Annotated in this window: 393 protein-coding genes, 8 tRNA genes, 1 rRNA gene, 5 pseudogenes and 1 CRISPR repeat array; of the genes and pseudogenes, 173 read left to right on the forward strand and 234 right to left on the reverse strand. The window is 40.9% G+C overall.

The window, feature by feature from the left end; all coding sequences use genetic code 11:
• Positions 1-310 precede the first annotated feature (310 nt).
• Both E3E24_RS02575 and E3E24_RS02580 read right to left on the reverse strand, forming a co-directional pair.
• Positions 311-988, reverse strand: a complete 678-nt coding sequence (locus E3E24_RS02575; RefSeq protein ID WP_167915613.1) for a DUF257 family protein — start codon at positions 986-988, stop codon at positions 311-313.
• Between the two features lie 514 nt (positions 989-1,502).
• Positions 1,503-1,580: transfer RNA gene (locus E3E24_RS02580), tRNA-Glu, on the reverse strand.
• Positions 1,581-2,009: 429 nt separating this feature from the next.
• On the opposite strand from E3E24_RS02580, the gene E3E24_RS02585 reads away from it, so the two are divergent.
• The gene (locus E3E24_RS02585; protein ID WP_167915614.1) at positions 2,010-2,540 is read left to right on the forward strand and encodes a hypothetical protein; all 531 of its coding nucleotides are present in this window, start codon (positions 2,010-2,012) and stop codon (positions 2,538-2,540) included.
• Complete coding sequence (locus E3E24_RS02590) at positions 2,518-3,510, forward strand: class I SAM-dependent methyltransferase family protein (RefSeq protein ID WP_167915615.1); 993 nt, start codon at positions 2,518-2,520, stop codon at positions 3,508-3,510. The genes E3E24_RS02585 and E3E24_RS02590 overlap by 23 nt, the downstream gene beginning before the upstream one ends.
• A 10-nt stretch (positions 3,511-3,520) precedes the next feature.
• On the opposite strand, the gene E3E24_RS02595 is transcribed toward E3E24_RS02590, so the two are convergent.
• The 10 genes from E3E24_RS02595 to E3E24_RS02640 all read right to left on the reverse strand — a co-directional run bounded on the left by E3E24_RS02595 (position 3,521) and on the right by E3E24_RS02640 (position 11,339).
• A complete protein-coding gene (locus tag E3E24_RS02595) occupies positions 3,521-4,216 on the reverse strand; it encodes a nucleotidyltransferase domain-containing protein (protein ID WP_167915697.1) in 696 nt (231 codons plus the stop codon).
• Positions 4,217-4,221: 5 nt separating this feature from the next.
• Entirely contained in the window at positions 4,222-4,689 is a 468-nt protein-coding gene (locus E3E24_RS02600) for a DUF192 domain-containing protein (RefSeq protein WP_167886815.1), read from the reverse strand.
• A gap of 76 nt (positions 4,690-4,765) precedes the next feature.
• Entirely contained in the window at positions 4,766-5,332 is a 567-nt protein-coding gene (locus E3E24_RS02605) for a 2-oxoacid:ferredoxin oxidoreductase subunit gamma (protein WP_167915616.1), read from the reverse strand.
• Positions 5,329-6,174, reverse strand: coding sequence for a 2-oxoacid:ferredoxin oxidoreductase subunit beta (locus E3E24_RS02610; protein ID WP_167886817.1), 846 nt, complete (start codon positions 6,172-6,174; stop codon positions 5,329-5,331). Before E3E24_RS02610 ends, E3E24_RS02605 begins: the two co-directional genes overlap by 4 nt.
• Positions 6,175-6,177: 3 nt before the next feature.
• Complete coding sequence (locus E3E24_RS02615) at positions 6,178-7,341, reverse strand: 2-oxoacid:acceptor oxidoreductase subunit alpha (protein WP_167886818.1); 1,164 nt, start codon at positions 7,339-7,341, stop codon at positions 6,178-6,180.
• The gene (locus tag E3E24_RS02620; RefSeq protein WP_167915617.1) at positions 7,338-7,850 is read right to left on the reverse strand and encodes a 2-oxoacid:ferredoxin oxidoreductase subunit gamma; all 513 of its coding nucleotides are present in this window, start codon (positions 7,848-7,850) and stop codon (positions 7,338-7,340) included. The genes E3E24_RS02615 and E3E24_RS02620 overlap by 4 nt, the downstream gene beginning before the upstream one ends.
• Entirely contained in the window at positions 7,840-8,703 is an 864-nt protein-coding gene (locus E3E24_RS02625) for a 2-oxoacid:ferredoxin oxidoreductase subunit beta (RefSeq protein WP_167886820.1), read from the reverse strand. Before E3E24_RS02625 ends, E3E24_RS02620 begins: the two co-directional genes overlap by 11 nt.
• Before the next feature lies 1 nt (position 8,704).
• Positions 8,705-9,892: a 2-oxoacid:acceptor oxidoreductase subunit alpha gene (locus E3E24_RS02630; protein ID WP_167915618.1), complete on the reverse strand. Its 1,188-nt coding sequence runs from the start codon at positions 9,890-9,892 to the stop codon at positions 8,705-8,707.
• A gap of 2 nt (positions 9,893-9,894) precedes the next feature.
• Positions 9,895-10,152, reverse strand: coding sequence for a 2-oxoglutarate ferredoxin oxidoreductase subunit delta (locus tag E3E24_RS02635; protein ID WP_167915619.1), 258 nt, complete (start codon positions 10,150-10,152; stop codon positions 9,895-9,897).
• A gap of 218 nt (positions 10,153-10,370) precedes the next feature.
• Positions 10,371-11,339, reverse strand: a complete 969-nt coding sequence (locus tag E3E24_RS02640) for an archaeosine biosynthesis radical SAM protein RaSEA (protein ID WP_167915620.1) — start codon at positions 11,337-11,339, stop codon at positions 10,371-10,373.
• Between the two features lie 106 nt (positions 11,340-11,445).
• Between E3E24_RS02640 and E3E24_RS02645 the strand changes: the two genes are divergently transcribed.
• The 8 genes from E3E24_RS02645 (at position 11,446) to E3E24_RS02680 (ending at position 18,822) form a co-directional block, all read left to right on the forward strand.
• A complete protein-coding gene (locus tag E3E24_RS02645) occupies positions 11,446-12,039 on the forward strand; it encodes a DUF996 domain-containing protein (RefSeq protein WP_370520443.1) in 594 nt (197 codons plus the stop codon).
• Between the two features lie 59 nt (positions 12,040-12,098).
• On the forward strand, positions 12,099-12,884 hold the full coding sequence (gene surE / locus E3E24_RS02650; protein WP_167886824.1) for a 5'/3'-nucleotidase SurE: 786 nt from the start codon (positions 12,099-12,101) through the stop codon (positions 12,882-12,884).
• Between the two features lie 55 nt (positions 12,885-12,939).
• Complete coding sequence (gene snatA / locus E3E24_RS02655) at positions 12,940-13,566, forward strand: neutral amino acid NAAT transporter SnatA (protein ID WP_167915621.1); 627 nt, start codon at positions 12,940-12,942, stop codon at positions 13,564-13,566.
• Positions 13,567-13,716: 150 nt separating this feature from the next.
• The gene (locus tag E3E24_RS02660) at positions 13,717-15,915 is read left to right on the forward strand and encodes an elongation factor EF-2 (RefSeq protein ID WP_167915622.1); all 2,199 of its coding nucleotides are present in this window, start codon (positions 13,717-13,719) and stop codon (positions 15,913-15,915) included.
• Positions 15,916-16,178: 263 nt separating this feature from the next.
• Positions 16,179-17,465 carry a translation elongation factor EF-1 subunit alpha gene (gene tuf / locus E3E24_RS02665; protein ID WP_167915623.1) on the forward strand — a complete coding sequence of 429 codons (1,287 nt, stop codon included), beginning with the start codon at positions 16,179-16,181 and terminating at the stop codon, positions 17,463-17,465.
• 54 nt (positions 17,466-17,519) lie between these two features.
• Positions 17,520-17,828, forward strand: a complete 309-nt coding sequence (gene rpsJ, locus E3E24_RS02670; RefSeq protein WP_167886828.1) for a 30S ribosomal protein S10 — start codon at positions 17,520-17,522, stop codon at positions 17,826-17,828.
• Between the two features lie 20 nt (positions 17,829-17,848).
• Positions 17,849-17,936: transfer RNA gene (locus tag E3E24_RS02675), tRNA-Ser, on the forward strand.
• Between the two features lie 46 nt (positions 17,937-17,982).
• Entirely contained in the window at positions 17,983-18,822 is an 840-nt protein-coding gene (locus tag E3E24_RS02680; protein ID WP_167886855.1) for a DMT family transporter, read from the forward strand.
• Here the strand turns inward: E3E24_RS02680 and panB are convergent.
• Positions 18,819-19,694: a 3-methyl-2-oxobutanoate hydroxymethyltransferase gene (gene panB, locus E3E24_RS02685; RefSeq protein WP_167886829.1), complete on the reverse strand. Its 876-nt coding sequence runs from the start codon at positions 19,692-19,694 to the stop codon at positions 18,819-18,821. The genes E3E24_RS02680 and panB overlap by 4 nt on opposite strands.
• Positions 19,695-19,757: 63 nt before the next feature.
• On the opposite strand from panB, the gene E3E24_RS02690 reads away from it, so the two are divergent.
• Both E3E24_RS02690 and E3E24_RS02695 read left to right on the forward strand, forming a co-directional pair.
• Positions 19,758-20,186: an archease gene (locus tag E3E24_RS02690; protein WP_167886856.1), complete on the forward strand. Its 429-nt coding sequence runs from the start codon at positions 19,758-19,760 to the stop codon at positions 20,184-20,186.
• A 51-nt stretch (positions 20,187-20,237) separates the two neighbouring features.
• Complete coding sequence (locus tag E3E24_RS02695; protein WP_167886830.1) at positions 20,238-21,677, forward strand: RtcB family protein; 1,440 nt, start codon at positions 20,238-20,240, stop codon at positions 21,675-21,677.
• Positions 21,678-21,717: 40 nt separating this feature from the next.
• Here E3E24_RS02695 and E3E24_RS02700 read toward each other — a convergent pair whose 3' ends face one another.
• From E3E24_RS02700 to E3E24_RS02720, 5 genes are all read right to left on the reverse strand, one after another.
• Positions 21,718-22,701 (reverse strand): ABC transporter permease, encoded by a 984-nt coding sequence (locus tag E3E24_RS02700; protein WP_167886831.1) that lies wholly within the window; start codon positions 22,699-22,701, stop codon positions 21,718-21,720.
• A 12-nt stretch (positions 22,702-22,713) separates the two neighbouring features.
• Positions 22,714-24,882 (reverse strand): NEW3 domain-containing protein, encoded by a 2,169-nt coding sequence (locus tag E3E24_RS02705; RefSeq protein ID WP_167886832.1) that lies wholly within the window; start codon positions 24,880-24,882, stop codon positions 22,714-22,716.
• Between the two features lie 5 nt (positions 24,883-24,887).
• On the reverse strand, positions 24,888-25,802 hold the full coding sequence (locus E3E24_RS02710) for an ABC transporter ATP-binding protein (RefSeq protein WP_167886833.1): 915 nt from the start codon (positions 25,800-25,802) through the stop codon (positions 24,888-24,890).
• A 4-nt stretch (positions 25,803-25,806) separates the two neighbouring features.
• Positions 25,807-26,763, reverse strand: a complete 957-nt coding sequence (locus tag E3E24_RS02715; protein ID WP_167886834.1) for an ABC transporter permease subunit — start codon at positions 26,761-26,763, stop codon at positions 25,807-25,809.
• Between the two features lie 78 nt (positions 26,764-26,841).
• Positions 26,842-27,171: a YbjQ family protein gene (locus tag E3E24_RS02720; RefSeq protein WP_167886835.1), complete on the reverse strand. Its 330-nt coding sequence runs from the start codon at positions 27,169-27,171 to the stop codon at positions 26,842-26,844.
• Positions 27,172-27,259: 88 nt separating this feature from the next.
• Between E3E24_RS02720 and moaC the strand changes: the two genes are divergently transcribed.
• Both moaC and E3E24_RS02730 read left to right on the forward strand, forming a co-directional pair.
• A complete protein-coding gene (gene moaC / locus E3E24_RS02725; protein ID WP_042680749.1) occupies positions 27,260-27,724 on the forward strand; it encodes a cyclic pyranopterin monophosphate synthase MoaC in 465 nt (154 codons plus the stop codon).
• Positions 27,721-28,068, forward strand: a complete 348-nt coding sequence (locus E3E24_RS02730; protein WP_167886836.1) for a hypothetical protein — start codon at positions 27,721-27,723, stop codon at positions 28,066-28,068. Before moaC ends, E3E24_RS02730 begins: the two co-directional genes overlap by 4 nt.
• Before the next feature lie 10 nt (positions 28,069-28,078).
• Here the strand turns inward: E3E24_RS02730 and E3E24_RS02735 are convergent, their stop codons facing one another.
• Complete coding sequence (locus E3E24_RS02735; RefSeq protein WP_167886837.1) at positions 28,079-28,594, reverse strand: hypothetical protein; 516 nt, start codon at positions 28,592-28,594, stop codon at positions 28,079-28,081.
• A gap of 87 nt (positions 28,595-28,681) precedes the next feature.
• Here E3E24_RS02735 and E3E24_RS02740 point away from each other — a divergent pair, with 87 nt between their 5' ends.
• Positions 28,682-30,379 carry an endonuclease MutS2 gene (locus E3E24_RS02740; protein ID WP_167886838.1) on the forward strand — a complete coding sequence of 566 codons (1,698 nt, stop codon included), beginning with the start codon at positions 28,682-28,684 and terminating at the stop codon, positions 30,377-30,379.
• On the opposite strand, the gene E3E24_RS02745 is transcribed toward E3E24_RS02740, so the two are convergent.
• A complete protein-coding gene (locus tag E3E24_RS02745; RefSeq protein WP_206205014.1) occupies positions 30,372-31,037 on the reverse strand; it encodes a Kae1-associated kinase Bud32 in 666 nt (221 codons plus the stop codon). The genes E3E24_RS02740 and E3E24_RS02745 overlap by 8 nt on opposite strands.
• Positions 31,038-31,050: 13 nt before the next feature.
• Positions 31,051-31,371: a hypothetical protein gene (locus tag E3E24_RS02750; RefSeq protein WP_167886839.1), complete on the reverse strand. Its 321-nt coding sequence runs from the start codon at positions 31,369-31,371 to the stop codon at positions 31,051-31,053.
• Positions 31,372-31,591: 220 nt separating this feature from the next.
• On the opposite strand from E3E24_RS02750, the gene thsB reads away from it, so the two are divergent.
• Complete coding sequence (gene thsB / locus E3E24_RS02755; RefSeq protein WP_167915624.1) at positions 31,592-33,250, forward strand: thermosome subunit beta; 1,659 nt, start codon at positions 31,592-31,594, stop codon at positions 33,248-33,250.
• Positions 33,251-33,626: 376 nt separating this feature from the next.
• On the opposite strand, the gene E3E24_RS02760 is transcribed toward thsB, so the two are convergent.
• Positions 33,627-34,547, reverse strand: coding sequence for a DUF835 domain-containing protein (locus tag E3E24_RS02760; protein WP_167887141.1), 921 nt, complete (start codon positions 34,545-34,547; stop codon positions 33,627-33,629).
• A gap of 175 nt (positions 34,548-34,722) precedes the next feature.
• Positions 34,723-35,775, reverse strand: coding sequence for a hypothetical protein (locus tag E3E24_RS02765; RefSeq protein ID WP_167887142.1), 1,053 nt, complete (start codon positions 35,773-35,775; stop codon positions 34,723-34,725).
• A gap of 123 nt (positions 35,776-35,898) precedes the next feature.
• On the opposite strand from E3E24_RS02765, the gene E3E24_RS02770 reads away from it, so the two are divergent.
• Entirely contained in the window at positions 35,899-37,188 is a 1,290-nt protein-coding gene (locus E3E24_RS02770) for an AMP-binding protein (protein WP_167887182.1), read from the forward strand.
• Positions 37,189-37,313: 125 nt separating this feature from the next.
• Positions 37,314-38,564, forward strand: coding sequence for an HD domain-containing protein (locus E3E24_RS02775; RefSeq protein WP_167887183.1), 1,251 nt, complete (start codon positions 37,314-37,316; stop codon positions 38,562-38,564).
• Here E3E24_RS02775 and E3E24_RS02780 read toward each other — a convergent pair.
• A complete protein-coding gene (locus tag E3E24_RS02780; RefSeq protein WP_167887184.1) occupies positions 38,557-39,513 on the reverse strand; it encodes a transcriptional regulator in 957 nt (318 codons plus the stop codon). The two genes, E3E24_RS02775 and E3E24_RS02780, sit on opposite strands and share 8 nt — an antisense overlap.
• Before the next feature lie 49 nt (positions 39,514-39,562).
• On the opposite strand from E3E24_RS02780, the gene E3E24_RS02785 reads away from it, so the two are divergent.
• Complete coding sequence (locus E3E24_RS02785; protein WP_167915625.1) at positions 39,563-40,111, forward strand: GNAT family N-acetyltransferase; 549 nt, start codon at positions 39,563-39,565, stop codon at positions 40,109-40,111.
• Positions 40,112-40,136: 25 nt separating this feature from the next.
• Entirely contained in the window at positions 40,137-41,417 is a 1,281-nt protein-coding gene (gene tiaS, locus E3E24_RS02790; protein WP_167915626.1) for a tRNA(Ile2) 2-agmatinylcytidine synthetase TiaS, read from the forward strand.
• Positions 41,418-41,436: 19 nt separating this feature from the next.
• Here the strand turns inward: tiaS and E3E24_RS02795 are convergent, their stop codons facing one another.
• The 5 genes from E3E24_RS02795 to E3E24_RS02815 form a co-directional block, all read right to left on the reverse strand.
• Positions 41,437-42,486 carry an FAD-dependent oxidoreductase gene (locus E3E24_RS02795; protein WP_167887145.1) on the reverse strand — a complete coding sequence of 350 codons (1,050 nt, stop codon included), beginning with the start codon at positions 42,484-42,486 and terminating at the stop codon, positions 41,437-41,439.
• 246 nt (positions 42,487-42,732) lie between these two features.
• Positions 42,733-43,593: a rhomboid family intramembrane serine protease gene (locus E3E24_RS02800; RefSeq protein WP_167887146.1), complete on the reverse strand. Its 861-nt coding sequence runs from the start codon at positions 43,591-43,593 to the stop codon at positions 42,733-42,735.
• Positions 43,594-43,709: 116 nt separating this feature from the next.
• A complete protein-coding gene (locus E3E24_RS02805) occupies positions 43,710-44,852 on the reverse strand; it encodes an amidohydrolase (RefSeq protein ID WP_167915627.1) in 1,143 nt (380 codons plus the stop codon).
• A gap of 249 nt (positions 44,853-45,101) precedes the next feature.
• Positions 45,102-45,980, reverse strand: a complete 879-nt coding sequence (gene htpX / locus E3E24_RS02810) for a zinc metalloprotease HtpX (protein ID WP_167887148.1) — start codon at positions 45,978-45,980, stop codon at positions 45,102-45,104.
• A gap of 1 nt (position 45,981) precedes the next feature.
• Complete coding sequence (locus E3E24_RS02815; RefSeq protein ID WP_167915628.1) at positions 45,982-46,524, reverse strand: adenylate kinase family protein; 543 nt, start codon at positions 46,522-46,524, stop codon at positions 45,982-45,984.
• A gap of 135 nt (positions 46,525-46,659) precedes the next feature.
• On the opposite strand from E3E24_RS02815, the gene E3E24_RS02820 reads away from it, so the two are divergent.
• A complete protein-coding gene (locus E3E24_RS02820) occupies positions 46,660-46,881 on the forward strand; it encodes a hypothetical protein (protein ID WP_167887185.1) in 222 nt (73 codons plus the stop codon).
• A gap of 42 nt (positions 46,882-46,923) precedes the next feature.
• On the opposite strand, the gene E3E24_RS02825 is transcribed toward E3E24_RS02820, so the two are convergent.
• The gene (locus tag E3E24_RS02825; RefSeq protein WP_167887150.1) at positions 46,924-48,141 is read right to left on the reverse strand and encodes a methionine adenosyltransferase; all 1,218 of its coding nucleotides are present in this window, start codon (positions 48,139-48,141) and stop codon (positions 46,924-46,926) included.
• A 335-nt stretch (positions 48,142-48,476) separates the two neighbouring features.
• Between E3E24_RS02825 and E3E24_RS02830 the strand changes: the two genes are divergently transcribed.
• From E3E24_RS02830 to E3E24_RS02850, 5 genes are read left to right on the forward strand one after another with little or no spacing between them, the layout of a single operon-like run.
• Positions 48,477-49,094 (forward strand): haloacid dehalogenase, encoded by a 618-nt coding sequence (locus E3E24_RS02830; RefSeq protein WP_167887186.1) that lies wholly within the window; start codon positions 48,477-48,479, stop codon positions 49,092-49,094.
• Complete coding sequence (locus E3E24_RS02835; RefSeq protein ID WP_167887151.1) at positions 49,091-49,672, forward strand: endonuclease V; 582 nt, start codon at positions 49,091-49,093, stop codon at positions 49,670-49,672. The genes E3E24_RS02830 and E3E24_RS02835 overlap by 4 nt, the downstream gene beginning before the upstream one ends.
• The gene (locus tag E3E24_RS02840) at positions 49,659-50,294 is read left to right on the forward strand and encodes a DUF120 domain-containing protein (RefSeq protein ID WP_167887152.1); all 636 of its coding nucleotides are present in this window, start codon (positions 49,659-49,661) and stop codon (positions 50,292-50,294) included. The genes E3E24_RS02835 and E3E24_RS02840 overlap by 14 nt, the downstream gene beginning before the upstream one ends.
• A complete protein-coding gene (locus E3E24_RS02845) occupies positions 50,291-50,815 on the forward strand; it encodes a hypothetical protein (protein ID WP_167887153.1) in 525 nt (174 codons plus the stop codon). The genes E3E24_RS02840 and E3E24_RS02845 overlap by 4 nt, the downstream gene beginning before the upstream one ends.
• A 33-nt stretch (positions 50,816-50,848) precedes the next feature.
• Positions 50,849-51,058, forward strand: a complete 210-nt coding sequence (locus E3E24_RS02850) for a PRC-barrel domain-containing protein (protein WP_042680796.1) — start codon at positions 50,849-50,851, stop codon at positions 51,056-51,058.
• A 2-nt stretch (positions 51,059-51,060) separates the two neighbouring features.
• Here E3E24_RS02850 and E3E24_RS02855 read toward each other — a convergent pair whose 3' ends face one another.
• Positions 51,061-52,524 (reverse strand): DHH family phosphoesterase, encoded by a 1,464-nt coding sequence (locus E3E24_RS02855; RefSeq protein ID WP_167887154.1) that lies wholly within the window; start codon positions 52,522-52,524, stop codon positions 51,061-51,063.
• 116 nt (positions 52,525-52,640) lie between these two features.
• Here E3E24_RS02855 and E3E24_RS02860 point away from each other — a divergent pair, with 116 nt between their 5' ends.
• The 3 genes from E3E24_RS02860 to E3E24_RS02870 all read left to right on the forward strand — a co-directional run bounded on the left by E3E24_RS02860 (position 52,641) and on the right by E3E24_RS02870 (position 56,611).
• A complete protein-coding gene (locus tag E3E24_RS02860; protein WP_167887155.1) occupies positions 52,641-54,767 on the forward strand; it encodes a hypothetical protein in 2,127 nt (708 codons plus the stop codon).
• A 169-nt stretch (positions 54,768-54,936) separates the two neighbouring features.
• The gene (locus tag E3E24_RS02865; protein ID WP_167887156.1) at positions 54,937-55,806 is read left to right on the forward strand and encodes a DMT family transporter; all 870 of its coding nucleotides are present in this window, start codon (positions 54,937-54,939) and stop codon (positions 55,804-55,806) included.
• Positions 55,807-56,050: 244 nt separating this feature from the next.
• Complete coding sequence (locus E3E24_RS02870) at positions 56,051-56,611, forward strand: CBS domain-containing protein (RefSeq protein WP_167887187.1); 561 nt, start codon at positions 56,051-56,053, stop codon at positions 56,609-56,611.
• Positions 56,612-56,694: 83 nt separating this feature from the next.
• Here E3E24_RS02870 and E3E24_RS02875 read toward each other — a convergent pair whose 3' ends face one another.
• Positions 56,695-57,282, reverse strand: a complete 588-nt coding sequence (locus E3E24_RS02875) for an adenosylcobinamide amidohydrolase (protein ID WP_167887157.1) — start codon at positions 57,280-57,282, stop codon at positions 56,695-56,697.
• Between the two features lie 114 nt (positions 57,283-57,396).
• On the opposite strand from E3E24_RS02875, the gene E3E24_RS02880 reads away from it, so the two are divergent.
• Positions 57,397-57,690 carry a hypothetical protein gene (locus tag E3E24_RS02880; RefSeq protein WP_167887158.1) on the forward strand — a complete coding sequence of 98 codons (294 nt, stop codon included), beginning with the start codon at positions 57,397-57,399 and terminating at the stop codon, positions 57,688-57,690.
• An 87-nt stretch (positions 57,691-57,777) separates the two neighbouring features.
• Here the strand turns inward: E3E24_RS02880 and cobT are convergent, their stop codons facing one another.
• The gene (gene cobT, locus E3E24_RS02885) at positions 57,778-58,779 is read right to left on the reverse strand and encodes a nicotinate mononucleotide-dependent phosphoribosyltransferase CobT (protein ID WP_167887159.1); all 1,002 of its coding nucleotides are present in this window, start codon (positions 58,777-58,779) and stop codon (positions 57,778-57,780) included.
• A 94-nt stretch (positions 58,780-58,873) separates the two neighbouring features.
• Between cobT and E3E24_RS02890 the strand changes: the two genes are divergently transcribed.
• On the forward strand, positions 58,874-59,923 hold the full coding sequence (locus E3E24_RS02890; protein WP_167887160.1) for an ABC transporter substrate-binding protein: 1,050 nt from the start codon (positions 58,874-58,876) through the stop codon (positions 59,921-59,923).
• 90 nt (positions 59,924-60,013) lie between these two features.
• The gene (locus E3E24_RS02895) at positions 60,014-61,465 is read left to right on the forward strand and encodes a cobyric acid synthase (RefSeq protein WP_167887161.1); all 1,452 of its coding nucleotides are present in this window, start codon (positions 60,014-60,016) and stop codon (positions 61,463-61,465) included.
• Here E3E24_RS02895 and E3E24_RS02900 read toward each other — a convergent pair.
• The 6 genes from E3E24_RS02900 to E3E24_RS02925 form a co-directional block, all read right to left on the reverse strand.
• The gene (locus tag E3E24_RS02900) at positions 61,438-61,995 is read right to left on the reverse strand and encodes an NTP transferase domain-containing protein (protein ID WP_167887162.1); all 558 of its coding nucleotides are present in this window, start codon (positions 61,993-61,995) and stop codon (positions 61,438-61,440) included. The genes E3E24_RS02895 and E3E24_RS02900 overlap by 28 nt on opposite strands.
• On the reverse strand, positions 61,992-62,687 hold the full coding sequence (cobS, locus tag E3E24_RS02905; protein ID WP_167887163.1) for an adenosylcobinamide-GDP ribazoletransferase: 696 nt from the start codon (positions 62,685-62,687) through the stop codon (positions 61,992-61,994). Before cobS ends, E3E24_RS02900 begins: the two co-directional genes overlap by 4 nt.
• A gap of 182 nt (positions 62,688-62,869) precedes the next feature.
• Positions 62,870-63,331 carry an alpha-ribazole phosphatase CobZ gene (gene cobZ / locus E3E24_RS02910; RefSeq protein WP_167887164.1) on the reverse strand — a complete coding sequence of 154 codons (462 nt, stop codon included), beginning with the start codon at positions 63,329-63,331 and terminating at the stop codon, positions 62,870-62,872.
• A complete protein-coding gene (locus E3E24_RS02915) occupies positions 63,328-63,969 on the reverse strand; it encodes a diphthine--ammonia ligase (protein WP_167887165.1) in 642 nt (213 codons plus the stop codon). The genes cobZ and E3E24_RS02915 overlap by 4 nt, the downstream gene beginning before the upstream one ends.
• Positions 63,966-64,214, reverse strand: a complete 249-nt coding sequence (locus tag E3E24_RS02920; RefSeq protein ID WP_167887166.1) for a hypothetical protein — start codon at positions 64,212-64,214, stop codon at positions 63,966-63,968. The genes E3E24_RS02915 and E3E24_RS02920 overlap by 4 nt, the downstream gene beginning before the upstream one ends.
• 76 nt (positions 64,215-64,290) lie before the next feature.
• A complete protein-coding gene (locus tag E3E24_RS02925; RefSeq protein ID WP_240912214.1) occupies positions 64,291-65,463 on the reverse strand; it encodes a radical SAM protein in 1,173 nt (390 codons plus the stop codon).
• Between the two features lie 33 nt (positions 65,464-65,496).
• Between E3E24_RS02925 and E3E24_RS02930 the strand changes: the two genes are divergently transcribed.
• The 3 genes from E3E24_RS02930 to E3E24_RS02940 all read left to right on the forward strand — a co-directional run bounded on the left by E3E24_RS02930 (position 65,497) and on the right by E3E24_RS02940 (position 68,141).
• Positions 65,497-66,228, forward strand: coding sequence for a uracil-DNA glycosylase family protein (locus E3E24_RS02930; RefSeq protein WP_167887167.1), 732 nt, complete (start codon positions 65,497-65,499; stop codon positions 66,226-66,228).
• A gap of 70 nt (positions 66,229-66,298) precedes the next feature.
• Positions 66,299-67,174: an adenosylcobinamide-phosphate synthase CbiB gene (gene cbiB / locus E3E24_RS02935; RefSeq protein ID WP_167887189.1), complete on the forward strand. Its 876-nt coding sequence runs from the start codon at positions 66,299-66,301 to the stop codon at positions 67,172-67,174.
• Positions 67,167-68,141, forward strand: coding sequence for an aminotransferase class I/II-fold pyridoxal phosphate-dependent enzyme (locus E3E24_RS02940; protein ID WP_167887168.1), 975 nt, complete (start codon positions 67,167-67,169; stop codon positions 68,139-68,141). Before cbiB ends, E3E24_RS02940 begins: the two co-directional genes overlap by 8 nt.
• On the opposite strand, the gene E3E24_RS02945 is transcribed toward E3E24_RS02940, so the two are convergent.
• Genes E3E24_RS02945 through E3E24_RS02955 form a run of 3 tightly spaced genes read right to left on the reverse strand, consistent with a single transcriptional unit; the run spans position 68,113 to position 70,149 of the window.
• Positions 68,113-68,619, reverse strand: coding sequence for a 4Fe-4S dicluster domain-containing protein (locus tag E3E24_RS02945; protein ID WP_167887169.1), 507 nt, complete (start codon positions 68,617-68,619; stop codon positions 68,113-68,115). The genes E3E24_RS02940 and E3E24_RS02945 overlap by 29 nt on opposite strands.
• Before the next feature lie 5 nt (positions 68,620-68,624).
• Entirely contained in the window at positions 68,625-69,680 is a 1,056-nt protein-coding gene (locus E3E24_RS02950) for an FAD-dependent oxidoreductase (protein WP_167887170.1), read from the reverse strand.
• Positions 69,681-69,693: 13 nt separating this feature from the next.
• Positions 69,694-70,149 carry a 4Fe-4S dicluster domain-containing protein gene (locus E3E24_RS02955; RefSeq protein WP_240912215.1) on the reverse strand — a complete coding sequence of 152 codons (456 nt, stop codon included), beginning with the start codon at positions 70,147-70,149 and terminating at the stop codon, positions 69,694-69,696.
• A gap of 388 nt (positions 70,150-70,537) precedes the next feature.
• Between E3E24_RS02955 and E3E24_RS02960 the strand changes: the two genes are divergently transcribed.
• Complete coding sequence (locus tag E3E24_RS02960; RefSeq protein ID WP_206205029.1) at positions 70,538-71,758, forward strand: iron-containing alcohol dehydrogenase; 1,221 nt, start codon at positions 70,538-70,540, stop codon at positions 71,756-71,758.
• 107 nt (positions 71,759-71,865) lie between these two features.
• Here the strand turns inward: E3E24_RS02960 and E3E24_RS02965 are convergent, their stop codons facing one another.
• Complete coding sequence (locus E3E24_RS02965; protein WP_167887171.1) at positions 71,866-72,147, reverse strand: hypothetical protein; 282 nt, start codon at positions 72,145-72,147, stop codon at positions 71,866-71,868.
• 92 nt (positions 72,148-72,239) lie between these two features.
• Between E3E24_RS02965 and E3E24_RS02970 the strand changes: the two genes are divergently transcribed.
• Positions 72,240-74,837, forward strand: a complete 2,598-nt coding sequence (locus E3E24_RS02970; RefSeq protein ID WP_167887172.1) for an ATP-dependent helicase — start codon at positions 72,240-72,242, stop codon at positions 74,835-74,837.
• Positions 74,838-74,860: 23 nt separating this feature from the next.
• Entirely contained in the window at positions 74,861-75,556 is a 696-nt protein-coding gene (locus tag E3E24_RS02975; RefSeq protein WP_167887173.1) for a hypothetical protein, read from the forward strand.
• 54 nt (positions 75,557-75,610) lie between these two features.
• Here the strand turns inward: E3E24_RS02975 and E3E24_RS02980 are convergent, their stop codons facing one another.
• The gene (locus tag E3E24_RS02980; RefSeq protein WP_167887174.1) at positions 75,611-77,473 is read right to left on the reverse strand and encodes a prolyl oligopeptidase family serine peptidase; all 1,863 of its coding nucleotides are present in this window, start codon (positions 77,471-77,473) and stop codon (positions 75,611-75,613) included.
• Between the two features lie 104 nt (positions 77,474-77,577).
• Between E3E24_RS02980 and E3E24_RS02985 the strand changes: the two genes are divergently transcribed.
• Both E3E24_RS02985 and E3E24_RS02990 read left to right on the forward strand, forming a co-directional pair.
• Positions 77,578-79,482 (forward strand): GNAT family N-acetyltransferase, encoded by a 1,905-nt coding sequence (locus E3E24_RS02985; RefSeq protein ID WP_167887192.1) that lies wholly within the window; start codon positions 77,578-77,580, stop codon positions 79,480-79,482.
• A gap of 49 nt (positions 79,483-79,531) precedes the next feature.
• On the forward strand, positions 79,532-80,209 hold the full coding sequence (locus E3E24_RS02990; RefSeq protein ID WP_167887175.1) for a DUF4097 family beta strand repeat-containing protein: 678 nt from the start codon (positions 79,532-79,534) through the stop codon (positions 80,207-80,209).
• Here the strand turns inward: E3E24_RS02990 and mrtA are convergent.
• From mrtA to E3E24_RS03005, 3 genes are all read right to left on the reverse strand, one after another.
• Complete coding sequence (gene mrtA, locus E3E24_RS02995; RefSeq protein WP_167887176.1) at positions 80,202-80,801, reverse strand: CPBP family archaeomyxosortase MrtA; 600 nt, start codon at positions 80,799-80,801, stop codon at positions 80,202-80,204. The two genes, E3E24_RS02990 and mrtA, sit on opposite strands and share 8 nt — an antisense overlap.
• 3 nt (positions 80,802-80,804) lie before the next feature.
• Entirely contained in the window at positions 80,805-81,719 is a 915-nt protein-coding gene (locus E3E24_RS03000) for a hypothetical protein (protein ID WP_167887177.1), read from the reverse strand.
• Between the two features lie 79 nt (positions 81,720-81,798).
• Positions 81,799-82,695, reverse strand: coding sequence for a peptidylprolyl isomerase (locus E3E24_RS03005; protein ID WP_167887178.1), 897 nt, complete (start codon positions 82,693-82,695; stop codon positions 81,799-81,801).
• A gap of 103 nt (positions 82,696-82,798) precedes the next feature.
• Here E3E24_RS03005 and E3E24_RS03010 point away from each other — a divergent pair, with 103 nt between their 5' ends.
• Positions 82,799-83,647 carry a hypothetical protein gene (locus E3E24_RS03010; protein WP_167887179.1) on the forward strand — a complete coding sequence of 283 codons (849 nt, stop codon included), beginning with the start codon at positions 82,799-82,801 and terminating at the stop codon, positions 83,645-83,647.
• A 260-nt stretch (positions 83,648-83,907) separates the two neighbouring features.
• Complete coding sequence (gene cysS, locus E3E24_RS03015) at positions 83,908-85,338, forward strand: cysteine--tRNA ligase (protein WP_346766035.1); 1,431 nt, start codon at positions 83,908-83,910, stop codon at positions 85,336-85,338.
• Here cysS and E3E24_RS03020 read toward each other — a convergent pair.
• The 3 genes from E3E24_RS03020 to E3E24_RS03030 are packed head-to-tail and all read right to left on the reverse strand — an operon-like array spanning position 85,335 to position 87,526.
• On the reverse strand, positions 85,335-85,583 hold the full coding sequence (locus E3E24_RS03020; protein ID WP_167887181.1) for a hypothetical protein: 249 nt from the start codon (positions 85,581-85,583) through the stop codon (positions 85,335-85,337). The genes cysS and E3E24_RS03020 overlap by 4 nt on opposite strands.
• 18 nt (positions 85,584-85,601) lie before the next feature.
• Complete coding sequence (locus E3E24_RS03025) at positions 85,602-86,903, reverse strand: RNA-guided endonuclease InsQ/TnpB family protein (RefSeq protein ID WP_370520445.1); 1,302 nt, start codon at positions 86,901-86,903, stop codon at positions 85,602-85,604.
• The gene (locus E3E24_RS03030; RefSeq protein ID WP_167915630.1) at positions 86,900-87,526 is read right to left on the reverse strand and encodes an IS607 family transposase; all 627 of its coding nucleotides are present in this window, start codon (positions 87,524-87,526) and stop codon (positions 86,900-86,902) included. Before E3E24_RS03030 ends, E3E24_RS03025 begins: the two co-directional genes overlap by 4 nt.
• Before the next feature lie 82 nt (positions 87,527-87,608).
• Here E3E24_RS03030 and E3E24_RS03035 point away from each other — a divergent pair, with 82 nt between their 5' ends.
• The 3 genes from E3E24_RS03035 (at position 87,609) to E3E24_RS03045 (ending at position 89,984) form a co-directional block, all read left to right on the forward strand.
• Positions 87,609-88,934, forward strand: a complete 1,326-nt coding sequence (locus E3E24_RS03035) for a M20/M25/M40 family metallo-hydrolase (RefSeq protein WP_370520446.1) — start codon at positions 87,609-87,611, stop codon at positions 88,932-88,934.
• Positions 88,935-89,003: 69 nt separating this feature from the next.
• Positions 89,004-89,651 (forward strand): phosphoribosyltransferase, encoded by a 648-nt coding sequence (locus E3E24_RS03040; RefSeq protein ID WP_167885575.1) that lies wholly within the window; start codon positions 89,004-89,006, stop codon positions 89,649-89,651.
• Positions 89,652-89,663: 12 nt separating this feature from the next.
• Positions 89,664-89,984: a hypothetical protein gene (locus E3E24_RS03045; protein ID WP_167885576.1), complete on the forward strand. Its 321-nt coding sequence runs from the start codon at positions 89,664-89,666 to the stop codon at positions 89,982-89,984.
• Here the strand turns inward: E3E24_RS03045 and E3E24_RS03050 are convergent.
• On the reverse strand, positions 89,963-91,750 hold the full coding sequence (locus E3E24_RS03050; protein ID WP_167885577.1) for a DUF4932 domain-containing protein: 1,788 nt from the start codon (positions 91,748-91,750) through the stop codon (positions 89,963-89,965). The two genes, E3E24_RS03045 and E3E24_RS03050, sit on opposite strands and share 22 nt — an antisense overlap.
• A 91-nt stretch (positions 91,751-91,841) precedes the next feature.
• On the opposite strand from E3E24_RS03050, the gene E3E24_RS03055 reads away from it, so the two are divergent.
• Positions 91,842-92,822: a metal ABC transporter solute-binding protein, Zn/Mn family gene (locus tag E3E24_RS03055; protein ID WP_167885578.1), complete on the forward strand. Its 981-nt coding sequence runs from the start codon at positions 91,842-91,844 to the stop codon at positions 92,820-92,822.
• A gap of 14 nt (positions 92,823-92,836) precedes the next feature.
• Here E3E24_RS03055 and E3E24_RS03060 read toward each other — a convergent pair whose 3' ends face one another.
• The 4 genes and pseudogenes from E3E24_RS03060 to E3E24_RS03075 form a co-directional block, all read right to left on the reverse strand.
• Positions 92,837-93,742, reverse strand: coding sequence for an ABC transporter permease (locus E3E24_RS03060; protein WP_167915631.1), 906 nt, complete (start codon positions 93,740-93,742; stop codon positions 92,837-92,839).
• Positions 93,739-94,761 (reverse strand): ABC transporter permease, encoded by a 1,023-nt coding sequence (locus E3E24_RS03065; protein WP_167915701.1) that lies wholly within the window; start codon positions 94,759-94,761, stop codon positions 93,739-93,741. The genes E3E24_RS03060 and E3E24_RS03065 overlap by 4 nt, the downstream gene beginning before the upstream one ends.
• Positions 94,762-94,768: 7 nt before the next feature.
• Positions 94,769-96,297, reverse strand: a pseudogene (locus E3E24_RS12950) (ABC transporter ATP-binding protein).
• 37 nt (positions 96,298-96,334) lie between these two features.
• On the reverse strand, positions 96,335-97,603 hold the full coding sequence (locus E3E24_RS03075; protein WP_167915632.1) for a BMP family protein: 1,269 nt from the start codon (positions 97,601-97,603) through the stop codon (positions 96,335-96,337).
• 131 nt (positions 97,604-97,734) lie between these two features.
• On the opposite strand from E3E24_RS03075, the gene E3E24_RS03080 reads away from it, so the two are divergent.
• Positions 97,735-98,190, forward strand: coding sequence for a hypothetical protein (locus E3E24_RS03080; protein ID WP_167885582.1), 456 nt, complete (start codon positions 97,735-97,737; stop codon positions 98,188-98,190).
• On the opposite strand, the gene E3E24_RS03085 is transcribed toward E3E24_RS03080, so the two are convergent.
• The 6 genes from E3E24_RS03085 to E3E24_RS03110 all read right to left on the reverse strand — a co-directional run bounded on the left by E3E24_RS03085 (position 98,185) and on the right by E3E24_RS03110 (position 105,970).
• The gene (locus E3E24_RS03085; RefSeq protein ID WP_346766008.1) at positions 98,185-99,540 is read right to left on the reverse strand and encodes a bifunctional hydroxymethylpyrimidine kinase/phosphomethylpyrimidine kinase; all 1,356 of its coding nucleotides are present in this window, start codon (positions 99,538-99,540) and stop codon (positions 98,185-98,187) included. The genes E3E24_RS03080 and E3E24_RS03085 overlap by 6 nt on opposite strands.
• Position 99,541: 1 nt before the next feature.
• Positions 99,542-100,171 carry a thiamine phosphate synthase gene (thiE, locus tag E3E24_RS03090; RefSeq protein WP_167885584.1) on the reverse strand — a complete coding sequence of 210 codons (630 nt, stop codon included), beginning with the start codon at positions 100,169-100,171 and terminating at the stop codon, positions 99,542-99,544.
• Entirely contained in the window at positions 100,161-100,961 is an 801-nt protein-coding gene (thiM, locus tag E3E24_RS03095) for a hydroxyethylthiazole kinase (protein ID WP_167885585.1), read from the reverse strand. Before thiM ends, thiE begins: the two co-directional genes overlap by 11 nt.
• 4 nt (positions 100,962-100,965) lie before the next feature.
• Positions 100,966-102,240, reverse strand: coding sequence for a putative hydroxymethylpyrimidine transporter CytX (gene cytX, locus E3E24_RS03100; protein WP_167886012.1), 1,275 nt, complete (start codon positions 102,238-102,240; stop codon positions 100,966-100,968).
• Between the two features lie 163 nt (positions 102,241-102,403).
• Positions 102,404-104,002, reverse strand: coding sequence for a hypothetical protein (locus tag E3E24_RS03105; RefSeq protein WP_167885586.1), 1,599 nt, complete (start codon positions 104,000-104,002; stop codon positions 102,404-102,406).
• A gap of 192 nt (positions 104,003-104,194) precedes the next feature.
• Complete coding sequence (locus E3E24_RS03110; protein ID WP_167885587.1) at positions 104,195-105,970, reverse strand: hypothetical protein; 1,776 nt, start codon at positions 105,968-105,970, stop codon at positions 104,195-104,197.
• Between the two features lie 398 nt (positions 105,971-106,368).
• Between E3E24_RS03110 and E3E24_RS13035 the strand changes: the two are divergent.
• From E3E24_RS13035 to E3E24_RS03175, 13 genes and pseudogenes are all read left to right on the forward strand, one after another.
• A pseudogene (locus E3E24_RS13035) lies at positions 106,369-106,467 on the forward strand (ATP-binding protein); the annotation flags it as partial.
• 271 nt (positions 106,468-106,738) lie between these two features.
• The gene (ftsY, locus tag E3E24_RS03120) at positions 106,739-107,641 is read left to right on the forward strand and encodes a signal recognition particle-docking protein FtsY (RefSeq protein ID WP_167885588.1); all 903 of its coding nucleotides are present in this window, start codon (positions 106,739-106,741) and stop codon (positions 107,639-107,641) included.
• A 135-nt stretch (positions 107,642-107,776) separates the two neighbouring features.
• Positions 107,777-108,121, forward strand: a complete 345-nt coding sequence (eif1A, locus tag E3E24_RS03125; RefSeq protein ID WP_167885589.1) for a translation initiation factor eIF-1A — start codon at positions 107,777-107,779, stop codon at positions 108,119-108,121.
• Between the two features lie 6 nt (positions 108,122-108,127).
• A complete protein-coding gene (locus E3E24_RS03130) occupies positions 108,128-108,898 on the forward strand; it encodes a serine protein kinase RIO (protein ID WP_167915633.1) in 771 nt (256 codons plus the stop codon).
• A gap of 1 nt (position 108,899) precedes the next feature.
• Positions 108,900-109,568, forward strand: coding sequence for a KH domain-containing protein (locus E3E24_RS03135; RefSeq protein WP_167915634.1), 669 nt, complete (start codon positions 108,900-108,902; stop codon positions 109,566-109,568).
• Positions 109,555-111,267 (forward strand): DNA topoisomerase VI subunit B, encoded by a 1,713-nt coding sequence (top6B, locus tag E3E24_RS03140; protein ID WP_167915635.1) that lies wholly within the window; start codon positions 109,555-109,557, stop codon positions 111,265-111,267. The genes E3E24_RS03135 and top6B overlap by 14 nt, the downstream gene beginning before the upstream one ends.
• Entirely contained in the window at positions 111,254-112,399 is a 1,146-nt protein-coding gene (locus E3E24_RS03145; RefSeq protein WP_167885593.1) for a DNA topoisomerase IV subunit A, read from the forward strand. Before top6B ends, E3E24_RS03145 begins: the two co-directional genes overlap by 14 nt.
• Positions 112,396-113,646, forward strand: a complete 1,251-nt coding sequence (locus tag E3E24_RS03150; RefSeq protein ID WP_167915636.1) for a DUF530 family protein — start codon at positions 112,396-112,398, stop codon at positions 113,644-113,646. Before E3E24_RS03145 ends, E3E24_RS03150 begins: the two co-directional genes overlap by 4 nt.
• A gap of 5 nt (positions 113,647-113,651) precedes the next feature.
• A complete protein-coding gene (locus E3E24_RS03155; RefSeq protein WP_167885595.1) occupies positions 113,652-114,041 on the forward strand; it encodes a DUF1699 family protein in 390 nt (129 codons plus the stop codon).
• An 87-nt stretch (positions 114,042-114,128) separates the two neighbouring features.
• Positions 114,129-114,959, forward strand: a complete 831-nt coding sequence (locus E3E24_RS03160; protein ID WP_240912524.1) for a DUF4129 domain-containing protein — start codon at positions 114,129-114,131, stop codon at positions 114,957-114,959.
• Positions 114,960-115,002: 43 nt separating this feature from the next.
• Complete coding sequence (locus tag E3E24_RS03165) at positions 115,003-115,815, forward strand: GTP cyclohydrolase IV (protein ID WP_167885596.1); 813 nt, start codon at positions 115,003-115,005, stop codon at positions 115,813-115,815.
• Positions 115,816-115,912: 97 nt separating this feature from the next.
• Complete coding sequence (locus E3E24_RS03170; protein WP_167915702.1) at positions 115,913-116,587, forward strand: TBP-interacting protein; 675 nt, start codon at positions 115,913-115,915, stop codon at positions 116,585-116,587.
• Positions 116,588-116,709: 122 nt separating this feature from the next.
• Positions 116,710-117,471 carry a hypothetical protein gene (locus E3E24_RS03175; RefSeq protein WP_167915637.1) on the forward strand — a complete coding sequence of 254 codons (762 nt, stop codon included), beginning with the start codon at positions 116,710-116,712 and terminating at the stop codon, positions 117,469-117,471.
• Here the strand turns inward: E3E24_RS03175 and E3E24_RS03180 are convergent.
• On the reverse strand, positions 117,436-119,316 hold the full coding sequence (locus tag E3E24_RS03180; RefSeq protein WP_167915638.1) for a threonine--tRNA ligase: 1,881 nt from the start codon (positions 119,314-119,316) through the stop codon (positions 117,436-117,438). The two genes, E3E24_RS03175 and E3E24_RS03180, sit on opposite strands and share 36 nt — an antisense overlap.
• Before the next feature lie 124 nt (positions 119,317-119,440).
• On the opposite strand from E3E24_RS03180, the gene E3E24_RS03185 reads away from it, so the two are divergent.
• From E3E24_RS03185 to E3E24_RS03200, 4 genes are all read left to right on the forward strand, one after another.
• Positions 119,441-120,040 (forward strand): exosome complex RNA-binding protein Csl4, encoded by a 600-nt coding sequence (locus tag E3E24_RS03185; protein ID WP_167885598.1) that lies wholly within the window; start codon positions 119,441-119,443, stop codon positions 120,038-120,040.
• Between the two features lie 15 nt (positions 120,041-120,055).
• A complete protein-coding gene (locus E3E24_RS03190) occupies positions 120,056-120,685 on the forward strand; it encodes a DUF2067 family protein (RefSeq protein ID WP_167885599.1) in 630 nt (209 codons plus the stop codon).
• Positions 120,675-120,962 (forward strand): DNA-directed RNA polymerase subunit L, encoded by a 288-nt coding sequence (locus tag E3E24_RS03195; protein WP_167885600.1) that lies wholly within the window; start codon positions 120,675-120,677, stop codon positions 120,960-120,962. The genes E3E24_RS03190 and E3E24_RS03195 overlap by 11 nt, the downstream gene beginning before the upstream one ends.
• Before the next feature lie 93 nt (positions 120,963-121,055).
• Entirely contained in the window at positions 121,056-121,442 is a 387-nt protein-coding gene (locus tag E3E24_RS03200; RefSeq protein ID WP_167915639.1) for a ribonuclease III family protein, read from the forward strand.
• Between the two features lie 3 nt (positions 121,443-121,445).
• On the opposite strand, the gene E3E24_RS03205 is transcribed toward E3E24_RS03200, so the two are convergent.
• Positions 121,446-122,252, reverse strand: a complete 807-nt coding sequence (locus E3E24_RS03205) for a sugar phosphate isomerase/epimerase (RefSeq protein ID WP_167915640.1) — start codon at positions 122,250-122,252, stop codon at positions 121,446-121,448.
• A gap of 118 nt (positions 122,253-122,370) precedes the next feature.
• On the opposite strand from E3E24_RS03205, the gene sppA reads away from it, so the two are divergent.
• Genes sppA through E3E24_RS03220 form a run of 3 tightly spaced genes read left to right on the forward strand, consistent with a single transcriptional unit; the run spans position 122,371 to position 124,910 of the window.
• A complete protein-coding gene (gene sppA / locus E3E24_RS03210) occupies positions 122,371-123,387 on the forward strand; it encodes a signal peptide peptidase SppA (RefSeq protein ID WP_167885603.1) in 1,017 nt (338 codons plus the stop codon).
• Positions 123,388-123,391: 4 nt separating this feature from the next.
• Positions 123,392-123,865, forward strand: a complete 474-nt coding sequence (locus E3E24_RS03215; RefSeq protein ID WP_167885604.1) for a PH1570 family protein — start codon at positions 123,392-123,394, stop codon at positions 123,863-123,865.
• Position 123,866: 1 nt separating this feature from the next.
• A complete protein-coding gene (locus tag E3E24_RS03220; protein ID WP_167885605.1) occupies positions 123,867-124,910 on the forward strand; it encodes an AI-2E family transporter in 1,044 nt (347 codons plus the stop codon).
• Here the strand turns inward: E3E24_RS03220 and E3E24_RS03225 are convergent.
• Positions 124,870-125,862: an AIR synthase family protein gene (locus E3E24_RS03225; protein ID WP_167915641.1), complete on the reverse strand. Its 993-nt coding sequence runs from the start codon at positions 125,860-125,862 to the stop codon at positions 124,870-124,872. The genes E3E24_RS03220 and E3E24_RS03225 overlap by 41 nt on opposite strands.
• Positions 125,863-126,029: 167 nt before the next feature.
• Positions 126,030-127,062: a CRISPR direct-repeat array (repeat unit 30 nt; unit sequence CTTTCAATTCTCTTAGAGTCTTATTGGAAC).
• Between the two features lie 479 nt (positions 127,063-127,541).
• Positions 127,542-129,314, reverse strand: a complete 1,773-nt coding sequence (locus E3E24_RS03230) for a ribosome biogenesis/translation initiation ATPase RLI (RefSeq protein WP_167915703.1) — start codon at positions 129,312-129,314, stop codon at positions 127,542-127,544.
• Between the two features lie 103 nt (positions 129,315-129,417).
• Here E3E24_RS03230 and E3E24_RS03235 point away from each other — a divergent pair, with 103 nt between their 5' ends.
• Positions 129,418-132,114, forward strand: coding sequence for a DEAD/DEAH box helicase (locus E3E24_RS03235; RefSeq protein ID WP_167915642.1), 2,697 nt, complete (start codon positions 129,418-129,420; stop codon positions 132,112-132,114).
• Positions 132,115-132,246: 132 nt separating this feature from the next.
• Here E3E24_RS03235 and E3E24_RS03240 read toward each other — a convergent pair whose 3' ends face one another.
• Complete coding sequence (locus tag E3E24_RS03240; protein WP_167915643.1) at positions 132,247-133,737, reverse strand: hypothetical protein; 1,491 nt, start codon at positions 133,735-133,737, stop codon at positions 132,247-132,249.
• A gap of 16 nt (positions 133,738-133,753) precedes the next feature.
• Positions 133,754-133,951, reverse strand: a complete 198-nt coding sequence (locus tag E3E24_RS12660) for a hypothetical protein (protein WP_206205305.1) — start codon at positions 133,949-133,951, stop codon at positions 133,754-133,756.
• A gap of 515 nt (positions 133,952-134,466) precedes the next feature.
• On the opposite strand from E3E24_RS12660, the pseudogene hpkA reads away from it, so the two are divergent.
• Positions 134,467-134,664: pseudogene (gene hpkA / locus E3E24_RS03245) on the forward strand (archaeal histone HpkA); the annotation flags it as partial.
• A 64-nt stretch (positions 134,665-134,728) separates the two neighbouring features.
• A complete protein-coding gene (locus tag E3E24_RS03250) occupies positions 134,729-135,328 on the forward strand; it encodes a hypothetical protein (protein ID WP_167915645.1) in 600 nt (199 codons plus the stop codon).
• 27 nt (positions 135,329-135,355) lie between these two features.
• Here E3E24_RS03250 and E3E24_RS03255 read toward each other — a convergent pair whose 3' ends face one another.
• Complete coding sequence (locus E3E24_RS03255; protein WP_206205306.1) at positions 135,356-135,808, reverse strand: HAD family hydrolase; 453 nt, start codon at positions 135,806-135,808, stop codon at positions 135,356-135,358.
• 90 nt (positions 135,809-135,898) lie between these two features.
• Between E3E24_RS03255 and E3E24_RS03260 the strand changes: the two genes are divergently transcribed.
• The 3 genes from E3E24_RS03260 to E3E24_RS03270 are packed head-to-tail and all read left to right on the forward strand — an operon-like array spanning position 135,899 to position 137,209.
• The gene (locus E3E24_RS03260) at positions 135,899-136,324 is read left to right on the forward strand and encodes a nucleotidyltransferase domain-containing protein (RefSeq protein WP_167915646.1); all 426 of its coding nucleotides are present in this window, start codon (positions 135,899-135,901) and stop codon (positions 136,322-136,324) included.
• Positions 136,297-136,680 (forward strand): HEPN domain-containing protein, encoded by a 384-nt coding sequence (locus E3E24_RS03265; protein WP_167915647.1) that lies wholly within the window; start codon positions 136,297-136,299, stop codon positions 136,678-136,680. Before E3E24_RS03260 ends, E3E24_RS03265 begins: the two co-directional genes overlap by 28 nt.
• 4 nt (positions 136,681-136,684) lie before the next feature.
• Positions 136,685-137,209 carry a flavoprotein gene (locus E3E24_RS03270; RefSeq protein ID WP_167915648.1) on the forward strand — a complete coding sequence of 175 codons (525 nt, stop codon included), beginning with the start codon at positions 136,685-136,687 and terminating at the stop codon, positions 137,207-137,209.
• On the opposite strand, the gene E3E24_RS03275 is transcribed toward E3E24_RS03270, so the two are convergent.
• The gene (locus E3E24_RS03275; RefSeq protein ID WP_167915649.1) at positions 137,173-139,239 is read right to left on the reverse strand and encodes a hypothetical protein; all 2,067 of its coding nucleotides are present in this window, start codon (positions 139,237-139,239) and stop codon (positions 137,173-137,175) included. The genes E3E24_RS03270 and E3E24_RS03275 overlap by 37 nt on opposite strands.
• 221 nt (positions 139,240-139,460) lie before the next feature.
• Here E3E24_RS03275 and nikR point away from each other — a divergent pair, with 221 nt between their 5' ends.
• Both nikR and E3E24_RS03285 read left to right on the forward strand, forming a co-directional pair.
• A complete protein-coding gene (gene nikR / locus E3E24_RS03280) occupies positions 139,461-139,877 on the forward strand; it encodes a nickel-responsive transcriptional regulator NikR (RefSeq protein ID WP_167885611.1) in 417 nt (138 codons plus the stop codon).
• A gap of 42 nt (positions 139,878-139,919) precedes the next feature.
• A tRNA-Thr gene (locus E3E24_RS03285) sits at positions 139,920-139,996 on the forward strand.
• A gap of 226 nt (positions 139,997-140,222) precedes the next feature.
• Here E3E24_RS03285 and uppS read toward each other — a convergent pair.
• Both uppS and E3E24_RS03295 read right to left on the reverse strand, forming a co-directional pair.
• Positions 140,223-141,023, reverse strand: coding sequence for a polyprenyl diphosphate synthase (gene uppS, locus E3E24_RS03290; RefSeq protein ID WP_167885612.1), 801 nt, complete (start codon positions 141,021-141,023; stop codon positions 140,223-140,225).
• A 6-nt stretch (positions 141,024-141,029) separates the two neighbouring features.
• Complete coding sequence (locus tag E3E24_RS03295; protein ID WP_167886018.1) at positions 141,030-141,554, reverse strand: gamma carbonic anhydrase family protein; 525 nt, start codon at positions 141,552-141,554, stop codon at positions 141,030-141,032.
• 88 nt (positions 141,555-141,642) lie between these two features.
• Here E3E24_RS03295 and hjc point away from each other — a divergent pair, with 88 nt between their 5' ends.
• The 7 genes from hjc (at position 141,643) to E3E24_RS03330 (ending at position 147,102) form a co-directional block, all read left to right on the forward strand.
• Positions 141,643-142,047 carry a Holliday junction resolvase Hjc gene (gene hjc / locus E3E24_RS03300; RefSeq protein ID WP_167885613.1) on the forward strand — a complete coding sequence of 135 codons (405 nt, stop codon included), beginning with the start codon at positions 141,643-141,645 and terminating at the stop codon, positions 142,045-142,047.
• On the forward strand, positions 142,040-143,587 hold the full coding sequence (locus E3E24_RS03305) for a hypothetical protein (protein WP_167885614.1): 1,548 nt from the start codon (positions 142,040-142,042) through the stop codon (positions 143,585-143,587). The genes hjc and E3E24_RS03305 overlap by 8 nt, the downstream gene beginning before the upstream one ends.
• Positions 143,588-143,675: 88 nt before the next feature.
• On the forward strand, positions 143,676-144,713 hold the full coding sequence (locus E3E24_RS03310) for a lysyl aminopeptidase (protein ID WP_167885615.1): 1,038 nt from the start codon (positions 143,676-143,678) through the stop codon (positions 144,711-144,713).
• Between the two features lie 56 nt (positions 144,714-144,769).
• The gene (locus tag E3E24_RS03315) at positions 144,770-145,210 is read left to right on the forward strand and encodes a DUF86 domain-containing protein (RefSeq protein ID WP_370520449.1); all 441 of its coding nucleotides are present in this window, start codon (positions 144,770-144,772) and stop codon (positions 145,208-145,210) included.
• Positions 145,207-145,749 (forward strand): archaemetzincin family Zn-dependent metalloprotease, encoded by a 543-nt coding sequence (locus E3E24_RS03320; protein WP_346766009.1) that lies wholly within the window; start codon positions 145,207-145,209, stop codon positions 145,747-145,749. The genes E3E24_RS03315 and E3E24_RS03320 overlap by 4 nt, the downstream gene beginning before the upstream one ends.
• The gene (cyaB, locus tag E3E24_RS03325; RefSeq protein ID WP_167885618.1) at positions 145,746-146,300 is read left to right on the forward strand and encodes a class IV adenylate cyclase; all 555 of its coding nucleotides are present in this window, start codon (positions 145,746-145,748) and stop codon (positions 146,298-146,300) included. Before E3E24_RS03320 ends, cyaB begins: the two co-directional genes overlap by 4 nt.
• Positions 146,301-146,304: 4 nt before the next feature.
• Positions 146,305-147,102 carry a hypothetical protein gene (locus E3E24_RS03330; RefSeq protein ID WP_167885619.1) on the forward strand — a complete coding sequence of 266 codons (798 nt, stop codon included), beginning with the start codon at positions 146,305-146,307 and terminating at the stop codon, positions 147,100-147,102.
• Here E3E24_RS03330 and E3E24_RS03335 read toward each other — a convergent pair.
• Both E3E24_RS03335 and E3E24_RS03340 read right to left on the reverse strand, forming a co-directional pair.
• Positions 147,077-147,931, reverse strand: a complete 855-nt coding sequence (locus tag E3E24_RS03335; protein WP_167885620.1) for an ATP-binding cassette domain-containing protein — start codon at positions 147,929-147,931, stop codon at positions 147,077-147,079. The two genes, E3E24_RS03330 and E3E24_RS03335, sit on opposite strands and share 26 nt — an antisense overlap.
• Complete coding sequence (locus E3E24_RS03340) at positions 147,932-149,416, reverse strand: TrkH family potassium uptake protein (protein ID WP_167885621.1); 1,485 nt, start codon at positions 149,414-149,416, stop codon at positions 147,932-147,934. It lies immediately after the preceding gene.
• Positions 149,417-149,474: 58 nt separating this feature from the next.
• Here E3E24_RS03340 and E3E24_RS03345 point away from each other — a divergent pair, with 58 nt between their 5' ends.
• Both E3E24_RS03345 and map read left to right on the forward strand, forming a co-directional pair.
• Positions 149,475-150,758 (forward strand): amidohydrolase, encoded by a 1,284-nt coding sequence (locus tag E3E24_RS03345; protein ID WP_167885622.1) that lies wholly within the window; start codon positions 149,475-149,477, stop codon positions 150,756-150,758.
• The gene (gene map, locus E3E24_RS03350) at positions 150,755-151,645 is read left to right on the forward strand and encodes a type II methionyl aminopeptidase (RefSeq protein WP_167885623.1); all 891 of its coding nucleotides are present in this window, start codon (positions 150,755-150,757) and stop codon (positions 151,643-151,645) included. Before E3E24_RS03345 ends, map begins: the two co-directional genes overlap by 4 nt.
• Before the next feature lie 54 nt (positions 151,646-151,699).
• Here map and E3E24_RS03355 read toward each other — a convergent pair.
• Positions 151,700-151,786 (reverse strand) — tRNA-Ser (locus E3E24_RS03355).
• Between the two features lie 148 nt (positions 151,787-151,934).
• Between E3E24_RS03355 and E3E24_RS03360 the strand changes: the two genes are divergently transcribed.
• The gene (locus E3E24_RS03360; RefSeq protein ID WP_167885624.1) at positions 151,935-153,113 is read left to right on the forward strand and encodes a CBS domain-containing protein; all 1,179 of its coding nucleotides are present in this window, start codon (positions 151,935-151,937) and stop codon (positions 153,111-153,113) included.
• Between the two features lie 41 nt (positions 153,114-153,154).
• Here E3E24_RS03360 and E3E24_RS13040 read toward each other — a convergent pair whose 3' ends face one another.
• From E3E24_RS13040 to E3E24_RS03375, 3 genes are all read right to left on the reverse strand, one after another.
• A complete protein-coding gene (locus tag E3E24_RS13040) occupies positions 153,155-154,081 on the reverse strand; it encodes a DUF835 domain-containing protein (protein ID WP_167915650.1) in 927 nt (308 codons plus the stop codon).
• Positions 154,082-154,267: 186 nt separating this feature from the next.
• Positions 154,268-155,521, reverse strand: coding sequence for a bifunctional sugar-1-phosphate nucleotidylyltransferase/acetyltransferase (gene glmU / locus E3E24_RS03370; RefSeq protein ID WP_167885626.1), 1,254 nt, complete (start codon positions 155,519-155,521; stop codon positions 154,268-154,270).
• Complete coding sequence (locus E3E24_RS03375) at positions 155,518-156,330, reverse strand: undecaprenyl-diphosphate phosphatase (protein ID WP_167885627.1); 813 nt, start codon at positions 156,328-156,330, stop codon at positions 155,518-155,520. The genes glmU and E3E24_RS03375 overlap by 4 nt, the downstream gene beginning before the upstream one ends.
• Before the next feature lie 95 nt (positions 156,331-156,425).
• On the opposite strand from E3E24_RS03375, the gene E3E24_RS03380 reads away from it, so the two are divergent.
• The 3 genes from E3E24_RS03380 to E3E24_RS03390 all read left to right on the forward strand — a co-directional run bounded on the left by E3E24_RS03380 (position 156,426) and on the right by E3E24_RS03390 (position 159,477).
• The gene (locus tag E3E24_RS03380) at positions 156,426-157,247 is read left to right on the forward strand and encodes an MBL fold metallo-hydrolase (protein WP_167886019.1); all 822 of its coding nucleotides are present in this window, start codon (positions 156,426-156,428) and stop codon (positions 157,245-157,247) included.
• A 46-nt stretch (positions 157,248-157,293) separates the two neighbouring features.
• Complete coding sequence (locus E3E24_RS03385; RefSeq protein WP_167885628.1) at positions 157,294-158,358, forward strand: DUF512 domain-containing protein; 1,065 nt, start codon at positions 157,294-157,296, stop codon at positions 158,356-158,358.
• A 66-nt stretch (positions 158,359-158,424) separates the two neighbouring features.
• A complete protein-coding gene (locus E3E24_RS03390) occupies positions 158,425-159,477 on the forward strand; it encodes an NOG1 family protein (protein WP_167885629.1) in 1,053 nt (350 codons plus the stop codon).
• Here the strand turns inward: E3E24_RS03390 and E3E24_RS03395 are convergent.
• Together E3E24_RS03395 and E3E24_RS03400 are read right to left on the reverse strand one after the other, a co-directional pair.
• Positions 159,450-160,364 (reverse strand): zinc ribbon domain-containing protein, encoded by a 915-nt coding sequence (locus tag E3E24_RS03395; RefSeq protein ID WP_370520450.1) that lies wholly within the window; start codon positions 160,362-160,364, stop codon positions 159,450-159,452. The two genes, E3E24_RS03390 and E3E24_RS03395, sit on opposite strands and share 28 nt — an antisense overlap.
• Before the next feature lie 106 nt (positions 160,365-160,470).
• Entirely contained in the window at positions 160,471-160,866 is a 396-nt protein-coding gene (locus E3E24_RS03400; protein ID WP_167885631.1) for a 30S ribosomal protein S8e, read from the reverse strand.
• A gap of 116 nt (positions 160,867-160,982) precedes the next feature.
• Here E3E24_RS03400 and E3E24_RS03405 point away from each other — a divergent pair, with 116 nt between their 5' ends.
• Entirely contained in the window at positions 160,983-161,948 is a 966-nt protein-coding gene (locus E3E24_RS03405; RefSeq protein WP_167885632.1) for a hypothetical protein, read from the forward strand.
• Here E3E24_RS03405 and pyrG read toward each other — a convergent pair.
• Entirely contained in the window at positions 161,945-163,546 is a 1,602-nt protein-coding gene (gene pyrG, locus E3E24_RS03410) for a glutamine hydrolyzing CTP synthase (RefSeq protein ID WP_167885633.1), read from the reverse strand. The two genes, E3E24_RS03405 and pyrG, sit on opposite strands and share 4 nt — an antisense overlap.
• 133 nt (positions 163,547-163,679) lie before the next feature.
• On the opposite strand from pyrG, the gene E3E24_RS03415 reads away from it, so the two are divergent.
• Together E3E24_RS03415 and E3E24_RS03420 are read left to right on the forward strand one after the other, a co-directional pair.
• On the forward strand, positions 163,680-164,675 hold the full coding sequence (locus tag E3E24_RS03415) for a hypothetical protein (RefSeq protein ID WP_167885634.1): 996 nt from the start codon (positions 163,680-163,682) through the stop codon (positions 164,673-164,675).
• Complete coding sequence (locus E3E24_RS03420) at positions 164,662-165,531, forward strand: hypothetical protein (protein ID WP_167885635.1); 870 nt, start codon at positions 164,662-164,664, stop codon at positions 165,529-165,531. The genes E3E24_RS03415 and E3E24_RS03420 overlap by 14 nt, the downstream gene beginning before the upstream one ends.
• A gap of 14 nt (positions 165,532-165,545) precedes the next feature.
• Here the strand turns inward: E3E24_RS03420 and E3E24_RS03425 are convergent, their stop codons facing one another.
• Together E3E24_RS03425 and E3E24_RS03430 are read right to left on the reverse strand one after the other, a co-directional pair.
• A complete protein-coding gene (locus tag E3E24_RS03425; protein ID WP_042680490.1) occupies positions 165,546-165,935 on the reverse strand; it encodes a DUF555 domain-containing protein in 390 nt (129 codons plus the stop codon).
• Between the two features lie 17 nt (positions 165,936-165,952).
• A complete protein-coding gene (locus E3E24_RS03430) occupies positions 165,953-166,240 on the reverse strand; it encodes a DUF357 domain-containing protein (RefSeq protein ID WP_167885636.1) in 288 nt (95 codons plus the stop codon).
• A gap of 78 nt (positions 166,241-166,318) precedes the next feature.
• Here E3E24_RS03430 and E3E24_RS03435 point away from each other — a divergent pair, with 78 nt between their 5' ends.
• Together E3E24_RS03435 and E3E24_RS03440 are read left to right on the forward strand one after the other, a co-directional pair.
• Entirely contained in the window at positions 166,319-167,284 is a 966-nt protein-coding gene (locus E3E24_RS03435) for a DNA cytosine methyltransferase (RefSeq protein ID WP_167885637.1), read from the forward strand.
• Positions 167,285-167,334: 50 nt separating this feature from the next.
• A tRNA-Val gene (locus E3E24_RS03440) sits at positions 167,335-167,411 on the forward strand.
• Positions 167,412-167,588: 177 nt separating this feature from the next.
• On the opposite strand, the gene E3E24_RS03445 is transcribed toward E3E24_RS03440, so the two are convergent.
• Positions 167,589-169,346, reverse strand: coding sequence for a DUF4352 domain-containing protein (locus tag E3E24_RS03445; protein WP_167885638.1), 1,758 nt, complete (start codon positions 169,344-169,346; stop codon positions 167,589-167,591).
• A 93-nt stretch (positions 169,347-169,439) separates the two neighbouring features.
• On the reverse strand, positions 169,440-170,591 hold the full coding sequence (locus tag E3E24_RS03450) for a DUF763 domain-containing protein (protein ID WP_167885639.1): 1,152 nt from the start codon (positions 170,589-170,591) through the stop codon (positions 169,440-169,442).
• 81 nt (positions 170,592-170,672) lie between these two features.
• On the opposite strand from E3E24_RS03450, the gene trm10 reads away from it, so the two are divergent.
• The gene (trm10, locus tag E3E24_RS03455) at positions 170,673-171,788 is read left to right on the forward strand and encodes a tRNA (guanine(9)-/adenine(9)-N1)-methyltransferase (RefSeq protein ID WP_167886020.1); all 1,116 of its coding nucleotides are present in this window, start codon (positions 170,673-170,675) and stop codon (positions 171,786-171,788) included.
• Between the two features lie 13 nt (positions 171,789-171,801).
• Here the strand turns inward: trm10 and E3E24_RS03460 are convergent, their stop codons facing one another.
• Both E3E24_RS03460 and E3E24_RS03465 read right to left on the reverse strand, forming a co-directional pair.
• The gene (locus E3E24_RS03460; protein ID WP_167915651.1) at positions 171,802-174,465 is read right to left on the reverse strand and encodes a valine--tRNA ligase; all 2,664 of its coding nucleotides are present in this window, start codon (positions 174,463-174,465) and stop codon (positions 171,802-171,804) included.
• A 231-nt stretch (positions 174,466-174,696) separates the two neighbouring features.
• Complete coding sequence (locus E3E24_RS03465) at positions 174,697-175,452, reverse strand: class I SAM-dependent methyltransferase (RefSeq protein WP_167885641.1); 756 nt, start codon at positions 175,450-175,452, stop codon at positions 174,697-174,699.
• Positions 175,453-175,549: 97 nt separating this feature from the next.
• Here E3E24_RS03465 and E3E24_RS03470 point away from each other — a divergent pair, with 97 nt between their 5' ends.
• Positions 175,550-176,059 carry a molybdenum cofactor biosynthesis protein B gene (locus tag E3E24_RS03470; RefSeq protein ID WP_167885642.1) on the forward strand — a complete coding sequence of 170 codons (510 nt, stop codon included), beginning with the start codon at positions 175,550-175,552 and terminating at the stop codon, positions 176,057-176,059.
• A 24-nt stretch (positions 176,060-176,083) separates the two neighbouring features.
• A complete protein-coding gene (gene glp, locus E3E24_RS03475) occupies positions 176,084-177,274 on the forward strand; it encodes a gephyrin-like molybdotransferase Glp (RefSeq protein WP_167885643.1) in 1,191 nt (396 codons plus the stop codon).
• Here the strand turns inward: glp and E3E24_RS03480 are convergent.
• Entirely contained in the window at positions 177,271-177,480 is a 210-nt protein-coding gene (locus E3E24_RS03480) for a hypothetical protein (protein ID WP_167885644.1), read from the reverse strand. The genes glp and E3E24_RS03480 overlap by 4 nt on opposite strands.
• Before the next feature lie 179 nt (positions 177,481-177,659).
• The gene (locus E3E24_RS03485) at positions 177,660-177,992 is read right to left on the reverse strand and encodes a hypothetical protein (RefSeq protein WP_167885645.1); all 333 of its coding nucleotides are present in this window, start codon (positions 177,990-177,992) and stop codon (positions 177,660-177,662) included.
• An 86-nt stretch (positions 177,993-178,078) separates the two neighbouring features.
• On the opposite strand from E3E24_RS03485, the gene E3E24_RS03490 reads away from it, so the two are divergent.
• Positions 178,079-178,729: a YfcE family phosphodiesterase gene (locus E3E24_RS03490; RefSeq protein ID WP_167885646.1), complete on the forward strand. Its 651-nt coding sequence runs from the start codon at positions 178,079-178,081 to the stop codon at positions 178,727-178,729.
• 102 nt (positions 178,730-178,831) lie between these two features.
• On the opposite strand, the gene E3E24_RS03495 is transcribed toward E3E24_RS03490, so the two are convergent.
• The 3 genes from E3E24_RS03495 to proS all read right to left on the reverse strand — a co-directional run bounded on the left by E3E24_RS03495 (position 178,832) and on the right by proS (position 183,165).
• Positions 178,832-180,001, reverse strand: a complete 1,170-nt coding sequence (locus E3E24_RS03495) for a pyridoxal phosphate-dependent aminotransferase (RefSeq protein ID WP_167886021.1) — start codon at positions 179,999-180,001, stop codon at positions 178,832-178,834.
• An 85-nt stretch (positions 180,002-180,086) separates the two neighbouring features.
• Complete coding sequence (locus E3E24_RS03500) at positions 180,087-181,685, reverse strand: carbamoyltransferase (RefSeq protein ID WP_206204941.1); 1,599 nt, start codon at positions 181,683-181,685, stop codon at positions 180,087-180,089.
• A 37-nt stretch (positions 181,686-181,722) separates the two neighbouring features.
• Positions 181,723-183,165, reverse strand: a complete 1,443-nt coding sequence (gene proS / locus E3E24_RS03505) for a proline--tRNA ligase (RefSeq protein ID WP_167885647.1) — start codon at positions 183,163-183,165, stop codon at positions 181,723-181,725.
• 102 nt (positions 183,166-183,267) lie between these two features.
• On the opposite strand from proS, the gene E3E24_RS03510 reads away from it, so the two are divergent.
• From E3E24_RS03510 to E3E24_RS03525, 4 genes are read left to right on the forward strand one after another with little or no spacing between them, the layout of a single operon-like run.
• Complete coding sequence (locus E3E24_RS03510) at positions 183,268-184,269, forward strand: 2-hydroxyacid dehydrogenase (protein ID WP_167885648.1); 1,002 nt, start codon at positions 183,268-183,270, stop codon at positions 184,267-184,269.
• A 9-nt stretch (positions 184,270-184,278) separates the two neighbouring features.
• Positions 184,279-185,277: a M42 family metallopeptidase gene (locus E3E24_RS03515; protein WP_167885649.1), complete on the forward strand. Its 999-nt coding sequence runs from the start codon at positions 184,279-184,281 to the stop codon at positions 185,275-185,277.
• 14 nt (positions 185,278-185,291) lie between these two features.
• Complete coding sequence (locus E3E24_RS03520) at positions 185,292-186,056, forward strand: sulfite exporter TauE/SafE family protein (protein WP_167885650.1); 765 nt, start codon at positions 185,292-185,294, stop codon at positions 186,054-186,056.
• Positions 186,057-186,087: 31 nt separating this feature from the next.
• Positions 186,088-186,849 (forward strand): sulfite exporter TauE/SafE family protein, encoded by a 762-nt coding sequence (locus E3E24_RS03525; RefSeq protein ID WP_167885651.1) that lies wholly within the window; start codon positions 186,088-186,090, stop codon positions 186,847-186,849.
• Positions 186,850-186,923: 74 nt separating this feature from the next.
• Here the strand turns inward: E3E24_RS03525 and E3E24_RS03530 are convergent, their stop codons facing one another.
• The gene (locus E3E24_RS03530; RefSeq protein ID WP_167885652.1) at positions 186,924-187,421 is read right to left on the reverse strand and encodes a hypothetical protein; all 498 of its coding nucleotides are present in this window, start codon (positions 187,419-187,421) and stop codon (positions 186,924-186,926) included.
• 191 nt (positions 187,422-187,612) lie between these two features.
• Between E3E24_RS03530 and E3E24_RS03535 the strand changes: the two genes are divergently transcribed.
• Together E3E24_RS03535 and E3E24_RS03540 are read left to right on the forward strand one after the other, a co-directional pair.
• Positions 187,613-188,806: a hypothetical protein gene (locus tag E3E24_RS03535; RefSeq protein ID WP_167885653.1), complete on the forward strand. Its 1,194-nt coding sequence runs from the start codon at positions 187,613-187,615 to the stop codon at positions 188,804-188,806.
• A 24-nt stretch (positions 188,807-188,830) separates the two neighbouring features.
• Entirely contained in the window at positions 188,831-189,664 is an 834-nt protein-coding gene (locus tag E3E24_RS03540) for a winged helix-turn-helix transcriptional regulator (protein WP_167885654.1), read from the forward strand.
• Here the strand turns inward: E3E24_RS03540 and metG are convergent.
• Positions 189,661-191,859: a methionine--tRNA ligase gene (gene metG / locus E3E24_RS03545; RefSeq protein WP_167885655.1), complete on the reverse strand. Its 2,199-nt coding sequence runs from the start codon at positions 191,857-191,859 to the stop codon at positions 189,661-189,663. The two genes, E3E24_RS03540 and metG, sit on opposite strands and share 4 nt — an antisense overlap.
• Before the next feature lie 168 nt (positions 191,860-192,027).
• Here metG and E3E24_RS03550 point away from each other — a divergent pair, with 168 nt between their 5' ends.
• Positions 192,028-192,375: a 6-carboxytetrahydropterin synthase gene (locus tag E3E24_RS03550; RefSeq protein ID WP_167885656.1), complete on the forward strand. Its 348-nt coding sequence runs from the start codon at positions 192,028-192,030 to the stop codon at positions 192,373-192,375.
• 3 nt (positions 192,376-192,378) lie between these two features.
• On the opposite strand, the gene E3E24_RS03555 is transcribed toward E3E24_RS03550, so the two are convergent.
• The 3 genes from E3E24_RS03555 to E3E24_RS03565 all read right to left on the reverse strand — a co-directional run bounded on the left by E3E24_RS03555 (position 192,379) and on the right by E3E24_RS03565 (position 196,425).
• A complete protein-coding gene (locus E3E24_RS03555; RefSeq protein WP_167885657.1) occupies positions 192,379-193,596 on the reverse strand; it encodes an MFS transporter in 1,218 nt (405 codons plus the stop codon).
• 127 nt (positions 193,597-193,723) lie between these two features.
• The gene (locus tag E3E24_RS03560; protein WP_167915652.1) at positions 193,724-195,049 is read right to left on the reverse strand and encodes a TldD/PmbA family protein; all 1,326 of its coding nucleotides are present in this window, start codon (positions 195,047-195,049) and stop codon (positions 193,724-193,726) included.
• A 5-nt stretch (positions 195,050-195,054) separates the two neighbouring features.
• The gene (locus E3E24_RS03565; protein WP_167915653.1) at positions 195,055-196,425 is read right to left on the reverse strand and encodes a TldD/PmbA family protein; all 1,371 of its coding nucleotides are present in this window, start codon (positions 196,423-196,425) and stop codon (positions 195,055-195,057) included.
• Between the two features lie 142 nt (positions 196,426-196,567).
• Between E3E24_RS03565 and E3E24_RS03570 the strand changes: the two genes are divergently transcribed.
• Both E3E24_RS03570 and E3E24_RS03575 read left to right on the forward strand, forming a co-directional pair.
• On the forward strand, positions 196,568-196,909 hold the full coding sequence (locus tag E3E24_RS03570) for a cupin domain-containing protein (RefSeq protein ID WP_167915654.1): 342 nt from the start codon (positions 196,568-196,570) through the stop codon (positions 196,907-196,909).
• 166 nt (positions 196,910-197,075) lie between these two features.
• Entirely contained in the window at positions 197,076-197,948 is an 873-nt protein-coding gene (locus tag E3E24_RS03575; protein ID WP_167915655.1) for an AEC family transporter, read from the forward strand.
• Between the two features lie 24 nt (positions 197,949-197,972).
• Here the strand turns inward: E3E24_RS03575 and E3E24_RS03580 are convergent, their stop codons facing one another.
• From E3E24_RS03580 to hxlAB, 18 genes are all read right to left on the reverse strand, one after another.
• Positions 197,973-198,647: an HAD family hydrolase gene (locus E3E24_RS03580; protein ID WP_167915656.1), complete on the reverse strand. Its 675-nt coding sequence runs from the start codon at positions 198,645-198,647 to the stop codon at positions 197,973-197,975.
• A 99-nt stretch (positions 198,648-198,746) separates the two neighbouring features.
• Positions 198,747-199,478 (reverse strand): L-serine kinase SerK, encoded by a 732-nt coding sequence (gene serK / locus E3E24_RS03585; protein ID WP_167885663.1) that lies wholly within the window; start codon positions 199,476-199,478, stop codon positions 198,747-198,749.
• Positions 199,479-199,623: 145 nt separating this feature from the next.
• Complete coding sequence (locus E3E24_RS03590; protein WP_167915657.1) at positions 199,624-200,370, reverse strand: ATPase domain-containing protein; 747 nt, start codon at positions 200,368-200,370, stop codon at positions 199,624-199,626.
• Between the two features lie 301 nt (positions 200,371-200,671).
• On the reverse strand, positions 200,672-201,304 hold the full coding sequence (locus E3E24_RS03595) for a DUF257 family protein (protein WP_167915658.1): 633 nt from the start codon (positions 201,302-201,304) through the stop codon (positions 200,672-200,674).
• Between the two features lie 284 nt (positions 201,305-201,588).
• Positions 201,589-201,666, reverse strand: a tRNA-Val gene (locus E3E24_RS03600).
• Positions 201,667-201,675: 9 nt separating this feature from the next.
• Positions 201,676-201,753, reverse strand: a tRNA-Ala gene (locus E3E24_RS03605).
• Positions 201,754-201,799: 46 nt separating this feature from the next.
• Positions 201,800-202,501 carry a phosphoglycolate phosphatase gene (locus E3E24_RS03610; RefSeq protein ID WP_167915659.1) on the reverse strand — a complete coding sequence of 234 codons (702 nt, stop codon included), beginning with the start codon at positions 202,499-202,501 and terminating at the stop codon, positions 201,800-201,802.
• 10 nt (positions 202,502-202,511) lie between these two features.
• The gene (truD, locus tag E3E24_RS03615) at positions 202,512-203,780 is read right to left on the reverse strand and encodes a tRNA pseudouridine(13) synthase TruD (protein ID WP_167885669.1); all 1,269 of its coding nucleotides are present in this window, start codon (positions 203,778-203,780) and stop codon (positions 202,512-202,514) included.
• Positions 203,781-203,789: 9 nt separating this feature from the next.
• Positions 203,790-204,146: a peptidyl-tRNA hydrolase Pth2 gene (gene pth2 / locus E3E24_RS03620; protein ID WP_167885670.1), complete on the reverse strand. Its 357-nt coding sequence runs from the start codon at positions 204,144-204,146 to the stop codon at positions 203,790-203,792.
• A gap of 52 nt (positions 204,147-204,198) precedes the next feature.
• A complete protein-coding gene (locus tag E3E24_RS03625; RefSeq protein WP_167915660.1) occupies positions 204,199-206,250 on the reverse strand; it encodes a DNA cytosine methyltransferase in 2,052 nt (683 codons plus the stop codon).
• Positions 206,251-206,318: 68 nt separating this feature from the next.
• On the reverse strand, positions 206,319-207,635 hold the full coding sequence (gene aspS / locus E3E24_RS03630) for an aspartate--tRNA(Asn) ligase (RefSeq protein WP_167915661.1): 1,317 nt from the start codon (positions 207,633-207,635) through the stop codon (positions 206,319-206,321).
• Positions 207,636-207,661: 26 nt separating this feature from the next.
• Positions 207,662-208,174, reverse strand: coding sequence for a KH domain-containing protein (locus tag E3E24_RS03635; protein WP_167885673.1), 513 nt, complete (start codon positions 208,172-208,174; stop codon positions 207,662-207,664).
• A 255-nt stretch (positions 208,175-208,429) separates the two neighbouring features.
• The gene (locus E3E24_RS03640; protein WP_167915662.1) at positions 208,430-209,044 is read right to left on the reverse strand and encodes an HD domain-containing protein; all 615 of its coding nucleotides are present in this window, start codon (positions 209,042-209,044) and stop codon (positions 208,430-208,432) included.
• A 21-nt stretch (positions 209,045-209,065) separates the two neighbouring features.
• Entirely contained in the window at positions 209,066-209,872 is an 807-nt protein-coding gene (locus tag E3E24_RS03645; RefSeq protein WP_167915663.1) for a DUF4392 domain-containing protein, read from the reverse strand.
• A gap of 3 nt (positions 209,873-209,875) precedes the next feature.
• Complete coding sequence (locus E3E24_RS03650) at positions 209,876-210,055, reverse strand: hypothetical protein (protein WP_167885676.1); 180 nt, start codon at positions 210,053-210,055, stop codon at positions 209,876-209,878.
• A complete protein-coding gene (locus E3E24_RS03655; RefSeq protein WP_167885677.1) occupies positions 210,052-210,696 on the reverse strand; it encodes an HAD family hydrolase in 645 nt (214 codons plus the stop codon). The genes E3E24_RS03650 and E3E24_RS03655 overlap by 4 nt, the downstream gene beginning before the upstream one ends.
• On the reverse strand, positions 210,677-211,459 hold the full coding sequence (locus E3E24_RS03660; RefSeq protein WP_167915664.1) for a hypothetical protein: 783 nt from the start codon (positions 211,457-211,459) through the stop codon (positions 210,677-210,679). Before E3E24_RS03660 ends, E3E24_RS03655 begins: the two co-directional genes overlap by 20 nt.
• Positions 211,460-211,467: 8 nt before the next feature.
• Positions 211,468-212,688, reverse strand: a complete 1,221-nt coding sequence (gene hxlAB, locus E3E24_RS03665; protein ID WP_167886024.1) for a bifunctional 3-hexulose-6-phosphate synthase/6-phospho-3-hexuloisomerase — start codon at positions 212,686-212,688, stop codon at positions 211,468-211,470.
• A 187-nt stretch (positions 212,689-212,875) separates the two neighbouring features.
• Here hxlAB and E3E24_RS03670 point away from each other — a divergent pair, with 187 nt between their 5' ends.
• Genes E3E24_RS03670 through E3E24_RS03680 form a run of 3 tightly spaced genes read left to right on the forward strand, consistent with a single transcriptional unit; the run spans position 212,876 to position 214,135 of the window.
• Positions 212,876-213,604 carry an arginase family protein gene (locus tag E3E24_RS03670; protein WP_167915705.1) on the forward strand — a complete coding sequence of 243 codons (729 nt, stop codon included), beginning with the start codon at positions 212,876-212,878 and terminating at the stop codon, positions 213,602-213,604.
• A gap of 1 nt (position 213,605) precedes the next feature.
• Complete coding sequence (locus tag E3E24_RS03675) at positions 213,606-213,926, forward strand: Sjogren's syndrome/scleroderma autoantigen 1 family protein (protein WP_167915665.1); 321 nt, start codon at positions 213,606-213,608, stop codon at positions 213,924-213,926.
• Positions 213,923-214,135 (forward strand): winged helix-turn-helix domain-containing protein, encoded by a 213-nt coding sequence (locus tag E3E24_RS03680; RefSeq protein ID WP_167915666.1) that lies wholly within the window; start codon positions 213,923-213,925, stop codon positions 214,133-214,135. Before E3E24_RS03675 ends, E3E24_RS03680 begins: the two co-directional genes overlap by 4 nt.
• A gap of 10 nt (positions 214,136-214,145) precedes the next feature.
• Here E3E24_RS03680 and trmBL2 read toward each other — a convergent pair whose 3' ends face one another.
• Together trmBL2 and rgy are read right to left on the reverse strand one after the other, a co-directional pair.
• On the reverse strand, positions 214,146-214,940 hold the full coding sequence (trmBL2, locus tag E3E24_RS03685; RefSeq protein WP_167885682.1) for an HTH-type transcriptional regulator TrmBL2: 795 nt from the start codon (positions 214,938-214,940) through the stop codon (positions 214,146-214,148).
• Positions 214,941-215,199: 259 nt separating this feature from the next.
• Positions 215,200-218,850: a reverse gyrase gene (rgy, locus tag E3E24_RS03690; protein ID WP_167915667.1), complete on the reverse strand. Its 3,651-nt coding sequence runs from the start codon at positions 218,848-218,850 to the stop codon at positions 215,200-215,202.
• 77 nt (positions 218,851-218,927) lie between these two features.
• On the opposite strand from rgy, the gene E3E24_RS03695 reads away from it, so the two are divergent.
• Positions 218,928-219,302, forward strand: coding sequence for a hypothetical protein (locus E3E24_RS03695; RefSeq protein ID WP_167885684.1), 375 nt, complete (start codon positions 218,928-218,930; stop codon positions 219,300-219,302).
• On the opposite strand, the gene E3E24_RS03700 is transcribed toward E3E24_RS03695, so the two are convergent.
• Entirely contained in the window at positions 219,285-219,821 is a 537-nt protein-coding gene (locus E3E24_RS03700) for an SWIM zinc finger domain-containing protein (RefSeq protein WP_167886025.1), read from the reverse strand. The genes E3E24_RS03695 and E3E24_RS03700 overlap by 18 nt on opposite strands.
• 106 nt (positions 219,822-219,927) lie before the next feature.
• Between E3E24_RS03700 and E3E24_RS03705 the strand changes: the two genes are divergently transcribed.
• Entirely contained in the window at positions 219,928-220,161 is a 234-nt protein-coding gene (locus E3E24_RS03705) for a hypothetical protein (protein WP_167885685.1), read from the forward strand.
• Here E3E24_RS03705 and E3E24_RS03710 read toward each other — a convergent pair.
• Positions 220,158-221,465 carry a DUF4139 domain-containing protein gene (locus E3E24_RS03710; protein ID WP_167885686.1) on the reverse strand — a complete coding sequence of 436 codons (1,308 nt, stop codon included), beginning with the start codon at positions 221,463-221,465 and terminating at the stop codon, positions 220,158-220,160. The genes E3E24_RS03705 and E3E24_RS03710 overlap by 4 nt on opposite strands.
• A gap of 141 nt (positions 221,466-221,606) precedes the next feature.
• Between E3E24_RS03710 and E3E24_RS03715 the strand changes: the two genes are divergently transcribed.
• Complete coding sequence (locus tag E3E24_RS03715; protein ID WP_167915668.1) at positions 221,607-222,305, forward strand: acetate--CoA ligase family protein; 699 nt, start codon at positions 221,607-221,609, stop codon at positions 222,303-222,305.
• 42 nt (positions 222,306-222,347) lie between these two features.
• Here E3E24_RS03715 and pyk read toward each other — a convergent pair whose 3' ends face one another.
• The 7 genes from pyk to E3E24_RS03750 form a co-directional block, all read right to left on the reverse strand.
• Entirely contained in the window at positions 222,348-223,775 is a 1,428-nt protein-coding gene (gene pyk / locus E3E24_RS03720; protein ID WP_167915669.1) for a pyruvate kinase, read from the reverse strand.
• A gap of 109 nt (positions 223,776-223,884) precedes the next feature.
• Positions 223,885-224,655, reverse strand: coding sequence for a sulfite exporter TauE/SafE family protein (locus E3E24_RS03725; RefSeq protein WP_167915670.1), 771 nt, complete (start codon positions 224,653-224,655; stop codon positions 223,885-223,887).
• An 85-nt stretch (positions 224,656-224,740) separates the two neighbouring features.
• Positions 224,741-225,609 (reverse strand): IS982 family transposase gene (locus E3E24_RS03730; protein ID WP_167915706.1). Its coding sequence is split into 2 segments (ribosomal slippage): positions 224,741-225,183 and positions 225,183-225,609, totalling 870 coding nucleotides; the frame shifts between segments, so codons are not numbered across the junction.
• A 58-nt stretch (positions 225,610-225,667) separates the two neighbouring features.
• Positions 225,668-226,135 (reverse strand): COG2426 family protein, encoded by a 468-nt coding sequence (locus E3E24_RS03735; RefSeq protein ID WP_167885713.1) that lies wholly within the window; start codon positions 226,133-226,135, stop codon positions 225,668-225,670.
• Complete coding sequence (locus tag E3E24_RS03740; RefSeq protein WP_240912144.1) at positions 226,128-226,769, reverse strand: phosphatase PAP2 family protein; 642 nt, start codon at positions 226,767-226,769, stop codon at positions 226,128-226,130. The genes E3E24_RS03735 and E3E24_RS03740 overlap by 8 nt, the downstream gene beginning before the upstream one ends.
• A complete protein-coding gene (locus E3E24_RS03745; RefSeq protein WP_167885714.1) occupies positions 226,762-227,046 on the reverse strand; it encodes a hypothetical protein in 285 nt (94 codons plus the stop codon). The genes E3E24_RS03740 and E3E24_RS03745 overlap by 8 nt, the downstream gene beginning before the upstream one ends.
• A 1-nt stretch (position 227,047) precedes the next feature.
• The gene (locus E3E24_RS03750; protein WP_167885715.1) at positions 227,048-227,578 is read right to left on the reverse strand and encodes a winged helix-turn-helix transcriptional regulator; all 531 of its coding nucleotides are present in this window, start codon (positions 227,576-227,578) and stop codon (positions 227,048-227,050) included.
• A gap of 206 nt (positions 227,579-227,784) precedes the next feature.
• Between E3E24_RS03750 and E3E24_RS03755 the strand changes: the two genes are divergently transcribed.
• The 4 genes from E3E24_RS03755 (at position 227,785) to E3E24_RS03770 (ending at position 231,186) form a co-directional block, all read left to right on the forward strand.
• Positions 227,785-228,309 carry a PepSY domain-containing protein gene (locus tag E3E24_RS03755; RefSeq protein ID WP_206204944.1) on the forward strand — a complete coding sequence of 175 codons (525 nt, stop codon included), beginning with the start codon at positions 227,785-227,787 and terminating at the stop codon, positions 228,307-228,309.
• A 106-nt stretch (positions 228,310-228,415) separates the two neighbouring features.
• Positions 228,416-229,294, forward strand: coding sequence for a lysylphosphatidylglycerol synthase transmembrane domain-containing protein (locus E3E24_RS03760; protein WP_240912145.1), 879 nt, complete (start codon positions 228,416-228,418; stop codon positions 229,292-229,294).
• Positions 229,270-230,496, forward strand: a complete 1,227-nt coding sequence (locus E3E24_RS03765; RefSeq protein WP_167885717.1) for a glycosyltransferase family 4 protein — start codon at positions 229,270-229,272, stop codon at positions 230,494-230,496. Before E3E24_RS03760 ends, E3E24_RS03765 begins: the two co-directional genes overlap by 25 nt.
• Before the next feature lie 54 nt (positions 230,497-230,550).
• A complete protein-coding gene (locus E3E24_RS03770) occupies positions 230,551-231,186 on the forward strand; it encodes a polysaccharide deacetylase family protein (protein WP_370520453.1) in 636 nt (211 codons plus the stop codon).
• A gap of 24 nt (positions 231,187-231,210) precedes the next feature.
• Here E3E24_RS03770 and E3E24_RS03775 read toward each other — a convergent pair whose 3' ends face one another.
• The gene (locus tag E3E24_RS03775) at positions 231,211-231,927 is read right to left on the reverse strand and encodes a DUF2202 domain-containing protein (protein WP_167885719.1); all 717 of its coding nucleotides are present in this window, start codon (positions 231,925-231,927) and stop codon (positions 231,211-231,213) included.
• Between the two features lie 286 nt (positions 231,928-232,213).
• Here E3E24_RS03775 and E3E24_RS03780 point away from each other — a divergent pair, with 286 nt between their 5' ends.
• Positions 232,214-232,408, forward strand: a complete 195-nt coding sequence (locus E3E24_RS03780) for a TIGR04140 family protein (protein WP_167885720.1) — start codon at positions 232,214-232,216, stop codon at positions 232,406-232,408.
• Here E3E24_RS03780 and E3E24_RS03785 read toward each other — a convergent pair.
• From E3E24_RS03785 to E3E24_RS03815, 7 genes are all read right to left on the reverse strand, one after another.
• Complete coding sequence (locus E3E24_RS03785) at positions 232,405-232,545, reverse strand: hypothetical protein (protein ID WP_167885721.1); 141 nt, start codon at positions 232,543-232,545, stop codon at positions 232,405-232,407. The two genes, E3E24_RS03780 and E3E24_RS03785, sit on opposite strands and share 4 nt — an antisense overlap.
• Before the next feature lie 19 nt (positions 232,546-232,564).
• Positions 232,565-233,617, reverse strand: a complete 1,053-nt coding sequence (locus E3E24_RS03790; RefSeq protein WP_206204945.1) for a radical SAM protein — start codon at positions 233,615-233,617, stop codon at positions 232,565-232,567.
• A 35-nt stretch (positions 233,618-233,652) separates the two neighbouring features.
• Complete coding sequence (locus E3E24_RS03795) at positions 233,653-233,853, reverse strand: hypothetical protein (protein WP_167885722.1); 201 nt, start codon at positions 233,851-233,853, stop codon at positions 233,653-233,655.
• 3 nt (positions 233,854-233,856) lie between these two features.
• Positions 233,857-234,153 carry a winged helix-turn-helix domain-containing protein gene (locus E3E24_RS03800; protein ID WP_167885723.1) on the reverse strand — a complete coding sequence of 99 codons (297 nt, stop codon included), beginning with the start codon at positions 234,151-234,153 and terminating at the stop codon, positions 233,857-233,859.
• 82 nt (positions 234,154-234,235) lie between these two features.
• Positions 234,236-234,424, reverse strand: a complete 189-nt coding sequence (locus E3E24_RS03805; protein WP_240912146.1) for a hypothetical protein — start codon at positions 234,422-234,424, stop codon at positions 234,236-234,238.
• A 4-nt stretch (positions 234,425-234,428) separates the two neighbouring features.
• Positions 234,429-234,734, reverse strand: coding sequence for a hypothetical protein (locus E3E24_RS03810; protein WP_167885724.1), 306 nt, complete (start codon positions 234,732-234,734; stop codon positions 234,429-234,431).
• 57 nt (positions 234,735-234,791) lie between these two features.
• Positions 234,792-235,535, reverse strand: a complete 744-nt coding sequence (locus E3E24_RS03815; protein WP_167915672.1) for a DUF2202 domain-containing protein — start codon at positions 235,533-235,535, stop codon at positions 234,792-234,794.
• A 92-nt stretch (positions 235,536-235,627) separates the two neighbouring features.
• Between E3E24_RS03815 and E3E24_RS03820 the strand changes: the two genes are divergently transcribed.
• From E3E24_RS03820 to E3E24_RS03825, 3 genes are read left to right on the forward strand one after another with little or no spacing between them, the layout of a single operon-like run.
• The gene (locus E3E24_RS03820; RefSeq protein WP_167885726.1) at positions 235,628-236,680 is read left to right on the forward strand and encodes an SLC13 family permease; all 1,053 of its coding nucleotides are present in this window, start codon (positions 235,628-235,630) and stop codon (positions 236,678-236,680) included.
• Between the two features lie 49 nt (positions 236,681-236,729).
• A complete protein-coding gene (locus E3E24_RS12780) occupies positions 236,730-237,065 on the forward strand; it encodes an MFS transporter (RefSeq protein WP_240912148.1) in 336 nt (111 codons plus the stop codon).
• A gap of 54 nt (positions 237,066-237,119) precedes the next feature.
• Positions 237,120-237,932, forward strand: coding sequence for a hypothetical protein (locus E3E24_RS03825; protein ID WP_240912149.1), 813 nt, complete (start codon positions 237,120-237,122; stop codon positions 237,930-237,932).
• 40 nt (positions 237,933-237,972) lie between these two features.
• Here the strand turns inward: E3E24_RS03825 and E3E24_RS03830 are convergent, their stop codons facing one another.
• The 7 genes from E3E24_RS03830 to E3E24_RS03850 all read right to left on the reverse strand — a co-directional run bounded on the left by E3E24_RS03830 (position 237,973) and on the right by E3E24_RS03850 (position 241,839).
• A complete protein-coding gene (locus tag E3E24_RS03830; RefSeq protein ID WP_167885727.1) occupies positions 237,973-238,743 on the reverse strand; it encodes a DUF2202 domain-containing protein in 771 nt (256 codons plus the stop codon).
• A gap of 205 nt (positions 238,744-238,948) precedes the next feature.
• Positions 238,949-240,121, reverse strand: a complete 1,173-nt coding sequence (locus E3E24_RS03835; RefSeq protein ID WP_167885728.1) for a cell wall-binding repeat-containing protein — start codon at positions 240,119-240,121, stop codon at positions 238,949-238,951.
• 226 nt (positions 240,122-240,347) lie between these two features.
• Complete coding sequence (locus tag E3E24_RS03840; protein ID WP_167885729.1) at positions 240,348-240,569, reverse strand: hypothetical protein; 222 nt, start codon at positions 240,567-240,569, stop codon at positions 240,348-240,350.
• A 1-nt stretch (position 240,570) separates the two neighbouring features.
• On the reverse strand, positions 240,571-240,846 hold the full coding sequence (locus tag E3E24_RS12785) for a hypothetical protein (RefSeq protein ID WP_240912150.1): 276 nt from the start codon (positions 240,844-240,846) through the stop codon (positions 240,571-240,573).
• 105 nt (positions 240,847-240,951) lie between these two features.
• The gene (locus tag E3E24_RS12790) at positions 240,952-241,188 is read right to left on the reverse strand and encodes a DUF4405 domain-containing protein (RefSeq protein WP_240912527.1); all 237 of its coding nucleotides are present in this window, start codon (positions 241,186-241,188) and stop codon (positions 240,952-240,954) included.
• Entirely contained in the window at positions 241,188-241,310 is a 123-nt protein-coding gene (locus E3E24_RS12955; RefSeq protein ID WP_255454043.1) for a hypothetical protein, read from the reverse strand. The genes E3E24_RS12790 and E3E24_RS12955 overlap by 1 nt, the downstream gene beginning before the upstream one ends.
• A gap of 31 nt (positions 241,311-241,341) precedes the next feature.
• Complete coding sequence (locus E3E24_RS03850; RefSeq protein WP_240912528.1) at positions 241,342-241,839, reverse strand: hypothetical protein; 498 nt, start codon at positions 241,837-241,839, stop codon at positions 241,342-241,344.
• Positions 241,840-242,132: 293 nt separating this feature from the next.
• Between E3E24_RS03850 and for the strand changes: the two genes are divergently transcribed.
• From for to E3E24_RS03865, 3 genes are all read left to right on the forward strand, one after another.
• The gene (gene for, locus E3E24_RS03855) at positions 242,133-243,995 is read left to right on the forward strand and encodes a tungsten-containing formaldehyde ferredoxin oxidoreductase (RefSeq protein ID WP_167886033.1); all 1,863 of its coding nucleotides are present in this window, start codon (positions 242,133-242,135) and stop codon (positions 243,993-243,995) included.
• 101 nt (positions 243,996-244,096) lie between these two features.
• The gene (locus tag E3E24_RS03860) at positions 244,097-244,327 is read left to right on the forward strand and encodes a MoaD/ThiS family protein (RefSeq protein ID WP_167886034.1); all 231 of its coding nucleotides are present in this window, start codon (positions 244,097-244,099) and stop codon (positions 244,325-244,327) included.
• 152 nt (positions 244,328-244,479) lie between these two features.
• A complete protein-coding gene (locus tag E3E24_RS03865; RefSeq protein WP_167885731.1) occupies positions 244,480-245,292 on the forward strand; it encodes a hypothetical protein in 813 nt (270 codons plus the stop codon).
• A 44-nt stretch (positions 245,293-245,336) separates the two neighbouring features.
• Here E3E24_RS03865 and E3E24_RS03870 read toward each other — a convergent pair whose 3' ends face one another.
• The gene (locus E3E24_RS03870; protein WP_167885732.1) at positions 245,337-246,182 is read right to left on the reverse strand and encodes a class I SAM-dependent methyltransferase family protein; all 846 of its coding nucleotides are present in this window, start codon (positions 246,180-246,182) and stop codon (positions 245,337-245,339) included.
• A gap of 152 nt (positions 246,183-246,334) precedes the next feature.
• Here E3E24_RS03870 and E3E24_RS03875 point away from each other — a divergent pair, with 152 nt between their 5' ends.
• Both E3E24_RS03875 and cas4 read left to right on the forward strand, forming a co-directional pair.
• A complete protein-coding gene (locus tag E3E24_RS03875; RefSeq protein WP_167885733.1) occupies positions 246,335-246,685 on the forward strand; it encodes a hypothetical protein in 351 nt (116 codons plus the stop codon).
• A 164-nt stretch (positions 246,686-246,849) separates the two neighbouring features.
• On the forward strand, positions 246,850-247,473 hold the full coding sequence (gene cas4, locus E3E24_RS03880) for a CRISPR-associated protein Cas4 (RefSeq protein WP_167885734.1): 624 nt from the start codon (positions 246,850-246,852) through the stop codon (positions 247,471-247,473).
• Here the strand turns inward: cas4 and E3E24_RS13045 are convergent.
• The 5 genes from E3E24_RS13045 to E3E24_RS03900 are packed head-to-tail and all read right to left on the reverse strand — an operon-like array spanning position 247,449 to position 249,882.
• A complete protein-coding gene (locus E3E24_RS13045; RefSeq protein WP_346766017.1) occupies positions 247,449-247,847 on the reverse strand; it encodes a TrmO family methyltransferase in 399 nt (132 codons plus the stop codon). The genes cas4 and E3E24_RS13045 overlap by 25 nt on opposite strands.
• Entirely contained in the window at positions 247,819-248,106 is a 288-nt protein-coding gene (locus E3E24_RS13050) for a TrmO family methyltransferase (RefSeq protein ID WP_346766011.1), read from the reverse strand. The genes E3E24_RS13045 and E3E24_RS13050 overlap by 29 nt, the downstream gene beginning before the upstream one ends.
• A 4-nt stretch (positions 248,107-248,110) precedes the next feature.
• On the reverse strand, positions 248,111-248,983 hold the full coding sequence (locus E3E24_RS03890) for an MBL fold metallo-hydrolase (protein ID WP_167915673.1): 873 nt from the start codon (positions 248,981-248,983) through the stop codon (positions 248,111-248,113).
• Positions 248,984-249,016: 33 nt separating this feature from the next.
• Positions 249,017-249,565, reverse strand: a complete 549-nt coding sequence (locus E3E24_RS03895; RefSeq protein ID WP_167915674.1) for an HD family hydrolase — start codon at positions 249,563-249,565, stop codon at positions 249,017-249,019.
• Positions 249,566-249,567: 2 nt separating this feature from the next.
• Complete coding sequence (locus tag E3E24_RS03900; protein ID WP_167885737.1) at positions 249,568-249,882, reverse strand: GTP-binding protein; 315 nt, start codon at positions 249,880-249,882, stop codon at positions 249,568-249,570.
• A 57-nt stretch (positions 249,883-249,939) separates the two neighbouring features.
• Between E3E24_RS03900 and E3E24_RS03905 the strand changes: the two genes are divergently transcribed.
• Complete coding sequence (locus E3E24_RS03905) at positions 249,940-250,506, forward strand: Era-like GTP-binding protein (protein WP_167915675.1); 567 nt, start codon at positions 249,940-249,942, stop codon at positions 250,504-250,506.
• Here E3E24_RS03905 and E3E24_RS03910 read toward each other — a convergent pair.
• The 7 genes from E3E24_RS03910 to E3E24_RS03940 form a co-directional block, all read right to left on the reverse strand.
• On the reverse strand, positions 250,503-250,739 hold the full coding sequence (locus E3E24_RS03910) for a hypothetical protein (RefSeq protein WP_167885739.1): 237 nt from the start codon (positions 250,737-250,739) through the stop codon (positions 250,503-250,505). The genes E3E24_RS03905 and E3E24_RS03910 overlap by 4 nt on opposite strands.
• Entirely contained in the window at positions 250,739-251,323 is a 585-nt protein-coding gene (locus E3E24_RS03915; RefSeq protein WP_167915676.1) for a hypothetical protein, read from the reverse strand. Before E3E24_RS03915 ends, E3E24_RS03910 begins: the two co-directional genes overlap by 1 nt.
• A 20-nt stretch (positions 251,324-251,343) precedes the next feature.
• Positions 251,344-251,787: an ArsR family transcriptional regulator gene (locus E3E24_RS03920; protein ID WP_167915677.1), complete on the reverse strand. Its 444-nt coding sequence runs from the start codon at positions 251,785-251,787 to the stop codon at positions 251,344-251,346.
• Positions 251,788-251,854: 67 nt separating this feature from the next.
• A complete protein-coding gene (locus E3E24_RS03925) occupies positions 251,855-252,604 on the reverse strand; it encodes a hypothetical protein (RefSeq protein WP_167915678.1) in 750 nt (249 codons plus the stop codon).
• A gap of 47 nt (positions 252,605-252,651) precedes the next feature.
• Positions 252,652-253,053 (reverse strand): secondary thiamine-phosphate synthase enzyme YjbQ, encoded by a 402-nt coding sequence (locus E3E24_RS03930; RefSeq protein ID WP_167915679.1) that lies wholly within the window; start codon positions 253,051-253,053, stop codon positions 252,652-252,654.
• Between the two features lie 5 nt (positions 253,054-253,058).
• A complete protein-coding gene (locus tag E3E24_RS03935; RefSeq protein WP_167915680.1) occupies positions 253,059-253,361 on the reverse strand; it encodes a hypothetical protein in 303 nt (100 codons plus the stop codon).
• Entirely contained in the window at positions 253,348-254,631 is a 1,284-nt protein-coding gene (locus E3E24_RS03940; RefSeq protein WP_206205308.1) for a hypothetical protein, read from the reverse strand. The genes E3E24_RS03935 and E3E24_RS03940 overlap by 14 nt, the downstream gene beginning before the upstream one ends.
• 91 nt (positions 254,632-254,722) lie before the next feature.
• Here E3E24_RS03940 and E3E24_RS03945 point away from each other — a divergent pair, with 91 nt between their 5' ends.
• The gene (locus E3E24_RS03945) at positions 254,723-255,817 is read left to right on the forward strand and encodes a TRM11 family methyltransferase (protein WP_167885745.1); all 1,095 of its coding nucleotides are present in this window, start codon (positions 254,723-254,725) and stop codon (positions 255,815-255,817) included.
• Positions 255,818-255,823: 6 nt separating this feature from the next.
• On the opposite strand, the gene E3E24_RS03950 is transcribed toward E3E24_RS03945, so the two are convergent.
• The gene (locus E3E24_RS03950) at positions 255,824-256,258 is read right to left on the reverse strand and encodes a CoA-binding protein (RefSeq protein ID WP_167885746.1); all 435 of its coding nucleotides are present in this window, start codon (positions 256,256-256,258) and stop codon (positions 255,824-255,826) included.
• 94 nt (positions 256,259-256,352) lie between these two features.
• Here E3E24_RS03950 and E3E24_RS03955 point away from each other — a divergent pair, with 94 nt between their 5' ends.
• Complete coding sequence (locus E3E24_RS03955; RefSeq protein WP_167885747.1) at positions 256,353-256,796, forward strand: hypothetical protein; 444 nt, start codon at positions 256,353-256,355, stop codon at positions 256,794-256,796.
• Here E3E24_RS03955 and E3E24_RS03960 read toward each other — a convergent pair.
• Both E3E24_RS03960 and E3E24_RS03965 read right to left on the reverse strand, forming a co-directional pair.
• The gene (locus E3E24_RS03960) at positions 256,759-257,154 is read right to left on the reverse strand and encodes an NfeD family protein (RefSeq protein WP_167885748.1); all 396 of its coding nucleotides are present in this window, start codon (positions 257,152-257,154) and stop codon (positions 256,759-256,761) included. The genes E3E24_RS03955 and E3E24_RS03960 overlap by 38 nt on opposite strands.
• Positions 257,155-257,163: 9 nt before the next feature.
• The gene (locus tag E3E24_RS03965; protein WP_167886036.1) at positions 257,164-257,919 is read right to left on the reverse strand and encodes a heparan-alpha-glucosaminide N-acetyltransferase; all 756 of its coding nucleotides are present in this window, start codon (positions 257,917-257,919) and stop codon (positions 257,164-257,166) included.
• Between the two features lie 51 nt (positions 257,920-257,970).
• On the opposite strand from E3E24_RS03965, the gene E3E24_RS03970 reads away from it, so the two are divergent.
• The gene (locus tag E3E24_RS03970; protein WP_167886037.1) at positions 257,971-258,768 is read left to right on the forward strand and encodes a radical SAM protein; all 798 of its coding nucleotides are present in this window, start codon (positions 257,971-257,973) and stop codon (positions 258,766-258,768) included.
• Here the strand turns inward: E3E24_RS03970 and E3E24_RS03975 are convergent.
• The 4 genes from E3E24_RS03975 to E3E24_RS03990 all read right to left on the reverse strand — a co-directional run bounded on the left by E3E24_RS03975 (position 258,752) and on the right by E3E24_RS03990 (position 262,975).
• Positions 258,752-260,101, reverse strand: a complete 1,350-nt coding sequence (locus E3E24_RS03975; protein ID WP_167885749.1) for a glycerate kinase — start codon at positions 260,099-260,101, stop codon at positions 258,752-258,754. The genes E3E24_RS03970 and E3E24_RS03975 overlap by 17 nt on opposite strands.
• Before the next feature lie 48 nt (positions 260,102-260,149).
• Positions 260,150-261,499 (reverse strand): GntP family permease, encoded by a 1,350-nt coding sequence (locus tag E3E24_RS03980; protein WP_167885750.1) that lies wholly within the window; start codon positions 261,497-261,499, stop codon positions 260,150-260,152.
• 293 nt (positions 261,500-261,792) lie between these two features.
• Positions 261,793-262,461, reverse strand: a complete 669-nt coding sequence (locus tag E3E24_RS03985) for a TIGR00703 family protein (protein WP_167885751.1) — start codon at positions 262,459-262,461, stop codon at positions 261,793-261,795.
• 79 nt (positions 262,462-262,540) lie between these two features.
• Positions 262,541-262,975: a DUF371 domain-containing protein gene (locus E3E24_RS03990; protein WP_167885752.1), complete on the reverse strand. Its 435-nt coding sequence runs from the start codon at positions 262,973-262,975 to the stop codon at positions 262,541-262,543.
• Between the two features lie 95 nt (positions 262,976-263,070).
• Between E3E24_RS03990 and E3E24_RS03995 the strand changes: the two genes are divergently transcribed.
• A complete protein-coding gene (locus tag E3E24_RS03995) occupies positions 263,071-263,295 on the forward strand; it encodes a hypothetical protein (protein ID WP_167885753.1) in 225 nt (74 codons plus the stop codon).
• Positions 263,296-263,382: 87 nt separating this feature from the next.
• Positions 263,383-263,586: a 30S ribosomal protein S17e gene (locus tag E3E24_RS04000; protein WP_167885754.1), complete on the forward strand. Its 204-nt coding sequence runs from the start codon at positions 263,383-263,385 to the stop codon at positions 263,584-263,586.
• Here E3E24_RS04000 and E3E24_RS04005 read toward each other — a convergent pair.
• The 3 genes from E3E24_RS04005 to rbcL all read right to left on the reverse strand — a co-directional run bounded on the left by E3E24_RS04005 (position 263,583) and on the right by rbcL (position 266,409).
• Complete coding sequence (locus E3E24_RS04005; RefSeq protein WP_167885755.1) at positions 263,583-264,200, reverse strand: ArsR family transcriptional regulator; 618 nt, start codon at positions 264,198-264,200, stop codon at positions 263,583-263,585. The two genes, E3E24_RS04000 and E3E24_RS04005, sit on opposite strands and share 4 nt — an antisense overlap.
• A 173-nt stretch (positions 264,201-264,373) precedes the next feature.
• The gene (locus tag E3E24_RS04010) at positions 264,374-264,952 is read right to left on the reverse strand and encodes a thymidine kinase (protein ID WP_167886038.1); all 579 of its coding nucleotides are present in this window, start codon (positions 264,950-264,952) and stop codon (positions 264,374-264,376) included.
• A gap of 125 nt (positions 264,953-265,077) precedes the next feature.
• Positions 265,078-266,409, reverse strand: a complete 1,332-nt coding sequence (gene rbcL / locus E3E24_RS04015) for a type III ribulose-bisphosphate carboxylase (protein ID WP_167885756.1) — start codon at positions 266,407-266,409, stop codon at positions 265,078-265,080.
• Positions 266,410-266,871: 462 nt separating this feature from the next.
• Here rbcL and hpkB point away from each other — a divergent pair, with 462 nt between their 5' ends.
• Positions 266,872-267,075: an archaeal histone HpkB gene (gene hpkB, locus E3E24_RS04020; RefSeq protein WP_042680281.1), complete on the forward strand. Its 204-nt coding sequence runs from the start codon at positions 266,872-266,874 to the stop codon at positions 267,073-267,075.
• A gap of 83 nt (positions 267,076-267,158) precedes the next feature.
• Here hpkB and E3E24_RS04025 read toward each other — a convergent pair whose 3' ends face one another.
• The 3 genes from E3E24_RS04025 to E3E24_RS04035 are packed head-to-tail and all read right to left on the reverse strand — an operon-like array spanning position 267,159 to position 268,953.
• Positions 267,159-267,662: a metallophosphoesterase gene (locus E3E24_RS04025; protein ID WP_167885757.1), complete on the reverse strand. Its 504-nt coding sequence runs from the start codon at positions 267,660-267,662 to the stop codon at positions 267,159-267,161.
• A 53-nt stretch (positions 267,663-267,715) separates the two neighbouring features.
• Positions 267,716-268,636: a transcription initiation factor IIB gene (locus E3E24_RS04030; RefSeq protein WP_167915682.1), complete on the reverse strand. Its 921-nt coding sequence runs from the start codon at positions 268,634-268,636 to the stop codon at positions 267,716-267,718.
• Positions 268,637-268,641: 5 nt separating this feature from the next.
• Positions 268,642-268,953 carry a Gar1/Naf1 family protein gene (locus tag E3E24_RS04035; protein ID WP_167885759.1) on the reverse strand — a complete coding sequence of 104 codons (312 nt, stop codon included), beginning with the start codon at positions 268,951-268,953 and terminating at the stop codon, positions 268,642-268,644.
• 242 nt (positions 268,954-269,195) lie between these two features.
• Between E3E24_RS04035 and E3E24_RS04040 the strand changes: the two genes are divergently transcribed.
• Positions 269,196-270,521 carry a RuvB-like helicase gene (locus E3E24_RS04040; RefSeq protein ID WP_167915683.1) on the forward strand — a complete coding sequence of 442 codons (1,326 nt, stop codon included), beginning with the start codon at positions 269,196-269,198 and terminating at the stop codon, positions 270,519-270,521.
• On the opposite strand, the gene E3E24_RS04045 is transcribed toward E3E24_RS04040, so the two are convergent.
• Genes E3E24_RS04045 through E3E24_RS04060 form a run of 4 tightly spaced genes read right to left on the reverse strand, consistent with a single transcriptional unit; the run spans position 270,522 to position 273,227 of the window.
• Entirely contained in the window at positions 270,522-271,520 is a 999-nt protein-coding gene (locus E3E24_RS04045) for a PIN domain-containing protein (protein ID WP_167915684.1), read from the reverse strand. It lies immediately after the preceding gene.
• 2 nt (positions 271,521-271,522) lie between these two features.
• The gene (locus tag E3E24_RS04050; protein ID WP_167885762.1) at positions 271,523-271,993 is read right to left on the reverse strand and encodes a hypothetical protein; all 471 of its coding nucleotides are present in this window, start codon (positions 271,991-271,993) and stop codon (positions 271,523-271,525) included.
• A gap of 7 nt (positions 271,994-272,000) precedes the next feature.
• Positions 272,001-272,462: a DUF2284 domain-containing protein gene (locus E3E24_RS04055; protein ID WP_167885763.1), complete on the reverse strand. Its 462-nt coding sequence runs from the start codon at positions 272,460-272,462 to the stop codon at positions 272,001-272,003.
• A gap of 42 nt (positions 272,463-272,504) precedes the next feature.
• Positions 272,505-273,227, reverse strand: a complete 723-nt coding sequence (locus E3E24_RS04060; RefSeq protein ID WP_167885764.1) for an SDR family NAD(P)-dependent oxidoreductase — start codon at positions 273,225-273,227, stop codon at positions 272,505-272,507.
• Between the two features lie 91 nt (positions 273,228-273,318).
• Between E3E24_RS04060 and E3E24_RS04065 the strand changes: the two genes are divergently transcribed.
• The 3 genes from E3E24_RS04065 to E3E24_RS04075 all read left to right on the forward strand — a co-directional run bounded on the left by E3E24_RS04065 (position 273,319) and on the right by E3E24_RS04075 (position 275,301).
• Positions 273,319-273,864: a YbhB/YbcL family Raf kinase inhibitor-like protein gene (locus E3E24_RS04065; protein WP_167885765.1), complete on the forward strand. Its 546-nt coding sequence runs from the start codon at positions 273,319-273,321 to the stop codon at positions 273,862-273,864.
• 92 nt (positions 273,865-273,956) lie between these two features.
• Positions 273,957-274,652 carry a DUF257 family protein gene (locus E3E24_RS04070; RefSeq protein ID WP_167915685.1) on the forward strand — a complete coding sequence of 232 codons (696 nt, stop codon included), beginning with the start codon at positions 273,957-273,959 and terminating at the stop codon, positions 274,650-274,652.
• Position 274,653: 1 nt separating this feature from the next.
• Entirely contained in the window at positions 274,654-275,301 is a 648-nt protein-coding gene (locus tag E3E24_RS04075) for a DUF257 family protein (RefSeq protein ID WP_167915686.1), read from the forward strand.
• Here E3E24_RS04075 and E3E24_RS04080 read toward each other — a convergent pair whose 3' ends face one another.
• The 4 genes from E3E24_RS04080 to E3E24_RS04095 all read right to left on the reverse strand — a co-directional run bounded on the left by E3E24_RS04080 (position 275,302) and on the right by E3E24_RS04095 (position 277,501).
• A complete protein-coding gene (locus E3E24_RS04080) occupies positions 275,302-275,553 on the reverse strand; it encodes a hypothetical protein (RefSeq protein WP_167885768.1) in 252 nt (83 codons plus the stop codon).
• A gap of 117 nt (positions 275,554-275,670) precedes the next feature.
• The gene (locus tag E3E24_RS04085; RefSeq protein WP_167885769.1) at positions 275,671-276,156 is read right to left on the reverse strand and encodes a hypothetical protein; all 486 of its coding nucleotides are present in this window, start codon (positions 276,154-276,156) and stop codon (positions 275,671-275,673) included.
• Positions 276,157-276,219: 63 nt separating this feature from the next.
• On the reverse strand, positions 276,220-276,945 hold the full coding sequence (locus E3E24_RS04090; RefSeq protein WP_167885770.1) for a cytochrome c biogenesis protein CcdA: 726 nt from the start codon (positions 276,943-276,945) through the stop codon (positions 276,220-276,222).
• On the reverse strand, positions 276,935-277,501 hold the full coding sequence (locus E3E24_RS04095) for a thioredoxin family protein (protein WP_167885771.1): 567 nt from the start codon (positions 277,499-277,501) through the stop codon (positions 276,935-276,937). Before E3E24_RS04095 ends, E3E24_RS04090 begins: the two co-directional genes overlap by 11 nt.
• 132 nt (positions 277,502-277,633) lie before the next feature.
• On the opposite strand from E3E24_RS04095, the gene E3E24_RS04100 reads away from it, so the two are divergent.
• Complete coding sequence (locus tag E3E24_RS04100; protein WP_167885772.1) at positions 277,634-278,158, forward strand: CBS domain-containing protein; 525 nt, start codon at positions 277,634-277,636, stop codon at positions 278,156-278,158.
• Positions 278,122-279,378, forward strand: a complete 1,257-nt coding sequence (locus E3E24_RS04105) for a cation:proton antiporter (RefSeq protein ID WP_167885773.1) — start codon at positions 278,122-278,124, stop codon at positions 279,376-279,378. The genes E3E24_RS04100 and E3E24_RS04105 overlap by 37 nt, the downstream gene beginning before the upstream one ends.
• Here the strand turns inward: E3E24_RS04105 and E3E24_RS04110 are convergent.
• The 5 genes from E3E24_RS04110 to E3E24_RS04130 all read right to left on the reverse strand — a co-directional run bounded on the left by E3E24_RS04110 (position 279,365) and on the right by E3E24_RS04130 (position 282,245).
• Positions 279,365-279,715, reverse strand: coding sequence for a thioredoxin family protein (locus tag E3E24_RS04110; protein WP_167885774.1), 351 nt, complete (start codon positions 279,713-279,715; stop codon positions 279,365-279,367). The genes E3E24_RS04105 and E3E24_RS04110 overlap by 14 nt on opposite strands.
• A 57-nt stretch (positions 279,716-279,772) precedes the next feature.
• Positions 279,773-280,423 carry an iron-sulfur cluster assembly scaffold protein gene (locus E3E24_RS04115; protein ID WP_167885775.1) on the reverse strand — a complete coding sequence of 217 codons (651 nt, stop codon included), beginning with the start codon at positions 280,421-280,423 and terminating at the stop codon, positions 279,773-279,775.
• Between the two features lies 1 nt (position 280,424).
• Positions 280,425-280,646, reverse strand: a complete 222-nt coding sequence (locus E3E24_RS04120; RefSeq protein ID WP_167885776.1) for a sulfurtransferase TusA family protein — start codon at positions 280,644-280,646, stop codon at positions 280,425-280,427.
• The gene (locus E3E24_RS04125; RefSeq protein WP_167885777.1) at positions 280,643-281,791 is read right to left on the reverse strand and encodes a cysteine desulfurase family protein; all 1,149 of its coding nucleotides are present in this window, start codon (positions 281,789-281,791) and stop codon (positions 280,643-280,645) included. Before E3E24_RS04125 ends, E3E24_RS04120 begins: the two co-directional genes overlap by 4 nt.
• A gap of 64 nt (positions 281,792-281,855) precedes the next feature.
• A complete protein-coding gene (locus E3E24_RS04130) occupies positions 281,856-282,245 on the reverse strand; it encodes a transcriptional regulator (RefSeq protein WP_167885778.1) in 390 nt (129 codons plus the stop codon).
• 347 nt (positions 282,246-282,592) lie between these two features.
• On the opposite strand from E3E24_RS04130, the gene hcp reads away from it, so the two are divergent.
• The 5 genes and pseudogenes from hcp to E3E24_RS04155 all read left to right on the forward strand — a co-directional run bounded on the left by hcp (position 282,593) and on the right by E3E24_RS04155 (position 287,782).
• The gene (gene hcp / locus E3E24_RS04135) at positions 282,593-283,921 is read left to right on the forward strand and encodes a hydroxylamine reductase (protein ID WP_167915687.1); all 1,329 of its coding nucleotides are present in this window, start codon (positions 282,593-282,595) and stop codon (positions 283,919-283,921) included.
• A gap of 132 nt (positions 283,922-284,053) precedes the next feature.
• Positions 284,054-285,391: a DUF438 domain-containing protein gene (locus E3E24_RS04140; protein ID WP_167915688.1), complete on the forward strand. Its 1,338-nt coding sequence runs from the start codon at positions 284,054-284,056 to the stop codon at positions 285,389-285,391.
• 1 nt (position 285,392) lies between these two features.
• Entirely contained in the window at positions 285,393-285,704 is a 312-nt protein-coding gene (locus E3E24_RS04145; protein ID WP_167885781.1) for a cupin domain-containing protein, read from the forward strand.
• Positions 285,705-285,707: 3 nt separating this feature from the next.
• Positions 285,708-286,803, forward strand: a pseudogene (locus tag E3E24_RS04150) (M24 family metallopeptidase).
• Positions 286,804-286,918: 115 nt separating this feature from the next.
• The gene (locus E3E24_RS04155; RefSeq protein WP_167885783.1) at positions 286,919-287,782 is read left to right on the forward strand and encodes an FTR1 family protein; all 864 of its coding nucleotides are present in this window, start codon (positions 286,919-286,921) and stop codon (positions 287,780-287,782) included.
• Between the two features lie 203 nt (positions 287,783-287,985).
• On the opposite strand, the gene E3E24_RS04160 is transcribed toward E3E24_RS04155, so the two are convergent.
• The 17 genes from E3E24_RS04160 to E3E24_RS04240 all read right to left on the reverse strand — a co-directional run bounded on the left by E3E24_RS04160 (position 287,986) and on the right by E3E24_RS04240 (position 300,238).
• Positions 287,986-288,801 carry a hypothetical protein gene (locus E3E24_RS04160; RefSeq protein WP_167885784.1) on the reverse strand — a complete coding sequence of 272 codons (816 nt, stop codon included), beginning with the start codon at positions 288,799-288,801 and terminating at the stop codon, positions 287,986-287,988.
• A 65-nt stretch (positions 288,802-288,866) separates the two neighbouring features.
• Positions 288,867-289,199, reverse strand: a complete 333-nt coding sequence (locus E3E24_RS04165) for a hypothetical protein (RefSeq protein WP_167885785.1) — start codon at positions 289,197-289,199, stop codon at positions 288,867-288,869.
• Between the two features lie 2 nt (positions 289,200-289,201).
• Positions 289,202-289,408: a hypothetical protein gene (locus E3E24_RS04170; protein ID WP_167915689.1), complete on the reverse strand. Its 207-nt coding sequence runs from the start codon at positions 289,406-289,408 to the stop codon at positions 289,202-289,204.
• Positions 289,409-289,736: 328 nt separating this feature from the next.
• Positions 289,737-290,396, reverse strand: coding sequence for an NADH-quinone oxidoreductase subunit NuoI (nuoI, locus tag E3E24_RS04175; RefSeq protein WP_167915690.1), 660 nt, complete (start codon positions 290,394-290,396; stop codon positions 289,737-289,739).
• Between the two features lie 5 nt (positions 290,397-290,401).
• The gene (locus E3E24_RS04180) at positions 290,402-291,577 is read right to left on the reverse strand and encodes an NADH-quinone oxidoreductase subunit D (RefSeq protein WP_167915691.1); all 1,176 of its coding nucleotides are present in this window, start codon (positions 291,575-291,577) and stop codon (positions 290,402-290,404) included.
• A 10-nt stretch (positions 291,578-291,587) separates the two neighbouring features.
• A complete protein-coding gene (locus E3E24_RS04185) occupies positions 291,588-292,121 on the reverse strand; it encodes an NADH-quinone oxidoreductase subunit C (protein ID WP_167915707.1) in 534 nt (177 codons plus the stop codon).
• A 5-nt stretch (positions 292,122-292,126) separates the two neighbouring features.
• The gene (locus E3E24_RS04190; protein ID WP_167885788.1) at positions 292,127-292,702 is read right to left on the reverse strand and encodes an NADH-quinone oxidoreductase subunit B family protein; all 576 of its coding nucleotides are present in this window, start codon (positions 292,700-292,702) and stop codon (positions 292,127-292,129) included.
• A gap of 10 nt (positions 292,703-292,712) precedes the next feature.
• On the reverse strand, positions 292,713-293,642 hold the full coding sequence (locus E3E24_RS04195) for a respiratory chain complex I subunit 1 family protein (protein ID WP_167885789.1): 930 nt from the start codon (positions 293,640-293,642) through the stop codon (positions 292,713-292,715).
• A gap of 3 nt (positions 293,643-293,645) precedes the next feature.
• On the reverse strand, positions 293,646-295,508 hold the full coding sequence (locus E3E24_RS04200; protein ID WP_206205309.1) for a proton-conducting transporter membrane subunit: 1,863 nt from the start codon (positions 295,506-295,508) through the stop codon (positions 293,646-293,648).
• Entirely contained in the window at positions 295,505-296,992 is a 1,488-nt protein-coding gene (locus E3E24_RS04205) for a proton-conducting transporter membrane subunit (protein WP_167915692.1), read from the reverse strand. Before E3E24_RS04205 ends, E3E24_RS04200 begins: the two co-directional genes overlap by 4 nt.
• On the reverse strand, positions 296,989-297,333 hold the full coding sequence (locus tag E3E24_RS04210) for an NADH-quinone oxidoreductase subunit K (RefSeq protein ID WP_167885791.1): 345 nt from the start codon (positions 297,331-297,333) through the stop codon (positions 296,989-296,991). The genes E3E24_RS04205 and E3E24_RS04210 overlap by 4 nt, the downstream gene beginning before the upstream one ends.
• Positions 297,330-298,043, reverse strand: a complete 714-nt coding sequence (locus E3E24_RS04215) for a Na(+)/H(+) antiporter subunit B (RefSeq protein ID WP_167915693.1) — start codon at positions 298,041-298,043, stop codon at positions 297,330-297,332. Before E3E24_RS04215 ends, E3E24_RS04210 begins: the two co-directional genes overlap by 4 nt.
• Entirely contained in the window at positions 298,037-298,318 is a 282-nt protein-coding gene (locus E3E24_RS04220) for a DUF4040 domain-containing protein (protein WP_048159923.1), read from the reverse strand. Before E3E24_RS04220 ends, E3E24_RS04215 begins: the two co-directional genes overlap by 7 nt.
• Positions 298,318-298,710 (reverse strand): monovalent cation/H(+) antiporter subunit G, encoded by a 393-nt coding sequence (mnhG, locus tag E3E24_RS04225; protein WP_167885793.1) that lies wholly within the window; start codon positions 298,708-298,710, stop codon positions 298,318-298,320. Before mnhG ends, E3E24_RS04220 begins: the two co-directional genes overlap by 1 nt.
• On the reverse strand, positions 298,707-298,961 hold the full coding sequence (locus E3E24_RS04230) for a monovalent cation/H+ antiporter complex subunit F (RefSeq protein WP_167885794.1): 255 nt from the start codon (positions 298,959-298,961) through the stop codon (positions 298,707-298,709). The genes mnhG and E3E24_RS04230 overlap by 4 nt, the downstream gene beginning before the upstream one ends.
• Entirely contained in the window at positions 298,958-299,464 is a 507-nt protein-coding gene (locus E3E24_RS04235) for a Na+/H+ antiporter subunit E (protein WP_167885795.1), read from the reverse strand. Before E3E24_RS04235 ends, E3E24_RS04230 begins: the two co-directional genes overlap by 4 nt.
• Before the next feature lie 273 nt (positions 299,465-299,737).
• Positions 299,738-300,238, reverse strand: coding sequence for an ACT domain-containing protein (locus E3E24_RS04240; protein ID WP_167885796.1), 501 nt, complete (start codon positions 300,236-300,238; stop codon positions 299,738-299,740).
• Between the two features lie 154 nt (positions 300,239-300,392).
• On the opposite strand from E3E24_RS04240, the gene E3E24_RS04245 reads away from it, so the two are divergent.
• Complete coding sequence (locus E3E24_RS04245; RefSeq protein ID WP_167885797.1) at positions 300,393-301,655, forward strand: radical SAM protein; 1,263 nt, start codon at positions 300,393-300,395, stop codon at positions 301,653-301,655.
• Here the strand turns inward: E3E24_RS04245 and wecB are convergent.
• Together wecB and E3E24_RS04255 are read right to left on the reverse strand one after the other, a co-directional pair.
• Positions 301,648-302,781 carry a non-hydrolyzing UDP-N-acetylglucosamine 2-epimerase gene (gene wecB / locus E3E24_RS04250; RefSeq protein ID WP_167885798.1) on the reverse strand — a complete coding sequence of 378 codons (1,134 nt, stop codon included), beginning with the start codon at positions 302,779-302,781 and terminating at the stop codon, positions 301,648-301,650. The two genes, E3E24_RS04245 and wecB, sit on opposite strands and share 8 nt — an antisense overlap.
• Complete coding sequence (locus tag E3E24_RS04255; RefSeq protein WP_167885799.1) at positions 302,778-304,064, reverse strand: UDP-N-acetyl-D-mannosamine dehydrogenase; 1,287 nt, start codon at positions 304,062-304,064, stop codon at positions 302,778-302,780. Before E3E24_RS04255 ends, wecB begins: the two co-directional genes overlap by 4 nt.
• Before the next feature lie 297 nt (positions 304,065-304,361).
• Between E3E24_RS04255 and E3E24_RS04260 the strand changes: the two genes are divergently transcribed.
• On the forward strand, positions 304,362-305,441 hold the full coding sequence (locus tag E3E24_RS04260) for a DUF354 domain-containing protein (RefSeq protein WP_167885800.1): 1,080 nt from the start codon (positions 304,362-304,364) through the stop codon (positions 305,439-305,441).
• On the opposite strand, the gene E3E24_RS04265 is transcribed toward E3E24_RS04260, so the two are convergent.
• On the reverse strand, positions 305,421-305,984 hold the full coding sequence (locus E3E24_RS04265) for a stage II sporulation protein M (RefSeq protein ID WP_167885801.1): 564 nt from the start codon (positions 305,982-305,984) through the stop codon (positions 305,421-305,423). The two genes, E3E24_RS04260 and E3E24_RS04265, sit on opposite strands and share 21 nt — an antisense overlap.
• The gene (locus E3E24_RS04270) at positions 305,977-306,261 is read right to left on the reverse strand and encodes a lipoate protein ligase C-terminal domain-containing protein (protein ID WP_167886042.1); all 285 of its coding nucleotides are present in this window, start codon (positions 306,259-306,261) and stop codon (positions 305,977-305,979) included. The genes E3E24_RS04265 and E3E24_RS04270 overlap by 8 nt, the downstream gene beginning before the upstream one ends.
• 71 nt (positions 306,262-306,332) lie before the next feature.
• Here E3E24_RS04270 and E3E24_RS04275 point away from each other — a divergent pair, with 71 nt between their 5' ends.
• Positions 306,333-308,276 carry an arginine--tRNA ligase gene (locus tag E3E24_RS04275; RefSeq protein WP_167885802.1) on the forward strand — a complete coding sequence of 648 codons (1,944 nt, stop codon included), beginning with the start codon at positions 306,333-306,335 and terminating at the stop codon, positions 308,274-308,276.
• Between the two features lie 21 nt (positions 308,277-308,297).
• Here E3E24_RS04275 and E3E24_RS04280 read toward each other — a convergent pair whose 3' ends face one another.
• Entirely contained in the window at positions 308,298-308,702 is a 405-nt protein-coding gene (locus tag E3E24_RS04280; protein WP_167885803.1) for a hypothetical protein, read from the reverse strand.
• Between the two features lie 117 nt (positions 308,703-308,819).
• Here E3E24_RS04280 and E3E24_RS04285 point away from each other — a divergent pair, with 117 nt between their 5' ends.
• Complete coding sequence (locus E3E24_RS04285) at positions 308,820-309,704, forward strand: dihydrodipicolinate synthase family protein (RefSeq protein ID WP_167885804.1); 885 nt, start codon at positions 308,820-308,822, stop codon at positions 309,702-309,704.
• Here E3E24_RS04285 and prf1 read toward each other — a convergent pair.
• The 3 genes from prf1 to E3E24_RS04300 form a co-directional block, all read right to left on the reverse strand.
• Positions 309,684-310,931: a peptide chain release factor aRF-1 gene (gene prf1 / locus E3E24_RS04290; RefSeq protein ID WP_167886043.1), complete on the reverse strand. Its 1,248-nt coding sequence runs from the start codon at positions 310,929-310,931 to the stop codon at positions 309,684-309,686. The genes E3E24_RS04285 and prf1 overlap by 21 nt on opposite strands.
• Before the next feature lie 81 nt (positions 310,932-311,012).
• Positions 311,013-311,249 carry a pro-sigmaK processing inhibitor BofA family protein gene (locus E3E24_RS04295; protein WP_167885805.1) on the reverse strand — a complete coding sequence of 79 codons (237 nt, stop codon included), beginning with the start codon at positions 311,247-311,249 and terminating at the stop codon, positions 311,013-311,015.
• 4 nt (positions 311,250-311,253) lie between these two features.
• Complete coding sequence (locus E3E24_RS04300) at positions 311,254-311,820, reverse strand: hypothetical protein (protein WP_167885806.1); 567 nt, start codon at positions 311,818-311,820, stop codon at positions 311,254-311,256.
• Positions 311,821-311,986: 166 nt separating this feature from the next.
• Here E3E24_RS04300 and E3E24_RS04305 point away from each other — a divergent pair, with 166 nt between their 5' ends.
• Both E3E24_RS04305 and E3E24_RS04310 read left to right on the forward strand, forming a co-directional pair.
• On the forward strand, positions 311,987-312,277 hold the full coding sequence (locus E3E24_RS04305) for a MazG nucleotide pyrophosphohydrolase domain-containing protein (protein WP_167885807.1): 291 nt from the start codon (positions 311,987-311,989) through the stop codon (positions 312,275-312,277).
• A 99-nt stretch (positions 312,278-312,376) separates the two neighbouring features.
• Entirely contained in the window at positions 312,377-312,895 is a 519-nt protein-coding gene (locus E3E24_RS04310; RefSeq protein WP_167885808.1) for a hypothetical protein, read from the forward strand.
• An 86-nt stretch (positions 312,896-312,981) separates the two neighbouring features.
• Here E3E24_RS04310 and E3E24_RS04315 read toward each other — a convergent pair whose 3' ends face one another.
• Positions 312,982-313,164 (reverse strand): class III signal peptide-containing protein, encoded by a 183-nt coding sequence (locus tag E3E24_RS04315; RefSeq protein ID WP_167717417.1) that lies wholly within the window; start codon positions 313,162-313,164, stop codon positions 312,982-312,984.
• Between the two features lie 113 nt (positions 313,165-313,277).
• Here E3E24_RS04315 and E3E24_RS04320 point away from each other — a divergent pair, with 113 nt between their 5' ends.
• On the forward strand, positions 313,278-313,844 hold the full coding sequence (locus E3E24_RS04320) for a hypothetical protein (RefSeq protein WP_167915694.1): 567 nt from the start codon (positions 313,278-313,280) through the stop codon (positions 313,842-313,844).
• Here the strand turns inward: E3E24_RS04320 and E3E24_RS04325 are convergent.
• Genes E3E24_RS04325 through E3E24_RS04335 form a run of 3 tightly spaced genes read right to left on the reverse strand, consistent with a single transcriptional unit; the run spans position 313,830 to position 316,668 of the window.
• Complete coding sequence (locus E3E24_RS04325; protein WP_167885810.1) at positions 313,830-315,059, reverse strand: site-2 protease family protein; 1,230 nt, start codon at positions 315,057-315,059, stop codon at positions 313,830-313,832. The two genes, E3E24_RS04320 and E3E24_RS04325, sit on opposite strands and share 15 nt — an antisense overlap.
• A 33-nt stretch (positions 315,060-315,092) precedes the next feature.
• The gene (locus tag E3E24_RS04330; RefSeq protein ID WP_167885811.1) at positions 315,093-315,497 is read right to left on the reverse strand and encodes a DUF126 domain-containing protein; all 405 of its coding nucleotides are present in this window, start codon (positions 315,495-315,497) and stop codon (positions 315,093-315,095) included.
• Positions 315,498-315,507: 10 nt separating this feature from the next.
• Positions 315,508-316,668 carry an aconitase X catalytic domain-containing protein gene (locus tag E3E24_RS04335; RefSeq protein ID WP_167885812.1) on the reverse strand — a complete coding sequence of 387 codons (1,161 nt, stop codon included), beginning with the start codon at positions 316,666-316,668 and terminating at the stop codon, positions 315,508-315,510.
• A gap of 188 nt (positions 316,669-316,856) precedes the next feature.
• Here E3E24_RS04335 and E3E24_RS04340 point away from each other — a divergent pair.
• A tRNA-Met gene (locus E3E24_RS04340) sits at positions 316,857-316,934 on the forward strand.
• Between the two features lie 31 nt (positions 316,935-316,965).
• Here the strand turns inward: E3E24_RS04340 and E3E24_RS12795 are convergent.
• Together E3E24_RS12795 and E3E24_RS12800 are read right to left on the reverse strand one after the other, a co-directional pair.
• Entirely contained in the window at positions 316,966-317,442 is a 477-nt protein-coding gene (locus E3E24_RS12795; protein WP_346766013.1) for an LAGLIDADG family homing endonuclease, read from the reverse strand.
• A gap of 67 nt (positions 317,443-317,509) precedes the next feature.
• Complete coding sequence (locus E3E24_RS12800; protein ID WP_240912153.1) at positions 317,510-317,809, reverse strand: hypothetical protein; 300 nt, start codon at positions 317,807-317,809, stop codon at positions 317,510-317,512.
• Positions 317,810-317,978: 169 nt separating this feature from the next.
• Here E3E24_RS12800 and E3E24_RS04350 point away from each other — a divergent pair, with 169 nt between their 5' ends.
• From E3E24_RS04350 to E3E24_RS04370, 5 genes are all read left to right on the forward strand, one after another.
• Positions 317,979-318,434, forward strand: coding sequence for a 30S ribosomal protein S15 (locus tag E3E24_RS04350; protein WP_167885813.1), 456 nt, complete (start codon positions 317,979-317,981; stop codon positions 318,432-318,434).
• A 31-nt stretch (positions 318,435-318,465) separates the two neighbouring features.
• Positions 318,466-319,884, forward strand: coding sequence for a DHHA1 domain-containing protein (locus E3E24_RS04355; protein WP_167885814.1), 1,419 nt, complete (start codon positions 318,466-318,468; stop codon positions 319,882-319,884).
• Positions 319,874-320,119: a KEOPS complex subunit Pcc1 gene (locus E3E24_RS04360; protein ID WP_167885815.1), complete on the forward strand. Its 246-nt coding sequence runs from the start codon at positions 319,874-319,876 to the stop codon at positions 320,117-320,119. Before E3E24_RS04355 ends, E3E24_RS04360 begins: the two co-directional genes overlap by 11 nt.
• Positions 320,120-320,137: 18 nt before the next feature.
• Positions 320,138-320,740, forward strand: a complete 603-nt coding sequence (locus E3E24_RS04365; protein ID WP_167885816.1) for a 30S ribosomal protein S3ae — start codon at positions 320,138-320,140, stop codon at positions 320,738-320,740.
• A gap of 83 nt (positions 320,741-320,823) precedes the next feature.
• Positions 320,824-321,879: an SPOUT family RNA methylase gene (locus E3E24_RS04370; RefSeq protein ID WP_167886044.1), complete on the forward strand. Its 1,056-nt coding sequence runs from the start codon at positions 320,824-320,826 to the stop codon at positions 321,877-321,879.
• 61 nt (positions 321,880-321,940) lie between these two features.
• Here E3E24_RS04370 and E3E24_RS04375 read toward each other — a convergent pair whose 3' ends face one another.
• The 4 genes from E3E24_RS04375 to E3E24_RS04390 all read right to left on the reverse strand — a co-directional run bounded on the left by E3E24_RS04375 (position 321,941) and on the right by E3E24_RS04390 (position 324,140).
• Positions 321,941-322,654: a TIGR00297 family protein gene (locus tag E3E24_RS04375; protein ID WP_167885817.1), complete on the reverse strand. Its 714-nt coding sequence runs from the start codon at positions 322,652-322,654 to the stop codon at positions 321,941-321,943.
• Positions 322,655-322,762: 108 nt separating this feature from the next.
• Positions 322,763-323,212, reverse strand: coding sequence for an Lrp/AsnC family transcriptional regulator (locus E3E24_RS04380; RefSeq protein ID WP_167885818.1), 450 nt, complete (start codon positions 323,210-323,212; stop codon positions 322,763-322,765).
• A 231-nt stretch (positions 323,213-323,443) separates the two neighbouring features.
• Entirely contained in the window at positions 323,444-323,734 is a 291-nt protein-coding gene (locus E3E24_RS04385) for a MazG nucleotide pyrophosphohydrolase domain-containing protein (protein WP_167885819.1), read from the reverse strand.
• Positions 323,735-323,762: 28 nt separating this feature from the next.
• A complete protein-coding gene (locus E3E24_RS04390) occupies positions 323,763-324,140 on the reverse strand; it encodes a metalloregulator ArsR/SmtB family transcription factor (protein WP_167885820.1) in 378 nt (125 codons plus the stop codon).
• 171 nt (positions 324,141-324,311) lie between these two features.
• Between E3E24_RS04390 and E3E24_RS04395 the strand changes: the two genes are divergently transcribed.
• Entirely contained in the window at positions 324,312-325,151 is an 840-nt protein-coding gene (locus tag E3E24_RS04395; protein ID WP_167885821.1) for an ATP-dependent Clp protease proteolytic subunit, read from the forward strand.
• Here E3E24_RS04395 and E3E24_RS04400 read toward each other — a convergent pair whose 3' ends face one another.
• The 4 genes and pseudogenes from E3E24_RS04400 to E3E24_RS04415 all read right to left on the reverse strand — a co-directional run bounded on the left by E3E24_RS04400 (position 325,152) and on the right by E3E24_RS04415 (position 327,469).
• Entirely contained in the window at positions 325,152-325,520 is a 369-nt protein-coding gene (locus tag E3E24_RS04400; RefSeq protein WP_167885822.1) for a Mov34/MPN/PAD-1 family protein, read from the reverse strand.
• Positions 325,504-326,112 carry a hypothetical protein gene (locus E3E24_RS04405; RefSeq protein WP_167886045.1) on the reverse strand — a complete coding sequence of 203 codons (609 nt, stop codon included), beginning with the start codon at positions 326,110-326,112 and terminating at the stop codon, positions 325,504-325,506. The genes E3E24_RS04400 and E3E24_RS04405 overlap by 17 nt, the downstream gene beginning before the upstream one ends.
• 48 nt (positions 326,113-326,160) lie before the next feature.
• A pseudogene (locus E3E24_RS04410) lies at positions 326,161-326,554 on the reverse strand (RidA family protein).
• Positions 326,555-326,674: 120 nt separating this feature from the next.
• Positions 326,675-327,469, reverse strand: coding sequence for a DUF2666 family protein (locus tag E3E24_RS04415; RefSeq protein WP_206204949.1), 795 nt, complete (start codon positions 327,467-327,469; stop codon positions 326,675-326,677).
• A 120-nt stretch (positions 327,470-327,589) separates the two neighbouring features.
• Here E3E24_RS04415 and lonB point away from each other — a divergent pair, with 120 nt between their 5' ends.
• Complete coding sequence (lonB, locus tag E3E24_RS04420) at positions 327,590-329,509, forward strand: ATP-dependent protease LonB (RefSeq protein WP_167886046.1); 1,920 nt, start codon at positions 327,590-327,592, stop codon at positions 329,507-329,509.
• Here lonB and E3E24_RS04425 read toward each other — a convergent pair.
• Positions 329,488-329,766, reverse strand: a complete 279-nt coding sequence (locus E3E24_RS04425) for a hypothetical protein (RefSeq protein WP_167886047.1) — start codon at positions 329,764-329,766, stop codon at positions 329,488-329,490. The genes lonB and E3E24_RS04425 overlap by 22 nt on opposite strands.
• A 60-nt stretch (positions 329,767-329,826) precedes the next feature.
• Between E3E24_RS04425 and E3E24_RS04430 the strand changes: the two genes are divergently transcribed.
• The 4 genes from E3E24_RS04430 (at position 329,827) to tgtA (ending at position 333,848) form a co-directional block, all read left to right on the forward strand.
• Entirely contained in the window at positions 329,827-330,876 is a 1,050-nt protein-coding gene (locus E3E24_RS04430; RefSeq protein WP_167885825.1) for a glycosyltransferase family 2 protein, read from the forward strand.
• Between the two features lie 93 nt (positions 330,877-330,969).
• A complete protein-coding gene (locus tag E3E24_RS04435) occupies positions 330,970-331,920 on the forward strand; it encodes an inorganic phosphate transporter (protein ID WP_167885826.1) in 951 nt (316 codons plus the stop codon).
• Between the two features lie 35 nt (positions 331,921-331,955).
• Positions 331,956-332,078 carry a hypothetical protein gene (locus E3E24_RS12960; protein ID WP_255454051.1) on the forward strand — a complete coding sequence of 41 codons (123 nt, stop codon included), beginning with the start codon at positions 331,956-331,958 and terminating at the stop codon, positions 332,076-332,078.
• Between the two features lie 33 nt (positions 332,079-332,111).
• Positions 332,112-333,848, forward strand: a complete 1,737-nt coding sequence (tgtA, locus tag E3E24_RS04440; protein WP_167885827.1) for a tRNA guanosine(15) transglycosylase TgtA — start codon at positions 332,112-332,114, stop codon at positions 333,846-333,848.
• Positions 333,849-333,851: 3 nt separating this feature from the next.
• Here tgtA and E3E24_RS12805 read toward each other — a convergent pair whose 3' ends face one another.
• Genes E3E24_RS12805 through herA form a run of 6 tightly spaced genes read right to left on the reverse strand, consistent with a single transcriptional unit; the run spans position 333,852 to position 341,609 of the window.
• Positions 333,852-334,256, reverse strand: a complete 405-nt coding sequence (locus E3E24_RS12805; RefSeq protein ID WP_240912154.1) for a hypothetical protein — start codon at positions 334,254-334,256, stop codon at positions 333,852-333,854.
• Positions 334,257-334,263: 7 nt separating this feature from the next.
• The gene (locus E3E24_RS12810) at positions 334,264-334,548 is read right to left on the reverse strand and encodes a hypothetical protein (RefSeq protein WP_240912155.1); all 285 of its coding nucleotides are present in this window, start codon (positions 334,546-334,548) and stop codon (positions 334,264-334,266) included.
• 6 nt (positions 334,549-334,554) lie between these two features.
• Positions 334,555-335,898 carry a DNA double-strand break repair nuclease NurA gene (gene nurA / locus E3E24_RS04450; protein ID WP_167915695.1) on the reverse strand — a complete coding sequence of 448 codons (1,344 nt, stop codon included), beginning with the start codon at positions 335,896-335,898 and terminating at the stop codon, positions 334,555-334,557.
• Positions 335,899-338,550 carry a DNA double-strand break repair ATPase Rad50 gene (rad50, locus tag E3E24_RS04455; RefSeq protein ID WP_167885829.1) on the reverse strand — a complete coding sequence of 884 codons (2,652 nt, stop codon included), beginning with the start codon at positions 338,548-338,550 and terminating at the stop codon, positions 335,899-335,901.
• Between the two features lie 4 nt (positions 338,551-338,554).
• A complete protein-coding gene (gene mre11, locus E3E24_RS04460) occupies positions 338,555-339,886 on the reverse strand; it encodes a DNA double-strand break repair protein Mre11 (RefSeq protein WP_167885830.1) in 1,332 nt (443 codons plus the stop codon).
• A complete protein-coding gene (herA, locus tag E3E24_RS04465) occupies positions 339,876-341,609 on the reverse strand; it encodes a DNA double-strand break repair helicase HerA (RefSeq protein WP_167885831.1) in 1,734 nt (577 codons plus the stop codon). Before herA ends, mre11 begins: the two co-directional genes overlap by 11 nt.
• A 194-nt stretch (positions 341,610-341,803) precedes the next feature.
• On the opposite strand from herA, the gene rimI reads away from it, so the two are divergent.
• Together rimI and endA are read left to right on the forward strand one after the other, a co-directional pair.
• Positions 341,804-342,313 carry a ribosomal protein S18-alanine N-acetyltransferase gene (rimI, locus tag E3E24_RS04470; RefSeq protein WP_167885832.1) on the forward strand — a complete coding sequence of 170 codons (510 nt, stop codon included), beginning with the start codon at positions 341,804-341,806 and terminating at the stop codon, positions 342,311-342,313.
• Entirely contained in the window at positions 342,310-342,825 is a 516-nt protein-coding gene (endA, locus tag E3E24_RS04475) for a tRNA-intron lyase (RefSeq protein ID WP_167885833.1), read from the forward strand. Before rimI ends, endA begins: the two co-directional genes overlap by 4 nt.
• A 1-nt stretch (position 342,826) precedes the next feature.
• On the opposite strand, the gene E3E24_RS04480 is transcribed toward endA, so the two are convergent.
• The 4 genes from E3E24_RS04480 to E3E24_RS04495 form a co-directional block, all read right to left on the reverse strand.
• Entirely contained in the window at positions 342,827-343,318 is a 492-nt protein-coding gene (locus tag E3E24_RS04480) for a DUF835 domain-containing protein (RefSeq protein ID WP_167885834.1), read from the reverse strand.
• Entirely contained in the window at positions 343,296-343,643 is a 348-nt protein-coding gene (locus E3E24_RS04485; protein ID WP_167885835.1) for a hypothetical protein, read from the reverse strand. The genes E3E24_RS04480 and E3E24_RS04485 overlap by 23 nt, the downstream gene beginning before the upstream one ends.
• Before the next feature lie 112 nt (positions 343,644-343,755).
• Positions 343,756-344,943: a glycine C-acetyltransferase gene (locus E3E24_RS04490; protein WP_167886048.1), complete on the reverse strand. Its 1,188-nt coding sequence runs from the start codon at positions 344,941-344,943 to the stop codon at positions 343,756-343,758.
• A 62-nt stretch (positions 344,944-345,005) separates the two neighbouring features.
• Entirely contained in the window at positions 345,006-345,494 is a 489-nt protein-coding gene (locus tag E3E24_RS04495) for a metal-dependent hydrolase (protein WP_167885836.1), read from the reverse strand.
• 69 nt (positions 345,495-345,563) lie between these two features.
• On the opposite strand from E3E24_RS04495, the gene E3E24_RS04500 reads away from it, so the two are divergent.
• From E3E24_RS04500 to E3E24_RS04510, 3 genes are read left to right on the forward strand one after another with little or no spacing between them, the layout of a single operon-like run.
• Positions 345,564-346,544, forward strand: a complete 981-nt coding sequence (locus tag E3E24_RS04500) for a replication factor C small subunit (protein ID WP_167885837.1) — start codon at positions 345,564-345,566, stop codon at positions 346,542-346,544.
• Positions 346,545-346,557: 13 nt separating this feature from the next.
• The gene (locus tag E3E24_RS04505) at positions 346,558-348,069 is read left to right on the forward strand and encodes a replication factor C large subunit (RefSeq protein WP_167885838.1); all 1,512 of its coding nucleotides are present in this window, start codon (positions 346,558-346,560) and stop codon (positions 348,067-348,069) included.
• A 33-nt stretch (positions 348,070-348,102) separates the two neighbouring features.
• Positions 348,103-348,468, forward strand: a complete 366-nt coding sequence (locus tag E3E24_RS04510; RefSeq protein WP_167885839.1) for a hypothetical protein — start codon at positions 348,103-348,105, stop codon at positions 348,466-348,468.
• On the opposite strand, the gene E3E24_RS04515 is transcribed toward E3E24_RS04510, so the two are convergent.
• From E3E24_RS04515 to moaA, 3 genes are read right to left on the reverse strand one after another with little or no spacing between them, the layout of a single operon-like run.
• Entirely contained in the window at positions 348,455-349,465 is a 1,011-nt protein-coding gene (locus tag E3E24_RS04515) for a class I SAM-dependent methyltransferase family protein (protein ID WP_167885840.1), read from the reverse strand. The genes E3E24_RS04510 and E3E24_RS04515 overlap by 14 nt on opposite strands.
• Positions 349,437-350,351: a DUF835 domain-containing protein gene (locus E3E24_RS04520; RefSeq protein WP_167915696.1), complete on the reverse strand. Its 915-nt coding sequence runs from the start codon at positions 350,349-350,351 to the stop codon at positions 349,437-349,439. Before E3E24_RS04520 ends, E3E24_RS04515 begins: the two co-directional genes overlap by 29 nt.
• A 55-nt stretch (positions 350,352-350,406) precedes the next feature.
• Positions 350,407-351,330, reverse strand: a complete 924-nt coding sequence (gene moaA / locus E3E24_RS04525) for a GTP 3',8-cyclase MoaA (protein WP_167885842.1) — start codon at positions 351,328-351,330, stop codon at positions 350,407-350,409.
• Between the two features lie 122 nt (positions 351,331-351,452).
• Here moaA and E3E24_RS04530 point away from each other — a divergent pair, with 122 nt between their 5' ends.
• Both E3E24_RS04530 and E3E24_RS04535 read left to right on the forward strand, forming a co-directional pair.
• Positions 351,453-352,211 carry a hypothetical protein gene (locus E3E24_RS04530; protein WP_167885843.1) on the forward strand — a complete coding sequence of 253 codons (759 nt, stop codon included), beginning with the start codon at positions 351,453-351,455 and terminating at the stop codon, positions 352,209-352,211.
• Positions 352,177-353,592, forward strand: a complete 1,416-nt coding sequence (locus E3E24_RS04535) for a DUF402 domain-containing protein (RefSeq protein ID WP_167886049.1) — start codon at positions 352,177-352,179, stop codon at positions 353,590-353,592. Before E3E24_RS04530 ends, E3E24_RS04535 begins: the two co-directional genes overlap by 35 nt.
• A 30-nt stretch (positions 353,593-353,622) precedes the next feature.
• Here the strand turns inward: E3E24_RS04535 and radB are convergent, their stop codons facing one another.
• Together radB and E3E24_RS04545 are read right to left on the reverse strand one after the other, a co-directional pair.
• Entirely contained in the window at positions 353,623-354,288 is a 666-nt protein-coding gene (gene radB, locus E3E24_RS04540; RefSeq protein WP_167885844.1) for a DNA repair and recombination protein RadB, read from the reverse strand.
• Positions 354,289-354,327: 39 nt separating this feature from the next.
• A complete protein-coding gene (locus E3E24_RS04545) occupies positions 354,328-354,972 on the reverse strand; it encodes an MBL fold metallo-hydrolase (protein ID WP_167886050.1) in 645 nt (214 codons plus the stop codon).
• Positions 354,973-355,116: 144 nt separating this feature from the next.
• Between E3E24_RS04545 and E3E24_RS04550 the strand changes: the two genes are divergently transcribed.
• The 4 genes from E3E24_RS04550 to E3E24_RS04565 form a co-directional block, all read left to right on the forward strand.
• The gene (locus E3E24_RS04550; protein ID WP_167886051.1) at positions 355,117-355,470 is read left to right on the forward strand and encodes an ASCH domain-containing protein; all 354 of its coding nucleotides are present in this window, start codon (positions 355,117-355,119) and stop codon (positions 355,468-355,470) included.
• Positions 355,467-356,165: a DUF1614 domain-containing protein gene (locus E3E24_RS04555; protein WP_167885845.1), complete on the forward strand. Its 699-nt coding sequence runs from the start codon at positions 355,467-355,469 to the stop codon at positions 356,163-356,165. Before E3E24_RS04550 ends, E3E24_RS04555 begins: the two co-directional genes overlap by 4 nt.
• Positions 356,166-356,177: 12 nt before the next feature.
• On the forward strand, positions 356,178-357,032 hold the full coding sequence (locus E3E24_RS04560; protein ID WP_167885846.1) for a ribose-phosphate diphosphokinase: 855 nt from the start codon (positions 356,178-356,180) through the stop codon (positions 357,030-357,032).
• Between the two features lie 366 nt (positions 357,033-357,398).
• Positions 357,399-358,036: ribosomal RNA gene (locus E3E24_RS04565) — 16S ribosomal RNA — on the forward strand; the annotation flags it as partial.

Genomic DNA, 358,036 nt, shown 5'->3' on the forward strand with positions numbered 1-358,036 from the left:
TTTTTTTTTTTTTTTTTTTTTTTTTTTTTTTTTGAAAATGAATCATTGAGTCACATTATTTTCTAAATTTTGTAACATAAATATTTTTTAGAAACATTTACCCGCAATTAGAAAATTTCTAATAATAACCAATAATGGTTGCAAAATATCCAACAAGAATAGACCTGTCTTGGTTTTACATTTTTCTTTTGAGAGCCTTGCCCTTTAGGGCGGGGAGGAGGTCAGACTTGAATTCTACTCTTTGCAAAGTATACACTTGTTCATGAAAAATTTTCAATCCAAAAAGAAGTTCAAGAGAGAAAAGAAGCACTCACTTCCCGAGATAATCTTGAAGTTCTTGGGCTTTAACTGTAATTGTTTTTTCATACTCGTCGAAGTTTATGGACTTGATGATCTTGAGTGTTATTGCTCCTTCGCTCAATTCAACGTCAAAAACTCTGCTTGCAATTTCTCTTGCCTCTTGGATGACTTTTTCACCAATTAGGCTCTTGTTGAGGAATACAATGCCAGTAGTTTTCTTGCTACCCAAGAAGGGTCTAATTATCATTCCGAAAAGGCTTTCCAGTGTTAGTGGATCATTCTCATACAACCCCAATATCTTCTCAGCACCCACGACTACCCTCACAACGTAGCTGTCAATTTTTTCAAGCGTTTCCATAAAATGCTTTCTCCAAATTGGAATGTCTGCTTCTAAATCAAGCTTGCTGAGAACCTTTCCAGTAGCCACTATCCCACCAAACTTTATTACCTGAGCCTCCTCAATGACACTAGTATCTATTCCCCCAAGTTCCAGATGTGTCTTGAAAACATGAAGCTGATCCACTGCATCCACTATAACAAACGGAATGTTGTTTTGTCTCAAGTATTTCAGAATAATGTAGAATATTAGATGAATCGGCTCATTTGAAGTATATTCAACAAGAAGTATCTCGCCCTTCTGAATTGTCTTTGCATAGTCAAATATTGATGCCTCAAACCTCTCACTCATAAAGTCACCTCCCCTAGCAGGGGGTTAATTCCCCCTACAAGGAAAATAAATAGATAGTTTGGGGTTAAAAAAAGTTTCTATGGAGGTTTTTCAGAGTTCTGAAATTTATGCAATTTTTTAGAAGATATATCAGTTTTCTTGATATAGTCATGACATTAGGTGTCTATTGTTCCGCCTGAGATTATCGGATTTACCTTAACGATAATCATACTGGTATTTTTGTGAAAAGCAAGAGTTCTTTTATCTTCTTTTCCTTTTAAACTACCGAGGTTTTTATGGTTGCTTTGTTCAAGAATTGTACAAAAAGTGTTCAAAATGCGGCGAAGAAAATGGAGTAGAGAGCTTGTCGATGTCCATGTGCAGCTCCCGAAGTGGCTTGTTCGCAAAATGAAGGACAGTGAATTTTGTTTGGGTGAGTTTCTAGAAATGCGGCTATTTACTGCCCAAAAATCTTTAATAATATGCCAGTTTCTAGAATAGTGGAGTTGCTTGTAAAACAGCAGGTGGGGGTTTTTGGTGCCCCGGCCGGGATTTGAACCCGGGGCGCGGGCTCGAAAGGCCCGCATGTTTGACCGGGCTACACCACCGGGGCGTCCAATATCTTAACCCTTAAGTCCATTTAAAAAGTTTTCGTTATCCCTGAATAGTGCTAAGCAAATTGCCCTTTATGTTTGATTATCAAGATTATGATAAAATTTACCTCACATAAGCTCTTCATTCATTTAGACTGAGCAAGTTACGAGTATAGAGTGAACCTCCGGAAGAAATGTCTTCTAAGGCGTCCGGTTATTCTTAATTCTCGTCAGTTCTACCACAATACTTATTAACTTTTGAAACATATAATATAAATTAAGGGATAAATGTGTTGTATGGTGGAGGGATATGGATAACGTTGAGTTTGAAATTGAAGTGTCTAAAAGGATAAAGGATATCTCAAAAGCTAAAAGAGTCCCTAACTTCATTATGTTCAGCTTTAAAAATAACGTTTTCAAGTGAAGAGTTTGAAATACTTAGAGGGAATGTGAATCTCAGCAAAATTGGACAATTTCTCTTAACAGTAGCTGATATTCTCGAAATCCCTGCTGAAATTCCTTTGATTATTAAGGGAGACAAAATGGTAATCAGCAATGCGTTTGTTAAGACAATAAGGATAGATGATAAAAATGTTCCATTGGCGCTTGTTGAGTGGTATAGGGGGAGAGAATTGGCCGGAATTGAAATTTACCTGAGAGATGCTCACAAATACAGCAATTATTTCGACTTCTTAGTTGGGGAGGCTCTTAATTTGCTAGCCGAATTTAGGAGCGTGAAACTCTTGGAACTTCAACGCAATAACAAGAGTGTGAATGTAAAAGCTTTTGCTAAAGAAGGACGGTTCTTTCAAAACTCAAAGCTCATCATGGAGACGGACTTAACCTTGGAAGGTGTTATTGAATTAGGCAGTCAAGAGCTATTTGGGACTTTTAAGCATCTAAAGGCGATAACTAAAGACGGAAAATCTTATATTTTTGATTTCGACAATAGAACACATGCTCGGAGTGAAAGTTCCTAAAAAAGAGGGCGAGAAAGCAAGGAGAAAACTTTTGGAGCTCGGCATTTTGGATAAAAGCTACAAAGTTAAGCAAGAAGGCGAGTTTTTAGTATTTCCTGTCAAAGCTCCAATTGAAGGATTTGAAATCGTTGAGGCTGATTTTGAGAAAGCTGAAAAGAAACCACACAGCTACCGTGAGGTAGTTAAAGTCCCTGAAGAAGTGAGGAGCCTCTTACCTTCATCCTTTGACATAATTGGAGACATAGCAATAATTGAACTTCCAGAGGAGCTTGTGCAGTATGGAAAGCAAATTGGAGAGGCGATTTTAAAAGTTCACAAGCATATAAAAGCTGTTTTTGCAAAGGGAAGTAAAATTTCCGGAGAGTTTAGAGTTAGAGAACTTATTCATTTAGCGGGGGAAAAGAGAACAGAGACCCTGCATAAAGAAAATGGAATAAAGCTTAAGCTGGATGTTGCGAGGGTTTATTTCTCTCCTCGCTTAGCTACAGAAAGAATGAGAGTCTTTAAAAAAGCTGAAGAAGGAGAAATAGTCTTTGATATGTTTGCTGGTGTTGGTCCTTATTCAATTTTGCTTGCAAAAAAAGTTAGGCTCGTTTTTGCATGCGATATCAACCCCTGGGCAGTAAAATATTTAGAAGAGAACAAGAGACTAAATAAAACGCTCAATGTAATTCCAATTTTAGGAGATGTCAGAAAAGTTGCTGGTCAGATTAAAGCCGATAGAGTCATTATGAACTTACCAAAGTTTGCATATGAGTTTTTAAGAGAGGCTATGTTAAGCGTAAAGAGCGGGGGAATAGTACACTATTATGGATTTTCCCATGAAGATAACTTGTTTGGAGAACATGAGGAGAAAATCAAAACTGTTGCGAGAGAGCTTGGGAGGAGGGTTGAATTCTTGGAGAGAAGGAAAGTGAGGCCCTATGCTCCTTACCAGTACAACATCGCTATTGATTTTAGGGTGCTCTAATGTAAAAACGTCAAATTGCTCCAAGTGGAGGGGAGTCTGAAGAAGCTTTTTTAATTTTCTCAATCCTTGCTTCTATGAATTTTACTAAGAATTCTTCATCGAACTTAAGCTTTCTCCCGTCTAGATAAGCCTTGTATATCTCAAGAGCCTCTTCATCTCGAATTTTCTCAAGGATATTCATGATGTCATTCTTTTTGAGACTTTTTGCTCCGTTAATTAGAGCCAAAAGTCTCACGGTCTCTCCAGCCAATATATGCATCAGCTTTGAATTTCCCTTAGATCTTTTGATCAGCTTTAAAATCCGCTCTATTCTCCAGCCCAAAAGATCTTCAAATTTGTATTCTGGCAGAATATCAGCTATGTCCTTGCCATAAACGACAATGTGGTTTTCAAGAAAATCCTCTTGATAGATTGTCAAAAACTTGAAAGGAACACCTTTTGACAGTGGATCGCCTATATTCTCCAGATATTCCCATGCTAAGTCAACTTCAACAGCATTGATTTCCTTGGTGCAATACTCCAAGATTTGCTTGAGCTTTGGAATAACTGACTCATCTTTTAATATCACGGCAAAAAAGTCCAAGTCACTTACATTTTCGATGAAATCCCCTCTTACAAATGAACCATAAAGAATCAGGGAATAAAGTTCATTTTTTAGTCTAGTATCTTGGATGATCTGCTTTTTAATGCACTCTAAAAACTCCATAACTATCACGGCTCTTTAAGCTTTGGCTTCGGTTCAGCCAAGCTTATAGTTCCGTTAATTTTCTTAAATGAGACTCCATTAATAACGTTGCTTGGTAAGGGCACAGCTTTCCCCTTTTCATCCTCCACTATCCAATTTATTTTGTCTCCTATTTCTACATCAAGAGCTTTGATAATCCCGACGGGCCCTTCAATGATGTATTTTGCAGCATCTCTAGGCATATAAACGCGCCATGGTTTTGCTTTTTTGAAATCAACGACTTCTCTCGCTGAGTTCAGAAATATGACGTCAATGCTTTGAAACATGAAGAACATATGTATTGAGGCGTTTGTCCTTGTTTCAGCTGGCAGAATGAACACGAGGGCATAATTGATATTGGGAGTGAGCATTAATCCTTTAAACCGTTTGAAAAAGGTGTCTGCTAATTTGACTTTTCCGTGCCAGACTTTGTTCTTGGTTTCGTTGATTAGCATGTTTTATAATTATAAAGTCATGGTTGATAAAGTTTCCGAGAGGTAAAATTAAAGGCAAACTTAGAAAAAGCAGAAATTAAAGCTCTCCTTTCAGAGCTTTCTCTCCAAGTTCAAATCCTTTGTGAAGTGCTTTCAAGTTTATCTGCTCCGTTCCTTTTGGAACAGCATCCAAGACGGCCTTTTCTATTGCCTCTTTACTCACAATTCCGGTTATTGTTACGAAGAGACCCAACGTTAATATATTCATCGTTAAGCTGAGTCCTGTAGTTTCTTCAGCAATTTCAGTGAGTGGAAGTGCATAGACTTTGAGCTTGAGCTTTTTCTCTACTTCTTCATTTCTATGGGGGATCAAATCCTTTTCAAGAATCAATACGGCACCTTCCTTCAGCTGGCTGAGATATTTTGAGTAAGCCTCTTGCGAGAGGAAGATTGCATAATCTGGGTGCAGAGTCTTGGGATAATCAATTGGTTCGTCGCTTATAACTACTTCAGCTCTGCTCGCTCCCCCTCTAGATTCTGGACCATAAGATTGGGTTTGCACAGCGTAAAGGCCTTCATAAACTGCCGCAGCTCTCCCAAGGATTACACTTGCCAAAATGACACCTTGACCACCAAAACCGCTGATGAGGACTTCTTTCCTCATTCTTCCCACCCCATCATTTTCTTTGCCCTTTTCTTGTATGCTTCATACTCCTCATCTAAGCTCGGTCTGTCTCTATCGACAAACTCGCCAATGACGATCTTGCCTTCAAGCTCTTCTGGACTCATGTTCTTTGCCTTGCTTATTGGCACTGTAATCTTGTTGTACCACTTTATCAGCTCTGGAGCAGTCTTCATTCTGTTTCTCCTTCCAAAGCTGATTGGACATGGTGAGAGGAACTCAACTAAGCTGAAACCTTTTTTCTGTAAAGCCTTCTTTATGCTGTTTATACCTTGAATATAGTTAAAAACAGTCCATCTCGCGACATAGTTTGCTCCAGCGGCAACAGCTAATTCAGCAATGTCAAACGGATTCTCGAAGCTCCCATATGGTGCAGTTGTCCCCCTTAAGCCCTTCAGGGTTGTTGGAGCTACTTGTCCTCCGGTCATTCCATAGGTGAAGTTGTTGATGAGTATCACAGTCACATCCAGATTTCTCCTGATTGCATGAATGAAGTGGTTTCCACCTATTGCTGCTGTATCCCCGTCTCCCATAAATGCTATAACTTTCAAATCTGGTCTTGCCATCTTTATTCCAGTAGCAAATGCCAAAGCCCTTCCGTGAGTTGTGTGAAGACCATCAAAGTCTACAAATCCCGGGACTCTCGAGGAACAGCCTATTCCGCTCACCCAGACTACCTCGTCTTTACTCCAGCCGAGTTCATCAATTGCTCTAAGCGTGTACTGCAAGACGGTACCAATACCACAGCCAGGACAGAAAATCGTCGGGAGCATATCCTTTCTTAGATATTTATCCCTAATTTCATAACTGAGCTTGAAGCGCATACTTCACACCCCGCATTCGCACTTTTTAACCTCTCTAACAATCTCATGTGGAGTATGAACTTCCCCACCAATCTTTGGAATGAGCTCGACTCTCGCCTTTCCATTTGCTCCCTCTTTAACAAGGTGATATAATTGTCCGAGGTTCATCTCCGGAACGTAGATTGCGTGAACTTGCTCTGCTATCTTTTCAATCATCTCGAAGTCAAAGGGCCAGACAACGTTGAGCTTGAGCAATCCAGCTTTAATACCCTCGTTGCGGAGCATTTTCACAGCTCTGACTGCAGAACGAGCAACAATTCCATAGCTTATTATAGCAACTTCGGCATCATCGAGCTCAAAAGTCTCGTAATCAATGATATCTTTCTTGTTCTTCTCAATCTTGTTTACGATTCTCTCAATAAGCTTGCGATGAATCTCAGCATCAACTGTCTTTGGTCTTCCTTTCTCATCGTGGGTAAGTCCGGTAACATAAGTGCGATATCCTTTTCCAAAGATTGGCATTGGAGGTATCAAATCGCCGTGAATATCGCCAAATGGATACTTTGCTTCCTCTTCATTTGCTGGTAATTTGCGGTAAACGAGCTCTATATCCTCGGGATTTGGGATGTCAACTTTTTCACGCATGTGTCCAACTTCTGCATCTGTGAGCAGAATAACGGGCGTTCTATATTTTTCAGCTAAGTTGAATGCTCTAATGGTCATATCAAAAGCTTCCTGAACAGTCGCTGGGGTTAATACTATTAGACTGTGGTCTCCATGGGTTCCCCAAATTGCCTGCATGACGTCTCCCTGCGCTGCTAAAGTAGGCTGACCTGTTGAGGGTCCGCTTCTTTGGACGTCAACGACGACTATTGGAGTTTCAGTCATGATTGCATAACCAAGGTTTTCCATCATCAAGCTGAATCCCGGACCACTCGTAGCAGTCATGGCCTTAGCTCCAACCCATGAGGCACCAATAATAGCAGCAATGCTTGCTAATTCATCCTCCATTTGAATACATACGCCATCAACAAGAGGCATGTAGAGAGCCATTGCTTCAAAAATCTCGCTTGCTGGTGTGATTGGATAGCCTGCATAAAATCTACACCCAGCTAAAATAGCTGCCCTTGCTATGGCTTCATCACCTTGTATGAAATCACTTTTGCCAACGGGGAAGGGGTATTTCATTTCAATCCCTCCTCATAACCAACCCTAAATGCTTTCAAATTAATCTCTTCAGTCCCTTTCGGGACTCTCCTCCTTATGGCCTCTTCAACACTCTCTTTCTTAACAACTCCAGTCTTAGCAACTAAATAGCCGAGAGCAACCATGTTCACAGTTAAAGCCAATCCGATTGTTTCTTCAGCAATCCTCGTAAAAGGAGCACCTATAAACTCCCTATCTGGCTTAACTAAATCCGTGTCAACTATCAAAAGCCCATCTTCTTTGAGTGAGTCTTTTGTAGTGTTATAGCCGAGCTGAGCCAAAGCCACAAGAACATCAGCCTTGGTGACAATTAAGTCGTAGATTGGTTCTTTTGATATGATCACATCTGCTATCGAGTGCCCTCCTCTTGAGGCTGAGCTGTAATCTTGAGTCTGAACAACATTTAGTCCTTCAATTGCAGCAGCTTCACCCAAAATTACACCGGCCAAAACAACACCTTGTCCACCTATACCAGCTAGTCTAATCTGCATTTTTACCACCCAGACCAAAGTGCTCAGCAACTTCTTCAATCAGCTTGTTAAGCTCCTCCGTAAACTCTGGTCTTTGTCTGTTAACGAATTCCCCGATTACAAATTTGCCCTCTAATTCTTCTTTGCTCATGTTCTTTGCCTTGCTTATTGGTATGGAGTTCTTGAGGAACCATCTGAGCATTTCAGCTGGCTCTTTCATCTTATTTCTCCTTCCAAACTGGACTGGACACTGTGAGATGACCTCAACGAGTGAGAAGCCCTTCACTTGGAGAGCTTTCTTTATGCTCTCTATAAGCTGGTAAACGTGAGCAGTTGTCCATCTTGCAACATAACTTGCCCCAGCTTCGGCAACTACTTCAGCTATGTTCAAAGGATGCTCTATGTTTCTGTAGGGTGTTGTTGTCGTTTTGGCACCAAAAGGTGTTGTTGGTGCAACCTGACCGCCAGTCATTCCGTAGATGAAGTTGTTCACTAAGATGACTGTTATGTCAATATTTCTCCTCGCCGCGTGAATGAGATGATTCCCACCGATTCCAGCTAAATCGCCGTCTCCACTAATCACGACGACCTTCTTATCTGGCAAGCCAACTTTAACACCTGTTGCAAAGGCTATTGCCCTTCCGTGAGTTGTGTGAAGAGTATCAGCCAGGAAGTACGGTGAGGCAATCCAAGCTGAACAGCCAATTCCGCTCACAACAACCAAATCTCTTGGGTCAATCTTGAGCTGGTCAATTGCATTTGCAAAAGCATTAAGAACAGTTCCACCACCACAGCCGGGGCATAAAGCTGTCGGCAGGGCTTCTTTTCTCAGATATTTTGCCATTTTATATTTGGTGTAAATCTCCTTAGCCATCTCACACACCCCTTATCTCGCGGAGAATTTCTTCGACCGTTAAAGGAACTCCACCAATCTTGTTAATGCCTTTTAGAATTACGTCATCGTTCACATAGCGCTGCACTTCAAGGATCAGCTGCCCAAGGTTCATCTCTGGGACGAGAATAGCTCTGACCCTCTTTGCAAGCTCCTTAACCTTTTTACCTGGGAACGGATGAACAGTCTTTGGAATGAAGAGTCCGACTTTCATGCCCTCTTCTCTTGCCTTGAGAACAGCACCAAGGGATGGCCTTGCTGAAACTCCCCAACTTATTACGAGGATTTCCATATCATCGGTGAAATACTCCTCCCACTTCTCTATCTCCTTCTCATGCTTCTCAATCTTCTTGTGCAAACGGTTTACAAGTTTTATATGCACCTCGGGGGTGTAAACATCTCTCAAACCCGTCTCCTTGTGGGTTGAACCTGTTACATGGGTGAAATAACCGTGACCAAAGAGAGGCATCGGCGGAACTAGGGAACCATCAACATCGCCGAATGGATATTTTGCTTCCTTCTCATTTTTGGGGAGCTTTCTGTAAACTATCTCAACTTCTTCTGGGTCGGGAATTCTTATCTGTTCCCTTGTATGTCCAATTACACCATCAGCGAGAAGAACAACGGGAATTCTAAGCTTTTCGGAGATGTTAAATGCTCTTATGGTTTCCCAGAATGAGTCTTCAACACTTATTGGTGAGAGTGCAACAATTGGGTGATCTCCATGAGTTCCCCATCTTGCTTGGAAAAAATCTCCCTGAGCACCTTTTGTTGCTTGTCCAGTTGAAGGTCCACTCCTCTGGACGTCAACTACAACTATTGGAGTTTCAGTCATAATAGCATAGCCAAGATTTTCCTGCATCAGGCTGAATCCAGGGCCACTTGTTGCAGTCATGCTCTTAAGTCCCGTCCAAGATGCCCCTATAATAGCGGCAATACTTCCAATCTCATCCTCCATCTGGATATAATAACCCCTAACTTTTGGTAGCTCCCTTGCCATTGTTTCGGCGATTTCACTCGCTGGTGTTATCGGATAGCCGGCATAAAACCTACAGCCCGCAAAGATTGCTCCGTAGGCTATTGCCTCATCACCTTGCATGAAATAGTTCCCCTTGGGGTAAAGCTTTTTCAGAAGGGCAATTTGCTCTGGTTCATCGCCTCGAATAATCATAATTACCACCTAACTGCTATGGCAAAATCCGGACAGAGCAGTTCGCAGAGTTTACATCTTACGCACTTATCAGCATGAACTGGAACTGGATAGTGCACACCCTTTTCGCTCAGTTCTTTGCTCCATTCAAAGACTTTTCTTGGACAAAGCTCAACGCAAATTCCGCAACCTTTGCAGAGAAAAGTATCAACATCAATTTCCACATTTTTGGTCTTCCCCATCACGAGGTAGTTTTCCTTTTTAATTTCGACATCTGCCATAATCATCACCTGCAAATCGCTCAGTGTTTTTACGTATGTAAAGCATTTAAAGCTTTCGAAAACCAAAAGTGAGGTATCGTCTAAACTAAATACTATGCATCTTTGTGCATTGAAAAAAGAATTTTGAGAGTTTATTTGGCAGTTTTGACAATGCGAATGAACACTTTTTGAAAACATTTTGTAATAAATCCATTTTGCAAATGTAAAGATTGGAAAAATCAGTAAGTGATTAACTGCCAGTCTAAAATTCCTTCTTGAATTATATAACTCCACTCAGCTTTGCATTCGTGGTCAAGATTCTCAAGATATTTGAGTTCTTGAGTTGCCGAAAACTTTCTTATTGCATCGGCAATCATCTTATCACATTCTCCACAGTTGTGAGGACCCCTCTTTGAGCCCGCACCTACTGGGTCGCTGAGGATTCTTTTTTCTGGATAGGTTTTTTTGGCCCATTTTAAAATATCAATAACGCTCCATAACCATGGGGGTCTGTACTCATTTTTCTCCCAAAGCCTTTCATAGGTGGTTCCTTTCTGAATATTTGTGACGTTTATGGAAAATGTATCTGTATAAGGGGCGGCTTTTTTTATGCTTTCTTTTATATCTTCAATTCCATCTCTCTCGCTTAAGAAAATCGGTTTTAAAAGGAGATACGTTTTAACTTTCGCTCCGGCACTTCTTATCTCTTCACTAGCCTTAACAAACTGCTCGAAGGTATTTCCTTTATTTATGCTTACATCAGCTATGTCATCGTTTGCAGTCTCAAGTCCAATGGCGACTTCAAAATGCCTGTCTTTGACAATATCAGCGAGTTCCTTAACAGCATCGTATCTCACAAGCTCTGACCTTGACTCAATCACAATTTCCTTAATATTATTATATTCAGCCAGAAGTTTGAAAATTTCCTTTCTTGTCTCTGGTTTAAGCTCACCGTCATCAAGAAAGCTTCCGGAAGTAAAAATCCTTACAGCAACTCTCTCTTTCCCTTCAATTTTCTTAAGGGCTTTTTTCACATATTCAATTATTTCCTCTTGACTCCATGGGTTTTTAGGAGCAGATGCTGGATAAGAGCACATATAGCAAGCTTGTCCTATTCTATAACGGTAGCATCCAATAGTTGGCAAAATTATGAATAGTGCAACCCCTTTTTCTCCGGCAACATTGTCTTCGCTTGTCCAATATGTCATTTTCCCACCTACTAGGGCATTGGAGTTCGGGTTTTTAAAGTTGCTGTGCTCTTTTTCAACTTGCAAAGAGAAAGGGTTATATCTGTGGACTAGTAATTTAAATTTGGTGATAACTGTGGCACTAAGCCAAGCAAAAACGTATGGTGGAATTGGGGCTATACTAGCTTTACTTGGAGGAGCAATCCCAAAAATTGGGAGCGCTTTGAGCATAGTTGGTATTGTGCTCATCCTTCTAGCAGTGAAGGAAATTGCAGATGAAGTTGGCGACGAAACAGTTTTCAGGAACTACCTAATTTCGTTCATACTCCAAATTGGGGCATTTATTGCCCTGATAATTGCCATCGTAGCAGTTCTAGGAACATCAATCATAGCAATGGGAGGCCCAAGGGCCTTTGAGCATGAAATTCGAAATCTTGAGGCAGCCATGGCTATCATAGGTAGCATCCTTGTTGGCTTTGTAATATTCTGGATTCTGTTCTCACTTGGAGCTTACTATCTAAAGAAAAGCTATGAGTTAATAGCTTACTATACAGACGTTGATCTCTTTAAGACAACAGGACTGCTCTATTTCATAGGGGCTTTAACTGCGATAATCATGATTGGACTGCTTATAATCTTTGTGGCGAGAATTCTTGAGATTGTAGCTTACTTTTCTCTTCCAGAAGAGCTACCGTCCAAGCAAAGTTCAGTAATAATCTGAATTGTTCTTCTTTTTAATTTTTACCACAAATTTATAAGCAATTCTGGAGAGTTTAATTCATGCCAAAAATACTCATAACAAACGATGATGGAATTTACTCAAAGGGGATAAGAGCTGCAGTTGAGGCTTTGCAAGAACTTGGGGAGATTTACGTTGTTGCTCCTATGTTTCAGAGGAGTGCAAGCGGAAGGGCAATGACTTTGCACAGACCTCTTAGAGCTAAGCGTGTAAATATGGAAGGAGCTAGAGCAGCTTATGCTTTGGATGGGATGCCCGTGGACTGTATAATTTTTGCTTTGGCACGCTTTGGAAGCTTTGATTTAGCAATTAGCGGAATTAATCTGGGCGAAAATATGAGCACCGAGATTACAATCTCTGGAACTGCAAGTGCTGCGATCGAAGCTGCAACTCATGGAATTCCAAGCATAGCGATAAGCTTAGAGGTGGACAGAGAGAAGCACAAATTTGGAAGTGGAGAAGAGATAGACTTCACGATGGCAAAGCTCTTTCTAAAAAAGATTGCAGAGGCTGTTCTTAAAAGAGGACTTCCAGAGGGTGTGGACATGCTCAATGTTAACGTTCCCTATGATGCAAATGAAAACACTCCAATAGAGATTACGAGACTGGCTAGAAGAATGTACAATCCTTCAATTGAGGAAAGAATAGACCCAAAGGGGACACCCTATTATTGGATTGTCGGGACACAGTGTCCGAGAGAAGTGCTCGAACCGGGGACAGATATGTATGCTGTAAAAGTTGAGAGAAAAGTCAGCGTGACTCCAATAAATATAGACATGACAGCTAGGGTGGATTTAGGGCAATTAAGGAAGCACTTGGGAATTTAGATTTAATGCTTAACTTTTTAAACCCTACCTTCTTTGTCTGGTTGGTGATGAATGAGTGGATGTCTTACTAAAGAACTTACTTTATGCTTATGCAGCATTGTTTGCTATAACTAATCCCGTTGGAGCAGTGCCAGTGTTTTTGAGCGTAACACACGGGATTTCATTGCGAGATAGGGTTAGGATTGCCAAAAAAGTTATGATAACGGTATTCCTCACATTAGTGATCTTTGCTGTGATTGGAGAGTGGATATTCTCATTTTTTGGCTCAAGTGTTGATGCTTTCTCAATTGCGGGTGGGATATTGCTTTTCAGAATGGCCCTTGACATGCTCAGCGGACAGATTTCAAAGGTTAAGATAAGCGAAGAAGAAGCAGAGGAGATAACGCTTGAGGATATTGCAATAATTCCTTTAGCAATTCCCCTAATTTCTGGCCCAGGTGCAATAACGACCGTAATGCTCTATATGGCAAAAAGCCCAACTGTAATTGAAAAATCAATGGTTTTGCTAGCAGTTCTATTAGTTAGCATAACTACATACTTAATTCTACTTTCAGCAGATAAAGTTGAAAAGAAGCTCGGAAAGGTTGGAATTAAGGTCTTAACAAGGATGATGGGCTTAATACTAGCATCAATTGCAGTTCAAATGGTCATAAACGGAATCAAGGGTGCTTTTAATTTGTGAGTTCATTTCTCTCTCTTTTATGGACTCCTCAAGAAGTGAAGTGAATGTGGAATGAGATACGCTTAGCTCTCTTTATCGTCCTTATGGAAAGATTTATAACCCAACTTTTTAAGTGAATGATGAACAAGATTATCGCTAAAGGTGATGTAAATGGGAAGAAGGGAAGAATTGATTGCGAAAATTAAGGAGTTAATGACTCAGCCTGAGAGAATTAGGAATATGGGTATTGCCGCTCACATTGACCACGGTAAGACAACCTTGAGTGATAACCTATTGGCAGGAGCGGGAATGATTAGCGAGGAATTAGCTGGAAAGCAGCTTGTTCTTGACTTTGACGAGCAAGAGCAGGCAAGAGGTATTACAATCAATGCAGCTAACGTTTCAATGGTTCACACCTACGAAGGCAAAGAATATCTCATCAACCTAATTGACACTCCGGGTCACGTTGACTTCGGTGGTGACGTTACAAGAGCTATGAGAGCAATTGATGGTGCAATTATCGTCGTTGACGCTGTCGAGGGTGTTATGCCACAGACTGAGACAGTTCTGAGACAAGCTCTGAGAGAGTACGTTAAGCCCGTTCTCTTCATCAACAAGGTTGACCGTTTAATTAGAGAGCTCAAGCTCACCCCACAGCAGATGCAGGAGAGATTCGTCAAGATAATCACAGATGTCAACAGGCTCATCAAGAGATACGCCCCAGAAGAGTTCAAGAAGGAATGGCTGGTTAACGTTAACGACGGAAGCGTTGCATTCGGTTCAGCTTACTACAACTGGGCTTTGAGCGTCCCATTCATGAAGAAGACTGGGGTTTCCTTCAAGGAAATAATCGACCTCACACTGAAGGGAGACAACAAGACACTCAGAAAGAAGGCTCCTCTCCACGTCGTCGTCCTTGACATGGTCGTTAGACACTTGCCAAACCCATTAGAGGCTCAGAAGTACAGAATTCCACACCTCTGGAGAGGCGACATTAACAGCGAAGTTGGTCAGGCAATGCTCAACTGTGATCCAAAGGGCAAGATGGTCATGGTAGTTACAAAGATTATCATTGACAAGCACGCTGGAGAGGTTTCAACAGGTAGAGTCTGGAGTGGTACTGTTAGGACAGGTCAAGAGGTTTACCTCATCTCTGCAAAGAGAAAGGCAAGAATCCAGCAGGTCGGTATCTACATGGGTCCAGAGAGAGTTAACATGGAGGCAGTTCCCGCTGGAAACATCGTTGCTGTGACAGGTTTGAGAGATGCAATCGCTGGTGAAACTGTCGCTCAAGAGCCAATTGAGCCATTTGAAGCTCTGCACTACACAAGCGAGCCAGTCGTTACAGTTGCAATTGAAGCAAAGAACATTAAGGACTTGCCAAGACTTATTGAAGCACTCAGACAACTCGCTAAGGAAGACCCAACACTCCAAGTTAAGATTGACCAAGAAACTGGGCAGCACTTGCTCAGCGGTATGGGAGAATTGCACTTAGAGGTCAAGCTCTACAAGCTCAAGGAAGACTGGGGAATTGACGTCGAAGTTTCAGAGCCAATCGTCGTTTACAGAGAGAGCATTACAAAGGTCAGCCCAATCGTTGAAGGAAAATCACCAAACAAGCACAACAGGTTCTACGTCGTTGTTGAGCCAATGCCAGATGAGATTTACCAAGCAATTAAAGATGGAGAAATTCCAGAGGGAAGACCAAAGGACAGGAAAGCTGTTGCTAAGAAGCTCGCTGAGTTAGGAATGGACTATGAAATGGCTAAGGGTATTGTTGATGTCTACAGAGGAAACATATTCTTGGACAACACCAAGGGTATCCAGTACCTCAACGAAGTTATGGATCTCTTAGTTGATGGTTTCCACCAAGCAATGGATGAGGGACCACTTGCAAAAGAGCCAGTCATGAAGGTCATAGTGAGGTTAGTTGATGCCCAGATCCACGAGGACAACGTCCACAGAGGTCCAGCCCAGATTTATCCAGCAATCAGAACAGCCATTCACTGTGCAATGATGAAAGCCAACCCAGTTCTCTACGAGCCATACCAGAAGGTTATCATCAACGTTCCATACGAGTACATGGGTCCAGTCAGCAGAGAAATCAGCCAGAGAAGAGGCCAGCTCATTGATATGAGGCAAGAAGGTGAAGTTATGACGATCATTGCAAAGGCTCCAGTTGCTGAGATGTTCGGATTCGCTGGAGCAATTAGAAGTGCAACAAGCGGTAGAGCATTATGGAGCACAGAGCACGCTGGATTCGAAAGGGTTCCACAAGAATTGGCAGTTAATGTCATCAGACAGATTAGACAGAGAAAGGGACTCGATCCAAACCCACCAACAGAGAAGGACATCTGTCCACAGATTTGATTTCCTTTTCTATTCTCTCTTAGATTCCTATTTATACATGTCTCATTGTATTGTTCTATTTGGACATTCTTTGCTCTAAAAATGCCCTCCTTGTGAAAACTGCAATTAGTTAACTTTTTAAACCCTCCTTTGTATCTTCCTTTGGACTCATGAGGCTCTCTTGCAAAAAGCGGGTTTCCCGCTCAAGAGAGCCGAGGTTACAGAAAGCTTTAAAAACCTATCCTAGTCAATAAGGTTAGGCACGAATTTGGAGGTGGATAAAAATGGCAAAGGAGAAGCCACACGTTAATATTGTGTTTATCGGACACGTCGACCACGGTAAGAGTACAACAATCGGTAGATTGCTCTTTGACACCAAGAACATCCCAGAGCAGATTATCCAGAAGTTCGAGCAAATGGGTGAAAAGGGTAAGTCATTCAAGTTCGCTTGGGTCATGGACAGACTCAAGGAAGAGAGAGAAAGAGGTATTACAATTGACGTTGCTCACACCAAGTTCGAGACTCCACACAGATACATTACAATCATTGACGCTCCAGGTCACAGAGACTTCGTTAAGAACATGATTACCGGTGCTTCACAGGCTGATGCTGCTGTTCTCGTCGTTGCAGCTACAGATGGTGTCATGCCACAGACCAAGGAGCACGCATTCCTTGCAAGAACACTCGGTATCAACCACATAATCGTTGCAATCAACAAGATGGACATGGTCAACTACGACGAGAAGAGATTCAAGGAGGTTGCTGCTCAGGTCGAGAAGCTCCTCAAGATGCTCGGTTACAAGAACTTCCCAATCATCCCAATCTCAGCATGGAATGGTGACAACGTCGTAAACAGAAGCGACAAGATGCCATGGTACAAGGGCCCAACACTCATCGAGGCTCTTGACCAGATTCCAGAGCCACCAAAGCCAGTTGACAAGCCACTCAGAATCCCAATCCAGGACGTTTACTCAATTAAGGGTGTCGGTACAGTCCCAGTTGGTAGAGTTGAGACTGGTAAGCTTAAGGTTGGTGACGTAGTCATCTTCGAGCCAGCCAGCACAATCTTCCACAAGCCAATCCAGGGTGAAGTCAAGAGCATTGAGATGCACCACGAGCCACTCCAAGAGGCTCTCCCAGGTGACAACATCGGATTCAACGTCAGAGGTGTCAGCAAGAACGACATCAAGAGAGGTGACGTCGCTGGACACACAACCAACCCACCAACAGTTGTCAGACCAAAGGACACATTCAAGGCCCAGATTATCGTCCTCAACCACCCAACAGCAATTACCGTTGGTTACACACCAGTCCTCCACGCACACACCACACAGGTTGCTGTCAGATTCGAGCAGATCCTTGCAAAGCTTGACCCAAGAACAGGTAACATCGTCGAGGAGAACCCACAATTCATCAAGACCGGTGACTCAGCTATCGTCATCCTCAGACCAACCAAGCCAATGGTCATCGAGCCAGTTAAGGAGATTCCACAGCTCGGTAGATTCGCTATCAGAGACATGGGTCAAACAGTCGCTGCTGGTATGGTTATATCCATCCAAAAGGGCGAGTGAAGCCCTTTCTCTCTTAGTTCTTTCTTTTAGTTGATTTCTTGGGAGGTAGCAAAGATGCAAAAGGCAAGGATCAAGCTTGCAAGCACTAATATAAAGTCTCTTAATGAGGTAGCAGACCAGATCAGGCAAATTGCAGAGAGGACAGGAGTCAGAATGAGCGGTCCAATTCCGCTTCCAACAAAGAGAATCAGGATCACAACAAGGAAGAGCCCAGATGGAGAAGGAACAGCAACATTTGACCGATTTGAGCTTAGAGTTCACAAGAGGCTCATTGACATTGAAGCTGATGAGAGAGCTATGAGACAGATAATGAGAATTCGCGTTCCTGAAGACGTAACAATCGAAATCGAGCTCATCTCATGATTGCTCTTCTTATTTTTAATGCCGGGGTAGCCTAGCCTGGGAAGGCGCGGGCCTGGAGAGTCCGTGGGCGTTAAGCCCTCCGGGGTTCAAATCCCCGCCCCGGCGCCATAAATTCTTTAAACATTTTTTCCAACTTGTACTGCTGGTGGCATTAATGAATCAAGAGGCCAAGGGAACGCTGTTTGCTTTCATAGCTCTAATACTTGTGGGAATTGAACCAGTCATTATTAAGTCAAACCCTGTTGACCCTCTCAGCTTTGCAGCATTTTCTGCACTATTTGCGTCTTTGATACTGTGGATAATGATTTTTCCCTTAAACACATGGAGAGAACTAAAAGAAAGCCCCGAGCATCTTCACAAAGCTTTTCTTGTAGGTCTTTTTGGAACAACCCTAGCATACATTGCATATTCATATGGTACTCGAATGAGCACGGCAATAAATGCATCTCTAATAACGAGAAGTGAAGTGTTGTATTCGTTTGTACTCTCATATCTGTTTTTGAGGGAGAAGATAACTAGAAGGCAGTTCAGCTTTTCTTTGGTTATTCTTTTGGGACTCGTTCTTGTAATAACCCAGGGAAAGCTCATAGAGCCCAAGAAAGGTGATGTGTTGCTTTTACTCACACCCCTATTCTGGCAGATGGGGCATACAATAGCAAAGCAGTTGCCATATTCCCCTTATCTAATAGCTACTCTCAGAAATACATTTGGAGGATTGGTTCTTTTGGCCCTAACTTTGCCATTTGGGTTAGAATTCACCGCTCTGGCTGTAGTTGAGGGGGTTATAATCGCCTTAACACAAGCCTTGTGGTATTCATCTTTAAAGCTCATCAACCTTTCGAAAGCTACTGCTATAATTACGCCAGCACCAGCTATTGCCATTGGGTTATCAACACTCCTTGGGGAGAGATTTACACTTTATCATATTCTAGGATTCATCTTAATAGCACTAGGAACTTTGGAAGTATCAAAAGTGAAAAGTGAGCAACGTTAGTCATCAAAACTATCGAAAGGTTCTTCCATAAGTCTTTCAATTGCCTTCCTCTTCTTCTTTTCAAAGTCTTCTTTGTCTAGAAATTCCCAGTAGTGCTTGTCCTCTGGAAACTTGCCTTCCTTTACCTCGTTTTTGTATTCCTCAAGGGCAAGCTGAATCATGCTCCTTAAATCGGCATATTTTTTGACGAATGGAGGAACATTCTCATAAATTCCCAAAAGGTCATGCCAAACCAAAACCTGACCGTCAACGTATGGTCCAGAACCAATTCCAATTGTCGGTATCTTAACTTCCTCAGTTACCAGCTTTGCAACATCAGCTAGCACGAACTCTAGAACAACGGCAAATGCTCCCGCTTTTTCCAGAGCTTTTGCGTCCCTAAGAATTTCCTCAATTTCTTCCTCAGTCTCACCCATTAATCGGTAACCACCTAAACGGAGATAGCGCTGAGGTGTTAAACCAGTATGTCCCATCACGGGTATTCCCACTCTCACGAGCTTTCTAACAAGTTTTCTGTGGTCATAGCCGCCTTCAATCTTCACAGCATCGGCACCTGCTTGGATGAGCTTTGCCGCATTTCTAAGCCCTTCTTCAACGCTAACTTCATAGCTCATGAAGGGCATGTCTGCCAAAACCAATCCTCTTTTAACGGCTTTAGCAACGGCTCTTGTGTGATAAGTCATTTGCTCCATAGAAACGCTTAGTGTATTCGGCTCACCGTAAACGACCATGCCAAGTGAATCTCCAACAAAAATGATGTCAATTCCCGCTTTATCTGCTATCAGCGCTGAGGGGTAATCATAAGCCGTTACCATAACAATTTTTTCTTTTCCCTTCATTTCCATAATTTTCCTTGGAGTCATCTCTCTCATATTCTCACCCAAGCCTAATAAACCCCCAAGGAATATTAACCTATCGGAGGTGAGAAGATGAAGATGAGAAAGTGGGAGCACTATGAGCATACAGCAGACATAGGGATTAGAGGATATGGAAGGACTCTCGAAGAAGCTTTTGAGAATGTTGCCATGGCACTGTTTGACGTGATGGTAGATGTGAGAAAAGTCGAACCAAAAGAAGTGAGGGAGATTGAAGTTAGCGGCGAGGATTTATATGCTCTGCTCTACAACTTCCTTGAAGAGCTCTTGATTCTCCACGATACTGAGGGACTTGTATTTTCAGACTTTGAAGTTAAGATCGAGAAAACCGAAGAAGGCTATAAGCTTAAAGCCAAGGCCTATGGAGAACCTTTAGATTATGGAAAGCACGAGCCTAAAGAGGAAGTTAAGGCAATAACATATCATGACATGAAGATTGAGCAGTTGGAAGATGGAACATGGATTGCTCAATTAGTGCCAGATTTGTGAAGCAAAGCTCTTAAATTACATAAAGAAAATTTAATTTGGAGGTGTGGGAATATGGTTCCGCTGAAGAGAATTGACGAAATTAGATGGGAGATACCAAAGTTTGATAGAAGAATGAGAGTTCCTGGTAGGGTCTATGCAGATGATGTTTTAATCCAAAAGATGCGCCAAGATAGAACACTTGAGCAAGCTGCAAATGTTGCCATGCTTCCTGGAATTTACAAGTACTCAATAGTCATGCCCGATGGTCACCAGGGTTATGGTTTCCCAATTGGTGGCGTTGCAGCTTTTGATGCTAAAGAGGGTGTTATCAGTCCAGGTGGAGTAGGTTATGACATAAATTGTGGTGTAAGGCTGGTTAGGACAAACTTAACAGAAAAGGAAGTCAGACCAAAGATTAAACAGCTCGTTGATACTCTTTTCAAAAATGTTCCAAGTGGGTTAGGAAGCAAGGGAAAGGTTAGGCTCCAACGCATTCAGCTTGATGATGTATTAGCTGATGGTGCAAAGTGGGCAGTTGACAACGGCTACGGCTGGAAAGATGATTTAGAGCACTTAGAAGAAGGAGGAAGAATGGAAGGGGCTGACCCTGATGCCGTGAGCGATACAGCTAAGAAGAGAGGAGCACCTCAATTAGGCTCTCTCGGCAGTGGAAACCACTTCTTAGAAGTTCAGGTGGTTGATAAAATTTTCGACGAAGAGATAGCCAAGGCTTACGGTTTGTTTGAGGGCCAAGTTGTTGTCATGATTCACACGGGTTCGAGAGGTTTAGGGCATCAAGTTTGTAGTGATTACCTTAGAACCATGGAGAAAGCTGTGAGAAAGTACAACCTCCCATGGCCCGATAGAGAGTTAGTTAGCGTTCCATTCCAAAGTGAAGAAGGACAGCGCTACTTCAGTGCAATGAAAGCTGCGGCGAACTTTGCATGGGCAAACAGGCAGATGATTACTCACTGGGTCAGGGAGAGCTTTGAGGAAGTTTTCAAGCAAAAGGCAGAGGATTTGGAGATGCACATCGTTTACGACGTTGCTCACAACATAGCGAAGCTTGAGGAGCATGAAATTAATGGCAAAAAGGTTAAGGTTGTTGTTCACAGAAAAGGTGCAACAAGGGCATTTCCACCAGGACATGAGGCAGTACCAAAAGCTTACCGCGATGTTGGGCAGCCTGTCTTAATCCCTGGTTCAATGGGTACTGCAAGCTACGTTCTAGCTGGAACTGAAGGTTCAATGAAAGAAGCTTTTGGTTCAACATGCCACGGTGCTGGAAGAGTCCTTAGCAGAAAAGCTGCAACAAGACAGTACAGAGGAGACAAGCTTAAGAACGAGCTCATGCAGAGAGGAATTTACATCAGAGCAGCAAGCTTAAGAGTTGTTGCAGAAGAGGCACCAGGAGCTTATAAGAACGTTGACAACGTCGTCAATGTCGTTGCAAAGGCTGGAATTGCAAAGCTAGTTGCAAGAATGAGGCCTATTGGAGTTGCTAAGGGTTGATCTGTATTTTCTTAGTTTTTGTATTCTTAGTTGCATTTCATCATCTCAGATCGCTCGTCATAAATTTTACGTAGGCTATGCTAAATGGTAAGAGTAATTGAACAATTAAAATTGCTAAATTGTTGAAGGCTAAACTCAAGGATTCTCCAATTGGAAAATAATCATTGGCAAACTCATCTCCTGCAAAAGACGCTATAACAAGCTGACTGTAGTGGCTTGCTGGACTTAGGGATTTAAGGCGTTTTTTCCACATGTTGAGCTTGTTCTGCCATTCTTCAAAAGCTGGGCATGTGTAATCCGTGTAGATCGGCACTGGCTCTCCAGAAGAGGAAGTCTCAATTCTTGGTGGTGGACAATAAGGCTGCTCACCAGCGATTTTGCCAGCAACAGCTTCTGCCATCATGGGATATACGAGGGTTAAGAAGATTGCAAGTACGATGGCAATGAGCATTGAAGTTTCTGGCTTTTTGAGGAGCGAGGAGAGCATTATTCCAAGGCTCAAAAAGGTAAGCATGTAAATTAGCGTAAACACTGCCGCTAAAAGTGCTCTAACCATCGAAGGCCCATCTATCGGGACACCAATTGTCAGAAAGTAGGCAATTGAAAAAACATAACCAATGAAGATTATAAGCATTAAAGCCAAAGCGTTTCCTAAAAATTTGCCATTGATGAATTGGTCTCTATAGATGGGGTGGCTTAAGAGGACTTTAATTGTGCCTTCCTCAATTTCTTTGTTTATTGAATCTGCTCCAAGGGCTACACCAATGAGTGCTCCAAAGACTGTTAAAGTCTCTAAGTTCATGAAAATTGAGAGAGATACCGGAGTTTGAGCTATCTGCCCTTGGCCTCCAAAAATTGTATCAACGGAAAACACTCTAATTTGACCCGCAGATGCTATTATTTCATCTTTAAGCGCATAGTTCATGAGGAAGATAAAAAAGAGGTAGAATACCAATATTCCTATGAATCTTTTGCTTCTCACTGCCACGTAAAATTCCTTGAACGCCATGTTCAATTCTTTCATGATTTAACCTCCTTACCTTCTTCCAATGCGACGCATCATAAATATTACTGCTCCAAATGTAAGCACGAGTATCAGTATTCCAAGATAAGCTGAGCTGGAGCTCTGCCTTACTCTAACTCTTATGCTGTCCTCCCATTCTGTCTGATCTGATTTTACTGTGATTGTAACCCTGTATTCTCCAGCTGGCGTTGTCTCTGGAACTTTAATTGTTAAAGTTACCTCTTGGTATCCCGTTCTGTCAAGCTTTGCAATTCTCTCTGGCGAAACAGTGACCTCCCAGCCATCTGGAGCTTTTACATTGAAATTTATGTTGGTTATCGGGGCTGTTCCGGGATTTGTAAGAACTATCTTAGTTGAAACTTCTTTCCCAGCTTGAACAGAGAGCTGATAGTTCATCAAATTAACATCAAGTTCATATTTCCCGATGAGTTCAATTTCAAGCTCTTTCTCAAACTTCATTCCAGAGGAGCTTTCGACAATAAGCTTTGCATGATACGTTCCTGGTTGTGCATTAAATGAAGGAATGATCTTAAGCCAGACCGATTTTGACTGTCCACTATCAATGCTTATTGAATTAACTCCGATATTACTCTGTGGATCTCTGAGGAAGCGATAAGCCCAATCGCTGGGGAGACCAACTAAAGAAAGCTTGTATTCATCAGCCTCTTTTCCTAAGTTAAGAATCCGGATTTCATAGGGAAGCTGATAATCAAAGCTTACAGACAGCGTTTCGGTGTCCATCTCAACTTTGAAATAATATGCTGCCCTCTGAAGGGTTACAGTTAAGCTTTTCTCCTCTCCATCTAGCAGCTCCACTTCCTCCGTGATATTTGAGTATCCCTCTTTCTCTACTGTGAGTTTGTATCTTCCTGGATCGAGCTCAGTTCTAAGTTGCCCCGCTGTATCTGTGAAGTGGGTTGTTCCATTGATAAAGACTTTTGCTTTTGGAACAGGGCTGCCTTCATCGTCAATAACAGCTAAGAAGAGCGTTGCTTTCTCTCCTTTATAGGTCCTATATACGAATACACTGAACGAGTAGCTCTCATTGTTTATGGCAACTTTGATGGTGTGGCTTCCTAAGTCTGCATTTCTTGGAATTTCAACAATGAGAGAGATCTCTTGAGGAGTGGCACTGGGCAGAAGGAAAGACCTAACCCTAACCCCGTTAAGCACAAAGTATGCATCCCAATCCCTTGGTTTTTCAAGCACTTGAAGATTCACAACCTTGTCAGAACCATAATTGGTAAGCGTAATTGGGAATGCTACTTTTTCGCCAGCTTCGCTTTCTATGGACAGAATTGAGAGTTTCACCTCAATTTCTTCCCTTTGCTGGACAGATATCTTAATTTCACCAAGTTCTTCACCTATCGAGAATTTAATTATGCTGACACCACTTGCATCTTCTGGAATGTTAACAGCTAGAGTTAAGTATCTCTTTTCCAAGGATTTGAGAGTTATTTCACTCACTTCATACCCTTTTTGAGCATCTACAAGCTTTACATCCCATCCCATAGGTTTTGATACAATCTTAAGCGGCAGTGTTATGTCATCGTTACCATTGTTGACAACTTCAATAGGAATCTCAACATAATCCCCAGCTTTAGCAGTTATTGCATCAAAAGTGTAGTGGATTTCATAATTTAATTGCGGAACCCTTTCAACTGTAATGTCTGCTAGATAAACCAAGAGCTTTCCGTTAAGGTACTCAAGTGCTAGTCTGTCGTAGACTTCGTAAGAAGAATTCGTGATTATATACTCCGTTGAACCAATTTTGATGGTAATATTCTCATTAGTCATGTTCAAAACTTCAAAAGTGTAACCGTCAACTGTGTAGCTCTTTCCTACTTCGGGTGTTATCTCTTGAGAAACTTGAGGCTGATATTGGATTATGAGGAACAACTGCTCGCCATCAAAGCTCCCTGGAATTATCTTGAGATTTTCAACTTCGATGACGCCACCGAATTTGACCATTTGAAGGGCTTTTATATCATTTCCCTCATAGATTATGAGATATGGAAGGTAATCTTTGCTTAAGGTCAGCTTGATTTGATATCCACCAACTTGAAGACTTTCTCCAACCTTAATTCTTCCCTGAAACACTTCAATCCAAGGCTGAGCATTTGAGATAGGGAGGAGTGAGAGTATCAATAAGCCAGCAATAAGCAAGCTGAGTTTTTTCATAAATTTCACCTCTTGTAGATTGTCTTTAGGAACACATCCTCCAAACTTGGCTCTTTAATTTCCAAGCTGACTATGGTTATGCCCCTTTTGGATAGGTATTCGGATATGTCTCCTCTGATGTCTTCCTTTGCGAATATAATAGCTTTGTTATTGTTGACGTATTCCACTCTTATAACTCCCGGTAGATCAATCTCTGGCAGTGGTTGCTTTGTCTCAACAGTGATTTCATACCCCTCAAGCTCCATGAACTGCTTTTTAATTTCCTCTAATGTTCCTAATGCCCTAAGTTTTCCTTTTACGATTATCCCAACCTTATCGCTTAACTCTTCGACTTCGCTGAGTATGTGGGAAGAAAAGAATACTGTTTTTCCTTTTTTGCGTTCTTCCCTGACAATGCTTTTGACAAGAAACGCTCCTTCGGGATCAAGTCCACTCGTTGGTTCATCCAGGATTAATACTTCTGGATCGTTGATTAAAGCTTGGGCTAATAATAAACGTTGTTTCATGCCTTTAGAGAATGTTTTAACCTTTCTGTACTTTACATCCCACAGTCCAACAAGCTTTAACAGCTCTTCAATGCGCTTCTCCTTTTCTTGCTTCGAGAAGTTGTAAAAGTTTGCGAAGAAATCTAAGTTCCTCCAAGCGGTCAGCTCTTCATAGATGGTAGCATTTTCGGGTAGAAATCCAATTCTCTCCTTGACTTTAATAGGCTCCCTCAATACATCATGTCCTAGAATCCTAATAGTTCCCTCATCGGGTATTATCAACCCAAGCATGCTCAAAATCGTTGTAGTTTTGCCTGCACCATTTGGGCCTAAAAATCCGAAAACAATACCTTTTTCAACATTTAGCGTAAGTCCATCAACTGCTTTTAAATTTCCGTAAACCTTAGTGAGATTTTCAATTTCAATTGCATACATGCTATCACCTCAAATCCTTGTTCATAAATTTGGCGTATGCAACTGCAAAGGGCAATAGTAAGATTACTATCAACGCCACAATGTTTTGCCAAACCAAGCTTAGGCTTTCCAATATTGTTCTGTCCTCAAACATGCTACCCCCGAAGAATTGGAAGTTCATTATTTCAATTTTTTGTCCAAAGATTGAACCTACAATTGAGCCGTAATGAGAAGAGGGTACTATGTACATTAAAGTGCGTAAAGTGTGAACGTATTTTTCCCATGCAGGACTATACATTGTAGTTTGATTCGATATTAATGCAGCTTGGAAAAGCTCATCCCTGTACATGAACATTGTAACTATGCTGACTATCATTGGATAAAGGAATTGAAGGAAGAATATGAAAATTATTGCTACAAGGAGAGCTGTTGATGGTTTCTTGATAATGACTGAGAACAGCATGCCAAACACGAGGAAAATTAGGGCATAAATTATCGAGAATGGAAGTGTAGCAAAGAGCATTGCTAGATCTTTTCCAGTTATTGTTACCCCAAAGAGGAGGGAAAATGCTAAGGTTAGGGAATAGAAAATCAGAACTCCAACTGTAATTGTGAGAGCTGATCCAAAAAACTTGCCAAGAAGGAACTGATCCCTATAAACCGGCTTGCTGAGTGTAATCTTGATTGTTCCCTGCTCAATCTCTCTGTTTATCAAGTCATATCCAAGCAAACCCCCTAAAAAAGGTAGCAGATTGCTTAAAGCTCCTGAAAATGAAGAGACAAACATCATTTGGAAAGGGGACGTTCCAGCATACAGTTGCCTATACATCTCTCCAACTTCGGGATTTCCAAGCACGATATTTTTAATCATATATGCAAAGCTCAGTGATAGCAGGACAAACAGAGCAACCATTATCGCGAATCTTTTTGTTTTAATCTGCACGTAAACTTCTTTCATGGCGATGTTGAGAATCGGATTCATTCCGCTCACCTGTAAAGTTTGCTTTACATACTTTTCTAGCATAGCTACTTATAAATTTTACGATAAAGAAAAGAAAATTTACTCTTTCTCAAGAATAACTGCAGTGCCGTATGCAAAAATCTCAGCGGCTCCAGCGGCAATGCTTGAGGTCATGAAGCGAACACCAATGACGGCATTTGCTCCCATACTCTTTGCATGCTCAATCATTCTTTGAATAGCAACTTCTCTAGCTTCTGCAAGCATCTCGGTGTACTCTTTAACCTCCCCACCTACTATGTTTCTCAACCCAGCGAGAATGTCCTTCCCAATGTGCTTGGCCCTAACAGTTGCTCCTCTGGCTATTCCAAGAACTTTAACAACCCTATATCCGGGAACATGCTCGGTAGTTGCAATAATAAATTCTTCCATAATACCACCTCCAAATACCTCGGACTTCGATGTATTCTAGGATTTCAAAGCTTAAATACTTTTCCATTGTAGAAAGAATGGTGATTGCATGAAGCTCACTCACGTAGACGAAAAAGGTGTTAAGATGGTGGAAGTTGGCCATAAAGATGTTGTGTTCAGAAAGGCAATTGCTAAGGGAAAGATAAAGCTCAAACCAGAGACAATAAAGCTTATTCAAGAAGGCAAGACTAAAAAAGGGAATGTACTTGCAGCTGCACAGATAGCTGGAATCCTAGCAGTGAAGAGAACTTGGGAAATAATACCTCTATGCCATCCTATTCCGCTAACTGGAGTTGATATCAGCTTTGAGTTTGGAGAAGATTACATTGAAGCAACTTGTGAAGTTAGAGCTTACTACAAAACAGGGGTCGAGATGGAAGCTTTAACAGGAGTTAGTGTCGCTTTACTTACAATCTGGGACATGGTAAAAGCTGTAGAAAAAGACGAGAAAGGACAGTATCCAGTTACGAGGATTTATGACATTAGAGTTGTTGAGAAGGTGAAGGAGAAGTGATTCTGCAGTTCATCTTAGGCATGCTGTTTGTTTTCGCTTATATTGTGGCAATTTACACAGTCCTGACCGAGAAGAGCATTAAAAGGGCTGTTGCTTTAGTTCCAGCTGTATTTCTGCTGATATTTCTAGGAAGTGAAGCGGGAGAAAGGTTTGTTAATTCAAGCAATTCACTCATAGCATGGCTTCTCGGCATATTTGTGGGATATCTTCTCATTGTAAAGTTCTTCCGCAAAAAGCTTGATTCTATGCCAGCTGAGATGACTGGTGAAGGAGTTGCCGCTTACATAATCTTCGGACCGATAGTTATGCTGATCTTTATGGTAGTAGCTTTGTTGATTCTCTAATTTTTATTTATCACTCTCTACAGTATCCTAACAGATAGTACTCCAGAATCTTGAGAAGCTCCTTTATAATAAAATATCCTCCGATTGCAAAGAAGAACGTTAAAAGAGGAACCTTCTTTGTTAAATAGGTTATGGCAAATGCTATAGGCGACCAAACAAGAAGCGGTTGGAATTCCATAAGGATCCGTGATTTTTTGGAATTTTGGCTTAAAATGAGCTTTTTTAGTGTCGCTTCATCATGAACTAAGTAAGCGTCTTGCTTTGAAATTCCTTCTTTAGTTAAGGGCTTTTCGCTGATTACGAGTAGATTCCCATTGTTCTCGAATTTCATCAAATAAACATACTTCTCGCTGATTGCTGATGCGAGAAGAGAATCAACTTTAAGCTCTGCATCGTAGGAGTCCTCGTAAAATTCAATGAACTTAATGCTTCTCAGCTTCAACCCTTCTTTAATTTTCTCTTTCTCAAATTTTAGCTTCCAAATTCTCAGGTGATATCTTGGGCTGATGAGCTTCCCAAACAGCATAACAACTGATACACATTAAAAATTTTAAACTTTGTGTTGTATTATTGCAGGAAAATATTCATAAACTTCTGTGATAAGCATCAAGAGATGAAGCTCAACAGCGAAGCGAGAGCAATCTACAAAAGTATTCGTGAAGAGATAAAGAGAAGAATCCAGCTTAAGGAGAGCCTAGCGTATCTTGACGAGTTTGAACCAACGAATGATAAAAATGAGGTTCTAAGGAGACAGGCTTATTTTAAAGAGAACCTTCCAAAAATCGTGCCAGAACTGAAGGAAATATTGGCCAAAATCAAACCAATTCGTTTTAAAAAGGATTTTCTGCACGATAGGCTTTTAGTTGTTGATGAAAGTGAGATTGAAAAAGCCCAAGCTTTGGGAGTGTGTGAGGTCTCAACAGAGCCTTTGGAGGGGTATGATTTAATTTTAAGCACCATAGGGATTGGAATTGACGTCGAGCTGAGCATAAGTGAAATCGCTCCCGAGCTCTATATCATGCCTCTTTGGGAAAATCGGGAGACCTTGAAAGCTTTGGTTCAAATTGGTAATATCCTTGAAGAGAAGAGCGTTGCTGAGCCAATTTTAGAAAAATTAAAAGAATTAGAAGAAGTTATGAAGCGGAGGGAATTACTCGACAATCTTGATGAGCTAATAGCAGAGGAAGAGAGAAAACTGAATGAGAAGATAGCAGAGAAACTTGAGAAGTTCAGCCTAACTTTGACTGGTAAAGAATTATTGGAGTTCTTAAAAGATCTTAGGGAAGGAAACTATGAGGCAATATTTAAGCATTTCAGTGAAATTGAGAGCGAAATCCTTGAGGAAATAAATGAAGCGGAGAAAAGGCTCAGTGAAAAGCTAAACTTTACTGTCGAGCTGTTTTCACGAGAAAACCTCTATCCTGTGGAAGTATCTCCAGAGAGCATTGAGGCTTTACGTCGGGAACTGGAAAGGGAACTCAAGGTAGAGATGTATTTGAAGAGCCGGGAAATTCTTGATGAAATAAAGCACCTCATACCAAAGCTTAGAGAGGAGATAAACAGAGCATATGAGCTGGAATTTTTAAGGGCAGTGAAAGAATTTACAGAAGGATTTGCATTCCCAGAGCTGATTGAATGGGGAATCGGATTCATAAATGGGAGACATCTGTTCATTAAAAATCCTCAGCCTGTTAGCTATGTTGTTGGGAAAGTCCCAATAGAGTTTGATGGTGTAAATGGTGAGAGGGTTGTTATTTTGACAGGTGCAAACAGCGGTGGGAAGACTTCGCTGCTTGAGCTTATCTCTCAAATAGTAATTTTGACTCATATGGGCTTTCCAGTTAATGCCGAGAAAGCTTGGGTCGAGGTTTTAGACGAGCTTTTCTTCTTCAAACGGAAGCGGTCTATTTACGGTGCGGGAGCTTTTGAAACAGCCTTAAAGAGCTTTGTGAGAGCACTGACAAGTGATGGGAGAAAGCTGATTTTGATTGACGAGTTTGAAGCAATAACTGAGCCAGGCGCTGCTGTCAAGATAATAGCAGAGCTCTTGAAGATTGCTTATGAAAAAGGATTTTACGTCATCATTGTCTCTCATTTAGGAGAAGACTTGAAGAAAGAACTGCCGTTTGCGAGAGTTGATGGGATCGAAGCTCAAGGCTTAGATGAAAACCTTAACTTAATTGTTGACAGACAGCCAAAGTTTGGGGTTTTAGGTAAAAGCACCCCAGAGCTGATTGTTGAAAAGCTTTACCGCACCAAGAGGGGAAAAGAGAAGGAGATTTTTGAGAGGGTGTGGAAAGCGTTCACTTAATCCACTTTCTCTCTCTTACATACCTACCTCTGCTCTCAATCTCCTCTATCTTCTCTTTCAGCTCTTGGGCTTTCTCTTTCCCCCTAACTTCTCCATAACCCTCAAGAACAGCCTCAAAACCTTTTTCAAACCACTTATAGTGGGTGCTTTCCATAGCTCTCTTTAGGAGATGTAAATCAACCCCTTGAGCTTCAACTGTGTTATCAAACTCTGCCAGTCCAAAATCTATGAAGTAAATTTTTCCCTCTCTTAAAATCATGTTGGATGTCGTCAAATCTCCGTGAATAATACCCGCTTCATGCAGTTTCCCAATTTGCCTTCCAATTTCGCGGCAAAGTTTTAAACGTTCTTCTATTGGGATTTTTTCCAGATACTCTTTCAAACGCTCTCCTTCGATGAATTCCATAACAATTTTCATATCCTTCAAATCAACTTCATAGACATAGGGAACATTAACCCCAAACTCTTTAGCTCTGTGCAGAATTCTTGCTTCTCTAACAGTTCTTTCTTTCCTCAGTTTCTGGTCAATCTCCTTTATCCTGTACCGCTTTGAAATACGGTGCTTTATGATTACTTTTTCCTCATTAAATGGGAAATAAAGCTCCTCAAATTTAGCTAAATAAATTTTTGCCTCTGCTCCCTGCTTTATCAATTCCATCAACACCACCTGCTTAATCTGTAACCAGTTTGAAATCCTCAATGAATTTTTTGTACTCTTTTATTGTCGCTCTTATTGTTATTATATCCTCGATTTTTACTATGAGCACTCCCACATCACCTTTTATGACAAACCTTGCAGTGTTAACATCGTTTTCTTCCAGCTTTTGAATAGCATATCTAAGCTTATCTTCACTGCTTTTCAGCATATCATCTACAAGTGATGCGCGATTTTCAACATCAATATCAACTAAGCCATACTGAATAATTTTCTCAAACATCTTTATGATGCCTTCTTTTCCACATGTTATTCCATATATTTCTACTTTGTCCATATCCTAATCGCCTCTTTTAGTTTGAGTCGTTGTGCTTAAATAACTTATCTACTTTCGTTGGTTTCTAATTTCTTAATAAATTGTCTATTGGGTTTAATTTTTCTATCTTTCTTAGCAATTTAACAAAAATTTCAATTAAAATTTGAATTTTTGAACAAAAACCTTTTATAGAACACTAACGTATGGAGAGCGTATTGGAATCTTTAGGAGGAATGTGAAAATGGCACAATTAGTTGGACAAGGCGGGCAACCAATAGTTATTCTCCCTGAGGGAACCCAGAGGTACATTGGTAGGGATGCTCAGAGATTGAATATTTTGGCTGCTAGGATTGTTGCTGAGACTGTTAGGACCACTTTGGGGCCAAAGGGAATGGATAAAATGCTTGTTGACAGCTTGGGGGACATCGTTATCACAAACGACGGTGCAACTATTTTGGACAAAATTGATCTTCAGCACCCAGCTGCAAAGATGATGGTTGAAGTTGCTAAGACCCAAGATGAAGAAGCTGGTGATGGAACTACCACCGCTGTTGTTATCGCTGGTGAGCTTTTAAGGAAGGCTGAGGAGTTAATTGACCAGAACATTCACCCATCGATAATTGTTAAAGGTTACACTTTAGCTGTTGAAAAAGCCCAAGAGATACTTGAGGATATTGCTATAAAAGTTGATCCAGAGGATGAGGAAACTCTCATAAAGATAGCAAAAACAGCAATCACTGGTAAGAGCGCTGAATCTCACAGAGAACACTTGGCTAAGTTGGCTGTTGAGGCAGTTAAGCAAGTTGCAGAGAAAAAGGATGGCAAGTTTGAGGTTGACATTGACAACATTAAAATTGAGAAGAAAGAAGGAGAGAGCGTTGAAGAGAGTCAGCTTATCAGAGGTGTTGTAATAGACAAAGAGAGAGTTCACCCAAGGATGCCAAAGAGAGTTGAAAATGCAAAAATAGCTCTTATCAGTGATGCTCTCGAAATTAAGAAGACTGAAACTGATGCAAAGATCAACATCACTGCCCCAGACCAGCTTTATGCGTTTCTTGAGCAAGAGGAAAAGATGATTAAGGACATGGTTGATCAGATTGTTGCTACTGGTGCAAATGTTGTGTTTGTTCAGAAAGGTATTGACGACTTGGCACAGCACTACTTAGCCAAGGCTGGAATCTTGGCAGTAAGAAGAGTCAAGAAGAGCGACATGGAGAAGTTAGCAAAAGCAACAGGAGCAAAGATAGTAACAAATGTAAAAGACTTAACTTCAGAAGATCTGGGTTATGCAGAGCTCGTTGAAGAGCGCAAGATTGCTGGAGAGAGCATGATATTTGTTGAAGGCTGCAGGAATCCAAAGGCAGTAACAATCCTCATCAGAGGTGGAACAGAGCACGTCATTGATGAAGTCGAGAGAGCCCTTGAGGATGCCATTAAAGTCGTCAAGGATGTTATGGAAGACGGTGCAATTCTCCCAGGAGGAGGCGCAACTGAGATTGAACTTTCTATCAGGCTTGATGAGTACGGAAAGCAAGTTGGAGGCAAAGAAGCTTTAGCAATTGAAGCATTCTCAGAAGCACTTAAGATAATCCCCAAGACATTAGCAGAGAACGCTGGACTTGACACAATTGATATGCTTGTTAAGGTCATCAGCGAGCACAAGACTAAGGGCAAGGCAATAGGAATTGATGTCTTCGCAGGAGAGCCAGCTGACATGTTCGAGAGGGGTGTTATTGAGCCAATAAGAGTCAAGAAGCAAGCAATCAAGAGCGCAAGCGAAGCAGCAATCATGATCCTCAGAATCGATGACGTCATAGCTGCAAAGAGAGTTAAGAGCGAAGGTTCTGGACAGGGAATGGAAGGCATGGGCGAAATGGGCGGCATGAACATGATGGGTTGACCTCTCTTTGCTACTTTTCTACTTTATCTGTACTATACTTTATTAGCTCTGATAATGAGTCAAATTTCTTTAATGTGCACCATTTTAGAAACAGTTAAAAGTATGTTGCCCGCCCGTAACCCCCGCCTTCATTGAAGCCAGAAAACGGCATTCTCAAGCGGGTTAACCCAGGCGGGCAGAATTGTGCTCGGTCAGGGTTACCCACGGTCATTGTGCTCCGTAACGCGGAAGGCTCTCCCGTGGGGACCTCGCTATGACCGAGCTGTTGCCCCTGCATCGCCCCCGGCTTCACTTTTCAACCGGGTCCTCGCGCAGGGGCATCATAATATTGGATACATCAGCTTATAAGTTCTTGGTTTAGTTAGCAGTAGTATCATTAGCTCAGTAACTTGGTTAGCAACGCCCAGTTCTTATCGCCAAGAGCTGCTTTCTCGGCAACCAAGATTAAGGTGCCTTTGTTGACTAAAACAAAGTCTCTTATCTTGGTAAGGAATTTCATAACTGTTGATAAGTCGTTGTAGACAAGCAGATACTCAAGACAGTCAATAATTATGATTCCAGTGGTATTGGTATCGGCAGCAGTTTTTAGATATCTATAGGCAAGTTCTGTTATTTTTGCTAAGTCTGTTGGGGATACTGCATTTTGTACCCCATCTTTGAGGGCAGTAGTAACGAAGAAGTACTCCCACTCTTCTGGGACATCTGAGATGTCTCTTAGAAATGCCAATGCAGGCATCTCTTTCAGTTTCTCTTTCAGTTCTGTATACTCTTTCTGGTCTATGATCAAGACTCCAGGTTTGAGGTCTATTTTCTTTTCTTTTGCGTCTTTTGCTATTGCATATAGTTTGGTAAAGCGGGGAGATGAAACTAATCGTATCATGGTGGTTGTCAGCAAAATGATTAGGACAGTCGAAGCTGTAAGTCCAATTGGTGCGTACCATTCTTTAAGTGCAAAGAATGGGAAAGGCAATAGGTGAAGTCCAAAGAGAACAAATCCATAATAGAGGTATTTGGCACTCTTTTCGTAGATACTGGCTAGGTTCCTCATGAAAATTCCCGCAAAGATCAAAAATATAGCTGCAATAAACCACGAGCCTCCAACAATGAATGTCCAATCATTAACTCCCCCATACCCCCTTAAAAGTACAATATAAACAACAAACAAAGGCGGAAGTATCGTGGCTTTCCTCATTTGTTTGAGGGTTATAGATTCTTTCTCTTCCTCAAGGAAAACTAGTATTCCATAAGTAACTAATGCTCCAAAAAGAGCAATAAAGAACGAATTCAGCTCGTACATCTTAAAACCCATAGATAGTATTGTTAGGAAATCTGAGAGCCATGCAAATGAGAAAATAAAGGCAGATTTTCTTTTAGTTCTTAGATATGCTCGGAAAACAAGGATAGCTGCCAATAAATCCAATGAGAGAACTAAAAAAATTTCAAAAGCAATGAATATTGAATATCCCAACATGTTACTCCCTCCTCCTTGGGTTGGCAAACCCATCCCATTTAAACGGCTTTATAGGGCGGACTCGTTTTATAGTTTCATTCTCTAGTTTTACTATTAATATTTCTGGTCTAGCAATGATAATACCAGTTAATCCTCTTTCACCATACTCTGCCATTCTATATTTGCCATTTTCGGGTACTAATGGCAGAATGAGTGTAAATGGATAGTTGGGATAATAACGGATATCTTTACCGTTGTACACCCCTATCGCATCTCCGAATGCAGAATGTCCATAAAGCGGAATAAATGTTGAGTTCTCAAATTGTTTTTGATACTGTTCGAGTACTTCGGGGGTAGTGCTAGTGCCGCTCAGCATTATCGTTTCCAAGTTTTCTTTAAATGGTTTAAAGAGGTCCAACAGTTGGAGAGCAGTTCTGGCAGTGTTAATTTTATCTTTTTTAAGAACCCTTTGGGTGTATTTTACTAGAGGTTCTAAAAGCTTTAACGCCCCTTGAATTCCTTCCCTTTCAAGAGCTTTTTTTATGCCTTCTGTTTCAGTTCCAATGAAATATAAAATTCCACCATATGACCATATCAGCTCACTCATTTCCTCTTGATACCAGCCGTATGGACCGTGAAGCAATGCTATCATCTGGTGGGCTTCGTTGTAAATCTCATCTAAGTGATAAAGTTTATCGAGAGCTTCTCGTAGATAAAAAACCAGCAGTTTAACGTATTCATAATCCCAGTGGCATAAAGACCTTGGTCCAGTAGTGCCAGAAGACTGATAAAATCTAAGCCTACCTTTATAATTTTTTGGTAAAAAACTAAGCCAGTTCTCTCTGAGCTCATTATCATCAATAAAGAGGTGGAAGTTGAATATTTTTTCAATGACTTCCTCGAGACTTCCATCAAAAATCAATTCCAGATTTATTTTTTTGTCTTTTCTTACTGCATGCCAGTAAGGTGTATTTTCGAAATGAAATTCAAAAATATCCCTTAAGTAGTCTATTATGGTGTCTTCAGTGATATGAAAGGGATCATTGTAAAATTCTTTTACTTCTCCGTATTTCATGAAATCTCTTTTGTTTCACAAGTTTTTAAAAGTTTTGTATTATTTTATTAAAAATTGAAGTATTATCAATTTAGTTCCCAAAGACTTAAATATTTTTTAGAAAGATCTTAGACGGTGGTTTCTATGTCAGAGTTAGTAGTTGGCAAAACTTCCCTAAAGGACTTTGAAGACCTCCGATATACTGCAAAGAAAGCCGTGGAAACAACAAATTTCTGGAAAGAGAAATTTTCTAGGATTGATATTGAAAATTTAACACCAGAGACCTTGGTTTCAAAGCTAGACAGCTTGTATATAACTCCAAAAGATTTGTACAATACAGAAAAAGTATGGCCAAGCTACATAAAGAACTGCGACATATTCTACACAATTGTTAGAACAAGCGGAACGACAGGCCAGCCAAAAAGAATCCCTTATACTCTTGATGACAAAAAGAGGGTCGCGAGGCAATTTATCCCATGGGTTAATAAGTATTTGGAAAAAGGAGATAAAATAGCTTCATTCTTCCCTCCATTGCCTTCAGCTTCGGGAATTATGGGATATGGTGGGCTTGAAGAGCTGGGAGTTAAAGCGGTTTACTATCAGGTACCAATCCAGTTTATAAGGATGCCCGATATTTTAATTAGCGAGTTGAGACATATTCGACCTACTGTACTCTTTTCTCTAACGACAACTGCGTTCTTACTTGGGCTAAAACTTCCCGATGACATCAAGGAAGATTTAAGAGTAATACTAGTGGGCGGTGAGACACTAACTGAAGAGCTGGCAAAGGCGACACTCGAAAACTTCCCCAATGCAATAATAATAGATACCTTTGGAACTTCTGAAGATGGTGCTGTGGGTTATAGAGTAATAACAAAAACCAAAACCACAAAATTCTCCTTCCCTGAGTCAATAATAACGCTAAAGAGCATAGAGGATGAGGAGTATAAAGAATATCACAAAGTGTACATAACAAAAGTAATGAAAGAGGGTGAGCTTACTGGACTGCCACTGTTTAATTATGATATAGGGGACTTAGCAAGGGTGGAAGATGGAGAAATAAGGAGCATTATCAGAGTTAAGGATGCAATAAGCCTAGCTGGAGCTACATTATATCTGGATCAAATCATAAGCATTGTCCACAGATATCCATTCTTGGTTGACTTTGTAATCCTCTACTACCCGCTCTCACCCAGTAATCCAAAGCCAAAGGCAATCATAAGGGTTGGATATATAGGAGAGAAGCCCGCAGGGATTGAAGACGAGATTAGGAGCTTAATCTATGAGGGCAACAATCCAGTAAGATATGAAGTTGAGGAGTCCAAGCAAGCAGAACTTATAATTGAAGCAGTGCCAGCAGAAAAAGTTAGAGAAGGGCTTCCACAAAAGCCTGGAAAAACTAAGAGAATTTTCATAGTTGGAAAGGACATTTGATATTTTGACTTTTTTCTTTTCTTGGATAATTAATTTCTTATTGGGACAATAGTCAGGCAAGACAAATTGTCAAATTGCCAAAATCTATTTAAAAGCCCTTTCTGAAATTCTTTCAGGTGAGGGAAGTGGATGGAAAAATTATACATGATCCCATTCATGGGAGCATGAAGATTAGAGGAGTCATTCTGGATTTAGTGAAGACTCCGGAGTTTCAAAGACTTAGGAGCATAAGGCAGCTTGGATTGGCATATCTTGTGTATCCGGGAGCAAATCACTCACGTTTTGAACATTCTCTTGGAGCTTACAATATAGCGAGCAGACTAGCTCAAGAGGTTGAGCTTAGCGAGGATGAGAAAACTTTACTCGAAATGGGAGCTTTGCTTCATGATATAGGACACGGACCGTTTTCCCACACATTTGAGCAGATTTACAAGCACTACGTCAAAGAATATGATCATATGCGCCTCGGTCAGAACATAATCCTCGGAAAAATAGATATCATTGATGGAGAAATAGACAGCAGGGAGTTTATTCCAGAAATAATTGAGAGTTATGGTTATTCACCAAAAGAAGTTGCTGACTTGATTTTAGGCAAATACGAGAAGCGCTATTTAGGTCAAATGCTCCATGGAGATGTTGATGTTGACCAGATTGACTATCTCATGAGAGATGCTCACTATACTGGTGTTGCTCATGGGATAATTGACATTGAGAGGCTTTTAAAAGTTCTAAAAATCTATGATGGGCAGCTCGTGGTGGATGAAAAAGGAATTGAGGCAGTAGAGGGAATGATGGTTGCCAGGGCTTTGATGTATTCGAGAGTTTACTTCCACCATACAGTTAAAATTGCCGAAGGAATGCTGACGAGAGCTTTAGAGTTTGCTCTCGAAGAAGGCCATCTTTGGGACTTCTGGAAAATGACTGACTGCAGAGTTTTTGTGGAGCTTGAAGACCTTGAAGGCTATCCAAGCGAGATCGTGAAGCGCATTAAGTACAGGGACATATACAAAGCAGCTGTATTAGCAAGTGCAGATGAGCTCTCTGCGGAGGAGAAGAAAGAATTGCTGAGTGCATACAGAAACGTCAAGAGGAGACAAGAAATCGAAAGAAACCTAGCTGATGCTGTTGGAGCTAAGGAAGGGGAAGTAATTCTTGAATTCTCAATTGCAGACCTAATGCTCAGCGAACCTAGATTGAAAGCCACGGAAATCAATGTATTGCTCCACACTGGAGAACTGCAACCCCTTACAAAAGTAACTCCCCTGGCAAACGCATTGAAGAGAAGACAAACTCCAAGATGGGCTGTGCTTATTGCTTCACCGGTAAAATATGTGGATAAAGTTAAGGAAGTTTGGAAAAAAGTAATTTTCAGCTGAAGACTCTCTTCTTTATCTCTTTCTTCAGTTCTTCAATCATCTCAATTAGCTCATCGGCATCTTTAATTTCTCTTAAGGTCTCTTTTGGGATTAGAGGGACTTCTCCAACAACTTCCATCTTTGTTTTCTCTAAGATGAACACTCCATCGCTCTGTATTATTTTGCTAACTTCATTTACCATCTGCGCTCTCTTTACAGTGGTCTTGGTTTTCTTTTGATCTATCCCTGTTAAAATCTTAAACTCATCCTCTTTTGAAATTGCATTGAATGGAGCCTTTTTAATTTTAACAACCCCCATTCCAAGAGCCTTCAAGCGCTCGAAAATTTCCCGTTCAAGCTCGTTCTCTGGCTTTACATCGAGATTAGCCTCAACTTTTGCGTGCAGAATATCAATAGGCTTAGCCAGAGGCTCGTTGAATATCTCTTCTAATCTGAGAGCAACATCTAAGCTGACGGCTTGTTCTCCTCTTTCATAATTTTGCAGGCTTTTTCTTGAAACCCCTAGCAGCTCAGCAAGCTCACCAATGCTGTAGCCATACTTTTCTCTTAAATATCGAAGATATTCGCCGTTTATTTTGACATAAAAGCCCCCTCTCTCGGCGAAAATTGCTGGTAGTTCATTTTCAACTATCACATCGTAGAGGGTTTGTGGGTTTAATGCATAGATTCCAAAGCGCTCGTAAACTACTCCTTCCTCGAGCTCATCGTTTTTAGTCTTAAGCCCAACTATCAGCGGTGAAGCTTGGAAAAACTTAGCTAAACGCTTTAAATCTTCAGCTTGTTCCTTTGTGAGCGTGTCAATGTTCTGTAAAACTTTGATGAAGAGCAATAGGAATAACCTACTCGCCACTAAGTCGAAGCATGCACCTTTAAATTCCATTCTCGCTGTCCTAAATCCCGTGCCTCGCAAGATGCTTTCAACAACTCTAATCAGTCTCTCTTTCCCCATCATCATTTATAAATAGGAGAACGAAACTTAAAAATTTAAGGTGTATGCCATGCAGAGACCTATAATCTTAACCGGGAAAAGGGTTTCTCTTGGTGTTCTTTTGAGGGAAGACATCCCAAAGGTTTGGCTGTGGTACAACGACAGAGAGGTTCGGAGGTATTTATCTTCACCAGACGCTGTGTTCTATTTTGAGGATGAAATGGAGTGGTACGAGAGTGTTCGGAGAGAGAAGGAGAGGCACAGGATTTTTGCTGTCATTGAAAATAAGAGCGACTCTCTCGTTGGGCTGATTGGGGTCCATAAGATTGATCACAAGAATGGGCATGCGGAGATAGGATACTTTTTGAGCAAGGAATATTGGGGAAAGGGATATGCAACGGAGGCTGTGAAATTAATCTTGGAATACTGCTTCAAATGGCTTAATTTAAGGAAAGTTTATGCAAGAGTTTATGAATACAATGTCGCTTCACAAAAAGTTCTCGAAAAGAACGGCTTTAAGCTTGTGGGAAGGCTAAGAAAGCACGTTCACATTCCAGAGGAAGGCTTTGCGGATGTTTTATTTTACGAGCTGTTTAAGAATGAATGGGAAAGCTTTTAACATCCCTTTTCTTTTCTACGCTTTGATGATGCTTCACATAGGAATTGACGATACTGACTCACCAAATGGCATGTGCACAACTTATCTTGGAGCTTTGCTCTATAGAGAAATCTCAAGGTTAGCGGAGCCTTTAGATTTGCCGAAGCTGATTAGGCTGAATCCTAACGTTCCCTATAAGACGAGGGGGAATGGTGCAGTTGCAATGAGCTTTGAAGCTAATGAAGAAGATGTTCCAAAAATTAAGAGACTTGTCCTCGAGATGGTTGAAAAATTGGCTGATTTAACTCATGAGAACACGAATCCAGGTGTGGTGTTCTTAGAAGGTGAAGTTCCTGAAGAACTCACTAACTTCACGTACAAAGCTATTTGGGAACACGTAAGTATTGAAGAGGCAGAGAACGTCGCTAAAGATGTTAATGCTGAAATTCACAAGTTCAAGTGTGGGAGGGGAATTGTTGGCGCTTTAGCTGCCATTGGGCATCCTTTAAATGTCTTCACCTATGAGCTTTTAGCTTACCGTAAAAGAGAGCTTTGGGGAACTCCGAGAAAAGTTAATGGAGAGAGCGTTTTCGAGATGGATAAAAAGTTCTACCCGTTCACCTACGACAACGTTGATTGGGAAAAGCGCTCTGTTTTGATAACACCTCACGGTAAAGATCCAGTTTTAGTTGGAATTAGGGGGATTGATGAGAATAAAGTTTTGTTGGCATTTGAGAGTCTAGTTTTTGAAGAGCCCATTGAATTCTATCAAATCTTCAAAACAAATCAGAACACTGACGACCATTTGAGGTTTAAGCGCATTAAGGACTTGAAAAATTATGACAGCGTGATGATTAGAGCCAAGGTTGTAAGGAGCTATTGGGAAAAGGGGAGGCATGTTTTCATCAAGGTGAGCGATGGGACTGGAGAATTGAGGGTTGCAGCATACGAGCCGACTAAGGGATTTAGGAGATACGTGAGAATGCTGATTGAAGGGGACGAGATTATAGCGGCTGGAGGAGTCAAGGAGTTTGAAGGTGAGCTAACGCTCAACTTGGAGAAGTTTTATCCAGTAAAGTTAGCAAAGAAAATAGAGTATAGAAAGCCCAAGTGTCCAAAATGTGGCGGAACGATGAAGAGCAAGGGAGATTACTTGAAGTGCAAAAAGTGCGGTTATAAAATGCCAAAGCAATTGATTCCGGTTGAAGTGCCAAGAAAGCTAGAGAAGAAAATCTATGAGGTACCGCCAGATGCAAGGAGGCATTTATCGAGGCCTTTAGTGTTACCGCTTGGGGAGGAAAAGATTTTGGAAGGTATTAATCTGTAAAAATAAGTGAAGTAGAGATTCAACAATTTTGCCAAATCTCCGATCTTTGGGATAAGAGGAAGCTCCTTATGGATAGTACTCTTGGTCTTTCCTCCTTTGACATCAGCCACCCTTCAATCTCTTTAGCGGCTCTAATCCCTTCTCTTATTGCTGCTCCAATGTTTCTTGGTGCAAGAACATCCCCAGCCAAAAATATTCCTGCATCTCTCAAAATTTTCTCATTTGCACATATCAGCGCTTTTATTGGAGGTGTTGGGAGCTGTCCTAGAGCATATACAAAGATGTCCGCACTTAGCTTGAAGGTGTCGTCTGTTGGAATTACTTTCCCATTCACTATCTTAGTTTTAACAAATTCCACCTCTTTAACTCCAGTTTCTCCGAGAATTCTTGCTGGAGTAGCAAACTCTATGAAACTAACTCCCTCGTTGATTAACCTCTTTATTTCAGCTTTTGCATAGCTGTTCTCAAGTCCTCTGCGGTAGATCATTGTCACCTTTTTAGCCCCCAGACTTTTCGCCTCTAAGGCAACATCAACTGCTGTATAACCTGCTCCAACTATCACAACATCTTTACCTCTTATCTCTGGAACTTCATCCCAAGGGATGTAACCTATTCTTGCGAGTTTTATCTTGTAGAGTAGCGTTAGAGCATCCCACACCCCCTCAAGCTCAATGCCCTCAATTTTGAGTTTCCTTGGTCTCCAGGCTCCTGTTGCTATTAAGACAGCATCAAAATCTTCCAGCAGTTCTTCCAAATAAATAACTCTCTCAACGAACTCATCACCAATATCTCTCAAATTATCATAAACAACCTTAGTTTTGAAGTTGAACTTTATCCCAAGTCTCTCCAAATCTTTAACACCCTCTCTCACAGTCTCTATTGGAATTCTTGATTCTGGAATCCCGAATGCAATCATGCCTCCTCCTTCTGGCATCTTGTCAAAGACTTCCACCTGATAGCCCCTGCAAGCTAAGTAGCCAGCAGCGGAAAGGCCAGCTGGTCCCGCCCCAATAATTGCAACCCTACCTTCTTTTGGTTCTTCCATTTCCTTGCAGATGTAAAATCTCATGGTATCACCTCCAGAAAGCAGTACCTTAATACCCTAAAATGTCCCATAATGCCCAGCTATGTGGGAAAATTTAGCATTTTTCGAAAGGAATTTGGATTTTATCCAAAAATTACCCAAAATTGAACCATTATTTTTGACAAAATGTAATATATTCTCGATTTTAACGTAAAAATGACGAAATACATCGGGTTAGATTGATACATTAGTGAACAGAAAATAGAAGGCGTCAAAATATGCTCCCATGTTTTAAGATGTCCTTTTATAATCAAAATTGTCCATCATATCTTTCTTTTGAGGTTTCCTTAGCATTGTATCCTCGATCAGCGGGAAAAAGTAGAGGGTGCTTACTAGCCCTAAATAGTGAATAAATATGTCCACTATTCCTGAGCTACCTACCAATTCTTTTGGGAATGCCATCCAGATTCCCGCAACCACAACAACGAACACAGTTATGATCACGGCTAAGGCCTTTAGCTTTTGGGATTTTTCCTTTTTCGATTCTCTGAATGCTATTAAGATGAAATAGGTAATCGCTAGGATACCCATAAAAAGTAGAGGAGCACCAATTATGGAAAATCCATAAGTTAACGCTATCAAACCCCCAGCAATGAGTGTAAAGAATTTTGAGAAGTTTGTAGGGGATATGTTGAACTCAAGTTTCCTCTTTAAGATGTTTGCCGAAAAGTAGGGGACTGCACCTATTAAAGCTGAGTCTATTCCAGAAAAGCCCATGTTATAGCTTAAGTTAAGTCGTCTCATCATAAATAGATCTAAAAGAGCTATGACTGGAGGAAGAAGTATAAAGACAAAGACGAGTAATCTCCTATAAGAATCAAGACTGTTGCCGAATTCCGCCAAGAAGTAGAGTAGCGGAAAGATTACAGCAAATGTTATGAGATTGCTGAGGAGATGAGGAAAGTTCTCGTGGACAAAGTGCATCGTGTATAAGCGAAGCCAATCAGCAGGATTTGAGAAGGAGAAGCCCTGATAGTTGAGAGCGAGCTTTTCTTGGAGTGATGGTGGAGCTAGGTAGAGAACCACCATTATGATAGTTATTAATGTAAAAAGCATTACAAAGTAGAGCCTTTCTTTAGTCAGCTTAGGCATAGATTAACTTTTGGCATAAATGATTTATAAGAGTTTGGAGAAGACTGCCAAAATATTTCCCAAGTTTACAACCTTTAAACAAACTGTTCACAAAATGTAAAACAAAAGAGAAAATCTCAAACCTCCCATTCGTGAATCAGCTCTCCCTCTGCAAATACATGCGTTGGATAGTTCTCCATGTGGAACGGATCACCGCTCCAAACGACGAGCGAAGCCCATTTGCCCTTCTCAATGCTTCCTAAAATGTCATTTACTCCAAGAATCTTGGCGTTGTTGTATGTTATGATCTTTATTGCCTCTTCCTTGCTCATTCCTAAGCGTATGAAGTGCCTAAGCTGGAGATAGAGGTTTGCTTGGAGCGTTATCGGGTGGTCGCTCATAAGTCCAAAGAGGGGCTTCACTTCAATGAGGTATTTAGCGTTCTTCCAGTCTTCATGCTTCAGCTCAACCTTGTATGGCAAAGCATCAAATGGACCATAAACTACTGGAACTCCCTCTTTCTTAATCTTCTCAAATGTCTCTTTGCTGTGAACGTCTGCAGCATGCTCGATGGTTATTTTAAGCCCGAACTTGCGCTTTATCATGAGCAACGCTGCGATATCATCCTCTTTATGCACGTGGACTCTCAGCGCCTCTTCCCCTTTTAAAACTGGAATTAATGCTTCGACAGTTGGCTCAATTTCCTCTGGCTCTTTCTTACCTTTTTCAAGCAAGGCAATTGTCTTCTGTGTCTTTATAAGCCAATTCAAGAGAATTCCAATTGCTCCCATCCTTGTGCTTGGCCTTGTTCCTTTCCACTCTTTAGTTGACCTTGGATTGTATCCAAAAGCTGCTTTAACGCCGACATACTTCATGAAGGCATCTTCAATGTCCCTTCCATAGTTTTTAATTAGAACAGCCCTTCCTCCGATAATATTTCCGCTTCCTGGTAGAACTGAAGAATACAGAACCCCAAACTCAATTGAGTGTTTGAAAGCTTTGTCATCCATGTAGATTGAATACAAAGCGTCAACTAAAGGCAGAACTGAATCCATTTGTTCATTTGCTTCTCCCTCTTGATATGGTTCACCATAGCGCTCCATTCCAATGTGTGAGTGCCCGTCAATGAATGCCGGCGTCACAACTCCTTCCGCTATTATTTCAGCATCTTTGGGCTTCTCTTTTGTGATTTTCTTAATTTCTTTGTCAAAAACAATGTAGACGTTCTTTTTGACATTGCCTAATCCATCGTACAAAAGAGTTGCCTTCACTGCTTTCATAGCGACCACCAAATAAATTCCATAAGAGCGCTTAAATGCTTGTCGATGACTTAATTACAGAATTAAACAATTGTCGAATTCTGCAATTAATGTAAAGCAAGGAAAAATTAGTTTTGCTGTTAAAGATGGGGTGAAGCTCTATCACTAAGACTCTGGAAGAAAGCACTGCAGAAGTCCAAAAAAAGATGCACAAAAAATGAAGTTAAAAGCAGCAAATATTTTTGATCAAACTTTGCACAGCAAAGTTTGTTAGAAGTACATGCCCATCTCCTCTGCAATTTTCCTAAGTCTCTCAATCCTCTTCTGTGTCGGTGGGTGTGTTGAGAATAACTCTGCAAAGTCCACTCCTCTGAACGGGTTTACGATGAACATGTGGGCTGTTGCTGGATTGCCCTCTTTTAAAGGTCTTCTCGAGACGTAATACTCAATCTTCTCTAGTGCTCTCGCTAATGCCCATGGTTTACCGCTTATCTTTGCTCCAGTTTCATCTGCTAGATATTCCCTTGCTCTGCTTATTGCCATCTGAATCATCATTGCGGCTATTGGGGCAAGAATTATGAGGAGTACAGCACCTAAAACGCTTCCAGCATCTCTGTCTCTGTCCCTTCCTCCAAATCCTCCAAGCCAGAACATCCAGCTAGCCCATCTAGCAACCATGATGATTGCCCCAGCCAAAACTGCCGCCAGAGTTTGAATAAGAATGTCTCTGTTCTTTATGTGGCTTATTTCGTGGGCTAATACCCCTTCAAGCTCATCTCTGTCCAAGATTCTAAGCAAGCCTTGGGTTACTGCAACAACTGCGTGCTTTGGATCTCTTCCCGTTGCAAACGCATTTGGCACATCGGTCGGGACTATGGCTATCTTTGGAGTTGGAATCCCAGCTTCCCTTGCAAGTCCCTCAACTATGCGGTAAAGCTCTGGGGCTTCCATTTCATCCACTATTCTAGCTCTGTACCAAGTAAGGACAATTTTATCACTGTACCAGTAGCTGAAGAAGTTCATGACCATTGCGAAAATGAATGCAAAGATGAGCCCTGTTTCATTGCCAAGCACATAACCGAGGGCCATAAGCAGTCCAGTGAGGAACGCCATCAACATGCCGGTTCTCAACCATAAGCCAAGCCCCATTTTACTCACCTCCTAAATTTAAGTAAGGCACTATTTCATCATAAACTTGAGTCCAATCTACAATTCCAATCCTCTTTTTAATGCCCTTATTCAAAAGCTCTAGAATTTCTCCAACAACCTGCTCTGGCGTTTTTCCTGTGGTGTCAACTTCAATGATATTTTCATGCTCGTCAATAGCTTCAACTAGGCAGACATCAACTAATTCAGCCTCAACGTTCTCGCTTATCTTTTCTCTGCTGTAGCCCCTTTTCTTCAATCTTTCACCAATGATTTTTGGGTGTAGGCGGATGATAATGACTTGGTCAGCTGGCATGAGATGACTTAGGTGTCCATCAAGAACAACGTTCTTTCCTTTGAGTTCTTTTTCAATGAAATATGCCAGCTCGTCAATTTCAACTTCAAGTTCGTCTCCTTTAATCTCGCCAATTCCATGCTCAATTGCGAACTTCTTGATATCAACGTACTTGTATCCTAGCTTTTCAGCCAAAAGCTTCGCAACTGTCGTTTTTCCAACTCCTGGAGTTCCGCTCACTGCAATTATCATTTTCTCACCTGAAATTAGTTTAACTCCTGGCTTTTTAAAGATATGGTTTGTTTAAGTTGATTGCCGAAATAAACTTAGGTATTAAACGAAAATTTTTTAAGGAGGAGTGGGCTAATAGGTCTCCAGGTGGCTGACATGGAGAACCTGAAGTTAATTCAGAAAAAATTGGAAGTTGTCAGGAAGCAGAAGGAGTTGCTCATGCTCGAAGAGGCTAAGCTCGTTAGGATGCTGTACCAGAGAAAAGCTGGTGTTTCAAAAAAGCTGGCTGTTGTTAAGAGGGAAAAATTTATGGCTTTAGCCCAAGAGGCAAAGCTCTTGAGAATTCTCAAGCAGAATGGCAAAACTCTAGCTATCTAAAGACTTTTTGTTCTTTCAAAATTTAAAGAAAAGTTAAAAGGCTCAGAAGACATTCAGCTTGTCCTCAAGGATCATCTTTTGTATCTTTGTTATGTTAGCTAGCCATTCATCTGCAATCTCATAAGCATCCTTCTCAAAGCTCTCAACCTTGTAGCCCTGCTTTGGAATTATCTGTATGCTCGCAACTAAAGGCTCGTCAATTGGCTTTCCAATCTGGCTGAGAATTCTGACATAAACCTCTTGAACTCCTTCAATCTGCTCGGCGATGTCATTTGCAATCAGCATTGCAAGGAGGTTGTAAATCTTACCAACGTGGCTAACTGGGTTCTTACCGGCAGCGGCTTCCATACTCATGTGTCTGTTCGGTGTAATTAATCCGTTAACTCTGTTACCTCTACCGACTGAACCATCGTCACCAGCTTCAGCTGAGGTTCCAGTAACTGTTATGTAGTAGATGTCCTTTTCTGGGTCGTCAGCGGTGTTTACGTAAATGTTAACTTTTCTGTTTGTGTACTGCTCAACCAGCTCTTTAACAGCATCATAAATTCCCTGCTTAACTTCCATATACTCCTTTGGATTGGCAACTTCGCTATCAACGATAGCAGCAGCAATGGTGAGGTCTATCTCATCTCCCTTCCTGAGACCCATAACCTTGATGTCTTCACCGACAGCTGGCCACTTCTTTTTGAATTCTGGGCTGTTTAAGAGCTTCTCAGTCTCGAGGACGATCCTCTCAGTCTCGCTAAGGGGAGCATATCCAACTCCGAATGAGGTATCGTTAGATAAGGGGATTGGAGTTTCCTTAGCTTTGTTAAAAACGCTCACTAAGTCAACACTTCCCTGTCCAATCCTTGAGTCAATAACAACATGCTCCTCAACATTCAAGTGTCTAACCGCCTTTCTTAGATACTCTTTTGCAGCCTTTATGGCGATCTCGTGAACTGGGAACATCTCTCTATCAATGAACTCGACAGCTCTACCTGAAAGCAGAATATAAATGGGTTTTATGACTTCACCGCCACCAAACCTTGGATAAGCCCTACCGCCTACAACTTCAACTTGGTCAGTGTTATGGTGAAGTATAATACCATACCTTTTGATGTACTCTCTTGAAAGGGCCCTGCTGACTGCCTCTGCTATTCCATCAGCTATGCTGTCTGGGTGTCCAATTCCCTTTCTTTCAACTAATTCAACCTTCTGCATCTCTATTGGGGTCCTAATAAGCTCTTCCACAACTATATTTCTCTTTTTCTCCGCCATGAGCATCACCCGTGAAGTTTTTCATGCATAGCTCTGAAGGTCTGCTTATATATTTTTCGGCATATCTTCGTGCTAAGAATATAACCAGAAGTTATTAAACAGAGAAATCCTTAAAATTCTCGGCAGAGATAAAACTAATGGGCATCCGACCTGCCCGGTGGCCCGACCGCGGGAGCGTCCGGGCAGCGATGAGCGCGAGGGACGATGCCGGGCGGACAGGGCTTGGCCTCCGGGGCCGCTCGAGGAAAGCCGACAACGGCTGACGATGAAGGCGGTGGGATATGCCAAGCCCATACTTTTTAAGCTTTTCCTTCTAACAAGTTTTGGTGGAGACGATGAAAATTGCGGAGATAATAACCAAAATCAGAGAGGTTCTTGATGAGAAAGATGCACTGAGGGAAGAAGCTCTGAAAATAACGAGAGACATTGTCCGTTTGAGTGGGGATGCAATAAAAGCATTGCATAGAGGAGATTTTGCTCTAGCTGAGGAGAGGCTCAATAAAGCCCAAGAATTGGTTAAACATCTTAGAGAGATGCTCAAAAATCACCAAGATTTATATTTTACAGGCTATGTTCAAAATGCTCATCAGGAGTTTGTGGAAGCGACACTTTTTTACCGCTATCTTAAAGGGCAGGAATTTCCTTCCCCGGCAGAGCTTGGAATTCCAGAGGCGGATTATGCCTTGGGCATTGGAGATTTCATTGGTGAGCTGAGGAGATATTTCCTAATTTTGCTCATGAATGGAAACATTGCAAAAGCAGAGGAAGTTTATCACTTCATGGAGACCATCTATGAAGAGCTTATGACCCTCGAGTATCCAAAGGGATTGGTGAACATAAGACAGAAGCAGGATCAGGCTCGCTACATCCTCGAGCGCACACTTGAGGATTTAACAAGAGCAAAGATAAGTAAAGCTTTGGAGAAAAAACTCGAAGAGGCTCTAAAGAGATGAGTAAGCTAGATGTAAACTTCAAAAAGATTGCTGAAGTTCAGAGAAAGCTCAGTCTGAGGATAATTGAAAAACCGTTGGATATTTCAAAAATTAAAACAATCGGTGCCGTTGACGTTTCATATAAAAAAGGCAAAGCAAGGGCAGCTTTTATTTTATGCTCTTTCCCTTCATGTGGGGTTTTAAGAACCAAAGTCGTTGATACTAGCGTTGATTTTCCATACGTTCCAACATTTTTCTTTTTGAGGGAAACAAAGCCAATTCTGCTAGCAGCTAAGGGAGAAAGCTTTGATGTCCTTCTGGTTGAGGGACATGGCAAGGCTCATCCAAGAGGCTATGGTTTAGCATCTCACATTGGTTTGTTACTTAAAAAACCAACGATTGGAGTTGCTAAGAAACCTTTGAGGGGCTATGTAGAGGGCTCTCTTGTAAAAGTGGGAAAAGCTTATGTAAGCGTTGGAAATTTAATTGATTTGAGCTCTGCAGCAAAAATTGTGGAAATGGTAAATGAGAACGGCTACCCGAAGCCGCTTAAAATTGCAGATAAACTTTCAAAAGGTGCTGAAAATGAAAAAGCTTAAATTAATCCTCCAGATTGCAAAAAACGGTGCAATTGGTGAGAAGGCTAGAATTACTCTTAGAGAGCTAGCAAAAGAGCTCGAAGTGTCTCCTCAAACTGTTTTAAGGTGGCTTGATGAGCTTGAAAAAGAAGGGTATATAACGCGCACAGTTGAAGGAAAGAAAACCTGCATCGAGCTGACTGACAAAGCTCTGATGTATCTGGAAGAGCTTTATGAAGAACTCTCAAATGTTCTATATCAAGGAGTGATAATTGGTGAAGTTATTTCGGGGCTTGGAGAGGGGGCATATTATGTAAAACAATATACCCCTTTAATTAAGGAGTATCTTGGATTTGAACCATATCCTGGCACGCTCAATATAAAGATAATCTTCCCGAAGACTATTTTTGATGCATTATGCAATGTTAAGCCAATACTGATTCCAGGCTTTGTTAAGAATGGAAGGACTTTTGGAGATGTTAGGGCTTATAAAGTTAAAATAAACGGAATCGAGGGTGCCATAGTGATACCTTCCAGAACAATACATCCCCCAAAGATTGCTGAAATTATAGCCCCCGTTTACTTAAGGAAGGAGCTTAACTTGAAAGATGGCTCAAGGATAAAGCTGAAGGTGATAAGATGAAGGAAAAGATCATGAGCATATTGGGCTTCGGAGGATTGGGGATGACTTTAAGCTTTTTCTTAATTGTTTTGCTTTACCCATCATACACTGCAATGGAAAAATTGATGCCTATTTACCTTGCTGGAATGCTTCTCGGTTGCATGTTAGGGATTTTCAAAGCTAAACTTAATGCTAGCGGTTATGCATTTATCTTAGGATTTTCAATAACGGCAATGCTTTATTTAATATGGCTTCACTTCCCATTCACAATGGCTTATTCATTTGCATTTTTGGCTTTAGTAGTCTTCGTTATGTGGATTGTTGAGTCAACTAGTACACTGGATATAGCCATTGTCCCATTTGCATACTTTGGAGGGTTTATTCTTGCAAGTCTAGTCTTCAGAAATGTCGAAATGCATAAGATTGAAGGTTCAATAATGAGTATTGTTTTAGTTGGGGTTGCGGGAGCTGGTGTTAGCTTGATCATGAGCCTCTTTAAAGCCTTTATGGAGACTGCCCAAGCATTTAGGAAGAAGATTTAAAAACAAAGAGGGAAACTTAATTTGGTGGTTGAGATGGTAATGAGATTGTCAAAACTTTATGGAAAGCAAATATACAACACCAAAGGATATTACGTTGGCTACGTTGATGAAGTTCTAATTGATATAGACAGAGGCTACGGAAAGGTTTTGGCCCTTGGGCTGCCAGGAGAAAAGGTTGGAATCCCCTATGATAGGGTTACAGCGATTGGCGACATAATACTGGTAAAGGCAAAAGAGGAGTGATTTCAGCTTTCTTTTACTCCTAATGCCTCTAAGAACTTTTCTGTTATTGCTTCTTCTGCCAGTTTAAGCAAGGAGCTTTTGTCCTTTGCCAGCTTAAATATTCCTAAACTAATTCTAGCTCCTCCTGATTGGGCATGACCTCCCCCGCTCCCAATCTCGCCAAAAGCTTCTTTGAGGACCTTTCCAATGTTAATTCTAACGTCTCTAGTCCTTGCGGAAATTTCTATTCTGTCATCAACTATTCCAAACACAAGGACGGTAGTTATACCCTCAAGCCTGAGAAGGAAATCAGCAGATTCTGCTATGGCATCTCTATTTGTTATAAACCCAACGTTTGAAATAACGACGTTTTTGTATATTTTTCTGTTAAGAATAGCCCTAGCGAGGATTTCAGCAGTTTCTGTTGAGATATCTGGATGCTCGATTTTGTCAAGCAACTCGTAGTTCACTTTTTGTGCCAGGAATTCAATAGCTTTTAGGTCAACATGGCTGAGCTTTGAGAACTTCTTGGTGTCAGTATATATGCCATAAAACAGACCAGTGAAGAGTGTTTCATCAAGTGGCAAATTGAGGGCTTTAAAGTATTCCGCTAATATTGATGATGTCGCATTGACCTCTGGCCTTATATCAACGAATGCATCCGGGGGCAGTTTTTCTTTAAGGCTTTGAAGGAGTTGATGATGATCGATAATTATTTGAATCTTTTTGAGATCATCCTCCTCAAGAATCGTGAGGTTTCCATTTGGCTGACAATCAATGAGTGCTATTGCGGAGTGCCTCTTAATCTCATATGAGCCCTTTGAAACCCTTTTCATATCAAAGCCAAGAATGTTCACCAGCGCTCGATTTTCGTGATGAGATATGACTCCTCCATAAACTATCTCAGCTTTAAGTCCAAAGGTTTGGGCTATTGCTTTTAAGGCACTTGCACTTGCCATAGAGTCTGGGTCTGGGTTATCATGCATAACAATCAGTAGAGACTCTTCTTTTTCCTTAAGCTCTTGAAGCTTTTTGGCAAGAAGATTTGCATTCTTCTTTTCTCCGAACATCTCGACCATACTAACAATAACTTCAGAGATTGCTTTCCTTGGAGAGATTGCATAGTCGATTTTAACATCAGTTTCAAACTCTTCTTTAATCTGATTTTCAATATCTTCCTGGGTAATATCATCTGGAAGAAGAGTTAGGATTGGGATCGATTTATTGTTTGAACGAATTACACGGATTGTTTTCTTTATTGTAGGAACGTCCATTGTTGTTATGATCACCAAGTCGGCTTTTTCTATGTGCGCCTTGAGAAGAGTTGCAGTATATGAAAAATCACCGTGAACAACTTGAAAACCGCTTTCGGTCAATGCTCTAGCTCGCAGCTCATCTTTTTCAATGATTGTAACATCAAATTCGCCCTTTAATGCTTCTGCAATAGTTCTTCCAATTGCACCCCCACCAAGGATGATGACTTTCATTTTCCCCACCTTAATACAATAATGTTTAAATATCAACGTAGATGTATTTTAGTAAGAATACCCTTTCACCGATTTTTGTGGAGAGTAGGGATATATATACCTAATGGTGATGGCATATGCAATTACCAAAGATGCAGCCATTTAAAGAAAATGTGGTATCCACAAGCAAGGAGGACTTTATATCCCTCGTTCGTGAAGCACTCTCTAATGGCAGTGGGACGTTCATAAAGATATTCACCAAGGATTCCAGCGAAAAATACTACTTCACAATGCTGACTGACAACTCAAAAATACTCGCTACTTATGGGAAACTTTTAACTGCAAATAGGGATGTAGTTGGAAAGGAAGCTCTCGATGTTCTTCAAAAGCTTCTCTCAAATCCGATGGTTATTGATGTGTATATCCTTGATGAAATAACACTTAAGTTATCTATTGCTGATAACATTGAGATTTATAGCAACACTCCTAAAATTGACATTGATGAGTTCCTTGGAATTCCAAGGAGAGAAGAGCTTTCTGAAGTCCTCGAAAAGGAGAAGCTTCTAGAGCAAGTTCTGGAGAAAGTTAAGAGGGAAGAAATAAAACCTGTGCCTCAAATTGAAAAAATAAAAGATGTAAAAACTCCAACGGAGAAGGAAGAAAAACTAGAGGAGAAAAGACTCATTGAAGCTCCTAAACAAATACCCAAGCCAGCACCTAAAAAAGAAGGGCCCAAAGTAAAGATTGAGATAATTGGAAGCAATGTATTTAAGTCAGCTCTTGAAGAGGCATTCAAAGAATACTCAGAGACCCTTTTCAACGACATCAGAAAAATGGGCGATGTGACACTTGGTAATATAGAAATTCACGGCGAAATTGGAACTGGGGTTGTCTATTTAACAATTCAGCTTAATGCAAATATTGATAATGAGAAAAAAGCTGAGATTGCAAAAAGAAAGATATTATTCTTTGCCAACAGGCATGTGCCAATTATAGGCAGAGTTTCTGGACTAAAGCCGATTATTAGAAGTGTAAAAGTGAACGTAATAGCAGGTGAAAAAGTAGAATCTATGGAAGAAAGAGAGCGTGAAGAGGTAGAGCTATGGAGACTCAAAAAGCCCCCAACTGTTCAAATAAGTCCAAAGCTCTTCTTAACAGTTGACCCAGAATTCAGATCATACTTCAGCGCATATGCAAGAACGCTCCTCAAAGACATTGAAGAGGCTGGCATCAGAGTTGATAAGATGGAAGTTGAAGTCGAAGGAAGAAAGGAGCATGAGATTAACATAACACTACAAACTCAATCTTCAAATCTAAGCAAGGCTCAAATTGAAGCTGTTGTAACTTCACTAGCCAAGGAGCATGCGAGAGAAATGGGCAGAGCATTGAGGAAATATGTGTGGGTTCACAAGGTGGAAGTTGAGCTTAGTGAAGCTCCAGCAGTTAAACCCAAACAAAGAAAGTTAGAAACAGTTATCAACGCTCCTAAAAACGTTGATCCATACTTGAGGAAGTTCGTTAGAGACTTTGTAAGCGAAATAAAGAAGATGGGGATTGAGCCTTCAAGAGTTCAAATTGACGCAAAAGAAGTGTTATTTGCTCTAGGTGGGGGGAGGGCATACCACATAACGGTTACAGTTGAGGGAGCATCTACCTCAGGTCTCCCGCTGTCAAAGCTCAAGGACATGATTGAAATTGAAGCAAACAAGCGTGCTCGTGAGTTAGTGGAAGCTTTAGGAGAGCAGGTTATTGTCAGGGAGGTTAAACTTAATCTCGAGGAAAGTGCAAGTGAAGCTCCAGCTACGCCAGCTCAAGTTAGTGATAAAGCAGCAGAAATTCTCAAAAAGAAAGCATTGCTAGAAAAAGAAGTTGAAAAGTTGCTTAGGGAAGCAGGAATTGAGGAGCTGTCATTCCTAACTGAGGACAAGAAGAAAGAAGCAGAGAAAACTCTGCTTAAGAGCCGCGTTGAGCCAGCAATGGAGGCGCTTAAGTCAAAGGTTCAAAGTGAGCTTAAACTGTTACCAAGGGTCACATTCAAGTGGCTCAAGATGAATTGGAACTTCACTGGTTCAAATGTGGAAGTTTCATTCGAGGCCAGCCTTTCGAAAGAGGAGGTCGGAGGACTCTTTGGAGCATTCTCGGGTATTTCTGACGATAAAATAAAAGAAGACGCTATCGAAATAATACAAAAAGCAATGAGGGATGTCTCTAGAGAATACGGCATAAGCATTGTTCCAAAGAAAATTAATATTCTTGTCCGCTGATCTTTTTGATTTTAGTTTCTTCTTGTCAGCACTCAAGATCGTCATCATTGCAAAGCTCAGTTCTGCCGAGGTCATCATTCAAAAGGCTGTCAGAGGGGAGGTTTATAAATTCATTTATGATATCTGTCGAAACGTTAAGTTTTTAAGCTAATTGAAGAAGCTAGACCACATGAACACATTGATGCTTGGAGTGGTATTATCACTGCTGTCGGCATTTGGCTGGGCATTTTCCTCAATACTGCTAAAGCTCAGCATGAAGAACAAAAGCGCCGTAACCGTGAATATAGTGAGGCTTTATATTATTGCAGTAGTTTACGCAATTTTCTTCACAATTAATGGAAACTGGAAAGAAGTCTTAAACATGACACCTCTTCAGCTTTTGGTTGCCTTTATCTCTGCGCAATTTGGATTTGTTATTGGTGATTACTTTTTCTTTAATGCTATGAAGATTATGGGAGTCTCAAGAACAGTTCCCATAACTTCTTCTTATCCACTTTGGGCAATTTTATGGGCTTATTTGTTTCTTGGGAAGAGCATTAATATTCAAATTGTACTCGGTGCATTTCTGATAGTTCTTGCCATTATAATTGTAAGACAGGGTGAAATTGAGGAGCATGTAAACATGAAGGGATTTGTGTTTGCTCTCTTAGCACCTTTATCATGGAGCTTTGCCATAATAACAATGGAGTGGCTCTCCTCTCAAATTTCCGCTTTTACTCTGGCTGGACTCAGAATGATGCTTGCTGCTTTGGGAATAAGTGTGTTCTTAGGGAAGTATGAAAGTGAAATAAAGGCAATTACAAAAAGAGAATTTGCAGCATTAACTGGGGCGGCGTTTTTAGGCTTGTTTGTTGGCCAATACTCTTTTGTGAAGGCAGTCAGCTTAGTTGGTTCTCCGATTGCAGCGCCGATTACAGCTGTAAATCCAATTATATCTGCTACATTAGCTATTCTTATTCTAAAGGAGCCCCCAAACAGCAAGATTTTGACGGGTTTAGTGATGGCAGTAATTGGTGTAATATTGATAAGCACAGCATAAAGGTTAAATTTTCATCATCCTAATTACTACTGCCGACAGCGAGGGTACAATTCGTACCCTCGTGGGCTCGGTCGAACCCGCCTCCGCAAGGTATCGGGCTCGATGAGCGGAGTGTGCTCACGCCGAGCCCATAGGGCCGGTGCATCCGCCCCCGTGAGCCATGAGCGGGGTGTCTCTGTTGCCGGCCCACAACTTCAAAAACTTTTATAATTCTCAAAGTCGATTTTAATAACTGGTGGTTATTGTGGTAATTCTTCCCCGCCCAATTGATCCGCGAGAGATAAAGAGGATTAGAAAAGAGTTGGGGATTACCCAAGAAGAACTTGCAAGAAAAGCGGGTGTAACTCAGGCTTACATAGCCAAGCTTGAGGCTGGAAAAGTTGATCCTCGACTTTCAACTTTCAACCGAATTCTTGAGGCTCTTCTTCAGTGTAAGAAAGCCCAGCTGAGAGCTAAAGATGTTATGTCATCTCCAATCATTGCTGTTAAACCTTATGATAATGTCGAGAAAGTAATCAAGCTGATGAACGAGCACAACATATCCCAAGTTCCCGTAATAGCTGGAAATAAAGTTGTAGGTTCAATAACTGATAAGATCCTCGTGAGAAAAAGCTTGGAATACGAGGATATCTATGAGAGGAAAGCTATGGAAGTCATGGAAGAGCCATTTCCCATAGTCAATGAGGAAGAGGATATTGAAGTCGTTAAGTATCTCCTCGAAGAGCATCCAGCTGTTATTGTGCAGAACAAAGAAGGTAAACCCATAGGGATAATAACTCGATCGGACTTGTTCAGGCTCAAGTAGTCAGCCAACCGTCCACTCATCACCGTTCAGCGTCGGAAGGCCTCATCCCTCATTAGAATATCTCTGCTTACAATTTTTAAATTCTAATCTTTGATTTTCTCCCATTTAACCAAACTCTCCTCCAATGCTTTTCTCACAGCTCTTCCAATTGAGATGCCAAGCTTTGTTGCAGTTCCAGCCCACTCTTCACTTCCCTCGTAAGCAAACACCCCAATCCCATCGCTCGTCGTTCCCGTTGCATTGTAGCCAAGCTTTAGCAGAGTATAAGTTTTTGCCTCCGTTGCAGTCATTATAGCATTTGCCAATGCTCCAACGGTTAAGCCCTCATGTATTATGAGGGCAATGTTTATCGTTCCAGGCTTCCATGGCGGAGGCTCATCACCCGCTATGGCGGGATTAGTTATTCCAGCAGTTACAAATGCCTCAGCTCTTCCGCTTTTTGCATGAGCGAGAACTTTTGGAATATCTACTGCTGTCATGAAGCCCACAAAATTCCTTAATCCATTCTGCTTTTCGAAATTAAGGCAGTCTTCTTTATAATTCCCATTATAATTCTTATGAACATGCATAAAGAAGAAGCCATTGGCCTTGAATAACCCGCCATTATGGGGAGCATTGCTCAGGCTGAGCATCGGCTCTTTGAAATGATGGATGTAGTGTTTGCTGAGCATGGATTTGAATACTCTTTTTCGTTTAAGAGCTTGACGATGCAAAAAGTTTCCATTTTCGGAATACTTTTAAGTGTCAGTGAGGAAAGTAGATGATTACATATGGAGGTGCCAGGAATGGACCCAATGGAAAAGATGCTTGATGAAGCTGCGAAGAATCCCAAGATGAGGAAAAAGCTTAAAGTCAAGGCACTGCTTTCACTTGTGCTTTTCTTTGTGTTTCTCTTAGCATTGTTCACTGCAATAGGCATGCTATGGGCCACAAAAAACGGAGCATTCCTTGGAATGACCAAGGCTCAAATCTTTGCACTTAGAACAAAAGTCGCTCTCGTTATGAACATTCTTATCATTGCCCACCTCATAGTTAATAGGAAAGTTTTCATTAAGGAGCTTAAGATTCTTTTTGGATGATTTTTGTCCCATTTTTATTTTGTAGTTCTGAAAATGCGCTGTTAATTATGCTGAATAAAACATAAAACTGAGAGAAAGAGCAACGGATTAAGCCTTCCCACCAATCTTTATAAGTCTCTCATAAAGCTCATCAACCTTCTTTGCAACATCATCAACGGTAAAGCCCTTCTTAACGGCCAGCCAAACTGCTCCTCCAGCTCCAACACCTTCCTTCACGTAGCCTCTCTCATAATCTTGCAGACCCTTAAACTTGCTCTTTGAGAAGTCAAGCTCAGCGTAGTAGTAGATTATGCCAATCTCTTTTGCAGTCTCTTTGAACGTTGAACTCTCATCATTCACAACCCACTTCGTTGTAGCAATCATGAATCTGTTCAAATCTTCTCCTATTGCTTTGAGGAGAGCAGCTATTGCCAGCATCTGAGTTCCGCCAGCTAAGACAACATCACCTTTGAATCCCTGGGAAAGTCCAATGACGGTTGCCATCATTGGGTCGCCAAACTCCTCCAATGCTTTTAAAGGCTCATCTACAAATCCACCTTTTTCAATGCCAGCTCTTTTGAAGCCTTCCATGATTACTTGCTCCTTTAAGCTTTGTGGGTTGTTTGGAGCTGCTGAGCTTGTTCTTGCCTCATACCCCAAAGCCCAGAGAACAGCTTGGGCTGTTGTCGTCCCTCCCGGCGTTGATTCACCAATTACGATTTCTCTCAGATTAAGTTTGCTCAGCTGCTCTCCAAAGAGCTTTGCCTTCTCTATTATTTCCTTGGCCTCTGGAAGAGCTTTCTCTCTGCGGAAGTCCCTTCCGACTACGTCGCTTATGTGAACATGAGGAACTAAAGGAGCTAGATAAGTCCCTCCCCTAACAATTACAATTGGAAAATCGGCCAGTTCTTTAGCGGCTTTAGTGATTATAGCCGGTGTTGGGTGCCCTTCTGGGGTTACAGGGATGACATCAATGATTTTAGGCTTTTCATAAAATAGATATTCGGCATCAGCAGGCGGCGTCAATTTGGTTAATTCTGGAGTTGCTCCCGCAACACTTATTCCTGGAATTGTGCTTATCTCAGTGTTTCCTAAGACTACCAGCATCATGGTGATCACCTTTGGCAATTTTATCCAACAAGCTTATATACCCTTCGCTCATATTTTTGCTAGAGATTGGACAAATAATCCAAGGGTGAAAATCATGAGGAGAAAAGTCACTCTGCTTTTGGTAGTTTTAATGTTTGGAGTAATAATAGCGGGCTGCATTGGACAGCAACAGACAGCAACTATCTCAACGGTAACAAAAGAGGTTACAAAAACCGAAACCCATACGAAAACTGAAACTACCACAAAAACCGTAACTGAAACTGTAACTCCAAAGAAGTATCCCCTCACTATAACTGATGACAACGGACGGAAAGTCACAATCGAAAAAGAACCACAAAGGATTGTATCATTGGCACCAAGCATTACTGAAACGCTGTTTTTCATAGGTGCTGGAGACAAATTAGTTGGAGTAACTCAGTGGGCAGACTATCCGCCACAGGTTGAGAAAATTACAAAAGTTGGTGGCTATGGAGAGTATGCTAACATAGAGGTAATAGCATCTCTCAAGCCCGATTTAATCTTGGCAGACAGCATGAGTTTGTCAATCCTCGATAAACTTGAAGAGATTGCTCCAGTCGTCATAATAAACCCAACGAGCATTGATGACATATATAGGAAAATTGAGCTTATTGGAAAAATCGTGAACAGAGAAGGCGAGGCAAAAGCAGTGGTTGAATTCATGAAAGCAAAGATAGCAGAGGTTCAAAACAGAGTAAAAGACAAGCCCAAAGTTAAGGTGTTCATATACTTAAGCCCCGGTCAATCCGGTATCTGGACTGCTGGAAGCGGAACTTTCATGGATGAAGCAATAAGCCTAGCTGGGGGAGAGAATATATTCCATGATGTGCAAGGTTGGAAAGAAGTCAGCATAGAGGACATACTCGCAAGAAATCCAGATGTCATAATAATGTCCTCAATGGGTGGTTATGCTGATCCAAATGCAATCTGTGGAACACCGCTAGAGAAAACAAATGCCGTGAAAAACGGAAGGGTTTATGTTTTAACCCTAGAAGAGGACAACATGCTCTCACGTCCTGGCCCAAGGATTGTCTATGGTATTGAAGCGTTGGCTAAGTATCTCCACCCAGAATCCTTCGATATTCAATTCATGCCATTTGCTTGTAAAGCTGAAGCTACTGGGTGATTCTTCCATTTTTAATTAATTTTTAGTCATTGCTCTAAGCTTCGAGAAGGCTGTTATGAAGCTGCAAGTCTCCATTTTGAGGTGAGTAATATGGGAAAAGCTCTCATGATCCAGGGAACATCTTCAGGAGCTGGAAAATCGCTCCTAGCATTAGCTCTGTGCAGAATCTTCTCAAACCTTGGCTATGACGTAGTCCCATTTAAAAGCCAAAACATGAGCCTAAATTCGGCTCCAAGTATAGAAGGAGGAGAGATCAGCAGGGCGCAGTATTTACAAGCTTTAGCGTGCAGAAAGAAGCCCTCAATAATGTTCAACCCAATTCTGCTCAAGCCAGAAGGGAACATGAGGAGTCAAATAGTTTTCATAGGAAAGCCAATTGGAAGTGTCTCCGCTCGTGAATATATGCTCTCAAAGAAAGAGGAGCTTTTTAAAAAAGCCATGCAGGTTTTGGATGAGCTTTTGGAAAACCATGACATCGTTGTAATTGAAGGTGCTGGGAGTCCAGTCGAGATAAACCTCAAGGATTATGATATTGCAAATATGCGTGTTGCAAAACATGCAAATGCCAAAGTCATTCTCGTTACGGACATAGATCGAGGCGGTAGTTTTGCCTCAATAGTCGGCACAATGGAATTATTAAGCAAAGAAGAGCGGGAACTCGTAATCGGCTTTGTCTTCAACAAGTTTAGGGGAGATGCGTCGCTTTTAAAACCGGGTTTTGACTATCTCGAGAAAAGATACGGGAAGAAAGTTTTGGGTGTGATACCTTATACAGAGCACAAAATTCCAGAGGAAGACTCTCTCGTTGAATTTCCGAAGATTAAAGGTGACTTGCATATTCAGATTGTTAAGCTTCCGCACATAAGCAACTTCACGGATTTTGAACCTCTCCACTGGGCAAACGGAGTTAACTACGTTACAAAAGCTGAGGAAATCAAAGGGGATTTAATCATAATTCCCGGAAGCAAGAATACCGTTGAAGACTTGCTCTGGATGAGGGAGAACGGCATTGAAGATGCAATAATCCAGGCGCATAGAGATGGGGCATTCGTTGTAGGAATCTGCGGCGGTTTTCAGATGCTGGGGGAAAAGATCATTGACAACATAGAATCAAAGCGTGGTGAGGTTAAGGGCATTGGTCTGCTGAAAGCTAAAACGGTGTTTGCTGAGACCAAGAGAACAAACCATTTGAAGGCTGAAATCCTATGGGAGCCGGTGAGGGGCTTAAACGTTGAAGGTTATGAGATTAGGATGGGGCGATCTGTATCAAAAAAGCCATTCTCAATAATACGTGAAATAAACGGAGTCAAGGCTTTTGAGCCCGAAGGAGCTGTTGGTAGAAGAGTTTTTGGCACTTACCTTCACGGAATCTTTCATAACTTTGAATTTACGGACCAGTTTTTGAACATGCTTCGCTTAGAGAAGGATCTTGAACCGATAACAGTGCAGAAGTGGAGTATTGAAGAGGAAATCGAGAGGTTTGCAAAGATTGTTGAGAGAAATCTCGACATTAGTTACATTTTGGACAGCTTGGGGCTGTAAATCAGCTTTGCAATTTTTTCTGCAAGCTCCAGCTCTTCTGGAGTGTTCACATTCAAAGCCAGTAGCGGGTTTGTAAGCTTGAAGAACTCTTCCCCTTCTTCAGCCACGGCATTTAACCCAACGATTGCATAGCCCCTGTAAATGATAGGACTAAGGTCTCTCGGAACAAGACTTGAGGGAAGAACACCTGTTAAGCTCGTCTTTCCATCAAAGGCTTTCTTGATGAGCCAGAAATCTAGAGCCTTCACAAAAGGAACGTCTGCAGAGACACTTATAAACGGTCCAAATTCTCGTAAAAGCTCTTGAATGTCATGCACATAACCTTTTCCAGAAGTTTCAATAAAAGGGATTCCCTCTCGAAGGCAGAGCTCTCTCGTTTTTGGAGTGTTTCTGCTCACTGCGATTAAAACGTCATCTACCTTTGAGGCCTGCTCGTAAACCCAGAGGAGCATCGGTTTATTGGCTATCCTGAGGACGGGCTTTTCCTTTCCCATTCTGGTAGATTTTCCGCCTGCTAAGATGATTATCATAAATACCACCAAATGAAAGCCAAGATCAAAAGCGTTCCGGCCCTCGTTATCTCAGCCACTGCTCCAATACAGTCACCGTTTAAGCCGTCGAAATTGTCCAAGCTGAGTTTTATGATGTAAGCTCCAATTAGAAATCCAAGAACACTAATAACCGCTCTCCACTCGTAGAGAAAGAAAGGCATCAGTAGGAGAGTGTAAATTATGGTCGCCAAAAGCAGTTGCTTTCTGTTCATAGCCTCCATAAAGTAAGCTCCCAATCCCTGTCCTAAAGGCTTCTTCGTGCTTAAAGCTAGAACCATCGCATACTTCGAGTTCAGCTCTGCCAGAAAAAGGGCATAGAACGGGGCGTAGCTCAAAGAGTAGACTTGGATGAGCAGAACCATTACAACAGCAAAAATTCCTGCTATTCCCGTGTTCAAGTCCTTCATAGCTTTAATCTTCCTTTCCCTGTCTCCTTTGGTCATAATCCCATCGGCAAAATCCGCTAATCCGTCAAGGTGGAGCAGACCTATGGTGAAATATAAGAACAAAACTGCTAAGATATTTTTCAGAGGAACGTTAAAATAAAGGACAACTGTGGATAAAGCAGAAGTAATGACTGCCAGCATAGGGAATGCCCAAATCTCCTGCCTTGCTTTTTCAAAGTCTCCATGTATTGGGATTCTTGTCATGAAGGGTATGAGGTTTCTCATTGAACCACCCGGCTAATTAATCCAATGTTGAAAAGCCTTAAAAATTCTTCCTCCAACTATTTGTGCAATGAAGAAGGAGCACTATCGAATCTTGCTTGTCATTGTGTTGGTTCTTGCCTTCGTATACACACTCGGCTTAGCTGGAATTTTGCCTTTTACGGTCAGTTATTATATCACAATATTCATGATTTTCCTGTTTCTCTTTCTTCGCTGGGAATCTCGGTTAAATCGAAATTCGTAGGCTCGAAGAGTTTTGTCATACAACCAGCTATAAACCCGCCAATTGCGTCATCCAAAAATGGTGGTAGCTCTTTTAAAATTCCTGGCTTTTTAGTGTCATAGTAGAAGAAGTTGAAAAGAGCTATCTTTCCGCCGATGTACTCTGCAATGTTGATGCCAATCAACTCATCTGCAATCAAATTAACCGGGTCCCCCTCGACTTTAAAGTTCTCCTCAAGCAGAATGGCGGCCATTAATAGTGATTGCACATTGATGTCACTGAGATAATAGAGCATCAGAGACTTAAGCTTCTCTCTAATTTTCTCAGTATCTTCTCCAATGTAAAGCTCCATCGCGGTATCAAGCATCTTTTCGAGGGTTATACATTTTGGTTCAAGTCTTCGGAGAATTTCTTCAGCTTTCATACTTTCACCAGCCTGAACCTCAGCCACCAATATCTTTCACTCTCCTCAACTTCCGCTGGCTTTAGCTCAAAGCTTTTCTCAAATAGCGGACATTTCAAAACCACCGTGTGGAACTCTGCAAACTCTCCAACCGAATCAACATTGGGATTTGCCTTCAAAAACTGCTCCAAATCTCTAATTGAGCGAAAGGTGTAGCCGAGCCACTCTTTGGAAAGCTTTTCCTTGTTCACGGCAATTATTGAATACTCGAAGCCAGCGTTTATTATCTCCTTCGCAAGCTCAAGCGTATCTCTGCCCCATAGCGGCTCTAAAGCTTTTGTTCCGCTCTTTTCAGCGAGCCACTCAACCCACTTTAGGTGGTCTTCAAGTAGGACATCTCCAGCGATTATGTAATCAACATCAAGGGATGCTATGAACTCAGCTAGGGCTTCACTTCCTTTAGTCATATCAAAGATCAAGAGCTCCTTATTCATTGCATCTGCAAGCTTTTTCAGCTCGCTTAGATTTTCATAGTGAGGTGAAGCTCCAATGGTGGTTTTTAAGACCAAGAGATATGGGACTTTGATCCCTTGTTTTTCAGCTAAGTATGTTGCATAAAGCCCATCTTTGCCTCCTGAAAAGAATGCCACACCCCTCAAATTTGTCCCTCCATTTTAGCTTGCTCATATTCCTCCCTTATCTTTTGAAGCTCTGCCTCATCAACGTATGGTATTATTGCTCCACAATCAATGCAAAGCCATGGATAGGCTCTGATGGCTCCACTAAAAGCTGCTTTCAAGCCTTTTTTCCAGGGAGCTCTCCAGAAATAGACTGCATGACCTTCCAGATTGCTTTTTGCTCTTATCATAGTTCCTCCACAGAAGGGACATTTTCTCGTTTCCACTAAAACCACCCAAAAATTACAGCAGCTTTGGATGTTTTATCCTTTGCTGTCCTTGATTATGTAATTACTGAATTATTTAATTAAGTAATTCGTTAATTACATAATACCCCTCTCTATATTTCAAGGCTGGAACAAGCTTTTCAATCAATTCAGGCTTCTTTAAAATACTCTTAAGTCTCTTTTCATGAGCTTTAAAGCTCCTTGAAAGCCAGGAAGGATATAACTTCAATCGCTCACCACACAAAAGTCCTTCTCTCTCGCATCTTTCCCATAACTCCTCAGCTCTTGCCTTTCCTTTCTCATAAGCTTCCAGATATAAATCCCATAGCGTCGGCCTCCTTGTCCACTCAACTTCTAAAAAGCCCATCCCACAGCAGTCAATGGTTTTAGGCTCGTGAATATTGAAGAGACCTTCTTTGCACGTTGCAAATGCTAAACCCCTCCTTTTGGATTCCTTTGCAAATAATTCTGCAGTTTTAAGTTTGTACTCAAGAGGAACTTGAATAAGGGGTGCTTCCTCGCTTGACGTCCTTGGCAGATACGACTCCCATTCTTTGCTGTAAACTTCGCTATAGCTGGAAAAGAGTCTTTTATAGAACTCAAAATTTTCTCTTTCAACTCTGAGAAACTCGATTATGACCATTCTAGCACCAGCCCAAGCAATTTCATCCAGGAAGTTTTCTACATCCCTATCGCTCAATCCGGGAATTAATGGCTGAATCCTCACTACTGTTGGAATTCCAACTTCACTCGCTTTTTCCACCAGCTTTAATCTTTCTTCAATTGGACTCGCCAAAGGTTCAAGGATTTTGACTTCCTTAGAATCTTTCTCTGCATTTATGCTGACTTGAAGAACCAACAAACCTTCAGATGCCAGGTCTTCAAGGACTTTGAAGTGCTTTTCTGATGGGTAGAGCTTTGTATTCACAATCACTGGTACTTTGAGCTTGTACGCCAGCTTAAGTGCTTTGAGTGTTATTTTAGCTGGAGGCTGGAATGGATCGCTTAAAGCCGAGAATCTAACCGGAGTTACTGGAATGTTCTTTTCCACGAGCTTTCCTAAGGCTTTGATTAATCTAAAAACATCAAAAATAGGCTTAAGACTTCCATGGGGACCTCGATACCATCTTGCATAGCAGTAAGCACATCCAAGTGAGCAAGTTGTGAAGACTTCTCCTCTAATTATGCTGTGACATAGACCACTCATGTGACTGCTTGTGCCGATTGTAAAGTATTCCAGCTTGACCATCACTGATATAAATGCAAGTTTTGATTTATATTCATGCTGCTGAGATTTGAAAGGCTGAAAAAGATCGGTGACATTTACATCAACCCGAGGAACTATAAAATCATGCCGCTATTTTTGAGAGACTGGAGGGATTTGCTCTCATTAGATGAGAAAACTTGTGGAATTTATGCTAAGACTATTTACAATCCAAAAGAGCGCTTTTTGATTAAAAGCGAGAAAGATGAGCAAAAGGCATTCAAACTTGTGGAGCTGTACAATGAGCTGCTTAAAAACCCCACCAAGTTCTGTCACAGGGAATACTACGAATATCAGCTTAAGGTTAAGCGATTTGAGGGCTTGCCTTTTGCCAATGGCTGGGTTGGTTCAAAGGTTGTTTTAGTTGGAGAAGCTCCGGGAAGGAAAGGCTGTGGATACACGGGAATATGCTTTTATAGAGATGCTTCCGGAATGTTGCTCAGAAAAGCTCTCTTTTCTCTCGACATTAACCCGGATTTTGTGTATATCACGAATGTTGTAAAATGCAATCCCCCAGAGAATAAGCTCAAAGGATTCGATGAGCGGGAGCTTTCCCTTATTAGGAGGGAGCTCGAAATATTAAGACCAAAAACAATTTTCGCCCTAGGAAGGACAGCAGAAAAAGCGTTGAAAAGAATTGGCTTTGATGCTGTCTATTTGAGACATCCGGCCTGGTATGTGCGCAGAGGCTTGAGAGAGCCAAATGACGAGATGCTTGAGGAGTATGGGGTTATAATGGAAGCTTTATGAGAACTATTTATCAGCTCTTGCTGAAACTCAAAAGTTAAAAGGACAAAATATCCAGCTATTCAGGATGAACATGGAATACCTCTGGATATTCATACTCGCGATCATCTGGGACTTAACTCTGGGTGAGCCTCCCGTTTTGCTTCACCCTACAGTGTGGTTTGGTAAGCTAATCGGTTTTTTTGATAGGCGTTGCAAAAGAAGGAGTCCAGCTTTAGATTTTGCTGCAGGAGCTTTTGCTTCCCTATTTGTGATTGCGTTTGCTTTTGCTCTTTCAAGGCTTCCAGAGTTTTTACCTAAATGGCTTTGCTTCGCTTTGAGCGTTTACCTCCTAAAGAGCTCATTCGCCATCAAAAGCCTTGCTCAGCACGTGAAAAACACAATAAAGGAGGATATTGAGGAGCAGCGAAAGTATGTCAGCTGGATTGTGAGCAGGGATGTATCAAAGCTGGATAGGGCTCATTTAAATTCAGCAGCAATTGAAAGCTTAGCTGAGAACATAACTGACAGCGTAGTTGCCCCTCTATTCTATTATCTCATCTTTGGGCTAAGTGGTGCTCTAACTTATAGAGCCGTAAACACCCTTGATGCCATGATTGGATACAAAAATGAACGCTATCTTTATTTTGGCAGGTTTGCAGCTCGTTTGGACGATTTGCTTAACTTCATTCCAGCCCGCATTACTGTTTTGCTATTCTTACCCTTTAATCCAGGAAAAGTCACAGAATACTGGAGAAAAGCTAAGTTCAAGCTTAACTCTGATAAGCCAATAGCCGCAATGAGTGCCGTTTTAGGGGTTTGGCTTGAGAAAAAAGGCGTTTACAGATTTGAGGGGAAAGAACCAGTGTTGGGGGATATTAAGAGAGCTTTGAGAATTTATTGGGTTGTCGTTGGAGAATGGATTTTAATATGCTCAGCGATACTCCTTTGGAGGTGTCTAAATGCTTAAACCAGTTAAATTTAAAGCTCACCACGGCGGTGCAAGAGAAGAGGGGCTGCTAGATTTTTCTGCTTCTCTAAATCCCTACCTTCCAGAATGGATAGATGATATGTTTGAACGTGCTAAGGCCTTAAGCGATCGCTACATTTATTGGGAAAAGCTTGAGGAAGAACTCTCGAATTTGATTGGCGAAAACGTAACAGTCACAGCGGGAATAACTGAGGCTTTGTATTTACTTGGCATCCTTGCGATGAAAGAGAGAAGAAGGGTAATTATCCCAAAGCACACTTATGAAGAATATGAAAGAATTGCAAGGATTTTTAATGCTGAGGTTATCAAAGCTCCAAATAACCCAGAAGCGTTGGCTGAATTTGTTGCAAAGAGGAGCATTGTCTTCTTCTGCAATCCAAACAACCCAGATGGCAAATTTTATCCGCCAAAAAAACTCAAGCCTTTAATACAAGCGGTGGAAGATACAAATTCACTGCTCGTCTTGGATGAAGCATTTATAGATTTCGTTAAAGATGCCGAAAGCCCGGAAGGAGAAAACATTGTAAAGCTGAGAACATTTACAAAAAGTTACGGTCTTCCTGGAATACGGGTCGGCTATGTCATTGGCTTTGATAGTGCATTCAAAAGCGTCAGAATGCCCTGGAGCATTGGATCTTTGGGCTATGCCTTTTTGGAGTTCGTTATCAAAGACGAATTTCAGCACTTAAAGAAGACAATGCCACTAATATGGAAAGAAAAAGGAAGAATAGAAAAAGCCCTCAATGTCAAAAGCGATGCAAACTTCTTCATAAAAAATGTTGGAGATGCAAAAAGAGCAGTTGAATTCTTCAAAAAGAAAGGAATAGCAGTTAGAGACTGCACCTCTTTTGGTCTGCCAGAATATGTTCGCTTCAGTGTGAGAAAAAGAGAAGAAAACGAAAAGCTGATAAATGCCTTCAGAGAATTCTTCCAATGCTCTCCATGACAGTGGAGGAAATCCTCTCTCTTGCAATCTTTTCTGCTGTTCTCCTTCTTATCTCGTCTTCGACTTCTTCTGGTCTTCCGAAGAATATTGCTTCTGCTGGGCACATTTCACTGCATGCTGGCTCTAGGCCGACCCTTCTTCTATCAGCACACATGTCACACTTTGTAACTACCTTAAGCCTCGCTTCATAGCTTGGAGCACCAAAGGGACAAACGGCAAGACACATCAAACAGCCAATACACTTTTTGGGGTCTATGATTACTGCACCATCAGTGTCCTTGTAGATAGCATTTGATGGACATACGTTCATACATGGAGCTTTCTCACAGTGTCTACAGTTTATTGGGATTGGCAAACCTGATTCCGTGTAGTAAATCTTTATATTGGGCTTCCCGTGGTGAATAAACTCACAAACGCTTTGACATGTTTCACAGCCAATACATAAGCTGTAATCAACGTGAAGAATTCTCCTCGCCATTTTAATCACCTCCCAAGAAGCCACATGTGCATGCTTTCAGCAGCTAGCAGTCCATCCAACACAGCTCTACCGACTTTTGAAGGTCCAATAACAACGTCACCAGCAGCAAATACTCCCTCTCTGCTTGTCATGTGCCTTGAATCAACAACAATTCTGCCCTTCTTGTCAACAGCGATTCCAACATCTTCAGCAAAAGGTGGTGTAGGTCTTTGTCCAACTGCAAAGACCACATAATCTATATCGATTTGGAAGTTTGAGCCTTCGATTGGAATTGGTCTCCTTCTTCCGCTTTCGTCTGGCTCTCCAAGCTTACATTTTTGCAACTCGACAGCGACAACTTTTCCGTGTTCACCAATTATTCTCACGGGAACTGTAAGCTCGAGCCACCTAACACCTCTCTGCTTAAGGAGGTTTATTTCATAAGCACCGGCGGGAGCTTCTCTTATGGTTCTTCTGTAGCTCATGTAAACCTTCTCTGCTCCAAGAAGTAAGCTTTCCATAGCAGCATCTACAGCTGTGTGTCCAGCTCCAACTACCATGACCCTCTTTCCTTCAATCGGCGGAACCTCGTCCCAGCTCATGTGACCGAGCTTTGCCGATTTGATTTTGAAGAGGTAGTCCAAAGCCGGATAAACTCCCTCTAATTCAACGCCCTCAATGTTTGGCATCCATGACTCCCAAGTTCCTGTGGCAATTAGAACTGCATCGTATTTTTCAACCAGCTCATTGAAGTTTACAACATTCTCGACGAATTCGTCTCCTTCCTCTTCACCGTTTCCAAAGGCAACTTTAGTCCTTGGGAAAAACTTGACTTCAAAAACATTTTCAAGCTCTTCATAACCTTTTCTGACTCTGTATATCGGTATTCTGAACTCTGGAATCCCAAAGAGCATTAATCCACCAGGCTCCGGTAGCTTATCATACACATGAACTTCATGACCATGGCAGACTAAGTATCCAGCGGCACTTAGCCCAGCGGGCCCTGCACCGATTATTGCGATTTTTTTCCCTGTTGGTTCGGGTTTTTCCCTACATAGGAAAGCAAATCTCATACCTTTCATTAAAATTCACCTCCTAAATTAAATACCCCTCATATTTGTCAGAGACAAAGGAAATCTTCTTCATTTTGCATTCATCACAGATAAACGCAAACTCAATCTTTTCACCCATTTTGAGCAACTGTTGAGCATAATATTCGGCTTCTTTTTTAGTGCGCATCATCTTTCTGCCGCATTCGAGGCAGTGAGCATATTCAAATTCTAGGGTTATTTTGTCTGGCTTTCTCTCTATTGCCCTAGTTGGGCATACCTCATTGCACTCAAAGCTGCAGTTGCCGCAGTTTTCGGGAGAAAAGTGTATTGTTCTTTTGCTGTTATCAAATACCCTAATAGCGTCAAAAGGACATACATTTGCACATGCCGTACATCCGATGCATAGCTCAACTTTTAACATTTTCGCATCACTTTGGGCAGTTGAGTATTGATTTGAGCTGTAGAGCTCTTTTACATCCAAATGAATACTTCTTGTCATTTACATTTTTCAAAAGAGGTTATAAAAGCGTTTTTTAAACAAAGCTTTCTCAACCAAAGGTTAATTGTTTTGTTTATTCCAAAAATAAAAATAGAGAAAGTAATTGCTGTAGTTTATGTTTACATAGTTCTACATTAGATTTTATGTTAACTAGGGTATCGGACTAGCATAAAGAATAACAGATAACTAGACAATTTTTGTTTTCATTTTTATGAGCATGATAACAAAAATGATTAAGAAAGGATTTTTAATCTATTAAACTTTTTTGTTTACTGTTTTGCTTTAAATCTCCAAAATTCTGAACTTTTAGTTGGAAATCTCTTGTTTTAGAAAAGTTTTTATAGGGCTAAAAATAATGTACTATTGAATACATTTGGAGGGATGTACAATGTTGTGGGAATCCCAAATCCCCATAAACCAGATTTTTGAGCTCCGTTGCAGGACTATTGACTATTTTGGTGTCGGCGCAATTAACAAGTTCTATGACATAGCCAAAGACCTTAAGGAAAACCGTGGCATAAGTAGAGTTATCCTCGTTACTGGAAAAAGCTCATACAAGAAGTGTGGCGCTTGGGATGTTGTTAAGCCAGCCCTCGAGGAAAACGGCATTGAGTACGTTCACTACGACAAAGTTGGTCCAAACCCAACAGTTGACATGGTCGATGAAGCCGCACAAATGGGAAGAGAGTTTGGAGCACAGGCTGTTATAGGAATCGGTGGAGGAAGCCCAATAGACACTGCCAAGAGCGTTGCTATTTTGCTTGAGTATACTGACAAAACCGCAAGAGAGCTCTACAAGCTCCAGTTCTCTCCAAGAAAAGCAAAGCCAATTATTGCCATAAACACTACCCATGGTACTGGAACTGAGGTTAACAGATTTGCGGTTGCTTCAATCCTTGAGGAAGAGTACAAACCAGCCATAGCTTACGACTGTATCTACCCGCTCTACTCCATCGATGATCCCACACTCATGACAAAGCTTCCAGCAGATCAGACCCGCTACGTAACAATTGATGCCCTCAACCATGTCAACGAGGCCGCTACAACAAAGGTTGCCACACCATATTCAATACTTCTTGCAAAGGAAACTGCCAGGCTCATCTTTGACTACCTCCCAGAGGCCCTGATTCACCCAGACAACCTTCAAGCAAGGTACTATCTCCTCTACGCTTCAGCAATAGCTGGAATTAGCTTCGATAATGGTCTACTCCACTTCACCCACGCTCTCGAGCACCCGCTCAGCGCTGTAAAGTCAGACCTTCCACATGGTCTTGGTCTTGCAATTCTCTTACCAGCAGTTATCAAGCACATTTACCCAGCCACTGCAAGGATACTTGCTGAGATATACAGACCACTCGTTCCAGAAGTTAAAGGAGTTCCTGGAGAGGCAGAGCTCGTAGCCAAGAAGGTTGAAGAATGGTTGTTTGCTATTGGCATTACCCAGAAACTCACTGATGTTGGATTCTCGGAGGATGACGTGAAGAGGCTTACAGAACTTGCAATGACAACACCAAGCCTTGACCTGCTCCTGTCCCTTGCACCAGTTGAGGCTACAAAAGAGACCATTGAAGCAATTTATCGCGACTCACTTTATCCACTTAGCAAGTGACGTAAGGGGTATTTTTCTCTTTTTTTCTTTTGACTTCTTGCTTACCTCGCTCTCGACAATGAGCTCACGAGAAAAAGTTGAAAATACTGCTCCTAAGGTTGTTGAGCTTATTGAGAAGATTGTTCACCCTTGAGCTTATACTTCACCAAATATCTCCCCCTCTCAAACTCTTCCTCGCTTTCTAGGACTTCGACAGGCTCAATATTTAATCCAAAGTTCATTGCCTCCCACTTTATATCGTCAAAGTAATCGTAAAGTCCACAGGTTTTACAGAATGAGCCGTCAAACTCAATTATAACTTCATCACCTTCGACTTTGATAATTTTAGCTTGAGCTTCACTCCCATGATATTTATTAAACTCCTCGATAACTTTCTTTAGAGCTTCCATACCCCCACCTTAGTTTAGGTTAGTTTTTTGATTTAAAAAGTTTATTGAGCCAACCGAAGAGTTTAAAAATCAAACCCAAAAAGGTTAGTGCGATGATAAGGTTTGCCCAAAGGGAATACACTGACGAGGAGATTTACGAGATATTAGTTGATCCGGTTAGAGAGTGGTTTAGACGAAAGTTTGGAACATTTACACCCCCTCAGAGATATGCAGTCATTGAGATTCACAAGGGAGAAAATGTTCTGATTTCTTCACCAACGGGCAGCGGAAAAACTTTATCCGCTTTTCTTGCTGCCATAAATGAACTGATTTTGTTGGGGAAAGAGGGGAAGCTTGAGGATAAAATTTACGTCCTCTATGTTTCACCACTTAGAGCTTTGAACAACGATATTAGAAGGAACTTAGATGAGCCCCTTAGAGAAATTAGGGAAGTTGCTCAAGAAATGGGCTATGACCTGCCGGAGATAAGGGTTGCTGTAAGGACGAGCGACACTTCAAGTTATGAAAAGCAGAAGATGGTGAAGAAGCCCCCTCACATCTTAATTACAACCCCAGAAAGCTTAGCTATAGCTTTAAACGCTCCAAAGTTCCGCGAGAGGCTGAAGACTGTCAAATACGTCATAGTCGATGAAGTTCATGCTTTAGCTGAGAATAAGAGGGGAACCCATTTGATGCTCAGCCTTGAGAGATTACAAAATTTGGCCGGTGAGTTTGTGAGGATTGGTCTCAGTGCTACAATTCATCCGCTTGAAGAGATTGCAAAATTCGTTTTTGGCTTCAATGATGATGGAACTTCCCGTTCTGGTTTAATTGTTGATGTCAGCTTTGCAAAGAAAACTGAGATCAAAGTGGAGAGCGTAGTCGAGGATTTAGTTTATGCTCCAGCGAGCGAGCTGAGCGAAGCTTTGTATAAACGCCTAGATGAGCTCATCGAGCAGCATAGGACAGTTCTAATATTTACAAATACAAGGAGTGGTGCCGAGAGAGTGGCGTATCACCTCAAGAAAAAGTTCCCAAAATATGCAGAATTAATCGAAGCCCACCACTCAAGCCTCTCAAGGGATGTTAGGCTTGAAGTAGAGGAGAAATTGAAGAGAGGAGAGCTCAGAGCGGTAATTAGTAGTACATCGCTTGAGTTAGGGATAGACGTTGGAAGCATTGATTTAGTTGTTCTAATAGGCTCACCTAAGAGTGTTAACAGGGCTTTGCAGAGGATTGGGAGAGCTGGCCACAGACTGCACGAGGTCAGCAAGGGGGTAATTCTCGTTTTGGATAGAGATGACTTGGTCGAATGCACAGTCTTGGCCCATAATGCGAGGAATAGAAGATTGGACAGAGTTAAAATTCCGCAGAATCCCCTTGATGTTCTTGTCCAGCATGTTCTTGGCATGGCTTTGGAAAGGGTTTGGGATATTGGCGAGGCATATAAACTTGTGAGAAGAGCTTATCCCTACCGCAATTTGAGCTTTGAAGACTTCATGAGCGTTTTGAGATACTTAGCAGGGGAGTACGCTGGCTTGGAGGAGAAGAAGGTTTATGCAAAGATTTGGCTCGATGAAAAGGAGGGCAAATTTGGAAGAAGAGGAAAAATGACGAGAGCAATCTACTACATGAACACAGGAACAATTCCAGATGAGGCCAAGATTGAGGTTTATACGCTCGATAAGAGGTTCATTGGGACAGTTGAGGAAGAATTCGCTGAACGCTTGATGCCTGGAGACATTTTTGTTTTAGCTGGAAGAACGTATGAATTTAAGAAATCAAGAGGAAACAGGATCTACGTTGAGCCTAAAGAGGGTGCAAAGCCGACAATTCCAGCATGGTTTTCTGAGATGCTTCCCTTGAGCTTTGACTTAGCTTTAGATGTTCAGAGGTTTAGAAGAGAGGTTAAAAGTTTGCTGAACAACAGAAGAGCCGAAAGCTTTCTCATGAAGAAGTACCAGATTGATGAAAAAGCGGCAAAAGCAATTTTGGGTTACTTCAGGGAGCAAGACAGATACTCAACAATTCCAGATGATGAAACACTATTAGTTGAGGAGGTTTTGGAGGAGAGAAGGACAAAGTATTTCTTCCATACTCTCATCGGCAGGAGAGCAAATGAAGCACTGAGCAGGGCTTTTGCATATCTCGTGAGCAAAAAGAAGAGGTGCAACGTGGGAATAGCGATAAGTGACAACGGCTTTATGCTAATATTGCCGAGAGAAAAAAGGCTGAGTGAGGAGGAAGTTAAAGCCCTGTTCCAGCTTGATGATTTAAGAGGAACTCTTAAGAAAGCCTTGGACAACACGGAACTTTTGAAGAGGAGATTTAGGCACGTAGCTAATAGGGGACTACTCATCTTGAGGAGGTACATGGGAAGGAAGAAGAGCTTAAGCAGGCAGCAGCTGAACGCTCAAACCTTGCTGAGGCTTCTCAAGAAGAACTATCCAGACTTTCCACTTCTCAAGGAAGTTTATCGTGAGATCATGGAGGACAAGATGGATATTGAGAATGCCGAGCTATTTTTGAGCTGGGTTAGAGAAGGGAAGATAAAAATTGTTTTTGAACAAAATGAGCTGCCGAGTCCGTTTGCGTTCAACCTTGAAGTTATAGGTTCAAGCGATGTAGTGCTTATGGAGGATAGAAGAGAACTGATTAAACAATTGCATAAGAAGATAATGGTGATGATAGAAAAAGGTACTTCAACCTAAAAGTGTCAATAGGTGTTTCAACAATGATAGAGAGAAAGAAAATCCTCTTTGCTCTATGGATAGTGTTCAACTTCCTCCTGATATTCAGCATAATCCTTTACGAGACGGGCTACACCTTAGAAGGTTATCTGCCCGCTCACGGTGAGAAAGCTCTGAAATATGCTCCTATCTTATACTCCCAACCCAATGACAAGCCACAGTTGATTCTGTACTCTTTTGACCGTTCCGGCGGTGTTTGGTACTACGTGATCTGGGAAAGGGAAAAGGCTGGAATTCCAATTATAGACCAGTTCTATGACTACATCAGGCGCCTGTTCTATGGCTCAGCGATCGATGTTGAGGGGATAGTTGTTTATCCAAAAAACAGGACGATAACTTTTGAAACATATGGACATGAAAGGATACGGGCAAAGTTTGATTCATCGAATTGCTACTATGACAGAGTAACGATTATCAACTGCGTGGAAAATGAAACCCATGTTAAGGTTTACGTTGCAACTTGGAACCATCTCTTCACTCTAATTCCGCAGAACGGCACCGTGAAGGCAAACGTCAAGATGAAGCCTATGAGCCCAACTGACTACATTCGTTACAGCATTTTCCGGAGGATGAATGAAGGAATAAAAGAAGCAGTGATTAAAGATCTTGCGATAGCGAGCATTGTTACTGTTTTGCTGAATACCTTGATTTACCGCTTCGTGGTTCGTAGGAAGTACTAAAATCTTTTCTATTTTCGAGAACATCAAAAACACTAAAGAAAAACAAACAAAAAACTAGCTCTCGACGTCCAACACCTTAACCACAAAGGCCAGCAAATCTGTCAGCTCCTTCACTCTTGTTTCTGGTGAAGCTCCCATGTGGCCGCTCTTCGTCTCGACTCTCAAATAGACTGGAGCATTCACCTCTTTTAGACGCATGAGGAACTTTAATGCGTGAGCTGGATGAACTCTATCATCATGCAGACCTGTATAGATGAGCGTTGGCGGGTATTTTTGAGGCTTCACATTGTGATAAGGTGAATACTTCAGCAGAAATTCCCTATCCTTTGGATCATCAGGGTTTCCATATTCCGGAATCCAGACGCTGCCGATGTAGAGCTTGTGGAAGCGGAGCATATCAATGACTGGATATCCAATTAAAGCGGCGTCCATAACATCTGGTCTCTGTGTTAGCACGGCAGAAACTAAAAGTCCGCCGTTGCTCCTTCCCCAAGCAACAACTTTATAGCCCTCGCTCTTCAACTTCTCCAAAACAGCTATGAAGTCATCAAAGACGTTCTGCTTGTTCTCTCTCATTCCAGCTCTGTGCCACTCCTCACCGTACTCGCTACCACCCCTTAGATTTGCCATAACAAAGGTTCCACCGCGCTCGATGAAGGGAATCACCTGAGGAATGAACCTTGGGAGCAAGGCAATGTTGAAGCCGCCGTATCCAAAGACCCAAGCTTTTTTGTCTTCTGCTCCTTTTTTCTTAACCACAAAGTAGTGAATCCTGGTGCCGTCTTTTGATACTGCAAAGTCTTCACTTACTTCAAATTCTCCTTCAACTTTAACTTCATCAACCAGCTCAAGCTTTTCCCTAAAGCGGTAGAGCCTGTAGGGGACTGTAAAGCTTTCGTATCTGAGTAAAATCTGTTTTCCATCGCTGTCAAGCGGGTAAACCTGTCCTGGTATCTCAAAGCTTATCTCTTCCCTAAGCCTTCCATCAAGAGTGAACACCTTGAGCTTTGAAGAAGCGTGAACTAAGTATCCAGCGAGTATTTTATTATTGACGATAACAGCCCACTCAAGCGGAAACTCATCTTCTGGAATTATTTCCTCAGCTTTGTTATTTTCGATTGCAATGATCTTTCCAAGGCCTTTTCCTTCGCGCGTGTAGATGTAGAGCTTTCCGTTGATGACATCTATCGGATAAGCTGGAGCATCGCTTGAATATACTTTCTCCCACTTTTCTGGCTCGTCAATTGGGCCGAGGTAGATATCCGCTTTGTTCCAGCCGAATGTAACCGTCAGCATTGCCCACTTTCCATCTGTGCTTTTGCGCAGATTCATAAAGTAGCCTGAGCCAAGTCCCTTACCGAATACCATTATCTCCTCTTTTTCTTTCTTCAGAAAAATTCTCTCTGCTGGTGATTCCATACCATCAGGAGTTTTCTCCTTCCTGTAAAAGCGGGCGAAATAATAACCGTCATCAAGGAAAACAATGTTCCACAAGGAAGGCTTGATCTCCTCAATGATTTCTCCAGTTTTAAGGTCAATTATTCTCGTTATCCCTTCATCAGCCCCTCCAATTGAAAAGTTGTAGGCTAATCTTCTCCCTTCCTTGTCAACGGTGAAACTCTGAAGAAGAACCTCATCGCAAAGTTCCTCTTCAAGCTTTTTAGAATCAACTATAATCTCTCCAGTTTCAAAGAGCTTTATGAGCTGTCTCCCTGCTTCATTTATCTTTACAAAGGTTCCTCTCTTTGTAATCTGAGCTTCCCAGATGTTGGGCAGGTAATAATACTTCCTAACTTCATCAATCAGCTTTTCTGGTAAATCTCCAATGAATTCCCTAAAGCGCTTGTTCTCTTCCTCAACTAGCTTGAGAACGCGCTCATCATTTAGATTCTCCGTCCAGATGTATGGATCTTCCATTTAAACCACCATTAAGATGTTGGGCTTAGCGTTATTAAATGCATTATGGTGAGGCATAGACTAACCTTAAATACACAAAAAGCGAATTTTCGATGGTGATAACAATGATTCTTAGGGGTAAAGTCGTTGGTAGTGAAATTCCGCGCTTCAAGCACCGATGGTTTGGAATTCTTGAAGTTGAAGCTGAGGGGGAGAAGTACAAGCTCTATATGAGCGGTGTTGCCCAGTGGTTTGTAACTGGGGATGAAGTTGAAATTCATATAAAGAAAAAGCCGAAAGTCAAAAACGGCGAAAAAATTCTTAATTTTGACGATTATGAGCTTTATAAGTTCTACCAAGGGGATAAAATTAAAGTGTGGCCACTGTGGGAGAGGGAGTATGAAGCAAAGCGCTATTCTCCGCTAACCGGTGAGCTACTCTATACCTATAAAATTAAGGCGAGGGAAGCAACTTATGAGAGTGACTTTGAGGCGATAGCGGAGCTTGAGCAGTATCACTATGCATCTCAGAAGGAGAAAGTAGCACTGTGGAGGTGTGAAAACGGACATATATTTGAAGCGAATACCAAGCAGAAGTGTCCGGTCTGCGGGAGCGAAGATGTCCACATCTTAGAGATTAAAGGTTCAACTCCAGCCTCACGCTTCCTAATCCTTGAGCTTGAGAACAGAGAGGAGTATGAGCCAAGGATTTTAGCTTATGTAAGGGTTGACCCCCCAATTCCCCTGATGCACAGACGATTGCCTAACGGTGAAATAGAGAAGAACATCCGTGAAAGGGTCTTTCCAGAGGACTGGTTCCATCCAGCATTCTGGCCAGAGAAAATTTTGAAGGATCTTTATGAAGAGCTTAAAAAGAAATACTCCAAGAAAGTTGCTCGTTCAATGCTCTGGGAGAAAGCAAAATGGCAAGCCTTAAGAGAGAGCAACACTGCTGGAGCGAGAATTGCAAGAGTTGTTGTTCATCCAGACTACCGCTCCGATGGACTTGGTCAATTGAGCGTTAAAGCTGCTCTGGAGTGGATAGCTGAGAGAAGAATCCCGGAAATGAGAAAGAGGAAGCACATCGTTGAAACCATTGCCCAGATGGCTAGATATAATCCCTTCTTTGAAAAAGTTGGCTTTAAGTTCCTATGGGAAACAGCAAGCGGGAGACCTGTTCTATTTTACCCGCTGACTGATGAAGCTAAAGAATACATCGAGAGATTTTTGAAAGAAGACCCATATGCCCCCAAAGATGGAAGACTGTGGAGGCCGAGCTACGGAAAGGTTGAGCCGTTAAAGAGTTCGATAGTATTCAAAAATGTAAGCAAGGTTTTCGAGAGCGAGCTTGACATAAAAGGTCTTCCTGAGGAAATTCAAGAGCTTTTGAGGGCATTTGGGGTTAGACACAGGGTTATACAGAGACCCGTTTTGAGAAATCTCAATTTTGAAATCAAACCAAAAGAATTAATTGTTATCGTTGGGGCAAGCGGAGCTGGAAAGACGACACTTTTACGCTTAATCCTTGGAGCAGCTAAAGGCTACTGGGAGGAGAAGTACAGACCAACAAGCGGAAAAATTGAAGTTCCGGATAATGTTAAGGTTTCAGTTATGATTCCTGGAGAGTTTGAACCTTCTTTTGGTTCAGAGAGCATATTAGAACACGTTTACAGAAAAATCAAGGATTTAAATGCGGCAGTTGAAGTTTTAAACCGCTCTGGCTTGAGTGATGCTGTGCTTTACAGGGCAAAGTTTGGTGAGCTCTCCACAGGGCAGAAGGAGAGGGCTAAGATCGCATCTCTGCTTGCAGAGAAGCCGAATCTATTACTTATGGACGAGTTTGCTGCTCATCTTGATACTCTAACTGCTATGAGGGTTGCAAAGAAGGTCAGCGAGATAATTCGTGAAGCTGGAATTACGGCAGTGATAATCACCCACAGACCGGAGGTCGTTAAAGCCCTCGACCCTGATAAGGTGCTCTTTGTTGGCTACGGCACAGTTAGAGTTAGTGATGGAAGTGCTCACTCTTGACCATATTTTACTTTTCCTTTGAGCATGCAATATGATAATGGTGATGTAAATGATTGAGATAGTGGAGAGAGAGTACGAGATAACTGATGGATTGAAGCTTATTATCAGCAATGTCAACGGATTAATCAAAATAAATGGTTATGAGGGAGATACAATAAAAATGAAAGCAGAGAAGAAGTGGGGTCTTCTTGCGCCAGAGCCAAAAATCAAGGTAAAGAAGGAAGGAAATATTCTGAAAATCGAGGCTAAGTACAAGAAAACTTTTGGGATTAGCTTAGGTGGAAGCTCAGTAAACTTTGATATTCTTGTTCCGAAAACCGTCGAAGTAGAGAAAGTCGGCAGTGTAAACGGCAAAATCTCAATTTCAGATGTCAGTGGAGTTATTAAAATTGGAAACGTAAATGGGTCAATTGAGCTTGAAAATGTAGAAGTTAGCAAAGTTGGGAATGTGAATGGCTCAATAAAAGCTTTGTTAAGAGCAGTAAGAAACGACGTAAAGATTTCAACTGTAAACGGTTCAATAAAAGTTTTGCTCCCAAGAACTACTGATGCAACAATTTTGGCAAGCACGACAAATGGGAGAATTTTAGCGGAGGGTTTTGAGAACGTTACAACTTCTTCGGCAGGGACATTTGGACCCAAGAGTTTCAGTGCACAGCTTGGCTCCGGAAACTATTCAGTTAAGCTCTCCACAGTAAACGGAAGCATAGAGATTAGGCTCATATGACACAGAGCACGTCAAAGACGGCTGAACCAATCCAATGCAAAAGAAAGCTCGGCAGAAAGCTTTCGCTCTTTAAGTCCATTTTTGCGAAGATTATTCCGGCTATGAATGAGTATGGGATTTCCAATGGCGGCTTTCCTATGTGGATTAGAGTGTAGGGAATGTTCTGGGCTAAAATCCCAAGCCACTCGTTCTTTTTTACCAGCGGAAACAGCAGAATTCCTCTGTAGAATGCTTCGTGCGCAAACATTATGACTCCAACTAATAGCTCCTTAAAGATAAAATCACACCAAGAAGAGTAAATGAAAATCGGGTAAAAGCTCCGGAAGCTCTCCATTTTGGATGCATAAATGCTTAGCGGTAATGTTGCTAGGAAAAGAGCAAAAGCCCAGAGATAGCCTTCCTTTTTACCAACCTTAAACCCCAGCTCCTTTAGTTTGAATCCCAAGAGGTAAGCTACAATTAGGGGCAAAATAACGTAAAAGAGAGCGTCATAAAAAGCCCATTCGTAAATGTTGTTACCCCGATGCCAGTTGAGGACTATAAAGAGAAGAGAGATTAGATACAACCACTTCGAGTTCAGTGTTTTCTCCATTGATCACACCAACAAACTGACAGTCAAAGTGTGGATGTATCTTCTAACTTCTATCCCATGGTCTGTGAATACAATCCCAATTTCAAGGGGTCTTTTCGGATTTGCTCTTCTGTTGATTCTTATTCCTACCTCGTCACTAATTCTGTCCTTATTTATTCTTGAAAGCTCACTATACAGTAATGTGATGAAATTTCTGTAATCGTGCATCTCTTCCAAGAATTCTCTCTGTTCAGGATTAAGTCTTGGGAATATGTACCTCATGAAAAATGTTTCAAAACTTCCTCTTGTTTCTAGAGAATACACAAATAGAAGCCTATAGAATTCTCTATTTTTATTTCCAAACGAAGAATCTATGTGAAGTATTGATCTTCCTAGTAATTTACTGGCAATACTTAGATTCATGTTGATGGTCTGTATCCTCATGTCTCCTCCTCTAATTTGCATGTAGATGTACCTGTTATTTCCAAAATCCATGTATATGTCATCATAAAGGAGTATAAGCCGTCTGGGTTTTTGGAAAGTATATTCCAATATACGAAGGAGAATATTTTTTAATCGGCTCAATCTTCTTGGATTTCCGATTAATATTGTTTCTATGTTCATGATCTTTGAATACTCAACAGTATCATCATCAACATGGAAAACAATAGCCCTCCTCCATGCGGGCAAGTTGTATTTTGTCAGAATGTTAAGATCTAAAAGTGATACTGGTGCTTCTTTTTCGTAACGACCAAATCTCTTTCTGAAAATTACAATGGGATGATAACCAGAGGAGGGATTTAGAGGAGATACAGGAATTTCAGTAGCCTTTTTTAACGCTTCAATAGCTTTTCTAATTTTTGGAATATCATCCTTACTAAATCTATATGATAAATCTTCAAGCAGAATTTGCAGTTTTCTGTCATTTATACTCTGCATCTTAAACCACCAATATTATAGGATGCCCAAAGAAGAAATAAAAATTTCTAAAACTCTAAAAAGAAGGAGACATTATTTATCATTGGTTTTTATTGGTTTCTTTTTCAGTTTCTGCTTTCCCCTCTTCAGGATTTCTGCCTTCTTCAGTTTTCTTTTCTTCAGACTCTTCAACTTCACCTTCTTTAGATTCCTCGGTAATCTCTTCTTTGGTCTCGGCTTTAGCCTCTTCCTCAGCTTTCTTTACCTCTTCTTCAACTTTAAGTTCCGGAGGCTTCAAAAGCTCATCAATCGTAGGCTTAAACTCAACCTGCTCATAGCCAATGAATCTGAGGTCGCTCTCCAAGATGATTTCTCCGAGAATGAGTGTATTTCTGTCAATGTCAACGTCGCTAAAGTCGACTTTAACATCCTTCTCTCCGACCTCAATTTTAACTTTGCTCAAGTCCACCATTGGGAGTCTGAGCTCAATTAGGGCCTTGACCTTTTCAATTGGATCTTCAATCTTCTCTACAATTTCCACCTCATACACTATGGTCTTTCCAGCCAGCGGGTGGTTGAAATCAACCCTAACCCTTCCGCTTGAAACACTCAGAACTCTACCCTTAAGCTTCTTTCCACTTTCAGTCTCTATCTCGACTTCTAACCCTGGGAATGGCATGATTCCTTGTCTTCTAAACTGACCAAGGGTAAATGTCTTGATGAGCTTAGGATCTCTCCTTCCAAATGCCTTCTCTGGAGGAACTTCAATTATGTATTTCTTCCCAACCTCAAGCCCTTCAAGCTGTTCATCAAGCCCTCTGAGAACATGACCAGCACCGATTGCAATTGGCACCGGGCCGTAAATTCCTTTCTCACTGTAAATTCCAGCTTCCTTTGCAACTTCCTCATAGGTTGTGTCAAAGATTTCTCCAGTTTCTTTGACCTTTCCAATGTAATGAAGTCTTACAACATCTCCCTTTGCCACTTTCATGAGCATAACCTCCTGTTTTTTAAGCTGGTTTAAATTGGGGAATTGGGTTTTTAAGCTTTTGCTGGTCTTGTGAACAATGCTTTAAAAGGGTGGGACTAATTTCTATTAGGTGATAGTAATGCGGAAGATTTTTCTGCCACTGCTACTTTTGATTCTTCTTCCGTTAGTGGCTTCTGCTCCAACAATTTCGGTAGCCTTCTGTTCCTCCGGTTTCCGGATAATAGTTGCTCCTACGACTTCTGGGGTAATATATGTGGGCGCTGGACTCTATGATCTGAAACCTCAGAATTTTGGCGAGTGCATAGCGATGTTTGACCCTCCAACTCAATATGCCCGCTTTTATTTGGTGAACTCAAGCGATGCCTACTATCTCGGCGGCTACTACGAGTATGGCACTGAGAACAGAACCCTCAATAAGGTACTATCTACGGTGGGGAGAAACGTTGTTCCAGTAATTGGAAATCACAGTGGTGATTATGTCATCTTTTCCTTCAAAAACGGAACATATAAAATTCCCGTCAAGGAACTGATGTTTTACTTGTGGAGTGACAGCCTATTAGATCATTTAGTGGCCTTTCCTTCTGGAATGGGAATTGTAATTGTTCCAGCAGTTGAAATTGATGCCATTGAAGGCAACTTCACAATCATGAGAAAGCCCGGAAAGCAAGTTGATAAAACTCTAATTGTGTTCAATGTTACGTACCATGTGTTTATTGGGTATCCCATTATGATCAACGGCACAGCAATTCGATGGGAAACTCAAAGGGTAGATAGGATGAATCTAACTTGGGATGAGCTTTCAGAGATGTTCAATAAGCCCATCTATGCTTTTTACTTTGATGGGAAAACGCTAAAGTCCTATCCTTTGATAAAGGTCAAGCTTTCATGGATTGGTAATGCATTTCATCTCTCCCCAAAGTACGAATTTATTAATCTCCCCCTTCATACGAACATATGACTACACAGAAAGAGATAAAAACAAAAACATTGAGCCCAAATCTCATTTCTGAAACATTTTCAACCTCCATACCCAGTACAAATCTTAGCAGTTCCTCTCTCATAAATCACACCGTTCAGAACAGCAAATCGGAGATTCCAAGACTTACCTCACTTCTCCTGATATTGCTGGTGGTTACCTCTGTCTCTCTATTCCTAAAACGCAGATGATTGCCATCAACGATAGTCTAATAAAACCTAAACAAAAATTTTCTTCAGGTGATAAAAGTGAAAGTGTACAACACGCTTACAAAACAGAAGGAAGAATTTAAACCTTTAAGAGAAGGAGAAGTTAGGATGTATGTTTGTGGCCCAACTGTTTATGATTACACTCATTTAGGACATGCGAGGACGTACATCGCTTTTGATGTAATCAGAAGGTATCTTGAGCACAAGGGCTATACTGTTTTGATGGTCATGAACTTTACAGACATAGATGACAAAATCATCAGAAGAGCTCAAGAGACAGGTGAGGATCCAAAGGAATTGGCTGAAAAGTTCTTGAGGTATTTCCTTGAGGATATGAAAGCCTTGAAAGTTAAGCCAGCTGACATCTATCCAAGAGTTACAGAGCACATTCAAGACATCATTGAATTTGTGAAGAAGCTTGAAGAGAAAGGGTATGCATACGAAGGGAGCGATGGAGTTTACTTTGAGGTTCAAAAGTTCAAAGACTATGGGAAGCTCAGCGGAATAAAGCTTGAAGAGCTCAGAAAAGGAGCAAGAGTTGAGCCTGGTGAAGGGAAGAAGAATCCAGAGGACTTTGCCCTCTGGAAGAAAGCTAAGCCCGGAGAGCCAAAATGGGATTCACCGTGGGGTGAAGGAAGGCCAGGCTGGCACATTGAGTGTTCAACAATGAGCACCAAGTATTTGGGAGAGCAGTTCGACATTCACGGCGGCGGAAATGACTTAATATTTCCGCACCATGAAAACGAGATAGCTCAAACAGAGGCATGCACGGGTAAGGAGTGGGTTAGGTACTGGCTCCATACGGGTTTCGTCATGGTAAAAGGAGAAAAGATGAGCAAAAGCCTAGGAAACTTTGTAACGATAAGGGAGCTTTTGCAGAGATATTCCCCAGAAGTTATAAGGTTCTTTGTCCTACAGAAGCACTACCGCTCCCCTCTAGACTACACGGAAGAGGGAATACAGCACGCAAAGAACAACCTCGAAAAGCTTTACAACACAATTGAAAACATTAGAATTGCTCTTGAAAAAGCGGAGATACCATTCAAATGGGGCAAAGAAGAGTTTGAGCTTTATGAAGTGATTAGAGAAGCAAAGAGAAAATTCTATGAAGCGATGGATGATGACTTCAACACTGCTGAGGCCATGAGGCCAATATTTGAGGTCGCAAACGCTGTGAACAAATACCTAGCAAAGGTAGAAAAGCCAAAGGAAAGCGTTCTGAGAAAAGCCCTTGAGTTCTTCAAGATGGTTGGCGAAATTTTTGGAATCTTTGAGGAATACTTCAAAGAAACAAAGGAGACAAAAGAAGAAGAACTTATTGAGCTGTTAATCCAAGTCAGAGCTGAACTGAGAAAACAGAAGAACTATGCTTTAGCGGATAAAATTAGAGCAGAGCTTAGAGAGCTTGGCATCCAGCTTGAAGATACTCCACAAGGAACAATTTGGAAGAGGATAAATGTTTAGTCTTTTTTCTTCCTAAACTCATTTATCAGCTCTTTTGCTGCTTTTACCATCTCTTCAAGAGTTGCGTTGTCGTGGCTGATTCCGATGGTTATCTTCGCATGGGTTGTTGCGTATGAGAAATACAGTGTATTTCCTTGGCTCTTTGCAAAGAACTGCTCGACTGTCTCTGTTTCTTCTCCCACATCGTCTTCTCCGCCGGGCATGATTTCTGGATTGTCATCAAGTATCATGGGTCTTGGCTCCATATTTCCACCTCCCCAGCGTTAATTTGCAGATGCCCCTTTTAAAATTTGGGGGTCTGTCCGTCGTGAGTTTTTAGGAGGTTTGTGAGTGAAAACCTTCCCGTTTAAATTTACTCTCACGACGGACTTGGGTTTCACCAGCCTCAACTCCCCTCTGGGTTCATTGGGGAGTAAATCATTGGCCTTAACCCCGCTCAGGGCGACCCCAAGTCCCCGCATCCAAATGTTGAACGCCCCAACAAACTGTCTATCACCAACAAAACTACAATTAGGACACTCCACCAGCCCGTTTCGGGACTCTAACCTACTCCCACATTTCGGGCAGGTGGATGAAGTGTGAGCAGGATTAACAAACTCAACTGGAACACGGTAAGAAATTTTTTGAACGATTTTACTCCAAGTCGAGCGGGAGAGTTTCCGGTTAAATTTTCTCGAACCGTTCTTCAGCATGTTGGACTTGTCCAATTCCTCGAAGACGAAAACAGCATCAAGGAACTCCCTTGAGAGCTGAACCGCCAACTTGTTCAAGTAATCCTCAATCCTGTTCCTTCTTCTCGCCCAATACTTTTCGAGGAGCCTCCCAATCCTTTTTGGGGCTTTCTTCTGGATACTTTTCAGCCTGTCAATAATCCTGTCGTAGGTTTCTGCAATCCTGTGGAGTTCGCTCAAGTCCACTTTAATCCAGCCCTTCTCGGGGTGATAAATGTCAAGGCTCATTAGGTTGCTGTCAATCCCGATTTTGACCCTTCCAGAGAATTCAACTTCCCTCGAAAAGGTTAGGAGAATGTCGTTTTCCCTTATTATTAGCTCTCCAGTTTTCCAGCCTTTAATCCGCTCGTAAAACCATTCGTTGGAGTAATCGAGTTCAAGGTATTCCTCACGTGGTTTAACCGTGATTCTTATTTTCGAGCCATCAACTTTCATTAGTGTAGTCTTCACCCTCACGAATTTTCTATTCACAATGGGTTTCTTTCTCCTCCGTCTTCCTTTGAGGTAGTTTTGCCTCCAGCTCTCCAAAATCGAGTATGCTGTTTTTATTGCAGAATCAACGTAGTGTTTGGCAAAAGGCCAGTTTTTGAGGAGTTCGTTCCTTAATTCTCGTTTGAACTCGTTGGACTTTGGGAAGTATGGGATTAGTCGGGTCGTTTCATAGTAGTTCCAGTTCCCATTTCCGGGAGGATAACGGTGTTTAACCTTTTTCTCCTTCCAGATTGTGTTTTCCCAAATTTCGTCAGTAGCATGTTGGAGTAGTTTTTGATACTCATTGAGGAGTTCCCTAACGTTCCACTCGTGATTCATTCTGTATGTGAGGATGATTTTCACTCCTCAACCTCCTCGATTAGTTTTTTCACGCCCTCCTTGAGTTTCTTGTATTTGTGGGAACGAGCTCCGTAGAGTTTGCCCGCAAAGTGGCTGATTATGGTTATTAAATCCTCAATGAGTTCTTCTTTTGGAGTCTTGTCCTTCTCGTTGAGGACTATTATTTCTGTTCCATTCTGTTGGAAGAAGAATTCGAGTGTTTTAAACCCGAAACGGGTGAGTCTGTCGGGGTAAGTGATGATGACTTTTGAGACTTCTCCCTTTGCCACGAGTTCGAGGAGTTTCCGATAGTTTTTCCTGTTCTCGTTCAATCCTGAACCAATGTCCTTGAGTATTTGGACTTCCCATCCTCGTTCTTTCGCATATTGTTTGATGGTTTCAATTTGTCTTTCTAAATCGTCTTTTTGCGTGTGACTGGAGACTCTGGCGTAGCCAATGATTAAACCATTGTTCGATGTTTCTCCGAGTAGGCGTTTTATTTCGCTTTCTGGAATTCTCCTCCGCCCTCCCGGGGTTCTGACTGTTTTGATTTTCCCTTCCCTGTCCCACTTCAGGATTGTCTTCGGGTGGACTCCGAGTATCTCACTCGCCTGTTTGACCGTGTAAAGCTTTTCCTTCACTACCATACACTCACATTTAATCTTTGACAAAAAAGAACAGTTCCGCTAGGCTAAAAGGTTAAATACCATTTCGATAAAAATCTTAACGGTGTTAGAGGTGCTGGAGCTATTATCCCAGCTAATTGAGTTTGAAACTGTGAACGACCCGACCAACGGAAAAAAGCCAAGCAAGGAGTGTCCGAAATTCATCAGGGATATCTTAGATTCCTGGGGAATAGAAAGCGAGATAATTGAAAAAGATGGGTACTATGCTGTCTATGGTGAATTAGGGGAAGGTACTCCAAAGCTCATGTTCTTGGCCCACTTTGATATCGTTCCAGTGAATATAGAAGAGTGGAGGACTGACCCATTTAAATTAACGATAATTGGAGACAAAGCCTATGGAAGAGGAAGTGCTGACGACAAAGGGAACGTTGCTGGAGTAATGCTTGCTTTAAAGGAGCTTTCAACGAAAAAGCTCAATAGAAAGGTAATTTTCGCTTTTACTGGGGATGAGGAGATTGGAGGCAAATTAGCAATGCACATAGCGGAGAAGTTGAGAGAAGAGAATAAACTCCCACAATATTTGATCAATGCTGATGGGATTGGCATGAATCCAATAATTAGAAGGAGAAAAGGATTCGGTGTGATAATTGAGGTACCGCAGCAGAAAATCCTAATCAAAGGCAAAGTAATGAAAAAGTCATTCACCATAAGCACACCTGTACTTCAAACTAGACATGCTGCTTATTTCATGCCCGGTGTTGATATGCACCCTATGATTGCTCTTTCTCACTTCCTAAGGAACAGCGATAATCTTGCTGTAAAAGTTGAAGGTAAATTTTTGAAGTCAAACGTTCTGCCGAGCAAAGTTGAACTGGCATATGTAGAACCCGATGAAAGTGGGGAAGAAGTTGAGGCGGATTTAAGCTTAACAGAGCTTTTGAAAGCTATAGTACCTTTAGTTAGAGCATCAATAAGTGCTGAAAAATACAGCGATTTTGGGATCTCGATAACTCCTAACTTATATTCACTTGAAAACGGAGTTCACAAGCTTAGACTGGATATAAGAGCAATGAGCTATTCTCCTGAGCAAATAGAAAAGGTGCTTAAGGAAGTTTTAGAGTTCAACATTCCAAATGCAAAGCTGAGTGTTAAGCATAATGAAAAGGCGGGATATCTCTTCACTTCTCTAGATTCAGAGCTTGTCAGAATAATGATGAAAACTCTAGAACGCTTAGGAGAGAAAGCTAAGCCAGTTGAAGGTGCTGGAGCATCAGATTCAAGATATTTCACTCCTTATGGTGTTGAAGCAATAGATTTTGGACCAAGAGGGGGAAACATTCATGGGCCCAATGAATATGCAGATGTTACCTCCCTTAAACTGCTTCCAAAAATTTATACACACGTTGCAATAAATTTGCTTAAAAAGTGATTCCTCTGTCCATTTTTTGTATGGAAACATTTAAATATTCCTAATCTATTAACGCCGTTAAGGGAAATCATGAAAAAGTTTCCGGCATATCTCGCTTCTTGGAATGATATTGAGAGATGGGCAAAAGAAGGAGCTCTAAAAATTCTTAACGAAGGCTGGAAGCCAGATGTTGTAGTCGGACTTGCAAGAGGCGGATGGGTTCCAGCAAGGCTGTACTGCGATTACCTCGGCATTAAAGACTTAGTGAGCATCAAAGTTGAGCACTGGGGCATTACAGCTACCCCCGATGGAAAAGCCAAGCTGAAATACGGAACGCAGTATCCTTTTGAAGGGAAAAAGGTTCTGATTGTTGACGATATAGCCGACACAGGAGAGAGCTTAACTCTGGCTAAGAACTACGTTGAGAGTAAAAATCCAGCTGAAGTTAAAGCAGCGACGTTGCTAACAATAAAGACCTCAAAGTTCAGACCGGATTATTATGGGGAGGAGATTGACTGGGCGTGGATTGTATTCCCATGGAATTTCGTTGAAGATATGATAAATCTGACAAGCAACCTCTTTGAGGAGAAAGAAAAGCTCACAACAGATGAAATCATTGCTCTTTTCAGAGAACTTCACGGCATTGAGGTTCCAAAGGAAAGGCTCGAGGAAGCTTTGACTATAGCAGAGAAGAGAAAAATATTTAAAAAGGAAGGTGAATTTTGGCTCAAACCTTAAGGTTGTGGTACTTTGGATAAAGAAAAGACCATAGAGGCAATTAAAAAGCACAGTAACTATTCGAGGGAAATTTACGAAATGCACGAGGAGAGCATAAATAATGCAATTGATAACTATGAACAGCTGAAAGAGAACTATCTAAATGACCACTCAAGAGCTAGGATAGTTAGAATCGTCATAAATGAGGATAACGATCTGCCACTAGCTATAGAATTCCACAAAAAAGACGACTCCTTCAAAGGATTCAGCATCGCAATAGGGAAGCCATACATAAAGAGTGAAAATAATGGGAAAAGCGAGGAGCAAGAAAATTACGAAGAGAGCAACGGCTGAATATAAAATCCATCTTCTATCTTTTCTCCATCATAAATTTCATAGCTGACAAGATAATAGGTCGGATTTCTGTATCTTCTCGTAGAGTATCTGTCTGCACCAGCAATCCAGACAATGTAGTTATCTTCTCTGAGAGGGTTCCTTATGGCAAGGAGCATAGATGTTTGAGGTGAGTTGTAAGAGAACTTCATAAAGGAAACTTCTTTTATGTCATCTGGAGTTATGATAAATGTTCTAACATTTCCGAAGTTTGAATTTTTCTCTAAAACCCAGGTGCCGTTCTTAAACACAAACCTCAACGGGAAGTACTCCTCAAACTGTTGCACAACTTTGTTGCTGACAGAGCCGCCTATGAGGATTAAGTCTTTCTTTAAGTCTTCATCCGTCAAGTTTACGTCTGCTTTAACCTCAATTTTAATGTCTCCAGGCCACTGTGAGTAAAATGTTTCGAGATAGCTTTTCACGATCTCCGCAGTTTCTCTGTCATATTCAGATCCTCTTTTGTCTGGATTCTGAGTGCCGTAGACAATTATTACTTCTCCTTCCTTTACAACATCATCTAAAGCTCTTAAAGGAGTGATAGGGACGTTTTTCTCGTAAAGATCTTTGGCTTTTTCTGGAGGGGCTTTCTCAGCTAGCTCATCGAGCATCTTGTAGATATACTCATCAAGGGTCTTGTTCTCTTTTAAGCTTAAAGCGGTGTATTTTTGATAGAGTTCTATCATGTAATCCTGCCAAAATTCGCCCCAAGCTTTCTGCATTTGAAGGTTCCACTCGGCATAGTCCCTATCTATATGGCTCAGGGCAAAGTATGCCCAGCCGTCCGCAAAGCTCTCATAGATCATCATTGTATCAAACCAGAAGTGGATATCATAGGTTGCTAAATAGGGCATATCCTCCTCTATCGTGTTTTCAAAGTAGCGGAGAGGTTTAACTTTGTAGCCATAGTATTCATCCAGCTTTTCATTCGTTATATCATGACCAAGCTCATGATAAATGAAGTCTAGAACCCAAAGCTCATCAAATTTTCTGTTATTTACATAGACAGCGTTGAGAGGAAGCCCAAATATAGTATCTTTGGCTCTCTCCAAGCTCCATAAAGTCCTCGGCGGTGTTCTCCTCACCAGCGGAGGTATTCCACCTGAGCCGTAAATCTTAGTTCCATTCTCTTCTCTGTAAAAGCTGTGCCCGTGAATGCACACCAAATACGGCAGATGGAACTCAAATCTGACGTTTGTTAGGTTCATGTAGGGCCCCATGAATTCATCTGGAGGCAAAAGCTGAATAGCAGATTTATAAACTTCCAAATCTTGCCCATAATAGCTTTCATGGGATTTAAAGAACTCCATGAAGTGTGTATCCTGAGCAAATTTTCTCAGGGCATCAACAATTTTGTCCAAATCCGAGTCTTGCCACTCCGTGTAAATTCTCTTCATTTCAGGAGGATTTGAAAACTGAAGAATGTACGCATCGAGGAGGAAGAGCTTGTAATCTCTCTGTGGAATATTCTCTACATCGCTGAAGTAGTGCTTAAGTGTTTGGACTGCTTCATGGTTTTTGTATTTCCCAAAATAAGCATCCACATCTCGGATATAACCGAGGCGATGTATTACAAACTCGTCAAGTTCAAATGTAAGATAGTAAACGATGCTTAAAAGTTCTTCATTCGGATTTACCTCAACAAGAACTTTATCCGTTTGATACTGACATGCATAAGCGGGAGAAGCTAGGATTATAAAAACAAAGAATGCTAATGCTCTTTTCATATCACCACCTATGGTAATTTTACTCATTTGCTTAAAAATCTTGCACAAAGTTTTAAAGTCAAACTACTTAACGATTTTAGGGTGACCTAAAATGAGAGCAAAAGCTGTTATACTCATCCTTCTCCTCACTTCATTTGCAATTCCAAGTGTGAGCGCTGAAAAGCCCTTAGTGGTTGCGAGTATAGCACCTCTGGCAGAGATAGTAAAGGAGGCATTTGGAGACTCCGTAAACGTTGTCTATCTCGTCCCTCCTGGAGCTGATCCTCACCAGTACCAGCTGACTCCAGATCAGATTGAGCTCATCAAGAGAGCTGATGTGGTTGTTACAGCGAATGGTCATTTGCCAGTGGAACAGAAGATGAAAGAACTCTGGGAGGAAGGAGCGCTTAATGCAAAAGTACTCTTTGCTGATGATTATCAGAAATACGGCTTCCGCTTTCTCCCAGAACGGTGGTATAATAACAAAAACAACCCTCATGGAGTTTGGGTTGACCCCTACAATGCCTTGGCGATTGCGAAAGCTACAGAGGTGGCGTTAGCAGAAAAATATCCGCAGAACAGAGAGTTTTATGAAAAACAATACAAAAAATTTGAGATAAGAGTTCTGGCAATAGTTGAGGCTTACAAAGCTTTGGCTGAGAATGCAACTGCTGTAATCGAGATGCCCTCCCAGCAGTATGCTCTTGAGTGGATCGGAGTAAAAGCAGTTGCCTCAATTAAGCCTGAAGAAGAAGTTCCAGCTAAGAGCGTTGATGATATGATCAATATAGCTCAAACTGCTGATATTATTGCTTATTCTTCTCAGAGCCCTGAATCACTAAAAAATGCTGCCCTTGAGCTCTCTCAAAGAACTGGTAAACCTTTAGCCGATATAACCACAATTTGGGTCAATAAACCTTACACTGAAATCTTAATTGAAAACTCCAAAGCTGTGATAAATGCATTGAACCAAAAGACACCAGTCATTCAACAAACTACAAAAGCAGAAAGCATCAATGTTATTTATGTTCTCTTGGCATTGGTTGTTGGAATTTCACTTGGAATGGCTGTCGGGGTTTTGATTAAGAAGTAGAAAAAAAGAAAATCTCACTCTCTCTTGTATGGCTTTCCATCCCACTTTGGTGGTCTTACCTTTCCTATTATTCCAGCAACGATGACTATTGTCACTATGTACGGCAGTGTAGCAACGAACTGCCATGGAACAACTTGTGAAACTGCTGGGTTTGTTCTCACCCACACTGAGAGGTTATCGAAGAATCCAAAGAGAAATCCACCGATTAATGCCCTTACTGGGTTCCAGCCACTGAATACCATGTTTGCCAATGCAATGAAACCTCTACCTGAAGATATTTCCTTTGTGACGACTCCGAGCCAGTCAACGCTCAAATAGGCCCCTCCAAGCCCAGCTAAGGTTGCTCCATATACTGTTGCTAAAAAGCGGTATTTCTCAACGTTGACACCTAAAGCATCTGCTGCCTCTGGGTTCTCACCGACAGCTCTTATTCTAAGTCCTAATGGAGTTCTAAAGAGCACCCAGTGTGTTAGGAACACAATTATGAAAGTTACGAGCACCATAGGACTTAAGCCACCATAGGGGGTGTTAATGAGTGGCTGAATTCTAAAGGTTGTTGGGACTTGGTGCTGTCCTGCTGTTCCCCACACTGCTGTAATTCCGAAGGCGACTACACCTAAAGCCAGCAAATTCACACCGATACCCGGAATAATATGGTCTCCTTTGAGATAAACCGTTATGGCTCCATGGAGCATTCCCAAGAGCATCCCAACAAAAGCCCCACCTAATAGACCTATCCATGGGCTGCCACTCATCTCTGCAAATATTGCACCGAAGAGTGCTGACATGAGTAGGATTCCCTCATATCCGATGTTTACAACTCCTGCTCTTTCACTTACCACTGCTCCAGTGCTCGTCAAAACTATTGGGACCATTGCTGTCAATGAGCCGAGAAGGATTGAGAGTATCATGTCTATCATTTTCTCACCACCTTCTTAACTAAGTCCCACAAGCCTGGAACTGCAACTGCAACAACAATTATTCCTTGAACAACTTTGACCATTTCTAAGGGAACTCCAGCCTCTATCTGCATGTAAGTTGCTCCTGCCTTTAATGCACCAAAGAACAGTCCGCTGAAAATTATTCCAATTGGGTGATTCCTTCCAACTAGTGAAACACCAATTCCATCAAAACCGTAGCCGTATATGTTCGCCATACCTTGGCTTATTGCGTAGCTTGGTGGTCTTCCCATAACTTCAGTCGCTCCTGCTAAACCGCTCATTATACCACCAAGAAGGAATGACCAGATGATGGCTCTCTTTGGATTGATTCCACCATATCTTGCAGCTCTCTCGTTATAACCGCTTGCTCTCAGTTCATAACCAAGAACTGTATGCCAAAGGATGTAGTATGCAATTATTGCAGCAGCTATTGCAATTATTAATGCAAGAGAAAGCTCGCTTCCCTTCATGAGCAGAGGTAATCTTGCACTTACTGGGACTTCTATTGTTTTGTTTGGGTCATCAGGATTTGCCAGTGGACCCAGAACAAGGTACAAGGCAGTATAAAATGCAATCCAGTTAAGCATGATTGTTGAAATAACCTCATGAACACCCCTGTAGACCTTTAAAAGTGCAGCTGGCAGTGCCCAAAGCATTCCAAAAATCATTCCAGCAATTAGGCCTATTATGGGGTTAGCAAAGATGTTGGTGAAAATTATAGCGGCTATTGCACCAAAGTAAACTGTTCCCTCAGCACCAATGTTGAAGATTCCAGTCCTCGCGCTGATTGCGAAAGTTAAAGCTGTTAAAATTATTGGAGTCGCTGAACTCAAAGTCATTGACCATCCATAGGCTGAACCTACAGCACCCTTAACGAGAGCAGCATATGCTTCTATTGGATTATACCCAGAAAATGCTAACACTATAGCTCCAATGAGAACTCCAATTACAATTGCGAGGAAACTTTCAAGGAGAGGCTTAATGAGTTGTTTAATCATTCTATTATCAGCTTTCACTTTTGATACCTCCCATCATTAGTCCGATTTGCTCTTCGGTAACCTCTTCGGGCTTCACAATGCCGACAAACTGTCCCTCGTACATTATTGCCATCCTGTCGCTAAGCTGCAGTACTTCATCCAGATCTGCTGAAACCAAAAGAACAGCCTTGTTTTCATTTCTAAGCTTGACGAGATAGTTTCTTATGTATTCTGTTGAAGCAACATCAACACCTCTTGTAGGTTGTGAAGCAACTATTAATAGGGGCTCTTTGCTAACTTCCCTAGCAACTATGAGCTTTTGCTGGTTACCACCGCTCAAGCTCTTAACTGGAGCATCCACACCTGGTGCAACTACTTCAAATTTTTCTATAAGCTCTTGAGCGTGTTTTTTAACGTTACTCCACTTAATGGAGTTTAACACTCCTGTAAACTCTTTCCTCCAGTGAAGACCAAGTATTGAGTTTTCAGCAACACTCATGTCCAATATAAGTCCCATGTTTGTTCTGTCCTCAGGAATGTGGGCAACTCCGAGATTGTATAGCTCTTTGGGAGGCCTCCCTGTGATGTCTTTTCCGTTGAGGATAACTCTACCTTTCTCAATCTTTCTCAACCCAGTTATTGCTTCAATAAGTTCAGTTTGGCCATTTCCTTCAACACCCGCGATTCCAAAAATCTCTCCAGCTCTAACCTCAAAGCTCAATCCCTTAACAGCGTCTTCTCCTCTGTCACCTTTTACCCACAAGTTTTCAACTTTGAGAATTGGTTCTCCAGGCTCTTTTGGAGGCTTTTGAATTCTTAGAACTACATCCCTGCCGACCATCATTCTCGCTAAGAGCTTAGGTGTTGCTTCGCTCGTATTTACAGTCCCAATGACCTCTCCTTTTCTCAACACGGTAACCCTATCAGTTATTTCCATAACTTCTCTCAGCTTGTGGCTGATGAAAATAATTGTTTTTCCTTGTGCCTTAAGTGTTCTCAAAACGTCGAACAGCTCTTTAACCTCAATAGGGGTTAGCACAGCAGTTGGCTCATCTAAGATAAGAACGTCAACATCTCTATACAGAACTTTTAAAATCTCAATCCTCTGCTGGACGCCAACAGGGAGGTTCTCAACAGGCATATCAAGAGGAACTTGAAAGTTCAGCTCATCCATAAGCTTTTGGAGCTTTGCTTTAGCTTTATCAACATCTATCTTGGAGAAGTGTCCGTGATCCTCCATCCCAAGGATTATGTTGTGCAGAGCATCAAAAACCTCAACAAGAGTGAAATGCTGGTGAACCATACCAATACCATTTGCTAAAGCATCAGCTGGACTTTTAAACTTCACTTCTTTCCCTTAACATAGATTTTACCCTCAGTTGGAGGAAGCATTCCAGACAAAATCTTCATTAATGTGGTCTTACCCGCTCCATTCTCACCTAAAAGACCATGAATCTCGCCCTTTTTAACCGAAAAATCAACGCCTTTCAAAGCTTTAGTGCCATCAGGATAAATTTTAACAATGCCCTTCATTTCGATTAGTGGAACTTCTTCCATGGGTTCACCCCCAAAAGGTTAAGAAAAAGAAGAAAAATCAAGAGCTCTCCTTCTCCCACTGCTCAGCAAGTTGCATCATTTCTTTCCAATCCTTGGCGTTTCTTATTGCCTCTATTTGATCTTTGTTTTGAGCTTTTGGAACAGTTATCTCTCCACTAAGTATTTTCTGTTCAAGCTCTTTCACTGCTTCCCAAACCCAGTCTGGAACCTGCTTTCTGGTCTCCTCAAGCTTTGCAAAGAGTTCATCTTCGCTCTTAAAGCCAAGCTCTTGAAGCTTCTTCTGCTTAACGTCTTCTGGAAGTGAACTAAACATCTCCTTAACGTCATCAATTGTGCTGATTCCAACACCGCCATCTGCTAAGCCAAGCTCAACGACGCCACCCTTGAATGTTCCTTTTATTGCTGCCTCAACTGCCTTGTAAACACCGACGTCAACCCTCTTCATCATACTTGCAATGATTACACCTGGCTTAATCCAGTCTTGAGCTGAGTCAACACCGATTGCGAATGGTGGGCCCATGGCTTTGCCTTGGCTCTGTAAGTACTCACCGATGGCATCGAAGACACCCAATCCGACTGCACCAGCAACTTGGTAGATAACCCATGCGCCCTGTCCGAGCTGAGCTTGTGCAGCAGTCTTACCCTTAGCTGGGTCAGTGAATGAGCCCGTGTAGGTGTAGAGGATTTGTATGTTTGCATCTTTTCCAGTCTTCTGCTTGTAATAATCTTCGGCCCAAGAAACACCGAATCTGTAACCGCCTTCGAACTTGTAGAGAACTGGAATTTCAATACCGAGAACGATACCAACTTTGTCCTTTCCATCGTTTGCAGCGATGAGTCCAGCCAGTGCTCCAACTAATGCTGAGCCCTCGTTTTCCTTGAAGAGAATGCTCATGACGTTTGGCTTGTCTGGAACATAACCATCAATGATAGCGAACTTCTGGTTGGGGAACTCATCAGCTACTTGCTTAATGGCATCTGTCATCATGAAACCAACTGCAATGATTATATCATATTCGCCGCTCTGGGCAAGTGTTCTGAGGTTTGGTAAGTAATCACTTTCCTGTTTGCTCTGAACTTCCTTGAGTTCAAGGTTGAAGTCCTTAGCTGCTTTTGAAGCACCCAAATAAGCCATGTCGTTGAAGCTCAAGTCACCTCTTCCACCTACGTCATAGACAATGGCGATTTTACCTGCGTACTCTTTCTTTGTCTCGGTGGGTGTTTCTCCTCCGCCGATACATCCGCTGGCAACTACGCTAAATGCTAACACCCCGATTAAAAACAAGGCCAATACTGACTTCTTCATATCGTAACACCTCTGAAAGTTTTCTCACTCATGAAAAGCTACACCTTTAAATATATACTTTGTGGTGTATTTCTTTAGGTTTTTCGAAAATTTTTCAAAAAATTTATTAAGCCTCTCTCATATTTCATTACATGCTGAGAGAAATAGTACACCTAAGTAAAGGGGTAATATTGATTACTGGAGATGCAAAAAAGATTGCTAGGATTTTCCTTAATGCATGGCTTTCAAATGGGATGATATTTTTGGCAGAGCATTTGCCTTTCGATGTAAAATATCCAGAGAATGTTTTTATCGGAAGTTTAAATGAAGGAATAGAGTTTGATGGGTATTTAATTTATAACCTCCTTTCTCGACCAAAAAATGAAAGAGCAAAAATTTATGAGTGGATAAAAGAGTACCGTGATAAGCTAATTCTAATCTATGAGACCAAATACATGAAAGATTCTGTGCTCCATTATGGAATTAAAGAATTAATTAATTACCTAATTGCATATAAAAGAGAAACGCTTGGGTTTGAGAGGATTGATGTCTACAAGTTCGAAGAAGGAAGAGTAATTGAGAAGAAAAGCTATGTGAGAAGGTCATAGAATGATTTTGAGTTTTCTCAGCACATCCTCTGGAGATTCCCCAAATATCAGCACCATTGCTTCCTTTCCCCAATCACCAAGATGATATATTATGTCTGGTCTTTCACTTAGTCTTTTTATTGCTGTTTCAATGCCCCAAGGAATTGTTGCGCCTTCTTTAGCTTTTATTTCTTCTGGTTCTTCTCTTCTGTCATAGAATGAAACTTTGAACCCATTTTTTTGAGCTCTCTTAATTAGGTTCTCGCTGTATCTCAAATTAAGGGCACTTCTAGTCTCTGGATAGAGCTCCATGAACTTTAGAACGGCTCTTGCTAGATGGCTTGATGCTCCGAATTCTACACTGCCCACTGCTTTTACTGTATTTCCAAATCTTACAATACGCCCCTTAACTCCAGCCACATCTTTAGGAGTTCTTGCATAAAGCCTTGGTAATGCATAAACAAAGTTCATGCCAACTTCTGGTACATGGGGTAAAATTCTGTCTCCAATTCTCTCGAGCTCCCTTACAGCTTTTGTTAGGCTTTCATAAACCCGCCATTTCTCCGCTGGAATTTCAACCCAAACATTTTGATTAACTGGGCAGTGTCCTTTCCCAATTCTTGCACCATAAAAGATGCCCATTGTTATGAACTCTTTTGCAACCTTAATTGCTTCCTCTAAGCCTTTCCCTTTTGCTAAGTTTGCAGTTATCGCTGCTGAGAATGAGCAACCGGTTCCATGGGTACAGCCTTCAACAAAAGGAGCACTGTATTCCCTAAATTTTCCAGCATGATAAAGCACATCAACAGCTTCACTGAGGTTTAGATGTCCCCCTTTCACTATTGCCGCTTTCGCTCCAAGCTCTTCAACAATAATCTTTGCCGCCTTTTTTGCATCCTCGAGAGTTTCAATTTTAATACCGCTCAGCTTTTCAGCTTCTGGCTTATTTGGCGTTACAAGTGTAGCTAGAGGGATTATATATTTGATAAGAGCATCCATTGCATCTTCTCTCAAAAGAGGAGCTCCACTCTTAGCGATCATCACTGGATCAACTACAAGTGGGAATTCATACTTCTTCACAGTCTTTGCGACAGCCTTTATTATTTCAGCGTTGCTCAGCATTCCTGTCTTAGCTGCATCAACCCCAATATCATCTGCAACTGCCTCAATCTGCTTTGCCACAACCTCTGGAGATACATCATAAATCGCTCTAACCTCTTGAGTGTTTTGAGCTGTGACTGAGGTTATTGCCACTAAGCCATGAACTCCAAAGGCTGAAAAAGTTTTTAAATCTGCCTCAATGCCAGCGCCTCCCCCACTATCGCTCCCTGCTATCGTTAGAGCGGTTTTTACATACTTTCTAGCATCCACACTACTCACCTCCCAGATATTCATCAATTATCTTTCTCATTTCTTCAGTTGCCTTTTTCACATCTGGAGCTCCTACTATAGCAGAAATAACTGCTATCCCATCAACACCAATCTCCAGCACTTTTCTAACATTTTCGTGGTTTATTCCACCTATCGCGACAACTGGAATTTTTACTGATTTAACTACTTTTTTTAATCCCTCTAAACCCAGAACTCTGGCATCTTTCTTTGTTTTTGTTGGAAAGACTGAGCCAGCGCCGAGATAGTCTGCCCCCTCTCTTTCTGCCTTCAGAGCTTCTTTCAAACTGTATACCGAAGCTCCTATAATTAAGTTTGGAGCAAGCTCTCTAGCTATAGAGACTGGCATGTCCTCTGGACCGAGCTGAACTCCATCTGCATTAACCGCCAGAGCCACATCAAGCCTGTCATCAACAAAAAACAGTGCGTCGTATTCTTTTGTTATCTTTCTGAGTTCTCTTCCAACTTTTATCATCTCCCCAGTTGGTGCATTTTTAATCCTCATCTGTATTGCAGTTGCTCCCCCCTCCAGTGCCGCATTCACAGTTTCTATCTCATCTCTAAGCCTTCTATCAGTGATGACATAAAGCCTAAGCCTTTTCCTAAGGTTCAACTTTCCTCACCTTTGCCCGTTCATTTATTAACTCTCCATCGATTCTGTAGAGCCAGTCATAGAGCTTTACATGGAAACTCCCCGGATATTTGGCTTCCTCATAGGCCTTCTCAGCCGCGATTCCAAAGACTACCAGTGCGGATACAGCAGCTCTCAGAGGTTCTTCAACAGCTGCAAAGGCACCAGTTATTGCAGTGACCATACATCCCGTCCCCGTGACTCTTCTTAACATTTCATGGCCATTATATATAGCATAAACTTCTCTACCATCACTCACATAATCAACGGGACCAGTAACGGCTACAACAGTATTGAACTCCTTTGCTGCAATGAAAGCTAGCTCTTTAGCTTTGTCCTTTTCATATGCTGCTGAATCAACACCCCTTGTTTTACCATGTTCACCAAGCAAAGATGCTATTTCACCAAAATTGCCGCGAAGAATTGTTATACTGCCTATTTCAAGGAGTTTTAGAGCTGTTTCGGTTCTTAGCTTAGTAGCTCCAGCCCCAACTGGGTCGAGAATTATGGGCTTTTTCATCTCGCTGGCAACTTTAACAGCTTTTTCCATTGAGGAAATCCAGTGTTCATCGAGGGTTCCAATATTAACCACAAGGGAGTCCGCTATTCTCAGCATATCCTCAAGCTCATCTTTGGCATGAGCCATTACAGGCGAAGCTCCAAGAGCTAAGAGGGCGTTAGCGGTTGTGTTCATTACTACAAAGTTTGTAATGTTCTGAACGAGCGGTTTTCTTTTTCTAACTTTTTCCAAAGCTTTAGCTATCCACTCCATATTATCACCTCTCCACTAGGTAGTAGAGAATGCTCACCAAAATGAAGGTTGGAATGCTTGAGCCGAGCTTAAAGCCAACCTCACTCAAAACTGGAATGTAGATGTTAAACAGCCCTTCAACCGCAAGCAGCATGTAGAACACAAATCCAACTGCCCAAATTGCTAGGGCTTTCACATTGTACCCAGCGAATTTCCCTTTTTCATCCAAGAGCTCCTCAGCGTTGTATTTTTTCTTGACGAGGAAATAGTCAGTTATCATTATTGCAGTTAGAGACACAAATGCTCCTCCAATTAGCAGGAGAAAGCTCTCATACTGATCAACTGGGAATACCAAAGCCAGCAAAGTTCCCAATGTTCCCACGAGTAGAATTTGCTTTTTTGCATCTGCTCTTGGTGAGATGTTTTTGTAAGTTATTGCTGCTGAATAAACATCGAGGAAAGTTGTGGTCACCGTAGAGAATACTATTATCAGCATTGCGGGGATTACGACTCCATATGCTACTATTATTCCAATTGGGTCGCTCTCTCCTATTGCCATATTTGTCAGCGCTCCAACAAAGTAAAACAACGATGACGAAATAAAATAACCTATGTATGTTCCCCAGAATGCCGAACTTCTATCCTTAGCGAATCTTGAATAATCCGCTATAAGGGGCGCCCATGAAAGAGGCATTGCAATAACTAAGTCAAGAGCTAGCATTGTTCCCATTTCTCCCGTTCCGGGCTTTGATAAGAGCTCGCTGAGTGGGAACTGCTTCAGCGTTACATAAGTTAACCAGATGCTCAACACAAGGAGTAAAGCTGCTGCCGCTTTTTCCAGCTTATCCCAGTTCTTTGGTCCAATGTAAGTCCATGTAGTTACCAATAGACCGAGAAGAACTACCCAAAGAGCATAGTTTTCAAGACCAAAGTGTTTTGAGACAGCGTTCATTGCATTTGCACCGACGATCAGCATTATTGCCGTCCAGCCTATGAGCTGGAGGTAGTTTAGAATTGAGGGCAGAATTGAGCCTTTTATTCCCAGAGCAGCTCTTGAGAGCACCATGGTTGGAACTCCCGTCTCTTCACCTTCAATCGCTATTAATCCCATAACTGTGTTGCCAATTAAGTGTCCGATGATAATTATGACTATTGCCGCTCCTAACGAGAGGGCTGGGGTTAATAATGCTCCAGCCCAGAATTCTGCAATGCTTATTCCGGCGCCGAACCAGATTGCAAAGAGTGTTAGAAACGTGAAGGTTCTCTCTGAGACGGGCTTTATGTCATAGCCAGACTCCATGTTCTTCACCATTAGGTTATTACTTTGGATGTTTATAGCTCTTTTGTGAAAATTTATAACCTTGTTATACAAAGGCTTAAAAACGCTTGTAGCGAACACTCAACTGCTGGATGACGAGCGGTTTCGGAGCTGAGGAATGATGATACCAGCTATCGCCGACAGCTTATTTCTTTTTAAGATACAACCCCACCAACAGCACAAGAACAACAAACACAAAAATCTCTTCCACCAATTTTATCCTTGGTTTTCCATATTCCTTGAAGCTCCCACTCCGGACGTCCATTAAAAGAAGCAGCAGAGCGTAGTCCTCAGTGCAACCCCTATTTTGATAGTCTCCAGCAAGCTCACTCTCACATTTAAGGGAGCTGTAATTTCTCAAGAGCTCATCTATAGCTCTTGTTTCGCCAGCAAGATAATACCATAGCAAAGCAGTCACAGAAGGTCTTATGGAGTCGCTCCACCAGTCGTAATGTGGGTAAAGCTTAAAATTGTAGCACCCTTTGCTGCATTTTTGAATTTCAGCACAGTCAACCCGCATATAGCTTCTGTTTGTGAGCCTCTTGAAAAGAAATACATTCACCTCTGGTTCCCAAGTAACTTCTTCTGGAACCGTGAAGTTCAGGCTTCCGCTTATTGTAAAATTCTTTTCAAGCGCTTTAAACTTCAAGCTTCTGATCAAGAGATAGTAAAAGGTTCCGTTTTCAGTCATTTGGCTCAAGTTGGCTCCTTTGAATAAGACGCTCAGAGAATAGTTTTCTTTTGAGTTCCAGAATAAATCTGTCGAAATGTAGAGTGTGTAATCGCCAGCAAAGGAAATCCTCGTTTTGTTCAGAATAGATACTATAAACCTAACGGCACTCTGATTAATCTCTGACCCTTCTTCTTTAATCAGCACCAGAGGAACCACTAAGCTTTCAAAGGGCTCTCTATGATAAAAGTGAACGCTTGGAAAACCAAGCTGATAGAATGGAAAGCTGTACTCCCATTTGGGTGTTTCGTTTTCGAGGAGATATGTCAAGTAATCTTTGTTAATCAAATTCTCAGGCTTGAGGTTTGAGTTCAGCCACTGCAAGGACTTCGATACGTTATATCCCAATCTATGGAGAAGCGCGACAGCATAAGCTGTGGCAACTAAGCTGGGCTTTTCTTTGAATCCCCACACTTTTTCAGCCTCTTTACAGCTCGAAACTCCTACTTTGGAAGAAGACACCGTGTAAACATACGTCCAGTATGTGCCGTTCTTCATAGTTTTCAGGAGATATTGCACTCCTTTCTTTATCACAGGAGAATTTCTAGGCTCGCCAGCATCTAAGAGCGCATACAAAATCAGAGCCGTTGAAGCGGCTCTGGAGCATGTCGTTATATAGCTATACTCAGGACACTTCTTGAATGAGAATCCGTAAAGACACGAGGGAAAGCCTTCAAACCCCTTTGGTCTCTCTGCATAGTAATAAGCATCGCAGGAAGGAACACCGGACACGTCAAAAGTTATGATAGGTGGAAATGAACCGTCATCTTCTTGAAGCGACTTCAGCCACTCAGCATACTCCTTAACAATCTCCCCCTCTGGAATACCAGACCTTGCAACTGCTATTATCTCAAGAGAGCGGACATAGATTGCATAGCTAAGCTCAGCATTTTCGAAGAATTCATCTTGAGAAAGCTTTTTGATGATGTCTCTTTTAGCTTCATCAAGAGGAACAGCCCCGACTTGAGATGTCAATATAAGGGCCATTACTAAGATAAGCGAAAGCTTTTTCATAAACGTCACTTGTTCTGATTGTTTTTAAGGATTCTTCCTTAATGCTTCTTATTGTCAAAATGCTCCTTGGGAGCTTGATGGTTATTATTGCCCAAAAACCTTGTACCTTACCTGACCAGATTAGATATAAACAGGAGGGTCTCGTCTGATCCCTCTGTATGTTAATATTCCAAGATGTCCGGTCTGAGTTTTTTACTCCATAACCAGCGAGTGATCTTTTTCGGCCATGCTATCTAGAATTCTTACTGAGATCCTGTGTATCTCAGGGGACTCTGAATTTTTGAGCTCTTTCAGAATGGGGACGAACTTTTTTAAGAGATAAGCTTTTTCCTTAGGAATGGTCTGCACTATCCCTTCGAGAGTTAAAAGCGCGTCAAAACGGGTTTCCCTGTCTTTTAAAAATACTTCTAGGCTGTCTAAAACTTTTACTCCTACGTTTTCGTCCCACTTTTGGAAGAAATAGTAGCTGAAGAATACCAAGGCTCCAATATTGCAATTTTTCTCTGGTGAGCGTAGCCATTCGAGCATTTCCTCCAAAATTTCTTCTCCAAATTCAGATCTAAGCGCAATATTTGCCAGAGTTTTTGCTGCCCTATCCTTTGCCCACCTGTTCGGGGAGTTCATGATGTCTAGGAGGGGTTTTATAGCCGGCTTTAAGAGGTGAAGATCGTTGGGCTTTAGATCCCTCGAGAGTATGTACAGTGCCCAGAGGGCATCCATCCTTTCCTCTATTTTTTCACTCTTGAGCATGGTTATCAGCTCTATCACAGCTTCACGCCTTACTTTCACGAACCTGCAGAGCTTTTCACTCTCCCCCAAGGAGATGATATGTATTAACTCATCCCTCACACTCTCAAGGACTTCTGGAAGCTCGACTTTCTCGTAAGTTCTTGTCTCCTCTGGTGAACGATTCTCCTCTGATTCTATAGAAAACTTCTCTGCCGTACTCGCTGAGGGCTTTCTAGGTGATTTAAAGTCTTTCAGCAGAAGTGGACGTATTGTTCGAGAAGACAGCTTTTCCGGAGACAGTGATTTGTATACGGGCCTTGGAATAATCCTCCCATTAATTTGGAGTCTCTTTTTCTCCATTTTTTCCAGTTCTTCCGCCAGCCATTTCAGGATGTACTTATCGCCAATGGCCAGAGCGAGGTCTATCGCCTCCTCAAATCTCTCGTTTTTGAGGAGCTCGTTTATTCTCTGGATGGCCTCTTCAGGTCTTGACTCGTAGTACCTGCGGAGGAGATCTTCAATAGCTTCAGCCACTGTTTTGGCTTTGTAGCGGATTATCGACTCCTTATGGTGGAGTGCCAAGTTTTTGACAATTGTAAGAGTTCTGGAGAACTCTTCAACGGTCTCTTTTGTTACTGGTAATCTAGTCAGTTCCATTATAATTGTTAATAGGGAGTCTATGAGGAGAACGTCCTCGCTGTTCAAAAGCTCTCTTGACTCCCTGATCAGTATAAGAAGCGCTTTATAATCTCCTGTAGAAACTGCCATATTGCGGAGAAGCATCAATCCCATAGCCTTTATCTTAGGGTCCTTTGAAAAGATGAGGGGCATTATCTTGGATATAACTTTCGAGGAAGGATGAAGAAGGCGCATATTCATGAGCACCTCGGGGAGTTCAAGCAGCGCAATATCTTTTCTCGCGGACTTCAGGAGACGCAATAGAGTATCGATAATCTTCATAAACTCTTTTTCTCTCAGAGGAAAGTCCTTAACGAGGGCACTTAGAGTTTTGATGGCATTTATTGACACAACGTCATCCTTGTCCTGTATGGCATCGATTATTGCTTCAAAACCTTCTTTCATGATGAAAAGCTTCTCAAGTTCTCCTGCAGTGGAGAGCACTTCTTTCAGGACCGTAAGGGCGCCAATACGGACCTTTCTGTTCTTATCCTTTATGAGCTTTATGAGTATTCGGAGTACGTCCTTGCTGGATCTGGCGAGATTAACCACTTCGTTCATGCGCCAGGATGAGACCATTTCCTTAATGTCTTTCTCTGAAAGTTTGGAATGTGAACTAATCGGGGACATCTTATTTGAAATTTCAACGTCCTTACGAATATTATTTTTTCGGTCTAGGTGCTGGTATGAAGTAGGATCTGTGAAGATATTGTGAAGCTTTGCAGAGCTAGGAGATGTTTGCTCATTGCTACCGACTTTTGAGACAAAGCTTTTTAAGAGTTGGGGAAACCTAATCGTGGAAGAGGTTGAAGATGACTATCAAGGATCTCCTACGCTCAGCATGGCTGTTCTCAGCGCCGATCCGTTCACCCAAAGGATAATGAGAAGCAGAGAAAATGGGAGCACAAAGTTGAGAGAGCATACGTTGTCGTCAACCTTGCGGCGGCATTGGCGAAGATAAAGCCAGGGAAGCGAGCGACGCTGGAATTCCAATAGTGCTCTATGGAGACACTGAGGGGGCGAAAGTCTTCATAGAGCTCGCAAAGAAGAAGCTTTGAGGAAATTAATGAAGTCTTCCTGTTTTCTAACTACGAGGAGTTTTGGTTCCGTAGACTGTTTTTACAAACTTCTGCACTATTTCCTAGACTGTCACATAGCTGATCTCTAGTATTTCTGTGACTCGGCGGTAGCTGAGGCCTTCCAAGTCTCACCTTTCTGAAGTAGTATCAGAAACCTAAAGTCTAACCCTCCCTGCTTATCCTAACAGTATCCACTGAATGCTGAGAAGCCTTATAAACCTCCCACCCAATTCAATTCTGGTGGTGGGATATGTTTAGAAAGCTCAAAGAAAAGTTAAGCTCATTCGTCAACAAAGTTGCTCAGACCGAGATAAAGGAAAAAGATGTTGAAGAAGCTTTATGGGATTTGGAGCTGGAACTTCTTGAAGCAGATGTTGCTTTAGAAGTCGTTGAGGAGCTGAAGGAGAAAATCAAGCAGCAGCTGGTTGGGCAGAAAGTCAAGATTGGAACTGATAAAAGAAAGCTCGTTGAGGACGCTGTAAGAAAAGCCGTTCTTGAAGTCCTCACACCCGAGAGGAAAATCAACCTTCTTGAGATGATAAAATCAAAGAAAGAGAAGCCCTTTGTCATAGTTTTTGTCGGCTTTAACGGCTCTGGAAAGACGACAACGATAGCTAAGCTTGCTCATTGGCTCAAGAAACATGGCTTAAGTGTAGTGATAGCGGCAAGTGATACATTTAGAGCTGGGGCAATTGAGCAGGTAGAGGAGCACGCAAGGAGAGTTGGCGTTAAGATAATCAAGCACCGCTATGGAGCTGATCCAGCGGCTGTGGCATATGATGCAATCCAGCACGCAAAAGCAAGGGGCATTGACGTTGTTTTGGTCGACACAGCTGGGAGAAATGAGCTGAATCGAAACCTCATGGATGAGATGAAAAAGATTGTTAGAGTTACAAAGCCCGATTTAGTTATTTTCGTTGGAGACGCTCTAGCTGGAAATGCTATAATTGAGCAAGCGAGGCAATTCAATGAGGCAGTAAGAATAGACGGAGTCATTTTAACAAAGCTCGATGCTGATGCAAGAGGTGGTGCAGCTTTAAGCATAAGTCACGCAATTGGAGCACCAATACTCTTTGTGGGCATTGGACAAGGCTATGGCGACCTAAAAGAGTTCGATGAAAAGTGGATGATTGAGAAAATCTTTGGGGAGTGAGTTTTCACTTTTAGTTTTATGCCCAATTTTATTCATGCAAAAATTTTTAAACTCTTTCATCTATGTTTTTGTGGAAAATTTTTGCAAGGCTTATGCTTATAAATGCATAAGTTTAATCACTGTGAGGTGATGCTCATGGCTAAGCCAAAAAGAGATAATAGGAAAGTTGAAGGTGACGAAGTTATTAGAGTCCCACTCCCAGAAGGGAACCAACTCTTTGGAGTTGTTGAGCAGGCTTTAGGAGCTGGGTGGATGGACGTTAGATGTGAAGACGGAAAGATCAGAAGATGCAGAATTCCAGGAAGGCTTAAGAGGAGAATGTGGATTAAGGTCGGCGACTTAGTGATAGTCCAGCCTTGGCCCGTCCAAACAGACAAGAGAGGCGACATTGTGTATAGATACACAAAAACTCAAGTTGACTGGCTTATAAGAAAAGGAAAGATAAGCCAAGAGTTCTTAACTGGCGGATTAGTGCTGTGATGTTCTATGGAGAGGTTAGATAGAGAGATTGCAGAGATTTTGGGCTTGGATGAGCGTAGGGAAAAAGACAGTGAACTGTTCAAAGTCTTTAGCGAAGTCTTTGACAAAACGACTGTTGAGACTTTAAGCTACTTCCACAGAAGGGGTAAAATAGAGCAGCTTTTAGGGGTAATCTCAACAGGTAAAGAAGCAAATGTCTTTATGGGAGTGGACAGCAAAGGCAATAAAATAGCCATCAAAATTTACCGCACCTATACAACGGAATTCAGAAGGATTTGGGAGTATTTAGCGGCTGACCCAAGAGTCGGGTACCTTCCAAAGGATATAAGAAAGCTCGTCTTTGTGTGGACAAGGAGGGAATTCAAAAATCTGCAGAGAGCTATGAAGTATGCAGTTAGAGCCCCAGAACCGATTGCCTTCCGCAATAACATCTTGATAATGGAGTTTATTGGGGATGAAAATCCAGCACCTCGTTTAAAGGATGTGGAAAAGGTATTAGAAAAAAAGGACTTTGAAGAGCTTTATGAGTTTTCGATGAGTGCAATAGAGAGGCTCTGGAAGAGGGGAGATATGGTTCACGGTGATTTAAGCGAGTATAACATCCTAATTTGGGAAAAGCCCGTGATAATTGACTGGTCTCAGGCAACTGTGAAGAGGAATAGAATGTCCCTAACGCTGCTTTACCGTGATTTGAGGAATATCATCAATTACTTCGGTAAGAAAGGGGTTGCTGTTGATGACCTTGAGGAGAAGTTCAAAGAGCTGACGGGTGATTGATATGGGAGAGGAGTTTGATAAGCTGCTCAAAAAGTATGAGTATGTAGACAAAGAAGGCGAGAAGAAGAGTGAATTTGAGGAGAGCGTATATTATGGGACCTTTGGTGAGCAGGAAGAATTTGTGAGAATTCCAAAGGAGAGAATTGGAGTTCTCATCGGAAAGAAAGGCTCAACCAAAAGAAAGATCGAGGAAATTACAAAGACCAGAATAGAGGTGGACAGCGAAACTGGTGAGGTGTTTATAAGTTCAACTGAAAAAACAGACGACCCATTAGCAGTTTGGAAAGCGAGAGATGTTGTAATGGCTATTGGTAGAGGATTTTCTCCAGAGAGAGCTTTCCGTTTGTTCAACGACGGTGAAGTTCTTGAAATAATTAACTTGAGCGATATAATCATTGGAAACGAAAAGAATGCTTTGCCGAGAATTAGGGGTAGGATAATCGGTAGAAAAGGAAGAACAAGAGAGATTATTGAGGAAATGAGCGGTGCTGATATTAGTGTTTACGGTAAAACAGTTGCTATCATCGGGAACCCTATTCAAGTTGAAATCGCCAAGACTGCTATAGAAAAGCTGGCGAAGGGTTCCCCACATGGAACGGTGTATAAGTATCTCGAAAGGAGAAAGAAGGATTTAGAGCTTGAAGGAGGCGTTTATTATGGCAAAGGCTAAAGAACTCTTTAAAGAATTTAAAATTCAGAGTGTCAGCGAATTCTTTAGAAGAAACGCCGCAATGTTAGGTTACACTGGAAAGATTCGTTCTTTAACCACAGTTGTTCATGAGGCAGTCACGAATTCCTTGGATGCATGTGAAGAAGCAGGAATTTTGCCTTATGTGAGGGTTGAAATAGAGGAGCTTGGAAGGGAGCATTACAAAATAATCGTCGAGGACAACGGACCAGGAATTCCAGAGAAGTTCATAACCCACGTTTTTGGAAAGATGCTCGCTGGAACCAAAGCTCATAGAAACATTCAAAGCAGAGGTCAGCAGGGTATTGGTATCAGCGGTGCAGTCATGTTTGCCCAGATTACGAGCGGAAAGGCAACACGCGTAATAACTTCAACGGGTGGCGATGAGATAATCGAGGCTTGGGTTAAGATTGATGTTGAAAAGAATGAGGGTAAAATTGTCAAGAAGATTAAGCATAAGAATACAACTGGCTGGAGAGGTACGAGGATAGAGCTGGAGGTTAAGAACGTTAAGTATGTCCGCTCAAAGCAAGGCGTCTTCTGGTATCTCAAGCTCACAGCTATAGCTAATCCTCACGCTCACATTGAATTGATTGAACCAGATGGAAAGCTCATTGTTTTCCCACGCTCAAGTGAAGAAATTCCAAAGCCTCCAGTTGAGATGAAGCCGCATCCGAAGGGAGTTATGACAGATGACGTCTACAGAATGGCAAAGAAGACGAGGAAGAACACAGTGAAGAGATTTTTGATTTCTGAGTTCTCAAGAATCAGCGACAAGAAGATAGATGAACTCATCAAATACATAGCTGCAATTAGGCTTATCAACAGCGAAGAGGACAAGAAAATAAAAGACGAGCTTTTTGAAAGGTTGGCTAAAGGAGAAGTGGATTTAATTCTGAGACGCTATGGAAGAAGGGCGAAGAAGGTAATCAAAGAGGTTCAAAACCTCATGGAAAAACCGCCAGAGAAGCTCAGCTGGCATGAAGCTGAGGAGATAGTTGAAGCATTCAAATACATGAAGTTCTTGGCACCTCCAACTCACGGCTTGAGGCCAATTGGGGAGGAGAACATCGTTAAAGGTCTCACTGGAATCCTCAAGCCAGAATTTGTAACTGCAGTTACAAGGCCGCCTAAAGTTTACAGAGGTGGAATCCCCTTCCAAGTTGAGGTTGGTTTAGCATATGGTGGTGAGCTTGAGAGCTCATTTAATCTGCTCAGATATGCTAACAGAGTTCCCTTATTATTCGATGCAGGTGCATGTGTAACAACAATGGCTGCCCGCAGTGTGGACTGGAAGCGCTACAAGGTTGAGGACTTAGACAGAGCACCTCTGACACTTTTGATTAATGTCATCAGCGTCCACGTTCCTTACACCTCAACAGGAAAGCAGAGCATAGCCAATGAAGACGAGATTTATGATGAGATAAGATTAGCCATAATGGAAGCCGCAAGGAGACTGCAAACTTATCTGAGCGGTAAGCATAGGAGATTGTATCAAGTCAAAAGGAAGAAAACACTCCAAAAATATGTTCCGGAAATAGCGAGAGCTTTGAGCATCTTAACAGGCGAGCCTGAGGAGAAGATCAAGGAATACTTCATCAGCTTGATTGAGAAGAAGTTTGAAAGTGTTGAGGAAGCATTAGAACAATCAGTGGAGGTTGAAGCAGATGCTGAAGCGTGAAAAGCCAAAGGAGCGTTTTGGCTACGATCCACAGAAGGTTCTCCGCAAATTGGAAGAGCTTGGAAAAGAAATCCTCGAGGAAGTTAAACAGGGGAAGAACCCCTACTTCGACATACCGACCAGAGGATTGAACAACGTTTACTTTGATGAGGTCAAGAGAGTCATCAGAATGGGAGATAAGCTCTCAAGGAGATACTTCCTCAACGTTGCTCACGCTAGAAAGTTCATGCAGACCTTGCTCATAGCAGCTTACGTGAAAAGATTAGTGAGCGAAGGAAAGCACGCAAGCTTGAGAGAAGCCTACTATGCCAACAAGCACACAATCCCAGGGACTAAGGAAAACACATTTGAAGACCAGAGCGAGAGCGATCCAGTTATTGAAGACTTGGAGAGAATGCTTGGCGTCTTAAGAGAAGAGATGCACTTAACTGCTGACAGAAGAGGTTACGTTTACGGAGACATAACAATCAGAGATGGTGAAGACGAGTTCAACACTTCAAAGCTCGGTATGGGTGGCTGGGCTGTTCCAGGAACAGTTGAGCACATCCAGTTCGTTGATATCAACGTTGATTACGCATTGGTTGTAGAGACAGCAGCTATGGCTGACCGTCTGATTGAAGAAAAGTTCCCTAAGAGGGAAAGGGCTCTAATCATTGCAACTCAAGGACAGGCTTCAAGAGGTGTGAGAAGATTAATCCACCGTCTGCACTATGAAGAGGGCTTGCCGATAATAGTCTTTACAGATGGAGATCCATACGGTTGGTACATCTACTCAACAATAAAGCAGGGTTCAATTAACCTCGCTTACCTCAGCGAGAAGCTTGCAACGCCTGAAGCAAAGTTCGTCGGAATGACTATGGATGACATTAAGAAATATGGCTTAGAAAACGTTACAGAAAAGCTCAAGGGAATTCCGCCAAATAAGAAGGGCGGTCCAACTGGAGATTATAAGAGAATCATCGAGGAAATGAACTATCCGTGGTTCAAGAACAAGGAGTGGCAGAGGCAATTAAAGCTGGCTTTAGAGTGGGGCGTCAGAATTGAGCAGCAGGCTTTAGCAAATAAGAGTTTGGAGTTCGTTGCTAAGAAGTATCTGCCTGAAAAAATTGCAAACGAGGAGTTGTTGCCATGACGACCACCGAAGAGCTGGTCGGTCAGGTTAACAAGATTTTGGACGACATTGGAATTGATATGGCTGGGTTATTTGAGAGTTTTGACATCCCCTCTCTCGTTTTCTACCTAAACAGGAATATGGAGATCTTGAGAGACTTTGAAGAAGAGCTGTCGAGAAGGGTTGGGGAAACTGTCCCTTCAGTCAGGGGTATAGACAAGAAAGAAAAGGATCCTCATATAAGGTGGCTGTATAAGAAGAAGCACAACAGGATTCTAGCCCTTGAGAGGCTTAGGAGCGCAATAGTAGCACATAAAATGGCTTTGGCGTTGATTTCAGCGAACTACTCCTTCTACATCGGAAATAGAGAAATAGATGTAAAAACAATCAAAAAGCACGAAGAGCTTAAGAAGATAAAAGTTGTTAAAAAACCCTTTACTCTTGGAAGACTCGAAATTCTACCTCATCTAGCATACTCTGGCGATGTGTTGAAGCTTCTCGGTCAGGAAAGCATTGAGGTTAGAGAGGCATTTAAGCTCATAAAGTCAAAGCTTAGGGAAAAAGGTGTTGTTAGAAAGAAGAGCTTTAGGATTGAAGTTGAATATTGGGAAAAAGGAAGGCTGAAGAAGACGAAGATTGATCTTCCAACGGATGCAGACATAGAGAGCGAGCTCAAGCAGAGGTTTGGAAAGCGCTTCCGCTGGAGAGTTTTGAGCTATGTGAAAACAAAAGGAGTTCTCATAAACAATCATTACACCGTTGATAACCTGGCTTTGGCCTATTCAGCATTTGACCCAGAAAAGGGTCCAGAACTTCTTGGTCTTGACTTGTTTAGGTATTATTTCCTAACCTCCGAAAAAGAAAGGGAAAGTCTTGGACTTTATCCAGACATTAAGCTCTGCATTGACTGTCACTATTCAATTTTTGATCTGCCATTTATGAAGGAGAAAGGGTTTAGGACAGGTTTTGGAAGCATGATGATAATTCAAAAGTGTGAGATCGAGAAGATGCTCAGTGGAAAGAGAAGCGAAATTTCAAATATTCCCAACTACCTCCTTGGTGGAGCAATACTGTATGGAATCAGTCCATTTGATGAGGAAAAAGTTGCAGAGCTGCTTGGGCTGGATTTAGATAAGCTCGTTGAAGCAATTAGGAAGCTCGTCTTGTCTGGACTTCACACGTCTCTGTTCACGAATGTTGAGAAGTTTGAGAAATTCATGCCGAAGAGCGATAAAGCAAAGAGATTTTTGGAGCTTCTCCAGGGGTGAGAGGTGTGAGAGTTGAGATAAAGGCGAGAAACAATGAGGAGCTTTTGAGGAAAATAGATGAGATGCTCAACGAAAATGTGAGAGAAGTCTACATCAATCTGCGACCAACTAAAGAAATCCTTGTGAGAATTCTGGAGAATGCTCCAAATGTAAGGGTCATCGGCTGTCCCCCAAGTCTATATCCAAAAGTCTCAAAGAGAGTTATAAAAGCCCTCAGACAGATGGGCATTGATATTATCCCCATAAAGAAATCGAGAGGAAGACCAAGGAAATATGATGAAGCCGTTCTCCTCCAGATCAGAGAGCTTATGAAGAAGGGAAAAACCCCAAAAGAAATCAGCAGAGAGCTCGGGATTCCCTTGAGAACTTTGTACTACATGATTAACGGGAGATAACAGAAAATTTTTAGGTTTTAAAACCTAAGCATACATCGGTGTGTTTATCATATGGTGCCCAATAGAGAAAAATCAGAGCTGCATCCTTTGAGAAACACTAGATTTTACAGGAAAAATCCCAAACATCCAAAGACAGTTGATATTGTAAGACACACCCTTGTCTTTTTGCTTATAATCCTCCTGTTCTCATTGCTCTACAGATATACAATTAGGTCGGAGGCTTCATCGTTTAATATCGAGTGGATATACCTAGCATGGGGGTTCTTTTTCTTTATAGCAATGAGCATTGCATTGAGATTCCTCTTTGAAACCGGCATTTCAGGTGAAAGACTTCCAAGGAAGAAGAGTAAATGGAGGAATGTGGCCGAATTTATTACTCTGTTTGCACTTGTTGTTGCCGTTTACCTCATCCTCACAGCTAAACCTCGCTATTTACCTCGCGGAGAGGCTCCTCTTATAAGGTATCCAAAATGGATTATGAGCTTTGGGCTTAATCAGACTGTTATGGTTTACTACAAACCTCTACCCTTGTATATGTATGTAATCCCTCTCCTTATTGCCGCTCTTATTGTTTTAACCGCAGTTAAAAGACGGAGAAAGCACGCCGTAGTTATGGGCGAGCTTCACAGATTTAACCCCCAGATGACCTTTGATACAATTGAAGGAACGCCGGAGGAGAGGATAATAAAGATGTACAAGAACGTTGTTGCTGGCCTCGTTTTGAAGGGCTACCCCTATCAAAAGAGCTGGACCCATTGGGAGCATGAAGAAAAGCTAAGAAATATTTTTGAGGATTTAGAGGATTTGCACGCGCTTACGAGGATATTTGAGAAAGCAAAATATGCCAAAAAGCTCAGCGGTGAAGATATAGACATTGCAAAGAAAAGTTATGACAATTTGATGAAATTCTTGAGATAGAGTTAAAAAGCCAATTGTTTAGCCTAACCTAGCGGTGATAAAAATGAGCGAGATTTTTGAAACTCAAGAGGAAGTTCCGGAGATTAGGGAGAAGCTTCATAGGGTTGGGATAACGAATCTCAGAACTGTGGCAAAGATCAACTGGAAAGGAAAGCTCTACACATTTATTCCAACATTTGAAATTACAATTGATGTTCCAGAGGAGAAAAAGGGAATACACATGAGCCGTCTCGTGGAGAGCATAACAGAAACGATGAGCGAAGCAGTGGAAGAAGAAGTGAGTAGAGTTCACTCCTCCCTTGAGGAGCTTGAGCTTGCCATAATCAAGCGCTTAGAGAAAAAGCATCCGCATAAAAGAGCTGAAATATGGATAAAAACGCATCTAATTATTGGAAAAGAAACCCCTGTAAGCAAAAGAACGAGCTTGGAAACCTATGATGTTGAGGTTGGAGTGATAAAGGACGAGATAAAAGGGAAGCTCGAAAAAGTGCTTAGAGTTACAGTTATAGGGAACACTGCCTGCCCGCATGCAATGGCAAACAATCAAGGAAAAACCCATATCCAGAGAGCGATAGCAACTCTCGAGATAAAGACCAACTTTGATGAGGAAATACCCCTTGAGGACATGATTGAAGTCGTTGAAAGCTCCTTCAGCTCTCCGACATATACACTTCTCAAGACAGTTGACGAGAACGCTGTTGTCCAGAGGATGTATCAGAATCCTAAGTTCGTGGAAGATGTTGCTAGAGAGATAATATTCAAAGCAAAACAGCGCTTTAAAGGCAGAATTCATGTAAAAGTCATCAGTTTGGAGAGCATTCACAAGCATGATGTGATAGCTGAGACTTGGTATTAAGGGAGCATTCTTGCCCTCTCTGTCTTTATTATCCCTTTTTAAAGTTTTCCGGGAAGACTTATTAATCCCAATCCCTATTCTCTCTTGGGTGGTGGTTGTGAAGTACAGTGAGCTGGATTCAAGGATTAGGAAAGTTTACTCCAGAATTAGAATGCTGGACGATTATCACTGGGACTTGAGTGAGGACAAGATACTCGGGAGACACAAAAAGAGCAACCTAAAAATCAGGATTCGAGTTGCGAACAGCAAAGAAGAAGCAGAGAAGTTAAGTGAAGTGAAAGAAGGAGAAGGCCTCGACATAGTGGTTGTCCCGGACAAAAACACATTTTACATTTACAACGGAACATTCATCATGACGTCAAAATTCCTCAAAGGAACGCTCGTGGATATAAACGATCACATAGTGTGGAGAGGATTTAAGGTTGTTGGGCAAGATGGGGAGCTCATTCAAGAGGACTTCTATGAATACTTAGGTGGCAGATTCATCGAGCACTTGAAGAACAGCATGACAATTGGCCAAGACTTTGTGTTCTGGCAGTTTTACAAGTGTGAAGTATGTGGCAAATACGTTGACATCGACAGCGTGAGAAGCCACTTGAAGAGCCATGGAATTAAGATTGAGGATAAAGACGAGATGGTGTACGATGTGTTTGAGATAAACTTGATTGAAGGCAAGGTTTATGACAAGTATGGTCGAGAAGTTAAAGAAGAGATGCTCAGTGAAGAGGCTAGGGATTTCATCAAGGAAACCCTCGAGAGCTTTAAATCTTAAAGTAGTTTTTGAATTTTTGTCAAGTTTATTTAATCTTAATTTTTACTATCCGCATGTTCTTTAAAGGACAATGCATAAGAGATTTAAAAATAAATGGTATATTTTATTTTATGGTGGTGAGTATGAATGAAGGGGCTCTCATCGACGTCATATTCAGGGACGTTCCAGAGGACTCTGTGATAACGATAGTCTATGATGTCCATTCGACAGGATGGATGATCGGGCTTTCTTTATTGAAGAAAGCTCTCGAAAAGGGAAAGCTCGGGATAATATCAAACTACAATCAAACTCTATCTCATCTTGCTAAGTCCCTCAACCTAGTCGGGACCGATATGTGGAGCGAGCTTAACAGCAACAACTTAGTAATTTTTGACATCTTTGGCTCACGATACGGGGTAAGGGAAAGATACAAGAATGTATTCTATCTTGATAACGTTGATCCTGAAACCATAAATCCAAAAATCGATTCTATGTATAGGGATCATATTCTTCCAATGATTAATAACCGCAAAGTTGTTCGCCTCATATACACACTAGATGGAGCTACATTGATTCTTGGAGAAAACGTAACACTGAAGTTGCTCAACCAGACAATAGCAGCAAAATCTAAACTCCTCAAAGGCTCAATTCTGATTCTGCCCATAAACAGTGATGTAGTCTCAAAGCGCTTCACTGCCTGGGTTGTTGGTATAAGTGATTACGCCCTTGTGGTGCGTTCTGAATTTAGAGATGACAAGATAATGGAGTTTCTGCATTTGATAAGAGCTCCAGAGGAGGACTTTGAACCAACGACTTATCTGTTGACAACAGTGGGAGAAAGAAAAGCTGAAAGACTAAGGGTAAAGAAACTAACCCCTGAACTTGGGTCTCTGAGAAAGCAGTAACGGTAGAGGCCTTGGCTTGTATGGGAAGCCTTCTGTCTTCTGTCTTATCTCTTTTATTAAGTCCTCAAGCTGCATCTCGTACTGCTTGCCGTCTTCTCTCTTTCTGACAGTAATAATGCCTTGTCTCTTCTCGTTTTCACCAACTACAATAATGTATGGAATCCACTCTTTCTCCGCTTTTCTAATCTTCTTTGTCAATCTATCACTTGTGTCGTCAACATCTACCCTAATCTTTGCACCCTCAAGCTTTCCTGCAATGTAGAGGGCGTAGTCGAGATAATCTTCGCTAACTGGAATAACCCTAACTTGTATTGGACTGAGCCAGAGAGGATACATTGGCTTCTTTCCTTGATTTCTAAGCTTTGCCTGCTTTTCAAGTATCGCGTACATCACTCTTTCAATTGCACCGCTCGGCGAGCAGTGGAGTATGAGCGGGTACTTTTCTTTTCCATCCTCATCATAGTATGTGATTCCAAATCTCTGGGCGTTTTCAACATCAATCTGCACTGTGCTTAAAGCTGCAGCTTTGTCTAAGTTGTCAACGAAGTTGAACTCGAACTTGAGGATGAAGTAGAAGAACCTTTGCTTCCACATCTCAATTAGGACTGGTTTTCCAATAATTCTTACTAATTCAACTATGAAGTCCTTGTTCTCGTTCCAGAAGTCCTCTGTGAATCTTATTGCAACTTCATAATCTTCTGGTGTTAATCCAACGCCCTTAAGAACTTCCATGCTTAACTTATACTGCTTCTTAAACTCCTCCATTGCCTGCTTTAAGTCCTTAGCGACTGTGTGCATATCCGGCATTGTGAATGCTCTAAGTCTTCTGAGACCGCTTAGCTCGCCTCTCTTCTCTCTTCTGAAGGAATATCTTGTGAGCTCATACATTCTCAATGGCAAGTGCTTGTAGCTTATTGTTGCATCTTTCTTTATGAGGAACTGACCAAAGCAAGCGGCAAACCTAAGGAAGTACTTCTTATCACCGCTCTTGACAATGTACTGCCTTGCTGGGAATCTGTTCAGATACTTTTCAAGAGCTGGGTGTTCAAAGTCATACATTATTGGTGTCTCAACTTCCATGGCACCGTATTCTATAACTTTCTCTGTAACATACTGCTCAAGCAGTGACTTGATGAGTCTTCCCTTTGGATAGTATCTTAAGTTTCCTGGGTCACTTCCTGGCTCATAATCAACTAACTCCTGCTCAAGCATTATCTTAACGTGAGGCGGTTCCTTCTCTGCTATTCTGCTTTTACTTATCTCGTAGTTTGCAAACTTCTTGAGGTTCTCATGCCCTGTGAAGTCAAATTTATCGACCTCAATCAGCTCTCCTTCTGGTGTGAGAATATACCAGTAGCTGACAAGCTCTTCTTCCTCTTTCTTCAGAGCCTCTGGGATCTCCTCCTCTTTCTTAGCCTCCCCTGGGACTACTGTCCTTGAAAGCTCTGCCAATGGGTGGCCTTTACAACTCAGCTTAAACGCTTTGTAGTATCCAAAGGGTGCCCTCTTAACGTTGAAGCCCTCTTCCTTGAGCTTCTCCTCAATTGCCTTGAGAATCTTGAGGGCAACATCTGGTGAAGCCAATTCACTGCTTAAGTGAGCGAATGGATAAACAAATATGTTTTGAGCCTTGACTTGAGAAGCAACATCTTTAATTTCAGCAATAGCCTTATCAACAACTTCTTCTGGATTTTGCTCGTCAACCTTCTCAACGCTTACAAAAACAGCAAGAACTTCCTCAAGCCTCCCTCTTTTTTGCTCTTCACTTATCTCTTCGGGCTTTTTCAAAGCCTTGTCTTTAACTTCATACTCAAGATAATCGCTGTGGATTAGAAGCATTCTCATCCTTACCACCATCCAAGCCTTTTGACAAACTTACTAAAAATAATTTCCGAGCTTCCTTATAAAGTATATGCTGTGCCCATAAGCTTAAAAGATTAGACTATCAAAATTCACTGGGGTGTGAGAAATGGATGTAGATAAGAGGAAAGAATCAGCGAAAAATGGGGATTTTGTTATTCCAGGTGATTATCTTGGGGTTATCGAGGAGTTCCTTCCCGGAGATGGTGTCATTGAAGAAAATGGGGAGCTTTATGCAACAAGAGCTGGAAAAGTTAAGATAAACCAAGAAAAGATGGAAATAAGCGTAGTTCCAGTTACAGATACTCCTCCAATTCCAAAAGTCGGGCAAGTTGTAATTGCAAAAGTGATTGAAGTGAAGCCTCAAGCTGTGATTGTCCAGCTTCTCAAGATTGAAGGAAGGGAGGATTACAGGGAGATAGCAACTTCAAAGCTTGCTGGCATTCACATATCCCAAGTTAAGGACGGCTTTGTTGAAGATATGAGCAAGGAGTTTAAGATTGGAGACATAGTAAGGGCAAGGGTTTTAACTAACGAAAAAAGCCCAATTCAGCTCACAACTAGAGCTCCGGATTTGGGAGTTGTCTTTGCATTATGCTCAAAATGCAAGACTCCGCTTGTAAGAAGGGGTAATCAGCTTGTATGTCCTAGATGTGGAAACGTTGAGACTAGGAAACTCTCAACGCTTTACAGAAAGATTAAAACTTAGTGTATGGTGTGAGACATGAAAGCCAAAAAAGTAATCGTTATCCATGTAAAAGATGATATAGAAAAAGAAGAGTTTATGAAGGAGTTGCAGAAGCTTAATCTGCCCGCTTTTATTTATGTTCATGGGAGGCTCAACTCTCTAAAGATCAACATTCAAGGTACTAAAGATGAAATTAGAGATGCCATTTATAAGATCAAGGACATCCACAGAAGAGTTCGTTCTCGCTTGTATGCAAACAAGCGCGGGCTGTATAGATACACGCTCGATGACATATTTAGAGAAGCGGGTGTCAGCATTTCAGCCCCAATTCTGCTGAAAACACTTGAGCTGCTTGGAGAAACCGTTGAATTTAAAGACAATGAACTTGAGACATCAATGCCCTGGAACGAAATAATTGCCCTAACAAGGAAGCTTGGAGAATATCTCGCAGACATTTCACTCCAGACCACAAGGCAAATAAGGGAAGTTGCGTTACCTTTAGCTGTTGTCTTTAACATTGATCCAGAAGAGATTCTGGACTTGATGATCGAGCTTGGAGTAGCTGAGTACAAAGAGGATAAGTTTAAATACGAACTTGTGAAGAACAAAGAGCAGGCTATGGAGATAATGTTAAAGCATTTGATAGGTGAGGGAAATGAAGATTGAGGTTATCAAGCGCGAAGGGAATGTAATGGAGTTTTACCTTGTTGGAGAAGACCACACATTTGCTAATCTTCTCAATGAAGTTCTTCATGAGAACAAGCACGTTACATTTGCTGGCTACACAATTGAGCATCCAATCTTAGCTGCCAGAAAGCCAAAGTTTAAAGTTGTTACAGATGGCAAAATAACCCCAGAGGAAGCTTTAGAGGAAGCTGCCCAAAAGATATTTGACAGAGCTAAAGAAGCCCTTGAGGTTTGGGAAAAGGCTGTTAAAAAGTGATTTTTGGTCTCATTTTTTCGACCAAATCTTTTAAATTTTGGTCTGGAATTTCGACCAAAAAGCTTAAGTTTTAGTCATATTTTCAAACCAAACATGAAATACTCAAAAGACTTCACAGACAAAAACCTCTCAAAGTTCGGCGATTCTTTGGTTAATTTTATATTCTCCCTAGCCCTAAGCGAGTATTTAGGATATCCAGCCGCTGGTAGAGTTCCGAATTCTTCTTTAGCCTTAGCTCTTGATATAGCCAAGCTTTCCCATTTGATTCCCCCAAGAACGGACAAGCATGGGAAAGGAGATATAGCTGAGGCTATAATAGCTTATGCATGGCTCGAGAAAAAGATATCGATTGAAGAGGCAGCTGAAATCATAAAGAAAAACTTAACCCCAGATGTTGTTCATTTTGCAAAAAGGAAGGAAATAATAGGTCTTGCCTTTGGAGAGCTTTTAAAAGTGATAAAAGAAAGGCTTGGACTTTGATTTTTAAATGTTTGTCAGAATTTCAATCAATGTCTGCTTGTCAGGCAGCTTTGCAAATTTGTCCGGGTCTTTGACTTTAAGTAACAGCGGGACCTCTCCAAATAGCTTGAGGACTTTTCCAAATGGTATCTTGCCTTCACCTGGTAGGAGATGTAGATCACCAACTCCATAGGCAAGAGCATCTTCTGGCTCAACTTGGGGTGTGAGCTTTCCGAAATTGTCGTGAATCATTAGGATTATTGTTTTCTCTGTTCCCAGTTTAACGTCTTCAAGGAGCTTGTCCTCATCTCCTTGAGCGCTTAAAAAGGCGTGAGCAACGTCTAAAGCAAAGCCGACGTTCTCTCTATCTACATTATCCACAACATAGAGGGTATCTTTGACGCTGAATGTGTTCTCAAGGGCTATCTTGATTCCAAACTTGCTCGCTATGTCTGCCAGCTGCTGAATTGCTTCAATCTCCAGATCTAATCTCCCTGTTTTTCCGCTCTGCATGACTATGATTTTTGCCCCCAGCTTTATTGCAACATCAACTACAGCTTTCGCGACTTTGAAGTGTCTCGAATAGTAAATGTGATCTCTGAGGTTAACTGAGAGAGGCATTCTGACTATGTAGTTTATCCCTACACCTTTTAATGCTGCCTCAACGGGGCGGAGCTTCTTCTCAACTACTTCACCATTTTTTATCAGCCCAAGAGCATGCGGAAAGATCTGAACGAAGTCGTACTTCTTAATTTTCACATCAGCTAGAACCGATGGCAAGCTTTTATCTTTGTTCACAAAGTGAGGATAGATACTAACTCCAATCTCCATCTCCTACACCTGCCCTTGTTTTCTTTGATTGTTATAAAAATCTAATGTTCTAGGTTGTTATAAATCTATAGCACCACATTTAAAAGTTTCCAGCATAATCTCTAGTTAGGTGATATACGTGGATAGAGAAGAAGTCTGGAAGTACCTCACGTTCATCTTAACTCTTCTCCTAGCTTTGGCAATTGTGAGCAACGTACTGCTTTACACACAGAACAGCGAACTCCAGAAGGCTTTAATGACAAACAGAACAACTGAAATTAAAGTTGAAATGCCGAACATAACAGTTCAGGCTCCTACAGGGAACATAACAGCATTGCAAGCTAAAATCGAAGAGCTTCAAATGCAGATTGAGTACCTTAAGGAACAGCTGAGGGAAAAGCAGCCAACGGAAGCAAACGCAACGATAGCGATACTTCCCATAATGGGTCCAATCGACGAAGCAATGGCGCTTGATATAGTTTCCAAGATTAGAGAGATCAAAGAAAATGAAAGCATAGGTGGAGTTCTGCTCTGGATTGAGAGTCCCGGAGGTTACGTAGGCCCAGTCAGAGTAATTTACAAAGAGCTGAAAAAGCTCAGCTATGAAAAGCCGATAGTTGCCTATACGGGCGGCTACGCTGATTCAGGAGGATACTTCATAGCATGTGCAGCTGATAAAATCATCGCTGATCCATTGGCAGAGATCGGCAGCATAGGGGTTCTCTATGTCCATTATGACCTTGAGCAGTACTATGCCCAAAATGGCATAAAAGTCAACGTCTTCAAGACTGGCAAGTACAAAGATATGGGTGCTGAATGGAGGGATTTAACCCCCGAAGAAAGAGAGATGATAAAGAACACCATCGATACGTACTTCCAGGATTTCCTCCAAGCAGTCAGCGAAGGAAGACACCTTGATATGAATACAACAAAAGAATACGCAACTGGCCAAACTTGGTTTGCTACAGAGGTCAAAGGAACTCTAGTTGACGATACTGGAGATTTAGATTACGCAATTAAGGTTCTTGAGGAGCTTATGGGCGTTAAAAGCGCTAGAGTAATCATATACGATGCTCAAAAAACAGATTTTGGAATCTATGAGAGCTCATCCCTCTACATGCCCGCCAATTATGTTTACTCTTACATAAGGGGGTGAGCTCATGCAATGTGAGGAAAAGCTTGAGGTATTTGAAAATGGCTTTGAGGATGGAAAGTTCAACTTGAGAATAGAGTTTTATGGTGCTGATGCCAGAAAAGTGCTACTTGCAATTCTTTATGAACTTTATCTTCCAGACTATGGGCCGGAATACGTCTATCCTTTCGAATGTGCAAAGGAGTTTTGGGGCATTTACATGGATGCCAGCGAAGTTCAGCCAGAAGAGCTTAAGCTCGGCAAGCCCAAATTTGTGAGCAGAGCAGTTATTGATAAGCTCGAGGCAATTTTAGAGAACATTGAAGCTCCAAGAGATGTAAAAGAGAGCATAGACTTAGAAAAGGCAGAGATTTATAAGCTTAAAGATGGGCTTTTAGCTTTAGGAAAGAACTTTCTGCTTGACGGCATTAAAAACCGCTTGTTTATCTTTAACAAGCCCTCTGCAAGGGAGTTGATTTTGAAATATATTGGGAGATGGTAGTATGAAGACAGAAACCCTTGTGTGGATTGGAGTATCTCTCATTATTCTTTTTTTAGTCTGGCTTACTGTTAAACCATTAATTTCACCGATAATCTTCAGCCTAGCTATGGCATACATCTTTCATCCATTTCACATGAAGCTCTCTGAAAAATTTGGCAACAAAAAATCTGCTGTGCTGTTAACAGCCATGATGGCACTGTTTGCTGGTGTTTTGCTGATAGGTGCAGCCCTTTGGCTGAGAGATGTCTTAACATACATCTACATTTATATTGGCGATGTTTTTAATTGGCTTCTGGGAGTTCATCTGCCATTTGGAATATGGGAAAGTATTCAAACTCTTTCAAAGACAATCCCGGAAAAACTTGGCGGCATTTTATTGGGCTATACATTTTCACTCCCAAAATTCATGCTCCAGGCAATAGTTTTCCTTGCTTTGTTCTATGCTATCTTGACAAACTCCGAGTTCCTTTCCATGGAGATCTACCGCCTCTTACCAAAAGAGAACAGAGAGCTAGCTATACATTTAATGGAAAGAGCCAAAATAACGCTCAATGCCATTCTAAGAACTTGGCTCATGCTCAGCGTTCTTAAGGGTATCTTCCTTACCGTTGGCTTTGTGCTGTTTGACATAACAACTGTCAGCGGTGCAATTGCAGCTGGAATTTTATGCATAGTTCTCGAGCTTTTGCCCGTGATTGGAGGTTGGATCCTCTGGGCAATTGGGGCAGCGTATTTAATCAAAACGGGCAATATAGCCTTTGGAATACTCTTTGCAATATATGGTGCAGTTTTTATTTCGCCTATCCCTGATATTACAGTACGTCCAAAGCTTGTCGCTAAAGGTGCAAAGGTGAGCTCAGTAGTTGCATTGATAGGAATTTTTGGTGGAATAATGTCCTTCGGGATAAAGGGAGTTATAATTGGACCAGTCGCTTTGGGTTTACTCGTAACACTGCTGGAGGAGTGGAAAGAGCGAGAAAAGGAAACTTTATCATCCCAGGAAACTAGACAACTTTCCAAAGCTCATCGCTCAAAGGCTGCTTGAGTTCTTCCTCTTTGCCTTCTTTTACGATTACTCTTTTTTCTTTGTCTTCAAGGAATTCCCCAATTATCGAGGCAACTATGCCTTCTTTTTCAAGAGCAGCAAGTATTTTTTCTGCGTTTTCCCTTGATGTAGAAATGAGTAGTGCCCCAGAACTTATCAATGCCAGAGGATCCAGGTTGAAGTACTCACAGATTTTCTTCGTTTCATCTGCTATTGGTATCTTCTCATAGTAAACTTTAAAGCCTAATCCGGAGGCATCTGCCATCTCGTGAAGCCCATTAGCAATTCCTCCCTCCGTAGGGTCGTGCATTGCATTTACTCCAATCTCGTTCGCTATTAATGCCTCTTTTACAACGCTTAGCTTCCGGAGAAATGTCTTTGCCCTCTCAACGAACTCTCTTCCGAAGGCCTTGATTAGTTCTTCTTCACGCTCGCTTGCTATGATCGCCGTTCCTTCAACCCCTGCTCCTTTTGTTAGAATTATAACATCTCCCGGCTTTGCATTTCCAGCGTGTACAAGCTTTTCTTTTTTAACCTCGCCAAGCATTGTGCCAACAACTATCGGCCTCTTTAGGCCAGGAGTAACTTCGGTGTGCCCCCCAATTACTGCAATGCCGAGTTCTTTTGCACTTTTATCAATATCCGCCATTATATCTTCTAAGAGAGTTTCATCAGCATTTTCTGGCAAAAGAACTGAGACTAAGAACCACTTCGGCTTTGCCCCAAAAGTTGCAACGTCATTAGCGTTCACATTGACCGCATAAAATCCTATGTGCTTCTCTGCACCGGTTATTGGGTCTGTGGATGCTACGAGGACTTCATCGCCAAATTCTACAGCAGCTGCATCAACCCCAACACCGGACTTAATTAATACCCTCTCCCCCTGAACGCCTAGGTGTTTGAAAACTATCTCTTTAAGCTTCTCTGGTGGAACTTTTCCAGTAGGCAGCATTTTTCATCCCAAATGGAGTGCCATTTTAAAAATATAAACATTGTCTTATGCAGATGTTTAATTCTGTAATTGTTGAATTATTTAATTGATTAATCACATCATAAGAGAGTACTGAGCAGTTAACTCTCTAGAGGCTCATTATTAAGTTAAGATTGTAGAAAAAGAGAATCTCAATTCTCTTAGAGTCTTATTGAAACTTATTAAGTCCATAACGTAGATTTCGATTTTGTAGCCCTTTCAATTCTCTTAGAGTCTTATTGAAACCTAAAAACTCTATACCGTCCATCTTGCCCACCACCGTCTTTCAATTCTCTTAGAGTCTTATTGAAACTTGAGCATGAGGTGAAAAAGCCATGACTGTCTTTGACTTTCAATTCTCTTAGAGTCTTATTGAAACCGAATGGTGCAGCACTTTACAAACATGAGTTTGAAGAGCTTTCAATTCTCTTAGAGTCTTATTGGAACCTAAGGGTTTCATGCCTGCTTATAAGGCAAAGTTCCTCTTTCAATTCTCTTAGAGTCTTATTGGAACGTAGTGAAGTTGAACCAGCTAAAGAGAGCGCTTGAAACTTTCAATTCTCTTAGAGTCTTATTGGAACCAAAAAGTCACGTGAGCAAAGGCTTCTGCAAGTGCAAGCTTTCAATTCTCTTAGAGTCTTATTGGAACGAAAGAGCCCTCTTGACTACCTTCATATTCTCTTCTTTCAATTCTCTTAGAGTCTTATTGGAACTGCCTTTTGCTTAACCCCATCGGGCATAAAGCCCTCCTTTCAATTCTCTTAGAGTCTTATTGGAACACGTCTTTCTCTTGGCTTCTCGCGATAATCCACACTTTCAATTCTCTTAGAGTCTTATTGGAACGTTCTCGACCATTGCGTTAATGTCCTCAAGGCTTAGCTGGTCTTTCAATTCTCTTAGAGTCTTATTGGAACATCCTAAGCAACATGCAGTATGGTTTGACGAAGATACCTTTCAATTCTCTTAGAGTCTTATTGGAACCAAAATGGTAATATAATGGTTGCAGCGGTTAGGGATACTTTCAATTCTCTTAGAGTCTTATTGGAACTTTGTGCTGAACATCTTTTACATTATCGCGTGGGTCTTCTTTCAATTCTCTTAGAGTCTTATTGGAACAAAGGAGGAAGAAAATCAGACGCGATCCCGACTACGCTTTCAATTCTCTTAGAGTCTTATTGGAACAGGGCGCAATTTTGCTCTATTTCCCCAATGAGACTATAAAAACGCTTGAATTATAAAAGTTTTTTGCTGAGGGGTTAATAACAAAGCCAAAGCAAGCCCGGAATTTAGAAATTTTCATGATTTCTCTTGGTGAATAGGTTCCACCGTTGGATCCAATTCTTTGCTGCACAATAATGTGCAAGACACTTCCAACGTTCAAAAAATCCTTTAATTCCAAAAATCTAACTTCTTTGGCTTTTAATTTTAAAATGATCAAGTTTCCATGAGGAGCGCATACCAAGAAGCTCTCAAAAATCTCAAATCCAAATGTGCACATTCAAAACGTTACAATTTTAACAAAAATTTGCAACATAATGTAATTTAATAACAAATTATTACTAAAAACTTCCAAGGAACTCTCAGGACAGTATTCCAGAAAAGAAGACTGCAAAGAGCCGAAAACTACAAAAACAATAAAGATAACGAGAAGCGAAAATTATTCAGTCAACGTAATAGTACTCCCCTCTTTCCTTCTGCTCTCTGTCCTTAACGCTACCCTCTTTATTTGCTCTCGGTCTTCCCGTGTCAGGGTCTCTTCTGAATGTAATTCCAACGGAAGCAAGGAAGCGATTCATGCCCTCTCTCATACCCATCGGCTTTGTGGCTTTACCGAATTTGCCTGGCTCACCTTCAAACACAATCAAGCGGTCGCTTATGTAGTCAATCATCAAAACATCGTGCTCAACAACTAATGCTGTCTTCTCGTTCTTCTCCATCAAATGCCTTATTGCCCTTGAAACTGCTAATCTCTGCTCAACGTCGAGATAAGCTGAAGGCTCGTCTAACAGATAAAGGTCAGCATCTCTAAGCAGACATGCAGTTATTGCAACCCTCTGCAGCTCACCACCGCTGAGCTCATTCACTGGTCTGTCATATAGCTCTGGAATGCCAAGAGGATTCAGCAGTTCGGTCTTGTAAAAGTTGCTCATAAGCTTTGATGCATCAATTTTGCTTAAAAGCTCAAACACAGTTCCTTCATAGTCTGCTTTTATGTACTGGGGCTTATAGCTTACTTTGAGCTCCCACTCAACTTTTCCTTCTGTCGGCTCTTCCACTCCAGCGAGCATCTTCACGAAAGTAGTCTTACCAATTCCATTTGGTCCAACTATGCCAACCACTTCTCCTCTATACAGCTCTCCGCCTTCAGCTTCCAACCTAAAGCTTCCATAGTCCTTAACTAAAGATGGATACTCAACCAGAACGTCTCCTGCTTGACTCTTCCTTTCGCTCAGCTTTGTGAATCTGATCTCGTACGGCCTAAAGCGAACGTTCTCATCTGGAAGATAACCGTCGAGGAATATGTTTATTCCAACTCTTGTCCCTTTTGGCATTGAGAATATACCATAAGCTCCTGGCTTACCATAAACTACGTGAATAATATCGCTTAGGTAGTCAAGAACTGCCAAATCGTGCTCTACAGCTAAAACTGATTTGCCCTCTTCAGCAAGCTTCCTTATCAGCCTTGCTGCCTTCAACCTCTGTCTTATGTCGAGATATGAGGAAGGCTCGTCGAAGAAGTAGAAATGGGCATCTCTCAACACTGCCGCAGCTATTGCAACCCTCTGCAATTCACCACCGCTCAACTGCTGGATTTCTCTATCTAAAATGTTTTCCAGTTCAAGCTCTTTAACAACTTTGTCAAAAAGTCCTCTTTCATCTGCCCTCTTAAGCAAATCCCTCACTTTTCCTTTAACTACTTTGGGGATTAAGTCCACATATTGGGGCTTTACAACGGGTTTTATCTCCTTATTCTTCAGCTTTTCAAAGTAGTTCTGGAGTTCATTTCCTCTAAAGGCTTTAATCACGTTGTCCCAGTTGTCGTTGTCGCCGCAGAGGTTTGGGATAAGCTGTCCAGCTAGAATTTTAACTGCAGTTGTCTTACCAATACCATTTGGCCCCAAAATTCCAACTACCATGCCCTCCTTAATTACTGGCAGTCTGTAGAGGACAAATCCATTTACGCCGTATCTGTGAACACAATCCTCGCTGAGCTGCTCTGGAAGATTTACGATGGTTATTGCATTGAAAGGACACTTATGCACACAGATTCCACAGCCTGTACACGATGCCTCTTGAATTACCGGCTTATAGTTTTCCTCGTCTATTATTATTGCCTCTCCACCCATTCTGTTGACGGGACAAACTCTTTCACAGAGGAAGTGACCGCACTTATCTGGATTACACTTATCATAATCAATGACCGCAACTCTCATCTTTCTCACCGGTCTATGGTTTTCAGAAAGGGTTTAAAATGTTGCGATATCTTACATCTAGCTTTCCCAAAAATTTATTTCCCCTCTGGACATAATTAGACACATGATAACAGAACTTTTCAGCGATCTCAAGAGCGAAATAGTTTCAGTTAGAGAGTTCTCACCAAAAGAAGGAGAATACGGAGAATTTACATTTAAAAATCCCGAAATAAATCAGCTTGTGGAGAGCTTAGGGTTTAAGCTGTATAAGCATCAAGTTGAAGCGCTTGAAAAACTCTATTCTGGAAAAAACATTGTTGTAACGACACCCACAGCTTCTGGTAAAAGCGAAATCTTCAGATTGGCTATTTTTGACAGCTACCTCTCAAATCCTCAGCACACTTATCTCCTAATCTATCCTACTCGTGCTTTAATAAACAACCAGTATGAGAAGTTCTCCCTCGAGAACTTCTACTTCTTTCAGATAACCAAGAAAATGGTAAATGCAAAGATTTTAACGGGGGACGTTGAGTGGAGCGAGAGAAGGGTAATTTTAAGAGAAAAACCCAGAGTCATTTTCACAACCCCTGACATGCTCCATCACAACATCTTGAGGAATCTAAAAGACTATGAATGGCTTTTAAGGAATTTGCGGTATTTGGTTGTTGATGAGCTTCACATCTACAGAGGTGTCTTTGGAACCAATGCAGCTTATGTCTTTAGGCGGTTGCTGAGGGCATTAAGGCGGTTTGGAGTTAAACCTCAGATCATAGCTCTCTCTGCAACTCTCAGAAATCCCAAAGAATTTGCCGAGAACTTTTTTGGTCTGGAGTTTGAGGTGATAACAAAGGCAACAAATCCATTTCCAAAGCGCTATCTAATTCTCTTCGAGCCTCGAAGATTAAATGAAATGCAGCTTTTGAGAGCTGTAGTTGAGAAATTAGCAGAAGAGAGAATTAAAACTCTCGTTTTCTTTGATTCAAGAAAAGGAACCGAAAAGCTCATGAGGTTTTTGCTTTCATCACCAGCTGTTTACAAAACATCCACTTATAAAGGAACCCTTCCAAAGAACATCCGCTGGGAAATTGAGAGAGACTTTAAAGAAGGAAGGCTTTTAGTTCTGCTAACGACAAATGCTCTAGAGCTTGGTATAGACATCGGGGATTTAGATGCTGTAATTAACTATGGAATTCCACCAGATGGTCTGTTTTCTTTGATTCAGCGTTTTGGAAGAGCTGGGCGTTTAAAAGAGAGGGAGGCAATAAACGGTATTGTTCTTAGAAAGAACGGTCTGGACTATTACTACAAAGAGCACTTAGATGAGCTTGTTGAGCGGTTAGAGAAAGGAATAATTGAATATATGCCCGTTAATCTGAAAAATCGCTTAGTTGTCAAAAAGCATCTCCACTATCTTTTGAGCGAGCTTAAAGTCCTTGACTGGGATGAGCTGAACGATTTTGAAAAAGCCGTAGCTGAAGAGCTGATAAAGGAGAAAAAGGCTAAACTTTATGAAAATCCACTAACCGGGAAGAAAGAGATCAGAATTTTAAGACCAGCTCTTAGCTATTCATCAATCAGAACGGCAAGTGATGAAAGTTACTTCTTGGTTTTAGACGAACCTTGGATAAGGTATAAGCTGCTGGAAAAAGAAAGCTTAAGCGACCTTCTGCGCTTCATAAACTGGCTCAAGCTTAAAGGTTATGTCATTGAAGAAGTTGACAAGCCAGAGTACTATCGCTCGTTATTGCCGGGGATGGCTTACTTCTCAAGAGGGGAGCTTTACATGGCTAGAGATAAGCTGAAAATTGGAAAATTCCACTTTATCTTTGCTAAGCAACTCAATAGATTTTGGGAAGTTGAAACTTTTGCCTCAAAGCGTGAGGAAGTCGAAATTCTTGAGATTTACAAGAAAAAGCAGTTCAAAGATGTTGAGATTTATATTGGCCGGCTCAAAGTCAAGCATAGGTATTGGGGCTTTGCCGTCAAAGGAAAGGATACACATCTCTACCTCCAAGAGCTGATCAAGCTTAAAGAAGAGGGCATCTTGAAAGGTGAAATTTATGCACCTCTCGTTGGAGGATTTGAAGCTGTTAACTTGGATGAGCTGAGTGATGAAGAATGGAAGATTCTTGATTGGGAAAAGTTCGCTAAGGTTGAATTTGATGAACCTCTGGAGAGAGAATTTGAAACTGATGGTATCTGGCTTGTGTTTCCCGATAAGATTAGGGAAGTTGCAAGAGAGGAATTTCACGAGTTCTTTAAGGTTGCAATTGAGAAAGATCAAGGGGATTTAGCGTTTTCCATCTATGAGCGTTTGGATAGGAGAAAGCTTTTCCCAGAGCTTTTAGGAGCTACAACCTACTACATAAGGAAAACAATTGGAGATGTCCTTGAGAAGGCAAATGCTAAAGATGATGAGCTTGCATTAGCTATAAAGAAAATGATTGACAGCAAAGACGGCATAGGGAACGGATTGCATGCGATAGAGCACAACATGATAAAGATCGCTCCAATCTTTACCTATGTTGACAGCAGAGAACTTGGTGGTTACAGCTATGAGAGCTTTCCGAATCCGCCACATATAGGAAAGCCGATAGTCTTCATCTACGATGGAAATGAGGGAGGCTTTGGATTAGCAGAGATACTCTATGAGAACGCTGAAAAACTAATAGAGAGGAGCTTTGAGCATCTAAAGAGCTGCAAATGCAGAGACGGCTGTCCGCTATGCATTTACTCGCCTAAATGCGGAACATTCAACGAGTTTTTAGACAAGTGGCAGGCGATGAAAATTTGGGAGAGGGTTTTAAAATATCAGTTATGATAGTGGGCTTTTATAAATAGCTACGTTTGTGAAAGTAGTCTGTCATAAATTGCAAAAGGCAAACTTTTCGAAGTCTTTCTACTTGCTGGCAAAACAATCAATGAAAGGGGCTTTAGCTCTTAACTGCTTTTGTCACTCTTTCCTCCTCTGACAGCAAGTTTTATAAGCTTGTAATACCTCCTGGAATACTTCATTCACAACTCTTACATGATGCAGGAATCCCAAGTATTCAAGCGTTGATGAATATGACGGGAAGTCAACCAAGACTGGAGTGTGAACAGCATCGCTGAGCTTATGATATTCAGCATATGCCTTGTATTTTTGTGATTCTCTTAGCTTATCTTTTTTGCTTTTAGGTACTTGGATATTGGCATTAACAGCATCAAATACCAACACTTTGTGAAGTCTCAAGATATCGATTGCCTCAACATACACAGTGTCCTTGAACTCAATAGCATGAAGATTAACTTCCATTATCTTTTTCTTCTTTTTTATCATTGCTCTACCCTCTGTTATTACACTTTGAATGTTTCCAGCGTTATAGTGGCTTTTTAATTCTTCAAAATTCCTAATTTCCAAGCTCTCACTAATGTTATCTTCGATTCTTTCAGGGGTTGTTGGAGCCAAGAGAGGCATGCCACTTGAATCATAATATACTCTCATCCACTTTGTTTTGAAGTCATCAGCATACTGTTTAAGCCCTTCGTAAAGGATGCCTATTTTCTCCTCCCCCGAGATTTTTGCCAGTCTCGTAATTTTTGGATATTCTTCAGCAAATGATTTAAAGAACAAGATGATACCCAAATCAATGAGCAGTTTTCTGAGTAGTAGATAGCCAGAAAAGAAATGTCCAGTGTTCAATATGGTGTATAGCTGGTGCACTATCCCAAGCATGTCAGAAAATGTTGCATCAACAACCCCTTTCAGCTCAATTTGGTAAACATCGGCAGTTGGGATAACAGTCACTTGTCTGAGCTTTTCAATCATTCTGCTCAACTTTTTGAGCTCATACCCTATGTCTAAATTTGCATCTTTAAGAACTTCGAAAATTTTAGGCGTAGTAACATTTAGTTGAAGTTTTTGATACTGTGGCGAAAGCTCACTCGCCATATCATAAATCTGGCTTGGGTAATCGTAACTGCCATTAAGTTTCTGAACAAAATCTTTAATCTTTTCACTCCAGAACCTTTTGTAGTACTCATTGACATCTATTATTATGACAGGCTTTTTGTAGTGCTCTCTAAAGTTAATCCACCACTTGATTCCAATCTCTTCAAGATTCTTTGAAATGTAACCAATCTCTGTCTCTTGATCTTCCTTCTCACGCTTTATCTCCTCTATTATCCTTTGGATTTTCCTAATCCACTTGTCAAATTCCTCTTGTGTTTTTGGCTTAGCTTTCATAACATCCTTAAACTTTTCATCACAGTAGTCCCTAATGAACACAAATAGGCTCTCTGTGGCTATCCTCGGGAAATCTGCAAATACCTTTCTTGTTCCAATCCTTATGCTTGCATCTCTGGGATTTCGAACTGAGAGATACGGAATCTCAAAAAGCTTTGCTGGATTTTTAGAAGATTGAACATAAGAAACAAGAGCGGAAATTTCTTGTTCAGTTATCATTTGCCTTCCTCCTAGTCTAGTCGGATATTTCAACTATCTTAATTTTAACTGTCGCAGTTTCGTGGTTCTTTATGTTTGACACTATAAAGCAAATATTTCCTTCAGGGGCATACCATTCGACATTTTGCTCTCTTATTTGTAGTGCCGATGGTTTTGTATAGTATTGGAATGGTTTTATCTCTTTAAAATTCATATAATACTCCCTTTCGTCCATTACTAGGAAATCTACTGCGGGGGCCGTCTAACACTTGTACTTGGATTTTTAAGTGTGGTGAATACTTGAACTCCCAACAATTAACGTAATATTGTCCCCCTTTAATGTCAATAGTTTTATCTACAAGAGTTTCAATCTTTGATGTTTGTGTTGTTATTACAGTTGTCGTTGTTGTCACGACTATTTCAGGGACTGTTGATTTAGCATTCCCCTGTCCACCAAGACATCCACTACTAAGTATTAACATAGTAACCAAAGCCAGACTAAAAAGAATGTGTTTGCTCATGAGTGAGTCACCTCCTAAGCGGGATTTATTCCTTATGATAATTTAAATTTTTCTAACAATGTAATTGTTTGATATTTTTCTATTTTCTATCTTAATTATCCTCCTCAAGTATTCAAAAAACTTTATAAGTAATGACATCATTGTTTTGGTTACGGGGTTGATGTATTTTTGAATGAATAAAAGGTAGTATAAACATGAAAAACACTAATACAATTGTTAGGTGGTTCTAATGGCTGAGTTGCCAATTGCCCCAATTGACAGGTTGATTAGGAAGGCTGGTGCAGAGAGAGTTAGCGAAGAAGCAGCTAAGATTCTCGCTGAGTACCTCGAGGAGTACGCAGTTGAGCTCGCTAAGAAGGCCGTTGAACATGCTAAACATTGTGGTAGGCGAACTGTTAAAGCTGAGGACATTAAACTTGTTATTAGAGAAAGTCCTCCAGGACCACTCAGACCAGTTCCTCAACACCCGAGATCACCGGGAGAGAATAATAATGACCGTTCGGGACAGAGATATTGAACCCTATTTGCCCTTTATAGGAGTAGCTTTAGGCTTTTCAATCGCATTAGTTACAATTCTATTGTCCTTCTTCAAAACAGAGCTAGCAAGTGATAATCCAAATATTGGATATCTAAAATCCTCACTGCTGTTCTTAACAGTTGCTTCATTCTTTTGGTTTCAAGCATATGAGTGGTTTGTATATGCTTTTCGATTTGATGACAATAGTGATAACCCAAGAAAACATAACTCCTTCATTGTTGGCTCATACTTTTACTATTGGGCATATGTTTGTTTATTGCTAGGGCTTATTCTTATGCTCAGATATTTTGACCTAAAAGAAATTAGATGGTTTTCTGTATTTTATGGGGGATATACTCTATGTCAATTAAGTATAGACTTTATTGAACATGTCATGGAAAAATCAAATATGGACAGATGGGATATAATGCCAATCTTGATGTTTTCAGCTTTTGTGATAGTGATTTATTATATTTCCTTGCTGGACCTTTGGATATTAATAGGTAGCTTTAGTAGCTTTATAATCATCTATATTATCAAACAAGCCTCAGATCAAAAATCAAAAAAGAACTGATCATTTTGTATGACGGCAAGCAAAAAATTACCCTCTCAGCGTCGCTATCAGCTTCTTCTCATTCAGCAGCATAGCAATTGCATCCTTAACGTCTTTAACCACTATATCGCTCGCTAAAAGCGCATCAACCGTTGCTCCTTCTTCACCGATCACACAGAAGGCAAGCTCGGCATTTTCAAGCATTCTAACGTCGTTATTGCCGTTGCCTACTCCAATGTATGGCTCATACTTCATTGCTTTCTCAAGCTTTTCATTACCGTCCTTAACGCGCTCGATTTTGACGTTTAAGCCTCTGAACTCCTCTTCTAATGTCCCAAAGGTGTCTGCACTCAAAACAACTACGATGTATTTCTCGCTAAGCCTTTCAAGAAGCTTCTTAACTTCTTCGCTTACTCTCCCTTTAACTCCCAGAGTTCCGTTTAAGTCAAAAACAACCGCTCTGGCTTCAATTTTTCCATAGTTTGGGACTTCGATTGTCATATTATCACCACTGAGAGAAGGGTTTAAAGAGTCTTAAGCATTTTGGGAAAAAAGTTAAATTCCAAAATATGTTAGTTCACTTGAGAAAAAATGGATGAGAAAATCATAGAAGAACTAAAAAATTTTGCAGAGGATTTAGAGAGATTGCTAGGGAAGAAGTTAGTAGCAGTTATAGTCTTTGGGTCTGTTCTAACTTCTAAAAGCTTTGAAGACATTGATATTCTCGTAGTAGTTGATAACACTTCCAAAGATGAACTCAAAGAAATTAGAAGGCTAAAGCTCAAATACAGGTACAGACTTGGCAAATACATTGATTTGAATATCTGTAAATTTAGTGATCTCGACAAAGGTGTTGTATATACTGCAGTGGCATTTGGAAAAGAGATTTACTCAACAGGGAAATGGACACAGAAGAAGAGGGAAATAAAGAAGAGAGCAAAAGAACGGAACCTTCAGTTCATAGAAAAGCATGGAAAAAAGGTGGTTAGATGGGAGTTAGCAGAGCTTATAAGTTGAGACTTATTCAAGCAGACATTGACTTGGCAAAGAGTGCATATGAAAAAGGATATTATGAAATGGCAATATTTCACTGCCAGCAAGCAATAGAAAAAAGCCTAAAATTACTTCTTGAAGAAAAAGCTGGCAAATATGTCAGAACTCATGATTTAATGTTTCTGAGAGATTTGGTTGGAGAATTTGAGGAAATTAGAGAGCTTTTGTTAGACGATGAATTTTTAGATAGGCTTGAAGAGGGTTATTTTTATGGCAGATATTGGGATAAACCAATAGAGCCATTTGAGGATTTTGAAGTCCAAAAAGCGATTTACTTAGCTGAAGAGATTTTTAAGAAGATTAAAGGACTGTTAGGGTGATTATATGAGAATAGCTTGGGGGATCAGTGGAGCAGGACATCTCCTCAAAGAAAGTATTGAAATTCTCGAGAAATTGAAGGATAAGCACGAAATTAAAATCTTCTTATCAAGAGCGGGCGAGGAAGTTGTCAAAATGTACAAACTTTTTGATAGACTTGAGGGGTTTCCTCTTGTTAAGGAGTCTAGGCAAGGCTCCTCGTTTCCCTCATGCGGCGCCTTTAACTTAGGAAAATTTGATGTATTCATTATCTCCCCCGCAACTTCAAACACCGTTGCCAAGATTAGACTCGGAATTGCTGATTCCCTCTTATCTTGCTGTGCCTCCCAAGCTTTGAAGAGTAGGGTTCCACTAATATTGGTTCCAACTGACTCAAAGCCAGTTGTTGAAACTAAAGCTCCCAACGGTCAAATCTTTAAAATATATGTGAGAAAAATTGATTTGGAGCATTTGGAAGCGCTGAAGGAAGAGGGAGTTATAATTCTAGAGCATCCTTATGAGGTTGAAAAAACCTTAAAGCGATTCTTGTGAACATAGTAGAAGTTTCCCTCGCTGTCAATGTAAACATAGTCTGGGGAGTATTTTGGTCCATAATATAGATTGTGTCCATCTAGGCGATACCATAACGCTCTAGCCGCTTCAAGTTTATTCAGCTCATCAAGAAGTGTCAAGTCGCCGCTTTTAATCATGCTGAGAAGCTTTTGCATGTATGCATCGCTTATCTGAAAGCTTATGTAGGAGGCAAAGAACTCATAACCCGTTATGAATTCCTTTGATAAGTCTTTAGGGGGATATGCTGGAGTAACTCTTATCCCAAAGCGCTTGTAGAATTCCCTCAGAGCAAATTTGTCTGGCCTGTATGGAATAAGCCCCAATGTCATGAGCTCTATGGTCTCTCTGGAGTATTTTCTAGACCAGTCTGATTCAAAAGGATATATATGCTCTGGAACTTTAGGATATGGGTCAAGGCCGAGGACGTAAAATGCCCTGTAGCTGCTTCCAACCAACAACGGGGCTCTCCAGATTACCACTACTTCCGAATGGTCAAGCTTTCCTCCGCTTAAGCTTGCTGGAATTTGTACCGCCCATGCGTCGAGATTGAAATCCATGAACAGATTGTTCATTAAAATCACTTCTGTTTCACCGTCATAGCCACATATCCTTGATTGGAGAGTTCTTATTATTGGGGTATCAAAGGAATGAACGTAAATATTTACAAAATATGCAATGTGAAGAGGGGTCATGGAGTAAAAAGGCACAGGCCTTTTGTAGTAGTTCAAAAGCTTGTGCTTTGTATCATTATAGAAGAACCCCATTGCGCCGTCAAACTTTATCTTATGGTAGCGGACAAAGCCTAAGTCTGGATAAATTGCTTTATAAACTTGGAGAGGCTTGTGCTGAGCAACTTTTCTCCACATGTACTCGATTTCGCTTTTGGTATAAAGTTTCGCATTCTGGAAATCGTAGTGACCTTTTTCATTAAAATAAATCGGGAACGCTAGAGGATAATGAGCAAGTGTAACATTTACTGAGTTTTTATTTCCCCTTGCATCATATGCCTCTATTGTTATTGTGTAGCTTCCCCAATCTTCAGAGAACTGGAGCATATGTGTGTATTTTAGGGATTCTGTATTAATTGAATCTTCGAATTTTTCCCTTTCGTTTACAAGTATCCTGATTTTCTTGGGAGGGTTTGCATTGTCTTCAATGTTCAGCGAAATTTCAATTAATCCAGAAGGGAGGCTTTCTACTCTTCCCCACATTTTTGGCGGTGTTTCGTCGTTTCTGTGCTCTTCCTTGAATTCTGTCCATGTTTTGTAAACCTCTTTTGCTTCAAATCGATGAGCATTTTCAACGAACCAGTTCCTATAAGTTAGATTCATAATAATCTCTGTCTTAATCTGCTTCAATCCGAAAATAAACTTAGATATTTCATTTGGCTTAAATCCTCCTAAAATACCTCGCATGTTATCAATTGCTTCAACGACATCTGGAGGTAGTCCAGAGAGAGACACTCTAAGCTTTTCCACAAGCTGGATGTACTCAGTTAAGGCTTTCACTTGATAAATCTGGCGAGAGTTTTCGATGCCTATCTGAATATGTAGTGGAAGGGCTGAATAGACACGTACAAACTCATTTACCTGAACCTTGAACAGCTCCACCTTCTGGGAAAATTCTTCTAGGGTGTAAGGGGCATCTGAAAATAGAAACCTAACCATGTCATCCCTTAGGGCTAATGGAACATTATTAAGAGTCTGAACACTCTCTTGACTGAGGTTGGCAAATCTACCGGGGTCAGTAACTTCAACTTCCTCAAACAGTGTTGTTCTGTATGTGTAGAGAGGATAAATCTGCTCTATAATTTTCAGTTCTTTTTCATCAACCTTCCCATCATCTAGAAATCCAAGCTGTTTGGCTATGTACTCATAGTCCCTCTCCAAGGAGTACGATTCGACTGGAAGAACGCTTTTTTTAACTTGAGGAGGACGCAACACAATCATCAAACATATGATGTATGACAGTATGAGTATCAAAGCAATTTTACGTAAGTCAAGTTGCATGATATTTCCCTATTTGTAAAATTAGAGTTGTTACTTTATCAATCTTTCTCAATGATTTTTTGATATTTTAATGAAGTACATTTTGCCATAAAATGTTTAGCAGTGCCTTTATACCAAGCAGAATTTCAGATATACTAAGGAGCTAGACTATCTGGCCATTATCACTTTTTGCTGAAAAATATCTTTAAATATCCCAAAGACGAGCTACTTTGGGTGGTGCTATGAAGATAGTGCGCTTTGGAGTTTCTATTCCCCAAGACTTGCTCACGAAATTTGACAAAATCATAGAGGAGAAAGGTTATACTAACAGAAGTGAAGCTATTAGAGATTTGATTAGAGACTTCATCGTGAGGTATGAATGGGAAGTTGGCGATGAAGAAGTTGCTGGGACAATTACAATAGTTTACAACCATGATGAGGCTGAAGTGGTTAAGGAGCTCTTGGATTTGCAGCATGACTATATTGATGAAATTGTCTCAAGTTTGCATGTCCACATGGACGAGCATAACTGTCTTGAGGTTGTGGTTGTCAAAGGAAAAGCAAGCAGGATAAAGAGGATTGCCGAGAGATTAATAAGTCTCAAGGGAGTTAAGCATGGGAAACTCGTTATGACGACTACTGGGAAGGAACTCGTTTGAGGAAAAGCTTATAAATTCACTTCTTATCATCTTTTCTTGGGTGCCGGGGTAGCCTAGCTCGGTAGGGCGGGGGACTCGTAATCCCCAGGTCCCGGGTTCAAATCCCGGTCCCGGCTCCATACAAACTTTTTTAATGAAAAGTTTGACCAAAGTTTGTTTATTCTTCTTCAAATATCACTCTTCATGTGGATTCTTAACTAATTTAGCAGTTTTCAAGATTTTACTGAAAAAGCGCCTCCAAACGAAATTATCTAAAAAGTTATATTCCGAGTGAATCCGTACAGTTAATGAGCTTCTTCTGAAGAACTCTCAATGAATAAAAAACTGGGGGCTTTATCTCTCAAATTACTTTCCAAACCTTCTCTCCCTCTTCTGATACTCCCTAATTATCCTCAGAAAGTCTATCTTTCTGAACTCGGGGAAGTACACATCAACAAAGAAGAGCTCGCTGTAGGCAATTTGATAGAGCAGAAAGTTGCTTATCCTAATCTCGCCACCGGTTCTTATCACTATATCAGGGTCAGGCATATTAGGGATGTAAAGATACTTCTTCAAAAGCTCTTCATCAATATCCTCTTTGGTTATCTTTCCATCTTCAATGTCATCAACAATCCTCTTTATTGCATCCACTATCTCGCTCCTCCCACCATATGCCAGAGCTATATTTAGGACGTAGTTGCTGTACTTCCTTGTAGCTCTCTCAGCTTCTTCAGCGGCTTTTCTCACATTTTCTGGGAGGAGTTCTTTTCTCCCAATCACATTGACTCTTATGCCATACTTATGAACCCTCTCATCGTGCACTAATTCCTTGAACTTTTGCTCGAAAAGATTCATCAAAGCATTGACTTCCTCTGGACTTCTCTTAAAGTTCTCAGTAGAGAATGCATAAACGGTTAGTGTCTTAATACTAAGCTCCCTGCACCACTCCAAAATTTCCTCAAGCTTCTTGGAGCCAAATAGATGCCCATACCAGGGAGGCTTCTCAAGCTTTCTCGCCCATCTTCTGTTGCCATCCATGATGATTGCTACATGCTTGGGAATTCTACCATTAGCTTTGACTTTCTCTAAGAGATAGCGCTCATACAAATCATAAGCAGGCTTGAATAAAATATGGGGAATGTGGGAAATCACTCTGTAAATTAGCATTCAGCATCACTCTATTTTCTTTCTCCTCTTGAGGTGCTTTTCAGCGAGCTCTATGTAAATTTCAGCGTTCTTCTTAGTCCACTCAATTTCCTCCTCGCTGAGCTGCCTGACAACATTTCCTGGAACTCCAATAACCAAACTGTAGTCCGGGATCTCTTTTCCTGGGGGAACTAATGCCCCAGCTCCGATGATGACATGGTTTCCTATCTTCGCACCATCAAGAATAATAGCTCCCATTCCTATGATGACGTAGTTTCCAATCTTTGCTCCGTGGACAACTGCATTATGTCCAATAGTTACATATTCGCCAATTATTGTCGGCTGTCCGTGTGATGTGTGTATGCTGACGTTGTCTTGGATGTTTGAGCCTTTTCCAACATAAATCTGCTCAATATCTCCTCTGAGAACAGCTGATGACCAAACACTGGTTTTCTCCTCAAGAACAACATCTCCGATTATGACAGCATTTTCATCAACAAAAGCGCTCTCATGGATTTTAGGTTTCTTTCCTTCAAACTCATAAATCGCCATCTTTACCACCAAACTGAACTTTCCAACATAGCTTATAAATCTTCACCAACATATTTAACTAATAATTGCGGAAAATTGAGGGATTGATATGAGGTACAGAAAAGGTGCAAGTGCTGAAAGGGAACTCATTAAGATGCTCGAAAAAGAAGGATTTGCTGTTATCCGCTCTGCTGGAAGTAAAAAAGTTGACATAGTTGCTGGAAATGGGAAGCTTTACCTCTGCATTGAAGTTAAAAGCACTAAAGGAGAGAAGCTCTATGTCAATGGAGAAGATGTGGATAAGCTAATAAGCTTTGCAGAGAAGTTTGGAGGTAAAGCAGTTATTGCTGTGAAGTTCATAAATAACGGCTGGTATTTTCTTTATCCAAATCAGCTGATAAAAAGCGGCAAAAATTATAAAATAAGTTTGAGAGATGCAAAGTATAAGGGATTAACGTTCGATGAGATAATTGGAAAACAAAAGCCCTTAGATGAGGTGATTAGGCGTGAATAGACGGCTTGTTATTGCCCTAATTTTTGTATTAATTTTTCCTGCCGTTCATTTGGTTCAAGCTCAGCCTCTCATTGTGATAAATGTCCCACAAGAATATTTTGAAGGAAAGCCTGAGGATGTCATAAAAATACCTGTTACAGTTAGAAATGTTGGAAATGAGACAGCTTACAACATAACAGTCTACATATCTGGACCGGTTAAGGGTTTTCAATATACAATGGCAGCAATATCTAAGCTTGAGCCAAACCAGAACACTACAGTTGAGCTGGCAATATATCTCAAAGACGATGCAAATGCTGGAACATATGATTTGAAGATTGTTGGCCGCGTCGGTGCTTTGCTCTTTGAGAAGCCGATAAAGGTTAGGGTTCTCACGGTAATTGATTACAAGCTTGACATTCAAGTTGAAGACAAATACCTTTACGGTAGCGATGTTGAGGCAAACCTTGTAGTTAAGTCCCTCTCAAATGGAGTCATAGTTGGAACAATAAGCTATGAGCTGTATTCTGAGGAGGGCTTGCTGAAGGAGGATTCCTGGGTAACCTACATAAATCCTCAAGAAAAGTGGGAATACACCATTTTTCTGCCGAAACCAAAAGTTGGAAAGTACACAATAATATTAAGGGCAGATTTTGCGGGAATCACAAAGACGCTTACAAAGAGCTTCCTTGTGTATAGGAGGAACCTCACCTACGAGGCATACTTCGAGAACGGCATAATTTACGTGAAGGTTATGGACAAGGAAGGAAATGGGGTTAAAGACATTCCCGTTGAAATTGGCGGAACACTTTTTAAAACTGATCCCTACGGCTTTGTTAAATACGAAGCTAAAGAACCGGGAGTTTATAAGATAAAACTCAACCTTGACGGCAAGATTGTTGAAACCTTTGTTGAAGTTAAAAAGCTGTTCATTGACTGGAAGCAGAAAAATGAGACTCTGATTGTTTACGTGAGAGATGCCTCTGGAAAGGGAATCTCTAATGTTAGTATTGAGGCGGTTGGGCCAAGTGGTAAAGCCTATGCGGTAACAGATGAAAATGGACAAGTAGAGATAAGCTTGAATGAGACTGGTTTCGGCTTGATTACAATAAAAGCAGATAGCTCGAGATATATTGGAACCGAAGTCAGCATAAGTGTTGAAAAGCCCAAACCTAAGGAAACGCCAACTGTAACGGTAACCACGACAACAACTTCAACCCATATCCAAATTAATGAAACCTCTACCCAAGTTGAGCAGCCGAGAAGAAGCTATGGTTATCTTCCAATAATCCTAATTCTTTCAGCGATGATCTTTGGGATTACTTCATATGCCGCATTTTTCATGCCTATAACACTTGAAGAGCAGCTCGATAAGTACTACTTCGTTAAAGTCAAAGCTCCAAAGCTTAGGAGCCTTAGAAACTTCAGATACGAGAAAGTGATAAATGCTGTGGATGCGAGAGCAACAAAAGGTGAAGTGACAATTGAGAACAACAAAGTTGTATGGGAAATTGAAGAGCTTGAGCCTGAAGAAGAGGCATTTCTGCAGGTTCTGCTTTGATTCCGTATTTTTATCTTTCGTCGACCACATAAAACCTTTTAAGTAAAACTAATCACATTAAGAGAAGAATTTAAACGAGGTGTTAAAGATGGTGAACTTTGAGCTTTTGAGAAAAGTTGTTGAAGCTCCAGGTGTCAGCGGGTACGAGTTTTTAGGAATTAGAGACGTTGTTGTCGAAGCTTTGAAAGATTACGTTGATGAAATCAAAATTGACAAGCTTGGCAATGTAATCGCTCACAAAAAGGGAAGCGGACCAAAAGTCATGATTGCCGCACATATGGATAAAATTGGCTTGATGGTAAACCATATTGACAAGGATGGCTATCTCCATGTAGTCCCAATTGGCGGAGTTGATCCAAGGACTTTAGTCGCTCAAAGGGTCAGAATATTCACAGAGAACGGAGAGCTTTACGGAGTCGTTGGTCATATCCCACCGCACTTAACAAAACCTGAAGAGAGGAAGAAAGCCGCAGAGTGGGACACAATTGTGGTTGATGTTGGTGCAGATTCAAAAGAAGAAGCTGAGAAGATGGGAATTAAAGTCGGAACAGTTATGGAATTTGCCCCAGCATTTACAAAGCTCACGGAGAACAGATTCGCCTCCCCATATCTTGACGACAGGATATGCCTTTATGCAATGATAGAAGCCGCGAAAGCCTTAGAAAACCATGAAGCAGATATCTACTTCGTGGCAAGCGTTCAAGAAGAGGTTGGATTGAGAGGTGCAAGGGTTGCGAGCTATGCAATTGACCCCGAGATTGGAATTGCTATGGACGTAACTTTTGCCAAACAGCCCGGAGATAAGGGCAAAATTGTCGTTGAACTTGGCAAAGGCCCTGTCATGGATGTTGGTCCAAACATAAATCCAAAAGTTAGGGCATTCGCTGAAGAGGTCGCTAAGAAATATGACATTCCTCTCCAAGTTGAGCCAAGCCCGAGACCAACAGGAACAGATGCAAACATTATGCAGATTAACAGAGAAGGTGTTGCAACTGCTGTCTTGAGCATTCCAATCAAATATATGCACTCACAAGTTGAATTGGCTGATGCGAGAGACGTTGATAACGCAATCAAGCTAGCTAAGCACTTCCTCGAGGAGCTCAGACCCATGGACTTGATTCCTTGATTTATCCTTACCTTTTTCCAAAAGCCTTATTTTTTCTTAGTGTAGATTTATTATTGGTGTTTGATTTGGACAGTGAGATTCGGCACAAAATAGAGCTGATTGATAGGAGTTTGAAAATTATTCGAGAAAACCTCCCGACCTCTCTGGAGGATTTCTTAAAGATGGGGCTTGAAAAAGATGGGATTTACAAGCAGCTTGAGTTTGCAATTCAAAATGTTTTGGATATATGCAATGAGATAAACTCAAGCCTTGAGCTTAGTATAGCTGTTGGCTACGATGACGTTGTAGGCAGCCTCTACAATGCAAAAATAATTGATGATGAGCTTAGAGAAAAGCTGGACTTCCTAATTCAGCTCAGAGAAGTTTTAATCTATAATTACCACCTCATACAAGATGAGATAGCTTTTAAAAACATGCCCGAGTATCTGGCTATGATTGGAGATTTCCTGGCATTCACTGAAAGGTTCCTTGAGGGACAGAAATGGCGGGAATCTTGATAATCCCAATAATTGCGAGGAAAGTAGAGAAGGAAGTAGTCAGTGCCATTGCTGATTATGTTGGACAGTTTTATTCTAAATTTGGACTAGGGGTTACAGTTCTACCGAAAATTAACATAAGAAGGTTTTCTGTGGGATACAATGATGTTAGGAGGCAGTTTCTGGGAAGGGTGTTTCTCCCTGTTTTGGGAATGATTCGCAATGAGTTCAGAGTTAAAGCTATTCTTGGCATAACGGATGTTGATTTGTATGAAGGAGAGTTGAACTTTATATTTGGACTTGCAGATTCATATTCAAAAGCAGCTATAATTTCACTATACAGACTTAGACCAGAAACCTATGGGGAGATGAACGAAGGGTTATTAAAGGATAGAGCAATAAAAGAGGCCATGCATGAGCTGGGGCATGTTTTTGGTCTTGAGCACTGTCCTAATCCTAAATGTGTTATGCATTTCTCCAACTCAATTATTGATACTGATTTCAAAAATAAAGATTATTGCAGCATTTGTTTGAAAAGCTTGAGGAGGTATTTTAGATGATAGAAGTTGAGCTTAAGGGCTATGCAGATGATAAAATCTTTGAAAAAGTTAGGGAAAGATTTGAGTTTATGCGGAAGGAAGTGCATGAAGATATTTATTATCAACACCCTTGCAGAGACTTCTCCAAGACAGACGAAGCTCTGCGGATTAGGATAAAACGTTTTAATGGACATTTTGAGGCATTTCTGACATACAAAGGTCCTAAGCTTGACAGCGTGTCAAAAAGTCGGAAGGAAATAGAAGTCCCAATAAGTGACGTTGATGCATATTCCGAGTTACTCACTTCTCTGGGATTTAAGGAAGTTTTGACTATTGTTAAGGTTAGAGAAAAATACTATGTCGAAAAAGGCGTGACAATAACGCTCGATGAAGTTGAAGGGCTAGGAAAATTTATTGAAATAGAAAAACTCGTTAAAGAAGGTGAGAATATCGAAAAAGAAGTTAAGAAGCTCCGCGGAATTCTTGAAGATCTTGGCGTCAAAAAATTCGAGAGAAAGTCATATTTGGAGCTTTTACTTGAAAAGTTGAGGAAAGATGATCTCAAGGTTTAAAAAATTGAAGCTGTATTTGAATGACATTCTGAGAGGAGAGTCGCAAGAAACTAGAGACAATGTAATACTTGAGATAGTTGAAGCCGCATTAAAAAGAGGAAACATTGCCAGTGCTATTGAAGAGTTAAAGCGCATGAAAGACGATTATTACATTTTTTTAGGAGTTAGAATAACCGTTCGGAAAATCATTGAGACAATAAAAGGGTTGATCTCCAAATTTGGAGAGGTACCAAAAACCAATAAAGAAATCTTCATAAACTATCTGAGGGATCTAATAGTGCTTGCAAATTCTGTAATGAAGGAGAGGCTTAGAGCGCTTCTCTTTGCTGATATTGCCATTGCTTTTTACCTCCTTGATGAATCTCTTGAGGGAGATTTAGCTCTGAAAACCAGTTTAGATCTTGCCGAAGAACTGAAGGACGATGATGTAACTTTGGACATTGTCTACTCATTGATGGAGATCAATCTCCTCGAAAAAGCCGCTTATGCAATGAACCTAGTAAGAAACAGAAAAAAGCTGGATGTTATCTTGTCTCACCTAGCGCTTCAGCTTTATAAAGAAGGACGAGAAGAAAATGCAGCGAGAGTGATTGAAAACATACAAAGTGAATTTCACAAAGTGATGGCTATTTATAAAATAGCAGAGTTTGAGGCCAAGAGGGACAAAAACAAAGCCCTGGAACTCTTAAAGAAAGCTGAAGAAGTAGTAGACAAAATTGACAATCCTCCCCTGAGATTCGAAGCTTTTGTAAAGCTTACAGAACTTCAAGACGAGCTTATGGGGAAGTCCAAACCCCTGTAAGTTCCCTTAATCTGTTTACAAGCTCCTTCTCATCAAGGGCTGCCTCTTTTAGAATTCCCCTTTTCTTCAATTCATAAGCAATCCTAACGCTCGCTGGTATTCTAATTCCAAGCCTCTCAAGAAGGTCAACTTCTTCAAAGACTTGTTTGGGCTTCCCCTCCAGAATTATTTCTCCTCTGTCAAGAACTATAATCCTATCAGCAAAGCTCAAAAGGTATTCAGTATTATGCTCCACCAGAATTATAGTGATTCCCTGCTCTTTGTTCAGCAGTGTTACCAAACTCAAAACTTGCTCTCTTCCAAGAGGATCAAGCTGAGAGGTTGGCTCATCTAGGACTAGGACTTCAGGCCTCATTGCCAAGACGCTTGCAATAGCTAATCTTTGCTTCTGACCTCCGCTTAAATTAGGTGGGAACTCATTTTCAAAACCTTCCAGTCCAGTAATTCTTAATGCCCACTTGATTCTTCTCCTTATTTCCTCTACATCCAAACCAAGATTTTCAAGACCAAAGGCAACCTCTTCCTCAACTGTCATATTGAAGAGCTGGGAGTCTGGATTTTGCAATACAAGACCAACAATTGTAGAGAGCTTTGCAACGCTTGTCTCTCTTGTATTATAACCCTTTACGTAAACATCCCCTTTGAATTCACCTTTTATTGAATGGGGTATAATTCCATTAAAAGTCAAACAGAGAGTTGACTTTCCACTCCCGCTGGCTCCTAAAATCCCTAAAAACTCCCCTTTCCTAACCTTGAGATTTATATCCTTGAGGGAATATTCTTTAGCTCTTGAATATCGGAAGCTCAAGCTCTCAACTCTTATTAACATTCATCTCCTCTCCACAAGTCTTGGGATTAGCAGTATAGCACTGACTATGAAGACCAGCGTAGAGAATATCTCAAGCCTTCCAATCCACATGTGAAGAATCAGCAGTATCTTTATGTCTATTGGAAGAGTTGGGGAAGTTATGCCGACGCTTAAACCAACATTACCCTGAGCAGAGGCAACTTCAAAGAAGGCATCTGCAACGGGAACCCCAAGCCTTGCCATGACCCATACAGTACCTATAAGAAGGAAGGCAAAATACGTCATTGTAAAGCTGAACACTTCCTGAATTTCATCCTCCGAGAATATGTAATCCCCAACTTTCCTCTTAATGATAGCCCCTTTTGGCAAGATTGCTTGCTGGAGTGTCCATTTCAAGCTCTCATACGTCAGTGTAATTCTAATCAATTTTATACCACCTGCCGTGCTTCCTGCACCACCGCCAACGACCATTAAAAATCCAATTAAGAGCTTGGCAAGCTCCGGATACTTTGAAAGGTCATCAATTGAAAATCCAGTACAAGTTATGGCCGAAACGGCATGAAAAATGCTCTCTCTAAATGCTTTAGCAATTTGCATATGGTTCCAAGTTATTAGGGAATAACCCATCAGCACTATGGTGGGGATGAGAAATACAAACATGTATCTCACTTGAATGTCCTCAAAAAAGTGTCGTATGTTGCGGTTCTTAAACATCTTATAGTGAACTGTAAAGTTCACAGCACCCATAATCATCAGAAAAATTGTGACAGCTTCTATGCTCAGGCTGTTGAAATATCCTATGCTCAAGTCGTGGGAGCTCATACCACCAGTTCCCAAACCAGTCATCGCGTGAATGACTGCATCGAAGAGAGGCATTCCATTTATATAGTAAAGGTAAATACCAAAGAGCGTCAGAACGGCATATATTTGGAAGATTATTTTAGAAGTATTAACCAAATTTGGCAGAATCCTCTCAGTTCTTGCTTCCGCCTTATACAGACGAGCAGCTGCCACTCCTGGGCGGATTAAAATAGTGAGAGCAACTAAAACAATGCCAATTCCACCTAACCACTGCATCCATGCTCTCCAAAAGAGGAGTATGTGGGGATAACTTTCAAGATTGCTCATCATTGTAAGCCCAGTTCCAGTCCAAGCGGACATGCTTTCAAAATATGAATCAATAAAACTCATATGGGCGATTTTCATAAATGGAACAACACTTATGAAAGATGCAAAAAGCCAAACGAATGCAGCAGAGATCATAGCTTGTCTCAAATTTACATCCTCGATCATTTTAACATGCCTGCTTAACCATGCGCCAAGGAGGATGCTTGTTATACCTGGGATCACAAAATAGTGAATATCTAGGATTTCATCGGGATAAAACCACACTATGAGAGGGGGAATTAAATACGCCAGCCCAATGCCTTGGAGAAGCGTACCTATTAGATTTTTGACAACAAAGAGATCCTCGGATAAATTTATGTATTTCCTGACTTCAAGCATCTACTCACCACAAAACTAAAAATCACAATCAAATAAAAGATTTTCGTGAGGGAAGACTATGGGAATTTTAATAAAAGATGTATTTATGCCGAACAAGAAAAAAGCTACAATATACATCGAGGAGAACAATATCCAGAGCATAAATGGTGAAATACGAAAAGACGATTTTGTAATAGATGGAAATAGAAAGCTCATACTTCCAGCGTTTTATAACACCCACACCCACCTTTCAATGAGTCTTTTTAGAGGAATTGCAGAAGATATGTGGCTTAAAGATTGGCTTGAAAAAGTTGTGTGGCCAATGGAAAAGCACATCAATGAAGAACATGTCTATTGGGGAGCCATACTCGGGGGACTTGAGCTAATACGCTCTGGAGTTGCCGCGATTGCAGATATGTATTTCTTTATGGATAAAGTTGCTGAAGCCCTAGAACTTTTAGGATTGAGGGGAGTTTTAGGCACTACTATTTTTGAATTCCCCTCTCCTGAGGCCGAAACGCCCGAAGAGGCTTTTAAAATCGTTGAAAATTTTGCAAAGAAATATAAAAATCATGAATTAATAAAACCAAGCATTGCCCCCCATTCGATTTATTCCTGCAACCTTGAAATACTTCAGCAGGCAAAAGAAATTGCAGATAGATATGGACTTTTAGTCCAAATTCACTTATCAGAAACGAGATGGGAAGTTTATGAAGTTCAAAAACGCTATGGAAAGAGACCTGTTGAGCTTTTGGAAAGCATTGGATTTCTAGACAAAAATGTCTTAGCTGCCCATGCAGTTTGGCTTACTAAGGCTGAGATAAGAACGCTTGCAAAATATGATGTTAAGGTATCTCACAATCCTATCTCTAATTTAAAGCTTGCTTCTGGAGGTGTTATGCCTTATCCAGAAATGAAAGAGTACGGTGTTCTTGTAACATTGGGGACAGATGGTGTTGCAAGCAACAACAACTTTGACATGTTTGAAGAGATGAAAGTTTTCGCTATATCTCAGAAAAATCACCGCTGGGATCCAACGATAGCAAAAGCAGAAGAGGTATTCAAGGTTGCAACTGAAAATGGTGCTAAAGCTCTTGGATTTAAAGCTGGAAAAATTGAGGAAGGCTATTTAGCAGATTTGATGCTCATTGATCTCAACAGTCCCCATCTCAAGCCACTTCACGACCCAATTACACTTGCCGTCTATTCTATGAGGGCTGGAGATGTTGATGGACTCATAGTGAATGGAAAGCCTTTAATGTTGGACAAAGAAATCCTTGTCGTGAATGAAGAAAAACTCATGGAGAAAGCAGAAAGAAAAGCGTTTGAGCTTTATGAGAAGGCTATGGGGGTAGTCAAATGAGTGAAGAAATGGAAAAGCTTATTAAGGCAGGTGAAATTGCGAAACAAGTTAAAGAGGAGGTTATAAAGCTGATAAAACCCGGTACTCCATTATATGAAATAGCAGAGTTTGTTGAAAAGCGAATTGTGGAGCTCGGAGGAAAGCCAGCCTTTCCATGCAATTTATCACTAAACGAGCTTGCTGCTCATTACACTCCATACAAAGGAGATAAGACTGTTCTTAAAGAAGGGGATTATTTGAAAGTTGACTTAGGAGTTCACATTGACGGCTATATAGCAGATACTGCAATTACCGTTAAAGTTGGGATGGAAGAAGATGATTTAATGAGAGCCGCAAGAGAAGCACTCGAAAATGCAATAAGCGTCGTGAGAGCAGGAGTTAAAATAAATGAAATTGGAAAAGTAATTGAGGAAACGATTAGAGGCTACGGGTTTAATCCAATAGTGAACCTTAGCGGACATATAATCCAGAGGTACAAGCTCCATTCGGGAATTTCAATTCCCAACATATACAGACCTCACGATACATACACATTAAAAGAAGGAGACGTGCTGGCAATAGAGCCTTTCGCAACTACAGGTGCTGGACAGGTCATTGAAGTTCCTCCAGCATTGATATTCATGTTTGTACGAAACAGACCTGTAAGGCTGCCTCAAGCAAGGAGCTTGTTAAACTACATAAGGAAGAACTTCTCTACATTGCCTTTTGCATACAGGTGGATTCAGGACTTAATGCCCGAGCCACAGCTGAGATTAGCCCTGATGCAGCTTGAAAAAGCTGGAGCTATCTACAGCTATCCAATACTAAAGGAAATTAGAGGGGGATTAGTGTCTCAGTTTGAGCATACAGTTATTGTTGAAAAAGATGGGGTGACTGTAATTACATAACTGCTTAATTATTTCACTATTTTTCAATTTCTTGCAATGTAAAAAGCTCGGCGTTGGCGCCGGGGCGGGGATTTGAACCCCGGCGGGCGAACGCCCAGTGGATCTCGAGTCCACCGCCTTCCCTGGCTAGGCTACCCCGGCTCCATGAGAGTGTTACGCTGAGCTTTTATAAACCTTATTGGCAAAAACTTTATTAACATTTTATTACTAAAATATTCTCGAGCTCCAATCAAAGAGAAGGTTTAAATGCAATGAGAGATATAGATAAAATTGAAAGGAGGTGGCAGAAGTGGTCGGAATTCTTGTAGAAGAAGTTATGACAGACAAGTTTGCAAAAATTGACATAAATGCTTCACTTTCTGAAGCAATTGGACTTTTTGAAAAAGAAGATCCAGATTTGATTCTGGTGTTTGATGGAAATGTATACAAGGGTGTTGTTACGCAGGACTTGCTAATTAAGTCCCACCTCAAATGGAATCCAACCAAAGCTAAAGTTAGGGACGTTTACAAGCCTGCTCCCGTCGTTAAGCCGAAAGACGATTTGAGCTTAGCTGCAAAGCTCATGATTGAGACTGATTTAAGGTCTTTACCTGTTGGCGAAGATAAAGCAAATATTTTTGGTGTAATAAGCGACTTAGCTGTACTTGATAGAGTTGTGAAGGAGGAGTTCGGAAAGAGAAAAGTCAAGGAGTTCATGACCACTGATGTTATAACTTTAAAGCCCGACGACACCGTAGCAAAAGCTTTAGCGACCATGAGAGACTATGCAATTTCAAGAATTCCCATTGTAGATGAAGAAGGAAAGCTTGAGGGCTTAGTTACTCTCCATGACTTGATAATCCGTTTCATAAAGCCGAGGTTCAAGGCCCAAATCGGTGAAGTTGTTGGTGAGAAGATACCGCCGTTCTCAACCCAGCTGAGAGAGGTCATGATAAGAGGAGTAATAACAATACTTCCAGAAGCTACTATAAGGGAAGCAGCTGCAACAATGGTTGACAACCACATCGATGGCTTAGTAGTTGTCAATGAAAACAACAAGGTGGTTGGTGTTCTAACAGTCAAGGATCTATTGCTCCCAATCTCAAGGATGGTCGAAAAAGAAGCTAAATTCTACTTACAGCTTGGAGGAGATGCTCACTTATTGAGCGATTTCACAAGAGAGAGGATTATCAGCGATATCAAGAAGTTCGTTGACGGTTACGCGGATATCCTAGGCAACGAGGGAATAATTTACCTCCACATAAGGAGGTTCAATGAGAAGTTTAGAGGAGTTCACCTCTACCAAGCAAGGATGAGGATAGTCAGTGATAGAGGAGTCCTTATAGCAACAGGCGAAACATGGGGAGCAATTCAGGCAGTTCACGATGCATTGAGAGCTATTGAAAGACAATTGCTCCAAAAAGTAGAATTGCAAAGAGATTTAAGATATACCAAGAGATTCCTTGATAAGCTTGAACTTTGGCGCTGAGGAGATTTTGGATTTCCTATTTTCTCAGTTTCTTCTTCCTTTTACGGATAACCTTTAAACTCTCTTTCTATCAATTTTCTCTGCCTCTCGCTCAGTGCATCTAAGCTTACAACAAAGATCAATGTTTTATTCTCTGCTAAGACTCTATCTTTGAGACTTACCAGGAATTTAAATGCAGATTCAAATCCATTTTCTAGCATTAAGTATTCGAATGCATCAATGTACACGACATTGTAGCCTTGTTTTAATCCCTTTGTGATGAGGTCTATAAGTATGTCCATTTTTGTTGGTGATATTGCAAAAATTCGTGGATTGTCATCAATAATACCCTCTCTAATTTTTGTTATCCAATAAATAAATATGCCATTCTCCAGAGAAAAATTGCGTGGATCTTTTCGTGTGATTACAATAACATTGTTATCCGAAAATAAGCCCGGAAGTGCCTGTTCGGCTTCCTCTTTACTCCTAAATAGATAGACATTCCCAGGAGCAATTGTTTTCTTCTCTTTTTTAGGTGGAGCGATAGGATAAAATACAAATTTAATTGCCCCAATTGCCATTGCTGTTCTAAAGACGGCTCCCATCAAGAATCCATACGGAGCAAACCACTCTATATTTCTAGTGAACGGATATGTAAGGTTCAGGGCTCCAAGAAGGAACATCCCTACTGGGAAAAGCATTGCTATATAGTCTTTTTTCGAGACATATGTATAAAGAACTCTTGCTACATACATATTTGCAAAGCCGTATACTGCTAGGGGAAACAGCATCTTCAATGTGAAGCTGTAAGACAGATTGGAAATTTTGGTGGTAGACATTATGAAAATCCAGATATAAGCGGCTGAAGAAAAGATGGCAAAGTACATTACGTCCTTTACTTCTGAAGTTGGCTTTTTTATGTGAATAGCACCCCACAGAAGAATGAATCCTATTAGAAATGCATTTATCATTACCAGAACTTCCTCCACTTGAGGAGTTGTCTGGAGTCCAAGAGACTTAATGACATAACTCTCAGGTTCTAGAGCATTTAGAAAGAAAGCCAGGGACAGTAAGAGCCAGCCTTTTTCTTTGGTTTTAGCAAACTTGTAGGCTACCACAATGAAGATAACCCATCTGGATATGAAATTTAAAAGAGGAATGACATCCAAATTTCCTCACCTTTCAATTATCTCTTTCTGCTGTCTAACAATGACCAAACTGTTTGAAGGAATATTTTTATCAACTATCACTCCTGGCCCGACAAATGAGTTGCTCCCTATCTTTCTACCAGGGTATATTGAAACATTTATTCCAACTTTGACATTGTGTCCAATAATCGCCCCCAACTTCCTCCTTCCGCTGTCTTCGAGTTTTCCTTTAATTTCAACCCTTATTGTCTTATTATCATGCCTTAGATTCGCTGTTATGGTTCCAGCCCCTAAGTTTGTGTGCTCTCCAATAATCGAGTCGCCAACGTAGTTTAAGTGCGGAGCATTGCTGTGATCCATTATTATTGAGTTTTTGATCTCAACTGCATTTCCGATGTGGCAGTGGTTGCCGATGCTAGTATAGGGCCTTATGAAGCAGTTGGGACCAATTTTACAGTTCTTTCCAATTTTCACTGGACCAACGATATATGCGCTGCTTTTAACAACTGTCCCCTCTCCAATCTCAACTGGAGGTATTATTGTTGCTCCTTCCTCTACGACTCCTCTAATCTCATGCTTCAAATGATTCTTGAGAATGTACTCGTTCAAATTGAGCAAATCCCAAGGCCTCCCAATGTCGTTCCAATAGCCATCATAGACTGCATAGGCAACTTTTCTGCCTGCTTTTATCATGAGATTAATCGTGTCTGTTATTTCATACTCACCGCGCTTGCTCAGTGGAGTTTTTTCAATGAATTCAAAGACATCTGGCTTGAATAAATAGATTCCGAGATTTGCATAGCCTCTGATGTTTCCCGGCTTTTCTTTGATTTCTTTGACGTAGTCCCCTTCGACTTCAATTTTTCCAAAATGGCTTAAGTCTTCAAACTCCTTAACTAAAAGAGCAGCATCTGCTTTCCTAAATGCGTGAAGGAGAGCTTTCACAGCATCTCTCTCAAAATAAATGTCTCCATTAACTGCCAAAAATGACTCTTCTTCAATATACTCTTTTGCAGAATATATTGCCCTCGCAGTGCCTTCTCCTTCAACTTGCTCAACATAGGTGATAGGTTTGCCGTTGTACTCATCGCCCAAAAACTCAACCAACTTTTCTTTCTGATATCTGACAACGATTATGAATTCATCAACAAATGGATACAGATTATCGAGAACGTACTCTATAATTGCCCTATTTGCAACTTTCAACAGAACTTTTGGTCTGTCATCGGTTAAAGGCCTTAATCTTTCACCTTTCCCAGCTGCAAGTATTACACCCTTCAAATTAACACCCCCACTAATGAAGCAATCACGGCTATGCTCCCAAACACTATACAGAATTTGGAGAAATTTAACTTTTCTGCTAATTTAAGCATTCCCTCGAGTGTCAGTAAGCTCACGATAAATGCGCTCAGCACAGCTGCTAAAGATACTGTAATGGGTTCGTTTACAGCTTGAAGTTCTAAAAATAGAGCACCGAAGATTGCTGGGACTGCCATTAAGAAACTAAGCATCACAGCTTTTTTCTGCTCAACTCCAAGCAAAAGTAAGGCTCCAATAGTCATTCCTGAACGCGAGATTCCTGGTAAAATAGCCACACCTTGGGCAATACCTGCAATCATTGCCTCCACAATAGTCACTTCTTCTTTCCTCTTCTTTGGAACTATTTGCCCAAATTCATCTTTGGGTTTTTCCCTGCTCTTAGCTAGGACTATCCCAGTTAATATCAAGGCAAAGCCCACTATTCCATTCACAGCCTCAGCGTTTAGTGATGCAACAACTGTCTTAAATGCTTTGTAAAGTGGAAGCCCAATCACTGCAGTAAAAAGCGTTGAGTAGAAGAGAAATATCTCCTCCTCACCCCATCTGAGCGTTATTAGGTTCATTAGAATCCTTCCCAGCTCATATCTAAATTTAAACAGCACTGCAAAGAGAGTTCCAAAATGGAGTAGCAAGGCATAGGAGTAAGCCCTTTCAGGAGAAACTCCAAAAAAGTTTATCAGCGCTAATATTACCTGACCAGAACTGCTTATCGGTAGCCATTCAGTAAATCCCTGCAATATGCCCATTATAATTGCCTCGGTGTAATCCATAACAGATCACTGGTTGAGTATTTAAGTGCTTGGAAAAATAAACTTTTCGAGAAAAAGCTTTATACTGTTCGGCTAATCTAATTTTGGTGGTGAAGATGAGGATTACAATTCTCTTTGAAAACCACAGTGGATTTAAGAAAGGCCTTTTTGGAGGGCATGGCTTTTCGGCTTTAGTGGAGCACAAAGGATACAAAATATTAGTTGATACAGGAGTTGATGGCGAAATTTTGTTGAGAAACATGAATGCATTGGGAATTAAGCCTACAGATATCGATTATCTCTTCTTAACTCATGGGCATTACGATCACACAGAGGGCTTAAAAGCTCTTCTTGAAGGGAGAGGAGGAAAGAAGCTGACAATCATCGCTCACCCAGAAATATTTGTCAAGAGAGTTGCATTAAAGCCGCATTTGAGAGATATTAGTTTGCCGTTCAAGAGAGAGGAGCTTGAAGAATTGGGAGCAGAGTTCATATTGACTAGAGATCCCATCCAAATTGTTGAAGGCATTTATTCAAGCGGAGAAATTGAGAGAGTTACATGGGACAGAGCTGTTGGATACAAGATTGAGAATGGAAAGCTCGTGAAAGATGAGGTAAAAGATGACATGGCTCTAATTCTTGACTTAGGTGATAGCATAGCAGTAATAACCGGTTGTGGACACAGCGGAGTAATTAACATAGCCATGCATGCTCAAAAGCTCATGAACAAGCCAATCAAAGCTCTCATCGGTGGATTTCACTTAATCGGTGCAAAGCCTGAGCTCTTAAAAGAAACTGTTGAGAAACTAAAGGAGTTAAAAGTTAAGAAGTTTTATGCTGGCCACTGCACGGGATTTGAGGCAATGAGCTCTTTCATGATTGAATTTGGAAAAGCCTTTGAGCCTCTTTACGTAGGCAAAGTTATTGAGCTGGGATAAATTATCCATAAAATCCTTTTTAAGGCAACTTTTTCTCCTTTTAACCATGTATGAACTGACAGAGGACTACAAACTTAGAAAAATCACAAAATTTGAGCTGGATATGGTTGATGAGCGAGATGATTTACTGATTATTCCTCCTTCATCTAAAGCTGGCCCTTGTGGAAATGACTGTGTATTCTGTTATCTCACTCAAAATCCTCCCCAGATGATTTATCGAGTTGCTAAGCATGACACTTTAAACGACCCCGAGCTGGAAAAGAGGATTGCCTACGCAAGAGAGCATTACGATTTGTGGATTCGCGTTACTGACACCTCCGCAAATGTTCGGTTTGATGAAAAGCGTATAGAATCACTCTACAAGGCTGGCTTAGATGAGATTCAGATTTCTCTTCACACCACTAAGAAAGAAGTTAGGATAAGACTCATGCACAACAGAAATGCTGGAAAAGTCATTGATTTAATTCCAAAAATTGTGGAGCACTTTAGAATGATTGCTGATATAATTCTAACTCCTGGATATAACGTCAATGATATTGGGGAAATTTTAGATGACTTAGACAGTTTTGGAGTTCATGAAGTTAGACTCTTCCCTGTTGGGGTCACGAAGTTTTCGAGAACGAGGGCATTGACGAGAGAGGAGCTTCTATTTGTGAAAAACGTTGCGTTGGAGAAGCAAAAAGAACTAGATATTGAAATAGTGATTCCTCCGATATTCCAAGCTCTTTTAGGGGAGTTCACAACTGGCTTGGAGCCCTTTGACATTGAGATGAATATTCCAACGTATATCCTAACGGGCGAGCTTGCATATCCGGAAATGAAGCGCTTATTCCCAAAGCTTAACGTTGTCATGGTTAAGAATGAAGTATTTGGTGGAAATATTGGCACAGCTGGACTTTTGACGGGATATGATGTATTGAGGACTGTTAAACAACTGCCGGAGGTTGATTTAGGCATTCTCCTTCTCCCAGAGGTTATGTTTCATGGTGACATTACTTTAGACGGCTGGAAGAGAGAAGACCTCTTTAACAAAATCCTGATTGAAAAAGGTTACATCGTTGAGACTGTGCTTGAGCCTCAAGAGATCCCAAAGATTTTGGAGAGATTCTAACTCCAAAGCTTTAAAAACCCATCTGCAAAACCTAAGAAAGGCGAGACGAAGAAAGAGGTGAGAGAAATGAAAAATCCTTTTGAAAAAATGCCAACTATCCTTTTAGCTGACGAGCTTATCGATAAAGCCTTTAGGAGAGCTGAAAAAGCAGCATCATCATTCACCCCGCGAGGGAATAAAATAAGCAAAGCGAGACAGAGGGAGGAGCTTAGAATAAGAACTGTTTCAAACGTCATTAGGGATAATTTGAGGAAAATCCTTGACAGAACTCCTGGTGTCTCAACTCTACCTCCATTCTATCAAGAGTTAGTCGATACACTCGTTGATAGAAAGATGTTCCATAAGGCTTTAGCGTCTGTGAATTGGGCAATAAAGACAATAAGAACGCTTGAAGAGAGATATGTGGAAAAGATTAGATATTCAAGAGACCCAAATGAGATTGCTCAGCTTAGAAGGCAGTTTTACGGAAGAGTTGCAAGCGTCATTAAGGACATTGCAGACAACTTAGAGTATCTCAACAAGGCTAGAGATGTTTTGAAGGACTTACCTGTTATAGACCTCAGCTTGCCAACCATTGTCATAGCTGGACATCCAAATGTTGGAAAGTCAACTCTTCTCAGGCAGCTCACAAATGCGAAGCCAGAAGTGGCGAGCTATCCATTCACAACCAAGGGAATTAACGTTGGGCAGTTTGAGGAGCACTGGCTCAAGTATCAGGTAATAGACACCCCTGGTTTGCTTGACAGACCTTTGAGTGAGCGTAATGAGATAGAAAGGCAGGCAATTTTAGCATTAAAGCACCTTGGGAGAGTGATAATTTACATCTTTGACCCATCAGAGTACTGTGGATTCCCACTTGATGAGCAGATGCATCTCTTCGAAGAGATTTACGAGGAGTTCAAAGATTTCCCATTCATAGTTGTTTTGAACAAAGTTGATGTAGCTGATGAAGAAAAGATAAGGAAAGTTGAAGAGTTCTTGAGAGCTAGGGGGATAGAGCCTATAAGGATTGTGGCTAAAGATGGACTTGGAGTTGACGAAGTTAAAAAGAAAATATTGGAAATTTTAAGGCCAGGACTAGAGATGGCAATTTACTCCCCCAAAGATGTTCCGCAGTAAGGACAAAATTCTAGGTATATTGGCTTCATAGCATTGCATTTTTCACATTTCTCCTTCAGTTTTGCCCCACAATTCGGACAAAAGATGTAATCATCTTTTATTGGAAATCCACAACTATAACACTTGTTTTGCCCAATTCTACGTTTGTAAAGTTTTTCGAGCTTGAAGTATTCTTTTCTGATGTAGTATAAAGCTAAAACTGTTGCTACAGCACCAAAAAGGCTCAAGCCAATTACTTGAAAAGTGTTCCAAACTGCTTGAACTATCAAGTAAGCGAACAGAAGGGACGAATAAGCGATTAGGGATACAGCATAGATGTTCTTATAACGCCTAAATATGAGAAACGAAGCCAAAAATATGGGAATTACAAAAATAAGCTTTAGGGCCAAAACTTTTGCCCGATAAGCAGAGTAAGCATTTCTGTACTCTTGATAAGCCTTTTCTCTCAGCTGATCAATCTGTTGGTTAACGCTGTTTAGCTGTTTTTCTATATCTACATACGCCCTCTCAATGACTTGAAAAGCTAAATATGCTTTTTCATATTCCTCTTTTGCCCTTAAATACTCATTTTTAATCTCTTCTGTGGCATTGCCACTCTCTAAAGCAACCCTATATTCCTCACGCTTGAAAATATAGAGCTCATTTGCCTTTGTTAAATTGGTCTTTGCTTCTTCATAGAGGCTTCTAAAATGCTTAAACATGACTAACAATCTGCTCCGGTTTTCCAAAAGCTCTTTAGACACATACTTAGATTCATAATCTCCAAAATCTGGTCTTTCAATGGCATTGTTGAGCTCGCTCAGAAAATTTATGCTCGCTAAAAGGAGGAACAAGACAAAAGCGCTCGCTAAAATCTTTTCAATTCTGCTATACTCCACAAATCTCACCAATCAAACATAAGCTCACATTATATATTAAGCTATCCACATCACAATTATTATGCAAAAAGGGTCAGCAAAATTAAAATTGTAAAATTATAGAAAAGGTTCAAAATCAGGCGCTCTTCTCCTCTTTTATCAAAACAGCGTTAACAACACCATCTTGCCCTGGTCTTGAGGTTACAATTGCCTTCCCAATCTCAGTCTGAATGATTGCGCCCTTTGTGATGATGTTTCTTCTAACGTACTGCCTGTTTGCTGGGTTCTCGACGACACTAAGTATCTTTACCTTTTTGCCCTTTCCTCCGTCGAATACGTTTGCATAGAGTGCCTGAACAAGTCTTACCTTTCTGTTTCCACCAAATGTTCTGATGATCTTTCTCTCTTCTTTGTATTCGCCAACCCTAGTGAAGGCTGGCTCTCTTCCAAGCTCCCTCTTTCTCTTCTTTCTTGCGAGGACAATTCTTCCACCTGAAGGCTTTTTGAGTGATCTTCCTTGCCAAATTGCCATATCTCTCACCTCATGATGATCCTAATCCTAAGGGCATTTTAAGGAGTTTGTTTATAAGCTTTTTCCCAGAAAAGATTTAAAACACTTTGGATAAATTACTGATTAAGGTGGTAGTTATGGGAGCTATAAATGCCTTTGCCAAAACTATCGAGACTATAACAAAACATCCAAAACTTCTGCTCATACCTCTCGTTATTGCACTCCTAATTGCACCAATCTCAGCTTACCTTTTGAAGGACTACACAACGTTATTTACGGAGGAGATGCAAAAGAACATTGAGCAAAAACAAGAGGGAAACGTTATAGTAGAGGAGTATGGTAGCATAATTTCAAAAGAGGATATGGAAAAATTCATGGATTACATTAAAATCCTCTCCTTTCTGGGAGTTCTCTCAGCATTGCTAAATGCAATCGGCCAGTATGCAATTATAAAGGGGGTTCTCACAACAGAGAAAGGGGAAGAATATTCCCTATCCCAGCTCTTCATAGAAGGTTTCAGGAACATGATCCAAGTATTCCTTGTAAACCTCATCATAGGGTTAATTGTGCTTGCAATAATAATGGTTCCGCTCATTCTGGTCATTATTCCCCTGGCAGCTGGAGCAATGACGGGATCTGAAGGTCTTCTCCTGGCAGCTGTCTTCCTTGTGATAATAATTGAGCTCCCATTGGTTTTCTTCCTTGTTGGCTTGAGCTCAATGGCAGTTCCAATCTATGTCATCAAAGGCTCAATAGGAGCAGCATTTGAGTGTTTTACAGTGGCTTTCAAAAATAAACTCTCAACTTTAGCGTTTGGAATTCTGTTGTTGATTTCTGTGGTTCTGATCATGATAGTACCAAGTTCTTTCATAGGACTTGTAGCATTGGGAGCGTCAGGATTTGCAGCGCAGCTGCTCTTGAATTTAATTGAAGCACCGTTTCAAGCTTTAATGCAAGCAGTTATGTCTGTTGGCGGGCTAATGCTTTATCTCGAACTTACAAGGGAAAAGAAAGACCTTGAAGAGGAAATCTTGGAAGAAGTGCAGAGAGAATTTCAGGAAACAAATGAGAAAGAAAAGCTAGAAGAGGATTTTGATATCTAATCTCCGAATTTCTTTTCTTTTGCCGCTTTTACCAGTCCTCTGAACACTGGGGCTGGCTTCATAGGTCTTGACTTGAACTCTGGATGGAACTGTGTTGCAATGAAGTACCTATGCTCTGGCAATTCAAGTATCTCCATCCTCCTTTTGTCATCTCCAGATATTCCGCTGAAAATTAAACCGGCTCTCTCAAACTCCTCAATGTAATCCGGATTAACCTCCCATCTGTGCCTGTGTCTCTCATACACAAGTTCTGTTCCATATACTCTATGAGCTAACGTATTTGGCTTAATTTTCACAGGATAAGCTCCCAAGCGCATTGTTCCTCCAAGCTTGTCAATGCCTCTCTGCTCAGGCAGCAAATCAACGACGGGATAGGGTGTATTTGGGTCAATTTCCGTCGAATGTGCTCCTTTGAATCCCAAAATATTCCTTGCAAACTCTACAACAGTCAGCTGGAATCCAAAGCATATTCCCAAGAACGGAATGTCATTTTCTCTTGCATATCTGATTGCCATCATCTTACCTTCAGCCCCTCTTGCACCAAATCCTCCGGGCACTATTATGCCGTCAACACCCTCAAGCAAGTCAGTGCCGTATTTCTCGACATCCTCTGCTTCAATCCATCTGATTTTTACCTTTACATCATTTGCGACGCTTGAGTGCTTCAATGCCTCGATTATGCTCAGATATGAATCCTTGAGCTTCACGTACTTTCCGACTATTGCGATTTCAACAGAATCTTTGAGGCTCTTGTATTTAGCAACCATTTTCTCCCAAGCTTTCAATTCAGGCTCTCTATCCTCAAGACCGAGCCTCTTAACGAGGTATTTTCCGAGTCCTTCTCTCTCAAGCAAAAGCGGAACCTCATAAGTGTCTTCAACGTCATATGCGCTTATCACAGCTTCCTCTGGAACGTTTGTGAAGAGGCTGATCTTTTTACGCGCGCTTTCCTCAAGAGGATCTTCACTTCTTGCAACGATTGCATCTGGTTGGATACCCAAAGAGCGGAGCTCTTTAACACTGTGCTGAGTTGGCTTTGTCTTCTGCTCCCCAACGACTTTAAGCTTTGGAACATAAGTTACATGGACGAATGCAACATTCTCTCTTCCTTCTTCAAGCTGCATCTGACGAGCCGCTTCTAAGAAGGGCATGCTCTCGATATCACCAACAGTTCCGCCAATCTCTACGATAACAACATCATAATCCCTGGCTATTCTCCTTATTCTTTCCTTAATTTCGTTTGTGATGTGCGGAATGACTTGAACTGTTGCACCCAAATAATCCCCTCTCCTTTCCTTCTCAATAACGGCAGAATAAACTTTTCCCGTCGTTATGTTGTGGTCAAATGTAAGATTAGTATCTAAAAAGCGCTCATAATTGCCCAAATCCAGATCGACTTCTCCACCATCATCGAGAACAAAGACTTCACCGTGCTGATAGGGATTCATAGTTCCGGCGTCATAATTGAGATACGGGTCAATTTTAATGTTTGTAGTCTTAAAGCCCCTCGCTTTCATGAGGAGGCCTATTGATGCGCTTGTTATTCCCTTTCCCAGACCGCTCACGACACCACCAGTGACGAATATGAACTTTGTCATAGCAAAACCTCCACACGTTATGTTGGGAATTGATTGATAAGTGCTTAAAAGCTTTATTTGACACTCATTTGGAAACCTTGACTATAGAAAACCTTTTATACTCTTATTAGTCTTAACTCTTTGAGGTTGTATAATGATCGGCACTGCGATGGGAAATCTATTAACTGTCATTATAAAAAGCAGGGAAGTTAGAAAATTAATCAGTCTGGCATTTCTGCTCCTTGTAGTTCTGCCTTTCCCGTTAACGTCGAGGTTTGCAAAAGACTATCAAGAGGGTAATGGGGATAGGTATTGGAACGCTCAAGAGGAAATTAACAAATACTTTGAGCAGAACTGCATCGCATTAGCTCCATACAATAGGGATGAAGCAGAATGGAAAGTGATAGTTCTACACGAGAACTGTGACATTGAAAAGCTCGAGGGGAATCCATTGATAACAGTCAAAGATGGATATCTAATTTACAAAGAGCCTGTTTTTGTAGTCAAGGAGAAGAGAGAAGAGTTCATCTCCAATGTTCTTAAGTTCTATCTTGCTCCAGCTTTGATTTTTATGTTAATCTCTTTTGTTGTTGAGTACTCCCTAGTCAAAGCTTCTTGGCTCTGGCTGAAGGGAAAGCGGAATTTTTCAGCAAAATCCTTGCTTAAGGAAGGGGCAGGGAATTTACCCTCAGTGGTTCTGGTCTATCTGCTGAGCTTAGCTACGGCTCTTGCTCTAGGTGTGCTTATATTCTTTGGGGGTTTTGCTGCATATTTCTTTGTGAGTCTGATTAAATATGAAGCTGGCAGCTTTGTTCTTTCCATTTTAAGGGCAGTTCTCATTGTATATACTGTTTTGCTGTCCTCGGCATTTTCAATGGTTCTCCCAATATATCTCCTCCAGGAAAAGCTCTCCGCAATTTTAGAGGCTTTTGAGCTGGTGTGGAATAATTTCTGGACTTGCTTGGGATTTGGAGTAATCATCACAGCTCTCACATGGATTGCTAACAAGCTCATGCTCATTCCGAAAACTTCAACAATTGTCTTGGCATCTCTGCTGTTATTTGTGGCTTTTCTACTTTCAGCGGTTGGTGGATTGAATTTGTATGTCACGCTTAGAGGTATCAAGGTGAGGACAAATGAAATCTACTAGGCTTTTAGTTGCACTCCCAATTTTAGCGTTAGTATTTAGCCACGTGATATTTCTCCCTCTCACTCTCCCAGTCTTCCAGCTTTACGGAGAACTTAACAAAATCCAAGAGCAGATGATAAAGGAAGATGACTCAATAATGTGCCATAGAGTTATGGAAAACACAAAAGAGGCAAGAGAGCTGCTTGAAAAGGAAGCGAACATTTCATGGAGCTGTGATGACACTTACTATCGAGAAAATGCTCCAACAGTCACCGTTAATGGACTGACTGTTTACAAGGATACATATCAGCGTTATATGAGGGTCAAAAGTGAGCTCAGAAGGAAATTCAAGCAGCTCATACTTATTTTTACTCTCAGTATTCTCGTGAGCATTGCTTTTAATTATGCCATGTCTATTGCTTTCATAGAAGCCCAAACGAGAAAGGAACTCAGCTTACTTGGAATAATTGGAGAGGGTTTTAAAAATACACCTTTCCTAATCTTAGCTTACCTTCTCAACGGCTCTCTGCTTTTTGTTGTCTCCCTACTCATTGCAATACCCATCGCCTTTGCAATGCCCATAGCTAAAGTAGTCATTGGAATTATGTTAACGGGTGGAATTTCACTAGTTGCTCCAATCTATGCTGGTGAAAAGAAAATTTTCTCCCTCGACGTTATGTGGAACATAGCAAAAACAAACTCACACTTCTTCATTCTACTTGGAGGAGCTGTCTTTGCAGTAACGGAGCTTCAATCATACTCTCTGAAGGATGCATTAATCTGGCTGTATTTTGCTGCTATTCTGCTGAATACCACAATTTCAAACTATGGAGGTGCATTTGTTTACATGAGCTCTGCTGAAAATTTGGGGGTATAAAGAAAAATCAAAAATCAAGCATTTTCTTCGTCAAAATGGACTCCTTCCCCCTCTCTTCCGTTATGAATTTCCTTAATTTCAAAAACCTTGAGCGGAACTCTCTTCAAGGCCTTTCCAACAACAGCTTTTGCGATTCTCTCTGCATGCTCTAAGCTCTGGGCATTGAAGACTTTAAGAGTCAAATAAATTCCAACTAAACCAACACTCCCAATAACGAAAGCACTCTCAAACGGGCTTCCACACACAGGGCATTGGGAGTAGCCAATTTCAACCTTCACGAAGTCAAGCTTTTCCTTATTCAAAGCTTTCGCAACCTTTGATACGGCAACATTTATCGCATCCTCTGGTGTCTCAACGTCTCTCACAATTATTGGAGCCTCCAAAACAACGATATAATCGCCCATTTTTCCCACCTCGTCACTCACCCGAAGGCAAAGAGTCTGTTGTCTTCGCCTTTAAACACTCCAAGCCTAACTCCAGCATCAATAAAGCCATGTGCATAGTTTAAAGCGGCGAAAGCAGTCACATAATCACCTTTCTCGTAGTAGTATTTGGCATCACTGTAGTAGCTTTTTGCCATGGTTAAAAAGTCTTTCGCAACAGAATAGAGGAGGCTTTTCTCATGCACTGCTATTTCAAGTTTCTCGAGGGCTTGTTTTGTTATTTCAAAGTATTTTTTGAGTTTTTCTTCGCTGATCTCTCGCTCCACCGGTCTCGCCTCAGCTATAGCTAACTTGAAATCCTTATAAACCTTGCTTATTCACTAATGATGAGTGAGGTGATATCTATGTACACGCTCATTGATTTATTTGCTGGTGCGGGAGGATTTAGCAGAGGATTTAAGGAGGCAGGATTTAAAATTTTGGCAGCTATCGAAAATTTTGCCCCAAAGGCTGAAACCTACAAGTTCAACTTCCCAGAGGTCAAGATGTATATCGAGGACATCAAGAAAGTTCACACCCTAGATGTAATGAGAGACGTTGGAGTGCCAGATGTAATAATCGGTGGACCTCCTTGTGAACCCTACACGGCAGCAAATTTAAAAAGAAAGGAGAATCCTCTTGACAGACTCTACAACGATCCTATTGGACAGCTCGTTCTGCACTTCATTCGCTTTGTGAAGGATTTTCAGCCGAAGATATTTGTTATGGAGGAAGTGCCTCAAATTATGGAAGGTGAGCTTAAGGATGCCTTGAGATACGAGTTTGAGAAAGCGGGTTATGAAGAGATTTACTTCAACATCTTGGATGCTCAAGATTACGGAACCGCTCAGAGAAGGAAGAGAGTATTTATTTCGAACATTCGCATCAAGCCTAAGAGGGTTAAGGAAAAGCTGACAGTGTGGGATGTGATCGGGGATTTACCTGACCCAAGGCTTCCCGAAGCATTGGAAATTCCCAACCACAGATATGTTCCACTTTCACCAAGGAAGCAGAGGAAAATTATGAGGCTTAAGTGGGGAATGGCAATGCATAAGTTTGGAGACTCACAGAGGAAGTTCACGAACTGGGTTAGACTTCATCCTTACAAGATTGCACCCACAGTCAAAGGCGGTAGCAGGTTCATTCACCCCTTCGATGACAGGCTTTTAACTGTCAGAGAGCAGGCAAGGTTGATGGGATATCCGGATTACCACATATTCCTCGGTGGAAGGGATGTGCAGTATGACAGCGTTGGTGAAGCAGTCCCTCCAACAGTTGCAAAGGCAATAGCCGAATACGTGAAGGAGAAACTTGATGAAGGCGATTATTAAGATTAGCGAAAGATTTATAATCTCCCCTTCGCTTTAACTTTGTCGGGAATGGGCCCGTGGTCTAGTTGGTCATGACGCCGCCCTTACGAGGCGGAGGTCCGGGGTTCGAATCCCCGCGGGCCCACCAGAAATCGAGCAATCTTCTAATCACATCCTCATACGTTTCTCCCATCCGACCAATCTTCCCAAACCCCTCCGTCATTTTGTGTCTCTCTTGACAGTTCTCAATTTCTTCTCGCTTATTTCCTTATCTCTTTGGTATTAGCATGAGCATGGCTTCCAAACGAATAGACTAGACAGTCAATTAAGAAGTTTCTATTCCCCTAAGTCTTATTGGCAGCTTAACGTTAAATGTTATTGTTTTTAGAGCACTTGGAATTGTGATTTCTAAGTTATATTGAGTGTCATCGGGAATATCGTTGAATGCTACATAGCCTGATGCATAGCTTCCTGGACTAAGCTCCATGTTGCCACTGATGTTGCTCATAACAATGTCCCCGTGCCTAATAATGCCCTCTGAGGTTATTAGTTTCCATTGCTCAACATTGAGCAAGAGGCTGCTCTCCCCAATATTTTTTAGTTTAAAGTAAACTTTTACGAGAGGTTTTAGCTTACTGATTTCTAAGTATGAGATTTTCTCAACTTTTTCCAATGTGATTACAAGGGGGTAGGCCTCTATTGTCTTGTTAATCCCTATTTCGTTCGGTTTTGGAGTTACCTCTATTTCGAGTGGGATTTCAAGAAATTCCTCCTTGTATTCGATCAAATCGTATAGATGTACCGTTAATTCCGTCTTTCCTTGAACATAGGGGAACAGTAACCATACTTCCTTTTCTGAATTGGGGCTTACAGTTAGGAGCCAATTGATTGGAGCTATTTTTACATTGCCCCCAAGGCTAATCTCGTTTAAATCAACTGTTATTTCTTTGTTTCCAGTGTTTTTAATTCTCAGGATAACTTTTATCCCTCTTTCTTTGCCTTCAAATGTCTCATATTCAAAGACGGCATATTTCACCAGTGTTATCTCGATAGGGAATTTTTGAGCTACTTTGGATATGTTCGCATTCTTATACTCCAAGAGGGGTTTAAGTCCAGAGAGCTTTGTTGTAACTTTCCTTTCGGGGATTATTTCTGTTTCTTGAACTTTAAACACGAATTCCTCGCTGTTTAAGATTATTTCCTCCATCGGAAACAGAAATATTTCTTTTATGTATTCACCGGGCTCAAGCTTTTTGGGATAACCGTACCAAAATTCACTGTGATACTCTTCTACTGGAAATCCATCAACTGTAAGCTTTGCGGGTTTCCTTCCTATTACTTCAATTGAGTAGTTTCCGATGTTCCTGAGCTTGGCGTCTATTCTTAAGTACTTTCTGAGGTTTCCATAGTGGATATAAATCCCGTAGCGGTAGAATTCAAGCGCAACATCTCCATCTATCTGAGTTATGTTTAATGGTTTTGCATTTTTGAGATAAAGATTTTCAAAATAGTCCCCTCTCTCTTTTTCGTTCATCTTGGGGAGGTTCATGGCTATGAACGTCCTTTTTAACGTCGTATTTCCAGCGATTAGTGTTGCGTTGACAATACCACTGCTGGAAACTCCTTTTTGGAAGTCTGTTATTATGTAGCGAGCCTTATATACCGTAACTTTGGTGAGATTTTCAGATACTCCCGTGAATTTCCCCGTGTAGGGCTGGAAGTCAGATTTATGGATGGTTAACGTGCCGTTATATATGAGGAACCCAAATTCGTCCCTTATTGTCACCTTCAGCTTTCCATCAATTTTTGTGTAGGTCGTTTGATTCTGAACTTCCAAATACAGAACAAGAACATTCGCACTTTCTTTCCAGTTAACTGTTAATTTGAAGTCCTTAATTTGTTCTTTTGATATGATATGAATTGGGGTTGTTGTAGTTGTTGGGGAAGTGACACTCATGTTTGAGAGGGATATGGTTTTTTGCTGAGTGGTTGTTGATGTATGTGATGTAAAAGGTTGACTCTGGAGGCATCCGCTAATAATTATTGTCAACAAAAACATCAACATTATATGGGCCTTTCTCATGAAGACCCCTAATTATGTAAAGGTGAAAAGATAGTTAAGCTTTTTGTATTATCTGACCGTTGGAACGCCGAGAATATGGAAACTTGGGCAAGTCTATGTTGGCCTTTTCTCCTCGTCAGGGAATCTCCAGCCCCTGGTTATCTTTGTAACAGCCTTAACAATCGTCCTTTCTTGCGGATTCTTCTCAACAAGCTTCTCAAGGAAAGAAATCAGCTCATCGTAGGTGGGCTTGTCAATCGGAAAAGGCACCCTATCCTTTCCACCAACGGCATAGGCAAACTTAAAAGGATCAGGAGGATGAGTAACTGGGTCTCTCCATGAAGGATGGACGTCATACACAAGCTCTAATACAAGGGACAAAGCCCTCAGCGTGCTTGGACCAAGACCTTTGAGGAGTAAGAGCTCATCATAATTCTTAATATCGAGCTCTCTCGCAAGCTCCAAAGCCCTCTGGTTCAGCTCAATCTGTCCCAGACTTTTATATCTCTTAACTGTATCGAACAGATTTAGTTTTTCATAAGGTTTGTAAACAATCAGCGGCTTGTAACCTTTTGCAACTGCTGTAAGAGTTTTGAGCTCTTTTTCAAGCTTTTTTGGGTCTTCTTTCACGAGATCGAGCAGGGTTTTTTGGTATTCCTTTGTGTTTTTATCAACAGTATTCAGCGCATACTCAAGCTTGATTCCGCTTATCCCTTTGTGAGGCTCTAGCGTAAAGCTCTCAGTATCGAACCAGTGATATCTTCTCGCGAGCTTGACCTTCGGATTCATGCCCTGCTGAACAACTGCCCAGTTTCCTTCTTCATCAAGGAAGAAGACATGGTGGTAAAGCTGATAGCCCGTTTGCAGAGCAACTGTGTCAACTTTGGCAACTAACCGGGAAATTCTGACGTATTCACTGCTGTCGAGTTCATATTTCTCACATATATCTTTCAATTGGGCTGGAGTTTCCCTGCTCTTTGCACCTTTGCCTCCAGCGGCTTTTATGCCGAGCTCTTCCTTTGAGAGAACTTCCTTTAAAATTCCAGTTGTTACGGTTGTGCTTCCTGACGAATCCCAGTCCATGCCGATGAGATTGTTTAAGGCTTGGAACCAAACCGGATCTGCTAACCTCTCAAGAACTCCTTTTGTGCCGTATTCATCAACCAAAAGAATGAGCACTAACCTTGCCAGCCTTTTCATACGTGCAGCTAGCCAAGGAGGAACATGACCGCCGTGAAGAGGAAGCTCAGCAATGCCTCTTCTCATCACTAATGTATCTGCTTTTGAAGTTATTAAGCTTTGAGAGAAAACCTTAAAAATTCACTGCCGATGCTCAAACCGATGCCAATGAAAAAGCTTAGCGAAATTTTTGTAGAGCTGCTCAAAGAAAAAGGAATAGACAAGATAGGCATGCTTTCAAAGAGATATAGAAAATCAAAGAACAAGCTGCAGGATATAGCGTTGGATGTTCTTGAAGGTAAGGGAGCTATAGTTGAAGTTGATGAGCCTACAGCAATAGCTTGGGACTTAAGCGGAAAAAGAACAGAGGGAGCAAAATACGCCTACGCTCCATCATGCATAGCAAAGAAGTTTAAGGTGGTTATTTCTCCCGAAGATTTAAGAGCAAGGCTTCCAAATGATTACCCCTACTTTATAATCGACCTTATGCACTGGGAAAAGCACACAGAAAAGGAAAAAAATAAGGTTGCTCTCCAAGCTGCCCAAAGTTATGGTGTTTTGAGGGATTACCTCTGGAGCGAGCTTTTAGCGTTAACATGGGTCAACGAAGAGTTTAAAGAAAAAGCACATTTTCCTCTTGACAGAGTCACAGCCTATGAGGGCTCAACTGCAGAGTTTTTAAAGGAGAAGGGTATTGATGAAGTTGTCCTCCTCGATCCGAGAGCTGAGGAAGTTTTAAGCGAGAGAGACTTTGATGTTAAGGCTTTTATCATCGGAGGGATTGTCGATACCGGTGGAACTAAAAAGGGAACCACTGCGAAGATTGGGGAAGCTCTTGAAAGTGAAGGAATCAAGGTTAGAAGGAGGAAAATTGTTCTTAGAGGAGACATTATTGGAGTCCCAGACAGAATCAATCACATACTCAAAATCCTCCTTGAGATGCTCGTAGAAGGCAAAAGCATGGAGGAAGCCATTCTTACAGTGCAGTCACCATTACATGCAAGGTGGCGCTTAAGAAAGGAACTGCCGAAGCATAAGAGGAGATATCTGATAGACGGCAAGAAATATTTGGTTGTGGAGAAAGAGCTCTTTGATGAGTATTCAAAATGGCTCAACATACGGTGGGAGGACTTCGTGCAGGTGCTGAGGGAGCTGAACCTTATAGCACTTGAGAGAAAGAAAATACATCATCTCAACAAGATAGCGGTAGCGAGAATTATCAACGGAAAGCTCTACAGGGTTATTCTGCTGAAGAGAGCGGCTCTGCTGTGTTATAATTGTTGAAGAAAAGGAAAAATCAAGCAAAGAATAAAATCACCGCATCCTTAACTATAGCAGTCTCTACCTCTTCCCCTTCACTGAACACTGCCTTCCTGAGCACTATATCGTCTTTGCCGAGTTCAACATTCTGCCCTTCAACTTCAAACTCCACCTTTCCGCTCTCTTTGAGTGCCTTTGACACATCCTCAGCGTTCTGCTTGAGGTATGCAACAATCTTTGGAACGAGCTTTCCATATCTTGGTCCTACAGTTCTGAAGTTTGGCTTGATCTCGACGATTCTTTCCTCAAGCTCAGGCTCGCCTTTTACAATCTCTAACTTCTCAATGTTCATTGTCCCTGCAATGTCTTTCTCTATGAGCTTAAGCATCTCATAGCTGTCGGTTGCATAAATTGCCACATGCTTGAGCTTTGCGTTTAGGGCTAAGCCGTGTGAGTTCTTATATCTCCTCATTGCGCCGATGATCTCTCTTGCAAGCTCTCCGAGCTTTTCAGCTTCCTCGTCAATCCTTGCTTCCTTGTAAGTGGGCCACTCCAAGAGGTGGATGCTCTTTGCTCCAACCTTGTCCTTAAAGACCTCTTGATAGAGCTCCTCAGTTATGTGAGGAACAAAAGGTGCAAGCAATAGCAAAATGTTATATAGTAGCTCATACAATGCCACTCTTGCCTTAAGCTTGCTCTCTTCGTCGTCTCCATAAAGTCTGTGCTTGATCATTTCGAGGTAGTCATCTGCAACCTCGTGCCAAATGAAAGTCATAAGCTCCCTTGTGAGCAAGTTGAAGCGGTAAATTTCCATCTCATTTGTTGCGAACTTGATTAGGCGGTGAAGCCTTGAGAGTATCCACTTGTCAAGGGGCTCGAGCTTGATGTCCTTGTTTGCATTGTAGTCCAAATCCTTGATGTGCCTCTCTGCAAAGCGGAAGATGTTCCAGAGCTTCTGCAGGAATCTGAAGTTGTAATCCACAATTTCCCACTTGAATGGGTGGTCTTCTCCCGGTGGGGCCAGTGCTGTCCAGAGTCTTAAAGCGTCAGCGCCGTATTTTGGAATTACTTCCTCCGGTGAAACGACGTTTCCATAGCTCTTGCTCATCTTTCTGCCATCTGGACCAGCCACCATTCCGTTGATTAGGATGTCATGCCACGGCTTTTGTCCAGTGAGAATATACGTTCTGAATATCGTGTAGAACGCCCATGTTCTGATAATGTCCGTTCCCTGAGGTCTCAGGGCTGTTGGGAAGTTGTGCTTGAACCACTTCTCATCCTTAGTCCACTTTGTTATAACGAGTGGAGTTATAGATGAATCAATCCAGCAGTCGAGGACGTCTCTAACTCCTTCTAAGTTAGTTGAACCGCACTTTGGACACTTATCCACCGGTGGCTTGTCAAATCTTGGGTCAACTGGCAAGTCCTCTTCTCTTGCCGGGATTATCTCGCCACAGTCCTTACACACCCAGAATGGAATTGGAGTTCCAAATACTCTCTGTCTGCTGATAACCCAGTCCCAGTCCATGCTCTCTGCCCAGTCCTTAAGCCTTAAGAACATATCCTCTGGGAACCACCTTATTTGTCTCGCAACTTCTATAATTTCTTCTGTGAACTCCTTCACCTTAATGAACCACTGCTTCTTGGGTAATAACTCGATTGGAGCCATACAGCTGCTTCTCTCTGTGTGTCTCAGCACTCTGTGCCTTATCTTCTCCTTCTTATATAACAGGCCCATCTCTTCCAAGTCCTTTGCGATAGCTTCTCTTGCTTCCTCTGTCTTCATGCCCTTGTATTTACCGGCAACTTCTGTCATCCTTCCATATTCGTCAATCGCAATAATCACCGGCAAGTTGTAGCGCTTCTGCCACACTATGTCCTGCTCATCACCGTAAGTACAGTTATAGACTGCTCCAGTTCCAAAGCTTGGATCAACATCCTCATCGGCTAAGATTGGAACCTCTCTCTCAAAGATTGGGAGTTTTACCTTCTTACCGACTAAATCCTTGTAGCGCTCGTCATCCGGGTGCACGAATACAGCTACACAAGCTGGCATAAGCTCTGGTCTTGTTGTTGCTATTGGAATGTAGCCGCTTCCATCAGCCAGTGGGAGCTTTATGTAATAGAGGAAGCCGTCCTCTTCCACGTAACCCACTTCAGCCTTAGCTAAGGAAGTCCTACAGTTTGGACACCAGAACACAGGGTGTTCTGCTTGATAAAGCAGACCTTTCTTATAGAACTCAAGCAGAGATTTCTGCACTAAAGCCTTGTATTCGTCATCCATCGTGTGATACTCTAAGTCCCAATCAGCAGAATAACCAATTCTGATAAACTGGTTTCTCATTGCCTCAATAGCCTGCCAAGTCCACTCGATACACTTCTGCAGAAACTTCTCTGGCTCGTCCTTGCTTATGCCGAACTCCTTCTCCACCTTGAGCTCCGTTGGGAGACCATGGTTGTCAAATCCCTGTGGGAAAAGAACGTTGTAGCCCCTCATTCTCTTATATCTCGCCACGATATCAATCCATGTGTGGCTTAACACGTGACCTAAGTGAAGGGTTCCGCTTGTGAATGGTGGTGGTGTATCAATTGCATACGGTGGTTTTTTCTCATCGAGCTCATACTTGTAGATCTTTTCATCCAACCAGAACTTCTGCCACTTGGTTTCAACTTCTTCGGGATTATAATTCTTCGGCAGCATGTTATCAACCTCCAGCGTGATGTTTCCCTATATGGTGGGTTTGTTTAAAAAGCTTAATCTCTTCTCTTAAGCTGAGGAGTTCCTCTGAAGAAAAGGCTTTTCTTGCATTAAAATCGACTGGATGGTGCCAGCTAATGCTGTTTCTCTTAAAGATACTAAAAGCTTCAAAGAGCCTTCCGATGGACGATAGGCACCACCAAAGAATAAAGATGAACTCGGAGTTTAAAAAGTTTAAGGTGCTATTCCAACGAGCCAGAATCTGTATGCGTTCATCCCTAGGCTCCTTCTAAGATCCCCATAAATTTTGAGTTCACTGAAGTATCTTTCTGCAAGAAGACGGAGCTCTCTGGGAGTGTAGGCATTAAGAACCTCGTGAACGTGGAAAGCTCTAATAGTACCATTAGGCTTTAAAATTTGAACTAAATATTTCAAATGGAACCTTTGGGTTGCATTTTCAATTTCCTTCCAGCTTGTTGTTATTACTGTTTCATCTCCGTTCTTCTCTTCCCATATAGTCGGAGTTCTATCAAACTGTAAAAAGCATAGATTAGACCAGTCCGCAACAAATACTCCTCCTGGCTTTAATGCTCTAATTACAGAATTAAATAATTCTTTAATTGCATTTTCGTCGAAGTACATAATGCTTGAAAAGAACATTGTTATGGCATCAAACTCATTTTCAAATTCCAGCTTTGTTGCATCTCCTTGAATGAACTCAATATTTAGCCCAAGCTCTTGGGCTTTTCTTCTTGCAACTCTTAGCATTTCTTCATGCAAATCTAAGCCAACAACCTCGTAGCCTCTCTGTGCTAGCTCAATCGTTGGAGTTCCAGTTCCACAAGCTAAGTCAAGAACTCTCCTAATTTTCCTTTTTGCATCATTTCTGAAAATTTCCTCGACGAAATTTATCTCTCCCGCAATTCTCTCGGCCCTAGTCTTGTAAATCACATCGTAGTACTCAGCCAAAACAGTGTAAAGCTCGTGCATTGTATCACCAAGGAAATATAAAAAGAAGTTTTTATAAATTTGCGTACAGGCTAAAAGTTATTAACCTCTCTGCATAGTGTTAAACGGTGGTGTAAAAATGTCCCACGAGGAGCACAGAGCAAAAGCCCCCAAGAAGTTTAAATTTGCGGTTATAACGGTTAGCGATACTGCAAGTGCTGGTAAAAAGGAGGACTTAAGCGGTTATTACATAATTGAAGAACTGAAGAAAGCGGGGAACGAGAACGTTTACTACAAGATTGTTCCAGATGAAAAGCTTGCAATCCTCAGGGCAGTACTTGAAGCCCTTGAAAAGGCAGATGTTGTAATTACAACAGGTGGAACTGGAATAACGAGGAGAGACGTCACAATTGAAGCTATAAGGCCTCTCTTCGATAAAGAGCTTGTTGGCTTTGGGGAAATATTCAGACTCAAGAGTTTTGAGGAAATCGGGACTGCCGCTGTGCTCACAAGGGCAACGGCTGGAATAATAAGGGACAAAGAAAGCAAAGTGGTCTTTTGCTTGCCAGGCAGCTTGAATGCCGTGAAAACTGGAGTTGAGATAATCAAAAGTGAGGCCTATCATATCTTAAAGCATGCGAGGGAATGAAATAAAAGGCATTTGGTGATGCATATGCGTGAATTCAAAAAGCTGACTCCCTATGAGGAAGCATTTAATCTGATGATTAGCGACATTAAGGAAATCCCAGACACAGAAGAGGTAAGCTTGAACGATGCCCTTGGAAGGGTTCTCGCTGAAGACGTGAAGAGTCCGATTGATTCTCCGCCCTTCGACCGTTCAGCAGTTGACGGCTATGCTATAAGAGCTGAAGACACTTTCCAAGCGAGAGAGTACAATCCGATTGAGCTTGAGGTCATAGACGAAATAACTGCTGGAATGGAGAGCAAGGCAGAGGTTACATCAGGAAAAGCTGTGAAGCTCATGACAGGAAATAAACTGCCAAAAGGCGCCAATGCCGTCATCATGCAGGAGCATGTGAAGAGGGAAGGAAACAGAATCTACGTATTGAGACCTGTTGCTCCGGGACAGAACGTTGCCTTCAAAGGTGAGGACATAAAGAAAGGACAAGTTATACTCAAGAAAGGACAAATCCTCAGACCTCAGGATTTGTCTCTCCTAAAAAGCGTTGGAATAAAGAGGGTGAAGGTTAAGAGAAAGCCAAGAGTTGGAATAATTGTCACGGGAGATGAGCTCATTGAAGAACTCGATGGAAAAGCTCTTGAGAGTGGTAAGATTCTAGAAAGCAACTCAATAATGCTGAAGGGCTTAGTTAAGCGGTACTTCGGAGAGCCGGTATTTTACGGAGTTGTTTCCGACGATGAGAATGTTATCAGAGAAAAGCTTGAGAAAGCTAAGAACGAGTGTGATTTGGTTTTGATTACAGGGGGCAGTGCATTTGGAGACAAGGATTACGCTCACCGCTTTGTTAAGTTGCTCTTCCACGGAACCACAATAAAGCCAGGGAGGCCTGTAGGATACGGCGAGAGGGTTTTTGTAATGAGCGGCTATCCAGTTGCAGTATTTGCTCAGTTCCATCTCTTCGTCAAATACGCCCTCGCAAAGCTTGTCGGAGCAAACTTCAAGCCAGCTAAAGTTAAAGCAAAGCTGACAGCAAAAGTCCCGTCAACCCTCGGTAGATATGAGTTCGTTAAAGTCTGGTATGAGGACGGAAAGGCAAAGCCAATAAGGAAAAGTGGAAGTGGGCTGATAAGCTCTTTAGTGGAGAGCAATGGATACATAACGATTCCAGAGGACAGTGAAGGTTACCTAGAAGGAGAAGAAGTTGAGGTGACGCTCTATTAATCTCTACTCTTCTTTCCGATATTTCCAATTATCTCTCTAGCCCCTTCTGGGAGAAAAGATGCGTCTTGAAAATTCTCAACCATTTCTAAAATTTCTCTCCTTTCTTTCTCCCTTTCATTAAATGCCTGCACAATGGCATCATGCCTTGCCCAGGGTATTAATTCTTTGATAAGGTCAGACTCCTTACGGGAAGGAGCAACGCTCATTTCTTTAACACCCAGAAATAAGATTGTGTTTGGGCTAAATAAGCTTTTCTCTGCATTTTTTGCAGAATTTGGGGCTAAATCTACAAAATTTGAAGAGAATTCAAATGTTCATTCTAAATTCTGCAAATAGTTTAAAATTCAAACATTGGCTTCTGATTAAGATTCCGGGGGTCCTATTTTTACCTCTTTAAAGTTTTCAGAGCTTCTGCAAATCTTTTAATTACATCATCAGATGCAAATTTCTTTGGGCTTCTTTTGAGCCTCGGCTCTTTTCCGTTTATGTAATCCTCAAGAACTTTTATTGCCTGTTCCCACGCCTCCGTGAAGTTATTGACTGGCTCAAAAGGCTCATCTATATAGTACCAGCTCTCAGTTTTGTTATCATAAACGGTTATTGTGGGATAAACTTCATCGTCTTTGCAGGGACACTCCATATCAATACTCAGCTCGATGAAAAAGTCCCCAATCTCTATGTATCCTTCCTCCCTAAGCTGTTCTTTCCACTCTTCCATAATCTCACCAATTCATGAAAAAATTTTCATAGATTTAAGGCTAACGCTTAAAGGATTGATTGCTAAATTAGTGTGGGGGTGGTTAGATGAGAATAATTGTAGTAACTGACATTCACGGAAATTCCAACAAAGCTGAGCAGTTGGCTGAGAGACTTAAAGGAGAGGAGTTTGATATCATTTTGATAGCCGGTGACATAACGCATTTCAAAGGCAGAGAAAGTGCAGAAAAGAGTCTAAGCTACTTCTTGGAGCTTGGAAAGCCAATATACGCTGTAATGGGCAACTGTGACGGTAGAGATGTTTTAAATCTTCTGGAGGAGCTTAGAATAAGCCTTCACAATAAACGAATCGAGATTAATGGAATTGGAATTGTAGGGTTCGGCGGCTCAAACATAACTCCTTTCTCAACAATCTGGGAGTTCCATGATGAGGAAATCTGGGAGAGCTTAAACAGAAACTACCGCGATGGAGACATTCTGCTAATGCATGTTCCTCCCTATGGAACAAAGGTTGATAAGACCTTTACCGGGCTCCACGTGGGGAGCAAAGCTTTGAGAAAATTCATAGAAGAAAAGCAGCCTCCTTTAGTTATATGCGGTCACATTCACGAAGCGAGGGGAGTCGATGAAATTGGAAAGACATTAATAGTCAATCCAGGCCCCTTGTTTAAAGGATATTACGCTGTAATTGATATAGACAAAGAGAGGAGAGCAAACATAACGCTGGAGAAGCTTTAGCAAGTGTTGGGTATCCAGCAGTAAAAAGCTGCATCAGGAGCTATAAAACATCATCCTCCATTGCAAAAATTTGATGCAAAATTGAAAATAGAAATGCAAAAGTCACACAAGCTTTCTTTCTCTCAACACTTTCTCCATTCTGTCCATGGCCTCTTCAAGCTTCTCATAGGCTGTTGCATAGCTGATCCTTATGTAGCCTTCTCCCGCCCTTCCGAAAGCACTTCCCGGAACTACTACAACTTTTGCTTCCTTAATCATAAGCTCGCTGAACTCTTTGCTCGTTAGCCCAGTGTCTTTTATGCGTGGGAATATGTAGAACGCCCCTTTAGGCTTGACTGTCGGCAGTCCCATCTCATTTAAGCGCTTCCAGACCATCTGCCTCCTTCTGTCGTATTCCTTGCGCATCTTCTCAACTGCCTTCCAGCTCCTCTCGTCCCTCAAAGCCTTAGCAGCTGCATACTGAACAAACGTCACGGGACAAGTTGCATTGTACATCTGGAACCTAATTATCTTCTCGATTACCCACTCTGGAGCAGCGACGAAGCCCAAACGCCAGCCGGTCATTGCAAAAGTCTTTGAGAAGCCATTTATTGTGATAGTCCTCTCAAACATTCCATCAAGGGAGGCAATACTGTAGTTCTTAACTCCATCATAGACAAAGTACTCGTAAACTTCATCGCTCAAAATAATCAAATCATGCTCGACTGCAAAATCTGCAATCTCTTCAAGGTCTTTTTTAGTTAGAACTGATCCAGTTGGATTGTTTGGGCTGTTGAGTATCAGAGCTCTCGTTTTTGGAGTTACGTACTTCTTAAGCTCATCAACATTCAAGCGGAATTCATCTTCTTCATAAGTTGGGACTTCAACGGGCTTTCCTCCAGCTAAAATAACAGCAGGAGCATAGCTGACAAACATCGGTGAAGGCACTAAAACTTCATCTCCATCCTTAAGAAATGTTGCAAAGCCCATCAATAGGGCTTGATTAGCGCCGACAGTTATCATAATTTGCGTTTTAGGGTCTGCATCAATGCCATTATCCTTCCTCAGCTTTTCAGCAACCGCTTCTCTAAGCTCTAAGATTCCAGCATTAGGGCTATAATGCGTTAGTCCCTTGTCCAAAGCTTCTTTTGCATATTCTTTGATATGCTCTGGAGTATCAAAATCCGGCTCTCCAATTCCTAATGAGATTATTCCCTCAATACCTTGAGCCAAATCAAAAAGCTTTCTAATTTCAGAAGGATTTACACGTTCTAATACATCACTTAGCGCCATGAGAATCACCAAAATGAACTCAGCTTTGAGACTTATAATTTTGCCGCTGTAAAATATTCGATTTAAGGAAAATAGAGTCGAAAAATTACAAATAAACAGCAAACTTCTCCAAAACCAGCACATCGAGCTTTGCCTTTCTGAAGCTGTTAAGGGCATCTCTAGGTGAGCAAACTATCGGCTCACCGTGCATATTAAATGAGGTATTTAGCACAGCACCAACTCCACTCTGCTTTTCAAAGAGCTTAATTATGTCATAGTACTTCGGGTTATCTTCTCTTTCAAGAGTCTGAGGTCTCGTCGTGCCGTCAACATGAACAACAGCTGGTGCTGTTTTTGCAAATTCCTCTGTGGCATAGTAGCTCATCGTCATAAACTTGTTTGGATAGGGGTCAACTAAATAATCCCCAATCCTCTCCTCTAAAATCGTGGGTGCAAATGGCTGGAAGACATCTCTCCTCAAAGCCAAGTTGAGCTTTTCTTTAACGCTCTCATCTCTTGGGTCAGCTAAAATAGAACGGTTACCCAAAGCCCTTGGTCCAAATTCCATTTTTCCTTGGAAAAAGGCTACGATTTTTCCATCAATTAGGGAATCAGCAACAAAACCAGAAACATCACTGATTTCCTCATACCTAACTCCCTCTTTCCTCAAGAGCTCCTCAATTTCACTCTCAGAGTAAGAAGGTCCCAAATAAACATGCTTCAGCTTAAATGGCTTCCACCTACCATCTAGTCTTTCAAGCTGTGATTTGACAAAGATAGCAGCTCCAAAGGCTAAACCACCGTCATGCATTGCTGGAAACACCCACAAGTCAGGAAAATGTTTTCTTAAAACCATGTTTGCTTTAACATTCTGCGCAACACCGCCGGCATAGGTTAAAGGCAACCCATATCTTGTAAGCTTAAGCCCGAGTTCATCAACAATTTTTTCCAGATGCTTCTGAGCTGATGCTGCTATCTCAATAGCTTCCCTCTCCAGCTCTCCATCAAGCTTCCCCTTCTTGAGATTTGCAGAAACTTCTTTAGCTCTCTCAAAAGGAAAGTTGAAGAACTCAGCGAGCTTTTTAGTTGCTTCAATTCCAACAACTTTAAGATGATTTTCAAAGGTCAGATCATTGAGCTCAATTATCGCAGACAAATCATAGCTCGGCTTTCCATAAGCTGCCAAGCTCATAATTTTCCCTTCATGTCTCATGGGTTTAAATCCCAAAAGTTCCGTAACTGATGCATAGAAATCCCCCAAAGAATCAAGATATGTGCTTTGGGCAATCCTAATCATCTCACCATCTCTGCAGATGTAGATTGATGAGCTTAAGCCGTCGCCAGCAGCGTCAATGCTTAAAGCAACTGCATCTCTCCAGCCAGAAGTGAAATAAGCTGAGGCTGCGTGAGCTAGATGGTGCTCAACGTAGAGAATCTTCCTTTTAAAGTCCTCCCCAAAAATCTTCTTTAGGTTTTCTTCAAGCTCTAGAAGGCGAGAGCGCTTTCTAAAAATACCGGCAACTGCAATAATTTCAACTTCTTCTGGATTTACATCTCCTATTTCTAGCACTTTAGCTATGCTCAGCTCTGGAAAGCCGCGATAATGCTTAATTCGGTTAAGCCTCTCTTCATTGACTGCATAAATTTCTTTATCTTTAATTAGAACTGCTCCAGCGTCATGGCCATCGTGAATTCCAAGTATCATAATGAATCACCGAGAGAATAGAAAAGAAAAGGCGAATTCAATAAGTTCTTGCAAATCTTGCGATGAACTTTGCTTCTTTTCCACAGTGAGCACACTTTTTGCCCTCAACCTTTGCTGTCTCTTCTGGATATGGAATTCCAAGCATCTTCGCATCGAGGATTTCTTCCATCTCAAGTCCACAGCTTTCCTCACCGCACCATGGGAGTTCAACGACTCCTCTTCTGTCTTCAAAGACTTTCTTTGCCTCTTCGAGTGTGTCAACTCTCTTAATGTGGCTGTCGAGGAATTCTTTAGCTCTTGCGTAGAGGTTCTCCATTATTGCATCAAGTGTTTCTCTGACCTTTTCAATAAGCTCAGCTCTCTCAACTGTGAACTTTTCAAGGGTGTCTCTTCTTGCGAGCACAGCCTTTTGTCCCTCAACATCCCTTGGCCCTACTTCAATCCTCAGTGGAACTCCTTTAAGCTCCCAGTCGTAGAACTTCCTTCCTGGTCTTATGTCTCTCTCATCAACATGAACTCTTATGCCGGCGGTCTTAAGCTCCTCAGCAATCTCTCTTGCATAGGCGAAGACATCATACGGTGAGTCCTTCTTTGGAATTGGGACTATAACCACTTGAATTGGTGCAATTGTTGGTGGAAGAACCATTCCTCTATCGTCGCCATGAATGGCAATGACAGCAGCCAAGAGTCTCTCGCTCATTCCGTAGGTTGTCTGGTAAACGTATTCATGTGTCCCATCTTCTTTCTCATACATTATGTTGTATGCTTTTGCAAAGTTCTGCTTGTAGTTGTGCATCGTTCCTATCTGCAGGGTTCTTCCATCAGGCATTATTACCTCTGCACCGAGCGAGTAGTAAGCACCAGGGAATTTATCCCAGTCTGGCCTCTTTGAAATTATATACGGTAAGGCAAGCTTCTTAGCTAAGTTGTCAAATATCTCTAAATCCTCCTTTATCTGTCTCTCGGCGTCTTCAAAGCTGTCATGAGCTGTGTGAGCTTCGAAGAATCTGCTGATCTCTCTAACTCTAATCAGTGGTCTCGTGTGCTTTGTCTCATATCTATAAACGTTAACGATCTGGTATATTTTGAAGGGCAGATCTGCATGAGAGCGAATCCAAAGCGCAAACATTGAATACATAGCGGTCTCGCTCGTAGGTCTGAGAATTAGTCTCACATCTAAAGGCTCGTGACCGGCATGAGTAACCCAAAAAACCTCGCCTTCAAATCCAGCTATATGCTCGGCCTCTTTCTGGAACTCAGTCTCTGGAATCAATGCTGGGAAGAGAACCTCTTGATGTCCTGTCCTTTCCATCTCCTCATGAATGAACCTTTCAATGTTCCTCATTATCTTAAGACCGTAGGGAAGCCAGATGTTCATTCCCTTTACGGGATACCTTTTATCTTGTATTCCAGCCGTTTCGATTAGCTCATTGTACCACTCGCTGAAATTGTTCTGCCATTTGTTTCGCTCTACCTTCATAACACCACCTACCCCTTAAGACTTCAGAAGAAGTTTTTAATTTTTCGCTTGGAATCAAAAAGATTTATTAGCTCGTTTCGATAAACATCTAAAGGTGATAGCATGAAACCGAAAGTTGCAGTTTTATTTAAGATGAAAAGCAAGCCGCTGGAAGAGCTAAAGAAATATGCAGACGTTGATGTTCTACTGTATCCCAAAAAGGAAGAGCTTATTAAAGTAATTCACCAATATGATGGCCTTATAGTTTCACCTCTTAACAAAATTGATGGGGAGATAATTGAGAAAGCTGAAAACCTTAAAGTAATAAGCTGCCACTCCGCAGGTTATGATCATGTTGATGTTGATGCAGCAACGAGAAAAGGCATTTATGTCACAAAGGTGAGCGGAGTTTTAAGTGAGGCCGTTGCTGAGTTTGCTATCGGCTTAATGATTGCTCTGCTCAGAAAGATAACCTACTCAGATAGATTTATTAGAGAGGGAAAATGGGAATCCCACAGAATTGTATGGAGTGGGTTTAAGGATATTGAGACCGTTTATGGTAAAAAGGTGGGAATTCTCGGTATGGGAGCAATTGGAAAAGCGATAGCAAGAAGAGCCAAAGCCTTAGGAACTGAAATTCTATACTGGTCAAGGAGCAGGAAAGAAGACATAGAAAAGGAAGTTGATGCAAAATATCTGCCCCTTGAAGAGGTTCTCAAACAGAGCGACATCATCGTTCTGGCACTTCCGGCGACAAAAGAGACATACCACATAATTAACGAGGAGAGACTCAAGCTCATGGAAGGCAAATACCTTGTAAACATTGGGCGTGGAGTATTGGTTGACGAAAAAGCTGTGATTAAAGCTCTCAAAGAAGGAAAGCTGAAAGGCTATGCAACAGATGTCTTTGAAAAGGAGCCTATCCAAGAGAGTGAGCTGTTTGAGATGGAGTGGGAGACAGTTTTAACACCCCATTACGCTGGCCTCTCTAAAGAATCAATGGAAGATATGGGATTTCAAGCGGTTAAAAACTTGCTTAAAGTCCTCAGAGGAGAGGTTCCAGAGGATTTGGTAAACAAGGAGGTATTGAAGATTAGACCAGTTGAAAGCATAAAGATGCTGTGAGGTGATAGTATGGAGCATCTTATTAAAGAGCTTAGGGAGATAACTCAAATCCCCGGAATTTCTGGATATGAGGAGAAAGTTAGGGAAAAGCTGATTGAGTGGATTGAACCCTTCGCCGATTATAAGGTTGACAGAATAGGAAATCTGATAGTTGAGCTCGGAGAGGGAGAGGAAAAAGCAATTTTCATGGCACATATGGACGAGATCGGCCTTTTAATTACAGGAATAACAAATGATGGAAAGCTGAAGTTCAGGAAAATCGGCGGCATTGATGACAGGCTATTGATTGGTAGACATGTGGATGTGATAACAGAGAATGGAAAGCTCGATGGAGTCATCGGCGTTACACCAGTTCACCTCAACCTCGAGAGGAAGTTTGACACGATTCCTTGGCATGCATTGGAAATCGATATTGGTGCAGAATCAAAAGAGGAAGCCCTTAAGCTTGTTAAACCCTTAGATTATGCTGTATTCAAAAAGCACTTTGCTGTTTTAAACAATCGCTATGTTGCAACTCGCTCTCTTGATGACCGCTTTGGCGTTGTTGCACTGTTTGAGGCTATCAAAGATTTAGTTGATCACGACTTGAATGGAAAGTTCATCTTCGCCTTCACTGTGCAGGAGGAGATAGGGCTTAAGGGCGCTAAGTTTTTGGCGGAGCATTACAGCCCAGAGTTTGCTTTTGCCATCGACTCCTTTGCGTGCTGCTCCTTCTTAACGGGAGACGTTAAATTAGGCAGAGGTGCTGTGATTAGGGCTGTGGACAACTCAGCAGTTTACACAAGAAAACTCGCAAAGAGAGTTGTTGAGATAGCTGAGAGGAACGGGATACCTCTTCAGATAGGTGTTACCGGCGGAGGGACTGATGCGTCTGTATTCCAGCATAAAAGCGAAGTTCTTGCCTTAAGTGTGCCGATTAAATATCTGCACAGCGAGGTGGAGATGCTTCACTTGAATGATTTAGATGCCTTGATAAAGCTGATTGAGGCAATAGTGTTTGAGCTTTAAATGGAGGTGATTAATTGCTCAAATATATCAGCTATTTCGCAGTTGGTGTTTTCATAGGAATCTTAGCTGCTCTTTTCGGATTGGGTGGGGGATTTTTGATAGTTCCTACACTCAACCTCTTGGGAGTTGAAATTCACCACGCTGTAGGAACGTCCTCAGCAGCTGTTGTATTTACTTCGCTCAGTTCTGCTTTAGCGTATTCAAGGCAGAAAAGAGTTCATTACAAAGCTGGACTCCTATTGGCAAGCACTGCAATAATCGGAGCATACATTGGGGCTTGGATGACCTCTCTGCTGAATCCAGCACAGCTTAAGGTGATCTTTGGTGCTACGTTAATACTTGTTGCAATTAGGATTTACCGCAAGAAGACAGCAGAGCCAAGTGAAGTTAGGCTAGAGGATGTTAAAATAAATTACAAGTTCGTTCCAGTTGGTGGATTTTTCGCGGGAATTGCCTCAGGGCTACTCGGCGTTGGAGGGGGAATAATAAACGTCCCATTCCTTGTTTGGCTTGGAATGCCAATTCACTATGCCGTTGCAACTTCAAGCTTTGCAATAGTTTTCACCGCTACAAGTGGGGCAATCAAGCATTACATGATGGGAAACGTTGAAATTCAGTGGCTTGTCCTTTTGGTTCCTGGCTTGATAATTGGCGCACAGCTCGGAGCTAGGATAGCAAAGAGAACTAAGGCTTCAAACTTGAAAAAAGCATTTGCAGTAGTTTTAGCGTTATTAGCCTTGAGAATGATTTTAAAAGGGTTGGGAATTGCGGTTCCGTAATCTTTAAAATTGTTCTTTTTTACTCTTTTTCATGCTTCAGTATATCCTCAACATTTTCATTGGCTTTTTCATAGGTTTGCTCGCTGGTCTATTCGGGGTTGGCGGAGGTTTTCTAATAGTTCCTGTTCTAACTCTCATGGGTTTGCCCATCCATGATGCAATTGGGACAAGTTTGGCATGTATATCTATGAGTTCTTTTGCATCTGCTTATGGGCATTTGAGACGAAAAAATGTTCTTTTCAAAGTTGTGATATTAAAGGAAGCATTTTCAATCCCATCTGCATTGTTTGGTGCCTACATAACTGCATTCCTAAATACAAGACAGCTGAGTGCGATATTTGGTTTTGCTTTGATATACGTTGCATACAAGCTGATTAAAAAGCCTGAAACTGAAATAGTCTCAACAAAAAAGAAGGTTAAAGTTGACTACAAGAAGGTTCCAATGATAGGAATTATCTCCGGTTTTTCTTCTGGACTTTTAGGAATAAGTGGTGGAATTTTAAACGTTCCGCTGTTTTATTCGTTGGGACTTCCAATTCACTATGCCATTGGTACTTCAAGCGTTGCTTTATTCTTCACGGCCCTAGCTGGTGTAATTGGACATTATACACTTGGACAAGTTCATTTTGACAAAGCCATATTACTAGCCCCGGGACTAATATTGGGAGGCTTTTCGGGAGCTAAAATTGCACACAATACACATCCGGAGCATCTTAAGAGGAGTTTTTCGCTGATACTTACCATAATCGCAATTAGGATGATTTTGAAGGGCCTAGGCTTTGCTGTCCCTTGAGTGTTTCATAACCCAAAAGTTAATTTAACCATTTGCTATGGCATTCTTGAGTCTAGGCTTTGCTCTGATGATAGCTACAGATAGCTCTTTACCTCCTCTCTTAACTTTGTGTACACTAGAAACGTGGCAAGAGCTACCAAAATTTCCACTATTACCAGAGGCCAATCATACGAATAATAGAGCCTGTAAATGTACATAAGGCTTGGAATCAGGAACATAAGGGCTAACAACGTGCTTATTGGACAGAGTATTAAGAAATCCGTGAATGAAAAGTTTGAGTTCACCCCAGCGAATGCAAGCTTAGATATGTGATATGCAAAGGATATCAGCAGTGCAGCGAATACCAAATAGCCCGTGATTAGTTTCTTTCCAAGCTTTTCACGGTTCCAAAAAGCGTATATGAGAACAAGTGGCATGGCTCCTACATAGGCTTCTAGCCATGCTGACAAATCTTTCAGGAAGCCATAGGGAGCGTCAAAGTTGGCAAAAGCTATTGATCCTGGCTGGAGAAAAGCGAGGAGCGCAAGATTGAGCAGGATAAACTTAAGCTGTTCCCTCTTCAAGAATGTCACCGTACCAAATTTGAGTTCGTGATATTTATTCTTTTTCTTGTCGTTTCAAATTCAAAATCTTAGAATTTTCTTGCTCAAAAAAGTTAAATACTCGAAAGACAAATCCAAATCAATAAGTGGAACGTTCCGAAACGTTCTTTTCACCGGGTTCCTAAAATAAGTTGAACTCACATTCATAACTGGTGATGTCCATGAGATGGAGTGCCTTGGCGCTAGTAGTGTTGCTTCTTGGAAGTCTGATACCATTTAGCATGGCCCAGGATGAGGCCAGTAATACAACAGCGGTTCAGCAGCTGACTCTTAATAACGCAACAAGGGAGCAGATAATTGCAGAACAGCTCATTAACCAACTTACAAAGTTAAGCGAATTTACTGAAAAAAGAGTTGAACCAATAAAGGACAAGCTCCCAGAGAACTCAACAATATTGGTGCATTATGAGAAAGCAGAGGAGTTCAAGGAAAAGGCACTTGAAGAGTTCAACAACGGCGATTATTATAACTCAATACTTGACGCGTTAACTGCAATGCAACACTACAAGATTGTTTTGAGAGAGTTAAAAGAAGGAAAAGAAAAAGTTGAGAGGGCAAGAGAATGGATAAGGGCTGAGATAGAGAGAACAATTCAATACTTCAGATTCGTTGAGAAGACAATCCATATGGCTGAAAAAGAGGGAATTGACGTTAGCAACTTGACAATGCTTTACAACGAAACAAAGCAAGCATACAAAGTTGTGTTGGACGATATCAGAGCAAAAGATTTTGAAAAAGCAAGAGAAGATCTCCAAGTAGCAAAGGAAAAGAAAGCACAGCTTGATGAGGAGTTACGGAAAGTTAGGAAGAAATTAGCTTATGCAAACGCTGACAAGATTGTAAAAGAGTTTTTAGTTAGAACAGACAAGGGCATAACCTTTGCTGAGAGAGCAATACAAGAAGCAAAAGCGAGAGGAATAGATACCTCCGAAGCAGAGGCTAAGCTTGAGGAGATAAAATCCATTTATGAAGAAGTCAAAAGCTTGGCAGAGCAGAAAAAGTGGAAAGATGCTCTAACAGTGATAATTGAAAACAAGCCAAAGATTGACGCATTTTTCAGGAGCCTCAATAAGATTCACGAAAGATTTGTTGATGAGAAGATAAAACGAGATGTTGGTGCATTCCTCAGGGAGATGCAGGACAGGATTAGAAAAGACGCTAGAGCATTACAAGAGCTCAAAAACAGAGGAGTTAACACAAGAAGATCTGAAATTGAGCTTAGAACTGCTGCACAAGAGTTACAAATAGGGTTGAGGCTGCTCAAAGAGAGGAAACCTGCCCTCGCAAAGGAGCACTTTGGCATTGCACTGAGACTGCTCTACAATGTTGAGCAGTTCATCCTTTCCCATTCCTGATTTTTTATTTTTGGAGGTGGTTAAATGAGAAAAATCATGGCTCTAATTGGGATCGCTTTGCTTGCAATTCCGTTGGTTAGTGCTGAATTCACTGTTTCTGATTTAGAGCTCACCATTTATAGAGATGGATACGTTAAGGTTTATTATCAAATTATCCCCAGCGAATATGCTGTTCAAATAAGCATTCCTCTTTTGGGTAAAGATTATGAAAACCTAATTGTGGAGGATGAAAATGGAAATCCTCTCAATTTTGAAGTTTCTGGGAATAGTGTGATAATTTATGTTAACGATGCTCAGCTTATAAAAGTCTCATATTACACTCCTGATTTAACTTCCAAGCATGGGCTTGTTTGGACTCTAAACGTTTCATCCCCTTACCCTTTTAAGGTTGTGCTTCCAGAAAATGCGATAGTTGTTGATTTAAGCGATATTCCTCTCTCGATAAGCTCAAATGTTATTTCCATGCCGCCAGGAAATCAAAGTATATCGTACACTTTAGAATACGACGTGGAGAGGAATTCTCAAAATGTGGTATACTATCTCCTTGCGGGAGTTTTAGCTATCAGTGCAGTATTTATTGGGATAAAGCTGATCTCCCGCAAAAAGGTCTCAAAAGACGTTAAAGTTGACAAGGAGGCATTTTTAAAGAAGATAGAAAAATTCGACCTAAATGACGAAGAAAGAAATGCATTGTTATACATCCTTGAAAAAGGTGGAAGAGCAAGTCAAGCAGAAGTTAGAAATGCTCTAGGGCTTCCAAAAACTACAGCGTGGAGGATGTTTAAACGCCTCGAAAAGCAAGGATTAGTGAAAATAATCAGGGGAAGAAAAGAGAACTGGGTAGAACTTAGACCTTAATGAACTCTTGCCCCCAATTTTATTTCTTTATCTGGCATCAGCAGTGCAACGTTCTCACCGTCATCTGCAGCCAAAAGCATTCCTTGGCTCTCTACACCACGGAGTTTCTTCGGCTCAAGGTTTGCTATAATCACAACATATTTGTTGAGTAGCTCCTCTTTGCTGTAGTACTTCTTAAGTCCCGCAACTAACTGTCTAACTTCGCCTCCGAGGTCAACTTTGACGATGTAGAGCTTGTCTGCGTTTGGGTGGTCTTTAACTTCGATGATTTTTCCAACCCTCAGGTCAAGCTTTGCAAAATCATCAAACTTTATATATTCCATCTTTTTACCCTCCCTTTTCTTCTCATTCTTCTCAAATTTTTCCCCGTAGATGCTCTTAAGTATTGCCATTGCCTCCTCCTTTCTCTTTTCGCCAAACTTCTCAAGGGTAACCTTTACGACTTCGTCCATCTTATAGTATTTTTCAAGAAGAAGTTTTGCGCTCTCTGGATTTCCTCTGGCGATGTGCTTAACTATGAAAAATATGATGTCTTCATCAGTGACCTTCCTAAAGAGTATCTCAGCTTTTCTAACTCTATGTCCAGCCGGAATTTCGGTGAACTCCCACTTCTTAAGCTCCTCAAGGTTTAAGAGGTGCCATATTTTTTCGCTTGCATCTGGGAGGAACGGCTCAATGAGTATTCCAAGGGCTTTGACTATCTGGAGGGAAACATTGACTGTTGTTGCTGTTCTCTGTTTGTCAGTCTTTGCGGTCTTCCAAGGCTGCTGGTAATCGAAGTAGCGATTTCCAAAAGCGGCTAATGCCATAACTCTCTTCAATGCATCTTTGAAGCGGTATTTCGCTATCAGCTCTCCAACTTCCTCAAATGCCTTTTCAATTTCCTCAAACGCTTGTCTATCTAATTCATCAAGCTCTCCTCTCTCAGGAACTTTTCCATCAAAATATCTGTTAACAAAGGTTAGAGCTCTATGGACAAAGTTTCCAAGGATGTTAACTAGTTCCTCATTTATCTTTGCCTTGAAGTCCTTGAAATTAAAGTCCGAATCCCTCGTTTCGGGCATTATTGCCGTTAGGTAGTACCGGAGGTAGTCAGCGGGGAATTCATCCAGGAATTCATGAACCCAAATGGCCCAGTTTCTGCTAGTTGAGAACTTCTTGCCTTCCAAGTTGAGGTATTCGTTGGCTGGGATATCATAAGGCAGTAACCACTCAAATTCTCCGTTTTCATCTTTAAACTTTCCATAGCTCATTAGGAAAGCCGGCCAGAAAATTGCATGGAATGGTATGTTGTCCTTCCCGATGAAGTGAATTATTTTTGTTTCTTCTCCGTCATAATTTGCCAACCAGTACTTTTTCCATTCTTCTTCCTTACCTATGCGCTTGAAGTACTCAATTGTTATCGATATGTATCCTATTGGAGCCTCAAACCAAACGTAGAGAACTTTGCCCTTCATATCTTCATCTTCAAGTGGCACTGGAATTCCCCAGTCCAAGTCTCTGGTTATAGCCCTCTCCTCAAGTCCCTCCTTTATCCATCCAAGAACTGTATTCCTAACGTTGGGCTTCCAGTGTTCGTTACTCTCAATCCATTTCCTAAGCTTTTCCTGGAAGTCTTGCATTTTGATGTAATAATGGGCTGAATCTTTGAAGGTTATGGGATTTCCGCAGAGGTTGCACCTTGGATTTATTAGAATTTCGGGAGTTAGCGGCCTTCCGCAGACCTCACACTGGTCTCCCCTCTGCTCCTCAGCCCCACAATAAGGGCAGGTACCAATTACAAACCTATCTGGGAGGAATCTCTTATCGTGTTCACAGTAAGCTTGCTTTGTTACCTTCTTTACAAGGTGTCCGTTCTCAAGGGCTTTTAAGAAGAAATCCTGGCTGACCTTGTAGTGAACTGGCAACTCCGTTCTTCCGAAGTAATCAAAGCTTATCTTAGCCCTTGCAAAAGTGGTCTTTATGTGTTCGTAATAGTAGTCAACAATCTCCCTCGAACTCTTGCCCTCCTTCAACGCCCTGAATGTTATCGGCGTCCCGTGCTCATCGGTTCCACAGATGTAAACCACATCTTCCCCTTTTAGTCTAAGATATCGGACAAAGATATCCGCTGGCAGATATGCTCCAGCCAAATGTCCTGCATGTATGGGGCCATTAGCGTAAGGTAAAGCTGATGTTACCATATATCTTGTCATCGTTATCACCTCGAAAAACTAACGTTATTGGCTTTATAAGTGCTGTGAAATTTAAACATTACGGTGAGTTATTTTTAATAGATAAAAATATGCTCAGTTATGCATAAACTAATGCTATCTCCACCGAACATTATTTAACATGAGAGCAGAAAGTCTTTTGGTGATTACATGAAAGCACGAGTAAGGGAGAAATTCAAATTTGATGCAGCTCATGCGGTTGTTATCAATGGGGAACCAGAAGAAATCCACGGTCATACTTTCAGGCTTGAAGTAGTTGTAGAGGGAGAGCTTAGGGAGGGGTATGTAATTGATTTCTTAGAGCTCAGAAAGATTGTTGAAAGCGTTATAGCTAACTTGAGGCATAAAAATCTCAATAAGTTTTTTGACAACCCCACTACCGAAAATATAGCAATGTGGATTGCCCAAAAGGTTAAAGAAGAACTGCCTCCAAATGTCAAGCTTCAGAGAATTGTCCTCTGGGAAGGAGATGAAAACGGAGTCGAGTTTGAATTCTAAAGTTCAGCCGCTCAGCACATCCCTAAACTTGATGTAGTAAATGATCACCACCAAAAACATCAAGCTCCAGATACCAAGGGCAACCTTCCATGCTGGATAGAGGTCAAGCAAGGGGCCTATGATCATTAGCCCCAGTGGAGTTGAAATATTTACGAGCATCCCCAGAGCTGAAAACACCCTGCTCCGGAGTTCGCTTGGCACTGCCCTCTGAATTCTTGCCTGTAGAGGAATGCTGATTATTGCACTGCTAAAGCCCCAGAGAAGGTTTATTGCAAGCAGACATGCAAATACCGTTGCTGTAGAAATCATTACAAAGGGAGAAATCAAAAAAACAAAGGCAACCATCACAGCACCGTTGAAGAAAAGGGATTTAAAAAACAGTTTTCCAGCTGTTCTTCCAAGTTTTACCGCAACCAACATATTGCCCAAAAGCATTCCGACCATAAGTGAAGACTGAAGAACCCCAAATTGTTGACTTGAGAGCTTTAAAACTATCCTGTAAACGTATGGTTCCAATACAGAACCGAATGGCTGTCCCAAGGCGTTCATAAACAGGGCAAAGCTCATCAAAACTATGAGATAACGACTTGATAGTAAGAATGACAGTCCTTCATTTATATCATTTATAACTTCACCAAAGCTCTCCAGCTCTCTTGTTTTCCATTCATACTCTATCAGCAGTTCAAAGATGCCTGAACCAAAGAAGCTCAGTGCGTTTATCATGAACGCAAGCTTTACACCTCCAATTGCATATACCAGACCACCAAGTGCTGGCCCAATGAGGCGGGCAACTATTGAGAGGGAGCTCACTATTGAATTCGCCCTCTCAAGCTTGTCAGACTCAACCAGATCAGGGAACATGGCACTTGTAGATGTCCCGAAAAATGTGCTCATTATCGCAAGAACAATCTGAAGAATAAGAAGCTGATATATCTGAAAGAGGTTGAGAAAAATAACTCCAAAAAGAAGAACTCCCCTAAGCAGATCAAAACCTACCATCAGGGCTTTTCTGTTGTATCTATCACCAACAACACCAGCAAAGGGCATGAAGATTAAGGAGGGAATTATATCCGCCAAAACAAAAACGCTCATCATACCCCCGCTCTGGGTTTTATCAAGGATGTACAGAGGAAGGGCAACTTCGTGAACTGCCCACCCTATTTGAGACACAAATCTTCCAACTGCAAAGAGCCAAAAATTTCTACCGAGACCCTCTTTCATTATTACCACGTCTATGGTTTTTATAAACACTTTGTAAAGTAGAATTTATAAAGTTTTTGCTTTCTGCTTCAGAGCCTCAGTTTTCTGCATCTGCAACAGCTGAAAAAGAGTAAAAAAGAATGGGAATTCATTTCCCAGCAATCTTAACATTCTCAAAGGCAATCCACGGAGTTATTGTCGTTCCGTGGAACGGAATTACCTTCTGCTCTTTACTGATTGCATAAATCTGGTTAATGAGCTCATAGACGTTTCCAGACATCATGAAGACTGTTGAGCCTTTGATTTCCCCGTTCTCAATTAGGAAAGCGGGATTTGCTACAACTGCAAAGTTTCCATTATCTGGGTTGCTTGAGTGTGCTCCTTGGAATCCATCGACGAGGTAGCCATGGTCAATATCAGCTATCAAGTCGCTTAGGCTTTCTTTTCCTTTCTCAATGACAATGTTGTGGAATCCTATGCCAATTCCACCTGTTGAGAGGTTCCTCGTCCCGTTTCCAGTGCTTTCTGTTCCATAAACTTTGGCCCAGTAGTTGTTCCACACGAAGCCTTTGAAGATGCCATTTTCAATGAGAATGTTCTTTCTCGTTGGAACTCCTTCATCGTCAGCTATAACTGGCTTTAAGCTGAGCTCATGGAATGGATCATCGTAAATTGTCAAAAGCTCGCTTGCAATTTTTTGCTCAACTTTGTTCAGTAATGGCGTCGTTTCTTTAATTACCCTTTCACCGCTGAAGGCTGGGAAGAGCGCATAACTTAAAAGGGAAGCCATTGCCCATGGCCCGATTATCACCTTTGCCTCCTCGGTCTTGCTTTTCTCAACGTTGTAGGCCCATTTGACTTTTTGAGCAACATCTTCAACAACTTTCTCAACCTCAAGGTTCAAGCCGAGCTTGGCATCAAATTCAAATATACCCGGTGTTACATTGCCGTTTTTCCTCCCAATGAGCTCGAGGTAGAAGTAAGCTCCACCCCCTTCTTGGAAGACATCTATGCCATGAGAATTTACAATTAAGCTCTCGCTCCACTCTGCTCCTCCTCCGCCACCAGCAACAACAAAGCCTTTGTCTTTCTCTAAGGCAAGCTTGATGGCTTTGGTTGCTAAGTCCACAAAGTAATCTGGAGAAACCTCCTTAACTTCCTTGCTTATCTTCTTTGGCTCTCTATATTTGCCAGGCTCCGGAAGTGAAACCCACTTCTCATCTGGAGCATTGAGCTTTGCCATCTTATATGCTTCTTCAATCGCTTTCTTGATTTCCTCTTTATCCTCGCTGTCAATTATGCTTATTCCTATGCGTTTGTCCTTTATGCCCCTAATTACAGTAATTGTTCTCTGTCTCACAGAGGAAGTTGAGACCTCGTTAAGCTCAATGTTAACTCCAACGTCTCTGTTTCTATACACAGCAATCTCAAGCTCGTCAAAAAACTTTTCTCCATAGCGGATGAGCTCTTCCATTTCAATCACCCGATGATTATTCCTCCATCAAATCTCATGTGAGGTCCTCCGGAACTAACAAATGCTGTCTGTCCCTTTCCACAGAAACCTGTCTCAATTCCAAAGTCCTTTCCCACAGCAGTTATCTTCTTTAAAGCTTCAATTGCAATTCCGCTGATAGAAGTGTCTCTTATTGGCTTTGTAATTTCACCGTTCTCAATCATATAGCCCTCTTGCACACCAACTTGGAATGCTGAATTGAGCTGAGCTTGACCTCCTCTAAAGTCAACGACATAATAGCCGAACTTAATGTCCTCAATCATCTCTTCAAAGCTCCAGTCGCCGGGCTCAAAAATTGTATTGCGCATTCTGATAATTGGTGGAAAAGTGTAGTCTTGGGCTCTCGCATGTCCGTTTGGCTCAATTCCCCACTTGTGGGCATATTCTCTATTGACCATAAGTTCCTTCAGAATTCCGTTCTCGATGATGTGAATATCTTTAACAGGAACGCCCTCATCGTCATATTTGTCGTTTCCAAAGCCGCCATCAACGATTCTCTCGCTCATTGTAACGAACTCAGGTGCAATTTGCTTACCCATGAGGTCTTTAAACGGTGAGTTAATTGTAAGATCAGCCTCAGCCAAGTGCCCTAAAGCCTCGTGGGCAATGATTCCAACTATAATTGGCCCCGCAACAATCGGGAATTCTCCTCTTTTCGGTGCAACACCGTTAAGCTGAGCGTGGAGCTTCTTTAAAACTCTCTGAGCAACAACTTCATTAGTTTCCTTTGTCTCGAATATCTCCCAGCCATAATCTACCTGCCCTATTGAGTCTCTGCTTGCAGCTAACTTATCTCCTTCCTTTCCAGTTGTCCAGATGTACTGGACAAGATAGTTGACGTCCCACCTTATCTTTGTTCCTTCGTTTGTAAGGAGAATCTTCTCACCGCTTGCATCTTCATAGCGAATCATTGTGGACTTGACAACTTTATCTTCCTTAAGGAGTTTTTCAAGTTCTTTAAGATGATCAATTTTTTCATCAATGTCAACTTCGACTGGCTTAATCTTCATCTTGCTTTTTACAACGTCTTCAACCGGCTTTATCTCAGCAAGCTGAATCTTTTCCCTCTTTGCTTTTGCTCCAGCCTTTGCTAGCTTGTATGCCTCGTCAATTGCCTTTTCTAAGTTCTCCAAGCGGTTGGTTGAGGAAAAACCCCAAGCTCCATCTGCAAGAACTCTTATTGCAACTCCTCTTTGAACTCTGTTGGTGAATGTTACAAAAGTTCCATCCTTAAGTTCAAGATTGGTTTTTTTGAGATTCTCATAGCGCAACTCTATGTATTCTGCTTTCAGATTGTTCATCGCCCATTCAAGGGCTTTTTCAAGAACATCTTGCATGTTGATCACCCCAAATTGTTCATCCAAGTAATTTACATTACCACCATATAAAAGGATTTTGCGCAGATTTGAACACTTAAATACTCATCTGAAGGAAGTCTTTTTAGAGAAGTAAAATTAAATTACACTAGAGGTGAAGGAAATGAAAGCCGAAATTAATGAGTTCATTGATAGGAGAACTTATAAGAAAGCTCCATTATTTGAAGGTCAGCTTCCCGAGGGAAGCTATGCTCAAATAGTTGAAATTAAACCAAAGCAGACTGTTCCAAAGCACTATCATGAGAAGCAGTACGAGCTGTTTTACATAATTAGCGGACAAGCAAAGCTCGGCATTGGAAAAAAAGAATATGATGCAAAGCCTGGAGATATCTTTTTAGTTAAGCCCAAGACTGTTCATTGGGTTATCAATGAAAATGAAGAGCCATTCAGACTTTTTGTGGTTAAGTTGAACTATTTTGGAGATGATAGCGTTTGGCTTGAGTGATTTTTCTTTTAGCTCCTTTCTGAATTCCCTTCCACTTCTGGAACTAAGAAGTTGCAGTTGAACTCATTGCTCTCGCCAAGAAGCCTTTTGAATACTCAATTTAGATTATAGTCGGGAGCAGAATTAATCACCAAAAAGATTTTAACGCTCAAATTGAGTTCAAATCATGAATATCCCAGAGATGCTATCATTAATTGTAGTGGGATTTTTGCTGAAAAGGATGATTAAATCACGAAAACCTTTTTCTGTAATTAGATTTCTCGCCAGTGATGTCCTTTTGGCATTTTATGTGTTCTCAAACGTTGCCTCGAAGGATTTGGAATACCTAATGGAGATTAAGGTTGTTTTCATGTACGTATTTTTGATAATTGGAGTCTCCCTCGTTGGATCTTATCTTTACGGCTTACGATTAGAGGACAAGAAGTGGAGAGCTGCTTTGATGATTCTCTCAATATATCCAAATACTGTCGCCTTAGGATTTCCAATAGCAAGCTTGTTCTTGGAAGATTTGACTCCAGCAATCATTTATGCAAGTACGAATACGCTGATAGTTCTTCCGATTTCAAGCTTCATAGCTGCTCACTACTCAAGTGGCGGTGCTTCATTGAAGGAAACAGTAAAAAGAGCACTGAGGTTTCCACCCGTAACTGCAAATTTGCTAGCTTTAGTCCTTGTTATTAGCAGAATAAACCTACCTTCTCACTTCCTTGATATTCTGCACAAAATCGGATGGTGGAGTATTCCACTGATCTTGGTTTACTTTGGCTCAACGATAAATTTGAGGAAGTTTGAGATAAGAAAACTCTTGGAGGTTGCAGCTTTTAGAATAGTTCTGCCTTTTATCTTTGTGTTCCTAACACTTAATGCTCCAAAGGAAATATTTTGGGCAGTACTTGTTGAAGCCTCAATGCCCCCAGCCATTGTTGCCAACGTCATCTTAGCCCAGTACAAACTTAAGGAAGAGGAGAGTATTGGAGTTACAATAGTCCTTACACTCTTGGTAATTTTGCTGTTTGTAATATTACGTATTCTGCTGTAGCCTCTTTTGAAAAGATTACTTCCCTTAATGTCTTTGTTCATTCACTAACTTTTTGACTAAATCTACAAGCGCATTAAGGTCTTTGATATGATAATCAGCATCATCAACAAAATTGTTAAATCTCAAAACTTGAACCGCTTTAATTCCAGCTCTATGTGCTGCTTTTACATCCAGCTCACTGTCTCCAACAACAAGGGCCTCATTGGGAGAGACATTCAGAGCTTTGAGGGATTTCTGAATCAAGTAGGGATTTGGCTTTACGCCGTCAAGATAAGAATAATCCTTACCAAAAACAGCGTCAAAGTATTTCCTCAAATCAAAAAGCCTCAGCACAAATTCTGTGCAGTCTTGGGAGGCATTACTTACAGCGGCAAGCTTCAATCCCATTGTTTTTAGCTCGGGAAGAGTTTGAGGAACATCTGGAAAGACCTTAATCTTGCCCTCTTTTGCTAATGCTTTCCGATATTCAAGATTCACTGTATCAACAAGCTTCCAGAATTCTACATGGTTTATGCCAAGAGTTTCAACATAACTTCTGGGGAGAATCCCCTTAACCATCTTTCTATAAGTGAGAAAATCTAGGTTTATACCACGCTCTTGAAGTGCTGGCTTGAGGTATCTACTAAACCAGGCTTCAGTGTTGTAACTTTCGTAATACACCAATGTTTCATCAACATCGAAAATTAATGCCCTAATCAATTTGCACACCTCAGACAAGACCGATATCATCACTATTCAGCCGGTTGATCCGTCATCATTGGTCAAGAAGAATTAAAAGAAGGAAGTTAAAAACTTTATTCAGAAAAGGTCTTCAAGCTTGACGTCAATCTTATCTGGTATAAATGGCAATACGTGTCTTGTTGTCTTTGGTGAGAAAACTTCCCCTTTCTTTACAAGCTCCATAACTTCTTCTTTGCTTGGTGCTTTTCTTATGAAGACATAGTCAATTTCCCCTTTGCTCATGTCTTCTTTTGCATCCTCTTTGAGACCATAGTAGATAAGCTCAATCTCTCCTTCAACGCTCATCTCATCAAGAACTTTGCTTACAAGCTTCTGCTCTTTTAATCCACCGGGAATCTTGAAGGCTTTATCTCTGCCAACTAAAGCGAAGGCAATCTCTCCTTTTTCTGCCAGCTCTTCAGCATCTTCGCACTCTTCAACTGTAAGCCCCTCTTTCTTTAATCTTTCGAGAACTTTCTCCAAGTCGCCTTTGAAAGCTGGATACCAAGTATAAACCTTTACATCATTGCTGAAATAGTCCAAAATCACTGATGGCGCTCTTTTAGCTCCAAGCTTCATAAGACCAGCCCATCTGTGATGACCATCTACAATCAGATACATATCCTCACCGGGAACTTTAGCTAAAAGCATCGGCTTCCAGAAAATACCTGAACCAGTAACACTCTCAATAAATGCCTCAAGCTCCTTTTGAACAAGTTGTTCATGAGGTTTCATTTTTTCCAGCTCAATAAAAACATATTCAACCTTTTTAACTGGAATATCGTACTTTGGAACCTTTTCAACTCCCATGAACATACCTCCCAAAAGCTTTACATTATTGTGAAACATTTTATGGAATAAAAAGCTTTTCCTACAAACTTTGCAAAGGCAAAGTTTCTTTATCCTTTTCCAAGTGCTTTTTATTGAGAGATTTATCTCAATTGTAGGAGAAAATTCAGAAGATATCAATGCTCTCTCTTTCTGCAATTTTCATTGTGTAGCATTTTACTTTAAAGCCTGGAATTGAAGACTTGAGTATTAAGATAGTTTCTTCGAATCCCTCAGGAGTTATATGTGATGTAAATTCTATAACCTGATCATTAATGCTGTAAAGCCAAGCATTGATAATATCAGGAACCGCTTCCCTGTTCAAAAGTGAAATTGTAATTATGTTTAATTCTTTAAGTTCTCCCTTCTCAAAACTTGCTAATGAGGCTTTGATGGCCTTATTCATGAAATCTTCTCCAAACTCATGATATAGTCCTTCCAAAGTGGCTACAATGACAACAATCGGCTTATTCTTGGGTGCCTTAGAAGCAACCTCCCTGTACAATCTTATCAACTTCGGAAGCGCTGTTTCATCGTGCCAATCATTTATCTGATAAACATATAGCTCAGCTTGTGGAATCTCATATCTTGATCCAAAAAGGTCAATTATGTAGAGATTTCCCTTTTTCCCCTCTTGTTCAATATCTATGCCAAGATACTTTGCCCTCAACTTAAGTTTTGAAAGTGGTAAGGTAGTGCTGAGTATTATGCCAACTGCACCGTAGTTTATTAGATTCTTAAATATCTTCAATCCAAGTATCCACCCTAAAGATCTCTTATCATAGGATATTAGCAAAGTCCCCCTGTTAACTAGCCCTCCTCTCAAAGCTTCATCTATCTCACGTATTCCCGTCTTAATTATTCCACGAATCATTTTAAAATCCCCTATTATTTGTTATTACTTTAATCAAAAAAAACTTATCGATTTAAAAATTTAAAAACTTGCAACAATTTTAAAAAAGTCAAAAAATAATAAATTTTAGTCAAGTATTAAACACACTGGAAAAGATTTTTGGCTAATAATTTTTAATATTCAAAAAACAATACTGTTTGAGGTTAGAAATGCTATATACTGCCCAAAGAGCAATGTCTCATAAGAGGGATAATTAAACAACTAGCTAAGTTTCATACAAATTTGGATAAAGAAAGAAAATTCCTGCTAACTCGCTTATACCTCACATACTCACTTCCACTCCATCAATTTCATCGTTCACTGACTTCACAACTTTTAGGGAAAAACTCCTCCCGTGCTTAGTTACCCTAACTACTGTACTCGCGAGCTCCTCAAGCAATGATAAAACATGCGGCATCTTCTTCAACAAGTCTGTGTTGATGAAATAAAACGCAATCCTCCTATCATCCTCAATAAAAGAGGAAATCGAATTAACGAGTTCAAACACTTCCCTTTCAGATTCAACTAATAGGAAAAGCTTCTCAAAGCCCAAAACAGGGTTTATTACCCGCTCCCTTGGCAATGAGTCTAAGAGTGCTCTGTACTTGCTCTCTCGAATTACCGGTTCTTTAATGTGAAGATGACCAACGACCTGTCCAACATTTAACCTACCACCAAGCTTTATGACTTTAACATCATTTAAAATACTCGTATCAAGTCCAGCTAACTTTAGGTGGGCCCTATACACGTAGAGAGTGTCCAAAATATCATCTACGAGCACATCATAGCCTTTCCCTTTAGCCCACTTTATCAAGTAATAAACCCATAACGCTGGACTAGTGTGTGAATCATGCTCTATTAAAACAGTCTCCCCAAACTTAAGACTATTCCAAATTTCACCAACATCCCCCTTCATGTAGAACCCTCCTATGATATCTCCGCAAAGTCCCTAAAATACTTTACGTATGTAATTCTTACTCCAAAACTATGAGAACATTTCACCCCTATATTTTGTAAAAACTTCCAAACTTCTCCAATTTTCCAAAAGAATTTTGTAGGGAATCTACGATAAGCATATATCTCCTAGCACTTACTTGCATAATCCCGAGTATGCTGTTGTGAGAATTCCAAAGGAGATTGTTGAGATTTAAAAGAGTGCTTGGAGAGGATAAAAATGATGAGAAACGTTTTTGGGCTGGATGGTGGGCCCGCGGGGATTCGAACCCCGGACCTCCACCTTGTCAGGGTGGCGTCATAACCAGTCTAGACCACGGGCCCGCCCAAGTTTGGTGGACCGGCCGGGATTTGAACCCGGGGCCTCCGCCTTGCCAAGGCGGCGCTCATCCCAGGCTGAGCTACCGGCCCACCCGCCAAATTATAGACGTTAAAGTGAGTTTATAAAGTTTTCGCCTTAGATATAGCCGAACCTTTTTAAAACATGCAGTATTCCCTCGGCCCCACCTTCTCCATAGGGTTTCTTAGTTATGTAATCTGCCTTTCTCTTCAGACTTTCTGGAGCTTGAGCGACCGCTACTCGGTAACCAACGACTTCAAAAGCGTCCAAATCGTTCTCGCCATCTCCAATGTGGGCAACTTCACTTGGCTTAATACCCAAGATTTCACAGGCTTTCTTTATCCCATTGCCTTTATTGACCCAAGGTTGTTTCACGTGGATTGCATATCCAGAATCAACTGCAACTAGATTCAATCCAAGTTTTTTTATGAGCTCTCTAACAACTCCAACAGAAACAGTTCTCTTCAGAACAAGTCCAGCTCGTCTTTCACCATATTTCATTGTGTAGCTCATTTCTGCCTCAGGATAGCGTTTCTTCAGCTCGCTCCAAAGTATCATGCACTCTCCCATGTCCCCAAGATAAATGCGGTTATCTCCTTTATGATCCGCGACAACTCCACCGTCTTCAGCTATTATTGGCCCTGTTGTCCCAATTAAAATGCTAGCTCCCATTGCAAAGCCTGCAGTATTTCCTGTTACAAGCATCACTTTGATCCCCAAGCTTTCAGCCAACCTAATGGCCTTGAGAGCCTCTTCGTGAAGCCTTCTATCTTTATAGGTTATTGTTCCGTCAATATCCACCGAAATAACTTTAATCATGCAAATCACCTCAATGATCCTTCATAATCTCCCTCAAGACGCTTGTAGCATAAACCCCTTTAGGAAGGAAGAACTTAAAAGCTAGAGCATTCTCTTCGGGGAGGGCTTTATATTTAAACTCTAAAGGCTTTATTAAAAGCTCCCTCCTTCCACCGGGCTCAGCCAGAATTTTTAGGCTTTTCATTTTGAACTCTTTTAGACTTATTTCCTCCTCTTCAAGTATCTCCCTCTCTATTTTCCCCATTTCTCCGTCTGCTAAACGAGAAGCAAAACCAAATATTGGGCCTGTAACCATTGCCTCTCCCTTTTTGATTTTTTCATTTACCAGCCTTAGTGTTCCTCGTGTGACCTTGAAGGTTTTACTCCTCAAAGGAATCCCGCGCTTAACTTGACAGACAATATCGCCCACTAAAGCCTCATTGAGAGGTAGGCATTCCTCAATTCTTCTAGAGAGGGCTTTATTGAAGAGATACGACTGGTATGAGTGTATAAAAATTCTGAGAATTGGTCTTGGTAGGACTGCAAACGCCTTTTTCCAGCTTCCGGTCTCTTTATAACGATAGAGCATCGCTCTCTCGTATCTCAAGAATTTCGGAAATTCTTCTAATGCTCTCTCAATATCCCTAGTTTCTAGGAAATTTTTCCTAGCTTCATCGCCTTCCATTTCGCCGGTATATTCACCTAAAAATTTAATTGCAGCCTCTTCAAACTGTCCTTTCAATAGGAGCTTCCCGATTTCGTGATTCACAACTCTTCTCTCACCAAAGCGCTGATATCCAAAATAATTTGGGAATCCTCCTTTAGATTTAAGCTCAGCTATTATTTCCCTTGTTCTTTCAAAAGCTTCCTCAATTGGTAAATTTGGCTCTCTAATTACGATTCTAAACTTGTTCCCAACCAACATGCCGAGCTTTAAGGGTTTGCCATAACCAACAAACTCGAGCTTTATATCTTGAATTTTCAAAGAATCAAGTTTTTCTTTTAATGTGATATCACAAATGCTGATGTATTGAACCGTAAATGCATGTCTGTCTTTTGTTCCAGCAAACCCAATATCCTTATAATGGATTCCAATTCTTTTTGCGATTTCTTTTATAGCTGCCATTGTTTCCCAATTCTTCTTCTTGAGCTTGTAGATTAAGCAAGGTCCCCTGCTAATCAACCTTTTTGGGACTACCTCAACAACTATGAAATCCTCGGGTTTCTGTTTAATTTTTCCCCCAATGCCTGGAGTTTCACTTAAATGCTTAAATTGTCTGAAAAACTCCCTGTAGTCCATTTATATCACTCACACCAGTTTTAAGTGTCCTGTAACTTTATCAACAAGCTCTTCAGGTGCAGGTCCAATTGCTAGGCAAGTTATAGTTCCAGGGGGAATTTCAGTTAATCCGGCATCTCTGATAAGGGCAGTTGGTATTCCAAGCTTCTCTGCCTCCGCTTTTAACTCAAAGAGCTCCTTTTCATTCTGAGCTTTTACAACTACTTTTTTCTGTCCCTCATGGAACCATGCCTTGAACCATTCTGGTTTCTCCTTATATGCCTTAAACGCTGCTGTAACTGCACCATGGGCAACTTGAACTGCCAATTTCCCCTTGCTGAGCTTTAAATCCTGCCTAACTACCATAACCTGCTTGTACTTGAACATGTTTCATCCCTAAAATAGGGGAGAAAAAGAGTATATAAAGGTTAAGAAAAGTTCAGAGAACTTCCTCTTTTTCAACTTCTGGAGTCTTAACTTCTTGTTCCTCTTCTTCTTTCTTTGGAAGCCCTCCGGGTCTCTTCTTTCTCCTCTCCAGCTTACTCTTGACAATTTCGTACTTGTTCTTGTAGTTTACTGTTGCAGCTCCAAGAGCAACGACTAATATTAGCAGAATCACTATTAAAGGAGTTTTGTAGTCTAGCTTCTTTGGAAGGTAGTTTACTGTAACGTTTTCAATTGCTTGTGCAAGCGGTGTTGGATTATTTAGACTATCTAGGGTCTTCTTTATATAATCGGGTAATTCTTCTGGCTTTGGATATACTTTCTGAACTTTCTCCTCAACAATGACTTTTGGTGGAATTGAATTGACAATTAACAGGTTTCCAAAGTACTTCTCGTGCCAATTGCCGAGTGGGTCTTGGTATTTGAGCTTTGCGCCGATGATTGAAACTGCTTGCTTGAGGATGACGTATTGCCCTTCAACTATCTTCTCCTCTCCAGCTTTTATATCGCCGAGTTTAATCGTTGTTTCACCATCAATGCTGTCTGGTAGGATAAGTTCAAGAGTTGCATTCTTTATAAACTCAAATTCAGGGTTTCCTTTTCCAGCCGATATCTTAAATCTAAGCTTAACGCTCTTTTCTTGTGTTGTAACATAAGTGCTCCAAGTTCCGTTGAAAGCTTCTGCTGAAAGTGAAATCTCAGGAATTGAGTACACCACAATTCCTCTGACCTCGTTTGAAGTTACAACCTTCTTCTGTCCAGCTTCATTGTAGTATTCTACTTTCACCTTTCCAAGGTCATACTTACCAACTTGGGTTGGCTTTAGGGTATACACCAAAACAGGCATCTTTGTAAATGCATCGAGAGTTTTCAGCGACCATGTTCCAATTCCGCTCTTAAGCTCAAAGTTGTTTGGCAGGGGAGCAATTACATTGACGTCAAAGGCTTTTCCTCTTCCTTGGTTCTCGACATTTACGAATACTATAAGCTCTTCACCATTGAGAAGCATTTCCTTAACATTTGTGCTCAAATCAACTTTGATTTTAGCCTCTCTAACTATCGGCAGCACTTCTGCACCACTTGGAGCATAAATTTTGATGTAGGTTCGGTTATATACTAAATCAACACTGTTTGGGGGTATCTCAATTCTAATTGGAGCTTTCTTGCTTGTATAGCTACCTCCCTCTTTCACCCTAAATGTTTCTAGTGGGGTGTTGTTCTCATTAAATAAGCTCAAACTTGAGTAGTATCCTATTGAGTTAAGCCTGAGCTTGTACACGGTTGAATTGTAGTTTATTGTAAGGATCTCTCCAACATACAAAATGTCGTTGTATACAAGCTCTGTTGGCTCAAGTGTAGTCTCGGTTGTAGTTGTCTCTTCTGTGGTTGCTCTTTTTATTTTCAAAGTTGTTGCAGCATATTTGGGGACATAAATATCAACTGTAGCATATTCATTGTTTACGGAACTCTTTAACACCACAAAAACATAAGGGTAGTATGATACATCATCAGTTAGCTGATAGGTAATTCCAAATCCATCATTTTCATTAACTGTTTTGGTTATTGTCGTGTAGGGCAAGTAAACGGTGAACTTAGCACTTGTGTCATAAGCATCGACGAGCTTTATCTTTATGCTGGGGAACCCTGATGGTAGAGCATAGGCCTCTCCCTCATTGAGCTTTTCATCTAAAGCAATTTTAACTAAGGGGGACTCAATTGCAACTAGAATCGTCTTTTTGTCTGACCGAGCCCACTTCAATGTAAGTTTGAGGAGGGTATTTGTGGAGCTGGGGTAGTAATAGCTATCTCCTAATCCCAGAACTGCTGTTGCTTTTTTGACACCGTTCTCGTAAATGTCCAATGCCGCTTTTGTCCAATATGGATCAACGTCCGCAAACTTAATTTCATAATTGCCGAAAACAACGGAATCTTTTAAGCCCAGTTCAATCAAACTCAATCCTGCGTATTCTGGAACAGAAATGGATTTTACCACTGGAGCCGTCGATAAAAGCAAGAGTCCAATCAACATTAGGGCTATCCGCTTCATGCTTCTTCTCCTCCGGGGATTATTAAATTAAACCTAAATTGAAAAAGGGTAAAAGTAGTATAAAGCTGTTATGGTGTCAATCTTTTCCTATCTCTTGGGAATAATATAACCTCTCTAATATTACCCAAGTTGAGCATCTGCTTAATTAGTCTTTCAGCACCTAAGCCAAAGCCCCCGTGGGGAGGCATCCCATATCTGAAGGCTTTTAGATAGAACTCAAAGCTCTCAACGTTCAGCCCTTTCTCTGCTATCTGCTGCTTGAGAACTTCATAGCGGTGCTCTCTCTGACCACCAGAGGTTATTTCAACGCCTCTGTACTCTAAATCAAAAGCTCTTGAGATCTTGGGGTTGTCATCATATTTCATGATGTAGAACGGCTTAGCTTCACTTGGATACTGATAAATAAAGTACAAGTCCTCATCGTAGTTCTCCTTGACATATTGACCAAGGAGCTTCTCTCCCTCAGTGTCTATGTCCTCTCCCCAAGGAATTTCTTTGCCCAAGTCTCTAAGAATCTCAAGTGCCTCAGTGTATGTTATTCTTCTAAACGGCAGCTTTGGCTCTTCGAGTTCAAAGTTGAGAATTTTAAGTTCCTTCTCATTGTGCTCTCTTACATAGTTGATTGCATATGCCACTAAGCGTTCTAGTATTTGCATGACCTCCTCTTCATTTTCAATGAAGGCAATCTCCGCGTCAATGCTCCATGCTTCATTTAGGTGTCTTGTCGTGTTGTGCTCCTCAGCCCTAAATATTGGGGCAATCTCAAAAACTCTATCCAAGCCTGAGGCCATCATTATCTGTTTGTAAAGCTGTGGAGATTGAGCCAAGAAAGCATCTCTCTCGAAATATTTCATTGGGAACAGCTCGGTTCCGCCTTCTGTGGCAGTGGCTATAATTTTTGGAGTGTGTATCTCTATGAAGCCCTCATTGTGGAAGAACTCTCTTACAGCTTTAAAGACATTTGAGCGGATTTTGAAGATTGCCATAACTTCTGGCTTTCTTAAGTCAATAAAGCGGTTGTCTAAGCGGGTGTCAAGCTCTGCTTTAACTTTTCCTGTTGGATCTAATGGAAGGGGCGTCTCAGCCTTTGAAAGAATTTCAAGCTTCTCTGGAATAATTTCAAATCCTAATTTAGCTTTTGGTGTGAAGTTCACTATTCCTTCTACAGCAATAACGTCTTCGCTATTTAGCTTTGGAATTAATTTGAAAATCTCTTCACTAACTTTCTTTTTAGGTGCTGTTACCTGTACGATGCCTTCTCTGTCTCTAATCCAAAGGAACTTGATTCCTCCAAGGTCTTTGACCTCGTAAACCCAACCCGCAACTTTAACTTTTTGTCCGTTAAGTTCTTCAGTTATTTGACTTGAATAGTGTGTTCTATACATTCTCAAACCTCCAAAAAGAATAAAATTCAGATGAAAGCAATTTTAGCTTCTTTTCCTGTGATTTGGGCCAAGATGTTTTCTAAAACTTCAGGCTTTTCAGGGAGCTTGTTCCTGTCCCTCTGGAGAACCAAGACCTTGTAATACTGCCCACCATTTGGCTTGTAGACTACGTTAACTCCGAATATGCTTGCTGGATAGAAGAGGTCAGTTGCAAGCTTCTTAACGTCGTCTGTTCCTTTGATCTCCCTACCCTCGATTACCCTAATCCTCTTCCCGAGTTCCCTCATGAGAAGCTTGATATTCTTTCCGCCCTTACCTATCGTAAGCGGAACATCGCCCTCGCCGACCATAATAACGATTAGATCTCCAGCCTCAACAGCTTTCTTGAACTCTATGTCAGCATCGCCCAAGAGCTTATAGAGCAATCTTGCAATTTTAACGTCAAGCTCAGAAATAATCCCCTCTTGCAGCTTTTTTTCATCTGCCGGACAGAGAATGTCGTCAGTTTTCAAACAAACCTCACAGATTGGTGCTTTCATTTGCTCACCTCCTATTTATATTGAAGAATGAACATAACAAGCTAACACTTTTTTGTGAGAGCTCTTTAAAAACCTTATCATAGCTGAACTGATGCCGTAGGGTAAGAAGTTCGTGATTTTCATGGAGTATCTGTAAATTCATACTAGCTCAAAGGCATTAGGTTTAGCATAACTAATTCAACACTATCGCTAAACTTCGAAATATAGAAAGAGAGAAAGGGCCGTCAAAACTGATACATATGTCAAATGCAAAAATTAAAGCTCTCCTTCAATCTCCTTCCTAATCCTTTTTATGAACTCCTCGACATATCTGTGTCTCTCAAGAGCCATTTCTTTGGCTGTTTTTGTGTACATCAAATCTTTAAGCTTTAGGATTTTTTCCTCGAAGTGCTTAAGAGAATCCTCTATACTTCTTCCATGTTCACCAGAATACATAAAGACCCTTGCAATCCCTATTGCTCCTATTGCATCAAGCTTGTCTGCATCGCTGAGGATTTTTGCCTCCAATGTCTGTGGTTCTGGCGGTCTTGAAAATCGATGGGCCTCAATCGCATGAGCCACTTGCTCCGCTTTTTCATAGCCCAATCCTTCAAGAAAGCGCTTGGCAATTTTTGCTCCTTCTTTGGCATGGTCTTCAATTTTCCCTATGCTTTCAAGCGGTCTTGCAATATCATGAAGGAGAGCAGCTAAAGCTAGAACCTCCAAATCCGCACCCTCTTTCTCTCCAATGTGCATGCAGAGTGCAAGAACTCTTTCAGTGTGTGAGAATCCGTGTGTGCCTTCTCTTTCAAAAAAGCTTCTGGCAAATTCTTCAGTCTTTTTGATTAGAGCTAAGCTTTTCTCATCTTTTATGAAGTCTTCGATTTTCATCTTGATCACCTAGCTTTTTGACTAAAGCTGATAATTCACTGTTTCCTTTAAAAGCTCAACGATTTTTTCATGGATCTCAACACTTAGCCCGTCAACGCTCATAACAGGTTTCTTAATTATCCCGTCAATTAATCCAGCAGAAACTATTACTTCCAAGTTCTTTCGTTCATTCCAATCCTTCAGAAGGTTCTCTCCAATTTCAAGCGACGCTTGAGCAACCAATCCGTAAGCTCCCCAATTGGAGACTGCAGAAACTATGAGCTCATCGGTCTTAACCACAGTTGCAATCTTCTCTCCAAGAGGAATGTATTTTTCAATGAGATGTTTAATCTTTCCCATACCTATTTCGTTGCCGCCATCACCAATCCCAATGGTCGGAATTCCCAATTCCTTAGCTTCCAAAAATACCTTATCAAAGGGTGGAACTTCTACTTCCATACCACTCATGGAATAGTATTTTCCATCGCTTGCTCTTCCAACAGTCTCAACACTTATTAAGAGAGAATAATCTGAGGTAGCTGGTTTATCAACGAACGTAACATCAAAAGGCCTCAAGGCTTTTTTTACCTGCTCATGCGCCCAAATTTCCGCTTTTCCTCCAATTCTCTCAACAGATTTGTAAAGTGCTAAAGCTCCCAAAGGCCCGTCAGTTTCACAGATATTCATGGGGGGGATTGGAAAGCTCGAGACTATCAAAACCTTCTCCGAATTGTCTAGGAGCAGTTTTGCAGCATTTTTCAAAAAATTGAAATTCTGAAGGCGGTATTTCAAATAGACTTTTAAAATCCCTCTGCCATAAATATCAGTATTTATTATGTGAGCTATCATTTTTCATTCCTCGATTTCGTATACTACAACCTTAACTCTCTTGCCCTTAAGAGCTTCTTTCAGCTCCCACCAAAGCTTTGTTAGAGCTTCTTGTGTATGAACCAACTTATCTCCATTTTCAAGTTCAACTACCTTTTCTTTGTACTCAACAAAAACTCCCTCTTTGTTGAATATCTCTTTCATTCTAAACCCCCCAATATTTTTCTCAATTCATAAAGTGTTCTAATTTCATAATCAGCAAAGTTGTAACCTTTGTCATTTCCTCTATTTATCCAAACAGCTGTCATTCCAACATTCTTTGCACCATAAACATCTTGCTGCAGGCTGTCACCAATCATTATTGCCTCACTAGGCTCAACTTTAAGCTTTTCTAAAGCATAGAGAAATATTTTTGGATCAGGCTTTATTGTTTTTACGTCTTCTCTTGTAACAATTACATCAAAATAATTATCAAGCTTCGCTATTCTAAGCTTAAGCCTCTGGTATTCAGGGCCGCTTGTGATAACTCCAAGTTTGTATCCCTCTTCTTTCAGCCATTCTAAAGTCGGCTTCACATCTGGGAATACATGAATCTTATGTGGGTAAGCAGTTAAAAGTTCCTCATATCTCAGATCTAGGTTGAAAAGTCTGAAGAAAAAGTTCCAGTCATGCCACTCGTAGGTATCTCTTCGGCTCATGATCTCCTTAAGAAACCTAATCCTGGCATCTTCTTTTCTAATCCCAAGTTTTTTTGCAATTTCTTCATAGACCTGAGGAAGGAAAAGCATCATCAAGGGCCTTTCTGTCAGGAGTGTCTCATCTATGTCAAACAGAATTGCCTCCATTTGACCACCTCTTGATTAAAAGTGCTAATATTTCAATCTCATCCTCAAGCTCTTTGTTCATTCTGACTCCCCATATTATATCTTTTTCTCTGAGGAGATACTGGAACTTTCTTAAAATCTCATAGGCGCTTTTTAAAGGAACATTTTTACCCACCATTATGCTGATTAATCCTCTATCCCATATTCCCCAGTTCCATTCAAAGTCAACTTCTCTTAAAATGCGCAGTATTCCAATGTTCCCACCCTTAACCATATTAAACAAGTCAGCATAATCAATGTTAACAAGCATTTGGTTTTCGAGGTAATAGTAAAGCTTTGAAAACATGATGCCAATTTGCTTACTTGCTGCATTGAAGGCATCTTCCAAAGGTATTGAGGTGTAAGCATCCAAAAACTCTGAGAGGGAGTCGTAGAAGACAGTTTCAAAATTACCAGCCCACTCTGGTTTTCTCTCATAGACAAGCTCTCTATATGGGGATAGCACATAAGCTAAGCGAATCGCTTTCTTTGGGAGGTTATCATTGATAAGGTCTACAATTTCAATGTTAATCGGCTTATCCTCGAAGATAATCCAGACTATTGTGTCATCATTAAGATTACCAAAAAAATTCTTAATTTGCTTCACAAAGGAAGGTCTCTTTTTGTCAAAAAGATAATAAGAAGAGTCAAGGAGCACTTTAACAGCATTAGGCACCTCAATGTTTTTCACAATCCTGATTCCACTGTTTCCAATCCCAACAAAAATATGAGTAAAGGAAATCATGGCGACCCCTATTCTAAGGTCGCATGCTTCTTCTTCATATCCTTTTCGGTCTTCTGGAATGTTGCCATCAGAAGTGCGATTATTCCATCTAAGAATACCATTGTTGAGTCTTCGAATAAAGTTCCCATTGGTGCTATCCACTTATACTGAGTTAGCATCTGCCTCGCTATGTAATCTGTTGGAACATCTGTCTTAGCCCTTCCCGGAATTTCAACTACAACATCGGCTAGCTTGCCAAGTGTTGAGTTCTTATATGAGGTTATTGCAACAACCTTTCCACCTTGGTTTTTTGCAATCTCAGCAGCATCCACTATCGTCCTCGTCTCACCGCTTCCACTTATCGCTATCAGCAAATCACCCTCTTCAAATGCTGGAGTTATAGTCTCACCAACAACATAGACATTGAAGTCAAGGTGCATTAATCTCATAGCAAACGCTTTGCCAACCAATCCGCTCCTTCCAGCGCCGTAGATGAAAATCTTATTGGCTCCAATCATTGCATCAACCATTCCCCTGACTTCCTCAAGCCTAAGTGCATCGGCAACGTGATCAATATGTTCGGTTATGTCATGCATTGCCTTTCTTATTGTCTGCATGTATTCACCCCAGAAGAGATCAATTATCCTTCTTGTTACCTCTTCTGGATCCTCTGCCTTAGTTATTGCCCCCCCAACGATGATTATAGTCGCACCGAGCTCAATAACTTTGGGGATTGTTTCTAAGTTCAATCCTCCTGCAACTGCGACTGGAATTTTAACCGCTTTGACAACCTTTTCTAAATCCTCAAGTGGGCTTTTTCCTTGAGCCTGCTCATCTATCCCTGTGTGAACGAGGATATAATGAACTCCCATCTTCTCAAGCTCTTTTGCTCTCTTAACTTTGTCCTTAACACCTATCAAGTCCACCATAACTTTGATTCCATACTTTCTTGCTACCATGAGGGCATCTTTTATTGTCTTGTCATCAGCAACGCCAAGAATAGAGACAACGTCTGCTCCATGTCTCGCAGCCATCTCGACCTCTAAAGCTCCAGTGTCCATGGTCTTTAGGTCAGCGACTATCTTCCTATCTGGAAAGCGTCTCTTCATGAGCTCAACTGCTCTCATTCCCTCTTTTTTGATAAGAGGCGTTCCAACTTCAAGCCAATGAGCACCGCCACGAGCAGCTTTTTCCGCTATAGAAATGGCCTGTTCAATATCAGTTAAATCCAGAGCGACTTGTAAAATCATCTTGAACTCCTCCGAATATTTTTCTAAAGCTTTCACCTTAACATCAATATGCACACTTTTTAACTTTAACTCTCAAAATTTTTGACAAAAATTTGTAAACATAATGACATAATTATTTAATTGTCTCATTAAATATTGGTGGACTAAGTTTAAAAAGTGTTCACTGAATTAAATTTTGGGAGTTGCAATGGTTACATTTATTCCATTTGGAGAAAAGCCAAACAGAGAGGGAGTCATGTATGTTCTCAACCTTCTACGGAAGAATAAACTTATTGACGAATACATGATTGTTGAGTCAAATACCATTGAATTACTTTCTGAAAGATTGCCCATAGATAGGGCATATATAATTGGGGAACACCTTGCGACTTATGGTATAGTCCAAAAGCTCAAACCGAGAGCAGTTATAAGCATAGATGCCCATACTGATTTAATGCATGATTATCTAGATCATGGCTCTTGGCTTGCATATGCCCTCGAAAAAAGAGTAATTGAAAAGGCCTCCGTTGTTGGTCCTGTTTTGATGATACCCACTACAGAAGGCACTGAGCTGTGGACGAGAAGAGTTAAGATATTTCCCGCTTTACCCAGAAGCAAGAAAACAAGAGGTAAATGGAAAGCGTATAAAAGTCTGAAAAATCATCCAGTAGAAGAGATAATTAAGGATGCAAAGAAGTATCTCGGAGATGAAATTTATCTGACCGTTGATTTAGATGTTCTGTTGCCCGAATATAAAATTGCTCGCTTTCAGCATGGCGAGCTCACATTAGAGGAACTCCTCCATATCCTTGAAGAGATTAAAAAGAACTTTAAGATCATAGCATTTGACATAGCGGAGATTTCGGACAAGATAAAGCGCTCACGTCTAGGGAAGAAAGCATTAATTGATGTGTTTCAACTGCTGAGTGGTGAGTGAAATGACATTAAGTGATGAGGAAATCAGAAAAATAATAACCCCACTCTTATTTTCTGGAGCAAAGATGCTCGATAAACACTGTCCTAAATGCGGTTCCCCCCTTTTTGAGCTCAATGGAAGAGTTTTCTGTCCTGTGTGTGAGCATAGGGAAAAGCAGAGAAAAGCTGAGTTGAAGGGAATTGAGCAAATATTAATGGAAAAGCTGAAAATGCTTGCGAACAGCTTACCTGATGATGTTGAAGAGTTGGAGAAACACTTAAGAGTCATAGAAAAGATAATTGAGATTTTGGAAAGATACAAAAAGCTGGAGGGAAGAGAATGAAGCATTTAAAAATTTTAAACGTTCTTGAAGGAAAGGAGCTAACAATTGCAGAAATATCAAAGGAAACAAAGATGTCTCTTGCAGAGGTTAGGAAGCTATTGCTTAGATTAGCGGAGCAGGGAAAAGTCGAGAGCTTCCAAAGAGAGGGTAAAATCTTCTGGAAAATCAAGCAAAAGACTCCCGAAGAAGAGAAATTTAAATATGTATAAAAAGGGAAAATCAAACTTTCTCTGCTTTCTCCCAATATTCATTGAACTTTCCTCTAAAGAGGTTGACGACTCTGAAGTCCTTGATCCAGACTTGGGTCTCATAGTTAAAGTATCTAGCAGCCATGTCTTCTAATGCAAAGAACACTTCCTCATCACAGATTAACATTGGCAGTTCAAGGTTGTCAATGACCTTAATCTCAAGCTTTCCGTTCTTGTAGTAGTCCATGAGCTTTGATGCCTGGAGTCTTGGGAGTATCTGCTTGGTAACAACAATTTTGGCTGTAATGCCTCTTTCAATGGCCTTAATGATGTCATCTTCAAGGTTTATTGCGACATAACCATCGTCTGCAAGGAGTACCTCTTTCTGTACTCCTTCGAGCATTTCCTTTGTCTTGAGCGTTGAGTTTCTAATTCCTCTAACAACCCAAACTCTTTCAACACCATACTTTGGAATCTCTGTCTCTATCAATGGTGTCATGAGTTCAAGAAGCTCTTCCTTGGCTTTCTTCTTTGCCTCAAGCTCTTCCTTAACTCTCTCCTGCCATTCTTCGATGAACTTCTCGAGTATGTTCTTGGGGTGTACTGGCCTGTATTTGTTAACCTTACCAGGCTGGCTGATTGCAAAACCTTTCTTCTCCAAGCTTCTCAATACATCGTAAGTTCTTGGTGCTGGAACTTCAGAAACGCTTGCCAACTCTGCCGGAGTAAGAACTCCAAACGCAACTAAGGCAACATATGCTCTTGCCTCATATAAGTTCAATTCAAAATGTTCTTGTAAAAGTTCTACCATCCTATCTTTTGCCATTTTTACCACCGTCATATTTCTGTCAAAATATTATGTGAGCTTAAAGTATATAACTTTTTTCCAACTCAATTAGTTTTACATCGTTATTTAAACATCTGATTTAAGCCTAACTTCACCTGATTTTATCTACATTGTATCAACATACAAAGCTTTTACTCTACCCCAATTTTAAATTTTTTGGTTGAGGCAACAATATTGACTAAAAACAACAATATATTACTAACAATAATGGTCACAAAAGCGAAAAAAGAAGGGAAAATCACTTCAAAATATACTGTTTAATCTCCGCATACATGTTATTCAGCACTTCTTGGTAGTCAGCCTTGTTTTCCTCTACCAAGTCCATAAGCTCTTCAAGCTGCCTTGTTCTTTCCTCACTCACAAGCTCTTTGTATTTGCTTATGAGATAGTGATAGACTTTAGTTCCAAGCTCTGTTGGGACTAACTTCTTCCTTCCTTTTGTCTCAATGACATAGTGCCTGTCCAACAACGTCTTGACGATTTTTGCATAGGTGGATGGTCTTCCAATCTTGCGCTCTTTCATAAGAGCAATCAAATCACCCTGGGTGTAGAGGGAAACTTTCGGCGCTCTCCATTTCTTAACCTCAAGGACTTTGAGCTTCTGTCCTTTCTCAAGCTTTGGCAACTGCCTTAATGGCGGTGCCCTTAACTTAGTCCAGCCATCAAAGATTATTTCAATGTATCCCTCAATCTCAGTCTTAGCAACTTTTGCATCAATTACTGCCTTTTCATAAAGGACTTTTGCAGCTTTCATCTGCGATGCCATGAAGCGTTTGAATATCATATCATAAAGCCTGAAGTGATCTCTTGTGAGTCCCCTTGCAAGGGTAATGACACCATCTCTCAGCAGTTGCATCAATCTTCCGGTGTCAATTGGTCTTGTGGGCCTTATACACTCGTGTGCTCCCTCCTCACCCCACTTTCTTGGAGCGAAGTATTCTTCTCCAATTTCTTCGCTAATGTATTCCTTCGCAACTTCGATACCTGTGTTGCTGACATGAGTTGAATCAGTTCTGTGATAAGTGATAAGACCGAGCTCGAAAAGATCCTGTGCCAACTGCATTGTATGAGGAGCGGAAAATCCTAAAAACCTTGAAGCATCTTGGAGCATTGTATCTGTGGTATACGGTGGGAACGGGTTGATTTCCTTCTCCTCAATTTGGACATCTTCAATAGTTACTTCCCCAACTTCTTCTTTAACGCCTTCAAGAGTTACGCTTAAGCCGTTCTCCAAAGTCAGTGCCATGAAGTCTGTCTCACTCTCGACAAATTCCTTGTATCTCTGTATCACCCATCCAAGAACGGGTGTTTGAACTCTACCAGCTGATAAGTTTCTGCTCTCAAAGACCTCCCACAGCTTTTGACTGAGCTCAAATCCAATCCATCTATCCTCTATTCTCCTCACTAGCTGAGCATTAACTCTAAACTCATTAACGTCTCTTGCTTCATTCAAGGCTTTCAATATGGCTGGTCTTGTAACCTCGTGGAACTCAATTCTCTTTATGTTCGGAGTGTAAGGACTTAGGACATTCCTAATATCCCATGCAATCTTTTCTCCCTCGACATCGGGGTCAGTTCCTATGAGAATTTCATCAACTTCCTGGGCTATCTCACGCATTGCAATTACATTCTCCAGAGCATCTCTAACATTCCTTGAGCCGCATCTCGGGCAGACTCCCTTCTCCTCCCAGTCAACGAACTGATGACCGCAGTCTCTACAGCGTTTTATTGTGTCATAGACCGGAATGAAGTAAAGCTTTCCGTTCCTCTCCTCTATGAGGACGCCGTGATAACCTTCCGTTGTAACGAGGTCGAACATATGCCCACCGCTTGCCAGAATCGTCAGCATCCTGTCACCTATGCTGACTTCATATGCCACCAAGTCGCCAATCCTCCTCTTGCTTGGCTGTCCAAAGAAGCTGGCTATTGTTCTGGCTTTGTTTGGAGATTCAACTATCATTAGGGCAGATTTAACCAAATCTCTGGTTTTTTCACTTATCTTTCCAGCAAGAATTAGCTTGACCTTTTCTCTATCAGCGTCGATCTCCCTCAAAAGTTCCTCAAGGTTGAGCTCCTCAAACGGCTTCATTTCGAACTCTGCAAAGCGCCATCTCATCTGTCTCTTCAAGCCGTTAAAGACCTTTTCGTTATCAACTATTATTATGCTCAGACCCTTTGTAATTCCACCAGCGAAGAGACGTGAAGTTCTTCCGCTAGCCTGGATGTAAGTCCTAACATCTGGAATCTCAATGTACCATTTTCCTTCCTCTTCCTTGAGGCTGACGAATGGGTCTTCTTCTATGCGTTTGAGCACTTCTTCTTTCTTTAGAACTCTCCTCAAGAACTCAACGCTTTGTTTGAACACTTCAAGAACATGGCTGTGGAATCCTTCCAACGGCAGACCTTCAGCCAATGCCTCTTCAATCTTCATCAATTCAAACTGTGGAATGTTTCTAATCAAACGCCTTAAGCGAGCATAAAGCCTCTCACCTTCTCTTCTATCTTCTTCATCGAGGAACTCCATGACTTCACTCATCAACCCTAAAACCCTGTAAATTGTGGGCTGCTCTAAATCAAGGCTAAACCTAAATTTTGGCACACCTGTAAAGATTGCGTATCTAATTAAGTGTGGCAAATCCAATCCTCTAACTATGGTTCCATAATAGGTTGCAACACCAATCAAATAGTCAATTTCTTCGTTTTCAAACTTCTCCAAGCCTTTCTTATTCCTTGCAGAGACAAGCTCAACCTTGAAGCCTTTCTCTTGGAGGTATTGTGTAAGCTTCTCGGCATAGCCGATTCCTTGATCAATTGGAACAAAAATTAATCCCCCCTTACCGAGTTTTGCCAAAAGCTCTTCAACATGTTCCTCAATTGGCTTCTCTGGGAAGAGATAGCTGTCAACAACGTTTCTCAACGCTGACCTTCCGCTTCCCACTTCGAAGTCCAAAAGCTCACGGTAGAGCTTTATTCTATCTCCCCTTGCGCTTCCGGTTGCTGAAGCTACAATTAATACTCCAATCTTATTCTCACGCTTGAATTTTCTTATTTCTCTCTCAAGCTTGTTAATCTGCTTGTTGAGTTCATTGAGCTGCTCTTGCTTGTCTGGGCTGTTGCCGTTGAGGAACTTTGCCATCTGCTTCTTCAGCCTTATAATTTCCCAGGCCTTCTGGATTATCTCTTCTGTAAAGCCGAGCAGAATAAGGGAGCGGTCAATGTTCTTTGAGGCTTTCAAAAATGCATCAACATCATCAACAAAAATGAAGTCAAATCTCTTATCCTTGAGCATCTCGTCGAAGTTTCTTGCAAGCCATTGGGCTGAAGTTATGAGAATATCAAAATCTCCATTCATGATTTTTTCAGTCATCTCCTCTTTTTCCTTCTTCTTCATGCCACCATGGTAATAAGCAAGATTGATTTCAATCCCAGCCCTTTCTGCAAATGTTTTCACTCTCTTAATTGTCTGCACTACAAGCGGTGTTGTTGGTAAGACTATGTAGCTCTTCTTTTTCTTTTTAGCGTAATACAACGTCATGAATGAGCCAAAAACGCTCTTACCCATACCTGTTGGGGCTATGATGGAAAAGCTCTTGTTTTTAATTAGTCTTTTTACCCAAGTTTTTTGTGCGCTCCAAAAGTTGAAACCTGTGGCTTTTTCAAAAAGTTCCTCAATTTCCCTCAGATTTTTCTCAAGCTTGTAAATCTCTTCCCAGTGCTTTAAAGCCCCTTTCAGCTTAAGAGCTTCTCTAATCCCCCTAACAAGGTCAAAATAAATTTCAGCTTGAATTTCCTCATCGAGACAAACATTACATGGATGCTTCTTGTACAAGCGTTCATCACTAATTCTACCCTCACAGTTTGGACACATCCCCCTATAAATCGCCTTCATTTTCTCACCCTCTAATGTTCTATTTAGATGATGCAAAGTTTATAAGGGTTTTTTAGATTTCCCTCGTGGGTGAGAGCATGATTGTCGAAGGTGTTAGGCTCAAGGCTGAGCTCACTGAAGAGCAGTATGAGAGAGCAATAAAGCTTATAGAGAGGCTAAAATCAAGATTTCCAAATGCTCTAGTGAAAAAATTCAAAACACAAGAAAAGATAAGCTTTATTGATGTATATCTAGGTGTAAGGTTGAATTTTGATATAATAATTGGAAATCGTGGTAAGCCATTCATAGCTGTAGAAATGGAGGGAAACAAGTCAAAATACGCCTTTCAGATAATGAAATTTTTCCTTGACGAGCTTGGTGTTGAGTATTCCTTTGATTTTGATGGAAGAGAAGTTTATGACGCGTTGAAGAGGAAGATTAAGGCGAAGAGCTTGCTAGATTATTTGACGTAAATTTTTCAGTTCTTCAAGCTCTCTCTCAATCTCCTCAGTGAGCTCATAATCATAAAAAACTTTCTTAAATTCTCCAAACTGTATGAGCAAGGATTCATAAAATTCCTCTGAAAACTCCATCTTTAGCAGAGCAAAAGCTTTCCTAAATAGCCTCGCGGCCTCACTTCCACTTTCGTCGTGATTCACATAATAGATTAGCTCCTTTAAGATAATGGACTTTCCAATCTCAAGATTTCCAAAAATAATCCCATCCACAACAGCTTGCGGCGAAAGCTCTACTAAAGGGCTTAGTGTCTCAAAATATTCTCCGTTCTCAAAAGCCTCCAGCACAGCAAATACATGCTTGCAATCTCTCCCAATAGGACAAGTGCATCTGCTTTTTCCACCTTTTATGCTGACCTCAACGTAATACGGATAAGTCCCTAGAACTTTTCCATAAAGTCTATCTCCATACTTCAGCACCCACAGAACCTTGCCCTTTTTGAAATACTGCTTTCCCTTCTTTTCCGCATTATCCATATTAACCACTAAAGTTAGTAACAATTGAGCCTTTTAAAGATTTCGTTGTACATTACCACCATCAAGCATATAAATCCAAATAGTGAACTAATATTGGGGTGGTAGCATGGACGTTTTTGAGCTTGCGCGGAGGTATCATCAAGAGATTGGAATAAAGGAGCCAAGCTTTGCAACCTTGGCCGCGGAAATCTTTGGAGAGCTTGGTCTCAAGATATATGAGCATTTAAAGAACGAGGGTTACACTCTCAAAAGTACTCGTTTTATTGACTACGACAATAGCCTTGTATTGGAAGTGGTAAAAGGAGAGAAAGCCTTCGAGATTCTTCTCAGAAAGGCTTAAACTCTATAGTCGAACACTATTTCCTTCTTTTCTCCTGGCTTTACAGTTACTTTGAACTCCACATAGTGTGCTGTTTCATCTATTGGTTCTACTGTAGAGCTCAATATTTTGCCACTCCACTTGTAATGCCTGACAATAACTTCTTTCGTCTCGTCTCCAAAATTCTCAATTGTAATTCTCACTTTGTAGTATGTTGAATCGCTTTCTCTTCTCTGCTCGAGGATTTCTGTTTTGCCTTTTAGATCGACATCCCTTCCAAGCTTGAGCCTCAATATATCGCCTTTAGCGGTGTGATCAATTTTCTGCTCACCAATTAAAACTGTTGTATCGTTCATTTCTTTGTAAATCTCTACAATGCCAGCTGGAAGCACTTTCTCAGTCTTAAATGAGATAATCTCGTAAATTTCATTACTTCCACCGTAGGGATAGCTCTCGTATAGATACTTCCTTTCAAAAGATGTCTCTTGGGTAATGTAAGGTATCATCTTCTTTTCAAATGGGTTTACACTGAGTATTCCAAGGTTGTAAAGGTAGAATGCTTCAATTTTTTGAGGTTGCTCTGGAATTCCAGCAACTGCTTTTTCTGCCGTCGCATAAATCCTTTCCATAACGACTTGCGGAGGAGCATAGAAGTTCACTTCCCCCGAAACGAGCATAACTTTAAAGTCTTCAAATGTCTTGTTTGTAGGATTGTCAATCACTATGTATCCAAAGAGCAAGGCTTTGTTGGTTAGGTAAAGCTTATACCTTGAGCTCCAGCCAATCGACTGAACTCTGTAAATCAGCTTGAACTTATACTTTCCATCTTCCTCAGCTTGTATAATGGCATAAGTTTGGGCTTTGGCTTTGCTTCCCAGTTCAGCAAGCTTCATATATGCAACTTCCTCGGGCTCAATCAGATAGTAGGAATCTCCCTGAACTGCTATCTTGCCGTCTTTGTAGCCTAAAAACTTCCCCGTTATTGTTTCACCACTCTTCAGCTTTATTGTGACAGTTTTTCCAATGTTTGCTTCAAGCACTCCTTTGCTTGGGTATGCTTGCGAAATAATTCCCAGAACCGTAACTTTGTCGCTCAAAGGCTTTACTGTAACTTCCTCAATATTCAAACCTTCAATCTCCTCGAGAGGAACTTCATTGAATCCCTTTTTGAGGTCTAAGGTAATTGTTTTCTCGACAACTCCAATGCGTGCAGAGTCGTAGAGAACCAAAGTTCCGCTTTCATCTGCAGCCCTTGTTTGATGTAGTACTATCATTGCCAAGAGCAAAAAAGCTACAAAAATTCCACCTAAAATTTTCTTTTTCATTATTTTTCACCAAGAATAGTTGGCTTTCATACTATTTATAGAGACCGACAACTTCAAGCTGGGTTGAAGCAAATGATGGAAAGACTTTTAACATTGTAAACATAGTTGAAACTGCAGTCATGATAATTAGAGGTGGTAAGGATGGATAGGGTTGCAAAAGCAAGGGAAATTATCGAAAAAGCCAAAGCTGAGGGCAGACCTCTTGTAGAACCAGAGGCTAAGGAGATTCTCAAGCTCTACGGCATTCCAACTCCAGATTTTAAGATTGCAAGAAATGAGGAGGAAGCTGTTAAGTTTGCAAGGGAGATCGGCTATCCGGTTGTCATGAAGATTGTCTCACCACAGATTATACACAAGAGCGATGCTGGTGGTGTTAAGATAAACATTAAAAATGATGATGAGGCAAGAGAAGCCTTCAGAACAATTATGGAAAATGCAAAGAGATACAAGCCAGATGCAGACCTTTGGGGTGTCATAATCTATAAGATGCTCCCACTCGGAAAGGAAGTTATCGTTGGTATGATTAGGGATCCACAGTTTGGTCCAGCTGTCATGTTTGGTCTCGGTGGTATCTTCGTTGAGATTCTCAAAGATGTTAGCTTTAGAGTTGCTCCAATAACAAAGGAAGAAGCTCTTGAAATGATTAAAGAAATCAAGGCTTATCCAATTCTTGCCGGTGCAAGAGGGGAAAAACCAGTAAACATTGAGGCTTTAGCAGACATAATTGTCAAAGTTGGTGAATTAGCTCTCGAGCTCCCAGAGGTTAAAGAGCTTGACATTAACCCAATCTTTGCTTATGAAGATGAGGCAATCGCAGTTGACGCAAGAATGCTACTTTAATTTTGTTCTTTTCTTTCATTTGATTCAAAAATAAAATGAGAGTTAAGCGATTGTGAAAATCTTTATCGTGTTTGTTCCCACTGTCTTTTCTATAGGCTTTCCTGAAGTTAGAAGCACAGTGTCGTTAGTCTTCACAATTCCAAGGTCTTTTATGAGCCGAATAAGCTCTTTTTCATTTGTAGTGTCCTCAACACAGAATGGATAAACTCCATAGGAAAACATCAGACTGTTGCATACTTTTTCATCAGCAGCAAAGGCTAAAATCCATTGTTTTGGCTTAAAGCGTGAGATTAGTCTGGCAGTCTCTCCAGTTCTTGTTGGAGTTAAGATATATTTGATGTCAAGAGCCCCAAGTGCTTCAATTATACTCCTCGTTATGGCATCTTTTATTGTACCTTTCTTCGGTATTTTCTCTTTCCATTCAAGCATTCTTGTGTGTCCAAAAGATTCTCTGTATGCTTCAGTGGTCTTCGCAATCCTTGCCATCATCCTTACAGCTTCAACAGGATACTTACCTATTGCCGTCTCCTCAGAGAGCATGACAGCATCAGTTCCGTCCAGAATGGCATTTGCAACATCTGTAACTTCAGCCCTTGTTGGAATTTTGTTAGTGGTCATTGACACGAGCATTTGAGTTGCGGTTATAACTGGTTTTCCGACGAGATTTGCCTTGTTTATAAGCTTCTTCTGGATTATTGGGAGCTTTTCTATTGGCATTTCAACTCCTAAGTCGCCACGTGCTATCATTATCCCATCTGCAGCATAGAGTATCTCATCAAAGTTTCTAACAGCATCTGGTCTCTCAATCTTTGCTATTGTGAATATCTGTTTCCCTCTCTTTTCGGCAAATCTTTTAACTTTCATAACATCATAAGCTGAGCCAACAAAGGAAATTCCAACTGCATCAACATCATGCTCAAGTGCAAATTCCAAAATTTCCAAATCCCTTTCAGTGATCGCCTCAAGTGGAAGATTGATCTTTGGGATATTGATACCTTTCCTCGAGAAAAGTGTACCTCCAACAATTACCCTACAAACTACCTCATCTCCATGAACATCTTCAACTTTCAAAGTAATGTATCCATCGCTTAGGTATATCACTTCTCCTTTAGAGACCAGTTTTGGAAACGTTTCACATTCTACTGGAATTGTTGTCTCATCACCCTCTATCTCTTTAGTTGTTAGCACTACAGTTTGTCCTCTCTGTAGGATCACGGCATCATTTTTGAGCTTGCCCACTCTAATTTTTAAGCCAGGTAAATCTCCAAGGATAGCAACTCGAGTATTCAGTCTCTCGGATACTTCCCTTATCATTTCAATTGTCTTTGCATGCTGCTCGAAACCTCCATGGGCAAAATTAATTCTCGCAACATTCATTCCCGCTTTTATTAGCTTTTCAATCATCCTCTTCGAATTAGAAGCTGGTCCTATTGTTGCAATTATTTTTGTCTTATGTGATGGAAGTCTCATTTTTACCCCTCCCATAATCTTAGAAAGCAACTTTTACTGTATAGCATTTAATATTTTTCATCAGTTTATCATATTTATTCGTTCAGATTTTAAACGGCAATTATTACAATCAGATTACCTTCGGTAGATTAATTGCTATTAGGTAAAACGCTACAATTACAATAATTAGAGCAAAAACTCGTTTTAACTCTTTGCATGAAAGGGATTTAGCGACACGTGTTCCAATAAAATTCCCAACAAATCCCCCAATAACGAAAAGAAGCGTTATAGGAATGTCTATTGGTCTTCCTTGGAGTTCATAACTAATCAGTCCAGCAAAGCCATTGAGAACAATTATAAATAAAGATGTTCCAACTGCTTTGTGCATTTTGAGACCAGCACCAATGGTTAGAGCGGGAACTATTAAAAATCCACCACCGACACCAAAAAATCCCGATGCAATACCCACAACAAATCCAAGTACCAGAATACGGCTAAAATCAGTCTTTTCTTTATCTGTATGTAAGGAGACAACTTTGTTTTCACCCTCTTCCATCATTTTGATACCCATTGCAATCATCAAAAAAGCGAAGAGTACTAAAAGAATCGGACCCTCTACAGCCTTATTTAAGTAGCTTCCAATGTAAATTCCAAGAATACTTGGAATTGCCATTACAAAGCCGATTTTAAATAGTACGTTACCTTGTCTCAAATGTAGGAGAAGTCCAATGATGGCAGTTATTCCAACAGCCACCAGCGAAGTTCCTACTGCAAGATGGGGGTCAAGACCAACAAAGTACACCAGCAGAGGGACTGCGAGAATAGACCCGCCACTACCGGTAAGACCCAAGGATAAACCGGATATAAAGCCTGAGATAATTGAGCTTATTATGCTGCCCACTTTAACTCATCCAGCAATATGTAAGATGGGAGGGTTTTAATGATTTTTGATGTAAAAAATTTCAAAACAATATATTAAAGCAACCCTAGTTCCCACCGCCTGTGAAGTTGTATAATCTGTCCAGATTCACGGCCAGAATCGCCCCTAAAATCCTGACAGCTAACCCCCTCAAACTAACACTCCTGCTCGGCTTCAGAAGAAACTCAGAAAACTTTGAAAACAGAGTCTCAATCCTCCTGCGAAAGTCAGACAAGTACTTGTAAAACTTCTTCTCCTCCAGATTACTAATCTGATTCTCCCGCTTTACTGGCGTGTAAACAACGCCAAACTTCAGGAATTCCTCCTCGAGCTCCCTGCTGACATACCCCTTATCCAAAAACAGAAAACAGCCAGAAAACTCCTCAACAATCACCCAGAACTTTTCCCTGACAACACTCACATCATGAAAGCAAGGATCAACAGACAGCAAAGCCAGCAAATTTCCATCAGAGTAACAAGTCAGCTTGTACCCATAGTAAAACTTTTTTTAGAGGGAACAAACCCAACTGCGGGCTTTTCAGAGATGACTTCTGAAGAACCCTTCTTCTCCTTCCTGTTTTTTCTGGCCAACTCCTTGGTCTGAATGGGCTTTGAGTCCAGTATTCTAACGTATTCTCTGGCGTGTTTTTTGAATAATTCTTCCTGCGCTAGGAGCAGAAGTTTTTCGTGCCTGTTCAAGCGTTCTGTTAGTTTGTTGTACCTGATTTTGGGGAACAGTTTCATTTCCTCGATTAAAACCCTGAAAGCGTGCTTGTAAACTCCGTTAAAGTGTAAGTGTGCTAGTATTGCGAAGGTTATCAGGTCGTAGAGGCTGATTACTTCTCTGTGGGCTTTCTTTGGATAATACTTTCGGATTATTGGGTAAATCTCAGATTTTATGATCAGGATTTCCCTATGAAAGCTCAATACAACCACCAATCAACCAAAAAACTTTAAGAACTTATAACTCTAACGATCTGATGGGAACTAGGGTTCAGAATAATTTTATAATACCCAAACTTGGTATTAGGGTTATTAACATACTCATTAGACCTCCAATCACCAATGCAGGAATTGTTTTTCTATTTTCCATTCCAAAGATATAAGCGGCTAAACTCCCAGTCCAGACTCCAGTGCCTGGCAAAGGCACAGCGACAAATATTATCAATCCATAGAGCCCCCACTTTTTAACATATGGACGGGCTTTTTTCCTAACTCGTTCCACATAGCCTAGATAAATCCCAGCAATTTTTCCCAGAGGCGTTTTCTCAAGCTTAAGCATTAAAACATCGATTAAAGGCAGCACAAACGGCAGAACAAGCGAAAGAAGTAGAACTCCAAGGAAAGCTGCTAAAAGTGTTCCCCATAGTGGATACCCTCTCCCAACTCCATAGACAATAGCATACCTCCCTTCGAATGTCGGAATCAGTGAAAGCAGGAAGATGTATATGAATTCATTCAACTTTGAACACCTCCAATTTTAATTTTTCCATAGTGGAATTGTAAATTGGGAACCAGATATCCTCTGTAAACTCTACTAACATCGAAACCCACACCCCAAGGAGCAGAGCGAATAAAACATCACTCAGCCAGTGAACTTGTAGTAATAATCTTGATAGTGCAACTAAAAAAGCATAGCTCCACCAGAGGGGCTTATAATTGGGGAAGCGTTTACTTAAGAAATATGCCAAAATAGATGCTCTCGCTGTATGACCAGAAGGAAACGCAAAGTAGTCCACATTTAGGAGCATCTGGTAAAGTGACAGGTTTAGCACAGCTTCATTTGGTCTTGGAACCCCAGTTGAGACCTTTAAAACACCAACAATAATCATACCTGCAACAAAAGCAAGAATAAACTCTAAAGTTAGCTTAGTAAGCTTTCTAACACGTTTAAAATCTAGGAACATAAAAAGTCCAATGTAAATCAAAAAGACTCCCAAACTTGCCGAATTAGTGACTATCTTAACCAGAAAGGACGTTGTTGGTGGGATGTGGTTATATACTACAACATTAACCCCAGTAAGTATGTCAAGCTTCTCCAATATTAGCAGTGTTAATAACGTAATGCTCAATACATTAAATGATCCCCTATTCAATCCTCCTCCTCTCCTTTAGTGCTACTGCAACAAAGAACAGTGCAATTATTATGAACTCAATGAACTTTACGAGTAAATCTAAAGTTCCCCCCTCTATTTCAGGAAATACTATGTCAATCTGCTCTACAAATTCCTTTGCCGCATAGAGGGAAAATGCTAATGAAACTATCAAAAACTTTCTCAGCCTAGTTTTTTTGTATGCAATAAGTGAAGCTCCCGTAAGTAGCAAGGAAAATATAACTATTCCCAAGCTCAAAATCTGTTCAGCATCAAGCATTTCAATCACCCCCAAAGTCCAGGAATATGTCCACAATCCTATCAGCCCATCTTTCAAGCAAACTCGGATGATAGTTCCTGATCATCTTAATGAACAACTCTCTATCTTCTACAAAGTAATATCTCACAAATTTTCCCGCCCTATTGCCTTCAACCAGTCCCAACTTTTCAAGTTTACTCATGTAATAGTTAATTGTTGGAGGAGATAAACCAATTTTCTCACACAGTTCTTTTTGAGTGATTCCTGGATTAGTGATTAAATACATTATTATTTCCCTCATATTTTCGCTTGAAATAAGACTGAGAACATCCTCCTCCTTTTCACTAAAGATTCCTGCTGGAAAATAATGCCTTTTCAATCCGCTTCTTTTGGACTTTACCATCCCCATCTTTTCAAGCTTGTATAGGTGATACTGTAAGTCTCCCTTAGCTAGCCCAAGTCTTCGAGATATTTCATTGAAATTTAGGCCAGGATTCTCTTTAATGAATTCAAACACTCGCTTTGTTGTCTCATTGAGCTCTTTCCCGCCCATTGCTATCCTTGTATTTTACTGATTTGAGACAAATAATACTTTTGTGGTTCAATTTTAGAAATGTTATTTGTACTGTATTCCCTATATTCAAAAATGAAATTGCTCATATTTCGAAAATTGAACTAACAATTCTAGTATTGAACCAGAAGAGCTTTATAGGGGCTTTGTTTAATACAAAACTGAAGAACCGTATGGAGGTGAAAAACATGAAGATCTGGAAATTTAATATTGGAAAGAAAATTGTAGCAGCGCTGGCAGCGCTAATAGTAGGACTTGGCATTGGAGCCTTTGCATTAGCAGCGTCAAACACAGCTGATAATGAAACACAAACTGGCATTCACTCACCAAATTATGTTGGAAGTATAACTGTCCCTCAAACCACGGGAGATATCAGCGAGGATCAAGAGGCAAAATCACTTCAAAGTTTAGCAAAGATAACTCCGGAGCAAGCAAAGCAAGCGGCTCTAGCAAAAGTTAATGGGAACGTTATCAAAGTTGAACTGGATAATGAAAATGGATATCTTATTTATTCAGTTGAGGTCAAAACCAGTGATGGTACTATAAAAGACGTAAAAGTCGACGCAGGAAATGGAAAAATACTCTATATTGACAGCGACATTGAAGAAGAAACTGATAAAGAGTTAGAGGAACATAACAAAAACGAGCTTTCAAACGACAGCAATGATACAGACAACATTCAGGAGGAAGTAGAACAAGAAGGAGAGAGCTGAAATCTTTCTAACTTTCATTTTTTGGCACCTCCGTTTTTACTTTTTATAACACTTTGAGAAATGAACCACTTAACTTTTAAGTATGGTATAAGAGAAGACGGTAGGGATGAAGATGATAACTATAGGGGAATATACTAATCTCCTCAAATCATTAAATAAAACCAGTTTGGAACTCATTACAATCGCTTTGGCTTTATATTACTTAAGTACTATCATCTATGCCCTTCGCTGGAAAATTATACTGGATAACATGGGAAAAAATGTGCCCTTGATTGATCTCTTAAAAGCAATCCTTTCCTCTATTTTTGTTAATAACGTTACTCCAATGAGCCGTGGGGGTGGAGAAATTCTGAGAGTTACGTGGATATCAAAAAAATATAAGATTCCATTGAGCTTATCGACTGTCAGCATACTTTATGAAAGGATAATGGAGGCCTTTCCAGTAACAATCTTATTGTTTTTGGGAGTGACATATTTTGCTAAACATATCATCTATTTTGTTTCAATCGCAATCTTTGTTGTGGTGCTTATTTGGCTCAATTGGGAAAAGTTCATAAAGCTTTCAGTTAAAATAATTAAAGTGAAACTTACAGCAGAAGAACTCATAAGCATAGTTTCATTAAAGCAAAGATTCTCATTAAATATTCTTGTAGTTGGATTAAGTTCGGCAGTTTGGTTTTTGGATATGCTCAGACTCAAGCTTATAGCACTGGCTTTTGGTTGGAATCCAAGCATTGGATTGTTGGCAATAGTCTCACTTGCAAATCTCATATTTGGCCTTATGGCATTTACCCCTGGAGGGATTGGTATAGTAGAGGGCGGGCTAATAGGAACACTTACCTACTTTGGAATTCCTTCAACCTTGGCTGTCTCAATAACGCTAATTGAGCGCTTTATATCTTATGTGCTGAGCTCAATAGTTGGATTTGTAACGTTAGTTGTATCTGGAGGTGCCGAAATATGGAAAGCCTTAAAATCGCACTAGCATCTGACTGGTTTTTCCCCAGTATTGGTGGGATAGAATATCATATTCATGATCTGGCTACAAATTTAGTTAAGATGGGGCATAATGTCCATATTATCACCCGTTTTGGAGATTATTCCGATGAAAAGCTCCCCTACAGTGTTCATCGCTTTAGAGGATATATAAACTTGGATAGTTTTTATATTAGCATTGGAACGAACTTGCTAAGGAAAGTAAATGAACTCTACAAAAAAGAACACTTTGACATAACACATGGCCATAGCATTTATTCTCCAATAGCTGTCGGAGTCTCAAATCTCTCCAGTGGTATCAGAGGCATTCCAAGTGTCATGACTAATCATTCTTTCCTAGGAAAATCAATATTGAACCCTACTTATATCCTTCTACTTCGGGCATCGTTGAGAAAAATTAATGGATTCATAGCAGTTAGCAATGCTGTTAGGCAAGACTTAGAAAACATATTAGGAAAGAGCCTAAGGAACAGACCAATACATGTTGTACCAAATGGTATAGACACAAATTTCTGGACGCCTGTGGAAGATAAAGAAGAATGGAAAAGCAAGATTGGACTAGATGGAATAGTAATAACAACTACTTCACGACTCACAAAGAGAAAAAGAATAGATATAATACCCAAATTGGCTAGGATTATCACTGAAAAATACGGAATGACTGATATAAAATTCGTAATAATAGGTGATGGTCCGGAGAGAAGGAAAATCGAAGAACTCATTAAGGCGTATCATGTTCAGGATAAGGTTTTAATGGTTGGAAAACAACCTAGGGAAAAAGTTAGAGAATATCTTTGGGCAAGTGACATTTACTTATCCCCAACGATTTATGAAGCATTTGGAATAGCAGCCCTTGAAGCTCTCTCTTGTGGAGTCCCTGTAGTTGCAAACAACCATGGTGGGATAAGTGAGATAGTCAAGCATGGTCTCACGGGACTAGTATCCCAAGATGATAAAGAGCTGCTGGAAAACATTCTATATCTGTTGGACAATCCAGAGCTGATTGAGAAAATGGGTAGAAATGCAAGAAAAGCTGTGAAGGAAGAATTTTCATGGAAAAAGATAGCAAAAGAGATAGTTGAGATATACAAGAAGACGATAGAAACGTTTGAAGAGAACCCATTCATTTTATACACCCTCCACCAAGTGCTGAGAGGAGGAATAACAAATGTTGGTATCTTTAACCTTTGATGTCGAGCAGGACTGCCCCCCTACTTAAACACTACTAGAGGTATGGAAAAGGGCTTGCCGAAGATACTCGATCTTCTCAATGAAAAGAAGGTTAAAGCAACGTTCTTCTTCACTGTGGAGATGGCAAGAAAATATCCGAATCTCACAAAGAGGGTTGTTGATGAAGGGCATGAGCTCGGCTGTCATGGCTTTAATCACGAGCGGTTTGATAAGCTTGAGAAAAACAAAGCTGAAATGATCATTAAAAAGTCTCTAGACATTTTGAGAGAGTTTGGAGATGTTGTATCGTTTAGGGCTCCAAATCTTCACTTTCCTCACTATCTTTTTCCAGCTTTAAGAGAAAACGGGGTATTTGTGGACTCATCAAAGGCGAGATATAAAGGATATAAAGGAGGAATTAAAGCGTTCGATGGTGTTTTAGAGATTCCAGTATCGATAACGTCTTCCGTATTAAGGCTTCCGTGGGCAATACAGAAAGTTATCCACAAGAGGTTGAATGAGCCGAGAGTCTATTTTGCTCATCCTTGGGAGTTTGTTCCAATGCAGAAGGAAAGAATCCGACTCGACTGTAAGTTCAATACTGGAGATAAAGCGCTAATGCTTTTAGAAAAGCTAATTGATCACTATAAGGAGCAGAATGCTAAATTTGTGACGATGAGGGAATATCAGGATATATATGGAAACGAATAAAGAATGATAGTAGCAAAGAGCACATTACTCCTTTTCAATCGGACTACTTATTATCTCCTTGAACTCCTCATCGCCCAGATATCTAGGCTTGTATTCAATCCCCTTTTCCTCCAGGGCTTTAACAAGAACCCTTAAATGATTTCTAGAGGCTTTTGCCAGCACCTCATAGATCAGCTCAACGTCTTCGCTTTTGGTTTTCAGTAGCAAAGATTCAAGCTTGAAAACTACATGCTCTTGAGCAATAGCAGCTGCTCGCAGGCCATCAATATCCGATTTGCTCCCTTCCTCCTTAATTATATTATAGAGCGACTGGATTTCTGGATTTATAAACTCACCAGCTCCTGTTTTTGTTGCAGGATCTTCAAGATTATACTTCTGAATGAGCAGTAGAACAGCATCCATGTGACTCTGTGTTGCATCAAATAGTTCTGAAAATAAAGGATTGTTCCATTTGCTTTGAAGAAACAGGTACGTATCCCTGAGAAGCTTCTCTTCCTCTCTAATGTACAGTATGCCGTTAATTTCTTCTTCGCTTATTTCGCCTTTTGGCATATCCATGACAGCTACTCTCAGAGCGGAGGTATCAATCAGCGTAATGCCGCTTTCTTTAACCAGTATGTAGGTTCTCTTTTCAGTTGTAGTTGCTGCTGAAGTTGGGGATTCCTTATTAGTACACCCAATGGCAAGACTCATGATGAGTACCATTAACAAGAATGCTAAGTATCTTCTCACCCTTTTCATTCTTGTCACCTTGATCTGCTTCTCTCATTCCAGTTCGGTTCCTTATCCTAATAGAGTTTTCTGTATGGAGTAATGTCAATAATTTAGACTTCCTAACTTCATCAAGTGGCTGCATGAGGTATCTTGAAATTTCCCTTTGAGCTTGGAGCGAAAAGATGGAAAGAATTAGTATTGAGGGGCACATTTATAATTAGGTCCTAAGTAAGGGAGATTGTATAGGAGAAGAGGATGTTAAATTGGGAAACACTACTCTAGAATTCTTAAAGTCGTTAAGGAGCTGATGGAAATGAGGATAATAACAGCGATTCCACCAGAAGAACTTGAGATAATCTTAAAGAAGTCAAACGCTGCGGTTAGACTGGAGATTAGAGAAGCTGAGCCTTTCCATGGAATGCCCAGATACGAGGTAATTATTAAAGGGGATAAAGAGGAGATAGAGAAGTTTATGAAAGCTCTGAGGTTAGCAAGGGCTGGCGGTTAACTTTTCTTTTTTAAGCGTCTTTTCTCAAGGTATTTCTCCAACAAAGTTTTCAGCACAAACAGCGCCAAAAATACTACTATAATGAGAGCAACTTTTTCACATGAAATTCCACCAGGAACAGATATGGGATTATACACGATATCACCTCATATTATCTTATTCCACCATTGCATTTTTCAACTCAAACTCTGCAACAAGTTCAACTGCTTTCTTCATTTCCTCATAGTTTAGCATTCTGGCAATTTCTGGGTATCTATCAGCTCTATATTCTGGTCTGTACTGAAACATCACATTTACTCTAACTTCCTTTCCAAGATTCTCCGCTATCCACTTCAAAATCGGCTTAGTGCAGCATTCCAGATGACTTGGCATTACCAAATGCCTTATCAAAAACTCTGCCTTATAGTGTTCTTTGGCTAGAAGGAAGTTTCTCGTCACAACTTCCCAATAGCGAGGAGCTTTTGAATACTTTAGAGCGTCCTCGTTGTTACCCCACTTAAAATCAGCCAAGTAAACATCAACTATTCCATCCAAGAGCCTCATTGTAATCTCGCTCATATACATGTTAGAATTCCAAACCACTGGAATTGGAACTTTAACGTATCTGAGAGTCTCAAGGATAAAAGGCAAATTTGGTGTTGGTTCTCCTCCAACAAAATTCACATTTTTAGCACCCTCAGCATACGCAACAGCAATTTTAATCGCCATTTCTTCTGGGGAATATCTTAATCCACTCCTGTACTGACTTATGTCCCAGTTCTGGCAAAACACACATCTAAAATTGCACCCTGAGAAGAATATGGTGTATGATGGAATTAGCTCGGGCTCTTCTCCAAGATGCAGAAAGTCACTTGCAATCAAGCTATCCTTAACTCGACAGTAGCCAATGCCCTCCTTTCTGTTTACTCGGCATTTAATCTCACAAAGTTCACACTTTTCAATTATTCTATCTGCTATCAAAGCCTTCAGATCAAGAAGACTTTTCTCTAAATTTTTGCTTAAATCGTTCTCTTTCAATTTTTCCATACCTTCTTCATGGGCCTTCCAAAGTTCCTCAAGAGGATCATCTTTTGAAAAATTGACCTTCACTTGCTTTGCATAGAAAAAGTTAGGCTTTTCTCTCCCAGAGAGGACTTCAAAATAATGAGGCATTGCTCTCTTTGCTTTTTCGATTTCCCCTATATCAACTCTGCGGAACCACATAACCATCATTAAAAAATAAGCAAAAATCCTTAAAAATTATTTCAAACTTCCTCAAGCTTCTTCTTAACCTCTTCAGTATACCTCTTCGTTTCTTCTAAGGCATTTCTAAGATTGCTAAGCTCAAGTTTAAGCTCATTTAGTGTTTTATTCATCTGATAGAAGGCAAAAACGACAATGACAATGAGGATTAGGCCTAAAATTATTGAAATCCATCCACTTGGTGTTCCACCATATGCAGGCATCTTTCACTCCTCCTTCAGGTTTTTTATAATGTCATTATCGATTATGAGCCTAAAAGGTTTTGCCTTGTAATATTTTTTAGCCCTTGGATCGCCAGGCTCAAGACGGAGCTCACTCTCAACGAGATTTGCTTTTTCAAGCTTTTTCAAATGGAGATACAAAAGCTGACGAGAAATGTTAAGCTCCTTTGCTAATTCATAAACGTACCACTCCTTTTCACAGAGCATCTTGAGTATCTTAACCCTTATCGGAACGCTTAAAGCCTCTGCAATCACTGTTAGCTCTTGTATGCTCTCAACCATTTTCATCACGTATCTAAATTATTGCATAAGCTAAAATTCCCTTACATACTATGCAAAAAGGAAAGATAAAAAGTTTTCGAAATCATTTCTTGGCGATTAAATAAATTAATGCACCAATCAGTATGAATGGCAGCAGTAGGAAAGCTAACCTAAACAGCAGGAGGAATATTCCAAAGATTCCGAACCCCCACCACCAGCCAAATCCCCATCTTCTTCTACCAAACATTGGGCCTCTCATTATAGGTCCTCCAAATCCTCTAGGCATTCTCATCACCTCACTCTGGTAAATACAGCCAGCCAACAATCTTTTCGTTATAATCAAGTGTTACCTTGATTCCAAATGCTGTTTGGTAAGCGCTTCCAATGCTCAGCTCTTCAATCGAGTAATCGCCGACAATCTTTCCAACATAATGACCGTATCTATCAGTGAGCTTCTGGATAACGCCCCTTGATGTCTGAAACTTCTCAACCTTTGTACTTCTCAAGACATTTAATGCGTCTTCCTCAACTTCCTCAACGGGAATTTCTTCAATCGGAAATTCCCCATATTCAACGAGGTGAAACATTTTAACAGCTTCCATATTCTCATCCTCCACAATGCTTAGCCATAAAGTTGGAAATATGGGAAAAGAAGGACTTCACCATCTCCCTCTACCAAATCCTCCCATACCTCTACCTCTGAATCCACTAACTCCACCCATTCCAGTGTTCATAGGACTTGAGATTATCTCGTTGTACTCATCCTCACTAATCACTTGAGGTTCATATGTTACACCGTAGTTTTGAAGCACGCTTGTGAATGCCCTTAAGTGGTTCTCTGAACCTGCCATGAGGTTTTCGTATACCTGAATTATGTCAGCATTGTCAGTCTTTGTAATCCACTCCTCCAGGTCCTTGATGTCCGTCTCCTCAATGAGCGCCCCAACATTGAGTGCATCTTCAACGCTTTGGCTTCCCATTGCTATAAGCTGGTCATATAAAGCCTGAAGCTCTGGGTTTGTGAATACTCCAACTTCATCAACTGCTGGATCCTCAATGCCGTACTTTTCGAGTAAGGTTAACACTGCATCCATGTGCATCTGCTCACTGTTTGCTATGTTCTGGAATATCTGCAAACCGTACATTTCATAGAGTGTTAAATAGACATCCCTCGCAAGCTTTTCTTCTTCCCTCATCCAGAGCAATCCATCAATCTCTTCCTGTGTGAGTGTGTCGTTTTCATAGATTGCAACGTATGGCCTATCCCATGTTGTGCTACCTCCTCTGTCCCATGCATCTGTCCACCATGGCATTGCTGCTACACTACCGAATATAATACCAAACATGAGACCCAACAACCCTAAACTTAATATCTTATTCCTCATGTTCTTAGCCTCCTCCATATGTAACTCTATTATTACATATGTAGTCAGAATTTATAAAGTTTTCGGTTATGGAAAAGAATTTTAAGTTTAGAATAACATGAGGACAATCCATGAAGAGACTGCTGAGGAAGATAATTGAAGAGTGGATATTTTCTATTTCCTTAGCTGGCTTAGTTGGGACTTCTCTCTACTTAAAACGATTCCCGCATTATTCCTATAGCGATTTTAAAGTCATATTCACACTTTTCGTATTTCTCGTAATTGTGAAAGGTCTCGAGAAGAATAAAGTTCTGAAGTTCCTAGCATGGAAATTTGAAAAAGGTAGGCTTATCTCAGTGAAGTTAGTTCTACTGACTGCTGTATTATCTATGTTCATGACCAATGACGTCGCTCTAATAACTATTGTTCCTCTAACTTTAGCATTGAATGTTGGAGATGTTGAACTTTTAGTGATATTGGAAACCATAGTAGCCAATGGAGCCTCAGCTTTAACTCCTTTCGGAAATCCTCAAAACATATTCCTCTACTATCACTACAACGTTTCGCCAGCTGCTTTTATCATGACAATTCTCCCCTTTGCAGTATTTTTCACTATACTCGCTCTCTTACTTGCCTTCAAAATTAAAGATTCCTCCCCCATTCAGTCTGCTAAGCCGCTTCCAAACAAAGAAGGATATATTTATGGTATATTCTTTGTCCTTTTTGTCCTTGCTGTCCTTCATGTAATTCCCCTTTGGATTGGAGTAGTGCCCATTATTTATGCATTCTTTACAAATAGAGAAATTTTAAACATTGATTATTTTCTGCTTGGAACTTTCATAGCATTTTTCGGATTCACAGATAATCTTATGCACGTTTTAACATTTTCATTGGATTCCCCAAGGAATGTGTTCTTCACGACTGCGTTTTTAAGCCAAATAATGAGCAATGTTCCGGCAACTTTACTTCTTGCTGACTTCACACCAAATTGGAGAGCACTGTTGTGGGGAGCAAGTGTTGGGGGCTTTGGGACTCTCATTGGATCTTTGGCTAACTTGATATCCTACCGTATATATCAAACCCACAAAGGACAGCCCAAAAGATACCTCATAAGGTTCCACATTTATAGCTTCACGGCATTCCTTTTAGGAATCCTTCTGTATCTAATAGTGTGTACGTGCTGAGAACAACCTTTTTTATTCCAAGCTTTCGTCTATTTATAGGGAGCTAACAATGCCATTCCTACTTAAATACAAACTTGTTATAGTCCTGATGAATACTGGTTTTCTCGGTGGCATCCTAACAATATACTTCCTCATAAAGGGCTTCAGTTACAGCCAGATTGGTATTTACACAGCAATCTCGACCATAGGATTTTTTCTTTTTGAAGTTCCAACGGGAGTTGTTGCAGATAAAATTTCCAGAAAGACGAGCGTTCTCATCGGCTGGATACTTTCCTTTTTAGGTTCTCTGCTGCTCCTTTATCTAAAGAACTTTGTGATGTTGATTTTGTATGGTGTTATAACAAGCATAGGGATAACTTTCATAAGCGGGGTACTGCAGGCATGATGGTTCTACGACAACTTTCTCCACTTGGGAATTGAAAAATAATACAGAAAGTTTATGAAAGATGCAAAGTCCCTAGCATTTCCAATTTCTGCTGTTACAATTGCAATTGGAGGTTTTCTAGCCCAATTTTATGGATTTAAGGTTCCACTAATTTTGGGCATTCTCATAAATGCTGTGGGAATAATCGTGATTGCAAGCATTCCAGAATACGAGTTCAAGAAGCTTGAAGTTCCCTACCATCTACATGTGCTCCACTCCTTTAGAGAATTGCTGAAGCCAAACATATTCTGGCTCATCATGGTCAGCATATTCGTCGGTATGTCCATCAATCAGTTTAGAAAATTCTTTGAGCCGTATCTGGCAGAGATTCTAGCATCTTCTTTGAAAACCACAATGATGAGAACTCTCGGGATTCTGGGCATAGTTGAGGCTCTCGTTAAGTCAATTCCTAAGATTGTGGGTGTTAGGCTGAAAGAGGAGTGGAGCAAAATTGCATACTCACTCGCTCCAGTTACAATCCCCATGCTGACCGCTTTATCTGTCGTTCTTCCAAATCCAGCTTTCATAGTTGCTCTTGGAATAATTGCAACAGTGGTAAACACTGCATACAGCTTTAACTTCGGAATTGAGCTCCAGACCAGAATACCAAGCGAAAAGAGAGCAACAATCCTTTCTTTAAACTCAATGCTAGCTGCTCTCATTATGGCGACGTTTTATGCTATTTACGGCATTGTCGTTGATAAGCTGACCCTTCCAAAAGCAAGGCTTCTCTTTGCTCTGATGCTGCTTGTCGTTGGGGTAATAGTAAAAGCTCTTGAGCGAATGGAAATACTAAAAGAAGCATTAAATTTGAAGCACTTAGGGTGAACACCAAAAATAAATTAAAAAGTCCATCAAGGAAAAGAAGTCAGCCGCTTGATCCGGTTTCAAGTGGACTGTTTATTATCTGCTCATATTCCTCTTTGCTGAGGTATTGGGGTTCATAGGTCACGCCGTACTTTTCGAGCTGGCTGACGAATGATCTTAAGTGATTTCTTGAGCCTTTCATAAGATTCTCATAGACTGTTATTATGTCCTGCTTATTCGTTTTGCTTATCCACTTCTGCAAATCGACGATGTCAAGCTCCTCAATCATTGCACCCACTTCAAGGGCATCTATTTCCGACTTGCTACCTTTTTCAACAAGCTCGTTGTACAGCTTCTGAAGTTCTGGATTGCTAAACTTTCCAACAGCTTCATCTGCAACTGGGTCTGAGAGATTGTATTTTTCCAGGAGTAATTTTACTGAGTCCATGTGTGTTTGTTCACTTTTTGCAATGTTTTGGAATATTGGAAGCTTCCACTTCTCATAAAGCGTTAGATAAACATCTCTCGCCAATTTTTCTTCTTCACGCATCCAAAGCAGACCTTGCTTCTCTTCCTCTGTCAGAGGTTCCGCTGGAACTGAATCGATGTACTGTTTTAATGCTTGGGTATCAATCGAAGTGTTGCCCTCACCGCCTACATTTATAAAATCTGAACCTTTTCCTTCTGGCGGACCATATTGCCCCTGTGTTGTAGGTGAAGTTGTTGTTTGAGTTTGTGTAGCAGTTTGGGTAGTAGATGTCTTACTGACACAGCCTGCTACAAATCCGACCAAAATTAGACCAATCAGTGCCAGTATTCCTATCTTTTTCATTTCTATCACCATTTAGAAAAATGTTTTCCATTTGATATTTCTCCATGATTTCGTTAATAAACCTTACTTGGAGCAGTGTACTGTATGCTTAGAAAATAGGATTTAAAATCTGATTTAAGCGTGCTGATTTTATTGCAATTTATTTGAGCAGTGGTATATAGCATTTTATTCATTATTTAAGCAGAAAAGGAAGAGATGGGGGAGTTCAGGGTTTTCTTCTGCCCCCAACAGGCATGTGAGATTTCTCTTTGATTATGTCCTTACCACCCATGTAGCATGTCCTGAGCTGCTCCCTTAATTTGACCATAAGTTCTTGAGCAGTATCGTAATCTCCGTTTCTTATTGCCGCTTTTATCTGCTCCATTAACTGTAATGCTACTGTCACGTTAACACCTAGCCTCTCCATGACCCTAATCTGTGCCTCAATTCTCACGATTTCTCTTTCTAGTCTCATTTTTGTGTTCTTTGCTATCATCTTTCTAATATCCTCTCCAGCAAGCCTAATGACTACTTCGGCCTTTGACTTTGCAGCTATTGCAAGGCCATAAGCCAAGCCGTATTTTCCAGTGTTATATGCATCTTTTGCATCTTCAAGCTGCTTCTCTGCAATTGCAAGGAGGTTTTCAATAGCCGGGTTTGTTGCATTCTCAGCTAGTTCCTTTGCAGTATTTATTTTCTCTTCAGCTATCTGTATTGCCTCAAGTGCTCTTTCAGCAGTCATGTTAACTTGAACCTTTGTACAGTTGCACTCTTTGAACTGTTTTCTAAGCTGCTCATGTATCCTGAGCATTGTTTGGTTCACGTACGGAGTTTCTACCGTCGTAAAGTTTCCAGTTCTAATCCTTAGCTTCTCCATAATCCTTGTAATGTTTGTAGTCTGATTTACTAGGATTATCATTGCCCTCTCTTGAATTGCAAGCTGTAATGCTTTTTCAATTCCTGCTAAGTCCGTACCTGCCACAAGGATAACTCTGTTTTGTAACTGAAGCTGGAACTTTACCGTAGCGTTCTTGATAAACGCCAAGTCCGTTTCGTATCTGTTCTCGCCCCACCATCTTTCAACAGTAATGCCTAAGTTCTGCAGGTCTTCAGCATATTCCTCCGGAACTGCAACTGGGCCACCAATGATAATGACTTCATCAGGGGCATAACTGATAATCTCTGCAGTCACATTTGGATCATAGACTCCCCACGGTGTCTTAATGACTACCACATTAACTGTCAAGTTTGCAATGTAATTTGCTAATGCACAGTCTGCCTCGTTGTTGCTCACTAGAATTACTATTGTGCCATCTGCAGCACTAACAGGTTTGAATGTTACTGGGACTGCTAGCATCATTAAACCAAATATTATTGACAATGCCTTTTTCCACATCATACTCAATCACCTCTACTATTTTTTAATGAATGCGACATATTTAAGCTTTTTTCACGAAATCGTCAAATATTGTTTTTGTTTGTTTAATTTAAAGCTCGGACATGTCAAATTTGGAGTTTGAAGGTTAAATAACGTTTGCAATCGTTTATCTTTGTTTAAATCCGTCTTAGACAAGCTTTTTAGAAAAATAAATAAATGCAACGACTTTTTTAAAATTTGAAAACCCTTAAACTTCTTGCAACAATTCATTGACACTTTTGCTCTGCTCTTTCAGCTTCTGTGCAACGGCGTTTATCCCTTTGACTTCATCAAGCACTCCATCAAGAGAGTTCTTCAATGAATGCATTGAAAACGCTACGATAATCAGCAAAATTATCCAAAAGCCAACTATTAGGTAATCAACTCTCGTCATTTCAGAGTAAAAAGCTGGGAAGTAGGGTCCAGGCATCTCAGCCACCTTTAGCTTTTTGTATTGCCTCAGCTAAGATATCTTTAAACTCACTATTCGCTAGTCCATTCTTCTCCGCAACATCCGAAAGGAGTTCATTTGGCTCTGCTTTAATTCCATAATCTGTTTCAAGTATTGAAATTAGTTTATCTACTGGCACATGATACGCATCAGCTATCTGCTGGACAGTCATTTCTTTGATAACACTCCCAGTTATTTCTATTTCCTCACTTGTGGTTTCCTCAGTTGAAGTTTCTTCCTCTGCTGTTATCTTCACAAAGGCAAAGTATCCCCAATTAAAATCAAAGCTATTACAGCCACCCCTGCTATTGTCTTAGCCTTACTCTTTTTGAACGCTGACTTGAGCATAACAATCATGCTGTTAAAATCCAAGTACTAAGTGAATTGCTACTAGACCTATCATGACGAATCCTAAGTACGTGTGAACTGCTTCCCATGTGGCTCTTGTTACTCCTAAGAAAGTCCATCCAATCAATTCTGCAACTTTTTCTGATGGTGCTAAATACAGGGCTATTCCGGAGACTGCAACTAGTACAAACACTACAGTTAGGATTAAATCAACAACTCCTCTTACTAATGCTGATGCTTTCATTTCCATCACCCACAATCCTTTTTAGAACATTCCTCTTTTTGAGCTATTACGGGCATTGGAATTGAATTATCTCCTTTCTCAATAATTAATGATGAGAGTAAAATTTTAATTTTTTCCAGCATCCTCATTTCACCTCATAAAAGAAAAAGAGGAAAAGAATCACTTCATGAGGAAGAACCCCACAATGTTTCCATCATAGCTTAGGAAGACTTTTATTCCATTCTGGGTCTCGTATGCTTTGTACACTTCAAGTGAGCTGATGTCATAGTCGCCTACTATCTTTCCGATGTACTGTCCATCAAGCACCAGCTTTTGTACTGTGATTCCTCTTGGGGTCACAAACTTCTCAATGGTAACGTTGCTTAAGTATTCTTGCACTTGCTTTTCATCAATCTCTGCCTCTCCGAGATACTGTCCCTTAACTCCAAGTCCCATAAACTGGGGAGTTCCCTTTCCATGGTCACCATTTTGACCGTGCATGTATCTTGCCTGAACAAAGCTTCCACACATGCAACCGTCTGTTGTTTGTGCTGTATTTTCAGGCACTCCCTGATATGCTGCAACTGCTCCAAACACCAAACCAACTACCAAAGCTAACAACCCAATACCCAATATTTTCTTTCTCATGTCGAACCACCTCTGCATATGTAACTTCATTATTACATATGTAGCCAAGCTTTATAAAGTTTTCGGTTAAGAAAAGTGTGATTAAAATGTATCTCAAAGTACATCTTTCTTACTCTATGTTTCGAAATAGAACACCGATGAACGCAAAGTATTCGTTTTGCACATTTTATTATGTAAAAGCTTCGAAAAATTTTGATAAACAGAAAAACTTATTTGAGCAAAGTTTGTTAAATGTTTGCATTTTCTCAAAACAGAACGGTTAAAGATTTTTGTGAACTCAAAGCTTTTATAGAATTTTATCATTATGAAATATGGTGATTTCTATGAAAGGTTGGTGGGGCAGAATTTTAAGAGTTGATTTAACTAACAACAAAGTTAAAGTGCAGGAGTATTCTCCAGAGGTCGCTCAGCTTTTCATCGGTGGTAGGGGGTTAGCTGCAAAGATTCTCTGGGATGAAGTTAAGGGTGTTGATCCTCTAAGCCCAGAGAACAAGCTCGTTATAGCTGCTGGACCTTTTAATGGCCTCTCGACTCCAAGTGGCGGAAAGCTGGTAGTTGCCGCAAAGAGCCCGCTCACCGGTGGTTATGGTGACGGTAACTTAGGGACAATGGCAACTGTTCACTTGAGAAAAGCTGGTTATGATGCCATCGTTATCGAGGGCAAAGCTAAGAAGCCCGTATATTTGTACATTGAAGATGATAACGTGAGCATCCTCAGTGCTGAGGGACTTTGGGGACTTGACACATTTGAGACTGAAAAGAAATTGAGAGAAATACACGGCAAAAACGTTGGTATATTAAGCATTGGACCCGGTGGAGAGAACTTAGTTAAGTACGCTGTCATCATGTCTCAAGAAGGCAGAGCTGGTGGAAGACCAGGTATCGGTGCTGTAATGGGTTCAAAGAAGCTCAAGGCAATCGTAATCAAGGGTACAAAAGATATACCCGTTGCTGACAAGGATGAGCTTAGAAAGCTTAGCAAAGAGGCTTATGAAGAAATCCAAAGCAAGCCAACCTATGAGTTCTGGCACAGGCAGGGAACTATGGCTGCAATTGAGTGGACAAATGAAAATTCTGCACTGCCAACATACAACTTCCAAGACGGTTCATTCAAGTTCGCAAGGTCAATTGATGGATACACCTTAGAAGGAATGAAAGTCAAACAGAGAGGCTGTCCATATTGTAATATGCCATGTGGAAATGTTGTTCTCGATGCTGAAGGCCTTGAGAGCGAGCTTGATTATGAGAACGTCGCTTTGCTAGGTTCAAACCTCGGAATTGGACAGCTCAACAAGGTTGCTACTTTGAACAGACTCGCTGATATGTACGGTCTTGACACCATTTCCCTTGGCGGTTCAATAGCATTCATCATGGAAGCGGTTGAGAGAGGACTTCTCAAAGAAGGTCCAACATTCGGAGACTACAAAGGAGCAAAAGAGCTCGTCAAAGAGATTGCATTCAGGAGCAGCGAGCTTGGAAACTTTGCCGCTGAAGGTGTAATGAGAATGGCTCAAAAAGTGGAAGGCGGAGAGAACTTTGCAATGCACGTTAAAGGATTAGAAGTCAGCGGATACAACAGCTATATCTACCCAGCAATGGCATTAGCTTTCGCGACCTCATCAATAGGTGCCCACCACAAGGAGGCATGGGTCATTGCTTGGGAAATTGGTACAGCACCAATTGAAGGAGAGCAAGCAAAGAAAGTTGAATACAAGATTACCTATGGCCCAGAGAAGGCCGCAAAGGTCATTGAACTGCAGAGATACAGAGGTGGACTCTTTGAGATGCTCTCTGCATGTAGATTGCCATGGATTGAGCTTGGATTGAACATTGATTACTATCCAAAGCTCCTCAAGGCAATAACTGGAGTTACATACACATGGGATGACCTCTTTGCAGCAGCTGACAGGCTCTATGCATTGATTAGAGCTTACTGGGTTAGAGAATTCAACGGCAACTGGAGCAGAAAGATGGACTACCCACCAAAGAGATGGTTCATCGAAGGACTCAAGAGCGGACCATACAAGGGCAAGCACCTTGAAGAGGACAAGTACGACAAGCTGCTCAGTGAATACTACAAGATGCGCGGCTGGGACGAGAGAGGAATCCCAACTAAGGAAACACTTCAGAAGCTCAAGCTTGATTTCGTCATCCCAGAGCTTGAGAAAGTCACAAAGCTTCAGTGATTTCTCTCTATTTCTTCGTTTTTCTCAATGTTCCCTTGAAATGCTGGACGCAGTTTAAAAACTTTTTAAATTCCAGTGCAAATCTCCTTTAGGTGATGCTCATGATAAGAATTAAGCTCATGGGGGCTTTGGCCCATTTAGCTGAATCCAACGAAGTTTACGTTGAGATTGATAAACCGAAAACTGTTGATGAGATTTTAAGAGAGGTAATCAAAGACTATGACAAGCTTCACGACAAGATAATAATGGTAAACGGAAAGGTTGCGAGAGGAGATGCCATAGTCAATGACGGTGATGAAATAAAGGTAATGCCGGTACTAAGTGGTGGCTGAGATGGACGAGAGACTAAAAGCTTGCAAAAATTGTCGGTGGTTTGGCCCAATTGATTCCTACTTTCTTACCCAAGGAATATGTAGAAAGCACATGAAAACAACCCACATGAACGCTATTTGCGATGACTGGGAGCCGTTATGGGGTAGCAAAGATGGAAATAGCGAAAGTTAAGGGGCTTAGATTTAAAGTTCCAAAAGATTCATGGTTCAGCTTTTTTGACACTCCATATCCTGCTCACAAGCTGGGGACAGCCGTTGATGTTTATTTTTATGAGAAAGCTCTTTTTCCATTTGAAGAAGGAAAGCTTCTGGAAATTAAGAAAGTTAGGACTCCACAATACGTTCCCATTAGGGAAGACTATCTCACGATTTTTCAAGTTGATGATTTTTGCTTAAAAGTCCTTCATATTAAACCCAGCATTAAAGTTGGGGAGAAAGTTTATCTGGGAGATGAAATTGGCAAATTAATTGTTTCAGGCTTTTTTAGACCGTGGAGTGATAAGCACGCTCACTTTGAGCTGAGAGATTGCAAAGATAGATACAGGGCAAGGGGAGGCTTTTTAATGCATCCAAAAATTCTAAAACTCGTGCCCACAATTAAAGGAAACGAGTTTGAGGTTGTTGAGAAAGCTGAACACTACTACTGGCTGAGGTCTCTGAGGAGAGGCGAGAAAAATCTAACGCCCTTATCTTTTGATGGCACTCCAATTGAAGGCGGCTTGCCTCACTACCACTATGGAGCGGTTTTTGGCAAATTAAAAGAAGTTGAGATTTTTGAAGCAAAGTTTTCAGTAAGTCAAGAGCTTCCCAACGGAGTTGGAATTTTTAATGCCGATTTCCAGATATTTGCAAATGGGCAGAAAGTGAGAGGCATAGGGGTTTACTGCAACCAAGAAAGGATAAAGCTGATTGGGGGAGAGTTTGAGGTTGGGGATGTTGTAGAGATTAGGTTTCTTAAAAAATAACAATTATAACGCCGATTATAATAATCATGGTTATACAAACGTCCTTACTTCTTATACACCCTCACATCCAAAACGACATGCCAAACTCCAGGGGCATAGCGTTTGATTATCCTGCTTTCCAAAAGCTCAGCCTCATAGCCATATTCTCTTGCTACTCTCTCAAATGTTGCAAAAGGCTCTTTGGGCATTAATTTTTCAGGAACAGTGTTGTGATAGTGGATTACTGCATCATCTTTCGCAATCTCCAGAGCCTTTGGAATGAATTCATGAGTTTTAATCACATAGCCCATAAGAATTCTGTCTGCAATGTTCTCTCCAGGAAACTCTCTATTATCGATGTTGTAAGCAGTCATTCTATCTTGAACTTTATTGAGCTCAATGTTCTCTACCAAGAACTTGAACGTGTATGGATTTTTCTCAATTGCAATAACCTTGGCTTTGCAGTGCTTTGCTATTGGGAGCGAGAGGTGCCCAATTCCAGCAAACATATCTACAACAAGCTCATTTGGTCTTGCTATGCTTGCCATTCTAACCCTTTCCTTAACATTAGCTGGAGAGAACATCACTCTTGCCACATCAAGCTTGTAGAGAATACCGTTCTCCTTGTGAACCGTTACCGTGTCTTCGCCGTAAATAACCTCATAATGAGGCTCTCTAAATTCTCCCAAAATCCAGCCTTTCCTTAAGACGGTCTTTACCCCCAAAACTTCAGCATAAACTTTGGCTATTTCGTATTTGTACGGCAAAAGCTCTTCTCTAAGCGGTAGAATCAAAACATCCCCAATTTGAACCCAATGCTTAGGGAGAAGATCAACTAACCCTTGGGGAAGCTTTTTGCTTAGTATCTCCCTTATTCGAGGTTTTATGAGTTGGGTCTTTCTCTTCTTCATCAAATGTAAGCTCCTTGTGAGATGTTTAAAACTCTTTGGTATCATAAATCCTTCGTAGTAACTTGTCGTTTAGGCAAAAAGCGATTGAAAAAGCTTAAAAAGGGAGAGGCCTAATAAGAATAATGAGAACCAATCGGAGGTAGAGTTAAACAATGGATGAAGAAGGCTCGAGTAGTTTTTGGTTTATGAAGATATTTAAATCGAAGAAAAAAGATGGAGTTCTGGAGCAAAAAATCACAGAAGATGCCTATGAAGATTTGAGGGCTCTTTTAATGAGGGCAAAGCCCGAAGTTGAGAACGATAAAATTATTCTGAAACTACCTCGTGGCGATGTTATCTTAACAAAGGACAAGCTCAGGATAGTTGCAAAAAGCAGAGAAGACGCGGAGAAAATTTTAAGGAATCTGCACCATTACTCAATGCCTCCAGGAATTTGGCCGGCTTATGGGCTGAGCTATTCTATAAAGAGAGATTCTGCTGTTTTGAGAAAGAGTAAAGCATGATTTTTAATTTTTTACCCTGTTTTTCCGCTCTTTTATCTTACCCTAAAGGTTTTAAGCTAAGCTTTAGATACTCTATTCAGCGGATGATGGGCCTTGCCCAGTCTGAGCGGTGATGACGTCGGTATTAGCTGACGCTACTTTAGCTTTCACTAGGAGGCAGAGCAATGAGCGATGAGCTGCTTGAGTTCTATGCAAGTGAGGCTTTGACATGCCCTCGTCGAATATACTTCAGACTCAAAGGGTATCCCGAAAAGTGGCCAGAATTTGTCAAAGTTAGACTAAATCAAGGTGTTAAGACTCATAACATTTTGGGTGAAATTTTAAGCAGAAGGTTTGGCTTTGAGCTTGAAAAGCACATGATTCTCCGCTCTTCTCGTTTGGGTTTTGAGATTCACGGAAGAATTGATGCCTATCGGGATTTTCCCATCGAAATAAAAGGCAAAACTTCCCTCCCAAGGCTCCCCTACGAATATCACCTTGCCCAGCTGAACATCTATCTAAGATGGGCTGAAAGCGAATATGGTTATCTTTACTACATAAAGCTTGACGAGAATCCCCATAGAGTTTTGAAATGGATAGACTTTTCAAACTTCCCAATAGTTAAGGGGAAAAACTTCAAGGCCTTTGAAATTCCCTATGACGAGAAGCTGTTTAAGGAAACCGTAAAGCAGTTCTACATGGTAAAAAAGCATTATGAAAAAGATAAACCTCCAGAGGGATGGAAGAACTATATGTGCAAGTTCTGTCCCTATTATTACATCTGTTATGGGAATGGCTTTGAACTCTGAGATTTCAATTTGTCCTTTATCTCCACTGGCAACTTTTCATAGACTTCCTCAAGCACTTTTATAAGTTCTACAAGCTCTTTAGCTGTAAGATGCGTTGTCTTGGCCCCCAACTCCACAACAAGAGCGATATATTCCTCTGGAGAAACTTCCTCAAGCTCATCGAGATGCTCGCTTACCCTTGGAATTAAATTGAGCCCACCTATCTGCCGTGCGTTTCCAATGTCCAGCTCCCATTCCTCGACTTTTCTTCCTGTTGAACAGTCTAAACGCTCAACAAAGATTTTTATATCAGCTATTGGCGTCCCATCATCAGCATCAATCCAGTCAACATAAATTCTGTTCTCTTCAATTCTGTGAATTTGAACCGTATAGATGGCTAAAGGATTTAGGCCTCACTGGAGAGCGGGTAGCGAAAACTCCAGTTAAGGGATTTTGCGGATTGTTGTATGGGTGAACTTTCAAGATTTGCCGCTTTTCTGGGGTGTCGCTTTTATGAAACCAGAGAATAAGCTTAATCCAGTCCCCCTCATGTAAGCCGTCAATGGCATCCTTAAACTCAGGAAAGATTTCTAGAATCGTCTCCACTTTATCCTTTCTCACAATTCCAACTGGTGTGATTTTAAACTTCTCCATGCAATCACCTCACTTTCCACTTTAAATCATTCTTAACAACAGCTTCAATCATTTCTTTGTTATAGAGCTCTGCTATAAATGCCCTTATTGAGACTTGGTTTAAAGCTAATGTTTGAGGCGTTACTTTTGCCTTAAACTCCTTAGCTAAATGATAGCTCAGCTCACTTATGCTCATTGGCTTCTCTAACAGCTCTAAAATTTTCTTTTCAGCCTCTTCAACTCTCTGAAGATTGAACTCAAGCAGCTTTTCGGCTTCCTCCCCTTTGACGGGCTTTCCATGAGATGGTACCAGCAGAAACCCTTCAATTACATAATTATATAATTGCATAATTGAAGCTTTAAATAATTCAACATCAACTAAATAGGGAACTCCAACAGCTTGGATTATCCTTTCCCCAAGGAAGCTGTCCCCTGCATATATAACAGCGTTTTCTTCATCCATAAACCCAGTCATTCCTGGTGAATGGCCGTTGAGCTTAATTGTATTTAATCCAAAGAGCTCATCATTCCATTCAAAAACGGCATGCACCTTTACCTCATGGGGAAACTGAAACACTAAGAATCCCTTAGGAGCTTTTGAGCCAAACGTTAAAAGCTCTCGGTTGAGGGGACTTTCAGCAATCGAAAACTCAAAGCGATGCATGAAAAGAGGCTTATTAATCCTTACAGCCACGCTTATATGGTCAGCATGCCCGTGGGTTGCCAAAAGAGCTTTAGCCTCGCTTCCGAGCTTTCTAACTTCTCTCAGCAAATCTTTATGCCTCCCACTTCCATGTCCAACATCAACAAGAACAGCTTTCCCATCATAGAGCTTTATCATGGTTGAAGGACTTCCAGGATAAAGATATAAGTCTTCACCTAGCTTTCTCACTCCCATAAAATCACCGAAAAAATTATGCATTAGAAGTAATTAACCTTTCCTAAGCTTTTCAATTTCGTTAATGAGTTCTCGAAAGTGTTCACAGAATTCGCTTTTCTTTAAATACTCAAGAGCGGACCAAAACTCATCAAGATCCCTAAAGCCAGCTTTCTCATATTCATACGCCTGAAGAACCATCTCAAGTTTATCTGCGAACTTAACTAACCTCCCCTCTAGACTGCTCTCTTCCTCATACTCCTCGAACAGCTTGAAATACTCAAAACTTTTGTCTCCGACCTCAAGTAAAAGCTCCATAACAGCCTTTTTTTCAGCTTTCTTCTTGTCTATGTATCTTTGAGCTTCCAGGGGAAGATCAGTTATCTTTGATTCCCCTAAATCATGAAGAAGAGCAATCTTCAAAGCTTTCTCAACATTAATGTTAATGCCTTTCTCTTTAAGCTCATCAGCCAATAAAAGAGTAATAAACGCAACCCTAAAGCTGTGGTCTGCCACACTTTCCGGATTTGGGATTCCTCTAAGCAGCCAACCCATTCTCGGCAGCCTTTTAAGCTTCCCTATCTCAAGAAAAAGCTTAATCATAGCTACTCCTCCGAGACGTACAATGCCTTTTCAGTCTCTATAGCTCTCGCTATTATGCCGTCACCAACGAATCTGCCATAAACTTTTACTTGATCTCCTATGCCAATATACGGAGTTCCAGAAAACTCAATTTTCAATCCATTTATCCGGAAGGTGGTCCTATAACTGGGCAATTCCATGGGAAGGAACTCTATGGTAGGCTTATCCTCTATAACTCCTTCAAGGACAACGTTTTTGCCACGAAACTTGTTATCCTTTAAATCATCGGGGAGAACAATGTAATAGTAGTGATGACCAAACTTTACTCTCTTTGGCATCTCAACCACCTTTACACTTATATTACTCCCTTGGTGATATAATTATAGGTGAGAGGGATGATAAAGGTTGCGATCATTGGTGCTGAGAATGTTGGTAAATCTACGCTCATGAATGCGCTCCTTGGGAAGAAGGTCTCTGAGACTGCTGAGATTCCAGGAACCACAAAGAGCATCATAAGAAAGACATTTGGAAAGGTGAAAATCCCAAAGAGCATGAAGAATCCATTCGGGGGAGCTGATGAATTCGTTTTAATTGATACGGCAGGTCTTTTTGATCCGCAATATGAGTTTAGAGGCAAAGTCCTAAGCGAGGAGAAGTTTAAGGAGATTTTAAATGAGATAACGTCATCTGACATCGTTATTCATATGATTGATGCTCAATATGGTCTGCATAGGGGAATGGAAAAACTCCATCACTTGCTTAAATTCAGATATGAGAAGCCGATAATTGTCGTAATTAACAAGATTGACTTAGTCCCAAAAGAGAAAGTCGAAGAACTTAGACAAATCGTGAAAAAGCGCCTAGAACAAGAACCTATACTTCTGTCTTTAGTCACATATGAAGGATTTAACGATCTGCTGAAAGCACTCGTGTATTATGCACAGTACGCAAAGAAAAGCTAGGTTCTCTTAAAACTTGAATATTTTGAAAATTTAGCTAGAGTTTTTAGCGAGATAATTTCATCCAACAGAGCATACTCATTTGCAAGCTCTTCAGCCAGCTCATTAGGAATGCCATTCCTAACTAATGCCCTTTTAAACTTTCGTCTGCTTCTCCGTATCGTCCTCTTAATTCCAGCCAGATTCCACAAAAACTTTGGAATCAAAAACAAAAGCCGGAAAAAGGAAAGGATCATCACAGCTCCTCCTCAAAGTCTTCGCTCACCTTCCTCTTCCCGAGCTTTTTCAACTCTTCGAAATCCTTTATTTTGCCCATTTTTTCTTTCATGAATGCAGCGATTAATGTCTTCACTATGTTCATACTTTCCATATACTCCTTTGTAAGCTCAAAGGCCTTATCTGGATCCATTCCCGCTGCAACAAGCTCTTTATAAAAGTTGGCAACATTTTTACCGAATTTTTCAGCTTTGTCTGGGTCGTATGCCTCGTTTATGAGCTCCTTAATTGGACCAAATATTGAGTCCATTATCTTTGGCAAGCTCTCTGAAAGGACACCCATAACTTCTTTGAGTTCTTGAATGTCCTCCTCATCTCCTTTGCTCTTCTCATATGTCTTGAGCATCTCTTTAAGCATCTCAATTTTCTTTTCTATAACCTCTAAATCCTCTTCGCTTTTTGCCTCTTTGAGCTGTTGTGTGAGATCCCTTATTGTTTCTTCAATCAGTTTTTTTACCTCACTTTCGCTATCCACGGCTTTTTCCATAACCTCGAAGATTTTCTTCTTCATTTCTTTTTCAAACTCTTTTTCATCAAACTCCATCTCAATCACCTCGATAATTATTATTTCCGCTCAAACCTAATTGGGATTCCGATTAAATCAAACCACTTATTGATCACTTCTTTTCTCAGCGTGTAGCACTTTCCTTTCTCGCCCTCTACTTCTTCGAAAACGTTGAGCTTCAAAAGGAGTTCAACTTTCTCTCTAACAGTATTTCTCGAGCCTTTTCCACGCCTCGCTTTAAGCTCCCTCGCTATCTGACTTATGTTCGCTTTTTTAAGGTCAAATACTATCTTAACTATCTCCCTCGCAATTGGATCATGCTTAATTTCTGGAATTACAATATCAATGCTGAGTTCGCCATATTGTGCGTAAATGTTTATTAGTCTAAGATAGTTCTGGGCTAATTGGGAGACAAGCTCAAAGCTCCTCATTAGCTCGTTCATGGCTTTTCTTAATGTCCTCAGCTCCTCTGCAAGCTTCTCGACATCTTTGTCTTCTGGCATCATTGCTCCCAATAATTAATTGGTTGCTCACTTCATATAGGTGTTTTGATTAAAAATGAGCAAAAAATCAAAGAATCTCTATGCCTCCCCGAACGACCCAATATCTAAAGCTCTTAAGCTCAAAGTTGGGAAGGATAGACTTTGTTATCCTGAGCTTTCCCCCAATTCTATTTTCCACTTCATGCGAGCTTATTGAGATTACTTGATCAGCTATGCTTGAAAGCCACGCAGAAAATCTTGGGGACACTTCGTCCTTGTTAAGGAAGTAAATCCTAGTTGGAAATGAGATGCCCTTTTCAAGTTTAAGCTTCTCATTGAATGCCATTGATTCCTCTATGATTTCCATGTATCTTTCTTCACCGATCCGCATTGCAAATGCGCCAGTAGTGAAAATAGCACCTATTGAGTTTTCTATTTGGGCTGGGGTTAGCAACTTTTCAAAGAGTTCGACCATTTTTGGAATGTATGTCTTTGGATCAAAGCTCCCAAATTGTTTAACTCCTTCGTATGGATACTTGATGTCATACTGCGAGCCGAACACATCGAGTATCTTAAGTCTGCCTTCTCTTAGCATAACCTCTGCGTTCAGCCCTACTATCGAAAGGCGATTAAAGAGCTTTGAGAGTGGGTATCTGTGGTTAATCAGAATACCCAGATCCTCATTGTCAATCCTATTTTTGAATATCTTAAGACCTAAAATCCATCCAGCAGAACCGTTTAAATCACTTTCATAAGAGACTACAATGAGACCTCCTTTAACAAGCCCTCCTCCCAATGCTAAGTCCAGCTCAGGAATCCCAGTAGAAATTACCTCCATGTATTTCACCTAGGTATAGTACCACTACCAAGTAAATAAGGATTTAGCTAGCAAGTGCATAGTTTAACAAGAATTTTTCTAAGCCTTGGACCATCGAGTTCAACAAACAGAATGCTCTGCCACGTTCCCAGCTCTAGTTTTCCGTCTTTAATTGGAATTGTGATACTTGGATTCAACAGGATTGCCCGCAGGTGGGAATGGGCGTTGTTGTCAATTCTATCATGCTTGTATCCCTTTCCTCTTGGAGCAATGTTTTCCAGTAGCATTTCAATGTCTGAAAGGAGTCTCTTTTCATTTTCATTTACAATCAAGGCCGTTGTTGTGTGTTTTGTGAAAACTACTGCAATGCCCTCTTGTATGTTGCTTTCTTTCACAATTTTTTGGACCTCTGATGTTATGTCAATTATCTCAAACTCCTTGTTAGTATGGATCTCAATTTCATAAATCATTAGCATCACCTTGATACAACATGGATAAGGGAATTTTTCACGTCTTTCAGTATGTTCTTATCCAGAGAACTCCTATTCTGAAGACAATATCGGAGAATGGCTATCTTCTCAAATGCATTCAGCAAGTTATCATCTTTTGAACCCAAAGCAAGCTGGCGGAGCATAAGGTACATCTCCTCCACAGTATCAGTTAAAAGTATCTTATCATTAAAGATATCGTCATTTGTAAGGATCCTGTCTACAAGTCTCAATACAAACTCAACTTTTTCCTTTTTCTCAGCTCCTGTGAGCTTGTCAAGGATTGGCATTTACAACACCTCTTTTCTCAAGCTCTTGATTAACAACTTTTACAAGTATTTCAGATATCAATATCGAAGACAGCTTTGGATCCTCAACATGAATCACCAAATCGAGGGCATCTCCAATCTGATTGTTCTTAAGTAAATAATGTGCAATGTCTCCAAGTGCCAAGGATCTAAGCCTTTTATCCCTTAATCTACCCGCTATGCGTGCTGCATCTACTATTCTGTCCAGCTTAAGGTAGTATTGGACAGCCTTCACCAGAGCCTGCTCTGACTCAATATTTTCAGAAATATACTTAGCAATGTCAAGGTACTCTTCTAGGGGATGGTCAATTAGATAGTTCATAACTACCTTACTAGCATACTCGGCATCTTTTGAACCCAATGCCTGAAGGTAAGGGATAACAATTTTTGGACGTCTTTGGAGTAATATCCTCATGACCTCTTCAAGCTTCTGCTTTCTATCGTTTACAAATTTAAGGGCTACTATTGAATGGTCAATATCTCCATTTACAGCAAATACAACCGCCAAATCCTCCTTTATGTCAATGTCATACTGTTCAGAAATGTTTATTGCCACATTAAGGAGTTTTTCTGCATATTCCTTGTCGAGGTTCTTGTGCTTGAGATAAAAGAGAACTTCCTTAACAGTCTGCTTAAGCCAATATTTATTCTTCAGTTCTCCAATCATCAAAATTGCCCTCTCATATTCGCCAATTTTAAGATAGGCCTTTATAACTTCCGCTATTGCGTACGATCTGTACGGCTCTTTTGTTATGTGTTCTAAAAGCAAGTTTATTTTCCTCATTCTGTGAAGCACTCTAATTTTCTCACCAACTAAGTTTTCCAAGTGATTCTTAAGAATTTCAACAAGGATTTCATTCATCAATTTTTCATTTGAAATCTGGGTAGCATAATAAAAAGCCTCATCAACTTCATTGAGCTGGAGCATATATGCAACCATTTCTTGAAATATCTTATCTCGAACTTTTTTTGGAAAGTTTGCAACATCTTCAGCAACTTGTCTGAACATTTTCTTGGAGGACTTTATGTTTGCCTCTCCGAGATAGAATGCAATAGCCAAAAGAGTCCTCAAAAGTTCAATAGGATCGTCTATCTCGCTCACTACATCAAGGGCTCTCTTGAATGCCTTTTCATACAACGGATTTTTAGCCTGGGCTAATCTCGCCCCGAGTCTCGCATAAGTAACAGCCTTTAGGTAAGGATTCTGAATGACCTCAACAGTGGCAAGGGCTTCTTCAATAAGCATAATCATCACCAGATCTGATTTATCTCTGTTTAGACGTTAATCTTTATTAATCTTCGGTTGCCAAATCTTTTTAAATAGTAATTTCCAGCTTCAATTCATGTATGCAGTAATCTTAGGGAAAAATCCCAAGCTTAGTGAGGCTGAATTTCATGCATTTGCTAACAGATTTGAACTTAGAGTTAAAATCATCGAGAGCTCTCACAACTGGATAGTGTTCGAAAGCTCCAAAAAGATTGAACATCTCTTTCATAAGTTAGGCGGTTCGCTGAAACTTGTGAAGATAGTTGGTGAAGGGGAAGACTTTATCCAAGAACTTACATATTCAAAGCTTTTTACAGTTAGCATCTACGGGAAAGAGGACTGGAAGCTCTGGAGAAAGCTTGGAAGCCAGATAAAGAAAACCTTCAAGAGTGAAGGTTCCGCTAAATTCTTTAAGCCAGCCAAGGTCTATGCTATGCCCTCTGAACTAATTCTAAAAGGATTCCCAGAGACAAAGGATTTTGTGTTCATCTATGGAGAAAAACTCTGGGTAGGAGAGACGATAAAAATTACCGACCCATTTGAGCTGAAAAAGCTTGATGTTGAGAGACCAGTTCAAAGGGCCATTTTTTCAATCCCTCCTAGATTAGCGAGGATAATGGTTAATCTGACAGAGGTTAGACAAGGAAATTTCTTGGATCCTTTCTGTGGCATTGGAACAATAGTTCAAGAATTTCTTCTTCAAGGGCTAAATGCATATGGAAGCGACTCAGATCCCAGGGCAATTAAAGGGGCAAAGGAGAATCTGAAGTGGTTGAAGAAAGAATTTAGAGTCAAAAAAACCGCTCACCTAGAAGTGTGTGATGCTAGAAAGCTTAAACGCTGCTTTAGAATTAAGTTTGATGCCATAGTTACAGAGCCCTGGCTGGGAAAACCCCTCAAGTATAATCCCACAAGGGGAGAGGCCATACAACTGGCAAATCAACTTGACCGCTTTTACTATCAAGTTTTTGACAGTTTTAGAGAGGTGCTTAAAAGGAATGGGAGAGTTGTATTTGTATTTCCAGCATACAAGCTCAAGGATGGGAGGATATACAGGAAAGAAAGAAAATGGCTGGAAAAACTTGGCTTTGAAGTCATAGCAAAGTACACAGATTTTGAGGAAAGACACAAAGTAGTTAGAGACATTCACGTGCTGAGATTTAAAGGATAATACTAGCTACAAATCTCCAAACAGCCTTTCGTGCTCTTGCTTTATGCATCTATGGGCAACTGCAGTAAGCCCAGCTTCTTTTGCCTTTTTGAATGCGTTTCTGTTATAGGTATAGAATTGGAACCACACAACTTTGGCTCCCTTCTTTATTGCTTGGTCAACGATCTCTTCAGTGAATTCAGGCCTTACAAATATATCAACGATGTCAATGTCTCCTGGAATATCAAGCACTGAAGGATAGCATTTTCTTCCAAGCACTTCATCATATTTCGGATTGACTGGTATCACATCATAGCCGTGTTCTAGAAGATAGCGCATAACAGTGTTTGCGTCTCTTTCAGGCTTTGGAGAAGCCCCAACTAAGGCAATTCGCTTGTATTTTGTGAGAATCTCTCGAATGTCATCATCTGTTAACCTATCTAGAGGCATCTTCTTGACCATAAAATCACCTGAAACTGATTTAGCATGAATGGATAAAACTATTGCGGTGATAATATTTAAATTCATGAAAACTTTTTCATTAATGGGTGGTAAAATGCTCTATGAAGAAAAGGTATCAAGCAAGTGGATTCTCTCCCTGATTTTTATGCCAATCATGATTTCAGTTCTCTTTGGTATTTGGGCTACTTATCAGGCAGGAGAGGACATTAGAATTCCGCTTGCTGTTGGTGCGCTTGTTATTCCATTAATAATTGATGGATCTTACATGAGAATTCAAATTGACGATAGGGAAATCAGAATTAGGGGAGCGTTAGGGTTGATAATACGTAAAACGATAAAGCTTGAAGACATTATAAGCTTTGAAGTTCACGAGGGATGGATGAGTTGCCCTGGATTCATTCACTTCAATATGCCCGCAAAAGGCTGTGTTGTGTTGAACACAAAACGATGGAGCGTCTCATTTTCAACCAACAATCCAGAAGAGATCGCTCAAGTATTAGCTACTCTCGGCATTCCACGAGAAGCTTCAAACCTTTAGCTCCCACAACTTTTACCTTCTCTCCAGCTTTTGCCTTTCCGTTTATGCATTCTGCTATCCAATATTCATTTCCAATTTTCACAACCCCTTCAGGAGTTAAATCCTCAACAACAAGTGCTTCCTTTCCTATTAATGCCTCGATGCCTACTTCTGCCTTTTTCCTTAAAATCTGTCCGAAAGATGGCACTATTGCGATGTCTTTTATGATGAGAAGTGCTATAACAGTAACAGACAATGCTAAAGGAACTCTAATCCCCGCAGATGGGAGGATTACAAGCAAAAATATCCCAGCTATAATCTCGTCCATCATCAAAAGTACAAGCCTTAGCATGTCTTTTAGCATCTCTTTTAGTTTCATTTAACCACCTCACAGGCTTAAATTTGGCAAGGAACCGTAAATTAGCAGTAATAATCCCACAAGAATTGGCTGATGAATTATGTAAACCTTAAGAGTATTTCTCCCAGCCCAGCATATGAACTCAACCGGCATCGTTTTTGGAAAGTTCAAGTTAAACCTTCTCATCCCATCTGGATAGAGAAGAGAACCTATAGTCATGCCGAGCAAATAAACGCCAAACCAAGGGAATATTGGAAAGTAATCAAGCGTGAAAAATTCAGAGGGTATTATGCCCATAGGGAGCAGGAGGAGAGAGTTAACAGTTATTCTAGAGACAATTAGACTTCCCAACAAAAAGAATACTGCAAAAAAGATGTTCTTCTCTCTAAAGCGATAAAAGGGGATTGCCAACAAACTAGCAACTCCAAGGAAGTGAAGAACTCCAAAGTATATCGTTCCAGAACTTAGGAGAACCTTTGTTGTGATTGTTATAAGAATGCCCAATCCAAAGAGCTTTGCAAATCTCTTCAAGTACTTCTTATATGGTCTTGGGTTTTTCTTTGTGCTTCGTGAATAGCTTATCCAAAATGATAGCCCAGAAATAAAGACAAATATCGATGCTGTTGTATAGGCAAAAATTCTCCAAAACATCTGATGCTCTGAATAATTGAGAAAATACTGCAAATCGGTGATAAAGTTCGAAATAACCATCATTATGATTCCAATTCCTCTTACAAAATCCACCTCCCAAAAGCGTCCAGAGGAATAAATTTGACTGCTAAACATCTGTATCAAAAATGTATTAATCCCCTATGAATATTTAAGTTTGTGGTGCGTGTGAGGATAATAGAAACAAGAGTCAAAAGCATCTACACAAAAAGCAGAATTCCCGGTGTTGATTACGTTATCAATCAATATGTTGGATGTCAATTTGCCTGTAAATACTGTTATGCAAAGTTTATCTGCAAGTGGAAGCCTTACGGAGAGTGGGGAACCTGGGTTGAAGTAAAAGTCAACGCTCCAGAGCTTTCAAGAAAGTATGTAGAGGGAGAAGTTGTAATGTCAAGCATTTCTGATTCTTATCAGCCAATTGAAGCAAAAATGAAACTAACACGAAAGGTTTTACAAAATATGAGCAAGCGAATAAACTTAAGCATCCTTACAAAGTCCCCTCTTGTTATGAGAGACATTGATATTTTTAGGCAGTTTAAGAACATTGAAGTTGGTTTGACAGTTAACAGCTTTGAAGGAAAAGAAAAGAAGCTTTTTGAGCCTTTAGCTCCAATTCAGAGGGCAAGAATTAACGCTCTAAAAGTTCTCCATGAAGAAGGAATAAAAACATACGCTTTTATAAGTCCCATAATTCCAGAGGTTACAGATGTTGAAGCAATTGTTAGGGAAACAAAATCCTTTGCAGACCACTTTTTCTTTGAGGTATTAAACTTAAGAGCAAGCGGAAAAGAGTTCCAGCAGATTTTGAGAGATAACTATCCAGAAAGCTATGAAATTATGGTTAATGATGAAAAGTTTTGGAGATTCATAAAGCGACTAAAAGAAGAAATTAATAGGTTAAATGTAAAAACAGAGGGGATTGAGGTGCATAAAAGAGGATGGGAGTTTATTCAACTCCAATAACGGCTATGAAAATCGAATTAACATTCGTCCTTGTTGGTCCTGTAATGAGCAAAGCTTTCGCCTTTTTCAAGGCATCGTAAGCGTTGTGCAATGATAAGTATTCCTCAACGTCAATCCCCTCTTTTTTCAAAACATCGAGAGTGTAACTGTCAACTAATCCTCCAGCAGCATCTGTGGGACCGTCAGTTCCATCTGTATCCATTGCCAAAACTGCCGTCCCTCTCAATCCAGAGATTTTCCTAGTTATGCTCAAAGCAATCTCTTGATTAGGACCACCTAAACCGGCTTTTCCTAAAATCGTAACTGTCGTTTCTCCCCCAGCTATCAGAACTACGGGCTTCTCAAAGGGTCTGTTTCTATTATAAACCTCTTCTATAATTGAGCCCAAAGCTAAAGCAACATCTTTTGCTTCTCCCTCAAGTGTCGTCGTTAAGATGTACACTTTTAGACCAAGCTTTTCCGCTTTCCTCTTTGCACTCTCACAAGCTATTGAAACACTACCGAGTATGAAGTTGTAAACATTGGGCAAATCCTCTTTGAGTGTCTCCTCAACTTCCCCTTTGAGACCTTTCTCTATGTGTCTTTTTACGCTCTCTGGAACCTTATCCCATATCCCATAGACTTTCAAAATTCTATAAGCATCTTCAAAAGTCGTTGGGTCTTTAACCGTTGGTCCAGACGCTATTGCTTCTAAAGGATCTCCGACAACATCTGAGAGAATCAAGCTTATCAGCGTTCCTTTCACAAGTTTAGCCAATTTTCCACCCTTGACCTTTGAAATGTGCTTTCTTACGGTATTAATTTCATAAATTTTTGCACCACTCCTCAGCAAGAGTTCATTTGTCTTTATTTTATCTTCTAACCTTATTCCATCTTCTGGCAAGCAGAATAAGGCTGAACCGCCACCAGAGATGAGAACCAGAAGAATATCATCTTTGCCAACCTTTTTAACAAGTTCAACACCAGCCAAAGCACCTTTCATTGAGTTTTCATCTGGTATTGGATGTCCAGCTTCAATGACCTTTATTTTTTTCAATGGAAGTGCATAGCTATACTTTGTAACAGCAACTCCTTCCTCAAGTTTATCTCTGAGAATTTCTTCAACAGCTTTGGCCATCGAACAAGCAGCTTTTCCAAAAGCCAAAACGTAGATTTTGCCTTTAATTGGGAACTCTTTTCCATTAACAATTATCTTCTCATCTTCCGTTTTCAAAGCTCTTTTAACTGCCTCATAGGGGTCTGAACTTTTTATCGCTTCTTCCATCAGAGTTAGAGCTATTTCTCTAGCCGTAACGTCACCATAACTTAGAAGTTCGTCTTTGTTAATATTCATAAGCCACCACCAAGTAAAATTTGGAAAAAGAAGTAAAAAGCTTTGGGCTCAAAGCAAAATTGCACCCATTATCAGGATTACTATCGCTGCTACAATACCCTCAACGAATGTTGCCACGGTCTGAAGTCTATATCCTTGTGTAACATCCATGTTTGAGAACTGTGTAACTACCCAGAAATAGCTGTCGTTTGCGTGGCTTACAACCATTGAACCTGCACCGATGGCAAGAACCGTTAATGCCCTTCCATATGGGGAAGCAAGACCAAGTGAAGGCAACAGTGGTGCTAAAAGAGCTGAAGTTGTTATTATTGCCACTGTTGAGGAACCTTGAGCAGTCTTTAAAAGTGCTGCTATTATGAAAGGTAGAAGCAAGCCAAGATGATATGATGAGAGTGTTGTTCCTATGTAATCTCCGATTCCAGTTTGTCTGAGAACGTATCCAAATGATCCTCCAGCACCAGTTATCAAGATTATAACGGCTGCATTTTTTAATCCTTCTGCAACCCAGCCAGTTGGTCCATATACATGCTCATCAAGCTTATCAACGAGCTTAAATGACAACAGAACTCCCAAGAGAAGGGCGGTTATTGGATGTCCGATGAAGTCGAAGAATTCTTTTGCCATACCAGTGCCAAAGGGGTGAGATGGGAAGTCTGCTATTGATTTTAGAACTATTAGAATTATTGGAACTACCAGAGGGGCAAAAGCCCATTTTGCTGGTGGGAGCTTTCCGTATTTCTTAATTAAATCCTCGTATGATTCCTCTATATCTGGTTCGATATCTATCTTGCTGCCAACTTTAAGGCCATAGTACAAACCAGCTAAAGCGGCGGGAATTGATGCAATAAGTCCAAGCAGGATAACCAGCCCAAGGTCTGCATTTAAATTAGCGGCGGCAGCAATTGGCCCAGGAGTTGGTGGAACAAGAGTATGTGTAGCGTACAATCCGGTACTTAATGCCACAGCTGTAACTGCTAATGATATTCCAGCTCTCCTAGATAACGCTTTGTTCAATGGGGAAAGAATTACAAATCCAGAGTCACAGAAAACTGGAATTGAAACTATGTATCCTATGATACTCATTGCGTGAGGAACTCTGTGTTTTCCAACGACTTTTAGAACAGCTTCTGCCATAGATATTGCTCCTCCAGATTTCTCTAAAACATAACCAATTATGGTACCTGCAGCAATCACTATTCCAATGGACTTTAAAGTTCCACCAAAGCCAGCCGCAATTGCATCCACTGTTTTTGCAAGTCCAAGGCCTGAGAATATTCCTACAAAGTACGCTGCTGCTAGCAAAACTAAAAATGCATGCACTCTGTACTTTCCTGTAAATAATATAATTAACACTACCGCTATTGCCAACAACAATAACAAAATAGAGCCAGGAACCATTGAGTTCCCCTCCTGCCCATAGAGGGCGTCTATCTATATGCACAATATCATATATAACAGTTACGATTAGGAGAGAATTATTAATATGTTCATAACAAAATGTCACATTATAGCGTAAATAACCCAACATATGCATACAGGAATATAACACAAATTTTGAAAGATTTTAAACAATAATACATAAAGTTATACCAAATATTTCATAATATTTGTAAAATTTATCGGCCCAATATTAGCCCAAACGAAATAACTGATTTAGACAAAATCTAGGAAAAGATAAATAACAAGAATCCTCAATCCAGCATTCCCAAAATCTTGTCAACCTCGTTTGCTATCTCAACGTCAAACAAGTATATCGTTGGTAAAAGCCACCAGAGGCGGTAGTTGTGTATTTTATTCTCCTCCCCGTAATATTGGAATACAAACCTACCAAAGCCTGTCAAATCTCTGTGGATGTCTCTAACTTCTCTGAGAACTCTTCTAACTTTTGGCGGATATTCTTCATGAGGTATTGGAATGCTTTTTGTAAACACATTATCCTTGTAAAAATCTGTAGTTAATCCTACGCTGTTGACATACTTCAAAAGCTGCTTAAACTTCTTTGCTTCCCAGAAGCGCTTAAGGATCAGCCTTGGGTCTTCCTTTGCCAGAGGAAATGTCTGCTCGTCCTCTTCGAGCCAGAAAACGAGATAAGGCTGCCCTTTCTCAATGATAATCTTAGCTAAAAGTCTTGCATTTGAAGGAATCTCCTGTTGTGTTTCTGTGATGTGATACTCCTTTCCTTTCACGGTGTATGTTTCTCCTTCCTCCCTTTCTCCTGCCCCTGAAACGAAGTAAGCCCTCTCACCTTCTATTGTTCCTAAATGCAAATCATAACCCCATGCTTTTAAATCTTTGAACTTAAATCTCCTTTCTGCTGGCACTACTCCAGAGTTCTCAACTATATAGTACCCCTCAAGCATTTTTCTTCACCAAAAGTTAATAAAAACTAAGGGATATTTAAATCTTTGGTCAGCACTTAAAATCCTCATCATCTTTTCATCAGCGCTGCGCGGGGTCATCATCTATGATTAGCTCAATGATGGCTTTTTGATTTGGATTTTTTAATTTTTCAATTATTCTTCTATCAATATCTTTAGCCGCTTTGTTTGCCTTAATTGCAAGGGTTCGTCCATCAACATAGGTGCTTTTTCGTATGACCATTGAAACATCGTTTTCAAAAGTTAAACACTCATCTCCAGAGGCTATGATTTCATCAACAAGATCATCAACAACAATCCTAATTCTGATCTTTTTCCCGGATTTAAGGGCTTTTTTAAACTCATCGCTTAAATCTCTGAGGGCCTTATCAGCCTTAATGCAGATTATGCAGTCTCCTTTGGGAGTCAAAAAGTCTTCCCTTGTAATCTCCAGAGTTGATTTGTGAGTCGCTTTAACGTTTTTGTGTCCATAGCAGTGGATTGTTTCCTTCAGCATGGTTTAAACTCTAGCTGGAGATTTATAAACATAGCACCCCCCAGAGAGCAAGATATTAAAGGGAGTAGCAATCTATATGATAGTGGGATGATACTATGCGAAGCTTCCTGACCGTAGTAATCTTCCCTCTATTTTTCGGGCTCTTCGCGATTTTAACAGTTTACGCCCTTGTACGCTACGGAATCCTTGCTGCTGTCTTTGCAATAGGGGGATTTGGTGTGTTGCCGTTTCTCGTGAGAGGAGCTAAGGGAGCTATAAGAAAGAGACGCAAGAATGAGTTTGAAGCTGAGGCCGAGAAGTACGGCATTAAAGTTTATTAAGCCAGAAGTGAATTCCACGAAAAGTTTAAAACGGATTTATTTGATTGAGCTATTGGACATAATGTCAAGATTATCGGAGGGATGAAAATGGGGAACATAAGGCAAGGTTTCATTAAGAGGGTCGCGAGAGAGCTTTTAGATAGGTATCCAAACGAGTTTACAACAGACTTCGAGCACAACAAGAAGAAGGTGCAAGAGCTGACAAATGTCACAAGCAAAACAATTAGAAACAGAATTGCTGGTTATTTAACAAAATTAGTTAGGATGAAGCAAGAAGGGAAGATACTTTAAACGCTGTACAGTTCTTTCTTTATTCTTTTCAGTTCATTTATGAATTCTTTTGGCAAGAATGGTTCAATTTCTTTTAACAGCTCGTCAAACTCTTTCTCGCTTTCTTGAGCAATTCTACGCATTAAGTTCTCTATGTAGGCCTCTGCAAGTAATCTTACCTCCTCTAGCTCTTGCTTAGCCCTCATGTGTTCGCTGATTTTTTCCTCAATTTCTCTCAGAAATTCTGCAAGTTCTCTGATCTTTGTCTCTACTGGTTCCTGAGACTTAATGAGTTCCTTTGCCTGCTCATACTCCGCTGTCTTTCTTGGAGCCTTTGGTTCGTACATCTCTGTTCCAAATAGGTAAGGCGTCAACAGAACTTCAAGTCTAAAGCCCCTCTTGATTGTGTAATACTTCCTTGGTCTGCCACGTGGTATCTTCTCAACTCTCCCTTCAATCAGTCCAGCTCTCTCTAAAATCCTCAAATGCTCTAGAACTGCTTTTTGTCCCACACCAAGCTCTTGAGAAAGCTCGCTAACAAAATAGGGTCTCTTGGTGAGAAGTAAGAGTATCCTACGCCTAGTTTCATTTCCCAACACATCCAACAACTTTCCCATCTCATTATTTAACACCATACTCTCACCCCCACTTATCTAACTTAATGTTAGAAAAGTTTAAACTTAAGCTTTTCGGTTAAAGAAGCAAAAGCAAACTTTAATGCCAAGTATAATTTTGGAGAAGCAAAATTGAAAAACTAGTATTCCCGGAGCAATCATCAAGAATAAAGAGGACTATGAAAATTAAAGTGCTAAGGGACTACATGATGCCTCCTACATCTTGCTTCATAACTTTCAAGTCCACCAACTAAAATAACTGGGGAATCTCTTGGCGCTGGCTTTCCATCAATCAAGCGCTGACTCCTCGTTGCTGGTGCTCCACAGACGGTGCAGATTGCCGTTAAGTAAACTATGTTGTCAGCTCTAACTAAAAGTTCCTTGGTAACTGGAAAAGGATCGCCTTTAAAATCAAGATTAAGCCCGGCGGCAATTACATAAACCCCCTCATCTGCTAATTTATTTAGGGTTTCAACAATTGGGAGAGGGAAAAATTGAACTTCATCAACACCTATAACTTCAAGTTCTTCTCTTTTTGTTATGTCATAGATCATCTTAACTCCTTCTTCTGTGGTTGGAATGACATACGCCTCATATCTCAAACCGTTATGAGCTACTACTTCACTTTCGCTGTATCTGTTGTCTATTGACGGTTTAAAGAGTGCAGCTTTCCTTTTTGCAAACATCTGCCTCTCAATTCTCTTTATAAGCTCTGTAGTCTTGCCAGCAAACATTGGACCAGTTATGACTTCTAAAAATCCCTCTGGATGCATTTGGCTCACCAAGCTAGATGAGATGCAAGGAGTTAAAACATCTTTTCCCTCAAATTTTGACAGAAAGGCAACTTGGAACGAAAAATATTGAAGGTTGTATAAACATTTAGAAAAGAGAAGAAAAGTCAAACCGGAGTCACATGACCCCACTTCTCCAAAGCCCTTGCAAGCTCCTTGTGGGTCTTTGCGTATTCGTCAAGAGGTATTCCCTGCATTATAGCATCTAAAGCCTGCCTTACAGCCATTGCTCCAGCCTTCGGCCCATCTGGGTGTCCAAGGGTTCCACCACCGATCTGGAGGACAAGCTCAGTGCCAAGAGCATCTATGACTGGCTCGAGGTTACCTGGGTGAAGTCCACCAGAGCTGACGGGCATTGCTGGCTTTATGTGATAGAACTTCTGCTCGAGATGGAAGACATCATTTTCATCTGGGACGTAGTGTTTCTCTCTAAAGACTCTCGCAAACTGTATAACTTCCCATTTTCCACCTTCAAGCTTTCCTGCTCCAGCTGTTCCAACATGGAGCTGGTCGAGGCCTATAACTCTGTAGAGCTTGGCTAAGACAAACATTGAAATGCCGTGGTATTTGTTTCTAGTAAATGCAGCGTGCATTGCTCTGTGAGCATGTAAAGCGATGCCATAATCTTCAGCCAAATCCCTAATGTACTCCAGAGCTCCCCAGCCTGTAACAACCACATCAACCATTGCATGTGGATTGCCGTAGTCTGCAAGGATTTCCAATCTGCGCTCCATCTCCCTTATGTCAGCTGTTATGTTGGCAAACCAGCTCTTCTTTTCTCCAGTCTCGTTTTCGACCTTTTCAATAACCTTCATGATGACCTCTGCTCTGTCCTCGAAGCGGTTGTACCATGGACTGGTTAGGTTTTCATCGTCCTTGATGTAGTCCATTCCTCCGCTGAGCAACTCATAAGCGAGCTTTTCAAGTTCTTCTGGAGAATAGCCGACTTTTGGCTTGGGCACAGTTCCCACAATTGGTCTATCTTTGATGCCAAATATCTTTCTAACTCCTTCAACACCGTGAGCTGGACCGCTGAACTCTCTTAAAAATCTCTCTGGGAGGTAAATATCCTCAAGCCTCAATCCCTTAACACGCTTCATTCCAAAGACGTTTCCAGCAACTGAAGCCAGCATTCCAGGCATGTTGCCCTCTTCAAAGAGGTGAACGGGATATGCTATCCTAACAATCCAGCTCCCATCACCCATGTCATGGAAGTAATATGCTTTGGCTGACATATCCTCCCATCTCTCCTGCTCATACCATGGATACAAGCTGGTCCATGTTCCTGTAGAACTCTCAGCGGCAACAGCTCCGGCAGCGTCTTCAATGGTGAAGCCTTCTGCAGGGGTTATTCTAAAAACTGCTATCAAGTCTCTCTTTGGATTTGGCTCATATTCCTTATCTACATATTTGTCATATATCTCAAATTTCTCAGGCATTTTTGCTCCCTCCTATTTTCAAGTAATTATAGAATCATATTGATGCATATATAAACATTATTGGTCAAAAGTGCTGAAAATTAGAGAAAGATAGCTTTCTTGTTAAATCAAGTATTACCATTGGAACTTAAATGTGACATTGAAGTTATATAAATGGTAATATCTACAACTTTAATCACAAGATAGTTTAACTACTTATAACATAATATTGCATAAAACACTTGCAGAAAGAGGGCTATCCACTAAAAAAGGCTACCTTGACCAATATCAATGTAGAATAACAAGCCCAGAAATTTCCAAACTTTGTGCTATCCAAATTATTTTGCCTAAACTCTCAATAAATATAAGAAAGATGAGCCGATAGTCAATGGAGAACGGTGCTTTTCCGAAAGGTTTATATAGGACTTCTTTCAAAGAATAAAATGCAAATATTAACAAAACAACTTTAAGGAGGTAGGGGAAATGGCTGAGTTACCAATTGCCCCAGTTGATAGATTGATTAGAAAGGCCGGTGCACAAAGAGTTAGCGAAGAAGCAGCCAAGCTCTTAGCCGAGCACCTCGAGGAGAAGGCTATTGAGATTGCAAAGAAGGCTGTTGACCTCGCAAAGCACGCCGGCAGAAAGACAGTTAAGGCCGAGGACATCAAGCTCGCTATTAAGAGCTGAAGTCATTTTTCGTTCTTTTGACTTTTTCTGTGTTTTGTGTTTTTAAGTTTATGCGTCTTATTCAATGTAGCTGTTCTTTTAAGTCAAATCTTCCACAAATCCACAACTTCTACTCTAAAACTGGAGTTTTTAATTTTTGCAACAACAAAAGTTGGGCTGTTCATTCTGGGCAAAGTAGGAGAACCAGGATTCAAAAGGGCTATCTTTTTTCCAATGAATTCATAAACATCATAGAAAAATCTGTGAGTATGCCCAAAGACTAAAACATCAACATCCATATCGAGAGCTTTATATTTCAAAGTTTGAGTATCCAAAGAAAGAAACTGATGCCCATGCAGAATCCCAATTCTAATATCTCCGACCTCAATAATCTTCTCTTCAGGTAAATTTAGAGTGTCTGTGTTACCTTTTACAGCGATGACCGGGGCTATTTCTTCCAATTTTTCGAGGACAATTTTCTCATTTATGTCTCCAGTATGGATAATAAGCTCAACATTCTCTTCGCTGAACTTTTTAAAAATTAAATCAGGAATGTAAGAGGCCTTGTAGGGATAATGAGTATCACCTAAAATACCAACGGCAACCATCGGCGAGGTCCCCTCTCATCACCTATCAGCGACGGGTTTGAATCCTCATCTGGCTAAATTGTTAGCTTTATGTTCAGCTTTTCTACAAGCTCCTTATATCTATTTCTCACGGTAACTTCAGTGACGTGAGCAACTTCAGCAACTTCCCTCTGCGTTCTTTTTTCACCTTCAAGGACGCTTGCAATATACAATGCAGCAGCAGCGACGCCCATAGGACCTCTTCCACTTGTCAGCCCCAGTTTAATAGCTTTTTGAAGGATTTTCACTGCCCTATTTTTTGTTCTTTCACTCAATCCCAACTGGTCAGCAAATCTGTTTACATAATCAATTGGATTCGTGGGAGTCAATCTTAGATGAAGCTCTCTTGCTATGAATCTATAACTCCTTCCTATTTCTTTCTTATCAACTCTTGCAACCTCTTCAATCTCATCTAAAGTTCTCGGCACTTTTGCCATTCTACACGCAGCATACAGACAAGCTGAAGTAACGCCTTCAATTGACCTACCTCTAATGAGTTTCTCCATCACAGCTTTTCTGTAAAGAGCGGCAGCCATTTCCTTAACATTTCTTGGAAGACCAAGCTGAGAAGCCATCCTATCTAGCTCACTCAGTGCAAATGCCAAATTTCTCTCGGTTGCATCGCTGACTCTAATTCTCCTCTGCCATTTTCTAAGACGGTACATCTTTGCTCTCATTGTTCCAGAAATATCGTTTCCGTGAATATCCTTGTTCTTCCAGTCAATGGTGCTAGAAAGACCTTTATCGTGTATCATCATTGTCATCGGAGCGCCAACTCTTACCCTTTTAGCTTTCTGGTCGGCATCAAAAGCCCTCCATTCAGGGCCAGAATCGATGATATTCTGAGCAACAACATAACCACAGGATGCACATACAATTTCTCCCCTTTCGGGATCATAAATTAGCTTAACTGATCCACAAATAGGACATTTCTTAGTATCTTCAGCAGAAAGCAAGTGAGTCACCCCCTCTTCCGGGGGGCAGGGCGCTTCTTCTTGAACTTTTTACCCTTACCCTTGCCTTTTTGTTCAGGTCTCTTTCTCCTTTTCCTTTCATCAACATAAAGAACTTGTCCAACGTACTCTTCGGGATTCTTCACTTTTGGCTTTACAGCCACATAAGGCATTTTGACTGGCCCAAATACATCCTTAACGATGCCGACAAGCTGGAGATTTGTATCTACAACAGGATCATTTAAAGAGGGCACCCAATCAGAACGGAGTATCAAGAACCCCTGCTTTGCATAATGAGAAACTTTACCTAAGCGCTTCATAGCCCCACCCCAACCGAAATCTTTTTAAATCTTTTGCTTCATAACTTTTAAGTCTTTCGTATTATCACTTTACTTCGTAATTTAAAACAAAAAGTTTTTAATAGAGAAGTGATGTATCCAGTGGAATTTTATATTGTGCAAAGCAGATTTTTCTTGTTACTCAGAAATGCTTCCCGTTAAGCTTTTAAGACCTTTGATTTTAATAACAAAATGGTACTTTAAAATTAGCAGGGGGTGAAAGCATGCCAGTGATAGAAGAGATTACAAAAGTCAGCTTTGAAAGAGTAGGGAGTCATTCCCACATTAAAGGGTTAGGTTTAGATGAGAACGGAAAAGCAAAGTTCATCGCAGATGGAATGGTGGGACAAACAAAAGCAAGAGAAGCCGCTGGTATCGCAGTTAAGCTGATAAAGAAAGGTAAGCTCGCTGGAAAGGGAATTCTCCTTGCTGGACCTACTGGAAGCGGTAAAACGGCTATAGCAATGGGAATTGCCAAGGAGCTCGGCGAAGACGTCCCATTCGTCCAGATAAGCGGAAGCGAAATTTATTCCGCTGAGATCAAGAAGACAGAATTCTTAAAGCAGGCTTTGAGAAGAGCAATTGGTGTTAGAATAAGCGAAGAAAGGAAAGTTTACGAAGGGAAAGTTGAGAAAATTGAAATTAGAAGAACGAGGCACCCATTCAATCCTTATATCGAAATTCCCGAATCCGTAGTGCTAACCCTTAGGACAAGAGACGATGAGAAAACAATTAGGGCTGGGAGAGAGATAGCTTACCAGCTTCTTGAGCTTGGAATTGAAGAAGGAGATGTAATCCAAATTGATGCTGAAACTGGAAGGATTTCAAAAATTGGAACAACAAAAGAAGAGGAAGGAATTTTCTTAAAGAGGAAAGTTGATATGCCAAGCGGTCCAGTGCTCAAGATTAAAGAGTTCACTTATACTGTGACGCTTCATGATTTGGATATGATTAACGCAAGAGCAGGCGGAATATTCAGCTTGTTCTTCGGAGGAGGACTAGAGATTACAGATGAGGTTAGGGAGAGAGTTGATGAAACAGTTAAGCAGTGGGTAGAAGAAGGCAAGGCAGTATTAGTGCCAGGAGTTCTGTTCATTGACGAGTGTCATATGTTTGACATCGAGGCATTTTCATTCCTTGCAAGAGCTATGGAAAGTGAGCTAGCACCAATCCTAATTCTTGCAACCAACAGAGGAAGGACAAAGATTAGGGGAACTGACATTGAATCACCTCACGGAATCCCAATTGACATGCTCGATAGACTGCTCATTATCAACACAGAGCCATATAAGAAGGAAGAAATAAGAGAGATTGTAAAAATCAGAGCTAGGGAAGAAGGAATTGAAATAAGCGACGAAGCAGTTGAATACCTTGCAGAACTTGGAGAGAAGACAAGCTTGAGGTATGCAGTGCAGCTTTTAGCTCCAGCGAGCATATTAGCAAACGGCAAGAGAGTGGAGAAGGAGCACATCATGAAAGCCGAAGAATACTTCGCTGACATAAAGAGGAGCATAAACTACGTAGAAAACTTAGAAGGAATGCTCCGCTGATTATTTCTCTATTTTTAACTCTCTAAGCTTTCTGCTGAGCTCTAGATGGAAGGTGAACTCCTTGTAAATTGAATTGTGTAGGAACTTTAATTTAAGCTCATTGAGCTTTACTTTTCCCCCAAATTCTCCAAAGACCAGCACGTCTCCGATCTGTATAACACCAAAAACTGCAGCTAAATTAAAGAGCAGAGTCCTCATATGATAAGGGGTTGCATAATGGAGCGAAATGTCTTCATACGGATACTCAAAGAGAAAGTACTCAAGCCCTTCAAGCTCCGCTATATCTGTCATTGCAACATCTGCTGTCAGGAGAATAACGAGGGATGGAGTTTCTTTATCAAACCGTTTGAGCGATCTAACTATAAGTTCATCATTTGTACCAGTGTTTTCATGCACCCTTCTGACTTCTATTATTCTGTCTTTCAGAGCTTTAAACTCCTTAAGGGCTATGTATGCTGCTTTTCTTGATTTTTTCATTCTCCTGTTGTAGAATTCATCCAAAAGGTGGGAATTGTAAAGAATGCGCTTCAGAGCATGTATATGCCCCCGATGATATTTATAGTTCATGGACTGCTCAATTTCCCATATGACTACATCAACCACCGCAAGCTCATACCTTCTAAGTGGGGGATATGTGGAAATAAAGCGGTGGTAAAAAATGTTTGTATCTGGAGCAAAAATCACTCTCTTGCTTAAAATCTCATAACTCTCAAGATGTTTCTTAAACTCATTAAGGTTTGCATACTTTATTATGCCCGAAGCTAAGACACATTCGTGGAAATCCTTGTAATTCGGCAAATCATGAAGAGGATCCTTTTTTTCTGACAAAACCCTAGAAAAGTCTTCCGGCTTTGCTAAGGCTTCAATTTCATAGCCATAAACTTTTCTTCTAAATTTCAAGAGAGGAAAATTACCATAAAGCGGATAAGACACAATTGTATCATCAGGAAGAAGGTTAAGCAGAATTTGGAGTTCCGCTTTATCTATGAGTAACTCCATGATCAGCCCTCCATGAAGTCCTCAAGCTTTTGTGCATGAAGCGGGATCATCATATATGGTCTGTTTGCAAACTGAATATCCTTCTCAGCCAAGGCCAAGTAAAAGACGTGGTCAACTTTTAGCGGTACTCCTTGAACAAGTGCTCCAGCCACTAAAGCCTTTCTCCCAGAGGTTATATCTATAGCAATCTCAGCCCCTTTATTCTTGAGCTCCCTAAGGAGTTTCTCAACCTCTCTTCGTGCTTCCTTGAAATTTGCTTCCTTTATTACCCTCCACTCAATTTTGGGAGAAAATCCAAATGTATTTGAGATTATTTCAAGCGCTCTAACAGCTTTAGGGAGCTTATCTTGGTATGTGTCTTCCAAAAATATGTAAATCTCATCAGGCTTGTACTTCTTTTTCATTACAACGGCATAATATGCATTTATCATAGCCCATGTGGAGCGGCCCAGCATTGTTATGTAGGCTTTCATTTTTATCCTAATCTACTAATATCAGCCCATACAAAACACTTTCGCTGAAGTCTAAGTCAACAATCTTGGACAGCTCTATCCCTACAGCATCAATGGAAGGCCTCACTTTTGTTGGCATCAAGCACTTGCCGCTCTTTTCGAACTTGCATTCGTCACAGAGGTTGCAGTTGCCGGGAAAGAGCGCAAGGGCGTAGGGGTGACCTGACTTAAAGAATTCTTCTTCCTTCTTGAGCAGATATAGGAGTACTTTTCTCTTTTCTTCTTCAAAATTCTCATAATTGATTTGAAACTTAATTAAAAGAGCTCTCTTGAAGTGCTTAATCCACTCTTTAGCTTCTTTCCAAGAAGGAGCATAAGGGGGACATGAGGGACTTTTACCGTAAACTGGGCAAGTTCTGCACTTCCAGATAGGTCTAGGAGAAACAACAATGTCCTCTACATTTATTTCCTTCTCATAAACAACCCGCATGGCTATCAGAGATAAGAAGAAAGCCAAAAATAAAAGCTTTTCTCAGTCCATCAATCTTCCACCATTCACATCTATCAGCTCTCCGGTTATGTGGTCATTCTCCAAGAGGAAAATCACTGCATGGGCGACATCCTCTGGCTTTGCTATCTCTCCAGTGAGGGAAAGCTTTCTCAGCTTCTCCTTGATTTCTGGGGTTATAAGCTCTGTATCAACTGGGCCTGGAGCAACGGCATTTACCAAAATATCTGGAGCTAGGTGTCTTGCCAAATTGAATGTTAAAGCAATGAGCCCTCCTTTTGAGGCAGCATAGTGAGCACCAACGGTTCCACCGTCCTTTCCAGCAATTGATGCTATGTTGACTATCTTTCCTTTTTTCATGTACTTCAGAACTTCTTGAGTTACAATAAAAGCACCTTTCAGATTTACATCCAAGACTCTGTCCCATTCCTCATCAGTTATCTCCATGGGCTTCATTGCCTTCCCAAGAATTCCCGCATTGTTAATTAGGATATCTATCCGGCCAAACTTCTCAATTATCTTTTCAACCATGGCCTTAACTTCCTCTCTTTTGCTCACATCAGCTTTTACTACAAGAGTTTCAACACCATAGGCTTTGCAGAGTTCTTCAGTTTTTCTTGCCTTCTCTTCGTTGTGACCATAATTTATAACTACATTCGCTCCCTTCTGAGCTAAAGCAACTGCAATTGCTCTTCCAATTCCTCTTGAAGCTCCGGTAACTAGGGCAACTTTCCCTCTCAACTCCATGTTATCACCCTTTAAGATTTACAATGCTTAAATTAAAAACTCTTGCCTAATACCCGAAATATTTTTACGTTTTAAAAGCAAACAGGATAACATGAAAAGACTGCTTGTTAGTTTTGTGATATTCGTTCTTTTGGCATCTGGATGCCTTCAGAAAGAGGAGGAGAAAGAAATGAGCTTGAAGGTTACTTCTGTTTTTGGAGAGAATGAATTTATACCAAGCAAATACACCTGTGAGGGCTTAGACATTAATCCACCTCTAAAGCTTGAAGGGCTTAGCGAAAAAGCTGTTAGCATAGCGATAATTGTAGACGATCCTGACGCTCCGATAGGAACTTTTGTGCATTGGGTTGCATGGAATATTCCTCCAGTTAAGGAAATACCAGAAGGAATCCCAAAGAAAGAGACTGTTGAAGTACCAATTCACATTGTTCAAGGGAGGAATGACTTTGGAAGGATAGGTTACAATGGACCTTGTCCACCTAGAGGACATGGAGTTCACCACTACCACTTCAAAGTCTATGTGCTCGATACAGAGCTTGACTTGAAATCAGGAGCAACTAAAAAGGATTTAGAAAATGCAATGAAAGGCCATATTATCCAATATGGGGAATTGATAGGTCTTTACGAGAGGAAATAGTGTGGCTTTATTTTTCATTTTCTGTTTTCTAAAGTCTTAGCTCCAAAATATTTTTAATGATTAAATGTCAATTCAAATTGGGGGTGTTCCCGATGACACATGAGTTATCCTTCTTATTGGAGGAATTTCCCAAAACTAAACCGGGAGAGATTGTTTTAATTGAGCACACTCCCTATTCATCGCACCACTTGGCATTCTATGCGCTTGCAACGCATTCATTAAAGCTAGGATATCCTCTCATAATAGATGATCTCCTGGATACGCTTCATCTCTATAAGACATATCTCGATTTTGCAGGGCTTAATACGGATTTCTTGAATAGCGATGATGTATCAGTTTTAAAAATTGGAGGGCACAAAGAAGTTGGCAATGTGGCTGCAACGATTAGACTTACAGATGAATTCTATGTGCATCAGGAAAACTACAGAACTGCTTTTAATTCCATCTTGAAACAAAGAGAGTTTTTTGTAAATATTGTTTTGGGCTTCGATAGGAGAATTGCACTAATACGCAATCCATATGAAAGGTATCTGTTTTTGCTAAATCGGGTATACTACCTTGGAAATAAAAAGAGAGTAGCTTTTTACTTTGTCAATATAAATCTGTTAAAAAGATTCCCTCTAGTACTCCCATTCTTGGAGGAAATCTCGACAACCGTTGTGAGGATAGAAAAACAAGATAAAAAAGTAGCACTCACTTTTTTAAAATCCCCAAATCCTTCACTTGTGGGTTCACAATTTAAGCTCAATATAGATGAAACATTAAACTACTTAAAAGGAGGGGCCTAAAATGATGGATATTTCTGAACTTCTAGATAGCTTTAAAAATGGAGAAACAGTCCTATTGTTATACCCTTCAATTTCACCTTCCTACATATTCCTTAAAGAGGCAATTGAATACTGTAGAGAAAAGAATTCGGAGTTGCTTATTGTTGACATTTTTGATATGCTCCATGTTTATAAAGTCCAGATGGAGTATGTAGGAATTGATGCAGATATCAACGATAAAAGAATCTTTGTAATAAAAGAAGGAGGAAAAATAACCGTCGGAAATGTTCTAAGTAGAATCAGTGTTGATGAAGATGCAACTTTACATCTGAGAAAGTATGTAGAGGTCTTTGAGAGTGTCATAAAGGATAAAGAGTTTGTTTTAGACATTGCACTTGGTTTTGATAAGCTTCTCGCATTTTACTCAGAAAGTCCCAAAGATTTGGAAGCAATTTTACTAGCAGTGAAAGATTTTGTGGGGAATAAAAAGCGCACAGCAATATATTTTGTGAATCAAAATATAGTTACCAATATCCCTAATGCCTTGGACTTTCTAGAAGATTCAGCTACTACTGTAATAAGACTCGAAGAAAAAGATGACGGATGGTATTTAAAAGTGTTAAAATCTCCAAAAATAGAAGTTGTAGGAGCGGAAATCAGAATAAAGTAACTATCCATATCTGACTTTCACATAGAGATTAATAGCACTCTGAAAAGCAGCAAGAGCATTTAATATTAAAAATATCCAGTCCCCAATGATATATGAATATATTGTCAGCAAAGTCGATGCAGTCACATATATCAGAATGAACCTAAAGTTCAAGGGGCAGTACTTTGTTTTTATAGTTTCAATGGTCTGAGGAACCCATGAGCTTACCAAGAGCAGCATTCCAATTAATCCTATTATCTCTCCACTACTCATTTCATCTCACCCCCTATTTTTAAGCCTCATAAAGCTTTGAAGAAGGGTAAAAAAGTGTTGTGAATTAAATTTAGTCAAAGAGAATGGCCAAAAAACAAAAAATTGACAAAGTTATGTTTAATCTTCTTCTCTCCTCTGATTGAGCCCTGCAGCGAGTCTTGATGTAGCCCAAGTCTTAACGTCATCATCAAGAATATCATTAATTATCTTAAGAGCCTCTGGAATTTTCCCTTTCTTTGCAAGTGCTATGGCAACTTCTGCCTGAATCTTGGACCGACTTGAGACATCCTTAATCATTGAAGCTATTTTAAGTGCATCATCAATCAAATCAAGGTTTAGGAATTCAAAGGCAAGACTCATAAGTGCTTTTGTTATAGAATCGTCCCTGCCCATTTCAAAAATAGAGTCAAGGGTTTTCTTCAAGATATCTTGGTAGTCTTCCCCAAGTCTTGCCATTTCAACAGTTATTTTCGAGAGGGCTTTTGCTTTTATTCCCTTGTCAGGAATTGTCTCAGCGACTTGAACTGCAGTTTTGAAATCGCGATTGCTTATGAGCTTTGAAATAGCCTCATATAAGGCTCTCGATTGATACCATTCTTGCATCAATAACACCAAACTGAAATTTCGCTTCCAATAGATTTAAGCTTTCCTAAAAATAAAATAAAATCAATAGAAGAGGAGAACATAGATTCCAAGGACTATCAGCGCAGAGCCAGCTATTATTGAGAGCTCTCTAGACCTCTGAACTATTTTCTGAGACAAGCTTTTGCTTTCACTTATGCTTCCGACAGTAAAGAGAATAATCAACAGCGGTAGAACAAAGATAATGTTGTACAGTCCAAGCAGAATCCATGTTAGTGCCCTTCCAATTTTTGAAATGAGGATCGCATAAATCAAATAGCTACCCGCAGAACAAGGTAACAACGTGAACGATACCATAACTCCAAGAGCAAAAGCACCTAAAATACTTGCTTCCTGCCTAAAGATGCTCTTCCTAACTTTTTTCTTTCCAGCAACCCTTGATTTCTCAAGGTAACCCGTTATAACGGTATACCCTCCAAAAATTATTGAGACAATACCTGCAATCCAAGTAGGAATGCTTTTCGTGAAGATTACAAGGCCAACTCCCAGAATGTAATATGAGATGTATATCGCAACTATAAATGCCAAGCCTATTGCATAAATCCTCCTCTTTGAAATGCCCTCCTTGAGTGAAAGAGCTATCAGAAACATTGTATATATTACGAAGGTGCACGGATTTATAGAGTCAGATACTGCTAGTGAGATCAAAGGAAAGATCATAGACTGTAAATGCACCAGTGAAAGCACCACAATAGTTAGTCCAAAAGATATAAAGATAATCAAGAGCAGGGCCTTGATTTCATCCTTCACTGGGCTCACCATTCATGAAAATAGTTTCAAGCTTTTTAATTATTTCTGTCTGGTTTGAGGGGATGAGATATGTTCTATCTGCGATAAAAAGAACACCATTCTCCTTCAACGCAGTATTTACTATCAAAGGAACATTTTTGGCTGGATCAGGTATCTCTCCCTCAATGACTGCAACTAGATGACCGTCATAGAATATTCCTATTACTGGAACTCCAGTAATTCCCAGAGTGTCATACAACTCTGAAAAGAGCTGAGTATTATGCTCATTTCCTTGAAGCTCATAGTATGTAAATTTATCTTTCCCAAAAATCTCTGGTAATAACTTTTTCATCCTCCCGCAGTGAGGACAGCCAGCCGCGCCGAACATGTAAAAATGGAGTTTTGTGATATCAATTTCCTGCTCATGTGTTGATGTTGTTCCAGTTGGTGTAGACTCTGAAGGCTGAGTGGCTGTAGTTGAAGATTGAATCGTTGATGCAGTGTTGTTTGAGATGCACATACTTGTGAGTGTACCAAGGAGAATTATTAGAATTATTCCAGCCAGCATCTTTTTCATTAAACTCACCTAATCGAGTATTCGAAGGCGGGCATTTAAGTATTTGGGTGCTGCATATAAGAGCTCATGAATGCATCTTCTTCTACAAAAACCGTTAAATAGTCGGAAATCTTAGAAAGATTTGGTGATAAGATGAGTGAGGTTGAAAGAGCTCTTCAGACATTTCACTCACTTAAAGTCAAGCAGGTAATGCCTCCATTAGCATCAATGCCAATTGTAACAGTAGATTCATCAATCCTTGATGTACTAAAGCTACTCAAGACAAGACACCACGTATGGGTCGTAAACAACAAGGAGGAAATGAAGCTTGAAGGAGTCATTAGATACATAAATGTAGTTGATGTGCTTTTGCCCCCAGAAACTCATAAGGCTCGCTTTGGAAATATAAGCCACCTCTTTAAATCGATCCTTGGAGGAGCAGACAGAGCAGAGCATGTAATGGAGCGTAACGTTCTCACAATAAACGAAGATGCAACTGTTCTTGATGCACTAACAAAAATGAAACGATACAAGGTACCTTTGCTGGCAATAGTTGACCAAGATGAGAGACTAGTAGGAGAAATAAGCCTCAGAATACTTGTTAATGAGTTTATAAGACTAATGCGCATAGGTGGTGCCCAATGGAGCCAGAGTGGATCCTCTTCACACTTGGAGTAGCACTAATTGTGGGGAAGATTGGCGACAACATAATGGAACGCTTTGAACTTCCCGGTGTTTTGGGAGAAATTTTAATGGGCATGATTTTGGGGAACCTCATCTATTTTGGGGTTATAAGTCCCGAATACCTAACTCTTCACTCAAATGAAACCTTTGAGTTTTTGGCAAAGCTAGGAATAATCTTTCTCCTCTTCCTGGGAGGTCTTGACACAGATATAGAGATGATAAAGAGAACGGGAAAAGTAGCAACGGTTTCCACTCTTATGGGTGTGTTTGTTCCGTTAATAATGGGCTATTTTGGGCTTAAGCTGATGGGGTATCCATCAAGAGAGGCTTTTGCAGGTGGTGTTTTGCTTACTGCAACGAGCATAGGAATTACAGTTAGAGTAATGATGGATTTAGGCGTTTTGAGGAGTGAAGTAGGAGCAGCTTCGCTGAGTGCAAGTGTGATGGATGACTTCCTTGGCATAGCGCTGATAATCTTTGCCGTTGGAACAGGAAGTATTTTGGGATTAATTGGAAAGATGGCAGCATTTTTCATAATTACTGGGGTCTTGGCATGGTATTCCATTGATAAATACATACGCTTTTCTGAACGACTCCATGTGGAGAAGGGAGTTCTAGCTATGGTTCTAGCGTTAATGTTTCTCTTTTCAGCCCTTGCAGAGAAATGGTTTGCTGCTGCGATTGAAGGTGCATTCATGGCTGGTCTTGTTTTATCAAAGCTCCCAGAGGGAAGGAAAATAGCAGAGGATGTCAAAGCTATTGGATATGGCTTCCTAATCCCGATATTCTTCGTGTACACTGGAGCAATGCTCGATTTGAAAGTGTTCACAAGCAGAGAGGCATTGGCTTTAGCAGTCGTTCTAACGGGCATTGCAGTTATTGGAAAGGTTGTAGGAAGAGGAATCGGAGCAATGATGATGGGCTGGGACTTCAAAAAGTCTCTTCAAATGGGAATAGGCTCAATTCCAAGAACTGAAGTTGCTCTCGTGGACTTGATGGTTGCAATTCATGGAGGTGCAATACCCCAAAGTGACGCACAAAAGTTCATAGCCGCAACGCTGATTTTCATCACTGTCTCCGTGCTAATAACTCCCCCACTGCTGAAGTGGGCATTTAAGGAAGATGTTGAAAGGAGGAAGAAAGAGAAAGCAGAAATTAAGAAAGAGAAAGTTAAAGAGACTAAGAAGAAAATTGCAAAGATTAAGCAGAGCTGAGTTTTTCTTTTACTTTCCTTTCAAATTCTATAAACGGTGGGACCCCAATAAACTCAACTCTATCGTTTATTAGAATCGTTGGAGTTCCTAAGATGTTGTGCTCCATTGCTTTTTTTCTCCCTTCTGGAGTTGCAACGCTTAGCTCTTTCACAATTACTCCCGGATATTTCCTCGCTATCTCCTGAGCCATTTGAACTGCTATTGGACAGTAAGGACAAGTTGGTGACGTGATAACTTCAATAACAACTCTTGGCTTCTTTGGTTTAACCTCAACCATTCCCATCTTCTTCATGAGCTCAAGCATCTTTTTTCTCCTAATCATCTCAAGCTCATCCATGCTCTCACCGAGAAGAGCTTAGAAAAAGGGTTTAAAAAGAAATTGTTGAAGAAAATTTCATGATTCCGTGAATTCAATCTCTAAATCAACGTCAAGGCCTTCAAAAGCTTCTCTTATCTGTTCTTCGAAAACTTCAGCCTCTGGGCTGTCCTTTGGAATATTGAGCATTATCTTAACTTTTCTGCCTTCAATCTTACATCCCTTATATTTATCCCCTCTAAGAACGCTTTCCCCAGTAATAGGGTCAATAACTGCTGCAAGAATCAGCTTAACAAAGCTCTCGTCAATTTCTCTCCTCCCTTGGATAACATCCCACTTCGCCAAAGCCTGCCTAAGTCCTTCAGCTGCTAAAACCGCACAGTGATATTTGATCTGCGGCAATCCTCCAAGCTCTTCCACAATGTCCTTGAATTTAATTTTCTTAGCTTCTTCGACAGTCTTTCCTTTTATCATCTCTGTGAGCACTGAGGCAGTTGCAATATTCGCGGCACAGCCGTAGCTCCTAAATTTGGCGTCAACTATTTTGTCATTCTCAATCTTCAGATAGAGCTTTATCATGTCTCCACATGCTGGACTTCCTGCTTTTGCTGTGACACTTGGATTCGCTATTTCTCCAACATTTTTTGGATGAAGGAAATAGTAGAGAACCTTTCTTGAATAACCTATCCTTTTTTTCTCGTCCCATTTTCTAGCGTCAAATCTTTCCATTTTATCTCACCTTTTTCACGACGATTCTCCAAACACCGTCTTTCTCGTCGATTTCAAGGATTTCTTGCCCAGTTTCGTCTGCTGCCAGTGCTATTTCCCCCTTACTCAACTCATGAGTGCCAACAATCTCAATTATCTCCCCAACTTTAGCTTTTCTCAAAGCCTTTCTGAATTCATTGAGTGGGATTGGACATTCTTTTCCTATGACATTGATCTTTATCATCTCTTACCACCGTAGATGCTGATTTCCCTTAGTTTTTCAACGACATCCTTTATAATCTCATACGCTTTTACTATCTCCTCCTCAGTTGTCCACTTGCTTAAGCTCAGCCTCACTGAACCGTGGGCATCTTCAAATGAACCTCCAATGGCTCTAATTACATGACTCGGCAAAAGTTCTTGCGAATAGCATGCAGAACCAGTTGAGAACACTAACCCTCTCAAATCACAGTGGAGTAAAATGCTTTCCCCTTCAACATGAGCGAATGAAACGTTTACATTATTGGGCAACCTTTTATCTCCTCTTGGACCGTTGAGCTTTGTATCGGGGATGCTTAAGAGCAGATCAATTAGCTTGTCCCTGAGCTTTGCCATTCTCTTAGCATCATCGTAGTTTATTAACTCTACAGCTTTTCCAAAGCCAGCTATTGCTGGAACATTGATCATTCCCGGTCTTATTCCTCTTTCCCTCACATCTCCATCGAGGAGAGGTTTGAGTTTAACTCCATCCCTTATATAAAGTGCAGCAATTCCCTTAGGGCCGTGGATTAAGTGAGCAGTAATACTCATTAAGTCAACATCCAGCTTTTTGACATCGATTTTAACTTTACCAAAGGCATGATTTGCATCCAAATAGAGGAGAGCGCCTTTATCATGAACTATCTCAGAGATTGCTTTGATGTCTTGGATAGTTCCAATTTCAAAGTTCCCTAAGTGAGTAGCGAAGAGAATTGCATTTTCCAAGTTGCTTTGAAGGTCTTCAAGGCTGATAAAGCCCTCTCTATCAACGCTAACTTCATAAGTTTCGAAGCCCCAATCTCTCAATCTTTTGACTGTGTTAAGAATTGCTTTTCTCTCAATTTTGCTTGCTAGAACTTTTCCTTTACCCTTAGCCCATGCTATACCTTTTATCGCCAAATTATCTGCTTCAGTTTCATCAGAGACAAAAATAATCTCGTCTGGAGACGCATTTATTTCCTTCGCTATCTTTTCCCTCGCTTCTTCTATGGCTTCTCTAGCTTCCTCGTCAAATATGTGTCCAAATTCGCCTCCTGGAGTTCCGTATTTCTCTTCCAGATACTCAAGCATTACCTTAATTACCTCTGGATCGGGCTTAGTCGTGTTTGCATTATCTAAATAAATGACCATTTTCTTCACCTGACTATCACTAAACGGAGATCACTTTTAAGTATTGCTGGACAGAGCTGTGTAACTACCCAAATAAATCTATACATATCCTGCATTCTGCTGGATTTAACTCGGGATCAATTTTTTTATGGAGAGAGCAGAGATAGCCTTTCCCAAGCATTTTTAGTGCAATTTTAACAAGTCCCGCGTGTATTTGGTATTCACTTGGCTTTTCCCTAATTATCTCCTCTGCAAGCTTTCTGAGATCTTCGTCAATATCCGGAAATTTTGAAACTTCTATGAGTGCTCCCCTATTCATCCGCAGATATCTCGAAACAGCAGATTGAGTAATGTGCAGAAGTTCAGCGACTTGAGTTTGGGTTAACTTATACTCCTTGTAGAGAATTTCAACTAACCGCCTCCTCAATGAAGGATAAACATATTTAGCCGCAACTTCAAAGGCATTCGTCTTCATGGTTTCTGCTATGACGGGTGGCATATATAAGGATTTCGAATTTTAGATTTAGCAAACTTTGATATCTATTCTACAAGGATAATCTTTATGTATTTCCAAAAACTTTGGTCCCCAGATTTTTATGACACTTGTCATATAACATTCACAACATTCATCACATACCTTTATATATCACCATTGGATATTGGATATTTTGTTATAAGTTTATACCAAAATTAACATATTATGTTGAATTTTTCAATCTAATTCTTTTCCTTTGGGTTAAACAACCAAAAAATTTTTATGAATGAAAATTCATAACTTAGTCTGAATGATATGACAAGTGTCATAAAATTGGAGGTGAAAATATGCTGTGCAATCAGTGTTCAATGAGTTTAGTTGGAGGATGTAGCATCAAAGGAGTTTGTGGAAAAGATCCAGATTTGAACGCCCTTCAGGAAGCTCTGCTCTATGGAATAAAGGGAACAGCGGCGTATTATTACCATGCCTTAGAGGTTGGCTACGATAACAAAGAGATAGGTCACTTTTTAGCTGAAGCCTTATACTCAACACTAACTAACGTTAACTTTGACAAGAACAGGTTTTTAGAGCTAATTCTCGAAAACGGTAGGATACACCTAGAGGCTATGAGGCTCCTTGACAAGGCCTATGTTGAGACTTTTGGAAGACCGGAGCCCACTTGGGTTTCCACAGGCACGGAAGAAGGCTACGGAGTTTTGGTGACGGGTCATAGCTATAAAGCTCTCTATGAGCTTTTGAAACAAACTGAAGGGACTGACATAAAGGTTTACACTCATGCAGAAATGTTCCCAGCTCATGCATATCCAGAGTTCAAGAAGTTCGACCACTTGGTGGCAAATTGGGGAGGGAGCTGGCTTCACCAAAAGAAAGAGTTTGCAGAGTTCCCAGGTGTTATTTTGGGCACAAGCAACTGTGTGCAGCAGCCAACAAAAGCCTACGCGGATAGGATTTTCACCGTTGGAATAGCTGGCCTTGAGGGAGTTCCACACATCAGGGATTATAATTTCGAACCTTTGATAAAGAGAGCTTTGGAAACGCCAAGAATGAAGAGGGCAGAAGGAGAAAAATTACTCACAGGATTCCACCATACTAACATCCTAGATATGAAGGATAAGCTCATTGAGCTCATACAAGAGGGCAAGATAAGGCACATCTTTGTAGTCGGAGGATGTGACACCCCTGATCCAAAAATGAGCTACTATGAAAAGCTTACCGCAATGATTCCGGAGGATGCTATAATCCTCTCGGCGGCATGTGGGAAATTCCGCTACAACGCGAGGGATTACGGAACCATTGAAGGAATTCCACGCTTTTTGGACTTTGGACAGTGCAACAATGTCTACTCAATAATTGAGATTGCTATTGCTTTGGCAAATGAGCTTGGAACTGATGTAAACTCACTCCCCCTCAGCATAGTACTCTCATGGATGGAGCAGAAGGCAATAGGAATACTTTACACACTCCTCTACCTTGGAGTTAAAGGCATTTACATCGGTCCAAGGCCCCCAGAATTCTTAACACCCAGAGTCTTTGAAATCCTCAGAAAGCAATTTGATCTGAGACTTACAAGTGATCCAGAGAAAGACCTCAAGAACATGCTCAATAAGGGAGTTAAAATAGAAGAAGGTTCCACTTTGACAGAAGAGCTCAACTGATTCTATTTTCAATTTTTAATTCTTCCAAAGTTTTTTGGACATTCACTTAAAAAAGATTTTTAATAACATAGACAAAAATGTGTAGAAAGATTTAGAAGTGTTGAATATGACATATGTCATGAAGGTGATAAAATGACTGAAATCTTGAAAAATCGTGAGTATAAGAAAGAGAAAATGAAAGAGCTTTTGAAGAAAATCCACAAAGGAGAAGACGTTGAAAAGCTCAAAGAGGAGTTTAAAGAGCTGTTAAGAAGCATCTCTCCATTAGAAATACCCCTCATTGAGCAAGAGCTTGTTAAAGAGGGTATTTCTGCGAGAGAAATCGCAAAGATGTGCGACATCCACGTTGAGCTTTTCAGAGAAGCAGTTTCTGGAGCTGAGAAGGAAGAGCTGAGTGATATTCCTCCGGGTCATCCTCTCCACACACTTTATGAAGAGAACAAAGAGATTATGAAAGATGCAGAGATGCTCAATCTTTACGCTTCAACTTTAGCCAACACAAAGGATGAAAGGATAAGGAGAGAAATCCTGGGAGTTCTTAAAGGGATAGCCAACCAGCTCAGGGCTGTTGGATTCACTCACTACAACAGGGAGGAGATGCTGCTCTTCCCCTACCTTGAGAGGAGGGGTATTACAGCCGTCCCAACAGTCCTTTGGACAAAGCATGATGAAATAAGAGCGATGGTAAAGCAGCTAATTGAGATATTAAATAAAGAAAATAAAATGGATTGGGAAGACTTCGTGAAGAAGGTCAAAGAAAAAGCTTCAGAACTTTCAAGAGCTCTAGTTGACATGGTATTCAGGGAGAACAACATACTCTATCCAACACTAAAAGCTCTGCTTTCTGAGGGAGAATGGGTCGCTATAAGACAGCAGGAAGATGTTATAGGATACTACAAAGTTAAGCCTGGAAATGAATGGAGACCAAAAGCTAAGCCCCTTCACCCCTACGAAATTGACACAACTCTAACAGCAGAACAAATCCTAAGTTTGCCAAAGGAAGTCCAGATGGCACTTAGGGGACAGAAGCTTGAGGGAGATAAGACAAAAGTAAAGAGGGAGGGTGATCTAGAGCTTGATGTCGGATATCTCTCGCCAAAAGAAATAGACGCAATATTCAAACACCTTCCCGTTGATATAACGTTCATAGATAAAGACGACAGAGTACGGTTTTTCTCAGGTGGAGACAGAATATTTACGAGGACACCTTCGATAATCGGAAGGCCTGTGCAGCTCTGTCATCCGCCAAAGAGCGTTCATATAGTTAACAAAATTCTCAAGGCATTTAAAGAAGGCAGAAAAGATGTTGCGGAATTCTGGATTCAAATGGGCGGAAGGTTCATACACATCCGCTACTTTGCTGTGAGAGACGAGAACGGTGAGTACTTGGGAACTCTTGAAGTTGTTCAAGATGTTACTGAAATTAGAAAGCTTGAAGGAGAAAAGAGGTTATTAGATTGGAGGGATTGAAATGATTGTTGTAAAAGTTGAAGAAGCTGAAAGAATTGAGAACCCTCATGGAGTAGACGTTAGAAAGCTGATTAGTATGGACAATGCCCAGATATTCCATATAACACTAAAGCCTGGAGAAGAACTTAAGAGGCACACAACACCGGTGGATGCATTCCTATACATAATAAAAGGAAAGGGCGTCGTGGAAGTAGGTGAAGAAAAAGAAGAGGTAAAGAAAGCTACCCTTGTTTACCTTCCTAAGGAAGTTCCCCATAGAGTTGTAAACACAGGCAGCTTAGAGATGAAGTTTTTGGTAATTAAGGTGGAGTGAGCAATGAAAGGGAATGAAAAAATATTCAAAAAGAGAGTAGAAAGATTTCAAGAGCTCCTAAGAGAGAAGGAAATAGATGGTGCTGTTATAAGGACACTCTCGACTTTTATTTATTTCACTGGGACTAAATGGCTCAGGCCTTCGCTCCTTATTCCAGCAGAAGGCGAGCCGCTAGTTATTGTAGCTAAAGGTGAAAAAGAGCTCTTCATGCAGAGGAGCTGGATTGAAAATGTGGAAGAGTTTCAAAAGACGGAAGATTTGATGGCAATTGTGACGATGTGGATTAGGAAAAACGGCTACAACACTATCGGTATGGAATTCTCTATCGAGAGAGATGCATACATTCTGTTTTATGAAATTTTCAAGCGACTTAATCCCGGCGTGGAAATCGAAGATGTCAGACCCCTTACGATGCAACTAAGAATGATAAAAGACGAGTGGGAGCTTGAAAATATACGAAAGGCTGGAAAAATTGCAGTTAAAGGTATGAAAGTGGCGGTAGAAACCATAAGGCCAGGAAAAAGTGAGCTTGAGATAGCAGCTGAAATCGTTAGAGAGCTCATGCTCAGCGGAAGCGAAGACCCAAAAGTGTATGTCTCCGCAACTCCAAGAGCGCACGCTGAGCCTTTTAGAGATGTCAAAGTTGAGAGGGGCAAGTTTGTGACCATAGTAATCGGTGCTGACTACAACAGCTATTATGCAAACATGACGAGAAGCTTTTTCATTGGCAAGCCCAATGAGAAAGCCAAAATCGCTATTGAAGCCATGGAGAGAGTTCATCAAATAGCTCTGGAGAAGACCCGGCCGGGAGTTACTTTCGCTCAGGTAGAGAGAAATAGCCGCCGTTTACAGGGAGAAGGGACTTCAAGAGTACTACATAACGGGCTATGCCCACGGAGTTGGACTTTTAATTGAAGAAGACCCGATAACGACGATAGTGATTCCCCATAGAGCCATGAAGGCTCAAGAAGGAATGGTTCTGGCAATGGTACACGCACCTCTCATGATTCCTGAGGGTGCCGTGAAGAAAGAAGACACTATAATACTCGGCAGAGGACTTGAGAACGTCACACCCTTTGATGCCCCATTGTTCCTCTGATTTTATATTTTGATTAAGGATCGTGCATAATTTTTGCCATTCTGCTAAAAATAAGAGTTATATTCCGTTCAAACGTCTGTTAGATTGCCCTAATAAATGTTGGAGGTGCTAATTCATGAACGTTGGAGCCTTCCTAATAACCTTTAGGGAAGCACTTGAAGCTGCCATAATCGTGGCAATTATCATAGCATACCTAAAGAGGACAAAAAGGGAGGAGCAGATTAAAAGCGTGTGGGCTGGATTGGGACTCTCAATATTGGTGAGCTTCGCCTTTGGAGTTACGATTCTTAAAATCTATGGAGGATTGGAGGAGAAGGAACTCTTTGAGGGGTTAGCATCATATTTAGCCGTCATTGTGCTCACAAGCATGATATACTGGATGGCAACTAAAGGTGCAAACATAAAGGAGGAGATAGAAAGCAAGGTGTCTCAAGCAATAAATCCTTTGGCTTTGACAGCTTTCACATTCATAGTAGTCTTTAGGGAAGGCTTAGAGACTGTGCTGTTTTTGACACCATTTGCAACCCAAGATTTAGGTGGCACCCTCTTGGGATTGATTTTAGGATTAGCTGGAGCTCTAAGCTTAGCTTACCTCATCTACGGCATTGGAATGAAAATAAACCTCAGGACTTTCTTTTACTACAGCTCCATTCTGCTGATATTCGTTGCCGCTGGGCTTTTGGGGTATGGAACACATGAGCTGATTGAATTTGCCGAGGAAGAAGGAATTAGCCTGGGCTGGTTTGCTCAGACAGCTTATGACTTAGGAATTCCCAAGGATAGCATTTGGTACCACAAAGGGGCTGTAGGCTCAATATTCGCAGTGCTCTTTGGATACTCAACAAAAATGGAGTGGGGAAGGTTAATTTTGCAGTTTGGTTATATGGTGTTTGCTCTCCACCTTATGATGAGAGCATATAAAAAAGAATCCCAGATCAGTCTGCAAAGGCAACGTGGAGCGCTAAGAGAAGGCGCATGATCACCGTCTATGTGATGTGGAGCTTTTTCCATAGTCTAAACTTTTTGAGGAAATCTTTGAGCAGATAGTTGTCTACCTTCCCCCTAAGCCTCTCTATTTTTGCATTGAGATAGCGTCCATAGAATCCGCTCTGATGTTCTCTATAGGCAGAGATATTCCAGGGAGAGAAACCGCCAAAATAAAATAGATGAAAAGCTAAAGCACTAAAAAGCTCCGCTTCCAATTCCACAAATCTTTGCAAAAGGACAGTTCTCGCAGTTCTCTGTGTATGGTTTGAGGTAAGGCTCCCCTTTAATCTGCTTTGTAATTTCCTTCGCTTTTTCCATGTCCTCATCATCACCTTCCAAGACAAGAGTTACGCTACCCTCTGCTCCTCCAGCTCCTCCAGCGGCTATTGGAATTGCATCAACATTCGCCAATATGTCGTAAGCTTCAACTTCAGTTATCGGCACAGCGTGAGGTATTGGCACTAATGCAGCATAAAGCCCTGTTCCCCAGTCAAAGGAACGAATTCCCGTTATCTTTGCGCTGTATTCAACGGGTGTTGGAACTAACTTCTCCAAGCTTACTGGCGCAATCGTTAGGACACCTTTTGTTATCGTCCATCCAAATGTCCTGCCTATTGTTCCTCCATCTGGAGCTGCAGCAAACACCGCAACATTCCAGTTGACATCTATAGCGTTTGCTCCTTTGATAAAAACATCCTCTGGACCCATTTCTTTCAACGCCTCTATTGGATCACCCTCAAATGGCTTCCCCTTATAGAGAACAAGATGTTTAGGCCATGTCTCCTTTGGGGTTACACATGTCCTTCCTTTGCTTATAACTCCGACAGTCCACTTTTCTTTTTCAATTTTCTTTCCTAAAATCTCCTCTGCAATATAAGCAGCTGTTGTGCCTGTTGCAATATAAACAAAGCCATGCTTTAATGCGTATTGGACTTCATCCAAGGCTACAACGGCTTTAGCAATTAAGCGCTTGCTCTCCGGTGGAGTGAGTGTAACTAAAGCCCTTTGCATATGCATCACCACATTAAAATTTGCATCGAAGTTATATTAAAGTTTGTGAAAGGAGAGTCCAAAAATCAAAAGACCATGGGAACATAGCCTTTGTTTATGAGTTTTGAGATGACTGACCCTACGTACTCCACCTTTGCATATGGTTTTAAGCTCTCTACAATGCCTTCATCTTCCGCTATTTTCCTGCAGGCATATGGAGTTTTGTTGAGCTCTTTGAGTTTTTCTACCCAGGGCATTAGCTTTTCATTTCCTCTTGCAATTTCCCGCTCTATTGGGCCAAAGAGTACAACTTCAACTTCTTCAAGCCAGCTATACCTCACTGAGTTGACTGCATACATAAATCCTGTTAGAGCTTTCTCTATTTCAGCTGTAGAGATTATTATCAAAACTTTGGTCATTTTTAACCCTCCAAAGCCTTTATGAACTCGTCCAAGCTCTCAGTGGATATTTCTTTTTCTCCTATCCTAACGTTAATCCTCCCACAGGCGTATTTAGCGCATAGGCCAATGCACCCTGTAACTTCCACTTCATATCCTCTTGATCCTAGAATGCTTTTTATCATCCCTAAATTATTCCCAGCACAATATTCACAAATCTCAGCTTTCACTGGCACCACCAATTGATAAAACTCACCCATGCTTATAGGCCTCATTTTTGACAAAATGAATAATCTGTCCCTCTTAAAGTTATCAGAATTAGAAATGTTTTGACTTAAACGTTAATGGGCTGAACAGTTTGAGCTGAAAAATAGATACACTTTATTCTTGCCATTGAATATGAGATGATGTAAAGTCCCTATGGAAACTAATTGAGAAATCAGAGGAGTATTAATCATTGAAGTTGATTACAAAAACAGTAGAGTCAAGCTTAGGCTTTTTTAACGTTTCCCTATGAATAGGATTCAAATAGAAAAGACAAAAGAAAAACTAAGATAATTATTCTTTTTTCTCTTCAGACTTCTGCTCTTTCTTTGCTTCTCCTGCTTTTGGAGCTGCTGGTTTGGGCTTAGCAACAGCTGGTGGTCTAAGTCCATAGCCGAGGATCTTAAACTTGAACACATCACCATCCCTAAGGTAGTATGTTACCTCTTTTGTCTCCTTGTTGAACTCAATCTTTGCAACCGGGAATCTGTAATCTGGGAATTTCTCATTGATTTCCTTGATTTTGTCTGGATGAATTGGAACCCAGTCAAAGAGCTCAAGCTCCTCATCTTTCCACTCAGTTGTGAGCATGTAGTTTGAAACGAACCCCAAAGCACCAGTTGGACACACATCCACACAGAACTGGCAGAAGGTACATCTGCCATAGTCAATCTTCGGATGCGGTCTCTTCTCGACTTTGCCGTCAACTTCAATCCACGTCATCTCAATTGCTCTCGCCGGACATATCTGGCCGCAGAAGTTACAGCCAATGCACTTTTTCCAGTCGAGTGAATGGAATCCCCTGTATTTCTCAGCGATTTGAGTTTTTTCGTAGGGTATTTTGATTGTTACGGGCTTTTTGAAGAGGTACTTTAACCCAAGCCAAGGCTTAATGTATGAGGGTTTTTTCTTGATTTTGCTCTCGGGTGCAACCTTAAAATCAATCTCCTCCATTTCCATCACCTGTCAATGTCGGGCGGGCAGTTATCAAGACTCATTAATATGACTGGAACATCAGCTATCCTTGCTCCAACTAACAGCTGCTCAAGGACTCTGATACCGTGTGCGATGCTTGGCCCTCTTATCTGCACCCTATAAGGCTTGTTTCCACCATCGCTGACTACATAGGCACCAAAGTCTCCTTTCGTACTTTCAACGTGGGCAAATGCATCTCCAGCTGGAACCTTGAATCTCGGTAAGTTCTTCAGCCTTGGATCTTGGACTTTGTAAGGCCCGCTTGGTGGTCCCATTTCAAGGAGCTGCTCTAGTATGTATAAGTCCTGCTCAAGCTCGTATCTTCTAATTAATGCCCTTGCCAGTGCATCCCCTTCTTTTAACACTGGAACCTCAAAGTCAAGCTCCGGGTAAAGCAGATAGGGATCCATTCTCCTCACGTCATATGGAACGCCTGTTGCCCTTAAGTTTGGCCCAGTTACTCCCTCAGCCAGCGCAAACTTCTTATCCATGACACCAATTCCTTCCATTCTCTTGAATGTTATGTAGTTCTCGAAAACGAGGTGATCAAAGTCAGGGAGTTTGCTCTTTATGTATTCAACAGTATCCCTCAGCTGGCGGAGCCACTTATCTCCAGGAATGTCTCTTCTAACTCCGCCAGGAATTGTGTAGATGTGATAAACTCTTGCCCCAGTTAACTCCTCAAAGAGTGCCATGAGCCTTTCTCTGTAAGCTGCAGCCCACTGACCAGCGGTGTAAACACCAAGCTTGAAGCTGAGACCCATTATCCAAAAGAGATACGCGGAAACCCTTGCCATCTCCAAGACTGTTGTTCTAATCCACTGTGCTCTCTCTGGAACCTCCCAGCCCATCAATTCATCAACAGCCATTGAGTAAATTGCCTCTGGAACATCTGGTTCTGGGACACAAATTCTCAAGAGCAAAGCAATGTTTGTGTACCAAGGTCTGAGTTCAGCTAACTTTTCAAATCCTCTGTGCAAAAATCCAGGATTTGCTATGGCTTTAACAACCCTATGACCGTCCATTTTGAGGATTATGCTGAAGTTTTCAGTGGCCATGTGCTGCGGACCGAAGAACAACTCATAAGTATCTTTGTCGAGGGGTAAAAGCTCCATGCCATTTTCTCTCGCTTCTTTAATAAGTTCTCTTTGTGAAACCATTTCTCTCACCTCAAATCACGTAATTGTCTTTGTTCTCATCAAATCTGTCCAAAATCTTGTACTTCTTTTTCACGTAGGCAAGCATGTCAAAGTCCTTTCTGTGTGGGAACAGTCCTTGCTCTGCATCATCAAGAATCCAAGGCATTTCCATCTTCTCATTACCCTCAAAGTAAACTCCATAGAAGTCATGAGCGTCTCTCTCATAGGTCTCTGCAACTGGGTAGATATCCTTGACTGTTGGCATCCGTGCCTTGTCTAACTCCCTCGGAATCCTTGTCTTAACCATTGCATGAGTCCTGTGAGTTATGCTCCACATTTGGTAAACCAGCTCATATTCCCCTTCTTTTAGCCAGTCAACCACCGTTATCTGCAGCATGAGCTCAAAGTTATTTTCTTTGAGGGTCATTAAGAAGTCTCTTATCCTATCTGCTGGTACTTTGAACTCAATCCTCCTCTCTCTTCTGACTCTTCCCTCAGCATAAGGAGCTTTTTCCAATATCTTCTGAACAAGGGCTTGCTCTCTCTCCCACTTGACTCCTGTCATCTCCTTCACTCCTCCTTTTTCTTCTTGTCCATTAGCCATGGAATCCACCTCCTTGCTTCTCTCTCACGCCATCCTTCTCCAAACAGCTCATCTTGGTTCTTCTTGTACCACTCATAGTTCTCCTTGTATCTCTTCCAGCCATCAGCGGTTCCATTCTCAATCATTTCCATGAGTTTCTTGATCCCGTCCATCACTGCCTCTGGTCTCGGCATGCATCCAGCTATGACGACATCAACGGGAATGTATCTATCAAGGTGCTTGATTGCATTGTATGCATCCCAGTAGATTCCACCGTTGAGCGGACATGAGCCATGAGCTAACACATACTTAGGGTCTGGCTGCATCTCGTAGGTTATGATGATTCTCTTGAGGGTCTTTGGGGTTACATAACCGGTAATTAAGAACAGATCAGCCATTCTTGGAGCTGGATTTGGCATCATACCGAATCTTTCGAGGTCATATCTTGATGTCATGAGGGGCGGCATCTCTATACCGCCACACCCTGTACAGAATGATACAATCCAAAGGCTCTTCTTTCTCGCAAATTCAAAGAGGGGTTCAAATAAACGCCAATCCACCATTTTTATCACCTCACAGAGCTGCTAATATCGCACCTGCAGCTGCTATTATAGTTGGCCACTTCCAGTAGAATCTTGCAGCTTGGTCGATTGTGAATCTTGGGAATATTGCTCCAATGAAGATTGCAATCATAAGTACTGCAAGCTGCTTGACTAGGAGTATAGCTAAGCTTGCTATCGTGTTGAGGATTGGGCTTGCAAATGCTGTAACAACAGCGCCTCCAAGGAATATGTTTGCAAAGAACAATGTCTCAGCAAAGAGTGCTATAGCATGCTGTATCTGAAGGATTCCCATGTGCTTGCCGCCGAACTCAACCATTGGACCCAAGGAGATTTCACCTGGAGCAATCATGATGTCGAATGGCTCCTTACCGAACATTGCTTGCAAAACGAGATCGTAAGCTATTGCCGCTAAGAGTAAAGGCAGATGTGTTATGCTCCATCCCATTGTCTGCTGGGCCATGACTATTTGATAGGTGCTGAATGTTCCGTAAAATTCTGCCAGAGCAACTATTGCAAATCCTAATGGCACTTGAATAGCCAGCAACGTAAGTAAAGCTCTCTGGGCACCTAAACCCGCCCATGGGTTTCCAGAGCTCATTGCGGCAAACATTATACCGAGCATTGGGATTTCGAGGAGGAAAGTGATGAGGATTAGATCCCCATATGCTCTGAGTATGCTGACTCCACCGAGAGGTATGAACATCAATGCCAAGATTGTTGCTCCCAAAGCGTAGATTACTCCAAAGTCGTAGATGAGTCCGTGGGTTATGTTGCTCTTCTTTGAAAGCAGCTTAATCGTATCAAGGATAGGCTGGTAAATCGGTGGTCCAACCCTTCTGTGAATCCTTGCAGTTACAATCCTGATTATCCCCATGAACATGAAGCCCATGAATGTCGCATAAAGTAAAATTAAGAAAGCTTTAACTGCTATCATCAACATTCTTCACACCCCCCAAAGTGCAAGGATTAACAGGACTATCGCCAGATACCAAGCATAGGCTTGAACACTTCCATTGTATATGTAGTGCCTCATGGTTTCTGCCAAGTCTTCAATCCAGCTTCCAATGTCTTGGTAGAGTTTGTCAAAGCTTATCCTGAGCCAGAAAGCTAATGCCTCTTTAAGCGGAAGGAAGAAGTTCCTCCTGATTGTTAAGTTGTACTCCATTGTCACTGGATTACCTGCCTGATATGTATCGGTAACTGGAACCTTTCTGACCTTTGCCCCGAGGAAGTAAATTATTGCAGCAATCACCAGGCCAACCACGAGCCATATAGTAAGAAGCAGACCGTTGTACCTTCCGAAGCCTAAGTTAAGCTCCCATATTGTTCCGCCAATTACTTCTTGACCGAATATTTTATTGAGTTCCTTGGCAACTAATCCCGGTGCAATTCCAAAGACAACGTTGAGTAGTGCCAATATTCCCATAGCTATTGCAAGCGGAAGCGGGGCATCCTTCGTGTCATCTAAATCTGTAGGTCTTTGACCGAACCACACTGCATAAGTGAACCTGATGAGGTAAACGAAACCTATTGCACTACCAAAGAAGATCATACCGCCAAGGATTGGCATGTTTTCGTGAATTACTGCTTCAAAGAGCAGCCACTTGCTTGCAAATCCCACTAGCGGAGGTATTCCAGCTAGGCTGAGGATTGCAACGAAGGCCATTGCAAAGGTTATTGGCATCTTTTCAGCTAAGCCGCCCATATCTTTAAACTCAGTCTTCCCTGTGCGGTAGATTATTGTTGCCACTATGAGGAAGAATAGTCCTTTGAAGAGTGCGTGGCTTATTGCGTGGTAAATTGCAGCTTCAATGCTTAATGCTGTTCCGACACCTATACCAACGAGAATGTAGCCTATTTGGCTTATACTTGAATAAGCAAAGAGCTTTCTAATGTCCTCTTGCAGAGCAGCTAAGAGACCGCCAACTATTATGGTGAGACCTCCGAGGAGAGCAATTATGTAGCCGAACTTCGGAGCTGCGCCAATTTTTCCAAACTCATACATGAGTCTAGTGCCCAGAAGGATGTAGATTATCAGCATACCGTAAACTCCTGCTTTGCTCAAAACACCGCTGAACATTGCCGTATAGCTCTGGTTGGTTTCGCTGTATGCATCTGGTGCCCACACGTGGAGTGGGAACATTCCAGCTTTGACACCGAATGCTATTAGGAACAGTCCGAAGACCAATATCATTTCATTTCTGCTGAAGAATGTATCAGTTCCAAAGGCCCCTCTCATGGCATCCTGATAAAGCACCTGCTGGATTGTCGCGAAGTCTAAAGCACCAACCTTTGCATAGATGATGCCTATTGCTATGAGCATTGCGTAAGCTCCAAAGACGCTGAGCAAGAAGTATTTGAGAGATGCTTTTCTGTTGTATTTGAGCACCATCATAAATGAGGCAAATGTCATAACTTCCCAGAAGATGAAGAATCCTGCGAGGTCATCTGCTAGGAATACTCCAAGTACTCCGGTTAAGCTCATCAAAGCAAATAGCCACTCGTAGCTATCCTTCGCTGTTGATACCATTCCTAGCACTGCTGCAAAGCCCACAACTCCAGCAATCATTGCAAATATCCAGTTGATTTGATAGAGGAGGAACTCGAACTTAAAGCCTGCAAGGGTTATTGAATACTGAATACTCGGCTGTGTGTTGAGAGTTTGATAAGCCTGAATAAGATAAGCTAAAGGAATTGCAGCGCCAATTACTCCTATAGCCTCTCTAATACCCTTGACGTCAATCAGCCATGCTAACACTCCAGCCAACAATGGTGCGAAAATTATTATCATGAGCTCGTTAATCATGGGCTCACCCCCAGAAGTGGGACATTTTTAATGTAATTTGCTACATTGTACAAGTCTGCAGCAGCTTTCTGGACGATGTTCCAGACAAGTTCTGGGTAAACACCTATGACGATTATTAGAGCAACCAGCAGAAGCATTATCACGCTCAATGCTAGGCTTTCCTCGATCTTCCCTCCTTCTCCTTCAAACCACATTGTATGAATCAACCTAAAGTAATAAACTGCCTCCACGAGGCTTGCACCGAGAATTAATGCCACTATCCCTGTTTTTCCTACCTGAAGAGCTGCAAGTAAAAGCCTAAATTTGCTCCAGAAGATGTTGAACAGCGGAATTCCTACGACGCTTATTGCTCCAACTGTGATAGCAAAAGCGGTAAGCGGCATTCTCTTTCCTAAGCCTTTGAAGTTCTCTATGTGTGGGCTTCCGAACGTTACTGCAACATAGCCAACAGCTAAGAACATCAGAGCCTTAACTACTGCATGGTTGAGCATGTGGAACACGGCGGCATCAACGGCTTGAGGTGTTGCAACTCCAAAGCCCACAGCTATGAGGCCAATCTGGGCTATACTTGAGTAGGCAAGCATTCTCTTAACGTTTGTCTGCCTCAATGCGGAGAGCTCACCGATGACAACGGTAAGCGTACCGAGGATTAGAATCAAGTTAAGTATTCCCATGAATGCTGGAGTATCTTTGAAGAGGTAGACAATTCTGACCATTGCATACAGACCAGCTTTAACTACGAAGGCCGAGAACATCACTGTTACTGGATGAGGTGATGCTTGATATGCATCTGGTGCCCAAGCGTTGAGCGGGAAGAGTTCAGCTTCAACTGCTAAGCCAACGACGAGTAACGCTAGAGCTGCCTGAGCTACTGTTGGATTCATCTTTGAGGCAAGCATAGCAATTTGCGCTAAGTTTAATGTGCCTAAGCTTCCGTAGAGCAATGCTACACCAACTAAGAAGAAGCTTGAGCCAATTCCACCTAAAATGATGTACTTCATTGCCGCCTCGCTTGCTTCTCCGGTCTTGTTGTAGCCTGTCAAAGCGTAGGCACTGATTGCTGTGATTTCCATGAAGACAAAGAGGTTGAATATATCTCCTGTTGCAATCATTCCGGTAGCACCGAGCATTAAGAGGAGGAACAGCATTGCATACTTGTCAATTGGCTCAACGTCGATTGCCTTCATGCTGAACACTGCCATGAAAAAGCTTACTATTGCGATGATCAGCACAAACAGTGCTGCAAAGTGTCCAATGTAGAGGTTTATTCCAACTGGTGGCTGAAATCCACCAGCAAGGACTATTATCGGCTGTCCAGTTGTGTAGACTTCCTTGAAAGCCCAAGCCGCTATGCCTGTCTGGATTAGAGTTACTAAAGTCAGATAAGGTAGGATAACCTTTTTACCAGCTCTCTTGATGAGCGGAACGAGGAATGCGCTGAATAAAGGTAGAGCTATGAGGAGTGAAGCATATTGGGGATTCATCCTCTCAACCCCCTAATCTTTTCGATATCCAAAGTCTTGTACTTCTCGTAGAGGTTTATCGCAACAGTCAAAGCTAAAGCAGTAGTTGCAACGCCGATAACAATTGCCGTAAGAACAAGAGCTTGTGGTATTGGGTCAACTGCCGTTTGAGGTGTTGCGCCTTCTGTCAAAATAGGTGCAGTTCTACCGCTTACATATCCAACGCTTATTAGGAGCAAGTTCACGCCAGTTTCCATTATGCTGAGCCCTACAAGGATTTTAAGCAGATTTCTCTTTGTGAGGATTGCATAAAGCCCAATCAAGATGAGCGAGATTGCTCCAAAGTAATAGGCACTAATCATTGCCCTCCCTCCTTGGGCTCCTTAACCATGTTGTCAACGATTCCAGTAAGCTCGGTTCCGACCTTGAGACCAATCAGCGTGTAGATTATTGGTATGAACCCAGCACTGAAGAGCCTCCCTATGTTGTCATGGCCGAGTTGCCATGTTTGCCATATCCAGTCAAAGAGGAAGTAGCCGCCTATTGCAAGTCCAATAAGGCCAACGATTACATAGCTCATTCCCGCTAAGCCTTCGAGAGGCTCGAAGACCTTGTGCGGAATTTCATACTCTCTGAACGCTAGGTAAAGCATTAGGAATGCGGTGGCAATCGTTGCTCCGCCCGGGAAGCCCCCTCCCGGTGTTAAGTGACCATGGATGAATATGTAGGCACCAAAGAGCATTATGAATGGCAACAATAACCTTGAACCAGTCTGGAGAACAACGCTCCCCTCGCTCTTTGCAGTTCTTTCCCTCTTCTTCCTCCAGAGTAGAGCAGCAACACCTGTAGCCGCTATGAACAGAACTGTAACCTCACCGAGGGTATCGAAACCTCTGTAATTAACAACGACAGCCGTAACGGCATTTACGGCACCAGTCTGTTCCTTCACATTCTCAAGGTAATACTTTCCAACAAGCATTTTATCTGCTCCAAAGGGAATCTCAGCTAAGGCATTTGCAAGCCAATATCCTGTAATTAGTATAAGGATGATTGCAAGTGCTCTCTTCACCATCTGACCCACCACCCTGTTCCTTCCTCCTCGCTCTCATACCTCTCAGTCCTCTTTATTGCGAAGATAAACACAGCAGCGCTCATTGCTGCACCTATAGCAGCTTCAACCATGGCAACATCTGGAGCTTGGAGCAGGAAGAAAGCGATTGACGCGAATAAGCTCACTGCCGCCATTCCAACTACTGCTGCCAATAAATCCCTCCACTCTACTGCGAAGATTGCTGAAACTATCATGAGGATAACAATTAGATACTCAATACATTGGACACAGTTAATCATTGCTCTCCCTCCTTTGTCTCATCAGAAACTTCCTCTTTGCCCTCTTCTTTTTCCAAATACTCCCTATACTTGTCAACAACGCTGCCTTCCCACAGAGGAATTCCGCTCTTATATGCTGCTCTGATTAATGCATGGGCGCTTATTGGGTTAGTTAACAGCAAGAACACTGCAATCACGAGGGTCTTTGGAAGCCACGCATAGGAACCAACATGCCCAATTGCCCAAATGCCAACTCCAATGATGACACCCAATGAACCAAGTGTAGCGCTCTTAGTTGCAGTCTGCATTCTGTTGTAAACATCGGGCATTCTGATGAGACCGAGAGATGATAGGAAGTAGAATATCGTTCCAAAGAGGACTAAAAACTCCCCAACAATCTCCGCGATCATACTCCTCCCTCCAAGTATCTTGCGAATGCTATGACACCCAGGAAAGCTAGAATTGCATATACCAGTGCAACATCAAGGAATATTGCTCTCTTGTAGTAAAGTGCAAACAGAACCATTAGTCCAGTAGTTATTGTAGTCATGATGTCAACAGCAACCAGTCTGTCAACTGTCGTCGGCCCTCTGAAAACTCTGTACATGCTTAGGAGTGTTGCCACTGCTATGACCGCAAGATAGATGTTAATCCCTATCATTCGAAAATCACCTTCAGGAATTTTTCAAAAGGCCTCGTTATGTTATCTGAGGCGCCTTCAACACTCGCATCTTTAACGTCGATCCAGTGGATAAAATAGCGGTCTCCTTTGACATCAAGGGTTATTGTACCTGGTGTTAAGGTTATTGAGTTCGCCAAGGCTAACTTTCCTGCATTGTTCTTCAGAACAGTTTTGCACTCAACAATTCCTGGGTTTATTGGCCTCTTTGGATGTAAGACCCTATATGCAACATCCAAATTTGCCATGATCATAGCCCAGAGGAAGTATGGCACGTATGCTATTGCATAGGCAACTCTTCTTGGGTGAAGATTTGCTAGGCCTCTTTCTGTAAACACTTCATAAGTCAATGCACCTACGATAAGGGAGAATAGCAGTCCAATTGTAAGCTCTTGCGGGTCTAAGCTGCTTGTAAGGAAAAGCCAAATCACAAAAAGCACAATCACAGTGTAGAGGTAACGGCTTATCTTGCTTGCCTCCTCCATTACCAACCCTCCAAAGCTTAAACTTGAAACTTTTTACATCTTAACTTTTGGTTCAAAATTGATGTTTATAAACTTTATCAAACAAACTTTTAGTTTTAAACTGAAAGTTAAAAATAGAGGTAGCAAAAATGTCCTTTGCTGTAGCAGAGCATTCTTTGAAGTGCATAGCATACCATCAATGCTAGAATCATTTTTTGAGTTGTAGGGACATAACAAAGCTACACAGCCACCTAGCAGTTATGATAAAAATTTAAGCAGAGAAGAATCTTGGAACTAATAAATTGAGATTCTCTTGACGCCTTCGAGTTTTGAAAGCTCATTGATCAAGTCGCCGGGAATTGGTTTCTCTGTAATTATAGTTAGGGTAGCCTCCGGATAAAGCTCCGGATCTTCAGCTACAACTTGAATAATATTTATCCCTCTCTCCGCAATCTTTCCAGCAATCTTTGCCAGAATTCCAATAGCTCTAGGCTCCGGCTCGATTTCGATAACACCATAACCCACATGCCTGCCAACGAATTTCATGTGAACTGTTGGTTCCAAGTTGGTGTAAATCTCTCTGAGCTCTGGTATTTTGAGGATCATTGCAACGGTCTCTTTGACAACTCTTCTATCAACATCGAGAGCCTTTGCTATCTTTGTATATGGCACTTCAATGCTTCCGCACTTTATTTTCATGTCATCGGAAACCTTAAGTCCATACTTTAAGAGTGTCTTTGCTATTTGCTTCCTAACGGGATATTCATCAAAATAATGCTCAATCTTTCCCCACATAGGTACCACCTTGAGCAATCCAGTCCAGCATTATACTCTAGACGACAATAATATTAAAATGTTTCCATGTTCACATTTATCACGAAGAATGTACGAATTAGGTATTATAAAACTTTACTCAAGATTTTTAAACTATTACTCATGAATGCCAACCATGATTAAAATTAAGTTTCCTCATTCATACTTTGAGGACTTAGGCGAGAGCGTTAGGTTAATCTGGAGAAACACCCTTTATGCAGATTTTGAAAAAAAGCTCCTTGCAAGAGCTATAAAAAAGAAATACAGAGTCAAACCAGAAATCACAGCTCAAGATGGCCATCTCCTCATTAACGTTGACAATCCAGATGTTGAAAAGTTCATCACATTTTTCATTCAGAATAATCTTGGAGAGTTCTTAAGGAACCGATACACAAGAAGGAAAATAATCTACATTCATGAAGGTATGAGTGTTCCCCTATTGGGCTACAACGCCTTTGGTCTAATTGATAGAGGTACGAACCTAATTCAAGTAAGAGGTTCGAGTGGATGCAATCTATCATGCATTTTCTGCTCGGTTGATGAGGGACCATATTCAAGGACTAGAAAACTTGACTATGTTGTTGATGTAGACTATTTAATGAAATGGTTCGATGAAGTTGCAAGATTTAAAGGCAAAGGGCTTGAGGCACACTTAGACGGGCAGGGTGAACCTTTGATTTATCCATTCATAGTTGAGCTTGTGCAGGCATTGAAAGAGCACCCAAATGTTGATGTCGTATCAATGCAGAGCAATGGTGTTCTTTTGAACGACAAGCTAGTTGAAGAACTCGCTGAGGCTGGATTGGATAGAATGAATCTTTCAGTACATTCTCTTGACCCAGAAAAGGCGAAGATGTTAATGGGAATGAAAGATTACGACCTAAATCATGTTTTAGAGATGGCAGAAGCTTTGGTAAATGCGGGGATTGATGTTCTTCTCGCCCCGGTAATTATCTTTGGAGTGAATGACAATGAGGCTGAGGCATTCATAGAGTTTGCAAGGAAGATCGGAGCTGGAAAGAGATGGCCTGCATTAGGTTTTCAGAACTACGTGCCATATAAATTCGGCAGAAATCCAGCAATAGCCAAACTCATGCCATTTAAGAAGTTCTATGACTGGTTAAGAGAGCTTGAGAAAAAGACTGGGATGAAGCCCCTCGTCTTAAGACCAGAGCACTTTGGAATGCATAGGAGGAAATTTATCCCATTAGTCTTTAGGACTGGAGAGGTAGTGAAAGCTGAGATTGTTCTGCCTGGAAGAATTGAAGGCGAGATGCTCGGGATTGCGAGGAATAGGCTAATTGAAGTAATCAACACCAATGCCAAGGTTGGAGATAAGATAAAGGTTAAGATTGTGAGGACAAGGCATGGGATTTATGTGGCAACTCCAGTTAAATAAACCTTGAACTCCTAACTTTCAGCTCTCCTCTTTCATAAAGCTCAAGCAAAATCTTCACAATTCTTTCTCCTGCTTTTCCATCGCCGAAAGGATTCTCTGCAGATGCCATTTTTTCATAGAATTCCCTATCATTTAAAAGTCTGTTAATATAGTGCAGTGCTCTATCCTTCTCAAGACCAACCAAAATGTTACCGCCAGCTTTAACTGTCTCTGGCCTCTCAGTATTGTAGCGCAAAGTTAAGCATGGAACATTGAGAATTATGCTTTCCTCCTGCACTCCGCCAGAATCAGTCATTACAATCTTAGCATTCTTCTGTAGCTTTAAAAAGTCAAGGTATCCCAGAGGCTGTGTGACAATGAGGTTCTCGATTTTATTAACCCTCTCCCACAGCCCAAACTCTTTAAGCCTGTTTCTCGTTCTCGGATGCATTGGATAAACTGCTTTTATTGGAAGGGCTTCAAGGATGTCAACTAGTTTTCCAAGATTTTCTTTGCTGTCGGTGTTCTCTGCTCTGTGAGCTGTGATGAGGATATACTCTTTTGGCTTTAGCCCAAGTTTTTCAAGAATCCTGCTTTTCCGCTCAGCTATCTCTGAGTTTTGCAAAACTGCATCGACTATTGTGTTCCCAACAACATAAACGCCTTCTCTAATACCTTCATTCTCCAAATTTTTCTTGGCTTCCTCTGTTGGAGCAAAGAGGACTTCACTTGCATGATCAGCTAGAATTCTGTTTATTTCTTCGGGCATTGTTCTGTCAAAGCTCCTCAGTCCAGCTTCAACATGAGCCACAGGGATTTTGAGCTTAACACTAGCTAAAGCTCCAGCTAGAACTGTATTTGTATCACCTTGAACGAGTGTGACATCTGGCTTCTCTTTTATCAAAACTTTCTCAATCTTAATCATGGCAATTCCTGTCTGCTCTGCTTGGGTTCCAGAGCCGACTTCAAGATGATAGTCGATGCTGTCAAGCTCAAGCTCTTCCAAAAATATCCTGCTCATCTCGTAGTCGTAATGCTGTCCCGTATGAATTAGGAGAGGCTTAACTCCTCTTTTCTCAAATGCTCTAATAACCGGGGCAAGCTTTATAATCTCAGGCCGTGTTCCGAAGACAAATGCTGGCTTCAATACTCGCCCCTCCCAATGCCCTTAAATATAAAGCCCTTGGGAGGTTTGTCTATTACATGTCTTCCGTCTACTAGGATTTTATTCCTCATCAATTTCCCTAGTTCTTCCCAATTGAGTTCTTTAAACTGTGAGTGGTCAGTTGCAATTACAATTGCATCAGAATCTTTTACTGCTTCCTCAAGGGTTTTATGCGTCCCATCGACATATGGGTCATAAGAACGAACTTCTTTAACGTCATCTTGGATAGCCTCAATAAACGCATAGGCTGGTGAGTTCCTTGTATCGTCAGAGTTTCCTTTGTATGCTAAGCCAAGAACAGTTACAACAGCTTCTTCTGAGGGTAGGTTTATCATCTTAAATGCCTCAAATAGCAAGTCCTTTGCCATTAAAGGCATGTCTTCATTGATTTCTCTCGCTTTCTTGATTAATCCAAAGTCTTCTTTTGCTGAACTGAGCAGTAAATACGGGTCTTTTGGCAAACAATGGCCTCCAACTCCTATTCCAGGGATGTGTATTTTGACCCTGGGATGGGTGTTTGCTAGCTCAATGGCCTCAAAGATGTTAATCTTATACTGATGAGCTAAAAATGCAAACTCATTTGCCAACGCAATGTTGACATCTCTGAACGTGTTCTCCATGAGCTTTACCATCTCACTTGTGGTAGAATCTGTTTTGAAAATCTGTCCTTTAACAAATGCTCTATACAAAACTTCAGCCAAGTCAGCACTCTCTTTGGTTATTCCACCAAGGATTCTCGAGTTATAAACAAGCTCCTTGAAAATTCTTCCCGGCATTACTCTCTCTGGGGCATGAACCATATAGAAGTCTTTTCCAGCTTTAAATCCAGTGAGGCTCTCAATTAATTCTGCCATTCTTACAGTGGTCAGAGGAGGAACAGTGCTCTCAATTATCACCAAGGAACCTTTTTTCATTGCTTTTGCTACAGTTTTTACTGCACTTTCGAGATACTCTAAGTTAGGTGTCTTATCCTCTTTGAGCGGAGTCTGAACACAAATTATGTAGACATCCTTATTCTTAATGTCTTCAGGGTTTGATGTAGCCCTGAGTTTGCCGCTTTTCAGAGCTTTGCGGAGTAGCTCATTTATCTCCGGTTCGACGATATGAGCTTCCCCAGAATTGAGCTTTTTTACAACATCTTCTCTAATCTCATATCCAATCACATTAAATCCAGAGTTAGCAAACATTATGGCAGTTGGAAGGCCAATGTATCCTAATCCAATCACAGCAATCTCTGCCTGCCTGTCCTCTATCCTCTCCCTCACTTCACTCACCTAACATTAAAGGCAGAAAAAACAAATTTAAGGGTTTTCCAGGTAACGATTTCAGAACTCTATATAAGTTGCTTGCCATAAAATTTTGATTTCAACAAATATATGAGCATTTTCTCCTAAAATTTGCTAAAAATAACCTCTTAGAGAGGCTAAATCATTTGATGAAAATGTAATAAACGTTAAAACATTGAAATCAACGATAAGAAATCTTAAAAAACAAGTTCTCACAACCGTTTTACGGAAACCCTTTTAATGGACAGAGTTGCTCATTATATTAGGTGGGAGTGTATGAAGATATGGATTGACATTGTAAATTCACCTCATGCTCACTTTTTCAAGGGTATAATTAGAGAGCTCGAGAAGAGGGGTCATGAAATTTTAGTTACAACGAGAGAGTTTGACGGACTAACTGACATTCTTGACATGCTTGGAATTGAATACTACGTTGTTGGTAAGCATGGAGGATCAACCTTAGAAGGTAAGCTTATTGCAAGTGCTGAGAGGCAGTATAAACTTGCGAAGCTGATAATTGAAGAGAAACCAGACTTATGCATTTATAAAAATTCCCCCGAAGCTCCAAGAGTAGCTTATGGGCTGAGAATCCCAACGATTGGGTTTGTTGATAATGACACTTCAATTCCTGTTAACAAACTCATGCTGCCATTCACAAACAGAGTTATTTACCCAAAAGCCATTGATGCCTACGACTTAATTAGATGTGGGGCAGATGCAAACTCTTTGAGACCAATTAATGGATTTCCAGAGCTAGCCCACTTGTATGGGTTTAAACCAAATACAGCACCTTTAAATGAACTTGGACTTGAGAAATACAACTACATCGTTATGAGGACTGAGCCAATAAAAGCAAACTACTTCAACGGAGATGCAGAAAAAAGCATCCTTGAGGGCATAATTCCTCTTCTCCCAGATCTTCCAATAGTTCTGTTCCCGAGAACAGAGGAGCAGGCAAAGAGGTTTGAGCGCTTCGAGAATGTTATAATTCCAGAGCATGTAACAGACAGCCTAAGCCTCCTTTACTACGCAAAGCTCATGATCGGAGCTGGAGGAACTATGAACAGAGAGGCATTAGCATTAGGCACTCCAACGATTTCAACGTATCCCGGGAAGCTTTTGGCAGTTACAAAGTGGCTTATAAGTCTAGGAATTAAACACCACTCAACTAATCCAATTGAAGTTGCAAGCAAAGCGTGGGAGATGATCAGAAAGAACGGTGCGTATCGGAATTACATTCGCAGTGTTGTTTCCGCTCTTGATAATCCAATTGATGTAATGCTGGAAGAAATAGAAACGTATGAGGAATTCGGAACTTTCACTCCGCTACAAAACTCAAAGGTTATAACCAGCTAGCCGTGGAGTAATATAAGCTTCAATAAACGCTGCAATTAAAAGCAAGAAAATTGCTATACCGAGCATTTTTATCGCTATTCTAAATCCTTTTCTAAATCTCTCCCCAACAGTACCCTCTCCCTTAATAATCTCTAAATACCATACAATTCCGCCTAAACCCGCGATTGCAAATGCGGGGATTTCAACGATTCCGTGAGGCACAATTGAGAGCAAGATTTTTGTTAAGTTTTCGCCTTGGAGATATGAGTATTCCACAACAATTCCAACTAAGAAGCCGTTAAAGAAGAGAATCCCTAACGGCACAACACCGAACAATACACCGCCAAAAGCTGCTAAAATTGCCACTCGTGTGTTGTTTAGGAATATCAGTTTGAAAAGGCTGAAGCTGTCTTGGATTCCATCAAGCTTGCCACTAAAAATCTGTTTTAAATTTGAGAATAAATTCCCTGCAAACTGTGGATTTAAGACCGTAAAAACTATCCCTAATGAAACTCCAATCAAAAATGTTCCAAGGAGAGCTAGGAAAATCTTGCTCTTATTCATTTTCTCCCCTCAACGCATTCTTTAGCGCTATTTTAAAATCTTCAACATTTATATAGGGCATTTCAACATCTAATCTCATTGCAAAAAACTCATCAATTATATGCTCAAGCTCTTCAAGTTTATGTCCTTCTAATTCCTTTTCGAGCTCTTCAATGGTATTCTCTGGATATACGAAGAAATCTCCAGTAATTTTGACGCTCTCTGCAATTCCATCCCTTTCCTCAATCTCAAACCTTATCAGTCCTTTCTTTGCTTTATGTTCTCCAATTCTCTTCATTGTCCTCACGTAGGAATGTGAGGCGGAGAAGTTTTTAAAGGTTAAGCTCAATTCACGTTAGGTGGTGGCAGATGGCTTATGATGACATAAAAGAAGAAGTAAAATCAATCCTCGAAAAGAGGATCAAAGACATGCTTGAAAAAGAGGGAAAAAGTTGGGAGGGTGAGATATTATTTGACGAGACACCAAGTATGGAACTTGGCGATTTTGCAACTACAGTCGCTTTCCAACTGGCGAGAGTTTTTAGAAAGGCTCCTCGTTTGATAGCTCAAGAAATCGTAGAAGGAATTAAGAATGAGCTACCAGAGTACATATTGAAAGTTGAAGTTGCAGGAGCAGGTTACATAAACTTCTTCCTCGATTACGAAAAATTTGGAAGGCTCATCACAGAAGAAATCATAACAAAAAGGGAAGATTATGGGAAGAGCAATATTGGAAAAGGAAAGAAAGTCATTGTAGAGCACACCTCAGTAAACCCCACTAAGCCACTTCACATGGGGCATGCAAGAAATTCAATTCTTGGAGATACTATGGCAAGAGTCATGAAAGCCTTGGGATATAATGTTGAAGTCCAGAACTACATTGATGACTTGGGAATCCAGTTTGCTCAAGTTCTATGGGGTTATTTAAATCTAAAAGAGGAGTTTGAAAAAATCAAAGCCGATATCGAAGAAAAATGTATAAAAGAAAACGTCATAGACCATGTCCTTGGTTTGCTCTATGTAGAGGTCCATAAGAGAATGGAAGAAAATCCAGAAGTTGAAAAAGAAGTCAGAGAACTCATGAAAAAGCTCGAAGAGGGAGATAACGAAATAGCAGAGCTTGGAAGAAGATTAGCAGAGGAAGTCGTTAAAGCACAAATGCAAACAACATATCGCTTGAACATTGCCTATGATTTGCTGTCATGGGAGAGCGACATAGTGAGGAGCGGTATCTTTGAAGAAGCTTATGAAAAAATAGAACAAAATGAGCACTTTGAATGGGCTAAAGAAGGGAAATATAAAGGAGCATTCATAATGAAGCTTGGTGACCTTTTCCCTGACATGGAGAATCCAGATATGGTTCTCATAAGAAGCGATGGAACTGCCACCTACACTGGAAAAGATATAGCATATCACATGTGGAAGTTTGGGCTTGTAAGTGCAGACATGCTTTACAAGATTTGGGACAGGGTAATTTTTGAAGGAAGGGAACATGAGACATGGACAACTGCAAAAGACGGCAAATCGATGCCCGGAAAGTTTGGACATGCGGACATCGTTATAAACGTCATCGGCGCTGAACAGAGGTATCCTCAAAAAGTTGTTGCTTATGCACTCAAGCTCCTAGGCTACGAAGAGGCTTACAAGAACTTCCACCACTTGGCTTATGAGCATGTGGTAAGGCCAGAAGGTAAGTTCAGTGGGAGGAAAGGAACATGGATTGGATTCACTGTTGATGAAGTTGTAAATGAAGCCGTAAAGAGGGCAAAAGAACTTGTTGAAGAAAAGAACCCCAACTTATGCGAAGAAGAAAAGAAGAAAATAGCAGAGGCTGTAGGAATCGGAGCAATAAGGTACAACATGCTCAAATACTCCCCAGAAAAGATAATAACATTCCGCTGGGAGGATGTGCTCAACTTTGAGGGCGAAAGCGCCCCCTATGTTCAATACGCACATGCGAGATGTGCCTCAATCCTGAAAAAAGCTGAGGAAAAGGGAATTACCTTAGAACTCGAGAAGCTCTTAGAGAATGCGGACTTCTCAAACCTCGACAAAAAAGAAAAAGAACTCATAAAACTGCTCTCAAGATTCCCAGAAATAGTTAAGGAAGTAGGAACAGAGATAAAGCCCCACCTTCTAGCTTGGTATGCTAATGAAGTTGCAATGGTGTTTAACAAGTTCTATATGGCACTGCCAGTGCTTAAAGCAGAGAAAGGAATACTTGAAGAGCGTTTATTATTGGTTATGGCAACAAAGCAAGTCCTAAGGAACGTGCTTAATTTAATGGGAATAGAAGCTCCAGAAAGAATGTGATTGTTCATAAATTTTCCTTCTTTATATAGCTCTCTTTTCTTTCCAAACTACTACAATACCACTGAATATCAGCAGAAGAGAAATGATGTAGCTTTTTAGGCTAGGATGCTGCCTCAACTCAGCATATACAATGCATTCTCTCTCGCTTTCAACTTCAATCAAGTGCTCACCTTTAAGCCGAGAAGAATAAGTCGTGAATTCTCCAATTTCTTTTCCATCAATTTTGAGGTGAAAAGGTGCATCTGAAGTTAGTTTTAATGAAACATCGCCATTCAAATAAATGGCATCTGTAAACTCATTGTCTTCATTCAATATCATTTGCTCATGTGAGCCATACCCACTTACAACCACTGGATATATAGTAAGAAGAAATATCAGATACAAAACACCAAACAATGAGAGCGATACACCTAGAAGTTTTCTCATGCTCTCACCTATTTTGATTATCATTATTTGTCTATATAACTTTTACTCAAAAATCGAGTATTACCGAAATTTGGAAAACCCTAAATAGGACAAAAACCAAAGGAATACGGTGAGTTTATGAAGGGTGTGATAGTCCCGTTGGTTACTCCATTTAATGAAGACTATTCACTGGATTTTCAGGCTTTAGAGGAACACATAAATTACCTCCAAAGAGTCGGGGTTCATGGAATTTTCATAAACGCAACTACTGGAGAATTCATAAGCTTAACCAAAGAAGAAAGAAAGCTTCTAGCTGAAAAAGGACGGGAACTTGTGAACGCATCGTTTTACCTAGTGGGAACAGCCTCAACAAACACTTTTGAAGTTATAGAGCTCACAAGACACGCTGAAGATATTGGTGCAGATTATGTAGTGATCGCTCCACCATACTACTGCCCCTTAAATGACGAAGCCCTCTTCACTCATTATTCACTGATTGCTGAGAAAGCAGACATTCCAATAATTCTCTACAACATTCCAAGCTGCGCGAATCCTCTGAGTGTCCCACTGATAAAAAAGCTAGCCCTTGAGTATGATAACATAGCTGGAATTAAAGAAACAATAGATAGCATAAGCCATGTGAGAGACGTTATCTTTGAGGTTAAAGGAGAGAGAAAAGACTTTAAAGTGTTTACTGGTTTGGATCATCACTTTCTAAACACACTAATTCTGGGAGGCGATGGTGGAATAATGGCGTGTGCAAACTTTGCTCCTGAAATTCATCTCAAGCTTTTCAAGGCATTTGAAGAGAAAAAGCCCGAGATGTTTGAATATGCCAAAAAGCTGGCAAAACTTTCCCAAATTTACAGCTTGGCATCTTCTTTCGGCTCTGCAATAAAGATTGCAATGCAGCTTAGAGGATTTTCAATAAAGCCAGTATTAAGACCTCCATATGTGATGGATGGAAAGGAAACAAGGGATAGAATAAAAGAGCTTCTAGCTTCACTGGAGCTTATACCTTAAGAATGCTCCCAGTCCACCAAAGGCTTTATAGAACTGCTGTCCTTCCTCGGTGTCAAGCGAAATGATCTCAACGTTAGCTCCTATTTCTTCCGCCATTTTTATTAGCTCCTCGGCAACGTCCCACTTCTCAAAGCTGATGTTCTGGCTTCCGCACTTTGGACATGTCTTAAGCTTCCTCTTGTAAACTTCAAACTCCTGCTCGCTCATTGTTTTAAGCTCTTCCCAGCCGCAGTTGTTACATTTAGCTTTGGCTCTAACTTTGTCATATCCTTCGCTTATCAATAATGTATCAACGGCTCCAAGCTCCAAAGCCTTTCTAACCTCCTTTTCACCATAGGTTATCAGTCCAGTGTCTTTAACTAGATGTCTGAAGAAGTCCTGGACAAGCTTTTTCTCCTTAATTGCTTCGTGTTCCGATAGAATGTCGCTTGCCTTTTCAACGAGCTCCCTCAGTCCATATTCTCCATGGTAACTGATGTCAACTACACCAATTATCTTTTTCCTGAGCTCGTGATGGAGGTAGTCTCCTTCAATGAACTCTTCTTTCGTTGGTCCAGGGCCACCAATGATAATCCCTTTGAGCTCTCCTTTCTCTAAGAGAGGGAGAAATGCCTTATTAGCGTGTTCTCCAATTCTTTTCATGAATTCGTGAGTCTCTTGCTCTCTAATTCTCTCGTATCTTCTTGCAGACTGACCACCAGCTCTTGTCTTTCCTGGAACGTTGGATGTGAGTTCATCGACAACTTCAATTCTCTTTCCTCTAAGGATTCCTATAGTTGCCTCGTTTTTCTCAACTGTTATAAGGCCATAAGCCTCTTTAACACGAAGCATCTCTTCCAATGGTTCTGTAACAAAAGTCTGATCACATCGATATAGTCTAACTTTTAGAGGCTCTGGTGGGATGATTGCAAATACCCTAATGTCGCTAACCCCTTCTTGCTCGCTAACGTTTCCGACAAACAAAGCTAGCCCAGTTGGTGGTGTCTGTTTGTAGAGTTTTAAGTGTTGCATTGCTCTTTCCAAAGCTCCAAGGACATTCTTTCGAGTTGATTTTGACTTAATATTCTGGGCGGTTCCATACTCCTCTCTAAGCTGCTGCATGACTTTATTGAGATCATAACCTGCAGGGATATACAGAGAGACAAGCTCAGTCGCTCGCCCTCTAATTTTTTTCAGTTCCTCAACCTTTTTCTTTAATTCATACATTTCAGCTGAAGTGTGAGACATGAGCATCACCCCAAAACTGCTCTCGCTAACGACTTAAAAGAATTCGAATTTATAAAGATTTGGTCATAAAAAGGTAAAAGGCTAGATAAAAGACAATACCAACAAAATGAAAACTCCAACAACTCCGCCCACAGCTATTATCAAGAGATTAATGAGGTTCAGTTCAATGTGGGCAACGCCGAGGAAATTGATTATGCCTACTAAAATCAATCCTACTATTGTGTTCATTGCCATCCACTTTAATATCGCCAGCGTCAGCTTCAAAATCAAATAGCCAGCTAAAATCAACAAAACCAAAAATATCAACCACTGCAGCATTTAATCACCTCTCAAGTTCTCTTAATGCATCCTTTGCTATTTCTCCAAGAGGTATCCACTTCATACCCTCAAACGGCAGAATAACTTTCTCTTGAACATTCACAAGCTCTTCAACATACGGCTTGAGTTCTGCTAGCTTGAATTCCTTAATCATCAAAGAGGCAAATGCTTTGTCATTTTTGTTTCCAGACATTAGGATATCCCTAATCTCATCAATAATTTCCCCTTTGTACTCGATAAACAACTCGGGATTTTCTTTCATTAGGAATCCAAGGAATATCATTGCGTTTTCTTTTACGTAGGAGTTCCTTGACTTGACAAGATCGAGGAACTTAAGAACATAATCTTTCTTGAGATTCTTGATAACAACATTTTTATCTCGTTCAAGGATGCTTGTAAGAGCCAGCAAAGAATCCCCAACAATGCCGGGATTTCCCTCGTTAAGAAGCTCAAAGAGAGCATTGAGGATTTTCTTATCCCGCGATGCCTGTTCCACTACCCTCTCAATCTGATTGCTTTCAAGCATCTTTCTGACTTTATCCTTTTTAGAACCGAAGGAAAATAATCCCATGTCACTCACCAACGCTCTTTTTAAGAAATTATGCAGGCAAAGGTTAAAGCTTTTTTGCATAGTTAACTTTAAAACTCAAAAAGAGAGGTTAATTTAGGCAATGAAGAGAGCGAATTGCACTGAAAGATGATGAACCTCCACTTCGGAGCCCTTGAGAGGTGATAAAATGGAGATTAAAGAGTTCCAGCAAATGATAAAGGACATATATTTTCATAGAGATTCAAAGAGGGGACTAGAAAGAACTTTCTTATGGTTTGTCGAAGAAGTTGGTGAGCTTGCTGAGGCTTTGAGAAAAGGAAAACAAGAAGACATGGAAGAGGAATTCGCCGATGTCCTTGCATGGCTTGTAAGCTTAGCTAATTTGGCTAATGTTGACCTTGAAAAAGCAGCCCTCAAGAAATATCCTGGTGTTTGCCCCTACTGTAGAAAGAGTCCGTGTGAGTGTGAGAAGGAGTAGCACCTTAAGGTTGTCATAACTGTTGTTAGGAATATAAGTACTAAGCGAAATTGTTAAATACTACATCATACCACTAATGTCTTTAGGTTGGGAGGCGTCATGAGAAAAGGACAAGGCTCCTTAGGATATCTCTTTCTCATAGCTGTTGCAATTATAATTGTTGCTATCGTGATTAAATACAGCGAACCTGCGGTAAAAGAAGTTCCCATTACAGGGATTATATACATTGATCCCGAGGGTTCTGCAAAGACAGAAGAAACAGACACAAAAATAGCATGGCAAGCAATGTATAAATATCCACCTGAGTGTCGCCCAATTGCTGGAAATCCATATTGTGATTTTTATGTCACTGTAAATTTGAAATACTACAAAAGTGGAAGATACCAGGGAAAATACAGAATAGACGTCTATGTTGCTGGGGATGCTGAGAAAATAAAGAAGATTAAAGTTCAGCTCTGCAATGGATGGGAGTATACTTGGAGCGAAGAAGAATTTGACTATAATAACCCCAATCTCAATGAGCATAACAAAGCAGTTAAAGTGAATGGCAAAACATACTTTGATCCCGGTGATTTAGAGTTTCCATGTCAAGTTATTATAATGGCGTGGATGAAATAAAAACGATACAGTTGCTAAATGGGTTACTATTAAGTTCAACTAATAATCGATAGCTAAAAGGTAGATAAAAAACAAAAATTTAATTATCACTTTGTAGCATTTTGTATAGACTGATTTACAAGTTCTGTTAACTTTGAAGCACTTTGGTTAACGACTTCACCAGTTGACTCCCCAGCACCTCTTAAGTACTTCAGCACAATCGCGATTATAATCAATGCTGCAGCGATCATAAACAAATACTCAATTGCACCCTGAGCCTTCCTCCTCATAACATCCACCCCCATTGACGTCTTTCATCAATTTTAATAGGAAAAAGGTTATATATCTTTTTGCTCAAATCTGAGACGATTATACGCAATAATGATTATTCAAGGTGTCATAAATGGTATTAAAAATTTTCCAATCGGAATCTGCAAATATTGGAGAATGTCTAAGTAATATTGAAGAGGATTCAAAAAGAGAGTTTCTAAAAACTCCAGGTAAAATAGAAAAATCAAAAATTTTCCTAAATTTTGGAGCTTTTATGAACATTACAATTGCTGTGGTTATTGACGAAACCCAACCAGCAGAAAAAGGCATAATAACCGCATACACAAGTGGAAAAAATAAAAGAGATGCAATGAAGAAACTTCAGGAGATTATCAACAAACAGATAAAAAGCTCCATGGAAATTGTTGATTTTGAAGTTGGAACTTATACAACACCCGTAACAAGAAGAACATATGCGGTGGGAATTGTTGTATACAACATTCCGGAGCAAGAGATAGTTCTTAAAAAGTTGAGCATAAAAGAAAGAAGAAGAATCCTTGCCAGAGCTTTGGAGCTGTTCAATTACAATCCAAAAGTGCTGAACATCTCAGAGGTCGCAAGAACCTTTGGAGTGTCCCGTGACTCCATTTACTATGACATAGAGCAGATACTAAAAGAAAAGAAATCAGCGGGTAGCTAATGGTACAGGCGTTGCAGAGAGTATGAAAATCATAAGAGCTATGACTGCTAGTATTTTTCTTTTTGTAGAGACGGGACTAACTTCATCTAGCGCTCCTGGATTGCCTATTCTGCCCATCAAAAGTATAATGCCTCCCCATACCAGCCAGCCAACCCAGAGATAGCTTAAAACAAGTAGTGCAAAACCTAATCCAAAGGTTAGATATGCATGTGCCTTTTCATTTAAAAAAGCCCTAGCTATGTGTCCTCCATCAAGTTGAGCTGCTGGGAACAAATTTAGGAATGTTACCAGAATTCCCACCCAGCCCGCAATTGCGACAGGATGAAGCTGAAGAACTACATTGCTACCAATATCACCGTAAAAAACTTTGTAAAATATCTCAAACAGCAGGTTAGTCCCAAAATAAACTGCACCCTCCATTTCTTGAGGAGAAACTGGGACTACCACGGAAAGCTTCAGCCCGAGTATGGAGACAGGTAGGGCCACCAAAAATCCAGCCAAAGGTCCGCTTACTCCTAAATCAATGGCAGCATTTCTTGTTGGAATGGGGGACTTAACTCTAATTACTGCTCCCATTGTCCCTATGAATGAAGGAAATGGAATAAAGTATGGAAACGTCGATTTTACTCCGTGCAAAGTTGCTGCTATTTTGTGCCCCATCTCATGAGTTCCAAGGATTGTCATTATGCTTATAGAGAAAGCTAAAGCATTGAGGTAGATGTTTCTAATGCCCGGAAGGTTGTACTGATCCAAGGTTTGGACATAACCCAAAGACAGAATGTAGCCAGCACCAAAGGTACTTATCAGAGTTGCTATGAAAAGAATTATCCCAATTAAAGGATTCTCTTCTTTTATAGGCTGCGCAGGAAACACATAAAGAACGATCTTTCCATTTCTCCTTTTCAGAGCTGCCCAATAACCTAAAACTTCAAGCTCTTTTAACACTTTTTCAAAATTCGTCTCCTTGATTGAATAAACTTCAAATGCTATCATATTTGCATCTTGTCTGAGAATGCTCCCAATTTCATAAAATTCCCTAATTTTCCGCATTAACTCCTGAGGAACTTGCTTCTCCGAAGCCTCAAGCTCTTCAGTAAATCCTACAAGAACCATATCACCACCGCAGTGAGGACAAGCATTCTCAACCAGTGGTTCTGTAGAATCTCTAACCTCCCTATGGCCGCAGTTGATGCACTCGTAAATTCCTTTCGGCATTTTTTCACCTTACCTTTCTTTTTGGACAATCATTTAAATGTCTTCCTCTTCGTGGATTATAACTTCCCCCTTATCAGCATCAACCTCAATGATTTGGCCGCTCCTAATTTTCTTTATATCAATCTTATCTACCATAGGAATTTCTGCAATTATTGCACCAGTTGCCACTATCGTCTCGGCATCTTCAACTACAATGGCTTTTGGGGCAACATTGTTCTTTTTGAGCTGGTAAATAACATAAGAACCAACAGTTGAGCCCTTGCCCCTTGGGAACACAAGGATTTTATCTTTAACACTCTCCCCCTTTATGTCGCTCTCAGCATCAGTTACAATGCCCGTTCTAGGATCAATTCCACCCAAAAATGAGAGCGGCTTTTGGGAAACCAACGCAATCCCTTTTGCCTTTCCTTTTGTTATCTTTCTCCCTTTGAGCTTCATTGCCCTCACCTCATGGAGCTTCAAGAAGCAGCTTATCTGTGTTATCAAGCCTTACTTTTAGTCCAGCCGATGAAAAATAGAAGCTCGCCTTTCCACTGTTCGTTGCAATTCCCCTGTACCAGCTCTCAATTGGTGAGACAATTAGGCATGCATCAACGATTATCCTTCCGTTGTAGCGTTCTATAACTTCAGTATAACCCAAAGAATCTGCCAGATATTTTACAACTCTGCTTGCTGTTATGAAAAGGGGTATTTTCAGCGGTTTTCCACGCATTCTCAAAAGCTCAGCAACTTCTTTTATTTCATGAATTGATGCATGTGGACAGCCAATTAAGATAGCGTCAATTTCGTTCCAATCAGCATTGTATTTCTCTTTAACTTCCTTGAGCTCCTTATCATCAACTTGTATTTTCTCAAGCTTGTCTGTGATGGCAGTTTTATATTCTGGGGTTTCGCTCTCAACATGGTACAAAGCAACTGAACCCGTTGCAGCCATTGAAGCCCCGAGCTCTTTCAAATAATCTGTCTTTTCAGGTTTCAGCCCTTTAAAATAGGGAACATCATTTTTGAGAACATTTCCGAGGTAGTATCCTAAAAAGCTGTAGTCAACAAAATCTTTAACTTTAGCTTGAACTTCAATGATAACGGTTGCTTTTCTATTTTCTTCTAGGTGAAGCCCATAATTTGGTGTTTTTCCAACGATAGCAGCCGCTAGGCTTGAAGGCCCTCCTTCTCTGTTTGTCCTAGCTCCGATAATCGAGTTTGCAAAACTTACGGCAGAACTCTCACTCCAAGCAATATGATCACCAAACTTGGGCAGATTTGCTCCATAGTATGGGGTGCATGTTGAAGTTATTTCAATTCCCATAGCCTTATAAAGCTCCAGAATCTCTCTTTGTTTTTCCATGAACTCTTCATTGCCAATTCCTGCGGGATTTAGAGTTGTATATACACTAACTTTTGCCCCTGCATCTACAAAATCTCTCAAAAATTCTATGCCAGCGTCCCCAATATTTTTATAAGAAACTCCGGCTATTTGGGCGCTTTTGATTGGAATTAACCTATCAGCTCCGTAAATTTCACCGAGAGCAACGAGAATCTCCATAGCTTTCTGGAGAGCATATCCATACTCCCCGGCCAAAATAAGCTCCTCTTCCTTTGTTAGATACATACCATCACCATAAGAGATATCTCATAGGGGTTTAAAGCTTTTACAGTCTCTAAAATGTAGCTTAAGTGGTTGCAAAGGCTTGTTTTGTTATTGAAATTAGTTAAATTGGGCAAAAAAGTTTTGTAGCCCGAGTTCTAAAACAGTAAAGTTTATAAACTCACCATATATTAGTAGGTATCGGGTTGTGCAGCGGGGTGGGGCAGCTAGGAGTGCCCGCCGGGCTCATAACCCGGAGGTCGGAGGTTCAAATCCTCCCCCCGCTACCAGTTTCTTTCTATTAGTAAAAGAGATACGACATTAAAGAGTAAAAGTTCTGCCCGTTACGTAATCCAGATAGCTCTGGAGGAGTTTTTGTTTTCGCTCAATTGTGAATCCAATATCAACGTGAAAGGCACGAATGCTTTGGAGTTTTGATATTCTTATCTCGTAAAGATCTGAGGTGTACCTGTACTCCTTTCCTCGGATTATAGCTTTACTCCCCTTCTTTTTCGTTAACACTATGGTGCTTTCTATTCCAATATCTTCCAGTAGTTCTTTACAAAACCTGAGAAGACCAATGTCATAGTTAGAAGCTGATATGAAAGCTCGCTTTCGTTTTCTATCTAAACAAACACATCCTTCACTATCGAAAAATCCTCTCAAAAACTCTCTTGGATAAAGCTTGGCAATATCAAATAAAACCTCCCTCGGTCTTATCAAGAACAGATATAATTCCTTGCTCGTCGCCTCAACGCTCCATCTTCCACTCCTCGTTGAATCGTTCTCATAATACACCCTCGGATTTAGGCCTAGAGATTTCAACGCTTTAGCGAATTCTTCGGCAAATTCTCTATCGATAACCTTAAAGCCTTATCCTGTACCTGTATCTTTTGTCAGCATTTACACTAGCATCACCAAAATAGACCCCAATAGCATAGGATAAATCTGGAGAAGGTTTTAAGTTCACCTCTTTAATCCTGTTCAGAGGATTGTGCATTTCTTTACACCATCTTATAACAGTAGCTTTTGAAATTTTTACGCCCTTATCTTCTGCTATTGCCTTTGATATCTCAGAGTAGCTTAATCCATTGTTTCTTAGCTCGCTAGCGTATTCCATAATCTCATGAAGTTCCTCTTGATTCAGGTCTTTTAATCTTCGCATGATAATCTAATTGCTTCCAGAATTTTTTAAATTTTTCGTAATTTCTACACCATCAACAATAGTTAACACTCAACAGGCAAAACTTTTTAAACACACCTCGGCAATTCCAATTGGCTATGCCATAAGGGACGGCTGGCGGGAGCTGGCCGTCGCCAAGGAGGTGTTGTACATGGCAAGGATACATGCGAGAAAGAGAGGTAAATCTGGATCAAAGAGACCTCCAAGGACTGCTCCACCAACTTGGGTGGAATATACAGCTGAAGAAGTTGAGAACCTCGTTATAAAGCTTAGAAAAGAAGGTTACAGCACAGCTATGATAGGGACTATTCTCAGAGACCAGTATGGAATTCCAAGCGTCAAGCTGATCACAGGCAAAAAGATAACCAAGATCCTCGAGGAGAACGGTTTAGCACCAGAGATTCCAGAGGACTTGATGTTCCTCATTAAGAGAGCCGTAAACTTAAGAAGGCACCTCGAGGAGCACCCCAAGGACAAGCACTCAAGAAGAGGACTTCAGCTCATTGAGAGCAAGATTAGAAGACTTGTAAAGTACTATAGAAGAACAGGAAAGCTCCCACCAAAGTGGAGATACGATCCAGAGCAAGCAAAACTCTTAGTCCGCTGATTTCTCACTTTTTCCTTATTAAGGTGATATGATGGACAAAAGTGCATTTTTAGAGAAGGTTAGAGAGGGTGCTGAACTAATAAAAATGCATATCGAGTTAGGACACACTATACGCATAATTTCTCACAGAGATGCCGATGGAATAACCGCAGGGGCTATTCTGGCAAAGGCCGTTGCACGAGAAGGAGGAAACTTCCATTTAAGCATTGTTAAACAGCTCAGTGAAGATTTAATCAAGGAGCTCGCAAATGAAAAACAGAAAATTTACGTTTTCAGCGATTTAGGCAGCGGATCAATAAAGCTCATTGAGAAATATCTCAGCGATGCAAGCGTTGTTATAGCTGATCACCACCCACCAGAAGACGGAGAGATTGAGAATGACAACCACATCTTAGTTAACCCAACACAATTTGGAGCCGACAGCGTCAGGGACTTAAGCGGTTCTGGAGTTGCTTATTTTGTTGCAAAAGAGATTAACGAGAAAAACAAGGATTTAAGTTATTTGGCCTTAGTTGGTGCCGTTGGAGATATGCAGGAAATAGATGGGCAGTTCCACGGTATGAACTTGGACATAATAGAGGATGCAAAAGAACTTGACTTGATTGAAATAAGAAAAGAAATCAGACTTTACGGAAGAGAAACGAGGAAGCTTTACCAAATGCTCGCTTATGCCACTAATCCAGAGATTCCAGAGATTACCGGAGACGAGAGAAAAGCCATTGAGTTTCTCAGGGCTAAGGGATTTGACCCAGATATGTACTACTGGCAGCTTAGAGAGGAAGAAAAGAAGAGGTTCAACGACTTAGTTGTCATTCATCTGATTAAACATGGAGCCGGAAAGGAAGTGATTGACAGAATAATCGGCGATGTTGTTTTGATAAAGCTCTACAAAGAAGGCGATTCAAGACATGAAGCAAGAGAATTCGCTACTCTCCTCAATGCTACAGGAAGGTTAAATGCCGGAACTCTCGGAGTAGCTATATGCCTGGGGGATGAAGATGCATTTAAGGCTGCACTAAAGCTGGTTGATGAGTACAAGAGAGAGCAGATAGAAGCAAGGAAATATTTAATACAGAACTGGAACAGCACAGTTATTGAAAAAGAAAATGTTTATGTTTTCTATGCTGGTAGGAATATCAAGGATACTCTCGTTGGTATAGCTGCAAACATGGCAATAAGTTCAAAGCTTGCAAATCCAGAGAAGCCGGTGATTGTTTTAGCAGACAGCGAAGAAGATGATAACCTCATTAAAGGCTCCGCAAGAACTACAGAGAGAGCATTAGCTAAGGGATATCATCTCGGAGAAGCACTAAGAAAAGTTGCAGAGATTATTGGCGGAGAAGGCGGAGGTCATGCAATAGCTGCTGGCATTAGATTTCCAAAGAACAAACTAGAAGAATTTGCAGAGCTTATAAACAAAGCGTTGGGGGAGCAGGCAAATGGAAATTAAAGCCAAAGCAGAGATAATCTGGCAGTACAACGATGGAAAGACTGCTGAGGCAATAGCGAGAGCTGTTGATGTTGATAACTTAAACCTTCCAAAAAATTTAAAGGTTAAAACTTATTGGGAAGATTGTAAGGTCATAACAAAAGTTAAATACTCCGGTGAGATTGAAAGCCTTATAGTAGCTTTGGATGATTTGGTGTTTTCAATCAAGATCGCCGAAGATAGTTTAAAACTGTGAAAGTTAGGAGGTGTTAAGATGGCTAGAGCTAACCCAAGAAAAAAGGCTGCTGCTGCAAGGGATAAGTGGAAGCTTAAGCAGTGGTATATTGTTTATGCTCCTGAGTTTTTCGGAAGTCAAGAAATTGGTTTAACACCAGCAGACGATCCCGAGAAGGTTAAGGGAAGAGTTATAGAGACAACACTCAAGGACTTAACTGGCGATTTCACAAAAGGTCACGTTAAGCTTTACTTCCAGATTTATGACGTCAAGGGCCAGAACGCTTACACAAAGTTCAAAGGGCACAAGCTTGCAAGGAGCTATATTAGGAGCTTAGTTAGAAGAAGAACAACAAGAATTGATGGTATCTTTAATGTTACCACAAAGGACGGCTACAAGCTTAGAGTTATGGGAATGGTCATTGCAATAAGAAGAATTCAGACAAGCCAAGAAAGAGCAATTAGAGAAATTATGAGAAACATCATATACAAGAAGGCTGAAGAGTTACCATTCACACAGTTTGTCCTTGAGGCTGTCACAGGCAAGATGGCTTCTGAGATTGCCAAGGAAGCAAAGAAGATATATCCACTCAAGAGAGCAGAAATCAGAAAGATTAAGGTTCTTGCTGAGCCAGAGATTTGATTTCTCTTTGCTTCCATTTCTCCCTTAAAGCGCTTCTGCTAAAGCTTTTAAGCTTATTCTCCAATTCTCCTTAGGTGATAGCGATGAAACTTTTGATAAAAACTCAGAGAGGAATGGAGGCTGTCGCTGGCAATTACATCAAAGAAGCTTTGGAAGATGCTAAGGTCTGGATTTCACCTCAAGGATATTCTGGATTGATTTTAGTTGAAACTGACGATAAAAATGCAAAAGAGAAGATTTTAGAAATCCCAGAAGTTGAAAGGGTTATCGAGGTCTTACATGAGGTTCCTGCTAGAATTGGAGATATTTTAAGTGTCGCTGAAAATCTTGCCAAGTTTATTAATGAGGGAGAAACATTTGCCGTCAAGACTAAGAGGAGAGGAAAGCACGACTTTACAAGTGTTGATGTAAATGTTCAGCTTGGAGCTAAAATAAAAGAGCTTACAAATGCTGAAGTTGATTTGAGCTTCCCAGATAAAGCAATTTTAGTTGAGATAATCGGTGATAGAGCATATATCTCCATTGTTGGAAAAGAGGAGTGGAAGAAGTACACTCCAGAGAAGACAGATGCAAGGAAGCTTTTCAAAAAAGTCAGCATAGTCCAGATGCCGTACTGGGGAGATTATAAAGCATGCAGAAACTTTGGTGAGAAGATTGGCAGAGCTGCTCAGGCATTTGAAGTTAAAGAGCTAATAATAGCACCGAAAGAAAAAATTGACGGCTATGAGCTCATGGAATTTTTGAGAGGAGTGAAGATTGGGCAAGAGTCAAGGTATCAGATTCAAAGAGAAGCTTACCCATGGAAAATTGAGAAAGTTCCTGTATATGTTTGGGATTTGTACCAAGTGATAAGAGACAAAAGAAGAAACAAGCGTTTGCTTATAATTACAGACCCCAAAGGGCATACTCTAGCTGAGGTTAAAGATGAACTGGCGAAAGACATGTATTACGCAAAGGAAGTTGTTGTGTTCATTGGTTCGCGAGAAGGCATTCCAAGGGGGCTATTTAGATTTGCGGATTACGTTGTTGACTTAGCACCTTATATGACATTTGCAACAGAACATGGAATCCCCGGTGCATTAATAGCACTGTGGACAATTTATGAAGAAGAGCTTAGGAGAAAGGAAGAAAAAGAATAATCAGCCCCTAAGGTCATCATCACCTTTCAGCAATCCGCCTTTTCATCACATTTTTTAATTCTCACACAAGGGCTAAAAATATTATTGCCCCAGCTATTCCACCAGCAAGGGTTGCAATGAAATTCGTGCCGTTGTTATCAACAATACCCTTGTTTTCTAAAGTTGCTCCTACAATGCTATCAATGTTGCACCCAATGAAGCCCCCCAACAGAGTGGCTAAAAATATCTGCCATTTATATTGAGTTACAACCATAGCAATAACTCCAATTGTCATAGCTCCAACTAACGCAAAAATTTCTCCTTGAATTGAAATTGCGCCATTAGCTCCTGGTTTTGCAGGTTTAAAGTTTGTAATCATCCTAGGCTCCTTTCCCAGAACTTTTCCCAGTTCGCTTGCTAAGGTGTCAGCATTTGCCGTTGCTATTGAGGCAAAAGTTGCGGCCCATAGGAAGTCCTGTCTGGTAATATATTCTAAAATTACAAAGATAACAGCACCTAAACCATTGCCAAGAACGTTTCCCCAGCTTCTGATTCCTTTTCTCTCTTGGGCAATTCCACTCCTGAGCTTCTCGGAATACTTATACTTCGTAGACAGCACTCCCATTATCACAAAAACCAACAGAGCTAAAAAGGGATACACTCCTCCAAACTGCAGTATGAAAAGCCCAAGAACAGCTGCCACAATGCTGCCTTTTTTATCCAATGCATGGCCTATATATGCCAAATATCCAAACACAAAAATTATTGCTATTTGAATTGCTGAGATTACTGCCATTCCTGTCACCTTATGTTGCCCACTATTAGGATTTATTAAAATGTTGATAATTAGGGTGCTTTATTATATTTTCCCTCGCTTATTGCCGAAAATTGGATAGGAAAAGAACTAAAGAATCTCAAACTTAACAATTTCTGTGATAAATGTTATATCCATCTTGTCAATGCCCTCTATCTTCTTGGAGATTTCATGGATTTTCTTTTCAATATCCTTCATATCCTTTGGGGCAACTAAGTGAATTACAAGATTGTGTGAACCGATAGCTCTTTCAATAATTTTAATGTCATCATCGTCTTTCAGTCTCTCAATGATCTCATCTATTGGAGCCGCAGGCTTGAGCGTAATCCCCAATATCACATATACATATCCAAGCTTCTCGAAATCGGGGATTATGGTGTACTTTTTAATAACCCCCATCTTTTCAAGCTTTTCCAATCTTCTAGAAATCCTCTGTCTTGTTGTTTTCAGCTGCTCTGCAAGCTCTTTGTAAGTAAGCCTTGAGTTTTTTGATAGGAGGTTAATAAGCTGGATATCGACTTTATCAATTTTAGCTCTCATCAGTAACACCTCAGTATTTATACTCATTTTTGTTTATAAAAATGTTTCGAATCTTATCCAACATACTAGATCTCCTCCAGAACACTGTGGAACACGTTGTTATGTTAAATTTATCGTCACTTCTAGGATCTTGCCCCCAAATAATACCGCAAAGTTACATGAGAACGTAAGTGGTAATATTGTAATTTATCAGATGGTGTAAATTGCACAATTTTCAGTAGTCACATATTCTCATTGCCACCTAAGTTTGTCTCTATTTCGATACTTTGCTATAGAGTTCAAAAGAGCTTTCTCAACATCAATACCATAATAGTTCGCGATACAAAAGAGTGCAAACATCAAATCCCCCAATTCCTCTTCTAGCTTTTCTATGCTCCCTTTCCCCTTAATTTTTTCAAATTTAAGCATTTCATCAGATAGCTCCCCAAGTTCCTCCATGACAGCAGCTAACATCTCAAACGGTCTCCAATACCCTCCAAACTCTTTGATCAGCTTATCAACTTCTTTCTGCAGCTTCTTCATAAAAATTCACCAAAGAGAGCAGTAAGAATTAACTGAACTCTTTCTCCAAAAGCTTAATATATTTCCTAAGCTCTTCAAGATTCGTTTTATAAAATTTTAGCTTTCCTTCTCTCCTTTCATATACTAGGTTCATATCCTTAAGGGAGCGAAGATGATGGCTTATTAAAGTCTGATCTTCTTCAAGTGCTTGTGAAATTAGGCAAACGCACATCCATCTGTTTTTTACCATTTTCAGTATTTTGTATCTAATCGGATTGGAGATGAGCTTTAAAAATCTTAAGAGGTCTTCATTAGTCTCAATGCCAACTTCTTCGTCTAAGTCTACTATCTCACAACTTTGAAGACACCTTTTTACAGTCATCCTCTGCTTTTCATTTAGTTTCTCAATAAGCTCCCTTATCTTCACGCGACCTCACCTAGACTTTAATATGGGGTTAATACTTATAAAATTTTCATGTGAAATTCTTTTTTAACTGAATATTTAGTAACCAAAATTTTTAAAAACATTTTGTTAATATATTGTTTAGTAGTGAAAGGCTAAAAATATCAAAACACAAAAATATTTGGAGGTGATAATTTGGATCCCCTAAGTGGATTTTTAGGTTCGCTGATATGGTGGTTGTTTTTCCTATACTTGCTACTGTGGCCACAAATGCAATACAGACAGCTCCAGCTGATGAGAGCAAGACTTCTTCAGAGATTATCTAGGAAAAGGAATTCCACAGTAATAACACTGATCCATAGACAAGAAAGCATTGGTCTTTTTGGAATACCCTTCTACAAGTTTATCAGCATTGAGGACAGTGAGGAAATCTTGAGAGCTATAAGAATGGCTCCAAAAGATAAGCCAATTGACTTGATTATTCACACACCTGGAGGACTAGTTTTAGCGGCAACTCAGATAGCAAAGGCGTTGAAAGACCACCCAGCAGAAACAAGAGTTATTATCCCTCATTACGCAATGAGTGGTGGAACATTGATAGCTCTAGCAGCAGATAAGATAATCATGGATCCACATGCAGTTCTCGGGCCTGTTGATCCACAGCTTGGGCAATACCCAGCTCCAAGCATAGTTAGAGCCGTTCAGAAGAAAGGGCCAGAAAAAGTTGATGACCAAACCCTAATTTTAGCTGATGTTGCAGAAAAAGCAATCAATCAAGTTAGAAACTTCGTCTATGAGCTACTTAAAGACAGATATGGAGAAGAAAAGGCTAGAGAGCTTGCCCAAATCCTCACAGAGGGCAGATGGACTCATGACTATCCAATAACTGTTGAAGAAGCCAAAAAACTTGGTCTGCATGTAAGCACTGATGTCCCAGAAGAGGTATATGAGCTAATGCAACTCTATCCACAGCCAATGAAGCAAAGAGGAACTGTCGAATTCATGCCATATCCAGTTAAACAAGAGAATAAGTGATTAATCCACAATCTCTATTTCTACCTCTTTTCCATCACTTGTGTACGCTCTTACGTTCCATTTTTCAAAGGGATAAGCAATTATTATATGAATTCCACCAAATTTTGAAAAGAAATGCAAATCGGCCTCTGAAGGCTTCACATAGGGAGCGGGATGTGAATGCACAGTCCCTTTAATGTTCTCGTCATGTGGAAGAAGCCAAGGATCGAAGAATATTGAACGTTTCCCAAAATGTCCTTTTGGTATAATTAAAACCTCTTCAAATACTCCGTTTATTTCCCTTAAAAAACCTCCAAATTCATTTGGATAAAAATCCTTTGCAAGCTGGAGGAGGTACTCAAAAAGCTCTCTTCTAATTTTTACTTTCATTCTTCTCCCTCAGCATGTCAAGTGGAGTATACAATGTAATTCCCTCTTTTCCTCTAACTAGATCACAGGCTTTATCAACTTCCTTTATAATTCCTTTCCAAAGCTCTTCATTTTGCATCTTAAAACTCTCAAAGACAGCTTTTAGCTCTTCTTTTTTTCTAACTATCTCTGGATTTTCTTTAAGCTCCAAAGCATCTTGTCCCTTAAGTTCCTTTCTTAGTATATAAGTGCCTAAAAATGCTGCAGGAAACCTCGATACTGGAAATGATAAAAACAACGCTGATCTCAAAGGAACTTTTTTATACGCCTCCATACTATTCATACCTTCTACAATCACTCCATATTTTTTAGGAATTGATTTCATCCTAGTTAGGAGAACTTTTCTCCCCAGTAGTCCTTTTTTAAGCTCTAATTGAATGTATCCATCTTTTACAAGCTCGGCTAACGTTGCTCCTACTATAGAATAAGCAACATCATAGGCATCATATCTTTTCTGCCACTCAAAATATTTCACTCCCCGCCTAATAGAATTTGTTTCCCTTGCAAAATCCTCGAGAAATAGTAACACTAACACACCAGGGCTCAGCTCCATTTTAACCACAAAAAGAAATAATCAAAAAGGAATATAAGAGTTTCTACTCTACTCAAATGCAGCAATTGCTTCAATTTCTATTTTTACACCTTTTGGAAGGTCTGATACTTCAACAACTGCTCTTGCTGGCTTTGAGTGCCCAAAGTATTCCTCATAGACTTTGTTGAACTCTTCAAAGTCCTTTATATTCTTTAGGTACACCGTAACTTTAATTACATCATCAACCGTTGCTCCCGCTGCCTCGAGTATTGCTATGAGATTTTCAATTGCTTTGCCTCGCTTGCTCTCTTATGTCTCCTTTTACAACTTCACCAGTCTCTGGATTAATTGGTATCTGACCTGAAATTACTAGGAGTTTATCTGGGTTCTCCACAAGAATGGCTTGGCTGTATGGCCCTATTGGTTTGGGAGCGTTTTCAGTAAATATTACACTCTTCTTCATCTCCTCTCACCTCAATAAAATTTTTAGCACTTAAGTAAAGAAAAGAGAGGAGTCAGCGAAGCGAAGAATCTTCATCGCTTTCGCTCAGGTGTCCTCGGCTTCATCATTCCTCTGTTGTTTTTAGCCTTTCTTTTCTAAGTATTTTTCAAGAGGCTTTGCAGGGATATCTATGCCCAACCCTATCTTTTCAAGCATCTTTCTCAAAGCGTAAATTTTTGCATGCTCAACGAATTCGCCGGGGGCATAGTTGTGTGCTGGAAAGTGGAGATATTTATCAACCACTGTCTTTATTTCAACATCACTTTTTGCCTTTTTGATTTCAGCAAACCATCCATCAATGCCTTTTAAATCTATTTTAGCATATATCGGCAGCTTTGCAGTTATAGTCTCGTTTATGCTAGCTAAAAGCCTTGCAACATCAGCTAGAGGGGTTTTCTCATCGATTATTAATCTTTTCACAACTATCCAGCTTCCATGTTTAGCCGTGAAGTTTATGTGATCCTCTTTGTATGGCAGCACTATTTTGAGCTCTTTCATTGATCCTTCGGGATAATAAATGTTAATTTTCCTTGAAAGCGTCTCTCTAACCAACAATGCTTTTGAAACCTCTACTAAATGCTTTTTGAGCTTTTTATCAGTTTCAAATACCAGCTTTCCAAGATTTCTTGAGGCTTTAGGTGATTTTAATGCTTTTATAACTTCCCATAAATCTCCTTCAGCCATTTCCTCAGCTAAGTTCATTACTGCGGCCACATCCATTACATCGGTTAAATATTCGGAAATCTTCATATTCACGGTATTTGAAACACTTGCCAAAAAATGGGCAATATTCTCATCTTCCATAACGAGAAGCTTATCCCCAATTTCCCAATTTTTATGTTTAGCCGTAAACATTACGTGGTCTTCAATCTTCATTTCCACCACCTCTATCTTCTTTACAGCTACCTCTATTTTAGCTTTTCTTACACATAAAATAAAGTTTATAAGATTGTCACAATCTAACCATTCATGAGAGCGAGGAGAGGGGTCTTAAGAATGAGTGAGGAAGAGAGAAAAGAAGTTAAAATCCAAACTTCTCAAAATTATGGAGAAAGATTAGATTTAGGAATTGAGTTTCAGACTACTGAAGAGATTAAAGTTCCGGATAAACTTATTGACCAAGTTATTGGCCAGGAGCATGCAGTAGAGGTAATAAAAACTGCAGCGAGACAGAAGAGACATGTTCTTCTAATAGGCGAGCCAGGAACTGGAAAGTCAATGCTCGGTCAAGCAATGGCCGAGCTTTTGCCAACAGAGGAGCTAGAAGACATTCTGGTATTCCCAAATCCTGAAGATGAGAACATGCCGCGCATAAAGACAGTCCCAGCATGTCAAGGTAAGAAAATAGTCGAGAAATACAGAGAAAAAGCAAAAAGCCAAGAGAGCATTAAGTCGTATCTCCTTCTCTTTGTGCTGTTTGTGGTCATGATAGCAGTCTTAATGGACCCCAGCCCTCAAACGCTTTTAATGGGTCTCTTTGTAGTGATAATTTCAATAATGGCAATCTCCAACCTTAGGCTCAAGAATCAAGTCCTTGTTCCAAAACTCTTGGTTGACAACTGCGGAAAGAAAAAAGCTCCATTCGTTGATGCTACCGGAGCTCACGCTGGTGCATTGCTTGGAGACGTCAGACACGACCCCTTCCAGAGCGGTGGATTAGGAACACCCGCTCATGAGAGGGTGGAGCCAGGAATGATACATCGTGCTCATAAGGGTGTTTTATTCATTGACGAAATTGCCACACTTAGCTTGAAGATGCAGCAAAGCCTTTTAACAGCGATGCAAGAGAAGAAGTTCCCAATAACTGGCCAAAGTGAGCTTTCAAGCGGTGCAATGGTTAGAACTGAGCCAGTGCCATGTGATTTTGTATTGGTAGCTGCAGGAAATCTTGACACAGTTGATAAAATGCATCCGGCATTAAGGTCAAGAATCAGAGGTTATGGTTATGAGATATACATGAGAACAACAATGCCCGACACTTTAGAAAATAGAAAGAAACTAGTCCAGTTCGTTGCACAAGAAGTGAAAAAGGATGGGAAGATTCCACACTTTACCAGAGATGCCGTTGAAGAGATTGTTAGAGAAGCCCAAAAGAGAGCTGGAAGAAAAGGACATTTGACATTAAGGCTTAGAGACTTAGGTGGTGTGGTTAGAGCAGCTGGAGACATTGCAGTCAGAGAAGGAGCAAAGTATGTAACAAGGGAGCATGTACTTAAAGCCCTCCAGCTTGCGAGACCTCTAGAGAAGCAACTTGCCGATTGGTATATTGAGAGGAAGAAGGAGTATCAAGTCATCAAAGTGGAAGGCGGCGAGATTGGTAGAGTGAACGGCTTAGCTGTAATTGGAGAACAGAGTGGCATTGTGCTGCCAATTGAAGCCGTTGTTGCCCCCGCAGCAAGCAGAGAGGAGGGCAAAATAATAGTTACTGGCAAGCTCGGTGAAATTGCAAAGGAAGCTGTTCAAAACGTCTCTGCTATCATCAAGCGCTACAAAGGTGAGGATATAAGCAACTACGACATTCACGTCCAGTTCCTACAAACCTACGAAGGTGTTGAAGGTGACTCTGCAAGCATAAGCGTTGCAACAGCAGTCATATCAGCTCTGGAGGAAGTTCCTGTTAAACAGAGCGTGGCAATGACGGGGTCTTTGAGCGTTAGAGGAGAAGTGCTGCCAGTTGGCGGCGTAACTCCAAAAATTGAGGCAGCAATTGAAGCGGGAATAAAGCAGGTTATAATTCCAAAGGCAAACGAGAAAGATGTCTTTTTAAGTCCAGATAAAGCTGCAAAAATAGAAATAATCCCAGTTGAGACAATTGATCAAGTGCTTGAAATAGCTCTCGAGGATTCAGAAAAGAAGGAGAGGCTTATCAAGAGAATTAAAGAGACTCTTCCACTTTATCCTTCAGCACAGTCGTAAATGATCTTGGCAATCTCTTCTCCTTTTTTCGTATCTGTCAGTTCTTTGATTATCACTTTTCCTCCAGGATAAATACTTGTTTCAAATCCGTTCATGACAGCTATTAGGAGAATGTTTGGAATAAGCTTCTTTATTTCAATTCCCTTCTCTTTAAGACATCTTGAAACTCTAGCTAAGTCTAGTTTTATCTCCCTCTCCCAAGAATAAAGCTGAACCACAATTCCTTTCATGGTTACACAAGGTTTCGCGATTATCATTACTATCACCAACAGATACTCTAAATTAAAAGTTAAAAATCTTTGAGTATAGTGAATATCATGCTACTTGAGACTGCCTTGCTGATTATAATATTTTGGGATCTCTATTTTTTCCTTAATTACATAATTAGCTTATTGAGGAATTACAGAATTAAAGAGTGGGCGCCATTTGTGAGCATAATCATTCCAGCATACAATGAAGAAAAAAACATTAAGGATTCAGTGAAATCTGCCATTTCTCAAGATTACCCAAATTTTGAAGTTATTGTAGTTGACGATGGAAGCGAAGATAAAACATTTGAAGTTGCAAGCTCCATAAAGGACGAGCGCTTAAAAGTTTTTAGAAAGCCACACGAAGGAAAAGCCAGAGCTTTAAATTTTGGATTGTCTAAAGCCCAGGGAGAAATAATAGTAACAACAGACGCAGACACATTATTACATAATTCTGCAGTTAAAGAATTGGTGAAGCGCTTCTATGATGAAAGCGTTTTAGGTGTCGGCGGACAGGTTAGAGTTTTAGCCAGTTCCTTTTTAGAGAGGGCTCAAGATGTTGAACATCTGAGAATAGCTATGTTTAGGAGAGCCAAGGAGCTTGAGGACTTAAGCGTAGCTCCGGGTCCAATAAGCGCCTTTAGAAAGGAAGCTCTGGAGAAGATAGGAGGCTTCGTCGAGAGCAGAGTTGAAGACTATGCAACTACGAAGGAGATTAAAAAGCTCGGCAGAGTAGTTTACGCTTCAAAAGCCAAGGCATACACAAAGATGCCAACCTCATTAAAAACGCTCTGGAATCAAAGAAAAAGGTGGTTTTTGGGTGACTTGATGCACCTAGGTGGAGGATTTTTGAAGGAGGGGTTCTTTCTGATTTTAGGTGATTTCATAGCTTTTCTTGACGTAATCGTCCCAATCCTGCTAATAGTTTATGGAAATTGGCTTTTGCTTGGGGCATTTCTAAGTTTTGAAATTATAACAATGATGGTTCCAACATTGATAGAAGGGGGAAGCATAATAAATGCCCTTCTATTTCCTGCATTTTTATGGTTTTGGGCGCTCTTCTACTTGGCGCTACATATCTATGGTTATTTGTACATTTTAAAATCAAAAGCGCTATAGTCTTATTAGCTTTATTGCCACCAAAAAATTTAAAAATGCATCAATCTGCCTATATAGTCTATATAGCACATCATAGAATATAGAGGTGATAGCATGGATTGGGCAATAATTGCAGCAGGACTTTTCATGGCATGGAGCATAGGAGCTAACGACAGTGCAAAAGCTGTTGGGATAGCTGTAGGTTCGGAGATCCTTAGCTTTAAGAGAGCAATCTTCTTAATTGGAGTATTCTCGCTCCTAGGAGCATTCTTCGGCAGCTCAAATGTTGCCCATACAGTAGGTAGCAATATTGTGCCGAACTTTGATAAAAGCTATATTCCCTTTGCACTTTTAGCCTCGGCTTTAGCCGTGACTTTTGCTTCACTCAGAGGTTTACCCATCTCAACTACCCAGTCAATCATAGGAGCAATCGTCGGAATTGGAGTTTACCAAAAGACTTACGTGAATTGGAGTATCGTTTTAAAAATAGCTCTAGCATGGGTAGTTTCCCCAATAGCAGCAGCTATACTATCCATTTTGGTCTTCGCCATATATGGAAGAATCATTAACCATATCTCAAAAATTTATGAGATTGAGGTTCTCTACAGATGGATGATAATTTTGAGTTCCGCCTATGCCTCTTTTAATCTCGGAGCAAACGAGCTCTCAAACGTAATTGGTCTTTTAACATACTCAACCAATATTGAAGGCAACACATTAAAGCTAATTCTCGCGTTGGCATTATTTTTTGGAGCTCTCACTTTCAGCTATGAGGTACTAATGACTATTGGCAAAAATCTGACCCAACTCGGCCCTTTAGCAGGATTTTCCGCCCAGTTTGGTTCCGCCCTAGCCGTAACCTCAGCAAACATAATAGGACTTCCCGTGAGTTCTGGGCAGGCAATTATTGGAGGGATTATCGGATTGGGGCTATTAAAGGGACAAAAAATCAACAAAAAGCTGACGTTTAATATTGTAAAAGGTTGGGTTTTAGCACCTTTAGTTTCTTGTTTATTAACTTTGCTATTCATCAAGATTTTTAGTGTTTTACCGTTAACTTTTTAAACCCAAAGGGTCGAGCGGCTATTGAGGGAACTCTGATGGAGGAGCTTGGATATTTCATCCTAGCAAGCGGAATACTCGAAATGATTGGAGGGGCAATCCTAACTGCTAAAGCTCTGAGAGAAAGGACTCCTAAGAGGGGGCTTTGGAATACCTTTTAAACCCTCTTTTCTATTTCCTTTTGGTGTTGAGAAATGTTCAAGTTTGAGATAAAAGCGAGAGATGCTGCTGGCAGGATTGGAAAGCTCGAAGTTAATGGAAAGAAGATTGAAACTCCGGCTATAATGCCTGTAGTCAATCCAAAACAGCTCATAGTAACCCCAAAAGAGCTGAAAGAGATGGGATTCAACATAATAATCACGAACTCATACATCATTTACAAGGATGAAGAGTTAAGGCAAAAAGCTCTTGAAATGGGAATTCACAAGCTTTTGGACTATGACGGCATAATTGAAGTTGATTCCGGCTCATTCCAGCTCATGCGCTATGGAGGAGTTGAAGTCACGAACAGAGAGATCATTGAGTTCCAGCATAAAATCGGCGTAGATATTGGAACTTTTCTTGATATTCCAACGATCCCAGATGCTCCAAGGGAAAAAGCTGAAGAAGACTTAAGGATAACCTTAGAGAGAGCTAAGGAAGCTGAAGAGATAAAGCAGATTCCGATGAATGCAACAGTTCAAGGCTCAACATATCTCGACTTAAGGACTTACGCCGCGAAAAAACTCAGCGAGATGAACTTTGAGATTCACCCAATCGGAGCAGTCGTTCCTTTGATGGAGTCCTACCGTTACAAGGACTTAGTTGACGTTGTTATCGCTTCAAAGCTCGGCTTAAGACCTGACAGACCCGTTCATCTCTTCGGCGCTGGACATCCGATGATATTTGCATTAGCTGTTGCTATGGGAATTGACTTGTTTGATTCAGCAAGCTATGCCCTATATGCAAAAGATGACCGCTACTTAACTCCAGAAGGAACTAAGCATTTGGGTGAGCTCGAATACTTCCCATGCTCTTGCCCTGTCTGCTCTCGTTATACACCCCAAGAGCTTAAAGAAATGCCAAAAGAGGAAAGAGCCAAGCTGCTTGCACTTCACAATCTCTGGGTGATTAGAGAGGAGCTGAACAGAGTAAAGCAGGCAATAAAGGAAGGAGAACTTTGGAGGTTAGTTGATGAGCGCTCAAGGTCTCATCCAAAGCTTTTCTCTGCATACAAGAGGCTGCTTGAGTACAAAGATTACCTTGAAGAAAATGAGCCAATAACAAAAAGCTCGGCTTTCTTTAAAGTGAGCGAAGAAATAATGGGAACACCCATAGTCTGGAGAGCTAAGCAAAGGGCTGAAAGAGTTAAGCAGAAGTTCCCTGAAACTACAAACCATCCAATCTTTGGTGATATTCCAAAGTATTTGAGCTTGAGCTATCCTTTTGCCCAGAGTGAAGGAGAAGAGGAATTCACAATTGAGAAGCCAAAGAAAAACGAGGCAAGGCTCTACATCCAAGCTGTGGCAGAATACCAATTTGGCGAAGGAGCTAGTGAAGCTTTCAAAGATGCATTTGTTGAGCTGTCAAGGAAGACAGGAATGCCAAGACAGATAAAAGCTAAGGGCAAGCATTTGGCAACATTTAGAGCTGAAGATGGACTATTGACACTTGGAATTGAAGGAGCAAAAAGACTTCACAAGATTCTGCCCTATCCAAGGATGAGAGTCGTTGTCAATGATGATGCAGAACCTTTCGCGAGGAAGGGAAAGAATGTCTTTGCAAAGTTCGTGATTGATGCGGATGAGAACATAAGACCATATGATGAGGTCTTGGTTGTCAACAAAAACGATGAGCTTTTAGCCACTGGACAGACTCTGCTCAGTGGAAAAGAGCTTAAGATATTCCAGCAAGGGTTAGCTGTGAAGGTGAGGAGGGGGATTGAGAAGTAGATTTTAAAGATATCCTCTCTTTTTGAGCCAATTTTTGACATCACGAGCCAACCAACTCTCAGGAACCGGGAGAGCGAAGTCATATCCATATTTTTTAAAGAGTTCCCTACATTGTTGTTCAAATTCTTCTGCCATGTATTTGTAGCTAATAACAACAATCAACAAGTAGAACCTTCTCATAAACCACGGCTGTTTAACACATTCTTCGTCTCCTTTTTCTGCACATTCACTTTGAATACGAAGCGCTTCCAAGTAGGGCTTCATAGCAAGGAAAGACTCCAAAATTAATCCACCAAATTGTTCTTGGACAAACCATTCCCCAACGAAGTTTCTATAGACAAAATATCCAACTCTATTTAATGTTTTGCTCGCATTTCTAACTTTCTGCACTTTCTCTTTATCCTTCAAGAAATCTTCAACGGATAAACCGTTTAATCTCCACTGTGAAATATCTCTCAAGTCTTTTTTTGACCTTTTCGTCCATAAGCTCATAGACCGCTGAAATTGCCTCAAAGTTCAACTCTCGAATTGCAATGTCTAATTCGTAGATAGTAACTGCCATTATAACAGTTGCCAAGGTTGAAGCTAGCGTTAGTATAACCAAGGTAGTATTAACGTCCCTAGTAATAACCCAAGCTAGCCCCGTTGCTAGTAGAATAATTCCAGCAGATAAAAAAGCAATACGCTTAATCCGCTCCATAATTCATCACTCTAAAGGCGACCTTCCATATTTTATGAAAACTCTCAACTCTTTGTTTTTCCTCTTTAAGTAGTTCATGAGAGCCTCAAGCTCTGCCTTAAAAGTCTTCTGCTCAATCTTTACTCCTTCATGCGCCCTCTGAAGAGGTCTTATATACCCACTACTCTCATGCCAGAGAAGCTTTCCTATGAGTTCATCGTCGATTGTGCGGTTAGATTGAAGCAGATATATAACTCCACCTTTCATTGTCCTGATGTAAGCTGATGGGACTCCTTTTTCTATGAACTCCTGAACAGTTGGGAAATATCTTCTCAAAACCCTCGGCAGACGATGGGCTATCTTCTTTTTCTCCTCGGCTTTCTCTGGGTCGTAAATTACGTAATAACCTGGAAGTTCTTCTCCATAAACCTTGAGCAGATAAGCATCAAGGAATGGAACATCAACAGCACTGATGCCGAGCTTTGAAGTAATTTTTCTGTTGTAAAAGCTCTTTGCTATGTATATAAGTTCCCTCTGGAGAAGCTTTTCGAGAGAGTGGAGATATTCAAGATATCCCAAAACAACGTGGATGGTGTTCTTGGCATCTTCAAGAGTCAATGTCTTTTCTTCCCCATATTCGGAGAGATAGCGGTTTATAACATCCTCAATGGTCTCTCCCCTTTCGGCAGCCTCTTGAAGCGTGATTAATGAAACTTTCAATTTTCTAAGATTACTCGGGAGAGGCGCATCCCTGTATGTGTATCCCTCCATGGCTTTATAAAACTCTGAGTATTCGTCCACCACTTCATCTGCCAATATCACGGACTCTCGGATTTCTCTCTTTTCTGCGAGCTTCCTTTCAAGCTCTTCATAGTGGTCATTAAGTTTATGGATAAAATCATCAATAAGCTGTTCTAAGCTTTTCTCGCCTAAAGCATTCATCACGGTAGTTATACCTCTTACACTCTCCGGATAAACCGGAGGTCTTGTTAAAGAACCTGTAAGTGTTCCATCCATTAAAATCATGTGCTCTTTAGTCCCAACTAAAGCACCAAGCTTGTTCTCAAGGGTTTCCATCTGCAACCTAATTATCTGGTCAGAGATTCCATGATTGTAAATCATAGCATTAGTATAAACCAAACGTGCGCTTTTGCCATTACCAAAGGCAAAGGATGCCACAGTATAGATTATCGTTCCGCTTAGCCTTGCCTTTCCTTGACTACCATCAACGGCATAAACTTTGCTCTCTTTCTTTTCTGGCAGAGGTTTCCACTCAATTTTTCCACTTAAAACATTCTCGGCCTCTCTAAGCTCATTAGTGAGCATGTTGAGAATTTTATCCGCTTGATCCTTCGAAATTAGGCGATACATTCAGCTCACCTCGACCTCTTCCACTTTCGAGACCCCATTCTCAAGTCTAACCCTAATGACCCTGTCTGCAGCGTCCTTCAGCTCCTCATCGTGAGAAACTATGATTACCTGCGGAATTCTCCTAAGGTAGCGTTCCATTATATCAATGAGCCTTCTTCTCCTCTCGTCATCAAGATAAGGCGTTGGCTCGTCCATTATAAGTAGAGGAATTTCCCCAGCCAGATACAAGGACAAAGCCAGTCTAAATGCCAATCCAAGTGCTATCCTTTCACCACCACTTAAGAATGATAAATCCCTTTCCTTTCCATCGTAAATAACGCCAAGAACAACCTTGTTCTCCTTAGCCCTTACAGTTATCCCTGAATACTTCTCCTCTGTCAGCTCCTCAAAGATTTCACTTGCATATTCTCCAACTTTTGCCAAAGCATCTTCCTTGAGAATATTCTTGAACATTCTAACTTTTTCTCTCAGCTCTTGAACTCTCTCACGGGCTTTCTTTAAGTCTTCAAGCTCTTTTCTCTTGATTTTGACGTTTTCCTTCTCATTCCTTAAGTTCTCTAAGTTTTTAATCAGCTCTTCTTTCCTCTTTTCAAGATTTTCGAGCTCAGTTTCTGCCTTTATAAGTGCCCCTCTCTTTTCAATGTACTCTTTTCTAACTCTTTCATGTTCATCTTTGCTGTAATCCTTCTCAAGTCTCTCTAACCTTTCCTTTATCTCAGAAAGAGCTTTTTCCAGCTCAGCTTTTTTCTCTTTAAGGATATCTAATTCGTTCTTGTCCCTTTGAAGACGTTCTTTCTCAGCTTTGAGTTCTTTCTCCGAGTTCAAGAGCTTTAGATATTTTTCATAAATTGGTTTCAACCTCTCAATCTCAGCTTTTAGAGTGTCGATGTTCTCAAATCCGAGATTTTTAAGTTTAGCTTCATATTCATATAGATTGGCTTTGATTTCCGAAATCTTTCTCTCCAAATAGGTTTTCTTCTTCTCCAAGGCAGTTTTTTTCTTCAGTTCATCTTGAATGCTCCTTAATCTTCCCTCAAGCTTGTTCTTCTCAGCAGAGAGGTTTTCATACTTCTTAACTTTCTCCTCAAGTTCCTTGAGGTCAAATTCAGAGATTCTCTTCTCATTTTCTCGTATTTGATTGAGAATCTCCTCGTTAGTTATAACATCCTTCTCCTTTTTTAGTATCTTCTCAATGTTTACAAGCTCAGCCCTAAGTTCCTTTTCTCTCCTCATAAGCTGCTCCATTTCTTTTGCATAGCTCTCAATTTCCAGAGTGTATTTTTTGATTAAATCTTCCCTATGCTCGTCTGTTAGTTCAGCTCCACAAACTGGACATTTGCCCCTAGCTTTCCTAAGCTCCAAAATAGCCTTGTTCTTCTCACTTGTGGCATTTTTTAACTCTCCCTTTTTCTCTCCAATTTCTTCGATCTCCCTAAGAATTTCCTCTTTTCTTTGCTTGGCGTTTTCAATTTCAGCTTTGAGCTTTTTGAGTTCATCTTCACTTAAGCTAAGCCTTTTTCTGAGGGATTCAATCGTCTTTTTAATTCTTAAGGCTTCATCATACTGCTTGGCATATTCCTCCAGTTCTCCAAGCTGTTCGTCAATTTCGGATATTTTCTCTTGTAATTCCTCAAGTTCCTCTGCCTTTCTCTCCAGCTCCTTAAGTCTTTCCTCAATCTGAGCTATCTGACCCTCATAACCTTTAATCTCTCTTTCTGCCTTGGCTTTCACATCGCTGTACTCTCTATAAAATTCTTCAAGCTCTTTGTATCTTTCTGCTTCGGGCTTAATTTTCTCAAGCTCTTTGGCTTTTTCTTCAAGTTCTTTAACCTTTGACTCCCTCTCAGCTATGGAAGTAGTAAGGGAATTTATCTTTGCGTTTGTTCCTTCAAGAGATTTCTCAATCCCAGACTTGCTTTCTTTTAACTTCTCAAGCTCTTCAGCAAGCTTGTCAAGCTCGTCTAATTTTTTCTCAAGCTCCTCAACTTCCCTTCTAAGTTTTGGAATTTGAGGAGAAAGCTCATTTATCTGATTAATAGCACCACTTAGTTCTTTCTCAGCCTCTCTAATCATATCATCTATGTTCTTCATTGCGTTCAAGTATTCTTCAATTCCTTTAATTTTGGAGTCTATTACTTTTCTGACCTCAAGGAGATTTTTATATGCGTTTTCGTATTTATCAAGCCCCAATACTTTCCTCACAACTTTTTCTCTACTTTCATCACTCTCGAGTATTGCATCAATCTCCCCCTGTCTTATGTAAATTGCATTGACAAAAATGTCATAAGGAATAAGTTTTTCCATCCAGTCTCTCACAGCTTTTTGATTAGCCTCGGTTACATAGTGCCAAGTGCCGTCGTAGTACTTAGCAAAGGCAATACCCCTCGTTATGTTGCGGTGAACTTGATATTTCACTCCATCTTTTTCGAAGAATATCGTTATCTCTGTGCTTTTTCCATTAACACGGAAGAAGCTATCTTTTTTGAGGTCTTTAGGTTTTGTAGGCCAGTATAAGCCGATGAGAATTGCATCAAGCAGAGAGCTTTTTCCAGACCCATTCTGACCTATTATCAGATTTATTCCAGACGTAAAAGTTACTTTAGTAAATTCATGAGAGCGAAAGTCTCTCACAATGATTTTTTCAATTCTCATATTCTCACCCCCTCAACCAAGCCAAAATGTCAGATTTCTTCTTCGGGGGGATGCTTTTCACTTTTTTCTCGGTTTTTTGCACCTTTACCTCTCTTTCCACTTGTGGCTCTGTCTTTTGGAGCTTTTCTTCTGTCTTTTCCTTCTCAACGACTTTCTCACCAGTACTAATAGACTCATCAATGCCTTCTAAAATTAGCCTTATTATTTCATCGAACTCCTCAAAGTCCTTCTCTCCAACTCTCTCAATTACCTTAAGTTCTATAGGTGTAAAAAACTCGCTTGCAGTTGTCCCTTTTGCCTTCAAGAGAGAAACTTTACCGAACTTTGTCCTTATGTAAAGATATTTAACCTTGAAAACATCATGAAGGAAAGAAACGTCAAAAGGCTTTTCCCATTCAATATGAACTCTTAAGAATGCCTCACTCGGTATCTTTGCCACTAACCTTTTCAGCTCCCTTCTTGCAACACTCTCATTTGCCTTTATCCTAATATCATAGAAAGGTCTGACGTCTAATTTAATAAACTGAGGCTTAAAGTCTTCAACTATCAAAAAGCCCTTGTCCTCTCCAGCTTGAGGTAAGAACTTATTTCCATCCCATCTATATCTTATCTCATAATCCCCAAAGTCCCACCTCTGCAATGAACCTGGGTAAGCTACGATGCCAAAACCTTTACTAGTCTGCCACCTCTTGTGTATATGACCCATTGCGTAATAGAGAAATCCATCTGGCAAGTCTTCAAGGCTTATCTCAAAGTAATCTCTCTGGGTTTCAAGATAAAGCTTGTCCATCATCTCCCTTATTCCTTGATGGAGCATCAATATGGCATCTCCACTTGGTTTGAAATAATCGCTGAGCTTATTTCTCTCAAACCATGCGGCACTCATGAACTTCATTCCGTAAATCTCAATGCTCTTATTCCCTTTCTCAAAAATTCCCTTGACAATTAATTTTCCGTTGACTTTCTCCGTAGTTTGATATTTATTCTCCTTTTTTTCCTCGCTGAATCCAAGGAGATAAATCAACCCCAAAGACTCAAGAAGATGATAGGCAGAGATTTTTTTCTGGGTTCTATCGTGATTTCCCTCAATGGCAAAAACTGGAATGTTGGCTTCTTTTGGAATTGACAAAATATCAATAGCATCTTTAATAGTCTGAGGGCTTGGATTACTCCTGTGGAATAAATCTCCAGCTATCAAGATAAAATCAACTTTCTCCTCAATTGCTTTTTTTATCGCCATTTCAAAGGCTTCTCTAAACTCTTCAGCTCTATAGGGCAAGCGGTACTGCTCAAATCCAAGATGGACGTCAGCAATGTGAGCAAATTTAAAGGTCATACTCTATCCCCTCATCCTCATAAATTTGCTGAATTTCCCTCTCCTTTTCTTCTTCTTCAGCCCTCTTGAGCCATCTTGAGACAACTCCTATATCTTCACCACCGTAATCTCCGCCTTTAGATTTGAAGTTGTGTATTTTGACCAAAGCGGGCAGAGCAATTGCTTGACCAACTATTACAGCCTCACCTTTACCGAGAGAGGCAATATCTGAGAGCAAATCAGAGCTCAGTTGCTCACTCGCTTTGAGAACATAATCTTGGTCTTTTGGATTCACAATCCTTAAAATTATCTTCGTGTTTGTTTGACTCAAGACATCTTCATTGAGCTTATTTGGTCTTTGAGACACTATTCCCAAACCAACTCCAAATTTTCTACCTTCCCTTGCAATCCTGCTTAAAATTCTCACAGCGTCATTGTGCTCTCCTTGTGGAGCAAAGATGTGAGCCTCTTCCACAATCAGAAGGATTGGTTCAGCGAGAGCTTTGCTCTTAGCTTCAATATCCCTCATAGTTTTCTCAAGCTCTCTCATTTCTTCTTCTAGCTTTGAAGTTCTGGCAACTCTGCTTTCTCTCAGTTCTTCTTTTATACGTTCAAGCTTCTTCCTTGCTTTTTCATAATCCACTCTCGCCTCAAATATAGCATGCAGAAGCTTACCAACGACAACTTTCATCTGCCCCTCATCTAAAGGACCCAAATCGATGACATTAGCTTTACCCGGCTCAATCTGGGAAATTAAATCCTCACTCGTCAATAGTGCTCCATAGTTTCTTAAGAATCTTCTGATTCTCAGGACAACTCCTCTCAAAGTATCAACTCTCTCTGACTTGAGTTCCTCAGTAAGATAACTCTGCTTTGCTCCATCCCAGTATCTTGCTTCCTTATGCCTTATCCAATCGCTTATTGTTTCCATAAGCTTTTCGATAATCTCTCTGCCACCTAGGTTTGGATAGTCATGCTTAACGGTTTCCCAAGCTTTGGCCAAGAATTCTCTCTGAATTGTTGCATTCTTTGCAACCTCAATTAAATCAGCTAATTCCTCACTGTCCATCTCCTCTGGTCTTATTTTAGCTTCAATTATCTTGACATACTCTTTTCCAGTATTTGGAAGCTTTAGCTTAATGTAATCTCCATGAGGATCGAGAACAACAACTGTGCCTCTAAGCTTTTCAACAATCTGACTAATCATCACAGCCACAGTATTTGATTTGCCAGCACCTGTAACAGCTAAAACTGCAAAATGCCTTGAAACGAGTTCATCAGCATTTAGATAAATTGGAACACTTTCTCTCAAAAGAAGATTTCCAATCTCTATGTATCCAACTCCGGGATTGTATATTGCCTTGAGAACTTCATCGCTTAGACGATACACCTTCCTACCATTGGGAATAGGAACTCTATTTGGCAAAACTTCAACTTTTTTCCCGTTAATTTTGATTTTACCAAGAATTCTTACAGTAGCTATAAGTTCTTCATTAGCTTCAATACTATCTCCATATTGTTCTAAATCCAGCTGAAGAGCATGATAGGTGCTTTTTCCTCCGCTGAGAAGCCAGTTTATATTTTCAAGCTTTCTAATATTGCCAATAACCCACTCACCCTCCCTATTTTGAGCAACAACAAATTCTCCAAATCGTAATTCAGCGTCTGGCTGAGCAGAGAATGTATAATTTGTGACAGTTGCCTCACCTCTGACTATACCAACGACCTCTTCTGTTATTTTCATGTTACCACCTTCTCATAATTACTCTCGATGTGAATATAAATCTTTGTCAATAAACAAAAGGAGAAATCAGCCAGGAATCCGTTCATCATCTTGTCATCAGAATCAAGGGCACTCATCACTGAGCATACTTCCCAGCTGGCTCTTTTAAATCTTGCTCCCAAAATGTTAAAAGCCATCAAAGAGTAAATTAAAATATGAACGCCTCCTCAAGAGACCTGTCACAAATGAAAAGAATTCCTCTAAGTTTAGTTGCCATCAGGCCTGCAAAGCTTTTTGATTTACCAGAGATAGTTAGGATAGAGCACCAATCATTCAGAGAACAGTATCCGAGAGGACTTTTCATGATCTTCTTAGAGAACAATCCGGACACTTTTTTAGTAGCCGAGTACAATGGGAAAGTTGTGGGCTATGTTATGGCATATCTAAAGCCGGATTTAGAAGGGCACGTGATGAGCATAGCCGTTGATCCCATTTATAGGGGAAATGGCATAGGTAAAGCTTTGATGACTTCGGTAATTAATAAACTCATAGAAAAAGGAGCTAGATACATAGGATTGGAGGTTAGGGTTAGCAATGAAAGGGCGATAAAGCTTTATGAAACCCTTGGATTTAGAAAGGTAAAGAGGATCATCGGCTACTATTCAGATGGAGAAGATGCATATTACATGGTCTTACCAGTGAATGAATGGAGGGGAGGGAATTGAAGGAACCAATTGCTTTTTATCTAAGCGGAGAAAGGGTTTTCAGTGAAAGAGAGAAGGCAATAAATCAGTTTTACAACAAGCGGTATTTTGGGGAGGTCATCAACGGAAAGCTTTTCTTATCCCTAATTGAGGCTGCGTATTTGGTGGATAAAGGGAAGATTAAAGTCTTTGATGGGGATAGGGAGCTGAGCTTGAGAGAGCTTTTTGATTTAGGAAAGAAGAAAGACGAGCAGTTTGATCTGAAGTTTTTAGTCTATAAAGACTTAAGAGATAGGGGATATGTTGTGAAAACTGCCCTCAAATATGGCTCTCACTTTAGAGTTTATCGCAAAGGGATGGAGGAACATTCAGATTGGCTCATTTGGGTTGTAAATGAGAGCCAAAAAATGTTTCCAAATGATTTAACGTCAAGGGTGAGAGTTGCACATGGAGTGAGGAAGAAAATGATCATGGCGGTTGTTGATGAAGACAACGACATTGTATATTACCAGATCGAGAGGGTGAAGTTTTAAGTTAAAGTTTGAGCTCTCCAAATTCTCTTTTGAGGATGCTCAGCTCTCTTGTGTCGAATATTTCTTCTTTAATTGGGACTACAATAATAGTATTATTCATAACTGCATAGTCCTTTAGAGCAGTTAAAAACTTGAAAACAGGTATGAACCCATTTTCTAAAACCAAATACTCAAGGCCATCGAAGAGTACCACTTTTGGATTTTTATTTTTCTTCATGAAATTTACCAATGTATGAAGCAGAAATTCTAGCCTGTGAGGATGAATCGTGCTCTTTCCTTCGATTTTTGTGAGCCACAAAACTGGTGTCTTTTCAAGTTTGAAGTTTTTGCGCAGTGTATCTGGTGAAATCCTTGAAATTATAACTCCAGCCCTTCCTTTCAATAATTTGAGAAAAGCAGGGTAGCATTCTTCAACTTTACAAAGATAAATCCCAGCAGGAATCTCTTCATAAGTCTCGTCACTTTCAAATTCAACTATAGGAACAAAGTTCATATTTAGCGATCAATGTTTTTAAAATATGCATCCATCCAAGAATGAATAATACACCTCCAACCATAAAGAGAGAATTTCCAATCATGTTTATTATGCTTCTCTGAGAAGCATAGATTGAAATCAACCCCATATCGTCTAAATCGAGGGGTATGAATACCAACTTTGCCACAGCAGAAAATACAAGACCTAGAAGGATATAATCATAGAATCTTCCCAACCTAGGATGATGGTGGATAAATACTGATCGATACTTGACACTAAATGTAACTATTATAATTGCTATGATTCCAATAGCAAGTACGAGTAATGTCCCAACTATCCACATTTTTTTCACCTCCAGTTTATAAAACTATATTGTGGGTTATATAATTTTTGTGAGGAGAATTGAGGATAATTACCCAAATTAGTGCAAAAAATCAGAGAAAAGCAGAAAAAGATCACTTTAAGAAGCCGGTTTTCTTTCCAAGATCCTCAAAGGCATCAATAACATATTGCAAATCTTCCTTGCTGTGAGCTGCTGAGGGCTCAAGTCTAATACGAGCGGTTCCTAATGGGACTGTTGGATAAACGATTGCTTGTGCAAAGATGTTGTACTCCTCATATAATCTCCTTGAGAACTCTTGGGCTAATTTCTCATCATAGAGCATAACTGGAGTAATTGGATGCTTAGTGTTTCCGAGGTCATAACCGAGGTCTCTCAGACCTTTCTGGAGGAAGTGAGTGTTGTCCCAGAGCTTCTTGACGAGCTCATCACTGTGCTGAAGGATCTCAACGGCAGCTATGGCAGCAGCAACGTCTGGTGGGTTAAGTGCTGATGAGAACAAGAATGGCCTTCCTCTCTGTCTTAGGTATTCAATAGCTTCCTCCGGACCGGCAACGTAACCACCGATGACACCAAATGCCTTGCTTAAAGTACCCATCTCAAAGTCAACTCTGTCGTGGAGCTTGTAGTGGTCAACAATACCTCTACCATGATCTCCAAGGACACCTTCACCGTGAGCATCGTCAACGTAAACCATTGCATCATACTGCTCGGCTAACTCAACAATCTCTGGTAATGGTGCAAGGTCACCATCCATTGAGAAGACACCGTCGGTAACAATGAGCTTCTTCTTGTAATTCTTTGTCTCCTCAAGCCTCTTCTTTAAGTCCTCCATATCAAGGTGCTTGTAGATGACCTTTGGTGCACCGCTCAAGCGCATGCCATCAATTATACTCGCATGGTTGAGTTCCTCGCTGATAAAGACACCGTTATCCTTCTTAGTGATGAGAGCACTTATTGCACCTAAGTTAGCATTGTAACCGCTCTGGAATAGGATTGCAGCCTCTCTCTTCTTGAACTTTGCAAGCTTTTCTTCAAGTTCAACGTGGAGCTCCATTGTTCCAGCAATGGTTCTTACTGCTCCAGCACCAACACCATAGTCAAGAATAGCTCTAATTGCTGCCTCCTTAATCTTTGGATGTGCAGCCAAGCCAAGATAGTTGTTTGAACACATGTTCAAAACTTTCTTTCCATCGACGACAACCCATGGACCCTGGGCGCTTTGAAGAACTCTAATTTTGACGTAAAGACCTTTTTCTTTAAGTTCGTTTAATTCCTCAGTAATCCAGTCAAGCTTTCCCATAGAAACCACCAAATAAAATTAGAGTTTCATGGGTATAAAAGTTTTGCACCAATTAATAGCTGTCACTTTGCCAAAAGGTTTAGCCGAATAAGTAGAACGATGAGTGCTACTAAAGCTATTGCCAAACTCTCGTTTGAAAATCCGACATAGCTTCCTCTAGACTTAGTAGGGTATCCAACAAGAATCTCATACTTGATGTCTATTTTTGGCAGGCGTTCAAAAATTATAATTCCTGACACTTTTAAGCCAAAACCCTTCTTTCTGAGCGGATACAAAAACGGGATAACGCCAGAGAAGAAATCTAAGACGAGATGCACTGCTACACCAAAAGCAAACATCCAAAGATAAATGTTCCGAACATAGAGGGAAGCAGCGAAAAGAGGAATCAAAAACAGAAGGGAGTGAAAATAACCTCTGTGCTCCCCAAAGAAAATATCAAAATCCGGAAAAATAGCCCCAAATACGAGGATAGTAATTGAAATTAAGCCGGGATTCTTGCTCAGAGCCAAAAATGCAAGCAAAGGAATTGAGGCATGCTTCAGAGGATCCATCCTACCCCCCAAAGTTTTTAATATCCCGAGGCATAATAAACCTTTAGCTCACGATGATGGGTGATAGCTATGAGCGAAGAAGTTAAAGAAGTTAAAATCCTTGAAAAGCCATGGGTTGAGAAGTACAGGCCGCAAAGGTTAGATGATATTGTTGGACAGGACCACATTGTTAAGAGATTAAAGCACTATGTTAAAACCGGTTCAATGCCCCATCTCTTGTTTGCTGGTCCTCCTGGTGTTGGAAAGACAACAGCAGCTTTGTGTTTAACTAGAGAACTCTTCGGAGAACACTGGAGGCACAACTTTCTTGAACTGAACGCCTCTGATGAGCGTGGAATTAACGTTATTAGAGAAAAAGTCAAGGAATTCGCAAGGACAAAGCCAATTGGTGGAGCAAGCTTTAAGATAATCTTCCTCGATGAGGCAGATGCTTTAACACAAGATGCTCAGCAAGCATTGAGAAGAATGATGGAGATGTTCTCAAATAACGTTAGGTTCATCTTAAGCTGTAATTATTCATCCAAGATTATCGAGCCGATCCAATCAAGATGTGCAATCTTCAGATTTAGACCTCTTAAGGATGAAGATATCGCAAAGAGATTAAGACTCATAGCAGAAAGTGAGGGACTGGAGTTAACGGAGGAAGGGCTACAAGCAATTCTCTATGTGGCTGAGGGAGACTTAAGAAGAGCAATTAACGTTCTGCAAGCTGCTGCAGCGCTTGATACAAAGATTACAGACGAGAACGTCTTCATGGTTGCTAGCAGAGCAAGACCAGAGGATGTTAGGGAAATGATGCTTATGGCATTGGAGGGTAACTTCCTCAAAGCAAGAGAGAAGCTTAGAGAAATTCTTCTCAAGCAAGGTTTGAGTGGAGAAGATGTTCTCATTCAAATGCATAAAGAAGTGTTTAATCTACCAATAAGCGAGCCTAAGAAAGTCGCTTTAGCCGATAAGATTGGAGAGTACAACTTTAGACTGGTTGAGGGAGCAAATGAAATGATTCAGCTTGAGGCTCTGCTTGCCCAGTTCACTCTGCTGGGCAAATGATTAGGTGAGCGCAATGGACATACCATGGGTTGAAAAGTACCGTCCAAAAAGGCTGAGGGATATAGTCAATCAAAAGCAGGCTATTGAGAAAGTTGAAGCGTGGATTAAACAGTGGTTTCACGGAACACCAAAGAAAAAAGCTCTGATCTTAGCCGGCCCACCGGGAAGTGGAAAGACCACTACGGTTTATGCTCTAGCCAATGAGTATAAATTCGAGGTTATTGAGCTTAACGCAAGCGATGAAAGGACCTTCGAGAAAATCAGGCGCTATCTTGATGCTGCATACACAATGGATATATTTGGACGGAGGAGAAAGATCATATTCCTTGATGAGGCCGACAACATAGAGCCGAGCGGTGCCCATGAGATTGCAAAGCTCATAGACAAAGCAAGAAATCCCATAATCATGGCAGCAAATAAGTACTGGGAAGTGCCGGCTGAAATAAGAAATAAGGCTGAAGTCGTTGAGTATAAAAGATTGACTCAAAGAGACATTATGCAAGCTCTATTTAGAATTATCAAGGCAGAAGGCATCTTTGTGCCAAAGGAGATAGTTGCTGAGATAGCAAAAAGAGCAAGTGGAGATTTAAGAGCTGCAATAAATGATTTACAGACCGTAGTTGCTGGTGGAGTAGAAGATGCAAGAGAAGTGCTTGCTTACAGAGATGTCGAAAAAACAGTCTTCCAAGCGCTTGGACTGATTTTCGGAAGCGACAATGCAAAGAGAGCAAAGATGGCAACATGGAATTTAGACATGACTCCCGATGAGATACTCATGTGGATTGATGAAAATATCCCATATATTTATTACAAGCCAGAGGACATCGCTGAGGCTTACAATGCCATAAGTAGGGCAGATATTTACTTAGGAAGGGCTAAAAGAACTGGAAACTATGGGCTTTGGAAGTACGCTTTAGACATGATGACGGCAGGAGTTGCAGTGGCTGGAGTGAAAAAGAAAGGATTTACAAAATTCTATCCACCAAAGACTCTTAGAATGCTCAGAGACACAAAAGAGGAGAGAGAAATTAGAGACTCGATAATTAAGAAAATTATGAAGCAGATGCATATGAGCAAGCTTGAAGCTATCGAGACAATGCAGATATTCAAAACAATCTTTGAAAACAACTTAGATGTTGCTGCTCATATAGCTGTTTTCCTAGATTTAGGGGATAAAGAGATAGAGTTCCTAGCTGGAGACAAAGAAAAAGCAGCAAAAATTAAAGGCAAGACCCTTTCAATTCACAGAAAGCTCAAAAAAGCTGGAATTGAGATAAAGGTTGAGATAGAAGAAGAGGCTCCCAAAGAAGTCGAAGAGGAAGAAATTGAAGAAGAGCTTGAGGAGGCTGCAGAGACAGAAATTAAAGAGGACATTGCTGAGGAAGAAAAAGAAACCGAAGAAATCGAGAAGGAAATAGAAGAGGCAGAATGGGAGAAAGAAGAAAAACCTAAGAAGGAGGAGAAGATTGACAAAGCTAAGAAGAAAGGTAAGCAGGCAACACTGTTTGACTTTCTAAAGAAATGAGCCCTCTTTTATTTTTACTTCACGGTGAAATTCATGAATAAGCTCCAAAAGATTTTCCTTATCTGTGGAATCATTGAGGTTCTTCTGGGAGCCGTAGCTATTTATAGTGCCTATATAAATACAAGAGGGAATCCAGAGGATTTTGATGAGGCTGGAGGTACTTGGGGACAGATGATGGTTTTTCTAGGAGCTTTAACGCTGTTTTCTACACCAGCTTATGATAGCAAGTTTGTTGTTTTTGTAATCCTCGGCACTGCAGGGTTCATCGGTGGCATAGCCACCTATTTTATCATTCAGGAGCTATTCATGGGCAGAATTCCAGACCCGTTTTTTATAGCCCACTCCCTACTGTTTTTCATATCTCTGTATGGCATCTTACTGAGCTTTAGAAAAGCTTAATATCGGCACAAACCTTGTAAACATGCGGTTTATAGTCTGCTATTTTCTTTATCTTCACTTCGCACTGTTTTCCAAGCTTTTGGCATTCTTCCTCAATCCGTCTCTTAAACTCATCAAACTTATCTTCATGAACAAAGTCGTAGTAGTGAACCCACTTCTCAGCCTTGCTCAAGGCTAAATTTAGAGCGTCAACTCCTTTTGGAGTTGGGCTTATCACCCTGTCAAAAGTCCCAAGCTTAGGAACAACTTCAAAAACATCTCCATGAATTACCTCAATTTTCCCCTTGAGTTTGTCCTTATTGAGCTCAATATTTTCTAGTCCAAGTCTTACTGCATCTTCGTTAAGCTCTATCGCGGTAATTTCAACGTTCTTAAAGCGGGCAATAACTAGTGCATAAGGCAAGACTCCAGCAAACATCAAAAGAATTCTCTCCCCATCTTGAACAAGTTGAGCCAATCTGTATCGTTCACCTTTCATTCGTGGATTGAAGAAAACTTTGCTCAGATCAACTTTAATTTTTACACTGTTCTCTTTATGAACTGTAGTCAGCCTCTTTTCACCCCAAATTATCTCATATTCTCTCACTCTGAACTGCCCTTCATGAAAACCTTTTTTGGCGACCACCTTTATGAAGGGGTGAACAATCAGAAGAGCCTTAATAATATCCTTTTGTCTATGCTCAAGCTCCTTTGGAATCTGGATAACAGCTATGTCCCCTATTATGTCATATCTCTTCAAATATGCAAGCTCTTCTTTTGTAAGCTTTTCAGCCAGAACACTTTCAAGATTTTTATATATCTGTCTCTCAGGTCTAAATGGCAATTCTACATCTACAACTTCAAACCCAAGTTCTTTGAGCTTTGGAGAACTGATAACAGGTAAAAGAACAAAAGTCTCTTCGCGCTTGGGTCTTCTTTTCCCATCATATAGGCCAAGTTTTTTCAAAAGGTTCTTAACTTTCTCTGCTTCATGCTTCTGAACTCTCACTGCTGGCATATTCTTCCTTATCCTCTTTCTCATTTAAAGGCTTTTCACTTGTTATCCTCTCAAAGTCCTCTTTTGTAACAGCTCCAAATAGCGTAGTTCCCAGCACTTCCTCCAAGAACGTTTCAGGATCTAATGTTTCGAACTCTCTCTTCAAGATACTATAATGTGGCTTCTCCAATACGTCAGGAGAAACAAAAATCAGAAGGAGGGACTTCTCAACAATTGCATAATCCCTTAATGTGAAGAGGAATTTTGCAACAGACTTGAAGTCATTATAGAGTATCAGATACTCAATGCCCTCAATATAAATAATACTGTTCCTTCTAGTTCTCATAAATCTAACAGCTTCCTCCAAGATTACGTGCAAATTGCTGGGACTTACAGAGTTCCATGCCTCAACTCTACTCAGCCAGAGATACTTGGCTGGCTTTATTCCAAATTCTTTTTCCCATTCATTCTGCGGGCGTCTGCTGATTACAAATAAACTCCCTGATCTTGAAAATAGGTATCTGAGAAGTGTTTTGACTCCTTCCAAGTTCTCAACAATAAAACCTCCCGCGGGGACAAGTTCTATTTCTTCTCTTTCATAAATTTTTGATCCAAATTCTTCATACAGTACTTTTAAGTAATAGAGAGAAGAAAGCGCCAAAATTAAGAAACCAAGCATCATGAGAAGTGCTATAAACGGCCACCACAGCCCTTCAAAGAACGCTGACCCTATGGAAGTAAACCCTCCAAAGATTCCAAATAATATAAAAGCAACCATAACTCGCAATGCAAACTTATCTGTAGGGGGCTCAAGAGAAACATAGTACCTCCAGCTTATGATTGTTCCATAAGTGCCAATGATAAGCAGAGTACTTCCGAAAATCAGTGCTAAAGTTTCGCACTCCATAAAACCTCACTTAATTATATGGGTTATTGTGTTATATTAAAATTTCTCTCGCTAATTACATCCAGTACGGCTTTCTCATTAGGATTGCTTTCTTAAAAATTTCAACTAGCTCCTCATCACTGGCCCCTTCTCTAATCGGCGTCAATATGTCAATCAGGTCATCTCTTCTGAGAAGGCAAGTTTTTAGGTGCCCATCAGCCGTCAATCTTATTCTCGTACAATTTGCACAGAATACTGTATTATGCATTGAACGGACTACTTCAACCTCTGCCACTCCATTTTCAGTTGGTATGAGGTACTTCTTTCTCCTGTGCATCCTCCTTTCTTTAATATCAATAGCCTTCTTAGTAAACTCCTCCTCAAGAGGCTTCAGCGGGTAGAAATATCTTTTAAAGAACCAAGAATCCATGAGTTCCCTTGGAACCTCAATTTCAATGAGCTGAAGAACGGCCCCAATTCTGGCTGCATAATCCATCATATCCCATATTTCCATGTGATTCAGATCCTTCATAACAACCATATTGAGCTTGACGAGTTTGAAAAGCTTAACAGATTTTTCAATGCCCTTTAAGACCCAAGGAAGAACATCAAAACCAGTGATCTTTTTGTATTTTTTCCTATCCAGCGTATCGAGACTTATATTCACCCTGTCGAGTCCTGCTTCTTTTAGTTCTTCCGCTAGTCTGTACATGACAGTTCCATTTGTAGTTAAGGATAAGTCAACCACATAAGGTCTGATCCTCCTTACGATTTCAACAATATCACGTCTTATTGTAGGTTCTCCTCCCGTGAGCTTAACCTTCTTAATGCCAAGACGAGAAGCTATTTTAACTATTCTCTCAATCTCTTCTGGTGTCATCTCTCTCTTTCCTTTCATCTGTCCTTCTCTATGACAGTAAAAACAATTTAAGTTGCAATCCTCAGTTACAGAAATCCTGAGGTTAGTTACTGGCCTCCCAAATTTATCAACCAGAGCCATGATTCCACCTTCACTTTGATTTAATCTACTAACTTAAAAAAACCTTATGGATAAATACTTCTGTTTAACAACGAAAAGTAAAAGTATTATGTGTGAGCATAAACTTATAGGAGGGAGTAAATGTGGATGTTGAAAAATTGAAAGAGCTAATTTTAAAAGCAGAGATGTTACACAAAGACTTTGAAAAACTGTTTTTGAAGCTTTATGAGTATGCCAATCAAGAAGACTTCAATGCTATTGGTGAAGCCATTATCAAGCTCCATGAGCTAAGTGAGGAAAAGTTTGAAACTGCATCTCAAATTTATAAAGGGATTGCCCCAGTTGGAGGAGATCTCGAAAAAGCTGGTAGAGAACTTCAGAAAAATGAGCATCAGATGAAATTTAGGATTGAGGAAATAATAACCCTACTAGGACACATAAAAGAGAGTTTTAGTGAAAAGCTCAAAGCAAAAGCAGCTCTTCAGAGATTGTTCCAGTTCCACAGAATTTATGACTACTCAGTAACCCAGGCCCTGCAAAAGCTTAGTACTGAAATTGATGGATTGATTTTCATAAGCGAAAAAGAGAAAAAGCCACCGACGAGTATAATTGAGAGACTCAAAAAAATTGAAGAACTCGAAGAGAAGTTGAGTATCTTAATCGCTTTCATATCTCATACTTACTCTCATCCTTCATGGGTTCACAAAGTTGAGGATTCGCTTAGAGAATGGCACTCTAAAGGCTTACTGTGGGTCGAGCCTAGGAATGTAGAGCAAAACACGGGAATTGATAGGGCACATGTAGCCCAAATATTAGAAGGTCTAACTCTCATCGGCGTTGTGGAAAAAAAGAGAAGAGGTGGTGAAAGTGTCTACAAGCTCAGAGGTTTCGGTGAGGATTAGAGGGATATACAGTACAGCACTGACCAAGCTTTTACTTGACAAAGGGTTCAAAATCAGTCAGCCCAGCCAAAAAATAGCAGAAAGACTAAATCTTGAAAAGACGTATAGTGAATTTGATGTTGATATATACGACAAAAAGGACAACCAAGGAGTTATCTTAGTTGGAACCAAGGTTGAGGAAGTTAAGAAGGTTTTTGAGGGGGAGTTTATTGACGTATTTTTTAGGAAAATGCCTTACCAGCTCTATGGGATTTACAAGGGAATTGTCGTTAAAAGAGATGAGCAGTACATCTATGTGGACATTGGGAGTGCAATTGGAACAGTGCTGATCGAGGAACTGCCAGATGTTGCTGAGGGAGATGAAGTTCTTGTTCAAGTTAAAAAACACAATGTACTGCCCCATTTAAGCACGTTGCTGACAATTCCTGGAGATTACGCTGTGCTGATACCTAAACCAATCGGTGCCCAAAGGCACGTAAAAATTTCAAGGAAAATTAGAGATCCAGAGGAGAGGGAGAGACTTAGAATCCTAGGACTGAGTGTCGATTTAGGTGAATGGGGAATACTCTGGAGAACTGCCGCAGCATATAAGGACTGGAATACTCTAAGGGACGAGCTTGTTAATCTATCAAAGCTTGCAGACAAGCTCAAAGAGGCAGATAAATACTCTGCACCAGCAAAGATAATTGAGGGAAGAGACATTTATGAAGTTGAATTCGGAGGAGGAACAAGGAAAAAGCTCGACAGCATTAGGAATGAAGTCCTGCCAACAATTGAAGGGCATCATCAGTTCAAATCTTATGACCCAGAGTTTAGCTTTGCAGTAGAGATAGCCGAAGGGATTTTAGCAAAGATTCCCTCTCAAAGAATGAAGGTGAGGGAAGGATTCATTGAGGCCTTGGTGGACAACAAAGGGCCAAGGGTTGGGTGGCTGTTTGCTCTGGAACATATCAAACCTGATGGCCAAAAAGTTAGAATCGGGCCTGGAGAGATTCTTGAAGTATCAGTTAATCCTCTCAGAATAAAAATCAAACGAAATCTCAAGCCTGGAAAAGTATATGATGGCTTAGAGATACCAATTGAGTATGGAGACTATGCAATAACTGAAATTGAAGAGGGCAAGTGGTGGTACAAGCACAGCTACTACGACAAGGACGGCAACTTAAAGGGTGAATACTACAACATAAACACGCCAATTGAAATTTATCCAGATAAGGCAAGGTACATAGACCTTGAGGTCGATATCGTTAAGTGGCCAGATGGAAAGAAGGAGATAATTGATAAAGAAGATCTTAAGAGACACTATGAAGACGGCATAATAAGTGAGAAGCTCTATAAGGCAACTCTCAGAATTACACAGGAAGTTTTTGAGAAGATTTAGCATCCTTCACCTTTCTCTTTTTCTCAATAATCAAATGTCCTCAATCCCTTTGTCAGTAATTTTGAAGTAAACTATCCCCCCTTCCGGCCTGAAGCGGTGTCTCTCCAGTACTGCTATCCTGAGTCCTGGCCTACTAAGCCTTTCCAATCTCAGAATATCTTTGCACTTGTAACCCAAAGTATGCTCGGCAATAGGCTTTAGAGAATTCGAATTTGAATCAAAGTAAACCTGATTGACAACTATCACAGCCAAATTATACTTCCTCGCAAGCCAGAGAAGGACTTGAAGCTGCTTTCCCAGCTCAACATTCAAGCTCTGTTTGTTCTTCTCTACCCTATAGTGAGAAGTTATAGAGTCAACCACGATGAGAGAAAATCTCTCATTGACTACCGTTTTGAGTTTGGATATAACTCGCTTCTGCTCTTTAAAATCATGAGGTTCAAATATTATGAACCTCTGAAGGACTTCATCGGCATTTAACCCTCTCTTCTCCGCCATTATTTTGAGTCTCTCTGGGGAAAATCCACCTTCAGTATCAATGTAAGCAACTTTGCCATTATTAAGAAGACCCACCTGCATCGCAAAGGTAGTTTTTCCAGTGGCAAATGCTCCATATACCTGAGTTAAAACACCCCTTCCTACTCCCCCACCTAGAAGCTCATCCAAGCTTTTGCTGCCAGTTGTTAGCTCATCCATGAAATCACCAAGTCCGAGTTAAGGAACAGGGTTTTAAACTTAATCTAGTTGAACATAAAATGCTTCCCCAACTTTGAGAGGCTTCATCAATGTCCAAACTCTTCTCCTTCTAAGCTCTGTCTGAAGCTTTTCAACACTCCCTTGCCCATAAACTCCATAGTGCATTGGTATAACAATCCTCGGTCTGACAGCTTCGATTATATCAGCTGCTTCCCTCTCATTTGCTGTGGAGCGACCGCTTATTGGAACTAGCAGAATATCTACCATCCCTCTCAATTGTTTAAACGATGGTGTATAATATGTGTCACCAGTATGCCAGACACTCATCTCGCCAAGTATTATGTAGCTAAGAGGGTACTGGCTTGATGGATGCTCAGCATAGACTGCTTTGATTTTAACACCATTTTTAAGCTCGATCTCTTGACCTTCTTCAATAGTTTGGACGTCCGTTAATCCATCGCTGATTGCCATTAGATACACTGTTTTGGGCCCAATTACCTTTGCTTTTCTAAGTCTCGCCAGAAGGGGTGTTTTGCCATAATGGTCACTGTGTTCATGGGTAACTAGGATGTAGTCTATCTCACCAATTTTGTCATCATCAACATCTGGGTAAGGGTCAATTAAAATTCTCACTCCATTAGTTTCAATGAGAAAACATGCGTGCCCATACCACACAATCTTCATTGGCTCTGCCTCCAAAATAAGAGTTTGGTGTCCTTAAACTTAAATCTTTCCATTCGCTGTTTGTTTCATTAAATAACCTCAGAACGCTTTATAGTAAATAGTTGAATTTATAAATGACATCCAAACTACAAAGTAATGAGGAAAATGAAGGGGCTAATAGTGAGAGAACCCTTTGCTTCATGGATAGTTGAAGGTAAGAAAGTCTGGGAAATCAGGAAAAGCAATACAAAAATCAGAGGAGAGATTTTCATAATAACCAAAAAGAAAGCAATAGGGAAAGTTGAAATTGTTGATGTTCTTGGACCTTTTACGCCAGAAGAACTTGCAAATCATAAAGATAAACATTTAGCAGACTACGAATTTTTAAAGAAATATGCAAAGGGAAAGAAACTTTACGCATGGGTATTATCAAACCCTCAAAAATTTGAAGAGCCCAAGGAGGTCATTATGGCAAATGGTGCCCAAATATGGGTCAACATAAGGGGGTTTAAGAAATGAGAAAATTTCTCTTTCTCCCACTAAGCTTGCCATTCCTTATACTTTTTCTGCTGTTAATACCCATCTTATTTTTGCTCTTTGCGGGAACTATAACACTGGCATTTCAAAAGCTTGGTCTTCCTCTGCCTGTTGCGTATACTCTCTTTTGGGCTTCCTTAATTGGAAGCTTCATAAATATCCCCATAGCAGAAACAAGGACATATGCACCAATACTAAAGGTAAAGGAAGTCAGTTTTTTTGGAATTAGATACCCTGTTCCGTACATCGATTGGGGAGAACAAAAGATGATAATTGCTATAAACGTTGGTGGAGCACTAGTTCCTTTAAGCATAGTTACCTATGAGTTCGTTAGGTTTGCACTTATTGGAGATACAGAATTAATTGCTAGGATACTCATAGCAATATTGATATCTGCAATACTTAGCCACATCTTTTCAAAGCCAGTTAAAGGACTAGGAATTGCAATTCCAACATTTATTCCTCCTCTCATAGCTGCCTCATTGGCTCTCTTAATTGGGGGTCCTAACAAACCAGCAGTGGCCTATGCAAGCGGAACCATGGGTGTTTTAATTGGTGCGGATTTACTTAATTGGAATAAAATTAAGGAACTTGGAGCTCCAATGGTAAGTATCGGTGGTGCTGGTACATTTGATGGCATCTTCCTAGCTGGTATAATTGCCGTATTGTTAGTTTAAGGAGGTGATACCATGAGGATTGTTCTTGGAAGTGGAGCTCAGCACTTAAAAAATGAGATTGAAGAAAAAAGTCAAAATTACAAGAAAGATCTCCTTGAGGTAGAGATTAAAAAGTTTCCAGATGGTGAAAAATACGTCAGAGTGCTTGGAGAAGGAGAGGGAGCTATTGTCGTACAATCAACCTATTCCCCCCAAGACGAACATTTAATTGAGCTTCTTTTATTGGGAGATGCACTTAGAGAAAAAGGATTCAAAAAGCTAATTGCAGTTGTCCCATATCTTGCATACTCAAGACAAGACAGAGTTACAAAAGATGGGGAACCAATAAGCATTAGAGCTGTTATGAGAGCGATAGGCATTTACTATGATGAACTTTATGTTTTTGACCTGCACAATCCCAAGACACTAGAATTTTTCCCCAAAAAAGCAGTTAATCTTAGTCCAGCAAGGGCCATTGCTAGTTATTTCAAAGACAAACTTGGGGAGGGCATAGTTCTAGCGCCAGACAAGGGAGCTTTAGAGAGAGCAAGAGCTGTTGCCGAAATTTTAGGAGTAGAGTTTAGCCACTTTGAGAAAAAGAGAATTTCCCCAACTGAAGTTCAGATGACTCCAGTCAATATTGACGTTGAAGGAAAGAATGTGCTAATAGTTGATGACATTATAAGCACAGGCGGAACTATGATAAGGGCAGCAAACATATTGAGAAAAATGGGGGCAAAAAGGATATACGTTGCAGCTACTCATGGAGTCTTTGCTGAGGGTGCTATTGAAAGAGTTAGCAAAGCTGTCGATGAGCTAGCGGTAACAAATACTATTCCAACCCCAGTTTCAAAGATAAGTATCGTTGAGGACATATTGATGCTTTAATTTTTAACATTTTTTTGCTTATTTTTTGTTTTATAATGCAATTATTTAACATAAATTTGGAAATTCCTCGACTATATAAGTGTTTTGCAAAAATTTTTTATTGGTGGTGTTGCAAAGTATTGGGTGGAGCCCCCGAATAAGGGGGCGCAAGCCCAGGCACAAGACGGCGGCGTCGGGGGGACTGGGTGCAAAGCACCCAACATGAACCCCGCCCTCCAGCCATGGGCACAACCAATGCACTCCCGAGGAAAACCCCGAAATGGGGGACCCCTCGGGGGTAAGGCAGGCCCAACACCCCGACCAAACCCCGGACGGGAATTGGTACTCCCCTTTGAGGGGAGTCCCACCGGCCGTACTCCCATTTCAATTCCGGTTGATCCTGCCGGAGGCCACTGCTATGGGGGTCCGACTAAGCCATGCGAGTCATGGGGGTGTCCCTTCTGGGACACCACCGGCGGACGGCTCAGTAACACGTCGGTAACCTACCCTCGGGAGGGGGATAACCCCGGGAAACTGGGGCTAATCCCCCATAGGTGTGGGGTACTGGAAGGTCCCCACACCGAAAGGGGCTTCGTGCCCGCCCGAGGATGGGCCGGCGGCCGATTAGGTAGTTGGTGGGGTAACGGCCCACCAAGCCGAAGATCGGTACGGGCCATGAGAGTGGGAGCCCGGAGATGGACACTGAGACACGGGTCCAGGCCCTACGGGGCGCAGCAGGCGCGAAACCTCCGCAATGCGGGAAACCGCGACGGGGGGACCCCCAGTGCCGTGGCAACGCCACGGCTTTTCCGGAGTGTAAAAAGCTCCGGGAATAAGGGCTGGGCAAGGCCGGTGGCAGCCGCCGCGGTAATACCGGCGGCCCGAGTGGTGGCCGCTATTATTGGGCCTAAAGCGTCCGTAGCCGGGCCCGTAAGTCCCTGGCGAAATCCCACGGCTCAACCGTGGGGCTTGCTGGGGATACTGCGGGCCTTGGGACCGGGAGAGGCGGGGGGTACCCCTGGGGT

Origin of the sequence: Thermococcus sp. LS2 (assembly GCF_012027375.1) — an archaeon.
In the GTDB taxonomy this organism is placed as follows: Archaea; Methanobacteriota_B; Thermococci; order Thermococcales; family Thermococcaceae; genus Thermococcus_B.

What these genes read in the sequence shown, in the direction of transcription:
- E3E24_RS02575 (WP_167915613.1), bottom strand. Translation starts at nt 988, where the DNA reads ATGAGTGAGAGGTTTGAGGCATCAATATTTGACTATGCAAAGACAATT.
- E3E24_RS02590 (WP_167915615.1), top strand. Translation starts at nt 2,518, where the DNA reads ATGCTCGGAGTGAAAGTTCCTAAAAAAGAGGGCGAGAAAGCAAGGAGA.
- E3E24_RS02595 (WP_167915697.1), bottom strand. Translation starts at nt 4,216, where the DNA reads ATGGAGTTTTTAGAGTGCATTAAAAAGCAGATCATCCAAGATACTAGA.
- E3E24_RS02600 (WP_167886815.1), bottom strand. Translation starts at nt 4,689, where the DNA reads ATGCTAATCAACGAAACCAAGAACAAAGTCTGGCACGGAAAAGTCAAA.
- E3E24_RS02605 (WP_167915616.1), bottom strand. Translation starts at nt 5,332, where the DNA reads ATGAGGAAAGAAGTCCTCATCAGCGGTTTTGGTGGTCAAGGTGTCATT.
- E3E24_RS02610 (WP_167886817.1), bottom strand. Translation starts at nt 6,174, where the DNA reads ATGCGCTTCAAGCTCAGTTATGAAATTAGGGATAAATATCTAAGAAAG.
- E3E24_RS02615 (WP_167886818.1), bottom strand. Translation starts at nt 7,341, where the DNA reads ATGAAATACCCCTTCCCCGTTGGCAAAAGTGATTTCATACAAGGTGAT.
- E3E24_RS02620 (WP_167915617.1), bottom strand. Translation starts at nt 7,850, where the DNA reads ATGCAGATTAGACTAGCTGGTATAGGTGGACAAGGTGTTGTTTTGGCC.
- E3E24_RS02625 (WP_167886820.1), bottom strand. Translation starts at nt 8,703, where the DNA reads ATGGCTAAGGAGATTTACACCAAATATAAAATGGCAAAATATCTGAGA.
- E3E24_RS02630 (WP_167915618.1), bottom strand. Translation starts at nt 9,892, where the DNA reads ATGATTATTCGAGGCGATGAACCAGAGCAAATTGCCCTTCTGAAAAAG.
- E3E24_RS02635 (WP_167915619.1), bottom strand. Translation starts at nt 10,152, where the DNA reads ATGGCAGATGTCGAAATTAAAAAGGAAAACTACCTCGTGATGGGGAAG.
- E3E24_RS02640 (WP_167915620.1), bottom strand. Translation starts at nt 11,339, where the DNA reads ATGACATATTGGACAAGCGAAGACAATGTTGCCGGAGAAAAAGGGGTT.
- surE (WP_167886824.1), top strand. Translation starts at nt 12,099, where the DNA reads ATGCCAAAAATACTCATAACAAACGATGATGGAATTTACTCAAAGGGG.
- E3E24_RS02660 (WP_167915622.1), top strand. Translation starts at nt 13,717, where the DNA reads ATGGGAAGAAGGGAAGAATTGATTGCGAAAATTAAGGAGTTAATGACT.
- tuf (WP_167915623.1), top strand. Translation starts at nt 16,179, where the DNA reads ATGGCAAAGGAGAAGCCACACGTTAATATTGTGTTTATCGGACACGTC.
- rpsJ (WP_167886828.1), top strand. Translation starts at nt 17,520, where the DNA reads ATGCAAAAGGCAAGGATCAAGCTTGCAAGCACTAATATAAAGTCTCTT.
- E3E24_RS02680 (WP_167886855.1), top strand. Translation starts at nt 17,983, where the DNA reads ATGAATCAAGAGGCCAAGGGAACGCTGTTTGCTTTCATAGCTCTAATA.
- panB (WP_167886829.1), bottom strand. Translation starts at nt 19,694, where the DNA reads ATGAGAGAGATGACTCCAAGGAAAATTATGGAAATGAAGGGAAAAGAA.
- E3E24_RS02690 (WP_167886856.1), top strand. Translation starts at nt 19,758, where the DNA reads ATGAGAAAGTGGGAGCACTATGAGCATACAGCAGACATAGGGATTAGA.
- E3E24_RS02695 (WP_167886830.1), top strand. Translation starts at nt 20,238, where the DNA reads ATGGTTCCGCTGAAGAGAATTGACGAAATTAGATGGGAGATACCAAAG.
- E3E24_RS02700 (WP_167886831.1), bottom strand. Translation starts at nt 22,701, where the DNA reads ATGAAAGAATTGAACATGGCGTTCAAGGAATTTTACGTGGCAGTGAGA.
- E3E24_RS02705 (WP_167886832.1), bottom strand. Translation starts at nt 24,882, where the DNA reads ATGAAAAAACTCAGCTTGCTTATTGCTGGCTTATTGATACTCTCACTC.
- E3E24_RS02710 (WP_167886833.1), bottom strand. Translation starts at nt 25,802, where the DNA reads ATGTATGCAATTGAAATTGAAAATCTCACTAAGGTTTACGGAAATTTA.
- E3E24_RS02715 (WP_167886834.1), bottom strand. Translation starts at nt 26,763, where the DNA reads ATGAATCCGATTCTCAACATCGCCATGAAAGAAGTTTACGTGCAGATT.
- E3E24_RS02720 (WP_167886835.1), bottom strand. Translation starts at nt 27,171, where the DNA reads ATGGAAGAATTTATTATTGCAACTACCGAGCATGTTCCCGGATATAGG.
- moaC (WP_042680749.1), top strand. Translation starts at nt 27,260, where the DNA reads ATGAAGCTCACTCACGTAGACGAAAAAGGTGTTAAGATGGTGGAAGTT.
- E3E24_RS02735 (WP_167886837.1), bottom strand. Translation starts at nt 28,594, where the DNA reads ATGCTGTTTGGGAAGCTCATCAGCCCAAGATATCACCTGAGAATTTGG.
- E3E24_RS02740 (WP_167886838.1), top strand. Translation starts at nt 28,682, where the DNA reads ATGAAGCTCAACAGCGAAGCGAGAGCAATCTACAAAAGTATTCGTGAA.
- E3E24_RS02745 (WP_206205014.1), bottom strand. Translation starts at nt 31,037, where the DNA reads ATGGAATTGATAAAGCAGGGAGCAGAGGCAAAAATTTATTTAGCTAAA.
- E3E24_RS02750 (WP_167886839.1), bottom strand. Translation starts at nt 31,371, where the DNA reads ATGGACAAAGTAGAAATATATGGAATAACATGTGGAAAAGAAGGCATC.
- thsB (WP_167915624.1), top strand. Translation starts at nt 31,592, where the DNA reads ATGGCACAATTAGTTGGACAAGGCGGGCAACCAATAGTTATTCTCCCT.
- E3E24_RS02760 (WP_167887141.1), bottom strand. Translation starts at nt 34,547, where the DNA reads ATGTACGAGCTGAATTCGTTCTTTATTGCTCTTTTTGGAGCATTAGTT.
- E3E24_RS02765 (WP_167887142.1), bottom strand. Translation starts at nt 35,775, where the DNA reads ATGAAATACGGAGAAGTAAAAGAATTTTACAATGATCCCTTTCATATC.
- E3E24_RS02770 (WP_167887182.1), top strand. Translation starts at nt 35,899, where the DNA reads ATGTCAGAGTTAGTAGTTGGCAAAACTTCCCTAAAGGACTTTGAAGAC.
- E3E24_RS02780 (WP_167887184.1), bottom strand. Translation starts at nt 39,513, where the DNA reads ATGGGGAAAGAGAGACTGATTAGAGTTGTTGAAAGCATCTTGCGAGGC.
- E3E24_RS02785 (WP_167915625.1), top strand. Translation starts at nt 39,563, where the DNA reads ATGCAGAGACCTATAATCTTAACCGGGAAAAGGGTTTCTCTTGGTGTT.
- tiaS (WP_167915626.1), top strand. Translation starts at nt 40,137, where the DNA reads ATGATGCTTCACATAGGAATTGACGATACTGACTCACCAAATGGCATG.
- E3E24_RS02795 (WP_167887145.1), bottom strand. Translation starts at nt 42,486, where the DNA reads ATGAGATTTTACATCTGCAAGGAAATGGAAGAACCAAAAGAAGGTAGG.
- E3E24_RS02800 (WP_167887146.1), bottom strand. Translation starts at nt 43,593, where the DNA reads ATGCCTAAGCTGACTAAAGAAAGGCTCTACTTTGTAATGCTTTTTACA.
- E3E24_RS02805 (WP_167915627.1), bottom strand. Translation starts at nt 44,852, where the DNA reads ATGAAAGCAGTGAAGGCAACTCTTTTGTACGATGGATTAGGCAATGTC.
- htpX (WP_167887148.1), bottom strand. Translation starts at nt 45,980, where the DNA reads ATGGGGCTTGGCTTATGGTTGAGAACCGGCATGTTGATGGCGTTCCTC.
- E3E24_RS02815 (WP_167915628.1), bottom strand. Translation starts at nt 46,524, where the DNA reads ATGATAATTGCAGTGAGCGGAACTCCAGGAGTTGGAAAAACGACAGTT.
- E3E24_RS02820 (WP_167887185.1), top strand. Translation starts at nt 46,660, where the DNA reads ATGGAGAACCTGAAGTTAATTCAGAAAAAATTGGAAGTTGTCAGGAAG.
- E3E24_RS02825 (WP_167887150.1), bottom strand. Translation starts at nt 48,141, where the DNA reads ATGGCGGAGAAAAAGAGAAATATAGTTGTGGAAGAGCTTATTAGGACC.
- E3E24_RS02830 (WP_167887186.1), top strand. Translation starts at nt 48,477, where the DNA reads ATGAAAATTGCGGAGATAATAACCAAAATCAGAGAGGTTCTTGATGAG.
- E3E24_RS02835 (WP_167887151.1), top strand. Translation starts at nt 49,091, where the DNA reads ATGAGTAAGCTAGATGTAAACTTCAAAAAGATTGCTGAAGTTCAGAGA.
- E3E24_RS02840 (WP_167887152.1), top strand. Translation starts at nt 49,659, where the DNA reads ATGAAAAAGCTTAAATTAATCCTCCAGATTGCAAAAAACGGTGCAATT.
- E3E24_RS02845 (WP_167887153.1), top strand. Translation starts at nt 50,291, where the DNA reads ATGAAGGAAAAGATCATGAGCATATTGGGCTTCGGAGGATTGGGGATG.
- E3E24_RS02850 (WP_042680796.1), top strand. Translation starts at nt 50,849, where the DNA reads ATGGTAATGAGATTGTCAAAACTTTATGGAAAGCAAATATACAACACC.
- E3E24_RS02855 (WP_167887154.1), bottom strand. Translation starts at nt 52,524, where the DNA reads ATGAAAGTCATCATCCTTGGTGGGGGTGCAATTGGAAGAACTATTGCA.
- E3E24_RS02860 (WP_167887155.1), top strand. Translation starts at nt 52,641, where the DNA reads ATGCAATTACCAAAGATGCAGCCATTTAAAGAAAATGTGGTATCCACA.
- E3E24_RS02865 (WP_167887156.1), top strand. Translation starts at nt 54,937, where the DNA reads ATGAACACATTGATGCTTGGAGTGGTATTATCACTGCTGTCGGCATTT.
- E3E24_RS02875 (WP_167887157.1), bottom strand. Translation starts at nt 57,282, where the DNA reads ATGCTCAGCAAACACTACATCCATCATTTCAAAGAGCCGATGCTCAGC.
- E3E24_RS02880 (WP_167887158.1), top strand. Translation starts at nt 57,397, where the DNA reads ATGGACCCAATGGAAAAGATGCTTGATGAAGCTGCGAAGAATCCCAAG.
- cobT (WP_167887159.1), bottom strand. Translation starts at nt 58,779, where the DNA reads ATGATGCTGGTAGTCTTAGGAAACACTGAGATAAGCACAATTCCAGGA.
- E3E24_RS02890 (WP_167887160.1), top strand. Translation starts at nt 58,874, where the DNA reads ATGAGGAGAAAAGTCACTCTGCTTTTGGTAGTTTTAATGTTTGGAGTA.
- E3E24_RS02895 (WP_167887161.1), top strand. Translation starts at nt 60,014, where the DNA reads ATGGGAAAAGCTCTCATGATCCAGGGAACATCTTCAGGAGCTGGAAAA.
- E3E24_RS02900 (WP_167887162.1), bottom strand. Translation starts at nt 61,995, where the DNA reads ATGATAATCATCTTAGCAGGCGGAAAATCTACCAGAATGGGAAAGGAA.
- cobS (WP_167887163.1), bottom strand. Translation starts at nt 62,687, where the DNA reads ATGAGAAACCTCATACCCTTCATGACAAGAATCCCAATACATGGAGAC.
- cobZ (WP_167887164.1), bottom strand. Translation starts at nt 63,331, where the DNA reads ATGAAAGCTGAAGAAATTCTCCGAAGACTTGAACCAAAATGTATAACC.
- E3E24_RS02925 (WP_240912214.1), bottom strand. Translation starts at nt 65,463, where the DNA reads ATGGTCAAGCTGGAATACTTTACAATCGGCACAAGCAGTCACATGAGT.
- E3E24_RS02930 (WP_167887167.1), top strand. Translation starts at nt 65,497, where the DNA reads ATGCTGCTGAGATTTGAAAGGCTGAAAAAGATCGGTGACATTTACATC.
- cbiB (WP_167887189.1), top strand. Translation starts at nt 66,299, where the DNA reads ATGGAATACCTCTGGATATTCATACTCGCGATCATCTGGGACTTAACT.
- E3E24_RS02940 (WP_167887168.1), top strand. Translation starts at nt 67,167, where the DNA reads ATGCTTAAACCAGTTAAATTTAAAGCTCACCACGGCGGTGCAAGAGAA.
- E3E24_RS02945 (WP_167887169.1), bottom strand. Translation starts at nt 68,619, where the DNA reads ATGGCGAGGAGAATTCTTCACGTTGATTACAGCTTATGTATTGGCTGT.
- E3E24_RS02950 (WP_167887170.1), bottom strand. Translation starts at nt 69,680, where the DNA reads ATGAAAGGTATGAGATTTGCTTTCCTATGTAGGGAAAAACCCGAACCA.
- E3E24_RS02955 (WP_240912215.1), bottom strand. Translation starts at nt 70,149, where the DNA reads ATGACAAGAAGTATTCATTTGGATGTAAAAGAGCTCTACAGCTCAAAT.
- E3E24_RS02960 (WP_206205029.1), top strand. Translation starts at nt 70,538, where the DNA reads ATGTTGTGGGAATCCCAAATCCCCATAAACCAGATTTTTGAGCTCCGT.
- E3E24_RS02965 (WP_167887171.1), bottom strand. Translation starts at nt 72,147, where the DNA reads ATGGAAGCTCTAAAGAAAGTTATCGAGGAGTTTAATAAATATCATGGG.
- E3E24_RS02970 (WP_167887172.1), top strand. Translation starts at nt 72,240, where the DNA reads ATGATAAGGTTTGCCCAAAGGGAATACACTGACGAGGAGATTTACGAG.
- E3E24_RS02975 (WP_167887173.1), top strand. Translation starts at nt 74,861, where the DNA reads ATGATAGAGAGAAAGAAAATCCTCTTTGCTCTATGGATAGTGTTCAAC.
- E3E24_RS02980 (WP_167887174.1), bottom strand. Translation starts at nt 77,473, where the DNA reads ATGGAAGATCCATACATCTGGACGGAGAATCTAAATGATGAGCGCGTT.
- E3E24_RS02985 (WP_167887192.1), top strand. Translation starts at nt 77,578, where the DNA reads ATGATTCTTAGGGGTAAAGTCGTTGGTAGTGAAATTCCGCGCTTCAAG.
- E3E24_RS02990 (WP_167887175.1), top strand. Translation starts at nt 79,532, where the DNA reads ATGATTGAGATAGTGGAGAGAGAGTACGAGATAACTGATGGATTGAAG.
- mrtA (WP_167887176.1), bottom strand. Translation starts at nt 80,801, where the DNA reads ATGGAGAAAACACTGAACTCGAAGTGGTTGTATCTAATCTCTCTTCTC.
- E3E24_RS03000 (WP_167887177.1), bottom strand. Translation starts at nt 81,719, where the DNA reads ATGCAGAGTATAAATGACAGAAAACTGCAAATTCTGCTTGAAGATTTA.
- E3E24_RS03005 (WP_167887178.1), bottom strand. Translation starts at nt 82,695, where the DNA reads ATGCTCATGAAAGTGGCAAAGGGAGATGTTGTAAGACTTCATTACATT.
- E3E24_RS03020 (WP_167887181.1), bottom strand. Translation starts at nt 85,583, where the DNA reads ATGGAGCCAAGACCCATGATACTTGATGACAATCCAGAAATCATGCCC.
- E3E24_RS03030 (WP_167915630.1), bottom strand. Translation starts at nt 87,526, where the DNA reads ATGGTAGTGAAGGAAAAGCTTTACACGGTCAAACAGGCGAGTGAGATA.
- E3E24_RS03040 (WP_167885575.1), top strand. Translation starts at nt 89,004, where the DNA reads ATGAAAAAGTTTCCGGCATATCTCGCTTCTTGGAATGATATTGAGAGA.
- E3E24_RS03050 (WP_167885577.1), bottom strand. Translation starts at nt 91,750, where the DNA reads ATGAAAAGAGCATTAGCATTCTTTGTTTTTATAATCCTAGCTTCTCCC.
- E3E24_RS03055 (WP_167885578.1), top strand. Translation starts at nt 91,842, where the DNA reads ATGAGAGCAAAAGCTGTTATACTCATCCTTCTCCTCACTTCATTTGCA.
- E3E24_RS03060 (WP_167915631.1), bottom strand. Translation starts at nt 93,742, where the DNA reads ATGATAGACATGATACTCTCAATCCTTCTCGGCTCATTGACAGCAATG.
- E3E24_RS03065 (WP_167915701.1), bottom strand. Translation starts at nt 94,761, where the DNA reads ATGATTAAACAACTCATTAAGCCTCTCCTTGAAAGTTTCCTCGCAATT.
- E3E24_RS03075 (WP_167915632.1), bottom strand. Translation starts at nt 97,603, where the DNA reads ATGAAGAAGTCAGTATTGGCCTTGTTTTTAATCGGGGTGTTAGCATTT.
- E3E24_RS03080 (WP_167885582.1), top strand. Translation starts at nt 97,735, where the DNA reads ATGCTGAGAGAAATAGTACACCTAAGTAAAGGGGTAATATTGATTACT.
- thiM (WP_167885585.1), bottom strand. Translation starts at nt 100,961, where the DNA reads ATGGAGTGGATAGCTAAAGCTTTGGAAAAAGTTAGAAAAAGAAAACCG.
- cytX (WP_167886012.1), bottom strand. Translation starts at nt 102,240, where the DNA reads ATGGAGTCTGGCTATGACATAAAGCCCGTCTCAGAGAGAACCTTCACG.
- E3E24_RS03105 (WP_167885586.1), bottom strand. Translation starts at nt 104,002, where the DNA reads ATGAAAAAGCTTTCGCTTATCTTAGTAATGGCCCTTATATTGACATCT.
- E3E24_RS03110 (WP_167885587.1), bottom strand. Translation starts at nt 105,970, where the DNA reads ATGAACGAAGTGGTTAATCTCGCCAGATCCAGCAAGGACGTACTCCGA.
- ftsY (WP_167885588.1), top strand. Translation starts at nt 106,739, where the DNA reads ATGTTTAGAAAGCTCAAAGAAAAGTTAAGCTCATTCGTCAACAAAGTT.
- eif1A (WP_167885589.1), top strand. Translation starts at nt 107,777, where the DNA reads ATGGCTAAGCCAAAAAGAGATAATAGGAAAGTTGAAGGTGACGAAGTT.
- E3E24_RS03130 (WP_167915633.1), top strand. Translation starts at nt 108,128, where the DNA reads ATGGAGAGGTTAGATAGAGAGATTGCAGAGATTTTGGGCTTGGATGAG.
- E3E24_RS03135 (WP_167915634.1), top strand. Translation starts at nt 108,900, where the DNA reads ATGGGAGAGGAGTTTGATAAGCTGCTCAAAAAGTATGAGTATGTAGAC.
- top6B (WP_167915635.1), top strand. Translation starts at nt 109,555, where the DNA reads ATGGCAAAGGCTAAAGAACTCTTTAAAGAATTTAAAATTCAGAGTGTC.
- E3E24_RS03145 (WP_167885593.1), top strand. Translation starts at nt 111,254, where the DNA reads ATGCTGAAGCGTGAAAAGCCAAAGGAGCGTTTTGGCTACGATCCACAG.
- E3E24_RS03150 (WP_167915636.1), top strand. Translation starts at nt 112,396, where the DNA reads ATGACGACCACCGAAGAGCTGGTCGGTCAGGTTAACAAGATTTTGGAC.
- E3E24_RS03165 (WP_167885596.1), top strand. Translation starts at nt 115,003, where the DNA reads ATGAGCGAGATTTTTGAAACTCAAGAGGAAGTTCCGGAGATTAGGGAG.
- E3E24_RS03175 (WP_167915637.1), top strand. Translation starts at nt 116,710, where the DNA reads ATGAATGAAGGGGCTCTCATCGACGTCATATTCAGGGACGTTCCAGAG.
- E3E24_RS03180 (WP_167915638.1), bottom strand. Translation starts at nt 119,316, where the DNA reads ATGAGAATGCTTCTAATCCACAGCGATTATCTTGAGTATGAAGTTAAA.
- E3E24_RS03185 (WP_167885598.1), top strand. Translation starts at nt 119,441, where the DNA reads ATGGATGTAGATAAGAGGAAAGAATCAGCGAAAAATGGGGATTTTGTT.
- E3E24_RS03190 (WP_167885599.1), top strand. Translation starts at nt 120,056, where the DNA reads ATGAAAGCCAAAAAAGTAATCGTTATCCATGTAAAAGATGATATAGAA.
- E3E24_RS03195 (WP_167885600.1), top strand. Translation starts at nt 120,675, where the DNA reads ATGAAGATTGAGGTTATCAAGCGCGAAGGGAATGTAATGGAGTTTTAC.
- E3E24_RS03200 (WP_167915639.1), top strand. Translation starts at nt 121,056, where the DNA reads ATGAAATACTCAAAAGACTTCACAGACAAAAACCTCTCAAAGTTCGGC.
- E3E24_RS03205 (WP_167915640.1), bottom strand. Translation starts at nt 122,252, where the DNA reads ATGGAGATTGGAGTTAGTATCTATCCTCACTTTGTGAACAAAGATAAA.
- E3E24_RS03215 (WP_167885604.1), top strand. Translation starts at nt 123,392, where the DNA reads ATGCAATGTGAGGAAAAGCTTGAGGTATTTGAAAATGGCTTTGAGGAT.
- E3E24_RS03220 (WP_167885605.1), top strand. Translation starts at nt 123,867, where the DNA reads ATGAAGACAGAAACCCTTGTGTGGATTGGAGTATCTCTCATTATTCTT.
- E3E24_RS03225 (WP_167915641.1), bottom strand. Translation starts at nt 125,862, where the DNA reads ATGCTGCCTACTGGAAAAGTTCCACCAGAGAAGCTTAAAGAGATAGTT.
- E3E24_RS03230 (WP_167915703.1), bottom strand. Translation starts at nt 129,314, where the DNA reads ATGAGAGTTGCGGTCATTGATTATGATAAGTGTAATCCAGATAAGTGC.
- E3E24_RS03235 (WP_167915642.1), top strand. Translation starts at nt 129,418, where the DNA reads ATGATAACAGAACTTTTCAGCGATCTCAAGAGCGAAATAGTTTCAGTT.
- E3E24_RS03240 (WP_167915643.1), bottom strand. Translation starts at nt 133,737, where the DNA reads ATGATAACTGAACAAGAAATTTCCGCTCTTGTTTCTTATGTTCAATCT.
- E3E24_RS12660 (WP_206205305.1), bottom strand. Translation starts at nt 133,951, where the DNA reads ATGGACGAAAGGGAGTATTATATGAATTTTAAAGAGATAAAACCATTC.
- E3E24_RS03250 (WP_167915645.1), top strand. Translation starts at nt 134,729, where the DNA reads ATGACCGTTCGGGACAGAGATATTGAACCCTATTTGCCCTTTATAGGA.
- E3E24_RS03255 (WP_206205306.1), bottom strand. Translation starts at nt 135,808, where the DNA reads ATGACAATCGAAGTCCCAAACTATGGAAAAATTGAAGCCAGAGCGGTT.
- E3E24_RS03260 (WP_167915646.1), top strand. Translation starts at nt 135,899, where the DNA reads ATGGATGAGAAAATCATAGAAGAACTAAAAAATTTTGCAGAGGATTTA.
- E3E24_RS03265 (WP_167915647.1), top strand. Translation starts at nt 136,297, where the DNA reads ATGGGAGTTAGCAGAGCTTATAAGTTGAGACTTATTCAAGCAGACATT.
- E3E24_RS03270 (WP_167915648.1), top strand. Translation starts at nt 136,685, where the DNA reads ATGAGAATAGCTTGGGGGATCAGTGGAGCAGGACATCTCCTCAAAGAA.
- E3E24_RS03275 (WP_167915649.1), bottom strand. Translation starts at nt 139,239, where the DNA reads ATGCAACTTGACTTACGTAAAATTGCTTTGATACTCATACTGTCATAC.
- nikR (WP_167885611.1), top strand. Translation starts at nt 139,461, where the DNA reads ATGAAGATAGTGCGCTTTGGAGTTTCTATTCCCCAAGACTTGCTCACG.
- uppS (WP_167885612.1), bottom strand. Translation starts at nt 141,023, where the DNA reads ATGCTAATTTACAGAGTGATTTCCCACATTCCCCATATTTTATTCAAG.
- E3E24_RS03295 (WP_167886018.1), bottom strand. Translation starts at nt 141,554, where the DNA reads ATGGCGATTTATGAGTTTGAAGGAAAGAAACCTAAAATCCATGAGAGC.
- hjc (WP_167885613.1), top strand. Translation starts at nt 141,643, where the DNA reads ATGAGGTACAGAAAAGGTGCAAGTGCTGAAAGGGAACTCATTAAGATG.
- E3E24_RS03310 (WP_167885615.1), top strand. Translation starts at nt 143,676, where the DNA reads ATGGTGAACTTTGAGCTTTTGAGAAAAGTTGTTGAAGCTCCAGGTGTC.
- cyaB (WP_167885618.1), top strand. Translation starts at nt 145,746, where the DNA reads ATGATAGAAGTTGAGCTTAAGGGCTATGCAGATGATAAAATCTTTGAA.
- E3E24_RS03335 (WP_167885620.1), bottom strand. Translation starts at nt 147,931, where the DNA reads ATGTTAATAAGAGTTGAGAGCTTGAGCTTCCGATATTCAAGAGCTAAA.
- E3E24_RS03340 (WP_167885621.1), bottom strand. Translation starts at nt 149,416, where the DNA reads ATGCTTGAAGTCAGGAAATACATAAATTTATCCGAGGATCTCTTTGTT.
- E3E24_RS03345 (WP_167885622.1), top strand. Translation starts at nt 149,475, where the DNA reads ATGGGAATTTTAATAAAAGATGTATTTATGCCGAACAAGAAAAAAGCT.
- map (WP_167885623.1), top strand. Translation starts at nt 150,755, where the DNA reads ATGAGTGAAGAAATGGAAAAGCTTATTAAGGCAGGTGAAATTGCGAAA.
- E3E24_RS03375 (WP_167885627.1), bottom strand. Translation starts at nt 156,330, where the DNA reads ATGGATTACACCGAGGCAATTATAATGGGCATATTGCAGGGATTTACT.
- E3E24_RS03380 (WP_167886019.1), top strand. Translation starts at nt 156,426, where the DNA reads ATGAGGATTACAATTCTCTTTGAAAACCACAGTGGATTTAAGAAAGGC.
- E3E24_RS03385 (WP_167885628.1), top strand. Translation starts at nt 157,294, where the DNA reads ATGTATGAACTGACAGAGGACTACAAACTTAGAAAAATCACAAAATTT.
- E3E24_RS03390 (WP_167885629.1), top strand. Translation starts at nt 158,425, where the DNA reads ATGAAAAATCCTTTTGAAAAAATGCCAACTATCCTTTTAGCTGACGAG.
- E3E24_RS03400 (WP_167885631.1), bottom strand. Translation starts at nt 160,866, where the DNA reads ATGGCAATTTGGCAAGGAAGATCACTCAAAAAGCCTTCAGGTGGAAGA.
- E3E24_RS03405 (WP_167885632.1), top strand. Translation starts at nt 160,983, where the DNA reads ATGGGAGCTATAAATGCCTTTGCCAAAACTATCGAGACTATAACAAAA.
- pyrG (WP_167885633.1), bottom strand. Translation starts at nt 163,546, where the DNA reads ATGACAAAGTTCATATTCGTCACTGGTGGTGTCGTGAGCGGTCTGGGA.
- E3E24_RS03415 (WP_167885634.1), top strand. Translation starts at nt 163,680, where the DNA reads ATGATCGGCACTGCGATGGGAAATCTATTAACTGTCATTATAAAAAGC.
- E3E24_RS03420 (WP_167885635.1), top strand. Translation starts at nt 164,662, where the DNA reads ATGAAATCTACTAGGCTTTTAGTTGCACTCCCAATTTTAGCGTTAGTA.
- E3E24_RS03425 (WP_042680490.1), bottom strand. Translation starts at nt 165,935, where the DNA reads ATGGGCGATTATATCGTTGTTTTGGAGGCTCCAATAATTGTGAGAGAC.
- E3E24_RS03435 (WP_167885637.1), top strand. Translation starts at nt 166,319, where the DNA reads ATGTACACGCTCATTGATTTATTTGCTGGTGCGGGAGGATTTAGCAGA.
- E3E24_RS03445 (WP_167885638.1), bottom strand. Translation starts at nt 169,346, where the DNA reads ATGAGAAAGGCCCATATAATGTTGATGTTTTTGTTGACAATAATTATT.
- E3E24_RS03450 (WP_167885639.1), bottom strand. Translation starts at nt 170,591, where the DNA reads ATGAGAAGAGGCATTGCTGAGCTTCCTCTTCACGGCGGTCATGTTCCT.
- trm10 (WP_167886020.1), top strand. Translation starts at nt 170,673, where the DNA reads ATGAAAAAGCTTAGCGAAATTTTTGTAGAGCTGCTCAAAGAAAAAGGA.
- E3E24_RS03460 (WP_167915651.1), bottom strand. Translation starts at nt 174,465, where the DNA reads ATGCTGCCGAAGAATTATAATCCCGAAGAAGTTGAAACCAAGTGGCAG.
- E3E24_RS03465 (WP_167885641.1), bottom strand. Translation starts at nt 175,452, where the DNA reads ATGCACGAGCTTTACACTGTTTTGGCTGAGTACTACGATGTGATTTAC.
- E3E24_RS03470 (WP_167885642.1), top strand. Translation starts at nt 175,550, where the DNA reads ATGTCCCACGAGGAGCACAGAGCAAAAGCCCCCAAGAAGTTTAAATTT.
- glp (WP_167885643.1), top strand. Translation starts at nt 176,084, where the DNA reads ATGCGTGAATTCAAAAAGCTGACTCCCTATGAGGAAGCATTTAATCTG.
- E3E24_RS03480 (WP_167885644.1), bottom strand. Translation starts at nt 177,480, where the DNA reads ATGAGCGTTGCTCCTTCCCGTAAGGAGTCTGACCTTATCAAAGAATTA.
- E3E24_RS03485 (WP_167885645.1), bottom strand. Translation starts at nt 177,992, where the DNA reads ATGGAAGAGTGGAAAGAACAGCTTAGGGAGGAAGGATACATAGAGATT.
- E3E24_RS03490 (WP_167885646.1), top strand. Translation starts at nt 178,079, where the DNA reads ATGAGAATAATTGTAGTAACTGACATTCACGGAAATTCCAACAAAGCT.
- E3E24_RS03495 (WP_167886021.1), bottom strand. Translation starts at nt 180,001, where the DNA reads ATGGCGCTAAGTGATGTATTAGAACGTGTAAATCCTTCTGAAATTAGA.
- E3E24_RS03500 (WP_206204941.1), bottom strand. Translation starts at nt 181,685, where the DNA reads ATGATACTTGGAATTCACGATGGCCATGACGCTGGAGCAGTTCTAATT.
- proS (WP_167885647.1), bottom strand. Translation starts at nt 183,165, where the DNA reads ATGAAGGTAGAGCGAAACAAATGGCAGAACAATTTCAGCGAGTGGTAC.
- E3E24_RS03510 (WP_167885648.1), top strand. Translation starts at nt 183,268, where the DNA reads ATGAAACCGAAAGTTGCAGTTTTATTTAAGATGAAAAGCAAGCCGCTG.
- E3E24_RS03515 (WP_167885649.1), top strand. Translation starts at nt 184,279, where the DNA reads ATGGAGCATCTTATTAAAGAGCTTAGGGAGATAACTCAAATCCCCGGA.
- E3E24_RS03525 (WP_167885651.1), top strand. Translation starts at nt 186,088, where the DNA reads ATGCTTCAGTATATCCTCAACATTTTCATTGGCTTTTTCATAGGTTTG.
- E3E24_RS03535 (WP_167885653.1), top strand. Translation starts at nt 187,613, where the DNA reads ATGAGATGGAGTGCCTTGGCGCTAGTAGTGTTGCTTCTTGGAAGTCTG.
- E3E24_RS03540 (WP_167885654.1), top strand. Translation starts at nt 188,831, where the DNA reads ATGAGAAAAATCATGGCTCTAATTGGGATCGCTTTGCTTGCAATTCCG.
- metG (WP_167885655.1), bottom strand. Translation starts at nt 191,859, where the DNA reads ATGACAAGATATATGGTAACATCAGCTTTACCTTACGCTAATGGCCCC.
- E3E24_RS03550 (WP_167885656.1), top strand. Translation starts at nt 192,028, where the DNA reads ATGAAAGCACGAGTAAGGGAGAAATTCAAATTTGATGCAGCTCATGCG.
- E3E24_RS03555 (WP_167885657.1), bottom strand. Translation starts at nt 193,596, where the DNA reads ATGAAAGAGGGTCTCGGTAGAAATTTTTGGCTCTTTGCAGTTGGAAGA.
- E3E24_RS03560 (WP_167915652.1), bottom strand. Translation starts at nt 195,049, where the DNA reads ATGGAAGAGCTCATCCGCTATGGAGAAAAGTTTTTTGACGAGCTTGAG.
- E3E24_RS03565 (WP_167915653.1), bottom strand. Translation starts at nt 196,425, where the DNA reads ATGCAAGATGTTCTTGAAAAAGCCCTTGAATGGGCGATGAACAATCTG.
- E3E24_RS03570 (WP_167915654.1), top strand. Translation starts at nt 196,568, where the DNA reads ATGAAAGCCGAAATTAATGAGTTCATTGATAGGAGAACTTATAAGAAA.
- E3E24_RS03575 (WP_167915655.1), top strand. Translation starts at nt 197,076, where the DNA reads ATGAATATCCCAGAGATGCTATCATTAATTGTAGTGGGATTTTTGCTG.
- serK (WP_167885663.1), bottom strand. Translation starts at nt 199,478, where the DNA reads ATGGGAGTTGAAAAGGTTCCAAAGTACGATATTCCAGTTAAAAAGGTT.
- E3E24_RS03590 (WP_167915657.1), bottom strand. Translation starts at nt 200,370, where the DNA reads ATGATTCGTGGAATAATTAAGACGGGAATACGTGAGATAGATGAAGCT.
- E3E24_RS03595 (WP_167915658.1), bottom strand. Translation starts at nt 201,304, where the DNA reads ATGAAGGGGGATGTTGGTGAAATTTGGAATAGTCTTAAGTTTGGGGAG.
- E3E24_RS03610 (WP_167915659.1), bottom strand. Translation starts at nt 202,501, where the DNA reads ATGATTAAAGTTATTTCGGTGGATATTGACGGAACAATAACCTATAAA.
- truD (WP_167885669.1), bottom strand. Translation starts at nt 203,780, where the DNA reads ATGGACTACAGGGAGTTTTTCAGACAATTTAAGCATTTAAGTGAAACT.
- pth2 (WP_167885670.1), bottom strand. Translation starts at nt 204,146, where the DNA reads ATGTTCAAGTACAAGCAGGTTATGGTAGTTAGGCAGGATTTAAAGCTC.
- E3E24_RS03625 (WP_167915660.1), bottom strand. Translation starts at nt 206,250, where the DNA reads ATGAAGCGGATAGCCCTAATGTTGATTGGACTCTTGCTTTTATCGACG.
- aspS (WP_167915661.1), bottom strand. Translation starts at nt 207,635, where the DNA reads ATGTATAGAACACACTATTCAAGTCAAATAACTGAAGAACTTAACGGA.
- E3E24_RS03635 (WP_167885673.1), bottom strand. Translation starts at nt 208,174, where the DNA reads ATGAAAGCACCAATCTGTGAGGTTTGTTTGAAAACTGACGACATTCTC.
- E3E24_RS03640 (WP_167915662.1), bottom strand. Translation starts at nt 209,044, where the DNA reads ATGAAAATCGAAGACTTCATAAAAGATGAGAAAAGCTTAGCTCTAATC.
- E3E24_RS03645 (WP_167915663.1), bottom strand. Translation starts at nt 209,872, where the DNA reads ATGATAGCTCACATAATAAATACTGATATTTATGGCAGAGGGATTTTA.
- E3E24_RS03650 (WP_167885676.1), bottom strand. Translation starts at nt 210,055, where the DNA reads ATGAAAGAGATATTCAACAAAGAGGGAGTTTTTGTTGAGTACAAAGAA.
- E3E24_RS03655 (WP_167885677.1), bottom strand. Translation starts at nt 210,696, where the DNA reads ATGGAGGCAATTCTGTTTGACATAGATGAGACACTCCTGACAGAAAGG.
- E3E24_RS03660 (WP_167915664.1), bottom strand. Translation starts at nt 211,459, where the DNA reads ATGATTTCCTTTACTCATATTTTTGTTGGGATTGGAAACAGTGGAATC.
- hxlAB (WP_167886024.1), bottom strand. Translation starts at nt 212,688, where the DNA reads ATGATTTTACAAGTCGCTCTGGATTTAACTGATATTGAACAGGCCATT.
- E3E24_RS03670 (WP_167915705.1), top strand. Translation starts at nt 212,876, where the DNA reads ATGGTTACATTTATTCCATTTGGAGAAAAGCCAAACAGAGAGGGAGTC.
- E3E24_RS03675 (WP_167915665.1), top strand. Translation starts at nt 213,606, where the DNA reads ATGACATTAAGTGATGAGGAAATCAGAAAAATAATAACCCCACTCTTA.
- E3E24_RS03680 (WP_167915666.1), top strand. Translation starts at nt 213,923, where the DNA reads ATGAAGCATTTAAAAATTTTAAACGTTCTTGAAGGAAAGGAGCTAACA.
- trmBL2 (WP_167885682.1), bottom strand. Translation starts at nt 214,940, where the DNA reads ATGGCAAAAGATAGGATGGTAGAACTTTTACAAGAACATTTTGAATTG.
- rgy (WP_167915667.1), bottom strand. Translation starts at nt 218,850, where the DNA reads ATGAAGGCGATTTATAGGGGGATGTGTCCAAACTGTGAGGGTAGAATT.
- E3E24_RS03695 (WP_167885684.1), top strand. Translation starts at nt 218,928, where the DNA reads ATGATTGTCGAAGGTGTTAGGCTCAAGGCTGAGCTCACTGAAGAGCAG.
- E3E24_RS03700 (WP_167886025.1), bottom strand. Translation starts at nt 219,821, where the DNA reads ATGGATAATGCGGAAAAGAAGGGAAAGCAGTATTTCAAAAAGGGCAAG.
- E3E24_RS03705 (WP_167885685.1), top strand. Translation starts at nt 219,928, where the DNA reads ATGGACGTTTTTGAGCTTGCGCGGAGGTATCATCAAGAGATTGGAATA.
- E3E24_RS03710 (WP_167885686.1), bottom strand. Translation starts at nt 221,465, where the DNA reads ATGAAAAAGAAAATTTTAGGTGGAATTTTTGTAGCTTTTTTGCTCTTG.
- E3E24_RS03715 (WP_167915668.1), top strand. Translation starts at nt 221,607, where the DNA reads ATGGATAGGGTTGCAAAAGCAAGGGAAATTATCGAAAAAGCCAAAGCT.
- pyk (WP_167915669.1), bottom strand. Translation starts at nt 223,775, where the DNA reads ATGAGACTTCCATCACATAAGACAAAAATAATTGCAACAATAGGACCA.
- E3E24_RS03745 (WP_167885714.1), bottom strand. Translation starts at nt 227,046, where the DNA reads ATGCTTGATGCTGAACAGATTTTGAGCTTGGGAATAGTTATATTTTCC.
- E3E24_RS03750 (WP_167885715.1), bottom strand. Translation starts at nt 227,578, where the DNA reads ATGGGCGGGAAAGAGCTCAATGAGACAACAAAGCGAGTGTTTGAATTC.
- E3E24_RS03755 (WP_206204944.1), top strand. Translation starts at nt 227,785, where the DNA reads ATGAAGATCTGGAAATTTAATATTGGAAAGAAAATTGTAGCAGCGCTG.
- E3E24_RS03760 (WP_240912145.1), top strand. Translation starts at nt 228,416, where the DNA reads ATGAAGATGATAACTATAGGGGAATATACTAATCTCCTCAAATCATTA.
- E3E24_RS03765 (WP_167885717.1), top strand. Translation starts at nt 229,270, where the DNA reads ATGGAAAGCCTTAAAATCGCACTAGCATCTGACTGGTTTTTCCCCAGT.
- E3E24_RS03775 (WP_167885719.1), bottom strand. Translation starts at nt 231,927, where the DNA reads ATGAAAAGGGTGAGAAGATACTTAGCATTCTTGTTAATGGTACTCATC.
- E3E24_RS03780 (WP_167885720.1), top strand. Translation starts at nt 232,214, where the DNA reads ATGAGGATAATAACAGCGATTCCACCAGAAGAACTTGAGATAATCTTA.
- E3E24_RS03790 (WP_206204945.1), bottom strand. Translation starts at nt 233,617, where the DNA reads ATGGTTATGTGGTTCCGCAGAGTTGATATAGGGGAAATCGAAAAAGCA.
- E3E24_RS03795 (WP_167885722.1), bottom strand. Translation starts at nt 233,853, where the DNA reads ATGCCTGCATATGGTGGAACACCAAGTGGATGGATTTCAATAATTTTA.
- E3E24_RS03800 (WP_167885723.1), bottom strand. Translation starts at nt 234,153, where the DNA reads ATGGTTGAGAGCATACAAGAGCTAACAGTGATTGCAGAGGCTTTAAGC.
- E3E24_RS03805 (WP_240912146.1), bottom strand. Translation starts at nt 234,424, where the DNA reads ATGAGAATGCCTAGAGGATTTGGAGGACCTATAATGAGAGGCCCAATG.
- E3E24_RS03810 (WP_167885724.1), bottom strand. Translation starts at nt 234,734, where the DNA reads ATGGAAGCTGTTAAAATGTTTCACCTCGTTGAATATGGGGAATTTCCG.
- E3E24_RS03815 (WP_167915672.1), bottom strand. Translation starts at nt 235,535, where the DNA reads ATGGAGGAGGCTAAGAACATGAGGAATAAGATATTAAGTTTAGGGTTG.
- E3E24_RS03820 (WP_167885726.1), top strand. Translation starts at nt 235,628, where the DNA reads ATGAAGAGACTGCTGAGGAAGATAATTGAAGAGTGGATATTTTCTATT.
- E3E24_RS12780 (WP_240912148.1), top strand. Translation starts at nt 236,730, where the DNA reads ATGCCATTCCTACTTAAATACAAACTTGTTATAGTCCTGATGAATACT.
- E3E24_RS03825 (WP_240912149.1), top strand. Translation starts at nt 237,120, where the DNA reads ATGAAAGATGCAAAGTCCCTAGCATTTCCAATTTCTGCTGTTACAATT.
- E3E24_RS03830 (WP_167885727.1), bottom strand. Translation starts at nt 238,743, where the DNA reads ATGAAAAAGATAGGAATACTGGCACTGATTGGTCTAATTTTGGTCGGA.
- E3E24_RS03835 (WP_167885728.1), bottom strand. Translation starts at nt 240,121, where the DNA reads ATGATGTGGAAAAAGGCATTGTCAATAATATTTGGTTTAATGATGCTA.
- E3E24_RS03840 (WP_167885729.1), bottom strand. Translation starts at nt 240,569, where the DNA reads ATGCCTGGACCCTACTTCCCAGCTTTTTACTCTGAAATGACGAGAGTT.
- E3E24_RS12790 (WP_240912527.1), bottom strand. Translation starts at nt 241,188, where the DNA reads ATGGAAATGAAAGCATCAGCATTAGTAAGAGGAGTTGTTGATTTAATC.
- E3E24_RS12955 (WP_255454043.1), bottom strand. Translation starts at nt 241,310, where the DNA reads ATGAGGATGCTGGAAAAAATTAAAATTTTACTCTCATCATTAATTATT.
- E3E24_RS03850 (WP_240912528.1), bottom strand. Translation starts at nt 241,839, where the DNA reads ATGAAGTTACATATGCAGAGGTGGTTCGACATGAGAAAGAAAATATTG.
- for (WP_167886033.1), top strand. Translation starts at nt 242,133, where the DNA reads ATGAAAGGTTGGTGGGGCAGAATTTTAAGAGTTGATTTAACTAACAAC.
- E3E24_RS03860 (WP_167886034.1), top strand. Translation starts at nt 244,097, where the DNA reads ATGATAAGAATTAAGCTCATGGGGGCTTTGGCCCATTTAGCTGAATCC.
- E3E24_RS03865 (WP_167885731.1), top strand. Translation starts at nt 244,480, where the DNA reads ATGGAAATAGCGAAAGTTAAGGGGCTTAGATTTAAAGTTCCAAAAGAT.
- E3E24_RS03870 (WP_167885732.1), bottom strand. Translation starts at nt 246,182, where the DNA reads ATGAAGAAGAGAAAGACCCAACTCATAAAACCTCGAATAAGGGAGATA.
- E3E24_RS03875 (WP_167885733.1), top strand. Translation starts at nt 246,335, where the DNA reads ATGGATGAAGAAGGCTCGAGTAGTTTTTGGTTTATGAAGATATTTAAA.
- cas4 (WP_167885734.1), top strand. Translation starts at nt 246,850, where the DNA reads ATGAGCGATGAGCTGCTTGAGTTCTATGCAAGTGAGGCTTTGACATGC.
- E3E24_RS13050 (WP_346766011.1), bottom strand. Translation starts at nt 248,106, where the DNA reads ATGGAGAAGTTTAAAATCACACCAGTTGGAATTGTGAGAAAGGATAAA.
- E3E24_RS03890 (WP_167915673.1), bottom strand. Translation starts at nt 248,983, where the DNA reads ATGGGAGTGAGAAAGCTAGGTGAAGACTTATATCTTTATCCTGGAAGT.
- E3E24_RS03895 (WP_167915674.1), bottom strand. Translation starts at nt 249,565, where the DNA reads ATGATTAAGCTTTTTCTTGAGATAGGGAAGCTTAAAAGGCTGCCGAGA.
- E3E24_RS03900 (WP_167885737.1), bottom strand. Translation starts at nt 249,882, where the DNA reads ATGCCAAAGAGAGTAAAGTTTGGTCATCACTACTATTACATTGTTCTC.
- E3E24_RS03905 (WP_167915675.1), top strand. Translation starts at nt 249,940, where the DNA reads ATGATAAAGGTTGCGATCATTGGTGCTGAGAATGTTGGTAAATCTACG.
- E3E24_RS03910 (WP_167885739.1), bottom strand. Translation starts at nt 250,739, where the DNA reads ATGATCCTTTCCTTTTTCCGGCTTTTGTTTTTGATTCCAAAGTTTTTG.
- E3E24_RS03915 (WP_167915676.1), bottom strand. Translation starts at nt 251,323, where the DNA reads ATGGAGTTTGATGAAAAAGAGTTTGAAAAAGAAATGAAGAAGAAAATC.
- E3E24_RS03920 (WP_167915677.1), bottom strand. Translation starts at nt 251,787, where the DNA reads ATGCCAGAAGACAAAGATGTCGAGAAGCTTGCAGAGGAGCTGAGGACA.
- E3E24_RS03925 (WP_167915678.1), bottom strand. Translation starts at nt 252,604, where the DNA reads ATGGAGGTAATTTCTACTGGGATTCCTGAGCTGGACTTAGCATTGGGA.
- E3E24_RS03930 (WP_167915679.1), bottom strand. Translation starts at nt 253,053, where the DNA reads ATGATTTATGAAATTGAGATCCATACTAACAAGGAGTTTGAGATAATT.
- E3E24_RS03935 (WP_167915680.1), bottom strand. Translation starts at nt 253,361, where the DNA reads ATGCCAATCCTTGACAAGCTCACAGGAGCTGAGAAAAAGGAAAAAGTT.
- E3E24_RS03940 (WP_206205308.1), bottom strand. Translation starts at nt 254,631, where the DNA reads ATGATTATGCTTATTGAAGAAGCCCTTGCCACTGTTGAGGTCATTCAG.
- E3E24_RS03945 (WP_167885745.1), top strand. Translation starts at nt 254,723, where the DNA reads ATGTATGCAGTAATCTTAGGGAAAAATCCCAAGCTTAGTGAGGCTGAA.
- E3E24_RS03950 (WP_167885746.1), bottom strand. Translation starts at nt 256,258, where the DNA reads ATGGTCAAGAAGATGCCTCTAGATAGGTTAACAGATGATGACATTCGA.
- E3E24_RS03955 (WP_167885747.1), top strand. Translation starts at nt 256,353, where the DNA reads ATGCTCTATGAAGAAAAGGTATCAAGCAAGTGGATTCTCTCCCTGATT.
- E3E24_RS03960 (WP_167885748.1), bottom strand. Translation starts at nt 257,154, where the DNA reads ATGAAACTAAAAGAGATGCTAAAAGACATGCTAAGGCTTGTACTTTTG.
- E3E24_RS03965 (WP_167886036.1), bottom strand. Translation starts at nt 257,919, where the DNA reads ATGTTTAGCAGTCAAATTTATTCCTCTGGACGCTTTTGGGAGGTGGAT.
- E3E24_RS03975 (WP_167885749.1), bottom strand. Translation starts at nt 260,101, where the DNA reads ATGAATATTAACAAAGACGAACTTCTAAGTTATGGTGACGTTACGGCT.
- E3E24_RS03980 (WP_167885750.1), bottom strand. Translation starts at nt 261,499, where the DNA reads ATGGTTCCTGGCTCTATTTTGTTATTGTTGTTGGCAATAGCGGTAGTG.
- E3E24_RS03985 (WP_167885751.1), bottom strand. Translation starts at nt 262,461, where the DNA reads ATGCTTGAGGGGTACTATATAGTTGAGAACTCTGGAGTAGTGCCAGCA.
- E3E24_RS03990 (WP_167885752.1), bottom strand. Translation starts at nt 262,975, where the DNA reads ATGCTGAAGGAAACAATCCACTGCTATGGACACAAAAACGTTAAAGCG.
- E3E24_RS03995 (WP_167885753.1), top strand. Translation starts at nt 263,071, where the DNA reads ATGCGAAGCTTCCTGACCGTAGTAATCTTCCCTCTATTTTTCGGGCTC.
- E3E24_RS04000 (WP_167885754.1), top strand. Translation starts at nt 263,383, where the DNA reads ATGGGGAACATAAGGCAAGGTTTCATTAAGAGGGTCGCGAGAGAGCTT.
- E3E24_RS04005 (WP_167885755.1), bottom strand. Translation starts at nt 264,200, where the DNA reads ATGGTGTTAAATAATGAGATGGGAAAGTTGTTGGATGTGTTGGGAAAT.
- E3E24_RS04010 (WP_167886038.1), bottom strand. Translation starts at nt 264,952, where the DNA reads ATGCATCCAGAGGGATTTTTAGAAGTCATAACTGGTCCAATGTTTGCT.
- rbcL (WP_167885756.1), bottom strand. Translation starts at nt 266,409, where the DNA reads ATGCCTGAGAAATTTGAGATATATGACAAATATGTAGATAAGGAATAT.
- hpkB (WP_042680281.1), top strand. Translation starts at nt 266,872, where the DNA reads ATGGCTGAGTTACCAATTGCCCCAGTTGATAGATTGATTAGAAAGGCC.
- E3E24_RS04025 (WP_167885757.1), bottom strand. Translation starts at nt 267,662, where the DNA reads ATGGTTGCCGTTGGTATTTTAGGTGATACTCATTATCCCTACAAGGCC.
- E3E24_RS04035 (WP_167885759.1), bottom strand. Translation starts at nt 268,953, where the DNA reads ATGAAGCGCTTAGGTAAAGTTTCTCATTATGCAAAGCAGGGGTTCTTG.
- E3E24_RS04040 (WP_167915683.1), top strand. Translation starts at nt 269,196, where the DNA reads ATGCCAGTGATAGAAGAGATTACAAAAGTCAGCTTTGAAAGAGTAGGG.
- E3E24_RS04045 (WP_167915684.1), bottom strand. Translation starts at nt 271,520, where the DNA reads ATGGAGTTACTCATAGATAAAGCGGAACTCCAAATTCTGCTTAACCTT.
- E3E24_RS04050 (WP_167885762.1), bottom strand. Translation starts at nt 271,993, where the DNA reads ATGAAAGCCTACATAACAATGCTGGGCCGCTCCACATGGGCTATGATA.
- E3E24_RS04055 (WP_167885763.1), bottom strand. Translation starts at nt 272,462, where the DNA reads ATGCGGGTTGTTTATGAGAAGGAAATAAATGTAGAGGACATTGTTGTT.
- E3E24_RS04060 (WP_167885764.1), bottom strand. Translation starts at nt 273,227, where the DNA reads ATGGAGTTGAGAGGGAAAGTTGCCCTAGTTACCGGAGCTTCAAGAGGA.
- E3E24_RS04065 (WP_167885765.1), top strand. Translation starts at nt 273,319, where the DNA reads ATGAAAAGACTGCTTGTTAGTTTTGTGATATTCGTTCTTTTGGCATCT.
- E3E24_RS04070 (WP_167915685.1), top strand. Translation starts at nt 273,957, where the DNA reads ATGACACATGAGTTATCCTTCTTATTGGAGGAATTTCCCAAAACTAAA.
- E3E24_RS04075 (WP_167915686.1), top strand. Translation starts at nt 274,654, where the DNA reads ATGATGGATATTTCTGAACTTCTAGATAGCTTTAAAAATGGAGAAACA.
- E3E24_RS04080 (WP_167885768.1), bottom strand. Translation starts at nt 275,553, where the DNA reads ATGAGTAGTGGAGAGATAATAGGATTAATTGGAATGCTGCTCTTGGTA.
- E3E24_RS04085 (WP_167885769.1), bottom strand. Translation starts at nt 276,156, where the DNA reads ATGCAAGAATGGTATCAATCGAGAGCCTTATATGAGGCTATTTCAAAG.
- E3E24_RS04095 (WP_167885771.1), bottom strand. Translation starts at nt 277,501, where the DNA reads ATGAAAAAGATGCTGGCTGGAATAATTCTAATAATTCTCCTTGGTACA.
- E3E24_RS04100 (WP_167885772.1), top strand. Translation starts at nt 277,634, where the DNA reads ATGAGTGAGGTTGAAAGAGCTCTTCAGACATTTCACTCACTTAAAGTC.
- E3E24_RS04105 (WP_167885773.1), top strand. Translation starts at nt 278,122, where the DNA reads ATGGAGCCAGAGTGGATCCTCTTCACACTTGGAGTAGCACTAATTGTG.
- E3E24_RS04110 (WP_167885774.1), bottom strand. Translation starts at nt 279,715, where the DNA reads ATGGATGAGCTTGAGATGATTAGGAGAAAAAAGATGCTTGAGCTCATG.
- E3E24_RS04115 (WP_167885775.1), bottom strand. Translation starts at nt 280,423, where the DNA reads ATGGAAAGATTTGACGCTAGAAAATGGGACGAGAAAAAAAGGATAGGT.
- E3E24_RS04120 (WP_167885776.1), bottom strand. Translation starts at nt 280,646, where the DNA reads ATGATAAAGATCAATGTCATAGGAAAAGAATGTCCAATCCCACTCAAT.
- E3E24_RS04125 (WP_167885777.1), bottom strand. Translation starts at nt 281,791, where the DNA reads ATGGTCATTTATTTAGATAATGCAAACACGACTAAGCCCGATCCAGAG.
- E3E24_RS04130 (WP_167885778.1), bottom strand. Translation starts at nt 282,245, where the DNA reads ATGAAGACGAATGCCTTTGAAGTTGCGGCTAAATATGTTTATCCTTCA.
- hcp (WP_167915687.1), top strand. Translation starts at nt 282,593, where the DNA reads ATGCTGTGCAATCAGTGTTCAATGAGTTTAGTTGGAGGATGTAGCATC.
- E3E24_RS04140 (WP_167915688.1), top strand. Translation starts at nt 284,054, where the DNA reads ATGACTGAAATCTTGAAAAATCGTGAGTATAAGAAAGAGAAAATGAAA.
- E3E24_RS04145 (WP_167885781.1), top strand. Translation starts at nt 285,393, where the DNA reads ATGATTGTTGTAAAAGTTGAAGAAGCTGAAAGAATTGAGAACCCTCAT.
- E3E24_RS04155 (WP_167885783.1), top strand. Translation starts at nt 286,919, where the DNA reads ATGAACGTTGGAGCCTTCCTAATAACCTTTAGGGAAGCACTTGAAGCT.
- E3E24_RS04160 (WP_167885784.1), bottom strand. Translation starts at nt 288,801, where the DNA reads ATGCAAAGGGCTTTAGTTACACTCACTCCACCGGAGAGCAAGCGCTTA.
- E3E24_RS04165 (WP_167885785.1), bottom strand. Translation starts at nt 289,199, where the DNA reads ATGACCAAAGTTTTGATAATAATCTCTACAGCTGAAATAGAGAAAGCT.
- nuoI (WP_167915690.1), bottom strand. Translation starts at nt 290,396, where the DNA reads ATGGAGGAGATTGATTTTAAGGTTGCACCCGAGAGCAAAATCAAGAAA.
- E3E24_RS04180 (WP_167915691.1), bottom strand. Translation starts at nt 291,577, where the DNA reads ATGGTTTCACAAAGAGAACTTATTAAAGAAGCGAGAGAAAATGGCATG.
- E3E24_RS04185 (WP_167915707.1), bottom strand. Translation starts at nt 292,121, where the DNA reads ATGACAGGAGTCAAGTGGGAGAGAGAGCAAGCCCTTGTTCAGAAGATA.
- E3E24_RS04190 (WP_167885788.1), bottom strand. Translation starts at nt 292,702, where the DNA reads ATGGTGGATTGGCGTTTATTTGAACCCCTCTTTGAATTTGCGAGAAAG.
- E3E24_RS04195 (WP_167885789.1), bottom strand. Translation starts at nt 293,642, where the DNA reads ATGTTGATGATAGCAGTTAAAGCTTTCTTAATTTTACTTTATGCGACA.
- E3E24_RS04200 (WP_206205309.1), bottom strand. Translation starts at nt 295,508, where the DNA reads ATGATTAACGAGCTCATGATAATAATTTTCGCACCATTGTTGGCTGGA.
- E3E24_RS04205 (WP_167915692.1), bottom strand. Translation starts at nt 296,992, where the DNA reads ATGAATCCCCAATATGCTTCACTCCTCATAGCTCTACCTTTATTCAGC.
- E3E24_RS04210 (WP_167885791.1), bottom strand. Translation starts at nt 297,333, where the DNA reads ATGATTAGTGCCTATTACTTTGGAGCAATCTCGCTCATCTTGATTGGG.
- E3E24_RS04215 (WP_167915693.1), bottom strand. Translation starts at nt 298,043, where the DNA reads ATGGTGAAGAGAGCACTTGCAATCATCCTTATACTAATTACAGGATAT.
- mnhG (WP_167885793.1), bottom strand. Translation starts at nt 298,710, where the DNA reads ATGATCGCGGAGATTGTTGGGGAGTTTTTAGTCCTCTTTGGAACGATA.
- E3E24_RS04230 (WP_167885794.1), bottom strand. Translation starts at nt 298,961, where the DNA reads ATGATAGGGATTAACATCTATCTTGCGGTCATAGCAGTGGCAACACTC.
- E3E24_RS04235 (WP_167885795.1), bottom strand. Translation starts at nt 299,464, where the DNA reads ATGGAGGAGGCAAGCAAGATAAGCCGTTACCTCTACACTGTGATTGTG.
- E3E24_RS04240 (WP_167885796.1), bottom strand. Translation starts at nt 300,238, where the DNA reads ATGTGGGGAAAGATTGAGCATTATTTTGATGAATATCCCGTTAGGAAG.
- E3E24_RS04245 (WP_167885797.1), top strand. Translation starts at nt 300,393, where the DNA reads ATGATTAAAATTAAGTTTCCTCATTCATACTTTGAGGACTTAGGCGAG.
- E3E24_RS04260 (WP_167885800.1), top strand. Translation starts at nt 304,362, where the DNA reads ATGAAGATATGGATTGACATTGTAAATTCACCTCATGCTCACTTTTTC.
- E3E24_RS04265 (WP_167885801.1), bottom strand. Translation starts at nt 305,984, where the DNA reads ATGAATAAGAGCAAGATTTTCCTAGCTCTCCTTGGAACATTTTTGATT.
- E3E24_RS04270 (WP_167886042.1), bottom strand. Translation starts at nt 306,261, where the DNA reads ATGAAGAGAATTGGAGAACATAAAGCAAAGAAAGGACTGATAAGGTTT.
- E3E24_RS04275 (WP_167885802.1), top strand. Translation starts at nt 306,333, where the DNA reads ATGGCTTATGATGACATAAAAGAAGAAGTAAAATCAATCCTCGAAAAG.
- E3E24_RS04280 (WP_167885803.1), bottom strand. Translation starts at nt 308,702, where the DNA reads ATGAGAAAACTTCTAGGTGTATCGCTCTCATTGTTTGGTGTTTTGTAT.
- E3E24_RS04285 (WP_167885804.1), top strand. Translation starts at nt 308,820, where the DNA reads ATGAAGGGTGTGATAGTCCCGTTGGTTACTCCATTTAATGAAGACTAT.
- prf1 (WP_167886043.1), bottom strand. Translation starts at nt 310,931, where the DNA reads ATGTCTCACACTTCAGCTGAAATGTATGAATTAAAGAAAAAGGTTGAG.
- E3E24_RS04295 (WP_167885805.1), bottom strand. Translation starts at nt 311,249, where the DNA reads ATGCTGCAGTGGTTGATATTTTTGGTTTTGTTGATTTTAGCTGGCTAT.
- E3E24_RS04300 (WP_167885806.1), bottom strand. Translation starts at nt 311,820, where the DNA reads ATGGGATTATTTTCCTTCGGTTCTAAAAAGGATAAAGTCAGAAAGATG.
- E3E24_RS04305 (WP_167885807.1), top strand. Translation starts at nt 311,987, where the DNA reads ATGGAGATTAAAGAGTTCCAGCAAATGATAAAGGACATATATTTTCAT.
- E3E24_RS04310 (WP_167885808.1), top strand. Translation starts at nt 312,377, where the DNA reads ATGAGAAAAGGACAAGGCTCCTTAGGATATCTCTTTCTCATAGCTGTT.
- E3E24_RS04315 (WP_167717417.1), bottom strand. Translation starts at nt 313,164, where the DNA reads ATGAGGAGGAAGGCTCAGGGTGCAATTGAGTATTTGTTTATGATCGCT.
- E3E24_RS04320 (WP_167915694.1), top strand. Translation starts at nt 313,278, where the DNA reads ATGGTATTAAAAATTTTCCAATCGGAATCTGCAAATATTGGAGAATGT.
- E3E24_RS04325 (WP_167885810.1), bottom strand. Translation starts at nt 315,059, where the DNA reads ATGCCGAAAGGAATTTACGAGTGCATCAACTGCGGCCATAGGGAGGTT.
- E3E24_RS04330 (WP_167885811.1), bottom strand. Translation starts at nt 315,497, where the DNA reads ATGAAGCTCAAAGGGAGAAAGATAACAAAAGGAAAGGCAAAAGGGATT.
- E3E24_RS04335 (WP_167885812.1), bottom strand. Translation starts at nt 316,668, where the DNA reads ATGTATCTAACAAAGGAAGAGGAGCTTATTTTGGCCGGGGAGTATGGA.
- E3E24_RS12800 (WP_240912153.1), bottom strand. Translation starts at nt 317,809, where the DNA reads ATGCGAAGATTAAAAGACCTGAATCAAGAGGAACTTCATGAGATTATG.
- E3E24_RS04350 (WP_167885813.1), top strand. Translation starts at nt 317,979, where the DNA reads ATGGCAAGGATACATGCGAGAAAGAGAGGTAAATCTGGATCAAAGAGA.
- E3E24_RS04355 (WP_167885814.1), top strand. Translation starts at nt 318,466, where the DNA reads ATGGACAAAAGTGCATTTTTAGAGAAGGTTAGAGAGGGTGCTGAACTA.
- E3E24_RS04360 (WP_167885815.1), top strand. Translation starts at nt 319,874, where the DNA reads ATGGAAATTAAAGCCAAAGCAGAGATAATCTGGCAGTACAACGATGGA.
- E3E24_RS04365 (WP_167885816.1), top strand. Translation starts at nt 320,138, where the DNA reads ATGGCTAGAGCTAACCCAAGAAAAAAGGCTGCTGCTGCAAGGGATAAG.
- E3E24_RS04370 (WP_167886044.1), top strand. Translation starts at nt 320,824, where the DNA reads ATGAAACTTTTGATAAAAACTCAGAGAGGAATGGAGGCTGTCGCTGGC.
- E3E24_RS04375 (WP_167885817.1), bottom strand. Translation starts at nt 322,654, where the DNA reads ATGGCAGTAATCTCAGCAATTCAAATAGCAATAATTTTTGTGTTTGGA.
- E3E24_RS04380 (WP_167885818.1), bottom strand. Translation starts at nt 323,212, where the DNA reads ATGAGAGCTAAAATTGATAAAGTCGATATCCAGCTTATTAACCTCCTA.
- E3E24_RS04385 (WP_167885819.1), bottom strand. Translation starts at nt 323,734, where the DNA reads ATGAAGAAGCTGCAGAAAGAAGTTGATAAGCTGATCAAAGAGTTTGGA.
- E3E24_RS04400 (WP_167885822.1), bottom strand. Translation starts at nt 325,520, where the DNA reads ATGAAAGTAAAAATTAGAAGAGAGCTTTTTGAGTACCTCCTCCAGCTT.
- E3E24_RS04405 (WP_167886045.1), bottom strand. Translation starts at nt 326,112, where the DNA reads ATGGAGCTGAGCCCTGGTGTGTTAGTGTTACTATTTCTCGAGGATTTT.
- E3E24_RS04415 (WP_206204949.1), bottom strand. Translation starts at nt 327,469, where the DNA reads ATGAAGATTGAAGACCACGTAATGTTTACGGCTAAACATAAAAATTGG.
- lonB (WP_167886046.1), top strand. Translation starts at nt 327,590, where the DNA reads ATGAGTGAGGAAGAGAGAAAAGAAGTTAAAATCCAAACTTCTCAAAAT.
- E3E24_RS04425 (WP_167886047.1), bottom strand. Translation starts at nt 329,766, where the DNA reads ATGATAATCGCGAAACCTTGTGTAACCATGAAAGGAATTGTGGTTCAG.
- E3E24_RS04430 (WP_167885825.1), top strand. Translation starts at nt 329,827, where the DNA reads ATGCTACTTGAGACTGCCTTGCTGATTATAATATTTTGGGATCTCTAT.
- E3E24_RS04435 (WP_167885826.1), top strand. Translation starts at nt 330,970, where the DNA reads ATGGATTGGGCAATAATTGCAGCAGGACTTTTCATGGCATGGAGCATA.
- E3E24_RS12960 (WP_255454051.1), top strand. Translation starts at nt 331,956, where the DNA reads ATGGAGGAGCTTGGATATTTCATCCTAGCAAGCGGAATACTCGAAATG.
- tgtA (WP_167885827.1), top strand. Translation starts at nt 332,112, where the DNA reads ATGTTCAAGTTTGAGATAAAAGCGAGAGATGCTGCTGGCAGGATTGGA.
- E3E24_RS12810 (WP_240912155.1), bottom strand. Translation starts at nt 334,548, where the DNA reads ATGGAGCGGATTAAGCGTATTGCTTTTTTATCTGCTGGAATTATTCTA.
- nurA (WP_167915695.1), bottom strand. Translation starts at nt 335,898, where the DNA reads ATGTATCGCCTAATTTCGAAGGATCAAGCGGATAAAATTCTCAACATG.
- rad50 (WP_167885829.1), bottom strand. Translation starts at nt 338,550, where the DNA reads ATGAGAATTGAAAAAATCATTGTGAGAGACTTTCGCTCTCATGAATTT.
- mre11 (WP_167885830.1), bottom strand. Translation starts at nt 339,886, where the DNA reads ATGACCTTTAAATTTGCTCACATTGCTGACGTCCATCTTGGATTTGAG.
- herA (WP_167885831.1), bottom strand. Translation starts at nt 341,609, where the DNA reads ATGAAAATAACAGAAGAGGTCGTTGGTATAGTCAGAGGTGAGGCAACT.
- rimI (WP_167885832.1), top strand. Translation starts at nt 341,804, where the DNA reads ATGAACGCCTCCTCAAGAGACCTGTCACAAATGAAAAGAATTCCTCTA.
- E3E24_RS04480 (WP_167885834.1), bottom strand. Translation starts at nt 343,318, where the DNA reads ATGAACTTTGTTCCTATAGTTGAATTTGAAAGTGACGAGACTTATGAA.
- E3E24_RS04485 (WP_167885835.1), bottom strand. Translation starts at nt 343,643, where the DNA reads ATGTGGATAGTTGGGACATTACTCGTACTTGCTATTGGAATCATAGCA.
- E3E24_RS04490 (WP_167886048.1), bottom strand. Translation starts at nt 344,943, where the DNA reads ATGGGAAAGCTTGACTGGATTACTGAGGAATTAAACGAACTTAAAGAA.
- E3E24_RS04495 (WP_167885836.1), bottom strand. Translation starts at nt 345,494, where the DNA reads ATGGATCCTCTGAAGCATGCCTCAATTCCTTTGCTTGCATTTTTGGCT.
- E3E24_RS04500 (WP_167885837.1), top strand. Translation starts at nt 345,564, where the DNA reads ATGAGCGAAGAAGTTAAAGAAGTTAAAATCCTTGAAAAGCCATGGGTT.
- E3E24_RS04505 (WP_167885838.1), top strand. Translation starts at nt 346,558, where the DNA reads ATGGACATACCATGGGTTGAAAAGTACCGTCCAAAAAGGCTGAGGGAT.
- E3E24_RS04510 (WP_167885839.1), top strand. Translation starts at nt 348,103, where the DNA reads ATGAATAAGCTCCAAAAGATTTTCCTTATCTGTGGAATCATTGAGGTT.
- E3E24_RS04515 (WP_167885840.1), bottom strand. Translation starts at nt 349,465, where the DNA reads ATGCCAGCAGTGAGAGTTCAGAAGCATGAAGCAGAGAAAGTTAAGAAC.
- E3E24_RS04520 (WP_167915696.1), bottom strand. Translation starts at nt 350,351, where the DNA reads ATGGAGTGCGAAACTTTAGCACTGATTTTCGGAAGTACTCTGCTTATC.
- moaA (WP_167885842.1), bottom strand. Translation starts at nt 351,330, where the DNA reads ATGGCTCTGGTTGATAAATTTGGGAGGCCAGTAACTAACCTCAGGATT.
- radB (WP_167885844.1), bottom strand. Translation starts at nt 354,288, where the DNA reads ATGGATGAGCTAACAACTGGCAGCAAAAGCTTGGATGAGCTTCTAGGT.
- E3E24_RS04545 (WP_167886050.1), bottom strand. Translation starts at nt 354,972, where the DNA reads ATGAAGATTGTGTGGTATGGGCACGCATGTTTTCTCATTGAAACTAAT.
- E3E24_RS04550 (WP_167886051.1), top strand. Translation starts at nt 355,117, where the DNA reads ATGAAGGGGCTAATAGTGAGAGAACCCTTTGCTTCATGGATAGTTGAA.
- E3E24_RS04555 (WP_167885845.1), top strand. Translation starts at nt 355,467, where the DNA reads ATGAGAAAATTTCTCTTTCTCCCACTAAGCTTGCCATTCCTTATACTT.
- E3E24_RS04560 (WP_167885846.1), top strand. Translation starts at nt 356,178, where the DNA reads ATGAGGATTGTTCTTGGAAGTGGAGCTCAGCACTTAAAAAATGAGATT.